This is a genomic window from Paenibacillus wynnii, assembly GCF_030812855.1.
GTDB classification, from domain to species: domain Bacteria; phylum Bacillota; class Bacilli; order Paenibacillales; family Paenibacillaceae; genus Paenibacillus_AQ; species Paenibacillus_AQ wynnii_A.
Genome location: NZ_JAUSTK010000002.1, coordinates 1 through 438,166, shown reverse-complemented (window position 1 = coordinate 438,166; position 438,166 = coordinate 1). Strand labels below are relative to the sequence as shown.

The window sequence follows — 438,166 nt, the reverse complement described above, 5'->3', positions numbered from 1 at the left end:
CAAAGAGAACGGAAAGAAAAGAAACTTAGGAATCCCAACTGTTGTGGACCGTGTCGTTCAACAGGCAATCGCCCAAGCACTCACACCGATCTATGAGAAACAATTCTCGGAGAACAGCTACGGCTTCCGTCCCAAACGAAGTGCACACGATGCCATCAGGAAAAGCCAATCCAACATCGATCACGGATACAAGTACGTAGTCGACATGGACTTGGAGACATACTTCGACACAGTGAATCAAAGCAAACTAGTCCAAGTATTGTCAAGAACCATCAAAGATGGGCGAGTCATTTCACTCATCCACAAATTCCTGAAAGCTGGCGTTATCGTGAAGCACAAGTTCGAGGAAACGGAAATCGGCGTGCCGCAGGGCGGCAATCTAAGTCCAATACTCAGTAACATCATGCTGAACGAACTGGATAAGGAACTCGAGAAACGAGGTCATAGATTTGTAAGGTACGCGGATGATCTGCTCATCTTCTGCAAAAGCAGAAGGAGTGCCGAACGGACGCTGGAAAACATACTCGCGTTCATCGAAGAGAAATTATTCCTGAAAGTGAATCGGGAGAAAACAGTGGTGGATGAGGCAATGAGAATTAAATTTCTGGGGTTCTCATTTTACCAACGTAACGGAGAAGCGAGGGTCAGAATACACCCGAAATCTATTGCAAAGATGAAAGCTAAAATAAAGGAACTTACATCAAGAAGCAATGGAATGGGTAACGAAACCCGTACTGAGAAGCTAAGACGTTATATCATGGGGTGGATAAACTACTTCAAGATAGCGGATATGAAGAAACTCATCCAAACAACGGACGAATGGATGAGAAGACGAATTCGCATGATCTTCTGGAAACAATGGAAACGGGTGAGGACAAAGCTTGCGATGCTGCAATCACTCGGAATCCCAAAACAAAAGGCATGGGAATACGCCAATACAAGAAAGAGCTATTGGAGAACCTCCAACAGCCCTATCCTCTCTAAATCCCTCGGAAATAACAAACTCAAAGGACTCGGTTTCTTATTCTTTTCAGACTATTATCGACAAGTTAATGCGTAAACTTAGGAACCGCCGTATACCGAACGGTACGTACGGTGGTGTGGGAGGTCGGCTACTCAATTAATGGGTAGCCTCCTACCCGATTTATCCTGATGCAACTCACCACAAATGAAACCAGGTAGGAAAAGGTTTGTGATAGTATATGATCAAGTACTTTGATTTGTTGCTATACCAGAAAGGGTGACAGTATGAGGAAAATTATTGTGTTTAATAGTGTTTCTATTGATGGTTATTATGCGGGCCAGAACGGGGCGATCGATTGGTTTATACATGACCCTGAAGTAGATCAAGCTTCGCATGAGCTGATGAATCCTGACACGATACTCTTTGGCAGACTAACCTACCAGATGTTCGAGAGCTATTGGCCTGAGGTGGCTAAGAATCCGAATGCTCCCGAAGGAGCCCGGAAGATGGCGGATGAATTGAATCAGATGACGAAGATGGTATTCTCAACAAGCCTAACGGATACTTCCTGGGAAAATTCCAAGCTCTTTCACGGAAATCTCTTGGAGGAAGTAAGAGCGCTAAAAGAGGGTAGTGGTTCCGATATCACTATATTTGGCAGCGGCACGATTGTGCAGCAGCTTGCGAACGAAGGGTTGATTGACGAGTACTTGCTTGTTCTTACACCGGTGGTTGTTGGTGGGGGAAAGCCGCTGTTCAAAGATATTAACAGAGGCAACTTTGAACTGTTAGAAACAAGAAGTTTCAAGTCAGGGATTGTGCTGCTACATTATAAAGTTAAATAAGGTTAAAATAAGCTCTTCAACAGCCCGTCTACCGCTTGATCTAAATTAGCAGGGTTCTCTTCACTAAGCCATTCCTCAGGAATAATAAGATAACTGCCGGAGCAGCTTTTTAAATGACTGTATATAATTTGGGCCTCGTCAAGTTTATGACGGCTGATTTCTACAGGAGCCTCTAAGGGTTGGTTCTTGAAATGATCTGAAATGGCTGACTGTATGCAGCTATGCAACTGCTGTATGTCCAGAGGAGTGGTATCCATCCTTGTACGAAAGAGGATACGGCTGCCTTTGATCAAAATAAGCTTGAGGGTACCTTCGTCCATAGGCTCCAATACAACAATGTTTTTGTTCTCCTCAGTGAAGCCGATAACCTTTTCTTTCTGAATCAGGGAGCTGACCGCTCCGGTTAGATCCCGGTATTTGGCCGCAGTCTCAAAATCAAACCTTTCCGCAGCCTCATTCATTCGCCTCTCCAGATCACTCAGGATACTCATATCCGTTCCATTCAATAATGCAATAATTTTATCTATGATTTCATTGTACTTCTCAAGGGCCTCTCCGCCTGCACACATCCCTATGCATAAACCAAGGGAATGATTGAGGCAGTGAGATGTTCTGGCATGGGGGCTGCTGCAGAGGATCCTTTGAGATTCCTTGATCCCTTGCACCGCTCTTTCGACAGTACTTCTGCTGGTATAGGGACCGAAATGCAGGTTTTGCCCATCCTCATTGAAATCATAGGTGACTTCGAGCTTCCGGTAGGCCTCATTCGAACGAATGGCGATGTAGCTATAGGCCATTGGATTTTTCATTTTTCTATTGTACATCGGTTTGATTTCTTTGATTAATTGGCACTCCAGCATAAAGGCTTCAAACTCCGTATCGGTGAGAATGAATTCAAGATCTCTAATGTTTCTCACTAATTGTTTTACCTTAGGAGAATGCCCTTTGGAGTTGTAGAAATAGGATTGAACTCTTTTCTTCAGCTGTTTGGCTTTGCCGACATAGATAATATGGCCCAGACTGTCCTTCATCAGATATACGCCGGGAGATAAAGGGAGAGCGGTTACCTTTTCTGTAAGATTCATAGAACTAAGTATAAACGATGATTCCCTATAGAGAAACAATTACAGATTGTCTTATTATTTGTCAACAGAAGAGGACTATGGCAGAATATAAAGAACAACCAAATATTCAAAGATCAAAAGATTAACCATAATGAATGGAGAATGAAATGATGACTGTTTTACCAAATTGTCCAAAATGCAATTCAGAATACACCTATGAGGATGGAAGTCTGTTCATTTGCCCGGAATGTGCTCATGAGTGGAATTTAGAATTAGATGCCGAGAATGGTGACGATCAGAAAGTGATCAAGGATTCAAATGGAAATGTGTTAAACGATGGGGATACTGTAACGGTTATTAAAGACCTTAAGGTAAAAGGAAGCTCATCCGTAATTAAAATAGGCACAAAAGTAAAAAACATACGTTTGGTCGATGGTGATCATGATATCGATTGTAAAATTGATGGCTTCGGAGCTATGAAATTGAAGTCTGAATTTGTTAGAAAAGTATAGAAGAACAGATCTGTAAAGTGAACATCACTATCCATACTTCACAAAGGATGTCCTAAAGCCATAGACGGCGATGGGACATCTTTTTTTATACTTGGCGTGTATTATCCGGGAGGTAAACAACTCTCTTAAAAAAGAATTAAATTTTTGTGAAATATGTACATTGACTTGTAGGGATAGACCCATTAATCTAAAAACATATATAACAATTATAACAAAAATAACAAAATGAGGAGAACTCAAGATGACTATAGTTAACAACGTGATACCCTGTAACCCTAACGCTTCAGGCGAGGTGCGGGCAGTTTTGAATTACCTCAGTGATCTTTCTGGAAAAGGGATTATTACGGGGCAGCATACACAGACCACTGTACAAAAGGAACTCCGCTATATTGAGGATGTAACCGGCAAGCTCCCGGCACTTTGCGGGTTTGAGCTGCTTGCGTATTCACCGAATATTAACTATGAGGATAGCACGGAGGCGTGCCTGTTAGAGGTCGAGGAGAATAAAAACACACTCGATAATGCATGGGATTGGGTGCTGAACAAAAAAGGATTGGCAACCTTCACCTGGCATTGGTTCTCGCCTTTTGGCAGCCGGGATAAAGGTTTTTATGCGGAGAACACGACCTTTGATGCTTCTCGGGCAATCATTGAGGGTACAGAGGAATATAAAGCCATGCTGTCGGATATGGATGTGATGGGCGGGATTTTGAAGGAGTTCGAGGTTAAAAATGTTCCAATCCTATGGCGTCCTTTCCATGAGTCGGAAGGTACATGGTTCTGGTGGGGGAGTAAGGGTCCTGAAGTGGCCAAGCAGCTGTACCGAATCATGTATGACAGATACACGAATGTGCACAAGTTAAAAAACCTCATTTGGGTTTGGAATTCACCTCTGCCGGAGGGCTATGTAGGGGATGACGTAGCAGATGTAATCTCCAGAGACTTGTACCCACCGAAGTACCAGCATACGGATTTGAACAAAGAATATGATGAGCTTGTACAAATTACACCCACTCCTAAGCCGGTTGCCCTTGGGGAAATTGGAGTCATTCCAAGCATTCAGCAGCTGTCTGAAACCAAAATCCCTTGGTTGTGGTTTATGATTTGGTCAAATGATTTCTGTACTACAGAAGAATGGACAACGAAAGAGGAATTATACAAAGCTTACAACCATGATTATGCGATCACGCTGGATAAGCTGCCGAAATTGTACTAAAGTATTGCTGTAAGGAGCAAGCTTAAGTCAAGGCTGATTAACGAAGCTGCTAACCAAAAACGGTGAAGGAGGACAGATCTTGGAGATAGGTGTGAGTACTTTTGTAGAAACAACACCGGACGTCCAAACCGGCAAGACCATGAGTCATGCACAGCGTTTGCGTGAGGTAGTGGAGGAGATTGTTCTCGCAGATCAGGTGGGGTTGGATGTATTTGGTGTAGGTGAGCATCATCGCAGGGATTATGCTGCATCCTCTCCTGCAGTCCTGTTGGCTGCAGCTGCATCACAGACGAAGCGGATAAGGCTGACAAGTGCAGTAACTGTGCTTTCTTCTGCGGACCCTGTTCGTGTGTTTCAGGATTTTGCTACACTTGACGGGATTTCGAACGGTCGTGCAGAGATTATGGCGGGCCGGGGTTCTTTTATCGAATCCTTTCCGCTGTTCGGTTATGACTTGGACGATTATGATGAATTGTTTGATGAGAAGCTGGAGCTGCTATTGAAGCTGCGGGAGTCTGAGAAAGTAACCTGGGAGGGCGGGCATCGGCCGGCCATTAACAAACTGGGTGTATATCCCCGTCCGGTTCAGAATCCTTTGCCGGTGTGGATTGGCAGCGGTGGGAATAAAGAATCTGTGATTCGGGCAGGCCTGCTCGGACTGCCTCTGGTTCTAGCAATAATTGGCGGTAGCCCCACGCAATTCGCACCGCTCGTCCAGCTCTATAAAAAAGCAGCCGAACAAGCAGGTCATGATGTATCCCTGTTGCCGGTTGCGTCGCATTCGCATGGTTTCATTGCAGAGGATACCCAGCTTGCGGCGGATCGATTTTTCCCCTCCACACAGGCCAGTATGAATGTAATTGGGCGGGAGCGGGGCTGGGGGCATTACAACCGCTCCACTTACGATGCCGCACGCAGCTTGGAGGGAGCGCTGTACGTAGGCGACCCCGAGACCGTTGCGCAGAAAATCATTCATCTTCGCAAGAATGTAGGGATTACTCGCTTCTTCCTGCATGTTCCGCTTGGCACTATGCCCCATGAGGAAGTAATGAGGGCCATTGAGCTGCTCGGGACAGAGGTGGCGCCGCGGGTTCATGAAGAAATAGCCAGGTGGGAGTCGGTTTCGATATAATCGAGTTGCTATAAAGACCTTTCTGGATCTCAGGGGGGTCTTTATGGTTTATAAGTAAAGCTCGGCCTCTAGTATTTGTTATGTTAAAATAACAATAAATACTAACTATATGGATTTTACTTAAGATTTACTCATTGGAATGTAGTCGTAACTATGGAGTATGTTTAGACTTTGAGTTTCCAACCGTGAGAGCCTTATGAAAATGATTAGGCGTTCATGTAGGACACTCGGGGAGAACCACGCACAGATTTAACTTCACCTGATGTTTCACCGGGTTTGGGGCAACTACGCCTTACAGGTAGCCGAATCCGGGTTGCGGACCAGTCCTTCGGCGAATTAGAGGGGAAAATGCCCGCTAATACCGACCGAAACGCCAGGAATATGAGATTAAAGGGAAAATATCCCTATAATCTTACCTATACCGCCCCAAAAAGGTATATTCTCAAAATTAGCGGGCGAAATCCCCTCTAATTGCCCAAACGGGGTGCTGGATGCAGAAATAGAGGGAGAAAACCCCTCTATTGGGGGAAAAGAATTTCTGTCCTTCTCGTCACCTGTAAAGCAAAAGCGAGAAGGAACGAATGGTAATTTGAAAACCATATTTAATAGGAATAGGAGCCGTTAATATGACTGTTATGAAAGCAGTAGTACTCACAAAGCCTGGAGCACCGGATACTTTAACCGTGGTGTCCGATCAACCGATTCCGAAGCCGAAGGCCGGTGAGATCCGGGTTCGTGTTCATGCGGCAGGTCTTAATCCCGTTGATTATAAGCTGGCCATGAACGGTCATCCGCACTGGGAGTATCCATTTATTCCGGGTGTTGATGTTGCCGGGGTTGTCGACGAAGTGGGGGAGGGAGTCTCGCAATGGTATATCGGGGATCGGGTCGTTTATCACGGTGATTTCACTAAACCCGGCGGCTTTGCGGAATATAGCATAACTACGGCTCATACTGTCGCGGCTATTCCAGACGGAATTTCCTTTGAAGACGCTGCGGCATTTCCGTGTGCCGGATTAACCGCCTATCAAGCCATCCTGCGTAAAATGCACATGAGACCGGGGCAGTCCATTCTCATTCATGCCGGCAGCGGCGGAGTTGGCGGGTATGCTATTCAGCTGGCTAAGCTGTGTGGTGCTTCTACAATCATAACGACTGCATCTCCCCAGAATGAGGAGTACGTTCGGGGGTTAGGAGCCGATATCGTAATTGACTACAATACCGAAGATGTATATGCCAGAGTGATGTCCGTAACCGAAGGGCAAGGTGTTGATCTTATCCTTAACTCGATTAATAGGGCTACAGCCCAAAAAGACTTGTCCATTCTCTCCTTTGGAGGTCAGCTCGCTTGTATCGCCGGTGCACCCGAGACTGTGGCAGATTTTCAACCCTCTACCAAAACCTTCACGATTCATAAGCTGATGCTTGGCGGTGCCCATGGTTCCGGCAATCGGAAGGAAGAAGAGGATCTACCCGTGATGATGGAGCACTTCTTATCTCTGATGCTGGAGAAGAAGATAGATCCTCTGGTAAAGCAGGTTATTTCATTAGATGAAATTCCTTATGGGTTGAAGCGGTTGTCAGAGAAACATGTGCAGGGTAAGATTGTGGCGCAAATTTCCTAGGTAGGAACCAATAGAGTATATGAGATAGTTTACTTCAGTGTTGTCAGTACCTATCTCATATCTTGTCCTGCAAAAATTCTTTGATCTTCAAGAGGGTGGTATCCGGATTCAGGTTTTGCAGCAGATATTCCGATTCCTTTTTATAGATCACTTGCTCTGTATAATTCCCCAAATATTCTTCCACAATACCAGACGGAACGGCTTCCCGCTCCAAGCGAAGACGGATATCATCCTTCGTAACATACAGAAAGATTCGAATGGCAGCATCCCCGAATTTTTTGCGGAACGCCTGAACTCCATCATGATTTACGACGACGATGGCAACATTACGTAACTCCAAGGCCTTGAAGAGCTCATACTCCGAGATTCCATAGTGCCCTCTTTCCAAATGCACCGTCTGAAAAAATACCTTCCTTTCCAGCATGGCCTGGAATTCACCGTCAGAGATAAAGTGGTAATGCTCTCCGTTTCGTTCTTGCGGACGGATGGAGCGAGTAGTATATGGATATACGTAGGGAATCCCCAGTAATAGGCTTAGTTGTTTGGCTGTATTTTTGCGTCCTGAGCCGCTCATTCCGGTAATCACGATAACCTTATCCTGTGAAGATTCCATCTTGTTTGTCTCGGCAGGTTGGTTGTTCGGCTCATGTCTGTTCGCTGATGTCTTTGGTGATTTCAGCCAGTCCCACATCGCTGCTCCTCCTTACATAACCGCTGTAATACTTATTATTTCGACAAAAAACTTCATAACCCTGCGGTTAAAAATGGAATGAGTTATTGTCTGTTCTTCTCCATCCATTCAACGGTCCAGTCTATCAGGGGTCTAACCTTCATGAATCTAACATCGGCATTTCCTACTTTATGAATTCGGATATTTTGTTCTTTGTCATATTCGTTACCTAGTCTTATAAAATCTTCATCATCGACCGCTTGAGTATTGTAAGTCACCCATTGTCTGTTTCCATCCACCATTACGGCACTGCTTTCATTCGTAAATTGTTTAGTCGGAAAGTTCGCTCTGGTTTCAGCTAGATGGAGAGAAGTGTTTTTTTCATATCCGACCCCGATTAATAGTACATGTCCATCTAGTTTATACAGTTTATCTATAGGGGAGTTCTCGCCGAAAATATGGCTAAGATCATGTTCTTCGGTTAGGTATTCAGCATATTTGCCTAATGCCGCTATGGATCTGGCCGGGTGATTAGATCTTTTGGCCCCGGGCCATGTTCTAAGCATTTCAGCAACCGCCCCCATACCGATGGAAGGGGTAATTTCTTTATCAAATGCAGGCCAGTGATCTCGGATAATAGGCCACCATTCTACGGGTTCTTCCCAGTGCACGCCGGTGGAAGGATCGAGATTTTTCCATGTCTGAGAAGGCATCATTAATGTCCCTTCCTCACCAATGAGGTCAAGAAGTGATCTAATCATCGTTTCCGCCCCGCCCACAACAAAGCCCAGGTTTTTTAATGAAGTATGTGCAGATATCGTTTGCCCCTTGGCTACCCCGCAATCTTGAAACTGTTTGATTAAATCTGCTTTCGTTAAAATCACTCTGGTTTCTTCTTTTGCAGTCATTATAATCCCTCCAACAGCACAAGTATAATTGAGATTTCTCAATCATTATATGTGAATATGGAAAAATTCACTATACCCTAAACAGTAATAAAATGCTCTCACTGTTCCTCGGCAACCGTCTGCGAATTTTTGTTAACGGAACCTTAATTTGGAACTTATACTTTGTCGATAACAAAGTTTTGATTTATATTTTCTTTTAAAGGAGATAGATTCATGAGCAGGTTTTACCGTCCCATTCTGATTTTGGCATTGCTGTTTTACGGATTTATATACCTAACCCCTGCCTCTGCAGAGGAGAAGAGTATTACGGAAGATTCGGTAAAGGTAAAATACGACTTTAATGAGATAAAAGTTCTTTATGCTGCAGAATTTTTAGCTTATCCCGAAGCGGCTCCCCTGAAAACAGATACTGTTATGAGCTCGGTCTACACTAACTTGGATCCTATTCATGTTATGTATGGTGAGGTGACTCTAGGTACTGGCGGCGATATGAAAGAAGAGTTCATTAGAGTCAGCGAGGGCAACCTGTTCACGCGTGGTTTGTCCAACGGCTCTTCCTGGGATAATTATGGGGCCATGGATACTGAGAATAAGATTATATCTACGGAATTCGTAACCGGAAAAACCCTAAAGGGCAGCAGTGTGGTCAAAGATTACTCACTGGGCTGGAAAACAATCAAACTGACGCGCAGCATGGATAAGCTCGGAGTAATGAAGGATATGACCCTTTATTTTAAATGGGACTTAATGGGCAGTTCTGATCCGTTTTTTGAAAAATTAATAGGTACAGTATATAAAGCGGATTTGAGCAGCTTGAAGTTCGTAGGGCAGCCGGAGGTTGGGCCATGATGAAAAGAGCTATTCCTTCAATACTCGTAGTGGTCATGACGTTCCTAATAATAAACTCAGCCGTCTTTGGAGCAAATGAAATTAAGAATCAGAATATGGCCGATATCCTTAAACAACTGCAGCTGTTTCAGGGCAGTAACCAAGGTTACGAATTAGATAAGGTTTTTACAAGAGCACAAGGGGCGGTGATGCTGCTTCGTTTGCTTGGCTGGGAGGATGAGGCTGTACAATATGGGGGACATTCGAAGTTTACAGACGTCAGAACATCGCATTGGGCGGCTGCAACAATCGCTTATGCCAGCAGCAAGGGGTTGGTTAAAGGTGTTACGAATTTAAAATTTGCACCTAATGAGGTTATGAATGGTTCACAGTTTATTACACTAACCTTGCGGGCATTAGGATATACTAATGCGGAACCGCGAGTTGTGCTTGATTTAGCGATCACAAGTGGTTTATTAGAGGCTGAGACTGCGAAGAATCTGATTGGGAAAAAGGTATTCCTGCGCGATGACATGGTTGCTGTTGCCTACAGTGCCCTACAGACTAAAATGTTTAACAGTGATATGACTTTACTGCAAAAGCTGGTGGATATTGACCATACTGTAGCTAAGGAGGCGGCGCTTGTCTCTGGACTTTACCGGGAATCACCCACGATCCAAAACTCAAGTGACCCTATGGATCAGATCGAGGCTGCAATCCGTAAGGCTTTACATCCATAAATTAAAAAGCAAACAGGCTCTCCGCTAAGCAGCGGGAGCCTGTTCTAATATTCACTCGTATACGGATTGGTGATTGATATCGCATTTGTTAAGGATGAACGAGATTTGATTCTCAAGACGGTTAATATGCTCTTGCGAAGCTTGATCCTTAGGCTCCTGAAGGTTGAGGTCTGCGAGCTCCTGCTTCAGCTGATGGAGGTCTTCGCTTGCGTTTGCACAGTCGTAGTTACTTTCAAGATTCTCAAGCATGGGTAACCTCCATTCTATAATTGGTGCATTTTATTATTATGGAGAAAACCCTTTAACTTATACGGCATAATCATGAAATGAACAAACAAAAAACCGTACGGGTTATCGTACGGTTTTTTCTATCGAACAATAAGTCCATATCTATTTATATTTAATTACGTTGCCCAATCGCCCTACTAGTTTCTAGAGTCGCCCCAGGTCGTAATTCAATATAACTATAAATTTAAGGCTCTTTCTCGAAATCAGTGCTTGATTTTCCGTTTACGTCACTGTGCCGGGAACGATTTCGATTTAACTTCGCCTGATGTTTCACCGGGTTTGGGATAACTACGTCTTACAGGTAGCGAATCCGGGTTGCGGACCCGTCCTTCGGTGAATTAGAGGGGAAAATGCCCGCTAATACCGACCGAAACGCCATGAATATGAGATTAAAGGGAAAATATCCCTATAATCTTACCCATACCGTCCCAAAGAGGTATATCCTCAAAATTAGCGGGCGAAATTCCCTCTAATTGCCCAAACGGGGTAGCGGGTGCAGAAATAGAGGGAGAAAACGCCTCTATTGGGCGTAATGGATTTCTGTCTTTCTCGTCACCTGTCAAGAACTGATATTAGTGTTGAGCCCAATTTAATAGATTAAATAGAATAAGGAGTGGCCTCTATTTTTGTTGCTTTAACTACAGCTTCATCCAAAGTCATTCCAACGAAATTTTGTGCATGCAGGAAACGTCCGCTTTTGTTATCGTCGACAAAGGCACCTACAGCTATTCCGGGAATCACGCTTTCTACAGGACTGGTAGCCTGCGGCCCACCCAAATCGGTTCTGCACCAGCCTGGATCGGTTAGACTAATAATGACATCTGTTCCGTCTAGTCTGGATGCCAGATCCTTCGTGAACTTATCAAGGGCAGCCTTACTGGCAGCATAGCCGGACTGCTCCGGTTCATTCTTAATTCCGCTTGTTGTATTAATAATCCGACCAAATCCGCGCTCCATCATTTTAGGAATTAAGCGGTTACAAATGGTTGCTATAGAGATAAAGTTAATCCGGAAGCTCATCTCAAAGTCTTCAACCGGCGTATTGTAATAATCCGTTCGGTAGGCAATTTGGACGGCAGCATTATTGAAAAGAATATCTACAGGTGTTCCTTTGGCCTCAATTTCGTCCAGCATAGCAACCACTTCTTCGTGATTAGCCAGCTCAGCCTGCACGCAATAAGCATCAATGCCAAAAGATTTAACCTCTTCTTCTACCTTTTGTGTATGTTCTAAATTTCTGCTGTGTAAAATTAGATTACAGCCTTGCTTGGCCATAAAAATGGCTGTTTGATAGCCTACACCTCTGCTTGCACCCGTAATCAGTGCCCATTTTCCTTTTACATTTATCATTATTTACTCACCCTTTCACCTGTATATTATTTCCGATTGCCATTGTACCATATTCTTCGAACCTGACAGAGAGCTGTCTACTTCCCCAAGGTACAATAAGATCAAATCGAGGAGAAGAGGGCGACTATGACTAAGCATATTGTGAAGAAGCAATGGATGACATTATCAGGTATTAGTACACGTACAACAAATGCCAAGGAAATGGGTTCAAACGGACGTTTGCCACAGCTTTGGGAGAACTATTTTCAGAGAAGTATAGGGGCTCAGGCTGAAGTTGTCGATCCTCATCTGATCTATGCTCTATATACAGATTATGAAAGTGATGCCACCGGGGCCTACACGGTTCTTATCGGGCATGAGCTAAATAACAATGGAGTCCAAGCGGATACCGACTTAGATCGCGCTGTGGTTCCAGAGAGCACATATATGGTATTCACCACTAGAAAAGGTCCTGGCTTTGAAGTGGTTGCTGAAGCATGGGGGGGAATTTGGGAATACTTTAGCCATTCACAAGAAGAAGAGCGGAGTTACACTGGGGATTTTGAAATCTATGATTCCCAAAATCTTGATCCATCCAATACCGTGGTGAAAATTTACATTGCCATTAAATAGCTATAATAGCTTGTCGACAAAAAAGCCCATGAGAATTTTCTCTCGGGCTTTTTGATTATCTATACTTGTAGAGGTCATTATCTTAGGATGCTGACGATTTGGTTACGGCCTTCTTTTTTAGCTTGGTACAAGGCCTTATCTACAGATTCAAATAAATCATTTAAATAGGTTTTGGGGCTGTCTGTATGTTCTGTTCTGAAATCATTATTCATGGATAGCAGTCCCATACTAATAGTGACGGATACGGGATGGGCGGCATTCTCGACAATCACTTTGTTCAATTCAATACTATCTTTGATACGTTCAGCCCAAGGGATTGCTTCGGATGGAGTCGTATTTGGCAGATACACGATGAACTCCTCACCGCCGTAGCGAGCGAAAATGTCATTCTCCCGCAGGGTTTGTTTGATGATCTCCACCGTGCTGCAGATCACTTCATCACCTGCTAAATGTCCGTAGTTGTCATTCACCAGTTTGAAAAAATCGATATCCAACAGAAATATCGCAAACGGTGTCCGACTCTTCCTATTCTTCATTACCTCATGCTCTAACTGCTGCGTTAAGTAATGGCGATTATAACATCCTGTTAAGCTGTCTGTAATAGCCATTTGCTTGAGCTTCCGGTTGGTTTGAGAAAGCTCGTTCTGTATCCCGATTAACATCAAATTACGCTCCTGTAGAATATCGTTCTGAAGAGTCGTCTCATCAAAGAGGCTGCGAAGCTCAGTCATATCCTGGAATGTTATGATTCGCCCCACCATTATTCCTCTTACCATGATAGGTGCCGCCTCAAGTTTTATATATCTATGGATTGTTGTATGTAGCCATTCGAACTCAATTTTCTCCAAGGGATGGTCTTGGTAAGTCTTAATGAATTGACGCATTCTACTATCAGATTGTCCTTTAGTAACAATGTTGGCCATATTAAAGCGATCACCGATATGGAGGTTCAAGTAGGGAAGTAGGGATTGATTGATCTCCACAACGGTTTCACCCTCATCAAGCACCAGAATCCCATACGCAATGGTATCAATGATATCCTGATGGGCAATGGTCACAATATCTAGAACCTTATCCCGATGAATGGAAATCACAAAAAAGACTGCGGATACTAAAATACCAAGTGACGTTAAACCCGGGATGACGGGCAGATACGCATCTAAAATAACATTAAAAAATATATCCAATAGTATAAATGTTGTCATTACTATAATCCCTTTGAAAACCTGCTGAACCTGGTTCTTGATACGCTGTGAGTTGCCTGATACTAGAGTTATATAGATGATGTAAAACGAAGTAACAATATAGATTATCATGACGATAATAATGCACCAAAAAATAGGGCCATAGATTCTTTGGATGTACTCGCCCCCCACGGGAAGAACAAACAAATTATACGGGTTGGTTATCACACCAAGAGATAAAAGGACCGAAGGTATGAAAAGTAATAATGATGTTTTCATTCGCAGAAACTTAGATTTTCCCGTCAGGAAAATGGTAAAGAGAAGCCATCCTGTAGTCAACATAGAGGAGTCGATAAATGCGACCTTCACGTAAAATAACTGAAACATGGGATTTTCCGTAGTTTTTATAGCGAATTGACAGAAAGGCCACAGCATCATGGAAAAGTGGAAGACCAGATAGACCTTGTGCAGATTGGTAATAGTAACCGAAGCGAAAACGTAAATAAATAAAGCAAATAAAAGTAAGAACAACATTAGATCAATCCATACCACTAGATCCAATAGACTGCACCCTCTTAATTAAGATGTCCACTCTTATTCTACCACATAAAAAAAGCTACTTACCAAATTAAACTTCAGCCCGACCCATTAATAGTTCTACAATCGACTCTGCTGCTAACGGCTTGCTGAATAAGTAACCTTGGATTTTGTCGCAGCCTTGCTCCTGTAAATACTCCAACTGCCCCGATTTCTCTACACCCTCTGCAACCACGCACATGTTCATCCGCTTGCCGATCATGATGATTTCCTGTACTAGAGTGGATTGATTGGTTCCTGTGAGAATCGTATCAATAAAGGACTTATCTATTTTCAGCGTGGAAATCGGCAGGTGAGTCAGATAGCTTAAGGAAGAATAGCCTGTTCCAAAGTCGTCCAAAGCGATTTTAATATTAAGATCTCTTAGCTGCTTCAATTTATCGCTAACGTAGTCGTAGGATTCTACCAGAACGGATTCAGTGATCTCTAATTCCAGATAATGAGGCTCCAGTCCAGCGGCCTTCAGGGTATCCACTACCAGTTCATTGAAATCCGTCTGCAGCAGTTGAAGCATTGAAATATTGACGGACATGGTTAACTCCGTAAAACCCTGCCCATGCAGGCTTTTCAGGAAATCACAGGCTTTTTGCAGAACCCAGGCTCCCAAAGGAATGATGATGTGGGAATCCTCGGCGACCTTGATGAATTTGAGGGGAGAGACATAACCCAGCACAGGACTATTCCAGCGCAAAAGAGCTTCCAGCCCGGTAATTTTATTCTGTGCCAAGTCAACTTGGGGTTGATAATAGAGCTCGAACTCCTGTTGTTCCATGGCAGCATACAGCTGCTTCTCAATATTCATTCTCTCGCTGAAGTCGTCATTTAGGGGCTGGTCAAATATAACGTATTTGCCCTTTCCCGCATCCTTCGCCTTGTACATAGCAATGTCTGCCCGTTTGACCAGCTCCATAATATCATTGCCATGCTCCGGGTAAACACTGATTCCAATACTAGTACTGATATGTAGTAGACTGTTATCCATATCTACAGCCTTTTTGAATCCGGCGAGAATTCGGCTTGCCATAAGGTTGATACTAGCTGCATCCGTTAGTGGATGCAGAAGAATTATGAATTCATCGCCTCCGAAGCGGTAAACCACACCCTCTTCCCCTACGATGGAAATTAATCTTTGACTTGCTTTTATTATAAGTCGGTCTCCAAAGCCATGACCCATGGTATCGTTGATATATTTAAAGTTATCGATATCTACAAACATTAAGGCTGCATGACCGCTAGAGTCCGTACGGATGTATTGGGATGCATTCTCATATAAGGCCAGCTTGTTGGGCAGGCTCGTCAGTAGATCATGATAGGCAAGATGGTGCATCTTTTCTTCGTTCTCTGTGAGCTTGCGTTGATTATCACTCAGATGATCATATTGCTGTCTGAGTTCCTCCTCAGTAGCTGTTATTTCCTCGTAGGCAGACTCCAGGTTTTCATAGGTGCGCATCAAATCCTTGTAGGCGATCTCGAGCTTTTCTTCTGTTCTTTTAATTTGTTTAAGCGTCCTCAGAATAAGGCTGAAGATAATGAGAGCCGTCATAAAAACAAAGAACCAGCCTTTGATCATATTAATTTGGGCAATGAGCTCTGTGTTTTTAGTAAAGGTGGAAACGGCTTTATCCGTAAAAAGAATCCATAAGCACCCAACAATGAAATAAATTCCGGCAATTCTCGTAGAACCCCAGAGTGGTTTGAAGCTATGCTTATTTATAGGTTCAAGATCAATTCCTTCATAGGACTCCAACCCTACAGTGGCTGATTCTTTGGTTCTATTGCTATTATCTCTTTGCAACATATTGCCCCTCCCGATAGTCAAGCCTGATCATAACTTTGTTCTTAGAATTTTCAACATCTTCCTTCAAAATCCTCTATTTTTCAGCATTATTAGTATTGATTGCATGAACCTCATCCTTATTGTGAAGTATACAACATCTGTCCTTAGCCGTGTAAGATGGATTGAGTACTGCATGAAGAGAAGGGCCTAAGGGCCTCTTTCATTATTTGTCGGGTGAAGTATCGGTTAGGATCCTGCATGTATCTTGCAATTCGACAAAATGCGAAGTGTAAAAATGAAAAATTGCCTATATTTACACAACTTTCGAACTAAAAATCCACCATAAATCCCGAAAATTCACAAATTGTTCCCATAATATTCTAAATACTTAGTTCTTTTTCAGTAGTTTCTGGAGTATACTTCGCATGTAAGTAAGTGTTTACTAACATTTGGGAGCGAATGAATTTATGGGGAAAACACTCATTCATACGAAAGAGGGTCTTGTGTTATCTACGATTGAGGTCATAAACGACGTTGGTATTAGTAACTTATCCATTCGAAAGGTAGCTTCTCAGCAGGGTGTTACAGAAGCCGCTATATTTCGCCATTACAAATCTAAAAACGAGCTTCTGCTAGCGGTATTAGATTACTTCTCCAAATATGACTCCGATGTTTTTGCCACCGTACAACTTAAGCAATTAACTCCAACCGAATCCATCCACTATTGCTTGAATACCTACTCTACATATTATGAGAACTACTCAGCGATCACCGCAATAACACAAATATATGAAGTGTTTCGTAATGAAATGGAACTTCGAGAGAAGATTGATAGGATCATCAAGGATCGGACGAATTTTATGACTGGGCTTATTGATGAAGCCATTCAAAAGAATGAAATCGCCCCTCATGTCGACAGCGAACAGCTTGCCATTATGATTTGGGGGTACTTCCGTGAGGTTTGTATGAAATGGAGGATTAGTGAATACGCATTTCCGCTTAGAAAGCGTGTTCAAGAATCGCTGCATATGATTTTGAGAGCTTTCAGCTAGAGGGAATAGTACGTATTGGAGAGTTTAGGGAAGGTGATAACAATGACCGAGGATTACATCAACGAGCCTATGCTTGAGATGTTTATTTATGAGACCTCGCTTCTGCTAGAGCAACTGGAACAAAAAATGTTGGAGAATGAGAGTGACGCCTCCTACAAAGAAGAAGTTATCAATGAAATTTTCCGCCACATGCATAGTATTAAAAGCTCAGCTGCGATGATGCTGTTCAATGATATCTCTAAGCTAGCCCATTCCATTGAGGATCTTTTCTATGTTATACGTGAAGAAAAGCCGGTGCATATTGAATACTCGGTACTCTCTGACCTTGTCTTTGAGGGGATTGACTTCATTAAGGTAGAAATCCTCAAGATCAAAGCAGGGGATGAGGCGGATGAGGATTCTTCCGAGTTAATCCAGCGCATTGGGTGTTACCTGGAACAGTTAAAGGAGAACAATCCTGATCTGAAGGCCGCAACCGGCACCAAAAATTCGCAAAAACAGCAGCAATTTTACATTTCCAATAACAAAAAAATAGAAAAGTCTAATCATAAACATACCTATCAAGCCCGTGTTTTTTTTGAAGATGGCTGCGAGATGGAGAACATCAGAGCTTTCACTATCGTTCATAATCTGAAGGATTTTGCCACTGAGCTTCATCATGAACCTAGTGACATCATTGAATCCGAGGATAGCGTAGAGACGATACGAGCAACGGGATTTATACTTCATTTCAAATCCAATCGAAGCTATGACGAAATGCATCAATTCTTTTCACAAACGATTTTCCTCAGGGATCTGGAGTTAATCGAACTGGTTCACGAAGAGACAGAACCGGGGACTGATGTTCAACAAACCCCTGTCAAAGTCAAAGGGAATGAAGAGAATAAAACTATGAATGCGGCGGCATCCATCATTAGTGTGCAGGTGGACAAGCTGGACCGTTTGCTCGACTTAGTGGGTGAGATGGTCATCGCCGAAGCCATGGTAACCGAGAATCCGGATCTGGATGGCCTGCAACTCGATAATTTTCAGAAAGCTGCCCGTCAGTTGAAGAAAATAACCAGCGAGATTCAAGATATGGTCATGGCGATTCGTATGGTTTCGTTATCCACAACGTTCCAGAAGATGAATCGGCCAGTTCGTGATATGTCCAAGAAATTAAATAAAGAAGTGAAGCTGAACTTGATTGGTGAGGAAACTGAAGTAGATAAGAATATTATTGAACACCTGTCGGATCCCCTGATGCATTTGATTCGAAATTCCATGGATCACGGGTTAGAATCTCCAGAGGAAAGAGAACAGAAGAATAAACCGCGGGTAGGGACGATCACGCTCGAGGCCAGAAATATCGGTAGCGATGTTCTTATTGTAATTAAGGATGATGGAAGAGGATTAAATCGAAATAAAATATTACAAAAGGCCCAATTGAATGGGCTGCTGAGAAGGCCTGAACACGAATATACGGATAAAGAGATTTACAATATGATCTTTCAGCCGGGATTCTCTACTAAAGAAGAGGTTACAGAGTTCTCCGGTAGAGGTGTAGGCATGGATGTGGTGGCCAACAATGTCGAGACCATTGGCGGGGTTCTAAATGTGGATAGTGCAGAAGATCGGGGGACCGTAATAACCATCCGGATTCCGATCACGCTGGCCATCGTAGATGCCATGAATATCCGAGTGGCTGGGTCCCAATACACTATTCCAACCGCTTATATAAGAGAGTCTTTGAAGCCAAAGGCTTCCGATCTGATTGTGGACCCGAATGGGAATGAAATGGTCATGTTGCGCGGCCTTTGCTACCCTTTAATCCGGTTGCATGAACGATTACATCAATCAACGGAGCGCACCTCTTTAACAGATGGAATAATTATGATTCTTGAGAATGACGAGAAGGGTTTTTGCATTTTGGCGGACGAATTGTTAGGCCAAAAGCAGGTCGTTGTGAAAGCACTTCCAAGCTTATTCCAACAGCAGTCGCACAAAGTAGAGGTCCTGGCGGGATGTACGTTGTTAGGAGATGGAAGCATCAGCTTAATTCTCGATATTCCCAGACTATCAAGTTGAATAGGTTGAGGCTAAAGATAAGTAATATCTATTTTTTAAAAAGGGAGTTGGTCTATCCATGTCCGTAAATATACAGGACGAATTAGAGGAAGATACGCAGAAGGGTAAATTTTTGACATTCATTATGGGTGAGGATTTCTATGGCATTGAAATTAATCACGTAAGGGAGATTATTGGAATACAACCGATCACGGAAGTGCCGGATCAGCCCGAATACCTACGGGGAATTATTAATCTCCGGGGCAAAATCATCCCCGTGATGGATATACGATTGCGATTTGGTAAAGTGTTCATGGATTACAACGACAGAACCTGCATTATTGTAGTGGACATCGAGAATATATCCTTAGGACTTATTGTAGATGCTGTTTCGGAAGTGTTGTCCATACCTGATAGTGAGATTGTTGCTCCTCCTGAAATGAATAAAGGCGGTCATCATTTTATTAAGGGGATTGGTAAGGTTGGAGCCGAAGTTAAGCTGTTATTGGATTGCAAGACACTGTTGGTCAAAGGCTCATGGGATGGAAATGAACAGCTAGATACATTAGGAGGATAAACAAATGAGATGGATATATAACTTAAAAATAGGAACAAGATTGATCTCTGCATTTATTATAGTCGCATTAATGACGGGATTAGTTGGATTTATAGGAATTCTCAATATTAAGCAGGTAAATAATGACTATTCGGATTTATATGTTAATTATGGTGTGGCCTCTGGAGATTTAGGACATGTTGGCATGGACTTCCACAATATCCGCGCAGCGATAAGGGATGTGCTCATTAAGAAAACGGTTAAAGAACGGGAGCCTTATTTCACAAAGATTAAAGCATTAGATACCAGTATGGAAACGTACTTAGGTAAATTCGAAGGCAGTATTCAATCGGAGGAAGTACGCGCAGCCTACAATTCATTAATGGAATCCCTTAAAACCTATAAAGAAGTCAGAGAAAGAGTAAGTACTCTGGCTCAAGAGAACCAAATGGATGCCGCAGTGACCTTGTTCTACGGGGACGCACTTCAGCCAGCTATCGAGGCTAACGACAACCTGGATAAATTGATTGGTCTGAAGGAAAGCGGCGGTCTCAAGAAGTCAGATGAGTACTCCATTACAGTCAATAATACAGTCAATACAATGATTATTATTGTTGTTGCAACTATAATCCTTGCTATCGCTTTAGGCTTGTTCATCTCCCGAATTATAAGTAAGCCCATTAATCGGTTAGTTCTTGTGTCTGAGGAAATGGCCAACGGGAATCTTGATGTAACTATTGATACTAGCTCTGAGGATGAAGTAGGGATTTTATCCAAGTCATTCATGAGAATGTCAAATAATATGAATGAGGTTCTGAATAATATCAGTTCTGCAGCAGATCAGGTCGCTTCCGGAGCAAGGCAAATGTCGGAATCCAGCATAGCTTTGTCTGAGGGAGCGACTGAACAAGCCAGTTCTGTTGAAGAACTATCTGCTTCTTTAGAGGAAATTTCCTCCCAAACGAAGCTGAATGCCCATAACTCCAATAACGCCAATCAATTGGCAGAAACCGCACAGCAGAATGCTATCCATGGTAATGAGCAGATGGGCAGTATGCTTCGGGCAATGGAAGAGATCAATGACTCCTCCATTAATATCTCTAAAATTATTAAAGTTATTGATGAAATTGCTTTTCAAACCAATATTCTAGCCTTAAATGCAGCGGTGGAAGCGGCTCGAGCTGGACAGCATGGTAAAGGCTTTGCTGTTGTTGCCGAAGAAGTTAGAAATTTAGCAGCAAGATCGGCCAATGCAGCCAAAGAAACGACAGCTATGATTGAAGGCTCTATCAAAAAAGTCGATGTGGGTACGAAGATTGCCAACAATACAGCTGTAGCGCTGCAAAACATTGTAGACGACGTTGCCAAAGTAGCTGATCTTATCAGTAATATCACCATTTCCTCGAATGAGCAAGCCTTAGGTGTTGCACAGATTAATCAGGGGATTCTTCAGGTTTCTCATGTGGTGCAGACCAATTCTGCAACCTCTGAGGAAAGTGCGGCTTCGAGTGAAGAACTAACACAGCAGGCTCTGATGCTACAAGAACAAGTCAATCGCTTTCAGCTAAAAAGAGGCAACCCATCTATGCAATACGACAGAGAAAACCTTTCTATTAAATCTTATCCGTCCAAGGATTCGTATGTTCGTAATGAAGCTGCTGCAACTAGAACCAAACGTGTAACAAGTATATCGTTAAGTGATAGTGACTTCGGTAAATATTAAAAATCAATATACAAAGGCAGGGAAACCCATTGATATCCATTAACAACCGTGAGTTCAGTCGTCTAACCTCATATATTCAAGCTCGCCTTGGCATTCACCTGAGTGATGAGAAACGTTCACTGGTTGTGGGAAGACTGCAAAATGAGTTAACACAACTAAACGTGAAATCGTTTAGTGAATATATTGATATCCTTTTGCAAGATAAGACAGGAAATATACTCAATTCCTTAATTAATAAGATTACTACAAATCATACGTATTTCATGCGAGAAGTAGAGCATTTTACATTCTTGAAAGAAACCCTTCTCCCGCAGTACTTACATTCGCTTAAAGAGAAGGATTTGCGTCTGTGGTGTGCTGCCTGTTCTACAGGAGAGGAACCCTACACCCTAGCTATGCTTATCAATGATTTCTTTCAAAATGACAGCTTGGCCTGGGATACTCAAGTCCTTGCTACGGATATTTCAGACCGTGTATTGGAGCTTGCAAGAAAAGCAGAATATAGTCCTGAACAAATCCTCCCGCTTCCTCAGCATTGGAAGAGTCAATATCTTAGGAGGAATGAGAATGGTAATTTTACTTTTCATGAAAAAATTAAGAACGAGGTTATCTTCCGAAAGTTCAACCTGATGGAGCCTAATTACCCTTTTAAGCGAAAGTTTCATATCATTTTTTGCAGAAATGTTATGATTTATTTCGATATGGAGACCAAGACAGAACTGCTCTGTAAGCTTTACGATTCCTTAGAGAGCGGAGGCTACCTCTTCATCGGACATTCGGAGTCCATTAATCGGGAATCCACGCCATTCAAATACATTATGCCTGCAGTCTATCGAAAGGAATAAGTAGATGATGAAAATAAAAGTTCTGATCGTGGACGATTCTCTACTCTTTCGTGAATGGTTGAGAAAAGGACTGACGAACCACCCCAATATTGAAGTGGTTGCTACAGCTGTAGACGCTTTTGACGCACGCGACAAAATACTTATGTTCGAGCCTGATGTTATGACTTGTGATGTAGAGATGCCCAAAATGAATGGTCTGGAGTTTATCCGTAGACTACTCCCCCAATACCCCCTACCCACTATAATGATCAGCACTGTAAGCACTAGGGTTTTTGATGCTTTAAATTCAGGAGCCGTTGATTTTGTATCCAAACCTGTGAATATGACAGCCGGGAGTACCCACGTTTTTTTTGATGATCTCATTCAGAGAATCAGAGTAGCAGCAAATATCAATCTCGAAGAATTAAGACGCGATCAAGGGGTCATGAAACCCGTAGAGCCGCGTTCAGGTATGTCATCGTCCTGCCGGATCATAGCAATGGGAGCATCCACTGGAGGAACGGAGGCGATTACCAGTATTCTGAAAATGCTGCCGGTTACCGTTCCGGGAATCGTAATCGTTCAGCATATCCCCTCTGGGTTTTCCAAAATGTTCGCCGATCGTTTGAATCAGCTTTGTAAGATTTCTGTCAAAGAAGCGAAAACGGGGGATTATGTAGAGGCTGGGACTGCTTTGATCGCACCAGGGGACCAGCATATGCGCCTTCATAAAGCGGGTACTGCCTTCAGAGTCGAGTGCTATCCAGGGGAGAGAGTCACCGGCCATTGCCCTTCGGTTGATGTATTATTTGATTCTGTTGCCAAAGAAGCGGGGGGTAAGGCAATCGGAGTTATCCTGACTGGCATGGGATATGACGGATCAAAGGGGTTACTAATGATGAGACGCAAGGGCGGAAGAACCATCGGTCAAGACGCTAAGTCCTCTGTTGTTTACGGCATGCCCAAAGCGGCCTTCGATGTTGGAGCTGTGGAGCAACAGGTTCCATTAAGCCAGATTCCACAACTTATCAATAAGTGGTTGCAGCAATGACCATCAAAGTAGTAGGGATTGGGGAGGCTGCTTTTTCCGATAATCCAAAGGATACCCTAAAGACTTATGCTTTATCTACATGTGTTGCAGTAACCGCCTATTGTTCGATTCATCGAGTAGCAGGAATGGTTCACATCGCCCTACCCTCCCCATTATATGGGAATGTAGGCACTTTCTCTGTCTTTAGATATGCAAGCACGGGGATTCCACAGGTATTCGATACCATTAGAGCACAATGTGGCTGCCAAGCCAGAGACTTAATGGTTCGGATCTATGGAGGAGCGGTAGCCTCCAAACCAAATGATCACTTTATGATAGGCCCTCGGAATGTTGAAGCAGTGATGCAGGTACTTCATAGTCTGAATGCTAAATGCCACTATGAAGATACAGGAGGAAATATCAGTAGGACACTTGAAATGAATGTCACAGATGGGCGTATCAATGTTACTGCATTACCTCTGGCTTTCTAATCTATGCTGAAATAGGGTGAGAATCATGGATCAAGAGCGTGGAATTTTGTCGGCATCTGCCTTAAATATAGATCAAATCTCGGCTGTATTAGCCTGTATAGGTGATGGCGTTATTACCACCGATATGGATGGCAGCGTTAGTTATATGAACCCTGCAGCTGAGGAATTAACGGGCTGGAGTATGGTGGAAGCCATTGGCACAGCATTTGACCACATCTTTTCACTTATTAATGGAACAACTGAGGAACCCTGCATTTCTCCAATTGCAGTAATTGGGCAGAATGAACCTTTTAGAGGGCTTGATAAACATACCATGCTCATTACCAAGTCGGGTGAAAGACGATACGTGTCCGCCAGCTGTTCCCCTATTAAGACCTCGGATGATCTAGTCACGGGGGCAGTAGTAGTATTCCGGAATATAACAAAAATAAAGAGGATGGAAGACCAATTGCTATTGGAGCGCAATAATTTCCAGGCCTACTTTGAATCGGCACCTATTGGGATGATTTTGGTCGATGGAGAGCTTAATCTGATTCAGGTTAATATGGCTGCAAAGGATTTCATCAGGCAAAAACCCCTTAGCAATACTAATAGAATAAGGATTGGTGACCACTTAAGCTGTATCCACAGCTTTGAAAGTGGCTGTGGAAACGGTGCAGCTTGTGGAAACTGTGGGTTGTATGGAAGTATAAAGCATGTCATTCAAACGGGGATTTCTACCCTAAATCTTGTGATCCCCTATACTCGGTTGGAAAATGGGATCTCACAACATTATTGGTACAAGATTAGCATTGTGCCGATGAACTCACATGGAGAGAAGCAGATCCTGGTGATCTTGGATGATATAACGCTTCAGAGAAAGATAGAGGAGCAATTGGTCCAAGCCAAAGACTACTATTTGAGTATGTTCGAGAAATTTCCTACGCTGGTATGGAGATCGGGACTGGATAAGAAATATGATTTTATCAATAAACGTTGGAGTCAGTTTACCGGTCGAAGACCACGGGAGGAACTAGGCTTTGGTTGGGTAGATCGTATTCATCCGGAGGATCGTGAAGCTAGTCTGGATAACTATAGGAATGCATTTGAGCAGCGCCATTCCTTCGAGAATGAACATCGTCTCCTCCGGTATGATGGGGAGTATCGTTGGGTTCTCGATGCGGGAAGCCCATTCCATGACATGGATGGGAGGTTTATTGGATTTATTGGGGCGGTTTTTGATATCACCGAACGTAAAAATGCCGAAGAAGTGCTGGATAAATACAGAGTATTGTCTGGAGAGGCACATGACGCCATCCTTTTTGTGGATTCTGGAGGCAATATATTAGATGTTAATGAGTCGGCCATTCTTAAATACGGTTATAGTAGAGAACAATTTTTGAAATTATCTGTTTATCAGCTGCGTGATGATGAAATCAGTGTTAAGGAACAATTACAAAGGGCGGCACGAGAAGGCTGTTTCTTCGAGACGGTTCATCATAAAAAAGACGGTTCCCTCTTCCCAGTTGAGATTAGCTCAACAGGCACTACCATCGGTGGTAAAAGAGTAATTATGAGTATTGTTCGGGATATTACGGAGCGTAAGCTCTCTGAGGGGGCACTGCGGAACAGCGAAGAGAAGTATCGGCAGTTGTTCAATAATTCTACAGAAGCTATCTATCTTCATGAGCTTATCGATAGCTCGAAGTTTAGCCGATTTATCGATGTGAATGAGGTGGCGTGCTCATGGCTGGGTTATTCCAGAGAAGAATTGATCGGGATGTCCCCCGTGGATATTAATGGTAAGCCCTATCAGACAAAACTCATCAGCTTAAAAGAGGACTTGCAGGTCGGAGCCCATTTCACTTATGATTCCATCCATGTTACCAAAAAGGGTGTAGAAATTCCCGTAGAAATTAATGTACACTGTTTTAATTTAATGGGTAAAAAGGTTCTGCTCTCCATGGTAAGAGATACTACAGAGAGAAAGAAAGTAGAAAATGAATTGAAATTAGCGCGTGATGAGGCAGAGCAGGCGAATAAAGCAAAGAGTGAATTTTTAGCCAATATGAGTCACGAAATTCGCACACCATTAAATGGAATGCTCGGTATGATTGATCTAACTTTGCTAACATCCCTCAACAATGATCAAGCAGACAATTTACATACCGCCAAATCCTGTGCTAATGCATTGCTTGTATTGATTAATGATGTTCTTGATTATTCGAAGCTGGAAGTCAGCAAGATGAGAATGGAGCAGGTTGATTTCTCGCTTCAAGAATTAATGGAGAAGACGGCAAAGACGCTGTCTCCGAGTGTCCTAGCCAAACATTTGAAGCTCAATTATACCTTTTCCCCACAGGTTCCGACCTTTGTCTGCGGTGACCCTAACCGTTTACAGCAAGTGCTCAATAATCTTCTGCATAATGCGATTAAATTTACAGATGCAGGTTGTGTGATCCTTTCGGTAGAACGTCAAGAGGTGCCTGGAGACTCCTTGATGCTTTTATTTAAGGTAACGGATACAGGTATTGGAATTGCTGAACAAGAACATACGAAGCTGTTCAAAACATTCAGTCAGGTGGATAGTTCCATAACGAGAAGATACGGTGGAACAGGGCTGGGACTAGCCATATCCAAACAGCTTGTTGAAAATATGGGTGGGCGAATTTGGGTAGAGAGTACCGAAGGACAGGGCAGTGTGTTTTACTTCACCATAAAGTTCAACCCTGCGCAATCCACAGCTGTTACGGAGATACCCAAGTCTTTAGACATTAAGGTACCCCGTTCCAAACTATCCATATTAGTGGCCGAGGATGATCCCGTTAATCAGTTGGTTATGACTCGTATGCTAAAGTTCCTTGATTATGAAGTTGAAGTAGTAGCTAATGGATTAGAGGCACTTAAGAGCTTGGAACGAAAGAACTACGATTTAATTTTTATGGATATCCAAATGCCCCTAATGGATGGAATAGAAGCCACACGCAAGATAAGAGAAATAGAGGCAGGAGTCCGGCATACTCCGATTATCGCGATAACAGCCTACGCACTGCAAGGTGATCGTGAAAACTGCTTGGCTGCGGGGGTGGATGATTATCTTCCAAAACCAATACCTATGGAGAAGTTACAGTTGGCTTTGGAAAAGTGGACACAACCTACTATAAAGATCTCTCCGGAGGGCGAGTTAATCACAGCCGATCTGAACCTGTCGCCCAAAACCGTTACTGATGGTGAAGCTCATGCTGCATTACATAACTATATAGAGGAATTGGAGCACATCACTCCAGAGCATGACTTAACTCGAATTGAAGACCTGGCTCACCGCCTCAAAAATCAATGTATTGAAATCGGGAATGAGGAACTCAAATCCACTTTCTTTCGGATAGAATTAGCCGCCAGACGTGGGGATATGGGTGTGGTCATGGGACACCTCATGCGGGCAAAACTGGAGTACACCCGGTATTATCAATAAACAAAAAAGGAGTGAGTGGTATGAAGATATTAGTTGCAGAAGATGATTTAGTCAGCCGTAAGTTTTTGAGTAAATTCCTTACCCCTTATGGAGAAGTGGATACGGTTGTAGATGGTTTGGAAGCTTTGGACGCCTACTTATTATCCTTAAAGGATAATGATCCGTATGATTTATTGTGCTTGGATATCATGATGCCTCGTGTAGACGGGGTGAAGGTACTCAAAGCCATACGCGATTATGAAACCCAGAAGGGGATTTCTCTGGAAAAGCGCCTGAAGGTTATTATGACCACTGCGTTAGCTGAAGCGGACAATGTAAAACAATCCTTTGAATACGGCTGCGAAGCCTATGCAGCTAAGCCCATCAATACAGACAAGTTCCTTCAAGTTCTGCGCGAGTTAGGCCTAATTGAATAAGGCATTCGGATAAGCCTTGTTAACAAATGCATAATAGTACCTCTCCCTAACCATGCTAAAAGGGAATATGAGCATGAATAAGGGGAGGTATAATTTATGACACGTTACAATTCCAATCCAGTTGGGAATAATTTTGTATCTCAGGTCCATAATTCAGTCGATGCGCTGCATGGTGCCGTATCGCAGGCGTTAAGTCATCCGACAGAGCAGACTATTGAACAGGCTGAAAACAGTATGGAGACTGCCGAAAATGCGTTAAATGAAACCGACCCTACCCTTGGAAATCAGGGTGTGGATCTGGCTGAGCAAATGCTGGCTGAGGAAAAGAGCAGGCTTGGCAAACTAGAGAAACAATAACCCCCTCATTCAGAAGGGATAGGTTCCTGTTAACAGCCTGTGGAGCTTTTACGAGTTCACAGGTTTTTTTATTTCCAAGAAAAAACAACTATATAAATTGAGGCTCAACACCAAAATCAGTGCTTGACAGGTGACGAGAAAGACAGAAATCCGTTACGCCCAATAGACGGGTTTTCTCCCTCTATTTCTGCACTCGGCACCCCGTTTGGGCAATTAGAGGGGATTTCGCCAGCTAATTTTGAAGATATACCTCTTTGGGACGGTATGGGAAAGATTATAGGGGTATTTTCCCTTTAATCTCATATTCATGGCGTTTTGGTCGGTATTAGCGGGCATTTTCCCCTCTAATTCACCGAAGGACGGGTCCGCAACCCGGATTCGCTACCTGTAAGACGTAGTTGCCTCAAACCCGGTGAAACATCAGGCGAAGTTAAATCGAAATCGTTCCCGGCACAGTGACGTAAGCGAAAAATCAAGCACTGATTTCGAGAAAGAGCCTAAATTGAACAAAAGAAAATAACAAAAAGCGAAAAGGAACGAAAGGGAAATCTGGATACAACAGCGGCCGGAAGTCCAAATCTTCACGGTAGTGACACCTGAGCCTTAAGTTAATATCTTAAGTTCATCTTATAAAGGTTGACGTTATCGCTTCACCCATTCCACGAATAGCCTATAGTCATTTTCTACCTGATCAGCATAGGCGATAGCCCAATTAGAAATATAGCGGGCGAATGTATCTGGGTCCGCTCCCATGGCCTTGGAAATTTCCTTTTCACTATGGTAGGGTAGAATTCCCATATCCACATCTGCATCGGCTCGGGCATGCAATTTGGCAGTCAGACGAGCCATGATCACAAGGACACAACTCATGTCGTCTATAGTCTCTATATCTTCTGTTTTTAACCTCTTCTTATAAGGTGAACGTTCTCGTACATAAAAGTCTCTTCCATCCATCGTTAGGAAGCCCAAGTATGGGTCTGATTTATGGTGCATCGCCTGCTGTGTGGCTACCACACGTTTGCCTTGGTGGGAGAAGTGCTGCCAGAACGAGTCGGAATAAGGCATGAAATAGGCGGGCACAGGGATACGTACTTCCTTCGTTTCCAGTATGGTATCGTCTACCCCCTCTTTCTCCACACCACCCTCAATGAGTACATAATAGCGATCCAGTCCTATAGAGGCCGTTCCAGATCCATGCTTGACAGCTATGTCCTTAATGCGATAATGCTCCAGATCCCTGCTGCGTTTGATGATTGTGTCGGTATAGAAATTCCAGGCATCCACAAGCCGGGCCTGCTCCGCAAAGGATGGAACAGCCAGTTCTGCGGTTTCAAGGAATATCCGGTCACTCTGCATCAAGGCGGTCACCTTCTCCAGAAAGTGTGCCTTCCTGCGTTTCTCCAGCTTACGGAGTAGTTTCTTAACCCGTCCACTGGCTGCTTCCGCATCCATGATGAACTCCCCCGGGTCTTCCTTGCCAGCGGTGAAACGATTGATTTGCTTGTAGTAGGCATTTACATAGGTTTCGATATTGTTCCGCTGGTCTTTCTTGTCGTATCCAAGCTGCCTTCCCACGAGGGCGATGCTGACTGTCATACGCAGGAGATCGTACAAATAAGAGCCTACATAACCCTCGTCGAAGTCGTTCACATCATAAACGATAAGTCCGTCTTCGCTGCGGAAAGCCCCAAAGTTCTCAAAATGCAGATCTCCTTGAATCCAGGTCGGGCGGTCCGTTGAAGTATGGTAGGGGAAGTACTGCTGTGTAGTATCATAGTAGAACAGATAGGCACTCCCCCTGTAAAAAGAAAAGGCGCTCTCCGACATTTTTTTATATTTCTCCGCCCGTTTGCCCTCACTTAGAGCCATAATGCCGCCGTCAAATTCATCAAATACCGATACTAGTGTGTCCTTGCGAAGCTTCGTCCGCGTGAGAATGACTCCGCTCGTGATCGTTTCATCTATCATAACAGGCGCCCCTTTGGTAAATTTGAACCTATCATAGCTTGAATTTTGGCTTTTCGCAAAGAGTTCATGCTGGAGCCGGTAAGTGTTGCAATATTTAAAATTAAAGTATATACTCGAATTAAGAAGTGATTGATCAATAACCAACGAAGCGAAAAGGAGTAAATTATGACAAAGGCATCAGCATCAGAACCTGTTATTAAATCGTCAGAAACCATCTCTGTTAATCGTCGGGAGCAGATATTGGAGGCGGCAGTTGTAGTTTTTGCAGAGCACGGATACTTTAGAGCGACTACGGCACAGGTAGCGGAAAGGGTAGGTATTTCTCAGCCTTATGTTTTCAAGGTTTTTAAGAACAAAGAGGAATTATTTGTCGCCGCTCTGAAAAAAGCCTTTGAACGAATTGTTCACACCTTCGAAGGGATAGGGGCTTCTCCTGAGAATTTGCTTCAGGAAGCCATTAAGGCTTATGAAGTGCTGATGGAGACACACCCCAATGAGATTATATTACAAGTGCAGGCATTAGGTATTCGGGACGAGGAGATTCGCCGAACCATGCAAGAGGGCATGCACAAGGTAACGAGCCTTATGACAGAGAAGTTTACTGCAGCAGGGGTGGCCCATCCTGAAGTGTTAGTAAGTAGTTTTATGGCCAACGGAATGTTGTGCAATATTTCGATGGCGCTTGGAATGCCGGAATTGAAGCCAAAGCATCTTGAGGAATAGTAGACGTTATTCTCTATACGCAGCGAAATAACCAGGGTTATCAACCCTAGGAGATTTCGCAATCACTAGTTAGTGACTGACCAATAACTAAAACCGAGGAGGAATACACAATGTTAAAAAAAGCTATGGTTCTAGGAGCAACAGGTGGAACAGGGACGGTTATTATCGCTGAATTATTAAGAAGAGGAATTAAAACGGTGGCCTTCGGACGATCCCTTCCAAAGCTCGAGCAGCTGGCAAAAACCTTTGGAAATCCCGTAGGGCTTACTCTGAAGACCGGTGATGTGTTCAACGTAAAAGATATATTCTCAGCTGCTCAGGGAGTGGATGTAATTTTTCATAGCACATCTGTACCTTATAACGAAATGAGAGCAAAGCTGCTGCCCATGGGGGAGGCGGTTATGGAGGCGGCCAATAAGCTTGGAGCTAAGGTTGTAGCGGTGGACGGCATTTATCCTTATGGCAGAAGACAGAATGAGCTACCTATTGATGAGGAATATCCGAAGAATCCGCATACGACAAAAGGTAAAGTAAAGCTTGAGTTCGAGCGTATGTTTTTCAGCCCGCGATGGGATCAGGTGAAGGGACTTATTGTGCGCTTGCCGGATTATTATGGACCAACCGCCAATGAGGCCTCTTATCTAGGCTCCACGCTTACCGCAATCGCTGCCGGCAAACCGGCCATCTTTATTGGAAATATGAACGTTCCCCGTGAATATGTATACCTGCCGGATGCAGCCGTTATGATAGTCGAGCTAGCTAGCAGAGATGAAGCTTATGGACAGAATTGGAACATCCCAGGTGGAAGTGTCATCTCCGGTCGGGAGATCGTCCGAATTGCCCGCGAGGCAAGCGGTATGTCCAAGATGGTGCTTCCTATAGGTAAAGCCGGGTTATCCCTTCTGGGCTTATTCGTCCCCGTCATGAAAGAAATTGTAGAGATGCTGTATCTTACGGAGGAACCTCTGAAGTTAAGCGGCAGCAAATATGAACGTTTAGTAGGTCCGATCCCGGTTACTTCCTATGCAAAGGGTATTAAAGAGACGATTAATTCCATTAAAAGCCGTTGATCCGCTCTGTATATCTGATTGTGAAATATAACATATTAACAATTAGTGGCCTGTTTTTGGAAGATACAAATGGTCTTGTACGGAGATCTGTGATACTATTTACTCCTATATAGAATGAGGAAGTGAGCTACCTGTGATAACCATTACCATTCCAACACCGGATGTTTCAATTACCAAGCAGGCTAATCCTGTGCTAAGCCATATTTATGGATTTACCGATTTTATTCAAATTCCGCGTGATTATGGTGGTATCTTCATGTTTTACAACGATGATAATGAGTTATTGTTCATCGGCAAAGCAAGAAAGCTGAGACCCCGCATTAAGAAGCATTTCGAGGATACCGTATCGGTTATGAAAGACCACCGGGATGAAGTCACCAGAATTGATGTTTGTCTTATTGAGGATCCTGTTCACAGAGAAATCTACGAGACCTATATTGTGAATAAAATGAAGGCTAAATACAATGTGGAAAAAGTATTGTATAAGTAATATTGCAAACAAAGTAAGAGGGATGTCCCAGAAGCCGATTATGGCTGAAAGGCATCCCTTTTTATTACGGCTGGGTATGGCTGCTCTTCTCTAAATTCCGAATCAAGTCTTCGTTCAGGGAGTGACCCGGAAGCTGACTTAGCGCATACAGCACCGACCCGGTGACGGGGGAGAATTTGGACTGGACTACTGTGTAATATTTATGATTGCTCAAGGCTAATAAGGACGTAAGCTTCTTTTTAAAATAAGGGCTGTTAATTACACTTCCAGTAAAGGCTACCGCAATAGTATCTCCGCTAAATGAAGGGGCCAGCAGCTCAATACCTATCTTAATCTGATGGATGGCGTGGTCTGATACTCTTCTGGCAATACGGCTTCCATTAGAAGCTGCCTCTGTAATTATTGGTGTAAATTGTGCGAATGTTCGATCGCGCAATCTTCGGTCTTCCGTAAAGCCTTGGCGTGCCAAGCTGTGAAGTTCTTGAACAGTATGCACTTTCCAATGTTCTAACATGGAATGGATGAGCGCTGAATCACTGTCGTCTCCGTTACCAGCCAGCACCTCGTAGACCGTGTCATAAGCGATGAGTCTTGCTGCGCTTGGCGCGTAATGATGGAAGTCGAAATTCCGTATGTATTGTCCTTCTTCTGTTAAAGCCGTCACGATAGAGCCGGTACCTGATAAGGCCACAATTCCGGGTTTCGTTAGAAGAGCGCCGTAATGTGCGGTGACAGCGTCGTTGAAATGCGACTTCGGACAAGTGAGGCCTTCCACCGCAGTTAATTCTTGTACCCACTCCAAGTCAGCCTCTGTGTCATATCCTGCTATTCCGGCAGCCAGTCCACGAACCTGATGAAATTCTTTACCGGCAGCCGATAGTGCTTCTATAATCGCTTGATTCACATTTTCCTGAGCCTGAAGGTCTCTATATACTGACGCTGAACCTTTTTTTAGATAAGAAAGTACGTTACCCATCAGGTCACTAACCATTATCCGGGTATGGGTTCCTCCCCCATCGATCCCTATCACAACATCCTGTGTCTCCAGCATAGATAGAAGCCCTCCTAGCCCTCAGCTAATGTTTGCTTCCATTATACGATAGCTGAGGGACCAGGCGATAACATTTATGCTCTTTTCACTCCCAACGCTTCGATTCTCCGCAGCCACTTCTCCCGAACGTCTAAAGGTGAAGTCTTCACCATCCCAATCTCGGTAATCCATACGGGTTTTACTCCGCAAAATTGTAGGATTGCCCGCTTCATAATGTGGTGTCCAGCCCGCTTGAGCACTAATCGGTAATACCATGGTGGAGAATCCATCGTCACAATAAGGCGTGCGGTTTTGCCCTTTAATAATTTTTCAATGGAGTAGGAATTAGGTTTGGTATTAAACGAATAGCCGGGAAGGAATACGCGGTCAATGAAGCCCTTTAATACGGCGGGCATGGTACCCCACCAATTCGGGTAGACGAACACAAGGTGATTCGCCCAGCGAATAGTCTCTTGTGCTGCTATTAAATCTTTTTCCAGCTCCGTTCGTTCCTGATACCCATGTTTCAAATTAGGCTCGAAGCTGATCTCGCCGAGGTCGATTACACGAACGTCTGCACCTGTGCCCATAGCACCTTTGGCGTAGGCTGCAGCTAAGGCGTTGCAATAACTTTTACGATTGGGATGACCTATAATAACCGCTATATTGTTCTTCAATTGTATTCCTCCTTCACCGTGATAAGATGGATATACTGCAATCATAAGTCTGGAGCTCCGAGTTACAAATGATGAAAAGCGCAAAAATCTTGTTCTTTTGTACAGATAAAGGAGGGGAGTCCCGGTTGAATAATCATGGCGTGTCTGTGTCTTTTCTATTTCCTGTAATGAAAACGCTGGTGCACAGAGGTTATGACTGGAATGCTTTCTGCGAGTATGCTGCCATGGACGCCAGCTTGCTGCTAAACACAGAGGCCCGTATTCCGGCGGAGGATTTTGAACGTATAGTTAAGGCAGCTGCTTTATATACAGAGGATGAGTGGTTTGGCCTGCATCAGGGACAGGGAATGAGTATTTCTGATTTAGGGGTTCTCGGTTATGTCATGCTGCATTCAAAGACACTGGGTCAGGCATTGGCAGCGTATCAACAATACAATTTTATTATTTGCAGCGGATTTAACGCAGATCTAGAGGTGGAGGGAGAGGATATCCTCATCTCTATTGTTCTCCATAATTCACCTAAAGCCCCCAGCCGTCACTGCATAGAGGATATGACGGTTTCTTTCTATCGAACGATGCTCGGCTTAAGCTGTAGATCAATCCCTGTGAAGGACGTTCATTTCATGCACAGCCCACCTTCCCGTATAGATGAATATATAGACACATTTGGAGTGGTACCACAGTTTAATCAGGAGTCCAACACCCTGCGCCTTAGCAAAGAAATTCTGGATTATCCTGTGTTAAGTGCGGATCCGCGCCTGCTGGGAATCTTTGAAGCTATCGCCGAGGAGGTACGAACTAAGCTTACTCAGGGCTCCCTACTCACAGAGGCATTGAACAGATGGATTATTGAGTGTATGCCGACCCATTTTCCGACCTTGCAGGATGCAGCCAGGTATATGCGAATGAGTGTAAGGACCCTGCAAGCCAAGCTTAAGAAGGAGAATACCTCCTATAACCGTATGGCTAATGAGGTTCGCAAAGAACTTGCGCTCCGTTATCTGGATAAGCAGGAATACACGATCGCTGAAATTGCGTATCTGCTCCATTTTTCTGAGCCAAGTGCCTTACAGTCCGCTTTTAGAAAGTGGATGGGGGTCACGCCGGGAGAATATAGACAACGTGCAGCAATCGCGTCTAGATAGACTGAATCTATATAGATAAAAAAATGAGGTGAGCAAATGTTATTGGTAAGCTCTTGCCTGGCAGGACTTGAGGTTCGTTACAATGGGACGCACAGTTTAAACCATAGAATTCAGGAGTTGGTTCGAGAAGGCAAAGCCATGATGGTCTGTCCTGAGCTGTTGGGTGGGTTATCCACGCCGAGGGAGCCTGCTGAAATTTCGGGTGGTGATGGAGAAGATGTGCTGAATGGAACCGCGCGGGTTAGAGTGGAGTCCGGCAGGGACGTAACGGATTCTTTTATAAAGGGAGCCTACGAGACCCTTAGGATAGCTAAGGAAATGGAAGCCTCAATAGTTGTTCTGAAGCAAAACAGTCCCTCCTGCGGAAGCACCCATATCTATAATGGTGAATTCTCGAGCACAAAAATACCCGGATATGGCGTTACCGCAGCTTTGTTAATCAGAAATGGCATTAAGGTTTTATCTGAGAACGACCTGTCTGAAGTACTGGAAACCCTTTGATGAATGAAATCAGTTGAATTGTCCACAATAAGCAGGATGTTCAATTGATGCTCAAAGGAGAATATATTTCATGAGAAGCCGTTTTTTGAAGTTAACCCTGTTAGGCATGTTTTTCGTTTCGATGATCAGCCCGGCAGAAGCGGGAGCAACAGCCAGAGCAGTAGAGGATAAAGAGGTTCATGCACACAGCCAATGTTTGAGCCCGTCAATGGTACAGCTTAACAGTAACCTTAGGAAGCTTTGGATCGATCATGTGATATGGACCCGCAGTTACATTGTCAGTGCAATTGCGGGTTTGGAGGATCAGGAAGAGGTTCTTGCAAGGCTTCTGCAGAATCAGCAGGATCTTGGGAATGCGATAAAGCCTTATTACGGGGAAGAAGCTGGCAATAAGTTGGCTGGTCTCCTGAAAGAGCATATTCTTATTGCAGGAAAAATAGCAGCAGCTGCGAAAAGTGGTAATCAGGCGGATGTAGCAAAGTATAACAAAGATTGGTATAAAAATGCCGATGATATCGCTAAGTTTCTGAGCAGCGCTAACCCGAATTGGACGAATAAAGAATTGAAAGATCTACTGTATCAGCATTTACAATTGTTAACTGAGAATGTCGTGGCAAGGCTCGGCAAGAATTGGGATGCGGATATCAGCGCGTTTGATAAAGGGGAGAACCATATTATCAAGCTCGCCGACGTTCTCTCGGCAGGAATTATTAAGCAATTCCCTGGTCAATTTAAATAAGTTAAATCTGAGTAAATCAGAGTGGACGTCCGGGGTTGCTTACTTCATTTTAAAAAACGCCAAAAGTGAGCAAAGAAGCGCTATTCCCGTTATTGGTGAAGCGCTTCTTTGCGTTTTTGATCATTGTTGGCTTACATTAGCAGATATAGGCAAGCGAAAGCTAACAGGGTAGCATCAACCACGACAAATACGGAAAATCGTCTACCTACATGGGGGGGTTCAATACATATAGTTGCACAACGTACACTTATATTTATCCCTTAGCACACTTTAGGGTGTTTAATTGCACTTTATACACTTATTTTTTGGTATTCCGGGGTTTAACCGGCATATTCGTGTTTTTAGTTGCACAAAGTACATCTATCCATACATCCGAGCGCCAAAAGCTAGAAATAAGTGTATAAAATACATCTATTTCACTGACTACCTCCGAGTTTTCGGTAGGGTCAAGAAGTTTGTGTAAGAGAGTAGAAAGTAGTTTCTCGTGTGTGGTTTGTAGGTGTGGTACAAGTGGATTAGGCTGTTTCCTCCTGCCCTTCCTGCACCGGGAATCGCACTTCAAACATCTCGTTTAGTTTCTTCTTTACCTTTCCTATCTTTCCACTCCGCCCACTCCGCAGCAAGTACAATGTCTACCACCTCTCTCTCTAGAAAACTCATCCTTTAGACATGGGTAAATCTACCGTTAGAGGTAAAATGGGACTTGGGATACATTTACTAAAGTTAGATATAAAGGCTCACTTACATAGGTCGTAATTAAACTATAATAGATTCGTGAGTGCTCGACATTTTTTGACATTTATAATGAGGTGATAGTATAGATGATCTCTCCTTTTTTCAAAAAGAAAGACTCCATGGAGAAACACTTAAAAACGGGTGTGGGTCAAAAGTTACAATCTGTTGAAGAGCCTGAAGAGGAACTGGGAGAAATGGATACGATCGAGACTTTATCCGGTCTGATCTCTACAGGTAAAGCGCAATTGGATAAGAAGTCATTGGATTTGATCTTCGCGGTTGAGCAAATTATACAGTCCAGACAGCATGCTGAGACCAACATTCATGAACTTCAGGATCGGTTAACGCATTCAACCGGACATGTAGAGCGGTTAAACCGGGATATGAAGAACCTGAACAAGGTTATTGAAGAGAGAGAGAAGAACATCCTGGAGCTTGAGCATAAGTTGATTGAGAAGAATCTGAAGGTGGATCAGGTAATAGAGGACTATCGTGAGCTTCAGACTACCATGGCCGGTGAGATTGACGAATTAAAGAGCAGCATCGAACTGGAACAGCAAAAGTATGTGAGTGTGGTTCACAAGCATAATGAAGCTCATTCCGATAAGCTCAAAAAGATAAATGATCTCGAAGAGAAACTGGGACGTGCGGAAGTTGAGAACTCGCATCTCAAGCAGAAGTATGACACGATACGTCAAGAAAAAGCTTATCTATCCAGCATGATCAGTGACTTTACCAATCGTATGACGTTACCCTTTGGCAATACTTTGACAGATCGTAAAGATGGAAACGGAGATACATAAGAATTCATGCCAGCTAATGAACCCAATACCTTGCTAATGATTGAGTTACTGTCACTTGAGCACAGGCTGACAGGTTATCAGATAGAGGTAGGTCTAACCCGGAATGACGGGTATGCAAAATGCGTTCTTACTATTGATGAATATACATATACTCAGCTGAATTTACTCGGTCCCTTTAACCTTGGCAGGGTGCGGTTATCGTTCTATACCAAGTGGGACCCTTATCGAAACGTACATTTCAGTACACTTATCAAAATGAACAAAACCTTTAGTGAGACCTTGTATTTTGCATGCTCTGAATATTATGTATCGCAACTTCTTCAGTTAAAACAGCCAGAGAATCCCCACAGCGAAGATGTGATGGTTTATCAACCGGAACTTCCCTCTACTACACCTGAACAGACTAAATACAGAAAAGATAGACAACCATTTGGACGCATAGCATTAAGGTGCATAATGTTCAGCTTTCTGCTGTTATTACTAAGTCTGAGATGGGACGAAAGCTTATTTACAGATCGAGTGGAAGCGCTCGAGGAACCGGTGAACGTTAGCCTGAAGGGCGACTCAGTAAACCTTTTACAGCCGCTTATTCGCACTGCATCTATCCAGATCGCGCCCATCGATCCTCCTTCCGATGATATTTCAGATCCTCCAAATAAACCGTCTCGGACACCTAACAATGAGTTTGAACTGGATATAGATACATTTGAATATGGATTGCCGAAAGGGTATGTTGCCTTAACCTTCGATGACGGCCCATCTAGTTACACAAAGCAAATCGTAGATATTCTGGTCGAGCACAACGTATCAGCGAGCTTTTTTTTCGTTGGAAGGAATGTTCTTCATCGTCCGGATGAGGTGAAATACGCCCATGAACATGATATGCCGATTGGCAATCATTCTTGGGATCACAGCGAGATGACCGGGAATACGGATCAGGAGAATGAGACCAATCTTCTGAAGGTAAATCAGGCTCTGGAGAATATCATTCAATCACCTATTACAATGTTCCGGCCGCCTTACGGTTCTATTGATCATAACTTAGCCGATAAGGTTATGGACCAACATATGAAGGTGCTGTTATGGAACCGCGACCCTGAGGATTGGAGAGCCAAGAGTCCAGAGGAAATCCTTAATTATTTCCACAAGGCGGATTCATCCGGCGGAATTTTTCTCCTGCACGAAAGAAAATTTACTGTAGAGGCATTGCCTGAAATCATTGAGTACCTTCAAAGTAAAAACTTGAAATTCGCCATATTTAAATAATTCTTCAAGCGTATCCGTCCATAGGGTACGCTTTTTTTGCAGGTTTTTCACCTTGTTTTAATAGAAAAAATTTGAGACAATGAAGATTGGTTTATTAAAGCTTTGAAATGAGGATTAATAATGAATAAAGAAACCATATATGGATTGACCTTTGAACAGCTGACGGCGTGGTTATTGGAATACGGTCATAAGAAATTCCGGGCTTCACAGGTCTGGGATTGGCTTTATAACAAGCGGGTAGGCAGCTTTTCAGACATGATTGATGTGAATCCCGGGTGTATCGAATTACTGGCCGAGCATTTTGTCATACAAACGTTGGAAGAACACACCATGCAGGAATCAGCGGATGGAACTGTGAAGTTCTTATTTAAGCTGAAGGACGGAAACCTCATTGAGACCGTTTTGATGAGACAGAAATTTGGATTATCCGTATGTGTTACCACTCAGGTCGGCTGCAACATTGGCTGTAGTTTCTGCGCGAGCGGACTGTTGGCCAAGAGCAGAGATTTAACGAGCGGAGAAATCGTGGAACAAATTATGAAGGTCCAGCTTCATTTGGATCAAGCACAGAAGAATGAATTGGTTAGCCATGTTGTGGTTATGGGCATTGGCGAGCCTTTTGATAATTACACCCACCTGGTCAACTTCCTGCAGATTATTAAAGACAACAAGGGGTTAGCTATTGCCGGTAGAAAAATTACGGTCTCCACTAGCGGTCTTTCCCACAAAATCATTGATTTTGCAGATGACAATTTACAGGTCAACCTAGCGGTTTCCTTGCATGCGCCTAACAACGAGCTTCGGACGCGGATTATGAAGATCAACAAGGCCATTCCAATTGAAAAATTAATGGAAGCTATTGATTATTATTTAGAAAAGACGAACCGGAGAATCACGATCGAATACATTCTGATGAAGGATGTCAACGATCAGAGAGAGCATGCATTAGAGCTGGCTGAACTTCTTGCAAGCAGAAAGCCGCTTGTGAACGTAAACTTAATTCCTTATAATCCCGTGGATGAGCACAGCCAATATCAAAGAAGTGAACTGGAATCAGTGCGTGCGTTTTATGATACGCTTAAGAAGCAAGGAATTAGTGTAAGTACACGCCTGGAGCATGGTGCAGATATTGATGCCGCTTGCGGACAGTTAAGAAGCAAACAGATTAAAGCTTCTAAAGATCAAAGTCCAGTCTTAGGTTAGAATATGCCCTCCTTCCACATGGAGAGCGGTCCCGGTTACAAAGCTGTTCTGGATAAGATATAGCACGCTTTGGGCGACATCCTCTGCCCGGCCCACCCGTTTCACAGGTAGCTTGCCAGCGACTGAAGCATAGAACTGATTACGGGTTTCCTCCGGCATTTTACCGCGGGATGGAGTGTCAATAATACCCGGTGAGACGATATTCACACGGATTGGGGCCAGCTCTAGCGCCAAGGTCTGTCCAAGGTTGGATATGGCGGCATTTACTGCCCCGAGCATGGATGAGCCTATCATCGTTTTGTAGGCAACAACCCCTGAGAACAGCGTGATTGAGCCGCCAGAGGAAATATTCGGAGCACCATATTTAGCGGCATAATATTGACCCCAGAATTTATTGTCAAAAAGTTTACGCACTACAGTTGTATCCGTCTCAAGGAATGCTCCTCCAGTAGTTTCAGCGGCACTTACAACAAGATGGTCAAAGGGTCCGATGGATGTGAAGAAGGACTTAACCTGCTCTTCCTGTGTCATATCCAATGCATAAGAACTTGCTGAAGAGCCTAGCAGCTCTTTGGCTTTTTGCAGTTTAACTTCAGAGCGGCTGGCAATGATCACCTCAGCCCCTTGGGCTATTACTTGTTTTGCAGTTTCCAGACCAATCCCGGAAGTGCCGCCGATAATGACAACCTTTTGATTGGTTAGCATATTATTTTCCTCCTGTACTTTAGCTGTATTGGACTCATGAGCAAAGTATATTCATATTAATTCCCTTTGGGAAGTAGTGATATTTTTTTCATATAGTTACATTTAGGTTACTGTTGTTTGGTTCCCGGCTTCTTTATTACAATAAAAAAACAGACCGTGTGCAGCCAACGGCGGCAATACGGTCTGTTTAATTTATAGATGTTCTTTTTTTTCGATTATAGAGTTAGTCCGAAGCGTTTCAACTCAATAAAAACGCCCTCTAAACGTCTGCCTTTTTCGGTCAAAGTGTATTCCACCCGCGGTGGAACCTCTGCATAAATGGTTCTCTTCAGGATGTCCTGACTCTCAAGATCCTTAAGGCGAAGGGAAAGCGTCTTCGGACTAATTCCATCCATCGATCTGAGCAGGTCGCTGAATCGCATAGTTCCTTCTATAAGAAGATCGCGAATGATTAGAAAAGTCCACTTCGTCGCGATAACATCCAGTGTTTTGGCAATGGGACAGGGTTCGCCTTCGGTTCCTCTGTTGAGTATAATAGGTTCATGTTCACTCATAATAACCCTCCGGGCAACTGATTTTCTCAAGATTATCACATCTTAATTCAGAATTGGGTGTTTTAAGGCAAAATGTGATACGATGATGGAGGAATTTTAGAAAAGAGGCGGATAAATAGATGTTGATGATTACGAACTATACCGTAGACGTATTAAAAGATCCTTTTGGCATATTAACCGGCAAGCGGTATGAATTTAAGCTTGATTTGGATATTCCGGAGGATGATGAGCTTCACTCCGAGAACGGAATATATGCACGGATTATTCTAAAAGTAGATGAGGATCAAACAAGCGTAGTAAGTAACGATCTTCTTGAGAGAACAACAGACCGTTTACTTGACTTCGATATGGAAGCTGAAGAAGAAGAGGCAGCTATTCTCTTCTGCAAAGAGCATATTCCGGCGTAATGATACACTAAAAAGGAGTCCCGGAAATCCGGGGCTCCTTTTTAATGGCTGAAGCAACCTTCTATATAAATTGAATTTTAAAATTAGAGAAAAGGGAACGGAGTGACGAAGGGGAATTTTGGAACTGGAGGAGCGATAGCGACCGCCCGAAAGCTTTCCGTAGAAAAGCTCGCTTCGAAAGCATAAGCTGTATCCGGATTTCAACCGCTAAAAGCGGGTTAAATCAAAGAAAGTCTTACTACAACAGCGGCCGGAAGTCCAAACATTCACCGCAGTGCGATTAATCCTTTATTCTAAAAATCTTAAGTTCAATCTATATAGTTAAAAAACTACTCATATAATGATGGATTTGCTTATTCCACCAGTCCCAGTCATGATTTACATCGGTTCCCCAATAATCAATCTGCGCTGGAATATGCTTATGTTGGAGAATCTCCTGCAGAAGGCGGGTTTCATGAAGCATTTCATCCTCATACGCACCTTGTCCGCAGCAAATGATAATTCGGCTTTGCCGATATTGGTTAAGGTAATGGTCATCCTGCAGCTGCGGCAGATAATGAAGCGGAGAATTTAGATAGACTGCACCCTCTCTGTAATCGCCGAAGAAATAGTGGGTAGAATAGACCCCGCTTAATGAGATCAGTGAATCGAAAAAATGCGGATGGCGGAAGAAAAAGTTGGCACTGTAAAAACCGCCCATGGAGCACCCGGAGATTAAGATCTTCTGCGGTTCTCCCGCGTTATTCCACTGACTTTGTTGGAGAATTCCCGGAATCAGCTCCTGCGAAATATACTTATCGTATTGCTCGTGCCGATTGATCTTATCCTCAATGTTCCAGTGCTCTGAGAAAAAGGTTTCCTCATCGATTGAATCGCAGGCCCAGATCTGCAGCTTGCCGCTGTCAATGAATTCGCGGAGAGTCTCTATCATACCGGAATCCTCATATTGATAGAATCTTCCGAGTGAGGTAGGGAACACAAGCATAGGCTTGCCCGCATGGCCGTATATTTTATACTCCATATCTCTATGGAGAAAATGACTATATTCCTTATGATAACTTACCTTCATTCCAGCCCCCTACCCTTCTTCTTGTTGAATATACCTCACGATGTCCCTAACCTCATCTAATTGGGTAGAACGGAATTGATAGGCGCTGTTCCCTGAGGCTCTGCTGAAAATCTCGTCAATTCTATTGAAATGAACGATTTTTTCCCCGTAGGTACGTACAATGTCCTCATGACTGTTCACATAATGTTTATGGTTTTTCCGGCTGGCATAACCTGCATAGTATTGACCCGGGTACGGCCCGCCAACCTGGTTATGAACTACCATACTAGCCCATTCCTTATACACGTTTACATCGTATGCATAATTTATAGCATCTGTCATCCAGGCTCCCGGCGGTCTCATATTGACTTCGAGTGCAATAATTCGTCCGTCCTTATTGGATTTGAACAATTCAATATGGAAGAACCGTTCCTTGATATCAAAGGCTTTGAGTATGCTTCTACCGGCCTGCTCAACCTCGGGACTAATGTCCTTCAAGCAGAAGTAGTAAAGATGATCATCGGAATTCACAACCTCCATCACACTTTGCTCGAAAAGATGGCTTACTGCAAAACGAACCTCACCGTTAATGTCCACCAGTCCGTCATAGGTAAGAATAACCCCGTCAATAAACTCTTCGATGATGAAATCTACATCCGCGGGTTTGGTAGCGAAGAAGTAATCCAGCTCCTCTTCATTCCTAATCTTGTAGGTCATGCTGGCTCCCGAACCCAGATCCGGTTTGACCACTAAAGGGAAGCCGGCGCTTTGTATGAACTCATCGACACTTGCGCGGTCTCTTCCCGTTGAGAATTGCACGGTGCTCACACCGCTTTTATGAAAGAAATCCTTCATTTTGGACTTCTGCTTCAAGTTATAAATAAAGTCTGTTTTGGTCCCATCGATATTAAAATCGGTGCGCGCTTGGGCATCCAGCTCCAGCCAATATTCATTCAGGGATTCAAAACGGTCTATCTTTCCATATTTGTGTGTAAAGTACCCAACCGCCCGCAAGATCTCATCGTAATTCTCCAGATCTTTGATTTTGTAGTATTCGGTAAGTGAGTCTTTAAGACGTTGATCCAAACTATCGTATTCTGCATCCCCAATCCCTAATACATTTGCACCCTGCTTATGTAGCTCATAACAAAATTCAGTGCTGTTTTGGGGGAAATGAGGGGAAAAAAATATAAAATTAATGGGACTCACTCCTTTAGCTAAATTGCAATTCCGAGTTAATTTGTATGAATAATTTAATCTAATCTACCAGTTTGGATAAGATTCGTCAATCATCTCAGAATAATCTGGTATTCTTTCTCTAAGTATTTATGTATTCTCTCGAAGTCGGCCTCATCCAGATCGCATAACAGCTTGTCCTGCTCACGTCCCAATATAATCCCGATCGTCTGCGCAGCCAGGGCGGTTGTAGGCATAATACGGGCGCTGCCGTAGGCTTTAATAGTGGCCCCTACATTTTTACCTACTACCAGCACATTATCGTAGGATTTCAGCTCAAAGGAACGAAGAGGAAGCCCATAGTGGTCAGGCTTGCCGTATCCGATACCGAGAGGAATGGACCGACTCCCCTGTATGTCTACCGGATAGCCGCCAATACTGACGTTATCCCAGAACATTGCATTCCCCATGAGATCCGAATAATCAAGGACATACTCGGTTTCATAACGGTTAAAGTCACGGATATATAAATATTCAGGGAGATCATTCAGTTCTGCATGGGTGAAGCCGGGTACATGTAAGCGGAAAAAGTTCAGAATATGGGGAGCTTCCACTTGGGCTTTTGCAATAGCCGACTGCACAGATCTTGGGTCCGAGGGATTCACATCATATATTAATAGGCCGTTTATGGTAACTTCACCGCCCTTTTGGTTGATGATATTTAGCCCTCGAAGCATAAGCTGCTTATCCTGCGGCGTATAATGACGCATTATCTTACTTAACCCTGTGGCGAAATGTCTGTTTGCATAAGTATTTGAGCCGTATTTTTTATACACGTTGGTTAGGGGGTAGTCATTCAGGATGGCCTTCTGCAGGGAATGCCAATGTACCTTTTGTAGGTTCAGCATGTAGGTAGCCGCCATATAATCAGGTTCTGTCTGTTTCTTTTTATAAAGACTCTCCATTCCTGGAATACGCCTGCTCCCAAGCCTGCCCGATAAAGCACCGAAGTCGGTATTTTCAACCCAGTATTTAGACTGAATTCGATACGATCTGCCATCGGGGAGATGATAATTCATGAATTTGAGCGACTTATCCTGATCCACGGTGAACGTATTCAGGTTGTCTATAACGATTCCGCTCTGAAGGGGGATGTCTTTAATCATATGATTATAAAAACGTTGGAAATCGGAGGCTTTACGAATAGTGCCGGCCTTATATCCCGTGAACAAATTCTTAATCTCACCCTGTACCAGGCTTCTACGATGGTTATCATTTACATCATCCAGAAAAAACATCTGCCCTTGAATCAGCTCACCGCCCGGTTTAGGTCGTGGATCGAGAATCAGTACCTTTAGGCCCGAGGCATGAGCTTCCTTCGCCAGCAGTACGCCCTGTATCTCGCTTCCTATAACAACAACATCATAAAGATCGGTAGTAACCTCTGCACTAGTTGCAGCTTGTGCAGTGATTGGAGGAATCGGCTCTCCCGAGAAGGACAGAGACCGGCCCAGAATCAGCGATCCTGTTAGCCAAAGGGACAACGGAAGCCTTTTACCTATAAATATCATTAAATATGCTCCTTACTTTCTATTAAAATAGGAAAGCGTAGGGGTAGTATAGGCTCTGAATTAACAAGTTATTCTCAGCATTTGGGTTTTTCGATGGGGAGAAGCCTTTGTTTTGGCATCTTTATGGAATTTAGGTTAAAATACAATAAAGCATTGAAAAATAGGAGTTGTAAAAATGTCAAATGATGAAGTGTTCTTGACCAAAGAAGGATTAGCTAAGATCGAGGATGAACTAAGGGAAATTAAGACGGTAAAACGCAAGGAATTGGCAGCACGCCTAAAATTAGCAATCAGCTATGGAGATCTTAAGGAAAACAGTGAGTATCATTCGGCCAAGGATGATCAATCCTTTATGGAAACCCGAGTTTTGATATTAGAAAAGATGTTAAAAAACGCACGGGTCGTTGATGAGAAGAGCATGGATATCTCTGTAGTCAGCTTGGGTTGTGTGGTTACACTGAATGACGTGGAGTATTCGGAGAAGATTGAATATCGAATTGTTGGGGCTGCTGAAGCCGATGTTTTAGATAATAAAATTTCCTATGAAAGCCCGCTGGGCAAAGAACTTATAGGGAAAAAAGTCGGAGATATCATCAATGTTAATGCTCCAATGGGAATTATAAAATATGAGTTGCTTGAAATAAGAGCATTCTAAACGAAAAGACGCCGATCCTTTATAGAAAGGGTGGCGTCTTTTCGTTTAAAAGTCGAAGTTATCCGGGTCTGGTCCGACTCTATGGTTCTGGTGTAAAGAGTCGATTCGCGTCATTTCTTCATCGCTCAACCGGAAATTAAACACATCCGCATTTTCAATAATTCGATGTTCTTTGGTTGATTTCGGGATGGTTACAATCCCGTGCTGCAAATCCCAGCGAATAATTACCTGAGCGACTGATTTTCCATGCTTAGTGGCAATCTCATTCAATATAGGTTGATCGAACAGCTGGCCTTGCATAAGGGGGGACCAGGCTTCCATTTGTATGTCATGATCCTTGCAGAAGCGAATCAGCTCTTGCTGATTGAGGTAGGGATGTAATTCAACCTGATTTACCATCGGCTTAATTTCGGCATCCTGCAGGAGCTCCTCCAGGTGATGAATATGGAAATTACTTACCCCTATTGCTTTTACCCGGCCCTCTTTATACAACGTCTCCAAAGCCCGCCATGCCTCTTTGAACTTACCCTGTACCGGCCAATGAATGAGGTATAAATCCAGATAGTCCAAACCAAGTTTAGACAGGCTTGCTTCATACGCAGCGATGGTAGATTCATATCCAAGATCTGCATTCCATACTTTGGAAGTCACGAACAGTTTCTCCCTAGGAAGTTTGTCCTCAAGCAAAGCCTCGTGGATTCCTTGCCCGACCCCTTTTTCATTCTCATAGATAGCTGCTGTATCTATACTGCGATACCCATGCTTGATGGCTGATTTTACTGCCTGCACCAGTTCCAAGCCTTCCGCAACTTTAAACACGCCGAGTCCTAACCAAGGCATTTTAACCCCGTTGTGTAGTGTAGTGGTATCTTGTAGATGTTCTATCATGATTAAATAACCTCCAGTTTAATATGAGATTTACTTTCCAAAGCCCGGCTCCAAGCTGTTAGAATTACCGCACCCAGCACCATTAACGCGCCTACCCATGTGGTATGGATCAGGCCAATGGAGTCGGTAACCACTCCGCCTAAGTACGCGCCAATAGCAATGCCCGCATTAAAAGCAGCAATATTGACAGCCGAAGCCACATCTCTGGCACCCGGTGCAAACCGATCTGCCAGCATAACTACAAATACCTGTAATCCGGGAACATTCATAAATGCTAATAAGCCCATAAAAAAGATGGTAATTAAAGCTGCTGTCTTAAAGGGGGCTGTCAACAGTAAGACGAACAGCACGACCGATTGCAGGGCAAACATGTAGAACAAGGCAGTCATAGGCTTGCGGTTTGCAGCTTTTCCTCCGATCACATTACCGATCGCGATCGCAATACCATAGATAAGAAGAATGCCGGCGACCGTCTTCTCCTGAAATCCGGTTATATCATGAAGTAAAGGAGATAAATAAGTAAAGACAACAAAGGTTCCACCATAACCTAAAGCCGTAATCGCAAAGGCGAGCAGCAATCGGCCATTCGTTACCAGCCTAATCTGCTCACGTACTGGTGTTTTGGTTCCTTTACGCAAACCGGATGACGGAACTAATATAATATTGGCGATGAATGCAACGACACCAATCGCAGCAATGGCGATGAAGGCAGCGCGCCATCCCAGCTGTTGCCCAAGAAAGGTACCCATGGGAACCCCGGTAACGGTTGCTACTGTAAGTCCTGTGAACATAATGGATATGGCACTGGCCCTGCGGTTATCAGGGACGAGATCTGCTGCGATAGTGGACGCAATCGACATGAATAGACCATGTGACAGTGCGGATATAACGCGGGCAATCAGTAATAATGTGATTCCGTCCGCCGTTGCGGCTAGACTGTTCCCTGCAATAAAAACGAGCATGATAACTAGAAGTAAGGTTTTACGGGAGACTTGGGTCGTTAAGGAAGTTAAGATTGGAGCTCCAAAGGTCACTCCCAGTGCATATAAGGTTACCGTTAACCCTGCTGTCGTAACGGATATATTCAGGTTTTCAGCAATGAGCGGCAGGAGCCCCACACTAATAAACTCAGTGGTTCCTATCGCAAAGGCACTTACTGCTAATGCCAATAAAGCCAAATTGCTGCGTTTTTTATCCAAAGTCATTTCTACCACTCCTACACGATTGTAATCACCGGCCGGTAAGTGCTAGTATGGATTAAATAGTCGTAAATGAATAGTACGTACTTATAAGTGCCGTAGGTACTAAAAAGTACCTATTGATTTTAATAGAAGGGAAGGGTTTGTCATAAAGAAGAAATACAATATTTCTGTAGAAGCTACCTTGGAAGTCATCGGAGGGAAGTGGAAGTGCGTGATTCTCTGTCATTTAACACATGGAAAGAAGCGCACGAGTGATCTAAAACGGTGTATGCCGGGAATTACTCAAAAGATGCTCACGCAACAGCTCAGAGAATTAGAACAGGATGGGATTGTGAATCGCATTAGTTATAACCAGGTTCCCCCGAAGGTTGAATACGAGTTAAGCGAATACGGAAGTAGCTTGACCTCGATATTGGATTCCTTATGCGCATGGGGAGAGAATCATATCATTAAAGAGTACGGAGATAAGTTTGCCGTATTGGAGGATAATGTCCTTAATCATAAAACTGTAATTAATCAGCCTGCGAGCGTTGAATAGAACAAAGGAAACAGCCTATCTATATTCATCTTAGATAGGCTGTTTTTTTGTGCAAAATCGGTGTGGTATCTAGAGCTTGCAACCTTTATCAGTGAATTCCGTCTGAAAGAGGGAATACACCCTGCCAGCACAATAAAAAACCACGAGGTGAACCAAATGAAGAAGAACTTAATAAAAAATCTTGCACTTACGGGTACAGCGCTCTTGACTCTTTCCTTCGCGGGACAAAGCTTTGCAGCGTCAGCAACTTTTACAGACCTAGGAAATATAAAAGCGAAGGATAAAATCGTAAGCTTGCACGATAAGGGTTTGATTAACGGAGTAGGTGGAGACCGTTTCGCACCAAATGCTCCTATTACGGCAGCACAGGGAATTCAGATGGTGGTTAAGGCACTTGATCTCAACCTTGACTTGATCCGCTTTATTAAAGAACCAAAGGCAACAGATTATTATGCTCATGCTAAGAACGATGCCTGGTATTCAGACACTCTAATCATAGCTGCGAATAACGGGATGGATTTGCCTTCTGATTTGAATCCGAACAAAGTGTGGGACCGTGAAGAGTTCACGCACCAACTTATCATAGCTATGGAAAAACACAGCAATCTGCCAATGATTAAAATCATTCCGGTTGAGATTGCCGACGTTGATAAATTCACCAATGGTTATGATGGATCTATTCAACGTGCCCTTGTTTTGAACATTGCCGAATTGGATGCCAAAGGGAATTTTAATCCTAAACAAAAAGTCACCCGTGCCGAAGCCGCAGTAATGATTTACAATGCACTGGAGTATATCAAAGCCCATCCCGCACCAGCCGGAGACGCTTCTTAATCGGTTATTGATAGGATAACGACTCTAGAAGTGCATCACCATGAGTGTTAACTCGAATGGACGCAAACCGGGCTTTGGCCTGCACCTCCAGCCCGGTACCTTCGGGAACAAAATACGTTTCAATACCATAGCGGATGGGTCCCCATCCGCTTAATTTTCCGTTAATGATTACTTCACCCTCAGCAACTGCTTCTTCATTCTTCAATAATCGATCAAAGACATATACCCCTCTGCTATCCGGTGAGAGAACCACCTTAACTTTGCGTTGACCGCGGTAATCCTCCAGTTCTGAAGCCATCGGCTCGGGAGGGCTTGAGATGCTGTAATTCAAGACGACATAATCGCCCTGAAGCAATGATCTGGGATCAAGGGGCTGAATCTCCAACTTCACTGTTGTCCCTGTTGTTAACAGTATCTCACTTCGTACGGCATGAATCCCTAAATAAGCAAACTGCAATACAACAAGAATAGCAATCAGCACAAAATTTCTTCGCAGCAACCCGCTTGGCTCAACGTTAGGCTCGGTGATCACCGAACGGCGGGCAAAGAAGTAGCTTAAGGTGATAATGATGATACCTAACAGAGCAAGGGTTGCAGACTTGTGCAATAGCGACCAGAATATATCGTAGTATTTATACACCAGGAATGCGAACCAGAACACCAGGCTTATTCCGGCATCAAAGGATTGTTCGCGGCGTAGAAACCCGAATACCAGAAGTGTAACTACAGTGAAATAGATGACATTGAACAGCTCATAGGAATAGGGAAAGAGTTCTCCCAGGAAGGTTAACCAGAACATAAATAACAGAGTGAAGAAGAACGCCCCGGTTCTTACATGCTGCCTCATCGGGCTCTGCGGGATTGAGAAATGCAGAGCATACAGAACGGCATTTAGCAACGTTAATACAAGTATGATGAAGGTGAAAATAGGATTTGATCTATTTATCGTATCAAGCATTTGGAACAAAATGATGGCAACGTTGAGATTCAGCAGCGCATAAGTGAGGAAACGTTGCTTGCTCCCTTGAAGCCGAACCCAGCCTGCTATGGAAAGAGCCATGAAGAGGAAGGACAAGACTAGGTAATCAATCCATACAATAGCTGCGATTCCGGTAATGTAGCCGATGGTAAGCAATGTATATCTCACAACCGTATTAACTCGAGGTAGTATGATCATAGGAATGATAAATAATAAAGACAGAGTGAGCAATACATATTCAGGATCACTAAGACCTGAGGCCACCAATACAATACCAATCAAAGAAATACTTCCGATAATCACTCCAATGACCGTAACAATGACCGAGACGATCTTACCCGACAGCATATGGTTATGGTGCTCTGGCTTTTCTTCAGTAATTTCTTCATTGGCTTCGGAACGTGAAGGTTGCCCGAGCTTGTTCAGGTAATGGAAGAACCATACATTGAATGTCAATAATATCGCCACAAACACCAGTCCATAGAAGAAAAACCAGACGGAGGCATGTCTGCTTGCGAGTTCGATGAACTTGAAGACAGCGAAGGCAGAGGCAGCCAAGGCATTCAGGGTTAGGAAGGTTCTACCCAACCGAACTCGAATGAAATAATAGAAGCCAAAGGCAATTGCGGCAACACTTAGGATATTCATCCAAATGCCATAGGTTTCGAAAGCCCAGGAATTCGTTAGTAACAGCAGGGAAACATGGAAGATGATAAAGCTGAGAAATTTCAGCGGCACAGATTGTAATCGGTTCATTTCCGAAAGTGCAAAGAGGATAAGATTAATTACAGCGAACAACACCCCAATCCCAAGAAGCTGTTCTTCACTATGAACTACAAACAGGGAGGAAGGGAAGAAATAGAACCATAAGGTGAGGTGGATCAGCGTATAAGACAGCACGTAGAAAGGGTTATAGCGGGTAATCCAAGTCAGAAGTACCGCGGGTATCGCCCAAATCATAAATATAGTATAGCTGTCCGCATGGGAGTTATAAATCTGATTAAGTAAAGCTACAGCGACCCCAAAGGAAATACAGCCGCCTAACAGAAATATATCGGAAAGAAAGGCATGGACAGAAGGCATAGCTTTCAACCGGGTTAAGGTAAAGGATATTCCATAGAACAGCAACACCAGTCCCGCAGATATAAGAATCTTCTCTATTCGATCCAAGCCGCTCCAATTCGCTGCGAAGAAGTAAATAATCCCTGCAAGTACCAGAGAGACGCCCAGCATCAAGCCTGTTCTAACCCCATTTAATCGAAGCATTCCATTCACCCGCCTTTTTCTGTAGGTACCTTCTTATTATAGACAATAAATCTAGGACCTCCTAGTTTAAGCACGGGATTATCGAATGAAACCTACATGTAAATTATTCCTGAAAACATTCTGTAACAACGTGATATTTTCACTTGTAACAACAATACATAGCGTGTAATATATACAAAGTATTAAGGGACAACATTCATAAATAACTCATATAATCTTGGGAATATGGCCCATAAGTTTCTACCGGATAACCACTGAAATTATCCGACTATGAGTGAAATAGCGCATCTAGGGTTCCGCTTCATTGCTGCTTGGCGAAAGAAGGACAGGACCGAGCGTTGCGGACACAGTTTTGTGTTACACCACTTAGGGACAAAAACCCAGAAGGACAGATTCACTTGAGAGAAACAGCTCAGGTGATCTGTCCTTTTTTTATGGCCAAGAAGGAGAGATAAGGAAAAATGCAGGTACTTAAAGAACGCATTAGACAAGAAGGGCTGATTCTGTCCGATACCGTGATGAAGGTGGATTCGTTTCTGAATCATCAGGTCGATACGGAGCTGGCGCTGGCTATAGGGCGAGAATTCAAAGAGATTTTTGGGGATAGTGATCGTCCGATTACCAAAGTGCTCACCATTGAAGCAAGTGGCATCCAGTTTGCAATGGCAACAGCTATTGCCTTCGGTGTTCCTTTTATCTATGCCAAAAAGAAGAAGGTCATTACCTTGGCTGAGAGCGTTTATACAGCTCCCGTTCATTCATTTACTCGGGGAGAGCATTATCAGATCAGCGTTTCGCAAAAGTATCTTGGGGCAGAGGATCATGTGCTGATTGTAGATGATTTCCTCGCTACAGGTGCGGCGCTTGTCGGTCTGGTTGATATTGTGAAGGAATCTGGAGCGTCACTGGTCGGAGTAGGCAGTGTTATTGAGAAAAGCTTTCAGGAAGGGCGAGGCCTGCTGGAAGATAAGGGTGTAACCGTACACTCTCTGGCCAGAATTGCCGCTATGTCCCCGGGAGAAGTTCATTTTATAGAGGATAATGATCAAACCATCAAAGCTATTAAGGAGAGTGCAGTAGGATGTTAAGTAAACAAAAGGTATTTGCTTTGGGGCTCCAGCACGTGCTGGCTATGTATGCTGGTGCAGTAATCGTACCGCTAATTGTGGGAGGGGCACTTGGGCTAAATGGCACTCAAATGGCCTATCTGATCGCAGCCGACCTGTTCACATGCGGTTTAGCTACTCTTTTACAGGTTATGGGCACCAAATACTTCGGCAGCCGACTCCCGGTCATTCTTGGCTGTACCTTTACAGCGGTAGGACCGATTATTGCCATCGCATCGACCTCTAATCTGGCAACAGCTTATGGTGCCATTATTTTATCCGGTGTTTTCGTTGTACTGGCGGCCCCGCTTTATGGCAAGCTGCTCAAGTTCTTCCCAACGATTGTAACCGGCTCTGTCGTAACCATCATCGGTCTTTCGCTTATTCCTGTCGCTATGAATAACGTAGCCGGCGGCCAGGGCAGTCCAGACTTTGGACAACCCCGCAATTTGCTGCTTGCATTGATTACATTGCTTGTTATTCTTGCAGTTAACCGTTTGGCTACAGGCTTTCTTCGTTCTGTTTCGGTACTTGTAGGATTAGTGGTAGGTACAGCAATTGCTTATAGCATGGGTATGGTCCATTTCTCATCCGTAGGCTCGGCCTCTTGGGTTAGTATTGCCCAACCGTTCTACTTCGGCACACCACAGTTTAACCTTACAGCTGTAATTACTATGATCATTGTGAATATTGTCAGTATGGTGGAGTCAACCGGCGTTTATTTCGCTGTGGGAAGAGCCACTGAGCAGAAGGTAGAGCAGAAGCAAATAGTGAATGGTCTGCGTTCGGAAGGGCTGGCGATTATATTGGGCGGGATTTTTAATGCTTTTCCGTATACCGCCTTCTCCCAAAATGTCGGTCTGATCTCGTTGACCCGTGTAAAGACTCGTAATGTTATTTTTGCAGCGGGTGGCATTATGGTCGTGTTGGGCCTTCTGCCTAAACTGGCTGCTCTGACAACCGTTATACCGAATGCGGTGCTTGGCGGCGCGATGATTGTTATGTTTGGTTCGGTTGCCGCTTCAGGTATGTCAATTCTGTCCGATGTTGATCTGCGTAAGGATGGGAATTTGTTGATAGCAGCTTGTAGTATCGCAGTGGGCTTAGGTTCAGCTACGCTGCCTTCCATGTTCGATCAACTTCCAGAGTTCGCTAGAATGCTGATGCAGAACGGTATCGTTTCCGGTTCAATCACAGCTATCGTTTTGAACATCTTCTTGTCCAAAACGAAAGAAACAGCTGTACCAGCGGTTGCGCAGGAAGCACAATCTGTTCAGTAATATTAGGAAAACCAATAGTATGGAGAAAGAGAGGAGCTAGCCCGGAAGGGAAGGCTCCTCTCTTTTGTGCGCTCAGCCTTCTTTTCATTTACCCTATGGACGATTGGGACGGTACAGCAACATTTGGTCGGAATCCGATGACCTGGCGAATCGAATAATAGACGACTTGAGCGGCATCAGGGTTGCCGACGGTAGGACGAATAGCGAAGGTTCCATGTCCTACCGATTCCAGAACACCGATCTGGTTTGGCATACTACCGCCAGCGCCTCCACCCCCTGAATCGATAACCTCGATGACTTTACCGATAAACCGGAGCAGATTTGACCGAAGCTCCGTCTCGCACGCATTTTCAGGTGTAGTCACATTGACGATCGGAGCCGGAATCACGATGGGTGCAGGCGGATTCACCTCCACATTGGGAGCGGCCACATGGATTTGAGGCGGCGGGCACGCTGGAACATTGACGATCGGAGCTGGGATCACGATAGGAGACGGCTGGGTCAGCTCCACATTAGGTGCAGCCACATGGATTTGAGGCGGCGGGCACGCTGGAACATTGACGATCGGAGCTGGAATTATGATTGGCGCAGGCGGAGTCACCTCTACATTGGGTGCGGCCACATGGATTTGAGGCGGCGGGCATGCTGGAACATTGACGATCGGAGCTGGGATCACGATAGGAGACGGCTGGGTCAGCTCCACATTAGGTGCAGCCACATGGATTTGAGGCGGCGGGCACGCTGGGATATTAATGACCGGTCTGCCGTGGCGTATGCATTTACGGATGACTGTCTTTTTTCTCTTTTTTACGAGATGCTTTTTCTTAATTATGGAACGACTCTTCTTCTTTATCAACATAAAGGCACCTCCTGGAATGATCAGTGTATCTTACTCAGTCATTGAGGAGTTGGCATAGTCTATCATCCATATTTTGAAATAAAGGCTAATGCCGTCACAGGTCAAAGATAATGATTTCGTCTATAACTAAAATACTACGCGCTTACTATAATAGATTGGATGCAAGTCGACATTAATATATATGACTGGAAGGTGAAGCTAACCATGGGGATTGTTATCTATCCGCCCACCATAGATTGGGAATATATGAGACAGAGGCCGCAGCATGTAATGAGCATGTTCGCAAGCCACGGTTTCCCGGTCATATATTTTAACAAGCAGAATAAGGAAGGTCCTGTCTTGCAAAAAGCAGCCCCCAATTTATATGTAGTCAATCATTTCGGATTCTTCATGCAGGTTTTGTATCCCCTTCTGAACGGTGAAAAGAAGCTTTATTGGTCCTCTTGGAGTAAAATGCTGGGGGCTGCCTCTCGCTTTCAACCTGACACGATCGTCTACGACTGTGTCGATGATTTCCCAGATTGGGAGGCGGATGAGATGAATTGGGCTCATTTAGCCGATATGATCGTCTGCACGGCAGACCACCTGCAGCAAAAAATGCAGCAACATGTCCCCGGTAAGCCCATAACTATGATTCGAAACGGTTGCGAATGGAGCCATTTTGCTGCTGCAGTTTCAATGGAAACTAAATCTCTTCCACCACTTCCGACTACTGAAGGCTTTAAGATCGGATATATAGGTGCTTGGGCTCCTTGGGTGGACGAGGAACTGGTAAGGAAGGTAGCTACTGAATTTCCCGAGTCACAAGTCATTATTGTCGGTCCGAAACTGCGGGAGGACGGTGACCAGTTAGGGCCAAACGTATTTAATCTCGGTTATCGGGATTATCATGGGCTGCCTCAAATTCTGTCTTACCTAGATGTATGTATCATACCGTTCCGCATCAATCGTATCACGGAAAGCACCAATCCCATTAAGGTGTACGAGTATTTGGCAGCTGGAAAAAGGGTGGTATCGACGAATCTTCCGGAGGTGCGCAAGCTTCAAGCTTACGTTAGTGTTGCGGACAATCACGATGAGTTCATTGAAGGGGTCCGGTCTGCCCTTCGAAGCTCCAAGGAGGACCGTTTCAGTTTATCCCAATTTGCGAGAGCTTTTAGTTGGGAGCAGCGATTCGCGCAAATTTACGCCATGCTGAAGCAACACAGTCCCGGGATAATTTCCCCATCGCCTGACCCGGCAAAGCTGTCGGGGGTACTCGATGCCATGGCGAAGGGCTACCAGTCACGCTTTATCCCTCTCGTGCACGGTACGGTAAACTCCTATTATGAGACGCGTGCACTCACCGAAGATTATCCCATGGTCGGCAAGCTGCCCCGGGGAGAATACCAATGCTTTATGCAAATGGAATCGGGCGTGACTTTGCCGACTTATGAAAGAGCGTATCTGGAATTTGAGTGCTCCGCACAGCATGCGGCCACAATGGATATCATCGTTCAGGTGGGGATCAGCGGCATAACATGGGACCGCCGGCAGCTAACGTTCCGCAACAAGCCTGACAGCACCCCTTTCTCGGTTTGCAAACACTCGGATTATATCAGCGGTACGATATCGGTCGATGTGACCGCCATTCTGCAGCAGGGTTCCTCTGTGACCTTTCACCTTAGTACCTTGCAGCCGCAGCTGATAGGCATTCAGAAACCTAGATTGACAATTATCTCACCTCAATAAGGAGGGAAAAACCTTTGAATATTTGCGTATGCGGTTATTACGGCTATGGTAATTTCGGTGATGAGCTGTTCCTTCAGACCCTGTCCACACAATTTCCTGAGGATCAAGTATTCCCATATTCGCCGCAGGTTGTTATAAATCAGGTGGACGCGGTCATTATCGGCGGCGGTGACTTAATTACACCTTATCATTTCAATAACTATTACTTCCCGCTAGCTCTCTCCGGTCTGCCGACATGGGTGTACGGCGTGGGTATCGTTGATTTCTATCCGGAGGAGACATGGCCGGCTGAAGAAGTGCAGCAGTACAGACAACGGCTGCAGCAGACACAAGGCCTCTATTTGAGGGATGAATGGTCTGCGGCGATTGCTGAGAAGCATCAATTCCATCCGATGGTTAAAGTTGTACCTGATATAGCCTACAGCTACAAGGAACCGCATTATCCTATCCGCTTCTCCACGGACCGGGAGGTTATCGGAGTATGTGTATTCGCGTATGAAGATTTCCCGCTGGATACGATTCTTAAGCTGCTGACAGATTTGTCCCGCAGGCAATATCACCTTGTTCTCATTCCGGTTGTACATCATCTGGGTAACCCCTACAGTGACATGGTCATTTGTTCCCGAATTCAGAAGAAGATATTAGCTGACAACCCCTCCGCCGCTGTCACTATCGCGAATGTCATGACCGATTTGAACTTGACGTATCAGTATATCCAATCGGTAGATTACCTAATCTCATTTAAACTGCATCCCGCTTTGGTGGCCTTGCGCGGAGGGATACCCGTTCTGTCCTTAAGCAAAATGGGAAAGGTCAGGAGCTTATTCGACTCGCTAAATTTGGGTATTTATACCATGGATTACGAAGCACCGTTTCAGGACATATCAAACCGAATGAACAAGCTGCTGATGGAAGGCAAAAAGGATGTAAGTAGAATCCAACCTCTGATCCGGGAAAAAGAAGAGGCAGGGACGGCACAGATCCAACTATTGAAGGAACAAATTCATAGAATTTAGCTAGAACACAAATTCTTCAATTTCCTGCACACGGTGCGCCCATGTGTGCTGTAAAGCAAATTGGCGCCGTGCCTCACTGTCTCCCGGATCCCTGAGCCGGGCGGCGGTAAGCTTAAGGAACTCTTCCGGGCTTGACGCCACATCTACAAATGGCTGCATAAGCCGGCATTCCGGCAAATCGCTGGAGATCACCGGCTTACCGGCTGCCAGGTACTCATACGCCTTAACGGGATTCGTTGCAAGGGTTAAGGGGTTAAGGCGGAACGGGATGAGACATACATCCATCAGGCGCAGATAACCTGGAAGTAGATGGTGCGGCTTCATGCCGAGAAAATGCAGACCGACTCGGGACGGTAGGAATTTTCGGCCGAATTCCGGCCCGATAACGACGACCCTGGCCCCCCTCTGCTCTCTCGCGAGTCGCGTGACTAGATTCGGGTCGATCCAGGGAGCCCAGGCCCCGATATAGCCTAATGTAGGTCCTGCCGGTAGATCCTCCGGAATTTGCAGGACATCCGGCTCACCGGGAAGATGAAGCCTCATGTCAGGGTCATATGCATTGCGTATCAAGGCAAGTCTCTTGGTCGGGTATTGCCTGGCTAACCGATTAAATAATCGGTCTGAGGTGCATACGATGGCATCCGCGGTGGTGGCCATGTCCCTTTCATACGGGGCCCACCGCGGAAATTCATCCACACAATCGTAAATAATCCTATCCGCCTGATAACAAGATAATGAAGAGGATAACTGGGGAAGCGAGCACCAGATTACAGATGGTGCCGTCTTCTTCTTTTTGATGTCCGGCCAGTCGGTATCTAGCCATTGCTGATGATGCTTTATGAGATACAGACCGGGGGCGATTTCCTCAGGGAGAGCTTCCTCCTGTGTTTTATTGCAGTAATAAACCGTATGCCCGGCCCGGGCGAGATGTTTCATCAGCTGTTGCGGACGCTGCATCATCCAAGACCAGTCAATCGTAGGAGGATATATAAAAATGGCCACCCAAACACATCCTTTCTATCCCTGAATACAGAATGCACCTCCTATCTTATGAAGGAATACTACATTCTGCACCAGCCCAGAAGAATGTTCATACCATGTGGAATAAACTTAAGCAGCTCACTTAGCTGGACCCTGGGGGGAGACCTATGAATGTGCTTATATTTGCGGATGAACGGAAATGGGAAGCTGACCTGACCGTATCCAATGTGTTCTCTGTAATCCCGGAGGCAAATGTATATACCGCAGGCGAAAATAGCAGCGAGGGTATCCAGACTTGGATTGATAATCTCCCGCAGCCCTACTTTCTGTCTTTGCATGCCGGTACAAGTCTACTTCCAGAATTTCGCAGGGAGATGGAACTGGCTCTATACAGCCTGCTGCTACAGCCAAGTATGGGGTCAATTGTCTTCTCCGCACTTGCATCTGCAGCCGGAGCTGCTGCTATCGGGGTGGACTATTTGTTCGCGCCGGTGCTATGGAAACGGGGGTGTATCGGGGAGGGAATGACCCGTGGGTTTGCCGATCGCGCCTTTCTTCCGTTCCCGAAGCTGCGAGTGACGGATAAGCATTTTCAAGGCGCAGCCTGCGGATGGTCCGAGTCAATAGTAGCCTCGGCAGGCTGGATGCCTCCGAAGAGACTTACGGCTCGTCCTGGCAAGCAGGACGCCGAACGGGAACTCATCGTTCCCATCCTGTCCGCGGCTGCGGGTGAACCGGTCCTTACCCGGGAGCCAGATATCAGTATTCTGTTATGCGCCTACAACGAGGAGAACTATATTCCATGGGCCATCCGGAGCGTGCTTGCACAGACGTATTCGGACTGGGAGCTGATCATAGTGGATGACGCCTCAACAGATTCTACAACTGCTTTGCTTGCTGAGTTCACAACCGATTCGCGGATTCGCTGTATTCGCAATGAGACAAATCAAGGAAAAGCGAAGAGCCTAAACCGCGGGCTACAAGCGGCACGGGGTTGCTGGATTGTGGAGCTGGATGCGGATGATTGGCTTGCACCGGAATGCCTGAAGGAAATGATAACAATTGCTTGGGGTGACGCAGGGAAAACTGCTCTTTGGTACAGCGACTATTATGAGTGGGTTGAAATGAAAAACGGAAAACTTCGTTTTAAAGGTCTGCGTTGTGCACCTTCCACCATAGATTGGCATCGACTCTTGGAACGCGCCGTGCCTCTAGCTCCCCGATTTTACCGAAAAGAGACTTTGCTAAAGTTGGGCGGATGGTCCACGGAGGACCCTTCACTGGGCAGGCTGTATGAGGATTTTGAGATTATTGTAAGATTGCTGCATACCTCTCCGATTTCTTATGTACCACAGGCTTTATATCATAGGAGGCTGCGTCCCTCCAGTATTACCCGGCGCCACACGCACTCCTATGGGGATTGGAAGAAATGGCTTGAAAAATCGCGGGTACAAGAATAGATGAGGGGAACCTGCGCTCCCCTTATCAGAATCTTTACATAAGAACACGGACATATATCGCCTGAGTATTCAGAATGTTCAACTCCACCGGCGCATAATAGCCTTGTGTTTCCGACAGCGTGAAGAAGCCATTGCCTACAAAGATCAATTGACCGGTAAAAAATTCATCTTCCAAAAAAACCTCGACGGTGCGGCCGAGATAGGTAGCCAGCAGCTGCTCGAAATTCATATCGTAAGCTCCTTTCTAACTTTTAAATAACGCCATTAATTTGAATGAACATAACCAGAACAGTGTCCCCTGATTCTTCCAGAAGCTGGGCGACGTCCGTGCCGAGCGGAAGCAGGGTTCCGGTGACGGCACCGGCATCCGTCAAGAGAGTAACCACCGTGCCGACACGGCTCTGAAGCAGGGTGACGATCGGGCTTTGGGGAACCGGATCCGGACGAATGAACATCACCGTATACCCACTGGAGTCTGCAGACTGAAACTGCAGGGTAAGCCCCTCTTCCAGTAAATAAGAAATGCAAGAAGCAATATCCTTTCCGTATAAATCTTCTCCATTTGTATCCCCATAATTAGAGATGGTTGTAACGGGTATGCCTCCGACTAGGTTGTTATACGAGCCTCTTAGAACGATAATATCAGCCATAGGGCCGCCTCCTCATTTCATTTCCTGACCTAGAGCCTTTAAGTTTATACCGTGCAAGTCATCAGACTCTTTGCCCTTGACTGCGAGATCTTGTTATCATACTCAGTTGCGGAGGATTTGGTATGGACAGATGACCAGTAGCAGAGTGCTCTGATTTCACCATGGCTTATCGAACAGCCGCGCCCACGCGGCATCCGCTCCCCGCCAATCCTCGCCTTTTGGAATTCTAGCCGCCTTGATATGCTCCAGCCCCCAATCGTCACTGACCACATCTGTTCTTGCTGAGTCTTCATGATTGTTGACGGCAAGCAGACAATAGTCGGATGTCCCAATCCAAGGTTTGATGGCCTGATGCAGTTGAAGAGCCGCTTCTTTGGTCATCTGAGTCCGGACCAGTACAATGGAGGGGCTTTGAGCGAGTGTGTTCAAGAATCGCTCTGCCCTGCGTTCTATTTTTTGTTTAAACGCAGCATATTCCTGATTCCAAAGATTTTCATGCTGGGTAAACGGGAAATCATGATAGGAGTCGATGATATAACGGGTATCTCTCACAATGAAATGCTGTTGCGCCTTGCCGATCAATTGAAGCTGGTCGAATTCCATGTAATACTGAAACTGGTTATGGAATAACTTCACAATTCCGGGAACGGATGCAGAGATGAACCAGTCGAACGGTCCGCTCTCCTTGCGGAGCTTCATGCGCCTGAGCTGATAGGAGGTTTGGCAGGAAGAGCCTAGACTGATGATGTCGTGGTATTGATTTAACGATTTCATGACCCTAATAGCCTCCTTCTATCGAGGTTAATTCTTTTACAGATTATGTGAAGTATAAGAAGAGGTGAGGGCGTTCAGACCAGGATTTGATATCATGGAGGCTGCTTCTTTGTTCTAGGTCCGTGCTGGTGTGGTATACCCGTTCGCGTTCGAAGGATAATGTTCCGTTAGAGAGACATTATAAGTAAATCTATCATTGCGTTTCAGTAGTGCAGGTTTTATTCTATTATGGGAAGGTTTGACAATGTCATTGACACTGCGTGTTGAAACGTTACTGTACTAAGAACGTATCAAAACACATGTAATGATTAAGGAAGGGTGAAATCAGGATGGAGAAGGGCATGGGTGTCATCTTATTCGAGAAAAAGCCGGACGGCGAGCTTCAAATGATCGAAGAACGTATCTGGAGTATGAATATGGTTGCTGCCCTAGAGCATGTGAATTATCTGGTGGTTGGCGGTCGTGAGTTTGAGACGGTAGAAGGAAGATTGAATGTGGACGAAGGGAAATTAGAACTTCTACTCGTTCCTATGCGGCACGAAGAATAGAAGGTAAGGGAGGAGGACTTTCTCTTGGCTCAAGATGAAAAGACTAAAGAACAGGCAGTTTCCAAGTTATTTACCCCGGAGGGCAAACCAATCCGTGTGTTATCGACCTCACTCGGAATTGCTTTGCTAGCAAATGCGTTGTTGATTCCGGGTTCTCCGGCTGTGGCCTCAAGCGGCGGCACTTCAGGAGATGAACCGCAATTGGTGTCATGGTCCACCGATGAGGTTAAGGCTTATTTTGACAAGAATGTAGACTGGAACATTCCCTACCCGGAAGAAGGGACAGAGGAAGTTGTACAGGAAGAGCAGGGTGCCGTTACCACTAACGGAACAACCGTAATTAATAATTACGGCGGTTATCATTCTGGCTTCGGTTGGGATGATCTATTGCTATATCACATGCTGTTTAACAGCGGCTCTTTCTATTCCTCCAGAGGTTGGTATAACAACCATCCGAGCTATTACGCGGGCACCCGAAATTCATATAAGCCCCGTACCTATGATAACACTAAGTTCCAGAACAAGCCGGTTGCCGGCTCTGTAGTTAAACCAAGAACCTCTACATCATCAACAGGCTCCATCACAAGACGCGGGAATTCCAAAACCGGCGGAGTTGGTGGTACATCAAGTAAATTAGGCTCTTCAAAATCATCGTCAGGCTCGAAATCAGGCACCAGTAAAGGCAGCTTTGGCGGATGAGTAACCTAGACAGCATTTTTGAGGTTGTGGATCACTCGGATCTGCAGCGGGCAGAACGGGCAGCACAGCTGTATGAGCTTGGGTTCACATGGGCGGATCTGGAGAATGAAGAGTACTGGCTGGATGGCATAGTGACCATGCCCTCGGAAATATATAAGGAGCTGGAGGAAGCGTCGTCCAAGCTCTGGGCTGTCCTTGACAAAGCTGTACGCTATATTCACCGTAAACAGGATCTGTACGATTTGATAGGGATCCCTCCAGTGCTGTGGGAAATGCTTGATGAAGGCGAACTTCCTCCAGAGGGGCTGATCAGCCGCTATGCCCGGTTTGATTTTGCCGTGGCGAATGACGGTACGATTAAGCTTCTTGAGCTGAATGCAGATACTCCTACCGGCTATGTAGAAGCATCTATTGCCACTCCGTGGATATGCAGGGAGGCGGGTATTTCTAGTTCGAATGATCAGATGAAGGAGCATTTAGCCGCTGCGTGGGCAGTAGAACAGCCAGATACAGCAGCCTGTGTCGCCTATGGTTCTCATCAGGAGGATTCCGGTACGATTGATGCTTTAGTAAGGCACAGCGGTCTGAACATACGATGCGTGGATTGCCTGGATTTGTGGGTAGATGAGGGTGTTGTAAAAGACAGCGAAGACCGTGTAATTGAGCGGATGTTTGCTTTATATCCAAAGGAATGGATGGCAGTCGACGAAGGCGGGGATGCCCTTGCCTATGCGGTGGAGACAGGCAGGCTTCAGCTGTTTAACACACCGTACAGCATTCTTCTGCAATCCAAAGGACTGCTTGCTGTGGTGTGGGGAATGTATGAGCTGGGTTTGCTTTTTGACGAAAAAGAACGCGAGGCGATTGCAAGCTATGTATTGCCTACGTATAACAAGCCGATATTCTCCGGCAGCTTTGTATCCAAGTCTATGTTCGGGCGGGAAGGCGGATCAGTCCGCCTGTTTGACAGCAATGGAGCTTTGGAAATTCAGGATGAAGACGGCTACGACAGCAGCGAGTTATTTCCATCGGTGTACCAAAAGAGAGCCGAGATGGGTCGGATTCAGACGTCAAACGGAGAATTCCATCTGCTGATCGGCATGTTTGTAATTAACGGGAAGCCCTGCGGGCTGCTCGGGCGTGCCGGTGGACTCATTACAGGCAATGCCAGTCAATTTATCGCGTTGGGAGTGAGATAATTGCCAGTAAATACGGAAAGCAAAGAAATACCCATGAAGTTTGCTAGAAAAGCCCCAGCCGCGCGTACCCTTGGACTGATGCTGCTCATGCTTATGGTTGTCCTTCTAAGCGCTTGCTCGGGGAATGAGAAAAGTGTATTTCATACGGATAAAGAGGTCACGGACAGCGTCTCCAAGGTCCCGTGGGATTATCGGGTGGTAGAGAGTGCAGTTGGCGATTTAATCGGAAGTGATATGACCGTACTGCCGGATGAGGAACTTCTGCCTAATGACGGAAACTATGCTACCGGGGACAAAATTTGGACGTTGCAATTCATGGATGCCGAGCTGATCACAGACGCCGATCAGCGCAACGAGATCCGCCTGTCTTCATGGAGTACAATCAAATCGTATGGTGACCAGAAGACGGCTGTTGACGATCTCAAGAATCTCAAAGTTGCTGTCACAACAGAAGTAGACCTTGTTGGTGTATACAAGACGAAATATAATGACAAGACCAGAAATTTTGCCGTGCTTGAGCTGCCATCTGGTAACCGGATCAAGCAGCCGATTGACGACAAACGCTACACGGCACTTGAGAAAAAGAAGACCGCTTCCGTCGTTCTGGAGGAAGTGCATGATTTCGCCGACTATGATTCGGCCTATGCAAAATTTCGGGGGTGGGCGAATTGACGATCGTTATTAATTTAGTAGTGAGTGTAGGTGTAATCATTTTGCTGCAATGTTTAGGCATGGTTATTTTCAGCTGGATGACTCCTTTCAAGGATATGGAAGAACTGAAGAATGGTAATGTGGCAGTGGCTTTGGCATGGGGCGGTAAATTTCTGGCAACAGCCATTATCCTCGGAGTAGCGGCTTTTACGAATACATCTATCTGGTTTATGATGATGTGGTTCGCTGTTGGCTATGTATGTCTGGTAGCTGCCTATTGGATCTTCGAGCTGCTTACACCGGGATTTACGATTTCCGAGCATCTGAAAAAAGGCAATGTAGCCGTAGGTATTCTGCTGTGTATGGTGTTTATTGGAACGGCATTTGCGGTCAGTAGCTTGATTATCTAAAGAGGTGCTTATAGACTTAATGCAGGGCTGCCCTCGAACCTCTCGAGTGGCAGCTTTATTCAATCGGCAGGAGGTGAAGAAATGCATTTCTTACTCAGAGTATCTACAAGAATGATGAGATTGAGCAAAAAAACCATCGGTCTAATTATTCTCTGCTTTATTCTTGTAAGCGCAACTATTGCCTTTTTACTGGAGCCGGATACCTTCCAAACTTGGTTTAATGCGTTCTACTGGGTTATGACTACTATGGCTACCGTTGGGTACGGGGATTATTTTGCAAAGACTGTGGTTGGCAAGGTCTTTACCATGTTCTTATATGTTTTTGGAATTGGGCTGTTAAGCTTAGTAATTGGTAAGGTCATTGACTCTATTGCTGAGATTCAAAGACGGAGGGGGGCGGGAACATTGAGTTTTCGTGGCAAGGAGCATGTCATTCTAATGAATTGGAATAAAAAAACGCAAGCGGCGGTGGATGAAATTCTCTGTTACTCACCGAAATGCCACATTGTTGTTATTGATGAATCGAATCGACATCCTTTAGAGCATATGGAGCAGGTGCATTTCATTAGCGGGGATCCTTCTTCGGACGATATTCTAAGCAAAGCAAATATTGAGGGAGCTAAAGCGGCCATTGTGTTCGGAGATGCCCGAATTGATGAGGCTGCGCTTATTGACGGGAAGTCCTTGCTTATTGCCTCAAGTATTGAGCGAATTGCACCCCATGTACATACCACTGTGGAAATCATGCAGGAGAAGAACATTCAGAACTTTCGGCATGTTCATGTGAATGAATTCGTTCTATCGCATGATGCCATATCCAGGCTTGCGGTTCGGGCGGCTCTGCAAGAGGGGAACTCCGAAGTGATTAGCCAGCTTCTCAGCAGGCAGCACGGTGATGATATTTATGAAGTTCCGGTTGATAAGTCTTGGAAAACTTATGGAGAGGCCTTTCATGCTTTGTTGAACCAAGGGGCAACTTTACTGGCTGATCGCAGTGATCTTAGTATTAACCGTAAACTTAATGAGGCTATTCCGAAGGAAGCCAGACTCTACATTGTAGCCGATGAGTCAACCTACAGGAGGATCGCCGGCAAGTAGATTTTTTTTCCGTGGATCACTTCTATGATATCGATGAGGACGGGAAGGAACAAATAAGCGCCAAATAATTAGACCTTGCGGTCAAATTGGTGAAGTCACTATAGCGATTTTTACTAAATCTCTGAATAAACCGTAAAAATTACGCATTTATCTCTGTCTAGGAGTTATACTATAGGTAGGCTCGGAGAGGTTCTGGGTATTTTTGCAATACAAGTTGAATCAATATATTTTGGAAAGAGGGATATTTGTAATGAGAGAAGGCATACATCCGAAGACTAACCAGGTTATCTTTTTAGATGCCAGTGTTGGTTTCAAGTTTTTGAGTAGCTCCACTAAATCAAGTGGTGAGACCATGGTTTGGGAAGACGGCAACACATACCCGGTAATCCGTGTAGATGCAAGTTCTGCATCCCACCCGTTCTATACTGGTAAGCAAAGAGATACGGAAACAGGCGGTAGAGTTGATAAGTTCAAACAACGTCTGGCTCAAAAGAAATAAGACCAAGCTGGAAGATCAAGGACAGCCCGGATTATCCCGGGCTGTCCTTTTTTGCGTTCATGCGTTTAATTGGTAAAATTATTGTCACATGTTAGGTAACATTTCACTGTACTACCTGTATCATTCATTAGTATACTAATGAACAGTAATAGACAAGCTATAGGAAAGATGAACTGGGGGATTAGGAATAACATGAGCACGAAAAAAGGTAGTGAAACAAAGCTGGCGGGTACATCGGATCAATTCTCAAAATCCGGATTTATACTGGCAGCGATCGGCAGTGCAGTTGGACTGGGAAATATGTGGAAATTCCCGTATATTACAGGTCAATACGGTGGTGCCGCATTTTTCCTGTTGTTTATTGTTTGTTTGGTAGCAGTAGGGTTACCTGTATTGTTGGCTGAGCTTTCGATCGGCCGGGGAGGCCGAGGTAACGCATCAAGTTCTTTTATTAAAGTCGGCGGACATAAGGCATGGGGCGGCATGGGATTCTTGTCAGTCTTAGGTGCATTTATGATTATGTCTTTTTATGCTGTCGTGGCAGGTTGGACATTTAATTATGCAGTTCAAGCGTTTAGCGGCAAACTGTTCGCAAACGATGACTTCGGAGGGCAATTCAGCAGCTTCATTTCTGGATACACCCCGATTATATGGCAGGCCGCTGTACTATTAATCACAGGTTGGATTGTAGCTCGAGGAATCTCTGGTGGTATTGAGAAGTTTAATAAGATTCTCATACCGGGTTTGCTGATTCTACTAGTGATTCTAATGGTACGCGCATTAACCTTGCCTGGTGCAGGAGCAGGGGTCGAATTTTTCCTTAAGCCAGACTTCTCCAAGCTGACACCTGAATCGGCTTTGGTTGCTCTGGGCCATGCCTTTTTCTCTCTCTCCCTGGGTATGGGCGCCATGATGACCTATGGCTCTTATGTTGATCGTAAGCAATCGCTCGGCGCTGCTACACTCGCTATCGGCGGTGGAGATTTATTGTATGCCTTTATTGCGGGCCTCATTATTTTTCCGACTACCTTTTCCTTTGGCATTGATCAGGCGCAAGGGCCTACGCTTGTATTTATAGCTCTGCCGGCGGCTTTCTCAGCCATGCCTCTTGGATCACTCTTCGGAGGTTTATTCTTTATACTGCTGGCTATCGCCGCTTTGACATCAACAGTATCTTTAATAGAGGTGCCCGTAGCCTATGCCATTGAGCGCTGGAAGATGTCACGTACTACAGCGGTATGGATCATTATTGCCGGCTGTTTCCTTCTCGGTCTCCCAGCCGCCTTATCCTTTGGTTTGGTTCCGGGGTTAACCTTTGGCGGGAAATCATTTTTTGATTGGATGGACTTCATAGCTTCCAATATTATTCTGCCATTAGGCGGGCTAGCGGTAACCCTGTTTGCAGGTTACTTCTGGAAAGGTATTGGCCAAGAAGCGGGTCTTACAGGTGCCTGGTTCCGTGTTTGGCTGTTTATGCTTCGGTTTGTCGCTCCAATTCTTGTACTGTTCGTGTTCCTGCACTCTGCAGGTATAATCAAATTCTAGAAAAGACAGAAAAAAGCCTCCCTTGATGGAGGCTTTTTTCTATTTACATGATTCATTTGTGGGAAATTGTAGGATATAATAAGGGAAACTGGTCTAAAAATAGGAGACTTATGACATGCCTTTGATTCAGGGATATCCGTATTATTTGTTAATGGGCAGTGTGCTTAGTCTCTACATGGGTATAAGCTCTCATAAATACCGTAAGACTCCAGGAAGGCGATATCTTTGGATTTTGATGATTATCGTCAGCTTAATATTTGCGGCAACGGCCGCAGAGATTCTCTCTACTACGTTCTTAGTTAAGCTGTGGTGGAAAAATGTGCAACAAATCCCGCTCTTCTTGAGTACTCTATTTGTATATGCCGTTGTTAAGGATTATGTCGCCCGTCCTCCGGGTGGATTATCCAAAAGACTTATCCTGTTTTCGATTCCGGTAATCTTCGATGTTCTATTTATCTTTACAGACTCCTATCATCATCTGATGCGTAATCATGTGGGAATGGATACGGTAGCCGGCATCAGTGGAATTTCAGTTGAGCCTACGTGGTTGAGCATGCTGTTTATTGCGTACGATCAGATATTCAGCCTGTATGCAGCTCTACTGTTGGCCGTTGCCTTGATAAAGTCCCCTAGGCCTTATTTCAGACGGAATATTACGATGCTGGCAGGTCTCCTTATTCCAGTGGTTTCTATTTTTTTGCTTCCGCTTCTAAAAATTAAGATCACGGGTTTCACAGCAATGGTTATGCTGCCGGCGACCCTAACCGCTTACTTTACTATATTCCGTGACCCTAACACCTCCATTTACCCCTTGGCTAAGCATAAAATATTTGAAAATATGAAGGACGGGATCCTTCTTACCGATCCCAACGACCAAATCATTGATATTAATGCTGCGGGAGAAATGTATTTATCAACTATTACGGGTCTTTCACCCGATACCTGGCTGGGCAAAAGCATCCATACCTTGCTTGAGAAACACTGGAATATTCGGATTCATTACAAACAAAGGCAAGAGGGGGACTTCGAAATCGAGCTCCCTGGGCAAGAGGGTACCTGCTGCTATGGGGCAACACTGGTCTCAACGGAACGGGGAGATTCAGATACTTCGGGAATGTTGATTATCATTAGTGACCATAGCGATAAAAAGCGGTACGAACGTGAACTTGTCCATCAGGCAACGGTTGATGACCTGACCGGACTCTTCAATCGAAGGCATTTCATGAGGCTGGTTGGAAACCATACCACACACGGCGGGGCCGGGATGGCTCTGCTGCTGATTGATATCGATGATTTCAAATTAATTAATGATACATACGGACATTTGGCTGGGGATCGGGCTCTTGTTGCCTTTTCTGAGAAAATTCAGCATACATATCGAAACAAAGGTATTGTCGGAAGAGTAGGTGGAGAGGAGTTTGCTGTATGTTTCTTTGCAAGTGATGAATGGGTAGCATTGGAAGAGGCGGAGGCGTTTCGAGCGACGATGGGAGACCATGTCGTACAATTAAATGAATGTCAAACCATTCAATTTACTGTAAGTGTAGGAATAGCCTATACAGAGCAAATGGGGACAACCTTCGAGGATTTATACCGGGAAGCAGACGAAGCGTTATATTTGTCTAAGGCCACTGGAAAAAACAAAGTTACCCTGGGCAACCAACCTATTTTCAAAAAGGCGTAATTTAAAGGAGACTGAACCATGTATCAAACTTATATTTTTGATCTGTACGGCACACTGATTGATATAGAGACAGATGAAGAAAACCCAGAGGTCTGGGAGAGGTTAGCCCTTCATTTCGGCTATCATAGAATGGCTGTAACAGGGGCGGAGCTTCAAGAAAGGTTTCTGTTAGAGAGGGATACACAGCTTGCGGAGGCCGCGAAAAACTGTCAGTTTCCTGACTTCGTGATGGAGGAAGTTTTTCGGTCTATCGCACGTCAATGGGGAGAGAATCCTAGTGAGGCTTGGTTGCAGGAAACGGTAAGATGGCTGCGGACGTTGTCTATGATTCATATTTCGCTGTATGACGGAGTTCCGGAAATTCTACAGTCGTTAAGGGAACAGGGTAAAAAAGTATTTCTGCTCTCGAACGGCCAGAAGACGTTCATCGAGGCTGAGTTGACGATGCTGGGCATTATACAGCAATTTGACGGGATTGCGATTTCCTCGGTTGCCGGAGTAAGCAAGCCGGATCCGTTGTTTTATCGTTATTTAGCAGCTACATATCATGCCGATTTAAGCTCGGCTATTATGATTGGCAATGATCCGCGAACAGATATTGAAGGGGCATTAAGTGTAGGCATCGACTCCTGTTACATTCATACCGCTTCTTCTCCGTCCAATATGGAAGTCAGAAGTAATATACTGATTTGGGATGGCGATTTACGACAAATTCCAGGTTGGAAACAATAATTGTAAAAAAGAGTCCCGTATCCGAATAAACAAGGATACGGGACTCTTTATGAATTTATATAACGCCTTCAGCAATCATAGCTTCCGCCACGATTCTAAACCCGGCGATGTTGGCACCTACGAGTAGATTGCCGGGGTGTCCGTACTCTTGAGCCGCATCCATGGATTGGCGGTAGATATTCCCCATAATCTCATGCAGCTTGGCATCTACCTCTGCGAAGCTCCATGATAACCGCATGCTGTTCTGTGCCATTTCAAGCGCGGATACGGCTACGCCTCCCGCATTGGCAGCTTTGGCGGGTGCGAATAGAACCCCAGCCTGCTGAAATAGATGGACGGCCTCCAGGGTAGAAGGCATGTTGGCGCCTTCCCCAACGGCTTTTACGCCGTTAGCTATAAGTGTTCGAGCCATTACCTCATCAATTTCGTTCTGCGTAGCGCAAGGAAGGGCTATATCACAAGGGATCGTCCAGATCTGCGTGGAATTCTGGAAATAGACGGCCTGAGGATGTTCCTTCACATACTCACTAATTCTTTTTCTCTCCACTTCCTTCAGACGCCGTACCGTATCTATTTGTATGCCATTCTCATCATAAATGTAGCCTGCGGAATCACTGCAAGCGACCACCTTGGCTCCCAACTGCTCTGCCTTCTGCATCGCATAAATGGCTACATTGCCGGAGCCAGATACAATTACCCGGCTTCCTTGCAGACTTAAGTGGTTTGCCTTTAGCATTTCGTTCACAAAATAAACCGCTCCGTAACCAGTAGCTTCTGTACGCGCCTGGCTTCCACCGTATAATATGCCCTTGCCGGTTAGGACTCCAGCGGGGTATCCACCGCGAATTCGCTTATATTGTCCGAACAGGTACCCGATCTCGCGTGCTCCAACACCGATATCCCCTGCGGGTACATCTTCATCCGGACCGATGTAATTCTGCAATTCAGTCATGAAGCTCTGAGCAAAACGCATAATTTCTCCGTCTGATTTGCCCTTCGGGTCAAAGTCAGAGCCACCTTTGCCTCCTCCGATATGTTGGCCGGTAAGTGCGTTCTTGAAAATTTGCTCGAAGCCGAGAAACTTAATGATGCTGGCATTGACGGAAGGGTGAAAACGCAGCCCCCCCTTATAGGGACCGATGGAGCTGTTAAATTGCACCCGAAACCCCCGGTTAACTCTGACTTTGCCTTGGTCATCTGTCCAAGGTACACGGAAGGTAATGAGTCGTTCCGGCTCAACTAGCCTCTCCAGAATGGCTTGATCCTGGTATTTTGGTTCCGCAGCAAGAATGGGAAGTAAGGAAGTAAGAATCTCCTTCACAGCCTGATGGAATTCCGGCTCCTGCGGATTTCGGGCAACAAGCTCTGCGTATACCTTATCGATATAACGTATGGCTTTATTGTTCTTATTATCTGTATCAAGAGTAGGGACAACGCTCATGGGTTCAGCCGCCTTTACCTGTAGTGGATTTGGATTTATCTTGTCATAATTTACCGCTGCTCACAACTGCTTTTGTCCAGCTAGCTATATAAATTGAAGTAGGGGAGCCGCTTGCTCTATAATGAATCGAGAGTTATCCACCCTAAAGCATGAAAGAAGGATTCTGGCATGACCTTAATTATTATTGTTGCGATTATTGTAGTTATTCTTGCAGCTGCCTATTTGATAATGAGCTACTACCCATCCTTTGGTGGGAGAGCCCCAAGGAATAGCCGTCATCGCCTTATCCGTTCACCTCAATATGAGAACGGTAAGTTTCTGAATCAGATTCCTACAGTGATGGACACCGGCTTACGTAGTTCGCTCTCTATATTAGGGGAGTTTATCAAAGGGAACCCGAGATCGAAGCCCGCCAATGACCTTTTGCCGGAGTCACTAGATCTTACGAAGGGTATTCAGGAAACAAAGGTGACCTGGTTCGGTCACTCTGCCGTATTGTTGGAGGTAAATGGGGTTACTCTATTTATTGATCCTATGCTTGGGACTTCGCCCTCGCCCTTTCCGGTGATAGGCGGTCGGCGCTACAGTAAGAAATTACCTATAGAGCTTCGTGATCTTCCTGCAGTGGACGCTGTATTGCTCTCGCATGACCATTATGACCATCTTGATTATGGTTCTATCCAACTGTTGAAAGATAAAGCTAAAAGGTTCATCGTACCCTTAGGTGTGGGTGCTCATCTGGTAAAATGGGGTGTTGAACGCCATCGAATTGAAGAGCATGATTGGTGGGATGAATTCCATTTCCAAGACCTGAAGCTGGCTTGTACGCCGGCCAGGCATTTCTCCGGCAGAAGTTTATTGGATCGTAATTCTACACTCTGGTGTTCCTGGGTTATAAAAGCTGACACCAGTAGCATCTTTTTTAGCGGGGATAGCGGCTATGGGCCTCATTTCTTGGAGATTGGAAATAAGTACGGACCGTTTGATCTGACCTTGATGGAATGCGGCCAGTATGATACGCGTTGGGCTGCCATTCATATGATGCCTGAACAGACCATACAAGCTCATCTGGATGTTAAGGGAAAGCTGATGATTCCTATTCACTGGGCGGCTTTTACGCTCGCCCTGCATGATTGGACAGACCCGGTGGAAAGGGCTTGGAAGGCAGCAAAGGAACGCGGCACACTACTTGCCACACCCAGGATAGGGGAAACTGTATTTGTGCAATCACCCAATTACCCTTCCTCGCCGTGGTGGAGGCAAGGTTAGTATGCTACAATGTTTTTGCACTATAAGTAAGGAGATGACAACATATGAGTGATAAGGTTAATGAACAGGAATTGGTAGCTGTAATATCCGACAAGACAAAGGTAGACCCTAAGCTAATTTTGCTGGTGCTCAAGCATGAGCAGACCTTTATTAATAACGCCAAGGCGGATGCTAAGGGTGAGGTCGACATCGATAATGATGATCTGGTTGATTATGTTACCAGCCAACGTGACGTGAAGTTGGACGAGCTGATAGTAGAAACTATCCTGGATGCAGAAATGGATTACTTAATGGACAAAGGTCTTGCAGGGTATGTAGATTAAGGAAGTTAGACTTCGGCTCTATGTCTTAAATGATTAGGCAAATGGGCCGAAAATATTTATATTGCCTAGTCCTTTGCATTTGTTAAATATGTGTGCTACAATGAAGTTAATCAAATTTAAACCTTAATTCACATATTGTTAAAGGTTGCATTTGTGTCTATGAAGCCTTTTACAATGTGTGAATTTTTATTTGTTCGTACAATACGTAGGAATAAAAGGACATGTGTTAAATAAAATATTGGAGGTAATATCATGCAAACAGGTACAGTTAAATGGTTTAACGCAGACAAAGGATTCGGTTTTATCGAGGTTGAAGGTGGAAGCGACGTATTCGTACACTTCTCCGCAATCACTGGCGACGGTTTCAAATCTTTGGACGAAGGCCAACGCGTTGAGTTCAACGTAACTCAAGGCGCTCGTGGACCACAAGCAGAAAACGTTGTAAAACTGTAATTTGAAATTCCGAACGGCCCTTAACATGAGTTAAGGGTCGTTTTTATTTGAACATTCTCTTCATTTCTCGTATCAGCATGCCATGCCTACTCCCTGCGGGGAAGGTGAAATCGTCTCGATTCGAACCAAGGAGGGGAATTTAATGTATTTTCGTAAAAAATCGTTAGAAGACATCCCAACAGAAGACACAGCTATATGGTCCTGTACGCAGGAGTGCTGCACAGGTTGGATGCGTGATAATTTCGCATTTGAATATGTGCCAACATGCTGGCAGTGTAACTCACCTATGACTAGAAGCATGAAGATTCTGCCGTTGCTTGTGAACAAAAACTTCGATATGAAGGCCATTAAGAAGGGCATTACCATTAACTAATTCTTCTTACTGAGAAGCGGCAATAACATAATATACTGAGGTCACTCCGTTCATCGGGGTGGCCTTTTTTTCGGGAAAATCCAGTAACATTTCCTTGACAAAGTCCGGGACTTGGGGAGAATAGAGTTGAAAACGCCTACGGAAGAAGGAATATCTGTGTACGGAAGACTTGATCGAATGAATACATTACGGAACCAAATATTTATAGGGTTTTTATTAGTTATGCTCATTATTATTGGTGTCGCCGGTGTGATTGTTTATGAAAAGGTTTCTTATTTGCTGAAAAATAATGCGGAGCGGCATATCCATCAAACTGCTATACAGGCAAGCGGCCGGCTGGATGCACTCATTGGACAGATAGACAGTTTAACGGCACAGGTAGCCAATCACGCCACGGTTCAACAGCTTCTGCTAAAACAGATTGACGGAAAAAGCGTCACTTTTAATCAACGCCAGTCCCTTCTACAAGTGGTCTCCAGCTATCAGGCGTATATGCCAAGCGTGGGTTCATTAGAGTTGTATACATCTGATTATCAACTGTTATTTCCCATTCGGGAAGGCAGCTTAAGCACCCGGATTGACAGCCGGTATATTGAGGAAGCCAATAAACAAAAGGGAAGATTGGTCTGGATCGGAATCGATCCGAATGATGATCAGAGTCTGCTTGCGATCCGGCAGGTAAGTCTCATGAACCGTTGGTTCTCACGGGGAGGTTACCTTATAGCCCGCATACAGCGCAGTTATTTTCAATTGGATGATCCGCTCGCAGGAGCCACAATTGGGGAGTCTATTCTTCTGGCGAACAATGAGGGACAGCTGTTGGGGAGTGGCCCCAGCCCTAATGTGGATTTGACTCCGCTACTGGACAGTGTGGATCAGACGGTGAATTTTATGGGTAAGGAGTATGTTACAGTTAAGCAGTTGTCGGAAAAAACGAACTGGACATTGCTCGTCCTGACTCCGGTGAGCTATGTTACGGAAGGATTATCTGTGCTGCGAACAGTTTTGCTTGCATCCGGTGGAATCGGGGCGGTGTTGTTTCTGATCATGTCTTTTGTCCTCTCCACTATGATTACACGGCCCATTATCAATCTAATCCGGGCGATGCGCAAATCACGGCTTGGCGTACTTACACCTAATCCCGCCACAGCCTCGACTATGGAGCTTAGAGAGCTGAATAATACGTATAACGGAATGGTTAGCAATATGAATGATCTAATTCGGGTAGTCTATGAAAAGGAAGTCCTCCAAAGCCGGACGGAGCTCAAAGCACTGCAGGCGCAAATTAATCCACACTTTTTGTTCAATACGCTTGAGGCTTTTAACTGGTCTCTGGAGGAGAAGGGTGAGGAAGAACTGGCTGGGCTGATGGTCGCTATGTCCCGAATGTTCCGCTATATTATTGTCAATCCGAACAAGGAAGAATGGGTAACGATTGGTGAAGAGATGGATCAGGTTAAGCGCTATTTGCAAATCATGGAGATGAGGCTTGGATCGCGGTTGTCCTGGAACATTGAGATGACTCCGCAGGAGGCTTTGGTGCCTGTTCCCAAGCTGCTCATTCAGCCTATAGTTGAGAATGCGATTTTGCATGGAGTGGAGAGCAGCATCGGGGAGGGTTACATTACCATCCGAGTATCCCCCTCTGCAAGGAAGGGATGGACAAGGGTATCCGTACAGGATAATGGCCCCGGTATGGATGCGAATAAACTTAGCGCGCTCTACGATACTCTTGAAGGAGGCCCTTCAATTTCGACTAAAGGTACGGGAGTGGGCCTCATCAATGTTCAGAAACGGTTGAAGCTTTACTATGAGGGAGACGGTTTAAAGCTGGAAGGGCTGCATATTGACAGTACTCCGTTTGAAGGAACGGTTTTCACTTTTGAAATACCTAATACTGGGGGATATTCGTATGAAATTGAACATGAAAACCATTCTAATCGTGGATGATGAGCCTAGAACACGCCAAGGAATCAAACAAACTCTAGAGGTGTGGGCGGCCGGAAACTACCGGATTGAGACAGCGGATAATGGCGTAGAAGCCTTGGAGCGTCTGCAGCATGAGACGATTCATTTACTCATCACTGATGTTCGGATGCCGGTGGTTAGCGGACTGGATTTGATTCGTTCGCTCAATAGGCATGCCCGCAGGCCGCAAATTGTGGTCATCTCGGGGTACGCAGAGTTCCAGTATGTACAGCAAGCTCTTCAGCTCGGCGCTGTTAATTATTTGCTGAAGCCTCTCGATAAAAAGGAACTTCTTGAAGTTGTTGAGGAGGCCCTCAAGCGCGAAGAGGAGCAGCAACGCCATGAGAAATTGGAGAAGCTGGTAGACCAGAAGCTAGCAGAGCTTGATCCCGGCAATAATATGAGCATAGGGGAGCCTGTCAAAGAGGCCCTCTTATATTTGGAGCAGCATTTGCATGAGACATTGACTATGGCGGATATGGCACAACGGTTGCACCTGAACGCCAGTTATTTCAGCGTGTTGTTCAAAGATCAGGTTGGACTGCCTTTTAGCGAATATTTGTCACGTCTTCGAGTTCAACGGGCTAAGGAATTGCTTGTTCATACCCGGCTGTCTGTAGGTGAAATCGCAGAGAAAGTAGGTTACCAGACGGATAAGTATTTCATAAAAGTATTCAAAACACAGGAAGATCTCAGTCCAAGCCGTTACCGCCAGCAAATGACAGGTACTTCTGACGAAATCCAATAATAGTGGAGTTATTGCCAATAGCCGTTATCTTATGGACATAAGACTCCGGTGATAGAATTGATTTGAGAGCGGTTACACAAATCGCACTAAAACAAACCATGGAGGTTATAATTCATGTCCAAGAACAAGGTGACCCAGGGATTGCTCCTGACTTTAGTATTAATGCTCGTTCTAGCGGGCTGCGGCGGTGGTAAAAATAACAATGCTACAAACGCTGCGAACGGGGGCAATACACCAGCAACTGATGCAACTGCTAATGAGCAGAAAGTTACGATCAACATGATGCACTTATGGCCGGCTGGAGTTTCAGCCCAACAGAATAAGCTAGTAAATCAGATTATTGATCAATATCAGACGGATCACCCGAATGTAACCATCAAGGAAGAGGTTCTGGACAACGAACAATACAAAAACAAGCTCAAAGTATTGTCAGCTTCCAATGAACTTCCTGATGTCGGTATCACTTGGGCTGCCGGGTTCATGGAGCCTTACGTGAAAGGCGGTTTGTTCGCTCCAATTGATGATATTAAGGACGGAACATTGCTTAAAGACAAATTCGTTGCGGGTACGACAGAAGCTTATGCTATTGACGGTAAAACTTATGCCCTGCCGATTGAGTTGAACATTTCTCCGATCTATTACAATAAAGCCATTTTTGAAAAGTACAACCTGCAAGCACCTACAACTTACACTGAATTCAAGGAAGTTGTGAAAACGCTGTCTGAAAACGGTATCGCTCCGATAGCTCTTGGAAATAAAGATCGTTGGACAGGTTCACTTTGGTACATGTACCTGGCTGACCGGATTGCCGGCAACGATACATTGAAGAATGCTATTGCAGGTTCAGGATCCTTTGATGACCCAGGCCTGGTACAAGCTGCAACCGAAATTGAAACGCTTGTAGATATGAACGGTTTCAATAAAGGATTCAACGGGTTGTCCAACGATGAAGGCAAGGCTGAGTTTATGAACGAAAAAGCAGGCATGTATCTGATGGGTACTTGGGAACTGCCTAACTTTACAACCAATCCTGATATCCCGCAAGAGTTCAAGGATAAAGTCGGATTCTTCAAATTCCCAACTGTGGAAAATGGTAAAGGTAACATCGACAGCTGGGTTGGCGGTCCTGGTGTAGGATTGTTCGTAGCTGAAAGCTCCAAGGTCAAAGAAGAGGCTAAAGCCTTTGTTGAATACTTTGTATCTAAATGGGGTGAAGATTCCGTAACTACAGCGGGTGTTATCCCGGCTACTAAAGTAGATACGACAAAAACTGAATTGCCACAGCTTTATGTAGATCTTCTTAACGAATTGAGCAAAGCCAGCAGCATTACACTCTTTGCGGATGTTCAAATGAAGCCGAGCGCGGCACAAGTTCACTTGGATATGATTCAGGCGCTGTTTGGTAAGGCAGTAACTCCGGAGCAATTTGCAACGAAGCATAAAGAAGCCATCGAAAAAGGCAACTAGAATATACAGCATTCCGAAGCGGAGCGGGACGTATCTAGGCATACGGGTACAACCGCTCCACTTCTTTTAAAAAGAGATAGATAGGAGGATTTGACGATGGAGAAAGTCATGTCTAATAAGCTGGTAATTGCTCTATATGTACTGCCGTCCCTGCTGTTGATTATGGGAATTATATATATGCCTATTGTACTTACGGGATACTATGGACTTAATGAATGGAACGGTATCGGAGAAATGACCTTTATCGGTTTGGAGAATTACAAACATCTTATACAGGATTCAACCTTTTGGAGCAGTGCATTTCACTCCTTTGAGCTTGCATTGTTCTCAGGGATCAGCCTTATCGGGTACCTGCTTATCGCATTAGTGCTTTCAGGCAAAATCAAAGGTGCTAACCTGCTTCGTAAAATCTATCTGGTTCCAATGCTACTGTCTTCCGTAGCCATTGCTCAGTTGTGGATGAAAATTTACCACCCTACAAACGGGGTACTAAATTCCCTGCTTATGTCCCTTGGTGTCGATAACCCTCCCGCTTGGTTGGCTGAGCCATCCATTGTGCTGCTTGCCTTGTTTGTGCCAATTATTTGGCAATATGCCGGGTTTTATATTCTCATATACTATGCTGCATTGAAAAATATTCCGGAATCGCTAATGGAAGCCGCTCGTATTGATGGAGCTAATCCATGGCAGATTGCCACACGGATCAAGCTGCCCTTGATGAGCGAGGTCATTAAGGTAACTATCGTACTGTCCGTAGTCGGATCTCTGAAATATTTTGATCTGATCTATGTAATGACGGATGGAGGACCTAACGGAGCCAGTGAAGTTATGGCATCCTACATGTACCATAAAGCATTCCGCAGCTTTGACTTCGGATATGGCAGTGCAATCGGATTTTTCCTACTGCTGGTTTGTCTCGTAGCAACCTATCTGATTCGCAAGGCTACAGCATCGAAAGAGACCATTCAATATTCATAAGCACATAGGAAGGAGGAACATATATGAAAGTTGCTACTGCACCGGGCTATAACTCTGGAAGAGTAAATGAACGCAAAATTCTACAGGGAACAGGGTACACCTTAATGTATTTGGGGCTTATTCTTGTAGCCCTTGTACAAATATTCCCACTCGTTTGGCTGTTGATTTTTTCATTAAAAAATAATCAGGAAATATTCAATATGGCGCCCTTTTCTATACCTGCACATCCCCACTGGGAAAATTATGTGAATGTATGGACGAACGGAAATATCGCACAGTATTTTGTTAACAGTGTCTTGATAACGGCAATTGCCTTAGCGCTAACGGTTCTTCTGGCAAGCTTCGTTACGTATGCGGTAACGCGTATGAGATGGAAGGGCAGATCTTTTGTACTCGGGTTGTTTATGGTGGGTCTGATGATTCCTGTCCATTCTACACTGATCCCCTTGTTCAGCTTGTTCCTGAAGCTTCATTTAACAGACAGTCCCATCTCAATCATCCTGTCTTATGTGGCATTCAATTTACCTACGACCATCATGATTCTACTGGGATTTTATTATGCGCTCCCTAAGGAAGTTGAGGAAGCGGCGATCATTGACGGCTGCTCCGTCAACACGATGTTCTTCCGGATCATCCTGCCGATGACCTCTTCGGTGTTGGCTACTACTGCAATCATTAATATGATCTACAACTGGAACGAATTTATCTTCGTGAACACCTTTATCAGCTCGGATAAGTACAAAACCCTAACGGTAGGTGTCCAGAATTTTATAGGGCAGTACACTACTGACTGGGGAGCGATCGGTGCTACTCTGATGATCAGTATCCTGCCAATCCTTATTGTCTTCTTATTGTTAAGTGATCGGATTGTGGAAGGGATTGCAGCCGGCTCTGTTAAGGGGTAAGCAAAATTGAAAAAGGCTGTGCCTTAGGTCCGGATGGACTTTAAGGTACAGCCTTTTGTGTGTGGATCCATTTAACCGGTGACAGGAGCCGGACTATTCTTGTCCTCGGCAGGATCATATTTGACAAGGGCATGTTTCTCCCATGCCCTGCTTCGCCAACGGAAGTACATGATAATGGCGCGGACCCATTCATCCGCCGCTGTAGCAAGCCAGACACCGGCTAACCCAAGATCGAGCGTGAAGACTAGGAAATAACCGAGAGGCAGGCTCATACAGACCATGGACAGCAGCCCCATATATACCGGGAACCTAGCATCACCTGAGGCTCGCAGTGAATTAATAATCACCAAGTTGCAGGTTCGCCCGGTCTCTAGGAGAAAGCTGAGCAAAATGACATGGGCGCCCATAACAATGATACTCTGATTATCGGTGAAAAGACCAAGCAATGGTACCCGGAAAGCTATAACGAGGGCATCGATAATAACGGTAGCGAGCAGCGCCCATTTTACACTTTTGAACACACGTTCATAGGCCTCTTGAGGCCGGTTTGCTCCCACCAGACGACCCACCATAATGGAAGTGCCCATGGATACCGCCACGCTGAACAGAAAAATATAGCTGGAGATGTTAAGCGCATATTGACGTGTAGCCATAGCTTCAGCACCAAGATATGTAATATACATCGTAAATACCAGTTGGCAGGATTGGTAGGTTATAGATTCAAACGCGGATGGAATGCCGATCTTCAGGATCTGAAGGACATACTTTTTGGTGAGCTTAATGTAATAATGCCACATAACGCGCACTTCCATAATTCTGTAAAGCAGCAGGAAAAAGAGAATCAGACAAATAAATCGGCTAATTATGGTTGAAACTGCAGCCCCTTGCACTCCAAGTGCGGGAAAGCCAAAGTGACCAAAGATCAAAATATAGTTACCGATCACATGAATAATGTTCATCAGCATGGAGACGATCATAGTCTGCTTTGTAAATCCGTGTGTACGAATCGTAGCCGCTAATGCATTAATGAGAGCCTGGAAAAAAATAAAGCTGCCCACGATGTGAATATAAGACTTTGCATAGACAAGAATGTCCCCTGTAACATTTAGGGCTTGGAGTAAGTAACCTCCAAAGAAGAGCAAAAAAGTACTAAGGATAAGGCCTACCGCTAAGTTAAGCGTGAGGGCATTACCAATAACTTGCGCTGCTTCTTGAGGCTTCTTAGAGCCGAGGTATTGAGATACGACCATGGCAGCGCCGTTTCCGATTACGCTAAGCACAAGAATGGCCATGGCAATAATCTGATTTGCCGCCCCGACCCCCGCGACAGCATTATCAGACACGGAACTGATCATAAAGGTATCCACACTGCCCATCAGCATGAACAGAAAAAGCTCCAGGAAGATTGGCCAGGTCAACCTTACGAGATTCAATTCTTTAGATTTCAAGAGTACACCCTCTTCATTATAATACTGGATTTACCAGATCACTAAACATAGGGTATATTAGCACAGCTTTCATCAAAAAGCATTAGTTAAATGGGAACCATATTTCATACCTCAAAAGTGCAAAAGCTTTTAGAGAAGAGTAATATGGTAATGATAGTAAAAATGAAGCAGGAGGGATTTGCTGCAATGTCAGAAAACTTATATAAACCTTTATTACAATCGTTTGAGTTTAACAACGGGTTTACCTTAAAAAACAGTGTAGTGATGGCTCCTATGACTAACTTTGCTTCTCATGAAGACGGAACTGTATCTGCTGAAGAAGAAGCTTATTATATTCGCCGGTCACAAGGTGTAGGTATGGTTATTACTGCTTGTGTGTATGTTTCTAAAAGCGGTAAAGGTTTTCCGGGTGAATTTGGTGCGGACACCGATCAACTCATTCCCAGCTTGCGTAAATTAGCCGATGCCATTAAAGGGCAGGGAGCAAAAGCAGTTCTGCAGATTTTTCATGGCGGACGCCAATGTCCACCCGAGCTGCTGCCAGATGGTCAGCCTGTAAGTGCCAGTGCTGTTGCAGCAGAGCTGCCTGGCGGTGGAAACGGACCCGTACCACGTGCTCTAACGGATGAAGAGATTGTAGGTATCATCTCCGATTTCGGTGAGGCTACACGCAGGGCGATCGAAGCGGGTTTTGATGGTGTAGAGATTCATGGAGCGAACACCTATTTACTCCAGCAGTTCTTTTCCCCGCATTCCAATACTCGGGAGGATCGTTGGGGCGGCAGTTTGGAGAAACGGCTCACCTTTCCATTAGCCGTTGTAGAGGCTGTAAAGAGAGCTGTTGCTGAGCATGCGAAATCGCCCTTTCTCGTGGGATATCGCTTCTCCCCTGAAGAGCCTGAGACACCGGGCATTACTATGGCAGAGACCTTTACGTTAATCGATGCTCTAAAAGATACTGGATTGGATTACCTGCATGTGTCACTGCAGGAGTTTTGGTCACTGCCACGGCGCGGGACAGAAGATCCGCGGCCGCGCATAGAGCAGATTCTTGACCGTGTTGCTGGTAAGGTTCCTGTCATAGGAGTTGGCTCTCTGTATAGTGCCGATGATGCGTTGAAGGCACTCCAAAGTGGTGTATCACTGGTGGCATTGGGTCGACCGCTTCTTGTCGAGCCGGACTGGGTGCAGAAGGTCGCAGAAGGACAGCAGGGAGACATTGCAACAGAGATTAATCCCGCCGAGCAGGCTGATCTAGTTATTCCCGATTATCTCTGGACAGCAATACTTAACACGCCGGGCTGGGTACCTGTTAAGGGATAAGCTAAATGAAATAAGGCACCTCATCTGGAGCGAATCCAGCGGAGGTGCCTTTTGATTTTAAATCAGATTCGGTTGTAGTCCCTTAAGCCTTTTGCTCAAACAGCTTGGCAATTTCGATAATGACCTCAGTAGCCTTAACCATATTGTCTGCAGAGGCATACTCGAACTTACCGTGAAAGTTCTCTCCACCCGTAAAGATATTGGGGGTTGGCAATCCCATATAGGACAGCTGAGAACCATCGGTCCCACCGCGAATCGGACGAATAACGGGTGTAATCCCGAGGTTTTCCATAGCTTCATGGGCAATATCAACAATATGGCGTACAGGCTCGATTTTTTCGCGCATATTGTAGTATTGATCGTTGATCTCAAGTATGACGTTTTCCGAACCGTGAGTGCTCTTAAACTCATCAACTACACTGGTTATAAAAGCCTTCCGCTCCTCGAAATGCTCCCGATCAAAATCGCGGATAATGTAATGAAGCTTGCTCTGTTCAGCATTCCCCTGCATCGAGATCAGATGATAGAACCCTTCAAACCCTTCAGTAAACTCAGGAGCTTCATTAGCTGGAAGTCTATTGTGGAGAGCCATGGCGATTTTGGAGGAATGAATCATTTTCCCCTTAGCTGTCCCTGGATGAACATTTACCCCATGGATTGTAATTCTAGCAGCTGCGGCATTGAAGCTCTCATATTCCAGTTCCCCGAGCGGCCCGCCGTCAACCGTATAAGCATAAGCTGCACCAAAAGCAGAAACATCAAATCGATGTGCCCCACGTCCGATTTCCTCGTCAGGAGTAAATGCTACCCTCAAAGCACCGTGTTTTATTTCCGGGTGATTAATAAGATAAGTCATAGCGGTCATAATCTCGGCAATACCGGCTTTATTGTCTGCGCCAAGCAGAGTAGTACCATCTGTGGTAATCAGCGTATGACCTTTGTATTCGTTAAGCTCAGGAAAGCTTGCCGTAGAAAGCACGATATTCAGGGCCTTATTCAAAATCAGGTCGCCGCCCTGATAGTTCTCAACGATTTGCGGATTCACATCCTTGCCGGTAAAATCGGTAGCCGTATCTAAATGCGCCAAAAATCCGATGACCGGGACTTCTTTGTCGCTGTTGCCGGGAAGAGTAGCCATGACATATCCATTCTCATCTATAGTCACGTCTTGCATGCCGATCTCTTTAAGCTCGTCTACCAGCTTACGGGCAAGCATCCACTGCCCCTCGGTCGAAGGACAAGTGTCGCTCTCTTCGTTCGATTGTGTATCCATCTTCGCATAGGAAATAAATCGGTTCATAACCTCTTGCTTCAACTTACTCATCTCCTCTATATAGTCGTATGTATATAGTAACATTTTCTACGTTTAGTCTCACTTTAATGCTTTACTCGAAGAGAAGGGGTCAGGGGTTTTTACCGAAAAGAGGTGTCTGCTGATTTATGGAAAATCTTGTGGGGCTTCCTCCCTCTTTTTTCGTGTTTTTTTTGCAAATTACTGTAACTTTTGACTCGGATTTTAGTCATCGAACTGAACCACACGCGAACTGTACCAAACCCGCACCCGAACTGCACCGTACAAGCACCAGAATTCGATCCGCATTAAACTAAACTCGCACCCGAACCAGACCTAAATTCGAATCCGAATCCGCATCGAACTAACTCACACCCGAACCCGAATCCGCACCGGACTAACTCGCACCCGCACCCGCACCCGCACCCGCACCCGCACCCGCACCCGCACCCGACTGACTCGTACCCGAGCCCGAATCCGTACCGGACTAACTCGCACCCGCACCCGAATCCGCACCCGACTGACTCGTACCCGAGCCCGAATCCGTACCGGACCCGGAAATGCACTGAACTCAAACACGAGCCCGTTCCGCACACGCTCCTAACCTCGCCCCACTAGCGGACCGTGTAGTAACTAATGATGTATTAATCCGTTGGTTGATCATTGAAGGGACACAGCTGGAACTGAAATGTTGTATAAAGTGCAGGAATCGGAGGGTATCGGATGCGTTGGAGGCTGAAATGTTGTATAAAGTGCAGGAATCGGTGGGTATCGGATACGTTGGAGGCTGAAATGTTGTATAAAGTGCAGGAATCGGAGGGTATCAGATGCGTTGGAGGCTGAAATGTTGTATAAAGTGCAGGAATTAGTGGGTATCGGGTGTTTGGAGGCTGAAATGTTGTATAAAGTGCAGGAATCGGTGGGTATCGGGTGTTTGGAGGCTGAAATGTTGTATAAAGTGCAGGAATCGGTGGGTATCGGGTGCGTTGGAGGCTGAAATGTTGTACAAAGTGCAGGAATTAGTGGGAATCAGGAGTGTTGGGAGCTGAAATGTTGTATAAAGTGCAGGAATCGGTGGGTATCGGGTGCGTTTTGAGTCCGCTGCTCAGTAGTCTTCCTTTACAGCGCTACTTGTACATGTCCATCATACGATAGATCATATAATATCTAATAAGTATCCAATAAATATCGAGTAATTTGTCGAATAGTGGTGCTTTGAGGAACTACTTTTTTCAGGTGTTATGAAAAAGGCTGATCCTCCGGTTTTGCCGTGGATCAGCCTTAATCATTAATATTAGATCTTAGGAGACTAATTCGCCCTTAATAGCTTCAACTGCAAGCTTATAGGAACGTAATCGGGCTTCATGATCATAGATCTGTGAGGCGATGATAAATTCATCGGCGTCTGTGTCCGTAAGAATTTGTTGTAATCTTGCATGGACAGTCGCTTTGTCTCCTGAGATGGAATACTGAAGTTTATCCTGAAGGATTGCTTTTTCCTGAGGAGACCATAATCCCTCCAGACTATCAACGGGAGGCTGTAGTTTACCGGTACGGCCACGGATAATGTTCAGAAATTGCTGCTGCTGAGAAGTAGCCAGTTTACGTGCTTCTTCTACGGTTTCGGCAGCAGTGATGCCTAGACCAACCATAACATGCGGTTTATCTAGATGCTCAGAAGGCTGGAAGCTGCTGCGATATAGATGCAGAGCGGGAAGCAGATAATCCGGTGCGAAATGGCTGGCAAAAGCAAAAGGCAGACCCAGTTGCCCAGCCAATTTTGCACTGAAACCGCTGGAGCCCAGAAGCCAAATCGGAACGTTAAGTCCTTCTCCGGGGATCGCCCGTACTCCCGGTGGACGGGAGCTGCCGGCACCAGGGTCGAAGTAGGCCCGCAGTTCACTTAGCTGTTCAGGGAATTCACTGCCGTCGCTGCCAAGACCGCGTCTCAATGCCCGGGAAGCAGGTTGATCGGAGCCGGGTGCCCGGCCAAGCCCGAGGTCGATGCGACCGGGATATAAGGATTCCAATGTTCCAAATTGTTCTGCAATTACTAGAGGAGCATGGTTGGATAACATAATCCCTCCTGAGCCCACGCGGATTGTACGGGTACCTGATGCTACGTGACCGATAACCAGCGAAGTAGCTGAGCTGGCAATACCGGGCATATTATGATGTTCTGCCAGCCAATAGCGATGATATCCCCATTGTTCGGCATGACGGGCCAAATCGAGCGCATTATGAAGTGAATCCGCCGCTGTCCCTCCTTCAACAATGGGGGCAAGGTCCAACACGGAAATCGGAATGTCCTGCAATAGCTTCAATATGATCCCTCCTAAAAGTTTTGCGAAGCAAAACTGCTTCGTAAGCATAAACCTAAAAGTTTTGCGAAGCAAAACTGCTTCGTAAGCGTAAACTTAAAAGTTTTGCGAAGCAAAACTGGCTTCGTAAGCATAAGCTTAGTTTTCACGCTACATATAATCTGATTATCTTTTAAGCAGTATTTGCTGCTTTTTGCTAATCTACACGATAGTATAACATGAAGTTAAGTCATTTACCTACTTTTAGTAAGTTTGCAGCCAGCCTTGTAGTCATCCATTCCCCCGAACCGGAAGATAATCTATTTGATGAATCCAATTCATCTGAAAAGCTTTTCATATTTTACGCATTAATATCGCCCCAAAAAAAGTAGTTTTAATATAGAAATTTAAGCTTGGAGGAGTACTTTTTCAAACGGCTTTCTAATATATATGGTTTTTTGACTTTATTTAATGACTGGATTCCAACGGAGTTTCTTTATATAACCTAAAGAAATAAATTTGTAAGCGGTTTAAAAAAGGTGTTGTGCTTTTCGGATCACCTTGCTATAATCACCTTGAAAAGGTTTTCTAAAAAGGAAGTACACACAATGAAGCCAACAATACGAGATGTCGCCAAGATGGCCGAAGTATCTATCAGTACCGTATCCCGTGTAATGAATGCACCGGAAACGGTGGTGGAAAGTAAGCGCAACAGAGTTATCGAAGCTATCCAGACGCTGCAGTATCAGCCTAATGCATTTGCAAGAGGTCTTATCTACAAGAAGTCATTTACACTTGGTTTACTCATCCCGGATATAGAGAACCTGTATTTTGCAGGGGTTATCCGTGGAATGCAGGATGCGTGTATAAAACTCGGTTATAGCCTAATGATATGCAATACCGACCGAGACAAAGAGCGCTTACTGTCATACATTGATGCCTTTCATGAGAAGCAGGTGGACGGGATTGTTTTCGCCAGTGATGTTCTGTACCCAGAGTACTATGAGAAATTAGTGGGATGCCGGATACCATTTGTGCTTGTCTCCTCTCATTCTGATGAGTATGACATTCCTTGTGTGGAGATCGATGATGAGGTTGCCGCGTATGATGCAGTGAAATTTCTTATTGAGCTGGGTCACAAGCAAATCGGGATGATTGGTTTTAACCATGATAATTCCATCTCAGGTCCACCGCGTTACGATGGATTTGTAAGAGCTCTGAATGAATTTGGCTTGGAGCACAATATGGAGAAAATCAAATTTGCTAATCACCGCTTTGAACATGCCTATCAAGCTGCTCATGAGTTATTCACCGAATACCCGGACATCACTGCTGTATTCTGTGTCGCTGATGAATTCGCAATGGGTACGATTTCGTACCTGAAGGATCGGAACATTCATGTACCCGGTCAAGTGTCGGTCGTAGGATTTGACAACCTGCGGATGTCTACTATGTTTATTCCTAAGCTAACTACCATCGCACAGCCTATTTATGAATTAGGATACCGAGCAGCTGAGAAAATACATGAGCTTCTATCAACTGGAAGCGTAAAGGTAAAGCGGGAGAAGATGGAACATAAATTGATAGTGAGAGAATCATCACGTGAAAAATGAGACACTCTCTTTTTTTTCACAAGACTCTGAAAAGCTTTTCATAATCTTGTATTTCAAAACTCTTAAATATCTTGCACTAGATTAAGGGAACCATGTAATTCATTAAAAGTATAATTCAGGACTATTGGAAACCATTGGGTAGTATGATATGATGGAAATGTAAGCGTTATTATATAGTGCATTTTCGTAGAATTACTAATTAGCTAAGTATAGTAAATTCATTTTTGAAAAGCTTTGCAAGGAGGTGATTCAGCCAATAGACGGCTCTGGCATCCACATATTATTCATGAAGATGCAATTCTCTAAAACAACTAAAGGGGATGTATGAAAAGATGAAAAAAGCTCCAGGACGAAAAATGCCATTGGCAATCGTGCTTTGCTTGTCATTTACAATGATGCTTAGCGCATGCGGCAATAATGGAAATAACAATGCTGCACCAACAAATGCACCGGCAGCAACGGAAAAAGCAGCTGATAACGCACCGGCATCGACAGAGAACACCAGTACCGACACAGCCGGATCACCGCTGGAACTGGCGATGAAGGGTGACTATAAAGGAACAAAAGTAACAATGTTCGGCCCATTCGTAGATGCTGACCAAGTGAAGTTTGAGAACAGCATCAAGGATTTCGAAGCGAAAACAGGCATCGATATTCAATATGAAGGCTCCAAAGAATTTGAAGCTACTATTAATATCCGCGTAGATGGCGGAAATGCTCCGGATATCGCGGATTTCCCGCAACCGGGTTTACTTTCATCCATTGCTAAGACTGGTAAAGTAGTCGATCTGACAACTGTTCTGGATCAGGACAAATTGAAAGCTAACTACAACCAAAGCTGGCTGGATATGTCCACCATGGACGGTAAAGACGGCAAAATCATGGCAGGTATTTGGAACCGCAGTAACGTGAAGAGCCTTGTATGGTACCCTAAGAAACAATTTGAAGAAGCTGGTTATAAGATTCCAGAAACTTGGGATGAAATGATGGCTTTGACGGAGCAAATTGCAAAAGACGGCGATCCTGCGTGGGCCATTGGCATCGAAAGCGGCGCAGCAACAGGCTGGGCAGCAACCGACTGGGTAGAAGATATTATGCTCCGTACTACTACTCCTGAGAATTATGACAAATGGGTTAAAGGTGAGCTTCCATTCACTTCCCCTGAAGTAAAACATGCAGTAGAAGTGATGTCCAAAATTTGGTTGAACAAAGATTATGTCTATGGCGGTACTAAATCCATCGTTACCACTGCATTCGGCGATGCTCCAAAACCTATGTTTGACAACCCGCCAAAAGCTTGGTTCCACCGTCAAGGTAATTTTATTACAAGCTTCTTCCCTGAAACAGCAAAAATTGATGAGGATTATGGCTGGTTCTATCTGCCTTCCATTGACCCTCAATACGGCAAACCAGTACTGGTAGCCGGTGATATTTACTCAATGTTCAATGATCGTCCTGAGGTTCGTGCGGTATTGGAATTCTTCACAACAGGTGAATCCATTAAGACTTGGGTTCAATCCGGTGGCGTAATCGCACCAATGAATGACGCTTCCCTGGACTGGTACAGCTCTGAATCAGACCGTGCTATGGCTAAGTTGGTTCAAGATGCATCGACCCTTCGCTTTGACGGTTCTGACCTTATGCCTGGTAGTGTAGGCGCAGGAACGTTCTGGAAAGGTATGACCGACTATGTGAGTGGCACAGCTACTCTGGATCAAGCTCTTGAGCAAATCCAGTCCGGCTGGAAAAACTAATCACATTAACACAATGATGAACTGTTGATTGGCTAAGATTACACATGAAGAGGGGCAGCGAGAACGGAAGAAACATCTGCCCCTCTTTTTGTTTTATAAAAATGGTTGTAACAATGCTTACGAAGAGAGTTTTGCCCCCACGCAAAACTTAAAGATGATGCTTACGAAGAGAGTTTTGCCTACGGCAAAACTTATAGATGATGCTTACGAAGAGAGTTTTGCCTACGGCAAAACTTATAGGAGGAGCTAAAATGGGTGCACAAGCAAAGCAAAAAATCAGTATAAAGGCGGTGCTCTTATCCCTAGCTGTATTATTAGCTAATATCGTGGTAAACGGGCTAATTTTCAGATTTTTCCGGGATTCAACACTTAATCCGCTGGTTACTGCGGTTCTTGCCGTCCTTTGGGGCGTTCTAGGCGTTTATCTAATTTACTATACTTTGACCTGGGCGGTTGAGCGGTATCCTGTGCATGTGCGAACCAGGGTACTACCTTATGTATTTATCGGCCCCGCAGTTATTCTACTAGGCTGGTTATTGATTCTGCCTGCACTGCGGACGTTATACCTAAGCTTTTTTAATGCTTCTTCCGAGGAATTTGTGGGATTAAGCAACTATGCAGCTATATTCAGCGATCATTTGATGGCCACTGCACTGCGCAATAACTTGTTGTGGGTATTCTTGGGGACTTTGGCTTGTGTTACCTTCGGCTTGTTAATCGCTATCCTGGCAGACCGTAGCAGCTATGAGAAAATCGCTAAATCAATCATTTTCATGCCGATGGCTATTTCCTTTGTAGCAGCAGGTGTCATTTGGAAATTTATCTACTACTATCAGCCGGGTGATGAGCAGATTGGTTTGCTGAATGCAATCGTTACTTATTTTGGGGGCGAGCCGCAGGCTTGGACCAGCATGCTGCAGCCTTGGAACAACCTTTTCCTCATTGTTATTCTGATTTGGATGCAAACAGGTTTTGCGATGGTTATTTTCTCGGCAGCAATTAAAGGCGTACCCGAAGATATTATGGAGGCTGCTCGTGTGGACGGCGCCGGTGAGATCAAAATCTTTTTTGGTATTATGATCCCGTATATTTCAACCACGATCCTGACGGTCACAACAACTATTATTGTCTTTACATTGAAAATATTTGACGTCGTCATGGTGATGACGGGTGGTCAATACGATACAGAGGTAGTAGCAACACAGTTCTATCGACAGTTCTTTATGTACCGAAACTTCGGTTACGGTTCGACGCTGGCTATCGTTCTGCTAATTGCAGTTTTACCTGTAATTCTTATTAATCTGCGTCAGTTCCGCAAGCAGGGGGGATTCTAAATGGTCGGTAAGAAAAAAAGAAAAGGTGGCAAGACGGTAGTTAATATCGTCCTCGGGTTTATCTGCTTCATATGGCTGCTTCCAACACTGGGTCTCTTTATCTCATCCTTTCGGCCAGCTGCAGATATTCTGCACACCGGCTGGTGGAAGATATTCCCCCATCAAGAATGGAAGTCTGGCAAGACCATTCAGCTCTCCAAGGATGTAGATCTTCGCCAGCCTATTGAAGTGAATGGAAAGACCTACAGTGATGATCAGTTAAAAGCAGGTGTTGCAGCAGACGACGGCCGATTACTATGGGAGAATCGCAGAGCACGTACTGTGAATGTCCAGGATAAGGGATGGCAAGTAAAAACGGATGTTACACTCGATAACTACAAAAATGTCCTATCGGGTAAGGAATACAAGATTAAGGAAGCAGACGGCACCGTAATCACACAGAAGGGCTCCGGTCTCTCCCAAGCCTTCTGGAATACACTTACGATCGCTGTTCCTGCGACTGTAATTCCGGTCTTGATCGCTTGTTTTGCCGCTTATGCCTTCGCTTGGCTGCGGTTTCCGGGACGCAAAACCTTGTTCGTCATTATTATTGCGATGCTCGTAATACCGATTCAGGTAGCACTTATTCCAGTGCTGAAGGATTTCACATCACTTGGCCTGAACGGAAGTTATCTGGGGATTTGGTTAGCCCATACTGCATTTGGATTACCGCTGGTTACGTACTTTATGTACAACTTTATCAGCCAATTACCGAAGGATCTGTTTGAATCAGCCTTTATTGATGGTGCGAGTCACTTCACGATCTTTAGCAAACTGATTCTACCGTTGTCCGTACCTGCATTGGCTTCTATTAGTATCTTTCAATTCTTATGGGTCTGGAATGATTACCTCGTCTCGCTTATTTTCATTGGAAATCAGCCGTCAGTACAGGTTATGTCTATGAAAATTGCCGACCTTGTGGGATCTCGGGGGAATGACTGGCATTTGCTCACCTCGGCTGCTTTTATCTCCATGCTTACGCCGCTGGCTATTTTCTTCCTGCTGCAAAAGTATTTTGTCAGAGGTCTCATGGGCGGATCGGTCAAGGGTTAAACATGATCTGAAGTTAACATAAACAGAGCAGACTGCTTTTAGGAGGAGCCTTATAGAGATGAAGATGAAACCATACGAACATCCAGAAGCATTATATCCTTACCGTGAGTGGAGCTTGGGTGAGGATGCTTATAATGATGAGAACAACCAACGCAGTGAGAGTATATTTGCACTTGGCAACGGCTATATCGGGATGCGGGGTAATTTTGAAGAAGGTTATCATGGTCGTGAAGGAACGTCTGTAACCGGCAATTATCTTAATGGATTTTTTGACTCGGAACCTATTGTCTATCCGGAGGGTGCCTATGGGTATCCTTCCCGTAACCAGGCTATGCTTAACGTTACCGATGCCAAAATTATTGAACTCCGAATTGATGGACATCCCTTTCATTTAAATACGGGTCATGTGCATCGGTATGAACGGAAACTCGACATGAAGAATGGTATTTTGCACCGGCTGGTTGAATGGGAATCGCCAGCTGGTCACCGCGTACTCCTGCAAATCCGGCGGATGGTAACCTTGCAGCATAAACATTTGGCAGCCGTAGATTATGAGGTTACGGCCCTGAATTTTGACGGTATGGTTACGTTTCATTCGATTATGGACGGCAAAATTGCCAGACAGGAAGTTACTGATGATCCGCGCCTCGGGGCGGGCAGTGCCGAGCCAAGTTTGCTGCTGGAAGGGTCCGGGCATGGTGAATCCCTTATCTGGATGAAGCAGCGGACACGGCATACACGGTTTGCACTGTTCACAGCTATGAGTCACACCGTGCATTCGTCATCCGGCTATGAAATGACGGAGAAGCTGGACGGAGAACGAATCTCTGCAGAGTTTGCCGTTCCGGTACTTAGCGGGGAAACCGTATCGCTCACCAAATACATCTCCTATCATACTTCCAAGGATTATCCGGAAGAAGAACTGATGGGTCGGAGTGTTAATGTGCTGCAGATGGCGGAGGATACAGGCTTTGAGGGTCTGGCTCTAGAACAACAAGCCTATTTGGATACCTTCTGGAGTCGAACAGATGTAGAGATCAACGGTGATCCTGCATTGCAGCAAGGCATTCGTTTCAATGCGTTCCAGCTGCTGCAATCCGTGGGTCGGGACGGCGTTACGAACATCGGTGCCAAAGGCCTGACAGGTGAAGGTTATGAAGGCCATTATTTCTGGGACACGGAAATGTACATGCTGCCCTTCTTCACATTCACCCAGCCAGAGATTAGCAAGGCGCTGCTGGAATTCCGCTATGCCACACTTGGCAAGGCGCGGGAACGGGCAGCTGTTATGTCCCAGAAGGGGGCGTTATACCCTTGGCGTACCATTGACGGGGAAGAGAACTCCTCCTATTTCCCGGCGGGTACGGCACAGGCGCATATCAATGCCGATATTGCCTATGGTCTTAAGCAGTACGTACAAGCAACGGGTGATTATGAGTTTTTGGCTGCCAAGGGTGCAGAGATTTTGTTCGAGACTTCACGTTTCTGGGCAGACATGGGACATTTCAATCCGGCACGCGGCGGGGCCTTCTGCATTGATGCGGTGACAGGACCGGATGAGTATACGGCAATCGTCAACAACAATGCATATACCAATTTGATGGTGCAGGATCAATTGAACTTTGCTTTTCAAACAGCGGGGCTGCTGGGTGAGAAGTACCCTCAGGATTATGAGCGCCTTCAGAATTCGCTCGGTCTGACAGAGGAAGAAGTTCAGGGTTGGCTGAAAGCTGCACAAAAAATGTTCATTCCTTTTGATGATGGACTGGGAATTTATGCGCAGGATGATACATTTCTAAGTAAGCGGAAGTGGGATTTCGAAAATACACCTGCAGATAAGTATCCGCTGCTCCTGAATTATCATCCCCTAGTGATCTATCGTCATCAGGTGCTTAAGCAGGCTGACTTGGTAATGGCAATGTTCCTACTGGGAGAAAAGTTCAGCTTAGCCGACAAAATCAGGAATTATAACTATTATGAGCCGCTGACCACACATGACTCGTCGTTATCTCCTTGTATCCATAGTATTATCTCTGCGGAAATAGGAGATTTGGAAGAAGCTTACGCTTATTTCGACCGTACCGTACGAATGGATCTCGATGATATTAATCGAAATGCTAAAGATGGACTGCATACCGCTGCAATGTCGGGTTCATGGATGTCCATTGTTAATGGGTTCGGTGGAATGCGACTTTATCAAGGAGAATTAGACTTTAATCCGGTATTACCTTCGCAGTGGGATAGCTACCGCTTCAAGATTGTAAGTCGTGGACAGTTGGTGGATATCTTTGTGAGCCGTGAGGAAGTAGTATACACGCTGCTAGAAGGTGAAGGTCTAGAAATCAAGCATAAGGGCCATCCATTAATGCTTCATCCGCAAGAACCGGTAAGTGTATCACTGGTTAAGAAGCTTGAGGCTGTAATCTTTGACCTCGATGGGGTGATTACAGACTCCGCGGAGTATCATTATCTAGCTTGGAAGGCCTTAGCCGAGGAGCTTGGACTGACCTTTGATCGGGCAAAAAATGAACGGCTCAAAGGTGTCAGCCGTATGGAATCTCTGGATATTGTGCTGGAAGATAGCGAGCTTCACCTCTCCGAGCAAGAGAAACTGGAGCTGGCTACGAAGAAAAATGAGAATTATAAGCAGATGATCGAACGGATTACTCCAGCAGATCTCTTGCCGGGGATTGGATCGCTGTTGGACGACCTACAGGCTCATGGAGTATCCATTGGACTGGCCTCAGCCAGCCACAATGCTCCGTTAATTCTGGAAAGATTAGAGGCGGGCCATTGGTTTCAGGCTGTCGCTGATCCGGGTAGTATCCGCAAGGGTAAGCCCGATCCGGAGATCTTCCTGCTGGCTGCCGAAATGCTGGGCGTAGATCCCGGGAACTGTATCGGTGTTGAGGATGCAGCGGCTGGAGTCAGCGCAATCCAAGCCGCAGGCATGAAGGCGGTGGGAATCGGGTCCTTCGAGCAGCTTGGAGCTGCTGATCTGCTTCTATCTTCTACCTCGGAGCTCCATTCGGACTTGCTTTTCGGATTATTGAATCGCCTATAAAAGCAAACAAAATCCCCCGTTTCTCTCCTAATAGGAAGAAAGAACGGGGGATTTTCCGCATGTCTATTAAAGAAAATCGAGATCCGAAGAAATCTGTCCCAGATGATATCTCATATGCTCAAGTTGTACCGCCTAGTTCTAGCTCCACTGGAAAAACATGCTCCATAACGACCGAATTGCCTTCCACCTGTTCAAGGATCAAGTCAACAGCCAGCTTACCCATAGCTTCAATGGGCTGGAGAATGGTTGTGATAGACGGTGTCAGGAGGCCGCGAAGAGAAATGCCGTCATAGCCGATAATCTTAATGTCCTCAGGAACCCTACGCCCGCTTTCATGGCAGGCTTTAAGGGCATAGGCGGCAATAACATCACTGCTGGCAAAGATTCCATCCACATCGGGATGTTCCTGAAACAGCACCTCCAGCAATCTCTCATATTCATGAAAGTTAAAGCCGTTGATATCGGTATGCAGAGAGGTGTGCCAAATCCCTCTCTGCTCCACGATATCTTGAAATGCCCTATATCTCTCCAGAGACAATACATTTAAATGCGGATGGCCGCCAATATGAGCCAGCTTGCGGCAGCCTTTGTCTACAAGCAGTGTGGTCGCCAATAATCCGCCCTTATAATTATCCGAACAAATATAAGGGATATCATCAGAGAGCTTCCGGTCAAAGGCGACAACCGGTAAATGGATCTGATTATAAGCTTCAACTTCCAAGGTATGACTGCCCATGATGATACCGTCTACCCTGCTTGCGCGAAGCATGTCAATATGGTCTAATTCCTTGCTTTTATCCAATTGCGAGTTGCACAGCAGCAGCTTATAACCGTTGCGGTAAGCGTGATCCTCAATATGTCCAGCTAATTCACCGAAGAAGGGGTGGGATACATGAGGAATGATCAATCCGATGATATTAGACTTGGAACGGCTAAGGGAGCGGGCCAGTTCGTTAGGACGATAGTTCAGCTCTTTCATCGCCCCGTATACTTTAGCTTTCAGCTCTTCGCTTAAATAACCCCGGTTGTTCAGCACTCTGGAGACCGTTGTAGCGGAAACGCCAGCCTGTAGTGCAACATCTTTTATTGTAGGCATGTCAATGCTCTCCTAAGTTATACGTCCTTAAGGTAGGATTCCTCCCCGGTAACTTCGTCAGCATAATGAATGGAGAACTGACGTGTAACCAGATCAGCCTGCAGGGTTGCCCGCAGATTCTCGTGATTCCAGGTTAATTCTAACTTGGAAGATACACCGGTGTCCACTACCGTAAGCTCTCCGTCAAAGACAGGATAAGAATTGCGGAATCTCATCAAGTTGAATAATCTCTTCAGTACAGGCCGTTCCAAATTCAGCTCTACTTCTTCCCGGGAGTAGTAATGGCGGTTAATATTGCGGCCCACCTTCGTTTCCTCCAACAGCTCGATATCATTCTTACCTGCCAGCAGACCCACATAATACACTTGTGGAATTCCTGGTGTGAAGAACTGAATAGCACGGGCAAGAACATAGGCGTCATCATCGTCACCGAGCGCGGAATAATAGGTGCAATTCAACTGGTAGATATCCAGATTATTATAGGCCAAGGTGTTGTATACCTTTTTAACGTTAGCACCCTGCGAGAACAGGTTGTTTTTCGTTTCTTCGATCTCCTCTGGAGTCAAAAGGTCGGCTACATCCACAATCCCGATTCCATCATGTGTATCCAGTGTGGTGAACTGCTTTCTTGGACAGATGGTCAGCCAATGGGCTAGACGCTCAGACTTACCGCTATACAGTGCATGCAGAACAAGCATCGGCAGTGCAAAATCATAGACCCAATAACCTTTCTCCGCGAGCTTCATTTGAATGCTGTAATGCTCATGGATTTCAGGTAGCAGTTCAACTCCGTACGGTTCAAGAATAGCTTTTACCTCATCAAGCATTTCCCAAGTATCTGGTTCTATAAAGAAGCAGCTCGTTCCCACCTTTTTGGTGGCGTAAGCAAATGCATCCAGACGAATGATCGAAGCTCCACGCTCGGAAAGACCCTGTAGATGATGTTTCACGAACTGTTTAGTGGTTTCAGTGTACATGTTCAAATCTACTTGTTCTTCATCGAAGGTACACCAAATTTTCTCGCTGCTTCCATCGGCAAAGGTTACGTCAATGTAAGGGGCACGGGGTTTGCGTTTATAAATGGCATCCACATCTTCTTGGGTAGGCTCTCCGCCTGGCCAAAAATCCTTATAGCGGATGAACAGGTCGGCATAGGGTGATTGGTCTTTATTATTCTTAAAATCATTGAAATACTCCGAGCTGCGGGAGATATGATTGATCATGAAATCGTACATCAAATAGAAATCCTTGCTCATCAAGGCGATATCATTCCAGGAACCGAAGTCAGGGTCCACTTCCTCATAGGTTAGCGGTGCAAAACCGCGGTCTGCAGAGGACGGGTAGAACGGCAATATATGCACCCCTCCGATGGTATCGGTAAAATGCTCTTCCAAAAGCTCCGCAGTGTCCTTTAAGTTACTCCCCAAGCTGTCGGCATAAGTAATAAGCATCACATTGTTTTTAATTGTCAAAAGTGTACTCCCCTGTCATAAGAAATTGGATTTCATGGTAACCCTTACAATCCTATTATAGGGAAGGTGCAAGATGTATGTCAACCGGTTGACATACATGCTGTATAAATTATTTTATTCAAAAATTTATGGCTTTTAAGTAGGAAAAGAGGAATGAGCAAAAGGACCACGAATTAGTTAATATTGTCGAAATTTCCCGATTTATTGTTTGATGTATGACCTTGAGCGAAGAGGAATGGGAGTGTAGATATGGGGGTTGAACGAATCTATTTCAAGACGTCCATTTATAGCCTCGTTGTGATTCTGATCCTGACTATGACGGCATCATTTCGGCTGCCGACAGTTAGTGCAGAGCAAGATTCAGCCCCGAATGTTTTGATCCTTAATTCGTACAATAAAGGATTGGACTGGACGGATGACCAGAATGAAGGTGTAGAAGAACGTTTGGAAAAAGCGGATACTATACCTACTATTCACAGTGAGTATTTAGATTGGAAACGGTATCCGACAAACGAAAACCTGAATAATTTTTATACCATGATTAAAGCGAAATATCAGGCAATTCCTATAGATGTTGTTATTGCTACGGATAATGCAGCCTTGGATTTCGCCATGAAATATCGCAAGGATCTTTTGAGTGATGCCCCTATTATTTTTAGCGGGGTAAATCAGGTAGGCGTGAATAGTATCAAAGATCGTAATAACATTACAGGTGTATTGGAAGAAATCGATCCTACAGAAACTCTAACCATGGCTTTAGAGATTAATCCTTCTATTAATAAAGTTTATGTCCTCTTTGATAATTCTGAGAGTGGCGTATCCACAGGTAAAATGATTATTGATAAGATATTATCTCTAAATCTTGGGCTGCAAGCCTTTCCTATGAACCGACTGACTAGTGAAGAAATCATGCTTAAGGTTTCTACCCTTCCTTCTAACAGCATCATTCTTATGTCGACATACTTTAGTGACGCCACAGGAAGAATTATCGAATTTGGCCGTTTTTCGAGTGAGCTCAGTGAGAACAGCCGAGTACCGGTCTACCATACTTATGATTTTGGATTAAACCATGGTGCTTTTGGCGGAAGTATGATCAGTGGAAGGATCCAGGGTCAGAGGGCTGCAGAGATGGCGCTTCGTATTCTACACGGTGACAAACCTAATAACATTCCTATATCTTCAGGGGATACCGTTCGTAAGGTATTTGATTATAATGAACTGCAGCGGTTTAACATTTCTTTGCGGGAACTGCCAAAAGGAAGCGAGGTTATTAATAAGCCCTTCTCCTTTTATGAAACGTATAAAAGCCTTGTGCTCAGTATTATAGGAGCCTTTGTCGTATTGCTTGCATTCATTGCCATCCTTTTGTTCTATGTAGGTTTAGTCAAACGGATAAGAAAAAACCTGGAGAAGAGCAACGAACGATTTGGACTTGCGGCTTACGGATCTGATGCAGTCATATGGGACCTGGATATGTCCACGATGGTTTACTACTTCTCAGACAGCTGGTATGAGCTACTTGGGTATGAGAGGGATGAGGTTGACGAAACACAGGGCGGATGGACAAAGCTTCTTCATCCGGAGGATATCGAAGAGGAGAATATGCGGCGAACCCAGCATCTGGAGGGTCAGTCGACCTATTATTACAGTGAATATCGGATGATTTCCAAAATGGGAGAGTATAGGTGGTTTCAGGCCCGGGGCAAAGTGTTGCGGAGCCCAAGCGGGCAATATATACGCTTTGCGGGCTCGATGATTGATATCACAGACCGCAAAGGCTACGAGACCAAGCTGCAAATGAGCTACCAGGAGCTGGAATCCACCTATGAAGAGCTTACGGCACTGCAGGATGAGCTGCTGGGGCAGTACAACAAGGTAGTAGAGAATCAGGAACTGCTGCAGAACAGTGAAGAGAAATACCGGCTGTTGGCTTATAATGATGTGCTCAGTGGGTTGCCTAACCGCTTGTCTTTGGGTGAAGAGCTGAGATCGTTTATTGAAGAAAATACCGACGGTCATGCGGCTGTATTCTTTTTGGATATTGATAACTTTAAGTATATCAACGATACGATGGGGCATACCTTTGGCGATCAATTGCTAATTAAAGTGGGAGAACGTCTGCTCGACCTGTCTGATGATCAAAGCAGGCATTATCGTTTTGGCGGTGATGAATTTGTAATTTTACTGAAGAATATTGAAGGTGCGAGGGAGGCAACTGCCTATGCAGAAGCTTTGGTTCTGGGTTTTAAGGAGCCTTTCCAGCTAGGGGAGAGTGTTGTTCATATTTCTACTAGTATAGGCATTGCCACGTATCCTGAGAATGGTATGAATGCGGAAGAGCTTCTTAAAAATGCCGATATTGCCATGTACAAAGCGAAAGAGGCCGGTAAAGGAACCTTCGTTATTTATGGACAAGCGATGCAGCAGCATTTTGATGAACGAATGATTATTGAAAAGCATCTAAGAAATGTAATTTCGAATAATGAGCTCTCCTTGCATTACCAACCGATAGTAAATATCACAGGAGAGATTTGGGGCTTTGAAGCTTTATTACGCTGGAATAGTCCGGTGTTAGGGTTCGTCTCTCCCCTCTCCTTTATCAGGATTGCTGAGGATTGCCGATTAATCGTACCGATCGGGGAATGGGTGCTGCGCACAGCCTGCCTCTTTATCAAGGACCTGCATGGAAAGGGTTATGAAGGGTATCGGGTATCCGTTAATATCTCCGTCATTCAATTAATGTTGGAGGATTTTTCGGATATGGTACTTTCAATCCTGCAAGAAACTGGACTCTCCCCGGAATTTCTTGAGCTTGAGATCACAGAATCAATCTTCATGGAGTCCTTTGAGAGCATTGGGACTAAGCTGGAGCTTCTAAGGAATAAGGGCATTAGTATTGCGTTGGATGACTTTGGTACCGGATATTCTTCACTCAGTTATTTGAAGCAATTGCCGATAAATACATTAAAGATAGATAAGTCTTTTATCGACAGCATTGATACCCACAACAATATGTCTTTGGCAAGCTCTATCGTGACCATTGGCCATGATATGGGGCTGAATGTTACAGCGGAGGGGGTGGAAACGTTAGAGCAGCTTGCTTTTCTCGAGCAAACAAATTGCGACAAAATCCAAGGCTATTATATCAATAGACCGATTGTTGAAAGAGAGGTGGAGGACTGGATAAAGAGCCAGTTAGCAGATCGTTTGAAATCTTGATTATACCGATCCTATTTCTATGTGAATTGTTACAAATAGCAGTATTGTAACTGGTAAACATGCCCAACGCATAATATAATAATATAAAAATAAATTTAAATTGAGAAGGGATGGCTTAAATGTTTAGAAAAGTACTAGCAAGCAGCTCGATCTTGTTTTTGGCCTTATTTCTGGTAAGCACTTCTGTCTTTGCAGCAACAACGGATGCTACTACTCTCACTGAAAATCAACAAGAGGCTTTAAGAATTATTGAGACAGCTAACGCTGAAATTGCAGCAAAGATCGACACAGCGATTGCGGAAGCAGATGTACTGCAAGCTACCTATGTAGCTGAGATCAGAGAGATTCAGAAGAATGAAAAGGGATTAACTCTAACGAAATTGATGGCAGAGCGCAAGGCAGAATATACTAAAGTCTTAAATGAAATTAGTACTACCCTCTATAATGAAACGTTGGCAATCTCTCAAGAAGCCATCAGACAGGCTGCTGAACTCGGAGTTACTGCAGAATGCAGTTGGGTTTTGGTGAAGTTGGCTGATACAACGGTGTGGATTGATCCTATAGCTGTATCTATGTAAGGAAGGAGCGAATCACATGAGGGGCTTAAGCCTTGGAAAAGACGGAGATGGCATAGAAAAAGAACAACAAGGTTCTTCCAACTTTTCCCTTTTGGCAAAAGGTGACGGCTCGGAAGTGATCTTGCAAACTATCGAAAAAGGAAAAGTGTTTTATGTGTACCCTAGTGAAGATGCAGAGACGCTGGAGTTCTTTTACATACTTGAAGGTGAATGCACAAGTAACGTCGATGAAAAAAATGTTGTACTAAAACCAGGCGACTATTTTTACTCGCAGCAACTGCAGGATTCGGTATTCTTTAATGTATTAACTGACATAAAGATGTTGTGGTATACTACTAAACCTGCGTTCCACTTAATTAGTTCCATGATCGGAAAGCTCGCAACTGTAGTTAAGAAAGTGGAAGAAAAGGATAATTATACTTATCAGCACAGCGGAAGAGTACAGAAATACTGTTTGCAATTAGCCATCATGTTAAAGCTATCGAAGGACCGTTTGGAAGACTTATATTTCGCAGCCGCATTCCATGATGTAGGAAAGATTAATATTCCAGAAGATATTCTGAATAAGCCAGGGCGTTTGACAGATGAGGAGTTTGATATCGTTAAACGTCATTCTTACGATGGATATGTTTTAGTGAAGGATCTTTACTATAATAATATTAGCCACATTATTCTCCAACATCATGAACGACTGGACGGTTCGGGTTATCCTTACGGCCTGAAGGAAGATGAGATTATGCTGGAAGCCAAGATAATCGGAATTGTGGACACTTTCGACGCAATGACCTCAGATCGTCCTTACCGTAAAGGACTTGATGCAACGATTGCTATGGCAGAGTTAAAACGATTGTCGGGAATTCATTATGATGCTCATCTTGTTGATTTGTTTGAAAGAGCATTAATCGTAGATGGAACATTGCAACCCGCTGAATAAAAAAAGAGCTATTCCTATAGGAATGGCTCTTTTTCTTGGTGCGCCCAGCATGGGCGCTATCTCAAGGGTGTGCGCCTAGCCAAGCTAGGCACAACTAGCCGGTGCAAGTCCGGTCGAGGTAAGAACCAAGTCACCTCGTAGCTGACAGGCAACTGGTGGAGAGATCCTAAGGTTGAAGCCCTGTGACAAAGTAACTCCCTGTGGAGTGCGAGCAAAACAGCAGACCGTAACATAAAGTGAATCCTGCCACATCGTCAAGATAAACCCGAAAGGGACAAGAGAGAGTCGAGCCTCAATCCTATGGGCGAAGACCATGGAACGTGTGAAGAACTTGGAGTTGCAGCACGGAAGAACTCTCCGGTGTAAGGGGATCGGTATGTTGTGAAAGTTGTGTCTAGAACTAGGGAGACCCTCCCCCTCACGAGATCGTAGATCGTAAATCGTAAAGAGTGAGCTTATAAGCCCGAAAGGCGAAGTGGCGAGCTGTGGGAAGGGAGTCGGAGGGGGTCATACTACCGATGAAGTGAGGACAACAAAACCTCATGGAGGGAAGGACCCCTGCTTTGTTCAAGCAAGTGGAGGAGGTAAGAGCAAGTGAATGCAGTAAAACCTGCTAACTACGCCAAAGTAAAAGCTCAAGAACTTCAAAACAAGCTATATCTTGCCGCCAAGGGGAATCCTCACCGCAGGTTTCATGCGTTATACGACAAAATTTACCGGGAAGATGTACTTTGGGAAGCATGGAGACGAGTGAAAGGCAATCGAGGTAGCGGTGGAATTGATGGAGTAACCATCGATTTAATCATAAAAGAAAATGGAGAACAGCGACTGGTGGAAGAAATCCGTGAGCAGCTCATTAAAGGAACTTATCATCCTTTGCCAGCACGGCGTAAAGAAATACCGAAGCCGGATGGGAAATTGCGTCCGTTAGGCATACCTATTGTGCGTGATCGAATTGTACAAATGGCAACGAAAATGGTACTAGAACCCATATTTGAGACGGATTTCAAAGACTGTTCCTATGGATTTCGTCCTAAAAGAGATGCAAAGGGAGCAATCCGACATATTCGTCGCGCCGTGAAGAAAGGCGTATATTGGGTAGTCGATGTCGACATAACCGGATACTTTGACAATATCCCACATGAGAAATTAATGAAACTTATGGAGCAAAGAATTTGCGACAAAAGGATATTAAAGCTCATACGGAAGTGGTTGAAGGCAGGCTTCGTAAAGGACAATCAGTTCCACGAGACCGAAACTGGAAGTCCTCAGGGTGGGGTCATTTCTCCATTGTTAGCTAACATTTATCTCAATTATCTCGATACAATTTGGGAAAAGAAATTTACCGAATTAGGCACACTGGTGCGTTATGCAGATGATCTGGTCATCCTTTGCAAAACCAAAGAACAAGCCTCGGAGGGCATCAACGTACTCAAAGCAGTATTTGGAAAACTAGAACTGCAAATGAATACGTCCAAATCCAAACTCATCAACCTATGGGGGGATAAAGAAGGATTCGACTTCTTAGGAATGCATCACCGAAAAATTTCAAAACAGATTAAGGGGAGGAATATTCACCTTCTCCGAAGCTATCCATCGAAAAAAGCCATGAAGAAAATGAGACAAAAGGTAAAGGAGATAACGGAACCGCGTAGTCGACTAAGCTGGTCTATGAATCAGATAGTTAAGGTACTTAATCCACGGATACAAGGATGGAAGAATTATTATGCATTCGACTCGTTTGCCGACAAATTTCTAGATAAAATCGATTGGTATATTCGGAAGAGGCTTACGTTGTTTTGGAATAAGAAACACCAACGTCGTAACAAGCATAGCCAGTCCAGTTTGGTGGGCACTTTAGCCCAGCTTTCTGGTCTGAAGAAACTAGCTGCTTGAGAAAGAACCGTAAGTGGAAGAAAGAAGAGCATCGGAAAGCCGGATGAGGGAAAACCTCATGTCCGGTTTGATGAGGAGGGGCTGAAATCCAGTCCTTTACTCTACGAAAGTCCTGAGCGGGGGCTGGCAAGCGCCTACCGTTAGCCAAGAGCAAGGGTGTCCGCCGTGAGGCGGAATCTGAAGGAAGCTGGAGGCAAAGGCACGGCCTGAGGTACACGAATCCAATATGAGGCGGTTGCAGCCGGATAAGTCACCAAGCCATGACGAAATCCTAAGCTGCCAAAGGCTGCAGCCGTAAACTTGGGCAGGCGCGGGCGGAAAGATGACGTTCTTATCTGGGGAGACCTGTTAGGTAAGCAAGAAAAAAACTTGTAACCGTAGCTGAGAGGCTGCGCTGAACTGGCAGGAGTCAGCAGAGGCCATAGTACGTAAGCTGCTGCAATAGCTTACGGAAGGGCTGAACTGAAAGGAGAGAGGAAACCGATGCGTTCGCATGAAGAGCAACGACAGCCGAATATCTCGCAAGAGAGCTGCCGGCAAAGAGAAGCGGTAAAGCCGTCAGTGTATGCTGGAGCTCCGAGTTCTTCGTCGGCACAAGTCGTCCCTTCCTCTCGCGAAGACCAGAACGACTTGCTGGAGCAAATGCTCGAAGGGGATAACCTTCGGCTCGCTTACAAAAGAGTGGTGCAAAACGGAGGAGCTCCCGGTGTGGACAATGTAACGGTAGTGAATCTACAAGCTTACTTGAAAACACATTGGGAACCGGTGAAAGCCGAGCTTCTGGCGGGTACCTAAAGACCTGCGCCAGTCAGACGGGTGGAAATCCCCAAACCCGGAGGCGGTGTACGGCTGCTAGGGATCCCGACCGTAATGGACCGTTTTCTCCAGGAAGCCCTTTTACAAGTCATGAACCCGATCTTTGACGCGCAATTCTCCTGGTATAGCTACGGCTTTCGCCCGGGGAAGAGTGCGCATTACGCAGTCAAACAAGCCCTAAGATATATCCAAAGCGGCCTCAGATGGGTCGTGGATTGGACATGGAGAAATTCTTTGACCAGGTGAATCACGATATGCTGATGGCTAAAGTGGCGCGGAGAGTGACAGACAAAAGAGTGATGACACTGATTCATGCCTATCTGAACGCCGGAGTGATGGTGGACGGAAAGCTGGAGCGCAGCTGGGAAGGAACGCCACAAGGAGGTCCGCTCAGTCCGCTTTTGGCGAATATTCTACTGGATGATTTGGATAAGGAATTGACTAGACGAGGGTTGCGATTCGTACGTTATGCGGACGACTGCAACATCTTTGTGGCGAGTAAGCGAGCAGGTGAACGCGTCATGGAATCGGTAAGCCGGTTTGTAGAAGGAAAGCTGAAACTGAAAGTGAACCGGGAGAAAAGCGCGGTAGCCAGACCTTGGAACCGTAAGTTCTTAGGGTTTAGTTTCCTGAGCCAGAAACAGGCAACGATTCGCTTAGCACCGAAGACAATCTCACGATTCAAAGAGAAGATTCGTGAATTGACGAATCGAACGTGGTCGATTTCCATGGAGGAGAGAATTAGCCGCTTAAACCGCTTTGGCTAGGTTACTTTCGACTAGCGTCGGCAAAGACGCACCTCCAGAACCTGGACCAATGGATTCGGAGAAGACTCCGAATGTGCCTATGGAAGCAATGGAAACGAGTCCGAACACGAATTCGGGAACTACGAGCGCTCGGCGTTCCCGAATGGGCCTGTTTCATGATGGGAAACTCACGCAGAGGCGTATGGAAAATGTCCCGGAACATAAATAATGCCCTTCCTACTTCCTATTGGGAAGCGAAAGGGCTGAAAAGTTTGCTTTCACGTTATCTGGAGCTTGGTTAACCTTTTGGAACCGCCGTATGCGGACCCGCATGTACGGTGGTGTGAGAGGACGGGGGCTTACCGCCCCCTCCTACTCGATTGCCATAATTAATTAAAGAAACTAGAATGTATGACAATCAGTTACTCTATTAATTCAATATGTGATTTCAAGTCTAGTTGCAACGAATTTACAGAATACCAATTCCTGAATCCAATTCCAATCGCACTAAAATCGGAAAGCATATTTGTTCTGTAAACTTCTACAATGGATGTATCTTGATCAGCAACAGAAAATACATAATCTCCATTATTCTCAAGTCTCACTTGTAATATCTCAACATTCCGAGCTATATTATAACTAAATATCGGATCAATAGATTTGGATAAAACAACTTTTTCATTGTTAAAAATACCCCAAATATATGTCTCACCACGTTTTGTTCTAAAGATAATACCCGCTTGATATGCAGACACTTTAGGTTCTTGTGCAATAGAAATCTGTACATTATATATAAAATTTTGATTAGGCTTTATATGATACATAAATTTAGGAGAATTATTGTAATCATATTCTTTATCAGTTTGAAAGCAAAACTTAATAATATTTTCGTCAGACTTAATAATACCTTCTTCATTATTTTCTACTTTCCATTTCATTTCAGGCATCTCTTTCTGTTGTATTTCCCGTAATGAATAAAGCATAATTAAAACTTCTTTTAAATAAGTTTTTAAGGAATTTTCTAATATTATTGCTTTTTCTGATTTCACTTGTACACTAAATGATCGGTTTTCTCTAATTAAACTTTTTAAATAAACTGCAATAACTGTTTTCCATTCTTTAATAAGTTGTGCGGATGTCTCCTCTATTTTTTCTATTAAGGTAATATTTACTGAAAAACGCTTAAATTGTATCACTAATTCTGCGTTAAGTACTTCCTTTGATTTAACCATTCCTAATAACTTGGAGCCAATGTATTCAGTAGTTTTTCCGTTGTTGTTCTCTTGGTGCTGTTCCATTGCTATAATCTCATTATTTATCGGTGCATTTAGGATCTCGTTTATACAGGTAATAAGTAATTCTGATTCTAGTGGTTCTATATGTAAGCTTTCAATTGAAAGAAAGTATTCTGTAGTATATGTTTCATGAGAGGATGTCGCCAAACTTTCTAACATTTCCCTAGTGATAACAAATTCATCATATTTATAACCTTCATTTTTCTTTTGTGCACTGTCCATAATATAATAAACCCCTGTTGTGGCATTGTACCCTTTAATTAAAAATAAATGCATCCAATCAGATACATTATAATGATGACTGTAATAAAGCGTTTTCAAGTTGCCGAAGACTAGAACTGGTCTTTGGAGATCTATTTGTTTCCTAATAATCGCATGTGTATCCTTGCACAGGGGGAAATAGTGTACTTTTAGACCTAAAAGACTCATAACTTCTTCAGTGTTCTTACAAAACTGGTTAAAATCATTTTTTAAATTCGAACTATGATATAACTCAAAACACTTCTGAAGAATAAGATAATAGTTTGATAAGTAACTCCTTTTCCCCTCTGCAACAATTAATAACGTTTTTTCTAGACAATTCACCTGATCAAGTAAATAATTATCTTTGTTTGGATGGATAAAAGGTAAAATTAAAGTCATACTCATAATCTCCAATCTGATTAGAATAATGAGCCACTTCTGTAAATTAAGTAGTCGAAGTTAAAAGTTCAACTTAATATCTACACTTTCTAGATGATTAAGTTTGAATTTATTGTTCGGAACGAACCTATCCTGATATTCTTTCTACATCTATCAAAGTAATAACACAGTTACACAAATCTTCAACGGTTTCAAAGATTATAATATCTAAATCTTCATCATTAAATTCAATAGCAAACTCAATTTCAATTAATACCATTATTTTAATAAAAGAGAGCGAATCGATACCGATCTCTGACAGCTTATCGGTAACTTGAATATCAGAAAGTGTAACTCTTGACTCCTTCAATGTTTCTCTTACAATAGAAAAGACTTTGTCATAAATATTCTGCATAGTTTAGCTCCTTTATTTTTTTCAAGGGACCTTGAATCTTTGTTTCTACGTGTTCTATTGGAGTTATGTATAGACAAACACATACATACTGTTTTATAAATGCGAAAGTGATTGTTCGCGTTACTTTCCAAATCTAGCACTATCTTGTATCCACGAAAAGTCACCCCTCTCAAAAAGATTCGACAGATCCAGATCCTATAAACCTCCAGATCTTATACACACTTCAACCAAAAAATTGATATATTGAAATGAGAAATAAGCAAACACATCATTCAACCACTTTGGTGAAAAATCAGCAGATAATTCGCTGCTTTAAAAAAATGAAGCATCGCTGTGAAATTGATTTGCACAAGAGTGCCGTATAGAGACTTCTTTCTGATCAAACGAAGAACGGGAATGATGTCAATGGTACATCAAAGTTAATAAAGTGTATCTATGGGATTTTGTGTCATGTAAAAAATTATATCTCCAAAGTTTTTTTATATCAACCTCATAATTTAAAACTTATATTGTTCCTACTTTACACCTAAGTTAGAAGTTGTTATTATTTTTCAACCCATGCTCCAACCCGAATCTTCCTGTAACCCTTAAAATAGAAAGGACGATGTAAATTTTTGACTAGTATTATATTCCCATAAAGTCATATAAATGGTATGCTATTAAAAAGTTGTGCAAACGATTTCTAAAATTGAGTAGGAGGAACTGTATGATCATTGAGACAAATAATAAAACAACTGTCTTGAATAGATATATAAATCAATGAGGGAATAAATGAGGACGCCTGCCTTGCATTAACATTCCCAATAAATGAAGCGGAGAGCGTTCTGAAAAGGCTTTTTGAAAAAGGGAATAGGCAGGAATTATTTGTAGAACTCGATATCAAAAAAGGAGAACTTCATGGAAGGTCTAATTGATATTCAGGCTAATGCCGTTGTGGGATTAGAGGAAGGAGCGTAATGGAAGAAGAGATTAAATTAGTTAATATGGGTGGCCACGAGTGCTTTCTATCCGTTATTGCTACACTGCTGCGAATGAAGGGATTAAGTGAAGATTTGCTTTTATCGTATGCCTGGAGATTTTATTTACAGCGTGATTTTGGAGAACTGCAGGTTAAGGTGCTTTCATGGCTTGATAATATGGAATTAAGTAAAAGCGCTATTTTAATGATCAGAGAACGCTTATGCCGGTATGGATATGAACTGATGCCTGCACCAGATAGTAGCTGGGTCGCACGTACGGAAAATATGCTTAGTAATGGCCAACCTATACTTTTGTATTTACCCACTAAAGAATATGCCATTATTACGGATATTAATAGAACTTTTAATCAGTTCATAATTATTACTGCGAATGACTCGGAAAAAAGGGTGATACCATTCTCCCAGCTTAATAATGTTAAAGCTTACCTCTTTATTGAGGTGAACTCGCTCTCAGCAGCCAGGGAACTTCAAAGTAATCTGATAGTTGGTCTGGATAGATTAACACTCCTTGTAAAACTGAGATCATTATATGGGCTGGTTCTAAAATTTCAGGAAGGCTCTCAAAATCTTCGTGAAAAAGTCAAGGATAGAACCGGTGTAATCGTATTAGGAGATACGTATCATCTTCCTTTTACTGATTTATATGAAAAAAAACATATGCCTAGATACTTTATAGTTGAGAAGTATGCAGAAGATCATTTTTATATTCTCGATCCATTAAGTGAGACCAAGGGTTGGTATACTCAGGATGAAATTGAGAAGGCTTACATAAACGAGGGAAATACCTGCTGGACTACTGAGTGGAGAGATTATATTTCTATTACACCGGATCAAAACCGCCGAAAGGCAATCGCTGAAACTGTTGAACATATGGAGCAGCAACAGTTTTCCGGACATGGATTTAGAGGCATAGAGCAGTTAATTGAAGATATGAATCACCTTCGGACCTGTGAAACTTCAGTAATTAACCAGCGCTTAGAGCTTATATACTCTCAGTTAAGCAATATTAATAATATACGGGATCATTTTGTGAATATATTCTTGGATGCACTGAAAGCGGAGGAAAAAGAGTTTTTTAATAAAGGATATACAGATATACGGAAGCACTGGATGATAATGAAGCCTTTGATGGTACGTGCACTAGTCAGAAGTGACTGGAAGCCGGTAGAGAATGTGCAGACACATCTTCTTGAAATTATTGAGATGGAGAAGGCTTGGCTCCACGCCATTCATGACAGAATTTTAGAAAAAGAGGAAGAGTAATATGCAACATGAGATTCGTATTTTAGTTGCCGAACTTGATGGTGCTGGAAGTTTTGGGTTTGCCTTGATGAAAACTGCAGAACTAGATGAACGTTTGCTGCATCAGTTAAGAGCGTTGAACATATCTCTTGGAGAAGATACCCTGCTGGATAAGGGTGGGTTATTCGGGGGACTGCCAATAAAATTAATGATCACCGAGAATTAGGAAGAAGCTTATAAGCTTATGCCCACTGCTGACTTTCTGAGAACAAAAGGATTACCCCTGCGTAGTGAGCATTTAACTTCCGCACACTCTCTAAAGTTTATCCAGTTCTATGGACAAGATCATCGTGAGGTTGATTTTACTGCAATCAAGGAAAGGGCAATACCTTACGATATTTATGCAAGGTTGGCACATTCAGCAGTAGCGGAGCAGGCACTTTTGCTGATGCTTGCCGGCATGCGTGATTTGCGTTCAGGAGAAAGGGTAGTTCGAGAAGCAGAAAACCCGTTTGGGTACTCCGCAACTTCCTAATGGAGAGGCCGATCTTTCCTTTGTTAAATATGCAGCTCAAGAAATCGGCCGGGCCATGAACAGCTATAAAGTTATTTGTGTTAAGAGTACCGTTCCCGTTGGTACTAACGACAAAATAGCTGAGTGGATTAAAGCTTGTTATACAGGAAGATTTGACCTCGCTTCACTGCCTGAGTTTTTAAGAGAGGGTTCAGCTATTCATGATACTCTTCATCCAGACCGGGTTGTAATCGGTGCAAATAGTGAATCTGCTATCGAACTGCTAACTAGAACCGATTCTTTTATCCAGTCCCATTCCCCGGGCTACCTCTGTTACATCGGCCTGAACCTTTTCACAAATGTTCGCGATCTCATTAATAAAGGAAATTTTTGTGGCCAAAAATGCATTAGATCTTTCTTAAGAGCTGGCATCGGCTACGGAGGCTCCTGTTTCCCTAAGGATACAAAAGCACTGATTCAAATTGCCGGAAATATTGAATATGATTTCAAACTTCTTAAGTCAGTCGTAGAGGTTAATAATAGCCAATATAGTAAAATTGTTGAGAAATTACAACAGGCACTAGGTAATCTTGCAGGACGAACAGTGGGTGTATGGGGTCTGGCTTTTAAACCGGATACGGATGATGTTAGAGAATCACCTGCTCTGCAAATTATTAAGGCATTAATTAAACTAGGGGTAAAACTAAACTTGTATGATCCGGTAGCGATGAATAATTTCCGCCGAATTTACGACCACCCTTCTATGACATGGTGCGATTCAGCATTGCAAGCTGCAGAAAACTGCGATGCCGTCTGTCTGCTAACAGAATGGAGAGAATTTGTGGAAGTGGATCTGGCGTCAATCAAATCAGCAATGTCTGGGGTTGTATTAATCGATGGTAGAAATACGATCCTTGCAGAAAAGGCAAGGACGCTTGGGTTCTCCTATTATCCTATTGGTAGGCCGGCACTCCAATCTCAAAGCAATATTCCTGAATGTGTGTAAGGCATGGTTCCTGACTTAAACCGCTATATGATGGGTTGGCTAGGTTACTTTCGACTAGCGTCGGCAAAGACGCACCTCCAGAACCTGGACCAATGGATTCGGAGAAGACTCCGAATGTGCCTATGGAAGCAATGGAAACGAGTCCGAACACGAATTCGGGAACTACGAGCGCTCGGCGTTCCCGAATGGGCCTGTTTCATGATGGGAAACTCACGCAGAGGCGTATGGAAAATGTCCCGGAACATAAATAATGCCCTTCCTACTTCCTATTGGGAAGCGAAAGGGCTGAAAAGTTTGCTTTCACGTTATCTGGAGCTTGGTTAACCTTTTGGAACCGCCGTATGCGGACCCGCATGTACGGTGGTGTGAGAGGACGGGGGCTTACCGCCCCCTCCTACTCGATTTTCTATTTCTATTGCAACCAGTCTATTTCAAAAGCTTCCGTGCAAGCTTCACCTTATTTCCGTAAGGTGGATAGACGACGCCGAAATCTATCTTCGTGCTCCGTTTTACAATGCTTTTGCGATGGGAAAAGAGGTCGAAGCTATGTTTGCCGTGATAAGCACCCATACCTGAGTTACCGACTCCGCCGAAGGGGAGGTTGGGACTGGCTACATGGGAGATCGTATCATTAATACATCCTCCACCGAAAGAGACTCTGCTTAGAACCTCGTGTTCCACATTTCGATCCTCTGTGAACAGATATAATGCCAGCGGTTTGGGATGATCCTTTATAGTCTGTATAGCCTCCTCTAAATGACGGTACTCCATAATGGGGAGAATGGGGCCGAAGATTTCATCCTCCATCGAAGCTTGATCCCAGGTTACAGGGTAGAGCAGAGTAGGCTCTACGTATAAATCCTCCGGTGCCACCTTACCGCCCATAATTACCTTCTCTTTATCACGCTCTATTAACCGGGCTAGTCTCTGAACCTGACGTGCATTAACAATCCGGCCGTAATCGGGGTTGTTCTGCGCATCGGAGCCATAGAATTCCGTGATGTAATGCTTGAGTAGTGAAATCAGCTTAGCTGCGATATCACTATGAGCAAGTAAATAATCGGGGGCGATGCAGGTTTGACCGGCATTAATCAGCTTGCCCCAGACAATGCGTTTGGCCGCAAGCTCCAGATTAGCGCTTTTGTCGACAATGACAGGGCTTTTACCCCCAAGCTCTAACGTTACAGGGGTGAGGTTCTTGGCAGCAGCCTCCATCACAATCCTGCCGACCGGCACACTCCCGGTGAAGAAGATATAATCGAATTTAGCGTGAATAAGCAGGGATGTGGTTTCTCTTTCACCCTCCACTACACGGATATAAGACTTATCAAAGGTTTCACTGATCATTTCCCGAATAAGGGCCGACACTATCGGGGTACTCTCTGAGGGCTTGAGGACGGCGCCGTTACCCGCAGCCATCGCTCCAATCAAAGGTTCCATCAGCAATTGAAACGGGTAGTTAAAAGGGCCAATAATCAGTACCGTTCCATAAGGCTCGCTTAGCGTATAGCTTTTGGACGGAAATAAATGCAGGGGTGATTTGACCTTCACAGGCTTCATCCACCGGTGCAGCTTCTTAGTCACGGATCTTATACTGTCCAGTACAAAGCCTATTTCGTTGGAGTAAGCCTCGAATTCGCTTTTATGAAGATCGGTGTTCAAGGCGGTAATGATTCGGCTTTCGTTGCGAAGGATGACCTCCCTCAACTTCTGCAGCTGCTGGATTCGAAACGAAGCCTCTCTAGTACTGCCGCTGTCAAAAAAATGCCGATGCTCTGCAAGCATGTCCTCTATATGATGAGAAGTTAGTTGTTCCACTGAAAAACGCTCCTTTGGGCTGCTAGGGTTGGGTGCGGGCGTATTCTTTATTCCGGTAAACGGTAAAAGGCGAACGGCTCTCCATGTCGAAAAGAGCTGCTGGCTTGATCGAGATTGTCCAGAGTGTGCTGATCCAGTGAAATAGAGATACTTTTCAAGTTTTCCTTAAGCTGTTCGACCTTGGTGGCACCAACGATAACGGTAGAAACGGCGGGTCTGCCCATAAGCCAAGCTAAAGAAAGTGCAGTAGGGGAATGTCCGAGATTTGCGGCAATATGCCCAATGGTTTCCCCCAGCTGAATGCGGCTGTCGCTGAGAAATCTGCTGAAATTAGGGTCCGTATCTGCCCGGGAGCCTGCTGGCGCGTCGGTACCTGCATTGTATTTCCCGGTCAAAATACCCCCGGCAAGCGGAAAGTAAGGGATCATTCCGATTCCTTGATCCAGACAGAGCGGCACAAGCTCCTGCTCGGGTGTGCGGTCGGCGAGGGAGTAGCTGCACTGAATGGATATATATCGAGAGAAGTTCTTCGCTTCGCTGATACCGAGAGCTTTCATGAGTTCCCAAGCGAAATAGTTGGATGCGCCGATATAGCGGACCTTCCCTGAGGAAATCATATCATCTAACGTCCGTAAGGTCTCCTCAAGCGGAGTTCGCGGATCAAAGGTATGGATCTGGTACAGATCAACGTAGTCTGTTCTTAAGCGGCGCAGACTATCTTCCAACTCCTGCATGAGATGGTGGCGGGAAGCGCCGGATCCGTTGGGGCCTTTTCTTGCAACCAGTCCAGCCTTGGTTGTCAAAACGGCCTGCTGCCGTCTGCCCGCAAGCGCAACCCCGATAATACGTTCGGATTCCGTTCCTGCATAAATATTGGCCGTATCTATAAAGTTAATACCCTGATCCAAAGCTGCATGTATAATCTCAATCGACCCCGTTTGATCGGCCCGTTTGCCGAAGGCATTCGTACCGAGTCCGAGAGCAGATACTTGTAGTCCACTAGGTCCAAGCTGACGATAATCCAGGGGAATCACTCCTTAGTTGTAGGCATTACTAATTGGTTATGATATATATAAGTATAATTCATTTGGTTACCAATGGAAAAAAGGGGGATGTAAATGTTTATCCGTGCAGAAACTCAGACGGTTCATGAGAATTACAAGCTATTGATCGGCAGTATTGTACCTAGACCCATTGCCTTTGTAACTTCCATAGATGAAGAGGGAATTGTGAATGCAGCACCGTTTAGTTTCTTCAACATTGTCAATAATGATCCGCCTATGATTATGTTCTCTTGTAATCGGTTGCCGAATGGGGAGATGAAAGGCACCTCCCGTAACATACTGGGCAATAAGGAATTTGTAGTTCATATTGCAGACGAGGATAATATCGAGGCGATTAACTATACCTCCATTAATGCACCTCATGGGATTAGTGAAATCAGTCTCGCGGGGCTTACGACGGTTCCGGCACAAGAGATAAGGGTTCCGCGTGTACAGGAATGTAAGATCGCCATGGAATGCAGATTAGTGCAGCACGTGGATCTGGGTAAATCCGATATGATTATCGGTGAGGTCTTAGTATTCTATATTGAAGATGAGCTTTATGAGAATGGCCGGATTAATATCGATAAGCTGAAACCTGTAAGTCGTTTGGCGGGGGCCACCTACGGGACGATAGGCCGAACCTTTGATATGGCTAGACCCCAGTATGATAACAAATAAAAAAGGGGACGCTCCCAAGCTACAGCTTGTGGGAGAGTCCCTTTTTCACAAATCGAACGGCCCGCGCCACCTCAAGCCCCGATGGATCACTAGCCGCAGCGTAGGTATCAAACTCTGCACGTTCTACCTCGTCAAGCAATCGGTTCAGGTGAGAGAAGACAGCTCCCAGATCACGAATAGCTGCCAAGGAACACCGACCTTGAAGTTCCGAAAAACTGGCAAGCTGCAGTTCGCGAGCCCGGCGGAGGTTATCCGCAAGCGATGCCTGGTAATCGGCATCCTCAGAAAGAGCTTTGGTGCCATAGATGGCAATACAATCGGCGGTTGCTTCTACTACCTCTATCATCCAGTCGGCGGCTACATAATGCGAAGGGATGAGATGGACTTCTTCCGCAATCCCTTTAATATACGAATGAATAACCTTCAAGTGGGCGGTTGAAGTCATCAGCTTCTTCAGTTCGCTCCGGTATTTGTAGTGGGATAAGGTAAAATGCAGCTCTTTCTGCTCCTGTCCCCCGCGCTTAAGCCATCGGCCTGCCTGATCTAGCGCATCCGCAGCCTGCTTATATCCGCGCCCACCGGTAGCAAGCCCGCTGAGTGCATCTGCCAATAACAGACTGCTCTCATAGGTCATGCGTTTAGCCTTGACGAAGGCATTAGGGGGAACAATAATAATGTTGATTATTACAGCTATGGCTACACCAATAAAGGTCTCTGCGATCCGCCACAGAACATAGCTGTCCTGATAGAAGCTAAGCGCAAGGATCGAAGTGACGCCGATTTGCGTAACGGCCTGGATATTAATGCGGCAGGCGGTGGCGACCCCGACCCCGAGTAGCAGCATGAGCAGAATGGAGAAGCCGCTAACATCGAAGAAACGCCCAACGACAAGGCTGGCGACACCTCCCAGAAAGATGCCGAGCAGACGGTAAATCCCTTTTTCGAGCGAAGCCTTCACCGTTCCCTGAGTAATTAGAATAGCCGCAAGTGGTGCAAAGTATAGAAATTGGTCCCCGTATAAAGCATTTACGGCCATCCAGGAAAGGGAAGCGGCCAGTGTTACCCGGATCATATAAAGTGATAACCCATATCTCTCAAGGCGGTTTTGTAACCCCTCGTTCATGTCCTTCATCTCTTTTCGTAAAATTAGGAAACAGAGCATTGTCTTTCAGTCGTTTACATTATAGCACCGGGCAGTGGGCAGAATGGGGTTCAGTTTTTACGAACTTGTTAAGTTTCAAAATGGGGGGTTTTAATAGGATAGACTATCGCAAATGTATGATTTTTCCTATATGCTATATCTATTCATGTGTCGAAAAAAAGAGAATAAGCACTCCATAAAGATGGACTACTATAAGTAGGGAGGTTGTTTGCTATAGCTGTCGAGGAAGGGACCATTATTTCTTTTGCCGAGGTTACTAAACGGTATGACGACGAAGATCCAGTATTAAAGGGAGTAAGTTTTGAGATTGAAAAGGGGAAGTTCTATACGCTGCTCGGTCCGTCCGGCTGTGGAAAAACAACCATATTGCGTCTAATCGCGGGATTTGCGGAGCCAACAGAAGGCTCTATTTACTTGAATGGTAAAATCATTAACCACATTCCCGCCAACGAACGGCAGGTTAATACGGTGTTTCAGGATTATGCATTATTTCCGCACTTGAACGTATTTGAGAATGTGGCCTTTGGTCTGCGCATTAAGAAGCTGAAAAAAGACGTCATTACGCAAAAAGTTCAAGAAGCACTGCGTTTCGTCAATCTTGTCGGCTATGATCAGCGTGCCATTAATGAAATGTCGGGCGGCCAGCGTCAACGTGTGGCCATTGCCCGGGCGATAGTGAACGAGCCGCAGGTGCTGCTGCTGGATGAACCGCTGTCTGCCCTCGATTTGAAGCTGCGTACGGAGATGCAGTATATTTTGCGTGAAATGCAGCAGCGGCTGGGGATCACCTTTATTTTTGTTACGCATGATCAAGAGGAAGCACTGGCGATGTCAGACTGGATTTTTGTTATGAATAAAGGGAAGATCGAGCAAAGCGGCACGCCAAACGACATCTATGATGAGCCGATTAACCGGTTCGTAGCGGATTTCATTGGGGAATCGAATATTGTTCCCGGCGTGATGATTGAGGATTATCTAGTGGAGTTCAATGGACACCGCTTTGAGTGTGTAGATGCTGGGGTTAAACCTAATGAGTCTGTAGAGATTGTGATCCGTCCGGAGGACTTGGAGATCTCCACACTGGAACAGGGTAAGCTGCGTGTGCGTGTCGATTCCCAATTGTTCCGGGGCGTTCATTATGAGATCAGTTGTTATGATGATTCCGGGCATGAATGGCTCGTCCATTCAACACGTAAGGCGGTTGTTGGCAGCGAAATCGGCCTGTACTTCGATCCAGAAGCGATCCATGTTATGAGGTTCGGTGAAACGGAGGAAGAATTCGACAGACGTCTCGAAGCTTACAGCGAGGTGGAGAGCCATGAACAATAAGGGCAAGTCGTATTACCTAATCCCTTATTATTTATGGATCGCTTTATTCGTAGTAGCTCCGGTCTTACTAATCATCTATTACTCTTTATTTGATCTGGATGGACATCTGACGCTGAATAATTACCTTAACTTCTTTACACCTGTATATCTGAAAATGACGCTGAACTCCTTTTGGTATGCGTTTTTAATTACAGTCTTTTCACTGCTGATCGCCTATCCGGCGGCTTATCTGCTAACACGAACCAAGCATAAGCAATTATGGCTGCTGCTGATTATTTTGCCGACATGGATTAATCTGCTGCTCAAAACCTACGCCTTCATTGGCATATTCGGGACCTTCGGGCCTGTTAATACTTTTCTGGATCTGTTGGGAATCGGGGAACAGCAAATTCTGTTTACAGGCTTCAGCTTCGTGTTCGTATCGGTCTATATATTTATTCCGTTTATGATTCTGCCGATTTACAGTGCGCTTGAGGAGCTTAATCTATCACTGTTGGATGCGGCCCGGGATTTGGGTGCTTCCAGTTGGACAACGTTCAGACGGGTTATTTTTCCGCTGACGATTTCGGGTGTTCGTTCCGGCTGTATGGCTGTGTTCATCCCGGCCTTATCCCTATTTATGATTACTCGCTTGATTGCCGGCAGCCGGGTCATTACGCTCGGTACCGCGATTGAGCAGCATTTTCTCGTCACACAGGATTGGGGTATGGGTTCGACGGTTGCGGTTTTCCTGATTGCCATTATGGCGCTCTTTATGATTCTGTGGGGCGGTTCTCGAAAAGGGGTGCGGCATGAGAAGTAACAACCGGTTCTACAATTTGTATCTGGTTCTGGTCTTTGCCGTTCTTTATGCACCGATTTTTTATCTGATGTATTACTCCTTCAATAGCGGCGGTACTATGCATGGGTTTGAAGGCTTTACGCTGGACTACTATCGTGAGGTAATTCATGATACCCGGCTGATGATAATTGTCATTAACACGTTGGTTATCGCGCTTTTGTCCTCGGCTATAGCGACTCTTATTGCGATTGTGGGGGCACTGGCGATTCAGCGTATCCGTGACCGGCGGGCGAAAAATGCCCTGCTGTCGTTGAACAATGTGCTTATTGTCAGTCCGGACGTCATTATTGGGGCGTCTTTTCTGATCCTGTTCACCATCGTGGGCATTAAGCTGGGGTTTACGTCTGTGCTGCTGTCACATGTAGCCTTCAGCGTACCGATTGCTGTATTGATGATACTTCCTCATTTGCAGGATATGAGTCCCACTTTGACGGATGCTGCTAGAGATTTGGGGGCGAGCCGCCGGGATGTGTTAACGAAGGTTATTTTGCCGATTATAAAGCCGGGGATATTTAGTGGGTTTTTTATGGCGCTAACGTATTCGTTGGATGATTTTGCGGTTACTTTTTTTGTCACAGGCAATGGGTACTCCACGTTATCGGTTGAGATTTATTCCAGAGCCCGGCAGGGGGTATCCCTCTCGATTAATGCGCTGTCGACGATGATCTTTCTATTTACCATCTTGCTAGTGGTGGGGTATTACTTCTTGAACCGCCGAAAAGCACGTCCGAATGTCGCTGAGCCTGTTGTTGACTTGGGGGTGCCTAGATGAAACAGCTTGTAAATGCGTTGTTGGCTATTATGCTTACGGCGTTTGCCCTCATGTATCTGGGGTCATGGATGAACTCGAATGAAGGGTATTCCGGAGAAAATACACTGACGATCTACAACTGGGGAGATTATATCGAGCCTGAGCTGCTGGAGGAATTCGAGGCGGAGACGGGAATCACGGTCATCTATCAAACCTTTGATTCCAATGAAGCGATGCTGACCAAGGTGGAGCAGGGGGGAACAACCTTTGATGTAGTCATCCCTTCTGATTATGCTATCGCTAAGATGAAGGAAGAGAAGCTGCTGGTGCCTTTGGACTCTGCTAAAATCCCGAACTTGTCTAATATTGATCCGCGGTTTATGGATCTTTCGTTCGATCCGGGCAACCTTTACTCCGTGCCTTATTTCTGGGGAACGGTTGGGATCATTTACAATCCGGACATGACGCAGGGCATAGACTTTACCAGTTGGGACTCCCTATGGGATAAGAGGCTGAACAACAGCATATTCCTGGTGGACGGTGCCCGTGAGGTGATGGGCATGGCGCTCAACAGTCTGCATTATTCCGTGAATGATCAGAATGAGGAGCATTTACAGGAAGCGCTCACGAAGTTGAATAAGCTCTCGCCTAATGTGAAGGCTATTGTCGGCGACGAGATCAAAATGCTGTTAGCCAATGAGGAAGCTGCCGTAGGTATCGTATGGTCAGGTGACGCATCCGAGATTATGAGTGAGAATGACAAGCTTGAATACGTTGTACCCGAGGAAGGCTCCAATAAGTGGTTCGATAATATGGTCATCCCACGCACGGCGGCTAACGTTGAAGGGGCACATCAATTTATTAACTTCATGCTGCGGCCTGAGATTGCCGCTAAAAACGCGGAATACGTGGGCTACTCCACACCTAACATTGAAGCGCTGAAGCTGCTCCCGTCTGAGGTGTCAGAGGATACGCGCTTTTATCCGCCTGCCGAGATTACCGACCGGCTGGAAGTGTACGACAATCTCGGCAAACGAATGCTCGCTCATTACAATGAGCTGTTCTTGAAGTTTAAGATGAATAAGAAATAAAGCGGTTGGATTGGTAAAGACCGGGGAAGCTAATGGGAGCGACTCTGTGCGGAAATTCTGCACAGGGTCGGTTTTTGGTTCTGAATAAACAGACCCCGGGCAACTCAGGCAACCGCGGCAATGATATGCAACTAACTCGACAAATCTAAGTAGACAAACCAACTGCTAACAAACTAACCAACGTGACAAACCCCAGTAGTCCGTGTACCTCACTGCTCCTACTTAGCAGACAAGCCCGGACTACCTAGTAACTCACTAACCCATTATCTAACCCCACCAAGCCCACCGAGTCCACCAAGCTCCCGAAGCCCACTAAGCCTACTGAGTCCCCAACCAAGCTACCGAAGCTCACCAAGCCCCCGAAGCCCACTAAGCCTACCGAGTCCCCAACCAACCTCCCGAAGCTCGCCAACCTCCCGAAGCTCGCCAAGCTCCCGAAGCTCGCCAAGCTCCCGAAGCCCACTAAGCCAACAAACTCTACCAATTATCTATGCCGAATAAAATTAGATGGAAAAAACCCCTCTAATGTAGATAATTCAAGGTAGTAATAGAATTTAGAGGGGATAAATCCCTCTAAATGAGGGGGGAAGGCATAATTTAGCCAGTTTCGGAGCAAATCAGCAGATTTAGAGGGAAAAAATCCCACTAGATAGTTCTATATCGCGGTTATGGGGTAATTAAAGGGATTTTTTCCTATTAAATATTATTGCTCCGAGATAATTGTATTGGAGGAACCATTGCTGGTTGTTGTGAGAGGAGGAGTGAACCAGTCTATCTAACAACTCAACGAACTCGAGCAACTAAACGATCTGCATAAAGTTGAACTACCGATTACTTAACTAATTCACTAACCAGACGACCTCCGACAATATGACCAGCCAGTTACTTAGAGCCCGTTAACCAGACTAACTAGTTACTCAACGAACTCAACCTACCCGGCGACCTCCGACAATATGACCAACCAGTTACTTAGAGCCCGTCAACCAGACTAACTAATTACTCAACAACTCCATTTACCAGGCGACCTGCGACAAAATGACCAACTAGTTACTTAGACCCCATCAGCCAGACTAACTAGTTACTCAACGAACTCAATCTAGCTAGCGACCTCCGACAATATGACCAACCAATTACTTAGAGCCCGTTAACCAGACTAACTAGTTACTCAACGAACTCAACCAACCAGACGATCAGCTTTCTCGACCAACTATCATGTTGTTACTTTATTCCACGTAAATTTAGAGGGAAAAAATCCCTCTAATTTAGTTTATTAAAGGGATGGAGGGGATTTAGAGGGAGTAAATCCCTCTAAATCAGAGAATAGGGGGTAAATAAGCCGGATTTTGCGAAACTCAGCAGAAATAGAGGGAAAATATCCCTCTATATAGCCCTATAATGTGGTTTCGGGAGAATTAAAGGGATTTTTTACCTCTAATTATTATTAAAGTATTCTAGAGCGCTTCGTGATAACTCGTATCGGACGATTCTTTGCTGGCTGCCGCGATAGGAGGGGATCAGCCAACCTTTTGTACACATATTCTGCAGCAGCCGGATTGCTGTTTTGGGATCCATATCAAAGTGTTGAGTTACATCTTTTGGACGAAGCGGTTGAGCTGATGCTAGGGCGAGACGGAGGATCTCTTTTTCCGCAAGATGAGTGTGTGTGACATTTGTCTGGGCAGGCTGATACCGGTTTAGCACCATACGCAGCAATGTGATACAGAGTTCGGGGCGCTGTTCAACGTCATCGTACGCAAAAGAAACTACGTGGTATCCCATAGCGTAAAGGAAGGTCTCGCGATTTAGCTCATTGCAGTATTTTTGGCGGTCCATGTCTCGGACATGTGATGAATACCCTTTAATTTCAATAAGCAGTTTTGTATAACCCGGTAACCAGGCAAAATCCGCAAAATATGACCTCCCTCTCCAATCAGAAACCTCGTATTCAGGATGTAGGTTTTCTAAATTCCCCTTAAGCGGCCACCAAATATTACGGAGAAATAGTATTTCGGCATGACCGTGCCCTCTTTCCAACCGCCCCAAACGTTCCCCTGTTCTCCTGGTCGCATGCTGCTGAATAAACGTTGTATGTATCTCTTCAAATTTCAACGACACCACTCCCTTCAGAAAAATAGAAAACGCCCCGGATCCACTCGGATGGAGTAGACTCGGGACGTTCTTCGTCTCATATATTCGTAAGTATAGGTTAATTATAAGAATATGACTAGTACCTCGATTTGAGTAGCGGGTGGGTTGTAACATTATTTTATCCCTAGTCGCATCCTGTAGTTGATCAGAACCTCCATGGTTCTCCCGTTGAAATACTTTTCTACAGCTGCCTGAAATTCGGTAATATCCTGTTCCAGATCAGGTATGCCCAGTTTCATCACGGTCTGTATACCACCTTGACTAAGAGTAAGGCCGATATATCGCTCCGCATTACAAGGCTCCGTATTGTGAAAAACAATTTCTCTGGAAAAAGAGAAGTCTTTACTGGCTTGGATTCGGGATAGATGCTCTTCTTTACTCCATTTATGTGCTCTATCTTCCGGTGGTAGCAGACGGGTTAGGATGTCATCAGCTTTGGCGACCAAATGTTTATAACGCGTCTCGATACTCGGTAGAAGCATCAGAGGCCAATCACAATCGTAAGCTGCAAAAACACCGCCCTTCCTCAACACACGGGCAATTTCGTTCAATGTGCTTATTGGCTCCATCCAATGAAAGGACTGGGAGCAAGTAACGATGTCTACGCTATCAGAGGTTAGGTTAAGGTTGTTTGCATAGCCTTGAGCAAAGGATATGTTGCTGGCGACACCATCTTTGTTTCGTAGGCCTAGATTCTCTAATGCTTTACCGAGCATATCGGAGTTAGGTTCTATGCCAATTACCGCTTTCGCGGATTCTTCCCACAAAAACGTCGATAAGCCGGTGCCACAGCCTATATCTACAACGAGTGAAGGGAATGCTCCTAAGTAATTTTTAAGCAGGGTGGTTACCAGAACGGGTGCCTCCGGTCGATAACGGTCGTAGTCCTCCTGAAATCCCAAGAAACGGTCAATATTAGCTTTGCTGTTGCCTTCCGGAATCATCATATCCCTCCATGCGTGAATACTATCATGTGTAACAGAAAAGTGGCTAAGTATGAAAATAAATACTACCGGAGCAGTGCAGGATCAACAGCAGGCACAAGTCCCTCGGCGGCGGCACGCTCCAGCAGGACAGAGATAGCAGCGTATCCGCTGTCGCCCAGATTCATAGAGAATTCATTAACATATAGATCAATATGTGATTTGGCTACTTCAGGAGCCAACTCCTGAGCATGACTTAGAACATAGTCGCGGGAAGCGGTGGGATGATCCCAAGCGTATTGGAGTGAGCTGCGAATCCACCCCGTGATAGCTTCTGCATCGAGATCACGTCGGGCAATAATCGCACCAAGCGGAATGGGTAGGCCGGTATCCTTTTCCCACCAACTGCCCAGATCGGTCAGCATGTGAAGACCGTAAGAGGAGTAGGTGAAGCGGGCTTCATGAATGACCAATCCGGCATCGATATGGCCATCGCGTACGGCAGGCATAATCTCATCGAAAGGCATAACAATAATTTCACCGATACCGTCTGGGACATGCTGTGCTGCCCATAAACGGAATAACAGATAAGCTGTAGAACGCTCACTTGGTACAGCGATTGTGCGACCAGTAAGTTCTGCTGGGCGCTTCACAGATAAAGGCCCCCCAGCCGTCAGAAGCAGCGGGCCGCAGCCCCGGCCCAGTGCACCGCCGCAAGGGAGGAGCTTGTACTGCTCCAAAGCCCATGGTAGCGCAGCATAGGAGATCTTGAGGACTTCAGGTCCCTTGCCTTCCGCTGCTAAACCATTAGTTATATTGATATCCGCATAGGTTACATTCAGTTTAGGTGCACCGGGTACTAGCCCGTGCGCCAATGCATGGAATACAAAGGTATCATTAGGACAGGGAGAGAATGCAATGTTAAGCTCTTGAGTGGTTGCTGTCATATTTATAGCACCTCCAGTAATATAGTTGCGGCTGCCGTGAGTGCATCCAGGGCATCGCCGATCTTCCAAGCAGCCCGGTCACGTGGACCGACCGGGTTCGAGATGGCGCGGATCTCCAGCGCCATCAGTCCCAGCGCCTGGGCGGCCACGGCAACCCCGTGGCCTTCCATCGCTTCTGCGGCCGCGCCCGGTACGCGCGCTGCCAGAGCGGCGGCCGTCTCCGCCGTGCCGGTCGCCGTCGAGACCGTAAGCACGGGTCCCGTGCTTACGGGAAGCCCGGCCGCTGCCAGCGCGGCCGCAACCGCCTGCACCGTGCCGGGGTCAGCCGGCACGGACACGCTGCCGAAGCCGAGCTCGGCAGCGTTGCGGAAGCCCTCCGGCGTCTCCGCCCCGAGGTCGGCGGCTATCATCTCGCTGGCAACGACCAGCGAGCCTAGGGGGGCCCGACCCGGGAACCCGCCGCCGATCCCGGCGCTGATGACGCAGCCGTAGGACTCGGCTGCCAGGGCCGCGGCAGTTCCTGCCGCCGCCGCTGCGGTGCCTGCACCCGCAGCCACAACGTGGAACCTATCGCTGCCCTTAAGGCCGCGAAGGACCGCGTCCCGCTCCGCTTCGACTGCCGTTACGATCAGTACGCGCCTAGGCTCAGCCGCCAATCCGGTATCGCTCAGCACTCGCCTAGGCTCAGCCGCCAATCCGGTATCGCTCAGCATTCGCCTAGGCTCAGCCGCCAATCCGGTATCGATCAGTACGCGCCTTGGCTCAGCCGCCAATCCGGTATCGCTCAGCACGCGCCTAGGCTCAGCCGCCAATCCCGTTTCGGTTATCACTCGCCGCTGCTCAGTAGCTTCGCCTGTGGATGGATTATAGCGTGTAGTCAATCTGCGGCCTCCTTTGAAAATGTATACTTTTTACGATATCCTCTGTTATTCGAGAAGGGCAGCCGTCAGTGATAGGCACGTAGATGTCTCTTCTTTTATGTAGCGAAGGAATAATTTCTTCTAAAAAAGACTCTATCCCAAAATTAGTGGTTGACCAAGAGACTTGACGAACCTAAAAGAGAGAACCTGTGCGTAAACGGACAGAGATGACCTTATTTTAGATAAACAAGATGATTAAGGATTTTTACGGACACAAGGGACGCTGTTGAGCCCTTTTCTGCCCCAAAAAGGTTGTTTTTGATTGAATAGCGTCTCCTGAGTCCGCTTGGAATTCGCATGACCCTTTTAGACTGAAATAGAGGCTATACAGTCCGCATAGAGGCGTGCAGTGACAATAGTTAGCAATCTTCATCCTCTGCCCCATGGTGTAGGGTATTTCGTCAACCACTAGTTTTGGTTTTGAACCCTAAAAAAGGGGTATCCTGAACGTGTTCGCAAGAAAAAGGATACGCCGATTTAGAGGCTAGGTCAAACTTAGGCAATTCTTGTTACGTAAAGCTGTTGACAAAACCTTTTATACAGGATATATTTATCTTAAGTTAAAGATATTAATCTTAAAGATAAATGAACAACAGGTATTTATACTTGAACTTATAAGATAAGGGGGTGGAATAATGAGCGAACTCGAAGGGTTGGAGCAAGAGAGCAAGAACAACTTCGTGTGTGATAAGGATCAGGCATCCTCACTGAAATTGTTCGTAGTCTTGTCGAAAGCTTACAGGAGCTTAATGGATCAGGCCGTAAAGGATATGAAGAGCTACGGGCTGTCATCCGCTGAATTTATGGTGCTGGAAGTGCTGTATCACCGCAACCGAATTCCTCTGCAGCAGATTGGAGAGAAGATTCTAGTCACAAGCGGAAGCATTACGTACAATATTGATAAACTGGAGAACAAGGGATTCATGAAGCGCGTTCCCAGCAGTGAAGATCGCCGAGTTACGTATGCGGAGATCACTGAGGCAGGGCGGGAGCTTTTTGATACTATATTTCCTCTTCACGTCTCTTCCATCCATGCTCTTATGGGCGGGTTGAATACCGGAGAGAAGGATCAGGCCATAGATTTTTTGAAGAAGCTGGGTAAAGGCGTCTAGAGTAGCTACCAAGACTCACGCCTCCAGCTGAGGCTTTTAAGAATACAAATTTTTTTATCAAATATCTTAAGGTTAAGATAATAAAAACAAAGAGAATGGAGAGTGTTAAAAATGGTAAGTGTAGGATTGTTATTGATAAGATTGGTTATCGGGGTTGCTTTCATAGGACATGGTGCACAAAAGTTGTTTGGATGGTTCGGAGGTTATGGTCCAAAAGGTACCGGCGGCTGGATGGAGTCTATCGGCATTAAACCGGGTGTTACTATGGCGGTGCTGGCAGGGTTGATGGAGCTTATTGGAGGATTGCTGTTTGCGGCCGGTCTGCTGACTCCTGTTGCAGCGATATTGATTATTGCTACAATGCTCGGTGCCATTGTTAAGGTTCATGCTCCCAACGGTTTTTGGTCCACTTCAAACGGCATTGAGTTCCCATTGACACTGCTCGTGGTAGCTGCCGGTGTTGCGCTTATAGGTCCAGGCTCGATTTCACTAGACTCATTGTTCTTTAACTGAAAAGGGGGATTATACTAATGACACTTCAAAATGCAGGCATACATCATATTACAGCTTTCGTGGGTGACGCACAGCGCAATGCTGATTTCTACGCAGGGATTCTCGGGCTTCGGTTGGTAAAGAAAACCATTAACTTCGATGCACCTGAGGTCTACCATCTGTATTTCGGGAACGAAAGCGGCGCCCCGGGGACGATCATTACGTTTTTCCCATGGTCAACGGGTCGTAAGGGAAGAATCGGCGGCGGGCAGGTCGGTGTAACGACTTATGCGATCCCGGCGGGATCACTCGAATTCTGGGAGCAGCGTCTTGCCGCTTATAAGATTTCGGTTACCAAAGTAAGCCGTATCTCTGAAAACTACCTTTCCTTCGCCGATTATGACGGATTGCGGATCGAGCTTGTGGAACGGGAGGCAGGCCCGCTTAGTACATGGTCTTTTGCAGGAATTCCTGCAGAGCTTGCCATCAAAGGCTTCGGAGGCGCTGTTCTCTACAGCACGAACCCTGAGAAAACGGCAGATACCCTAGGTCGTACTTTGGGAATGGAACGTATTGCTGAAGGGGATGGGTATATCCGTTTCAGAACCACCGCAGATTTGGGGAACATCATTGATCTGAAGGCTGAGCCTGTTCCGATGGGAGCAGGAGGCACGGGTACAGTTCACCATATAGCTTGGCGGGCAAAAGATGATTCCGAGCATCTGGAGTGGGGCCGTCTTGTCCAAAGCCACGGTTACCAGCCAACACCGGTACAGGATCGCCAGTACTTTAACGCCATCTACTTCCGCGAGGAAGGCGGAATTCTATTCGAGATTGCTACCGATCCTCCGGGTTTTGCCCGTGACGAGGAAACGAATGCTCTGGGGCAAAAGTTGATGCTTCCAGCTTGGTTCGAGCCACACCGTGCAACGATTGAAGAGAACCTGAGTCCATTTGAAATTCGTGAAATCGAGGTGAAGTAAGGATGAATCATGTATTCCGCAAGGGTACAGATGACAGCAAACCTACGCTTGTATTGTTCCACGGCACCGGAGGCAATGAGAATGATCTGCTGCCCTTGGCTGATCTACTCTCACCGGGTTCATCTGTGCTGGGTGTTCGCGGCAATGTGCTGGAGAACGGCATGCCGCGTTTCTTCCGACGGCTCTCTGAAGGAGTATTCGATGAAGCTGATCTCATATTCCGAACTCATGAAACTAAACAGTTTCTGGAGAAAGCAGCAGCCCAATATGGGTTCGATGCTAACCATCTGGTAGCAGTTGGCTACTCTAATGGTGCAAATATTGCCGGCAGCCTGCTATTTCATTATAAAGACGTCTTCCAATCCGCAGTGCTGCTGCACCCGATGGTACCGCTGCGGGGGCTTACGCTTCCTTCATTAGACGAAGTTTCCGTCTTCATCGGAGCAGGAACCAATGATCCGATTTGTCCCCCCGCGGAGACTCGGGAACTGGAAGAACTGCTGCAAGAGGCTGGCGCAACAGTCACCATGCACTGGGGTAATCAGGGCCATCGGCTTAGTATGGAGGAAGCCGAAGCAGCAAGGGACTGGCTGTCAAAGCGGTGAGAATAAGTCTATATAGATGAACATGAATAACGGACAAATCTGGGTAAAGCCCTCTTTCCTGCATAGGAACAGAGGGCTTTACTGTATGTTGGAGTTAATTTCATAATGCGAAAATTCGCATAATTCCACATACAAAACTGTAATTAACAACGGATAACGTTCCGAAATCAGCAGGTTTTTACACTAACCACCCACATGTACAGCTGTTTATGAAATTGACTCCAAAGTTCACAATGCTCCTCCGGAGGCAACCTTTGCGCCTGAAGCATCTCTTACACCTAAATTCCTGCACAAGGTACAACAATTCCGCTTCTGAAGCACCGTCTGCGCCTGAAATCCTGCATAAAGTACAACAATCCCGCTCCTGAAGCACCGTCTGCGCCTAAAATCCTGCACAAAGTACAACAATCCCGCTCCTGAAGCACCGTCTGCGCCTAAAATCCTACACAAGGTACAACATGGTTTTTACCTGGTAAAAAATGTTTATGGAGTTGACTTTGTTGTGCATGATTTCAGGCAAAGCTCAATTGAATAGGGAAACAATCCGAGCGGTTATTGAATTCCAAAGATGAGGATATTCTTGACGGATTAAGCGTTCCACCTGTTCTGCCTTGATGCTGCTGAAATCATTGTCTTGAATCGCCAAGGTATAAGCACCATGCACGGAATCACCAATCGCAATATGTCCGCTTGCATATCCCCCAATGGCTATATGTGAAGCAATAGCACAACCGCCTATAGAGAACATTCCAACAGACAAACCGCCGACCGCAAAGATTCCCACAGCCAAACCACCGACGGCTATAGCGCCCACCGCCAGCCCTCCCATAGATAGAAGTAATCCTATCGCCAGTCCTGCAAAACTAAAGAGACCCAAAGAAAGTGCACCTAGGCATAGGCCTCCCAAGGTAATGATACCTATGGACAGACCGCCTATAGCTATATTACCAACTGCAATAATTCCCTTGGCAACGTATACTCCACGTCCAATGTTTACATGGACCAGTGGAACTCCGAACCAAGTTTTCTTGCTTTTGTATTCATAGTGATACATAAATCTCCGATCAATTGCCGGTTTACTGATATGGGTAATCTCCATAGGAGGGGGATTATTCGGGGCATCCTTTACCAGACTATCCACGCTAACGTTAAACAGCTCGCTTAAGGATAGCATTTTATCCATTTCAGGATACGATTGCCCCGATTCCCATTTGGAAACGGCTTGCCTAGAAACCCCGATGATCTCTGCCAGCTTCTCTTGCGACATGCCCCTCTGTTTTCTTAATTGTTGCATTTTTTCCGAAAATTCCATTGTTATCACCTCATGTTTATCATATCGTGAAGAGGTATTCATGACTATCAAGTCGAGTTAACAAATTGTCAACCTACGGTTGCATCTGCGTGGCATCAGCTTATCTTCTATGTTCACAACCATCAATTGAGGAGGAAAACCATGCTGCATATCGTTAATGGAGATTCGGTAGCGAATAAGCTACGGCAAGGTATTGTTCAGGATGATATTTTGGTATGGAGGGAAGTTTACCCCCACGGCCCTGTGTTTTCAGATCCGGAAGGTTTGGATAACCGTTCTGTTCGGGCAGCTTATTTGGAGCATACGATGGGAATTCCCAGGTTGGATTATATACAGATCAGCGAGGCTCAGGAAAAGGCTCTGGCGGACTGTCATCCGCATGAGGATATAGTATTATGGTTCGAGCATGATTTATTTGACCAGACGATGTTATGCAATTTGCTGCACCGGCTCAGCAGACTTCATTTACCGAAAACGAAGCTAAGCCTGTTGTGCATTGGTGAGTATCCGGGAATTGAAAGATTTATGGGATTAGGGCAATTAACCGTGGAGCAGCTGGGCCAATTATATGGAACTTGGAAACCGATTGGTGAACATGAATTGAAGCTGGGCACGGCCTTATGGGAGGCCTATACTTCTCCGAATCCGCAGCTGCTACAGAATTGGTTGGATGAAGATACCTCGGCCCTGCCATTTGCACATGAGGCGTTCAAGGTGCATTTATCACGGTTTCCTTCTACATTTAATGGACTAGGTATCGTAGAACACACTACGCTTGCAAGGATTCATGCTGGAATGAATACAGCATACGAGTTGTTCTCAGATGTGGGTAGTACTCTTCATACTTTAGGGATGGGCGATTTGGAATATGCTTATTATTTGAGAAAAATATTGCAGGCTCCACATCCATTGCTGCAAATCGGTGAAAAGAGGGGATTTCCTACGCTTAAACCGGGATCGATCCCATTTCCTGACGGTAATATTGTATTAACAGAGCTGGGAAAGAGGGTACTGACAGGCGAAGAGGATTGGATCTCCACAAAAGGGATCGATGAATGGTATGGCGGAGTACATCTTCAAGGATATTCACCAAAGTGGCGCTGGAATCCCGAACGGCAATGCATCCAGAATACCGTGATTTAGGGCTTTGAGCTCCTGACTTTGGATATAAAAGGATTGAATTTTTCCGCCCCTTTCAGGTAGTATGAGGAATACAAAAAAAGGCCGTAAGGTTGCTTTGGAAAGGTTGACCTGACTTATATGATTAATAGTTTAAAGGAAAATAATGCTGCAGCATCAATCGTTTCTTCACGGAAGCAGAGACTGCAGCTGGCAGTGATTCTGGGCGGCATCGCAACGATAGGTCCCTTGTCTATTGATATGTACTTGCCGGCACTCCCTGCTCTGAGCACCTATTTCGGTACAACAGCGGCCTTGGTACAGCTTAGCTTGACCTTCTTTTTACTTGGATTGGCTCTCGGCCAGCTGGTGGCAGGCCCTCTCAGTGATGTATATGGACGTCGGCGGCCGCTGCTCATAGGGATGATGATCTACGCCGTTTCTTCGCTGCTTTGCGCTTTTGCCCCCTCTATCGGGCTGCTGATAACTTTGCGACTCATTCAGGGCTTGGCAGGTTCAGTAGGGGTGGTTATTTCACGGGCGGCGGTTCGGGATTTGTATTCCGGTTCTGAACTGACAAGATTCTTCTCACTCCTGATGATTGTGAACGGGCTAGGTCCTATAGTCGCCCCGGTCCTGGGTGGACAACTGCTGAGGGTGACAACATGGCAGGGTGTGTTCATAGTACTGTTTGCGGCTGGACTGCTCTTTTTTGCAACAATCCTTCTAAGATTACCGGAGACTTTGCCGAAGGAGCGACGTTCTAGAAGCGGGTTAAAGGGTACTTTGCTTACCTTCCGTTCTTTGCTGGGAAATGCTAAATTCATGGGTTACGCTTTATCGCAGGGCTTTGTCATGGCGGCTATGTTCGCTTATATCTCAGGGTCTTCATTCGTTCTGCAAAATATTTTTGGAGTCTCTCCGCAAATGTACAGCTTAATTTTCGCTATAAACGGGCTAGGCATTATTATAACCGGGCAGATAGCTGGCAGGTTGTCAGGAAGGGTGGGGGAACGCAGACTGCTGTTTGCCGGGATTCTCCTCGCTACGCTTGGTGGCTTGCTACTGTTGGCTACAGTATTGGCTGGAGGTGGACTCGTCCCTACACTAATCTGTCTGTTCGCTGTGGTCGCCAGTGTGGGGATAGTATCTGCAACCACATTCTCACTGGCGATGCAGGATCAAGGGGAAACCGCAGGCAGTGCATCGGCGCTCCTTGGATTAATACCGCTGCTGCTGGGAGGCGGCGTGGCTCCGTTAGTGGGTCTGGGCGGCGGAGAAACGGCACTTCCGATGGCTGTCGTCATTGCCTCTGCAAGTCTTTGTGCATTCATGGCTCATACTGTGCTTGTTAGGGGAGGTAAAGCCTGATATGAGTCGTAAGGATTTGGTTACTCTATTATCGCTGGCCCTCTTATGGGGTGCATCCTTCTTATTCATGCGGATAGCCTCCCCTGCCTTCGGTCCCGTCTTCACAACGGAGCTGCGTGTCAGTCTGGCTGCGCTTACCCTTATAGTCTATGCTCTTCTGCGCAAGCGTCCCATCGGGGTTCTCCGGCACTGGAAGGCCTTTCTTATTCTTGGGGGGATTAATGCCGCACTCCCCTTCACATTGATCTGTATGGCAGAGCTGCACCTGAGTGCTTCAATGGCAGCCATTCTCAATGCAACCACACCGATGTTCACGGCACTGGCTGCCTGGGGTATGGGGCAGGGAAAACCGGGATGGTCCAAGAGTATAGGTCTTGCTATTGGGCTGGGCGGTGTGGCTGTTCTGGTAGGATGGAGCCCGGTCCCGATGGAGGGTAAAGTTCTGTACTCCGTATTTCTATCTTTAGGAGCCGCATTATCTTACGGTTTCGGCGGTTTATATGCTTCCCATGCCGGAAAAGGAATAGAGCCGCTGACGCTTGCCATCGGGCAGCAGCTTGGAGCAAGTCTGGTCCTGCTTCCGCTGGCCATTATTTATGCACCGCGCCACCTGCCGCCGGCTTCTGCCGTTTATTCGGTAATCGGCTTGTCTTTTCTTTGTACTTCTGTGGCCTATTTAATGTATTTCCGACTGATTCGTAACATAGGTGCTGTGAAGACAGTGACGGTTACGTTTCTTGTACCGATCTTTGGCATCCTGTGGGGAGTGCTCTTCCTGAAGGAATCCCTTTATTTGAACACCGTCATCGGGCTGGTTATTATTCTGCTTAGTGTAACTTTAGTCAATCGTAAGTCTCGCGAGTCTAGCCAGTCCCGTGAGTCCCGTGAGTCCCGTGAGTCCCGTGAGTCCCGTGAGTCCAAAACCTTATCCAGCTAGTTCCTAATGTGCATCCATAACCTATCTTCAGCAAACTTTCAGTGGGGCTTAACGTTTCCAGTGTATGAAAGGATTATCTAACACGTCATCGTCTTCTAACGATACACGTTAATTAGAGAAGCAAAAGGCGAAGCTTGAGGCAGATTTGGAGAAGCTTGCGTCTAGTAAAGAGGACGATAAGACAAAGGAAACTAAGCAGAAGCAAATCGAACAGCAAATCAAGACTATAGAAGCACAAATTGCCCGGGAGAGTAACCGTTCAGCCTCTACGGCAAACAGCGATGCAGCAGCATCTCCGGCAAAACCGCCGACTAACGATAATATTCTTAGGGTTGCCAACGCTAATGACATCGCTACCGCGACAACGAACAGCGAGGGAAGATTTGATATTCGAATTTGACGCTGGTTACAGGGCTCATCGGAAACGGGAATATGAACATGAGGGCACCCTAGTGGTGTCCTCAGGCTGTCGAGAAAGTCTTGACAGCTATCTTTATCTTTATGTCTAGGTCATTTAATGCGACACCGCATTAATGTTATATAATACAGGTAACTATTTTATAGAACGGATGTGATGGTGCTCTGTGTGCTACGGACTGCATAGCCGCTATTTAAGTCTAAAAGGCTATGCGAAACTAGACGATTAGGAACTTTTACGGACTCCAGTGACACTATTGAGCTGTTTCCCTTTGAAAAGAGGCTGTTATTGAATGAATAACGTCTCCTGAGTCCGCATGATCTTTCGCATATCCTCTGAGACTTAAATAGCAGTAATTTGGTGGAATCCCCCATGTGAGGGCGATTCAATTGCACTTTTACCTTTCATTTGGTGAAATGCCCCATGCGAGGGCGATTCAATTGCACTTTTACCTTTCATTTGGTGGAATCCCCTATGCGAGGGCAATTCAATTGCACTTTTACCTTTCATTTGGTGGAATCCCCTATGCGAGGGCGATTCAATTGCACTTTTACCTTTCATTTGGTGAAATGCCCCATGCGAGGGCGATTCAATTGCACTTTTACCTTTCATTTGGTGAAATGCCCTATGCGAGGGCGATTCAATTGCACTTTTACCTTTCATTTGGTGAAATGCCCCATGCGAGGGCGATTCAATTGCACTTTTACCTTTCATTTGGTGAAATGCCCTATGCGAGGGCGATTCAATTGCACTTTGTTTCCTGACGCCTGAGCCTTAAGTTAATATCATAAGATCATCTTATATAGTTTCTAGAATTCCTTGGGCTTACTTGCGTGGAAGCGCTTTTTTGGTTACTCTGTAGAGAGTTTGTGAGACAGAATAATCAGGAGGCGGAAGCATGAATTACCGGCAGTTGGGTAACACGGAACTTTCAATCAGTGAGGTCAGCTTCGGGACATGGGGCATTGGCGGCGATTGGGGAGGCTCAAGCGACAGTGATGCTTTAAAAGGGTTAGAAAAGGCGATAGATAGCGGCGTCAACTTTTTCGATACGGCCGATGTATACGGTTCTGGACATGCGGAGCAGCTGCTAGCTAAAGCTACGAAAGGCAAAGAGGACACCGTGCACATTGCCACCAAGTTTTGCCGTGCCGGTGATATTCATGATCTACGGACTTATTCTGAGGATGCGGTTAGACAATATTGCGAGCAGAGTCTGAAGCGTCTGGAGCGGGAGGCCATAGACCTCTATCAAATCCACTGCGCGCCGATGGAGATTCTGAAGGACGGACGGGTATTTGAGACGTTGGATAAGCTGAAGTCCGAGGGAAAAATACGCCATTACGGTGTAAGTGTAGAGACGGTGGAGGAAGGCTTGCTCTGCCTGAATGTTCCGGGAGTCCAAGCGCTGCAGGTCATTTTCAACCTGTTCCGCCAAAAGCCTGCTGAGGAGCTTCTGCCCCAAGCCAAGGCAGCGGGTGTCGGGATATTAGTAAGACTGCCGTTAGCCAGCGGTCTTCTAACCGGGAAGTTCTCGAAGGCTACGGCTTTTGCCGCCAATGACCACCGTAACTTCAATGCAAACGGAGAACACTTCAATGTAGGGGAGACGTTTGCAGGTTTGCCTTTTGAGAAGGGTGTCGAGCTTGCGGAGGAATTGAAGTGGATTGCTGAAGGGCGGGGAGATATGGCTAGAGCCTCCATGCGTTGGCTTCTTGATTTTCCGGAGGTGTCCTGTATCATTCCAGGGTTCAAAAATGTAGCTCAGGTAGAGAACAATCTAGGCGCTATAGAAGTTCCTGTCTTTAGTGACGCTGAAAAGGCTTCTCTTCGGGAGTTTTATAACCAACGGGTTGCCGCACACATCAGAGGCCCTTACTAATTTCATTTTCATATTTAAAATCACAGAATAGCCGTCAAGGTTGCAGCGTACTGCGCCGTGGCGGCTGTTTGAATCACGTATGTTAAAGGGAGTGTATTGAAATGGGAAGCTCGGTCATTGAAATTATTGAGAAACGCAAGTCCGTAAGGGCGTATGAATCAACACCTATTGGCCCTGAAGTCTACAATGCGGTTATGGATTATTTGGGACAAGAGGAGAATCTGACGGGACCCTTCGGAGGGAAAGTAAATATCGAATGGATCTGGGCTAAAGGAGATAACGGAGGGAAAGGAATCAAGCTTGGGGCGTACGGCTTAATTCAGAATCCGCAGGCTTATTTGGTTGGACGGATCAAAAATGAGAAAAAGGCGCTGGTAGAGTTCGGTTATGTGTTTCATAAGCTCATCTTGTTTGTAACCGGATTAAACTTGGGTACCTGCTGGGTAGGTGGAACGTTTAACCGTAACTCATTTGCGCGTGAGGTTCACATGGAACAGGATGAAATAATCCCTTGTATCACCCCTGTCGGCTATGCTCGGGAGAAGCAGCGGTTTCTCGATACTACTTTGCGTTATGTAGTTAAAGCCGATAACAAGAAGCCGTGGGAAGAGCTGTATTACGATTCTAACTTTGAGACCAAATTGGCTCGAGAAGAGGCGGATGCCTTGCTAACCCCGCTGGAAATGGTTAGATTAGGGCCTTCTGCCTCTAACAAGCAGCCTTGGAGATTGGTGCTATCCGAGGATCGGAAATCCGTGCATTTTTACCTGATACATACTCCTAATTATAGTGGTAATAAGTTAGGGTTCGAGATGCAGCGAATCGATATCGGTATTGCTGTCTGTAATTTTCATTTAGTCTGCAAAGAGTTGGGGACCCAAGGCTCTTGGGTGATGATAGACCCGCAATTGAAGGTCAAAGACCAACACACCGAGTATATTGCCAGTTGGATGATGGTCTAGGAAGTTAACCGGGAGAGCGGGGCTACGAGAGGAGCCATAGCCCTGCTGCTGTCAGCAGAATAAACATTAATGCCAACGTATCGCTGCGGCGCCAGACTAGGACAAACCAGGGTGTTCGTTCCTTGGTCGGATCGTAGCCGCGCGATTCGATGGCCGTTGCAAGCTCGTCACCCATACTGATGACTAGAATGAGCAGCGGTACGATCAGCAGTGACATTTGTCTGGGTGTCCAATATTTCAATTGGTTTTTCCGTCGTCCGCGTGATCTCAGTGCCAGCTGCAGCTGGACTATTTTGCGGAGAATCCAGGGCACGAACTGCAGGGTAATCGAGACGGCCAAAGACCAGTTACGAGTGCGGATTCCCAGCCTTTTCAGAGGAGCAATCGCCCACTCCAACGCTTCACGCAGCGGTGCCTCGGTAGTGGTCTCAGTAAACAGAAAGCCTAGCGCTATCATCAGTATAACCCGCAGAATACTTAATCCTCCCTGAATGATTCCTGAATAGGCTATACCAAGAGGTCCAAGCTGCCAATCCGCATGATGCAAGGATATAGAAGACAGCACCCATAAGAACAGGAACATGATTAGAAAAGGCCGAAAGAATACGACCGTTCTCCTCCAAGAGATATCGGCAGACCAAACTAGCACAGCTATTAATCCTGTAGTAAACAGCAGAGGGCCAGGGGAATTCATTCCCAGTATAATAAGAGTCCATAATACCATCCCCAGCCATTTCACTCGGGGGTCAAGAGCTTGCCAACGAGCCCTTCGTTTGGAAATAGGGCTGCTGTCCGGACTTGCAGACGGAAGAATATTGTATGCTTTATGAGCGGTCAACGCCTCTTCAGAATCCAGATTTATAGCAGGCCGAACGTGGGTGCCATCCGCAGGAACAGGATAGGGCTGAGCACTAAGCTCCTTAAGGAGGCTTTCATGGCTGCTGGGTATATTTGGCAAACGCCCTTGCAGTTTAAGCTTTCTGCCTATCCGGGCATATGCAGGTGCTTCCAGACCGGCTGCATTTAGCTCGTCGGGTTCGTCGATCAGCGGAGCGACAGCGCCTTGGTAATGTACGGAACCCTGACACATCACAACTACCTTATCTGCGATCGGGAAGAAGCTGTCCAAGTCATGCGTACCAATGACAATTGTCAGTCCGCTTCTCAGCAATTCCTGTATAGTTTGCAGGAAACCACGGACTGCTGGAGGATCGAGACCGGCTGTAGGCTCATCGAGAACAAGTAGATCAGGAGTGATGGCGATTGCTCCGGCAATACAGAGCCTCCGCTTCTCTCCCCCGCTTAATAAAAAGGGGGAACGCTGACTGTACAGTTCATAGGGGAGTCCAACCTTATCCATTGCATATTGGATGAGCTGCGGTCTAAGGGGCTTCGACACTTCGCGTTGTTCTAAGCCGTACTCGATATCCTTATGAGCGCTGCTGGCAAACAGCTGCGTTTCCGGCTGCTGGAACACCATGGACACTGCTGACTTGTCGTCCTTAATGGAGGAGCTTATGCTGCCGGAATTAGGCTCATCCAATCTGGATATTAAGCGCAGCAGGGTGGACTTGCCGCTGCCGGTAACTCCGCAGATTAAGGTCAGCCGCCCCTCAGGTATTTGAATGTTAATATCATGCAGCACCTGTTTTTTATCATAAGAATAAGTAATATCTTCTAATTTGATTGTCATAGGATACCCTCAAGATCACTTTCTGTTAGCGGCAAATTCTCCTTAGCCCACCCCTGGGATTGCAGCAAACGGCCAATGCCCAGAACAGGGGGAAGGTCCCAGCCCAGCTTATCGGGAAGAGGTGAAGCATAGAATAAGGACCGCGGGTCTCCATCATAAATAATCTTTCCTTCCTCCATAACCGCAATTCGCGGGCTTTCGGACAGTTCCTCCATTCGCTGCGTAACCCATACTACCGTTGTACCCTGCTTCCATAGATCACGTGCAAGGGAGAATATCTCTTGGCGTCCGATCGGGTCAAGCATCGACGTAACCTCGTCGAATATTATCATCTCCGCATCCAGTGCCAGACAGCTCGCAACGGCAAGGCGCTGCCGTTCTCCGCCGGATAGAGTTGAAACGTCGTCTCCTGCTTTTTGAGCTAAACCTACTTTGCCTAGAAGAACCTCGATTCGGTCTTGCATCTCTGTCTGAGGTATTCCCCGATTCTCCAGCCCAAAAGCAATGTCTTCAGCAGGTGTGGACCCGATGGTTTGCGATTCCGGGTTCTGGAAGACTAGCTGAATGCGCTCCTTCACGGTCTTCCGATTTATAGGAGAACGCAAATCAAGACCTGCAGCGGTTAGACTTCCCGCGGAGGGCATTAGCAAGCCGTTGAAGGTACGTATTAATGATGATTTACCGCAACCGTTAGCACCAGTAAGCGCAAGCCATTCACCTCGTTCAATATGTAAATGGATTCCTTGCAGAACAGGCAGACTGAGCTGTCCATCCTGGAATATTAAAGATAGATTATGTGCTTGGATCATCCTCTTGCCTGCTTCCTCTGGAACTGTAATTCTCATTTGTTTTTGATTATAACAAAGATTTTAAGATTGATGTATTGAAATAGGGATGATATAGTGATCCTCGAAAGAAACGGCTTCGCTCTTTTTCTATTTTAGAAAACTGGAGGTATTTCTCAATCATGAAGGAATGGTCTATTCGAGGTTTGGTTTTTAGCGCTTTATTTGCCGGAGTTATGATATCTTTGAGCTTTATGAAAATTTCACTGCCTTTTTCGACTGTGCCTATAACGCTTCAAACTTTGGCGGTTATGCTGGCTGGATCTGTTTTGGGAGCCCGTTATGGAACGCTTGCAGTACTTATTGTTATCGGATTATGTGCAGCCGGGTTTCCGGTAATGGGTGGTAAAGGCGGCGTGTCCGTGCTGACTGGCTTTACAGCTGGATATATTTGGTCTTGGCCGTTCGCTGCCTTTCTGATTGGCTGGTTTGCGGAGCGTATGAGTCAGACTAAATATACAGTCCTTAAGCTGATTGTAGTCAATTTTGTGTTCGGTTCATTACTCGTATATCCTGGTGGGGTGAGCTGGCTGGCCTATACTGCCCACATAGATTCATTATCGGGTGCGTTGGTTGCGGGCATGTGGCCTTTCTTGCCAGGAGACTTGACCAAGGCAGTCATCGTTTCAGGAGTTGTAGCTGCAGTCTGGAAGGTATACCCGATCGAACGGATTCTGAATGTAAAATCGAGCACCTGGCAGGCGAATGAGAAGTCGATTCCGGGCCGTTTGTAGAATTATATAGTTTACAAAAGCCCTAATGAATTCAAAAGCCTCCCGGATGCTATAAGCAGAAAGGAGGCTTTTTTATGCTAAATCACTTCTTCGATGGGGAAGGGTGCTCATCCTCAGTATCTTCGGGTGGATCAAGGATGGCCCATACGGAAACACTGCCGCCATTCACCTTAAAGGTTGCCCAACCGTCCTCTCCAATGGTTATGGACTCCCCTCGGTTCTTTGTGAAATCAACCCAGGCTTCACCCGCCCGATGTTCCCCTACGAACATCCGCTTCTCACCATCATCACCGTTGGAGATCACGACCGCACAGCCGGTGCCCTCGAACTCCTCGACTCCACGGCGAACCCAGCCAATAGTGTTAGGATGGTCGAAATAATCCTCCTGCTCACCGTATGCTTTTTGATAGCGGACATAGAGCAGGGGATCAATAGCTGTCTTCTTGCTGTCCACCGGTGAGGGGCCGCCGATCCCGTAATAGTCTCCATAGAATACGACAGGGTAGCCGTCCCGGCGAAGCAGGATCAGGGCATAGGCGCTTTGCTTGAACCAGTCCCCGACCCACGATTCCAGCGCCTCGTGAGGCTGCGAGTCATGATTGTCTACGAAAGTTACGGCATTGGTGGGATGCGTCTGGACAAGGGTATCCTCGAATATTTTGGTCAGATCAAAGTCTCTACCTCCTAGCGAAGCGGAATGGAACTTGTAATGGAGGGAGACATCGAATAGATCGATCTGATAATCTACGGTATTCAGAAATTCCCGGCAGGCATTTAAATCTGAATTCCAGAACTCCCCAACAATATAGAAATCCTCGCCGCGCTTTTTGGTCATCTCTGCTGCGAATTCTTTGATGAACTCATGATTGATATGCTTAATGGCATCCAATCGATAGCCGCTGCATTGGAGTGTATCCACCAGCCATTTTCCCCATTCCAGCATTTCTCTATGAACGTCTGGATGGCTGTAGTCAATATTGGCGAACATCAGATAATCATAGTTACCGAACTCATTATCCACATTTTGATTCCAGCTTTTGTTCTCCCCTACAATTCGGAAGACGCCGCTGCGGTTCTCTTTCGCATCAAAGTCGGTGCCGTTGAAATGATTAAAGTCCCATTTAAAGGTGGAATATTCATCTCCCCGGCCCGGGAAGGTGAACTTGGTCCAGCCCTCAATCTCGAAAGGCTTCGAGATTTCCTCCATCCGATTATGGGGATCAACCTCAATGACCTGGAAGGTTTCCGTTTCATCCGCCCCTGCCTTATGATTCATAACAAGATCGACATAGACGGCAATGCTGTTCTTTTGGCACTCAGCTATGGCTTCAACCAGATCCTGCTTGGTCCCGTATTTTGTACGGGTGGTTCCCTTTTGATCAAATTCCCCAAGATCGTACAGATCATAAACGCCATATCCGGTATCTTCTGCGGAGACCGCTTTTGTAACGGGCGGTATCCATACCGCATCAATGCCCACTGCCTTGAGGTCCGGTGCCAGCTCACTGAGATGTTTCCAATGATTTCCGTCAGCGATAACATGCCACTCAAAAAACTGTATCATCGTATGGTTACGTTTCATCTCTTACATCCCCTTCAATGCACTTTATATGTAGAATTCCTATCTCTAGAATAAGTCCAACTGGCGCGGGGCTAATCCCTGTTCCTCAGAGCCCAGCATAGCTTGAAGCTCTTTCGCATTATCAGTAGCATCGCCGCCTGAATTATTGTTAAACACTGTATATACAACTTTCGAAGATTTCTCTAGCTGAAGCAGGTGATTCCGCCACTCTTCGAGCTCTTCGGTGCTGTAACGGTACAAATAACGGAGATTGCGCCAATCCGGATGCTGGCTCTGATTCCAACCTCCCACATTCCGCCCGTGCATACGGACTAAGGTCATTTCTGGTGAGGTGGCCACAGGAACTATGGGAACCGATCCAGAACCAGCTTGAGGCTCATCTACAACTGTATGAATCCAGCCTTCCCGTTCCATAAGAAGAAGCGTCTTATCTCGATATTCGGGACTATACCAGCTGCTATTGCGGAATTCCAGCGCGCAAGGGACGTCCAGCATCAATTCTTTGGTCTCATGTAAAATATCAATGTTCTGCCGGGTACAATCGAACCAAGGAGGGAATTGGAACAAAGTCATCGCCAGCTTCCCGCCGCCGATAACTGGATGAATGGAATGATGGAAGGCTTGGAACATCTCCTCTTTGGTGTCGTAATAGTTTTTTTTGCCGCGCAGATGCCCTGTCATTCCTTGATAAGCCTTAACAATAAAGTGGAAGCCGTCCGGAGTTTGTTCCACCCATTTAGTATAGTTTTTAACAGGCTGTACTGCATAAAATGAGCTGTCGATTTCTACAATCGAGAAATGGCCGCTGTATGTGGGCAGCCGGAGGGCTGGTTTGATTTTGCCGTACAGCTCCTCATGATCCCCGAATCCAGCTAGGCCGATCTTAATCATGCTCCTGCCTCCTTCTCCAGTATGCGAATATAATCTAACTTTAGTGTTGGCTATTCCTTATTAAACGAAAAAGGTAGTATCAAAAACAGAGAGTGTTGATTAAAATCTCGAATTCATGCAACATTAAGATAATACAACTTCATTTAGAAGCTTTTAGTTCAAACCGTTCAGAAGCCGATTTCATTAAGCCCAGTTTGACAACGAAGGAGGGCTACCCATGGATCATAAGTTTCAGCAACTAAGTAAGAATGTAATCATTATGCACGCGGAGCATGACACGGACCGTCCTATTTTGGCAGCGGTGCTAGGTGGCAGACGCACCCTTCTGATGGATGCGGGCAATTCACCAGCTCACGCAGAACTTTTCCGGGAAGAGTTGTCCAAAAGAGGTTATAGGCAGCCTGATATTCTAGCTCTAACCCATTGGCACTGGGATCATACCTTCGGCATGTCCGCCTGGAATCTGCCGGCAGTAGCCCATGCAGAGACCGCCAACGCTCTAGCTTCTTTGGCAGGGTTGGACTGGTCAGAGGCTTGTCTCGAGCAGCTGGTAACGGAGGGAACGATAAGTAAGGAAAGTGCTGCTGATATACGTAAGGAATACGGGGAAGAGCGGACCATCACGCTGCTGGGGCCGGACATTATTTTTAAGGACCGAATTACCCTTGATCTTGGCGGGATCACTTGTGAACTGGTCCATGTAGGCGGGGATCATTCGGAGGACTCCTGCTTCCTATATGTGAAAGAAGATCGTATCTTATTTCTCGGAGATGCCCTCGGCCCCTCGGTTTATGGAGGACCGCGAAAATACAGCAGCACCGGCTTCTTAAGACTGCTCCGCCTGGCGTATAGCTATGGGGCAGAATGGTATGTGGAATCCCACGGTATACCCATGAATGGGGAGGAGTTTCGCAAGGATTTATCCTCTTGGGAACGAATGGCCCGTATAGTGGATGTTTTCGGACATGACCGTGAACGGGTAGTTCTGGAAATGAAGACTTTTCTGAAGATTGACGAGCTGCCGGAGGATTTGCTTCAGGGACTTGAATATTTCATGGCCGGGACAAAATAGTTAAAATAGAGGGTTCACATTGTAGTCATGTACTATATGTAGAATCCTTTATTTCATAGGAAAATTCAGAAAAAAGAGGCGAGGTCTATATTAATGCATGAACCTAATAAGATTTACAATACAGCAGTAGAAGCAACCTTGGAGGTAATTGGGGGGAAGTGGAAACCTGTTATTCTCTTTCATTTAACATTTGGCAAGAAACGTAACCATGAGTTTAGAAGCTTAATACCGGCAATTACTCAAAAAATGTTAACGCAGCATCTTCGGGAGCTTGAAGAGGAAGGAGTCATTGTGCGTATTTCTTATAATCAGGTACCCCCAAAAGTCGAGTATGAATTGACAGACTACGGTTGGAGTTTAAAGGATATCTTACATTTAATGTGTAGGTGGGGGGATTCGCATATAGAAAGAAAGTACGAGGGAAAAGCAATTGTTCTGGCTAATAAAAGTTAAGAAGCCGACCTTATACTCAGGGTCGGCTTTTCTTTATCCTTCATTAATTCACGGGATGACTTTGCGTCGTCGGAAGTCATCGAAGATGTTCATAAACATCGCTTCAGTATCAATGTATTCATGAAAGCCTAAGCGCCGGGCCTTAGTCCCATCGGCAAAGAAGTCGTAATTCCAAGAAAATACGAAATCGCCGAATGGCCAAGAGGAAACGTCTTTATAGGAATGCCGAGAAAGCCCATGCTTCTCAATCATTTGGTTCCAAAGTTGCTCCTTGTCCGACATAACAATGTCCAGTGACATTTGCAGCGGTGGAGCCGTCTCCAAACCAAAGTAGTGGGCGATCTTCGGCCATAATTCGTTCCAGCGGAACAGATCGCCGTTCGTGATATTGAATGCCTGATTGGCACACCGCTTTTCAGTCGCCGCCCATACTGTTGCTTTCGCAAGTAGCCCAGCATCTGTCATCTCCAAGAGACTGTCATAAGCGCCCGGTTTACCTGGAAACCTCAGCGGAAGTCCAAGTTCCTTCGAAATTGAGGCATAGATAGCAATAACCATTGCCAGGTTCATAGGATTTCCAAGCGAAAAGCCGCAAACTACAGAAGGACGAAGTGCCGACCAAGTCCAGGACTTACCTTTTTGCCGTCGTTCTAAGAAATCTTGCTGGTCAACATTGAACTCCGGCGGCATATGGTTGGCATCTGTCTCACGAGCCGGAGTTTTGAAAGGTCCGAGATGAGCGCCGTATACCTTGTATCCTTGCATCAAACTAATATGCTTCAAACCCGAAGCGATGGGTTCAATCGCTTCTACGATATTCACTAGCATAGCTAGATTTGGTGGAACAAGTTCAGCCCAAGTTGGACGGTCTTGATAGGCGGCATAGAAAATGTGTGTTACCTCAGTTAAACCGCTTAACTTCTTGCGGGTGTCATCTATATCGAGTAGATCCGCAGTCACATACCTAATACGGCCGTTAGATTCTCCGCCGCGACGCGATACGCCGATGATGTCCCAATCGGGGAGCGTAAGGAGATGATCAATTAGGTTGCGGCCGATAACACCATTTGCGCCTGCGACTAAGGCCACTTTGGGTGATATTTGGGATTCAATATTCATAGTGTCTCAGCTCCTTTTGTACTCTTGTGCTTTGTCCACTGTTATTGTGCATCAAGGAACCACACATGAGAAGTACGCACTTTGAAGTGCAGTAGGCACTTTTTTGTAACCCATTTGATGGTCCCTGTTCAATAAGGTAACGGTAGTCTAGGATTTAATTATCTTCGAAAAACACCCCGTTTCAGAGCGGCTTAGCCGAGAAACGGGGTGTTTTCTATTGTATTAAGTGAAATAAATGTACTTTGTGCAACTAAAACTCCCTAATTCGCCGGATGCAACTCTTTAGATGCACTTTGTACACTTATTTCTCCACTATTCGGCTGAAAAGTGGATTCGGCTGGGATTTAGATGTATGGAGTACAACTAAATTGCGGGTTATGCCCTTCATGTATTAAATAAATGCATAAAATACAACTAAAATTACACCAAGGTAAATTCATTAGTTCCCACGCGCTGCCACTTTTCTTCGATTGATCAACCTCTCCAGCCCCACGAAATGTAAGACCATAATCAGGCTTGAAGGGGCGATGAACGGCATCCCCAAATATTCTACGTTTAACCAAAGATTGATTTCCTGCAGAGAATTGCCGGATAGCTCAAGTGCAAAATCGAAGGTGTATATGGCTGAAGTGCAAGCGTTAGCAATGAAGGGTTTTACGCCCGCAAAATCGGTTTCCTTATAATAAGCGAGGATGGCGAGCAGGGCGTTCAGCACTCCGGAAATAGCAACGATCACAACTCTACCTCGCACATTTCAAAAGAGGGATTAGTGGTTATTACGGCGGAATCCTGAATAAAGTTAACCTCTTCTTTATCAGCAGAAACACATTATTTTAATAATCAAAAATGTCGCTATGGACAAAATGACGAAAAATAGCCGGAGGTATTTTACTCTTTGTCTAGTGTGAGTGTGAGGTTCAATGTGTAATATGTTAGTTAAAGCTACACAACAATGTAACTGTACTTAAATTTACAGGAAATATGTTATTAAATATGACATTAAAATATATAATCAGGAATGGGAGGGATAGGAATGTCAACAATACTGACAGAAATTCCTGAGATTAAGTTAGAGAACATTGAAATGAGGTATCAAACAGAATCGGCGGATGTTTTGGCGCTTCATAAGGTTAGTCTTGATATTGCTAAGGGGGAGTTCGTTTCTCTACTGGGGCCTTCCGGCTGCGGAAAAACAACACTGCTGAGACTAATGGCTGATCTCATTGAGCCTACTGGCGGTAATATAACTGTCGCTGGCAAAAGTGCCAGAGAAGCAAGGCTCGCCCAGAAATATGGCATCGTTTTTCAAAGCCCTGTGCTCTATGACTGGAGGAAGGTTAAAGACAATATTACGCTGCCTCTTGAATTGATGGGGACGAAGAAATCGGTACGTGAGGATAAGGCGCTGGAACTGCTGGAATTGGTAGGTTTACAGGGCTTTGCAGATAAATACCCATGGCAGCTCAGCGGGGGGATGCAGCAGCGTGTGGCAATCGCCAGAGCTTTGTCGATGGAACCGGAAATTCTGCTAATGGATGAACCGTTCTCGGCCCTGGATGAATTTACACGCGAACGCTTGAATGAAGAGTTGTTATCAGTCTGGAGTAAGGTTCAAAACACTATTGTATTTGTTACACACAGTATTCCTGAATCCATTTTTCTGTCCGATCGGGTGTTCGTGTTATCTCCACATCCGGGACGGCTATCCTCTGTTGTAGATATTCCTCTGCCTCGTCCGCGCACCGCCGAAATGAGAAACAGCCCGCAGTTTTTTGAGCTGATCGCCCGTATTCGCGATAGTTTCGAAGGGGTGTAGTTATGAAAGGAAACGGCCTGTTAATGCGGAGCCGCCTGCTCCCTCTTTTTGTATGGATATTCGGATTTCTGCTCTTGTGGGAAGTTGGTTCCTGGCTGTTACTGAATGTAGCGGAGACGCCGCTTGCGCAGTCCAAGTTGCCTTACGTGCATGAAGTTATGGGAACTTTATGGCAGTATAAAGGCACTCTTTTCAAAGAAGGTGGAGCGACTTTCGGCAGTGCGGGTGTCGGGTTTCTCCTGGGTGCTTCTGCCGGGATTGTGTTGGCGATATTGATGAGTATTTCGAAAATCGTTGAGAAGCTGACCTTTCCATATGCTATTGCTTCACAAATGATTCCTATTCTGGGCCTCGCTCCAATTATCTACGGAATTGTACGGGATGATCAAATCTCACGCATTATTATCTCGGGTTACATTACCTTCTTCCCCGTTTCACTTAATATGCTGCGCGGCTTGCGCAGTGTGGATCTATCGGCACTTGAGTTAATGCATTCCTATGCGGCTAAACCGTGGGCGGTGTACTGGAAGCTCCGTTTGCCGGCAGCTCTCCCCGGATTGTTCAGCGGACTTAAAATTGCTGCTCCGCTTGCGGTAACGGGTGCGATTCTGGTTGAACTTATGGGAGCCCAGCACGGGATCGGTGTTATCATGCTGCGCAATCTTTACTACGGCCCATCTCATACTTATATGTTCTGGTCTACGGTTATCGTTGGTGCTTTGCTCGGGATCGTGAGTTATTGGTTAATGAGTCTGGTCGAGCGTGCAGTAGCGCCTTGGCAGCCGGAGTTCCGCCCGAAAGGAGGTAGCCGCTAATGGATAGAAGCTCAGTACAGGAGGCGGCGTATATCCCCTCTCCCGGAAATGACGGAGTTCGTCGTTCGGCAGCAGCAGAGAAGAAAAGCTCTGGCTTACAACCTGAAGTTGAGGTGAAGTCCAAAAAGAGCGGGAAACCCGGAGGGTGGAAAAGATGGCTGAATGCCGGGGTGATTTTACCCTTGTTGGCAGGAGTTGTTTTCCTTACGCTGTGGGAGCAGCAGTTCTTTCACTCTATATTTGATCTGAAAAAATATCAGTTGCCCTTGCCGTCAGCCATTGCGCAGTCCATGAGAGAAAATTTCAGTCTGTTGTTATCTTATACCGGATATACACTGGCTGAGGCGGTTCTCGGGATGTTAGCGGGCTCCGCTATCGGATTCTTGATTGCCTTAACAGCAACGGCTTGGCCTCGATGGGGAGGTGGCAGTCTGACGATGGTAGCTGCCCTAAATGCCGTACCAATCGTGGCGCTTGCCCCCATTATGAACCTTTGGTTCGGAGATGGTATCGGTTCGCGGGTTGCGATTGTAACGGCAACTACAATGGCGGCAATGGCCATTAATGCCTACAAGGGCATGGCGGCAATCGATCCGCTGGCGCTCGATCTTATGCATTCCTATGCGGCGGGCAAGCCAGCTGTATTCCGCTATCTAAGGATTCAAAACAGCCTGCCGTATGTATTCACTGCGCTTAAGATCAATGCTACAGCCAGTATGATCGGAGCCATTGTCGGGGAGTTTTTCTTTTCCTCCAGAGGACTTGGGTATCTGCTCTCCAACTCTATCAAGGTAGCTAAAATGCCGCTTGGCTGGTCCTGTATCGTATTGGCTGCGGTGGCCGGCGTGTTATTTTACCTGGTTGTTGAAAGATTGGAGAAGATGTTTATCAAATGGCATCCGTCAGCCAGATCCTGATCCTGGAATTTACTTCAATACATCCGGCCTCAAGTGTTAGGGACGAAGAAGTCCTGCTTAAGCCGTTTGCATATAGAGCACCGCGATAGTAACCATACTGTGCATTCTGATTTGTGAGAGACTAAAAATTACGGTAGGGGGAGTTCAATTGATGAATGTGAAGAATCGGAAGTTTCGTGGTGTGTTGTTGTTGGCGGTTTTGATGCTCGTGATGACTGTGGTGGCAGGCTGTGGAGGGAATAGCAATGCCGCTCCATCTGCGGAACCGAATGCTGCGGCTAATGCTACAACTGAACCGGCTGCTGAGGCGACGACTGAGCCCGCTGCTGAGCCTGTTACCGTTAAGTTGCAGCTGAAGTGGGTACCGCAGGCACAATTTGCCGGATACTTTGTGGCTCAAGATAAAGGCTACTACGCTGAAGAAGGTCTTAAAGTAGAAATCCTGCCGGGAGGCCCTGATATCGTACCTGAACAACAAGTAGCAGGCGGTTCCGCAGATATTGGCGTGGATTGGGTGGCGAGCTTGCTGACCAGTCAGGAGCAGGAAATGCCGCTGGTGCAAATTGCTCAGATTTTCCAAAAGAGCGGACTTGTGTTGGTCTCCAAAAAGGATGCAGGCATCAGTGCTCCTGCGGATCTGAAAGGAAAAAAAGTAGGCAATTGGATGGGTGGCAATGAATTCGAAATCTTGGCCCTTTTTGATAAATATAAGCTCGATCCCAATAAGGATCTGAATTTCACGAAGCAAGGCTTTACCATGGATCAGTTCCTGGGTGGGGAAATTGATGCCGCCTCGGCAATGACTTATAACGAATATCAGGTTGCGTTGGAATCAGGAATCCCTGCTGCAGATTTGAGTGTCATTGATATGAATGATGAGGGTGTAGCGATGCTTGAGGATAACCTGTTCGCGAACAAAGAATGGCTGGCAGAGAATAAAGAAACAGCGGCTAAATTCGTCCGTGCATCCTTAAAAGGCTGGAAAGATGCTATCGCCGATCCTGCTGCTGCAGTAGATAGTGTGATGAAGCTGGCGGAAGCCGGCAGTACAACGAAGGAACATCAGTTAACCATGATGAATGAAGTCGCCAAGCTGATCCTTCCGGAAGGTTTTGATCCTGCCAAGATGGGTTATACCGATGCTGCGGCTTTCCAGCAAACTGCAGATATTGCCCTTAAATTCGGTGTGATCAAAACAGCTTCCAAAGTAGACGAAGCTTATACCAATGAGATTGTTGAGATGGCTAGCAAGTAAGCGATAAGCACAGCATATTTATCAATGGATGGCCGTCATTTTGGCGGTCATCTCCTTATAATCGGTGACTAGTTAACAGCAGATAGAGAAGAGAGGTGCAAGGAATGTCTCTACTGATTACAAATGCAGTTCGGGTTAAGAACTATGTGAATGGAGATTGGGTGGAGTCATCCTCCGGTCGGGATGAGGAAGTCATCAATCCGGCGACTGGGGAGGTCATAGCCTACGTGCCTATCTCAGGTCGGGAGGAGTTGGATGCGGCGGTCGAGGCTGCGTCAGCGGCTTTTCAATCCTGGAAAAAGGTTGCTGTGCCTCGGCGGGCGCGCTATTTCTTCCAATACCAGCAGCTGTTGGTGGAACACTGGAATGAGCTGGCGGAGCTAATTACGCTGGAGAATGGCAAAAGTCTCGAGGAGGCCTACGGGGAGGTACAGCGTGGGATTGAGTGTGTAGAGTTTGCTGCAGGTATTCCGACCTTGATGATGGGCAGTCAGCTGCCGGATATCGCAACAGGTGTAGAGTCGGGCATGTACCGCTACCCTCTGGGTGTAATCGGCGGGATTGCTCCGTTTAATTTCCCCATGATGGTGCCCTGCTGGATGTTTCCGCTGGCGATCGCCTGTGGCAACACCTTTGTGCTAAAGCCTTCTGAACGTACACCGCTGCTGGTAAACCGTCTCGGGGAGCTATTCACCCAAGCAGGATTTCCTCCGGGTGTGCTGAACATTGTGCATGGTGCGCATGAGGTCGTGAATGGCTTGCTGGAGCATGAGGAAGTTAAAGCGATCTCTTTCGTGGGCTCGCAGCCTGTGGCGGAGTATGTGTATAAGACTGGAACCTCCCATGGCAAACGTGTTCAAGCTCTGGCCGGAGCCAAAAATCATTCTATCGTGCTTCCGGATGCAGACCTCGAGAATGCCGTAAAAAATATTACTTCGGCAGCCTTCGGCTCCGCAGGTGAACGCTGTATGGCTTGTTCCGTTGTGGTGGTCCATGAAGATATCGCTGATGAATTGGTGGGCCGTCTGAAAAGGGCTGCGGATGAGCTCAAAATCGGAAATGGTATGGAGAAAGGTGTGTTCCTCGGCCCGGTGATCCGTCAGGCTAATAAGGATAAAACTGTGGCGTACATTGAGGCGGGTGAACGTGAGAATGCCAAGCTGGTGCGGGACGGCAGGGCAGATGCTGCTGTGAGCGGTGCTGGGTATTTTATTGGACCCACTATTTTTGATCATGTGAAGCCGGGTATGGTGATTTGGAAGGATGAGATATTTGCGCCGGTGTTAGCGGTCATTCGCGCCAAAGATCTAGGTGAAGCGATAGCTGTAACGAATCAATCACCGTTTGCGAACGGGGCTTGCATTTATACGGACAGCGCCAAGGCGATCCGTGAGTTCCGTGAAGAGATAGATGCGGGGATGCTGGGTGTGAATCTGGGTGTTCCTGCTCCCATGGCGTTCTTTCCTTTCTCGGGCTACAAGAAATCGTTCTATGGAGATTTGCATGCTAACGGCCGGGATGGCGTTGAATTTTATACTCGTAAAAAAATGATCACTGCACGTTATTAATCAATTCATATTAACCAATGTGGAGTTTGAGAGGAGAGAACGCTATGCAAAGCTTGGGGACGGAAAGTGAGCTGGCAATTAAGAAGGATCAGAAGTATTTATGGCATAATATCACCCCTTACAGTGAAGCCAACCCGCCAATGATCGCAACTTCGGCTAGCGGTTCATGGGTCACGGATATTCACGGGAATAAATATTTGGACGGTATGTCCGGTTTATGGTGCGTGAATGTGGGTTATGGCCGTAAAGAGCTGGCGGAGGCTGCTTATAACCAACTGCTAAGCCTGCCTTATTTTCCGCTGACGCAAAGCCATTTGCCAGCTATAGCTCTGGCAGAGAAGCTAAACGACTGGCTCGGAGATGATTATGTAATCTTTTTCTCGAACAGTGGATCGGAAGCGAATGAAGCAGCCTTCAAAATGGCCCGTCAATACCAGCAGCAGATCGGCCAGCATTACCGCCATAAGTTTATCGCCCGTTACCGCGGTTATCACGGTAATTCGATGGGGGCCTTGGCGGCAACCGGGCAGGCGCAGCGGAAGTACAAGTACGAACCACTCGGCGGAGGATTTCTGCATGTGGCACCGCCGGACAGCTACCGCCGTCCTGCCGGACAAACGGTAGAAGAGTTCAATCTGCAGTGTGCGCAAGCCATTGAGGATACGATTGTTTGGGAAGGTGTGGAGACTGTCGCGGCTGTGATTATGGAGCCAGTGATTACAGGGGGCGGAGTGATTGTGCCGCATCAAGTCTATATGGACCGGGTGCAGGAGATCTGCCGCAAGCATGGCGTGCTGCTTATTATTGATGAAGTGATTTGCGGTTTTGGGCGCTCCGGACGTAAATTCGGCCATCACAACTTCAATATTAAGCCTGACATCGTGACGATGGCAAAAGGGCTGACCAGTGCCTATCTCCCTCTGTCGGCAACAGCTGTACGTAAGGATATCTATGAAGTCTTCAAGGATAACAGTGATGACTATGGTTACTTCCGCCACGTTAACACCTTTGGGGGCAACCCGGCGGCTTGTGCATTGGCTTTGCGGAATCTAGAGATCCTTGAACAGGAGAGTCTTATCGAACGAGCGGACATATTGGGTGCTAGATTAAATCAAGAGTTCTCAGAACTGCTGGATCATAAGCTGGTGGGCGACATCCGCAGCTTTGGATTAGTTACAGGTATTGAGCTTGTTGAAGATAAAGTTACTAAGAAACCGTTGCATCTGGATACGGTAAAAGGAATTATAGCCAAGTGCAAAGCCAAAGGGCTTATTATCGGTAAAAACGGCGATACCGTAGCAGGATTTAATAATGTGCTAACCTTTGCTCCGCCGCTATCCTCAACTGACGAGGATATACAGTTTATTGTGGATACCTTTAAATCTGTAATGAGCGAGAGCTAGGCAGGGCGAACTTTTCCGGATAAAGAAGTTGGTAAGCTCGCAACGCCACCTGAATCGATATTCGATTCTCCGGTAACATAAAGTCTTCGCCGAGCAGTTCGGTGATTTTATCTAAACGGTAATAGAGTGATTGTCTGACAATGAACAAATTCCGTGCTGCAATCTGCTTGGAGCCGTCGTGGTCCAGATAGACACGGAGGGTCAGCATCAGCTCACTGCCCTTGGTCTGATCGTGGTCGATCAGGGGCCCGAGATAGCTGCGTATGAAGGCTTGAAGTGTTTTGCCGTCATTCAAGCTGAGCAGAAGCTGGAACACGCCGAGCTCTTCATAGAACAGTAATGACTTTTGGTAACAAGGGTATAGAGACAATGCTTGAACGGCTTCCTGATAACCGGCGTACGCATGTTTAAGCCCGGTATGGGGTTTGCCGACACCTATTATGAGCTGCAGGTCCTTTAGCTTCTCATCGGATCGGATGTGCTGTAAGGAATCGAGTGCCTGCTGCAGTCTGGGCTTGCCTGGAAGCTTGGATTGGATATCAAGAGCGATGACGGTCAGGCGGTTATTTTTGAGCGTGATAAGTGGACGCAGGGAATATTTCTCGAAGATGGATCTTAGGATGAGCGACAGGTGGAAGGTGATGGATTCCCAATCATTTTCGGAGCTGTTCCATTTCACATCCCGGGGATTCTCAATCTCGATCAGGCATACGCGGTACGGGAACTCGTTCATCACATTGAAGTCTGGTCCGACCAGGCCTTTAAGTCGCTTATCGTCTTCTATGCGGCCGTTGATCAGCTCATCAACCCATAGATTCTCCGAAAAAAGCTTACGCTCCTCCATATAACGCGTGCGAAGCAGCTCCTGAGCGATAGACAGCGATGCGGAGTCCAAAAGCAGGCAGTCGAACTCCTGTGGTTTGTGGGTACAGACCATCATGAGATATGCCCACGTCTGATCGAGAGCTCCAACAGGCTTAATCATCATGGTTTTGTTGCCATATTCACGTATATAAGGGGCCGCATCAGGCTGGCTGCCTTCCACCTCTTCGCCGAAGGCTGCGAAGAAACGAAGTAAAGGGGCTTGATCCTCGGGGGAAAGTGCCGGGAAGAACAGGGGTTTGCCTTGCAGCTGCATATAGACAATTTGTGTGCGGGTGCTTTTGGATAAGAGTTGAAGGACTTTGATTGCCCCTTGCGAGGTTAAGGTTAACCGGTGAAATTCACGCGAGATACTCTCCAACTCCTGAAGCATCCGGTGATGGCGGTTGATAATGAGGGAATGCAGATCCATTGTAATATCTACAAAGCGAACGGTGCGGGTGAAGATGATCAGCGGGAAGTCATGCTTATCGGCCAACTCGACTAACTCCCGCGGAACAGAGCTGAAGTAACTACCGATTTCAATGCAAAGACAGGCGGCATTTTTGTGAATTAGATTCTCCATAAACGCCAGTGAAGAAGGCACATCGACACCTATGCCAATACCCGTAGTCAAAATCATTTCCTCGCCATGAATCAGACTCTCGAAGCTGGCGCTTTCGAGTACATGCACCCAACGAATGGACCGATTAAGGCCGCTTTTTCCTCCGATCACCTCCGCTTCTGCGAACAGTGGTCTTTTTAGTGCATCACGAATCGTAAATACAAGCTCCCAATCCATAGCTGTTCCCCCTCACCTAATCGATAATCGTAAAAAATACACTTTTGAAATTAGACAATGTGTCTAATGTAACGAAAATAGGAATTGATTATAGTTTGTATATAATATGTTAGGATATATAACTTAACTCGGCAGAAGTTAGGGGAGTTCTGGTGATTTGTTTCTATTTTACTATAAAAAACACTTGTGGTAAGCAGAAAATTAAGGCAACTATCGTAATAATGTTATATTATATAACACATATATGCTGCGGGGAAGAGAATATGAGCTGTAACCTCGTAAGCACGCTGGGGAATTTTCCTCGAATCGACTGAAAGGCCTATGCTTCGGCATAGAAATAACCTAATACCAGATGGAGGGATAGCTGATGGGACATGATGCTCCGTTAACCACATTTACACCGGATATGTTTATGCGTAATTTCGCTGAGGCTGAGCCGGGACTGACCCGTAAAGGCGCCATTGATGAATCTAACCGCTGTCTCTATTGTTATGATGCTCCCTGCATTAAAGCCTGTCCGACCAGCATTAATATTCCTTCATTTATTAAAAGAATAGCCACGGATAACCTCAAAGGCTCAGCTCACACCATTATGGACTCTAATCCGGTAGGAGCCAGTTGCGCCCGCGTCTGCCCTACAGAGGAACTGTGTGAAGGGGCTTGTGTGCTGAATGATACCTCCGAAACGATAAAAATCGGCTTGCTCCAGCGTTATGCAACAGATTGGGCGATCCAAGCGCGAGTTCAATTATTTACAGCCGGTGAATCTAACGGCAAAAAAGTTGCTATAGTGGGCGGTGGCCCGGCCGGATTATCCGCAGCCCGCGAGCTGGCCCGTAAGGGATTTTCCGTTGTGATCTATGAGGCAAAGCCGTTGGCTGGAGGTCTGGATACACACGGAATCGTATCCTTCCGGTTGCCGCAGTCCGTATCCCTCTGGGAAGTAGATCAGGTAGAGAAGCTGGGCGTGGAAATACGTACAGGCGTAAAGGTCGGCGTAGATGTTTCGGTAGAAGAGCTTAAATCCGGCTACGATGCCATCGTACTGGCTGCCGGAATGGGCTATGTGCCCCCAATAGGAATCGAAGGCGAGCGATTATCAGGTGTATATGACGCTATCCAATTGGTGGAGAGCACCAAGTCGGGCGTTCCAACGCTGGAACTGATGGGCCAACGTGTGGCTGTCATCGGCGCAGGCAATACAGCCATTGATGGAGCAACGTGCTCCGTACGGCTTGGAGCGTCGAATGTGAAGATGGTCTACCGCCGAACTCGCGAGGAAATGACCGCCTATGATTTCGAATATGAATTCGCCAAGCAAGAAGGCGTAGAATTCAGCTGGTTAACCCTTCCGAAGCGAATCGTTGGCGATGAGCTTGGGAATGTCACTGGTCTTGAATGTGTGCAGATGAAGCTGACAGGTGAATTAGGCAAGGACGGACGGCTTGTCCCAATGCCAATCGAAGGCTCTGAATTTATAATGCCGGTAGATGCCGTAGTAGTTGCAATCGGTCAAAAGCGTCGAACTGACCTGATCGATGCCTTCGGCCTGCGGCATGAGTGGGGTGTTGTCGAAATTGATGAGACAACATACCGCACCTCTGACCCGCAAATCTATGCTGCCGGGGATATTGTCTTCGGTTCCGGTAAAGGCGAAGCCATGGTCGTATCCGCCGCCCAACAAGGCAAGGATGCCGCCTACGCCATCATCCAACAGTTCCTCCCCCAACAGACGAGCGTGATTGGCTCGGTAGTGTAGAAGGACTTAAAGATTTCTAATGATGAAGAGGTTGGAGTAACGAAGGGGAATTTTGGAACTGGAGGAGCGTATGCGTCCGCCTTTGTCTCCGGATTTCATCCGCAATCAGCGGTATAATCCAAGAAATCTGGAGACAACAGCGGCCGGAAGTCCAACATTCACCGTAGTTACGGAGGCACCGGACATAAATGTAATAATCTTTAATCTATTCACACTTTGGCGATTAATCAAAGGGAGGAACCATCATGGCAGATCTGAGTATTAATCTCGCAGGAATCAAGTCACCCAATCCATTCTGGCTGGCATCAGCGCCGCCTACCAATACAGGGTATCAGGTGCAGCGGGCGTTCGAGGCTGGTTGGGGAGGCGCGGTCTGGAAGACGCTTGGCGATCCGATTATTAACACCTCCTCCCGTTTCGCCGCCGTACATTTCAATGGGCAGCGGGTAGCCGGATTCAACAACATTGAATTAATCACCGATCGGCCGCTGGAAGTAAATCTGAAGGAAATCTATGAAACGAAAAAAAGATTCCCGAATCATGCAGTTATCGCTTCCCTGATGGTTGAGCCCACACAGAAGGCATGGCATGAGATTGTCAAAAGAGTCGAAGCTATCGGTGTCGACGGCCTGGAGCTTAACTTCGGTTGTCCGCACGGAATGGCAGAGCGGGGAATGGGCGCGGCCTCCGGGCAGCAGCCCGATCTCGTGCTGGCACAGACCTCATGGGTGAAGGAAGTCGCAACCACACCTGTTATTGTGAAGCTGACGCCTAATATTACGGACATTACCGTTGTTGCCCGCCATGCCGTTAAGGGAGGCGCGGACGCGATCAGTATGATTAATACGATCAACAGTCTCGCAGGGGTGGATATTCACAGCTGGAACACGATCCCGCATGTCGGCGGACAAGGTGCGCATGGAGGATACTGCGGCCCGGCGGTGAAGCCGATTGCCCTGAGCATGGTAGCCGAATGTGCCCGTGACCTGAACGTTGGCGTACCGATTTCTGGTATTGGCGGAATCTCCACTTGGCAGGATGTTGTTGAATTTATGCTCATGGGCGCTACCGGCATTCAAGTATGTACCGCTGTGATGCATCACGGCTTCCGGATCGTGGAGGAAATGATTGACGGCCTGAATAACTATTTAGATGAAAAAGGTTTGGCCTCCGTCACTGAGCTGATTGGTAAATCGGTATCCAGATATTCTAACTGGGGAGATTTGGATCTCAACTATAAGGTTGTCGCTCGGATTAACGAGGAGAATTGCATCAACTGTAATAAATGCCACATTGCGTGCGAGGATGCTTCGCATCAATGTATCGATATGTTGACCAACGCGGAGGGCAAGGCGATTTTGCAGGTGCGGGAAGAAGATTGTGTCGGTTGTAATCTCTGTTCTATCGTGTGTCCGGCAGATGGGGCTATTGATATGGTTCCGCTGGAAAGCGGATTGGCACCTATGACCTGGAATGAGCGGCAAAAAGTGATCAGTACATTGAACGGCTCCTATTCGGAAGCGGAGGTTGTGTAATCATGAAAAAGATCATTAAAAACGGAACCATTGTTACCGCGGCAGATACCTATATGGGAGATGTTGTTCTGGAGGATGGAATTATTACGGCGATTGGCTTGAATCTGGAAGCAGAGGGTGCAGAAATCATTGATGCGGCGGGCTGTTACGTATTTCCTGGCGGGATTGATCCGCATACTCACTTGGATATGCCTTTTGGCGGGACCATTACGGCTGATGATTTTGAGACGGGTACAATAGCTGCTGCTTTCGGTGGAACGACAACTGTAATTGATTTCTGCTTAACCGCCAAAGGAAAACCGCTGCAGGAGGCCGTGGATACGTGGCACCGTAAATCCGAGGATAAGGCCGTCATCGATTACAGCTTCCACCTGATGGTGTCCGAATTGAACGACACGGTACTGGGCGAGCTGCCGCAAATTATTGAGAGCGAAGGCATTACCTCCCTGAAGGTGTTCATGGCCTATAAGAATGTTCTTCAAGTAGATGACGGCACATTGTTCAAGACCCTGCAGACTGCCAAAAAAGAAGGTGCGCTTGTGATGGTGCATGCCGAAAATGGGGATGTAATTGATCATCTAGTGGAGCAGGCTTTGGCCGCAGGGAATACAGACCCGATCTACCATGCTTTGACTCGTCCGCCGGAGTTGGAAGGCGAGGCTACCGGCCGAGCGGCCTATTTAACGGAACTGGCTGATTCCCAGCTGTACGTAGTGCATGTTACCTGTGCCGAAGCGGTATGGAAAATTGCTGAAGCCCGTAAAAAAGGGCTGCGTATTTACGGTGAGACCTGTCCGCAATATTTGGTGCTTGATCAGACAGCGCTTGAGAAACCTAATTTCGAAGGTGCAAAATATGTATGGTCACCTCCGCTGCGTGAACAGTGGAATCAGGAGGTTCTATGGGATGCGCTGTGGAGTGGCAGCTTGCAAACCATAGGCTCCGACCAATGCTCATTCAATTTTAAAGGGCAGAAGGATTTGGGTCTGGGTGATTTCTCCAAAATCCCGAACGGCGGCCCTACCATTGAAGACCGATTTAGTATTTTGTATTCGGAGGGTGTCCTGAAGGGCCGGATTTCCCTGAACAAATTCGTAGATATCATCTCTACCTCCAGCGCAAAGCTGTTCGGATTATTTCCGCAAAAAGGTACGATTGCCGTAGGCAGTGATGCCGATCTAGTGATCTTTGATCCCAATGTGGAAAGAACCATTTCGGCGGATACGCATCATATGAATGTGGACTACAACGCTTTTGAAGGTTTTGAGATTAAAGGGGAACCGGTATCCGTCCTTAGCCGGGGCGAGTTTGTTATCCGCGACAAGACATTTGTCGGGAAAGTCGGAGCCGGGAAATACCTGCACCGGAAACGGTTTGAAGCCTCGGCCCCCCGCCCGCTAAAGACTAAAGTCAGAGAAGGGGTGGTCTGATGGCAGCCTATGAGGAGTTTGCGAAGGAGCAGCAGGCGATTGACGAGCTTCTTTTCAAAGGCTACTCTATTGCCGGCATCCAAGAAGACTTGGACGGTGCTAAAGTGAAGTTTGTTAGGGGAGAGCCGGCTAAGAGCAATGTAGAGCTTGTCTTGTTGACGGCGGATGCCCGGAAGTATGTAACGACCCTTGTTTTTGCAAATCAAAAGACAGTGGTGCTGTAAGAAAGAGACGTAACCATAAGGCTGCGGGGGAGAATCCCCGAGCCTTATTTGAGTTCGCCAGCTCTAAATAAACCATGTTGTTTATACAGGTTTGTCTTGTTATGTCTTTCTGCTTAAATATTCTGTACGGAGGATAGACATAATCAGCAGCGATTCGAAGCCTTTCTCGACCTTTACACAATCCCTCAACATGCCCTCAAAAATAAAACCCGCTCCCTCATATACATGACGCGCTCTTTCGTTATGATCCTTAACATCCAGCCAAAGCCGATGAGTTGCCGTGTTCTGGAAGATCCAATCCGAGAGGAGACGCAACGTCAATTTTCCGTAGCCGAGCCCTTTGGACTCAATGACAATACGTTTAATACATACTGCAAAATTGGGGTCCAGAAGGCCGGTAACGATGACGTAACCTGTTAGCTCTCCTAGTGCGTCAATAATAATGAGATGCAGCATATCCAAGTCGTGAAGTGCGGCTCGGTGTTCTTCTTTGGACCATTGACCGATAAAGGCACAATTATGTTGTGCTTGCTCTGCGGCTAATACGAACTCCAGGTCCTCCTCCGTTGTTTTCCTCAGTTGGAGTGATTCTGAATGAATCATTGATTCCTTTCCCTCTCTCTCATATGATTTCCATAAATTATATTACAAGAATATCATCAGGGTCATCCATCTACTGTAGAATCGGGAGAACACTACTTTATGTGAGATACTGGTATGATATAATAAAGAATCTTACACCCTATCCAAGAATGAGGACAAGCCATGGACACTACCAATCAACCCCCGAAACCGCCGCATAAAGCAACAATCGCAGATGTGGCCAAGGCAGCGGGTGTTTCCAAAACAACGATATCGCGCTACTTAAGCGGAGATTATAAATCTATTTCCAGCGCCACACTGATTAGAATCAAAGAAACCGTGTCAGAACTTCGCTACCGGCCAAACCGGATGGCAAGAGGACTTAGGCAGGACCGGAGCTATTCCATTGGGATGATTTTTGCGGACATTTCAAATCCATATTCCACTTCCGTACTTAGAGGTGCCGAGGATGTATGTACTAATCAGGGCTACAGCATGATTGTATGCAATACCGATAACGACCCGATCAAAGAAAAGAATTATATCGCCATGATGCAGGCTCACCGTATTGATGGCTTAATCATCCATCCGACCGGCCATAACAAGGAAATTCTGGAGGAAATGGCTGAAGACCAAATCCCTATCGTATTCATAGACCGAACTATCCAAGGGCTGAGTTATGACACCGTTGGAACAGATAATTACAATGCGATGTCCGAGGCGGCACGATTTTTTCTGGGACAGGGTTATGAAAGAATCGGTTTTTTCTCCCAGCCCTTTCAGAATGTCAGCTCGCGTTATGAACGGTACCAGGCTTTTATTGAGGTTCTTGGAGAAGCCGGCCATCCTAGCATAAATGACATCTATGAATTCGAAATCCGGAACCAGGATCAGTTCGAGGCGAAGTTGGATCAGTTTCTCGCCGAATCGGCTGACAAATCCCGTATGCTGTTCGCCGCCAATGCAGTCACACAGCTGAAATTGATTAATGCCCTGCAGAAGAGAGGGCTGCGCATACCTGATGATATTGGGATTTCGGGCTTTGACGATTCGGAATGGGCCCCCGTAATTGGTGCAGGTCTCACAACCATCGAACAACCTACCTATGAAATCGGACAAAAAGCGATGGAGAGGGTCTTGGAGCGTATCGGAGGCGACAAAAGTCCGGAGAGTCATCTTGCGTTGTCTGCGAACTTAATCATAAGAGGATCAACTCCTTCTAGAAATTAATAAATCTTGTGAACACTCTTGACGGAGAGCGTGTCTATATTGTATCTTTATGCCAATGAAACCGATTCCGTAAAACGGTTCCATTAACCATCAATTTTGCGCAAATTGATTTGTAATTCATCTGAAGTCGCCCTTGTAACTGGAAGGCGGCTTCCCTTTAACTCTTTTATGGTACCGATTCCGTTAATCGGTACCAGTTAGCGCTTTCATCAAATAGTCACCGTTATTTTGGTCATTAAAAGGAGAAATACTAATGGTTCAGGTTTTTACCACTACGGCGTCCCTCGGACCGCTGGCTGTTCAGCAGGGACAGGAATTTTGTATTCCGGTAGCCAAGGCTGCTGGATGCGCTGGAATTGAAATTCGAAGAGAGCTGTTTCAAGAAAACCCTTGTTTATCCGCTCTAGACCAACAAATTAAATCAGAGCGGCTCGTGAGTGTCTATTCAGCTCCGGTAGAGTTATGGAATGTTGATGGAACGCTGAATGTGGAAAGTCTGGATATCATCATTCCCGAAGCCCTTGCTATTGGGGCAATTTGGATCAAAACCTCGCTCGGGCACTATCTGCCTGGAACGTCTGATCTGACTGGCTTGGAGCATTACTGGGCAAATCGTGTTCCTGTAGAAAGCGCTTTAAAGTTGACTGTTGAAAATGATCAAACGCCTCATGGAGGCAATGTACGTAAGCTCCAGCGATTTTTTGAGGATTGCCATCAAGCGGGATTACGGATCTGTATGACCTTTGATGTCGGCAATTGGCACTGGACCGGAGAGGAAGGGCTGCAAGCTGCCGCTGCACTGGCAGGTAATGTCGGATATATTCACCTGAAGCATGTGGAGACGGTTAACGGAAAGCTCGTTACCTTAGGTCTTCCGGAAGAAGCTAACAGCTTATGGCGGAATATTCTTGCCCTTCTTCCTCAGGACGTACCTCGGACCATTGAGTTCCCGGTCGAAGGAGAGGACCTGACCCAAGCCCTGCAGCAGTACGTAGCGATGATAGCGGAAGCATAAGGAGGATTGTGTATGAAGGCATGCGATGTTGTAACATTCGGCGAGGCAATGGCTATGTTCATTGCCGATCGCCCCGGTGAGCTGCATCACATTGAGCAGTTTACTAAGGCGTTGGCCGGAGCGGAAACGAATGTTTCCACCGGTTTGGCCAGATTGGGCTTTAATATGCGGTGGATCAGCAAAGTAGGGGATGACTCGTTCGGGAAGTTTATCATTGAGGCCCTGCGCAAAGAAAACGTTGATGTAGAGGCTGTTCTCACAGACAAACGATACCCAACGGGCTTTCAATTGAAATCAAAGGTCGTAAATGGCGATCCTCAGGTCCAGTATTTCCGGAAAGGATCTGCTGCGAGCACGATTTGCCCCGCCGATGTTGATCCGACAGCTTTTACAAGCGCCAAGCATCTTCATCTGACCGGAATTCCGGCGGCGGTCTCAGCAAGCGCGAGGGAGCTGGCTTATGAGGCTCTTAGACTTATGAGAGTAGCAAACCGGACCATTTCGTTTGATGTCAATCTGCGGCCAAAGCTGTGGAGCAGTCAAGCGGAGATGGTGGAAGTCGTCAACTCCATGGCCTGCCAAGCAGACTGGGTTCTGCCAGGAGAAGGGGAAGGCAAAATATTAACAGGCTACTCCGAGCCAAGGGACATTGCGGCTTATTATCTAGAGCAGGGTGCCAAGCTTGTAACGGTAAAATTAGGGCCGGAAGGCGCATATTATCGTACTCCGACCGAAGAAGGTGTTGTCGAAGGCTTCTGCGTTCAGGTTGTGGATACAGTCGGAGCCGGGGATGGTTTTGCGGTCGGATTGATCAGCGGTTTATTGGACGGTCTGCCGGTTAAAGAGGCGGTTCGCCGCGGGAATGCCATCGGAGCCTTAGCTGTGACGGCAGCGGGTGACGCGGAAGGTCTGCCGACCCGCGCCCAATTGGAAGCGTTTATGATAGCATCCTGTATCCATTAATAAGGGGAGAAAATAACATGGAAATTAAAAAACTGGCACCCAGCCGGTGGCTAAAAATCATTCCTTTGGTCTTTATCACTTACAGCTTGGCCTATCTGGACCGGGCAAATTACAGCTTTGGCGCAGCATCGGGCTTGGCCAAAGACTTAAATATTACTGCAGCATCTTCTTCCTTACTGGGAGCGCTGTTTTTTCTGGGCTACTTTTTCTTCCAAATCCCCGGAGCAACCTACGCCGCCAATAAAAGCGCGAAAAAGCTGGTGTTCTGGTGTTTGATTCTGTGGGGAATGTGTGCAGCCGCAACCGGGATGGTAACCGATATCAAATTCCTATATATAATACGCTTTACACTTGGCGTAGTGGAAAGCGCGGTTATGCCGGCAATGCTGATATTTTTAAGCAACTGGTTTACAAAAGGAGAACGTTCCCGGGCCAATACATTTTTAATCCTGGGTAACCCGGTGACCGTATTATGGATGTCCATCGTATCCGGATACTTGGTAAACGGTGTAGGCTGGCGCATGATGTTTATTATTGAAGGTCTGCCTTCGATTATCTGGGCATTTTTCTGGTGGAAGCTAGTTAAGGATAAGCCGAAAGATGCTAAGTGGCTGTCTGAAAATGATAAGAAAGAAGTAGAGAAAGCGCTCCTAGACGAACAACAAGGCATAAAGGAAGTTAAAAATTACCGCGAAGCGTTCAAAAACCCGAAGGTAATCATGCTTTCCATTCAATACTTCTTCTGGAGCATCGGTGTTTATGGATTTGTTATGTGGCTCCCGTCAATTATCAAGAACGCTGGAAACACGGGGATCGTAGCAGCAGGTTGGCTTTCTGCCGTACCGTATCTGCTCGCCGTAATTATGATGCTGTCCGTTTCCTATTATGCTGACCGTACTATGAACCGCAAAGGCGTAGTCTGGATTTGTCTTCTTATCGGTGCTATCTGCTTCTACGGCTCCTACCTGATTGGACCGTCGAATTTCTGGTTGTCCTACGCTCTTCTGGTCGTTGCAGGCGGAGCTATGTATGCCCCGTATGGCCCTTTCTTTGCCATTATTCCAGAGCTTCTGCCGCGCAACGTTGCCGGCGGTGCAATGGCACTTATTAACAGCTTCGGTGCACTCGGTTCTTTTGTCGGGTCCTACATCGTCGGTTATCTGAACGGTTCCACAGGTTCTCCTGATGCATCGTATATGTTCATGTCGTTAGCTTTGGTCGCATCCGTTATTATGACCCTTGTGGTCAAGACTCCGTCCAGCAAGGTGCCGGACAATAAAATAGCGGCTTAATTTTACAAAAACAAAAACAGGCTCCGGGGAGCGCAAGCTAAACCGGAGCCCTAGATAAATAGAGCAGTACAGGAGGGAGTTACCTATGAGTAACCGTATTTCTACGATATCACCTTTTACAAGAGCCATATTGAAGGCGCATCTCTGTTCCTGCGGGGTGGATTATTCCAAAATGGATAAGCCCGTTATCGCTGTTGCAAATTCCTGGAACGAAATCGTTCCGGGACATGTTCATTTACGCCAGCTGGCTGACCGGGTTAAAGCCGGGATTGAAGCCGCCGGAGGATTAGCCCTGGAGTTTAACACGATTGCGGTTTGCGACGGTATCGCCCAAGGGCATTCGGGAATGAAATATTCGCTGCCGAGCCGTGAAACTGTGGCCGACAGCGTAGAAATAATGGTGAAGGCCCATGGTATTTTTGATGGAATGGTAGTTTTAAGCTCCTGTGACAAAATTGTCCCAGGCATGTTGATGGCAGCTGCCCGTCTCAATCTACCCGGTTTGGTCGTTTTGGGCGGAGTAATGCCGAATCATATTAAGCCAAAAGAATCTAAGGCGGCAAGAAGGCAATTCCTGGATGGAGAATTGGACGAGAAAGGTTTAGTCGAAATCACCAATCAGTACTATCCCGGACCTGGAGCCTGCCCGTTCCTCGGCACGGCTAACACGATGCAGGGGCTATCCGAAGCCTTGGGCATGGCTATGCCGAGCACATCCTGGATGCAGGCCTTGTCCGATGAACAATTGGATGCTGCAGAGGAAGCGGGACGGCAGGCGGTAGCTTTGGTGAAGCAGGGATTGACACCGAAGGAAATTATGACGCCTGAAGCTTTTGAGAACGCCATTTCCGTGCTGCTCGCCATGGGGGGATCTCTGAATGCGTGTCTGCATCTTCCTGCAATCGCTCATGAATTGGGGATTGATCTTCCGATGTCCCTGTTTGACGAAATCAGCCGCCGAGTTCCCTTCCTAGCGGGAGTCACTCCTAATAATAATGAATACACCACCAATGATCTGCAGCGTGCCGGAGGAATGCCTGCTTTGATGAAGGAGTTGGGTGCTCATCTGCATACGGGTGTTATGACTGTTACCGGCAACTCCGTCGGGGTTAATATCGCGGATGCCATTGTATTGGACCGTGAGATTATCCGCACACTGGATCAGCCGATTGACAAGGAAGGCGGAGTGGCTGTCCTGAAGGGAAATCTGGCACTTGACGGTGCCCTGATCAAACAATCGGCTGTTGCTCCAGAGCTGAGAAGCTTTACGGGACCGGCCAAAGTATTCAATTCTGAAGAGGCATTCTCGGATGCCTACGAAGCTGGACTTATTGAAGAAGGAGATGCAGTTATCATCCGCTATGAGGGACCGAAAGGCGGACCGGGCATGCGTGAGCTTCACCGGTGCACGGAAATCCTCGGCAAGTTCAAACGCGCCGCTCTAATAACGGACGGCCGCTTCTCAGGAGCTACTTCCGGCTTGTCTATTGGCTACGCCAGCCCTGAAGCGGCCGAAGGCGGAACCATTGCACTGGTTATGGATGGGGACCGGATAGAAATCGATGTACCTTCCCGCAAGCTTCATCTTCACGTATCGGAAGAAGAATTGGTCAAGCGTACGAAGAAGCTGGAACATATCAAACGCGAAGCGAGCAAGTATCTGCGCCTGTATGCGGAGCATGCTTCTTCAGCTGCGCGTGGCGGAATCCGTATCTTTAAGGAGGATTTTTAATTATGCCAAAAGTAGTTGCTCTGCCACGTTCGTTCTCCCGTTCGGAAGAAGCCAAGGACCTGCTTACTCAGGCAGGGTTTGAAATTATCTGGAATTCTGAGGGCCGACCTTTAAATGAGTCGGAGCTCCTGATAGCTATTAAAGGCGCCGATGCGCTGATTACCGGCATCGACGAAGTGACCGGGAAGGTGCTGGAGGCCGGAGCTCCGACCTTGAAAATAGTCGCAAAATACGGCGTCGGCTACGATAACATTGATGTGGCGGAGGCTGATCGGCTGGGCATTCCGGTGACTATTACACCGGGAGCTCCGACCCGTTCGGTTGCGGAGCTGGCTTTAAGTCTGATGCTAAGTGTTGCACGCCATATCCCGCAGATGAATGCCGGAGTAAAAAGCGGCGGTTGGGATCGCATTACCGGCACAGAGCTTGGAGGGAAGGTATTGGGAGTGGTTGGGCTGGGTGCTATCGGTGCTGAGGTTGTGAAACGGGCGGCAGCGTTTGATATGCAGATCATTGCATATGACGCTTATGCCCGTCAGGATCTTATCGACCAATACGGCGTCAACTATGTAACTCTCCCTGAGCTGTATGCTCAGTCGGATATTATTACCCTGCACGCTCCCTCTCTTCCCGAGACGATAGGGATGATCAATAAGGATTCTCTGGCACAAATGAAGAAGACGGCTTACCTGATTAATACTGCCCGGGGCGATCTGGTCGTCGAAGAAGATTTATACGAAGCCTTGTCCAAAGGTCAAATAGCGGGAGCAGGTCTGGATACCTTTATTCAAGAGCCTCCGATAACTCTCAATATCGTCGGTTTGCCTAATGTCGTAACCTCTCCTCACGTTGGTTCCAACACCGTAGAGGCCGGTTACCGTATGGCCCGGATGGCTGCGGAGGAAGTGATTAGAGTACTATCCGGAGAACAGCCGAAGTTTCCGGTCAAGAAATAGCCTATTTTAAAGTGCAAAGGGGAACAGGAAATGAATAAGCTTAGAGTTATTCGCCAAATCCATGAGGAGGGCGTCGTAGCTGTTCTTCGCGGAGACTCTCCCGAAGAAGTGGTGGAGATGGCGGAGCAAGCTATAGCGGGCGGGATTAGAATTATTGAAGTAACTATGACAGTTCCATTTGCCCTCAGAGCGATAGAAAAGCTGGCTTCTGTTTATTCCAGCACTTCACAGGATCCACAAAAGTATGCTGTTATTGGAGCGGGAACGGTGCTTGATCCCGAAACAGCCCGTGCCGCCATTTTGAGCGGGTCAGAATTTGTTGTTGGTCCCTCCCTTAATCCCGAAACGGTTAAGCTGTGCAACCGGTACCGTATTCCGGTGATGCCCGGCGTTATGACGGCCAAGGAAATTCAGGAAGCCCTGGAGCTCGGCGTTGATGTGGTGAAACTGTTCCCGGGGAATTTGTATTCACCGTCCATGATCCGTGCTATTAAAGGGCCTTTGCCCCAAGCCAACATTATGCCGACAGGCGGAGTGAACCTGGACAATCTTAAGGATTGGGTAAAGGCGGGTGCCTTTGCTGTCGGAATCGGCTCGGATTTAACGTCCGAGGCTGTCCGCTTACAAGATTACACATTGATCGCCAAAAAATCGGCCGAATATGTAGAGGCCTTCAGATTATCCATCAGTTAAGGTAGAGATCAGTAAACTACATGATATCCCCTCACGGCAGACAGTGAAAAGAGTTCATTGACGATGAATTCAGGAGCTATCGATCGGAGGGGATTTTTATTGTGCTATAAAAGACAGAACGCTAATCATGTATAATAGGGATGTTAAGATTAATAGATAGGTGAGGAGTACGCCGATTTTATGGGAACACTGGATATTATGTCATGGCTGACAGAGGATAAATTGCTATATATGCTGGAACAATATCGATCGCTCGGGTCGATTCCCGGTATAGGGTTGGCCTTTATGAAATCATTCGTGCCGCCGCTCCCAACAATCGGCATTGTAGGATTGAACGCAGCAGTATATGGATTATGGCTCGGTTTTTTATACTCTTGGATTGGACTGGTTACCGGTTGTGTAACTACTTTCCTGGTCATACGTAAAATCGCTTCCCACCGGTACTTAAAGAAATGGGCGAAACGGCCCAAGGTGGCAAAAAGTATGATTTGGGTCCGGCAGAGCGGTTTCAGCTATGTCTTTTTGCTTAGTCTTTTTCCGGTAGGACCTTTCGTAGTTATTAATATGGCTGCGGGGCTGGCGGGTATGAGGCTGCGCTCTTATCTCATTGCGTTATGTGCGGGCAAGGCCATAATGGTATTCGCTGTGTCGTATATAGGGAATGATGTAGAACGGTTTATCCGTCATCCGTGGGAAGTGATATATGTGCTGCTGTTTATCGGATTGTCACTGTGGGGCGTCAAGGCGATAGAGGCGCAATTTGCCAAAGCGGCACGGCGGAACGGGAAGGGTAATGTATAGTGTTGTTAATGGCTATAATTTATACCACAACAATCTGAGGAGGTCTCGCATGAAGTTTCGCAAGCTGGGCAGTACAGGGATAGATGTATCAGTGATTGGTTTAGGAACATGGCAGTTTGGCGGAGAGTGGGGCAAGGATTTCACTCAAGCTGAAGTGGATGCCATGCTTGATAAGGCGGGTGAACTCGGAATTAATCTGTTAGATACAGCAGAATGCTACGGTGATCACTTGTCTGAGAAGTTTATCGGGAGCTATCTGGCCCGCCGCAAGCGGGAGGATTGGATTGTGGCGACGAAGTTCGGTCATCACTTTACAGGTCATCTGGAGCGGGAGCAGCTATGGAACGCGGATGATGTATTGAAGCAGCTGGATGATTCCCTGCGTGCGCTCCAGAGTGAATATGTGGATCTGTATCAATTCCACTCCGGAACGGATAACGATTTCAATAATGACAAGCTATGGAGCATGCTGGACAGACAAGTTCAAGCAGGCAAAATCCGCCATCTGGGCATTTCCATCAGCGCCTCCAACCAAGGAGTGTATCAGACGTCTTCTGCACCGGGAGTGCAGGCAGAGGTTATACAGGTTGTATACAACAGGCTTGATCGTAAGCCGGAGGAACACATTTTCCCGCTATGCCTGGAACATCATTTGGGTGTGTTGGCACGCGTTCCGCTGGCCAGCGGGTATTTAAGCGGCAAATATAAGCCGGATGCGATCTTCCAGCCGGGTGATGTTCGGGCTAACCATAATGAGGAGACAAGAAACAAACAGTTGAAGGAAGTAGGAGAGATCGCTGCCAATGAAGTACCGCGTGATATTCCTATGGCACAGTGGGCGCTGGCATGGTGCCTGCAGAACCCGGCTGTGACCAGTGTAATTCCGGGCTGTAAAAATGTAGAGCAGGTGGTCTCCAATGCAGAGGCCGCTAAACTGGATATGGTGAAAGCAGACTCTCGCTAAGCAGATGGATTAGTTTACAAGGCTCCACACTTCGTGGGGCTATTTTTTTGAGCATTATCTCCGCCCCAGCGGCTCGTTTCCACGAATTCTAATGTACTTTAACACTATAATCGGCCCAAGTAGCTCGTTTCCACGAGTTCTAATGTACTTTTACACTATAATCTGCCCAAGTGGCTCGTTTCCACGAGTTCTAATGTACTTTTACACTATAATCTGCCCAAGTGGCTCGTTTCCACGAATTCTAATGTACTTTTACACTATAATCGGCCCAAGTGGCTCGTTTCCGCCCATTCTAATGTACTTTTACACTATAATCGGCCCAAGTAGCTCGTTTCCGCCCATTCTAATGTACTTTTACACTATAATCTGCCCAAGTGGCTCGTTTCCGCCCATTCTAATGTACTTTTACACTATATTCCGCCCAAGTGGCTCGTTTCCACGAATTCTAATGTACTTTTACACTATAATCGGCCCAAGTTGCTCGTTTCCACGAATTCTAATGTACTTTTACACTATATTCCGCCCAAGTGGCTCGTTTCCTATATCGTAAAAAGATTGCGAATTTTGACCTCAGACTGCTTCACGGCACTGTTGTGCTCCCAGCTATTAGTTATGGGATTATATAGGTAGTCCCTTTGCCATTCCTTGATGTGGTGTGCAATTGATCTTACGGCAGCTACAATCGTATAAACTTCCAGATCCGTCATGATCGGGTGAAGGGAAATGCGGACCCAGCCTGGTCTTTCCGACTGATCGCCAGTATTCAGAGTCTCTGAAATCTGAGAGGACAGCTTCTTGCTGATTCCGAGCAGATAGTGACCATAAGGACCGGCGCAAGCGCAGCCTCCGCGGGCTTGAATCCCGAAACGGTCATTGAGCAGCTGGACAATGAGGTTGTAATGAATGTTCTTTATCGTAAAAGAAACGATGCCCAGGCGCCGGGTATGGTCGCCTGCCAAGACTACCAAGCCGGGTATAGTATCCAGACCTTGAAGCAGCTTCTCGCATAGCTCCCGTTCCCGAACCCTCATATATTCCACTTTCATAGTTTCCTTCAGATTAAGACACAGAGCTGTTCGAAAGGCTGGCAAGAATCCAGGTGTTCCCCCGTCCTCACGGGCTTCAATATCCCTTGTATAACATCTTCCGCCCCAAGGATTTACCCATACGACTGTTCCTCCTCCCGGCTCATCAGGGAAACGGCGGTTGTACAGCTCAGCATCGAATATTAGGATTCCGCCTGTGCCGGGGCCTCCCAGGAATTTGTGGGGAGAGAAAAAGATGGCATCCAGCTTCTCCGATGGGGATGGAGGATGCATGTCTATATCTGTATAAGGAGCACTGGCGGCACAATCTACAAAACAATACCCCCCATGCTTGTGCATAACGGCAGCGAGCTTATGATAGGGTGTTTCTATACCGGTTACATTGGAGCAAGCGGTAAAGCTTCCAATCTTCCAACGCCGATTGCGATAGAGATGAAGGATATCGTCAAGCTGTCTCGGGTCGATACTGCCATCTTCTCCCGGAGGCACAACAATCAACTCCCCGATACTCTCCTGCCACGGCAGAATATTGGAATGATGCTCCATATGGCTGATAAAAATAACCGGTCGATCCTCCGGCGCTATCATCATTTGTTCCTGAAGCCAGTCTGGTTTATTCAGACCGAGTATCCGCTGAAGCTTATTGATGGCTCCTGTTGTGCCGTAACCGCAGAACAGCAGCGCATCATCCGCTGTGGCATGGACATGCCTTTTAATTATGCTGCGGGCTTCGTTGTAGGCTAGAGTCATGGTAAGTCCGGTAGTATTAGATTCAGTATGCGGGTTAGCAACATAGGGGCCAAAGGTCTCCAAGAGACGGCGTTCGATAGGCTCATACAGACGACCGCTTGCGGTCCAGTCGGCGTACAGCAAGGGCTGTCTACCATACGGGGTGGTGATCTGGTGTCTTATGCCAATAGTATGTTCACGAAAAGTCCTGAAATGCTCTTGCAGCGAAGTCGGCGTCTCTGTAGAAGAAGCGGGAATAATACTTAGCATGGGACAATCCCTCCAGCCAGCAGTTTCTCCGAGAAACGGTGCCATCCCTAAAAGGACGGCGCAGCCGTTTCTTCTTGGCCTCAGTATATGCCTGCTTGAGGGAATAGGTTAATGCCCATATTGGCTAAATAAACAGCTGCATATCGCTTTCCAGAGCGTCCTTCAAGTAGGCGGAGGCCTCGATGATCTCTACCTCAGGTAGCAGTTCCTCCGGCTTGAAGCCCATGATTTCTACAGAGAGCTTGCAGGCATAGAATTTGATCTTTTTTTTGCGTGCACCTTTTAGAAAATGAATCAGCTTTGGCGCTCCTTGATCCTCGATCATCTCCTCCAGCATCACCCGTCCAAGACCGCTGAAATTCATGCGTGAGAGTGGCAAATGCTCCGGTCCCTTTGGGGTAACCACGTCCATAATCTTTTCGTAGATGGTTTTGTCCGCAAGCGTCATCGTCTCAGGATCACGAATCAGGAACAGTCCCCAGAAGGCAAAGAACATCGAAACCTCCACATCGATATCTCTAGCTGCATTCGCCAGAATTAACCCTGCCATGGCCTTGTCATATTCACCGCTAAACATTAGTAGATTGAGCTTTTTACCCATTGGTCGCCTCCGTTAAATCTGGAATGACCTTAGTATGGATCCGCTCTGTAGAAGGTATTCATTGAACTGTAATAGGAGGGTATTTGCCCGAGTCTTTATCACAAACAAAAAAGCCCCCTATCCGGAGGCTTATTCGTGTGAGCAATTAACACTATGCTGTACTATTCTAGTTTGTCGTCTTTGGTCTGTTCTGGATCCAACGGACGAAGGAGGTCGTAGTGACGGGCCGCAAGCCATACGCTGCTAGTGAACAGCACGATAAGTCCCAATATAATCGCAAACCGCCAATCGCCAGCTTTAAAATTCAGCTGCAGGACTGTTAGCACCAAGGCTACCTGCGTCCAAACGAGAGTTCTCTTGCGCAACGCTCCAATATCACCAGCCATCGTAGGCATGCCACGGATGATACGGTAAGCAAGAATTGCAAGAATCAGAGCAAAAATGGCCGTCCCCAACAGCTCGGAAGTCGTAAATATATTCATCTTTTTCAAAGTCCTTTCTTGGGTTCCCTAGGATTATATAATTGTAGTATAGCCCATTATCGGAATAGCTTGCGAATTTCATCGGCAGGCAGCGGCTTGTAGAAGAAGAATCCCTGAATATGATGACATTCATGCTCTATGAGGAAATCAGCCTGCTCCTGGGTTTCCACACCTTCAGCAATCAGCTCATATCCCAACTGGGAAGCCACCAGAGCGATCGATTTGATAATCGTTTCATCAATAGTGCTGACACCAATTCCAGTAATAAAAGTTCGATCGATCTTGATTTTATTGACCGGGAAATGCTTTAAATAATTCAGTGAAGAATATTTTGTACCGAAGTCATCGATTGACACGACAATGCCGCGGTCACGCATCAGCTGCAAGAGCGGATAATGTTCTTCCAGAAGAGCTGTGCTCTCCGTAATTTCAAACTCCAGGATATCGGTCCCCAAGTGGTATTGATCCAGAAGGGAGAATAAATTCTCAATCAAATTACGATGGTAGAACCAGCTGTTCGAGATATTGATGGAGGTTCGCAGCAGCTTCATATTGTCTTCCCGCCATTGGCACAGCTGTCTGCATACTTCTCGAATGACCCAGTCAGTAAGCTGAATCATCAGTCCGGCCTCTTCAACGGCACCAATAAAATGACCGGGTCCAAGCAAACCCTTCTCAGGGTGATTCCAACGGATAAGCGCTTCTAGACCCGTGATTTCCCCGGTAACAGCATTAACCTGAGGTTGATAATGGAGAACGAACTCATTATTCGCTAGAGCAGATCGCAGGTTTTTGGCAATCATTGTCTTTTTACTAAGCTTCTCTCTTAAGTCTTGATTGAACAGGAAATAGTCAGGTCCATCCATCATTTTTGCTTGGTACATTGACATATCCGCAAATTTCAATAAGTCTTCTATGTTCATAGAATGCTCTGGATATAGTGAGACACCAATACTTGTCGATAAGTTCAGCTGGGTTCCGGCCATGTAAAGTGTTGCGGAGATGAGTGACCTAATTTGATCGACGACCACAGAGATTTGATCACGCGGTAAATCTCCGAACAGCATTACAAATTCATCCCCGCCTGTACGGGCAAACATTCGAAACGGTAGATTTCCGCCCACGATCCGTTTGGCCAAAGTCTTAATGACCTGATCACCTGCTGAATGTCCCAGTGTATCGTTAATTTCCTTAAATTTATTCAAATCCAGGAATAAAAGAGTATAGGTCTGAGTAGGTTTTGCGCTTTGAAGCAGCCGATCAAATTCGTCCATGAAGTACCGTCGATTTGGAATCTCAGTCAGACTGTCGTAATAGGCAAGCTTCTCATACAGACGTTCGGATACACGCAGATCGCGGGTGCGAATACTGACTATGCGCTCAAGCTCCCTATTGAACCGCCTTTGATGCCATGTTATGTACAATATGAAAGCGATGATTATAAGGAAGGCGAAGTCGATGAAAAGGATGTCCCGCAGTGCTGACCATTTCTTTTGCGGATCCAGCGTGAGACCCATTAACCATTCCTGGTTATAGAGTTTGATAGGAACCGTTATTATTCTGCCTGACTTGCTGTGCTCATTACCGAATAGATAGGTGCCATCTTCCTTAGTAACAAAAACGTCAGTGTCCTTCAAGAGGAATTGATTCACAATGTCATCAATACGCAGAGTTACAGAGACTATACCGCTAAAGGTATCACCATCGTACAAGGCTTGCCGGATAATCATGCCATTATTGCCTTGAGCAAGGGTTCGCGGACCATCAACGGTTATTGTGCGTGATCGAATGGTTTCTTGAATCATTCCCGGTGTGGATAAAGAGGACTCCAGAAGCAAACTCTTATTTTGAATCGCAGTGTTGCCTAAAAGGGGATAAAGGTAATTAATAATGCCATTCGGTGCTACTATAATGTTCATTACGTGTTTGGAATTGTTGTAGGCCATAGCTAAATAGCGGTTGATAACCATGGGGTCAGCTTCAAAGCCAACCGTTTGGATGAAAGAACTGACACCTTTTACAATCGATACTCTCTCTTCAATATTCGATGTTAGCATGATTGCCTGTGAGGACAAATCGGATTTCAGGGCTTGGTATTCCCGTTCCACCGATAAGGTATAGTAGTAGAATAAAGAGATCTGTAGAACGACTAAGAAGCCGAGGATGATCGTTAAAGGCTTTTTATTAATGAAAGCCATAAATTGCCTCCGATATGCGAAATTCAACATTATTTACTGAAACTAAGGGAACGTTTCCCACGCCGCGAGAAAAATGTCGAGAATTGTCGTAGGTGTCTCTATAGCATGTCATTTTTATAGCCATTGCGCAAGAAAAATCATGATAATAATTCTTTGGAAAATAAAAAAAGGATAGACGGGTATCGCCCCGTTCGGGCGATTACTCGTAAATCCGTTTATCTGAAATATAAGAGTATTAATATTTCGGAAAAGCGGATATACCGCCTTAGGGTAACCCAAGCATTACTTGGGCTAAGGCAGTAAACCTGCTGATACTTCTCAGCCTATTTCTTGAATATACGAAGCGGAGCCCCGACAGGTAAGAAAGTGCGTCCGAAATGAGCGTTTAGTACAGATGCACCGCAGCCATAAAGTGAAACAATACCAATGGCAAGCTCGGAGATGGCAGCAAGCTTATGGAAGGCTTCAGCAGCGATTCCAAAGGAGTCGAACATGAGTCCAAGAAACAGGAAGTCGATCAATATGAAAATGATGAGCAGTACCTTGTTGGTTTCTACGGCACCGATCGTCATAAACAACGTGAAGACCAAATAGCCAAGGAAAGCGAAGCCAAGTTGCTTAGGGTCTACAGCTTCAGCCAATACGGTACCGAATACACCTAGCTTGATTAGCCAACTGCCGGCCATGCTGAACCAGAAGAATGCATAGGCACCGAAGGCCGTCATACCAAATGTATTATTGTGCTTTGCATCCTGGATGGACGCAAACAGTTGGGCAAATGCTCCAAGAAAAACTGCCCAAGGGAGAACAAAACTAAGGCCTGATGTAATTTCAAGTTTCTGAGATGAGGCAACGAGGGTAACAATAGCCAGTCCGAGTAGACCGATTGCACTTGGGTCGGCGGTGACTATTTTGACTGATTGAGTGGATTGAGATTGTGCTGACATGTAAGAAAAGCCTCCAATATTTATAGAAATGTTCGCTCAAAATAACAGCACCCAAGGGGGCGCTGTTATTAAGCCTGCCTATCATATCATATCGTTAATAAATTGCCTATAACCTACTATCATTATTTGTCGTAAAATGGAGTATCTTGTGACAAAAAGGAAATAATTTCTGATGCATTTAGCGGTTTGCTAATATAATACCCTTGCAGCTCGTCACTACCCAAACTAAGCAGCATATCAAATTGTAACTTCAGCTCGATACCCTCAGATACGACCAGCAGACCGAGATTATGACTAAGCTCTATGATTGCTTTAACCAAGGTATCATCAGACTGTGAATGGGTGATCTCAGATATGAAGGAGCGGTCGATCTTGATTACATCTACAGGGAAGCGTCGCAGGTAACTTAATGACGAGAACCCTGTACCGAAATCATCCAGTGAAATCCGGAAGCCGTGTTCTCGAAGCTTCTGCAGGGAGGTGAAGAAGCTGTCACCTGACATGAGTACGCTTTCAGTGATTTCGAGCTCCAGGCTGAAAGGAGTAAGGCCATTATTCTTCACTGCCTCTAATAATTCATTCAGGAGGTACGGCTGCATTAACTGCATAGCGGAAATGTTAACAGCGGCTCTTAATGAAAGGCCCTGATCATTAAAGCTGCGCAGATCCCGGCAAACCTGCTGGAATACCCATCTTCCTATGTTAACGATCGAACCGTTCGTTTCAGCCAGTGGGATGAATTCGGAGGGAGGGATAGCGCCATAGGTCGGACTGCTCCAACGCAGCAATGCCTCAACCTTCCTAATTCCCAACTCTCCTGCTGAAAGTATAGGCTGGTAATGAACCTCTAACTCCTGGTTATCTATTGCCGATAATAGCTGCTGTCTTAGGACTTTTTTCCGGCGAACGCTTTCTTCGAGTATATCTGAATATTGGAAGAAGTTGTTCCGGCCGGTTTCCTTTACGTGAAACATGGCTAGATCGGCTTGCTTGACCAGAAATTCGGCATCCTTTCCATTCTCAGGATACACGCTTACACCAATGCTGGCTGTACTGTATAGAAGTTGTCCATGAATTTTATGGGGGGCTGATAAAGCCTCCTGAATTTTTTGTAGATGAAATGTAATATCATCCTTCTTGCGGATGTCGGCTAACAGTATGGTAAACTCATCGCCGCCTAATCGAGAGGTCAAGTTGGAGTCGCCCACAGCACATGTTATGCGTCTAGAAATTTCCTTCAGAATAGCATCACCATAATCATGACCCCAAGTATCGTTAACTGTCTTGAAATTGTCAATATCAATGAACAGCAGCGCAATTTGCGAATTATTCTGCTTGGCTTTCTCTATCTCCTCACTTAGCCTTGTGAAAAATAAGGTTCGATTAGGTAGCTGGGTAAGAGGATCAAGCTTAGCTTGCAGTTGAAGACTCTCTTGAGCAGACTGTAAAGAAGAGATCATAGCATTGAACTCATGCTCTATATCACTGAATTCATCTTTTGCGGTGCTGACAATTCGAATGGACAAATCCTGACTGCTGCTAATCGAGCGTATTTTTCTATTTAATGACGCCATGCGTTGTAGAATGGATCGGTTTACATAGATAACAATGGCGATGCTCGTTATTAAGGTGATCGAGAAGAAAACCAGTCGGAAGCTTCGAATAGATTGCAGACCGCTCTGATAAATTTCCCTGGGTTGGTCTATGGTCAGAACAATGCCTGGGTTCCCGAATACGTCGGCAATGTGAGTATGTATAGTTAGAAGATGCTCAGTCCGAGAGGAAGTCCATGTCGTTTGCCCCTTACTTTCCTCTAGAAGACCCGGGGTGACAGGGGTTAACTTGATGCCGAGAGGGCTCAGTCGGCCGATTCGCTTAATTTCATCATCGTCAATCATTCTTCCGGCAATGGCAATTCCCTGCATGGTCCCCGTATTATTGCTTTTGACAATAGGTAAGTAGGTAATCAACATCGGACCTTCATCTAGGAGAACAATTCCCGAAATACTGTCCCAAGTAGGGTTCGTTGCAGGGGGATCACTTCTGATTTGGGAAAAAAGTCTGTAATACTCAGCCGGCAGCGGAGAAACATTGTCATCCTGACTACTATTGTAGGTGCCGCCATATACAGTATCGCCATACTTGTTTAATAACGCGATCATATGGAAGTTGTTAGTTTCATATGTGGTTTTGTCATAATTACTTAAAATATAGGGTTGCTGTGCGTGATCAACCTTGGGTGAAGCTGTAGTTACAAATTGGTAGGTATCATCCCACATCGAATAATTAACGAGACTCGTCTTCATCATTTGTAATTCATCATTGTAGGAAGCGACAATATCATGCAAGGTGTTGTGCAGATTGGCCTCATCCAGCTTGTCAAATCGATTGAGTAGAATAAGTTGTACGAATAAATAAGTCACTCCAAGTCCGACCAAGGAGACACAAGTGATAAATAGGGCTATTTTTTTACGTAATTTCATAGGGACCCCTTATAGTAACTTGAGATATTTGGAAGTTTTTCACTATTAGTGTAGCATGATTATGGCTATTTTGGCAGCGTAATTCCTCCCGAAAAAGCGGAATTTGTTGTATAATGTTAATGATAATTATTATCATATAATAATAAAAGGAGATAAGCGAGGAAATGATGGGACAGATGTGGAGGCACACCGTACCCCTGAGGTAATAACGACAAATTCCGGGTTTTTATCAGGCGGTGCCTCTATTTAACATCCGAAGGGTGAGATGCTGGTGAATGTTAGAACATTTTTAAAGTTTGTTGAGATTCAGACAAAGGTTGCCAGTATGATTCCCTTTCTATTGGGGACCCTTTATGCCCTGTATCGGTTTGATGACTTTTATGTGCTGCGTGCTCTATTTATGTTCGTGTCACTGCTGAGCTTTGACATGGCGACAACGGCAATTAATAACTATTATGATTTCAAAAAAGCTTCAAAAAAGCACGGTTATGGGTATGAAACGCATAATGCTATTGTTCATCACAAGCTGAAGGAGAGCGTGGTAGTTGCAACTATTGTGATGTTACTGCTGCTGGCAGCGGGCGGAGGGATAGCGCTGGTTACGCAGACGGGACTCCTTGTTTTCCTCCTAGGGGGATTATCATTTCTGATCGGGATCTTATACTCTTTCGGGCCGATACCTATTTCAAGAATGCCGCTCGGAGAGCTGTTCTCAGGCCTCTTCATGGGCTTTGTAATCATCTTCATCTCTGCTTATATCCATACCGATGAGAGTGTGGTAGCGCTTCTAATTCAGGAGGGCTGGGTCAACCTGCATGTTAATATCTTGGAGGTTCTCTATCTTTTCTGGTTCTCTGTCCCGGCGATCCTGGGCATTGCCGGAATCATGCTTGCTAATAATATCTGCGATATTGAAGATGATATCGAGAATCGCAGATATACTCTTCCAGTCTACATCGGTAAAAAAAACGCGATTATGCTGTTCAAACTGCTCTATTATGTGTCTTATCTGGATCTCATCGTTCTCCTGCTCCTTGGTGTGAATGTAGCGCTGGTACTTTTAATACTGCTGACCCTGATTCCGCTCCGGCGTAATATTTCTGTGTTTGCTGAGAACCCGGACAAAGCTACAACCTTTATCCTATCCGTTAAAAACTTCGTTCTAATGAATGCTGTGCGTATCGCAGTTCTAGGTGCCGCTGTGTTACTTAAAACTGTATGAATCCATAATTAGGGAAGAGGTGTGGGTGATGAAGCAAAAACTTCGTTGGGGAATCATGGGTTGTGCCCAAATTGCGACAGGATCAGTTATGCCAGCGATTGCAGAATCTGAGAGTGGAGTGATTCAAGGAATAGCCAGCCGCGGGCCTGAGAAAAGCGGCGCTGTAGCCGCAGAGTTCGGAGTGAAGAGTGCCTATGGCAGCTATGAAGAACTGCTTAATGATAAGGAGATCGATGCTGTTTATATTCCGCTGCCCAATCACCTGCACCGGGAGTGGGTTATCCGTGCTGCGGAAGCCGGCAAGCATGTACTGTGCGAGAAACCTATAGCGCTTAGCAGCAGTGAAGCTGCTGAAATGGTAGATGCCTGCAATAAAGCGGGCGTCCATCTGGCAGAAGCCTACATGTATCGGCATCATCCGCGGATTTCCGAGGTGCAGGCGCTGATTGCAAACGGTGAAATTGGGGACCTTCGGTCCATCCGGGGGACTTTCACCTACAATGATGCCGCAGATACTACTAATATTCGCTTCCGATCGGATTGGGGCGGCGGATCATTATATGATATCGGCTGTTATCCGTTAAGCGCAGCACGGTTGCTATATGGTGTGGAGCCGGAAGCGGTGACGGTGCATGCTATTTTCTCTCCCGAGCATGACAATGTGGATATGATGGCCTCGGGTCTGGTGGAGTTTCCAGGTGGCCTGAGTCTGATTTTTGACTGCGGAATGTGGGCGTATAACCGGCAGTTTCTGGAGATCACAGGCACGGAAGGAAGAATAGAGATCCCCATGCCGTTTAATGCCAGATATGAGGATGCTGACTTTTCTGTACATACTGCAGACGGTACGCGTCTCGTGAAAGCAACGGGGTCCAATCCTTATGTTAATCAGGTGGATAATTTCGCAGCCGCTGTCTTTGGAGGTAGACCTCTATATAAGCCGGAGGATGCGATTTCCAATATGATTCTGCTAGAAACCTGCCTTCGCTCAGCCAAAGAACGGGTAAGACTTCCTCTTTGATAAATGCCGTCAAATATGGACATTTGTTGCGGATCTAAAAAAAAGGGCTCAAAACCCAGTATTTTCTTAGACAGCCCGCGAAATACAGGGTAAAATATTGCGTAACCGTATCTTCTTGGGATACCTATAATCATTACGCACTCTTCCATTTATCCAATATTCGTGTACTGATCCTTCTAAGAAATGCACTGCAGCGATTGTGATAATTATTTTAATGGGTGAAGAGGTTGACAGATGGATCAAATGGGAATCCACTATAATAATTGGATTGTTCTCTTATCATTCGTATTAGCGGTAACAGCGGCTTATTCGGCTATTAATCTGATTTCGCAAGTATCCCATTCGATGGGCAGAATTCGGAGTCTATGGCTTTTATCAGGATCATGTGTGTTGGGCAGCGGTATTTGGGCCATGCATTTTGTCGGTATTTTGGCGAGCCGTATGCCCTTTCAAGTCGGTTATCATCCGGGTATGGCCTTTTTGTCTATGCTGGTTGGAATGCTTGCCTGTTACTTGGCGCTCCGGCTTTCTTTTTCACCTTATCCTAAACAATGGCAGCTTATTATGAGTTCTATTTTACTCGGAGCCGGCATTTCCGGAATGCACTACATAGGTATGTCCTCTATGGAGATTGAGGCAACCATTCATTATAGCTTACTTACACAGACACTTTCGTTCATGATCGCAGTATTATCTTCCTACATGGGGATTTATTTATTTACAAGGTTCAAGGACGATCGAGCCTTCAGCAGATGGAAGCTCTTTTCTGCACTTTGCATAGGTATTGCAATAACGGGTATGCATTACACCAGCATAAGTGCCAGTCACTTTGAGTATGATGTATGGCTGAGCACCAAGCCATTCCTGATGCAGACGGATGTGGTTTTACTGACGGGGGTTTCTCTCGTAACACTGTTTATGTTCACGATTTCCGGTGGAGCCGTATTTTTGGATCGACATGTGCTTGAACGCATGGCCTATCATGATCCGTTGACAGAACTGCCGAACCGTCACGGCTTGGAGAGGTATTTTGAGAGTGATTTTTTCAGAGGGACTTCCGGTGCGGTGTTTTTTATTGACCTGGACCGCTTTAAGTCAATCAATGATACTTTGGGTCATGATATCGGTGATATGCTGCTGCAGGAGGTTGCTGGCAGGCTTGAGAGGTATATCGGTGAGAATGGGAAGGTATTCAGGCTGGGTGGCGATGAATTTTTGATCGCTCTTCCTCACTGTACTTTAGAAGAGGCAGGAGAAAGTGCCCAAGGTGTTTTACAGGAGGTCAAGAAACCATACACTATTGAGGGTAATGAGCTGTATGTTACCGCTAGTGTGGGGATTAGCTTAACTCCTGTTCACGGAACAGATCGTTCTGCACTAATGAAGGCTGCGGATACCGCATTATATACCTCTAAGGATTCCGGAAAGAACAAATTCAGTGTGTTTGACCTAGAGATGAATCGCTACCAGGTGCGTCGGATGTCCCTGGAGAAGGATTTGCGTAAAGCACTGGCCCGATCAGAGTTCATGGTGGTGTATCAACCCAAATGGGATTCGCTCACAAATGTCACGGTCGGCCTTGAATCACTGCTGCGCTGGAGACATCCGGAGCACGGTATTATCTCTCCGGTAGAATTTATCCCGATTGCAGAAGAGACGGGTCTTATTGTACCCATTACGTATTGGATGCTGCATGAAGTCTGCAGTCAGAATATGCTTTGGCACAAGGAAGAGGTTGCGACTGTTGCAGTATCAATCAATATGTCGGCACGTATGTTCGAAGGTGAAAGCCTATATGACATTGTTGAAGAGGCCTTGACTCGTTCGGGTCTTGCCCCTCATTTTCTGGAGCTGGAGATTACAGAATCGATTGCCATGAACAATATGGAAGAGACCGTAGTGCTGCTGTCCAAACTGAGGAAGCTCGGAGTAAGGGTGTCACTAGACGATTTCGGTACCGGGTTCTCATCCTTAGGCAGCTTAGATGAAATACCGATCAATACGCTCAAGATCGATCAGGTATTTATCCGCAAAAGCAAGATGCACTCCAAGAAGGCCATTATCAGTAATATTATTGCGATTGCGGCTAACCTTAACATGGAGGTTATCGCTGAAGGTGTAGAGACGACAGAGCAGATTGAACTGCTGCAGTCACTGGGCTGCACGGTCATGCAGGGATACTACTATGGTAAGCCCATGCCGGTGAATGAATTAGGACAGTGGTTTTTGGATAAAAAAGCCGTCTAAAGCATGAACAACACATGATTATAAGCTGTGGATTTCTTGAGTATACATAGATCGCTTGTTGTAAAAGTGGGAGGGAGCTCCCATATTTACTACAGAGCGGTCTTTTTAGTCTGGAAAAATCACCTGAATAATGCCGCATCGTTAGGAGTCACCATATTTCTTTCCCCATTTTTCGCTCCATTCTGAATAACTCAATCCAGTGACTTCCTCCAATGTTTTACCGTCCACTGAATAATAACTTCCAGCCATGCCTTCCACATCGGGAAAAGAGTATCCGCCAATAACTTTACCCTCGGAGAGCATTACATATACATTGGTCTTTGCGTGATATATCTCATCCAAAGGATGATCAGAAACAGTGAAGCCATATATGATTACTTTTTTTCCAAAATATAAATCAGGCTCTGCCTGTTGAACGCCCCATGCCTGTTGAAAGGGCAGCGATTCCGTAGATCCGAAAAGCTTGCTCTTATCCAAAGTGTAGCTGTAAACTTCACCTAGTTGGAAATCCACATCATAACCTTGCTCCTCCACGTATTGTCTGGCAATTTTCTCATCACCAGCGACCTGGCGGCCGCATCCCACAAAAATTAAGGCAAATAAACTAATCAGAATCCCATAATATAAACGCCTCATTATTAGACCCCCCATTTGATAAAAACTCCTAACCAGTATACTGATTGAAATATTTGAAGTTTCATAATTCTACCAACAGCGCCAAGAAAGGCAACCTATAAATACGGGCTGCCTTTCTTGGCGATTAATGAGTGGTCCTATTGCATTGGGATCAGGTACCGCAAAAAGTACGGTAAGGACGGGCTGACGATTCAGGCAGTGTGCAGTACTCTGCTTGTTCAGGTAAGTGCTCGTAGGGGCTCGAAAGTGCATCCAGAAGCCGCTCCATCACGTTGTAGTCTCCTTGGTTCACCGCGGAAGCTAGGGCTTCTTCAACCCGGTGGTTTCGAGGAATCAGCGCGGGATTACTGCTGCGCATCAATTGGTGCGAAGAGGCTTGCGGCTCCTGCTGCCTGCCCAGTCTCGCCTGCCACAGCTCCAGCCACTGCGAAAATTCAGGGGTACCAGACAAAACCGTATCCTCAAGCTTATCAAAAGTAAATGCGCGGAAGGTGTTGGTGTAATCCGCACGATGCTTCTGCATCATTTGGAGCAGGCTCTCAATGAGGGATTCATCTTGCGGCTCTTCATCAAACAATCCCAGCTTAGCTCTCATTCCCGTAAGCCAATTACGGTTAAACTGCTCACCAAAATCCGAGAGCGCGTCCTCAGCCAGCTGAACGGCCTGATCCTCGTCGTCATGCAGCAGCGGCAATAGGGTTTCAGCGAATCTGGCAAGATTCCAAGCGGCAATCTGGGGCTGATTACCATAGGCGTAGCGTCCGTGAATGTCAATGGAGCTGAATACCGTTGCCGGGTCATAGGCATCCATGAATGCGCAAGGACCGTAGTCAATGGTTTCTCCGCTAAGAGCCATGTTATCGGTGTTCATCACCCCGTGAATGAAACCAACAAGCTGCCATTTGGCAATTAGCACGGCCTGACGCTTGATAACTTCCTGAAGAAGGCGAAGATAGCGATTCTCCTCAGCATCAATTTCTGGAAAATGCCTTTGCAATGTGTAATCGGCCAGGGCTTGAAGATCCTCGGCAGTGCCCCATTTCGAAGCGTATTGAAAGGTGCCGACCCGAAGGTGACTGGTAGCTACCCGGGTCAGAATTGCACCGGGTTGTTCGGTGTCGCGGATGACGGGTTCACCGGTTGCTACCACCGCTAAACTGCGGGTGGTAGCAATACCAAGGGCATGCATGGCTTCGCTGATAATATATTCTCGCAGCATCGGCCCAAGTGCAGCCCGGCCGTCTCCTCCCCGGGAGTAGGGCGTTCTTCCTGAACCCTTAAGCTGAATATCAAACCGCTCTTCTGCGGGAGTGATCTGTTCCCCAAGCAGCACAGCCCGGCCATCCCCTAACATGGTGAAATGCCCGAATTGATGCCCAGCATAAGCTTGAGCAAGAGGGGAAGTACCTTCGGGTACCTCATTGCCAGCGAAAACCGCTACGCCATTACTGCTTTTCAGCGATTGGACGTTCAACCCCAGGGAGGTTGCCAACGGATCATTAAGAATGATTAACTTAGGCGATCGTACAGAAGTAGGGTCCTGCTTTGTAAACATCGATTGCGGCAGACGAGCATAGCTGTTATCGAGATTCCATCCTGTTGCTAGGGTCTCCGTTTTCTCTGTAATTGGTCTCTCCTCCTTTATCAAACAAAGAGCGCTTTTAGTGTTTGCACCTACCTATTTATTATACCCTCTAAACGAATCAGCCGTTTACCGTAGCTTGCTGGCTTTTCTGAATCGCATGCATGCCCATGATTACGGCAACAAGCTCGTAAGTATCCAAAAATCCGCTTTTATTGTTCAGATGAAAGGCGCCTGAAGAAAACCAGTTGTTTATTCGTTCAAATTGGGCAACAAGTACTCCGGATTCATCGGCTATCTCATATTCCTTCGAAAACGCAGGAGAAGTAATCTCGTATTCACCTCGCCCATGGGTCTCATAAGTAAATTTCTTGGTAAAAAACGAAAGTCTGCTTCTTAACACACCTATCTGATCTCCGTCGACATTGGCAACCTCCCATTTACCCGAAAAAAATGGAAAACTTCCTTTGTACAGCAGATGGCCGTTCTGCCCATACACATCGATCGAAGAACTGAAGGCACTCTTCAAATCGACATGACCGACGTCTTCTTCCTTTTCGTTGAGAATCTCCGTAATACCGGTACTAAAAAACTTATCCCGAAAGTATAGATTCATACACTCGCCTCCCTTTGAAATCAATACGATGCAAAAAGTGTAAAGTTACACTTATGCGGACTCAGAATCCGTTATTCACCAAATCGGCGCTATAACGAAGGCTTGCGGACTCAGGTGCTCTTAATTACTAAAAACACCTCAGTTCTAACGCCATTCCAATGCAATAACGTCTCCACAGTCGCATAGTATCCCGAGAGTTCGATTGTAGAGGAATCGCATCCTGTTGAGATTAGTGTGTTAGGGAGCGAGCGGTATCGAATACTCAGTAGAGAGCAGCAGGTGTGCAAGACCATACAGCGAACAAAACCAGCTAAATAGTATGTCAAGTTAGAGCCATTGGGCAAGCAAAGTTGGTCCATGGTATATGGAATATAAAAAAACCTCTCCTTTGAAATGGTTATGTGGTAACTCCATTTTAAAGGGCGGTTTCTTTTTGTGGTTGTAGAAAGATCTGTAGAAACTTTTCCCACTTAATCAGCGGAGAGGACGGACTGATTGTGGAAAAGCGGCAGCGTTCGCCCGAAAGTTTTCCGAAGGAAAACTAGCTTCGAAAGCATAAGCTGTCTCCGGATTTTTACCGCTAAGGAAAATAAATAAAATCTGGAGACAACAGCGATTGGAGCAACGTTCCGTTCGCGGAGCGTCCTCACCAACGCCCACGCTGATCCTACTCAAAAAAGAAAGACCGTCCCAGCCATCTTCATGACTAAGGGACAGTCTTTCTTTCGTTACTATCATCAGATTCCTTACACTTTGAACTGGTCTACCAGGAGCTGGAGCTTGTCCGCCATGGAGGATAGGAATGCGGATGAAGCCTCTACTTCTTCCATCGCTGCAAGCTGCTCTTGTGAGGATGCCGACAGGCTCTCTGCTCCAGCCGCGGTTTGATTGGAAATGTTCACGATGTTCTGAATAGATTGGACAAGCCCATCAGAAATCGTGGCCAGCTCGCGGACCGTTGTGGATATCTGCTGGCTTTGAGCAGCCATTTCAGATACGGAATTTTCAATTTCGGAGAAGGAATGTCCTGCGGACACAATCATCTCTTTGCCTTGGCCCATCTCATGGGTGGAACGCTTCATGTTTTCTCCGGCTTTATCCATCTGGCTCACAATCAAGCCTACCAATTCACCGATTTGACCGGCTGACTTGGCAGAGCGTTCTGCCAGCTTTCGTACAGAGTTTGCAACAACAGCGAAACCGCGACCTTCTTCGCCGGCGCGTGCAGCTTCAATGGCAGCGTTCAGGGAGAGGAGGTTAGTCTCTTCGGCAATACTGGCAATCGTACCTACAATACTCTCAATCTCCTTGGAATGGCTGGATAGGGACTCTATAATGCCCGACAGATGCATGATGCTCTCATTCACAACCAACATTTGGCCTGTGCTGGAATCGATAGCCTCCCGGCCTGTTCGTGCTTTTTCTGCGTTGCTGACGGCGTTATTCATTGCTTTGTCAGCATTTCCGGCGATTTCCACAATAAAGCGCGACATGTCTTGTAATGCCTGGTAGCTGCCCTCTAAATCTTGCAATTGGGTTTGTGATCCCTCGGCCAATTCAATGGTAATATTGACGCTATGCTCGCCTGCCCGGTTCGTTTCCTGGGCACTAGCAGATAGCTCCTGTGACGATGAGGCTACTTGTAAGGAGGTATCATTCACTTCCGAAATGAGTCTTCGCAGACTTAATGTCATATCATTAAAGTCACGTGCAAGCGTACCGATCTCGTCCTTGCTGCTAAATAGAATCGGATCATGAGTAAGATCGCCTTTGGCAACGAGATTAACGGATGTAGACAGCTTCGATAGTGGACTAACCATACGGCGGATCAACAGATATGCGATCAGAATAGCGATAATTAGAATAGTAGACCCTATAATAAAGGGCTGAATAATAATATCCATGGTCCGTTCCTGAATCAGGGGTCCGTCGAAATTAATAGCCATTAAAGCAACAATAGGTTTAGTGGGATCGTGGTCCTGATATATGGGTCCGTAGCCTGTTTTGAGAGAAATACCTTCATATGTATATATCTCGGAGTATGTGGAGTGCTTCATGGTTGTGATCATTTTCTTGTCTTCTTCGCTGAAATAGAAGGAATCTCCAGCCTTATAGCCTCTCTTCTGGAAGCTACTGTCGGCGGCTAGAACCTTTCCATCCAGGGACAGGATGAAAGCTTCCTTGAAGATTGGTTTGTGCTTTATAATCCAGCTGATCCGATCTTCAATGGCTTTGAGCTTGCTGTTATCACCCGCTGCCAGAGCGGCGATATCCATTGGATCAATAAGGCCTGTAGTGATATTGGCGCATCCTACCAATTCAATTCCGGCAGCCTCATCAACCTGATTATGAGCGGTCCGGTATCCGAAGAACCCTATGGATGAACCCACAAGCAGTAAAACAATAAGCATCATCCATGTTAATTTAGTTGCCAACTTCATTCTTTATCCACCAGCCTCGATATTTTGTTTTCAGTGAATCTTATATCACTGCTACGATTATAGCGTATCAGTGTAAAGAGAGCATTAGCATCATTGTTGTGTTTTTGTGTCGGATTATGCTCTTTTCTGTAAGAGTGACTGATATTTTCAAAGTATAAGGCAAATGCTCGTGGAATGTATATATAAATTGTGGAGGGCTAGTATAACTCAAAGATTGAAACCTTATGTTGTAAGATGGTACGCTTAGAATATAACTTGCAACCGGGAGCTGAACAGGATGTCGCAACAAATGGATCCGCTGGTCGAGAGTATAGGATTATCCATGTGGAGAGTTCAACGGAAGATTATATGCGAGATGAATACTCAGAAAGAGCTGGGCCTCACCTTTCCTCAATATTCTCTTCTTAATATGATTGCCAAGGAAAAGAAATCACGGGTTATACAGCTGGCAGATAAGATGGATGTCAAATCGAGTGCAGTTACGGTTATGCTGGATCGGATGGAAATACTGGGCCTGATCAGCCGTGAAACGGACGAGAATGATCGAAGGGCCGTTGTAGTTAAGATTACTGACAAAGGTCAACGCATTCAAACGGAGGGGAAACGTCGCTCCGAGATGCTGCTTGGTCAATATTTATCTATTCTAGAGCCGGATGAACTGAGAAGGTTTGCCGAGTACTTCGAAAAGATAGTCAATCAAGAACCTTAGAAAGCTGCAAGAGGTTATAATAAAAAAAGAAGGCCATGCCCCAACTGGGTGCATGGCCTTCTTCAGGTATTTATCGTTTGTCAGGCAGTTGGGTGACATAGCTATCAGATAGCTGCAGCAGTCTTAATGCCCGGTTATACTCATCCTCCGTTGCCGCAGGCTTCTTACCTCCAGCGGCAAGAGGATATTGAGTGTTATCCTCGAAGCTGTTGCCGGGGATCATTAAGCCCGAGGTGCCGATAAAGGAACCAGAGGGCAGATAATATCTTTCCGGTAGAATATTATAAGTCTCGGTTAATAGATTTTGACCGAAATGCAAGTAGTTCTCCAGGGAAACGCCCAACAGTCCGGCGGCAGTAGGCAAAATATCGATTTCTCCGCCAACTTGTTCCAGAATCTGCGGTCCCGTATTCCCTCCGCCATGAATAAGGAGCGGAATATTGGTCATGTGGGCGTAGCTGTATTCATAGCCGTAAATTTCACTCATCAACTCTTTGTCATCATGATCGAGCGAGTAGATGGGCAAGCCCATGTGATCTCCATAAATCATGATCACGCTGTTATCCCAAATACCGTTCGCTTTCAATTCCTCAACAAATTGGCCGAATGCTTCATCTGCATAATTTTGTGAGCGAATATAATCGCCAACAAAGGTTCCCTCGTAACGCTCCGGCAGCTTCATCCGGTATTTTTCTTCCGGAATCGTGAATGGATGGTGGGCTGACATGGAAATGACCTGAGCATAGAAGGGCTGTCCTTGCGTGCTCATCTCCTTGAGCTTATCAGATGTTTTGTGATAGAGAACATCATCAGAGGCTCCGAAGAAAAAGACATCTTCATCCCCGAAAAACTTATGATCATAATAATGATCCCAACCTAATGAACTGTACAGCTCACCCCGGTTCCAGAACTCGACATCATTCGTATGGAATGTTGCGGTCTGATAACCGTTCTCCTTCAGCAGTCGCGGCAAGCTTGGCAGTTCTTTGTCCACATAGGCCATAGTCGCAGCTCCGCGGGGAGGAATATAGAAGGAAGTATTCACTACGAACTCGGCATCGGAGGTATTCCCCTGACCAACCATTTGATAGAAGTTAGGGAAATATAGACTATCCTCCATAAGATGGTTAAGATTCGGTGTTACTTCCTGTCCGTCTAATTTTAGCCCAAGCAAGAAACTTTGGAAGGACTCTAATTGAATAATAATGAGGTTTTTACCTTTAGCTGCACTTTGCAGCTCCGGCTTCACTGTAGGGCTTATGCCCTTTAGTTTATTGATTGCTTCCTGGGTAATATCACTTGATTTTACGATGTCTGTTTTTTCATTCGCGAAAATAGTATAAGCTTCATAACTCAAAATACCCATTTCCTGCGCTTTTTTAATTTCATTCATACTGGCCTGATTAGGAAGTATATTGAAGAGACACAGCCCCAGTGAGATAATGAATACCACAGAAACAATACCTTTCCGGCCTTGCTGGTTAATCTTTCTCTTCAAATCCCGGCCCTTCTTATTACGTAAAAAATAATAGCCCAACACAATAATATCCAAGAAGATGAGTAAATAATAAGGATCCATAAGCGAGAATACGCTGTTTCGAACTGCGGTTACCTGATTTACCTGCTCTAGAGCATGGTAGGTGACGATGACCCCATAATATTTGAAATACATAATGGCGGCGAAGAATATCGCAGTTACCAGCAAATTAACCGTCATGTAATACCCGAGCTTCCGTTTGGAGGAGAATCGTTCAATGATGCAGAACAGCGCCCATACGAAAGGAATCTCTGTAAGTAATGATTTCCACGGGAGCATATCCCCGAAAATGACACCCCAGGCCAAAAAGCTTTTTAGAACAAAAATTAGAGTGAAAAATATAAAGGGTTTCACGATCCAACGTTTACCGTTAATGAATGACACGGCCTCGCCTTCTTTCTACATGATGAAACGCTGGTTTTAGACTTCATTAGCAGCGCAAAGCATGGAAATTCCATGGTAATAAAATTTATTATGAAGCGCCATCCCTCGAATGTCAAAATCAGTGAAGTTAAAAGGGCTAATACGAATCATAGCGTATTTAAAATTATACAATGTTCGGCGGAGGGAGAATAGGGCATGAATTACCCAGTTATGATCTCGGTCAGAGCGCTTGTGGAATATTCGTTCCGCAGCGGCAGTATTGAATCCGGCTTCCACACTGCCGCCTCCATGGCAGAGGGTACCCGGATTCATCAAAAGATACAGAAGCAGTATAAGGAAGGCGACCGAAAGGAAGTTTACTTGAAGGCGGAAATTCCTTATGGTGAGCTGTTATTCATAGTGGATGGACGTTGTGACGGCCTGTTAATTTCGGATACAGGACAGCTTATAGTTGAGGAAATTAAGTCAACCTCAGAGCCGCTCGACAGGTTGGGTGAGGGTCGCACCGTACATTGGGCCCAAGCGCTTATGTATGCTTATATGGTATCGACAGAACAAGGCCTCTCCTCGATAGAGGTGAGATTGACTTATGTGCAAAGCGGAAGTGAAGTGCAGATAAGTCTGAATAGGACTTTGACTCTGGAGGAACTGAATATTTTTGCAATAGATACGGTATCCCGATATGCGCGGTATGCGGAGCTGCTGCTTCAACATAATCAACATAAGGAGAACAGTGTCCGCATGCTGAACTTCCCCTTTCCGGCCTATCGGGAGGGGCAGCGGCTTTTTGCAGGGGCCGTGTATAAATCTGTCTCAGAAGGTGTGAATTTGTTCGCTCAGGCTCCAACCGGAATTGGGAAGACGATGTCTACTTTATTTCCGGTCATCAAGGCGATGGGGGAAGGGCGGGCACGGGTTCTTTTCTATTTAACAGCAAAGACAGTTACCCGAATAGCAGCAGAAGAAGCTATTGCCCTTTTGGTTTCACAAGGAATGCATCTTCATGCCATTTCGATTACCGCTAAAGATAAGGCGTGTTTCCGCGAGGAAGGACTCTGCACGAAGGAATACTGTCCATTTGCAGATGGTTATTATGATCGGATTAACGAAACGTTGATCGATCTGTTGGAGCATGAGACCCTGATGACGCGGGATATTGTAGCCCGGTATGCACGAAAGCATACGGTCTGTCCCTTTGAGCTGTCGCTGGATGCGGCTTATGCCTGTGATGCCATAATCTGTGATTATAACTATATTTACGATCCAAGGATCAGCCTGAAGCGGCTGGTGGAAGAGAGCAAGAACGAGACGGTGCTGCTTGTTGATGAGGCTCATAATCTGGTGGACCGGGGGCGGGAGATGTTCTCGGCGTCACTCCGCAAAGCTCCGTTTCTAGGATTGCAGCGATCTTTCAAGGGTGTAAACCATGGACTCAGTATGGCCGCAAAAAATGTTAACAGCTTTTTTATAGCGCTCCGTAAAAGCTGTAATGAGGAAGGCCAAGGCCAATGGATCACCTATCCCGAAGAGCTGCCTTTCCTATTGGAGGCTTTTGCAGAGGAGGCAGAGCGGGAGCTTATAGTACCTTCTATTGTGATAACCTCTCAGACAGCAGATGAGGGTGAAGAGAGCTTGCTGGATACTTATTTTGCGGTACAAGCCATGCTGCGGACCTTCAAAACCTACGATGAGCGATACCTTACCTATGCCGAGGTCCAGCGCAGCGAGGTATATCTGAAGCTTTTCAATCTAGATCCTTCCTATCTTCTGCAGCAGACGGCTAAGGGGTTCCGCAGCCAAATCCTGTTCTCAGCCACACTTTCACCATTGTCCTATTACAGAGATATGATCGGAGCCAAAGAGGATGATTACAGTCTGATCGTGCCTTCACCCTTTCAAAGGGAGCAATGGACGGTCTCGGTGCTTCCCCTTTCTACGCGGTATCATGACCGGGATAAGTCCTTAGTTCCTCTCGCAGAAGCACTGAATGACATGGTATCTGTGAAAGGGAACTACCTCGTATTTTTCCCCTCATATTTGTACTTGCGGGATGTGTATGAAGTCTTCAGGGAGAGTTATCCTAGAATAACAACTCTTGTTCAGGGTACGGGGATGAGTGAACAAGAAAGAGAGGCCTTCCTTGCGGCTTTCCAGGCGGGCAATGAGGAAACTCTGCTTGGCTTTGCTGTGCTTGGGGGAATCTTTTCAGAGGGAGTGGATTTGCCGGGTGATCGATTGAACGGAGTGATGGTGGTAGGTGTCGGATTACCCCAGCTCGGACTGGAACGTAATCTGCTTCGGCAGTATTTCAATAATCAGGGGAAAAATGGTTTTGATTATGCCTATGTCTACCCGGGTATGTGTAAAGTATTGCAGGCCGGAGGCCGGCTGATTCGCACCGAACAGGATACGGGAGTCATTATGCTGGCAGATGACCGTTTTTTGCAGAGTCCTTACCTGATGCTGCTGCCGGAGGAATGGAGAAACTACCGGGTCATCAAATAACAACGTATATTAAATGAAAAGTCAATTCATTAGAGATTCACGGGAGGTTAAACCTATGACACTTAAGGTTGGAATTATCGGTACAGGTTGGTTCTCTAAAGTACACGCGGATTTACTGGCAGCTATGGATGATGTGCAAGTGCAGGCTGTATGCGGCAGCAGTAAAGAAAAAGGGGAGGAAATGGCCAACCCATATGGTGCAGCAGGGTATGGGGATACGACCGAAATGCTGGATGCAGAGAATCTGGATGCTGTGTATATTTGTGTTCCTCCACATTCCCATGGAGCCATTGAACGATCCATTATTCGTAGGGGTATTCCCTTTTTTATAGAAAAACCGCTGGGCGCAAGTACGGTAATTCCGGCGAGTCTGCTTGAGGATATCAAAGAGCGTCAATTATTAACCTCGGTGGGTTACCATTTCCGTTATCAGGATAATATTACCCGGCTGAAGGAGCTTTTGCGCGAAGATAAAGTAGGTATGATCGTAGGACAATGGATGGGCAGCATGCCAGGTGTAGCCTGGTGGCGTAATCAAGAGCAATCCGGCGGGCAATTTACAGAGCAGACTACACATATTGTGGACTTGCTGCGGTATCTGGGCGGCGAAGTAACCGAGGTGTACGGAATGTTTGGCAACCGGGTTGTACATGAGCAGCATGACAATGTAAGTGTATCGGATGTAGGTACGGTTTCGCTAAAGCTTGAAAGCGGCATCGTAGCTAATATTTCCAATACATGTGTGCTGCCGGGAGAAGTAAGCCGCGTAGGTCTTAGTTTTTATAATGACCGCGGCCTGCTGGATTGGAATCCGGAGCGGCTGCTGGAGGTGCGGAGTGGAGACAGTACCGAGCATGCAAATTCCGGTGATCCTTACCTTAAAGAAAGTGAAGCTTTCCTGCACGCAGTTCGCACCGGAGACCGCTCGCGAATCCTTTGCGATTACGAGGACGGTTATAAGACCTTGAAGGTGACTTGTGCAGCTTATGATTCTGCGGAATCGGGGCTTCCAGTAAAATTATAAAAAAAGACACGCCTCCTCAGTAAAACTGAAGGACGTGTCTGCGGCCCAAGCTGGGGCGGCCGATTAGTGGAGGAAAACCGCAAGCAAGCCCGGCGTCACGCCTAACGTGAACAATGCCGTCAAGATCATCGCGATACTGGAGATGGTTCCGGTCAATGAACTCAGCTCAAAGGCTTTAGAGGTGCCCGTCCCATGCGCAGCGGTTCCAAGCGAAACACCGCGGGCAATTTCATTGTCAATGCGGAAGAGGCGCAGAACAGTCGGCCCCATCAGTGTGCCCAGGATTCCGGTCAGAATTACGAAGACGGCCGTAATATTCGGCACGCCGCCGATACTTTGCGAAATACTCATAGCTATCGGTGTAGTTACAGAGCGAGGTACCAGACTAGTTGTCAAATCACTGCTGAGATGCAGCCATTTGGCTAGGAACACCGAGGACACCACCGCAATTACCGAACCCGAGAGCACGCCTGCCGCAATTTCGGCGGCGTGCTTTTTGAGCACCTTGAAGTTTTTATGCAAAGGGATTGCAAAGGCCACAGTTGCCGGTTGCAGCAGCTGGGTTAGCCATTGGCCTCCCGCATTGTAAGAGTCGTATGAGATCCCCGTGATCAACAGGAAGCTAATAATAAGCAACGGAGTGATGATCAGTGGAGAGACATACATTTTGGAGCTTAGAACATATACCCGTTTCGAGATCAGGTAGATTCCGACAGTAAGAATGAGCAGTAATAGGCCGATTATCATGAGGACCTACGCTCCCTTGCTTTATAAATTGCACCTGTAAGCAGCCCGGAGCTGGACATCACAGCAAAGGTGCCTACAAGAACTAAGGCGAGCAGGCGCAGGCCGTCAGCTTCGAGCAGTGAAGTATATTTCATGACGCCGATTGCCGAAGGAATGAAGAAAAGCAATAGCTCGGCCAGCAACCAGGAGGCTCCGATATCAACCCAGTTAAGCTGTACTACTCCAAGCTCCAGTAGAATAAATAGCACTACCATGCCGAAAATACTTCCAGGTATAGGCAAATGCAACACTGACGTTATCGCATTTATCAGGAGAGAGAATGCGGTCAACCCCGTTACTTGCAATAATCCTTTGGCTATTTTCTTCATAAGGCTCCGCCCCTTTCATGATAATGAAAGTTTACATCAATTGTTTTCATAGGTAAAATGAATAGAAAGAATAAATGACATTCCTTTTGTCTATGGATGGAGAAGTGAGGTAGAGTCGGTGGATATTCGCCAATTAGAGTATTTTGTACAAGTAGCTAGGCTCAAGAGTTTTTCCAAAGCAGCAGAGTCCTTATTTATAACCCAGCCAACCATTAGTAAGATGATCCACAATCTGGAGGTGGAGCTCGGGGCGGATCTATTCTACCGCGAGGGGAAAAGCATCCGACTGACGGATGCCGGAGAAATTCTGTTAACGAAGGCGCAAAATACTGTAGAGTCTTTCCACAGTCTGTCCTCCGAGCTGGATAGTCTAAGGGATCTGAAGAAGGGTCATATCAGGATAGGGCTGCCGCCCATGGTAGGGGCAAGCTTTTTCCCGGCTGTAATCGGGCAGTTCCATAAAAAGTATCCGGAGGTTACGATCCGGCTGCACGAAGATGGAGCCAAAAAAGTAGAGAATGATGTCGAGACAGGATTGCTTGATGTAGGTGTAGTTGTACTTCCGGTGAATAGTGCCCGGTTTCATTACTTTTCCTTTAACGAAGAAAAGCTGCAGCTACTTGTACCTGTAAACCATAGGTTGGCTGGAACGGAATCGGTTTCAATAAGTGATCTGGCTGCGGAGGAGTTCGTTCTATTCCGGGAGGATTTCACATTACATGACCGGATTATTACTGAATGTGTAAAAGCGGGCTTCCAGCCGAAGGTAGTCTATGAAAGCTCACAGTGGGATCTAATCAGCCGTATGGTGGCTGCGGGTCTAGGAATTGCGCTTCTTCCGGAGACCATCTGCCGTGATATGGATCGTTCGCGGATTGCTATCATCCCCTTGACTGTCCCGGCTATTCCTTGGCAGGTGGGAATGATCTGGCGGAGGGACCGTTATCTTTCCTTTGCGGCCCGCGAATGGATCGATTTTGCCCGGGGACTTCTGGAGGAGTAATTTTTTTAACTATTTATTTTGAAACTTCGACATTTTTTTCTTTTTTTGCAAATTATGTTTTTTGGTATCATCCATTATGATAATAGCATAGAAGGTGATAGAGAGAAGGTGAACATAGTGCTCATCCAAAATTCTTACCCTGATGAATATCCCAATGATTTCAGAGAAGATGAGCTATTTATGACGATAGAAACTCTTAGATGCGAATTACTTGAGGTGGCGCAGCAGCGTAGTCTCAGCGACAGCACAGTATTGGCACTAAGTGAACGTCTGGATCGATATATATTAATGGCACAGAACAAGATGATGGAAGGTCTTCGCTCCCGGAAATCCGGTACCTCTCTTACGGTGTAGCTGTGAATATATCATTATAAAATAGATAAGATTAGAGAGGGGCTGAAGTGGCTTCCTCTTTTTGTTGTGCTTTCCTTCAAGTTGACCTATAATTATGTAAATATATTCAAGTCATCTATGACAGCGGAGGGGGTACGGGTGAAAGCTAATATGACAACTATACGATCAGAGATTGAGAAGCACCTGTCCCATTCTGGTCATAATCTCGCTTCGTTTGCAAAGCTTTCCGGACTTAACCGGGGCAGTCTTAGCGCTATTTTACACGGCAATCCCCCTAAGCCTATATCCTTGGGTCAGCTAGATTCACTCACCAAAGCCTTCGGTTTTCCAAAGGGTTGGTTTTATACTTTATACATAGAAGAGTGTTTTAGTGAGAACAAGGTGTCGCGTCGACGGGTGGAGCCTTTCCTTATACGTTGTGCTGAGATGGGCAAAACACAATGTATTGACGAAATTTTAAATAGAATCCTTGAATATCCCAAGCCACTTGAACTTATATTCAATGTGGCCGAGAAATTATTGAAACAAGGCCGGGTTAAGGAATCTGTGACCTTCTACACCATTGTAACGGAGAATGAGTCAGACAACTATTCCGATCGTTTGGCTATTAGCCAATATCGTATTTTTACGTCTCTTGGGAGTGTCGTTGACATAGAGGAACAACTGCGGGCAGTGATTACCTTTGAACCGTTTCGGGGCCGTCTTGTGGAGAATATGGCTCTGGATGGCCTGCTCAAATTGGCAAATGTTAGCTTCACCCTGCACAAATGGAAAGACGTAGAGAAGTATGCAGATGAACTAAGAGCGCTGGCCCATGGAATTTATCGTGAAGAATTGAGCAAACGTAGAAATGGCAAACGCACTGAACAGCTTGACCTATTAAAGCCGCTGGTCTTTTATTATGGACACGGCTATCTGCTCAAGGCGGTAGCCCTAACAAAACAGGGAAACTATGAAGATGCCAAGAAATATACAGCTGGTTATGCGGATCTAAGCTGGTTCGAGCTGCTTGATGATGAGCCGGACCGGGATGAAGTGGATAACTTCAGACGGTTCGCAGAGGCCAATACGTACACGTTAGAACTGTTGTCAGGCAATGTTGGCATATTACCCCGCTATATTGATTTTCTTAATGCGCATCCCAATGAAATTTTACCTGGACTGATCACGATTATGGACTCGGCTAACCGGTATGGCAATTCAGTGGAGGGTATATTGTCACGCTTCTCGCGGGAAATGCTAAGATTTGAACGTTTCGAGGATCCGATTAATGTGGATCGAAGGTTCAGACTGAACTACCAGTTGGCGATGTATTTTATAAATAAGGAGAAATATGAGAAGGGAATCGATTATGTTATACAATGTATAAAGATCAGTATGGCTATGAATAACGGAAAAGGGCTATTGCAATGTATAACACTACTAGAAATGAATAGAGATCAAGCTTCCGCTAAGCAGTTAAATGAATTTCATAACCTCATGAAGGAGGTGAGAATGAATGAAAAAAATGCTGTTGACGATGACCGCCGTTTTGGCATTGTTTAGCTTTATTGTATTGGGGTCGATCTCCACAGATATTGGCGGAGTGGTTACACCTATGGAGCATGGAGTAGGGCACGGGTGAGCTGTGAACATCATCAGTAAGATTTGGACAAGCTATCATACAAATCTACATAGTCTTACTGTGTTCTCCTGCCGATAGGCGGGAGTTTTTTTATTTATTGACAAAGCCCTGCAGCGAAAATATAATTAGGTAGCCTAATTAATATAGTATTTAATAATTTGTTAACCTAACTAATATAGAGGTGAGAGAGATTGGGATAAATGATGAAAATACAGTCGCTCATAAGCTGATGATGGCCCTCCGCACATTGCATAAAGCGCAATGGCAGCAATCCATGGAGGGAAACAAGCCGAGTGAGATGACTTTGATGTTAAGTATTGCAAGACATATGCATTTCAAGAAAGAGGGACCAAAGGTGTCAGAAGTCAGCCGTTATCTAGGTCTTACACCTCCTACAGTGACTCAACTGATAAATAGTCTAGAGGCCAAGAATATGGTGGTAAGGCAAGCTGATCCTGCGGACCGCAGGGTTGTTCGTGTTCTTTTGTCAGAGCAGGGAAAGGCTGTTACCCTCAGAGCGAAGGCCTATAGGGACACCTCATTAAAAAAACTGGTTGAATATCTGGGTGAAGAAGAGAGCAACCAGCTGGCGGATTTGCTGCTGAAGATGCATCAATTTGCTCAAGAGAATCCGCCGCCAGATTTAGATCGGTTACAAATGAACGGAGATGAGAAGCTTGATTAAATTATTCAAACAATTGAAGCCCTTTAAGCTCGCTATTACGGCGGTATTGATTCTTGTATTCTTACAGTCAATGGGCGACTTATACCTTCCCACATTAATGTCCGACATTGTCGACGAAGGGATTGTACAAGGAGACCGCAGCTTAATTTGGAGAATTGGTGGATTTATGCTGCTGGTGGCCGGCGGGGGAGCATTGTGCTCTGTGATTGCCAGCTATTTATCCGCTAAAGTCGCAGCGGGGTTTGGTAAAAACACCCGGTCGCGAATGTTCAATCATGTAGAGAATTTTACCCTGCATGAATTCGACAAGCTGGGCACAGCGTCCTTGATCACACGGACGACAAATGATATCACGCAGGTGCAAACGGTGCTTACCATGATGCTTCGTATGATGATAGGGGCTCCAATGATGATGATTGGCGGTATTATTATGGCGGTATCCGAGGATGCCAAGCTATCCCTGATCTTTGTGGTCGTAATACCTGTCCTGGTCGGTGCGATCTTCTTCATCGGTATGAAGGGCTTGCCGTTGTTCAAAGCCATTCAGATCAAGCTGGACAAATTAAATTTGGTGCTGCGCGAGCATTTGACCGGTATCCGTGTTATTCGTTCCTTCAATCGGATTGGACATGAGAATAAACGGTTTAGTGAAGCTAACCGTGACTTGACGGATACAGCTATTAAAGTAAATAAAATTATGGCTGGCCTTATGCCTCTTATGATGCTTGTAATGAATTTCTCTATGATTGCCATTCTTTATTTCGGTGGAATACGGATTGACGAGGGAAATCTTCGGGTGGGTTCCTTGATGGCTTTCATTCAATATGCTATGCAGATTATGTTCTCCCTAATTATGGTTTCTATGATGTTTGTACTTATTCCGCGTGCCTCTGCTTCTGCTATCCGTATCAATGAAGTGTTGGATATGCAGCCTGAAATTATAGATCCTACCCAAAGCGAGCTGCAAAATACCGCTACCGCTACCCATAAGGACGGTCGGGATGGTATGCACGGCTTTGTGGAATTTGACAACGTGTCCTTTTCCTATCCTGGTGCAGAGGAGCCTGCTCTTTCAGGAATCAGCTTCAGTGCTCGTCCGGGTGAAGTTACTGCGATTATTGGCGGTACGGGGTCCGGTAAATCCACTCTGCTTAGCTTAATTCCAAGGTTTTATGATGTGAATGAGGGTTCTGTACGTGTAGACGGAGTGGATGTACGCGATATGACGCAAGAAGAGTTGCGGAACAAGATAGGATATATCCCGCAGAAGGCTGTGTTGTTCACCGGCATGATTAGTGAGAATATCCGCTACGGGAAAGAGGATGCAACGGAAGAAGAAATTCTGCATGCCGCGAAAGTGGCTCAAGCTTTCGATTTCGTGTCTGCGATGAAGGAAGGCTTTGACTCGGAGATTGCTCAAGGCGGGAATAACGTCTCCGGCGGCCAGAAGCAACGCTTGTCTATAGCCCGCGCGCTCGTTAGAAAACCGGAAGTATATTTGTTCGATGACAGCTTCTCGGCGCTTGATTTCAAGACCGATGCCAAGTTGCGGGCCGCCCTTAAGGGTGAAACCACAGAAAGCACTGTGCTGATCGTGGCCCAACGGGTTAGTACAGTTATGGATGCAGACCGAATCATTGTTATTGATGACGGTGAAATCGTCGGAATGGGGAATCACCGAGAGCTCCTGAAGAATAATGAAGTGTACCGCGAGATCGTATCCTCGCAGTTGTCAGAGGAGGAAATAGCATGAGTGAAGTTAATAAAGAGTACAAACGTCCTGATGCCGAACCGCCCCGGCATAGAGGTCCAGGTGCCGGCCCTCCTGGAATGATGATGCCTGTTCAGAAAGCCAAGGATTTCAAAGGCACACTCCGCCGGTTGGTCCGCTATTTACGCCCGCGTCAGGTTCAGCTAGTGCTAGTTTTTATTATGGCTATTGCCAGTACAGTATTTAGTATCTTCAGCCCTAAAGTCATGGGTAAGGCGACTACCAAGCTATTTGAAGGTGCCTACGGTATGATGATGGGTGTTGAAGGAGCTTCCATTGACTTTGGATATATTAATAACATCTTGCTTATCTTAGTCGGCCTCTATTTGTTCAGTGCTCTTTTCAGCTACGTGCAGCAGTATATTATGGCCGGTGTAGCGCAGAAAGTTGTATTTGATATGCGTGAGGAAATCAATGGTAAGCTTGAACGGTTGCCGCTGAAATATTTTGATTCCCGTACACATGGTGAAATTCTCAGCCGTGCGACCAATGATGTTGATAATATCAGCACGACGCTGCAGCAGAGTTTAACCCAGCTGATCACAGCAATTGTCACCATTATCGGTGTCATTATCATGATGTTGACCATCAGTCCTTGGTTAACCTTGATTACTGTAATTACTTTACCGCTGAGTTTTGTCGTTATCATAGGTATCAGCAAGCGGTCGCAGTCCTACTTTATTGGTCAGCAGAAGTCCCTCGGACAGTTGAACGGCCACGTAGAGGAGATGTATACCGGACACCGCATTATCAAGGCATTCGGACGTGAGAAGCAATCGCTTAATGATTTCAATGATATAAATGAAAAGCTTTATGACTCCGGCTGGCGGGCTCAATTCATGTCCGGTATGATTATGCCGCTGATGATGTTTATCGGCAACTTGGGTTATGTGCTTGTCTGTGTGGTTGGGGGTATCTTTGTGACTAAGAAAGTGATTGAAGTCGGAGATATCCAGGCCTTCATTCAGTATTCGCGTCAGTTCACGATGCCTATTACACAAACGGCTAACATCGCTAACATTATTCAGTCCACCATCGCATCGGCAGAACGTGTATTCGAGTTGCTAGATGAAGAAGAGGAAGTTGCGGAAGTGTCTACTCTGCTGGCGAAGCCAAAAGAGGGTGCTGGAGAAGGCGCTGTTGAGTTCCGTCATGTGAAGTTTGGCTACAAAGAAGATGCGATTCTTATAGAAGATATGAATATTGATGTTCAGCCGGGGCAGACCATAGCCATTGTAGGCCCAACCGGTGCCGGCAAAACAACCCTGATTAACCTCCTGATGCGCTTTTATGAGATCAATGGCGGGGAAATTGTAATTGACGGAGTCAACATCACCGAAATGAAACGCAGTGAGCTGCGCAGTAAATTTGGGATGGTGCTGCAGGATACATGGCTCTTCAACGGCACAATCCGTGATAATATTGCTTACGGACGTGAAGGGTCAACGGAAGCTGACGTGGTTCGTGCCGCTAAGGCAGCCCATGCGGATCACTTCATCCGGACATTGCCGCTAGGTTATGACACCGTGCTAAATGAAGAGGCCTCCAATATTTCACAAGGTCAAAAGCAATTAATTACGATTGCCCGGGCAATTCTGGCTGACCCGTCTATACTAATTCTTGATGAAGCAACCAGCAGTGTGGACACACGGACCGAGGTGCAGATTCAAAAGGCGATGAATAGCCTGATGAAGGGCAGAACCAGCTTCGTTATCGCTCACCGTCTCTCCACTATACGTGATGCAGACATGATCTTGGTCATGAATCAAGGCAGCGTAATAGAGAAAGGTACCCACGAAGATTTGCTTGAACAAGGTGGATTCTATGCCGATCTTTACAACAGTCAGTTCTCGGAGGAAGACTTTTCTGAGGTAGGATAATCTTTAATGTAATCTCCTATTGCTTTAATATCACTTAAATCCCCCCTCTTTTCAACGGTGCTAAGCCTAGTTGAAGAGAGGGGGTTTTTCTGGATCAGGCAGGTTTTTAGGAGAAAATAAAAAAGATTTGATAAAAAATTAACGGGTATATATGATAAGAGTATAAAAATGACCCGTGGCTCATTTCAAGGGCCTAAGGTGCAGAGAGCGGTGATAGGGATGTCAGGATACGGAAAATGGGTAGCAGGTAACAAAACGAAATGGATCACGCTTCTTATATGGATTGCAGTAGTAGGTACCCTTACCATGTTATGGCCGGCTGTGAATTCGCAGGAAGAGAATAATGTGCAGAACCTTCCGAAGGACTCACAATCCGTACAGGCAGCGATTGTCGCAGAGAGGGAATTTCCGAGCGGCAGCGGCGTACCTGCACTACTCGTATGGCATCGTGAAGGTGGAATATCCCAGGAAGATCTATTACATATTCAAGCCTTATACAGCAACCTGGAAAAGTCTCCGCTGCCTCATCAGAATTTCGTGCCACCTCTTGGACAGCTCCCGCCGCAGGCTCTGCAGGCTTCTTTATCTGAAGATCGCAGTACATTGGTGACACCGGTGCTGTTCGATAAAACTGCAGATAGCGATCAGCTTGGCGAAGCGGTGACCCAATTAAAGGCTCTGATTGTAAAGGAGACAGGCAGTGACCCTTCGGCTGCAAAGCTTGATGGAAGTGATCTCAGCCTTCGTGTTACCGGACCGGTTGGTATATCTATTGATGCTACGGGACTCTTCAAGAATGCGGACGTATCCCTGTTAATAGCTACAGTAGTCCTTGTGTTAGTGTTTCTATTGCTTATCTACCGTTCCCCGGTTTTGGCTCTGATTCCGCTTATTGCGGTTGGTTTTGCTTATGGTGCAACGAGTCCGGTGCTTGGCAAAATGGCTGAGGCCGGTTGGATCACAGTCGATTCTCAGGCCATATCGATTATGACCGTTCTGCTGTTCGGTGCCGGTACAGATTATTGTTTGTTCCTGATCTCCCGGTTCCGTCAGTTGCTGAAGGTGGAGGAAAGTAAGAGCCAAGCTCTGCTTCGTGCCATCACAGATTCCTCCGGGGCTATTGCAATGAGTGGTTTCACAGTAGTGTTGGCTCTGCTTGCGCTATTGCTGGCCCAATTTGGAGCGTATCATCGTTTTGCGATTCCGTTCAGCGTCTCCATCTTTATTATGGGTATCGCCAGCCTAACACTGGTTCCGGCGCTACTTGCAATCTTTGGTCGGACCTCTTTCTTCCCGTTCATCCCACGGACACCGCAAATGGAGATGGATCGGGCCATGGCTAAAGGCAAGCCTATTCCACAACGGAAGGTTTCCCGTAAAAAGGGAATTGGTGGATTCGTAGTCTCCCGTCCTTGGGCTATCGTTGGTGTAACTGTGGTGATGCTGGGAACATTGGCCTCCTTCTCCAGCGGGATTAAATTCACGTATGATATTCTCTCCTCTTTTCCAAAGGACATGGAGTCCCGTGAAGGCTTCGATATCATTGGCAAACAGTTCTCCCCGGGGGAGCTAGCCCCGGCCAAGCTGATGGTTGATACGCAGGGCATAGCGGACGGTGAGGATCTTAAGGTCATTCTGGGCGGGATTTCTTACGTAGATACCGTCTCAGATCCGCAGCAGGGTGCAGTGAATAAGAATATATTAGGCTATGATATTGAATTTAAAAGCAACCCGTATTCGCTGGAGGCCATGAGCCACGTTCCGGCACTGCAGGCGACGGTTGAGCAGGCGTTAATCGATGCAGGGATTGAAGAGCCGAAAGGCAATGTATGGGTTGGTGGGCAGACCGCTACTCAGCATGATACGAAAGAGGTTGGAGAGCGGGATACGGATCTCATCATCCCTGTAGTTATTGGATTAATAACCTTGCTGCTGCTCCTGTATTTACGCTCTGTTGTGGCTACCATTTATTTGGTGGCAACGGTAATTCTATCCTTCTTCTCGGCACTCGGCTTAGGTTGGCTTATTATCCATTACGGGCTGGGTGCGGAGGCGATCCAAGGCTCTATTCCCCTATATTCCTTCGTATTTCTGGTCGCGCTCGGCGAGGACTACAATATTTTTATGATCTCGAATATATGGAAGAAACGCAAGGAGATGCCGCTGAAGCAAGCGATCTCTGAAGGTGTAAATGAAACGGGATCGGTGATTACCTCCGCAGGCCTTATCCTAGCCGGTACCTTCGCAGTACTAGCGTCACTGCCTATTCAAGTGCTTGTACAATTCGGTATTATTACAGCGCTGGGTATCCTGCTTGATACGTTTGTGGTTCGTCCGTTCCTCGTACCGGCCATCACAGTGCTCTTCGGCCGACTGGCCTTTTGGCCTGGCAAGCATCAAGAGGTGGATAAGCCGCTGCCTTCTAGTGTGGAGTAGGAACGCGAGCCTACAGGGCTGGATTTGAAGAGATCAAGAAAGAAACGAAAACAGGGATATCCCGGAAGCCTATAAGGCTGTGGGACATCCCTGTTTTTTTGGATTTATTGACAATAAGGGATCTGTAGTCCGCATAGAGTTCTTAACCCGATCTACCTTAATATAGATTTACTTTATCTGCTGCTGTTTGGTTCAAGCTTAATTGTTAGTTTCCTGTATATAAGCTGTATCCTGCTAATTTCCTGGAGTCCGGCTGATCAGCAGTTCGTACTTGTCAAGAGATGCTCCCAGGATGGCATCATTCCCGCCGGCTCCCCGATGGGATTGGCGGAAGGAGTCGCTGGAGGTCCAGCCTTTGAAGGCTTCCTCGCTCTCCCAGAAGGTGCAGATTTTCAATTCCTCTACGCCTTCCTTGGCGCTCCCGTGCCAGACCTCCATCCGGACAAAGCCGGGCATAATCTGTACGCCATTCGCTACACCAAAGCGCTGGGCAATGGCTTCCGCATGGCCTTCCTTAACCTTTATGGTGTTCGTGACTACCAGCATGCCAAGACCTCCCCATCATTAATAAATATCTTTAATACCGTTCTATTCTTTTTAACCTACTGCGGGTTAGTAGTCCAAATTCCTGCGGTTTTCAGGAATACGCGATCGGGTAGTTTCAATGCCGCCAACGCCAGTTCAGCTACATCCTCGGGCTGCATCATCCGGTCTTCATCACCGATCTTAAGGCCTGCACTCTCAGCCAGTCCGGTATTGACAGTGCTGGGTGTCAAGGCTACAACACGAATATTATGCTTCCGCACTTCCTGTGCCAGTGCCTCAGTCATCCCCATCAGAGCAAACTTGGAAGCACAGTAGGCGGAGCCTGTTGCGAAACCGCGTTCTCCGGCTGTGGAGGAGATGTTGATAATATTGCCGCCATTCTTTTCAATCATAGCAGGCAATGCAGCACGGGTGACATAATAGGTACCGAACAGATTGATATCGATATGCTGCTCCCAATCTGCAGGATCCATCTCTAAAAAAGTACCAAACTTGGCGATCCCGGCATTGTTAATCAGTGCGTCAAATGTTCCGAGTTCACTTTGAAGTGCTACTACCGCCCGTTCGGCATCTCCGCGAACAGACACATCAGCAACAGCAACGCTAACCTTTACATCGTATACTTCGGTCAATGCTGACTTCAATGCTTCCAGATCTGCTGAAGTTCTGGATATCAGGCCGAGATTTGCCCCTTCCTTAGCCAACGCTAGAGCCAGAGCTTTCCCGATTCCCTTACCTGCACCCGTAATTACAATGCTCTTCCCTCTTAAATCCATAACTTGTCGTCACTCTCCCTTGGATTATTCTGAAGCAAGAATTTCACAGATTCTATTATACCTGAGTGGCTGAAGACAATCACGTTCACCCAAGTTGATCGCAAGGATCAGCCACTTATTAGATATGATTATGAACGCTAAGCTTATTCCTCCGGGTTAAGCGTCGTCAGCGGTGTTATAGCCGGGCCTTCGAATACTTTGCCGTCATAAGAGAAACGTGAGCCGTGGCAGGGACAATCCCAAGAACGCTCCCCGTCATTCCATTCTACCTCGCAGCCCATATGGGTACAGGTGGTGTCGACCAAATGCAGCTTGCCTTCGGAATCTCGATAAGCCCCTGCTCGTTTGCCATCATGACGCACGATTGCACCTTCATCCGGCTTAAGCTCATCGGGCTTTCTATGCACAAATTCCACTTTGCCCCCGACTAAATCTTTGGCGACAACAGCATTTATCGTAATAAAGTTTTTTATGCTTGGATTCGCCTTAAATCGTGTAGGATCGTACAGGTCTGTATAAGGGTTGTCCTTACGCTGGATTTGGTCTGATATCATTAGCGCAGCAACTGTACTGGTGGTCATTCCCCATTTTTTATAACCTGTGGCAATATAAATTTCCTCATCCTCCGAGGTCCTGCCAATGTAGGGCACCCTGTCCAGCGTAATTAAATCCTGAGCGGACCAGCGATAAGGAATAGACTTGATACCGAGTAAATGTCCTGCAAAAGCCTCCAGATTCTCATAGTGGCCGAAGGTACAGATTCCTTTCCCTGTCTTGTGGCTTTCGCCTCCGATGAGCACCAGGTTTTTCCCTTCCCATTCAACGGCCCGCAGAGATCGGATGGGTTGACTCGCACTTAAATACATTCCCCCCACAAATTCCGATTCCGGTTCAATCGCGAGAATATAGGATCTTTCGGGATACAGACGGGAAAAGTACAGGGCTCCTCCGTCATAAAAGGGGAAATGGGAAGCGGAGACAGCATGCCGGCAGGTGATTTGATGCTGATCCTTTTCGGTATAAAGAGTAAGGTTACCGTTCTTATCTACATTTTCAGCAATTACCGTATGCTCATAAATCACTCCGCCATTGTCCAGAAAAGCCTGAATTAACCCCCGGAAATAATGCAGAGGGTGAAAACGGGCTTGCCCGGGCAGCTTAATGGCACCTCCCACGATTAGGGGCAAAGGGATATGGTCCAGCCATTCCCCGGGAATGCCAAGCTTCTCATAGGCTTTAAATTCTTTCTCCAACTGTTTCAGTGTCTTATCATCATTGGCATCAGAGTAAAGATAGGCTGCTTCGCGCTGCATTCCGCAGGATATGCCGAGCTCTTCAGCTGTTAAGATAATCCACTCCATGGCTTGCGTATTAGATTCATAGTACAGCCGCGCGTTGTCTTCCCCGAAATGCTTGATTAGATCATTATAGAACATGCCGTGTTGTGCGGTGATTTTGGCAGTCGTAAAACCGGTAGTGCCGTTCAGCAATACCCCCGCTTCCAGCAAAGTGACTTTATAACCGGCTTTGGAGAGCAGATAGGCGGTTGTGATTCCGGTCATCCCGCCGCCGACAACTGCGACATCCGTATCATGATTGCCTTCAAGCTTTGGAAAAGAAGGTAAATCCGTAGTATCACGCCACATTGATTCCGGATACCTCGGCAGGTTTTGCGAAAGATTGTTTTCTGGATTCATCCCGTTGTCCCTCCATTTGTATATCACTCCTTTCATTTATTACCACTGATCCTCTAAAAGAAACTCATACCAGCTGCTTAGAGTGTCAGGATATAAGATTAAGGTTGCAAAGGAGTTACTTAATACAAGTTCAGTTAACGGGTTTTGGATTATTTGGGGGAATATTTAGGAGATAGATTTGGAAAGGATAGACCCTGCGTGGTGATCAGGTAGCTGGTTTCATGGAATATGCTGCGGCAGAGTAATTCGAATTAATGGATACTTTGTTCCGTCCGGTATTTTTGGCATCGTAGAGTGCTTGATCTGCCCAGTGGGTTAAAAGTTTTCCGTCAGCTTCAGCTACAGTCTCAGGATAACAAGCCACACCAATGGAGACGGTAATCGGGATCTTTTGGCCTGAAGGAAGAAGGAAGGGTTCCATCTCTACAGCTCTTCTTAGTTTTTCTCCGGATGTTTCCGCTTGAGAGAGCGAGCAATGCGGCATCAGCACCGTAAACTCTTCGCCGCCATTACGGGATACCATATCATGGGAATGGGAATGACTCTTGAGCCGCCAGGCCAGCTGCTTCAGTACCTCATCTCCGGCAGGATGTCCATAGGTATCGTTGATGATTTTAAAATGATCGATATCAATCGCAAGCAGGGACAAACATTCCTGATGCCGTTCAGACCAAATGATTTCATTGTCCATATGACGGTGGAATTGTTGAAGATTATGAAGTCCGGTTAGATAGTCGGTAGTAGCTCGAACCTCCAGCAGGGCGAAGAGTTCGTTGGAATGCTGGATAGACTCCGCAATATAATAGATGACTAACCCTGCTCCTAGTGAAATCAACAGCTGAGTGGGGTAGAAATCCATAAGAGCCCGCAGGCTGCCCAAATTAAGGAGTAGAATTATAAAGGTGAGAGTCATGCAAGCGATATTACCGACCGTCATCTTCTTCAGGCGTGACCATGGGAACGTCGAAATAAAGCTGCAGCAAAGTCCGCCAAGCAGCAAAGTTACAGCTGTTGAAACTGTGTTAATTGAAACACCATTAAAAAGAATTCTGCTCACAGCAAGTACTGCAGCGCAGACTAAGGACGGAAACCAGCCGACATATGCGGACACGATTACTAATGTCAGGTGGCGTAAGTTAACATAAATATCAGGGACTACTTGGAACGAGTAGTTCATTAGAATAATGCCGAATACTCCAAACAGCAGGCCTGCATTGATACCGGTAAGTAAAGATGGTGGTCGATCTGTTAGGGAAAGCTTTTTGGAGATCATCCCTGATAGGAAAACAAAAGTTGCGAGGATACAAAAGTTGGCGAAAAGGTTGGTTACCATTGTTATTATCATTTAAAATCAAAAACCCCTTGAAAAAAATTGACTTAGCCTTATAAAAAAAAGGGCTGTATTCATTCTATCCGGGATTTTAATAAAAGTATTGAGAAAAAAATCACATGCGATTTCATTGACCTCTCTACAACAAAGACTTATACTTGATCTAAAAATAACCCACAAGGATGATAGCTATGAAAACCCTGAATTTGACCTCTCAGCGTAGAGCCGTTTATGATATCGTCTGCCAATCCCATGACCATCCCACAGCCGCAGAGGTAATGAACCGTCTGGTAGAGCAAGGCCATAGTTTAGCTTACGGTACAGTTTACAACTCACTGCGGTATCTTTCGGATAAACAGATGATTCGGGAGCTTAAACTGGGTGAAGCCGCCAGTCGATATGATGCCCGTATGGATGATCACCAGCATATCATGTGCGAAAGCTGCGGGAAGGTTGATGAGGTGTTAACTCATGTCCCGGAGGACTGGATGAGTACTGTTGCCAAGGAAACCGGCTATTCAATCTCACATGCCCATGTAGTATTTGGGGGTATCTGCCAAACTTGCAAGAAATAAGAATGAAAAAATCGAATTTGTATATATAAGAAAAGATCGTTTACATAAAACGGTCTTTTTTGTGTGAAATCACAAGAATTTTAGCAAACTATGAGAATAATGAAGAAATATAGTAGAAATATGTATTTCCAAAACCGATATATAATTATATATTTAGGTATATTGCTTTCCTTGTACTTAAATTAATGATTGAAAAGAAAGAGAGAGTGATCCCCACTCATGAACAAAAAAGTGCGTATGTCCATCCGTACGAAATTAATTCTTACATATCTGCTTGTATTGCTTGTACCCAGCTTCATCATTGGCACCCAGACGTATCAATCGGCCAGCAATGAGATGGAAGAGCAGTTGCTGAACAGTGCTACAGAAAGTGTGGTAGCCGTTAACGAAATCATAGACTCCAACGTTTCTTCCAAAATAAATGATATTAACTATTTTGCTGCGCAGCTGTCTTCCGATGCTGTTAACAGTGAGGTTAATGGGGAGACTTCGGCGGATGTATTGACGAGATTGAGGGAATATGCGGCGCTGCATCCCGATGTGCTGGATATCTATGTGGGGACCGGAAGAGGGAAGTCCATTCATGCTTCGGATCAAAAGCTGCCGGACGGGTATGACCCTCGAAAGGATAATTCCTATGTAAATGCACTTAAGCATGGGGAAGGGATTGTTATATCACCAGCTTTTACAACCATCAATAATGAGACAGCTATTGCCATATCAGCAGTGTTGAGAGGCGGAAACGGAGTCATCGCTCTGAATCTCAACTTGAAAGAGCTGGCAAGTTTGACCAACCTTAAGGTAGGTAAGGATGGTTACATATTTATCGTTGACAGCAGTAAAAAATTCTTGGTTCATCCTACCGAAGCTATCGGCAAGGAAACGACTTTGGATTTCGTGAAGAAAATGTTCGAGAACGAATTGGGATCCTTTGATTATTCCTTCAATGATACTAATAAGAAAATGACGTATGTGACGAATGAGCTTACCGGTTGGAGAATTGCTGGTACGATCAGCAAGGATGAAATCACAGCTGCAACAAAGGATATTCGTATAAGAGCAATCGTTGTTATCGCCATCTCTGTTTTACTGGCTTTGGTGCTTATTTATTTCAACGTCCGTTCCATTCTTGCACCGCTACTCCGTCTACGGAAAGCGACAGAAGTGATAAGCCAAGGAGATCTATCCGTAGACATTGGTTCCTTCCGGCGTGATGAGATTGGGATGCTGGCGGAGAACTTCGGAATTATGGTGATGAATCTGCGCGAGATGATTACAAGTGTGCAGGAAATGACAGACAATGTATCCTCCTCGGCAGAGGAGCTGATGGCTGGCGCTGAGCAAACCACCAAGGCGATCGAGCATGTTACCATTGCAATACAAGAAGTGGCTGTAGGCAGTGAGCAGCAGGTTAAAAGTGTTCAAAAAGGTATGGAGAGTACCGCGGCAACAACCAATGAAGTTGCCAATATATCTGAATATATGATGCAGGTATCGGACATGATGGGCAAAACTTCTCACTCTGCAGCGGAAGGTAATGATTCAGTTATCAGTGTTGTAGATAAAATTAATAGTATTCAAATGACGGTGGAGGAGCTTGGCGGTGTAATCGATAAGCTTAATGACCGAACCGGGCAAATTATCGGGATTGTCGGCGTAATCACCGGTATCGCACGGCAGACGAATCTACTGGCGCTTAACGCTTCTATTGAAGCAGCCAGAGCTGGTGAGCAGGGACGCGGCTTCGCTGTTGTGGCTTCGGAAGTTCGCAAGCTGGCGGAGGAATCCGAGAAATCTGCACGCCTGATCTCCGATCAGATCAGTTCGATTTACGGTGAGATGAAATTAGCTGCAGAAACGATGGAGCAAGCCAAAGAACGGGTAACTGAAGGCATCATGGCTGTAGATACTACCGGGCGTTCTTTCTCCCGGATCCGCAGAGCAGTTAAGGGAGCCGCGGAGAAGATTGAGGCAATGAACGAAGCGGTAAGTAAGCTTTCTATAGAAGCGGGCAGTATGGAGCAGGCGATTGGAGATATCAAGGGTATTTCTGAGGAATCTGCAGGCAATACAGAAACAATCTCAGCTGCTGCTCAGGAGCAGTTGGCCTCCGTAGAGGAAATTGCTTCATCGTCCGCAGATCTCAGCCATCTGGCAGAGGAACTACAAAAGCTTGTCGGGCGCTTCAAATTACAATAGTAATATATACTTTCCCTTTGCCTTCCTTTGCAAGTATACTGATAAGCAACAATAACGGTATACAAAGGAGAGAGTCACCATGGCAGAGCAATTAAAAGGCATCACCGTCGCCCTGGCCGGTCCGCGCAAGTCGGAGGAGATGGCCAAGCTGGTGCACAATATGGGCGGTACTGCATTACACCGGCCTGCACAGGGTACCGTATTTCTCGATGATGAAGAGCTTCGTAAAGGGTTGGATTCTTGGATACAGCATCCCCCGGATTGGTCGATTCTAACAACAGGAATGGGTCTGGATGCCCTGTTTGAGAAGGCGGAGGGAGCAGGGAACGCTGAGCGTTTTCTGGAGGTATTATCTCGTTCCCAAATTGCGGCACGCGGATATAAGACTGTAAATGCTCTTAAGAAACGAGGTCTAGTCCCTGTAGTTCGTGACGATGACGGCAGTACAACGGGACTTATTCGCGGTCTGCAGTCTTTCGATATGAAGGGTAAAGAGGTTGTTCTGCAGCTGCATGGAGATCCTTCTCCCCGATTGGTCTCTTGGCTGGATGAAGTAGGGGCTACCACACGCCAGATTCTTCCCTACCGACATACACCTCCGCAGCCCGGTGAGCTGGAAAGATTGCTTACAGAAATTCTGGAGGGCGGGATAGATGTTGTAGCTTTTACCAGCGCACCGCAGTTCCGTTTCTTGGCTGAGTATGCCCGGAGTCAAGGCAATTTAGCAGGGATGCTGGAGGCTTTTGAAGAAAAAGTTATCGCGCTTTCTGTAGGCCGTATTACCTCTGAAGCTCTGAAGGAAGAAGGAATTCAGCGGATTGTCGCGCCGGAGCATGAGCGGATGGGCAGTATGTTCGTGGAGCTGGGCCGCTATTTAGCTGCCAAAGAGTAAAGAAAGAGCTGCAAGAATGATATTCAGGGGACTAACAGAAGCATTCCCGCAGCGTAATCGGCGGGAATGCTTTTTTCGTAAATATATCCCTAAGGACGATAAACCCGTTTCTTCTTAGATGAATGGACAATAGGGGTTGTTTTCCTTAAAATATAGGCAACATGTAACTTAAATTAACAAAGTCATACGAAGGAGGATCTTATGGACAAGAGAAAATGCTTATTACTGGGTGATTATACTCATCCCCGGTTTCATCCTTTACAGGGTGTAGACAAACAAATCAGTGTGATCTTGAACGATCTTATGACGGTACAGTGCTCAGAGAACAAAAAACTGCTTCTAGGGGAGCATTTGAGCGGATATGATTTATGTATTGCATATAATGAACTATGGAACGAAACTGTTTCTCCGCAGCAGACAGCAGGTCTGCTCTCTTATGTAAGCGGAGGTGGTGGCCTCATTGTACTTCATACGGGAGTTTCGCTTGCCAAACGGTATGAACTGGCCCAATTGATCGGCGGTAGATTTATAGGTCATCCTCCATACGGCCCGTTGAATTTTCGAATTCTTGAGCATGATATAACAGAGGGAATACAAAACTTTCAGCTGGATGAGGAGCCATACCGGTTCGAATTCGATCCGTTTACTGAAAAAAAGCTGCTGCTTGAATATGAAGCGGATGGAGAATGGCTTCCGGCGGCATGGTGCCACAGTTACGGCCTTGGAAGAGTTGTCTATCTAATGCCGGGGCATCACGAACCTTCCTTTCATAACCAGGCCGTACGCCAGCTGATTTATAAGTCAGCTAAATGGGCTGCCCGGATTCCGAGATAAGAAGCTGAATCGTTAAAAGACTGACAGGATTTTGGAAATCGCCAGCTAGTGGGGTATACTTTAACCATTAACTCCGGTTGTCACCTAACGGAATCTTTGGGAGGAAAAATGCCATGAGTGATTTGTTTAAAAAAGCGATCTCTTTAGGAGTGGGCCTCACCATTGTCAGCAAAGAAAAAGTGGAAAAAGCCGTGGAAGAATTGGTTAAGCGTGGAGAACTTGCTCCGTCAGAGTCGAAAGCACTGATTGACCGCTTGGTTGAGCGCGGCGATGAAGAACGAGGGATGTTCAAATCAGCCGTTCAAGAGCAAGTTCAGCGTGTGCTTAAGGAATTAAAAGTTCCGGTTCAAAGTGATATGGCTGCACTTGAATTACGTATTGCCATATTGGAGAGCCGTTTGGCTGAGCTGGAGGGAGTTTCCCAATCCGAGGGAACACTGCCGGAAACGCGTACCGATTAAATGGCGGTCCGTATTAGATATGCCGGACGTTACCGGACCATTGCCATGGCGCTTATGCGTCATGGCTTCGGCTATATGGTGGAGGAGCTTGGTTTAAATCACCTTTTATCGCTTCCGCGCCGTCTGGTGACGCAGGAGGCATACGAAGGAGTTACGCTTGGGGAGCGGATTCGCCGAGTATTGGAGGATCTGGGGCCGACGTTTATCAAGTTAGGTCAGCTCGCAAGCACCCGCTCGGACATGCTGCCCGATTCAATCATTCATGAACTAGTAAAACTTCAGGATAATGTGCCTCCATTTCCAGCGGGCACCGCACGCGATATTGTGGAACAGGAGCTTGACCAGCCCCTGGATGAAATATTTCATTCCTTTGAGGATGTACCGCTTGCAGCCGCTTCGATCGGTCAGGTACACCGTGCTGTACTGCTAAGCGGACAAACCGTGGCTGTGAAAGTCCAACGACCGGGTGTTTTACGGATGATGAGTCGTGATCTGGAGATTCTTAAGGATCTGACCGCACTTGCTGAGAGAAGATTAGACTGGGCGAAGCAATACGGGCTATCCCGGATGACGGAAGAGTTCTCCAGATCGCTAATAGCGGAGCTCGATTACAGCCACGAGGGACGTAATGCAGAGAAGATTGCGCTGCAGCTGGCAGACCATCAAAACGTATATATACCGGAAATACATTGGGATTATACCTCCGCTCGTGTTCTGACGATGGAATATGTAGAGGGGATTACGCTTAACCGTCGTCAGGAAATGATGGATAAGGGAGTGAATCTGCAGAAGATTGCTGAGCAGCTTGTGGAGATTATGCTGAAGCAAATCTTTATAGACGGTTTCTTTCATGCGGATCCTCACCCAGGCAATGTGATGTTAATGGAAGACGGCAAGTTGGCGTTGATTGACTTTGGTATGGTCGGAAGACTTAGCGAAGAGATGAAGGATCATCTGGCCGGGCTGATAATCGCGCTCATGCGAAAGAATACAGATGCTATGGTAAGATCTATTATGCGCCTGGGGATATTGGACGAGGAAGCAGACCGGGTGGCCCTTCATGATGATATGGATATGCTAAGGGAGGAGTATTATGATGTTCCCTTCAGCAGGGTAAGCATCGGTAAAGTTCTGAATGATCTGTTCAGAATTGCGCGCAGGCACCATCTTGTCATTCCCCCGGATTTGGCAATGCTGGGTAAAACCATGCTGACACTGGAAGGTGTGGTCAGCAATCTCGACCCTTCCTTCAGCATTATTCAGATGGCGGAGCCGTTTGGAAGGCAGCTCTTGAAGCAGCGCTTCAGCAGCCATCGCTTGCAGCGTAAGCTGTGGGGTGGGGTGGCAGAGCTGGCTGAGAGTCTGGTGGAATTACCCGGACAGGCCAGACAGCTTACTTCGCTGATCAGTAAAGGCAAGCTGAAAGTGGAGGTTGGTATGCCGGAGCTGCAAAGTTTGCAGCGCAAGTTTGACCGAATCGGCAACCGCTTGTCCTTCAGTATAGTATTGCTTGCTTTCAGCATTATCATGGTCGGTCTGATTATCGGCTCATCACTGCGGGGTGAACCCTCCCTGCTGTGGGATTTCCCTACTGTGGAAATCGGCTCGGTCGTGGCACTGCTGATGTTTGTTTGGCTGCTGTTCTCCATTTTTAAATCAGGTAGATTTTAGAAGTCGGCGGCAGTGTGATAAATATTCTTTCAGGCGATGCACACAAAAGGCGTTCTATAAAGTACAATGGAAGTGATGCTTTCAGAGGAACGGCCTTTACTTCTTATTGATCAATTGCACTTGTATGTGCGAATTCTCCGTACAGGGATAAAATGGGACGGAAGGACTCGGTGGTGAGTTCTTCCGCTTTTGTTTGAATATAAGGAATGCCATTGTTCTTGGAACGAGCCTTTTCTAAAGGGCTGAAAGTGTAGGAATAGATGCAAAAACCAATTTTCAGGAAAAAAGTGAGGTGGAGAAATTGCCGAGTTTTAAAGAATTAGGAGTTTCGGAAGTATTAAATACACTGCTGCAGGGTCAAGGGATTGTGAAGCCTACACCTGTACAGGAAGAAGCGATTCCGCCACTGGTTCAGGGTCTCGATGTTATTGCCCGGGCGAAGACTGGAACAGGGAAGACGCTGGCTTTTTTGCTGCCGATTATGGACAAGATCCAAGTTGAACGTGCATTTCCACAAGCGCTAATCATGGCCCCGACACGCGAGTTGGCACTTCAAATTACTGAAGAAGCACGCAAGCTAGCCCGTCATACGGGCGTTAAGATCTTGGCTGTTTACGGTGGACAAGATGTCGAGAAGCAGCTGCGCAAGCTGGAAGGCGGCAGACATCTTATTATAGGAACGCCAGGACGTCTGCTCGATCATATGCGCCGCGGCACGCTCGATTTGAACGGAGTCAAAATGCTCGTTCTGGATGAGGCCGATCAAATGCTGCATATGGGTTTCCTTGAGGATGTAGAGACGATTATTACGGCGGTTCCATATCGCCGGCAGACGATGCTGTTCTCTGCTACGATGCCTGATCCGGTCAAACGTCTGGCTGCCAATTATATGAAAGAACCACTGGATATCGTTATTAAGAGCGGTTCCCCGATTCCGCTTGATAATATCCGTCAGCAGGTCGTGGAATGCTCGGATCGTAATAAAGAAGAAGCATTGAAGCAGTTAATCGAACGGGATCGTCCGTATTTGGCTATTATTTTTTGCCGGACGAAGCGCCGGGTATCCAAGCTGAACGAAGCTCTGCAAGCTGCGGGCTATGACTGTGATGAGCTGCACGGTGATTTGTCGCAAGGTAAGCGCGAAGCCGTTATGAAGCGATTCCGGGATGCGAAGCTCCAATTGCTCGTAGCAACGGATGTAGCTGCGCGTGGTCTTGACGTAGAAGGAATAACACATATATTTAATTACGATATGCCGCTTGACGGAGATAGCTACATTCACCGTATTGGCCGGACAGGCCGTGCGGGTGGCAAAGGACTTGCAATTACCTTTGCTTCACCGCGTGAAAGTCAAGGTCTGGAAATGATTGAGCATGCCATTTCGCAGCGTCTGGATCGTCGACGTTACGAGAAGGATGAATTCGGCATAGGTGAATTCACGGCTATCCAGACTGGCGGACGCCAGCTCGGTAAACGTCAAGGCGGAACTCCTGAAGCGGCACGGACAGGTCACGGGCCTAAGACGGGTGGACGCGGTCAAGGGCGCGGCGCAGCTCCGCGGGCGGAAGGTTCATCCCGCCGTGAAAGCGGCGGCCGGGGTCGCGGCAGAGAAGCAGACGCAGGTAGAGGCAGCGCGCGTAGCGGATATAGCGCAGGCCCTTCCAGAGGCAGAAGCGAAGAAAGTGCACCAGCCAAGACGAGAGTTGGCGGCGGTTATGGAACTTTTGCAAGAGGAGAAAGCCAACCTCCGGCAAGCAGTTCAGCAGGAGCAAGAGGAGGCAGTCCTCGTGGTGATTTCCGAGGCGCTTCCAAGGGTAGTCCGAGCAGCGGCTATAGCACTAATGTAGCCAGAGGCGGAGAAAGCGGTTATAGTGTTGGCGCATCAAAGGGCAGCGGTTCGGGGAGCGGTTATAATCCCGGAGGATCTAAAGGCAGCCCTAAATATAGAGCAAACTTGCCTCGCGGTGAAGCTGACGGCTACAGCGCCGGTGCTTCAAAGGGCGGAAGTCCAAGAAGCGGCGGCTATAGCACGGGTAGATCTAACTCAGGAGGATCCGCTTCAGGAGGTTCCAGAGGGGGTCAAGGCGGCTTCGGTTCAGGAAGTCGCAGTGGCGGATTTGGCTCTGGGAGCCGCAGCGGCGGTAGCGGCGGCGGTGCTCCATCACGCGGTGGACGCGGCAATGGTCCTGGTCGTCAAGGCGGCCGGGGTAAGTAAGGTCTAACCAATTTATAGAGGTATCTTATTACCATAGGCATCGTTAGCATTTTGCTAACAGCCTATGGTAATAATTGTTTTATAGGAAAGTGAAACCTTTAGGAGCAAAAGCCTGTCTAGTAGATAAATAGAGCTTGAACTGTAAGAGGAGTGTGGCTTGTTCATGTCCAAAAAATTGTGGATTGTTATCTTATTTATAGTAGTCATAGTTGCAGGTTGGGGTATTGGGAAGTATACAACCCCGTCTGCTTCGCAGGTAGACGGAACTGATATATCGCAGCAGCCTGACCTTCAGGGGCAGCCGGTAGAATCTGAGCCTTCGGCAGTTGTAGGTAGTGCCGACAATAGCCAAGATCCCTCCGATGATTCAGCCTCTGGAAATACCGATGCGGACGGAGAAAATGCAGTATCACCCTCTCCGTCACCTGTTGCTGAGAATGACGACGATGATGTAAAGCCGGAGCCGACGGATGCTCCTGTTACTTCCCGGCCACCGGCCAAACCGACAGACTCCGCAGAGGAAGGATCGTCCGGCAGTGACGATTCTATTGAAACAGCTGCAGAGCCGGAGAGTCTTACTGTGCTTGTGAATAAACAGTACAAGCTGCCTGATAATTACAAGCCGGATGATCTCGTCTATCCGGATGTTCCTTTTCTGTTCAGTGATAAGATTGAGAAACGGATGATGCGCAAGACTGCAGCTGCAGCGCTTGAGGAGTTATTTGCAGCTGCCCGGAAGGATGGTGTGCATTTGGCCGGTGTTTCTGCATACCGCTCCCAATCCACACAGACCAGATTGTTCAACAATTACGTGGCTCGTGACGGTGAAGCCAAAGCACGCACTTACAGCGCTGTTCCGGGGCATAGCGAGCATCAGACCGGACTGGCTATTGATGTCTCGGGAAGTGACGGGAAGTGTGCTGCAGAGAGCTGCTTTGCCGGAACCAAGGAAGCAAATTGGCTGGAGAAACATGTCGCAGAATTCGGTTATATCATCCGCTTCCCCGAAGGTAAACAATCGATTACCGGCTATAAGTATGAGCCTTGGCACATACGGTATGTAGGTACAGAAATCGCCAGTTCGGTTGTGGATAGGGATATTACACTTGAGGAATATTATGATGCCGTTCCGGTGTCCCGATAACATATATTCAAGCAGTCCTGATCCTCGGGACTGCTTTTTTTTGCACCTGTCGTATGTTGATTCACTGTTAGCTATCCCGGTTAAGTAGAAGACATCACTAGGGATTCTACAAGGAGGCGACAAACGTGTCCGAACATAATCATGTGGTCAGTAAAGACGGTAGCGTAGTTATGCAGAGGGTGGATGAAGCTTTGGACCGGATTGGCCCGGGGCAAAAAGAAGCGATTCTGGAGAATTTTCAATCCTTTCAGACCTATTTAGGTAAACGCATACAACTTGCCCTAAAAATTGGGCTGAACGAAGAACAATTAGCGATGGCCGCGGAGAAGGTTGCTGACTATCTTGCAAAACATGAGGAACCTCGAAATAGTGAGGAAAAGCTGCTCCTGGAATTATGGCGGGTTGGCAGCAAGGAAGAGCGGCATCAACTAGCACATATGCTGGTAAAGCTGGCTCAAGAGCTGAAATAATAAGTTGGTAAGGTGAAAGATGCCCTTCTCTGGTTAGCGGAGAGGGCATTTTGTTGTATACTTAAGGGATTAAATGGTAAATATTAATTCTAATTGGAGAGCTGAGTATGATAAAAAAACTTAGTGTGCTGGATCAATCCCCAGTTTCAGAGGGAAGTACTCCAGCCGAGGCATTGGCGCAGACTGCTTTATTGGCGCAGGAAGCAGAACGCCTTGGCTATCACCGCTTTTGGGTATCAGAGCATCATTCTGCCCCTGGTCTGGCCGGTTCTAGTCCTGAAGTTCTTATAGCCCATCTTGCTGCAGTTACATCATCCATACGTATCGGCTCCGGCGGGGTGCTGCTGCCTCATTATAGTGCATATAAAGTAGCTGAGAATTTCCGGGTTTTGGAGGGGCTGAATCCCGGAAGAATCGATCTTGGGATCGGTCGTGCACCAGGCGGAGCCGCACTGGCCACCCGTGCATTGCAGGAGAATCAGCTTCGTAATATAGACCGTTATGAGGAGCAAATCCAGGATCTGATTTACTATCTGTATAACCAGCCCGAACCCGGCCACCGCTTTGCGGGACTTCAGGTTACACCTGCTGTACCTACCGCTCCGGAAATTTGGTTGTTAGGATCCAGCAGAGGCAGCTCCTTACTTTCAGCTAAGCTTGGAACAGGCTTTGCTTTTGCCCAATTCATTAACGGTGACGGCGGCAGTGCGGCTGTTAGTGAATACAAGAAAAATTTTCAATCCTCTGAGCTTATAGGAAGCCCACGCTGTATTGTTGCTGTATTTGTGGTTTGCGCCGAGACCTCGGAGGAAGCGGACAGGCTGGCATCCAGCATGGATCTTTCCCTCATTTTATTGGAGAAGGGGCATGTATCTACGGGCACTCCTACTGTTGAACAAGCGTTAGCTTATAATTACACCCCTTATGATATGTTCCGTATACACGATAATCGTAAAAGGATGGTGGTTGGCTCACCGGAGAGCGTGAGGGAACAGCTTGAAGCGCTCGCAGAGCTTTATCAATGTGAGGAGATCATGATAGCCAATCTGATACATAGCTTTCCAAACAAATTGAAATCACTCCAGCTAGTTGCGAAGGCTTGTGGATTATAATAGGCTATTCAGTAAACCTGAAGAAAGAGTGGATACGAGCACGTTAACTTGCTTTCCGATAGGCATAGGGTAAGATGTAAAGGTCTTGGACGAGAATATACTCGAGGTGAAAGGAAGGGGAATTATACATGTCGATTTACAGTTTTGCCGGAGTTACTCCTGCAGGCAAAGAAGTGCCATTTACCGAGTATGAGGGTAAGGTTCTGCTGATTGCCAATACAGCCAGTAAATGTGGACTTACACCACAGTACGGAGATCTTCAGAAGCTGTACGAGCAGTATGGAGATCAGGGACTTGTAGTGCTGGGTTTCCCTTGCAATCAGTTTGCCGGGCAGGAACCAGGCACAAGTGAGGAGGCAGAGGAATTCTGCCAAATCAATTACGGAGTTACGTTTCCTGTGTTCGCCAAGGTGGATGTGAATGGACCGGATGCCAGTCTGTTGTTCCGATATTTAAAGGGCCAGCAGCCGGGATCTGCGGACAGCAGCGGTATTCAATGGAATTTCACCAAGTTCCTAGTGGACCGCGGCGGTAATGTAGTGGCCCGTTTTGAGCCGAAGGAAGCCCCAGAAACGATGAAAGAACGTATAGAGTCATTGCTATAGTTACCGCTTGGTTTGCTGTAATATAAGTTTGAACATCCTTTCTTGCATGCAATAAACCGCTGCTTGAAAGGGTGTTTTTGGTTTATAAAATAGGCTCTTTCTCGAAATCAGTGCTTGAAATTCCGTTTACGTCACTGTGCCGGGAACGATTCGATCTAACTTCGCCTGATGTTTCAACGGGTTTAGGCATCTACGCTTACAGGTAGCCGAATCCAGGTTGCGGACCAATCCTTCGATGAATTAGAGGGGGAAATGCCCGCTAATACCGAACGAAACGCCATTAAATTGAGATTAGAGGGAAAATATCCCCATAATCTTACCCATACCGCCCCAACGAGGTATATCCTCAAAATTAGCGGGCGAAATCCCCTCTAATTGCCCAAATGGGGTGCCGGGTGCAGAAATAGAGGGAGAAAATCCCTCTATTGGGCGTAACGGATCTCATCCTTCTCGTCACCTATCAAGCACTGATTTTGGTGTTGAGCCATAAAATATAAGAAAAGTTTCCACCATACTTTGCTTATATTTCTACGAGAAACGGGTGCCGTCCCATAAAGGACGGCGTAGCCGTTTCTTCTTACTTGAAAATAATGCTTGACGCTTTTCAAAGACCTTGTATCCTTTGAATAGGAAACATTGTACATAGTATTACTGCATAATGTACGGATGAGTAAGGATAATAACGGCAGGAGGTTTTTATACAAGCATGAAGTTAATTACAGAGGTAGCATCAGAAGCGGGCATTGACGAGAAACATCTAGAGCTTTACGGCAAATATAAAAGTAAGCTCTCTCCATCACTCTGGGACGATATTAAGGCTAAGCCGGACGGCAAGCTGGTACTGGTTACTGCTATTAATCCTACCCCGGCAGGTGAAGGGAAGACCTTAACGACGATCGGCCTTGCGCAGGCGCTGAATGCCGCCGGAGTTCGAACGGTAGCAGCGTTGCGGGAACCCTCATTAGGCCCCTGTCTGGGGATGAAGGGCGGCGCTACGGGCGGAGGGAAGTCTCAGATCGTTCCTGCAGATGATATTAATCTGCACTTTACAGGGGATATTCATGCGGTTACGTCCGCACATAATTTATTGTCCGCGATGATCGACAATCATATATTTCAAGGGAATGAATTAGGCCTGAATCCGCAGCGAATCGTCTGGAAACGGGTTATGGATATGAACGACCGCAGCCTGCGCAGCATTGTGACAGGGCTGGGTGACGGCAACGGCCCCGTCCGCGAGAGCGGCTTCCAGATTACAACGGCTTCGGAGATTATGGCTGTGCTCTGTTTATGCAGTAATCTTTCCGATTTGAAGAAACGCCTCGGTCGTATGCTTATAGGCTATGACCAACAAGGTCAGCCTGTAACTGCGAAAGCACTGGGAGCGGTAGAAGCGATGACGGCGTTGCTGAAGGAAGCGGTCAAGCCAAATCTTGTCCAGACTTTGGAAGGAACGCCGGTCATTGTTCACGGCGGCCCATTTGCTAATATTGCTCACGGGTGCAGCAGTATCATTGGTACCCGTTATGCACTGAAGCTAGGTGAAGTTGTAGTCACAGAGGCTGGTTTTGGAGCTGATCTCGGTGCAGAGAAATTCATGGATATCAAATGCCGCCAGGCGGGACTTGCTCCTTCAGCAGCTGTGCTTGTGGTCACTGTGAAGTCATTGAAATATAATGGCGGAGTCCCCAAGGACGAGCTCTATAACGGAAATAGGGCGGCGCTACTTTCGGGAATGTCAAATATGGAGCGGCATATTGAAAACCTCGGTAAATTTGGTGTACCTGTGCTTGTAGCCATTAATCACTTTGAAGGTGACAGTTCTTCTGAGATCAATGAGGTGGTGGAAGCTTGCCGCCGCTTGAATGTGCCTGCTGCGGTTTCCAAGGTGTGGGCAGAGGGCGGAGCCGGAGGTCTTGAATTGGCCGAGGAGTTGAAAAAACTGCTGAACCGCGAAGACCAACCGAAATTTGCGCCTTTATATGAGGTAAGCTTGGATATTCCAGCCAAAATCAGTAAAATTGTCCGCGAAATCTATCATGGAGCGGATGTAGCCTTTTCACCGGCGGCCAAACGGAGCCTAGCGGTAATCGATCGTCTGGGTCTGCATCATCTCCAGGTATGCATGGCCAAAACACCGTATTCCTTCTCAGACCAGCCACGTTTACTTGGGGCTCCAGAAGGCTTTACGATGGGGGTAAGAGACATTACCTTATCACTGGGGGCAGGATTTGCTGTGGTGATTACCGGCAATATCGTGACCATGCCTGGACTTCCTGCAAAACCGGCCGCAGAGCAGCTTCGTATTGACAATGAGGGCCACCTTCAGGGACTCGTGTAATTATGTAATAACCTACTCAGGGCTTTGCCGTGTTGTTTGACGGTAAAGCCCTTTTTTTGTTATGGCTGGATTCTCCAAATGGCTACCTTCTCGATTCAGACATAATGTGCTGGCCGCATGGAAAAGATAATAGAGGACTCTTTTTCGGAACACCAAGAAGAAACGACTTTGCTGTCCTGAACGGGAGCCTATGCTTCCGGGTTCAACTAGTTGTTGACGAAATCCTCTACTCCATGGAGCAGAGGATAAAGACCGCTAACTATTTTCAATTACACTTCTGTGCTGTGGACTGTAGAGCCGCTATTTAAGTCTCAAAGGGTTATGCGAAACATGAAGCGGACTCAGGAGACGCTATTCAATCAAAAACAGCCTCTTTTGGGAGAAAATTGCTCATTAGTGTCCCTGGTGTCCGTTAAGATTCCAAATCTTCCAATTTTGCTTAAATAAGGTCATCTCTGTCCGTTACCTGATGGGTAACTTTGAGATGGAGCGCATCTTCTGCTTTTTTATATACTTAAAATTGTGAACAATTTGGGAATATAGTGTAAAAGGCTTGCAATGTGATAAAAATCACAATATAATCTAGTTACAAAGTGAAATTAATCACATACAAATCAAAAAACGTAAATAAAGAGCTTTTCAACTTGGAGGAGGAAGAAATCATGAAAGTAGCAGTCATTGGATGTACCCATGCCGGAACCGCCGCAATTGTTAACACCGCCCAGCTTTACCCGGATGCAGAAATAACCGTATATGAGCGAAATGATAATATTTCCTTTCTGTCGTGTGGTATTGCCTTGTATGTAGGCGGAGTTATCAAAGATCCCCAAGGCCTCTTCTATTCTTCACCCGATAAACTTAGAGAACTTGGTGCAAATGTGAAAATGCGTCATGAGGTCACTGCAGTGGACACGAAGCGCAAAACCTTGCGGGCCCGTAATCTAGACAATGGTCAGGAATTCGATGATTCGTATGATAAGCTAATCATGACTACCGGTTCTTGGCCGATTGTACCAAAGCTTACAGGAATGGATTTAGAGGGTATCCTCCTCTCCAAGAACTATAGTCACTCCAATACCATTATTGAAAAAGCTCAGCAGGTGGACAGAATTACCGTCGTAGGTGCAGGATATATTGGCGTCGAGCTGGTAGAAGCTTTTCAAATGAACGGGAAACAAGTGACCCTAATCGATGCCGAAGATCGAATTTTGAGCAAATATTTGGACGAAGAATTTACTACACCTATTCAAAAAACGCTTGAAGATCACGGAATCAAATTGGCACTTGGAGAAAAGGTAAGCTCTTTTGCAGGTGAAGGTGGTAAAGTGACAAAGGTTATTACCAGCAAAGGAGAGCATGAGACAGATATGGTCATTCTCTGCATCGGCTTCCGCCCGAACACAGAGCTCCTAAAGGGTCAGGTGGATATGCTTCCTAACGGTGCAATAATCGTGAATGACTATATGCAGACCAGTATCCCGGATGTATTTGCGGCTGGTGACAGCTGTGCGATCCACTATAATCCAACTGGTAAAAACGCCTATATTCCGTTGGCAACAAACGCTGTACGGATGGGAACATTAGTGGCCCGTAACCTCGTATCCAATCTGATTCCATATATGGGTACGCAGGGAACATCAGGCATCAAAATATACGAGGACAACATTGCAGGGACCGGACTTACCGAAGATGCTGCAAAGGCTGAAGGAATGGATATCGAGAGCGTGATTATTACAGATAACTATCGCCCAGAGTTCATGCCTACTTTTGAACAGGTTCAGGTAAAAGTGGTGTTTGACCGTGAAACCCGCCGGCTTCTGGGGGCTCAGATCATGTCCAAAATGGATCTTACCCAATCGATCAACACGGTGTCGGTATGCATTCAGAACAAAATGACCATTGATCAGCTTGCCTTTATCGACTTCTTCTTCCAACCTCATTATAATAAGCCTTGGAATTTCCTGAATACCGCAGGACTTCAGGCTCTTCCCAAAACAATCGAACGTAAAGAGCCAGTGACTATGTAATATAAAAAAACTCTGGTAAACAAACAAACGGCAAGTCTCCTGAGGATTGGGGGCTTGCCGTTTGGCGTTTACACGGGTTGAATCAGCAGCTAAGAGCCCCTGTTCTCTAGAATAGCTGCATCTGAGAAGACTCATGCATTTGACGCATGGGTCTTCTTAAGCTGACAAACAAATTTGACATGTCAGTGAAAATTTTCACTTACCTTTCTTGTAGGTGATATTTATCACGTTAATGTGTTTTGACTCGCGTTACAATGGCATAAAGGAACAAATTTAAAGTAAATAGAACCAAAAGGAGATAGGAATCATGGCTTATAATAAACCGCAGCAAATTGCTGAAGTCACGGTGGAAAATGGAATTAAAAAAGCGCATAATCCACTGAGCACTGTGCTTATCCTAGGTTTTCTTGGAGGGGCGTTCATCTCGCTCGGATTTCTGCTTGATATTCGTGTAATTGCCAGCGCACCGGCGGCATGGGGATCTTTTGCCGGATTTATCGGCGCCTCGATCTTCCCCTTGGGACTGATCCTAGTATTGCTCGCAGGCGGCGAACTGTTGACAGGAAATATGATGGCTGTGCCTTTAGCATTCATCGCTAGAAAAATTACATTTTGGGAAACTCTAAAAAATCTTATCCTAATAACCATTAGCAACTTGGCTGGTGCACTCTTTGTCGCTTATTTCTTCGGTCATGTCGTTGGATTAACCGCTGACGGTGTTTATCTGGACAAATTGGTTGCCATAGCAGAACACAAGCTGGATGACACCTTCCTTCAGGCCTTCATTTCAGGTATCGGCTGTAACTGGCTCGTAGCCCTTGCCGTATGGCTTTCTTACGGAGCAGATAATTTCAGCGGTAAAGTTCTGGGTATTTGGTTCCCGACCATGGCTTTCGTAGCTATCGGCTTCCAGCACGTTGTAGCTAATATGTTCCTTATTCCTGCAGCTATCTTTGAAGGCCACTTTACTTGGTCTCAGTACATGATGAACTTCATTCCGGTTTGGCTTGGCAATCTCGTGGGCGGTGCAGTATTTGTAGGTGCAGCTTATTGGGCAGCTTACCTGCGCAAAGAGCCGTCAGCTGCTCAAACGATGGAGAACAGAGTGGCTGCCGGAGTTAAAAAACACGCATAACATATTCTTCAGGAATGAGACAGTCCGATTTTATAAAACATGTTAATAATACAGAAGAACAGCGGTTCACCAGTAGTAACGGGTGAATCGCTGCTCTTCGTTTTTGGTCATTAAATCCAGGGAATTTTCATGACTTTCCATTTACGTCACTGTGCCGGGAACGACTTCGATCTAACTTCGCTTGATGTTTCACCGGGTTTGCGGGCAACTTGCCTTACAGGTAGCCGAATACGGGTTGCGGACCAGTCTTTCGGTAAATTAGTGGAAAAATGCCCTCTAATACCGACCAAAATGCCATAAATTCGAGATTAATGGGAAAATACCCCTATAATCTTAACCCATACCGCCTCAAGAAGGTATATCCTCAAAATTAGTGGGCGAAATCGCCTCTAATTGCCCAAACGGGGTGCTGGGTGCAGAAATAGAGGGAGAAAACCCCTCTATTGGGCGTAACGGGTTTCTGTCCTTCTCGTGAAAATATCTAGCAATTCATCTAAATGGCTGTACATTTATTATCATTACAAGTGGTCTACTGGCTATAACAGGTATCGCAGGTTTTATCATTGCCTTTTTCATTGAAGTGCAACTTTGGTTTGAACGCCTTCACCAGCGTCCATGCTGACCCTGCTCCACAAAAAGGAGTGTCCCATAAAGCCATGCAATGGCTACTTGGGACACTCCTTTTACGTATGAACACAATAAAATTCGCCGTGCAATACCGATTCGGGGGAACGAAATCGGGTTCACGGCGAACATAGTAGGGAGTGTTTCATATGATTTATTACCCGGGCATTGAGGGAACAAATCAGTCTTTTTCAGGTACTTCTTTACGGAGCTACTCAGCAATTATAAAATATAAACAGGTATAAATTATTGGGGGGAATGCGGTCATGAATGATAGTGTGGAGGGTATATTCCCGGCGGTATGTCCGCTGGATTGCCCGGATACATGCGGACTTTTAGTCCACAAGAAGAACGGTAAAATAGTAAAAGTAGAAGGAAACCCGGAACATCCCGTTACCCGTGGAGCGATTTGCAATAAAGTAAGGCATATGGCAGAGCGGATGCACCATCCGGAGCGGCTGATGCATCCGCTTAGACGGGTGGGCCGTAAAGGGGAAGGGAAGTTTGAAACGATAAGCTGGGAGGAAGCAATCGGCGAAATCACCAGTAAGTATAAAGAATTGACTGCGGAATACGGCTCGGAGAGTATCCTGCCCTACAGCTTTTATGGAAATATGGGCGTACTAAGCGTGGAGGGGATGGACAGACGGTTTTTTAATGCCCTAGGTGCAAGTCTCCTGGATCAGACGATTTGCAACTCTGCAGGCACTGCCGGCTGGAAAGCTACTATGGGCTTCAATGGGGGGACAAGTCCTGAGGACACAGTGAATGCCGATGTAGTCATCGTTTGGGGCGGTAACATCGTTAGTACAAATATGCATCAGGTCGTACTGGCAGAGCAAGCCCGCAAGCGTGGAGCTCAGGTAATCGTCATTGATGTTCACCGGAATCGAACCGCGCAATGGGCGGATTGGTTTCTTCCGCTGTATCCCGGGACGGATGCGGCGCTGGCGCTGGGTATGATGCATATACTTTTCCGGGATGGGCTTACCGATACGGATTTCTTGGAGAAATATACAGTTGGTTACAATGAATTATGCCAGCAAGCATCCTCCTATACGCCTGAGCTGGTATCGTCCATTACGGGCATTCCTGCAGGGGATATAGAGAAGCTTGCCAAGCTTTATGGCGAGGCCCATACCTCCTACATTCATATTGGCAACGGACTTCAACATCACGATAACGGCGGTATGAATGTGCGGAGCATTACTTGCCTGCCTGCTCTGACTGGACAGTGGCTGAAGACCGGAGGCGGTGCGTCTAAATCCAACGGCGGCTATGCCGCTATGAATTCACGGGCTTTGGAGCGCCCGGATTTGCGGCCCAATCCGCGGGCACGCCGAATTAATATGAATCGAATCGGAGAAGCGCTGGAAATGACCGAACAGCCGATAAAAAGTCTGTTCGTCTATTGCAGCAATCCGCTTGTCGTAGCCCCTGATGCAGAGCGGGTTCGTGCAGGCTTCGAACGAGAGGACTTGTACACGGTTGTACACGACCTATTTATGACCGATACGGCCCGTTATGCCGATATTATATTGCCTGCCACCTCAACCTTTGAGAATACGGATCTTTACAGCTCCTACTGGCATCATTACATTCAACTGCAGGAGCCTGTGCTGTCTGCACCGGGACAATGCAAGAGTAATGTAGAGGTGTTCTCCCTGCTTGGACAAGCGATGGGCTTTGATGCGGAGGCCTTCAGTCAGACGGAGAAGGATATGATTCGGGAAGCTCTGAACTACCCCCGTAATCCTTATCTGAACGGGGTTTCTCTAGATCGCCTTCTGCAGGAACGGTATGTGAAGTTGGATATGACGCCGAAACAGACGTTTCTCGACAATCTACCAACATCGTCAGGTAAAATCGAGCTGTATTCCAAATCCTTGGAATTAGCCGGGTTACCGCCACTGCCAACCTATACTCCATTGGTAGAGGGGTATGACGGGATTCGGCGGCCGGAACCTGCTGATGCGTATCCGCTAATGTTCATATCTCCGCCGAATCACAACTTCCTTAACTCCACATTCTCAAATGTTGAGAAACATCAAGGGTTGGAGAAGGAGCCTGTACTGCAGATTCACCCCGATGATGCTGCTGCCCGCGGAATTGCGGACGGAGACGAAGTAACGGTATTCAACGGACGCGGGAGAGTAGAGATCAGAGCTAAGGTAGTGGATAAAATGCTGCCCGGCACCGTGATCAGTCAGGGGTTATGGTGGGAAGGCAAAGATAGGCCTCAGCGAAGCAATGTTTTGACACCGGACCGTCTAAGCGATATGGGCAGTGGCGCCACCTTTTTCTCGTCTACAGTAGAGGTTAAGCGGCGATAGGTGTAATGTAGGTATCTTTTTTTACGGAAAAAAGGAATCAATAATATATTGTGGTGCTGCGATAAAGCGTTAGCGTGAATGCTTGCTCTACACCCTGTTTTAGGATAATACTGGATGGAATAATGACACATATATTACAGGGGATGTACATTACTTATGAGATTTTTAGACGCTTATCCTAAGGAAGTAAAGGTATTTCTAATTGCCAGTCTCATAAATGCAACGGGCAGTGCCTTGATGTGGCCGCTGGTTACGATGTATGTCTTTGATGAGCTGGGACGTAGTATGCAGGACGCAGGGTTAGTAATTCTCATTCAGTCGCTCGGCGGTATTGTGGGACAATTACTGGGGGGATCGCTGTATCATAAGGTGGGTGTGAACCGGCTGATTGTCGGGGCACTGGCGATGAATGCTCTGGCACTGTTTGCCTTACCGGCAGCAAGTCATAGCTGGATGTTGTTTATGGTTACGATGGGTCTGGTCGGTTTATTCAACTCGCTATCGCTGCCGGCTATACAGGCATTTATCGGTTTCCGATTCGCGAAGCAGCGCGGGGAGCTGTTTAATGTTATCTATGTCGCCAATAATATTGGGGTAGCACTTGGTACAGCCTTGAGCGGTTTCCTGGCTGATTTATCCTATATGCTGAGTTTTGTACTAAACGGTGTGACTTCGGCCGTATTTGCTGTTTTTTTCTTTCTCTATCTTAAAAAGGTGGGCGAGAGCCCGCAGGATGAAGCAAACACTTATAAAAAGATGCCGCCGCGTCACGCCTCGAACTGGAAGCTGATGGGCAATACGCGCATTTATCTATATATGGCTATCGGCTCTATGTTTCTACTTATCGGTAATTCTATATGGAATACTGGTGTGTCGCCCTTTATTATCTCGGAGGGGTGGGCGAAGAAATCCTACGGCTTTCTCTGGACATTGAACGGAATTCTTATATTTGTAGCTCAGCCCTTAGTAAGTTTGATTAAACGTTGGTTCGCAAGGACGTCAACCGCCCAAATGACTGCCAGTGCCGTCTTTTATCTGAGCGGTTACGCCGTAATCCTGCTGCTTCCAAGCTACCCGGGCCTGCTGCTTGCGATGGTGTTGGCTACACTCGGGGAGATGCTGATTTCACCGGCAATGCCATCTTTTATATCCGATCATGCGGAACGCAGCGCTCCTTTTTATCTCGGACTCAGCGGAGGTATCGGAGCGGTCGGCAGGGTGATTGGTCCCTATTTTATGGGGAGCTTATTTGATAGCGGAGGGCTTGCGCCAACGGCTTGGCTTGCTTCCGGTATGGCGCTGCTGTCGATTGGATTTTTTTGGATTCATGCCTATATTAATCGTCAGGGTCTCCTTAAAGAAAGATCTGCGGCTATGATTCGTGTCGATGGAAAAGTGGTATGATAGAGGCTCGGGTAGTGAAGGTGAGGGAGGCTTAAGGTTATGCGGCATATTAAAGGAGATCAGCTTGTTATCCGTTTATCGGAGATTCGGGATGCTCGCGAGTTAATTATTCTGGACAATATGATCTGGACTGAAGATACCACTCCGGGCCGTCTAACCTGGTGCTCGCGTGAGGATTATCTACTGCATGCACCCCCCGGCTCACAACTGGTAGCTGTGGAAGAAGGCGTCTTATGCGGATATGTGGGCTTTGGCCACCCAACGGGTATGGAGAGCAATCGTCATGTCCTCGAGATTAATATTGCTGTGCATCCGCGCTCCCAGCGCTCAGGCATAGGGCTTAGACTTATGGAGACCATGAAGAAGATGGCAGCGGACAAGGGAATCCGTAAGCTTCGGTTACGGGTGTTGTCTTGCAACCAAGCCGCTCTTTCTTTCTATACCAAGTGTGGATTTCAGGAGGAGGGACGGCTGAGAGATGAATTTTATCTCGGCGGTCGTTATGTAGATGAGGTGTTCATGAGCTATCTGCTGACCCGAAATAAATACCCTAATGACGAGCGGAGGGTAAATCGATGAAAGTTGAATCGCTTAATATAGGCAGGCCTATTACGGTTGATTATCACGGCAAGGCACTGGAGACGGGGATCTATAAACTTCCTGCCAGAGGGCCGGTGCATCTGTCGGTTAATGGTCTGGAAGGAGATGGACAAGCCGATCTAGTAAATCACGGAGGTCCGGACAAGGCCCTGTGTGTATACCCGCTAGAGCATTATGCTTATTGGGAAGAACAGCTTGATAAGAAGCTTGAATATGCTGCATTTGGGGAGAATATAACGACTACCGGTTTGTTGGAGACAGAGGTATGCATCGGTGATATCTATGAAATCGGAACCGCACTTCTTCAGGTTAGCCAGCCGCGCTACCCCTGCTTCAAACTCTCGCAAAAGCATGGGGCTTCTGATATGCCCGTAAAGGTATTGACTAGTGGATATAGCGGTTTTTATCTTCGTGTTCTGCGTGAGGGTGAAATTGCAGCGGACGACACCATTGTTAAAAAGCAAACCGGACTGGGTGCTGTGCCTGTGTCCAAAGTTCTGCATTTGATGGAGGTCGGACGTAAAGACAAGACAGGTCTGGCGGATGTAATCGAGCTGGACAGCCTTGCAGAAGGGATCCGCAGCAGATTCCGGGATTGGCTCGAATCTCCTGGAAGTTGAGCTAGTTATATCTAAAATGATGGAGTAACTTCCCATAGAAACTGGCTCCTTTTTAAACAGGGGTTAGCTTCTATTTTTTTAATGTTATGGATTGTCTTAATCAATACTTTCAACTAGACGGTCTACTAATTGAGGGGACTTTTCCCGCATAAATGACTTCAACCCGTCTTTATTGGGATTTTCGGGAATAGGCAGTACTGGAACGAGAAAATCACGAAGTTGCTTTAAGTTGGAGTTGTTATAGTTATTGATGTCAGGGGTGAGCTGCAGAATCACTGCTGGCTGTCGATCGATTGTAATTTCTTCAACGACACTGCAGGGTGCCGTATTCTTAATCGTATCCAGCCCCCCTAATTTCGAAATATGGGTTGAGGTTAATAAATTCAGCCAAAAGTAACCGCGTAGAAAATCAGTAAGTTTGAAATGTCTATCTGGAGATATCCTGTATACCATTTCAAAAATGGTATTCCCTCTAGGGGCTCCTACAGAGGAACCGAAAGAAATGAATCCATTAGTGGCATTAATGCCGATTGCAATTTTTTTAAATAATGTAATAAACTGTTCCTGAACTTTTTCAGGAATTACACCGTTAAACAATCGTTCGGTCAATGAAAAGGAGAAAACGCTGTAGGGATGTAATCCCAATTGTTGGTCTGCCTCGAAGCGAGGATCTACATCTCGGCAATTTAATCCCAGAGCGAAGTTAGGAAGTACATATTTCGGGCGCTCGTGATCCTCAGGGTCATCTACCTTAAAAAACTGTTTATGTTTAGATGGATCCTCATAATAGTCGCGAATATGCAATTCAATTATCTCGCCTTTTAATAGCAAATCATATATTTTTTGTAGATTTTTAGCGTTGAAATCTAATCTTCTGCTTCGCGGTTTCCGAATGTCGTAATCAATCACCAAATGTAAAGAGTAAGGTTCTACGATTCGTTCAAATACCTCTTGAAGTAATTTTACTAATATCTCGCCTTTTTTTCCTAAATTTTCATCGGCCGACAGTTGCAAATGTATGCTTTTGTCAAAAATATAGGTCATATATTATTGTTCCCCCTAGATCATCTTGGGATTTAAAATATTTAAAATATTTGAAATATAAGAAACTATATCGTCCATAAAGACGACGAAATCGGTTCTTCTTATGACTGGCGCTTAACTGAGCAATCGCCATTCACTGCGCAATAAACCGTATACGGCATGGTTAACGTAACCGGAGGGCAGTTTTTCGACTTGCCGAATCACCCCTTCGAGCACAAAGCCAAGCCGCTCTGGAATCCCTCTGCTAGGTGTGTTCCCTGTAGCACAGCGGATTTCAACCCGTTCGAGCTCCATCTCAAGCAGTGCATAATCAACGAAGACCCGGCAGGCGCTGGTCATGTAGCCTTTACCTTCATAGCCTTGACCGAGCCAATAGCCAATGCCCACGGAACGGTTGCGCCAGTCAATCTCGTGGTATCCGATAATACCGGCAAGCTCTCCGCGAACCCATAACCCGGCGGTAAAACCGCCATTATCCGTGGCTTGCTTGATGGCATTTTTGACAAAACTGACGATGTGATCCTGTTCGGTAACGGCATCCACCCAAGGCAGCCATCGCCGCAATCGTTCACGGGAACGTTCCACTAACTGGAACATAGGGCGCGAGTGCTCCGGTGCCAGCGGTTTCAGCATCAGCTCGTCATCGATAACATAATTGAACATGCTGTCCCTCTCCTTCCCGTACAAAGCTGTATTAATCCAATGCTACTCTATCGTCCGGAGGGAAGTCAAAAGGTAATAAGCATTTCCTAGGTGTTTTGCGGTATGCCCGCTTTTATTGAACAATCCACGGTTAACGGGTATATTAGTAGGAAACATATTGTGCCAATAAAGTGGTACTAATACAGAATGAAAGGTTGATATCTGTGGAGAACCGTAGCACCCCCTCCAATTTCATTAAGAATATTATTACCGAAGATATCCGTTCGGGCAAAGTAAAGGAAGTCATTACCCGCTTTCCACCAGAACCCAACGGTTATTTACATATCGGGCATGCTAAAGCGATCTGGATTAACTTTACCTTGGCGGACGAGTTTGGCGGCAAAACCAACCTTCGCTTCGATGACACCAATCCGGTCAAAGAGGATACGGAATATGTACAATCGATTCAAGAAGATGTGAAATGGCTGGGGTATGAATGGGACAACCTTCGATTTGCCTCGGATTATTTTGACGAAATGTACGCACGGGCGGAACTGTTAATTACCAAAGGTAAAGCTTATGTAGATGATCTCAGTGCCGATCAAATCCGTGAGCTTCGGGGCACACTTACACAGCCGGGGCAAAACAGTCCATACCGCGAGCGGAGTATTGATGAAAGCTTGGATCTGTTCCGTCGGATGCGTGCAGGAGAATTCAAGGACGGCGAAAAGGTGCTGCGCGCCAAAATCGACATGACTTCACCTAACATTAACCTCCGTGATCCGGTTATTTATCGTATTTCTCATTCTCACCACCATAACACAGGCGATAAATGGTGCATTTACCCGATGTATACCTTTGCTCATCCACTGGAAGATGCGATTGAGGGCATTACACATTCACTTTGTTCCTTGGAATTCGAGGACCAACGCCCCTTCTATGATTGGTTGATTGCGGAAGCCGAAATGCCGGCTGTCCCTCATCAATATGAATTTGGACGCCTGAATCTGGCTCAGACGATGACCAGCAAACGTAAGCTGAAGCTGCTCGTGGATGAAGGACATGTGGATGGCTGGGATGATCCGCGTATGCCTACTATTTCCGGACTACGTCGCCGCGGGTATACACCTGAAGCGATTCGCAGCTTTGTATACGAAGCGGGAATATCGAAGAGCCAAGGTCTGGTGGATCTGCAAATGCTGGAGCATTTCATCCGTGAGGATCTGAAGCTGAAGGTGCCGCGTACGATGGCTGTTCTGCGCCCGCTCAAGGTTGTAATCACTAACTACCCTGAAGACCAAACTGAATGGTTAGAAGCCGAAAATAATACCGAGAATGAGGAAATGGGCAACCGTCAAATTCCATTTTCCCGTGAGATTTATATTGAACGTGATGACTTTATGGAGAACCCGCCGAATAAATATTTCCGTCTCTTCCCAGGGAATGAGGTGCGTCTTAAGAACGCTTATTTCATTAAGTGTAATGACTTCATTAAGGACGAGAACGGCGAGGTTGTTGAATTACATTGTACCTATGATGTTGAAACCAAGAGTGGCAGCGGCTTTACCGGCCGTAAGGTTAAAGGAACCATTCACTGGATTGAAGCCAGCCAAGCGGTTCCGGCAGAATTCCGTCTGCTCGAGCCCCTGATCTCTGCAGAAGAGCCTGAATCTGATCCGGAGGTAGAGGGACTGGAAGCCTCCACGGAGAAGTCAGAACCAAGCTTCCTAGATCAGCTTAACCCGAAATCCATTGAAATCCTGCAAGGATTTGTGGAACCCGGCCTTAAGGACGTTGTAGCACAGGATAAATTCCAATTCTTCCGTCATGGATACTTCAATGTAGACAGCAGATACTCTACACCGGGTCATCCGGTATTCAATCTCATCGTTTCATTGAAGAGTTCCTTTCAGCCGCCGAAACAAGGGTAATTGAATTGGTGGAAACGAGCTAATTGGGCTGAATGAAGAGTAAAAGTACAATTGATTTGGTGGAAACGAGCTACTGAGGCCGAATGTAGTGTAAAAGTACACTTGTTTTGGTGGAAACGAGCTACTGAGGCCGAATATAGTGTAAAAGTACACTTGAATTGGTGGAAATGAGCTAATTGGGCTGAATGAAGTGTAAAAGTACAATTGATTTGGTGAAAACGAGCTACCGAGGCCGAATATAGTGTAAAAGTACACTTGAATTGGTGGAAACGAGTTACTGAAGCCGAATGTAGTGTAAAAGTACACTTGAATTGGTGAAAACGAGCTATTGGGGCCGAATATAGTGTAAAAATACATTTGATTTGGTGGAAACCAGCTACTGAAGCCGAATATAGTGTAAAAGTACATTAGATTTCAAAGAATAAAAATAAAGCAGGCTTGGCCCTCCTCACGGAAGCCAAGCCTGCTTTTTTCACAATAATCAAAGCATTTCTATATCTAAAATTTCCTCTTCAATGTCTGCAACAGGCCGATAACCGCCCCTAAAAACAAAGAAACACATAAAGGCGAAGCCTAGAGAACCGATCAAAGCCAAAAACACACCGAACTGGTACATGCTCTGGGCACCGAGATACTGGAACAGAAAACCGCCCAATATCCCCCCGATAATACCCGATAAACCGCTCCAGGTTAAGGTATAGAGAGCTTGTCCGGCAGATCGGTAGGGACGGGGAACAAGAAGCATGGTCAGTTGGGTACCGACATAGAAATAACCGCCAAAGGTTACACTGTGCAGAATCTGGATAAAAGCCACCTCAAGCGGAGAAGTAGCACCGGCCATCAACCACCAACGCAATGCAAACAATGCGCTAACTAGTGCCAGCCATCCCAGAAGGATAGAGATTTTACGCTTCAAAAATCGGTCGCAAAGGACGAATACCACGATTTCCAGAATAGAGGACAGAAATACGGCGAGGCCCACCATCCCCTTGGAGCCGCCCATGTCTGTAATAAACAAAGACATAAACGTATTATTCATCGTATTAGGTATCGACACCAGAATACCGAAGAAAATAAAACATAGGAAAAACGGATTGTGAAACAATCTGCCAAACCCTTTAAACGGCAGCGGGGCAATCCCGATGGAATGTCTGGTCTTCGGCAAAGCAACTAACGCGAGCATAGATGCCCCTATTAAGGCTGCGAACAGATAGGACAAAACCGAGATGCCCATCCACTGGATAATCGGTCCGGCTAAAATAGCTGTCAGTGCCCACCCGAGTGAGCCCCAAAGTCTGAAAGAGCCGAAACGGCGATTTGTACCGTCAATATAACTTAAAATCATAGTATTACTCTGTGCGAACAGCGGAGTCTGAAAGAAATAGAACAAGATCATGGAAATATAAACCATCTCATATGTATTTGCCTGAAAAGCTAGCTGGGACAGGACCAGTGTTCCCGTCAGCATGAGAAGTACGATCCGCCGTATATTTTGATAACGGTCAGTCCATATTCCCCAGAACGGATTGGCAAAGATCGAGACGAACGGACCCAGCGACATAAGGGCTCCGATCTCCAGCTTGTTCATTCCGACATCCTGCAGGTATAGTTGAAAGAAGCTGGTGAACAGCACCATAGTTCCGTATACAAAAAAGTTGAACCACTTCAAAGACGTGAAAGAAGGTTGCTTGTCAAAGTTCTCCCGCAAATTGGGCACTCCTTTCCCGCAAAATGCCTTGCATTTCATGAGCGGCAATCAAGGCCGCTTCTACCACTGTAACATGTGTTGAAAGGGGATACAAGAAAAGAGCGCTTTCAAAATCAAGCATAGGAAATGGAGTGGATAATGTGGAAATTAGTGGAATTCTCTTGGCTGGCGGCAGTTCTCGGCGCATGGGGGTCAATAAAGCATTACTGGAGATTGGTGGGGTTCCCCTAATTTCGAACATCTCCTCCCAGCTGTCGGCTGTGGCGGATACGGTTATGATCTCTTGCAGCGAAAAAGACAAGGATAGTGATACCTACATCTTCCTTGGTTTGCCTCTTATAACCGACATTTACGCAGGTCTGGGCCCACTGGGAGGTGTGCATGCTGGCTTAAGCCACTCTAGAACGGAATGGAATGCCGTTATAGCATGTGATCTCCCCTTTGTGTCAAAAGAGCTATTGCAGCACATGCGCAATATAGTTGGAAATGCCGACAATAGTGTCCAGGCCGTTGTTCCGGTTGCCGCCAACGGTAAAGTTCAACCGCTGCTTGCAATGTATCACATCAATGTTCTACCCAGTCTGAAAGAAGCACTTGATAACCGGCAATCAAGGGTGATGGAGTGGCTCCAAGGGCTGAATGTGCTTTACATTCCAGAGGATGAATTTCCGGACAGCTCCATGAATCAACGTGATTTACTGCTTAATATGAATACACCGGACGACTATCGAACGGTTGTGCAGCAAGTATCGACCCGGCAGGACGGGAACTCTGAGCCCTAATCTCGAGCTTCGTTTAACTTCAGTTTACACAAGAGAGATATTGTAGTCTTATTGAAGAAAGGGGGGAGCATTCATGAATATGAATCTTTCCAAACGTCAGCGAAATACGGCAATCAAGCCGTTCCTGACTCTGCTTAAAGAAACCAAACCTTCTTACGGATTATTGGCTCTGGCGATTTCCCTTAGTATGATATCGACGTTGGTAGGATTGGTTATTCCCATGTTCACCAAAAGTCTGGTGGACGGCTTCTCGCTCGCCTCTATCAGCGGCATACAAATTGCTGAGATTGCCGGTGCTTTTATCGCTCAGACCATTGCCGGGGGGATCTCCATCTATTTACTGAACTATGTGGGCCAAAAAATGGTTGCGGGTCTGCGTGATCGGCTCTGGCGCAAATTTTTGGTTCTGCCGGTGTCGTACTACAATGATAACCGCACAGGTGAAAGTGTCAGCCGCATGACGAACGATACCGGTGTCTTAAAGTCATTGGTGTCGGAGCATATTGCCAGCCTTTTTACCGGAGTGATCTCTATAATTGGCTCTATCTCGGTACTGCTGTATCTGAATTGGAAAATGACACTGGTGCTCTTTACGGTGCTTCCGCTTTCTGCACTGATTCTTGTGCCGCTGGGGCGCCAGATGTACAAAATATCTAAGGGAATGCAGGATGAAACGGCCTCCTTCACAGCAACACTGAGCGGAGTGCTGTCGGAAATAAGACTCGTGAAGTCTTCCGGGGCAGAACAAAGTGAATATAAGGCCGGAAAATCCGGGATTATGAATTTATTGTCCTTCGGAATCCGCGAGGGCAAAATTAATGCGATGATCAGCCCGCTCGTTTCTTTTGTATTTATGATGCTGTTGGTTGTTATTATCGGCTATGGCGGCATGCAGGTGTCGGCAGGTGTGTTAACGGCTGGGGAATTGGTTGCTTTCATTCTCTACCTGATTAATATTGTGATGCCGCTAACCCAGCTAACGACTTTCTTTACTCAGATGCAAAAGGCAAAGGGGGCTTCGGAGCGTATCATTGAAACCCTGGAAGCTGAAGAGGAAAAGTATGAAGGCATAGAGGAAATAGATGGCATAGAGAGTGCTATAAGGGTAGAAGGTGTCTCCTTCGGATATAAGACCGGTGAGAATGTTCTGAACGATGTGAGTTTTTCAATGCAGCCCGGTGAAGTTACTGCGATCGTAGGCCCCAGCGGGGGCGGTAAAACTACGTTATTCTCCCTGCTCGAACGGTTCTATGAGCCGATATCCGGTGAGATTAAACTGGGGGAGCACCCTATCTCAACCCTCTCCCTGAAATCCTGGCGCAAGCAAATCGGTTATGTATCGCAAGAAAGTCCGCTGCTTGCAGGTACCATTGCAGAGAACTTGGGTTACGGGCTTGAACGGGAAGTCAGCCTGGATGAAATGAGCAGCGCTGCAAAGATGGCCTACGCGGATGGTTTTATTGAGGAGCTCCCGGAGGGCTACAATACCGATGTGGGCGAGCGCGGCGTGAAGCTGTCAGGTGGGCAGCGGCAGCGTATAGCGATTGCCAGAGCATTACTGCGTAATCCCGCCGTACTAATGCTGGACGAGGCTACCTCCAGTCTGGACAGCCAGTCCGAGGCCGTTGTGCAAAAGGCGCTTTCCAATCTGATGGAGGGACGGACGACAGTGGTTATCGCCCATCGGCTGTCAACTGTGGTCAATGCCGACCAAATTATCTTTATGGAAAAGGGCCGGATTACAGGGACGGGCAGGCATGAAGAGCTGCTAGAAAGTCATGAGCTGTATCGTAAGTTTGCAACCCAGCAGTTGCAGATGTCAGCACCGGAGGCGCATAGCAGTTCCGTAGAGGAGGGGGATAGAAAGGCTTATGACAACAATACTGGTGGTGGACGACGATCCGCATATCCGCGAATTGGTGGAAGTGTTCCTGAAAGCTGAAGGTATTGATGATATTTATGGGGCTTCTGATGGACAGGAGGCCCTTCTTTTCCTTGAGAATCAAGCTGTAGATATGGTCATTCTTGATGTGATGATGCCGAATATGGATGGCTGGGAGCTGTGCCTTGAACTCAGGAAGCTGTATGACATTCCGCTCCTGATGCTGACGGCCAAGGGAGAAACCTCACAAATTGTAAAGGGCTTTGAGCTGGGTACGGATGATTATATTGTAAAACCGTTTGAGCCGCTTGTACTGGCCGCACGGGTTAAAGCACTGTTGAAGCGGTATCAGATTTCCGCTGCTCAGAGTGTGACCATTGGCCGCCTCCGCATGAACCGCAAAACCTATGAGGTCATTTCGGGAGACGAAGAATTTAATCTTCCGTTGAAGGAATATGAGCTTTTATTCAAGTTGGGCAGTTATCCAGGGCAGACGTTGACAAGAGACCGATTGATTGAGGAAATATGGGGCTATGATTTTGAAGGGAATGAACGAACGCTTGATGTCCATATCAACCGACTGCGGGAACGTTTTGCGGGGGAGAAGTACGGGTTCTTGATTCGTACGATCCGGGGGCTTGGTTACCGACTGGAGGTACAGGTATGATGACGCGGGTCAAAGAGATTGGTTTCTTTTTAATGAACATAGTTTTGTTTTGCTTAGCCCTTTTTGCGGCATTGACGGGTGGATTCTTCTTATCCGGACTGATTTACAAGCACTTTGGGACACCGTCTTCAGTCTATGTTGCAGAGATTTTAAGAATGGTGCTTATTTTAATTATTCTATTTTTCCTAATGGCAATCATAGGTCTCGCTACTCGTGGACAAGAGAGAAACTTCTATAATCCGATTATTAACGCCATCCGACAAATTACTAGAGGTGACTTCAAGGTGGTATTGGAGAACAACAAACATTTTGGACAGTTTGGAGTCATTGTCGAGGGGATTAATGAAATGGCCGTTGAACTCAACCGGATGGAGAGTATGCGGCAGGACTTCATCTCTAATGTATCCCATGAAATTCAATCGCCTTTAACCTCTATTCGCGGTTTTGCTAAAGCCCTGCGTGATGAGAACATCAGCGCTGCCAGCCGCAAGCATTATCTAGATATCATTGAAGCGGAGAGCAGCAGGCTGTCTGGCCTAAGTGACAATCTGCTGAAGCTGTCGGCACTTGAAGAAGGAAGCTTTCCCTTTGAGCGCAAATCCTATCGACTAGATAAACAGCTCCGGGACATGATAGTGGCCTGTGAACCGCAGTGGCTAGAGAAAGAGCTGGAAGTAGAGGCTGATCTGGACGAGGTCACAGTAACCGCCTCTCAGGATTTAATGAACCAAGTGTGGAGTAATCTGCTTCACAACAGCATCAAATTTACTCCTGCGGGTGGAAGCATAAAAGTTGAGCTAACCACTCGTGGGCAAGAGATCGAGGTTGTGATCAAGGATAGTGGGATAGGGATCGCTGAACAAGACCTGCAACGCGTCTTTGAGCGGTTTTTCAAGGCAGACCAAGCCAGAAGCAGTAATGTTGGCGGGAGTGGATTGGGGCTATCCTTAGTTAAGAAAATCGTCGATATTCACGGCGGTGCTATAACCGTAACAAGCCGTCCCGGTGAAGGAACGGCCTTTGTCATCCGCTTAAACAGCCAGACCTTGCTCGATTAATAACCAGAGAAAATTGAAGTCCTCTTGGGTGCTGGCATTACGCCATCCATAGGCATGAGCAGGATGATGAAACCCGGTGGTGGCTTGGAAGATCGAGCGGGCCATCGCGTCCGGCTCACTAATTCTTTGAATGCTCTTATGTTCTATGCCTCTAGAAATAATTAGGCTAAGGTGCTTCACAATACACCCAATGTGAGCATCGACGAGATCAGCAGCTTCAGCAGTGACTGAGGCATACATCTTAAACATCTCAGGATCCTCTTCGGCATAACTATGCTTCAGCTCAATCAATTTTAGTATATATTGGCGGACCTGCCGCAGAGGCGCTTCCGATTCTGATTCGGTGTTGGCGATTTCTATGAGGGGAGCAATGATCTTCTCCTCCAGCCATCTTTCAGTGACGGCTTCTCTTAAGGCTGCCTTACTAGGAAAATGTCGGTAAAGGGTGCCATGGCTCACGCCTAGAAGTTTGGCTACGTCGGTTACAGAAGTCTTATCAGGCCCAAAACGCCGTAAGGTTTGTTCCGCAGCATCCAGAATTTCGGTCTTGCTTAAGAATGAGTTTTGTTTATTCATGAGCAACAACTGTGACGTTGTTTTTTCACCTCCTGTAAAAAATTATATCAGAGGAAATACCAAGTGACAAATAATATAATTTGTCACTTGGTATTTTTAGAATGTGGATACAAGCTCAGCCAGCCGTATAATTCCTATTTCCAGCTCTGTAAGGGACGCATAAGCATAGGACAAACGGAGATGACTGGAATCATTGCGGTTATACAAATCTCCGGTATTCAGCAGCAGCCCTGCTTCAAGTGCAGCTCTGAACAGCTTCGTCAACGGCAACGGCTTATTAAGGGATAACCAAATATAGAAACCTCCTGCGGGTCTGTTCCAAGAGGCTAAATGTCCAAAGTGCGTACGGAGCATCTCCAGCACGGCGTCGCGCCTTTGTCTTAGCTCCATCCGAAGAACCTCGCAATGTCGGGCATGATGACCCTCCTCCAGCCATTTGGCAGCCAGGAGTTGGGATAGGGAGCTTGAGCCGTAGTCACTCTGCATCTTAATGTCGGCTAACCTCCTAATCACCGGTTCAGGCCCCACGGCCCAGCCGATCCGCAGACCCGGACTAACCGTCTTTGATAAAGTGCCGAGATGAAGCACCCTCCCCTCCCGATCCAGCGCTTTCAGGGGTGGAGGCGGGGGGATGTCCAGCCAAAGATCCTGATAAGCGCCATCTTCCAGAACAGGCAATCCGAGTGCCCGCGTAGTATTCATTAATGAATGGCGTCTTTCCTCAGTCATTAGAATGCCTGTCGGGTTATGGTAGGTAGGGATCGTATAGAGCAGAGATGCTTTCGTGCGGTGAACCTCAGCTTCTATCCCCTGAGTCATCACACCCTCGGAATCCATAGGCAAGCCGTACAATTTCACACCCGCAGACTGAAAAGAATGAATGGAATACAGATAGGAGGGCTTCTCTAGCAGAAGGGTTGAACCACGCGGGAGAAGGCTTTGAGCGATAAGCTGAAGGCCCTGAAGTGCTCCGGACAGGATCAGAATAGAGGATGGAGCTGCTTGTATGCCTATGTTGGACAATTCCTTACTAATGGCGGTTCGAAGTTGGAGACTGCCAAGCGGTTCCTCATAAGATAAGGGTAGCGACTGCCGCGAGAGGTCGGCAAGGATAGACTTCATGGTCTCATTGGGCAGCAGTTCCGGGGAGAGCTCACCCGTTCCAAGACGAATCAGCCCGTCTGTAAATTCCAATCTGTTGATGGCTTGTATTGTAGGCAGATTGGGATAATGAATACCCTCCTCTACGTAATCGTTCCAGTTTCCTGCACGGTTGGATTGGGTGTCCCCAGACATAGAAACCCTCGTTCCCCCGCCCCTGCGTCCTTCAATTAATCCAAGTGCTGTTAATTGTCCCAATGCAGAAACAAGCGTGCTGCGATTCACACCAAGCTGCCGGGCTAAATCCCGTTGCGCAGCCAGACGCATGCCTGCAGGCCAGGCACCGCTTCTTATCTTATCCTGAATATAACCGGAGATTTGTATATGTAAGGGCAATGCCAATGAAGAGTCGGGTCTCCATCCATCTGTAAAGAGTTCCTGAATGGAAGCCACATGATTTACTGGGTCAGACTTCATGCAACAAGCTCCTTTTTGCCTAAAGTATATCATGAATTGAAGCTGTTTTTGATTTGGTTGGTGCTGCGGAAGAGATTTGGATGGTTACGAATCCTATGCAGGACGTTAGTATCGAGAGGAGGCTCAGACAGAAGATAAGCTTAAGCAGGGAGGAAGAAAGATGCGGGAAGCCATCATCCATGGAATTATCATAGCGTTTGGGCTTATTTTACCGCTGGGGGTCCAGAATATATTCGTATTTAATCAGGGGGCGCTCCATCCCAAGCTTCGCCATGCGCTACCGGTTATTATTACGGCCTCTATATGTGATACGCTGCTGATTGCCGCTGCGGTTGGCGGTGTCTCGATGATTGTAACGTCGGTGGTATGGATGACACCTGTGTTGTATGGGGCCGGTGCGGTGTTTTTAGCTTTTATGGGCTGGAAAATATGGACGGGGATTCCGGAGGCGGGAGAAGTCAAGGTGCTATCAATGAAAGGGCAGATCGGGTATGCACTATCGGTATCCCTTCTGAATCCTCATGCAATCATGGATACTATAGGGGTTATCGGCACGAATTCCCTGCAATACGGCAGCGGGGAACGCTGGGCGTTCGCCGCTGCCACAGCAGGTGTCTCCTGGTTGTGGTTCACTGGACTTGCCGGTGTCGGCAGATGGCTGGGTAATGTAGATTCCTCAGGAAAAATCATACGGCTGATGAACATCATCTCTGCACTGCTTATATGGGGGATGGCCATATATATGGCCGTCCAGCTATCCGCCAATCTGTGACATGCGCCGAACTGTAGGCGTATGGCTTTGGGCTTTCTGCTCCAAAGCAAGCGCCATTTCATGGTTAGCCGGCTTATTGCCAAGGGCCTTGCGGAATAAGGCCTGCATGGCTTCAGGATCCCCTGTCAGCGGACGCACATGATATTCATCCGACCAATAAAGACAGGCCTTAATGTGGCCATCTGCAGTAAGGCGGAGACGATTGCAATTATCGCAGAAGTGATCACTAACCGGATGAATCAGCCCAAAGGTTCCTTGAGCCCCGATCACACGGCGGTTCTGGGAGGGACCGTTGCCTGCAAGCACATGTGCTTCCTCCGTCTCCCATCCGGCTTCATTGCAGGCTTCCAACACCGTTTCTAGCGGCAGGTAGGATTTACGCCAGCTGTCACTAGCACTGCCGATCGGCATATATTCAATAAAGCGCACATTAAGCGGGCTGTTCAGGGTAAGGGAGATGAAATCCTTGATCTCGTCGTCGTTAATGCCCTTCATCAGAACTACATTCAGCTTGATCGGATGTAGTCCGGCAGCGTCAGCCGCTTCAATTCCTTGAAGTACTTTATGGACGTCGCCACCGCGTGTAATCATGGAGAAACGTTCCTGGCGTAAAGAATCGAGACTGATGTTCACCCGAGATAATCCGGCCTCTTTCAGGAGCTGGGCTTTAGCGGGCAGCATCAGTCCGTTTGTCGTTAACGCGATATCGTCAATGCCGGGGATAGCGGCCAGCATGGCAACCAGCTTCTCTAAATCCTTCCGCACGAGAGGTTCTCCTCCCGTTAAGCGGATCTTACGCAGTCCAAGCGGCGCGAGGGATTTGACCACCGCGGTAATTTCCTCATAACTCATAATCTCATCTTGAGGCTGGAATTGCATTCCTTCTGCAGGCATACAATAAATACAGCGCAGGTTGCAGCGATCTGTAACCGAGATGCGGAGGTAATCATGAATTCGTCCAAAAGGATCCGTTAACGGTTGCATGGCGTTGCTCCCTTCATCAGTAGGTACTTTATTTCAAATTTTAAAGAATATGCTGTTCTGCGTCAATGTGTGAAGTGATAAAGATTCATTATACATCATTACTCATACAGAGGATGATAGCAGTTTTCAATCCCAATGATAGACACACTTTATTGTGAGTGTGACTAAACAAATATCATAAATTTGACAGTAATACGACAATTGCGGGGAATCGACATAAAATGCTCACGAAAAGCGTTTTCAATGTCCGATATAATCTAGGTACAGAGTTATTCACTTTTGCGAAAACAACCATGTACATCGGATCCGAGTGACGGTGAATGCAAACGTCAGAGGAGACCGGGTAAACCCATTAGAGGAGGATTTGCAAAATGACTTTACAAACTGTTCCATCCCTTAACGTGCCGGAAGCTTTTAGCCGCTGGTTAGAGAGCCGTGGACTAATATATCAGTTGTTAACAGACTTTTTTGGAAGAAAACCTACACTTTCGCTTGTAGCACAATGGAGCCGCAATACACAGATCGGTGTTGCAGCTGAGATGACAGAGGGCGGTCGTGAACTGAAGCGCTACCTCTGCAGTCAGGAACCGAAGGAGCTTCCGTCGATTTGCGAGCAGGAGAACAAAGAGTACAAGCGCCTGATGACTGAAGGGGCAATGAATGCTTTTGTACCGCGTGAAGCCGCGAATATTGGCCGTACGAAAGATTTCTGCAACGTAATTTCGGATGTTTATGCCTCCGCAGGTATTGTATTTAATAAGTGCAATGGAGAAGCCGACGACCATATTGCTATTGAACTGGAGTTTATGGCGGTGCTGCATGAAAGAATGCTTTACAACAGCTTTTCTGTTCGAAGTGCGATGGAGCTCCTGGAAATTCAGGTGGCTTTTCTGGAGGAACATTTGCTGCTTTGGACACCGCAATTCTGCCACAAACTAAATGCTGCGACAGACAGTCCGCTCTATCTTGGACTTAGCCACATGCTCGAAGAGTTTCTGCCAAAGGATCTAGAAATGCTTCGCGGCTGGAAAGCAACGCTGGAAAATGGCGCAACCGCGGTAATATAATTTTATTCGCAGCAAAAAGGAGGCCTCCCATTTCCCCGGGAAGGCCTCCTTTTTAGAATCTCAATAGGGTTATTCGTACACCCGTTTGCTGCGGAATTTCATCAGGAATTCATATACGACGGGTACTACCACTAGAGTCAGCAGCGTAGAACTAATTAAGCCGCCGATAACGGTTACGCCTAACCCCTTCGAGATGATTCCCGCGCTGTTTTCCAGTCCGGACACAAGTGGGAGTAAGGCGCCAATCGTAGCTAATGCCGTCATAAGGATCGGTCGCAGACGGGTACCCCCAGCTTCAAGCAAAGCTTGGCGGGTAGTCAGTCCTTCCTTTTCTTTATGAATAACACGGTCAATTAACACAATCGCATTGGTTACTACGATTCCGATCAACATGAGTGCGCCCATAAGCGCGGATACGTTCAGCGTCTCACCGGAAATCAGAAGGGCAACAAGGGCCCCGATAACGGTAAAGGGAAGCGAGAACAGGATGGCGAAGGGTGCAAGACCACCGCCAAAGGTGACCACAAGCACGAAGTATACGATGGCTACAGCAGCTGCCATAGCAATCCCAAGCTGGCCAAACGTTTCATTGATTTGCTCCGTGACTCCACCGAAGGTAATAGTTACACCATCCGGAAGATCCAAAGCGTCAATCTTTTCCTTAACGGCGTTCGAAGCACTGTTAACGTCATTCGAGATGATCTCGGCGGTAACATCAACCTTCATTTTGCCGTCCATACGGGTAATAGAGTCGGGGGAGGAGCCCTTTTTAATGCTGGCAACATCGCTAACGGGTACAGTAATACCTAGCGGTGAAGTAAGGGTAGCATCCAGCATTTCTCTTATACTGCCGTACATATCTTTATCTGTCTCTATATAAACATTATAATTCTTGCCATCCAGCTCGACTTCAGTGAGAACAGGCCGTGCACTTACCGGGCTAAGCTTCATTGCTATTTGTCCGGCTGTGAGGCCGAGTGCGCTAAGCTTCTCTTGGTCCGCAACGATCGTGTACTGTTCATAGGACTCCGATAGACTGGTTTCTCCATCCTTGAAGTTAGCCGTGTCGGCTTGAACCATCCCTGCAATTTGGTCTGCAACCGGTTTGAGCTGCTTCAGAGTATCCCCGAATATATTCACGGTCAAAGTACTGCCGCCCAATCCACCGCCGGACATCCCGGACAGATCACCCCAAACACCATTTGGAATTTCTTTTGTGAGTCCTTCAATCAACTGCTCTTTAACCTTATCAAAGTCAGGAGTGTTGCTGTCATAAGCGACGTAGAACAATCCGGACTTTCCGCCTGCACCCATGCCGAACGGGCTACTGCCGCCGATGGAATACTGCATTTTATCTACATGCTCTTGAGCTAAAATATACTTTTCTGCCTTCAGGGCTTGCGCCTTCACATCTTCTAAGCGTTGGCCGGCGCCCGGTGAGAAGGTTAGGGTAATATTCTTTTCCTCCTGAGATGGAAGGAAGCTGACACCTATAGGTTTGATTAAGAATAGGCTTCCTGCAAGTAGGGCTACCGCTACTCCGAAGGTAATCAGTTTATGGGATAGGCACCAGTTCAGAATTTTCTGATAACCAGCGGCCATTCTATCCGGCTTGTCTTCATGATTATGTTTCTTCTTCAGACCATTACGGAACAAGGTATGCGCCAATGCGGGAACCAGAGTAATAGCCACCAGCAGGGAAGCGAGCAGTGCGAACACCATGGTAAGGGCGAACGGCAGGAAGAGCTCACCCACCATCCCGCTGACAAAAGCGAGCGGAAGGAATACCGCAATCGTTACAATTGTAGATGACATGATAGGTACAAACATTTCACGGGTGGCTGCACTAATCAATTCACGGCCCCGCAGCTTTTCACCGGACAGCGATAGCCGTCTGAATATATTCTCGATAACGACAATCGAGTCATCCACTACCCGTCCTATGGCTACCGTCATTGCTCCTAACGTCATCATATTGAGTGTGATGTCCATCTGGCGCAGACAAAGAACAGCGATCAGCAATGACAGTGGAATGGAGATAATGGAGATAATAGTCGAGCGTATATTCCGCAGGAAAATCAGGATGATAATAACGGCGAACAAGGCACCAAATGCAGCCTTGGAGAGCATCGTGCTGACGGAATCCTCTATAGGCTTTCCTTGATCCAGCAGAACCGTCAGTTCAAGTCCTTCATACTGCTTCTGCAGGTCCTCGATCTTATCCTTAACGCTGTTTACCACATCAACGGTATTGGCATCATTGGCTTTGACGATTTGGATCCCAATGGATTCTTTACCATTGGTGCGTGAGATGGAATCAGACTTGCCGATAACCTCAATGGCCGCAAGCTCTCCCAATTGGACGGTCGGAAGTCCGAAGCTGCCTGTAATTCCACCGGGTTCTGCCAGATTCGTTCCGGGATCAGCAGTAAGGCCGGTTACGGCCCCGGGGGCATTAGGAGCACCGGCACCGGCACCGCCCGTACCCGCAGTACCCCCGGGAATGATCGGAATGCGAACCTTTTTAAGATCATCTATAGTAGTGATATTCCCGTCTACAACGACTGCCTTTTCAGAATTCTCCATTTCGAATAATCCGAGCGGGGCATAAACAGAGGAACCCAGAACAACAGCCTTTACAGTATCTTCTGTTAACCCGTACTGTTGAAGCTTGTCTTGATTGAATTTCAGGGATACCTCTTTCACGTATTGTCCGGCAATCTGTACGGACGCAACACCCTCCAAGTCCTCTAATTCAGGACGGATATCATTCTCCGCAATCGTCGTCAGACCCTCTAAATCCTGAGTATCGTCACCGGTTAAGCTAAGTGAGATAACCGGGAGCGAGCTCAAGCTAAAGCGGGCAATATTCGGTTTCTGCACCTCATCCGGCAGGGTTACTTCATTAAGGGCTTCCCGAACTGCGGCTGTCGCATTATCGAGGTTGGTACCATATTCGAACTCAATAGTAATACTGGAGGCATTCTCCAGAGATGTGGAGGTAAGAGTTTTGACACCATCCACATTGCGAAGTCGTTGCTCCAGCGGTTTGCTGACCTCATTCACGACACCTTCGGGTGCAGCGCCGGGATAAATAGTAGTAATACTTAGATAGGGAATACTGATATTAGGCAATGTTTCCTGCTTCATGGTCAGGCCGCTGTAAAGACCGGCAAGCACAACGATGATAGTCAGGAGCCAGACGGCAAATTTGTTACGGAGTGAGAAATTAATTAGGCTTTTCATTGGTTACGGTTCGGCTCCTCTCAGTTATATACATGATCCATATTCGGGGGATACAAGTTTCTTTAGATTTTTCAGGTTCTCTGTTAGTTCAGTACATGACTCTAAATTAGCGATCATTCCTTGCACGATGGCTCTTCGGGGGTGGGTTACAAGGATTTCCTTCTCTAAAATAATAAGGGACTCCAGAGTATCCTCCAGCTGCCGTGGCTCCATAGTTGTGGTAATACTGAGCTGCTGCTTCATTTCCTTGATGAGCTGCAGCGGATTTTTACGCAGACAACCTTCGCCATCTTCCATCCAACTGGTAATTATAAGATCGGGGATAAGAGGTTGGGGCTTTCCGGCAAGCAGACCGGCTGCGACGATATCCACCAAATTAACGAGATGATTAGCCATATGGGATGTAGTTACAGGATTCCCCGGTTGAAAAATAACGCGCACATACGAGCTGATCATCCCGTGAACCAGCAGTATTAAATCTCCGGCGTATGGAAGGACTTCTTTGCCATACAACGTTTCCAGCTTTGCCTGAAACCATTGCATAACAGGGATACTGCTTTTGCGCATCCATTCCGGCATATCTGTTTGACCACTTCCCGCAAAGTCCTGGATTTGCCGCTGCAAAAACTCCCGAAGCTCGTATACATGGTCTAGTAGAATTTCAATTTGTTTCTGCAGCTTCTCCTGAGGGCTTGTGTGACTTTCCTCTTCTGTCTGCAGCAGGGGATCGCGGATCATCTGGAAGCAATATATGTAAATGCTGCGCACCAGCTCTTCCTTTGATTTGAACACTAGATACAAGCTGCCTTTGGAAATGCCGCATAGTTCAGCAATCTCTTGCATGGAGGTAGCTGTGGAACCTTTGATAGCAAACAGCTGCATAGCCGTTTTAATAATCTTCTCTTTTTTATCAACGCTGATGTTGGCCAATACGTTCTGGACTCCTTTCTGACTTACTGGTTCTTATTTTGACTGCCTAGTCAAAAGTGATTATATTATAAAGGCTTGTGGATTTCAAATTTCTGCAAAAGAGGATACAGTTTCAATATTATTCCTTTTTGGGTAGGATTCGAGTAGGAAGAATGAACAACTTCATGTAATATATAATTGTGTCAATTCCGTGATGCTTGTTATAGAAAAGAAGGTAGGTTGTCTATGAGAAGAGGATTGCAGACTATAGTCATTATTTTGGCTTTATTAGCTTTTTATTATTTTGGCTTCGGTATATTCGGTAGTACAGGCGGCACCATTATCAGTATTTTTTCCACATTGACCGTTATTTCCATTAGTTTGGCTATATTTATGGAGAATCGTAATCCATCTACCACGATGGCTTGGATCTTATTGCTTGCGCTTATTCCGGTTGTAGGGTTGGTCTTTTATTTCTTATTCGGACAAAACGTATTTAAGCGTCGTAAATATGATAAAAAAGCCCAGCTTGACCAAATGGCCTATGAGCGAATTGAGAACGACGTTTTCCGCATGAACCAGGATTGGTCCATCTTTGACCCTTCCCGCCAGAAACTGCTTGGACTAGCCCAGCGTCTGGCTCGAACACCCATATCCTTCGCCTCAGAGACGCGTATTCTGACCAATGGGGAAGAAACGTTCGGGACGCTGCTGTTGGAACTGCGGCAGGCAGAGCACCATATTCATATGGAGTATTATATTTTTCGCTCCGATCATATCGGTACGCGCATTCAGCAAATATTGATTAAGAAAGCCCGTGAGGGCGTTACGGTCAGATTTATGTATGATGCGGTAGGCAGCCTTGGGTTGTCCAAGTCCTTTGTGAAGGAGATGACGGATGCCGGCGTGCTGGTGGCTGCATACGGGAAGTCTACGTCATTCTTTTCCAGCCGCGTGAATTATCGGAATCACCGCAAAATCGTCGTTATTGACGGGGATGTCGGCTTTATGGGCGGGCTGAACGTAGGGGATGAATATTTGAGCCGCAGCAAGACTTACGGCTTTTGGCGGGATACGCACATGCTTGTTAGAGGTGAGGCAGTTCGGACGATGCAGATCATCTTCCTTCAGGATTGGATGCACACCACAGGCGAGAAAATCCTGGAACAGGATTATCTTTCGCCAAAGCTGCGTTATGTAGCGGGGGATGGAGCTGTGCAGATTATTGCCAGCGGACCGGATAACGAGCGACGTTCACTCAAGAACATTTTCTTCTCCATGATCACTTCTGCCAAGGAGTCTGTATGGATTGCCAGCCCCTATTTTATACCCGATGAGGATATTCTGACAGCAATCCGGGTAGCCGCGATGTCCGGGTTGGATGTGCGCTTGTTATTTCCGGCCAAACCGGACAAATGGCTTCCGTTCTTGGCTTCACACTCTTATTTTCCGGCGTTGCTGGATTCGGGAGTGAAAATTTTTGAGTATGAAAAGGGATTTATCCATTCCAAGCTCCTGATTGTAGATGGAGAGATTGCTACGATCGGGACTGCTAATATGGATATGAGAAGTTTTCATTTGAATTTCGAAGTGAATGCGCTGCTGCTTCAGACTGAAAGCGTCAAACGAATCGTGGCCGATTTTGAACGGGATCTATTGTCTACCCGGCAGATTGTGGAGGAGACCTTTATGGACAAACGGTTACATGAGCGGCTCTTGGAATCAGCCGCCCGGTTAATGTCCCCGCTGCTGTAATTTAGAATGTGGTGAATCCTAATATCTTCTGAGCCCGGAATATAATATATTTCAGGCGAGTAATGTCGCCTTGATAATCTTCGAGCGGCAGGCTGAATTCAGCCCCCTCATTATTCCATAGCCGGTTGAAATAGCCTCCTAATTCTCCGTAGAGCGGCTGTTTGGAATTCATGGATACCCATAGGTTGTTCTCCAGGTTGTAATTATCCAGATTGCGTGCTGTAAAGTTACTGGCACCGCTAAGTACGATGGAGTCACCCTCTTTTTTGGAGATAAAGAGAAGCTTGGGGTGGTATTGTTCCTTGGTGGTATTGTACCAGCGAATAGCAACCTTTCCGTCGGAGCGCCGATTCAAATCCATGGCTACCGGCCTGTTCGGGATGCCGATCTTATCACGGCCAAACGCATTTTGATTCGGGTCAAGCAACAGCCGCACCTCGGCACCACGTTCTGATGCTTCCACTAGCGCCTTGATAATCGAATCGTCAGCCAAATAAAACATGCCTAACCATACGGTATCTCCCTGCGCTGCAGCCCTAATACTCTGCAGCGCATATTTGTATACTTTTCCTTCGGTCAAATAGCGTACCTGCAGCCCACCTACTGATTCTGAAGGTATATGCTCACTCTCTTCTTCAAAACGCGGCTCTTTACTCAACAGCGGACCGGCGTTCGAAAGATCAGCTGCCGCTTGTTCTGTTCGCAGGATATCAGCAAGAATTGGGCCCTGAACCTCTAAGGCGATATTCGAGTTATAGACGCTGGCATCATGTATATTCCCGGAAGTGATTAGTGCTGCCTTCTCGCTAAGGACCACTTTACGATGATTAGCTTTTACATTCAGCAGCTTCAGATAAGAGCGAGCCGTAATGTCAGGTCCGTTATTCGCCATCAGATTGGGTATCCAGCCCTTGCCAGACTGACCGAACCATTGAATAAAGGTACGCCATACAGCTGAATAGGCAGGAGTAGAATCCCGCAGACTATTTACATCGGTTAGAATAACGCGGACACCCGCAGCCTTCAATTGTTCTAGTAAAGGGTTGGGAGCGGAATTGTAATTGGTGTTAACCTCATCGGTAATAAAGACAATATCCATATCAGGGTAAGCTGACTTTTGAGCAATAATCTTATAGGTAAACGCCTGACTGACAGGTGGGAATTGTTTATCACGATGGGTATAGTTATTAAAAAGGAATAGGTCAATCACAAGAAACTGTCGGGATTCTTCGATAATCTCCATCATTCGGGGCAAGATTTGAGCCTCCTGCTTCCCTAACGCACTTCCATCCGGATAAGTTAAATCCTGCAGGAAGGTGACGTTGTTAACGTTGTACACCGGACTTTCGTAAGAAATTCCCGGCGGCAAGGGCTTGTGAGTCTGGTACACCATTACGCCGATCAGCCAGAATACTAGGACAATGGTTGCTCTTAACGCCCAGACACGCAGGCGGGAAGGAGCCCGATGATTTTGGCGTACAATGGATTTGGATGAGGGTTGATGGTCTGAGTTCATGGAGTTCCTCCTGATCGAGTTATGGAGTACTGTTACCAGTATCCTACCCACTTATTACCGCCCGGAAGCAAATAGCGAAGTATCCATATTGTGCTGTAACACCTTAATAGCCATGTTATGCTGGGGCGATATGTAAACTGAGTGTTTCCTCGTCTTATGATGCTCCTTCTATCGCTTGACAATATCCTCATATTGTAAATTCGTGCACGGGGATGTGTTATAATGAATAGTATTGTGAAAAGGAACAGTATGCTGAAGGGACAAGGCCTATCAGACATATGTGAAATAGAGGGACGTGAACGGGAGGAAGACATCATGAATCATACGCCGCAGGATGCCGTTCCGCAGAAGGACAAGGGAAGATCTGTTGCGGATAGTGGCGGAGAACCGCAGACAGTAGAAGGTTCTAACCCTATGTCTCTGCTTCCGTCATCCAGAACGGGAGAACGGAAAATCGAGCATGTTCGACTGTGCCTGAACGAGGAAGTGGGGGGGAGCGGCATCACTACCGGGTTTGAACACTATCGATTTCGACACAATGCGCTCCCGGAGCTTAATTTCGAGGACATTACACTGCGTACTAACTTTCTGGAACGCCAGTTGCGTACCCCTTTCCTGATCAGTTCCATGACGGGAGGAAGTGCAGCTACCGGTGCGATAAATGCCAGACTGGCGGAGGCTGCGGAGCGCCGCGGTTGGGCACTGGGAGTAGGCTCGGTCCGAGCCGCTGTGGAGCGTTCGGAGCTGGCTTTCTCCTTCCATGTTCGTGACAAGGCACCCGGGATTCCGATCATTGCCAATATTGGGGCTGTGCAGTTGTCTTACGGATTTGGTATAGAAGAATGCCGCCGTGCTGTGGAGATTGCCGGGGCGGATTTTCTGGTCCTTCATCTGAACGGTCTTCAGGAGGTGTTTCAGCCAGAAGGTAACACCGGGTTTGCTGCTCTGCTGCCGCAGATCGAGAAGGTATGCCGAATGCTTGAAGTACCTGTCGGCATTAAAGAAGTCGGCTGGGGGATTGACGGGGATACAGCGGCCCGTTTGTATAATGCAGGAGTCGCGTTTATCGATGTGGCGGGTGCAGGCGGGACCTCCTGGAGCCAAGTTGAGAAGTTCCGCAACTCGGACCCTATACGCCGTGCTGCTGCTGAAGCCTTCGCGGATTGGGGGAACCCTACCGCTGATTGCATCACTGAGGTTAGGGCGGCTTCACCGCAGGTTGCTCTCATTGGCAGCGGCGGGTTAAAGCACGGGGTTGATGCTGCGAAGGCGTTGGCCCTAGGCGCAGATCTGGCCGGCTTCGGGCGAAGCCTGCTCGGTCCGGCTGTTGAGTCGGAAGAGGCGCTCGACCGTGCGTTGGCACAAGTGGAGCTGGAGCTACGGACAACAATGTTCGGTATCGGAGCCTCTGATCTCAAGGCTTTGCGCGGGACTCCGCGACTGATCCGACGTTAGATGGCAAGACACAGAATACAGAAGTAGGGAAGTGCTAATTATTATGATCAAACTGGTTCATATGGACGAATCAACCTATCAATTCTTTTTAAGTCAATCCATCCGTGATTATGCAGAAGATAAGGTAAAGGCCGGAGCATGGGATGAAAAGAACGCCCTTAAGCAATCCGAGGAAGAGATGACGCGCTTTCTGCCAAAAGGCCTGCATACGGAAGGTGCCTATTTATATTCCATAGTCGAAGCAGTGAGTGGGACCCAAGCCGGCTATATCTGGTTCAATGTAACCGAGGGCAGAAGCGGATTGGAAGCATTCATCTATGATTTTTATGTCTTCGAACCCTTCCAAGGCAAAGGTTATGGCAAGCAGGCCCTACTGGCGCTTGATGAAGAAGCTCGGGCAATGAACGTTACCAAGATCGGACTGCATGTCTTCGGACAGAACAACCGTGCCTACGAGCTGTACAAAAAAATGGGGTATATTACAACTGACATTACAATGTCTAAGGAGCTGTAGTTACTCCTAACGTCTGCTCCATACGAACATTCAAGAGCGGCCTTTCTGGACGCTCTTTTTTTTTATTGCGCGTGCGCATTAGTTACAACTCAGCAAAGGGGACTATTGCGAACCCTATCGGACCTGCTGCTAAGTGCGAACTCGTTATGCCGCATTATTGAACTGTAGTTGTACAATGTGCAACTAAAACAAACGAAGTTTCTCTAAATGGCGTTCTAGTTGTACTCAATACAACTAAAACACGGATATATTGCGGTATCAGCGGTTTTGGGCGTAAATAAGTGTAAGAATTACAACTAAAGTCATAGTAAGGGCGTTTACGCTTCGAATAGTTGTATAACATACAATTAAACTCTCTTCAAGGGAAAGCTGCAGCCCGAACATTGTCACAACCGCTTGACATCCGGTGTTGCTGCACCCTAGCTTCTAATATATAATGGGTTAGATCGCGTGGTTTTTCGGATGATCAATTAACTGAAAATAGGAGTTGTCATATAAATGGCTTTGAAAGCTGGTATTGTCGGACTTCCCAACGTAGGGAAATCTACATTGTTTAACGCAATTACGCAAGCGGGAGCAGAAGCTGCGAACTATCCTTTTTGTACCATTGACCCTAACGTAGGTGTTGTAGAAGTTCCGGACGAACGTCTGGACAAATTGACAGAACTGGTACAACCGAACAAAACCGTACCAACTGCTTTTGAATTTGTGGATATCGCCGGGCTTGTGCGCGGTGCTAGTAAAGGCGAAGGTCTGGGCAATAAGTTCCTGGCTCACATTCGTGAAGTTGATGCGATTGTACATGTTGTGCGCTGCTTTGAAGACGAAAACGTTACGCACGTTGATGGTAAGGTAAACCCGGTCAGCGATATTCAGACGATTAATCTGGAGCTCATTCTTGCTGATTTAGAAAGTGTAGAGAAACGGATCGATCGATCCCGCAAAAACATCAAGGGCGGCGACAAGAAATACGCTCAAGAGGTTGAATTGCTGGAACGCATCAAGGAATCCCTTTACAACGATATGCCTGTGCGCAGTGTGGAGTTGTCTGAGGATGAGCGCCTTATCGTACGTGATCTTCACTTGCTGACTTTGAAGCCGGTGTTGTATGCAGCCAACGTGGGCGAGGAAGAAGTGGCTACTGCGGAAGATAATCCTTATGTACAACAGGTGCGTAAATTTGCCGCTGAAGAGAATTCTGAAGTGGTGCCGATCAGTGCGAAGGTAGAAGCTGAAATTGCTGAGCTGGAAGGCGAAGATAAAGCGATGTTCCTGGAAGAGCTTGGACTGCAGGAATCCGGTCTGAACCGTCTGATCAAGGCTGCCTATAAGCTGCTTGGATTGTATACGTATTTTACCGCAGGTGTACAAGAGGTTCGCGCTTGGACCATCCGCCGCGGAACCAAAGCACCTGGAGCTGCCGGTGTCATTCATACGGACTTCGAACGCGGATTCATTCGTGCGGAAGTTGTAGCTTATGCGGATTTGCTTGCCGCAGGCTCCATGAACGGTGCTAAAGAACGGGGTCAGCTTCGTTTGGAAGGTAAAGAGTATTTGGTGCAGGACGGAGACGTAATGCATTTCCGTTTCAACGTTTAATCCTAGCTTGCTTAATTTATTTAAGGTGTTTTTAGAATCATAAGTAATCTGGGACCCTCCTCGAAGTAGACTTTTCTACTCAAGGAAGGTCCCGTTTTTGCTTTTCTAAGATGGATCGCTAAGCAGACTTACTGTTAATTTTTGAATATTGCGAGTTCTGGTTTCCTGCTTTTTGGAGCCGAGAATCACGTCTACCCTCTTTTTTTGCTTACTATAAGACAAGCTGGAGAATGATTCCAGAATATTGAGCTCACTTAGCGCTTGGAGAAGATCGTCCGGGATATCAATGGTTCGGGGTTCAAGGTCCATAACCAGCACCACTTGAATAGCGTCCCCGAATTTTACGCCTAAAGTTTGGCGGATTTGCTTGGTTATACCTAAGCAGTGGCTTCCCCGTCCCATTTTAGCCAATGATCCTCTATATTCAACAATTCCATCGAAGGTAGCCTTCACTTTAACTTGTCCTTGAGTCCCGAATTCGACTTGGACGTCGTAGGGGAAAACAATGTAAGCCGCGTCCATGTCGCCATGCTGCAGAATTTCAGCTTCAAAGATGTAGTTTTTCATATGTACGCCTTCTCTCCTAAGTTCATTTAGGGTCTATTGTTTACTAAGAAGGATAATTTGACAAGATGCGGCGGAAAGTGTAGCCATTTCACTAAGTTGGTGCTATAATATAAAGTCGTGTATCCATGTTGATTGTAATGTGGTTTTGACCCTTTTTTAAAATATAAGAAAGTATAAGTTTTCAGTATACTCTGCTTATATTTCTACGAGTTGAGGACGGCAAAGCCGTTTCTTCTTATAAAGTTAAATTGAATCAGGAGAGGTGAATTCCCTTGTTGTTGGACCGATTGCAAGCCCTGGCGGACCGCTATGAGAAACTCAGTGAACTGCTTTGTGACCCGGACGTTGCAAACGACAGTAAAAAACTGAGGGACTATTCCAAAGAACAATCTGATCTGCAGCCCGCCTACGAGGCGTATGCCGAATATAAAAATGTAATGGAAGAACTCGAAGCTGCGAAAATGATGCAGGGCGAGAAGCTTGACGATGAAATGAAGGAAATGGTCAAGATGGAAATTGACGACCTGTCTGGTCGCCAAGTAGAGCTGGAAGAGAGAATTCGTCTGCTTCTGCTACCTAAAGACCCTAATGATGATAAGAACGTAATTGTAGAAATTCGCGGAGCCGCTGGCGGAGATGAAGCGGCATTGTTCGCATCGGATCTGTACCGTATGTACACACGTTATGCCGATACACAAGGCTGGCGCGTGGAGCTTATGGACGTGAATGCGAATGACCTGGGCGGATTTAAAGAGGTAATCTTCCTCATTAACGGCCGTGGCGCATACAGCAAGATGAAATTCGAAAGCGGTGCACATCGTGTGCAACGTATTCCTACGACCGAATCGGGCGGACGGATTCATACGTCTACTTCAACAGTATCCGTGATGCCGGAAGCGGAAGAATTTGAAATTGAAATTCACGATAGAGATATTCGTGTAGATACATTCTGCTCGAGTGGTGCAGGCGGTCAGTCCGTTAATACGACCAAATCCGCTGTACGCGTAACGCATGTACCTACGGGAATCATGGCTACCTGTCAGGATGGCAAATCGCAGAACTCCAATAAGGAAAAGGCGCTGCAGGTTCTGCGCGCTCGTATATCGGATCTGAAACGCCAAGAGGAAGAAGCGAAATATGCCGGGGAACGCAAGAGCAAAGTGGGTACGGGTGACCGTAGTGAGCGTATTCGTACGTACAATTTCCCGCAAAGCCGCGTGACTGATCATCGTATTGGTTTGACGCTTCACCGCCTGGAACAGATCATGAACGGGGATATTACTGAAATCATTTCAGCTTTGTCGATTGCAGAACAAACGGAATTGATGGAAAAAGGAGAATAATGCTTTGAAATATGACGCTTTTGTCATGTCGGAAATGCAAAGCATCCGGGAAGCCTTTGCGGAGGCTTCTTCTTTTTTGAGTCGGTGCGGCTGCAACGAACCGCAGCGCAGTGCCCAATTGCTGCTCGAGCATGCTCTTGGCTTGTCCGGCGCGGCTTATTACATGGCCTTTGCCGATCCGTTTCCGGCTGAGCTGCGTTCCGCTTGGGAGGAATCGGTTACCCGCCGCGGCACGGGAGAACCCGTGCAGTATATTATAGGGGAACAGGAATTTTACGGGCGGAGCTTTGAAGTGACGCCCGATGTGCTTATTCCCCGGCCCGAGACGGAGCTGCTCGTCGAGGCGGTCTTGAAGTACGGCGCGGAGCTGTGGCCGGATGGACGGACCTGCGGTCAGGCCGCGGAGGGTACACCAGCCGCGCGCTCACTGACCGCTGTGGACATCGGCGCCGGCAGCGGCGCGATCTCGGTCACGCTGGCTGCGGAAGCGCCAGCGTGGCGGGTCTCTGCCGGCGATATCTCGCCGGCGGCACTGGCCGTAGCCGCGCGCAATGCCTTGCGCCACGGCACGGCTGTGGATTTCCGGCTCGGCGACCTGCTCGAGCCGTTTGCGGGCATGGAGACGGATATCCTCGTCTCCAACCCGCCGTACATTCCCGGCGGTGACATCGCCGGGCTGCAGCGCGAGGTGCGCGAGCATGAACCGCGCACGGCACTGGACGGCGGCGAGGACGGGTTGGACCCGTACCGCCGCATGATGGAGCAGCTCACGCTGCTCCCGGCTCCGCCGCGGCTGGTCGGCTTCGAGCTCGGCCTCGGCCAGGCGGAGCAGGTAGCCGGCCTGCTTACGGCGGCCGGTCACTGGAGCGAGATCGTTACGATTAACGATCTCGCCGGTATTCCGCGGCATGTGCTCGGAATATCGCGCTAATTCTAACAGTATCGGTGGATTTGTATTCTCGCAGCCCCTTCCCTTACAATGAAAACAACGGCTTTAGGTGCAAATAAGTACCGAAAAGGCCAATACAGAGAGCAAGGAGGCAGAGCATGCTTCAAAAGATTAAAAAAGTGGACGGCGTGATTGTCGTTATACTCGTATTGTTAATGGCCGTCAGCATCTTTGCCATCTACAGTGTTACTCATGGCAGGGACAAGCTGGATGGCTTCCAGATTCGGATGATCAAATTTTATGTGCTCGGATTCATTGCCTTCTTGGGGTTGACCTTTGTCGACTACCGGATTTTGGTCAAATACGGCTTATATGCCTATATATCAGGTGTTGCCTTGCTGATCCTTGTCAGCTTTATCGGGACAGAACAAAACGGGGCTCAAGGTTGGATAAAATTCGGTTCCATTGGTCTTCAGCCCGCAGAATTGTTTAAACTGGTTTTGATTCTTTTCTTGGCGGCGGTCCTTTATCGTAAAAATAAACATAAGTTGTCCTTTTGGGGTGACATCGTACCGCTGGGGTTGATCACGCTGCTGCCCTTTTTGGTGGTCATTTCTCAAAATGACTTGGGTAACGCGTTATCCTACATTGTGATTCTAATTGGGCTTCTATGGATTGGGAACATTAAATTCTCGCATGCGCTTATCGGCTTGCTGGTCATGGCGAGTACTGCTACTGCTGGAATTATGAGCTATATTCATTTTCATGACGACATTAAGACGTTTCTCACAGACATCAACCGATCTCACTGGATAGAACGTTTCGATCCATGGCTTGTACCGGATAAGGCTACGGCCAAAGCCAGCTATCATACCAAAAATGCTAAACTGGCTATTGCTTCAGGGGGGATGAGCGGGGAAGGTTATATGGAAGGCACTTCCGTGCAAACGGACCGAGTGCCGTACACTTACTCTGACTCTATCTTTGTGCAGATTGCCGAAGAGTTCGGCTTTGTCGGGTCGGCAGCGGTGCTGTTGCTGTATTTTATACTGATTCACCGAATGATACTAATTGCCCTTGAATGCAGGGATCGCAGCGGACCGTTTTTGATTGTCGGCGTTGTCGCCATGATGCTCTATCAAATCTTTGAGAATATCGGCGCGTTTATCGGCCTGATGCCGTTAACGGGCATTACACTGCCCTTCATTAGTTACGGAGGTACCTCGTTGCTAATTAATATGGCCAGTATTGGCCTGGTGATGAGCGTCAAACTTCATGGTCAGGAAGTGGAAGAGGACCTTCCGAAAAAATCTGTTTACTCGGCTCCGGCTAAGCAGCAGATGTAACTTGTTACCCTTACTTGAATCTAAAACCGTCAGACAATCTATAGGATTGCACTGGCGGTTTTTTTGCTTATTTCTCTACATGCCGATTCTTCTTGGCAGGTATTTATTGTAATCCCGTCTTCCAATCATTTACAATGAAACTACAGCTCTCCCGTGCGATTATTTGCATGCAAGCTAGTCGAAGCCAAGGAGACACATAACATGCTTGAGAAGATCAAAAAGATTGATGGAGTCATCGTGGTGATCCTTGTTTTACTTATGGCCGTAAGTATTACCTCCATTTATAGTGTGACTAATGGAACAGAGACTTTTGACGGTTCTCATATTCAGATGTTGAAATATTATGGACTGGGCTTCATTGCTTTTATTGGATTGTCGTTCTTGGATTATAGACTGCTTTTAAAAAACGCACTTTATATCTATCTGTTTGGAATTGGATTATTAGTGCTGGTCAGCTTTACCGAAAGTAAAAACGGTGCCAAGGGCTGGTTGGAATTGCCCGTGGTTGGTCTGAGTCTTCAACCTGCGGAGCTGTTTAAGCTCATTTTAATTCTTTTTTTAGCCTCAATGCTGATTTGGAAAAACAAAGATAGACTTACCTTTTGGCTGGATATTGTGCCCCTTACCTTAATTGCACTTGTTCCCTTCGGGATCGTAATTTTACAAAATGATCTGGGTAACGCCTTAAGTTACGCTATTATTTTGATGGGGCTGCTGTGGATCGGGAATATTAAATTTACGCATGCCTTAATCGGATTGGTGCTTATCGGCGGTTCTGCTTTTGCCGGAATTACCAGCTATATTCAATATCATGATCAGGCGGTTAGCTTCATAGAGGATAAGCTCGGCCGTGATCATTTGGTGAAACGCTTTGATCCGTGGCTGGTTCCTGAATTGGCCTCAAAGGATGCCAGCTATCATACTAAAAATGCCCAATTGGCTATCGCTTCCGGCGGAATGGTCGGAGAGGGGTATATGGAAGGGACATCCGTGCAGGCTGGCAAAGTTCCTTATACGTATTCGGATGCTATATTTGTGCAGATAGCTGAGGAATTTGGATTTTTGGGTTCTGCGGGAGTGCTGCTGCTATTTTTTATCCTAATTCATAGGATGGTTCTAATTGCGCTAGAGTGCAAGCAGCGAGGAGGGCCTCTTATCATTGTGGGGGTTGTGGCTATGCTGTTGTACCAGATCCTCGAAAATATCGGTGCCTTTATTGGTCTAATGCCTCTGACAGGTATTACTTTGCCTTTTATAAGCTTCGGCGGTACGTCTATATTAATCAATATGTCCAGTATGGGTATCGTCATGAGCGTCCATTTGTACGGAGAGGAAGAAGAGGACGATTTGCCGGTGTACCCTCGCTACTCACCCCCTCCCAAACTTCTCTAATTTCAATATTTAATAGATTGCTAGGTTTGCAGTCTCTCCCTCCCGGGCATACTGACTCACATGAGGGTATTGAGGGAGAGGGGTTATTCAGATGAACTTTGAGGAGCGTAGTGCGGGAGATTCCTTGCGTGTAACTGTAAAGTATACTGCCATTTTAATTTGTTTTTTTATGATTCTTATGATGGCCTGGGAAGGGCAAAAGACGGATGCTGCCGTTGCGGAGATTTCGATTCCGCAGGAATCAATCCGATTGCGTATTTTGGCCAATTCGGACGGTACACAGGACCAATTAGTTAAACGTCAAATTCGTGATGCTGTTGTGGCACAGATGAACCAATGGGTATCTGAATTGGAAGATCCGCAAAGCCTGGAGCAGGCACGTACACTGATTAGAGGGCATTTACCTGAATTGAACGCACTCGTGGGTACGGAGTTGGAATCGCGTGGTATGGATTATGCCTACAACGTTGAGCTTGGAGTCGTTCCTTTTCCGACCAAAATGTACGGTGGCACCGTCTACCCAGCGGGTGATTATGAAGCTGTACGAGTTACATTAGGGGCCGGCAAGGGGCAGAATTGGTGGTGTGTATTGTTTCCGCCGCTATGCTTCATTGATGCCGGTTCAGGAGATGCAGCTGCAAAGGATAGCAAGAAGGTTTCCGCTTCGGCTTCGGAAGGATCTAGTGGGAAATCGGTCGCAGGAAAGGTAATCAAAACGGGTGGGACGGTTAGTGATACAGACACCCAAACGTCTGAGGAGCCTAAGGTGCGCTTCTTCGTCTGGGAGCTGCTGCAAAAAATCGGGAGATGGTTCAGCAGTTTATGGGGATAATTGAATGCTTTATCCTCTGAAAAGGCATGTTGTTTTGACCCTTTCTATGATACTATTTCAGAAGCGGATCAACGCGGCTCCACGTGGTGGGGCCGTTTCTTCTTGTCAAAAACAACGACCTTGCAGAAAGTTAGTGATATTTATGGATAACAATCATGAAGAATCTCTGTTCGCTGTTCAGCGCCGGAGTGGAGATATAAGAACAACAGTTTATTGGGAGCTAAGCTCCGCGAAGGGTAATGCGGAAACATCTGATGATATTCATCGGATGGATCAAAGGGACATTGCCGAGGCTGCAGCTATGCTGCGTAATGGCGGTACGGTAGCTTTTCCTACGGAAACCGTCTATGGTCTTGGAGCTGATGCCCGGAATACACAGGCTGTAGAAGCGGTTTTTGCTGCCAAAGGACGTCCGTCCGATAATCCTCTTATCGTGCATATTGCTGATCTCGACGCACTGGATGAATTGGTGACAGAGGTGCATCCGGTTGCTGTCGCATTGATGGAAGCATACTGGCCCGGACCGCTGACGCTGGTGCTTCCGCTCCGGCCCGATGTATTGTCCCCCCTTGTGAGTGCGGGCTTGGATACGGTTGGTGTGCGGATACCCGATCATCCGGTTGCTCGGGCGCTGATCCGTGCAGCCGGCTGTCCGGTAGCTGCGCCGAGTGCCAATCGCTCCGGCCGGCCAAGCCCGACCTTAGCATCCCATGTAATGGACGACCTTACCGGATATATCGGAGGTGTTCTGGATGGCGGTGCCGCTGGTGTTGGTCTGGAATCCACGGTGGTGCAGGTTCAGCCTGACGGCTCCGTTTCTGTTCTTCGCCCCGGCGGGATAACCGCTGAGCAATTGTCTGCGGTAAGTGGTGCCGGCACGGTCGACAGTACATCTGCGGAAGCCTTGGACTTCACGCGGAAAGAGGCTGCCTCGATGCCATCGGACGCAGCAGGATTAAATGCCGCGGACGGAGAGCTCCCGGCCTCCGCTGCTGACAAGAACCCGGCGCCGCGCGCGCCGGGCATGAAGTACACGCACTACGCCCCGCGCGGCTGGCTTGGCGTAGTGCGCGGCTCTTCGCCGCTTCGCGTGGCGGAAAGAGCCGCGAGCCTGCTGCAGGCTGCGCAGCTGAACGGCGAGATCACGGGCTTGCTCCTCTTCGATGAGCATATCGCCCTGTATCCCGCCGTTCCCGCCGCCTGCGTCACTTCTCTCGGCTCGTTAGACTCGCCGGAGGAAGCTGCCCGCTCCCTATATGCCGCGCTGCGGCGCTTCGATGAAGCGGGAGCGACTTACATTCTGGCCGAGGCCTGTCCGGTAACCGGCCTCGGTGCAGCCATTATGAACCGGCTGATGAAAGCCGCCGGTGGTACCCTTATCGACGCAGGTTGACATCTGCGTCCCATTCCTATCGAACGAGCTTATGCCAATCTGGCATGATTGCACCCTTGTCCGCATATCGTGGTTGTACAGGATATATGGGACATGGGGGTATGGGCATGGGTGTGGTGGAAGTATATGCCGGGGCGGGGCAGATCATAACAATTGCCATCATGGCGGTTGCTCTGGGGCTGGACGCTTTTTCGCTGGGCGTTGGTATCGGAATGAAGGGCATCCGTCTGCTGCATGTGCTGCAACTGAGCCTGTTCGTTGCCTTTTTTCACGTGTTAATGCCTCTATTTGGGTTGGTTACGGGCGATTATGTAGGACAATTATTGGGACAGGTAACACAATATGCAGCCGGAGGGCTCTTGCTTTTACTTGGGGGGCATATGATAATTAATTCCTTTCGTTTCGGTGACGCCGGAGGCCTGCAGGCTGTTGATCATCGTTCCCTTTGGGGGATGCTTCTAATCTCACTGAGTGTTAGCGTGGATTCCTTTTCCGTAGGAGTTTCATTAGGGATGTTCGTGAATCATATCCTTTTGACAGTACTGACGTTCGGGGCCTGCGGGGGATTGATGTCTATGGTGGGATTGCTGCTGGGGCGTCGTGTTAGTCGGGGTCTTGGAGATTATGGAGAGGCGATTGGCGGAGCGATCCTGCTGGGGTTTGGTTTGCTGTTCATCTTTTGATACAATAACTACATATTATAAAATCATGGAGGTGGATAAGCATGCTGCATATTTTATTCGTCTGTACCGGGAATACGTGCCGTAGTCCTATGGCTGAAGGCCTGTTGCGCAAGCTCGCGCGGGAGCGGGGGGTCGACCTGGAAGTGCGGTCTGCGGGTGTATCCGCCATTACAGGAACCTCCGTTTCCAGACATGCCGCTGCTATATTGCGTGATGAAGGAATTAATGACGTTTCAACGTCTTCGCAGCTCAGCGAAGCTTTGATCTCTTGGGCTGATCTGGTGCTTACGCTTACCGGTGGACATAAACGGCATGTGCTGCAGCATTTTCCCGGTACGGTATCCAAGACACATACACTGAAGGAATATGTTGAAGATGAGGATGTAGTAGGCAGAGACCTACAGGAGCTGGATAGCTTATATGCTCAAGCTGAACTGGAGATCTCATTGGGTGGTGATCCGGACCCGGTCGACTTACAGCGAATTATTGAAATACGTCAGCGGATACCGAGTTTTGATATCTCGGACCCTTTTGGCGGCTCGCGTGATGATTATGAGATCGCTGCTGCTGAGATCCGTACAGCATTGCACAAGCTGCTCGATAAGCTGGAAGTCCCGCGTTATTAATTGCCATCCGGTAGGTGGTTGCTTTTCACTTAGCTTTGTTTTAAGATAAGATTACAAATATCGGTTCCGATGTAACTGGCGACAACTGTGGATCAAACCACGATGGAGCATCGGAATAAACGGCCGGTCGCCTGGGCACAAGAGCAAATCCGCAGCTACCTGCGGACTGCTCTTTTTTGTTTAAAATCTATAGTGAACTAAGCTTTAACTCGTAAGGAGGAAAGGCGATGAATGAAGTTGTAGGGAAAGAATTGTCACTGTTTGAGGAAACCCTCTCTGTACTTAGAGAGTTCGCAGCTGTTGGCAAATTAGGCCCAGGTAAGGTTGTTGTCGTCGGTGTGAGTACAAGTGAGGTCGCAGGCGTCCGTATTGGGACAGGCGGTGCACTTGAGGTAGCGGAACAGCTGCTAAAGGGCGTGCGTCAAGCCTCAGAGGAATTTGGTTTTCATCCGGTATACCAGTGCTGTGAGCACTTGAATCGCGCGCTGGTGATGGAGCGTTCCTTGCTTATGTCACTTGGATTAAATGAAGTAACAGCCGTTCCCATTCCTGGAGCAGGAGGTTCAATGGCTGCAGCGGCTTACCGTTCAATGGCTGATCCGGTGCTTGCAGAAACGGTACAAGCCCATGCCGGTGTGGATATCGGCGAGACGCTGATCGGTATGCATTTACGCCGAGTAGCAGTGCCCTTTAGACCCTCCTTGCGTTATATAGGAGAGGCGCGTGTGAATGCTGCTTGGAGCAGACCCCCGCTGATTGGTGGCGAAAGGGCTGTTTATCTCCGCATCCCCAATGAAAGTGATTCGCAGCTTTGCGATTGACTGATAGGATTACATCAAACATACACCCAGGGAGGAAATAAGAATCATGGAACAATTACGTAAGAGTGACCCGGCAGTATTGGAAGCGATGGGATTGGAACTGAAGCGTCAGCGTGCGAACATTGAGCTTATTGCCTCGGAGAATATTGTTAGTGAAGCGGTAATCGAAGCGATGGGTTCTGTCCTCACGAACAAATATGCGGAAGGATATCCGGGTAAACGTTACTATGGCGGTTGTGAAGATGTAGATATCGTTGAGAATCTTGCCCGTGACCGTGCCAAAGAATTGTTTGGTGCAGAGCATGCCAATGTGCAACCGCACTCCGGTGCGCAGGCGAATATGGCGGTATACCTTGCGGCCCTTAACCCTGGAGATACTGTGCTTGGTATGAACCTGGCTCATGGCGGTCATTTAACACACGGCAGCCCTGTAAATGCTTCCGGCTTGCTTTATAACTTCGTAGCCTACGGAGTACAGGAAGATACATTCCTTATTGATTATAATGAAGTCCGCAAATTAGCGTTCAAGCATCGTCCCCGTATGATTGTAGCCGGTGCAAGTGCATATCCGCGCACTATTGACTTTGAAGCTATGGCTTCCATCGCCAATGATGTAGGCGCATTGTTTTTTGTAGATATGGCTCATATTGCGGGTCTGGTAGCCGCGGGTCTTCACCCAAGTCCGATTCCACATGCTCATTTTGTTACCACAACTACTCACAAAACTCTTCGCGGTCCACGCGGCGGTCTGATTTTATGTAAACAAGCATGGGCGGCGGCTATTGATAAAGCTGTATTCCCGGGCTCCCAAGGCGGTCCATTAATGCATGTTATAGCTTCCAAAGCAGTAGCCTTAGGTGAAGCTCTGCAGCCGTCTTTCAAAACCTATGCGCAAAATGTAGTTAATAATGCCAAGGTTTTGGCAGACACACTTATTAGTGAAGGTGTAAATATCGTCTCTGGAGGAACGGACAACCATTTAATGCTGCTGGATACCCGCAATCTCAACATTACTGGTAAAGATGCAGAGAAAGTATTGGATTCCATCGGAATTACTGTGAACAAAAATGCGATTCCTTTTGATCCTACAAGCCCGTTTGTAACCAGCGGTATTCGTATCGGTACACCGGCTGTTACTTCCCGGGGTATGGATGAGCAGGCTATGGTTGAAATCGGACAGATCATCGCCAAAGTTCTGAAGCAACCTAAGGATGAGTCAACACTGGCTGAAGCGGCTCGTGACGTTGCTAAGATTACTGAAAGATTCCCAATCTATCCTGATCTGCAGTACTAGTTCTGACCCTTAATTTATTAATGTTATAGGCTTCTGTGAGATCCGATGTTTCGGACTTTGCAGAAGTCTTTTTTAAAATATAACAATATAGACTCGCTTGCTAATGCTGGCTCCTATGGTTTTCATATTACCGTTCGTTCCTTCTCGATTTTTGTAATTTTTTTCTTCAGCTTGTTTAGAAGGGATTTATCCTGCTAAATTAAGGATTCAGTCACTATGGAGTTATATAGAGGGGATTCTGGAGCATAAATTTCGGATTTTGGCTACCCAATATAGGAGGGTAGTCCGTGGAATAGATGTACTTTGTACACTTATTTCTAGCTTTTGGCGCTCGGATGTATGGATAGATGTACTTTGTGCAATTAAAAACACGGATATGCCGGTTAAACCCCGGAATACCAAAAAATAAGTGTATAAAGTGCAATTAAACATCCTAAAGTGTGCTAAGAGAGAAATATAAGTGTACGTAGTGCAACTATACATGTTGAAACCCGTGTAGGTAGACGATTTTCCGTAGTTGTCGAGGATACCCGATGAGATACGTCCACTCTCTTACTCCAACTTATTGACGCTACCTCAATATTGAAAATTTTCTTAAATATATAGGGGGCTTTTCCCTCTAACTTTATTAACACAGCAATGTCCTAGTAGCAAAATGAATTTAAACAAACTTGTCATAATCGGTTACTACTACATGACCAAGGAGTAAATCTTAAGTACTGTCTATATAGTATCCTTCTATATTTACGAGAAACGTCTGTCGTCCATAAAGACGACGAAGTCGTTTCTTCTTGTATTAAAATGAAAGTTCATGAAACTTTCAATAAAATGAGTGAAATAAATGTGAAAAGTATGAAAGTGCCTGTATTCACACAAACTAATACGAATTTATCCGCTTTAGAGAAGATACATATCTGCCGATGAGTAAGCAAATCTTCCACAGATTAAATCTTCACTCAGAAATCGGTTCCTCAGTAGGTGAAAAGCAGAGCCGAGGGTGATATAATAGACAAGATTTATCTGCAGGAGTAGTTGAACTTGCTGATGTACAACAAGACTTATAAGTACCGGAGGGACAAGTTAATGGGAAAATTGGTGATTTGCGATCATCCTTTGATTCAGCACAAACTTACATTTATTCGCGATGTGCGGACCAACACGAAGGAGTTTAGGGAGCATGTTGATGAAGTTGCGACACTAATGGCTTATGAGATTACGCGTAATATTCCACTTGAGACGATTACGGTTCAAACACCTGTCGCTGAAACGGAAAGCAAGGTTATTTCAGGCAGAATGCTGGGTCTTATCCCTATTCTGCGCGCTGGATTAGGTATGCTGGAAGGTGTTCTCAAGCTGCTTCCGGCAGCCAAAGTAGGACATGTAGGATTGTTCCGTGATCCGGATACGCTTCAACCGGTGGAATACTACATAAAACTACCTACTGATGTACAAGAGCGCGAATTGATTGTTATCGATCCGATGCTGGCTACTGGAGGATCTGCTATTGCAGCTATCACATCCTTGAAGAACCGCGGCTGTACCCAAATTAAGATGATGAACCTGATTGCTGCTCCTGAAGGTGTTGCGGCTGTACAAGCTGCTCATCCTGATGTGGACATTTATGTAGCAGCCCTGGATGACCACCTGAATGAACACGGTTATATTGTTCCGGGACTAGGAGATGCAGGAGACCGTTTATACGGTACTAAGTAATACCAAAGAAGAGAAGGCTATAATGAGAGGGTAGGGGTTATGACCAAAATTAAAGTGATGACAATTTTCGGCGTGCGCCCCGAGGCGATCAAAATGGCGCCGCTGGTTCTAGAGCTGAACAAGCATTCGGAGCATATAGAGTCAATCGTATGTGTAACAGCACAGCACAGGGAACTTCTTGATCAAGTATTAGAAGTATTCAAGATTACGCCGGATTACGATCTGGACGTTATGAAGAATCAACAAACCTTGAATGAGATCACTATTCGTGTTCTGGAAGGGCTTGAGCCCGTGCTTCGGGAAGTAAAGCCTGACCTAGTGTTAGTGCACGGCGATACCCTAACCACGTTCCTGGCCAGCTACGCTTCATTTCTCCAGCAAATTCAGGTTGGGCATGTGGAAGCAGGTCTTCGGACCTGGAACAAGCTTTCCCCGTATCCTGAGGAAATGAACCGTCAATTGACAGGGGTTTTGGCGGATGTACACTTTGCTCCGACCGATTGGTCAGCGGGCAATTTGAGACAAGAGAATAAAAAAGAGTCAAGTATTTATATCACAGGCAATACCGTAACTGATGTGTTTCAATATACCGTAAAGTCGGACTACCGACATCCTGTATTGGATTTTGCTTCAGGAAAAAGACTTATTTTGATGACGGCGCACCGCAGAGAATCACAAGGCGAACCGCACCGTCATATTTTCCGTGCTGTCAAAAGAATCGCTGATGAATTTGAAGATGTCGCTATCGTATATCCTGTGCATCCGAGTCCCGCAGTGAAGGGACCGGCACATGAGATATTAGGCGGACATCCGAGAATTAAGCTGATTGATCCATTGGATGTCGTTGACCTGCACAATTTTTATCCGCATACCCACTTAATTCTTACCGATTCCGGCGGTTTGCAAGAAGAAGCGCCATCCTTTGGAGTACCGGTGCTTGTATTGCGTGATACGACGGAGCGCCCGGAAGGAATTGAGGCTGGAACACTCGAGCTGGTGGGGACGGACGAGGAGAAGGTGTATCAACGGACACATGCTCTTTTGACTGATCAGGATCTATATCAGTCCATGAGCCGGGCCGCCAACCCGTATGGAGATGGGAAAGCTTCGGAAAGAATTGTCAATGCGATTTTGCACCATTTCGGTGTAAAAGAAGAGCGCCCGGAAGAGTTTCACAGAATGTTCACACAAAATAGCTAAAAAGTTTAAAACTAATATTCTGTAAAGATTGAATTTAACATACAGTGAAACTGTACGGTTTATATGGTTTTGGAACAGTTTGCTGTGATTATTTTCATGTTTTCAGGGCTTTTTGGGTAATGTTCAATGAATTGACAAAGAGTCTAGAAATTCAGTAAAATTAGTTGGGATTGTAGCCGATGAATGAACCGAAACACAAAGACAGCCTTGCACGGACTGGACTTGTTATTGGCAGTGCAGGAACTTTGTTCGCCGCTCACATTATTATCGGTTTTTTCGCGGCGAGATGGCTGCAGAATCAGTTTGATGGACCCAGCTATTGGCTGGCTATCGGCACCATAACGGGAATGGTTCTGGGTATCGTTAATGTCGTCCTGTTAATCAAAAAATTTTTGGGGGAGCAGAATGGATAATATGACTCCCATGATCAATGCCGTCACCAGAATAACTTTCGTTCTTATGGCAGGTTTGCTAATGGGTTGGGCGCTTCATCATGAATCCCGATCGATTACGCTTGGTCTGACCATAGGACTGGTGGCAGGGTTGGCCAGTTTCCGTTATCTGGCCGTTAAGGTTCGGCGAGTAACGGAAGCCGCTGTGAGTAATAAAGGAAAGAATTTCAGCCTCGGTTTTGTCACACGGATTTGCTTGGCTCTTTTGGTCGTTATGTTCTCGGTCAAGGTCGGGCAATTCTCTTTGGAAGCGACTATTGCCGGACTGTTCATTCCCCAGCTTCTCGCTATTCCTACGGGGATATTTCTGAGTAAGAAAAACAAGCTCTAATCAGATTAAAGAGAAAGGGGGGAAATGATACTATGCATGCAATGCCGTTAATTTATCTTGGAGGAATACCGATAGACCTCTCTGCTGTTCTGATGCTTTTTATCAGTTCGTTAGTTGTATTCGTTCTGGTAATGATGTCGGTCCGCAGGCTTTCAGTCGAGAATCCTTCCAAGCTGCAGAATTTTATGGAGTGGGTTGTAGAATTTGTACAAGGTGTCATAGGCAGTGCCATGGATTTGAAGAAAGGGAAACCTTACATATCTTTGGGTCTGACTCTGATTTTGTTCATTTTTGTCTCGAACCTGCTGGGTTTACCGTTTTCGGTAATAACAGAGGCACATGAACCGGTTACCGTGTTCGGGCATGTTATTGAAGCCACAAGAAACTTGGCCCACGGAGAGCATGTTGAGATCTTGTGGTATAAGTCACCGACTGCTGATATTAACGTTACCGCGGGGTTGGCCATTATCGTCTTCGTGTTAATGAACTATTTGGGAATCAAGCTTAATGGTAAACATTACTTTAAGCACTATATTCAGCCGTTCCCGATCTTTCTGCCGCTGAACATTATTGAGAATTTGGCAAAGCCGGTGGCGTTGGCAATTCGTCTATTCGCTAACATTTTTGCAGGTGAGGTATTGATTACGGTCATTCTGAAGCTGGGTGTAGCGAGTATTCCGTTCTTGGCGATATGGCAAGGATTCAGTATATTCGTCGGAGCGCTGCAAGCCTTCATCTTTACGATTCTGACGATGGTTTACATCGCGCAGATGACGACTCACGAAGAAGAAGCACATTAATGAACTTCTGTGAAGAAGTGGGCTAATCGGCCCAATTCCATTCGCAGGAGATATCTTATATCATTAAACACAATATGAACCGAAATTAAAGGAGGATATTTACAAATGGATTTATTAGCAGCAGCAATAGCAGTAGGATTAGGCGCACTGGGTGCAGGTCTTGGTAACGGTATGATCGTTAGTAGAACAGTAGAATCAATCGCTCGTCAACCGGAAGCTCGTAACCAACTGCAAACAACAATGTTTATCGGTGTAGGTATCGTCGAAGTTATTCCTTTGGCGGCAACCGTAATTGCATTCCTGATCATGTTTTCTTAATAATCCGTATTTACGGTTTGGCGGGGACGGCCGATGCCATCCGCGCCTTACTTTTGTATAGGTCCGCATGTCGCGGTAACGGAAGGGAGTGACTTCAATGGAAATAGTGTACACAAATATTATCTTCTCAATAGCAGCATTTGCGATTCTATATTTCTTGCTAAGCAAGTATGCGTTCAGCAAATTGTTTGCAGTAATGGAGACACGTCGCGAATTAGTCATGCAGCAAATGGATGAAGCGGCGAAGACCAGAGAACAGGCAGTCGCTTATGTTGAGGAGCAGAAACAGGCGCTGAACAGTGCCCGTAAAGAAGCTCAAACCATTATTCAGCAATCCCAGATTACCAGCAGTCAGCAGGTAGACCGGATTCTGGAGCAAGCTAAAGCTGATGCAGCGCGCGTAAAAGACGAAGCGGTTCGGGATATCGAGAACGAGAAGAACAAAGCCGTTGAAGAACTGCGCAGTGAAATCGGAACAGCATCTGTACGCATCGCTTCCAAGCTTCTTCAAAAAGAAGTTAGTGTGAGCGGTGAACAAGAGCAGCTCGTTGATCAATACCTCAAAGAGGTAGGAGGCCGATCATGAGCCGCGATACGGTAGTTGCCAAGCGTTATGCCAAGGCGTTATACAGTGCAGCGTTGGAAAAGGGAATCACACTTGAAGTAGAAGAACAGCTCAAGGCAGTAGTCGAAGTGCTTCACTTTGACCAAGAGGTGAAACGGTTCCTTGTTGCGCCGCGCATCTCCCAAACTGACAAGCTTAATGTGCTCCGCACAGCGCTTCAGGGTAAAATCTCTCCAACGGTGATGAACACGGTAGAGCTGCTGGTAGAGCGGGGCAGAACCGATATTTTAGCAGAGCTGCTAGAAACGTATATCAAAATTGAAGGAGATGCCCTGGGCATCGGCGATGCTACGGTTTACTCCACTTATGCACTTGATGAAGAGGAGCAGGCAAAGGTAGCTGCTGAATTCGGCCAGTTGGTTAAGCGGACTATTCGCATTACCAATGTGGTAGATAAGAGCCTGCTTGGCGGACTTAAAGTCGTTATCGGTGATACGCTGTATGATGGCAGTCTGTCCGGTAAATTGGAGCGTCTCGAGAAATCTTTTAATGATAAGCAAAGAAGATAGGGGTGAGGGTATTGGGCATCAGACCTGAAGAAATCAGCACTTTGATTAAAAGTCAAATTGAGCAATATAAAGCCGATATCGAAGTTGCCGAAATCGGCACCGTCATTCAAGTCGGCGACGGTATCGCCCGTGTCTACGGATTGGAGAATGCAATGTCCGGCGAGCTGCTGGAGTTCTCTAATGGTGTAGTGGGTATGGCACTTAACCTTGAAGAAAGCAACGTAGGTGTTGTTATTCTTGGTGAGTACACTGAAATTCGTGAAGGCGATCAAGTAAAGCGTACGGGTAAGATTATGCAGGTTCCTGTAGGCGAAGCCCTTCTGGGTCGTGTTGTGAACGCACTGGGTCAACCACTTGACGGCAAAGGCCCTATCGAAACGACTGAATTCCGTCCTGTAGAGAGCAGTGCTCCTGGTGTTATCGACCGTAAATCCGTACATGAGCCGATGCAAACTGGTCTTAAAGCGATTGATGCCATGGTGCCAATCGGACGCGGACAGCGCGAATTGATTATCGGTGACCGTCAGACGGGTAAAACGGCGATTGCTATTGATGCGATCATCAACCAAAAAGGCAACGGTATGAAATGTATCTACGTTGCGATTGGTCAAAAACAATCCACAGTAGCACAGGTTGTAGAAACCCTTCGTCGTCATGGCGCTTTGGAATATACAATCGTTGTAACTGCATCAGCTTCTGAGCCGTCTCCATTGTTGTTCCTTGCACCATATGCGGGTTGCGCTATGGGTGAATACTTCATGTATAAAGGCGAGCACGTCCTGATCATTTATGATGACCTTTCGAAGCAAGCTTCTGCTTACCGCGAATTGTCCCTGCTGCTTCGCCGTCCACCGGGTCGTGAAGCTTTCCCTGGTGACGTGTTCTACTTGCACTCCCGTCTTTTGGAGCGTGCAGCTAAACTTAGCGATGCCCTTGGTGGTGGTTCATTAACCGCTCTACCATTCATCGAAACACAAGCCTCTGACGTATCGGCTTACATTCCAACGAACGTAATTTCGATTACAGATGGTCAAATATTCCTAGAATCCGACCTTTTCTACTCCGGTCAACGTCCTGCGATTAACGTAGGTATCTCCGTATCGCGTGTAGGTGGCTCGGCGCAGATTAAAGCTATGAAGAAGGTTGCCGGCTCCCTCCGTTTGGATCTTGCCCAATACCGTGAGCTTCAGGCGTTCTCCCAGTTTGGTTCCGATCTCGATAAATCTACGCAGGCCCGTCTTAACCGCGGTGCTCGTATGATGGAGATTCTGAAGCAAGGCGTTAACCAGCCGTTGTCTGTTGAGCATCAAGTAGTCAGCTTGTACACTGCGGTTAAAGGCCATTTGGATGATATCCCTGTGAAAGATGTAAGACGCTTTGAAAAGGAATTTCTGGCGTTTGTTGAAAGCAGCGCATCTGAAATTTTCCAATCGATCACAGATACGAAGGATTTGACAGCTGATAACGAAGCTGCTCTGAAAGCTGCGATTGAGAAGTTCAAAAGAGGCTTTGCTACTAGCTAATACAGGTAACTTACGAAGTGAGTTTTGATATACATCAAAGCTAAGAGAATGCTTACGAAGTCAGCTTTGACTTCGTCAAAGCCTAAGAGAATGCTTACGAAGTCAGCTTTGACTTCGTCAAAGCCCAGAGAACGCTTACGAAGTCAGCTTTGACTTCGTCAAAGCCCAGAGAACGCTTACGAAGTCAGCTTTGACTTCGTCAAAGCTTTAAGGTGGTGAAATCATGGCAAGAAGCATGCGTGATATTAAACGTCAAATTAAGAGCGTTCAAAACACCAAGCAGATCACAAAAGCAATGGAGATGGTAGCTGCCTCCAAGCTGAGAAAAGCACAGGAGAAAGCGGAAGCCGCCCGTCCTTACTCGCAGAAGCTGAAAGAGGTAGTAACTAGCATTGCTACCGGTACGCAAGGTATCCAGCATCCCATGCTGGTCAGCCGTCCTGTGAAAAGAACAGGCTATCTTATCGTTACCTCTGACCGAGGCCTCGCTGGAGGATATAACGCCAACATTCTGCGTAAAGTGACGATGCTTATCGCGGAGCGGCACAAATCCAAAGACGAGTACGATTTGTTCGTTATCGGTCGTAAAGGCCGTGACTTTTTGCGACGCCGTGAATATCCGATTGTGGAAGAAGTAACCGAGCTTTCGGATGCGCCGAAGTTTGCCGACATCAAGTCGATTGCATACTCGGCGGTACAACAGTTTGAATCGGGCGGATTTGACGAGTTGTACATTTGCTACAACCGTTTCGTCAACGCGATTACCCAGGTGCCAACCGTAGACCGTCTGCTTCCGATGGATCAAGTAGCAGCTCCGGAGCATCAGGAAGTAAAAGCGAGCTACGAATACGAGCCTTCACCGGAAGGTGTATTGGAAGTTCTGCTTCCCAAGTACGCTGAAACTCTAATTTATAGCGCAATTTTGGATGGCAAAGCCAGTGAGCTGGGTGCAAAGATGACAGCGATGGGCAGTGCAACGAAGAACGCATCGAAAATGATCGGAGAACTTACACTTACGTATAACCGTGCACGTCAAGCGGCGATTACGCAGGAAATTACCGAGATCGTGGCCGGAGCGAACGCGCAGTCTTAATAGATAAGAAAAGTTAAGCGGAGTGCTTATCTTTGCCTTATTTTTTACAAGAAACGGGTGCCGACCAGGCGGGTGCGCAGCATCGCTTACGTCAGGATCATAAGGTCCTAACGGGACGGTCGGCACAGTCGTTTCTTCTTATGTACCAGCTTTCGAGGAGGGAAACAAAGATGAACAAAGGACGCGTTGTAAGCATAATGGGTGCGATTGTTGATATTGAATTTGAACGCGGTCAGCTGCCCGAGATATTCAACGCTATCAAAATTGAAACCAGCTTGGAAAATGGCCGCAAGATTGATTTAACACTTGAGGTTTCCAATCATCTGGGGGATAACTTGGTACGTTGTATTGCCATGTCTACCACAGATGGACTAGTTCGCGGACTAGAAGCGAATGACCTTGGAGGACCTATTTCGGTTCCTGTAGGCGAAGCAACTCTCGGCCGGGTATTTAACGTACTTGGTAATCCGATTGATAATGCGGGTGAAGTTCTTGCCACAGAGAGAAACCCTATTCACCGTCTAGCTCCAACGTTTGATGAACTGTCAACACAAGCGGAGATTCTGGAAACGGGAATTAAAGTTATCGATCTGCTTGCACCTTACGCTAAAGGCGGTAAAGTTGGCCTCTTCGGCGGTGCCGGCGTAGGTAAAACAGTAACCATTCAAGAGTTGATCAATAACATCGCTCAAGAGCACGGGGGTATCTCCGTATTCGCCGGTGTTGGTGAACGTACTCGTGAAGGTAATGACTTGTACCATGAAATGACCGACTCCGGCGTTATCAAGAAAACGGCGATGGTGTTCGGACAAATGAATGAGCCGCCGGGCGCGCGCTTGCGTGTAGCTCTAACGGGTCTGACCATGGCGGAGTATTTCCGTGATGTCGAAGGCCGCGATACGCTGCTCTTCATCGATAATATATTCCGCTTTACCCAAGCGGGTTCTGAAGTATCTGCATTGCTCGGACGTATGCCTTCCGCGGTAGGTTACCAACCAACGCTGGCTACTGAAATGGGTCAATTGCAGGAGCGTATTACTTCTACCAAAAAGGGTTCTGTTACTTCCATTCAAGCGATCTACGTACCAGCGGATGACTACACTGACCCCGCTCCGGCAACGGCGTTTGCCCACTTGGACGCAACAACTAACCTTGAACGTAAAATCTCCGAAAAAGGTATCTTCCCAGCCGTAGATCCGCTTGCATCAAGCTCACGTTTGCTTGCTCCGGAAATTGTAGGGGAAGAGCATTACAACGTGGCACAAGGCGTTAAGCAGTTGCTACAGCGTTATACCGAGCTTCAGGACATTATTGCCATTCTTGGTATGGATGAGTTGAGTGAGGATGATAAGATTATCGTAGCTCGTGCACGTAAGGTTGAACGCTTCTTGTCGCAGCCTTTCCACGTGGCAGAGCAGTTCACTGGCTTCAAAGGCAAATACGTGCCGATCAAAGAAACTGTACGCAGCTTCAAGGAAATTCTGGATGGCAAACATGATGATCTTCCAGAAGTAGCATTCCTTTTTGTGGGTACGATTGAAGAAGCAGTTGAAAAAGCAAAATCGATGTAACCCTGAGCTCAGGTGATGCTTTCGAAGCGAGCTTTAATTTGTAAAGCTTTGGAATGATGTTTTCGAAGCGAGCTCTACTCGTAAGGCTTTGTGATAATGCTTTCGATGCGAGCTTTACTTTGTAAAGCTAGGCTGATGCTTTCGATGCGAGCTTTACTTCGTAAAGCTTATAGGAGGAATGGAAGTGAATACCTTTTTATTGGAAATTGTCACTCCGGAGCGTCTCGTCTACTCCAAGCAGGTTAATAGCTTGACAGTACGGGGAGTCGAAGGTGAGTTGGGCATTTTACCGGGACACATTCCGCTTGTAACTCCACTTCAGGTTGCTCCGTTGTCCGTTAAATCGGACGGTGTTACGATCACGATCGCTGTTCATGGCGGATTCGTCGAAGTGCATAAAGATAAGGTGACAGTGCTGGCTGAAAGTGCCGAGCTCCCTGTTGATATCGATATTGAGCGTGCCGAAGCTGCTAAAGAACGGGCTCAACGCCGTCTTCAGGCTCGGAGTAAACAGGATGATATCGATCACCGCCGTGCCGAGCTTGCGCTGCAACGTGCTGTTACACGGATCAAAGTGTCCACAGGAAAAGGACAACAATAGTGGTGAAAAGCGGTCAAGCCTCTGGCTTGACCGCTTTTTTTAAAACAACCTGATTCTTAAGAACTACCTTATTCAGAACGTATGTACGGCATGAAAATTAGAACCTATGAATTTTACAAAAGTACTGGATTCTTTTGCCCTTGACAAGTATGATATAAGAGTCGATTTCCGAGTAAGCTACATACGGAGGTTTAAGATGGATGATATGTTGTCCGATGCGTTAACTAATGCAGCTGGAACCAGCGGATTAGTGTCAATGATTGTATCTTTACTCTGTGTTGTGTTATCTTGGTGGGCATTGCAGAACCTTAAGCTCGATTTGTTCATAAGATATCCCAAGAGCCCACAAGGGCGGCTGCTGCATTTGTTGTTAGCCATAGTCCTAGGTCATTTCGTCGCAGGATTCATTCTGGATTATCTGAACTGGAGTGGCCAAATCCGCTACATGTTTTAACGGCGGACGGTTCGGTTATAAATGTCATAGGTCTTTTGCGAAAAACCACAGAATAATAACAATTTATTATGTCAACACTGAAATTTAAGGATTCTTCTCGAAAAATGAGATGGAATGAAACGAAATGACAACCTGTAGCATTTGACTTTTTAATTTATTTTAATCAAGAAATAATGGGCGCGGAGGGAACCAAAATGAGTAAATTTATCGTCCGCGGTGGCAACAGATTGACCGGGAGCGTGAAAGTAAGCGGCGCAAAAAATTCCGTACTACCAATCATAGCCGCCTCTCTATTGGCTGAAGAAGGAGTAAGCGTGATTGTGGATGCACCTCCACTTGATGATGTTATGACAATTAGTAAGGTCTTGGAATTTCTGGGTGCAGAGGTTACATACAAGAACGATATCATTCAGGTGGATGCCAGAAACTTATCTTCTTGTGAAGCACCTTACGAATGGGTGCGCAAAATGCGGGCTTCATTTTTGGTAATGGGTCCTCTGTTATCTAGATATGGCCGCACAAGAATATCCCTACCGGGTGGTTGTGCGATTGGAACACGTCCCATTGATCAGCATCTAAAGGGTTTTGAGGCACTTGGTGCAGAAATTAGTCTCGGCCAAGGGTACATTGAAGCGAAAAGCAACGGTCGATTACGCGGCGCCAAGATATACTTGGATGTAGCAAGTGTAGGTGCGACCGAAAATATAATGATGGCGGCTACTCTGGCAGAAGGTGTGACCGTTATCGAAAATGCAGCAAAAGAGCCGGAAATTGTCGATTTGGCGAACTACCTGAACGGCATGGGCGGTATCGTGCGCGGTGCGGGAACAGGCGTTATCCGTATTGAAGGCGTTGAGCGTCTCCATGGTGTTAAACATCATGTAATTCCAGACCGTATCGAAGCAGGCACATACATGGCAGCAGCAGCTATTACAGGTGGAGACGTGTATGTTGAGGGTGCAATTGCGGATCATTTAGGACCGGTTATTTCCAAGATGGAAGAAATGGGAGTTACCATTATTCCTGATGAGAACGGGATACGGGTAATCAGCGATAAGCCGTTAAAGGCTGTCGATTTGAAAACTCTGCCGTACCCAGGCTTCCCGACAGATATGCAATCGCAAATGATGGCTTTGCTTCTGCACTCCGAAGGTACGAGTGTCGTAACGGAAACGGTATTTGAGAATCGCTTTATGCATGTTGACGAGTTCCACAATATGAATGCTGAGATCAAGATCGAAGGACGTTCTGCGATTGTTACGGGGAATGCACGTTTGGTTGGTGCAAAAGTATGCGCTACTGACCTTCGTGCAGGTGCAGCACTGATCCTTGCAGGTCTTGTTGCTGAGGGCACTACAGAAGTAAGCGGCACACATCATATCGACCGCGGTTACGTTCATTTAGCGGAGAAGCTGTCCGGTCTAGGCGCGGATATCTGGCGGATTACGAAGGATGAGCCAGCCGTACAGACAGCGAGAGAAGAAGCTGTGAAGGTAGAATCCGTTAGGATCGAATCGCATAAAAGCGAAGAGGTCAAGCAACGCTTCCAAGTTCAACCTACCTGGGTGTAATACTAGCTCATCTAAAGACCCCTCTGCAGTTTTTATTGCAGAGGGGTCTTTTTGTATATTAATCGATGCATTAGCCCATTTTAGATAAAGAAGAGTTCACAGTTCGATAGTGCAGAATCCCGCACATTATACGACAATTTGTCGTATAGAGCACTCTGAAGCGAGTTGAATCCTGCACTTTGTACAACAATTAGGCGTATGTGGTACCTGTAGCGAGTGAATTCCTGCACTTTGTACAACAATTAGGCGTATTTGGCACCTGAAGCGGATGAATTCCTGTACTTTGTACAGCAATTAGGCGTATGTGGTACCTGTAACGGATGAATTCCTGCACTTTGTACAACAATTATGCGTATGTGGTACCTGGAGCGGGTGAATTCCTGCACTTTGTACAACAATTAGGCGTATATGGTACCTGAAGCGAGTGAATTCCTGCACTTTGTACAACAATTAGGCGTATGTGGTACCTGAAGCGGATGAATTCCTGCACTTTGTACAACAATTCGCTGTCTGACCCACATTATATTTATAACTGGTTGTGAGTTTTACTTTACCTTTTTAGATTAGCTACATTTATCTACCGTTTAACTACCGTTTCTTTCAATCTGTCTATTCTCCCCTTGTTTATGCCCGACGATTCAGCTCTATCCCTATCTGTTCAATTCAGTTCGTTATTGAGAGTTAGGTCACACTGGAAATCAGTGATAAAATCAACTCCATAGCAACTCTCTTTCTCTCATATGTCGTTCTAGCAGTGTTCTGATTTTCATATCTATAAGAAATCAGGAGTGACATTGGAAGGAGCCATAGAGATGAAAGATTTACGTAATTGGCGGCGACGCAAAATGACACCGCGGTGGTTCCGTACACGTCGCGGCACCTTACGGCGGGGCAACACGCGGCTCCGCCGCCTGGCACCCGCCGCTTGGCTTGCAGCCCCGCTGCTGGCGGCGTTGCTGCTGCCGCTGGCAGTGATCCCTCTACATCGGGATCACAACGTTCCGGCCGTGCCGGAGGCCACGGCCCAGCCGGCTGCGCCGGAACTCCCGGCGGCGGATGCCCCGCAGCCGGAGGTCTCCGTCTATTTGTCGCGCAGCGGACAAATCGAAAGCCTGCCGCTGGAGGACTACGTCACCGGCGTCATTGCGGCCGAAATGCCGGCGGACTTTGAGCTCGAAGCGCTCAAAGCCCAGGCCGTCGCGGCCCGCACCTTTATCTTGCGTCGCCTTGTGGCCGGCGACGTCAGTGGCGTGCCCGTTCCGGGCGCGAATGTAACCGATACGATCAGCCATCAGGCTTACGTATCGAAGGACACGCTGGAGCAGCAGTGGGAGCGCGGCGGCAAGAGCGCCGCACTGGCCAAGCTTCGCCGCGCGGTCAAAGAGACGCGCGGGGTGATCATGACCTACAAAGGCAAGCCGATTACGGCGTCCTTTTTCGCCTCCAGTGGAGGATATACAGAGAACTCGGAGGACTACTGGAGTGCGGCTGTTCCTTATCTGCGCAGTGTGGCAAGTCCCTGGGAGAAAGAAATCACACCCAATTTTAAAGTTACCTATACGTTCAGCACTGCGGAACTGCTGTCCAAACTGGGAGTCAGTACAGCATCTACCAAAGACTCTATTCCAGTATCCGTAGAGTCTTCTGAGCGGGTAAAGACGCAATCTCTGTCTGCTTCGTCCGGGAGCTCTCCACTTTTAAAAATATTATCCATGACTACCGGGCATCATATTAAAGAGATTTCAATCGGAGGCGTAATATTTACGGGTCGGGAAGTGCGGGAGAAACTCCAATTAAGATCTACCCAGTTTACCTGGAGTATTCACGGCACCCAAATCGAGATTACCACTTACGGGAATGGACATAGTGTCGGCATGAGTCAATGGGGAGCGAACGGAATGGCGAGAGAAGGTAAGACGGCTACTCAAATTCTCAAACACTACTATAGTGGAGTTTCTTTCAACCAAGTCTCAACTCTTCTGAAAAAATAACTTACAAGATACGTATAAAACTCAATAGCGCGGTAACAATGGTTATTGAGGTGATAGATTATGAATGAACAAAACAAAAACAAACCAAACCATGAAGAGTCTCTCAAAAAATCACAGGGAGAATCGGGCGCAAAGCCTTCTTCATGGAACAGACTGTTATCTAAACGGTGGGTATTCCCGGCAGTCTACACAGCGGCAGCGGCAATTATACTAACCTTGGTGTGGGTCTATCAGGATGCAGGCCAAAAGCCGCTGACTGGGGACACCGCCGCCGTTGTACAACAACAGGAGACAGGCGCCTCTGCTGGCACAAATAATGCTGTGAGCGGAGATCCCGAAGCGGTTGAGGTTGTTGCCAATACCGAAGATATGGTCTGGCCGGTGAGTAATCCGGCTGAAGTGAAAGTCGTCAAGCCGTTTTATGATGTGAACGGAACCGAACAGAATCACGAAGAGGCTATGGTGCAGTTCAATAACACCTTTGTGCCGAATGCCGGAATTGATATTGCCCGTGAGGATAAACAGGTCTTTGATGTCAAAGCTGCGCTTAGCGGTGAAGTTACAAGAGTAGAGGATGTCCCTGTGATGGGTACAATTATTGAAATTACCCACCCGGGTAACGTCAAGACTGTATATCAGAGTGTGGGAGAACCCAAAGTTAAGCAAGGCGATGATGTGAAGCAGGGGGATCTGCTGGCAACAGCAGGCCGTAATGAGATTGAGAAAAGTCTCGGCAATCATGTACACTTTGAGGTGTACGAGGATGGCGCGGTTATGAATCCTTCGGAAATACTTCCGCAACAATAAATACGTGACTAAAGGCAGGGGACAGGGGACTATAGTCCCCTGTCTTTTTTAATTATTTAAAATGAAAAATGCTTGTGGTTAGCCCTTTTAAGAGTTGTCCACCAAATAAAATGAGCCTCCCTAAGCTTGTCATGTCCTGAAAGCGCGAATATATAGGCCCGCCCCTCATATAATGTACCAAACTATCCACAGTTGGGAGGCGGGAGCGTGCACGATTACATCAAGGAACGTACGATCAAAATCGGACGCTGCATCGTGGAAACCAGGCACACGGTCCGAACCATAGCCAAGGAATTTGGCGTTTCAAAGAGTACAGTGCATAAAGACTTGACCGAGCGTCTACCGGAGATTAACCCTGATCTGGCTGATCAAGTGAAGCACATTCTCGAATATCACAAATCGATTCGTCATCTGCGGGGGGGAGAAGCAACAAAAATAAAATATAAAAAAACAACAGGAAAAAAGCGTGAAGTTGCTGTAGCGTCTAAGTCATAACATTTTCGCATTTTTAAGGAATAATTCAGTTATAATACATTGTGCCTATCCCCTAAAGTATGGTATTTTTAAATTTAGTACTATCTACCTTTATTTCTGTCGAAAATAACACTTTGGGGGCTCTTTCACTATGTTTAGCAAGGATATCGGAATCGATCTCGGCACGGCCAATGTGCTTATTCATGTCAAAGGGAGGGGAGTCGTTCTGAATGAACCTTCCGTGGTCACGCTTGAAAGTGATACGAAGAGAGTTCTTGCGGTGGGAGAGCAGGCACGTCGTATGGTTGGACGTACACCTGGGAATATCGTAACGATCCGTCCGCTTAGGGATGGCGTTATCGCTGATTTTGAAATTACTGAAATGATGTTGAAGTATTTCATCGATCGAGTAGGTGGCCGTACCTGGTATTCACGTCCCCGCATTCTGATCTGCGCTCCTACGAATATTACATCCGTAGAACAGAAATCTATCCGTGAAGCCGCGGAGCGCAGCGGGGCGAAGGAAGTATTCATGGAAGAAGAGCCCAAAGCCGCTGCTATCGGAGCGGGTATGGATATTTATCAACCAAGCGGGAATATGGTCGTCGATATTGGCGGCGGAACGACGGATGTAGCCGTGCTTTCTATGGGCGACGTCGTTACCGCCTCTTCGATTAAAGTTGCAGGGGACAAGTTCGACGAAGCCATTTTAAAATATATTAAGCAAAAATATAAATTATTGATCGGGGAACGTACAGCAGAGGATATCAAGCTGACCATTGGAACGGTGCACCCTAGCGGAATGAAAGGTGAGATGGATATTCGCGGTCGTGATATGGTAAGCGGACTGCCTCGGACTCTCTCTATTTCCTCTAGCGAAGTTAAGGAAGCGTTGTGGGATCCGGTCTCATCCATAGTAGCTGCGGCTAAATCCGTACTGGAAAGAACCCCGCCTGAACTTTCAGCCGATATTATTGACCGTGGTGTTATTTTAACCGGCGGTGGTGCGCTGCTGAATGGATTGGACGAGCTGCTAGCCCACGAGCTGCGTGTTCCGGTGTGGGTGGCAGAAGACCCGATGCATTGTGTGGTTAAAGGTACAGGTATTATGCTGGATCATTTGGATAAAGTCATTAAGAAAAAATTCTAAGCGGCCGATATATAAGTTAGAAGCTTAGGAAGGGGACTGCCTTCATGTTAAGAGGACTTTATACAGCAGCTGCCGGTATGGTTACGCAGCAGCGCAGACATGATACAGCTACACAAAATATCGCCAATTTGAATACAACAGGCTACAAGCAGGTAGATAGTGTCAGTCATGCTTTTCCGGATGTTCTAATCGCAGCCATGCATAACGGTACTACCAAGAATATCGGGCGTTTGAATACTGGTGTGTTTGCCGAGCAATCCGTATCCCAGTTTTTACAGGGAGATCTTATTGAAAGCGGTAAAACTGTTGATTTTGCATTATCTACTGATTTGCAGATCATGGATCCTGCTACCAATAAGCCTATGATTTTTGACGGCTCGGGTAAGCATATCAGTGCTGAAGGGGAAGTTACCTATAAACCCCAGGCTTTTTTTACAGTGCAGGATAATGAGGGTAATAATTTATATACACGTAATGGTAAATTTTCAGTAAGTCCGACTGGTGAAGTACTTAGTGTTGGGGGGTTCAAAGTACTTGACGGAAACAGCCAGCCATTGGTGCTTAACGGCCCTGAGGATCGACTCAAGGTGGACGGGCAGGGCTATTTAATAGATAATAATACTGGGCTAAGATCAAATAGCAGAATCGGCATTAGTGTCATTACCAAGCCAATGGATTTAGTGCGTGACGGAAACGGTGTATTCCATGCAGAGGACCCAGAGGCTGCGCAGATTCGTTTCGCTGATGCCAATGATAATATGCAAGTGCGTCAGGGCTATCTGGAGAATTCCAACGTAGATGCTACTCAGGTAACCGTAGATATGAATGCTGCATTCCGAGCGTATGAAGCTAACCAGAAGGTTATTCAATATTATGACTCAAGTCTGCAGAAGGCTGTAAATGATGTTGGCAGAGTATAGAAGGAGGTTAACCCATGAACAACTCGACAATCGGCGCATCTGTCTCTTTGTCCAGTCTGCAACAGCGACTTGATATTATTGCCGATAACATCGCCAATCTTAATACCAACGGCTATAAGAGTAAGGAAGGTTCCTTCGAAGATGTACTAACTCGCGTGCAGCAGCAATCCGATGACTATAAATTGCCTGGACGCAGTATGCCATTGGGCTTTAATATTGGGTTTGGGGTTCGTGTGCCTTCGATTACGAATAACTGGGAAGAGGGTACGCTCAAACAAACAGGCATCCCTACGGATTTATCGCTGCAGGGCAACGGTCTGTTTGGTGTTCAGGTCAATGGGGGTATAGCTTATACACGTCAAGGGGATTTTCATTTTACTCCGGACCCCGCTAACGCTGAAAATATGCTTTTGGTTGATAATACCGGAAACACTGTTCTGAATACGGACAAAAAACCGGTCACAGTCCCAGTTGGCATGAACGTGGCTATCGATGAGACAGGTCAAATATTGATAAAGAAAAACGAGAATGATCCTGCTGTATCAGCGGGGAGAATAATGATTGTTGAACCGTCAAGCAGGGATTCCCTGCAAGCGGTAGACGGAAACTTCTATGTGTTGGCGGATGGTGTTACGGAGCAACAAGCGTTTGTCCAAAGAGCCGCAGGTGAAGCAACCGATGTTGGGGTACGGTCTGGGTGGCTGGAGCAATCAAACGTTGACTTAAGCAAGGAAATGACGGAAATGATGCAGATTCAGCGCACCTATCAGCTGGCAGCTAAGGCGTTATCCTCCAGCGACCAGATGCAAGGTCTGGCTAATAACATGCGCGGGTAGGTGAAGCAATTGAATAAGGAAGAGGTCGGCCAAGAAGAACCTAGACAGCCGGTAAAGCGCAGGATTCCGGTATGGGGAATTATTCAGGTGTTTCTGATTCCTATACTGCTTGTAGCTGCACTTGGAGTCGGATTGGCTGTGGGATACGTAATATTGGGTAAGAAGGAACTAGCAGATGTGTTCGAGTGGAGCACATGGAAGCATGTATATGATCTGGTTTTTGCTCCATAAGTATAGTTTTTGGACTCCCTTGTTATACAGGGGAGTTTTCTTTTTTATACGGAAAAATGTATAATGAGGGGGGTCTAAAGAATGTAAAAAAGGGCCCTCTCCGCCATGCTGCACTTAAGCGGTGGAGAAAGCCCCTTATCTGAACCTCCACTTCTGCAGGGGGTGAAGGATAGATATAGTTTTTGCCGAAGGTGCCTAAATTTATGCATCCCGCCAAAGAATAATCAAGATACTAGCTGATTCCAAGGAGGAGTCTTACCACTATGCTGAATGTTAATCAAATTCAAGAAATTATTCCCCACCGGCCTCCATTTCTGTTGGTGGACAAAATTACTGAGATCGAAATGGGAAAACGCGCAGTAGGTATTAAGAATGTTACAGTTAACGAGCCATTCTTTGCAGGTCATTTCCCCGGTTATCCGGTGATGCCAGGTGTTCTGATCACAGAGGCGTTGGCGCAGGTTGGTGCTGTTGCAATTCTGGGACTTGAAGCTAACCGTGGCAAGATCGGTTTTCTGGCAGGACTAGACGGCTTTCGTTTTCGGGGCCAGGTCGTTCCGGGAGATACCTTACATCTGGAAGTTGAGATTACCCGCCTTAAGGGCAGCATCGGGAAAGGCCAGGCTACCGCGAAAGTGGATAGTAAGGTTGTGGCTTCCGGCGAGATTATGTTTGCGCTCAGTTGATTCATAAATACAACATATATGGAGAAGGAGAGATTCATATGACTCAGTTAAGCCCAAAAGCCTTAGAAACCTTGGAACGTTGGCTCCAGGACCCTTTAGTCGATGAAGCTACGAAAGGAGAGCTCCGCGCCTTAGAGAACGACCCGAAGGAACTTGAAGAACGCTTTTACAGAGATCTGGAGTTTGGTACAGGGGGTCTGCGCGGTGTTATTGGTGCGGGCAGCAACCGGATTAACCGTTATACGGTTGGAAGAGCAACTCAAGGCTTCGCGAAATATATTCTAGAACAACATAATGGTGAGGGTAGCCCATCTGTCGTTATAGCCCATGACTCGCGCCGCTTCTCCCCAGAGTTTACACTGGAGGCCGCTCTTGTGCTTGCGGGTAACGGGATTAAGACGCATTTGTTCCCATCCCTGCGCTCCACACCACAGCTCTCATTCAGTGTTCGCGATCTGAAGGCGACAGGCGGAATTGTCATTACGGCTAGCCATAACCCACCGGAGTATAATGGCTACAAGGTGTATAATGCCGATGGTGGACAATTAATTCCGGATGAAGCAGAGAAAGTCATTTCCTACATACAACAGGTCGATTCCTTTGATGCAGTGAAACGCATCTCACAGGAAGAGGCGGAGAGCCAAGGCTTGCTGCATTGGCTTGGTGAGCAGGAGGACGAGGCTTTTACGGATACAGTAGCCAGTGTTAGTGTAGCCCGGGAAGAGATTACATCCTCTCTAGGTCGTAATTTTAAAATCGTATTTACTCCTTTACATGGAACCGGCAATATTCCGGTTCGTTCGGTTCTTTCCAAGATTGGTTTTACTGAGGTATTCGTTGTACCGCAGCAGGAAGAGCCGGATTCTGAGTTCTCTACAGTGAAGTCGCCTAACCCTGAAGAGCGGGAAGCCTTCACTTTAGCTATGGAGCTTGGTGAGGAACTGAATGCTGATCTATTGATTGGTACAGACCCTGATGCTGACCGTATGGGTGCAGTGGTGCGGGATAAGGATGGCAAGTTTGTGGTTTTATCCGGTAATCAATCTGGTGCCTTGATGATCCATTACTATTTGAGCCGTTTGCAGGAGCAGGGGAAACTTCCGACAAATGGAGCCGTTGTGAAGACGATAGTGACGAGTGAGATGGGGGCCGCTGTAGCGAGCCATTACGGAGCAACAGTGTTCAACACCCTGACCGGCTTCAAATATATCGGTGAAAAAATGACGCAATTCGAAGCATCCGGCGATTATACGTATCTTTTCGGCTATGAGGAAAGCTATGGTTATCTGGCGGGGAATTATGCCCGTGATAAAGATGCTGTATTGGCCGCTATGCTAATTGCTGAAGCGGGTGCTTATTACAAAGCCCAAGGCAAAACATTGTATGATGTCCTTCAAGAGCTGTATGAACAATTTGGATATTTTCTGGAGAGTCTAGAATCACGGACACTGAAGGGAAAAGACGGTGTCGCACAGATTCAGGGAATTATGAACGACTGGCGCAGCAATCCTCCGCAGGAAATTGCGGGTACGGCTGTTAGCGAAATTCTGGATTACTCCTTGGGGATTAACGGGCTGCCGAAGGAAAATGTCCTGAAGTATTTGCTCGTTGACGGTTCATGGTTCTGCTTGCGTCCTTCTGGAACAGAACCGAAGATCAAGGTTTATTTTGCGGTGCGGGGTGAATCACTGCAGAATGCCAAGGACAAAGTAGCCGCACTCACTGTGCAGGTTATGGGACGTGTTGACGGTAACTAATTAAGAATAGAGATTGTGTTATTTTTACGAGAAACGGGTACCGTCCCTTTTGGGACGGCAAAGCCGTTTCTTCTTATGTGAGAAGGGTTGTTAAGTTGAAAGAGGAGGGTACTTGGGGTGCAGCAAAAATGGCAGCGTTGGAATATATCTTTTCGGAAGTGGCTTTGGATTATGGTTATAGTTGGACTGGTAGCAGCACTGGCCGTAGCCTATGATCGCCTGCAGACGGAAAGATCCTCCAAGACAGTTGAGATTGTATTTGATTATCGAGACTTGGTGGATGTAGCCAGTTATAGGGCTAAACCGCAGGATTATATAGCAGAACAGCTTGATCGCTTAAAAGGTGCTGGCGTGCAAAGCATGGCCGTCTCTGAGAGCACCCTTGATGATCTGCGCAAGGCACGGCGGATAATGATCTGGGGCTCCACAGAAGCGGCAGCGCTGACTGAGGGCGTTGTTCAGGAGAATGAGAACTATACGTATGTACTTTTTACCAGTGGTGATAATTATAAGGCGCTGGAGCCTAGCATCCGTCAGACTTTCAGTGACACAGGGATTGCTACTAGGAACTGGAGTTTCCGTGGACAGCAGGGTCTCATCATTGAGACGCCGCTAGAGGAAGCAACGCTTAAGCCGATGCAGCCGGATCCACTTACGATCGATATGCTGCATGCCAAGGGATTCAATATTGTTCCGCGGCTACTGGACTCGTTGACCTATAATCAAGAATCTGTAGCAAAGCTGCTGCAGTATTATGAGAGTGTTAACGTAACACGCATTATCTTCGAAGGGGATTCTGTTAAAGGATTCAGTGATAATGAGCGCCTGAACAGCTTGAACGCTTTCTCAGACCTCCTGAAGGAGCATGGGATGGGGATTGCGGTTATTGAGAACTTGAAGAGTCAGCAAAAGGGTTTCAATAAGCTTGCTTATAACCTGGATTACAATGTTGCCCGGTTGTACTCCCTCAGTGAGACAGATTCGGGTCTTGATCCTGTTGTGATTGCTGACCGTTTCGCATTGGCCACCAAAGACCGCAACATTCGGATGTTGTATCTGAATACCGCTCCATCGCGTGATTTGACCAAAGCTAAGATTACCGATACGCTGGACAACTTGATCACAAGTCTTAGCGATTCGAATGGTGCTGTTCAGAAAATTCAAGACAACGGATTTACACTGGGACAGGCTACCGCTGCAGAGGTTGTAGACTCACCCTACCAGCGCTATTTCAAGCTTATAGCGGTGATTGGGGCTGTAGCGCTCGTAGCGCTCATGATATCCTACTTCATTCCATGGTTGACACTCCCTGCCTTGGTTTTGGGTCTGGTAGGTAGTGCAGGACTTTTGGTACTAAAGCCCGTTCTCTTCGAGCAAGCTCTGGCTCTTGCGGCAGCAATTAGTGCCCCTACTCTGGGTATGGTGCTAGCTATCCGTAAGATTAACGTTCTGGGCCCACCTTTAAGAAACGGCAATATAGGAACTGCGAATGCTAAGAAGAGTAACGCCCGTATCGGGTATACTGTTATGAGTCCGCAGCGCCGGTTTGCTCACAGTCTTGTGCTATATGTGAAGACTGCCTTGATTTCTCTTAGTGCAGTCCCTTTTGTGGTGGCACTGCTCAACAATGTGACTTACAGTCTCGTATTGGAACAGTTCCGTGGAGTTAGTCTCCTGCACATCGCTCCTATTGGTCTGGTTGCGTTGTATGTGCTGTTATATCGCGGAGAGTTTACTTTTAATAAAACCGGGAACCTACTGCGTATGCCAGTTACAGTGGCTATGGTTATTTTAGCAGGTGTATTGGGCGTCCTTGGTCTGTATTACATTAGCCGTACTGGTAATAGCGGTAGTGTAAGTTCGCTCGAAATGTCTTTCCGTACGTTCCTGGAAAATACGGTCCATGTCCGTCCGCGTAACAAAGAATTTTTATTGGCTCATCCACTCTTCATTCTAGGAGCATTTCTGGCCTTGAAATATCGGAACGCGGCCTTTCTTATGATTGTGGCTGTCATCGGTCAATTGTCGATGGTGGATACGTTCGCGCACATTCATTCACCGCTTCTGATTTCTCTCGTTCGTGGATTGCTGGGACTGGGGCTGGGAGCTATTATCGGTATCGTTGCAGTATTGGCATGGCAAATTGCGGAAAGGTGTTGGAAACGATGGTCGCCGCTCCTCAAAAGATAGTTATTTCCGGTTATTACGGCTTTCGCAACAGCGGAGATGAAGCGGTACTGCAGTCCATCCTTATTGCACTGAAGCGGCAAGCAGATTCCGCCGGAATAGCGATTGAACCCGTAGTGTTATCTATAGATCCGGAATGGACAACCGCAACTTATGGTGTGAAATCCGTACACCGAATGAAGCTTGGTGAAGTCCGAAGAGCTCTTTCAGAGAGCTCTGGTCTAATCAGCGGTGGAGGCAGTCTTCTGCAAGATGTAACCAGCAGTAAAAGCATTCCGTACTACTTAGGCATTATCAAGCTTGCTCAATGGATGGGAAAGCCTACCTTTATTTATGCTCAGGGAATCGGACCTCTTAACCGCAAGTTGTTCCATCCTTTTATTAAATCGGTATTCCGCAAATGTAAGTATGTATCGGTAAGGGATGAGCAATCTCGCAAACTGCTTCAGAAGATTGGACTTGCGGCCGAGAAAATTGAGGTTGTACCTGATCCTGTTATGGGCTTGTCCTTGCCTGAGGGTGAAGCTGAAGCAATCACAGAATCTCCCTCTCTTCCGGTCATTGGCATATCCGTTCGTTTTTGGGAAGCGGACCGACGCGAGCTAAACGCTATCGCTGAAGGTTTAAGACAAGCTAGTGTTGCTCAGCCGCTGCATCTGCGGTTCCTGCCCTTTCATTTACCCTCTGATAATGAAGCCTCACGATATACCATGGAGCTATTGGGTAAGGATCTTGAGGGGAATGGCGGAAGGGTCAGCATTTGTGAAAATGCAGTACATCCTCAGCACATGCTTCGCGAAGTGGAACAGTGCGATGTGTTGATTGGTATGAGGCTCCATAGCCTGATTTATGCCGCAGGACAGAGAGTACCGCTGATCGGGATATCCTACGATCCGAAAATTGATCATTTTCTGGATCGAATACAATGTGATCCGGTAGGATCGACAGACGCTTTGGAGAGTGAGAAGCTCGCATCCAAGATTATTCAATTGTTGCGTGAAGGAGCCGAATGGCAGCAGGAACGGGAATCCCTTATCTCCATGCTGGTTCAAGAGGCGGAAGCGCCTGCAAGGAAAATAGCCCAATATTTAAGCCATAAAGGATGATATAGAGTGAAAGATACGAATATCCTACCTACGGTGCCCATTTACGGGATTCCGGTAAGCAAGCTAGATATGAAAGAGACTGTTTCATATTTGGTTCAGGCGGTCTCTGCACGTGTGCCACATCAGATTATTACAGCCAATCCGATCATGGTGATGAGTGCTTTGGAGAACCCTGAATACATGAACATTATGACCTCTGCCGAGCTGGTCGTTCCGGACGGAACGGGTGTTGTTTGGGCGGCTGAACGCAGTGGTAATCCCGTTAAAGAACGTGTGGCGGGCTTCGATTTGCTACATGAATTATTGAAGACTGGTGAAAGCTATCACTGGAGAGTTTACCTCCTTGGTTCTACACAGGAAGTGATTCGGGAGACTGCCAGAAGGTTACAATTGCAATATCCTGCACTTATCATTGCAGGCTTCCGGGACGGATACTTTGGACCGGCTGAGGATCAGGAGGTTGTAGCTGAGATTGTAAGTACAAAGCCTGACCTGTTGTTTGTCGCTCGGGGTGCAGACAGCCAGGAGCCTTGGATTGCTAAATACAAGTCACAACTTGCAATTCCGATCATGATGGGTGTCGGAGGAAGCTTTGATGTGATCTCGGGTAAGAGCCGCCGGGCACCCAAAGCATTCCAAAAACTTCGATTAGAGTGGTTATACCGACTCCTTAAAGAGCCAACACGTTATCGTAGAATGCTTGCGCTGCCGAAATTCGCATTAAAAGTGCTGCGCGACAAAGAAAAAGTGACAAAAGCTTGAGTATATGACGATATTCCCCGTAAATATGAAATAAATAGCCCAATTTCAGAATTGGAATTTGTTTTCGTAACAGCGTATAATTCAATGCGGTAGAGAAATGGGGGTCGACTGATCAAATGTTAATTATATACATCGCCGGATTTATCGTGTGTATGGGCCTCGCGCTGTGCTTGACACCGTTGGTGAAGAAGTTCGCCATTAAGATTGGTGCCACGGATGTGCCTAATGCCCGTAAAGTGCATACGAAGATTATGCCCCGCCTTGGCGGACTAGGTATTTTTCTGGCGTTTGTGTTAGGCCTGCTTGCCGTATTGCCGATTATTCCTTATGATTTTACTCCGCGTGAGGCCAACTTCATCAAAGCGCTACTATGTGGCGGCGGACTGATTGTTCTAATTGGTGGTCTTGATGATCGTTTTGAACTGTCAGCCAAGGTGAAGCTGCTGGGCCAAATTGCCGCAGCATGTATCGTCGTGTTCGGTTTTGGTATTACTGTTGACTTTGTAAATATTCCTTTTAACAATACGTATTCATCACTGGAAAGCTGGATATCCATTCCACTCACAATCTTCTGGATTGTCGGAGTAACCAATGCCGTGAATTTGATTGACGGTTTGGATGGACTAGCTGCAGGGGTATCGGGGATTGCCATCGCTACAATCGCTGTCATGGCTTTGTTGATGGGCAACGTAATGGTTGCGTTGCTGTGTCTGCTGCTGCTCGGTAGTATCGTAGGATTCCTGTTCTTTAACTTTCATCCTGCGAAGATCTTTATGGGTGATACCGGTTCGTTGTTCCTTGGATTTTGCTTAGCTCTGCTGGCACTGCTAGGGTTCAAACAAATTGCCGTGGTATCCTTTATTACACCTTTATTGATTATTGGGGTTCCGCTGTCGGATACCTTCTTTGCGATTGTTCGCCGCAAGCTGCAGAAGAAGCCGATTTTTGCACCTGACAAAGGTCATCTGCATCATTGCTTACGCGAGCTTGGCTTTAGTCATCGTCAGACCGTACTCATTATATACGGTATAGCCTCTTTCTTTGGCATACTAGCTATTATCCAATCTTCAGCTGCATTGAAAGAAGCGAACTGGGTTACTTTCGTAGTCATCTGTGTGATGCTCTTCTTCCTACAGATCGGAGCAGAGATCACTGGGCTCATTGGCAAGACCAAACGTCCTGTCATTGACTTTATTTTAAGATTACGTGTGAAGCTTGATCCGGAAAGGAGCTCCAAATCATAATCCCAAGGTATCATTCTTGTAATATATTCCTTAAATAACAAAACTCATCCCATATTGGGATGAGTTTTTTGTTTTTATTCCTAAATATAAGGGTTCCGGTAACCGATAGAAAACTATGAGGGTAACAAGAATATGAATCTAAAGGAGAGATATACACATGCAACGCATCAAGAGACCTTTCTTGTGGCTGCTGTTGGCAGCTATGGTCGTCTCGCTTATTCCAGCGGGTTGGGCCAAGCCCGTTTCGGCCGCAGTTACATCTACACAATATTTCAGCCCGGACGACAATGAACTTCGGAATACCATCGCACTTGATCAGAACTCTATTTCCCGAAGTAACGTATATAAAACCAACAACAGTATTTTGACCATCACAGGAACGTTCTCACAAGTAACTTCATCTACGATGAAAGTGACCGTGGAACAGCTGAGCCAAAGCGGCACCAAATGGGTAACTGACCCTACTCACGTTATTATGGGGGCAGTGAATGTGGATTCCAACAGTCTGGGAAATCGCTTTACAACAAGTGGACTAAGCTTGTTCTCAGGGTACAACAAGATCACTTTCTCAGGGATGCAGGGTTTATTGGAACGTTCGGAGTCCTTTTATGTCCTGTATGACCAGATTCCCTTTATTCAATCTTTACAGGTTATTGGCGGAGGACCTGCACCTATTAATCTAAATGAAGGAACGCAAATTGTTGTTCCCAACGCATCCATAACCATCAAAGGTACAGTTGCGAACGCTACGAGAGTTACCGTCTCCTTAAATGGTGGTACGGCGCTCCAGACCACACTTCTCGAAGATGGGACGTTCTTTACACCGGGGCTTACGTTGACCTCCGGGATTAATAATCTGGAGATCGTTGTGAAGAACGCCTCCGATTCCATTACCATTAAGCGCTCCTTATATTACTTCAATACGAAGCAACCGTTTATAGATATAAACCTTGTTCAAGGGACCGAGGGCTATAATATGATGGGAAATGCCCCAACCCTTACTCAAGACAACACTACACCAGCTTATATGATGGGGCAGATCCTGGTGCCCTATGATAGCAATTCTTTTGAGTCCAATGCATCGATAACCGTAAATGAACTTCCCGTGAGCTTTAAAATTCTAAAATCTTTTAGTATAGATCCGAATACGAATGCAGTGACTAGTCCCCTGGGAGACTATAAGGATGAAGTAATTATTCCGGGTTCGGATGGAGTAACGCCGACCTACCGATTGGTATCCTTTATCACTACAAGTCCTTTAACCATCTCTACTGTCAATAAAGTATCGCTAGGAGTAAGCTACATCGACTTCCAGACTTCAAAAACGACCTTTTACAAATATATGAAGAATGAAACAGTAATATCAAATCTTTATTATCTAAAAGGTTATACTGGAACAGGCAGTGTGTCTGGAGTTTCAAGGCTGCCACTCGACAAGGCGCAAATCGATAGTGCTGATTTCTACATTTTGGTTAAGGGTAATCGCGATCTAAGTGCTGCTGATCTTACGGCTTCTTACCTGCCTATGAGTCCAAAGGCAATAACCATGTCCAAAGTGATTACGACGCCAGCTGATCCCAGCTTAGCTGCCAATGAACAAGTGTATAAGATCACTGGATTTTCTAGTGGGCAACAGTTAGTGCGGTTTCAATTTATCGGTTCTGTTTCCACTAAGGATGTTAATATCGCTTATATCTCTAAGAATTATATCTATGTAGACAGTCTGTACGATGGACAGACCTACTCATTCAGCTCCGAGACCACTCAGACGCTGAAGATTTCTGGTCAATATATTGGGTTTGAGAATTTGGCTAGTCAACAATTGTTTGTTAATGGTATTTCGGATCCTTCCACGATGATGCTAACTCTAGATGCAGATAGAAAATTCACTGTACCGTTAAGTATTACGCGTTCCGGTCCACTTGTATACGGAGAGAATATCATCGTACTGACAGGTGTTTCTATGGACGGTCTGGGTAACAAGCGAGAGGTTCGTAAGGAAATACGGATTTATATCATTGATACCAACGGATCCACGCTGAAGACCTTCCATCCCGTTCTCAAGGGTGGTACTTCGTTCCCGGATAAGGATATAACAACCTACTCGGCGGATACGCTCGGCAAAATTCTTAATCTGACTAGCGATTACGTTTACAAGAATGAGAAATATGTAACGAACCAACAGGATTACGACCTCGTGTTAAGAGGTGGTGGTGCATCCACATTGAACTTATATGAGGGATCCCAGCTTCTATTTTCGACTTCAGGGGCAGATCGTGAAGGATTAATGAGTACAACTGACAATATTCTGGTGAAGAATAAAGAATTCGTGTACAACGGTAAAACCTATACCTTTGACTATGCGGGTCAAAGCAAGGACTTCATCCTGCGGATTAGTGGATTCAAGTTCGATGCACCAGGCAGTCATGTATATAATTTGGAGTTAATTAATAGTACTGGAGCGCGTACTACTCAGCGTATTGAAGTGCAGCGCGAAGTGACTCCATACCGTATTCTGTCCCCAGCCGCTACGGTTGGTGATCAGATTGTAGTTAACAAAAACTTTGTGCGCTTTGATATTGAAGCTGAAGGTGCCAAGAAAGTAATCATAGATAAGTTCGAGGCCACGGAGCGTTTGGATATACCCAACAGATTTGTTTATGATTATGTAGGGTTGAAGCCTGACAAGAGTACAACGATCAAAATTCAAATTATTCGTGCCGATACTACGCTAAATACCACTGTAAATGTGTATTATGCAAGTGCTGTTCAAGTGGATACACAGTATATGGCCGAGAAGGTAGCTTCCAAGTACAGTGTATTTAACAAGGGGCTGGAACTCAGCTTTCCAAAAGGAACATTAATGCAAGGTTATACTAATTCCGGTGCTTCCAAATACTATCCGGATACGAAACTTCTCTTCGGTATAGCGGATCCGATTGATGGTGTAGTGGAACGGAAGAATGATTATGGGAATACAATCAATGTGGATAAGGATGCGAGAACACCAATGGGTGCGACCGGTATCGAAATTCCAGATGAGCTTTCCCAGTACTTCACTTCCAATGCTACAACGATTAATTTCTCTCGAGTATCGGATATCTACTGGATTAGCGGTGGCTTAGGCGAGAAGGGAACCAAGGGATCGACCGGCTACATTGCCGGAACCAACGGAATTGCTCCCTATTCAACAGAAGGTTACTACACTCGATATGATTATGAACGTAAAATTGTACCTTCCCAGCGTGGCAATTTAACCCTTTCGTTCAGTTCTAATATCGTAGATGAAGTAGGTTCAACCATTACAGTATTCCGTTATTCGGACACAGGGAAATGGATAAACGTTGGCGGTGAGGTAGATACGAAGACGCACACGGTTACCGTTCCATTTGATGAGTTCGGGTATTACACGGTCATGAAACTCCGCCGTGGATATAACGATATCACCAATCATCCTTGGGCAAGAAATTTGTTAAATGGTTTGTATTCCAAAGGAATTATGGAGAACCTTCGTGCGGATCAGTTCGGTGCGGATGATACAACTACCCGTGGAGAGTTCGCTACATTGTTAGTCAAAGGTCTTAATATCCCGCTTGACTACAATGAAAGCCAGCAGACCTTCTTCGATATCGTTCCGGAATCCAGTGCAGCAACCTGGGATTTCGAGCATATCGAGACTGCTGCAAGAGCCGGTATTGTAACTGGACTTAGTGACGGGTTCTTCGGTGCAACAATACCGCTGACCCGTGAACAAGCTGCAGTTATGATTGCCCGGGCCTTGAAGTTGAAGATGTCTTTAAATAATGACAAGCTATTAACAAGCCTAAGTAAATCCTTCGTGGATACGGGAAGTATGGAATTCTACTCACTTCCTTCAATCGAAGCTGTATCCAGAGCTAAGATAATGGAAGGTAGCCCGATAACGGTTACTGGACAGAAAAAGCCTGTATATAACTTCAATCCAAAGGGCAAACTGACTAGAGCAGAAGCTGGTAAAATTGCTGTAGCACTCCTACAAAAGAGTACAGCGATCTTCCCTAAGAACTTTAACTAACGGGATCACATAAACAGCCGGTCTGCGAGAACCCTTCGTAGACCGGCATTTTTGTAATATAATGTCTTAGTATAGACATTAAACTTTGTAATCTGTTCCGGGATACGGTACAATAACGTAGACAATAATATGTTCTGAAAGGTGAAAGCCATCGATGAAACCGATTTTAGCCAAAGCACAACTAGACTACATGCGAGCAAAGAATAAGTTTGAGAATAGAGCTAAAGAGCTTGAGAAAGATATTACCACCAAGCGTGCACTCCAGGAAATTACGCAGGAGGTCATGGAAGGCCTTGTACAAGCTACCGGCTTTCATGATGCATATAATGAGCTTATTGTTGCCGAGAATGCATTAATAGATTGGTCTCACTCCACTATTAAGCATGAGAAGAGCTACCGTGACAACCGTGAGGCTATAGATGCTCTATACAACAATGTGAATTCAAGCCCAGAGAAGCGTCAGGAGCTAATCCTGCTGTCTATGAAGATTCGTTAGTATATATGTTATAGAGGAAGGCGCCGATCCCGGCGCTTTTTTTAATTATATGTTTTCGGGGTCCCCGCAAAGTACCTGAGTAAGCTTCAAGCCCAGGCCCCACTTTGTGGGGTTATTTTATTGTGTAGAAGAGTATTAAATAAGAAAATCATGGTTATTAACTTAGCAAATATTGTATGGTGACGCTCTGAATAAGTCATGCTATACTGATTTCCGTAGCCACCCATTAATAGAAAAAGTTTGAATTACATACACAATTGTCTTTCTCTGGGGTGGTACGGAGTCTCGAAAGAAACAGTTCGAAAAATTTATTTTGCAATAAGCGCAACTTTTAGAAACCATCTGCGTTTAAGATGTAGAGTCAACGAGCAGCTGATTTAACCAATTGGGAAGATTTAGCTTTACGTGACTGAAGGCACATTGTATAATGCTAAGGTAGAATTAGGAATCTAGCATTGTCATGCCTTGAATTCGTTTACCAGTTTCTGTGATACCCGTCACAGACATTATTTATACTTAATATGCTCAACTCGGGAAAGGGGGTGCATCGGCTAATGAGTGACATGAGCTACCCAACTAAAGAAAATACTAAGTTCATGATTGTCCAAGGAGGAGAAAAAAAGGTTATGAAGAAAATTTTATCCGTAGCATTATCTACAGCAATGGCATTCTCGATGTTTGCCTCTGTGGCGTTTGGTGAAACTGCAACAACTCCAGAAGCACAATTCTCAGCTCTGGCAGCTAAAGGTATTCTTAGTGGATTCCCAGACGGTCAAGCACATCTTGAAAAAGACTTGACTCGCGCTGAATTCTCCAAAATCATCGCTAAATTGTTTGACCTTAGCGAAATCACAACTACACTGTCTTACAAAGACAAAAACTACAATGCAAACCACTGGGCACGCGGCTACATTGAAGCTGTAACTAAAGCTGGTTTGATGAATGGTAGAACTGCAACAACTTTCGATCCATCCGGTAAAGTAACTGTTCAAGAGGTTGCTACTGTATTGGCTCGTGCGTTGAAGCTTGAAACACCTACTACAATCGACAACACAGCATCGGCATGGGCTAAAACTTATGTTCAAGCTGTAATCAACAAAGGTCTGATCCCAAGTGCAACTAACTTCCAAGGTAACGCTAACCGTGCTTTGGTAGTAAGTGCAGCTTACGCTGTTGATGTTCTGAAATCCGCTCCAGTTGTTACTTCCGCTGAGGCTACAAGCCCAACAAGCGTAGTAGTAACTTTTGCTGACAAAACTACAGCAACTGTAACTCCAGCTACTGCTTTGGTAGAAGGCGTTGAAACAACTGTAGCATTCAAAAACAATGGCTTCGACTATAGTGTTAAAGTAACATTGGCATCTGCTAAGGTTCTTTCTTTCACTCCAGTTAACGCTACTCAAGTAGAAGTTAAATTTAACAGAGCACTTGACGAAACAGCTGCTAAGACTCTTACTAACTACGCAATTGGAACTAAGAATCCTACTTCCGTTTCATTGAGTGGAAACACTGCTACATTGACATTTGCAGCTGCTTCAGAAGTTGAAGTAACTAATGGTGTTGCTGTTGTTGAGCCAATCACATTGGCTGACAATGCTGACAAGAAAACAGCTAAATTCACAACTGTTCTGACTTATGAAGATACTGTAAAACCTGTAATTTCTTCTGTATCAGCTAAAACAAATTCAGCTGTTGCAACAAAACTTACAGTAACTGTATCTGAGCCAGTAGCAAGTGGTTTGGCTAAAGTTGATGGTGCTTACTACAGCATCGTATGGGATGGAACAACTGGTACAATTACTGGTTTGAACCTTACTGCAACTGGTAACCATACACTTGATTTGATCAACCTGACTGACAAAGGCGGAAATGTTACTGTAACTACTTCCCAAGCATTTGCAGTTACTGTTGACACAGTAGCACCTACAGCAACTTTGAGCACTTACAGTGACAAAGCAATTAAAGTTACGTTCAGCAAAGATATGGATGCTGCTACTGTAGCTGCTGCTTTTGCACCAGCGCAAAATGTTGTTAAAGATGAGTTGCTTGGAAACGTTGCTTACACTTATGCCAAAATTGACAGCAAGAACTACTTGTTGACTCTTACACCTGAATTGTATGCAACTAAAGCTTCCCGTACACTGTCTGTTGTAATTGCTGGATCCGTTAAGGATGAATTGGGTAATGCTTATGCTGCAGGTTCTGTAGCTGTAACCTTGTCCAAGGATGTTGTAAAACCGGCTGCTACTGGATTCAAAGTAGTTAAAAACTCCGACGGTAAAGTAACAGACGTTGTAGTAAACTTCAGTGAAGGTCTGGCTGCAGGAACTCCTGCACTTCCAACTATCGTTGATATGACTGGTGTTCTTAAAGACCCTGCGACGTTCCTTGGTGGATTCTCTGCAAATGCTGTCGTTGCAGGTGATAAGAAAGTGACTTATCACGCGGCTGTTCCAACATCATTAACAGGAACCTTTGCTTTCACCTTCGGCGCTAGCCTGGTATCTGACCAAGCTGAAACAGCTAATAAATCAGATGCATTCAACTACAACATTGACTTTGGTGCGGGTTCAACTGCATTCAGTCTTCCATCTACTGCAAAACCATCTGCTATTGCTAATAATGTAATTAAAGTAACATTTGGTGTAGCTGTTAAGGGAGGCGCTGTTGCTAACTCTGCAACTGATCTTGCAAACTACACATTGGCAGGAAAACCACTTCCAACCGGAACAACTATTTACCTGGCTGCAGATCAACTGTCTGCTACAATTACTCTTCCTTCTGAGTCCGTTGCAGCTTCTGATGACAATGCAGTGTTTACCGTTGCTAATGTAATGTCCTTAAACGGTGCAACAGTTAACACTTACACAGGTACATTGGCTGTTGTAGATAATACTAAGCCGGTGCTGACAACTGCTGCATTGACTACTGATAACAAACTTGTTATTGGTTTCGGTGAAACTGTTACTGGTGCAACTTACAAAGACTTTGTAATCAAAGTGAATGGAACTGCTTTGACTTATACTGCTGATCTTGCTGTTAATCCAGGTAATGGTTCAGATGCTGGTAAATTGGTAATCGACCTTTCCTCATTCATCGTAGTAGGTACTAATGCATCTGGTACTGTTGCGGCAACACCAACTTATGTTGACCTGAACGATAATGGTGCATTTGATGCTGCATCTGATATCAAAATTGGAGACGGAGCAGTAACTGATTTCAAATTCACTTCTTCCGCTCTGATCTCTAGCGTAACTGTTACAACTGCTTCTACTACAGTAGGTGTAGATGCTAAGGGCAACCCAATTAAGACTGGTGTGTCTGTAACAGCTAAATAATTTTACTCAACGAAGTAGAATTATCTTTTTGGGAAAGACTCTGCGAAGCTTAAGCTTCGCAGAGTCTTTCTATATTTAGAGCACTTAGAATACAAGGAGGTAAAAGATGAAACCGATATATAAAATCACCGCAGCAACGCTTCTCATGTCCATCGGTATTTGGGCAGGATCAATTCTAAATATCACGGCCGACGGCGCAAGCGTAAGTACTCAGCCAGGGACAGCTGATGATCCAGTGGTTACGAAAAGCTATGTAGACCAACAGATTCAAAAGGCTTTACAAGGCGGCGCCGTATCTACGCCAACACCTACTGTAACTCCAGCCCCAACTCAAACACCGGGATCAGGACCAAGTTCATCAGATGCAGTCGTCATAGTAGATGTGAAGCCTGGGCAGACGTTGATAGCTTCCGCAGGTGCTGAATTTATCGTTCGTGCAGGCAAGGCCATTATTTACTCTAATGATGCAAATGGTGTGGCTGATTTAACAGATGGCAAAGATCTGACGAATGGACAAGTTGCTCCATCGAACCATTTACTCTCCTATCCAAGGGATGGCCGTGGAATCTCCGTTCAAAACGGACAAACTTTGGGGCTTACCGTGATGGTTCGCGGCGGCTATACACTGCAATAAAAAATTTTCTATTGTAAGCTGAACAAAAGGAAATAACAAAAAGCGAAAAGGAACGAAAGGGAAATTTGGAACTGTAGGAGCGATAGCGACCGCCTTTGTAGCCGGATTTCAACCGCTAAAAGCGGGTTAAATCAAAGAAAGTCTTACTACAACAGCGGCCGGAAGTCCAAATCTTCACGGTAGTGACGCCTGAGACTTAAGTTAATATCTTAAGTTCATCTTAATATATAAATAATGCCCTTATCGGGGTCAAATCATACTTGAGTAGTACTTTTTCCATAGCTACCAAACATTGATGAGATTGAACAAAGTCCATAGCGCACACAATACTCTTGTATTCTTAATTGATCAGGAGGTGCAGCACATGGCACGTAATAATCGCAAAATCGTACCTGAAAGCCGAAATATGCTGAAACAAATGCAATATGAAATTGCTTCTGAATTCGGGTTGTATGGAGCAGGTTATGGTGGAGGAGCAGACACAGAGTTTGCTTCGGAATTAGGGACAACAGGCGGGTATTCGCAGATGAGTACTCCGTATTTAGGACAACTTACCTCCCGCGAAAATGGTTCAGTAGGCGGCGAAATTACGAAGAGGCTCGTGAAGCAGGCGGAGCAATCGCTTTTCCGATAAGAAACAGGAATCTACGAGCTGTGACAGATCGCACAGACTTCAATTGACACCCCTTCTCAAATAAGTTAATATGACTTTTGAGGAAAGCCAACAACCTTTTCCATATGGAGAAGGTTCGTTTTTTTTTAACTACTTAAATGGGGGGTTGAATTCATGTCGATTAAAGGACGCCATCTGTTTACTTCCGAGTCTGTTACGGAAGGACATCCAGATAAAATTTGTGACCAGATTTCTGATGCAGTGCTGGATGCATTTTTGGCTAATGATCCAAATGCTCGTGTTGCTTGCGAGGTAGCTGTGGCTACCGGCTTGGTTTTAGTTATAGGGGAGATTAGCACCAAATCCGAGTATGTGGATATACCTGCTATTGTTCGCAATACCATTAAGGACATTGGATATACCCGGGCCAAATATGGCTTTGATTATAATACGTGTGCGGTACTGACATCGCTTAATGAGCAGTCCGCGGATATTGCACAAGGTGTAAATGCTGCACTTGAGGGACGTGACCCTGCACAGGTTGCAGAAGAAACAGCGAATATTGGAGCAGGGGATCAAGGTCTTATGTTCGGTTTTGCTACCAATGAGACACCTGAACTCATGCCTCTTCCGATTGCATTATCCCATCGTATAGCTCGTCGTTTGGCTGAAGTGCGCAAGAATGGTACTTTGGAGTATTTACGTCCAGACGGCAAGACACAAGTAACGATTGAGTATCAGGATGACAAGCCTGTGCGTGTGGACACTATAGTTGTATCTACTCAGCATGCCGAAGAGATCTCTTTGGAGCAGATTCAGGCTGACATTAAAGAGCATGTGATTCTGCCTGTTGTGCCTGCTGAACTGCTGGATGGGGAGACCAAATATTTTATCAACCCAACTGGACGTTTTGTTATTGGCGGACCTCAGGGAGATGCAGGATTAACTGGACGGAAAATTATCGTAGATACATACGGTGGATATGCTCGTCACGGCGGGGGAGCCTTCTCCGGTAAGGATCCTACTAAAGTAGACCGTTCCGCAGCCTATGCGGCGCGTTATGTAGCCAAGAACCTTGTAGCTGCAGGACTTGCTGATAAATGTGAGATTCAATTAGCTTACGCTATTGGTGTGGCTAATCCGGTATCGATTAACGTGGATACTTACGGAACGGGCAAAGTCAGTGAAGAGAAGTTGGTCGAACTGATCAGCAATAACTTTGATCTTCGCCCGGCGGGCATTATTTCCATGCTTGATTTACGTAAACCTATCTATAAATACACCGCTGCTTATGGACATTTCGGTCGTACAGATATTGATCTTCCTTGGGAACGTGTGGACAAGGCTGATTTATTGAAGTCGCAAGCTGAATTGTAATCAGAGCGCTATTATATAAGTGACTCGTGGCTGGACTCTTCAATTGAAGGGTTTTGCTTACGGGTCTTTTTTTATGTGGAAAAAAGCGTTCGCAGACTCTACTAAAAGACTTTAAAAGCTGCTAAACTTTGGAAGACCTTTTACCGAAATATAAATATACATATTGATGAGCTTGAGAGGAGTATTTGACCGCATGAAAAGAAAAATTTCAACATGGACGGCGTTCTTTCTGGCCGGAAGCCTGCTAGTGGGAAATGGAATACCTTATATTGGGATGGGTGCAACGGCTGTATACGCCGCGGCTGATTTTGCTATGTCCACAACTCCTGCAGCTGGAGCTAGTTATGTAAGTGCAACGGCTTCTCTTAGACTTAATTTTGATCGGACGGTTACACCGCAAACTGGAAATATCACCATTACTAAGCAGAGTACGGGTGGAGTTTTTGCAACTGTTCCTTTGGATACAGGCCTTATTGGAAGTTCAACCTTCTATGATATTAAATGGGCACCAAGTCTCCAGTTCGAGCCTAATACAATGTATACGGTAAGTATTCCTGCCGGATCATTCAAGGATAACACAGGAGCGAGTTCCCTCGTGACCACATGGTCTTTCACTACTGCACCGGCAGTTAACTCGGCTATTACCGCAGGAAGTTTCATGCCAGTTAACAATGCCAGAATAGATGTCGGAACTGTGAGTGAACTGAGCTTTAAGCTTAATAAGGGTAACCTGATCAAAGGTACGGGTTCTATTAATCTGATATCTTCGGCAAATAATTCGGTTGTTTATAGCTATAATGTTGCTACCGATTCCAAAGTACAGGTAGATGTAGCGAGCGATCCGACCAGCACTCTTGTCAAACTGAACTTAACTGGAATAACGCTATCAGCTGGCAGCAGCTATTATATTCTAATCGATTCGTACGCGTTCAGAGATACAGACAATACAACTTATAGCGGTATATCAAGCGGCAACGACTGGACCTTTACTACAAAAGGGGCTGCGGCAATACCAGTAACGGTCTCTCCTGTGAATGGAGCAGTAAATATATCTCCAACAGGAGCATTGCAGCTGGCTTTTGATCGTCCTATGTATCCTGCAGGTGGTGAGATTACTGTATCACCAGGAACTATAAATGATCCTAGAGCTAGAAAAATTAATGTAACTTCCACAGCCGTAACGGGCGGGGGGAGTAAAACCATAACCGTTGCTCCGGCAACAAGCACTACTCCACTGCTTAACAGTACAACCTATACCGTTACGATCCCGCAGGGATCTTTTTATGATCAGGATGGTCATTTGTTCCCTGCTTCAGGCTCCCATACTTGGACTTACTCAACGGCGTCTTCCTTACAGCCACTTGCACCGGCAACACTATCACCGGCAGATCGCAGTGAGTCTGTAGCCATTAGCAGAACCTTCGGTATTACCTTTAACAGAGATGTGATCTATAATGCCTCCATTGCGGATGGAATTGCTCTATATAAAAATAACGGGGGCAAAGTGCCGATTTTGGTGACACCCGGGTCGACAGCTAGAGAATTTGTAATCACGCTGGCACCTTCAACCGTACTCGATAACGCTTCTACCTACTACTTCGATATTGCGGCTGGTGTCTTTACGGATGCTGCTGACTCACTATCCGTGTATAACGGTCTAAGCGGGAAAAACTCTTGGAGTTTCACTACCTCAGTTTTGGACAGGACTGCCCCAGTTCTATCGGCTGCGGTGCTTGATAACAATCGAACGATAAGACTTAAGTATAATGAGGCTCTAGACCCGTCTACAGCGCTGCTGTCTTCGAGTTTCCCGGTAACTGTGAATGATGAGTACCGCCGAATAGATAGTGTTACCATACTAAATGACAGTGTGTACATTACCCTCAGTACAGGGGTTGCGGTAGGACAAGTTGTAAAAGTCGCTTATTCGGGTGGGCTTCGTACCATTCATGATTTGAGTGGGAATATCGCGAGTACCTTTTCACTGCGGCAGGTGGATAACAATATTGAATCCTCACTTCCTGTTCCCAAAGAAGGCACACTTACGGGAAATTTAGTGAGTTTGAATTTTAATGATTCGCTCAAAGCGGTGTCTCCCTATGCTTATAGTCAGTTCTCAGTCACATCAGACGGTTCTGCACTTGGAGTAAGCTCAATTACTTCTAGCGGAAGCAACGTATATTTGGTTTTGAATAATGCTCCATCCAATAGCGGGGTCATTCGTGTATCATACTATGGCGGTTCTTATCCTTTGCAGGATCTGCTTGGGCAGAATATAGCTGCATTTTCTAACTTTTATATTCGGAATAGCAATGATACAACGGTACCTCAGTTCCAAAGCGCTGCAGGGAGCGGGAATAAAATAATACTCACTTACAATGAAGGACTATCTACGAATAATCTTCCTACAAATAGTCAATTTTCCGTATTGGCAGGGGGGATAGCGGTGTATGTTACAGATGTTGCTGTAAGCGGCAATCAGGTCACCTTAACGCTGCAAACCGCCCTGACGGCAAACCAGAGGGTCACAATCTCCTATGTACCTGGCTCAACAGGTTTAAGCGACTCTAATGGTAACCGTGCGGGATATATCAACTTACAGACTGTGACTGTGTCGGCAGCAAGTGCTGTACCTGAAATTGGTTCGGCGGTCGTTACAGGTGATGTGCTTAGTGTTACTTTTAACAAAAGCATGGTCTCTACCTCAACTCTCAATGCAAGTCAATTCGGGGTTAGAGCAGATGGAAGCAATCTAGGCGTACAATCGGTATATGTATCCGGCAACCTTCTAAACATCACCTTGAGCTCTATTGTAAAAGGGGGACAGGTAGTTGATCTGTCTTATATGGCTGGGAATGGATCCATTAAGGATCTGAACGGCACTACCTTGGCTTCATTCACTGGGCTCAATGTTCAGAATTTATCGGGCGCATCCTCAGGGAACAACCCTTCCTATTTGACTACGCTCGCTAGTAATGAATTCGGAGTAGCATTTCCGCTGCTTAGAAGTGACTCCGCCAAAATTTCGGATGATTATTCCAAGTACAACCAATCTATCAAAAAATATGCGCTTAACGCAGAACGTTTGACGGGAAGTTACGAGTATCTGGCTAAGGTCGGGACGGCTTCACTTGCATTTGAAGTGCCGCAAACCGAACGTGCCGCTTATGTAAGTGTTCCTCTGGCTCCGCTGGTTGCGGCAGTTAACCGGAATAAAAAAGCGGAGTTTGCAATCCGTTATGGCGAGCATCTATACAATATACCTTTGGATAAGATTGACATGTCGAGCCTTGTTCGCAATTTAAATACAGACAGCAGCAGTATCTCACTTGTCCTCCGTTTGGAAAAGGTTCCAACAGGAACTTATAGCTCCTTGGAGCAGAAGCTTCAGAATAACGGACTGCAGATTGTGACTAGTCTTGTAGATGCTCGTATTTTAGCAGTGGCTAATGAGAACTCCTCAAGGCAAGTAGAATTAAGTGTGCCTGGAGAATACAACGTACGAACTACAGCAACGCTTAACGAACCTCAGGTCTCCATTGCCAGACTTGAGACCACGTATGGGGATGCAGCTTACCTCCCTACCAGCTTTAATAAGGTAGGGAACTATACGGTACTGAAAGCAAAGACAGAAGGGAATCAGGCTATGGGTACCTATCTGTCGCTGCGTACTTTTAACGATATGGGTACACACTGGAGTCGTAGTGCCGTCACCGAGCTTATGACCAAAAATATTATCGACACCAGCTATGGTACGAGCTTCAAGCCTGAGCAAAAGATAACCCGTGCGGAATTCGCAGTTATGCTCAGTCGGGGCTTAGGTCTGCAGGGTAATCGTGAAGCAGCCCAGCGCTTCCGCGATGTACAGCCTTCTACACAAACTGGTGATTATATCGGGGCGGCAGCCAAAGCCGGTATTATTAACGGCAACACTGACGCGACCTTCCGTCCAAATGCTTATATTACCCGTGAACAAATGGCTATTATGATGATTCGCGCTATGGAATATACTAATCACCCGATAACTCTAAAGGGTACTTCATCATCCATTTTGGCGACCTTTAAGGATAAGAGTAAAATTCAAAGTGATGAATTCGTAGCAAAGGCAATCCAGTCTGGAATCGTTCTGGGCGTATCAGCCGGTGTATTCCAGCCGCAAGGCAATGCCACTCGTGCCCAAGCTGCTGTAATGCTGCAGCGGATGCTGAATAAGGCGGATTATTTATAAGTTGGGTTACATGAACACACTTAGTTGCACTTTATACAATTAAAAGATGGTTTTTGTAGCTGAAAGTCACTTTAAGTGTATTCTGTGCAACTATATGAAGGGGAATGAGTCTAAATTGGCAATTTCTCGGATTTTAAGTGTATTTTATACACTTATCCGTAGTATTCTGGCAATGTATGTTGAAATAGATGTATGAAATGCAATTACATTGTGCTACCCATAAATAAGCCCGGACTCCAATGTTAAGGAGTTCGGGCTTTCTTTTTGCCCTGTCCCCTCTAGTGAATAGCTGAGCGTTCACTATAGCCTTGTTGCTGGTTTTAGGAGGACGGAGAGGAATTTTGGAACTGTAGAAGCGTAGCGCTCGCCCGAAAGCTTTCCGTAGGAAAGCTAGCTTCGAAAGCATAGGCTTATCGGGGATTCCTACCGCGGGGAGCGGTTCAAATCAGGGAATCCACGAATAACAGCGATCGGAAGTCCAATATTCATCGGAGCTCCGACCATTAACCAGCTACCAGGTTAAAAAGGTCGAGCTATTCATTCTACTAATCTCTTATTCTTCGCAACTTTTCCTCTAAAATTCAGTCTATTAAAAGTGTACTGGGAAAATAGATTCTAAATTCCAGGCTCTGAAGAAACCTCCAGAGGAAAGTAATGTGATGGGAGAGTTACGTTTAAATGGATAAAATCTCTACTAATAAGATGTCCAGCACCAAGAAGTGGATAGCTGCTTCGCTAGCGGGAGTGCTATGGATCATGCCTGTTGTCGGTAGTGAAGGAATGTTGCTATTTGGACAGGGCTCCGCATCGATTGCAGAGGCGGCAGATTCTGCTTTTTCAGTGACTAAGCTGGGTGAGGAAGTGATTACTTCCGGTGCCATCATGATGAAATATAAGTTTACGGCTGCACGTGCAGGGAAGAATGTTTCCGGTTTGGCAGACGTAATTCGTGTCGATTTGAATAATCCGTTTGTTTCTTTGGATGTCATGACAGGCAAAGGCGGTACACTGACTACGCGTCAGAGTACGGGCGGGATGGCTAAAGAGACCGGAGCCGTAGCTGCAGTAAATGGTGATTACTTCAATACAAGTGCAGAAGGAGCGCCGATTGGCGGCCAAGTATCCTCTGGAATAGTGATGTCAACACCCTCGCAGCTGAACGGCATGTATGCTTTTGCTCTGACGAAGGACAGAAAGCCTGTCATTGATGAGTTCTCCTTTGAAGGGATGGCAACGGCTATGGACGGTGCCCAATATCCTTTAGCTGGCATCAACAAAAGCGCATACAACCCGGAGGGCGGCACTTCTACATACAGTCATGCCCATGCCTTATATATCTATACGGATGCGTGGACGGCACTTCAACGGCCTAAAAACAGCTCAACCACTCCCACAGAGGTTCTAGTAGAAAACGGCATCATCACACAGATCTCGGCAAACGCAGCACTGCCTATGGCTGTGCCTAAGGGTGCATATATTTTGCGGGCACACGGATTGGCTGCACAGTATGTCACTGCTCATATGGTAGTTGGACAGGCTCTAGAAACTTCATACTCATTAGTCTCCAAAACTACACAGCAGTCGATAGACCCTGCCAGTCTGCAAATGATGATCGGGGGCCATACTATTCTTGTAAATAACGGTCAAGCCGCTACGTTCTCCCGTTCAGTCACCAGTATTGGAGGATACCGTGCGCGCACGGCTTTAGGTTATTCTCAGGACGGCCGTTACGTCTATGTTATTGCTGCAGAGAAGAACAGTAACAGCTCGGGGTTATCAATGACTGAACTGCAGTCTTTCATGACAAATATCGGTGTCTGGAAAGGGTTGAATCTAGATGGCGGCGGCTCTACAACTATGGTTGATCGGCCGCTCGCAGAAATGTCCACACAGCTTACTTTTAATACGGAGTATGGAACTGAGCAGCGGAGCGTCGTAAATGGCCTGGGGATCTATACGACTGCACCGCAAGGTGAAGTGAAAGGAATCAAAATCAGCGGCAGTCCAGTACTTCTGATCGGACAACAGGCTGCTTATTCTTTAAAAGGCTATGATACCTACTATAATCCGATAGATGTAGCTGCGGGCAATCCTGCTTGGTCTTCGAGTGGGGGAAGCGTGACTGTAAAGGCTGGACAAGCGACAGCGGTGAAGCCTGGTATAGTCACTCTGAAGGCTGTCAGCGGAGCCGCGAGTGCTTCTACGAATGTAACTGTTCTTGGAGGAGATGATATCACCAGCCTGACACTAGGCACAGCTACAGGTCCCTTGACAGCCGGGAGTTCCATTTCTGTTCCTGTTACAGCCGTTACAAAAAGCGGAATCAACATACCCGTACCAAATTCATCCTTGAAGTGGGAGTTTGTTGGATTCAAAGGCAGCATACAGGACGGCAAGCTTACAGTTGACTCAGTCAATTCCGGTGTGACGACTGGCTATGCTATTGCCCGTTATGACGGATTTAGCACCGGCGTTGTTCTCTCTACAGGTGCAGCTACCCCTTGGGAGAATTTTGAGAATGTAACCTATCCGCTTGCATTTACAACGAATGCGGCCGGAGTAACAGGTACAGCGACTGTGACCGCAGGCAGCGCTGATCGCGCAGGTTCCAAGGTATTGAGTCTGAATTATGACATGACAGCAGGCAGCGGGAAAATGTACGCCTACGCTCAGCTTAATGGAACGACAGGCAAAGCGATTCCGGCAGCAGCCACCTCCATGTCGGTAGATGTAATGGGTGACATGAGTTTGAACTGGTTGCGGGCTGAATTGGTAGATAATACCGGAGCAACAGTTTACGTAGACCTGGCGAAGATCATTGACTGGAACGGTTGGAAGAACCTTAATATTGATTTATCAGGTTATAACATTAAATTCCCGGCTTCGCTGAAACGTCTGTACGTAGTGAACGTGGAAGAGGGACAGGATGAACGTGCCAAGACGGGTATGGTATCCTTTGATAATCTCTCTTTTATAATGCCATCACTTTCTAGTGATGCAGGGCTGCCTACAGCATCCGTTTCTATGACGATCGGACAAAAATCTATGATGGTGAGCGGCACGAAGAAAGCGATTGAAGTGGCTCCTATCATGAAGGATGGAACCACATACGTACCTATAAAATATGTGCTTGATGCCTTTGGTGGAAGTGCTTCCTGGGATGCACTTACCAAGAAAATAATGATTCTTCGTGGTTCCAAGGTTCTTGATCTAACATTGGGCAAGAAAGATTTCCTGCTTAACGGCATGCGGAAAAGTGCTGAAGTAGCACCTTTATTACAACAAGGTAGGACTTTAGTGCCACTTCGATTAGTCTCAGAACAGTTGGGATTGACCGTAAAATGGGAACAGAAAACGAAGACCGTAACTATCGAATCATGATATGTTAATATAAAGGCAAGCCTTTAATTAGATTGGATAGAAATGAGGCATTCATCCGTGGAATTTCAAGCTGATGCGATTGACCGCGTCATAAAAAACACCATAGAGGTAATGGAGAGCAGCAAATATCAGATCTTTGAAATTTTGCAGGTCGCTCGTGACGAGCTTGCTGCGCTTACCAGGGAACTGAAGCGGGTGATGGAAGAAACGGAAGAAACATTGCAAAAGGTAGACAAACTGGAGCTTAATTATCATCGCTCCCGGATTCGGCTAACGGAAGTTAGCCGTGATTTTGTCCGCTATTCCGAAAAGGATATACGTATTGCTTATGAGAAAGCTACTGAGCTTCAACTGGAGTTGATGATGACCCGGGAAAGGGAAGCATACCTCCGAAGTCGGCGGGATGAACTGCAAATGCGTGTTCGCAGTGTGGAGAACTCCGTGGAGCGTGCGGAATCCATAGGGTCACAAATGAGTGTAGTCGTGGAATATTTGTCTGGAGAATTGGGACAAGTGACCCGTATTGTCGAATCCGCAAAGAACAGACAGATGATTGGACTAAAAATTATTCTGGCTCAGGAAGAGGAACGTAAGCGAATCGCCCGGGAAATTCACGATGGTCCCGCCCAAATGCTCGCAAATCTAGTCCTTAGGACGGAAATTGTGGAAAGAATGCTGTTAAAGCAGGAATTTGGACTAGTGCAGCACGAAATAGTAGATTTGAAAGGGCAGGTTCGTTTCAGCCTCGAAGAAATGCGCAAAGTTATTTTTAATTTGCGTCCAATGGCTCTCGACGACTTGGGACTAATTCCGACATTGCGAAAGTATGTGCATGACTATGAAGACAAGACAAAGATTCGAACCGCTTTTGAGACAAGAGGTAAGGAGCATCGGCTCTCATCAGCGATGGAGGCTGCCGTATTCCGCCTGGTTCAAGAAGCACTGTCTAACGCAGCGAAACATGCATACCCAAGTTACGTGTTAGTAGAGATTACATTTCAAGCACAGTTAATCAAAATCGTCGTTAAAGATAATGGTTTGGGCTTTAATGTACAGAAAATCAAAAATGAACAAAGCAGCCGTGAAAGCTTCGGACTGGTAGGGATGCGCGAGCGCGTAGAACTACTGGAAGGAAGAATGGAAATTGAATCAGCAGAGAATCAAGGCACATCAGTCGTAATCCATATTCCAACGAATGTGGATAAGGGAAAGGAGTAATGTAATGGAGAATCAAAGCTCTGAAAAGACGTCTATTAAAGTACTTTTAGCGGATGATCACCAGCTTTTTCGTGAAGGACTTAAACGCATTTTGAATATGGAGGACGATATTGAGGTCATCGGTGAATGCGGGGATGGCATTCAGGTTCTTGAGTTCTGTAATGTCACTAAGCCGGACATTGTACTAATGGATATCAATATGCCGATCGAGAACGGCGTGGAAGCTACGCAAAAGCTGCGGGAAATGTTCCCGGATATCAAGGTTATTATATTATCGATTCACGACGATGAGAGTTATGTATTTGAGACACTGCGTAAAGGTGCCAATGGATATTTGCTGAAGGATATGGAAGCTGAGTCGCTCATTAATGCGATCCGTTCGGTTTGCCAAGGTCATGCCTTTATTCATCCCAAGGTAACAGGGAAGCTGATTAACCAGCTTCGTAGAATGACCTATTTGAACGAGACAGGCGCTATGGCCGAGACCGTAGTGAAAGAAGCCGGTGTGAAATTTATCGCTGGTGACAATAACCCTCTTACCCGGCGGGAAGCAGAAGTCCTTCGGTTGATGGCAGAGGGTAAAAGTAACAAGATGATTGGTGAATATCTGTTCATCAGTGAAAAAACAGTCAAAAACCATGTGAGTAGCATTCTGCAAAAAATGGAAGTGGATGACCGTACTCAAGCCGTAATTAACTCGATCAAGTTTGGCTGGGTAACGTTGTAAAACACAACTGGCAACTGTACATATACTGAGGGTTCTTTCAAGCGAAAGGACTGGGCAGTCACCGACCTTTTGTCACCGGCATATATTGTCGGTATACAGAGGAGGTGCATCTCCATGGCAGCCCAATTAATATGGATTGTAGTCGTGTATGCTTCAGCGGTCGTTTTTGTTCACCTGCTGCACATCCGGGAGAAAATGCGGAAATCCCCAAGATCCGGGGAGTGGATTCATTATATTCTCATTACCCGGAACCATGAAACTGTTATTGAGTGGTACGTTCGTGCGCTCACGCTGCATTCCTTCCTTACAGGAAAGCGGTTGCGTATAACCTGTATGGATGAAAATTCCGATGACGATACACTACTTCTTGTCATGAAAATGAAGCAGAGCGGATGCTCCCTTGAAGTAGCGGCGCTCGGACACTTGGAAGAGCGGAGTATAGAACAGAGGCATGGCAACCCTTGGCTAGAGCAAGAAATTACCATTGATTTGCGATTGTTCGAGGGGCTATTCCCACTGCCATTTATTCAGGACCTGGGAAGTAGGGGATACGGATCAAAGCCTGGTGGAATATAAGATCATATGTAAGCAACGGGTGAAGCACACTCTCCAGTGAAGGAGAAGTGTGCTTTTTTGCGTTTTCGCAAGGTCAGTGGGAAATAGCTCAATAATTTAAAAGCAGACAACGGTTGCCGACTTTACTATACTCGCCCGGGATTAGAATGTTTTGCTAAAGCTCAACCCGCTGATAAATAGTGTATTTAATACAACTTTGTAGCAGGAAAGAGTGAAATTTAGTGGCATTGTTGCACTAAATGCAGGATTTTATCCAGATATTACAGTAACACAGACTAAAAGCTGCATTCTGTACAGTAAAGATTGATTTTAGCGTGGAAACGGTGAATAAAGCTGTATTTTATACAATATTGGCCGAAGCTTCAGCGTTCAAATGATCTGAGTAAGTTTGTATTCAAGAAGGAGGACAAGTATGAAAGCAGCTGTGTATGCGGTAAACCATAAAGGAATTTGGAGTGTGCGGATCTCAGTGGATTTACAGATAGATATCGCCTGGTGGAGTGGAAAGTACAAACGAGTTAAAGTAGATGATGTTGCAATGACTGGAAAAATGGTTATTCTCTCAACCTCCATGCCGCTTGGGTGGGCAGTGAAGCTGCGCGATAGCTTTGTGCATCCTATCGAAATGCAGCATTGGGGGGCTGATTTTTGGGACCGCTATGTAAAAGAAGTACTTAAAGAAGAGCGGGGCGCGGAAGGGGAGGTTAGGCATGGAAAAGCGATAGTAGCTCCAATAGGAATAAAAGATAATCTTAACGAAAGAGAGGGAGATTCGATCAGAGTGTATAACGAAGCTTACTCTGAAAGAGGTTTGGCCGAAGCTGGAACTGGAGCTTATGAATTATCCGGCTGGGCTAGAGAAGAACAGCTGGAATACGAGGCTGATATGCTGTCAGAGCTGGTAAACGGACGTTCCTTACTGGAAACGGAGCTGATGGCGCTGTTGAGTGAGCATTATCCGACGCTTACAGAGCATTGGCGCAGCGCGGCTCAGCTCGCTCATTTGAAGGGGCGGCTGAAGCTTGAAGCCGCCGTTATGGCGGGGCCGCCGCACCCTCGCGCAGCGGCGGCTCGCCGGGGAGACCGCCAGCTAAGTTTCGCTGCTGGCGGTCTGGTGTGGGCAAGCGCCGTGGCACGGCGCTTGGGCTGGCGCGGCGCTGCACGCCGCCGCGCACTCCCGCGCTGCCAGCGCTGCGGCAGCGCCGTAACCGCCCGCACGGCCTGCGCCGCGTGCGGGCTTTCGGCTTGCGCCTATTGCGAGGCCTGCCTCGCACTCGGGCGCGGCCGTGCTTGTGCGCTGCTGCTGCGCAGCGCAGCGCTTCCATCGGCCCTGCTGCGCAGCAGGGCCGTACCCGACCCCACCGCGGCGGCACGCCGGTGGGGTCTTAGCGCGGCGCAGGCGGAGGCCGCCGGCGCTGCGCTGGGCTTCATGGCGGAGCCGCGCAAGCGCTCCGCCGACCCTTGCCCAGAGCGGTTCCTGCTCTGGGCGGTGACGGGAGCCGGGAAGACAGAGATGATCTTCCCGCTCCTGGAGGCAGTGCTCGCCGCCGGAGGCCGCGCACTCGTAGCGACACCGCGACGCGATGTCGTGCTGGAGCTGGCGCCGAGGCTCACAAAGGCTTTCCCGGCGGAGACCCTCGCCGTGTTGTACGGCGGCAGCCCCGACCGATGGATCGGGGGGCGGCTGGCCTTGGCAACCACCCATCAGCTGGTTCGCTTCTATCAGAGCTTCGATCTCGTAATTATTGATGAGCTGGATGCTTACCCGTACCATAATGATCCCATGCTGGCACATGCCGCTGAGCAAGCTTGCAAAAGGGACGGCACCTTCATCTACCTCTCGGCGACACCACCGAAGGAACTGCAGCAACAAGTAAGAAAAAGCCAACTAGCCCACGCCAGAGTTCCTGTCCGCTTCCATGGGCATCCTCTACCCGTGCCGAAACATCTTACTATTCCTCCTCTATTTGTCTGCTTGAAGCGTCGCGTATTACCAAAACGGTTACTGCAAGCGATAAGCAGATCACTGGCGAGGAATGCACAGATTTTTATGTTTGTATCCCGAATTGCTCACATCGAGCCGCTGCTGCCTATTCTTCGCCGCAATCTCCCCGGCGTTGTAGTTGCAGGGACATCCTCGCAAGACCCTGCAAGGGCTGATAAAGTGAAAGCCTTCCGCAACCGGGAGATCTCATTATTAGTTACTACAACTATTCTGGAGCGAGGGGTTACCATTCCCCGAAGTGACGTTATTATTTTGGATGCGGACAACAGCCTTTTTGATGAGGCTTCCTTGGTTCAGATGGCAGGCCGGGCGGGGCGTTCGAAGGATGACCCTGCGGGCATTGTCGTATTTGCTTCTCCCCACTGGAGTCGTCCCCAGCGCAGTGCGATTTCCCAGATAAGGACCATGAATAGAATGGCTAAGCGAAAAGGGCACCTGAGAAAGGAGCCTCTCCTATGACTTCTAAGCCTGAATGGCTTAATTCCTTTCTTTCGCTGCTATCTTCCTCTTCTTCAGAGTGCCTAGCCTGCGGGAAGCAAGGGAGGGCATCATCACTTTCACCAGTCCTTTGTGTGAATTGTGCAGCGATTATTCCATGGATTAGGACTCCTCGCTGTCCAAAATGCGGAAGACATGTGGGTTGTCCAGATTGTTCTCGCGGAGGAGAACCATCACACATCCTATATAACAGGAGCGCAGTGGCTTACAACAGTGTGATGCGTGATTGGTTAGGTCGGTATAAATATCGTGGTAATGAGCGATATGCTCCTTTATTAGGATTAATGCTTGAAAAAGCGTATCAAATGCTAAAAGTACAACATGAAGACGCTGTTTATCAAAATGCATTCATTCGTCCGCGTTCAGCATTTCCTTTTCGCCGATCTACATCCACTGTTTCATGGAAAGCAGACCTGCTAGTCCCTGTTCCGGTAAGTGAGCCGCGTTTGGTTGAAAGGGGGTTCAATCAGGCCGAACGGCTTGCAGCCGAGCTGTCTTGGCGGACGGGGATTCCGGTACTTCCTCTGCTGGTACGTACACACCATACTGATAAGCAAAGCTTCAAGGGCCGTGCGGAGCGCCTAACTAATATGAAGCATGCCTTTGGGCCAAATACTTCTATAATTGAGAATTATTCTAATTGGTTAATGGAAATTACAGATGCTTTATCTCTACCTGCAGTTTCTATTGATTCGGCCGTACACGACACCAAGCACACACGTCCTGTACGTATTATTATTGTGGATGATATCTATACCACCGGGAGTACGATTAGAGCATGTGCTGATTCCGTTCGACAAATGACTGAGGCTTGCAGTTTTAGTTCCGATATATATAGCCTGACTTGGGCGCGCTCCTAACCGGAAATTATAGCCCCATAGACGAATACTTAACAATCATGTAATCTAGGAGCATAAGATGTCTTTTCGCTGTACAATATGTTATGGAAGGAGCGGCTGCTTGAATGAATCTAGACAATTGTCCAAGGTGCGGCCGGTTATATCTCAAAAATGTTATGGAGATGTGCCAGGTCTGTGTTAAAGAACTGGAGTATCAGTATGAAATTTGCGTAAAATATCTTCGTGAAAATAAAGGAACTAATATTCAGGAACTATCGGATGCTACGGAAATATCCATAAAGGAAATCACCCGTTTTATTAGAGAAGGGCGGATTTCTATTGCAAACGCACCCAATATGATGTATCCATGTGAAGTGTGCGGAACCCTCATTAGAGAAGGGCATATGTGTGATAACTGCCGAACCCGTTTGAGGAAAGACTTGACGAATGCAGCCCAGGAAAGTGCTGCAGCTAAAGCCGCCAAAAAGGATCAAACAGGCGCGTATAGAGCCATAGATAAGCAACGAGACTGATAAATTCTGCAAAAAAAGCACTTGCAGCTATAAAGAATGTTTCAACACACGCCGATAAACTTAGTAATGATTATCGGCTTTTTTATATTAAAGGAAGGTGGAAGTTATGAAAATTAACGAGACCGGACGTATTAACGCGATTAATCCATATCAACGCAACGCGGAATCGCAAAGGCAGGAACAAATGAAGAAAAGTACACGCAAGGATGAGGTTTCGATCTCTACAGAAGCCATGAAGCTTCTCGAGGCACAGAACAGCGGTAAGGTTGATACTGAACGTGCACTCAAGATTGATAACTTGAAACAGCAGGTTTCTGCTGGTACTTACCATGTTGACGCATCCAGGCTCGCAGAGAAACTCGCCCCATATTTTAAGCAATCCTCCGAGAATTAGGTGAATCCCTCTATGGCACTGACTAAATTGATTGAACTATTGGAGCGGCTGGACGAGGCTCATCTACAGATGCTGGAGCTGGCCGCTATCAAGAAAGAAGCTATTATGGATAATAAAGTTGAGGGGATCATAGAAATCCTTAACCGTGAATCCAAGCTTATGAAGCTGACTGGACAACTCGAGGAGCAGCGTGCAGAGGCGGCTTATGCCTTTCTGCAAGGAGTTGGTATTCGTTCCAACCTCAACCTGAACCTGACCGAGTTGTCCAGGCTTGTATTTGACCCTGATGACAAGTCGCGACTGCTGCATGTTCAGCTTAAGCTTTCAGACACTTTGAAAAGTCTGAAGCGAGCTAACGAGCTTAACCAGAAGCTGATTGAGCAGTCGCTTACCTTTATAGATTATACCTTGGACTTATTAGTTGGCAGACCGAATCAGGACATTACTTATCATCATCCATCCGACAAGGGTGCCGCCATTAACCGCTCGGGACTTTTTGACGCTCGGGGATAGAACAGCTTTTAAGGGGGAGCAAGAAGCATGACATCTACATTTCACTCGATCGAGACGGCGAGACGCAGTTTGTTCACACAGACGGCAGCTTTAAATACAACCGGACATAATATCGCCAATGCCAATACAGAGGGTTACAGCCGTCAGACCGTTAAGATGACTGCTTCCCGTCCCATTGAAGCTTATGGCCTAACGAAATCTACGGTGCCAGGTCAGCTAGGAACAGGTGTGGAGTTCGGATCTATTGAACGTATCCGTGAATCTTTTTTGGATAATCAGTTCCGCGATGAGAACTCCGCTATGGGTAACTGGACTATTCAATCGGATACCTTGGACAAGCTGGAAGCTATCTTTCAAGAGCCTTCCGATACAGGGATCAGTACCGTGATGAATAACTTTTGGAAGTCGTGGTCGGACCTCAGTAAGAATCCTGCAGACAGTACAGCTCGTAAGATTGTAGTCCAAACTACACAATCTATGACGGACGCTATGAACTATTTAAGTAGACAGCTTGATAACCTGGACTCGGATTTAGCATCCAATATTGCTGTTAAAGGCACAGAAATACAGACGTACCTTTCTTCAGTGGCCGAACTTAACAAATCTATCTTCAGAATTGAGAGCTTAGGCGACAAAGCTAATGACCTGCGTGATCAACGTGATCTATTCGTAGACAAGCTATCAAAGATTATTAATATCAACGTAGTTGAAACGGAAAGTGGGTTTAACGTTTCATTAGGAAGCCAACCTCTGGTTCAAGGCTTTGCGGTTTCTGCTACTACCGATAGTGCTTTTTTAACCTCTGCTTATGGCGATGGTTTATCGGGTGATATGAAATCCGGCGAGGTCTATGGAATGATTGCTTCCAGTAAGGACTATGTGGCAGATTATAAGAAACAGCTCGATAATATAGCTAATACCATTGCTACTGGTGATATTGAAGTAACTCTTCCTAAAGGCTCTGTACTTCCAGAAGGTACGGTTCTGACCAATGATGTCACTGTAACCAAGGCGGATGGATCTATAGCTACTATAACCGCGGGAGCGGTGTTTCCTAAGGGAGCTATCTTGAATTCTGATGTTAAGACAACCGTTCAAGGACTCAATGGGCTTCATCAGCTGGGCTATACAATGGATGGAACTCTCAATCCAGGTAAACCCCTATTCACCATTACAGGTGATGGAACTGCCATTACGGCCGGTAATATTACCCTTAACGCTGAAATTGCTGAGGATAGCAACCTCTTGGCAACTTCCCTTCGAACTACCGGTACGGGAACCGCCGAAACCGTTGTAAAAGGTAATAATACATTAGCACTCTTGTTGTCAACTCAGCAGACGGGTTCTTTTAAATCTCCATCATCGGGGATTACAGCTACACCAGACTCCTTTTACAAATCTTTGGTAGGACAACTTGGTATTCAATCACAGGAAGCCACACGCCAAACTGAAAACTCCAATTATTTGGTGGAGCAAGTAAATGCGCGTCGTCAATCCGTCAGTGGAGTCTCTTTAGATGAAGAGATGTCCAATATGCTCGTGTTTCAACACGCTTACAGTGCGGCGGCACGGTTCATGACAACTTATGATCAATTACTAGATAAATTAATTAATTCTACCGGCGTCGTAGGCAGATAAGATAGGGGGATGATACGACATGTTAAGAGTTACCTCAAATATGATGAATTCACAGCTATTGCTTAACTTGAATCGAAATGCTCGTACTATGAACGATACACAACTGCAATTGGCCACAGGCCGAAAGCTTAACAAGCCCTCCGATGATCCAGTAGGAATCACCTACTCTCTTCGTTATCGTGCTGAACTGTCATCGAATGAGCAGTATCAGGAGAATGTTGATAGCGCAATCTCTTGGCTTGATTTTAATGACACAGTGATGACTCAGGCGGGGGATGTCGTTCAGCGTTTGCGAGAGCTGACTGTTCAAGGGGCGAATGGAACCAACCCTCAGACAGCTTTGGACAGCATCAACGCTGAGATTAAACAGCTTAAAGGGCAGCTGGTAGATATTTCAAATAGCCAATTCAATGGTAAATATATATTTAATGGTCAACAATATGATGTGAAGCCCTATGACTTCCCTACCGGAATTGATGGGCTGCCAGATACCTCGGGAGCCGCTTTAGTCACAACAGATACCGGAATTATTAATTATGCCGTTGGAGAGAGTGTTCAGCTTCCGATCAATATTACCGGAAATGAAGTCTTTGGAGGCAATGAAGTGGATAATATCTTTTCTATTATAGATAGGATTTCCACTGCTTTAGCGTCCGGAATCACCTCTGGAGTTTCCGCTGAGTTGGCTAATATCGATACACGTAATGATAAAATTTTGACTACACAAGCTAACATTGGTGCAAAGACCAATCGTATTGAATTAATGCAGAGTCGTTTGAATGATTTAGAAGTTAACCTTACAGACCTTCAATCTAAAACAGAAGACGGAGACTACGCAGAGTTGTTAATGCAATCCAAAATTCAGGAGAACATCTATAACGCCTCTCTTTCTGTCGGTTCCAAAATTATCCAATCATCCCTTGTTGATTTTATCAGATAAAGGGGGATATCCCTGATGCAGCCGATTGTACAAATACGTCAGACATCTGCCTTAATTGGCCTTGATACAACAGCAGGTAGTTTTTCAATTACACAACCCAAAGCGGAACAGCAAATCACGACCACTCAAGGGGAATGGAGCATTCATCAAACCGCTCCGGAATTAACAATCGACCAGTCTCAGGCACGTGCAGCCTATACAGGTGGAACCTACCGAGAGATGTCCCAGCGGATATATTCAGGGATTGAACAGCTTTGGTTAGAAGGTATTGCTAAACGAATGGAACAAGGAGAACGTATGGCCAATTTTCATAAGCCGGGAAACAGTATCGCTGAGGTTTACGGAGAAGATTGGAGACCGGTATCATATCCTGAAATCAGGGGAGAGGCTTCCTATGATAATGTAGATATTCATATCGAGACGTTCCCTGTAAGCATGGAATATCAACCTGCTGAAGTGAGTGTGCAAATTGAAGCACGTAGACCCGAGATTAACTATACACCTGCTACCCTAGACATCTATCTGAGGCAGAAGTCTTCGTTGTCAATAATACCGCCCGAGATTGATATACAAATATAAATTCAAAAAGCTATAGATTAGGTTATTAATAGACCTTCTATAGTTTTTTTATTAAACAACTGATAAAGGAGTTGCTGCAAGATGCTTATAGAAACAACAGCTTGGGGAAAACTAGAGATTGATGAAGATCAGATCTATCATTTTTCTAAAGGAATCCCTGGATTTGAGGATGTAACAGAATTTGCGTTAATAGAACTGGAGAAAAGCTCATTCGCCCAACTACAATCTACTCAACATGAGAGTATATCTTTCTTACTGACAGACCCTTTTAACTTTTATCATGAATATGAATTTGATCTACCAGATACCGATGCTGAAGAATTGGATATTAAGGATGCGGTCTCAGTTCGTTCAATTGTAACCATAAAAGAGCAACTGGAACTATCGACAATAAACCTCCTGGCTCCAATCATATTGAATCCGCTAAACCGGAAAGGTAAACAAGTAGTCTTGCATAAATCCTCATATCTAACCAAGCATCCATTATGGGCAGGTAATTCGATACTAGACAAAGGTGGTGAGTGAGATGCTGGTTTTGACGCGCAAAAAAGGCGAATCTATTATTATCCAGGATCAAATTGAGGTTACCATTCTTAGTGTGGAAGGGGATACAATAAAAGTTGGAATCTCGGCTCCAAAACATGTAGACATATTCCGAAAGGAAGTCTACCTATCCATAAAAGAATCCAATAAGGAGTCAGCTGCTCCGGCCACTGACGATTTAAATGCATTGCTAGAGCGCTTGCGCTCAGAAAAATAATTTTCAAAAATTGCAAAAAAGCTATAAACAAAATAAATTGAAAGACGATATATATAATAGACGCTGATTCGGAGGGGCGGCCGACCTTAACGGCAGCGTTTGCCACAAGGATGTGGACAAACTAAATTCATGGAGGAATACTATAATGAGAATTAATCACAATATTGGTGCATTGAACACACATCGTCAACTGTCTGCTAACACTGCAGCACAAAGCAAATCCATCGAAAAGCTGTCTTCTGGTCTTCGCATCAACCGTGCTGGTGATGATGCTGCTGGTTTGGCAATTTCCGAAAAAATGCGCGGTCAAATCCGTGGTTTGGATCAAGCTTCCCGTAACTCACAAGACGGTATTTCCATGATTCAAACTGCTGAAGGTGCATTGAATGAAACTCACAGCATTCTGCAACGTATGCGTGAATTGGCTGTTCAATCTTCAAATGATACAAATACCGCTCAAGACCGTGCTAATATACAAGATGAAACTAACCAACTTGGTGAAGAAATTCAGCGAATTGCAGAACAAACTGAATTTAACAACAAGAAACTTCTTAATGGTGAAATGGGCTCTGCAGTAAGTACTGCTACAACTCAAGTCCTTACAGGTGACTTAGAAAATACAATGGCAGATGCTACCACGTTAGATGGTTTGTTAGATTCCGCTGGAAATAATCTCCAAATTGCAGATGGTGATGTTATTACAATGAGCTGGTCGATTAATGGTACTCAGCATACATCATCATTTACAGTAGCTGATATCACTTCTGATGCTTTAAGTGACATAACTGATACTATGGTTACTGAAGGTTCAGTAGCTTCAGTTGCTACTGCTGCTGGTAATATGGTAGTTACTGCTGATGCTGCTGGTACTGCTGCTCAAATTAACGGTTTATCCTTCGAAGTTAAGAGTTCTGCTGGAGTACGTAAAGAAGCAGCTTCAAATGTATTATCCAACTTTACAACAACAACAGAAGCTGAAGATGTACGTGCTGAGGGAAGCGCTGATTTCCAAATTGGTTCGAATCAAGGACAAAGCCTTAATCTAGCTATTAACGATATGAGAGCAGATACTTTAGGCGTTAGAAATCTTCAAGTAGGTACGAAGAGCCAAGCTGGTACTGCAATTAGTGTATTGGATGAAGCTATTCAAACCGTTTCTGCTGAACGTTCTAAATTAGGTGCAACTCAAAACAGATTAGAGCATACAATTAATAACTTGAACACATCTTCTGAGAACTTAACAGCAGCTGAATCTCGTGTTCGTGACGTAGATATGGCTAAGGAAATGATGGAGCAAACTAAGAATTCCATCTTGGCACAAGCAGCTCAGGCGATGTTGGCTCAAGCCAATCAACAGCCTCAAGGTGTTCTCCAACTCCTTCGTTAAACGATTGGAAATTAGCTTTAGTTCGAAAAAAGGGGATACCTCAGGGTATTCTCTTTTTTTAATACAGAGTTATTTCCGGTCAGTAATGTGAGGAAGGGGGGTAACCGTGAGGATTCAGCATAACATTACATCTCTAAATACGTATCAATCCTTGTCGAATAATACAACTCAAGTCTCAAAATCAATTGAAAAGCTATCTTCTGGATTACGAATTAATCGGGCAGGAGATGATGCAGCCGGGCTTTCAATCTCTGAGAAGATGAGAGGGCAGATACGTGGGCTTACCCAGGCATCACGCAATATTCAGGATGGGATATCCTTGATACAAACAGCTGAGGGTGGCCTAAATGAAGTTCATAGCCTGTTACAGCGAGGCAGGGAACTCTCTGTTCAAGCTAATAACGATACGAATACTGTTAATGATCTTGGATCCATCCAGGATGAAATCAAGCAAATCAATCAGGAGATTGACAGGATTGCAAATAACACGGAGTTTAATACGACAAAACTATTAAATCAGTCATCCGTATCACCCGCAGCAAAGCAAGCAATACTTGAAAATTTGCAAAAAGGTTGGCTTGCGGCTTCTGAAGACTTAGTTTCATCGGTATTCGGTATTGGTGGTAATAATATGAATCTGACGATAGTTCTAGATGATACCCTAGATGGTGCGGGTAATACATTGGCCGCAGTTTCATATAGCTTCGTTGGAGGGGTCCCTGGTACTGCAACAAGCTTAGCGCTCCATATCGACATGCAGGATTTTCTTAATACCACCTATCCAGATGGTGGGGGCTGGATATCGAACGATAGAATAATAGCTCATGAAATGGTACATGCGGCTACGGCTGCAAGCATTAATATTGCTACCGGAATGCAGAACTGGTTTATGGAAGGTGTGGCAGAAGCAGCTCATGGCGCTGATGAAAGATTATCCATAAGCCTTAGTTCTTTATCAGAACAGCAACTTGCAGACCGTATGGGTACTGGAACCTCAGCTTGGGGAGGGACTAGCGATGATTATTCTATGGCTTTTGCTGCCATTCGCTACATGGACCATATCATGGAAGCAAATGGAGGTACGGGTGTAAAAGATTTACTCCAGGAGATGTCAGCAGACACTACTCTTACATTAAATGATGCTATCAATGCCAATGCCTCTTTAGGAGTAGCGGGTATTAATAGTATTACTGATTTTGCAGCTCGGTTTCAATCTTCAGCTGTCGGGGGTGGTGTTGATTATATTATTAACACTTTGGTTCCCAAACTTAGTAATGCGGATACCGGATCATTAGCAGGATTAGACCGAGCCACTGATCTTGGGATAGCGGGATCATCACTGGATAATGATTCAGTTGTTGATGAAGGATCATATGGTACAATTACTGCAGACCCTATGTCTACTTATGTAGAGGTTTGGCCTGTAATCTCAAGTCTATCTACCAAGGTGCAAATTCACTTGGGAGCTAACACGGGCCAGACGATGGAATTTTCTTTATGTGATGTAAAGTCTTCCAGTTTAGGTATTCAGTCCGTAGATGTTACCAGTAACGCTAATACGGCAATCTCTAAATTCGACAGCGCACTTCAGATGGTGTCAAGCTATCGTTCCAGTTTTGGAGCAGTTCAGAACCGGTTGGAGCATGCTTTAACCATTACTAACACCTCAGGAGAAAATTTGGCTGCTGCTGAATCCCGTATTCGTGATGTAGATATGGCTAAGGAAATGATGGGACAAACAAAGAATTCTATCTTGGCTCAGGCTGCCCAGGCGATGCTTGCCCAGGCTAACCAACAGCCGCAAGGCGTTCTACAGCTTCTTCGATAATATTTAACAGTTCACAAGAACTTTGAATTTTTATTCAGAGTTTTTTTTTGTCCAAATGAATTACTTTATTTTATGATTTGTATTAACTCCTTCCAAGAATATCCGATAAATATAGTATAAATATTGTTGCGGGGGTTACTAAAATGGATGTTCGCTTTTCAAATAACGGGGGGTTAAATAATCCTAAACCGGATTTTGGGGTAATATCAAATACTAAACCAGTGGAAGCTAACAACGTAAAGATAAGTAACCTGCACAGTAGTGTCGAACTGAAGAAATTGGAAAATCAAGGAGTGTCCGTTACTGTTGGAGAAGAACAGATTGTAAAGGCACTAGAAAAGGCGTTAAAAGCCTTGGAAGGACCCAACACAGCTTTGGAAGTAAGCATACACAAGGAAACCCAGACCATTATGGTTAAAATACTTAACAAGGAAACTGGTGAATTAATTAGGGAAGTTCCGCCTGAAAAGACCTTGGACTTGGTCGCAAACATGATGGAAATTGCCGGAATTATTGTAGATGAAAGAATTTGAGTAAAAAGGGGGATCTTGTATGGTACTTAGAGTAAGTGGCTTGGCTTCGGGCATAGATGTTGATAGTATTGTAAAGGAAACGATGACGGCAAAGCGTGTACCGCTTGATAAACTAAATCAACAAAAACAAATTCTCCAATGGCAAAGAGACAATTATAGGGAAATGAACAGCAAACTTATTGATTTTAAGAATAACAAGTTAGTAAAATTTGATGCTTCAAGTGCATTGAATACTCAAAAGGCTGTGGTTAGCGGCGAGACAACGGCATTAAAGGCAGAGGCGACAGCTGAAGCCAATGGCATTCCTATGGAAATAGAAGTTACTCAGCTTGCCAAATTGGCGGCTGCTAAAACTTCTGGTGCTAATATGATTAAGCTAGACGGGACAAGAATCACTTCCAGTTCTAAACTAACTGATTTACAAGCAATAAATACGAATGTCTCTGCTACCGGTGGTAAATTCTCGATGATAGTTAACGGAAAAACTATAGAGCTTGATGAAACTCTATCTATCTCTGAAGCGATTTCTAAAATTAATAGAACCGAGGGAGCTAACGTAACGGCGAAATTTGATGAATCCTCAGGGCAGTTGACAATTGCCTCGAAAACGTACGCCCCTACAGGTACAGTGACGCTGGATGCTTCAAATACCTTTGAACAGCTATTTGGAACCGGAGTCATAACCACAAACGCTTATCAACCGGCAAAAATTACAGTAAATGGAAGCGCGGCTCCTCTTGAGTATGCGAGCAACACCTTTAAGCTCAATGGAGTTCAAATTACTTTACTTGCAGAAACAACAACCTCTGCTACAATCACTACAGAAACTGATTCTACAAAGGCTCTCGAAACCATCACTAACTTTGTACAAACGTACAATGATTTGCTAAGTTCGTTGAATACTAAGACTAATGAAGAGCGGTATACTGAATTTACTCCTTTATCAGATGAACAGAAAAAAGAAATGACAGATAATGATATCGAGGCCTGGGAAAAAAAAGCTAAGAGCGGTATGTTGAAAAATGATGAAATTTTGAAATCAACGATTTCATCTATGAGATCGGCAATAACTGGAAAGTTAGGAGATTTAAGTTCAATTGGAGTTACAACAGGGCAATACTATGAGAATGGAAAACTCTACATCGACGAAGAAAAGTTAAAACTGGCTCTTCAAAATGATCCGCAGATAGTGACCTCCATATTTCAAGGGACTACGGGTGTCACAAATAGTGGATTGTTTGATAAATTATCCACTAGTATGAATACTGCGATAGATAAATTAGCCGTAAAAGCCGGAACCTCCAAATATACATCAGATATTACTGCAGCGTTTAAGGCAGATAGTACTATGGGAAAACGTCTTACTGACTATAATACCAGAATTTCTCAAATGTCGAATCGTTTATCTGATATGGAAAATAACCTTTATAAAAAGTTTACGGCTATGGAAACAGCAATCAATAAATATAATAGCCAATCAGCAAGTCTCTCAAGTTATGCAGGATAATTTTTAGAAAAAGGGTGAAGCAGATGATAACATCTCCATACGATAAATACCGGCAATCTTCTGTGCAGACTTCCAGCCCTTCTCAGCTTCTACTGATGTTGTTTGACGGGGCAATACGTTTTGCCAAGGCGGCACTAGAAGGACTAGAATGCACTGATTATGAGAAAGTTAACACCAATTTAGTTAAATCTCAAAATATTGTTAACGAACTTATCACAACATTAGACCACACATACGAAGTTTCCAACTCCTTGGCTTCTCTATACGAATATATAAATCACTTATTCATTGAATCCAACATTAAGAAATCAAAGGAGCAAGCTGAAGAAGCCCTTGGATACCTCATGGAGCTTCGTCAAACGTTTGCCCAAGCTGCCAAAATTCCAGCAGGTCAAGACCTCCAGCATGGATGATCTTATCCAGCAGCTCAACCAGCTAACTTCTAGCATCATAGACCGCCTGGGTGAAGTCTCCTATGAAGAGTTTTCCGCTTTCGTAGAAGAACGTCAAAAACTTGTCGACTCCATCGGAGTTGAAGTCGAACTCTGTCAACCGACCCCTGCACAAAAGCAGGCAATCAGTCGAATCATGGAACATGATTCTGCTATTCTTGCCCGAATGAACGCCCTGCGTCTTGAAGCTCAAGACTGGCTGCAGAAGCGCAATCAAGCCAAGGCCCAGCGCAGCGCATACGAATCTGGCTATACACCAGATAGTATTTTAATGGATCGAAAAAAATAATATATTAAGATGTTTCATAGATAGGGGCATGCGGGTATTAATACTCGTCTGCCTCTTTTCTGCTTTTATAACACAAGAAAACCTTCTGAAAATTTAGTCGATTTATGTCTGGTAAATTATAGAATGTAAACATTTACTTTTCCAATTGACAATAAAGAAGTAGCGGTGTTATAGTCAGAATTGTGAGCAAGACTCACATTCATTTGATGACGAAGGGAATGTTTGAACAATGGAAGGTAAAGTAAAATGGTTTAACGCAGAAAAGGGTTATGGCTTTATCGAGACTTCTGAAGGTGGCGATGTATTCGTACATTTCTCCGCAATCCAAACCGACGGTTTCAAAACTTTGGATGAAGGCCAATCTGTTGAGTTCGACATCGTTGAAGGTGCACGCGGACCACAAGCAGCTAACGTAATCAAGTTATAATCATCCGGCGAAGCCGACCTACATATATGGTAGATGGTTAGCAAATTGAGACGAATAGCACAAGACTCTGGAGTGATTCCAGGGTCTTTTTTTAATTTCTGTGATAATACGAAATGCTTTTTACTTAGCGCTAACAATTTGGTATAATGAAGGAGCAAAGGAGGAGTGCTTATGCAATTCAGCATTCGAGGTCAACAATTTGAAGTGACTGAGGCATTGAAAGAGTATGTTGATAAGAAGCTCAACAGACTTGAGAAGTATTTCGATGCACCCCCTACCTCTGAAGGAAATGTAACGCTTAGCGTTGTTCATGGCCTTCATACGGTGGAAGTGACCATTCCGCTAGCAGGTGTAACTCTTCGTGCGGAAGATCGCAGCGACGACATGTATGCGTCCACTGACGCTGTATTGGACAAGCTGGAACGTCAAATTCGTAAACACAAAACCAAACTCAATCGTAAGTTCCGTCAGGAAGGAAGCCTGAAGACGCTCTTTGTGGAAGGAGTGGGCGGCGCAGTTGCTGTTGAAGATCAGGATACCGATGAATTGGAGGTTGTACGGAATAAGCGTTTCACTCTGAAGCCAATGGATGTGGAAGAAGCAATCCTGCAAATGAACATGGTCGGCCACAATTTCTTTGTATTCTCCAATATTGACACCTCAGACGTGAGTGTCGTTTACAAACGTAATGACGGCAAGTATGGACTAATCGAACAGGATTAATCAAGTTGTGTTGTGAGTTTGTACCAGAGTACTACAAAGGCTTTATAGCTTCTCTAAAATGAAAATAATTAATCGAGCCCCTATTCGTGTGAAGCGAATAGGGCTCTTGTGCGTATATAATAGATATTGTTGCTAGAAACTGGGGTTATGGCCGCTTGTATTGCGGCATCTCTTACAAACTGTTACAATTTATGAAGCAGCGGAATCGACTTTTTTAAAGTGGCCCTTTCAATCTCGTAAGGATGGGCTCGATTCCACCATCTGTGTTGCATGAAAGGGGTTAACCATGCTAGGACTTGTTAAAAAAATATTTGGTGACACTAATGAACGTGACGTCAAACGTCTCATGAAGACGGTAGAAGTAATTAATGGATTGGAGCCAACCTTTAAGGCACTATCCGATGAAGAATTGAGCGCCAAGACAAGCGAATTCCGTGCACGGATTGAAAAGGGTGAGACACTGGAGGAAATTCTTCCTGAGGCCTTTGCTACCGTACGTGAGGCATCTGTCCGGACTCTAGGCATGCGCCACTTTGATGTGCAGTTGGTCGGAGGTATGGCTCTGCATGAAGGTAGAATCTCAGAGATGAAGACCGGTGAAGGTAAGACGCTGGTGGGTACATTACCCGTTTACTTGAATGCCCTGCTTGGTAAAGGTGTACACGTAGTTACGGTCAATGATTATTTGGCTCAACGTGACAGTGCTCAAATGGGACAAATCTATAACTTCCTGGGCATGACGGTCGGGGTTAACCTGACAGGCATGGACCATGCTGATAAACAGGATGCCTACGCATGCGACGTTACGTATGGCACGAACAATGAATTTGGTTTCGATTATCTGCGTGACAACATGGTGCTCTATAAGGAGCAAATGGTACAACGCCCATTATATTTCTGTATTATTGATGAAGTGGACTCTATTCTTATTGATGAAGCGCGGACACCGCTTATTATTTCAGGACAAGCAGAGAAGTCAAACGAACTGTATTATGCGGCTGATCGTTTTGTGAAGAAATTAACCATTGAGGAAGACTTCACGGTAGATATCAAAGTGAAATCTGTTGCCTTGACTGAAAAGGGTGTAGCTACAGCAGAGCGTGCTTTTGGTGTAGAGAATTTATATGACCAAGCCCATGTAACCCTGAACCATCATATTGTTCAAGCGCTCAAAGCAAATGTTATTATGCGCCGTGACGTGGATTATGTGGTTACAGAAGAAGAGGTTGTTATTGTTGATGAATTTACAGGCCGTCTAATGGCTGGTCGCCGTTACAGCGATGGTCTGCATCAGGCGATTGAAGCGAAGGAAGAGATTGAAGTACAGAATGAGAGCATGACGCTCGCAACAATCACCTTCCAGAACTATTTCCGGATGTACCGCAAGCTGGGTGGCATGACGGGTACAGCAAAGACAGAAGAAGAAGAATTTAAGAAAATTTATGGCCTAGAAGTACTTCAAGTGCCTACGAATAAAGTCAATCAACGTGCAGATGCACCTGATGTTGTCTATAAAAGCGAGAATGGCAAGTTCAATGCAGTTGTAGAGGAAATTGTGGAACGCCACAAGAAAAATCAACCTGTATTGGTAGGTACAGTATCTATTGAGAATTCAGAACGTCTGTCGGAAATGCTTAAGCGCAAGGGTGTAAGACACCAAGTGCTGAACGCCAAGCATCACCAAGCTGAAGCGGAGATCATTTCACACGCGGGCCAACCGGGCACTGTTACGATTGCGACAAATATGGCTGGACGCGGAACAGACATTATTCTGGGTGAAGGTGTAGCGGATCTCGGAGGACTGCATATTATTGGTACGGAACGTCATGAATCACGTCGTATTGATAATCAGCTGCGTGGTCGTGCGGGTCGTCAGGGTGACCCTGGCTCAACCCAATTCTATTTATCGCTTGGCGATGAACTGATGAAACGTTTTGGTGCAGATAATGTACTGAACATGATGGACCGTCTTGGCTTTGAAGAAGATCAACCTATTGAGAGCCGCATGATTACCCGTGCTGTTGAATCTGCCCAGAAGCGGGTAGAGGGAAACAACTTTGATATTCGTAAGGTTGTCCTGCAGTATGATGACGTTATGAATCAACAGCGTGAGATTATCTATAAACAACGCCGTGAAATTCTGGAGTCTGACAACATCAAAGATACCGTAGTTGAGATGATCAAGCCTGTAATTGAACGTGTTGTAGAAGCACATTGCAGCGATGATATCCCTGAGAACTGGGAACTTCAAGAAGTAGCGGACTATGTCAACAGCAAGCTGTTGGATGAAGGTGTTCTAACTCGTGATGATCTGTGGGGTAAGGAATCCGATGAAATCATCGAGTACATTTTTGCCCGTGTCCTTGAGAAATACGCTGCTCGTGAAGAACGTCTTGGTTCTGAACTGGTACGTGAATTTGAGAAGGTTATCGTATTGCGTTCTGTAGATAGCAAATGGATGGATCATATCGATGCGATGGATCAGCTTCGTCAAGGGATTCACCTTCGTGCCTACGGCGGCACCGATCCGCTTCGTGAGTATCAGTTCGAGGGCTTCCAAATGTTCAATGAGATGAGCGCTAATATTCAAGAAGAAGTTGCGACTTATATTATGAAGGCGCATATCGAGGCGAATCAGGAGCGTCAATCTGTTATAGAAGAGGACAAAATCTCTACCAATGCCGAACCCGTTGAAAAACGTCCGGTACACGTAGAATCGGCCATTGGCCGTAACGATCCTTGTCCTTGCGGCAGCGGCAAGAAGTATAAGAATTGCCATGGACAGAACGCATAAAAAAGTTCTAAGTATTCTGGCTCTTTCTCGAAATCAGTGCTTGACTTTCCGTTTGCATCACTGTAGCGGTAACGATTTCGACACAACTTCGCCTGATGTTTCACCGAGTTTGGGGCAACTACACCTTACAGGTAGCCGACTCGGGGTTGCGGACCAGTTCTTCGGTGAATTAGAGGGAAAAATGCCCTCTATTACCGACCAAAACATCTTGATTTTAAAATTAAAGGGAAAATATCCCTCTAATCTTACCCATACCGCCCCAAAAAGGGTATATCCTCAAAATCAGCGGGCAAAATTCCCTCTAATTGCCCAAACGGGGTGGCTAGTACAGAAATAGAGGGAGAAAATCCCTCTATTGGGGCGTAACGGCGGCTTTCTGCCCTTCCCGTCACCTGTCAAGCACTGATTTTGGTGTTGAGCCAATGTTCTTAAGCTTTGATGACAATAAAAGCGGCTGGGCCCGGGGATTCCCCCGTTTGCGGCCCGGCCGCTTTTTTGGACTTACAACTTGAGTGAATTGCTAATGAAGAGAAGGTTTGGAACTGGAGAAGCGTAGCGCTCGCCCGAAAGCTTTCCGTAGGAAAGCTCTCTTCGAAAGCATATGCTATCCCGGGATTCCAACCGCAAGTGCGGTTATAATTCAAGGAATCTGGGGATAACAGCGATCGGAAGTCCAAACATACTCGAAATGGGGATGGATTCACTCTTTTTAATGTCCAACAGCGCAAAACGCAAACTTACTTTGAAAGGTGAAGTGAACCATATGATAGATCCTACTGTGAGACAGGACCTGCGTGAAATAAGCAAGAAACTAACCAACCTTAGGGGGTCTCTTTGACTTAGACCTCAAGCAGGAGATGATTGCGAACTTCGAGGAGAAGATGGCTGCTCCCGGTTTTTGGGATGATCCTGACAAGGCGCAAGGTGTCATCGCTGAAATGAATGCCGTGAAGTCATCCGTAGATCAATACGAGAAGCTTCAAGTGGAATATGATGATACAAGCATGATGACAGAGCTTGCGGATGAAGAAGGCGATGATGAATTGGCGGCAGAAACCGCAGCATCCATTCGTTCTCTTTTGGCAAAGGTAGATGAGTTTGAATTGCAGCTGCTGCTTAATCAGCCTTATGATAAGCTAAATGCTATTCTGGAGCTGCATCCTGGAGCCGGGGGTACGGAATCCCAAGACTGGGGCCAAATGCTGCTACGCATGTATACCCGCTGGGCAGAGAAGCATGGATTCAAGGTAGAGGTTCTTGATTATCTGCCGGGCGATGAGGCCGGGATCAAGAGTGTAACTCTTCTTATCAAAGGCTTTAATGCCTACGGATACCTGAAAGCCGAAAAAGGCGTACACCGTCTAGTGCGTATTTCTCCGTTTGACTCCTCGGGACGACGCCACACTTCATTCGTGTCCTGTGATGTTGTACCTGAAATTAAAGAGGATATCGAAGTAGAAATTCGTACAGAAGATTTGAAAATCGATACGTACCGGGCTACTGGAGCCGGCGGACAGCACATTAACACGACTGACTCTGCTGTGCGGATCACTCACATGCCCTCTGGGGTTGTAGTAACCTGCCAGAACGAGCGCTCCCAGATCAAGAACCGGGAACAGGCCATGACGATGCTGCGTTCCAAGCTCTATGAGCGCAAGCTGCAAGAGCAGCAGCAGCAATTGGATGAGATCCGCGGCGATCAATCGGATATTGCCTGGGGTAGTCAGATTCGTTCCTATGTATTCCATCCCTATAGTATGGTAAAAGATCACCGTACCTCCGTGGAAACCGGTAATACAGGAGCGGTTATGGACGGCGATTTGGATGCTTTTATTGATGGTTATTTACGCAGCCAAATTAAGACTGATGCTGAATAAAGATGCTGTTATTCCTGCGTACCCTTGGGTACGTGGTTTTTTATGGAGAGGTTCATCACATAAACCAAAGGTATGAATGTGAACCTAGATGGACGAGGCGGTGTATGCGGACACAGCAGACGCTATTTCCTCCAAATGCCTCCAAATTCATGGTATGCGGACGGAGAAGCCGTTATTGAGCCCAAATTGGCCTAAATAAGGCTGTGTAACCCTTAATAACTGCACCTCAGTCCGCATGAATTGCCATTAGGTCATCAGTATGATAATAAGGGCTGTAGAGTCCGCACGCATATCGGATAACCCCCTTTTTTCTAGACACACAATGTATCGTTGGGGAACTTCACTGTACGTTGAACCGTTCACGCTTCACTTTCATCTTTCACACCTAAGGAGATTCTCCATGCAAAAAATAAACTCGCGCAGCAAGCCTCCGCTTATTCCGCTCAACGGGCCGCTGCGACATACAGTTGATATTATTTTGATTGTGATAGGTTCACTTATTACAGCAATCGCATTTAACATCTTTATGCTGCCCAATCGGATTGCTTCAGGCGGAGTATCGGGTTTGTCCGTACTAGCTCAGTCATGGCTTGGAGCCGAGCCTGCTTTTACTCAATGGGCGCTTAACATCCCGTTATTTGTACTTGGAGTGCTATTTCTGGGTAAGCAGTATGGAGTGCGGTCTTTGTTGGGCAGCTTTGTGCTGCCGTTATTTATCTATATCACCAGGGATTTTCCTGTTCCCACGCATAATCCTTTGTTAGCATCTATATACAGTGGAATCGGTGTAGGTCTGGGTCTGGGGCTTGTGTTCCGGGGACGGGGTTCAACGGGGGGCCTGACCATTCTGGCTCAGATTATTCAAAAAATATCCGGCCTGAGCTTTTCAATGTCTGTAGTCCTGTTGGACGGCACGGTAATTACATTGGCTGCTTTTGTACTCGGAATGGAGCAGGCTCTTTATGCTCTAATCGGGCTTTTCGTAACGGGCAGGGTAATCAATACGCTTGAAGTAGGCTTCAGCAATACAAAAGTTGCCTATATTATATCGGATCAAACGGAGGAGATCTCTCAGGCTATTTTACATGACTTGGACCGTGGGCTGACGAAGCTGAACGCTCAAGGCGGTTATACCGGAGATCATCGAACCGTGCTGATGGTAGTGGTTGGACAGAATGAAATTACGAGGCTTAAGGCTATCGTGCGCTCTGTAGACCCAGGAGCATTTGTAATAATTACCGAAGCTCATGAGGTACTGGGCGAAGGATTCAAAAGAGAAGCGTAAATCCCTGATTTCGGAGAGGTGACGCTTCTCTTTTTTTATTCGAATGAATGACAAAACGTTGTATTTATATTAATCCGGTTGTATAATAATACATATTTGCATAACGGCTGATTTATAGAAACAGAAAGTGGGGATGACAATGAATGGCAAGCTAAGGGCGGCGATAGTAGGATCAACGGGATACGGAGGCGTGGAGTTGATTCGACTGCTGCAAAGCCATCCCAACGTGGAGATCACTTCGGTCATTTCCTCATCAAGTGCAGGGGCACCGATTGAAGAGGGCTTTCCGCATTTGACGGGGGTCATTGAACGGAGTCTGGATGGTGTAGAGGCGGCTGAAATCGCGGGCCGGGCGGATGTTGTTTTTACGGCTACGCCGTCGGGAGTAAGCGCCAAGCTTGTCCCGCAGCTGCTGGAGGCTGGGCTGAAGGTCGTAGATCTATCCGGTGATTTCCGGCTCCGGGACGGTGCAGAGTATGAACATTGGTATAAGCACCCGGCTCCAGACGATGTCTATTTGAAGCAGGCAGTGTACGGACTGTCTGAAGTGTATGGAGAGCGTGCCGCAGGTGTGGATTTTATATCGAACCCGGGCTGCTATTCGACAGCGAGCCTGCTCGGACTTATTCCGGCTATTGAAGCAGGTTGGATCAAGCATGAGAGTATCATTATCGATGCCAAGTCGGGAGTGTCCGGTGCAGGCCGAGGGACCAGCTTGACGGTTCATTATTCAGAAATTAATGAGAATTTTAAGGCATACAAAATAAATGAACATCAGCATATTCCAGAAATTGAGCAGGTACTCACCGATATCGCGGGGGAAAAAGTAACCATAACCTTCACCACGCATCTCGTGCCGATGACTCGGGGCATTATGACGACGATCTATGCGGGAATGAATGATAAATACACCGAGCAGGATTTTGTGGACTTATATCGTAAGTATTATACAGGGAGACCCTATGTTCGTATAAGAAATGCAGGGATTATTCCGGCTACAAAAGAAGTAAGCGGTTCGAACTATTGTGATATTGGGTTTGCGACGGATGCTCGAACAGGGCGGGTTACCATTGTTTCTGTCATTGATAATATTGTAAAAGGTGCAGCAGGGCAGGCGATTCAAAACCTCAATTTAATGATGGGATGGGAGGAAACCCTTGGACTTGGCTACACACCAGTGTATCCATAGAATTCAGCGGTAACTATACAATGAGCGAGCAATTATTCACCGTCGTTGAAGGCGGGAGCATTACTACACCTAAAGGTTTTAAATCGGGGGGACTGCACTGCGGTCTGAAAAAAACCGAGCGTAACGATCTCGCAGTCATTGTGTGTGATGTTCCGGCTACGGCTGCAGCAGTGTATACGATGAATGTATTCCAGGCCGCGCCTCTTAAAGTGACTCGTGAGAGTCTGGCGAATGGCATACTGCAAGCAGTGGTGGTTAACAGCGGCAACGCTAATGCTTGTACCGGCGAACAAGGAGAAGCGGATGCGTATGAAATGCGGGCTGCTACAGCACGCCGTCTGGGTATTGACGAGAATAATGTTGGAGTAGCCTCCACTGGCGTTATTGGTGAGCTTTTGAAAATGAATTGCGTTCGGACGGGGATCGCTGAGTTACCGGAGAAGCTGGATGACGGAGCAGTCGGTGCGGAGGAGTTCTGCCAGGCGATTTTGACGACGGATCTGGTGAAAAAAGAATGTTGCGTTAAGGTTCTAGTAGGCAGAGTTGAAGTTACAATCGCAGGAGCCGCTAAAGGCTCGGGGATGATTCATCCCAATATGGCGACTATGCTGGGCTTTATGACTACAGATGCTGTCATTAATCAGGAAGATCTGCACAGTCTGCTGCGTGAGGCGACCGATGTCACTTTTAATATGATTACAGTGGATGGCGATACGAGCACTAACGATATGCTGATTACGATGGCAAGCGGGTTTGCCGATAATCGTACGCTCAATAGACTTCACCCGGATTGGGATGCTTTTGCTGCTGCATTCACTTATGTGTGCCAGACTCTGGCCAAATCAATTGCCCGCGATGGAGAAGGTGCGGCTCATTTAATCGAAGTGATTGTCCAGGGAGCGGTGAATGAGCATGCAGCGCGTGCGATCGCGAAGACGGTGGTAGGCTCCAGTCTGGTGAAATCTGCGGTATTCGGTGCGGATGCGAACTGGGGACGAATTATTGCGGCGGTAGGCCGTGCAGGTGTTCCGGTATCGCCGGAACGGGTAGATATTTCGCTTGGGAGTATCAAGGTGCTGACACAGTCGATGCCGGTTGCTTTTGATGAAGAAGAGGCTTTGGCTTATTTGCAAGGAGATACGGTGCTCATTACGGTAATTCTGCAGGATGGAGACGGATCCGCAACAGCATGGGGCTGCGACCTTACGTACGACTATGTACGCATCAATGCGGCATACCGTACCTAAGATCTGTGACTGACAAAGCCAAGTGGGAAGGACCGATAACTAACATGACTCAGAGCGGAACTCTTGATTCTAATGATAAAGAAAGCTTTAAAGGTTTGTTCGTCATGAAGTGTGGGGGCAGTACATTGGCGGCGCTCCCGGATTCATTTTTTGAGGATCTGCGGGAGCTGCAAATGTCGGGTATTCAGCCTGTCATCGTCCACGGAGGCGGTCCTGCCATATCAGATAATCTAGCTAAGCTAGGCATTGAGAGCCGCTTCGTAAATGGTCTGCGGGTGACGACCGAGGAAGTGCTGGATGTAGTAGAGATGACGCTTGCCGGAAGTATTAACAAAGCCATTGTGCGGCGTATCCAAGGTAGCGGGGGGTTGGCTCTTGGCTTGTCAGGAGAAGATGGAAACTTGATCCTAGCTCGTCCTGTGGCCAATAGCGCCGAAGTAGGGCTTGTCGGAGAGGTAACGGGGGTAAAGGCTGAGATCGTGACGGGTATCCTGTCTATGGGGTATATTCCTGTGATTGCGCCCATTGGTGTCGATGCTCAGGGCCAACGTTATAACATCAATGCAGATACAGCGGCAGGAGCCGTGGCATCGCATGTGAATTCACCCAAAATGATTGTAGTCACGGATGTTCCGGGAATTATGAGTACAGTAGAGGGTAAGAAAATTGTTCTTCCCTCTGTGACTGTTCAGGATATAGAGAACCTGATTGAGAGTGGAGAGATTTACGGGGGAATGATTCCTAAAGTGCGTGCCGCTATGGATTGTATTCAAGGCAGTGTGTCGGAAGTAGTCATCGTAGATGGTAAAGAACCTCGAGTGCTTAGCCGGGTGCTGCAGGGTGAAGAACTGGGTACACGTATAATACGGTCAAACTAAATTTGCTGCCGGGTAACCGGTGAAGCAGGGTGGGAGAGTGACTTAGAATGAATAAGCTTACGCAAGCAGAATCCGCTGGAACAGGTACTCAGGATGCATCGACACCTACAAAAAAACAAAGTGCTATTTTTCCTTCTTACGGCAGATATGACATTAGCTTGGTTAAAGGTAAGGGTAGCTGGGTTTGGGATGATAAGGGTAATAAATATCTGGATTTCACTTGTGGATTGGCGGTTACCAGTCTGGGTCACGCTCCGGAAAAAGTGGGTGCGAAGCTGAAGGAGCAAATTGATACCCTTTGGCATGTTTCGAATTTGTTCCACATTCCTGCACAAGAAAAAGTTGCCACATTGCTTACGGATAATAGCTGTGCGGATCAAGTATTTTTCTGCAACAGTGGAGCCGAAGCGAATGAAGCAGCAATCAAGCTGGCCCGCCGTTACCATCAGAAGGTGAAAGGTACAGGACGCTATGAAGTGATTACCTTTGAGCAGTCCTTCCACGGACGTACACTGGCTACCTTGACGGCTACCGGACAGCAGAAGGTTAAAGAAGGCTTCCTGCCGCTTCCTGCAGGCTTCAAAACAGTACCTCTGCATGATCTCCCTGCACTTGAAGCGGCTATTAGTGAGAATACCGCTGCGATCATGCTGGAAATGGTATTGGCTGAAGGCGGCGTATTGGAGGTTGAGCCTGAGTTCCTGAACGCTGTGTCTGAATTATGTAAAAAGCACGGACTGCTTCTGATCATAGACGAAGTTCAGACCGGTATGGGACGTACGGGTAAACTATTTGCTTATCAGCATTACGGCATTGAGCCGGATATTTTCACACTGGCAAAAGGGATTGCGAGTGGATTCCCTGCTGGAGCGATGCTGGGCAAGGGTTATCTCCGTGAAGCCTTCACGCCGGGCAGCCACGCTACAACCTTCGGGGGAACACCACTAGCAACAGCGGTGATGGCTGCGACGATTGAGACGATGCTTGAAGATGAACTTCCGCAGCGTGCGGCGGTAATGGGTGAATATTTAAAAGGGCTTCTGAAAGAGAAGCTGGCGGATTCTTCTTTTGTCCTGGATATCCGCGGTAAAGGACTGCTCGTCGGAATCGAATGTCAGTCTCCGGTCGGTGATATTGTGTTGGCTGGACAAAAACAGGGGTTGCTGTTCGTAACCGCCGGTCCTAATGTTATTCGTCTGCTGCCGAACCTCTATGTTAGCAAAGAAGAGGTTGACCAGGCTGTGGACATCCTATCAGAACTCATTCATACTTATGCTAAAAAAGAAAGCGGGGAAGCCAGTTCATGAGCCAGGGCGTGCAGAACGATACACAGGATATTGCACAGAAGTTGAAGGGTCGAGATCTTCTGGAGTTGAACGATTACAGCGCAGAAGAAATCACATATCTTATCGAGTCAGCGATAGAACTGAAGCGTAAGCAGAAGAACGGTGAGGTTTATCAGCCGCTCAAGGGAAAGACCATAGGTCTTATTTTTGAGAAATCCTCCACGCGTACACGCGTTTCGTTCGAAGTCGGCATGTTTCAACTTGGCGGGCACGCGCTTTTCCTCAGCAAAAATGATATCCAGCTGGGACGCGGTGAAACCGTAGGAGATACGGCACAGGTGATGTCCCGTTATCTCGACGGTATAATGATCCGCACCTTTGGACATGACAAAGTTGAAGATCTGGCGCGTAATGCTTCTATTCCTGTAATCAACGGACTAAGCGATCAGGCGCATCCGTGTCAGGTACTGGCAGACTATCAGACGGTGTATGAGCACAAGGGGAAACTCAAGGGCTTGAAGCTTGCTTACATCGGAGACGGTAACAACATGGCCCATTCGCTCATGATTGGCGGTGCCAAGCTTGGTGTCCATGTGTCTGTGGCAGGGCCGGAAGGCTACGAGCCCGATGAAGCTGTTGTAGCAGAAGCACGCAAGATTGCTGAAGAGACCGGAGCAGAGATTGTAGTCACCCGCAGTCCACAGGACGCAGTGAAGGATGCAGATGTAATCTACACTGACGTGTGGGCGAGCATGGGCTTCGAAGCAGAGCAGTTGGCGCGTGAGGCAGCTTTCAAGGACTACCAGGTCAACGAGGAGCTTGTAAAGGGAGCGAAGAGTGACTACCTATTCCTTCACTGCCTGCCGGCCCACCGCGAGGAAGAGGTCAGCACAGGCGTAATCGACGGACCAAACTCGGTTATTTTTGATCAGGCGGAGAACCGGCTGCATGCGCAAAAAGCGCTGATGGCTGCGCTGATGGGCTAAGCTGGCTGATGGGATAACCCAAAGGGATAAAGTAATATATGGGTCAGTCGACTGCCAAACACCAAGTAACTAGCTAACGGACTGCCAAACGGACTACCTAACGGACTACCTAACGGACTACCTAACGGACTACCAAACACCAGGTACCCAAGTAACTGACTACAAAATCACCAAATCACACATATCAGCCGAGGAACTACCTAGTAACCACCAACTAACCAGTAACCATCAACTAAACAGCTGCTAATTTCAGTTAATTGTACTTTGTGCAACTAAGTTGAGTGGTAGGGACTTTCCCGGGCTTTAAGTGTACTTTGTACAATTAAAAACAGTCAAAAAGGTCATTTGCAGTTAAACTACATGAAATAGTTGTAAAAAGTGCAATTAAAATGCCTTTTTGAGCTAAAATGATCATTTTAGTTGCATATTGTGCAACTATATGGTCATTAGAGTTAGCCCAGACGCTAGAGTCCACGCTTATCAACTCAAATCCTGCATGAAGCGCTAACCCAATAATAGAACTGTTCAACGAAAGGAAGTTGCTTTTTCATGGCTAAAGAAAAAATTGTACTCGCCTATTCCGGCGGATTGGATACATCAGTTATTCTGAAATGGCTGAAAGAAACTTATGATGCGGAGATTATTGCTTTCACTGCCGATATCGGACAGAAGGAAGAGCTGGATGGCTTGGAGGAAAAAGCACTCGCTACCGGCGCATCGAAAGTGTATATCGATGACCTGCGTGATGAGTTCGCTAACGACTTCATCTACCCGATGTTCCAATCGGGCGCTTTGTATGAAGGCCAATACCTGCTCGGCACGAGTATCGCACGTCCGCTGATTGCGAAGCGGATGGTCGATATCGCTATTGCCGAAGGCGCAACAGCCATCGCGCATGGCGCGACAGGCAAAGGCAATGACCAAGTGCGGTTTGAGCTTGGCGCAGCAGCGTTGGCACCTGGCATCAAGGTTATTGCACCTTGGCGGCTGGAGGAGTTCCGTAATCAATTTCCGGGTCGTGCGGAAATGATCGCCTATGCGGAAGCCAATGGCATTCCGGTTCAGGCCTCAGCGGCTAAGCCGTATTCCATGGACCGGAACTTGCTGCACATCAGCTATGAGAGCGGTGTGCTGGAAGACCCTTGGTTCGATCCTAGCTCCGATGAGAACAAAGCAATGTTCCTGCTCAGCAACTCCCCTGAGGATGCTCCTGATCAATCCGAATATGTGGAGCTGGAATTCCTGAAGGGTGACTGCGTGGGCTTGAACGGTGAATCTCTAACCCCGCTTCAGGTGATGGAGAAGTTGAATGAACTGGGCGGCAAACACGGTATTGGACGCGTGGATATGGTTGAGAACCGTTTTGTCGGCATGAAGAGCCGCGGTGTATATGAAACTCCGGGCGGTACGATTCTGTTCACCGCTCACCGCAAAATGGAGTCCATCACAATGGACCGCGAAGTGATGAATCTGCGCGACAGCCTGATTACTCGTTACAGCACATTGGTGTATAATGGCTTCTGGTTTGCTCCAGAGCGTCTGGCGCTGCAAGCTCTTGTAGCAGAGAGCCAACAAAATGTAACAGGAACCGTACGCCTAAAACTTTACAAAGGCAACATCATTGGTGCTGGAGTAAAAAGTCCGGTCAGCTTGTACAACCCGGATATTGCAACGATGGAAGCTGATCCTACTCAAGCATATGACCAAGGTGATGCAACAGGCTTTATCCGCCTGAATGCACTCCGCCTTAAGGTTTCTGCCGGAGTCGCTGAATCTGCGAAATAAACACTAGTAGCTGGATTCAGTTACCTTTATACAAATAATAAACAAACGGATATCCGAGAAGGCCGTTCCTCCCGTCAGGACAGGAGCGGCCCTCTGGCGTCCAAGAGGAGGAAGCAACAGGTGAGTAAGCTATGGGGCGGGCGTTTTACCAAAGGGACTAATAAGTTGGTGGAGGAGTATACGGCTTCCATCGGATTCGATAAGGCTTTGGCAGAAGAGGATGTGCAGGGAAGCCTTGCGCATGTTACCATGCTGGGCAAATGCGGGATTTTGCCACAGGATGATGTTGAGACCATCAAGGCTGGTTTGAACAAGGTACTGGAGAAGGTTCGTGCGGGAGAGGTTGTATTTTCTGTAGCTGATGAAGATATTCATATGAATATTGAAAAGCAGCTCATTGAAGAAATCGGTCCGGTCGGGGGCAAGTTGCATACAGGCCGCAGCCGGAATGACCAGGTGGCAACAGATATGCACCTTTATCTACGGGGCCGTGTGGTGGAACTGGTGAGTTTGCTGCATGAGCTGCAGGAAGCTTTGATTGTGCAAGCTAAAGACAATTTAGATACCATAATCCCCGGCTATACGCATTTGCAGCGGGCGCAGCCGATTTTGTTTGCACATCATCTGCTCGCCTATGTGTCCATGTTCCGCCGTGACGCGGAGCGGTTATCGGATAGCTACAAGCGTATTAATGTGCTCCCTCTGGGTGCTGGAGCGCTTGCGGGCACTACTTTTCCGATTGATCGACATTTCGTAGCTGAGCAGCTTGGTTTTGATAGTGTATACGAGAACAGCTTGGACGCCGTAAGTGACCGCGATTTCATTGTGGAGTTTCTGGCAAATGCGGCTCTTATTATGACTCATCTATCCCGGTTAAGCGAGGAGCTTGTCTTGTGGAGCAGTACAGAATTCAGCTTCGTAGAGCTTGATGATGCGTTCTGCACAGGCAGTAGTATCATGCCGCAGAAGAAAAACCCGGATGTACCCGAGCTGGTTCGGGGCAAAACAGGTCGCGTGTACGGGAATCTAATCGGCCTGCTAACTGTATTGAAGTCCCTGCCGCTGGCATACAACAAAGACATGCAGGAAGATAAAGAAGGAATGTTCGATACCGTAGCTACATTGACGGGTGCGCTTCAGTTGTATGCACCGATGATCTCGACAATGAAAGTAAACAAGGGACGTATGCGTGAGGCCGTGAACACAGACTTCTCCAATGCAACTGATATTGCGGACTTCCTGGTAGGAAAAGGTCTGCCGTTCCGCCAGGCACATGAGGTTATCGGTAAAACAGTACTCTACTGTATTAACGAGGGCAAATTCCTACTCGATCTCACGCTGGAAGAGTTCAAGCAGTTCTCACCTCTGTTCGATGAGAATATCTACGCTGTGCTGCAGCCGGAAGCGGTAGTTAACGCACGTAACGTCTATGGTGGTACTGCCACCGTTCAGGTAGAGGCTGCTATTGAACGGGCTGAAGTTGCTTTACTTGAAGCTAACAAATGGGTAACGAGTCATGTTGGGGCTGTACTTTAGTCCCCTTTTTTAAAATACAAAGACTGTCGTTCCACATCGTGATGATGGGAGGAAACGACAGTCTTTTTTTCTAATGAAGTCAATTTTATACTGTGTAAATTCGCATAATTTCACATTGGAATTGTAATCAACAACGGATAATGTTCGAAAAACTAATCACTGACTCCGTAGTACAACAATACTGCTCCTGAAGCACCGTCTGCGCTCGAAATCCTGCACAAAGTACAACAATACTGCTCCTGGAGCACCGTCAGCGCCTGAAATCCAGCACAAAGTACAACAATACTGCTCCTGGAGCACCGTCTGCGCCTGAAATCCTGCACAAAGTACAACAATACTGCTCTGGAGAACCGTCTGCGCCTGAAATCCTGCACACAGTACAACAATACTGCTCCTGGAGCACCGTCTGCGTCTGAAATCCTGCACAAAGTACAACAATACTGCTCCTGAAGCACCGTCAGCGTCTGAAATCCTGCACAAAGTACAACAATACTGCTCCTGGAGCACCGTCTGCGCTCGAAATCCTGCACAAAGTACAACAATACTGCTCCTGAAGCACCGTCAGCGCTCGAAATCCTGCACACAGTACAACAATACTGCTCCTGGAGCACCGTCTGCGTCTGAAATCCTGCACAAAGTACAACAATACTGCTCCTGGAGCACCGTCAGCGCCTGAAATCCTGCACGCAGTACAACAATACTGCTCCTGAAGCACCGTCTGCGCCTGGAATCCTGCACAAAGTACAACAATACTGTTCAGAAATCAGCAGGTTTTTACACTAACCACTCACATGCACAGATGTTTATACGGTTTTTATCTGGTGAAAACTGTTTATGAAACTGACTCAATCAAAAAGTATTAAAGTTCAAGCTCCTCAGCTGGGTTTGATGCAGCAGCAACCTGTACTTCATCTTGAGGTAGTGGCAGCCAAGCCAGCACATCACGGATTTTGGTGTCCCAATAACCCCATTCATGTTCCCCCGGTCCTTCTTCATAGGTTAAGGATAACGAGGTTTTACGGCAGGCATCCCGGAAGGCGATGTTATCCGCATACAGGAAATCCTCGGTGCCGCAGCATTGATACAGCGATGTTTTGGGGCCTTTTGAGGCATTGTGTTGTTCCAGCAGCCATAATAAGTCATCCTCTGTGCCGGCAATGTCCTCTGTACCAAAGATCATCTCATACTCCTTGGTTTTTTCCTTCGGATCTTCCCAGTTCATGAAATGATGGGCCATATCAAGGGCTCCCGACAGACTGGCAGCCGCACAAAAAGCCTCCGGTTTACGCAAACCTAACTTCATCGCCCCGTAACCGCCCATCGACAACCCTGCAACAAAGTTATCCTCACGTTTTGGTGATAGCGGAAAAAAAGATTGAGCCAGCTTCGGCAGTTCCTCGCTGATAAAGGTCCAGTAATTGCCCCCAACACTCATATCCGTATAAAAACTACGGTGAACCTGAGGCATCACTACGGCTATTCCCATCTCGGCAACATACCGCTCTATGGAAGTACGGCGCAGCCATATCGAATCATCATCAGATAAACCATGAAGTAAGTACAGTGTAGGATGGAGCCCACCTCTGTTTACATTGCTCATTCCAATTTGCGTAGTGGTAGTTTGCGGCAGAATAACGGTCATTGAAGTGCTAAGTCCAAGTACTTCCGAGTAAAAACGACATTCTATCAAAGCCATTAAATTATCCCCCTCTCAGCCCAAATGATAGCACAGGCTAAAACCGATATAAATTGTATAAAACTCTAGAATTATCATAACTAATAGATTGCTGGGGCAAGAGATGAAAGAATATAATGGAAGTAGGTAGAAAGATCCAGAAGAAAGCACAAAGTAGGACCGAAGAATGAGAGCCATATGGATAACATACTGCAATCTGTAATCTGTAATCTGCCGAGGCAAGAACTGTAGGCAGGCAAATAAGTATAAGGAGCGAACACGATGCCTTTGAAAGATAAACGGAATGCAACATGGGATAAAGAACAGGGGTTTACCTTGATCGAAGTCCTGGCGGCCATCGTCATTCTCTCGATTGTTTCCCTGGTCCTAACCTCTTATTTTACCCAGGCGCTGTCTTACTCGAAATCCAACCAGAACAAGACAATCATGGTTAATCTGGCGCGGAACGCGCTATTTTATATGGAGAAGCAGGATTTTGAGATGATGAGCTTATATTTTCAGGGTCAAGCGGCTGAAGGGACACAACCTGAAATCGCAGGACATTCTATTATCCAAGCATCCGGCTGTGTTCCGCTTACGGAGACAACGGTAAGCTGTGAGATATATAAAGATATGGTAACGGATGAATATACGCTCGCTAATGTACTGAATCCGGTAATCAATAATGTCAAATATCAGGTGAAAATTACCTACCAGGCAGAATTGCATCGGGAAATGGTGAAAGGTAAAATCAGCGGCAACACGGATGATACGATAGATGAACGCAAGAAAGAGATGGCACCTTTTTTAATTCCGGTTGAGGTAAAAGTTACTGGACCTGGCGGGCCCAATGGTCATGTTTCCAGTACAGTGGTGGAGGGTTATATTACAGATGAAAAAATACGCTGAACGATTGAAGTCTGAGCAGGGATTTACCTTGATCGAGATGATTGCGGCCTTAACACTTTTCTCTATGATCGTCGGTATTATTTCCATGGTTACTATGTTTGGCTTCCGCAGTTATCATAAGATAACTATAGAAAACTCCCTAAGGGATGAAGCAGATATCATTATGTCAACTATCATCAATGAATTATATACCTTTGCTCCTGAAAGAGTGGAAAATACCACACTCACAAACGGGATTACGCTGAAGAAAGGGTCAACTACCGATGAGGTGATTACTTTTTCGCAAGGTAGCCTTGTAATTGGTGCAATAACTGATGAACCTGATCCGGATGACCCGAGAACCGCTATACACTCCACCCTCACTGGATCTGTTATTTCATCAACATCTGCTGATGGGAGGACGTGCCAGGCCACCTTTCCATGTGAGAGCGGACTCATAAAAATCAAGCTGAAGCTGGCGCAGGAATATGACGGCAGAACATACACTATGGAACTTGAAAGTAAATTCGGATTTTAGGGGGTTGCTCACCGATGTCTGTATCATCACAACGTCATATAATCCGTAACAGACTGGGAGCAGTATCCAGGCGTTTTACAGAAGAGCGGGGTTCCGCTCTTGTATTGGTGATGTTTATCGTTTTGCTGCTTACCATCCTTGGGCTCAGTGTGCTAAGCGCAGCTGTTGGTGGAGCACAGCGCACGGAGACGCGCAAGAACGACGTTCAAAGCCTTCATCTTGCGGAGAAGACGCTGGATGAAGCAGTGGCTTATATTACCGCTAGCCTAAATAAGAAAATCGATGAGAAAGTGGATTTCAGCCAAACAGATCTCGATGATGAAATTGCGAATTTCCTGCAAAGTCTGCAAGATGAATCGAATGGACTGCTTGTCAGCACCGATCTGCTTCAAACCGATGGAGCAGCAGCTGTAGGCAAAATTATTAACGTTGATTCTGTAAGAACCGGCTCCTCTCAGGCAGGCCAATCGGTCAGCTATAGAGTGACGCTAACTGCCGAGGCTGAAGTGAACGGGGTGACACGGACGCTGTCGCAGACCGTGGTGATTGATACTTTTCCGGATTTTTTGAAGTATACCTTGGGTTCGGAGAGTAATTTAACGATTAACGGAGCGCCTTATATCCAGGGCAATATTTACGCCGGCGATACGCTGACTATTAGTGACACTGCCCGATACACTTACAAGACAATAGATCACACCTTTTTATCCAAACCTTTTGAGTTGTTAGGTGAGGCTCATGTTCAGTCATTGAACAAGCTTGTATATCAGGAACAGGGCAAACAACCGCTTACAGCGGATAAACTTACTTCAACTACATTGATGGCCGGTAAGATACTGCCGGAAAACGTGAAGATCAAAAGCCACCGCAGCTTTGTTGAAGTGAATGTCGAATCCTCCTTTATTGATAAGGTTGCTGAAGCGGTAGGAGGCGGAGCTAATAGAAAGCAAATTTCTGATAGTTTGAAGAGTGGCAGTCTCGCCAGTTATCTGATTGGTAATTATCCGTCTATCTTTGATCATTCTACCCTTCCTTCCAAGCCTGACCCCGGAGACACGTCGGAACATGGACAGGAGCTTCAAAATGAATACAATGCTGCAGTACTGCTTCTGACCCAGCCGAGCAAGTCCGTTATCTATGAAGGCGATTTGACATTGGACGGCACGGAGCTAAGGGGAATTACTTATACGCAGAGCGCCAAAAACTCAACCTCGCCCCGCAATTGGTATATCATAGACGGAGATTTAATTATCAATAATTACGGCAACGCCACTCCCATTCAAGTGCGTGCCAATATTCTTGTAACAGGAAAAGTAGAAATCCGGGGGAAAGTGGAATTTGACTCTACCATCTTCGCTCTGCGAAGTTCCTCTGCACACTCGACGGAGGATTATACGACCATCGTCGAAGATGCCTCCATTCAAGGAATGAACGGTAAAGAGCTTGTACTGATCTCGCAAGGTCGAATTCTGATCAACCGGCTAGCCGCCTTCAACAATTTCACCAATGATGATGTCTCTGCCCCGCTCCCGCTGGATGCATTTTTCTATACGGATTCCGATGCGAAGCTGTATGGTGTCGGTTCGATCTTTTCTCTGAGCGGCGGTTTCTTCGCCAAAGGAGATTTGACTATAAATGCTGTTCGCGGCAGTTCGGTTGAAGGTGCTGGGGATATCACGATTACACCCGATAACAACATAATCCGCTTCAGGGCCTCCTACAATGATCAAATATTTAACGACCAGAAGGCTGGCTTGCCCCGAGTCAGAACAGTCAATATCCGTGTTGAGAATTTGAAACTGAATTGAGCCATGCCGTGATGTTAAGTGGATGTTAACGATAATCATCAGAAAAAAGAACCCCCCCAAGTGATACCAGTTAAGAATACTGGTATTGCTCGGGGGGTTCTTTTAATGCAGTCCTAAGTCCTAATAGCGGTCCTCATTAATTACAGTTACCTGAATCGTGTCTCTAATTGTAGGGTTATCTTTATAGGATGCAGTGACCGTAGCCGATCCTTTGACAAGACCGGTAATGAGACCGTTTGGAGACACGGTAACTACAGCAGGGTTACTGCTGCTCCATTCGAGCTTACCTTGGATATCTGCCAGAGTCATGCTATCCGGGAATAAGCTGAGATCACTGACGTTGAATAAGCTGTGTGAATTCTCACTTCCTACACCAATAACGATAGTCTCGCGAAGGCTAAGCCCGTTTAATCTTGCACCTACTGTTATGGTTGCTGTAGCAGATATCCGCTGTCCCGGTATTCGTCCCTCCGTAGTAACTTTAACAGTTATAGGGTGGTCCGTGGAGGTAATTTTTAATCCCTTTAATTCAATGCTGTTGGTGTTGGTGCCGGGAATAATCTCGGCGTAGGTACTACCGTCGCCTTCCAGGCTCCAAGTGTATACTGCAGGATCAGCATTGGCCGGTTGAATCACTCTTACCTGTAATGGGATCTTCTGTCCTACCTTTACCAAGGGTTCTCCATCAATTGCGATTTGGCTTACCGGATTCGTGAAAGTCACCTTGTGCTCCTTGGTGGCAGCTCCATCAGGCGAGTCTTCGGTATTTACCCTTGCAACGAGTGTAACTTCCCCGGACTTCGTGGCCTTCAGTGTGGCATGGTCGTTAAGCGGATTACCTGACGTTATACTGAGTTCTGCTTCCGCCGTGTTACTTCCCGGCTTGATCGACCACTCATAACCATCAATGACTTCATCTGCTGTAACGTATAGAGCCTTAAACTCTGCCAGATCGCCCACATAGGCCTTATTTGGACCGATAATGTTAAGATCAGGAGATATGACCTCAACAGGAGCGGTTGCTGTTATGTTGCTTCCGTCTGTTGATGTAATCTGAATAAATGCTGTTCCCGCCTGAAGCCCTCTCACGACTCCCTCATCGGTAACTGTAGCCACTTCCGGATTCAGAGATAACCAGGAAACATTCTTGTTGTTCGCATCTTCAGGAAGGACACCGACCATAGATTTCATCCCAAGCTCGGTGTTTATATTAATTCGTGCTTCCTCCAAGGTAAGTGCGGTTACTTTAACCACCGCTTCAAATTTCGCCTCATTAAAGTAGAGGGTATTCTCTGCATAAACCGGCTTTGTATGGTTTATCACCTCTGGAAGAGTTCCGGTAAACGGGTTGAGTTCTAGTCTACCATCATTATCGGTACGCAACGTTTTTGCGATAAGCATGCCACGCAAATGGCCTTTATCGAACTGCACATTGGCTAAAGGGGCAAGGATTGTAGCATTTATTGCATCGTTGAGAACAAGTGACTTGGCCTCAGGGAAATTCAAAATAATATGTTCGCTTTGTATATGGGTTAAATTAAAGCCGCCATTGATCGTAATGTTTTCCCCATGGACATTGATGATGACTGTCGAGCTTCGCGGAGCATTTATTTTTACATGATCCAGAACATTATTTAAATCATTGCTTAGAACACTGGATGTAATATTAAAGACGTTCCGATTGTCATCCGTTCCTACGAAATCAAGATCCTTTTCGACATTGCCATTCGCTTCCAGGGAAGCAAGCGTATTGGACTCGAGCAGCAAGAACTCTTGGGTATCTATAAAGTTAATAGGAGTTCCTTTGGTCACAGTGCCATCGATTTTTGTATGAGTTGGAGTAATTGTTGAGGTCCCCCCATACGTAACTTTCGCACGTATAGATGCTCCGTTATTTCCATTAAAAATAAAGTTTCCTCCAGCTACCAGGGCATTATCATGGGGACCTCCATTTCCGTTAAGGTTGTAGTTGGTGAACTCTGCATTGCCGGCCGCAGCGATCCGCCCTTTTGTACTGGTACTATTCAGATTCACATCGCCAAATATAAATGCATTAAATTGACTGCTGAGACTATTGATGGAGCTGAAAATCTCTGAAGAATCATACACATTTACATATTTCAATTTTGAACTGAATTCATCGAGTTTGTAGGATTGCTTCTTACTCGGGACGACTGACAGGCTGAACGTAATAGGCTGAGCCGAATCCGGTTCGAAAGTTTTTCCATCCTCGGACAAATGATACCCGATGTTGGCGAAACTTCTTGTCAGCGTATAGCCGGTTTCAAGGCTACCGCTCTTTGACATTCCTGCCGGCAGAGGGTCCAGAAATTCCAATTGTCCCGGGAATTTTTCCGAGTACTCAATATTTGATATATTCAGCTGGCTGATTGTCTGCTCTCCGCTCTGAATGGTGTAAGCAGGGATAGGATTAGGTGTGATCGTGTAAGTAAGGATAAGAGGGTGCTCTGTGTCTCCTCTTTCTACCGTGTCTGAGGACACGGACCGGCTGATGGAAAGATTCGATTTTACCTTCTCTACAGTTACATTCACTTTTTGGGTAGCCAGAGCCCCCTGGCTGTCCCGTGCCATAATCTCAATCTGCAGAGCCCCTCCTTCAGGCAGAGGATTATTAAAGGTCTGCGTCACCGTGTCTCCGGACTGCACCGTCTTTTCGGCCATTGTATAATCCGACAAGTATTCATCGTCTACTTTGAACTTAATACCGGTGATCAAATTCCGGTCCTTGATATCCCAGTCATTGACTGTATAGCTGACAACAAGCTTGCCCTGGTAGGAGGGCTTGGTGCTGTTGTCCACCGGTGTAGCAACCGTAATTTCAGGAGCGTGATTGGCTCCGGTAAAAGCTCGGTACATTGTATTTACGAACAGCATCTGTTCCCACTGGGGGAAGTTCTTATTGGTATGGCCCGTCCCCGAAAAGGTAATGTTACCGACAGAATACGTGTAGAAGTGATTGTAACTGTCATCGGTATCCCGACTTGATCCGGAGATGTTGTACCATGGGATGACATCGGCCCGTTCCAGATTCAGAGGGAAGAATTGATCATGGGTAGTGGCAACCTTGTAACGTCCCGTGCTTGAGGTTAAGGCTACATTATCAAGATCGAAGGGATACTGTGTTAAAAGCCCGTCGTTAATCGGTACTACTGTGGTAGAAGGGTTCACCGCACTTCCGCCGAGGTAGGTACGGGGTAGTGCTTGGCCTACCATGTCATGGAAATAGGAGCTCCAATAGTTCAAGTTCTGGATTCCGTTGGTTGTACTCTCTACATATGGATCCAGTTCAGGTGTGCTCGGGTTAGCATCGACCTCACGGAAAATAGTGTCATGGGTCAGCATCAGACTTTGCTTCGTTTCTTCGGCAAAAGCCTTTACTGCATCAGCTGCTGCTTTGGATAACATTGGTGTGCTGACTCGATCGTACATATCCTGGAAGCCGAAGACGATCATATCGTAGACCCCGTTTAATCCGGAAGTCGTGTCGGTAGCGCTGGTATGGCTGGAAATGTAGGAGTTGAACTCACTCATGTCCATAGGTGTAATTTGCAACTCGTAGTCAGCCTTTGATAAATAAGATGTATCCATGTTTCTGTAGTCTTCGCTGAGCAGATTGCTGTCCGTCCTGTCGGTGGGCATTACCTGAAGCACTTTAATCACTGGTTTGATGCCTCTATACCGGATCACGCCGGAGTCGAAATCTTTTAAATTACTCAAAGTGTCGCTAATTTCCATTCTCCAGTAGAGAGGGCCTGAGTAGGTCTTTGGCAGCTTGTAACGAATCGTGCCCGAGGAGGACTTCATCATTTCGGTGGCGACGACATTATTCTCGGACATAGGCAATGAAGAGTCTACATTCATAAATAAGCGGACGCGGACAGGACGCAGTGTTAAATCGGTAATGTTGTCCAGCTTAACGTCGAAGCTCAGCGTATCCCCGGAGACGTAGACATGATCTGGTTTGTCGCGGTAACTGATAATATCCGCTTTGTTGGTTAGGGTGAGTCTGGGACGTTGGGTCAGACCGGTTAAATAGGGAGAAGTGTCTTTTTTTATTGTATCTGTGAAGGTGTCCAGAGCTTCCTTATCTCGAAGAAATACAATATTAGATTTAGTGTTGGGGCGGTAGGGATTGAAGGTAGAGTACAGGATACCTTGTTTAGCCGTGGAAGTTGCTTGTGCCGTGAAAGTTTCATCCCGTAAAAATACATATAAGCCTTTATTAATAAAATAGTCGGTTATTTCCCTCGCTTTAAGCAGGGTAATATCATTCTCCACGCTGATGGTTTTATGAGCAGCTTCTCTACCAGCGGTACTGGTGCTTCCTGTGCTGTTAATCAGTGTTTTACTGAAATCACCTTTGCCGATGTAGATAGCATCGTATTTGCCGTCCCAATTGTTCCTAAGAGATACAAATCGCTTCATCGTCATAGTGTCGATCTTTATGTTGGCCAAATTTTGCAGACCATCTAACTCACTTAGAGGGAAATTGTTATTAAGGTTGAGACTGGCGCTGTTCGGATCGGTAATCTCCAGAATGCGAATCGTATAATTATTGTTGGTGGCGTTAACGGATAGAACGAAACTTTGAATGGATGCCGCAATTAAAAGAATCGACAGTGCGATTCCCGAAATAAGGATCCATTGTTTACGCCGGATTAATTTCATCTAGCAATTCCCCCCGATAATAGATTGAATAATTGGTAGAATCCTTGAAGTTTATATTGAAATCAGTCGAAAATTGGAAAATCGAATTGTAAAAAAAACGGTTATATGCTATATATCATTCTAGGACAAATTACATCTATAGGCAATAATTATCTATGAAAAAATACCCTAAAATTTAAGTATTTGGAACTAGTATTCGGAATACTATTGTTTCTTCCTTTCTATAGTACGCAATATATTACATAATTTACATCGGCTTTAACTTATTAAAAATTTAGCAATTCAACACGGTTATCTCTAATTCACAGAACTTGGTTGACCGATAATAAAATATAAACTTGTAGGGCATGGAGATGAGTGAACGTTGGCAATTATAAAAAAGAGACTTGGAGACTTGTTGGTAGATAATGGAATTATCTCCCAAGAACAGCTGCTCGAGGCTCTGGGCGAACAACGCAAGACCAAACGCAAGCTTGGCGATCTCTTAATCTCGCAGGGTTATATTACTGAACAGCAGTTGATCGAAGTGCTGGAATTCCAGCTTGGCATCCCGCATGTCAGCTTATTCAAATATCAGATTGATCCGGCGATTACACAGATTATTCCAGAAAGTATGGCCAAGCGCTATCAGGTGCTTCCTTTTATGAAAGAGGGCGGCAAGCTGATGGTTGCCATGGCCGATCCACTGGACTATTTTGCCATCGAGGATCTGCGGATGAGTACAGGGTTCAAGATTGAACCAGCCATCTCTACCCGGGACGAACTCCAACGGGCAATAGCCCGGCATTATGGCATGCGTGATTCGATGAGCCAAATGATGATAGAACTGCCGACCCAGGAAGAAATTGAAGAAACAGAGATTACGGATGAGGATTCGCCGATTGTTCGGCTCGTCAATCAGATGATTCAGCAGGCCGTTACGCTCAGGGCTTCCGATATTCATGTCGATCCAGGTGAAAATAACCTGACCATCCGTTACCGGATCGACGGTTCCCTGAGAACGGAACGTGTGATTCCTAAACAGATGCAGGGCTTTATTATAGCTAGGCTGAAAATTATGGCGAAGTTAAACATCGCCGAGCGGCGGCTTCCGCAGGATGGTCGGATCAAGATGCAGTTCGACTACAAAATGGTCGATATCCGCGTGTCCTCGTTGCCGACGATGCATGGCGAAAAAATCGTACTCCGGCTACTCGACTTAAGTACGGGCATCAAAACGGTGGACAGTCTCGGATTCAGTGAGCCGAATGTTACGGCTTTCAGGGAAATGATTGAAAGACCTTATGGCATTCTGCTTATTACGGGACCCACAGGCAGCGGGAAAACAACGACTCTGTATTCCGCCCTGAACCAGCTTAATGTGGAGAGCACTAATATTATCACGGTTGAAGACCCGGTAGAGTATCAGTTGGAGGGAGTCAATCAGGTTCATGTGAATCCAGCTGTAGGGCTGACCTTTGCGGCAGGACTCCGCTCCATACTCCGGCAGGATCCGAATATCGTAATGGTAGGAGAGATTCGTGACACGGAGACCGCAGAGATCGCGGTTAGAGCCTCGCTTACGGGTCACCTGGTGCTGTCGACTTTGCATACCAATGATGCAGTCAGCACCATTTCAAGGCTTCGGGATATGGGAATCGAACCTTATCTGATAGCATCCTCATTGATTGGAGTAGTCGCTCAGCGGCTTGTCCGCAAGATCTGCAGCGATTGCAAGGAAACGTACAAGCCATCGGAGCAGGAAGCGATCATGCTTCGCAAGCATGGTCTACCGGTGGATAAACTACATCGCGGACGGGGCTGTGGGAGCTGCAGTACTACGGGTTACCGCGGACGTATTGCCATTCATGAAGTACTGACCATTGACGACCATATACGGGAACTGATTACTAATATGGCTACTGTCGAAGAATTAAAGAGTGCGGCCCGAGAACGAGGGCTTGTACAACTCATGGAGGACGGCTTCCTCAAGGTTACGCAAGGCATGACCACATTGCAGGAAGTTCTGCGCGAAACGGTGTCCCACTAACGAGATGAACCAATAAGATGAAATCAATTTAAGGAGGAAGAAGCCGATGCCGACATTCACGAGAGATATAACTCAGCTGCTTCACATGGCGTATTCCTCCAAAGCTTCTGACCTGCATATCTCTGTAGGCTCTCCACCGGTGATGCGAATTGACGGAAAGCTTCATACAGTCCCGGGAGAATCAGTAACTGCCGGAGAATCGGCAGCTATGGCTGAAATACTGATGGGGGAGCGCCATACGGCCACCTTTAAAGATGTAGGGGAGGTCGACTTTTCCTTTCCACTGGAGAACGGGGGGAGATACCGGGTGAACGTCTACCGGCAGCGCAACGGCATCAGTATCGCTGCGCGGTCGATACCTGCAGATATTCCTTCACTGGAACAGTTGAACATGCCTCCACTTCTGACGTCTCTTGCTAAGAAACCCCAAGGATTGATCCTGGTTACCGGACCAACGGGAAGCGGGAAGTCATCCACACTTGCAGCCATGATCCATTCCATTAATCGTTCGGAGAGCAAGCATGTTGTCACCCTTGAAGATCCGATTGAGTTTCTGCACGGGCACGGCACATGTCTGGTGGATCAGCGGGAAGTGGGCAGTGATACGGGCAGCTTCGCGAGTGGGCTGCGCGCCGCGCTTCGTCAGGACCCCGATGTAATCCTTGTTGGCGAGATGCGTGATCTGGAGACGATTTCCGCGGCGATTACAGCAGCGGAAACCGGACATCTGGTACTGGCTACGCTGCACACAACGGATGCACCGCAGACGATTGACCGAATTATTGACGCTTTTCCGGGCCATCAGCAGGGGCAGATCCGCTCGCAGCTCGCATCCGTCATGTTGGCGGTTATAAGTCAGAGGCTGTTTCCGAGAGCTGGAGGACGGGGACGTCTGTGCGCCACGGAAATTCTGGTCAATACACCGGCCGTCGCCAATCTGATCCGTACCGATAAAACGCACCAGATCAAAAATGTCATGCAAACGGGCCGTGCGCTGGGTATGCATACGCTGGAGATGAGCATTCGCGAATATCTGGCCCAGGGTCTAGTTCATCCGGAGGCGGCCAAAGCGTACATGAATGAGGTGATCGGCTGATGGCATTGTTTGAATATCAGGTTAAGACAGCCGCAGGAAGGCCGATCAAAGGCAAACTGACCGCTTCCGACAAACCCGCAGCGATGGAAGAACTGCGTAAACGTGGTCTAACCGTATTTTCGCTGGTGGAACGAAAAACCTCTTTTCTGCAAATGGAGCTTTATCTGGGCAATCCGGTCAAGACGATTCATTTTATTATTTACTGCCGCCAATTCGCTACCCTGATGCGTGCCGGGGTGTCCATCGTGGATGCTACCCGGATATTGGCGGAACAGACGGAGAGCAAGCCGCTTCGCAAAGCGCTGCAGGATGTCGGTTCCAGTCTGATGAGGGGGACATCGTTCTCCCAGGCGGTGCAGGATCATAAGAAGATTTTCCCTCCGTTGTTTGTCAGTATGATCCGCGCCGGTGAAGAGTCCGGGAATATGGAAGGGACACTGGAGCGGTTGGCGATGTTTTTTGAGAAGCAGCATACCACGACCGAAAAAATCAAATCCGCACTGACCTATCCGATCACCGTCGGAGTAATGGCTGTCGGAGCGGTAATCTACCTGTTGTGGGCGATCGTGCCCCAATTCGTCTCGATGTTCGAGTCCATGGATGCGGAGCTGCCAGCCATCACGAAAATGGTGTTGGCGCTCAGCAAAAGTATTCAAGGTCAGTGGTACTTATGGCTGTTGGGTGTGCTGCTACTGGTGGTTGCCTACCAGATCACCAAACGGACGGAGAAGGGTGCATATGCGCTTGATTATGCCAAGCTGAAGCTGCCGGTGTTCGGCAAGCTGAACCAGAAAGGCTCTATCGCCCAGTTCACGCGCACATTCTCATCGCTCTATGCCAGCTCCGTCCCGATTCTACAATCGCTCGCGATTGTGGAGGAAGTGGCAGGTAACAAGGTAATCGGAAAGTATATCCGCAGCGCAGGGGATTCTCTGCGGCAGGGTAAGCCGCTTTCCGAACCGCTGAAGAAGGCCTGGGTCTTCCCGCCGCTGGTTACTCAGATGATCGCCATTGGAGAAGAGACCGGAGCGCTGGACACCATGCTGTCCAAGGTTGCAGATTTCTACGAGATGGATGTGGAGAACACGGTTGATCGTCTGAAATCACTGCTTGAGCCGCTGCTGATCGCTTTTTTGGCGGGTGTGGTTGGGATTATAGTGGCAGCCATTATGCTGCCGATGTTCAGTCTGTACGGCAATATGTGAACCTTGCGGTTCCTTGTATATATTGAGAGGGGTGACGCCGGGAAGGCGGAGCGAGTCTAAGTGTTTTCGCAGGTGCTGGACGATGGGACGAGATCAGGGGAAGACAGCAGGAATGACAAATGAAGATAAGAATTCTGTCAGAAACACACCACTACTAATTTCAAGGGGGAAATGAAATGTTAGCACAAGCAATCAAAAAGAGATTGGGTAAGGAAGAGAATCAAAAGGGTTTTACGCTGATAGAGCTTTTGGCGGTTATCGTTATTCTGGGTATTATTGCGGTTATTGCGATTCCTATGATTGGTGGAATTATAAACAATACAAAAGAAGACTCGGATTTAGCAACAGCACGACAAGTGTACGAAGCTGCAAGGATGTACACAATAGCTGAAAAGGAAGGAGTCTTTACAAGTTCGGCGGATTATTCAATAACTGTTGGTGATTTGAAGACTAAGAAATATTTAGAAGCCGGTATTGTTCTTCCAAGTAATAAAGAAGCATTGCTTGATACTAGTGCAGTTTATTTTACTGGTGCTAATGGTACTTTAGCAGACACTATTGCAGTTGATCTTAGAACATCTACTTTAGATACAGATACCGAGGCAAAGAGATTCTCAGAAGTGCAGATACAAAAGACAAAAAGAAATTAACTATAGTTATATTTCTAAGGAATCGGATCCATTCCGGTTCCTTTTTTAAAATCCCTGAAAGGGACCCTACTATCATGACAATATTCATCGCCATCTATATCACTTTGCTCGGGCTGGTTCTTGGCTCGTTCTTCAATGTGGTGGCACTGCGGGTACCGGCGGGAGAGTCGCTGCTGCATCCACCGTCACAATGCCCGAAATGCAGTACACGGCTAGGTGTACGCGATCTGTTTCCGGTCTTCAGTTATCTGTTGTCGGGAGGGAAATGCCGCTACTGCGGAGTAAAGGTCTCCCTCTTGTATCCGCTTGGAGAAGCGGCTACCGGACTTTTGTTTCTCTGGATATACCTGAAGTTGGGGCTTTCGATGAAAGGGTTTGAAGGGCTGCTTTTGGTAAGCCTTTCAGTTATTATTACGGTCTCGGATTTGAAATACATGTTGATACCTAATAAGGTGCTGCTGTTTTTCCTGCCCCTCTTTCTGGTACTGGTTCCGTTTATGGCAGAAGACCCGCTGTGGGTTCATGCACTTGGGGCATTGTGCGGTGGCGGTATTCTCTTGTTGCTGGCTCTGTTTGGCGGCATGGGGATGGGGGATGTCAAGCTGTTCGCCTTGCTAGGCTGGGTGATCGGCTGGCCAAATGTGATTCTAGCCTTTCTTGTTGCCTGTGCGCTAGGAGCTGCGGTGGGCGTAGGGTTGCAGCTTTCCGGCATTATTCATAAAAAACAGCCTGTGCCATTTGGCCCTTTTTTGGTTTTTGGCACACTTCTTGCATTCTTGTATGGCCCGGACATCATTGGTTTCTATCTCACGTTTATCGGTTAGGAGGGTTATCATCGCATGCTTGTACTAGGTCAACAGGCGATTGGGATTTCCATTGAGGAATCCGCGGTCCGCTACATCAGCTTAAAGAAAAACAAGACCTGGGAGGTCCGCAAAAAAGGGACACTTGCCCTGCCTCCCGGAATCATCGTGGAGAACCGGGTCGCAGACAGCGAGGCACTGCTTGGTGCCCTCAAGCCTTGGGTGAAACAGCAGGGGTTGAGGGGGGCAAAGGTATTATTAGCCATCCCCCCGGCACAAATCATTATCCGCAAAATGAGCATTCCGAGCACGAATGAAAAGCAGTTAGAGCAGCTCGTGAAGCTGGAGGTCGAAACCGGCCTTCATCTGCCTTTTGACAATCCCGTCTATGACTATGTCACAACCGGAGTCGACGAGGATCAGAGCCATCTACTCGTATTTGCTGCTCCGCGCCTCCCGATCCAGGACTATATTGATGTATTGGAATCTGCTGGTCTGCGGGTCCGAAGCGTTGAAATATCTGCAACCGCATTGGCCCGTAGTATTACTTTGGGTCATGAAGAGGCTTTTGCAGAAACGATGTTGATCCACCTGGAGCAGTCCATGCTGGACATTTATATGTTCAAGGACGGGAACCCCGTATTTAGCCGGACGATAAATGTGACTGATTTGCACCAGAACAAAGCAGAAGCACCGAGTGGGTTTGACCTGACAGAGTATGACAAAGAAGCCGCGGTCACTTTAGAAATAACCGAGGATGTTCTGTCGCCTGAGCAAATGGTCGAAATTATAGCCGAAATCTCACGCATGCTGAATTTCTATCAATACAGCCTGCATGACGGGAGCACCCGGATCAGTAATGTACTGATTACAGGCACTCCCGGCATACGCAGACAGCTTTATGAGGAGCTGAGCCAATCTTTAACCGAGCAGCAAATTGTTCCGGTCAATCTGGATCAGCTGGAAGCCGGTGCGGGGCAAGACTCGGAACTGAACAGCTATCGAGTAGCGACAGGAGCCGCTATCGGTAATCAAATCCGGCATATTGATCTTTTGCCGCGGGAAGACAGGGAGACCTTACTGTTCCCTTATGTGGCTATAGCGCTGATTGGAATTTGGCTGCTGGGTACGCTTGGAACAGGCATTTATTTTGCTGCGGGCAAGGGTCAACTTAGCGATCAGACACAGAAGCTGCAGGGGCTGCAGGACCGGAGCGCCATGCTACAGCAGGAGTTGACCAAACTCAATAACGGAGGGTCAACCAAGCTGGATCGCAAAGCAGCCATAGATGAAATTTTGAAATACAAGCTGAATATCGTTTCGGTGTTAAATGAATTGGCTGAAGGTCTGCCGCAGGGAAGTGCGCTCCGGAATATCAATTATACGTACCTCACCTCGATCGATTTGACGGTGAATGTGCCGGGAATGGAGCAGGCTTCCGAATATCTGGTCAAGTTACGGAAGATGTCCTTCACAGTGAATGCTTCTATTGAGAAATTGACCGAAGGTGACACGGATTCTCAATCTGACGCTTCACTGACAAGATCCTACACAGCCATCTATAAGGTGAATTTAAAAGAAGACAAACAGGAAACTGCTATACAGAATAATGAGGGGGAGGCAGCGGATAATGGAACAGATCAATAAGTATCGTTCGCCTATAGTGCTCGGGGTTCTTGTTCTGTTTCTGTTGCTGTTCGCCTTCTTCATGCTTGGGGTACAACCAACTAACGACAAGATTGCTGAACAAGACTTGCAGGTGGGGCAGTTGGAAAAGCAAAACGGGCTGATGCAAAAAAAGATTGATGAGCTGAAGAGTTCAACTGAGGCGAATCAGGAACAGGAGGCGCTGCTGGCACAGCTTCCGCGCGGTGATGGCAGTGAACAGCTCATTCTTGATCTGCGGGCTGTCGGCACTTATACAAATGCCAGACTTAAGGATATCGGATTTGCAATAGGCGAAACCAATCCCATACAGGAAATGACGGGCTCGTCCGATATCGCTTTTCCTACGGTCAAGCAGTTGAAATTGACGGCGATCGTTGAAGGGGAGTATACAAGTGTCCGGAACTGGTTGACTGCGCTGCAGCTTCTGCCGCGTATAATCAATGTGGATTCTTTTAGCTTCCAACAGTCGGAGGAATCGGATGCAAGTGAAAAATCCGGAAGCATTATAACGGCTAACATTTCCTTTACAGCTTATTTTGAGGATGCGCCGGTTTCTTCTGAGACAGAGGCGCAAGTAGCCATTAAATAGCTGAGAGTCACCATTCAATGGCTTCGCCTTCTAACTATATAGAGGGCGGAGTTTTTTTGTGCTGTCTGATTATAAATCCGTTTCATTTATATTCGGATGAGGTCTGCGATGTAGACAACACCGGTAAATTTTCCTTTGCTTGTCACTACAACACAGTCACCCCTATTCATTTCGAGGCGGTTCATGGCATCGGTTCGGAGGGATTCCAGGGGTGCTGCAATATCGGTGATCAGGGGATTTCGGTTCATGTAATTTACTACCGGCTCTCTGTAAAAGAGGCCTATACCGAGACGTCCGGCAGCGATTAAGAAGAAACGTTCGCTCATTAGCAGGCCAAGCGGTTCGTTCTCTGCATTGCAGACGACGATGCATTTTGATTCCGGATGCTGGAACATGACTCGCAGAGCTTCGCGGCAAGTACAGGAGGCGGGGATAACAGGGGCGCTGCGGACGTTGCTAATCAGTTCTTTTTCAAGGGCTGTTGTCATTAAGAGTCATCCTTTCTAAGAGGTCTTAGTTTTACTCTACCCTTCAATCGTTAACTTTATTAGGATGTAGAGTCAATCGCAGGTAAAATAGACCTTTTCCTTAAACCCAGCCTATTCACTGCTTACCCCATCCTCTAGAAGCGGTCTTTTCGAAACTTCCGGTAAGACGGTACTGCTAGTTCCTGCTTTATTCATAAGAATTATTCGTTTCTGAGCCCGATAGACGTCACGCGACAGTGTCTTCTTTTCTACCGGCTGGCCATCTACCAAACGGGTAATATAGGTCTCTACAACATACCCGGCTTTGCCGCTCTCTAGAACCCGTGAAGTGCCGGGAGGCAAGGAGAGATCATTTACGATCCTATCGGCAGGAATTAAAATATCGATAATTTTTGATTCTACTTTGTAGCTGACATTCTTAGGGAAGGTTCCGAACAGCTTGACGGTCAGTCTTCGGTTTTGAACAGTGGATTTTATGATAAGGTATTTGCCGGTGTTATTCCGGAACCGAAAGTTGATATACCCTTCTGCGAACGTTGCATCCTGACCTTTAGGCAAATAGCTGACCGGAAGGGAATGATTGTGCCGCTCGACAATTTCAAGTCCTGAACGCAGTGCCGCATTGTACAAGGTACTTGATACCTGGCAGATCCCTCCGCCAGTCCCTGGCTGAAGCTTGCCGTTCACGATGACGGGGGCTTCTCTGAAGCCGTATTCTTTCTTTGCTTTTTGAATGGCTTTGCCATAATCGAAAATGCCTCCAGGCGGCAATATGGTTTCGTTCACAGCCTTGGCCGCAGCCTCCACGTTATAACTGCGTCCCGGACCACTGGCGCCTAGGGAGGTGCTGAATTCAGTGATTTTACGCTCAATGCCTTCTTTTTCTAAGGACTTTAAGGTCACAGGCGGCTGCAAAATAACTAAAGGTACTTTGAGTGTGATTACCTTGCTTCCCAGTTGCTCCAGCTGACTTAAATCTTTAGGTATCACCGCATGAAGAGATTGTTCCATGGCCGGCCAATCCACCTGACGGGATGATATTTCGGGTGTATATACTACGCGGTCATCCGCTGTGATTCGACGGGTAGCATTTACAGGTGTGCCGAAAGTTTTCTTTTCCCAATCCGGGTTTAAAAGATTCTGCAGCATATGGATATCCAGTCGTGTATTAAGGTCCCAGCTAGGGGAGAAATCTCTGCGTGCTTTAACCCGTTCTATTAGTGAGCCTTGGCTCAGGCTCTGTAATCCTTGCAGGAAGGGTTCCGTTTCATAGGTGATCCCGGCGTCCTTCATCGTCAGCTTGAACCCCGCATTGTTCTCTGTCATCAGTACGAGGGTAATAGAATGTAAGTTTAAAAGATGTTCTTCCAGCTGTGAACGAACTTCATCCCGGTCTAACCCGCCAATTTCCCAGCCAGCCAGTTGAGTTCCTTTGGGCAGTGTAGATTGCCTGCTATATAAATTCAGGGCCCCGTATACGAGTGAGAGGATCAGGATCAGTGTTGCGGCAGCTATAAGAGAAGCGTGTATTTTTTTCACAAAAGGTCACCTCCGGGGTTCTGATTTCCAGATAGATTCCGATAAATAGGTATAGGCATAAATGAAGGGAAGTTGTCTTTCTTATGTATATGTAAGATCTAGGCAAAACTTTCGGGTACTCAAGCAGTTACAGATTTGTTACAATAGATACATTGCGATAATATTGCAGTTTATGGAAGCTTGCGCTAGACGTTGTCGAATGCCCAAGTGGATTATGTCATAACTTAGGAAGCGATAAAATGATAGAAATGCAGGATGTGTGGAAGACCTACCCTAACGGAACTCATGCCTTGCAAGGCGTCTCGGTAAAAATTGACCGAAATGAATTTGTGTATATCGTGGGTCCGTCCGGTGCAGGTAAATCAACATTTATGAAATTGATCTATAGAGAAGAAGTGCCGACCAAAGGGCAAATTTCTGTGGGGGGCTTTAATATAGGGAAGCTGAAGCCGCGCAAAATCCCTTACGTCCGCCGCAATATTGGGGTCGTATTCCAGGATTTTCGTCTTTTGCCGAGAATGACAGCCTTCGAGAACGTCGCTTTTGCGATGGAGGTTATTGAAGCACCCAAGAAAGTGATCAAGAAACGGGTGAACGAGGTTCTCGATCTCGTGGGACTGCGGAACAAAGCCAATCGTGAACCATCACAGCTCTCCGGCGGTGAACAGCAGCGGATTGCCATTGCCCGTGCTATTGTAAACAGCCCTTCCGTTATTATTGCGGACGAGCCTACAGGTAATTTGGACCCGGAGACCTCATGGGGAATTATGCAGCTGTTGGATGAGATTAATTTTCGCGGTACAACGATTGTCATGGCCACACATAACCGGGATATAGTTAACAAAATGCGTAAGCGTGTACTTGCTATTGAGAACGGGAATATCGTAAGAGACCAGGCGAGAGGGGAATACGGGTATGAATTTTAAAACCTTCTTGCGGCATATGCGGGAAGGCTTCAGAAATGTATTCCGCAACGGCTGGATGTCGGTGGCTTCCATCACGTCCATTGTCGTCTCTCTCTTCGTGCTAGGTGTATTTATTCTACTTGTTCTGAATGTGAATGCTATAGCCGATAAAGCGGATAGTCAGGTACAGATTAATGTGCATCTGACTCTTAATACGGAACAGAAGCTGCGTGAAGCACTGCAGAATGAAATCGGCAGTATGCCGGAGGTCAGCAAGATTGAATTTATTTCCAAGGACCAAGGTCTTCAGGAGTTCCGGGACAGCTTGGGCGAAGAAGCCGCAGATCTATTAGATGGATTCGATAAAGACAACAATCCTCTACCGGATACCCTTAGAGTGGAGGTCGTTCAGCCTACTACGGTTCCTTTTGTAGCCGAGAAGATTCTAGCGCTCAACGGGACGCATGCTGAGAAACCCATCTATAAAGTGAAATACGGTAAGGGTTCGATAGAGACTTTGTTCAAAATCACCAAGGCGGTCCGCAACATCGGTTTTATATTTGTGGCAGGACTTGCGTTGATGTCGATGTTCCTCATCTCCAATACGATCCGGGTAACCATTCTTGCTAGGCGCAAGGAGATCGGGATTATGAAGCTGGTGGGAGCGACGAATTATTTTATTCGCTGGCCGTTCTTTATAGAAGGGGCACTTATTGGCTTCATCGGTTCCATGGTCACTGTCATTGCGTTGTATATCGGATATGGCAGTTTGGTAGCTTCAGTGCAGGGGGATCCTATGCTGGGACTTCAACTGATCGCTTTTGAAGATATTTGGCTTTTCCTATGCGGATTACTCGTTGGTCTTGGGGTAACGATTGGCGTATGGGGAAGTACCGTTTCTATTCGCAAGTTCTTGAAAGTATAACGAGTCATTCGGAAGTTATAGAAATCATTCATTTATTAGGATAAAGGATGGGGAGTGCGAGTTGAAAAAAATTGCTGCCGGTTTAGCTGTAATGTTGCTGGCTGTCACCCTATACCAGCCCTCTGACGGATATGCCAAGAAGACTAGTGTGGCTGAAATCGACAAGCAGCTGAAACAGCTGCAAAAAGAAGTACAGGAAGCTAAGGCGCAGCAGGAAAAGGCGGATTCCCGCAACCAGGAAGCCAAACACTATAAGAATAAAACCACTCTTAATCTGCAATACGTGCTGGATCAAATTAACTCTGTTAAAGGTGATATGACGGAAACTTCGAACAAGATCGCCGCGACAGAGGACTCACTGAAGGCAACCACACTTGAGCTTGAGGCTGCGGAAGAGCGTGTAGCTTCCCGCGAGAAGCTGCTTGAATCCCGTGTTCGGTTGATGTATACCGATGGGGGAGTATCTTACCTAGACGTACTATTGTCTTCTACGAGCTTTACTGACTTTCTGGATCGGGCCGATTCGCTGAAAAGCATTGTGGATCAGGACCAGGATTTGCTGGTTCAGCATAAAACGGACAAGCTTACGGTCATTGGCAAAAAGCAGGAGCTTGAGGGCCAGTATGCACAGGCTAAGCAGCTGTATACAGATTTGGAGTCACAGCGGAGCTTGCTGAAAGAGAAGGAAGATGAGAAACAGGAGCTTATCGCCTTTTACGATGAGGAAATCCATCAAACCGATGATATCAGCGAAGAGCAAAATGCGAAGCTTGTAGAGCTGGCCAGTGTTCGTTCTACGCTGGAACAGCAGAAGGACAAGCTTAAGGCTGAAGAAGCAGCGCGCAGAGCAGCCGCGGCAAAAGCAGAGGCCGCCCGTAAAGCTGCTGCAAGGAAGGCATCTTCTTCCTCGAAAACTGCCGTCGCTTATTCCGGAGGGGATGGGCCGATGCTGCTGCCGGTAGGGTCAGCCAGAATATCTTCACCTTTTGGGCCTCGAACGCATCCCGTTACGGGTGAGGTAGGCAAGGTACACACCGGTGTTGACTTTGCAGTCGCACAAGGGACTGACATTCATGCTGCAGATTCCGGTACCGTTCTAGTCGCCGAATGGTGGAGCGGATACGGCTATTGTGTCATTATCGATCACGGCGGCGGCATGTGGACGTTGTATGGGCATATTCGTGAGGGCGGTCTTAAAGTTAAGGCTGGAGACAGCGTAGCCCGCGGTGAAGTTATTGCTGAATCCGGATCTACAGGCCGTTCGACAGGACCTCACCTCCATTTTGAAGTGCGTATAGACGGTAAAGCAGTAGATCCAATGCCTTATCTGTAATTTTAGGACTCATAAATATTAATTAAGCATACGGCATATACTGGAAGAGATACCGTTCCTGACTGGACGGACTTAGATTAATTTACTAGATGGACAAGAAGGGACGGTGGGAGACCTCATGTTAAAAAAAAGCACAGCGGCGTTTATGGTTATCGCCGCCCTGCTATGCGGTAGCTTGCTAACGCTGGGAGTAACCAATGGTTACAGCCTTTTTTCCGGACAGGCAGCAGGAGAAGGCCTGATATCGTCGGTTAAGAGTAACGGCCTTCAGCAGAAAGAATCCCAGAAGCTAGGAACCGCCCTGAGTTTGATTGAGGGTAATTACTATGAGACAGTAGACCGGGACAAGCTGATCGACGGTGCTGTCAACGGCATGATGGAAGCACTGGGTGATCCTTATTCTAACTATATGGGTGAGGAGACCGCAAAACAGTTCGAAGAAAGCATCGAAGGCTCTTTCTCAGGCATTGGAGCAGAGGTTTCCTCTGATAACGGTAAGGTAGTGGTTGTATCGCCAATTAAAGGCTCGCCGGCAGAGAAGGCTGGAGTGCAACCGAAGGATATTATTGTATCCGTAAACGGTGAATCATTGGATGGCTTGGAGCTGAATGCAGCTGTAGCCAAAATCCGGGGACCCAAGGGCAGTAAGGCTACACTGAAAATTATACGTTCCGGCTCGACAGATCCGCTTGAACTAATCATCACCCGAGATGATGTGAAGCTGGAGACCGTTTATGCCAAAATGGAGAAAGACGGGGTCGGCGTTATTGAAGTGACCCAGTTCTCATTGAATACGGGAGACCGCTTCAAGGAAGAGCTTAGCAAGCTGGAGAAGCAGGGCCTCAAAGGACTTGTTATTGATGTTCGTAACGATCCAGGCGGTGTGCTGCCGATTGTAATCGAGATGGCTGAACAATTCGTGCCTTCCGGCAAAGCTATTGTTATGGTTGAAGATAAAGATAAACAACGTGAAATCAGTACCTCCAAAGGATCAGGAAAAGCTTACCCGGTGGTTGTGCTCATGAATAAAGGAAGTGCCAGTGCTTCGGAAATTTTGGCAGGTGCGTTACAGCAATCTGCAGGAGCTAAGCTGATCGGAGATAATTCTTTCGGTAAAGGAACGGTTCAGACCAGCTTTGACAAGCAGCTAGGTGATGGAAGCTTGTTGAAGATTACCATAGCCAAATGGTTAACACCGAACGGAACATGGATTCACGGTAAAGGGATTAAGCCGGATATCGCCGTGGCTCAGCCGGAGTATTTCTCGGTAGCGCCGATTAACAAAAGCGTGACGCTGCAATATAACATGAACAGCGCGGATGTGAAGAGTGCTCAGGTGATGCTGGACGGATTAGGTTATAAACCTGGCCGTAAGGATGGATATTTCGATGCCGGCACGAAAAATGCGGTGAAGAAATTCCAAGCCGCAGCCAAGCTGGATATTACAGGTATTATTAACGCCAAAACCGCAGAGGCAATGGAGCTGGCGTTAATCAAGGTTATTCAAGACCCTGTCAACGACAATCAGCGGAACAAGGGAATTGAAGAGATTCGGAAGGAAATTAAGGCTGCAACGTCGAAAAAATAAGATAGCTTAAAAGAAGGCTGAAGTCAGCCTTCTTTTTTTCTAGTAAAATAACTGCAAACGTCCACTGAACAAATGTCATCAGGAGGACATTGATATTACGAGGAAATCTGCTGGTTCACGGGATGGTAGAACCTCAGCCGCAACTGTAGCCTCAACCGTAGCCACAACCGCAGCCGCAAATGTAGCTACAACCGTAGCTACAACCGTAGCCACAACCGCAGCTGCAACTGTAGCCACAACTGCAGCCACAACTTAATTGCACTTTATACACTTATTTGGCTCGGAAATGGCCGGAATGTAGCTTTAGTTGCACTTTATACACTTAAATAACCTCTGAATAGGGTTTTCGGCCCTATATGGGAGAAATAGCTGCACAAAGTACAATTAAACTACCGTGTACGTGGAAATGGTTGCTTTTAGTTGTATGAGATACAATTAAATCAATATAATTATGTGTTAAGACCGCGGTTTAGAGATTAGCGGGAAGTTTGACTAGCAATTGGAATTTAGGATTAAGTTTTAAAGGTAAGATTGAGGTTTAAAGTTTAAGCCTAATTAATCAACAGGAGCGAGCACTTAATATAAGGAGCGTGACGAAAGTTTTGAACGTGAATGCTATTCCAGAACTGCTCGGAAGCTTGGGCAATGCCGTCTTACAACTGCTTACACAGCCTTATTATTATATTGCGCTTATATTTATTGCCCTTTATTATCGCCGACAGGTAGTGCTCGAACGCAAGCTTGTGCATGTTAAGCTGCACAGCTGGGGAACGGAAACTTGGCGTACGGTTTGGACGGGACTTGTAATGGGGCTTGTGGTATCGATTGCTGCGGTACTGCTGGGAGTATCTCTGTCGAGTACGGCCGTAGTTATAATTTGGGTAGTGACGCTCTTATTGCTGCTGATACGTGTCCGCTATTTATGCTTTGCTTACTCCATTGGTTTGATTGGCATTATTCAATTTGTAGTCTCATTTGTTCCTGAAGGTCAATCCATCGGATGGCTGGCTGATGTTGTGACAGCCGTGAGGGAGATGGATGTGCCGGCTCTGCTGGTGCTGGCTGCTCTACTACACCTTGCGGAGGCGCTTCTGGTGCGGTGGCAGGGGGCCAAGCTGGCATCGCCGCTCTTCCTGGAAGGGAAGCGCGGGAAGGTTGTCGGCGGCTATCAGCTGCAGGCGTTCTGGCCGCTGCCGCTGTTCCTTCTGATTCCCGCCGGAGCGGGAATCGGAGAGCTGCCATGGCACCCGCTCCTGGGCGGCGGCCTTGGCCTGGTGTCCTTGCCCGTCATCATCGGCTTCGGCGAGATGACGCAGGGCATGCTCCCGCGGCGCAAGGCGGCCCGCACCTCCGGACGATTGCTGCTCTACAGCATCGTCCTGCTGGGCTTAAGCCTGCTTGCCGCATGGTGGAGCCCGCTGACGCTGCTCGCAGCGCTTGCAGCGGTAACCCTGCACGAAGGGCTGATCTGGTTGAGCGCTCTGGAGGAGCGCACTACCAGCCCCATCTTCGTGCATCCACAGCGCGGCCTCAAGATCTTGGCCGTGCTGCCTGAGAGTCCCGCGCAGGAGCTTGGCATCCTGCCCGGCGAGGTCCTGCTCAAGGTCAACGGGACCCTGTTGACCCGCAAAGCGCAGCTGCATGAGGCGCTGCGCATGAACCCGGCATTTTGCAAACTTGAGGTGCAAAATGCCGAGGGGGAGAGCAAGTATATGCAGCGGCCCATTTACGATGGCGACCACCATCAACTTGGAATCATATTGGCGCCGGAGACGGACGAAGATATAACCATACACGCCTATCCATCCAGTATTTATGGGATCATAGGCATGAATGCGGGTACAAGTAGCAAGCGTGAGCAATCACTGGCTGCATCAGCATCAGCAGTCCCCTTACGCAGTCAGAATACTGAATCGGCAAAAGGGTAACCACCATCCATTTGGCCCATTCTCAGAAGAAAGAGCATCTTAACTAACGAGATGCTCTTTTTTTGCGAATTTTGTTTTGAAAAATGCTCTAACTTTATGATAAAAATTATTCGATTACTGAGGAAAAAAAAGTATAATAAAATGAAAACGTTTGACTAAAAATTAGGCAGGGGAGAACTTAATGCGCAGCCTTCGTCTCAAAATGATGCTATTTTTCTCAGTTTTACTTTTAATTACGAGTTCTTTATTAGGATTCATTTTTTTGAAAAGCTCAGAAAGGTTGGTTCAACAGTCTGTAGGTCTTCAAGCTCAGCTAATTTCTCAAAATGCCCTGAAAGAAATAAATCTCACTAGTTATACAACGATTACTCCTGAATCTGGTGAAAATGCTTATTATAAGGAACTAAGGACAAAGCTAAATCAGATCCGTGAAGCGAACGGGTTAAAATACTTATATACCATGGCCAAGAAGGAAGTTAACGGGGAAGCCGAATATGTCTACATCGTAGATGGAATGCCACTCGATTCTAAAGCTGATGATTTTTCGGGTTTAGGACAAGTAGATCCAAATCCCTCAGAACTGCTGATTAATGCTTTTGCCAAGAATCAAATTCAAATTGGGGATCTTTATCAGGATGAAACATACGGAGCGCTTCTTTCCGCTTATGTTCCTATTAAGAGTCCATCCGGTGAAATCCTGGGAATTCTGGGCGCGGATTTTGATGCTTCTAGCATTTACGAATTGATGCAGCAAAATCGTAGCAGAGCTGTCTGGATTATTTTGCTCTTCATCGTATGTACCTCCGCTTTAACCTATTTATTCTCCCTATATATTTCTCGGCCGATCAAACGGTTAACATCGACCATAAAGAAGGTCAGCTCAGGGGATCTCACCTTACAAATAGAGGTTAAGCAAAAAGATGAGATTGGGCAATTATCCGCCTCGTTTGGTCAAATGATTACTGACTTGCATGGAATGATTCGAGTAATCCGATATACCTCCGAAGATATTCAAAAGGTATCCAAGCAGATTGGTATTTCTACGGATTCGGTGAGTAATGCAAGTGTAAGGATTTCTGAGCATATGAAGGAAACGGCCGCTCAAGCCGAATTACAGGTATTAGGCGGAATTGAAATGGACAGGTCCTTGAAGGAGGTTGGAAGCGGAATTCAAAGAATTGCGCAATCAACAGGTATTGTGGCAGAATCCTATCATATAACTACACTCGCTGCCCAAGAAGGAGCAGAATATATAGAACAAATCATCAGACAAATGGATGCGATTATCGAGTACTCAACGAATACATCTAACAAAGTAAAAACGTTAACCACCCGTACGGATGAGGTTCGGAAAATGGTGGATATTATTCGTCAGATTGCAGAACAGACGAATTTGCTGGCATTAAATGCAGCCATCGAAGCCGCCCGGGCCGGTGAGCAGGGAAGAGGATTCACGGTAGTAGCTGATCAGATTCGCAAGTTATCGGTGGCCTCTCAGGAATCGGTAAATACAATTTCAGAGGTAGCCAATGAAATAGAAAAAGATACAGAGATCGTGATCCTAGCTATGGAGCAGGAGCGTATGGAAGTGGGTCAGGGAGTGTCAATTGTTCGGAACACAAGAGAATCTTTCCACAGGATTTTAAATGAAGTTACGAAGGTGGGCGAACAAGCGCAGGAGGTTTCGGCCGTATCAGAGGAGGTGGCGGCAGGATCGGAGCAGGTAGAGGCTTCTGCTGGTGAATTTGCTCTTATTGCCGCTCAGACTACGGAACGTGTACAGGAAGTATCGAAGTCGGCGGAGGAACAGGCTCTGGACATGAAGGGTGTTTCCGAATATGTAGAATCCCTGGAGAAAATGTCAGGTGAGTTGAATCATTTGATAGAACGTTTCAAAGTTTAAAATACCGCTACACGTATCGCAATTCTTGCTCTTCAAGAGGCCCATGCTACATAGCATGGCCTTTTTTTCATTACCTGCCCCTGTGGCATATGGGTTGATTCAGCCCCAAAGTACCTATCAGCGTTGATTCTTCAAGTAGAATATTGCAATTTGTGTACGATCACGCAGGCCAAGTTTACTTAAAATATCCGTTATATAGTTTTTGACAGTCCCTTCACTCAGGAAGAGCTTTCCGGCAATTTCCTTATTGGAATGCCCCTCGGCGATGGAGGCTACTACCGCCTGTTCGGTTTTGGTTAATCCGTAAGAATCCAGCGTTAGAGGCGGTACAGCTTCTATGGATGGAGCAGGTTGCAGGAAGGTAGCCAGTTTGCGGGCGATATCCGGGTGAATGAGCATATTGCCCTCATATACGGTTTTGATGCCTTGTATGATACGGTCTGGCGGTATATTCTTGAGTAGGTATCCGCTGGCTCCGTTCCGCAGGGCCTCAATAATATATTCGTCATCATCAAAGGTTGTCAGCATAAGCACCGATATCTGTGGAAAAGCCTCCTTAATGAATCGGGTTCCTTCGACCCCACCGCATACGGGCATCCTGATGTCCATGAGGACAACATCGGCTTCAATACCGCTTTTTATCATCTCTAATGCTTGACTACCATTGCAAGCAGCACCGGAAATCGAAATGCTAGGATCCAGTCCAATCAACACCCTCAAGCTTTCCCGAATAAAAGAATCGTCATCTACAATTAATACCTGAATCATATTAAACTAGTCACCCCTCTCCATCTCATCTATTATCTAACCCCTTGTGATCATCTAATCTCACCTTGCTTAACCACTGGAAGTCTTGTTATTACTGTAAAATGCGGCTCTAACCGCAGCTCCAGAGCTCCGCTAATAAGCCGGGTTCTTTCGGACATACCTTTTAGACCCATGCCGCCGGAGCGCTGAAGCTTGCTTAATTCTTCACCTTGGGGCAGGACACCGTTGTTGCAGACCTCCATCGTAATTTCCGTCTCGCTATAGCGCACCTTTATTCGGATCTCTGTTGCTCCTCCATGCCGTAGACCGTTCGTGATAGCTTCCCGTGCATTCTTGTACAAGACCACCTGCACGCTTGGGTAGAGTTGGAAAGGTAACCCTTCCACAGAGTAGGAAGTGACAATCCCGGTATCCCGCCCCGTTTCCTCCAGCAGCCGATCCAGTGCATATGCGCCCTCCAGTTGAGGCGCGATGTTGATACGCTTAACTGCTGCACGCATGTCGTCCATGCTGGCAGAGACCTGATCACGGATCTGACCCATCATAACCATGCCTGTGTCGGGTGAGCTAGGCAGAGTATGTATAGCGGCCTCCATCATCATTTTAACCCGGATTAGCCGATGCCCGATATCATCATGCAGCTGGCGGGATATGCGTACTCTTTCCTCCGATTGTGCAGCATTCTCTACCTGAGCGGCATATTGCAGCAGTCGGTTACGAGTCTCATCCAGTTCAAAATGCCTTTTACGAAGCTCATCATATAGGAATAGGGTCTCTTCACGGCCGCGCGCCGCCAGGTTTAATTGTGCTGTAAGTACGGCTGCAAGCAAAAAGGTGATGTTGATGTAAGCCAGCAAGAGCGGGGCAGCATTCATAAAAGCAACATTTATTAAGATCAGATGAATGCAGGTCAACAAAGCAGGTATGTACCGGGGCCTCAGCTGTGAATAACAAAGCAGCGCTGAAACCGCCGGGAAGAGCATTAAGCTGCCGTACTCATAACATAGCCAAGCTGTAAATAACAACTCAATAGAGCCGGTAAGCCCTGAGTATATCCCGGGAAGCTTAAAGCCCAGCGACACTAACAGCAAAAGGAGCAAAAAGTGCAGTGTAAACATTCCATAATCCACGTATTCAAGGACGTAAGAAGTAATAAAAGAAGGCACAATAATAAGTACATATCGTAAAATCCTCAGCTCTCGGGTCACACTGCGTCATCCTTTTTTAATTATTTAAAACGGTTTTCAATTCCATCTTAGCATATTTCCTCTTGGCAGCAGGAGATGACTTTTGTCACCTGCAGAAGATGACCTTATGTACCTTCATTGGCAGGGAAGAGGCGTTACAATGAGTGTATAGAAGTCCAAGAGACAGGAGAGATGGCAATGGCACTTGTAGTCGTGAGTGATGCAGTGAAACGGTATGACGGTAAATTAACGGTAGATCATGTCAATGTCAGCATTCGGCAAGGTGAGATTTTTGGATTACTCGGCCCGAATGGCGCGGGGAAAAGTACTACGATCAGCATGATTTGCGGACTTCTCAAAATCGACGGCGGTGATATTGTCATCGATGGGATTTCCGTCATTGCCAATCCCTTAGAGGTTAAGAGAAGAATAGGCTTGGTTCCTCAGGAGCTGGCGCTTTATGATACGCTGACTGCGACAGAGAACGTTACTTTTTTCGGGAGACTATACGGATTGCGCGGGAAGTTATTGAAGGAGCGGGTAGCGGAAGCACTGGCGTTTACGGGCCTCAGTGACCGGGCCAAGGAGAAACCTTCTACCTTCTCAGGCGGGATGAAAAGAAGACTCAATATCGCGTGTGCCATTATGCACCGGCCGAAGCTGATTATTATGGATGAACCCACCGTCGGTATTGATCCCCAGTCGCGGAATCATATCCTTGAATCGGTCAAGGCGCTTAATAAAATGGGTTCTACGGTTATCTACACCAGTCACTATATGGAAGAGGTTGCCGCAATTTGTGACCGTGTAGCCATTATGGATAAAGGACATATTATCGCCTGCGGTACGGAAAAAGAGCTCCGGGAAAGAGTTGCCCAGGAGGAAAAGATCGTTATTAAGGCAACTAATATCAGTTCGGCATTGAAGGATGAATTAAGGCTTCATCCACGGATCAGTCGTGTTGAAGTGAACGGTGACTTGGTCGAGCTCTATCTACCCTCCTCCCAATCCGAACTTCAGGATATTTTATTTATTTTTGCCAAGCATGAAGGGGTTATTGGATCTCTTCACATTGAGGAGCCCGATCTGGAGACCCTCTTTCTAAGCCTGACCGGACGGACATTGCGGGACTAAAGGAGGAAGATGAATAGATATGAATATATGGACGATCATGATTTATGAGCTGCGGCGATTATTTCGTTCCCGCTCTATGGTGCTGAACCAGTTTTTACTGCCGTTAGTTTTAATCTTTCTCCTTGGTTCTGCACTTTCCGGTGTAGTTGGTATCGAAGAGACCCTGAAGATTGAACCCGTAAGGGTTGGAGTAGTGAGTCTCTCTGAAGGAGATGCAGAACCCTCGAATATGATTAAAAGCTTCCTCGACACACCGGAGATAAAAGAAATCATTATTCCCTTTGAGGTAAACGGGCGAGAAAACGTTGTAAGCGGACTGCGCTCAGGTAAGTATGGATATGCAGTAATCGTTCCACCTGACTTTGATCAAAATGTGCTAAGTGGAAAAACAGCGGAGCTCGAATTTATTATGGGCAAGGAGAGTTCAGAGAATGTGATTGCGGGTACTGTTTTTGATAATTTTTTGAACAGGATTAATTATAATCAAGCTGCAGCGGTTACCCTTGGACCAGCCGTGTTATTAGCCGCCGCTCCTTCTGCAGACTTGAAGCCTTCCGTAATGTTAGGGAAGTTGAGTGAGGAAGGGAGTACCTATACAGCTTCTCAATTTTACGCAGCCTCTATGCTCCTTATGTTTCTGCTGTATTCAGGAATGACGGTATGCACTTCACTTTTTAATGAAAGAGAAAGCCGTACTTTGTTCCGCATCAACTCCATGCCAGTCAAAGGGTCACAGCTATTCATAGGCAAGATCCTGGGAATCGGGTTAGTGACCATTCTTCAAGGTGCTGTAATCATTCTTATCACTCATTGGTTGTTCGGGGTAGACTGGGGGAACCGTCCAGGGCTGTTGGCCCTCACCTGTATCCTGATGATTATTGCAGCCATGACATTATCTATTATAGTAGCTATGTTTCTCAAAACAGCAGCAAGCGCAAGAAGCCTGATTGCTACATTGACGGTAATAATGACCTTTAGTAGTGGGGGAATGTTCCCATTGCCGGATTCATGGGTGAATTCTGTCGGTGCCTTTACGATTAATCATTGGGCGATGCAAGCTATTCTGAGGATGATCCTGCATTCCGAGCTGTCGCAAATTATCCCTAAATTGCTAATGCTGGCTCTGATCAGCTTTGTGTTGTTCCTTGCTGCGTTTATTTCGTACCGGAAGGTGGGTTACCATGAATAATATCCTCACGATTACCTGGAATATGGTGAAGAGGACCATAGGCTCACGGAAAGGTTTCATTAGTTACATTTTACTCCCGGGCCTTGTACTTGCGGGGCTCATATCCTTAACCGGCGGTTCAACTGAATACCAGTCTGTAATCATGTATACCAATATGGATCAGGGCAGAGCAGGAGAGCATATTCTCTCGGAGCTTACCCGAATAAGAGAATACAAGTTAGTGGAACAAGCGGATGAAGCTGCGTTAAAAAACGCTGTGATTGAGCAAAAGGGGATATCGGCCCTTATGATTCCCGCTAATTACAGCGAAGGATTAATGGCTGGAGAGGGACCTCAAATCAGTGTGTACGAACTTAAAGCTACAGAGGGAAGTATCTTGTTCAAGATGAAAGTGTCCGAAATTGCCGATCGGCTGGAAGAGACAGCTGCAATGGTGGGATCTTCCAGTGTAACAACGGAGGATAGAGAATCACAATTTGGTGCGGTGCTGCAAAAAGTAGAAGAGCACAAGGTAGGGAACGTAAGGACAGATTATAATCTGTATTCCAAGATGGGGCTTACGACTATTACAGGGTTTACGCTGATGTTCCTCATGGGACTTGTAACCACTTCCGTTACTCTGATTATGGATGACCGGAGACAGCGCACCATGCTGCGGATGTTCAGTGCTCCGGTACGATCTTTTGAGATTGCTATCGGTAACTTCCTAGGCAGCTTTACGGTGGGCATCCTACAGATTACTGCGATGCTTATGTTTGGTAAATGGATTTTACGTTACGACTATGGACTGCCAATCCTCACGTATTTCCTGATTCTCTCTGCATTTATGCTTGTGTCTATGGGAATTGCGAGTACTATAGCAGGCATGGTACGCAATCCGAATAATGCAGGCATGCTTAATATGCTTATTCTAACCCCAACCTGTATGTTGGGCGGCTGCTTCTGGCCGATATCGATTATGCCCGATTATATGAAGAAGGCCGCTAACTTCGTGCCTCAGAAGTGGGCGATACAAGCCGTCGACATCGCCTCCACCGGTGGAAGCTGGAATGAGCTATGGTTGCCCTTCGCCATTCTTGGGCTTATGGCTGCTGTTCTTCTCACCATCGGATCCACGATTCTTCGACCAAGCGAGGCGGGAGTGAAGGCTTAATCTACGGTACCGGAATAGATACCTAGGAGTCGCCTCAGTTTACAAGAATTTTAAATATGTGTATAATTAATAAATAACAATTAAATGAATAGTTATTCGTTTTTTGGAGGAGCCTGTCAACAAGGGCTCCTCTTTGTCTTTTTTTTGGTATGGGGAGATTCCTTGTTGATGGACCTACCATACAGAGAAAAGGAGTGGGAACGATGGAATTTATTTTTTATCTTATACTGATTCTTCTGTTCACCAAGCTGGCAGGGGATGTATCTTTACGACTGGGACAGCCGGCGGTGTTGGGGAAGTTAATTGTAGGTATTATTTTGGGGCCTGCGGTACTCGGCTGGGTTCATGATAGTGAGTTTATTCATTATATCTCGGAGATTGGTGTATTGATGCTGATGTTCATAGCCGGTCTGGAAACCGATCTTGACCAGCTTCGTAAAAATTGGAAGTCGGCATTTGCAGTAGCCGTGGGGGGAATTATTTTACCCTTTGTGGGCGGCTATTTTATAGGGGATTGGTTCGGTTTCTCCTATTACAATTCCTTATTCATGGGTGTTATTCTCAGCGCTACATCCGTTAGTATTTCGGTGCAGGTGCTGAAGGATATGAACAAGCTGAATTCACGAGAAGGCTCTACTATTTTGGGGGCTGCTGTGGTGGATGATATATTGGTAGTCGTTCTGTTGGCGGTACTTATGAGTTTTTCCGGAACAGAAGCGGATATGTCACTGGGGCTTCTCATTGGTAAAAAGGTGCTGTTTTTTGTAGTTGCCATACTTGCTGGCGGGTTCCTGGTGCCTTGGGTTATGAAATGGCTCGCTCCGTTAAGAGTTACAGAAGCGACCATTACAGCTGCACTGGTGGTTTGCTTCGGCTACGCCTATTTCGCTGAGTTGATGGGTATGGCGGGGATTATAGGTGCTTTTGCAGCCGGGATCGCTATTTCCCAGACACCGTTTAAGCATACTGTAGAAGAGAAGCTGGAACCGATTGCTTATTCGATCTTTGTACCGGTCTTTTTTGTAAGTATTGGGTTAAGTGTTTCCTTTACTGGTGTGGGCGGGCAATTGGGATTTGTTATCGTAGTGACTCTGGTGGCAATATTGACCAAAATGTTGGGTGGAGGATTAGGCGCCCGGTTTACCGGGTTTAACAACCGTTCTTCGCTAATTATTGGTTCAGGAATGATCTCGCGGGGGGAAGTTGCTTTAATTATAGCTGCTACAGGTCTGGAAAGCGGCCTACTGCTGCAACAATACTTCACCTCCGTGATTATTGTGGTAATTATCACCACGCTTGTAACCCCACCTTTGCTAAAATATATGTTTCGTGAGCCCAATTAGCATCTACCGAAAAGCCGTCCCTCTGGGGCGGCTTTTTAATTCTAAATCCTCAGAAGGGGTAGAAACCCCGCCTTAGGTCTGAGTACTAAACCCGTCGCCGGACGGTTTTGAGATCATCCGAAACCGCCTAAACTAGATCAAGGAGCATGTGAAAATATACATAAACTTTCAGTCATACCAAATGAATCGAAATTTAACGGAGTGGAAGGGGAAAAAAGAGATGACATGGTTAACGAAATGGTCGTTCAATAACAAGGGCGCGTTGGGGCTCTTGGTTATTATGGCGCTTGTAGTGGGAATTTTGAGTTACACTACATTGCCAATGGAGTTTATGCCGGAGGCGGATAATCCTCAGGTTACCGTCACTGTCCTTGGACCTGGGCAGGATGCACATTCAATGGAAACAAACGTAACAAAACCGATTGAAGCAGTGGCATCTGCTGTTAAAGGCAAAAAAGAGCTGCTGTCTACATCCGGAGATGGCTATGCGAAGGTAGATATTTATTTTGATCCTAAAACAAATATGAAGGATGCCGCACAGGAGGTTCAACAGGCTGTAGATTCACTGCAATTTCCTCAAGGTGTTATGGACCCGTTTGTTCTTCAGTTGAACACCTCCATGATTCCGGTGTCAGAGCTTACACTTTCTTTCGATGAAGGGTTGACGAAAGATAATCTTAAGCTGGCGGAAGAAACGATTATCCCAGAGTTCCAAAAGATTGAAGGAGTATCCAATGTCGCGTTATACGGCAAAGTTTCTCCTCAGGTAAAGGTTAAGCTGGATCCGCAGTTAATGGCTGCGAAGGGTGTGGCTACCCAGCAGGTCCTTGGTCTGCTTCAGGGTCGTAACGTATCGGCTTCCATCGGGGAACAGACCATCGGCGGCCAGACAGGTAATATCAATCTGGTCTCCAGCATCGATAGTCTGGATACCTTAAAAAAACTGCCTGTTTCACAAGGAGTAACCCTGCAAGATATTGCATCTGTTCAAATGAATGAAGACCAAGAAAGTATCAGCCGTTCGAACGGCAAGGACGTGTTGTTCGCCATTATCACGAAAGAAGCCAATGCTAACGCAGTGGATGTCGGCAATGGGGTAAAGGAAACCGTAAAAACCATTAATACAACGGTCAAGAATGCAGAGACAGCCGTAATATTCAGCACCTCAGATATGGTGGTAACCTCGGTTAACAGTATGATGCGCGAGGTTCTGTTGGGTGCTCTATTCGCAACAATTGTTATCCTGATATTCCTGCGGAATGTAAGAGCTACGCTTGTAACGGCGGTATCCATCCCGTTGTCATTAGCCGTGACGTTATATTTACTTAGCATATCCGGTATAACCCTGAACATTATCACCCTTGGAGGCGTTGCTGTTGCAGTGGGTCGTCTGGTTGATGACAGCATCGTGGTTATAGAGAATATTTACCGTAGAATGCAGAAAGAGACCTTCTCGCGCGATATGATTATTAGTGCGACCAAAGAAGTAGCAAGAGCGATTACTACCTCAACGATTGCAACAGTTGCTGTATTCTTGCCTATGGGACTTCTTCGCGGAGGATTACAAGCCTTCCTGCTGCCATTCGCTTTGACAGTAACCTATTCATTACTGACTTCACTAGTGGTAGCTTTAACCGTAGTGCCTTTGTTAAGTTCATGGATGCTTCGTAGTACTACTATGAAAGAGCATGCACCCTCAAAACGTTTTACAAAATTCTTGGAATGGAATCTGCATCACAAATGGGTAACCTTGTCACTGGGACTAATCCTTCTGGTGGGCTCCATTGCTGCCTACATCTCGATGCCAAAAGCCGCACTGGATGCTTCAGATGCCAGCAATGTATCTATTCAATTGAAATATCCAAATGATGTCCCAGTTACAGAAGTAATGGAAAAGGGCAAGCAGTTGGAGCAGGATTTGATGAAGCAGCCGCAAGCAGAAACGGTCATCATGCAATCCGGTAACAGTGCTGATTCAGCAAAATGGGGCAATGTATCAGCGCTTACTCAGGTAGATTATATAGTTATGATGAAAGAAGGCGAGGATGCACAGGCATTCATTGACTATGTCCGCGAGGCTGGGGCTTCTTATTCAGGAGCAACGCTGACGGCAAATGCAGGAAGTTTGATGGGTTCAACCTCTACAAGTGAGTATATTGATATCGTGGGGAATGATCTCACTGCGATTACAAAGGTTGCGGGAGAAGTGGCCGCTAAAGTAAAAACCGTAGACGGGATTCAAAAAATAAGCAGCAACATGGAAGATACGAAGCCGGTATTCTCCTTCAAGGTCGATCCGGCGCAGGTCAACGCACAAGAGATTTCCATGCAGCTGGGTGCGATGCTGAATCCGATTCCGCTTGGACAGATGGATCTGGACGGTTCTCCAGCTGGAGTAGTTCTGGAACCTGTTGTCCAACCGAAAACTCAGCAGGACCTAAAGAATATTATCATTATGACCGCAGGGGGTCCGCAACCGTTGTCTCAATTGGCAACACTGGAAGTTCGGAATGAACCTGCAATGCTGTATCACAAAGACGGGAAACCCTATGTACGCATCACTGCTGAAGTAGATCCGAAGAAAGTATCCAAGATCGGTGCAGACATTAAGAAAGAAGCTGATAGTGTTACGCTTCCGGAGGGAGTTACTCTATTTGCGGGTGGAGCTTCTGTGGATCAATCCGGTGATTTCAGCGACCTAGGGATGACAGCTCTAATCTCCATTGGATTAGTTTACTTGATTATGGTACTGACCTTTAAAACGCTTCGCGCTCCACTTGCCATTATGTTCTCCTTGCCGCTTGCTGCTATCGGAGCGATCATTGGGCTTATCGTGTCTGGTGTGACCCCGGATTTCACGGCGATGTTCGGAGCACTCATGTTAATTGGGATTGTTGTCACGAATGCCATTGTGCTCATTGATCGGATTAAGCAGAACGAGGAGCATATGAGTATCCGGGAATCTATACTCGAAGCAGCCGGAACGCGGATGCGCCCAATTCTGATGACGGCCATTGCAACCATTTGTGCCATGCTCCCGTTACTGTTCGGAGATCCAGAGCAGGGCAGTATTGTCTCGCAAAGTCTGGCGATCGTAGTTATCGGTGGCTTAACTGCCGCAACGGCGCTGACGTTAATAGTAGTCCCTGCCATCTACGAACTGTTTTACTTCCGTAAATCGGCTAAAGAGCGCAGAGAGATCAAGAAGACCTCAGCCCAAGCTCCAGCTCAAGTTCTATAAGATATCAACGTAAAATAAAGAATCTGTAAATGCACCTAAATAAAAAAGGCGAATTCCTTTCCATTCGGAATGAGAATTCGCCTTTTTTTATGTATTTTTTAGGCTCAACACCATAATCAGTTACGCCCCAATCGAGGGATTTTCTCCCTCTATTTCTGCACCCGGCAGTAGCGTCAAGAAGTTTGTGTATGAGAGTAGAAGTATCTCCCCGGTATCCGCGACAAATACAGCAAATCGTCTACCTACATGGGTTTCAATATATATAGTTGCACAACGTACACTTATATTTCTCCCATAGCACACTTTAGGGTGTTTAATTGCACTTTATACACTTATTTTTTGGTATTCCGGGGTTTAACCGGCATAATCGTGTTTATAGTTGCACAAAGTACATCTATCCATACATCCGAGCGCCAAAAGCTAGAAATAAGTGTATAAAATACATCTATTACACTGACTACCTCCGAGTTTTCGGTAGGGTCACCACCTGAAATAGCACAACTAATAAAACAGAACACCCATCCTCGAAAAGATCGAGGATGGGTGTCTTTAATTGTTATTATTCACTCCACAATTTCACACGATCTTGCACATATTTAGTATATCCTTTTTCCATTTTTTCTACGCCTGCTTTTTCCAGATCAGCCATGTAAGCATCCCAGATCTTATCGAAATCAGCCGGTTTAGCCAGAATAGCCTCAGGAATACGTTTCCAAGTAATATCCTTCATTTTGTTACCCAGAATGGAGACTTCATCTTCACCAGGAATGGAGATATTCCATGCAGCGCCATAAGCTTTTTCTTTAAATTCTTCTTCTTTCGGGAAGAGATCCTTCCAGATTGTAGCGTTGTAAGCGGCCAGAGTTTCTTTTTCAGCATCACTGTAACCCACGACAAGCTGCTCAGGGAAGTTCTTAGTATAGTAATTGCCTGTCGCATCTTTAGCGCCATCACCATAATGCACCATCATATTCCAGTAGAAGCCGACACCTGATTCTTTTGTGAATGCTGTGTTATCGGTGTTAATACGTTCTTGGACATCAGCAGGGACAACACGTTTGCCATCAACAACGTTGTAATGTTTACCTTCAACGCCCCAGTTACTCAGAATTTGACCTTCATCCGAAGCAAGGAAATCAAGGAATTTGATCGTACGAACCGGATCTGGATTGGTACTGGAGATCGCGATTCCGTAGCCGCCCATGAAGCCGGTTGGCCAGAAGCTTGCTTCCTTAATATCTTTGGACATGGTAACAGGGTAGTGACCATAAGTTTGATCAAATTTACCTGCAGTTTTCAGAACCTGCTGACCGTCATTGTAATCCCAATCCTGATCAATAAGTCCGAGAACTCGGCCTGTAGCTACTTTTGCTTTGTATTGATCGTATTTTTGCACAAAGCTTTCTTTATCGAGCAAACCGATATCGTTCATATGGTTCAACCAACGGAAGTATTCTTTCTCCTCAGGACGACGGAAGTGGTACGTAGCTTCATGTGTTTCTTGATTAACGAAATATTCTCCGTCATCAGATCCGCCTGTTGTTGCAACGGCCGGGTTCGTTACAGAGATATACATGTGCCAGTCATCTGCGTTCAAGGAAACACCGATATTTTTATTTCCGTTTTCATCGGTAGGATGTTTTTCCAGATAGGCTTTGATTACGTTCTCATAGTCTTGTACTGTGCGGATTTCTGGATAACCAGCTTCTTTTACCACACGGTGCTGCAATTCGAAGCCTCCGCCGGCAACGAATTTTTGCTCATTTACGGCTGCCCAAGTAGGGATAGCGTAAATGGACGGGTCTTCATTGGTATATTTGGCTCGTGCCAGATTATCCCCAAGCACTTTTTTAATGTTGGGAGCATGTTTATCAATTAAGTCTGTAAGATCAATTACTGCACCGGCATCCACCAGTTTACCAATATCGCCCTTTGCAGAGATGATATCGGGATACTCGCCGCTCGCTGCGATCAAGGCCACCTTTTGTGCCGGATCACCGACAGCAAATTCAGCATTGAGTGTTACGCCGGTTTTCTCAGTTATGACTTTACTAACTTCATCCTTCATATTATTCCAGTTCGGATTAGGGTCTTCAGCGAAGAAGGAAAGCGTAAGCGGAGACAAATCTTCTGCCTCAGTGGTTGCTTCCGGCGCGTTTGTGGCCGCATTCTTACTGTCGTTAGTCTTCCCTTCATTATTTGCCGCATTGTTGGAACCGCCGCCACAGCCTGCCAGCAAGCTTAGGACCAGAGTCAACAGAAGAAGAAGAACGTACGATTTGGATTTCTTTCTCGTCATTATTATAAACCCTCCCTTTATTTAACAAGCTTATATTGTATAAACAGGAAACCCTGCTGATACCGGATACTAGATTAGCTCTTTACTGCTCCAAGTGTCATGCCTTTGATGAAGTAACGCTGCAGGAACGGATACACTACCAGGATAGGAACGGTTACGACGATCGTAATGGCCATTTTTACGGACTCTGGAGAAATTTGCGCCATCACTTGGGTCATATTCCTGCCGCGGAAGCTCTCGGCGTTGGTGGTTGTGCTTTGGATTACTTTCATCAGCTCGAATTGTAAGGTAGTTAAATAATCCTTGGAACCATTGAATAGATAGGTATCAAACCAGGCATTCCATTGCCCTACAGCCAAGAATAAAGCGATAGTGGCTAGTGCTGGCTTGGTCAGCGGTAGAATAATCCGCCAGTATATCGTAAAGTCGTTCGCACCATCCAGTTTGGCTGATTCCTGCAGAGCGTAAGGAAGGCCGTCAATGAAGGAACGGATAATAAATACGTTGAAGGCACTAACCAGACTGGGGAGAACATATACCCCGAAGGTTCCGATCATATCCAGGTTTTTAATCAAGATATAGAAGGGAATCAGGCCTCCCGACACGTACATCGTAAGTGCAAGAAAGGTGGATACAAATTTTCTAGCCTGAAATTCAACCCGGCTTAAGGTAAAGGCAAGCATGGAAGCACTTATCAGTCCGAGAAGCGTACCGATGATCGTACGTAGAACAGAAATTTTAAGCCCTGTCATCAAGCCAGAATAGGCGAAGATGGTTTCGTAGTTCTTAAAAGTAAAGACACGAGGGAAGATGGTAATACCGCCCTTTACACTGTCCGTGGAATCATTAAATGAGATCGCAAGCACATTCAGAAAGGGATACAGAGTGGCAATAGTCACTACGGTAATGGCAAAATAGACAACAAGATCGAAAATATGGTCCGACCAAGGTGTGCCGGATATTTTTTTGATTTTCATACTGACACCCCTTAAATGATACTTTCCTTAGTTATTTTCTTGAAAATACCGTTCGCGACAAACAGTAGAATCACACTGACCACGGAGTTGAAAATATTGATTGCGGTACCATAGGAGAACCGTCCCATGCCTAATCCATAATTAAGTGCATATAGATCCAAGGTTTGAGAATAATCCCGCACCAGATTGTTGCCTAACAAGAACTGTTTCTCAAAGCCGATGCTGATCAAATGCCCAATAGATATTATTAATAGAATTACTATCGTGGTTCGTATGCCCGGCAGTGTAACGTTACGCACCTGCTGCAAGCGGCTTGCACCGTCTACCTTAGCAGCTTCATACAGTTCGGGACCAATCCCAGATATAGCAGCTAAGTAAATGATGGTATTCCATCCGGTTTCCTTCCAGACATCTGAGGCCGTAACAATACCCCAGAATAAATGCCCCTTTGCCATGAATTGTATAGGCTCACTAATGAGATGAAGTCCCATTAACAAATCATTGACGGCACCATTATCCGTAGACAACATCTTGGTGATAATACCGGCTGCAACCACCCATGATACAAAGTGAGGCAGGTAAGAGACAGTTTGTACAAAACGTTTCAGGAACTGCAGTCTGACCTCATTCAGAAGAATAGCGAATACAATGGGGACAACAAATCCGGCAAGCAGACCCATTAAGCTCATGCCTAACGTATTGCGGAGGGCATTGTAGAATTGATCATCCTGGAAAAGTTCTTTGAAGTATTTCAAGCCTACCCATTTTTGGTCAAAAAACGATTTACCCGGTTGGTATTTCTGAAAAGCCATGGTCCAGCCCCACAAAGGCAAATAACTAAAAACAAAGGCCCAAGCTACGAATGGAAGCGCCATCATATAGAGGTACTTCTGCTGCGTGAAGATCGTCCAAAATTGGGCTTTCTTTACTTTAGGTTCTAGCGGAACCTTGTTAGTAATCGCTTTCATTACTTCTCGCCTCCTATATAAAACAATCATAAAATAAATTGATTTGTGATAACACCCGAGGATTTTCTCTAAAAAACAGGGTAAAATACGCCATTTGCGTAAGCGCTTTCAGAAAATAACTAAAAAAATGCACCGCCTTAAGGTGCACTTTTTCAAAATATAAGTAAGTATAAGTTTTCAGTATACTTTTCTTATATTTCTAAGAGAAACGGGTACCTGAAAGCGATACGGAGTATCGCTGCTTCGGAAGCATAGGCTCCCATTAAGGACGGCAAAGCCGTTTCTTCTTGGAAGCTTATTTATTTTTTCGATACACCGAAGGAGATATTCCCTCATATTTTTTAAACTTTTCGCGGAAATAATCTACATCACAAAAACCTACTTCCATAGCAGCTTGGTGGATCTTAACCCCCATATCAAGCTTTTCTTTGGCTTTGTTCATCCGTACTTTATCCAAATAGGTATTGAAGGAATCCCCTGTAATGCTTTTGAACAGCTTTCCTAAATAAGCGCTGTTGTAATTGAACACGTCCGCCAAAACCTCAAGCTTTAGATTCTCAAAATAATTTCTGTGAATCAAGTCTGTCATTTTCTGAATCAGCTGTTCCATGTCGTCATGGATAATGCCTTTTCCATAATAATGAAGGATTTGAGTTACATATCTCTGTAATACAGGAAGGGAAGTGTGCTCATAGAATCGCTGCATCTGCTCCCCCAGAATGGACTGGTTCATCTCTAACTTCGGATATTGATTAGACAACTTAGTTAATACATAAGCAACAATCCTTGAAAAGCGTGTTCGAATTGCCATTTCAGAAAATTCAGCGGAAACCATGATTTGCCCTGTTTCCTGAATAAGTGAATCCAGTAAATCCGTATTTCCGATATCCAAGGCCAGATAAATTCGATCCGAAATTGAATCCAGAGCGGTCTCCATATCATTGAATATTTTTGGATATAGACTCTTTAGGTTCTTGGATTCCGGGCCGATGATTTGGGATTCGTCATAGAAGAAATGATCTTTAATCCTCATCAGGGCGGTATTATAGGAAGTAGATAGCTTATCGAAGCTGTCTACCCGATCACCTGCAGCTATAATAAATTGAAGTCCATGCACATGAACAGCTTCCTCCACATTTTGATACAGTGTTTTTCGGGCTAACTCCATCTGATACGTTGGTTTGGTCAATACTCCCATATATGAATCTATTGAAAAGATAAACCCGCTGTTAGTTTCTTCTAATTGTTTGCTGAGTCGTTCTTTAATGGCTGTAGTGTGCCCATTATCAATGAGCTCAGGAGGGGTTAATCGAATCAATACAACTTCATAGGACTTCCAATGCAGACCGGCTTCTATGACCTCCTGCTCCAAGTCAGACTGATCCTGCTGATTCATGTCCATTAGTGCGGAATGGATTAACCGTTCCTTGCTCCATTCCAGAACTTCGGCATTTTTTTGACGGGAGCTCATCCTTTCCTCCAGATCTTCAGCCAGCTTAACCAGATATACCTGCAGTTCATCCTCGTCAACAGGCTTTAATAAATAGCCGTCAGTACCCAAGGTCAGCGCTCGTTTGGCATAACTGAAATCTGCATATCCGCTTAAAATAATAATGTGAATGTCCGAACCCTCAGCACGCAGTTCTTCAATCAATTCCAGACCGTTTTTACCGGGCATCCGGATATCAACGATCATTAAGTCGGGAGAGTATTGTTCATATTTCTGCTTGGCTTCAATAGCATTCGCTGCTGTATCAACAACCTGGAAGCCATATAAGTTCCAATCAATCAAGGTTGCAAGTCCCTGACGGATAGCCAACTCATCATCTACAATCAGTACACTATACAAATGACTCACTCCTTAAGGGAATCACAAAACTTATTTGCGTTCCGAATCCAATTTTACTTACTATGGTAAGTCCAAAGTCAGGGCCATAAGTTAACTGAAGCCGAGAATGGATATTTTTAAGTCCGATATGCTGATTCCCTTCATCATTCCTATTCTCAAGCATTCTGTAGAGCTCAGCAATACTGTCTTCTGACATACCCTCTCCGTTATCAGTAACCTGTATCTTCACATGATCTTCCTCGACTTGAACATCTACCCGAATAATCCCTCCGGGAATCCGATTCTCCAGACCATGAATGACAGAGTTTTCGACAAGAGGCTGAATAATCAAGGGAGGGATCATGACAGTATTAGCCTTCGGATCTATATTAAGCTCATAGGTTAGTCGGTCATCATAACGAAACTTTTGAATGAACAAATAGCAGCGAACCGTCTCCAATTCACTTTGCAGCTCGATTTTCCCGTTGCCGATCTCCAGGTTTTTGCGCATCAACTTTCCTAGTAAACGTACAACCTGGGCAATCTCGGCCTGCCCTCTCAAGTGGGCCCTCATTCGTATAGACTCCAGGGCATTGAACAGAAAATGGGGATTGATCTGGCTGGCCATCATCTTGAATTTAATTTCATTCTGTCTTAGCTCAAGCTCACTTTTCTGGCGATTGGATTCCTGGACTTCTGTCATTAAATCACTAATATTCCGTACCATATGGTTAAACTGCCTGGCGAGCTGGCCGATCTCATCTCTACCGTCAATTCGAAGGGTCGCATCCAGGTTCCCCGAGGCCACCTTCGTGATATGTTTGCTTAACCGAAGCATTCGTCCAGTTAGCAGCCGCGAGAAATGATAGATAAGCAGGACAGCCATGATCAGAGCCGAAATAATGACGGAAACGGCAACCCTGATGATTCTATTGGCATCCTTAACGATACTGTCCACGGAAAAAACGGAGATGATCCTCAGGTTGTTTAAGCTCGATCCGGGATTCCAGTCATCAATCAGCATTTTAGATTTCTTGCCATCTACCGTCACATCATAGGTACCTTGTTCATTTGAAAATGAAGCCTGTTCGAAATGGATATCACGAAGTGTTTTACCCAGTCGGTCGTTACGATTAGAGGCGATGATATAGTTATTCTCATCCACTATCATAGTCTCGAACAGCTCTTGCTTCAGAATCGAATTCAGCATCTCTGTATTAACATTGATCACAAGAACACCGCTTGTTCTTTCATTAAGGAAATCAATTTTACGAATCAGACTCAAATAATACTGTTGATTCCGGCTATCCTTGATATAGTTCCAGGAGATTAATCCGTTATGGGCGAGCGCTGTTTTGAACCAACTTTCTTCCTTTAATGCCTCATCCGGCTGAAGAAACTCCCAGTTATCTAGCATGGTTGGATTGTCTATATACAAGCGGACACTTGACACTTCTTTGTATAATCGAACATACTCCCGAAAGTCCGGGTACCTCCAGTAGGCCTGAACCACATCATACACAGACTCATAGGGGTGGTTCGCGGCTTCTTCCAGTCTCTTGTCATTGGATATACGATAGGAGATATCATAGGGCACATTGAGCATTTCTCCCGTTCTTTTCTTTACCCGGTCTACGTTTACCGAGATTTGCTCCAAAGCATTATTAAGCACGACCTGCCGCAGCTCACTCGTCAAAAATACGCCGACGATTAATACCGGGATAAACACCACGCAACCAAAAGATAAAAAAAGCTTGGTGCTGAGCTTAAGATCATTAATCAATTCAATTATCTTGGTATACACGGCACGACCACCCTTAACGAAATGGGATAGAGGAATTAACATTGAGAGCGCTTTCAGATATTATATCCTAAATAAGAGCCCCATTAAATGCTGCCAATTATGTACTTATTGTCTTTATTTATGTTTTTTCTATTAAATCATAAAAAAAGAGCTGACGCCCAGGTCTGCTAACAGACTCTGGTGTCAACTCTCAATGAGGATATGCTCACCTATGGGGAGCCCTGAAACCATTAGTTTTGTATCGAATATAACAATTCTCCGATATCTTTCCCCGCCATATAAATCAGAAGTGCAAAGGAGGCAGCAGCTGCAATCATAATTACTAGTCCTACTAATGGCTTATCCTTCACTAATGAATTTAGATTGTCGAAGTATTTTTTAATATAATTATAATTCATAAGCCGCTCCTAAAAATAAAATAGTTACTTTTAAAGCAATTCGACCTTAATGATATAGCTCTCTCCTTGGACCCATTTACCTTCTTTTGTTTTTTTCATCATCGTAACTCCCACGGTGCGGTTATCCTGAAAATCAGGACCTTTTATTTTTTTTGCGGTTTGAACCGAATAGACTGCCGCTTCATTCTCGTTATAGTTTATGATTTTGGTAGATTCAATAGCAGATAACAAATCATACGTACTGAAAATTTCGCTATAGGCTTTTTTGGCTTGCTCAAATAGAGGCGAAGTACTATCAAGGGTTGCTAACAAATCATTTAAATTTTCCTCATTGACACTTTTAATTTGGGCTTGGAAAACAGCCAATATAGCATCTTCCTCAGCTTTCGGAACGGTGACCGTAGCTTTTAACATTTCATCAGGAACAATATATCTTCTCCCTTTGATTTGAATACTGCTGATTGTCCACTCTTTATCATTACCCGTTCTAGTAAGTCCATATACATACTCTGACTGGTCATCCAGCTTGAAGGGACCCTTGATCATATGTGTGGTTTCAATCGTATGAACAGCCGCTTCATTCGATTTCAAATCAATGATATCTAACTGGTCTACCGACAATGTAGAATCATAAGTATCCATCTGGCTTTTTAACTCAGGGCCCACCTGAGCAAGCGGAGATTTAGGATCAATAAGGCCCATTAATTCGTCAAAGCTCTCTTTATTATAGTATTCTACATATTTCTCGAAGAAAGCTGCAATTTCCTTAGGATCACCCGCTTGTTGCTTGGATTCGATCACAACAGTACTGTTTTTGGCATCCCACTTAACGCTGCTGCCCGTTGCTTCGCCCACAAACCGCAAGGGTACATAAGTTACATTGTTAATCACCTTTGGAGCGGAAGTCAGCAACTTAAGATTACCGTTTACTGTGGCTTGCTTGCTGCCAACCTTAAGTTTGATAACGAGGCCTTCTTTTGTGCCTGTAATCGAGCCTGTTTTTACATCCCACTCGATGGTTAACCCAAGGCTTTCAAAAATGGTCCGCAAGGGCAGAAGGATTGTTCCATGATCATTAACAGGTGCTGAACTGCTGTTCAACTTCTTCTGATCTAACTGAACCGAAATCGGTTTTTCGGAAGCAAATGCAGGCAAACCGATCATGCTCGATAATAAGAGGGAGGCTAAAAGACTGGGTATTAATTTCATTGTTGGCTAATCTCCTTTGGGTATTATAGATAGGGGTATGCACCTTTTTAATCATATTTCAAAAAGAAAAGGGTTTACAGATACAGTGGTAGGTATTTACAATTAAGAAATATTGTGCTTGATTCTTGTTTAATCCTGGCTTTATTGAAAAGATCAGTACAGGAATGTTATATTATGAAGAGAGAAAGTGAAATGTTTCACATAAATGGACAATTGATTATCAGGGGGCTCACTTATTTTGTTCATTACCTTAAAAAAGACAAGAACGTGGTGTTCACCGGACGATCTGAAAGAAGAGCAGAGGTGCTCCTTTCAACCTTATGAAGCTAACAACAAAGGGATTTACGATTCTAGTCCTTTACATACGCCAACTTTACCGGAGGATGATATAAAGTCCATCTATCAAAAGGCCATGATTTTGTCTATCCGCCAAGAGATGGTTAAAATTTGTGAATATATTTCACTTTCATTTGTTGTTTTTTTAACGGATGAGAATGGGAACATTCTTGATTTGGTATGCTCTTCGTTGGATATGCAAGAGGACATGAATAAGGCTGGACTGGGTGCAGGAGTAAGTTTGTCTAAGCTGTATTCCGGTCTAAATGCGGTGTCGCTGGCTATGGAAATGAACTGTATTGGAGTCGTAAGAGGTGAGGAACATTCGGATTCTACCTTTAAAGACTGGAATTGTGTGTGTGCCCCATTGCAGCTGGACGGAATTGTAAGGGGTTACGTAGATATTTCTTTCAACAGAGGCCAACAAATTGAGTTCGCCATTCCTTTTATCAAGCAGATCGCGGAGAATGTAACTCAGAAATGGATGAATAGAAATTCGGAGATACAGCAATCTCGATTGGAAGTCAGTTTTCACGAATATAAGCTTACTGCTAGAGAGAAGGATGTAGCTCATTTGTGGATACAGGAAAAAAGCGCATTGCACATCTCCAGTATGCTAGGCATTAGTGAAGGAACGGTTCGAAATGTGGTGAAGAGTATTTATACCAAGATGAATGTGAATGAGAGGCGCCAGTTTGCTAAAAAACTTGTTCAATAGCACATAAAATGACCCCAAAGCTGTAGCTTTGGGGTCATTTTTAATTATTGTTAAGCTTAACGGACACAGCAGACGCTATTTGCTGCAATTACCTGAATTTCTTATCTATGCGGACTCAGGAGGTTTAATTACAAGAATTCGGCTATAAATAGCCACGTATTCATAAATAACGGCATCTGTGTCCGCATAACTTACTTATCGAGCAATTTATAGACAATAAGGGATCTGGAGTCCGCATAGGTGTAAAAGCGAATCGACAAAGGTACCGGTCAGAGACGGGGCGAGCAACCAACCAGGCCGTAACATCAAGTGATTCCTGCCGCGACATTAATGCGCCTCGCAAGAGGAAAGAAAAGGAAGCCAAATCCCGTGCTTTTGGACGAAGGCCAAGAAAGTTGCAGAGAACTTGGTGCGGCAATGAATCCTCTGGTGTAAGGGGAATGGTATGGTTGGAACGAGGGGGCAGTGAACTCGGGAGACCCTCCCCTGCACCGAAAGGAAAAGGTAAAGGGGCACTCTATAAGCCCAGAAGGTGAAGCTTATTCAAATTTTCACGGTAGTGACTCCTGAGTCTTAACTTAATATCTTAAGTTCATCTTATACAAGTGTTCTTTTGATATTGTTTAACAAATCCTTTGATTAGAAAACCTAGTAATGAGGGCAGCATTACAAATCTATAACGTCTGCTTTTTTTAATATGATGTAAATTATGTTGTATAACAGAAATGAGATGGTGATAGTAAGCAAAGGAATGATATCCACATTTGTTTTTATAAATTTGTACCCCACAGAAAGCAAGACGGAGTAAGTCAATATAATGAAGAATGCGAAGTTAGCACCAAATAGTATTAAAGAAATCAAAGCCATAAGAATGCCTAGAAATAAAGTCAAATTTCGGAGCCGAATCATCATATTGATACTCCTTTCGGTTCTGATATACTAGCTGAGAATTTTTTCTATTATAGATCCTACGCTATAACCCAGTTGATAAGAATGTTCTACGAGATTAGTAGCGCCGATAATAAGATAGGTAATGCCTTTAAGCATTAGGAACAGAATAGGTAAAATAAGCATCGGACCTAATTTAGCTGCCAGCTTATCCAAATCGTCTTTTTTTATCATAGTTTCATCTCTCCCCGAAAAGGTGTACACTCAATTCCCCGTACTCTCATAACGTAATAGTCCAAGACGAAAAATACCATAGGCTGCTGCCGCACTTCCAATAGCCGCAACGGGAGCCAACATCCACCAGCCGGACCACTCGCTTTTTCCGAATATATAGGTCGCCGGATAATAGCTGATAAAGGCATAAGGCAGGGCCGTAGAGATGAAAATACGTATGGCCTGAGGAAATAAAGTGATTGGATATTTGGCCAGGTCAGCGAGATTATGCACCATTAGCGGGAAGGCATTGCGGGCATTACGAATCCAGAATGCAGCGGAGTTGCCGGCCAAATTAATGGATACACGGATAATTACTGCTGTGATGAGAAGCAACAGGATAATAGCGATTTTAGTCAATGACCATTCCAAATTACTATGTACAAGAGACTGCCAGACAATAACCCCGCCGATAAGTACATTACCCAGGCCGTTAATTCCAATTCCCGTGCAAAAGATCTGAAGAACAACAGGAACAGGACGAAGCAGATACCGATCCAGCTCTCCCTGGTTTACCAATCTGCTCATTCTCCAAGTCCCTTCAAAGAAAAGGGAAGCAATCCCCTCCGTAAGAAAGATCATCGCGTACATAAAGGTTACCTCCCAGAATTTCCAGCCGTTAATGTCGGGTATCCGGTCATAAATAACCCAGAGAAAGATAAATCCTAGAACCTGTGTCAATGCGGCGGAAAACATGAGAATGTAGAAATCCTTATTATATTCCAGGATGGCTTTTAGCTGTTGTGAATACATTTTTTTGTACAAGTAGAACATACGTGACAAAGACATCGTAAAATTCTCCCTTCTAACCCCCATGAATGGTGACCTGGCGAACGGCCCAGTTCCACATGAATTTTCCCGCAATCCATAAAGCGACTCCCCAGAAGCATTGAATACCAATCAGCTTCAAGGCTTCCCATGATTCAGCTTGTTGCAGAAAAATCATAGTAGGGGTGTGAATGATACTCTGGAAGGGCAGCCATAAAGCCAGCTTTTCCAGCCAACCCGGGAAAAAAGCTAAAGGTACCAAAGCACCGGATAATAAATTCGTGAGCGCGATGCGTGTCCAGACAATTCCGAGGGAACCTGTTGACCAGAAGCATAACAAAGCTGCCAGATAAACAACGCCAAATTTCACGAGCATAGCTGCCAGTAGACTCACGGCGAATAACCCGTATACAAGAGGAGAATGGGGGACGCTGACTCCTGAAGTAAACAATAGGAACACACCAATCAGAACGGCGCTTAGTGTTCCTTCTAACAGACTTGAGCCTAAGGTCTCAGCGAAGCGGGCGGTCTGAAAATCAATAGGCTTCAGCAGGTCGGCGGCGACACTCCCGTCCAGTATTTTTCCGGAAATCGAAGTTTCAGAATACCAGGATAATACTGCATTGGCTAAGAAGGTAACAAGCAAATAGGTTTTCATCTGATCCCAAGTATATCCGCCCAAGGACTCGCGTCCGCTGTAAATACCGTGCCATAAAAAGTAGATCGCCAACAGATTCAAGAAGTTAGCCAGAAAACCAATCACGTAAGAAATCCGGTAGGCCAAAATGTTTTGCAATGAACGGTTGGCAATGCTGCTGTATTTCTTAATCCTGATTACAGACATGACACTAGTTCTCCTTCACTGTTCCTGCTTGAATTCAGGTTCAGCTTGCCGTCATATACGGATTTGATGACTTGCTCGATACTCGCATCTTCCATACGGAAATCCACCACTTCACCATGCTCCATCACCCGGCTTACCACCTCGCTTGCAGTATACTTATACCGGTCAAAGGATATGGAAAACTCCAGCTCGCTTTGGATATCCAGCTTCATCCCGTCACTTTGCTTCAGCTTCCGAAATAGATCTGGCATGGGAGAGCTCACTTGGAAGAAGATCACTCGTTCGGTAGCAAACCGGGATTTGACTTCCTGTAAACTTCCGTCATAAATAATGGAGCCGTGATCTATAATGATCAGCCGTTTACATAAATCCTCAATGTCGCCAAGATCATGAGTAGTGAGCATAACCGTGGTCTGCTGTTCCAGATTAATCTTCTTGATGAATTCACGGATTTTTTGTTTGACGGATACATCAAGACCAATAGTGGGTTCATCCAGATATAGAATCGGCGGATTATGTAATAATGAAGCGGCCAGGTCCGCACGCATGCGTTGACCCAGGGACAGCTTTCTTGCAGACAAGTGAATAAATTCATTCATACCCAGAAGTTCGATAAACTGATCGAGGTTAGTCTTATACACCGACTCCGGTATTTGATAAATATCCTTCAATAAAGAAAAAGACTCCGTAATAGGGATATCCCACCACAGCTGTGTGCGTTGTCCGAAGACGGCTCCGATCTGCGCGGCATTCTGCATCCTATTTTTATGGGGACTGATGCCGTTTACGGTCACGGTGCCCGAAGAAGGGACCAATATTCCCGTTAACATTTTGAGCGTGGTTGATTTACCTGCTCCGTTCGGCCCCACATAAGCGACCGTCTCACCGGTTTCAACTGTAAGGTCCAACGGCTGTACGGCTACCTTCTCTATATGTTTAGGGATAAATAAATGTTTGACTGAACCTTTCAGTCCGGGTTCCTTCACAGCTTGCATGAACGACTTAGACAGCTGCCTTGCTTCAATAATACTCAAAGGAAAACCTCCTCAGGAATAAGCGCTTCCAAAATAATCATTCAAAAAATATAGCATAGTCATCTTGTCGAAAACTATCAGATTATAGCGAAGGGATTAAGTCTTTTTGGTGATATTCCGGGGCGACCTTATCCTTACGGACTGTAAAGACCTTATTTTGAGTTATCCCACGAAAATTACAATTATGCGGACACAGGGGCCTTTATTTGTGCTCAAACCACGGAATGGAGTGGGTATCTTTATAGATAAGCGCGTCCCAGTCCGCATAGTAGCAAAATGAGAGGATATGGAGCAAATAGCGGCTTCTGAGTCCGTTTGGTAAGATTGGTTTCAAATAGAGCAGACATAGATAAAAGCAGCTAATCCGCAGGTCATAATAATCACCGGGATGGGCCGCTTCACAAACCATATCATGCTCATGTTCAATATTTCTTTTGAGACTTTGAATATGAAAAATTGAGTGTATTATAGACGATTACATAGAAGAGTAAAAAGATCGTTATATCGAAAAATAATCTAAAAAAATCAAATTTTTCATCAAATAAGTGATATTCGAAGTTAACCATTTTCAGAAATAATTTCGAAAATATGCAAGCTAGAACGATAGATGTCATTAGTAGTTTACTTTTTTTCATAATCATAAAAGGGGTTCCTCCATACTATTCATTAAAGCTGTGTGATTTAATATATTCTATACAAATGAACGATCATAGAAATATCCTCTGCTGTATATTTTCATTTTCCGAATAGTATGGTATGGCGATTCATTGAATGTACTAATATATTTTTAAAAAAGCGGCTAATCCCTAAAGTCTAATGAAGACTTTCGGATTAGCCGCTTAAATTTCATCTATTTATCTACTTAGTTCATCCGCAAGAGCAATTCAACACCGGCTTACGGGCTGCCTGCGTCTCATCCAAACGGCTGATCTCCGTTGTATGAGGGGCGTTGATGACTACTTCCGGCGTTTCTTGTGCTTCCTTCACAATCTGGATCATCGTCTCGATGAAACCGTCGAGTGTTTCCTTACTTTCGGTCTCAGTAGGCTCAATCATCATGCATTCTTCCACGGTTAGCGGAAAATACACGGTTGGCGGATGGTAACCGAAATCAAGCAGGCGTTTGGCTACATCCAGCGTGCGGACGCCATATTGCTTAAGGTTTTTGCCGGACATTACAAATTCATGCTTACATACTCCCGGATACGGAATTTCAAAGTAAGGCGCCAAGCGGTGCATCATATAGTTGGCGTTCAGCACAGCGTTCTCTGACACCTCGCGAAGACCATCCGGTCCATAGGTGCGAATATAGGCGTAAGCACGGACCAGAATACCAAAGTTACCGTAAAAAGCCTTAACGCGACCGATTGATTCAGGGCCGCCGAAGTCGAGTGAGAAGCTGCCGTCTTGCGTTTTAGCTACCGTAGGTTGTGGAAGGAAGGGAATCAACCTTGCTTTTACGCCAACAGGACCGGCTCCCGGGCCACCACCGCCATGCGGTGTACTCATCGTCTTGTGTAGATTCAAATGGACTACGTCAAAGCCCATATCTCCGGGACGGGTGATGCCCATAATCGCGTTGGAGTTCGCACCATCGTAATAGAGCAGGCCGCCAGCTTCGTGCACAATAGCCGCAATCTCTACGATTTGCGTCTCGAACAATCCTAATGTACTTGGGTTCGTCAGCATCAATGCTGCGGTATCACTACCAACTGCTGCTTTCAATGCTTCAAGATCAACCATCCCTTTATCATTAGAAGGAATCGTTACGGTATCCAGCCCAGCTGCAGCTGCGCTGGCAGGATTGGTACCGTGTGAGGAATCGGGCACGATGACCTTGGTACGGGTCTCACCGCGGCTTTCATGGTAAGCGCGAATCATCATCAGTCCGGTCCATTCCCCATGAGCCCCAGCGGCTGGCTGAAGGGAGACGGCATCCATACCTGTCAGCGCTGCCAGATCATTTTGCAGGGTGTACATTAACTCAAGCGCCCCTTGGATACTTTCTTCCGGTTGATACGGATGAATCTTGGCCAGACCGGGGAATCGGGCAACATCCTCATTGATCTTCGGATTATATTTCATCGTACAAGAACCGAGCGGATAAAAGCCGTTGTCTACACCGAAGTTGCGGCGTGAAAGAGCGGTGTAGTGGCGAATTACATCGACTTCAGACACTTCAGGCAAAACCACCGGTTGGCTGCGCAGCAGACCCGTCGGAATCAAGGATTCGATGCTTAGGTCTTGCGGTACATCGCACTGTGGCAGGGAATAGGCCGAACGGCCGGGACGACTTAATTCAAAAATCAGAGTTTGTTCCGGTTTCATATACAGCCCTCCAATGCATTTGCGAATTGGTCAATTTCTGCTTTGCTTCTCTTTTCCGTTACGGCAATCAGCATATGTCCGGCCAGTTCTGGATAATCCCGACCAAGATCGTAGCCGCCGAGATAGCCTTCCTTAAGCAACTTGGAATTAATGGACTTCACATTGCTTCCTTCAGGAAGCTTCAATACAAATTCATTGAAAAACGGAGTAGAGAAGGTGCGTTCAGCACCACTTAACTCGCTAAGCTTGCTGGCGGCATAATGACTCTTACGTATATTTAGCTCACCAACCTCGCGCATGCCTTCCTTGCCCATAACGGATAAGTAGACAGATGCGCAAAGTGCCAGCAGTGCCTGATTGGAGCAAATGTTGGAGGTCGCTTTCTCGCGGCGGATATGCTGTTCACGAGCTTGTAGAGTAAGAACGAAGCCGCGCTTGCCATTACGGTCAACGGTCTGACCTACGATACGGCCCGGCATACGGCGCATCAGCGGTTCGGCTACGGCGAAGAAGCCGCAGGTTGGTCCGCCAAGAGATGCCGGGATGCCGAGCGGTTGCGCATCGCCAACAACAATGTCGGCACCCAGCTTGCCCGGGGTTTCCAGAACGCCGAGGGCGATCGGATTCGCGCTGACGACAAGCAAACCTTTCACCGCATGAATTAACGGCTCGATCGCGCTCAGATCCTCTATGCTGCCGAAGAAATTCGGTGATTGCACCAGCACTGCCGCTGTATCGCCATCTATAGCTTCAGCCAATTTTGCCAGATCGGTAACTCCGTCTTTATAGTCAATCTCTACGACATCCAATCCCCAGGCATTGGCTGAAGTGCGCAGTACCTGCCGTGCTTCGGGATGGACTGTGCGCGAGACAATTAGTTTTTTTCGTTTTGTCGCACCAGCTGCGAGGACCGCTGCTTCCGCGAAAGCTGTAGCCCCATCGTACATACTGGCGTTAGCTACTTTCATACCGGTCAGCTCGCAGATATAGGATTGGAATTCAAAGATTGCCTGAAGCTCCCCTTGGCTAATCTCCGGCTGGTAGGGAGTATAGGCCGTATAGAATTCGGAGCGGGAAATCACATGATTAATCACAACAGGGATATGGTGATCATAGAGTCCGGCACCCAAAAAGCTTGCGTGAGTGTCAAAGTTCGCATTTGCATCAGCCAGTTCTTTCATATGGCGCAGCAGCGCGTATTCATCAAGGGCTTCCGACATCGGCATGGTTCCTTGATAGCGGACGGCTTGAGGGATATCCGTGAAGAGCTCCTCAATGGATTGAATCCCGACGGTTTCCATCATCTCTTTGCGGTCTTGTTCAGTCATCGGCAGATAACGGTGCTTCATTGCGGATTCACTCCTTGGCTTTTTTTATAAAAAGGGGCCTTAATCACAACAGCCTTCAACTGCTTTCCCCTGATTTCCACATAAACCTCAGTGCCTAGTTCACTGTACGCTGTATCCAGCAAAGCCAGCCCTAAATTGCGTTTGAGCGTGGGGGACTGGGTTCCTGTAGTGACTTCTCCTATTTTCATCCCATCGGCGTATACCGGATAATGCGAGCGCGGAATGCCGCGGTCAATCATTTCCAGACCCACGAGGCGGCGGGGAAGACCGGTTTCTTTTTGCTGCAAAAGAGCATCACGCCCGATGAAATCGGCATTGTCTAGCTTCACGAAGAACTGAACTCCAGCTTCGAGGGGCGTAATATCGGCGGAAAGTTCCTGGCCGTACAAGGGAAGTTTTGCTTCAAAACGCAGCGTGTCACGCGCGCCCAGACCGGCAGGAGTAAGACCAAAAGGTGCACCAGCTGCCAGCAGACCGTTCCACAACGTTTCGGCAGTATCCAGCGGCGCGTAGATTTCAAAACCGTCCTCGCCGGTATATCCGGTACGGGATAGAAGAACCTCTACTCCGCAGACGCTTGCTTTTTCGATGAAATGGAACGGCTTGAGCTCAGCCAAGGAAACATCGGTTACTGTAGCGAGAATTTTTTCAGCCAAGGGACCTTGCAACGCCAACAGCAGCGTCTCGTCAGAGACATTGGTGAGCGTTACATCCCCGAAATCCGCGGTAAGGTGATCCTGCAACCATTGAAAATCCTTGTCGATGTTGGATGCATTCACAACAAGCATGTAACGGCCTTCTCCCAAACGGTACACGAGCAGATCGTCAACTACACCACCATCCGGATAACAAAGAAGCGTATACTGTGCGCCTCCATCGAGGAGACGGGTAACATCGTTGGTTGTCATTTTTTGAATAAAAGATTCCGCTCCTGCCCCTGACACCATGAACTCGCCCATATGCGATACATCGAACAGGCCGGCCTTTTGCCGAACCGCCTCATGTTCCTTCACGATACCTGTAAACTGAACCGGCAGCTCCCAGCCTCCGAAATCAATACATCTGGACTCCGGAAAAGCGGAGTAGAGGTCATAAAAAGGCGTTCTTTTCAAAGTATCCATGTCGTCACTCCCCTTGGTCTGATTACATACAAAAAAGGACAGGCAGAAGAGAGATATGCAATAAACCGCATATAATCATCTTCCGCTCTGTCCTTTGTACCTGAGAGTTACCCTGTTCCACATGAGTGGGCAGGTTTCCCCGTTGGTGATCGGGCGTCTAAGTGCACGCCTAATGCTCTCCAGAGATGCGTCCGGCAAAGGTCCTTTTGCCTGAGAGATTCACCCATCCCGGGCTTACTCCTTCGGCGCCGTCTTCAAGAGACAGTCTCTCCCTATGCCATCATTCGCAACAACGTTAATATTCTACTGACTCCATTAAAACGGGTAGACTCCTCTGCTGTCAACAAAAAAACGTCAAAAAGATGACAAATTTAAAATTCCTGTCAGCTATATTGACATTGAGAGGCGCGATAACTTAGGCTATAACTAATTTTACAACTCCAATTTTGGAAAAGAGGCGGCTTGGGAATGAGTGAAGTCTTAGACAATCTGCTTTACAGTGATGAGCATGAATGGGCACAGCAAGCAGAAGGACGCGTAGTACGAATTGGGATTACGGATCATGCTCAGCATTTGCTAGGTGACATTGTGTTTGTGGAGTTTCCTGAAGTGGGGGCTAGTATAACTGCAGGCGACAGTGTAGGCAGCATCGAGTCCGTGAAGACGGTATCTGAATTATATTCCCCGATAACGGGAACGGTGACCAAGATTAACGAAACCTTGGAGACCAGTCCGGAGCTTATTAACGACCAGCCTTACGGCGGGGGATGGATTTTTGAAGTGGAGATTGATGGCGAATTTGCTGACGTGGCGGGTCATTTGCTTGATGCTGCTGCTTATCGGGCTTTGGTGGGAGAGTAACAGTTGTAAATAATGGGGAATTGACAGGACTCAGGATTCTATAGGACTCACCAGGACTCACCAGGACTCACCAGGACTCACCAGGACTCACCAGGACTCACCAGGACTCACCAGGACTCTAGGGGAATTTCTCTTAAAGTCCTGTTTTTTTGCTTTTGGAGCACGCAAAAAATCCTGCAAAAAGTACAACAATTCAGAGTGTGAGGGCCAGATTAGGCTGGAATCCTGCACAAAGTACAACAATCCAGCGTGTGAGAGCCAGATTAGGCTGGAATCCTGCACAAAGTACAACAATCCAGCGTGTGAGAGCCAGATTAGGCGGAAATCCTGCACAAAGTACAACAATCCAGAGTGTGAGGGCCAGATTAGGCTGAAATCCTGCACAAAGTACAACAATTCAGAGTGTGAGGGCCAGATTAGGCGGAAATCCTGCACAAAGTACAACAATTCAGCGTGTGAGGGCCAGATTAGGCGGAAATCCTGCACAAAGTACAACAATTCAGCGTCTGGGGGCCAGATTAGGCGGAAATCCTGCACAAAGTACAACAATTCAGCGTCTGGGGGCCAGATTAGGCGGAAATCCTGCACAAAGTACAACAATCCAGAGTCTGAGGTCAGATTAGGCTGGAATCCTGCACAAAGTACAACAATCCAGCGTGTGAGAGCCAGATTAGGCGGAAATCCTGCACAAAGTACAACAATCCAGAGTGTGAGGGCCAGATTAGGCTGAAATCCTGCACAAAGTACAACAATTCAGAGTGTGAGGGCCAGATTAGGCTGAAATCCTGCACAAAGTACAACATTCTCCTACAGCATGCCGCTCCAGTATTCAGGTCTTTAATTTACTACCTCTTGCAACTGCCGAAGAACGATAATCTCAACACGGCGGTTTTTTTGGCGTCCGGCTTCAGTTGTATTACTGACGGCCGGGCGTGTGTCTGCATATCCTGCATACTGGAACTCATCTGGATTAAGATGCTGCTTTTCCAGGAAAAAGCGTAATACGGACAGCGCACGGGCACCGGACAGCTCCCAGTTGTCCTCATATTCAGACGTGGATAATACTAGCGTATTATCCGTATGACCTTCAATGCTCACCACCGCACCAATACCATTGAATAAGCCGGACAGTTTCTGAAGCACAGGGAGGGAAGGAGACTTCAGAGCGGCATCACCGACATCGAACAGGAAGCGGTCACTCATCTTTATGGCGATACCTTGCGGTTTATCTTCTACAAAGATTTGGTCCCCCAAATTATTGTCCTGTACATACTTCGTGATGACCCCGACCAGTTCGGCAAGTCGAGCTTCCTGTTCTTTAAAAGCAAGCTCACGAGCCGTAGGCACAGCAGTCTCAGAGGGAACTTCAGCACCGCTCCCCGCAGGCCCCTGCCCACTGCTCGCAGAACCATCAGTCCCACTCCCTGAATCGTTCCCAGTACTCCCACCAGATGCATTACCCGATGACTGTCCTGCCGCTCCTCCCGAGTTGCTTGCAGGGGTCTGCCCCTGTGTAGAATCAAGAATCCCTGTTCCCCCGTCCAGTGCAGGATTGCCGGATCCGAAGGTTTCGGATAACGAATCCGTTACAATTCCGTATTTATTGCCGTCCAAGCTGCTCATCGCGTATAAAATGACGAAAAAAATCAATAGCAATGTAATCAGATCCGCGTAGGTAATCATCCAACGATCTCTGACTTCCTGTACAGGACCCCGTGTATTTCTGCGCCCCCGTTGTCTCATAGGAACCCTCTTTTTACGTCGTCAAGTTCCTCGGACCGGGAGTCAGATAGAAACGAACCTAGCTTTTTTCGGATGAGCATTGGATGTTCTCCATTTTGCAGGGAAAGGATGCCGACGAGCAGCATTTCCAGTACATGTATATGGCTCTGGCCGCGCGATTTAATTTTGGAGGCGATGGGTAAAAAAATAAGATTAGCACTAGCTACTCCGTATAGGGTTGCGGTAAAAGCAACAGCGATAGAAGGGCCGAGATGGGAGGGATCGGTTAGATTGCCCAAGACACGAATAAGGCCCATAACGGTACCGATAATGCCCATAGTTGGTGCGTATCCGCCAGCGGCTTCGAAAATTTTGCTGTAGCTTTCATATTTCAACTCCATAGCGTCCATTTCTAGTTCAAGAATCTGCCGTACCTGATCCGGATCGGTCCCGTCCACAACCAACTGCAGTCCTTCCCGTGTGAAAAAGTGGGGATGCTCTTCAGCCCTCTGCTCCAGAGCCAGAACACCGCCACGGCGGGTAATCGCAGCCAAAGCGATGATTTCTTCCACCTTTTCCGATCTGTCTTCTTTATGACGCCCAAAGGCCAAACGAAGAGCGGCAGGGATCGAACGCAGCTTGGAGGCGGGGAAACTGATTAATATCGCAGCCAGGGTACCGCCAAATACAATTAATGCGGCGTTGGGCTGAAACAATCCAGAGAGACTTCCTCCTTCCCAAAAAAAGCCGCCAATGAGAGCCGCCAGTCCGGCCAAAATGCCGATTACTGAGGTAATATCCATTTATATTGCTCCTATTCTGATCTATATTATGGTTTGCAACGTTCTAAGCAACAATGTATAATGAACGGGAACAAGTATTCTTATATTGTATATTTTTCACTATCGTATGGAGATCATTAATTAAGACAACAATTGAATAAGATACCTTAGGATTCTAAGGGGATCTTTCTTACGGAATAGGATTGGAAACTATTGTCTAGCAGGAGATATTCCTGTTATATTTATATATTACTATATTTTAGATGTTTAAGGGGAGACGGACAAATGAGCGATATTGTCATCAGTAAGCAGACTTTTGAACTGGAGTCCGAATACACACCCCAGGGCGATCAGCCACATGCCATAGAGGAATTGCTAGAGGGCATCCGTTCGGGCAAGAAGCATCAGACGCTGCTGGGAGCGACGGGTACAGGTAAGACTTTTACTATCGCGCAAATGATTTCCAAGCTTAATCGTCCTACGCTTGTAATTGCGCACAACAAAACCTTGGCTGCGCAGCTTGCAAGTGAGTTCAAGGATTTCTTTCCTAAAAATTCAGTAGATTACTTTGTGAGTTATTACGATTACTATCAGCCGGAAGCCTATATCCCTTCCTCTGATACCTATATTGAGAAAGACTCCAGTATTAATGAGGAGATTGATAAGCTGCGTCACTCGGCGACCAGTTCACTGTTTGAACGGCGAGATATTATTATTGTAGCGAGTGTATCTTGCATTTACGGCCTCGGTTCGCCGCAGGAGTACGGCAGTCTCTTATTGTCGCTTCGAGTTGGCATGGATAAGCCTCGCAGTCAGATTCTTAGCCGACTTGTGGATATTCAATATCAGCGCAATGACATCAATTTTGTGCGCGGAACCTTTCGTGTGCGCGGGGATGTGGTAGAGATCTTCCCGGCATCCCAAGGGGAGCATGCGATTCGTGTAGAACTGTTCGGAGATGAGATTGAGCGAATTACGGAGATTGATGTACTTACAGGTGAATTGATAGGGGAACGCGATCATGTTGCTATTTTTCCGGCGTCTCACTTTGTAACGAAGGAAGAGACGATGCGGGTCGCGCTAGTTAATATTGAAAGAGAATTGGAAGAACGTTTGGCCGTGCTGCGGGATTCAGGTAAGCTGCTGGAGGCCCAGCGGTTGGAGCAGCGGACACGTTATGATATTGAGATGATGAAGGAAGTTGGCTTTTGTTCGGGGATTGAGAATTACTCCGGTCCGCTGACCTTTCGTGAGCCTGGTGCAACGCCGTATACTTTGATGGACTATTTTCCGGAAGATATGCTTATCGTCGTCGATGAATCCCATGTAACGCTCCCGCAGATTCGAGGGATGTATAACGGTGACAGAGCGCGTAAGACGGTTCTGGTAGAGCATGGCTTCCGCTTGCCGTCTGCACTGGATAACCGACCGCTGCAGTTTGAGGAATTCGAAGATAAGGTAGGGCAGATTGTCTATGTATCGGCTACGCCTGGACCTTATGAGATGGAGCATTGCGACACAATGGTTCAGCAAATCATCCGCCCAACCGGTCTGCTAGACCCTATTATTGAAGTTCGTCCGACCGAAGGACAGATCGATGATCTCATTGCAGAAATTCGCCTGCGGATTGAGCGGGATGAGCGTGTACTGATTACTACGCTGACTAAGAAGATGTCTGAGGACCTTACGGATTATTTGAAGGAAATCGGCATTAAGGTTCGCTATTTACACTCGGACATCAAGACGTTGGAGCGTATGGCTATTCTCCGGGATTTACGTCTGGGAACCTTCCATGTGCTGATCGGGATTAACTTGCTCCGGGAAGGACTGGATTTGCCTGAAGTATCCCTTGTAGCCATTCTCGATGCTGATAAGGAAGGGTTCCTCCGTTCGGAGCGGTCATTGATTCAGACGATTGGCCGTGCGGCCCGTAACTCTGAGGGCAGAGTCTTGCTTTACGGTGACAAGATTACAGATTCAATGGAAAAAGCTATTAGTGAAACGGCCCGTCGGCGTGAGCTGCAGATTGCGTACAATGAGAAGCACGGGATTACACCTACGACAATTAATAAAAAAGTCCGTGAGATCATTGAAGCAACGAAGGTTGCGGAATCCAAAGCGGATTACCTTACAGGGGTGGGCGGCAAGCTGAATAAGAAAGAGCGTCAGAGCCTGATGCAGCGTTTGGAAGCCGAGATGAAGGATGCCGCCAAGAACCTGCAATTCGAACGTGCTGCCGAGCTTCGTGATGCTCTCCTGGAGCTTCGGGCTGAGTAGAAGGGCCGTTCTTTTTCAATAAATCAGAGTGCCCGCGTTGAACGCGGGATCGAAATGTAGAGGAGATGTTACACCGTTGGCGATCGAAAATATAATAATTAAAGGCGCAAGAGCGCACAATCTAAAGAACATTGACGTAACGATACCCCGTGACCGCTTCGTTGTGCTGACGGGGCTTAGTGGTTCGGGCAAGTCCTCGCTTGCATTCGATACTATTTACGCGGAAGGGCAGCGGCGGTATGTAGAGTCACTATCAGCTTATGCGCGCCAATTCTTGGGGCAAATGGAGAAGCCGGATGTCGATTCTATTGAAGGCTTATCCCCGGCGATTTCCATCGATCAAAAAACAACCAGCCGCAATCCGCGGTCTACCGTTGGAACGGTGACAGAAATTTATGACTACCTGCGTCTGCTCTTTGCACGTGTCGGTCATCCCCACTGTCCAGAGCATGGCATTGAAATTACTTCCCAGACTGTAGAGCAAATGGTAGACCGTATTATGCAGTATCCTCAGAAGACCCGGTTGCAAATTCTTGCTCCGATTATCTCAGGACGTAAAGGCGAGCATAAGGGACTCTTTTCTGATATTTCCAAGCAAGGTTTTGTACGCGTACGTGTAGACGGTGAACAGCGGGATCTGTCTGAAGATATTGAACTTGAAAAAAACAAGAAACATACGATTGAAGTAGTGGTTGACCGGATTGTCATCAAGGATGATGTAGAAACCCGATTGACCGACTCTTTAGAGACAGCCCTCAAGCTCTCCGGGGGACAAATCATCGTAGATATTATAGATCAAGAAGAGCTGTTATTCAGCGCTAGCTTTGCTTGTCCAGTGTGCGGATTCAGTATTGAAGAGCTGGCCCCGCGGATGTTCTCATTTAACAGCCCATTTGGTGCCTGTACAGAGTGCGACGGTCTTGGAGTAAAGATGGTGGTCGATCCTGATCTTCTTATACCGGATCCCGGCAAATCCATTGAAGATGGTGCCTTTCTGGCTTGGACAGGCAGTACATCGAATTACTATCCGCAGTTTCTCAAATCGGTTTGTGAGCACTTTAAGATTCCTCAGGATATCCCTGTAAGTTCATTGACACCTGATCATATGAGCAAGCTGTTGAACGGCACTGGCAGTGAGAAGATCCGTTTCCGTTATGAGAATGATTTTGGTCAGAAGAAGGATGCAATGGTGGCCTTTGAAGGGATCATTCCGAATCTGGAACGCCGGTATCGTGAGACGGCCTCTGATGGAATTCGAGAGTTTATAGAAGGTTTCATGAGCGCCAAACCTTGTCATGTATGTAAAGGTAAACGTCTTAAGAAAGAAATATTGGCGGTGACAATTAACACGCAGAATATTGCCAATGTTACAGATCTTTCGATAGGCGACTGCCAGGAGTTCTTTTCGAATATTGTACTCAGTGAGAAGGAAACAGCGATTGCTAATCTGATCCTCAAGGAAATTTCCAGCCGTCTAGGGTTTCTAGTGAACGTAGGTCTGGACTATTTGACGCTTAGCCGTGCAGCGGGCTCCTTGTCCGGCGGTGAAGCACAGCGGATTCGATTAGCGACACAGATTGGTTCCAGTCTGATGGGCGTATTGTACATTCTGGACGAGCCTAGTATAGGCCTGCATCAGCGCGATAATGACCGTTTAATTTCTACATTGGCTCATATGCGTGATCTGGGTAATACCCTCATTGTAGTTGAGCATGACGAGGATACGATGATGGCTGCGGATTATATCATTGATATCGGCCCTGGGGCAGGGATACACGGGGGTCAGGTTATCGCTCAGGGAACCCCGGAGCAAATTATGAATGATCCCAATTCCCTAACCGGTGAGTATTTGAGCGGACGTAAATTTATTCCCGTTACCTCTAAACGCCGTTCTACCGATGACCGGTGGCTGGAGATTCGTGGTGCCAAGGAGAACAATCTCAAGAACGTCAATGTTAAAATTCCAATGGGTGTCTTCACCGCAGTAACGGGGGTATCCGGTTCAGGTAAGTCATCTCTCATCAATGAGATCTTGTACAAGAGTCTTGCCCGTCAATTGAACAAAGCCGTTAAGATGCGTCCCGGTCTCCATAAGGAGATTCGCGGTCTGGAGCATTTGGATAAGGTTATTGATATCGACCAGTCACCGATTGGCCGCACACCGCGTTCCAACCCGGCAACCTACACCGGCGTGTTTGACGATGTACGCGATTTATTCTCCAAGACCAATGAAGCGAAGGTACGCGGGTTCCAAAAAGGTCGCTTCAGCTTCAATGTGAAGGGTGGACGCTGCGAGGCATGCCGCGGAGACGGCATCATCAAGATCGAAATGCACTTTTTGCCGGATGTTTATGTACCTTGCGAGGTATGCAAAGGCAAACGATATAATCGTGAGACGCTTGAAGTTAGATATAAAGGAAAAAACATATCCGATGTATTGGGAATGACCGTGGAGGATGCGACTGAATTCTTCAAGAATATCCCAAAAATTCACCGTAAAATGCAGACGTTGATGGATGTGGGTCTGGGTTATATTAACCTGGGTCAGCCCGGTACGACTTTATCCGGTGGCGAAGCCCAGCGTGTGAAGCTCGCCTCAGAGCTGTATCGCCGAAGCACAGGCAAGACGCTTTATATTTTGGATGAGCCAACTACCGGCCTGCATGTGGATGATATCGGTCGCTTGCTGGAGGTGCTGCACCGCTTGGTTGATTCGGGCGAATCCGTACTCGTTATTGAACATAATCTGGATGTCATTAAGACAGCGGATTACATTATCGATATGGGACCGGAAGGCGGAAGTGGCGGGGGTACAGTGCTTGCTACAGGAACACCAGAGCAGCTAATCAAAGTAGAAGCGTCATATACAGGGAGATATCTGAAGCCGGTTCTGATCCGCGATACCGAGCGCACGCAGGCGCTTGAACTGCAGACCGTTTCAGTTCATGATGCTTAAATTAAATAATAGAAAAGGGTCCCGGCAGCCATTTTCATGGCTTTTGGGACCCTTTCTTATGGAGTATCCATTCGTTAACTTAAAGTGGGAAAGGGAGAGTGCGATGCTCGTTGTTGCTGAGTTGTGCACATTCGATGACAGCGATAACATTCAAAGCTTCTTCTGCACTGACAGGGGAGGGGGCACCGGATACTATAGAACTATAAATGCCCTTATAGTAATCTTGGTAACGGCCGGGCAGGGTTCGAACACTTTCTCTAACCGTCAGCCCGCTTTTGTTCTCCCAGACAAGCATTCCGAAGTTTTCCTCTGAGTCTTCTCCATAGAAGGGGCTGCCGGGCCGACCTCCACCTTTTAAGGTTTCCTCTTGGGAGTCTAGGCCGTATTTACTGAAGCTTCCTTTATCTCCATGAACAAGAAAATGAGGTCCGGGCTCCTTCACTAGCATGCTGGAGTGCAGGATAACGCGCAGCCTATCATACTTCAAGGTAATGTGGAAATAATCATCCGCTTGAGCGCCTTCCCGCTGTGAGAGGATATCCCCTATGACATACTGGGGGTTGCCGAATAGAACTAGAGCTTGATCAATCAAATGTGCTCCTAAGTCATACAGCAGCCCTGAACCAGGAATCCCGCGTTCTCTCCAGCGGTCACGAACTTCACGCCGATACCGGTCAAAGTGTGCCTCATATGTAAAGACCCTGCCTAGTCTGCCGGAGTCAATGATCTCCCGCAGGGTAAGAAAGTCATTATCCCAACGGCGGTTATGATATACGCTGAGTAGAACTCCTTTGCTGCGGGCGAGGTCAATTAATTCTTTACCCTGCGCATAGGTTAAGACGAAAGGCTTCTCAACGACAACGTGTTTACCCGCTTCAAGGGCTTCCTTGGCAAGAGGAAAGTGAGCTTCGTTGGGGGCTGTGATAATGATAAGATCCACATCCTTGCGGTGGATGAGAATGGAATGTTCGGATTCCACAACAGCCTCAGGCAAGTCCTTTTTTACCAGTTCGGGTTTGGAGGAGGAGACCGCCGTGATCCGGAAGCCGCTAATAGTACCGAGTAGGGGGGCGTGGAATGTGGATGCGGAGAAGCCGTATCCAATCAGACCGACACGAACGTTGTGCATACCTTTCAGCTCCTTAGAAGTTGGGAATTAGTGGTGAAATGGGCATAAGTCAAGCATGTCCGTCGTAAGATTCAAAGAGAGACCCTTACGTTGATATATTAAGTAAAGAATATTACGTTGATACCCGCTGACTTGCACCTTGATAATTTAATATACTCATATGGTCAATGATTTATATCATCGTGGTTTGGGTTTTTGGGGTGTTTTTAAATTTTTTTTGCGACAAATACATAATTTTTAAGATTTTTCTATTGCGCGACCCAAATGGTAACGATAACATAGAAGATAATAAAGGGAACAAGAGGACTAGTGAATTTCACAAGCGAGCTTGCCTGACAAAACTTTTTTGAGGAGGTAACGCCATGCTGCTTGCAGAAGCCGTTGCAACAGGAGCATCCAAGTTCCATACGTTTGATGTATTCATGATTTTGTTCACCATTCTTATTCTGGTAGGATTGGTTCGATTACTTAAGGCTCCGCAAAAAAACAAATTCGCTATCGGTTTTGGAGCCGTCAGTCTGCTCGTATTTCTCATTTCCGATTATGCAATGGTTGTGAACTGGTTAAGTTAAACGAAATTATCTTTTAAAAAGATTTACACCCAAAAGACACCTTTAACGCTTCGGGCGATTGAAGGCGTCTTTTTTTACAATGAAGGATAAAGAGAGGGTTCGGTGAGGGGTATGGAGTTGGGCACAAAAAAGTTGGGGAAGAAGAGCGCTGTTCTGCTGCTGAGCGGATGGCTGTTCTGTACGGTTTGGACGGGAAGTGCTGCTGCAGAACCGACGGCAGTCAATAGGGAGGCTATGGTGCATGAGAGCCCGGCTCATCTGGTGATCCATGAAGTGGGCAGTGTGGCTGTTAACAAGAAGAAACCCACTGCTGCAGAGGATCTGATCCCGCAGATCATCAAGGACGTAACTCCGTCAGTAGTCGGCATTATCGGCAAGTCCTCAGGGGAGCGCTATGTCGGTGTGGACGAACGGTACAATCTGATGCATGGCTCCGGTATTATCGTAAAAAGCAACGGCTGGATCATAACCAATGCCCATGTGGTGAAGGATCTGCAGAACACAGTGGTGGTCACTTCTGACGGGAAGACATACAAGATCATAGATACCTATTTGGATGAGGTCAGTGATTTGGCGTTGATCAAAATTAATGCAGCCGCCCTGAAGCCTGCTAAGCTGGCCAAGTCTGCATCGAATGCCCGGGTAGGGGAGAAGGTTATTGCTATTGGAACGCCAATCTCTTTTGCCCTGCGCAGTTCGGCTACCATGGGTGTTATTAGCGGACTTAATCGTACGGTAGATGCCTCTTATCGTCTGATCCAGAGTGATACAGCAATTAACCCCGGCAATAGCGGAGGGCCTCTGATCAATATGAAAGGCGAAGTGCTGGGCATTAACAGCTTGAAATATTCCGCCATAGGCGTAGAAAATATGGGTTTTGCGATTCCTTCGGAAACCGTTCAATACATTATGAACCAGCTGTTCAAATATGGTGAAGTCAAACGTCCAAGCCTGGGGCTGGAGCTGGAAGCAAGCTGGTCCAGTCTGGTGGGTCTGCCTACAGAAGATCCGTTAACCGTGACGAAAGTAAACTCTTCAGGAGCACGAAAAGCAGGTATCCTCGAAGGAGATGTTCTGTACAGCATAGACGGTCACCGGGTGACCTCGAATGTGGATATCAATGAATTGTTTAAGGGATATGCACCGGGTAGTGTGGTACGGCTGATGATGCAGAGCGAGGGAGACATCGTTATCCGCAAGCTGGTGCTGGGTCAAGGAGACCCTGTAGTCACTGGAGAAGAGACTGAGACGGAAGAGGATTGATTACGAAAAGAACAGTGATCTAACAGGGGGAAATGAAGGATGAGGAAATTAAGCTTAACCCGGGGACTGCATACAATATTGGCGATGCTGCTTCTGCTGGCACTTGTACCAATAACCACAGTTCAAGCAGCAGCGAAGGATAAACTGGAGCTGCTTCTTAAGGTGGGTAGTACTACCGCAACCGTGAACGGAAAGACTATCAAGATCGTGAAGCCTTTTACCGAAAAGGGTACGGTGATGGTGCCGCTGGGTGTTTTTAAAAAGACTTTCGGAAGCACCGTCACTCTTGAACTAAATGATGTCGTTAAGGTTATGTTCGGTCCGCATACCGGTGCGATGACGATTGGCAGCCAAACCGCATGGAAGGATGGCGTAAAGGTGAAGCTAGATGCACCTCCGCGGATGGTTTCCGGTGTGCTGATGGTGCCTCTGCGTTTTGTGGCTGGAGTTATTGGGGCGGGTATTTCCTCGGGTAGCAAAGGTACGATTATGGTGAGTATGGCAGCGCCTTTAGAAGAGAACGGGAGTCCTAAAGACGATGGAATAGACAGTGGTGTAGGTAAAACCAAAGTTGGCAACAGCTACTATCAGTGGAGCATGAATTACCCGTCCGGTCTTATTGTAGGGGATAGCGGTGGGGATGAGAATGTAGCTACGTTCATGAGTTCTGAGAACCTCTACTATCTGGAGATACATGCTACCTTGCTGGAGGTTAAGGCGGATGTAGATGAAATGCTGGATCAGTTGGTTCGCAGCTCAGAGGAAAGCGGTGAGACTATCCTTGACCGCGGAACCTTTCCGCAGGCAACGATTCCATATGCTCGAGTAGTGAGTAAGGATTCCAGCGGAGCCTTGTGGGAAGGGCGTCAATATTATGCGAACGGCAGATTGTATGAGCTGTATTTGACCGATGATAATGCGGTGAATTATAAGGATTTTGTCAAATATGCCGGACTGTTGAATTCATTTCAGCCGTCCTTTAATCCTAAAGACCGATCGATCAGGGATCTCTCTACAGTAAAAGAGGGCTCACGCACAGCTCATAATAGAGATTATGGTATTTCTCTACAGATTCCCGCCGATTGGAGCAAGGATGACCAGCATCTCTATTATGAAAGTAAGGATGGAAGTTATTTTCAGCTAAAAGTGAGCTCGGCTCCCTCAGGTTCTTCACTGGCCAGCTGGGGGGAAGAGTTGAAAAGTCAGGCTGCAGACAGCTTTGTACCGGAAGCCTATATAAACAAAGGCAGCTTCTTTATTAACATATCCGGTGTTCAGGCGCAAATTAATGAAGTACAGTACAACTATGGAAATGGCTGGACTACAGAATATCAGATGCTTCTTCTAAAAAATGGTTACCGCTATTATGGGAAGTTTGTGGCACCTGCCGGACAGGGAGACGAGAAAGCTAAGTTTAATGCCATGGTTTCTTCTATGCAGATAGATTTTGAGACCATTAAGGAGAACTTTGGGCGGTTAGCGGAGGACTCTTATCTATCGCTTAAGAATAAGGCTGTGACCAAAGTATCCAAAACCTTCAGCTATGTAATCGACATCCCGCTGCTGTGGGTGCCTTATCAGGATATTTTTGAGACGCAAAATGTTGAGTATCGATTCACTGGAGGCCGTTTTCAGCTTACTTTAAGTCCTGAGGGATCCATGGAGTTTACTGTTAACCAGCTTAAGGATTATTACCAGAACAAAAATAAAGATCCCAAAGGCCCAATCATCGAGAGTATTGAGGAAGCAACATTCGCGGGCGAACCGGCAACAGTAATCACCGTGCATCAGACAAAGGGCGGTATTCCTAACCGAATTAAAGCCACAGTTTTCAGTAAAAATGATGTGATCTATACACTTACTGTTACGCTAAATGATGCTAATGCTACACCTGTGCAGCAGCAGGTTCTGGAGCAAACGCTGCAGTCGTTCCGGTTTACGGATACAAAGTAAGACTGTTTAAGACTATCTGAGACTATTGCTCTAATTCATGCAATGTTATAATTGTTTTTGACGAAGAACGTCCTTATTGCCAGCCGGCAGGGGACGTTCTTTTTTTTATGTGTAAATTGCCTATGGCGCCTTGTTGATTGGCTGGTATTAGCCGGTATTGGCCCCAGGGCTCCATACACCTCGGATTACCGGTACCTCGGACAGCTCGTTCTGGCACTCTAGCGATGCATATCGGCCTCATGCGGTGGATTGTTGTACAAAGTGCAGGAATTGGGGTGTGTACGGGGCTTCTAGAGCTGAATTGTTGTACAAAGTGCAGGAATTGGGGGTATGCGGGGCCTAGAGAGCTGAATTGTTGTATAAAGTGCAGGAATTGGGGTGTGTACGGGGCTTCTAGAGCTGAGTTGTTGTATAAAGTGCAGGAAATGGGGTGTATGCGGGGCCTAGAGAGCTGAATTGTTGTATAAAGTGCAGGAATTGGGGTGTATGCGGGGCCTAGAGAGCAGAATTGTTGTATTAAGTGCAGGAATTAGGGTGTGTGCGGGGCTCGAGTGATGAATTGTTGTATAAAGTGCAGGAATTGGGGTGTGAGCGGGGTCTCGAGTGCTGGATTGTTGTACAAATTGCAGGAATTGGTGTGTGTGAGGGGTGTAGTGAGCTGGATTGTTGTACAAAGTGCAGGAATTGGGGAGTATGCGGGTCTCGAGAGCAGAATTGTTGTACAAAGTGCAGGAATTGGGGTGTGTGCGGGGCTTTGAGAGTTGAATTGTTGTATGAAATGCAGGAATTGGGGTGTATGGGGGCCTAGAGCGCTGAATTGTTGTACAAAGTGCAGGAATTGGGGAGTATGCGGGTCTCGAGAGCAGAATTGTTGTACAAAATGCAGGAATTGGGGTGTATGCGGGGCTTTGAGCGCTGAATTGTTGTAGAAAGTGCAGGAATTGGGGTGTGTGCGGGGCTTTGAGAGTTGAATTGTTGTATAAAATGCAGGAATTGGGGTGTATGCGGGGCTTTGAGCGCTGAATTGTTGTATTAAGTGCAGGAATTGGGTGTATGCGGGGCTTTGGGCGCTGAATTGTTGTATTAAGTGCAGGAATTGGGGGGTATGCGGGGCTTTGAGAGCAGAATTGTTGTACAAAGTGCAGGAATTGGGGTGTGTACGGGGCTTCTAGAGCTGAATTGTTGTATAAAGTGCAGGAATTGGGGTGTGAGCGGGGTCTCGAGTGCTGGATTGTTGTACAAATTGCAGGAATTGGTGTGTGTGAGGGGTGTAGTGAGCTGGATTGTTGTACAAAGTGCAGGAATTGAGGTGCATGAGGGGCCTAGAGAGCTGAATTGTTGTATAAAGTGCAGGAATTGGCGTGAATGGTGCGGCCTAGAGAGTAACTTTAGTATTTTTTTCAGAAAAAAACCAAAACAAGAAAAGGATGATACCCATGGACTTCGAACAACAGCATCAATTATGGATGGAGCACCACTTAAACGTTAGATCGGGGGAGAGGAAGGGGCGATTGATGAGAGGACATCAGCATGCGGAAAACCTGCTGCTTAAGAATGTATGGTGGCCGCTGTTCGGGAACTTGGAGCATTTGCATCCGGAATACGAGGTGTATGATTGGAACCGCAAGTCGCAATTTCTTGATTTTGCTTTTATCACACCTTATGGACGTTTTGGATTGGAGTGTGACGGTTTTCAAAGCCACATTAAGGATATGGACCGGGAAAGATTTAGTTACTCATTGAATCGGGATACTTTTTTGACTGGAATGGGATGGAAGATTATTCACTTTTCATTTGATGATGTGCAGAAGCGTCCTGAGATTTGCCGCATGCTTTTGCAGATGGTTATTGGACCCTCGCATCTAAGGAACATCTCAGCAGATCCGGTCTCTCCTTTAGAGAAGGAGGTCATACGTTTAGCGTGGAACTTGGGGAAGCCGATCCGAACCAAAGATATTGTGAATCATTATGAGGTCAATTTTCGAACTGCCCGCAAGTGGTTGCAGGGCTTGGTACATAAGGGAATGCTGCAGCCAATAATCAAAAATAAATACACATGTTACTACGAGCCTGTTGAGGGGCTATCGGAGAGATTGTTTTAAGAAAAGCGAAATAGTACAGCAGGGGTTCTAATCGGGAATATCTGAGGACTCCTGTTCTGTAAATATAATCCCGTTGTCTCAAGTAAGTAATCTGCCTATGATCTGTTAATCCGGCTAAATCTTAATTTGTGTCGAAGCGTATCGACTTTTTCTATATAAATGTTGGTAAACACATGGCGTGCGGATGTGATATTTGATACAATAGATAAGTTAAAGACGAAGAAAAGATCCGCTATTACAGCGGTTTGGGAGGATATAGATGACAGAGCAAGACATACGCAGAGAAGACGTGGAGCTGTTAGCTCCGGCAGGCGATTGGGACTGTATGCGTGCGGCGGTAGCGAATGGAGCAGACGCTGTCTTTTTTGGCGTGGAGAAGTTTAATGCACGGGCCAGAGCAAATAATTTTCGCATGGACGAGCTGCCGGAAATCATGGCGTTTTTGCACAGCTATGGAGTAAAAGGTTTTTTAACCTTTAATATATTGGTGTTCGAGAACGAGTTGACAGAGGCGAAGGAGCTCATCGATGCTTGCGTGGATGCCGGAGTAGATGCGGTTATTGTGCAGGATTTGGGTCTGGTGAAGCTGATCCGCGAGATTTCCCCGGATTTTCCGATTCATGGTTCAACACAAATGACGATTACTTCGCCGGAGGCGGTAGAATTTACGAAGCCTTTCGGATTGGAGCGTGTAGTTCTCGGACGTGAAAATAATCTAAAACAAATCAAGACGATTGGCGAACAAGCCCGCCTGCCGATGGAAGTATTCGTGCATGGGGCCTTGTGTGTTTCCTATTCGGGTCAATGTCTGACCTCGGAAATGTGGGGCGGACGCTCTGCTAACCGCGGTGAATGCGCTCAAGCCTGCCGCTTGCCCTATGACTTAATGGTTGACGGAGTGGTTAAGCCGATGGGGGATGTAACTTATTTGCTGTCTCCTAAGGATTTGGCCGCCATTGATTTGATGCCCGAGTTGATTGAGGCAGGTGTCACTTCTTTTAAAATCGAGGGGCGTCTTAAGAGCCCGGAATATGTAGCTAATGTAGTGGGGAAATACCGGAAGGCGATTGACCGCTATTTTGACGGTGTTTGGTCGGAGCCGTCCAAGGAGGAAGTACGTGAGTTGCAGCAGAGCTTTTCCCGCGGCTTTACACATGGATTCCTGGATGGAACGAATCATAAAAAGCTTGTGGACGGTACATTCCCGAAAAGCCGGGGCGTCTATCTGGGTACGGTGGAGCAAATCCTTCGAGACGGCGTAGTCTGCCGCATTCATGCGCCGCTTAAGCGTGGGGATGGTATTGTTTTTGATGCCGGGGATCCTACGAAAAAAGAAGAAGGCGGACGCGTCTACGATTTGCGCCGTAAAGGTGTGAAGCTGGAGGGTGAAGCCGGTGAAGGCTGGATTATTGATATCGTAGCAGGCCGTAACGATGTGGATCTGCGCCGTCTTCATGTCGGAGACCGTATCTGGAAGACGAATGATCCGGCGCTCGACAAAGCGCTTCGTCAAACCTACGAGACCGAGAAGCCGTACCGGGTATTCCCGGTTAACGTTAAGGTCGAGGGCCGCGTCGGCGAGCCGCTGGCCACCTGGTGGACGGACACACAAAAGGACGTCACCGTCCGTGTGGACTCGGAGCTTCCGTTGGAAACAGCGCAGAAGCGCCCGATGGATGCTGCGCTGCTGGAAGAACAATTCGGCCGCCTCGGCGGGACTGTCTTCCAGCTTGGCGCTATGGAGTCGCACCTGGAAGGCGACGTGATCGTGCCCATGCGCGAGCTCAACAGCATCCGCCGCCGCGCGGTGGAGCTGCTTGCGGGCGAGCGCCCGAAACCGCCCGTCTACGTGAAACGGGCGGTCGAGGTCTACAGCGACGCCGCCCCTGCGAAGCGGGACGGCTCAGGTGTGCGCGGTGAAGCGGAGCTTACCGCGCTGTGCCGCAGCCTGCCGCAGGTGCAGGCTGCGCTCGACGCCGGCGTGACGAACATCTACGCCGACTTCGAGTTCATCAAGCAGTTCCCGGCAGCGGTGGACGCTGTACGGGCGGCTGGCGCCAGCATTACGCTGGCAACGCCGCGTATCCATATGCCGGGCGAGAATGGCTACCATGCTAATATTCTGCGCCTGCAGCCGGATGCCGTGCTGGTGCGTAATACCGGAGCATTGTATTACTACCTTCGCCGCCGGATGGAACAGCCGGATGCCGTCCATCCGCGAATCATTGGCGATTTCTCATTGAATATCGCCAATCACAAAGCCGTGGATCTGTTCCTGGAGGCAGGGTGCGATTTCGTAACGCCTTCTTACGATCTGAACATTCAGCAGATGGTGGATCTGTTAGACCATAGTGACACGTCACGTATGGAAATTGTAATCCACCAGCATTTGCCGATGTTCCATACGGAGCATTGTGTGTACTGCACATTCTTGAGTGAAGGAACTGACTTTACCAACTGCGGCCGTCCTTGTGAAGACCAACGGGTTTCGCTTCAGGATCGCATCGGGATGTCCCATCCCGTCCGTGTGGATGAAGGCTGCCGTAACACGGTTTACAATGCCGTTGAACAGTCAGGCGCTGAATATCTTAACAACTTCCGTGAACTGGGAGTGACTTCCTTCCGTGTCGAGTTTCTGGAAGAGACTCCGGAGCAGGTAGCAGAAGTTCTCAGTCTTTACAGCCGTGCGCTTCGCGGTGAGATCTCCGGCACTCAAGTATGGAAAAGCTTGAAGGCTACCAACCAACTCGGTGTAACACGCGGTCAATTGGTAAACGCCAAGTAGGCGTCAGATTTTTTATCTTCATTATTCGATTTAACGGGCAGGAAAAGGGGTAATCCCTTTTCTTGCCCGTTTTTAATTTTTGGGAATAACAATCTTAACTATTTCCCTAATACCGGGAGAAACTGCTATAATTAAGGCTATATCCCCTTTTTCGTAGATAAGGTGTGAGACCGGAACAAATACATAAAAAAGGAGCATATGCCATGAAAATTCGTAAAGCTATTATTCCTGCTGCAGGCTTGGGTACCCGCTTTCTACCTGCAACCAAAGCAATGCCCAAAGAAATGCTGCCGATCGTAGATAAGCCGACGATTCAGTATATTGTAGAGGAAGCTGTTGCTTCAGGCATTGAAGATATCATTATCGTAACGGGAAAAGGAAAGCGGGCTATCGAAGACCACTTTGATACTTCCTTTGAGCTGGAGTTCGGTCTGGCGGAGAAGCAAAAGTGGGAGTTGCTAGACTCTGTACGTAAGTCCTCTGAAATGGCGGACATTCACTACATCCGGCAAAAAGAACCGAAAGGATTGGGACATGCCATTTGGTGCGCACGTAAATTTATCGGTAATGAACCCTTTGCTGTTTTGCTTGGGGATGACATTGTTGAAGCGGATACGCCCTGCCTGAAACAAATGATAGATGTGTATGACGAATATAAATCCTCAATCGTTGGTGTTCAACCCGTTCCGTGGGAAGAAGTATCCCGTTATGGTGTGGTAGACGGTACAGAATTGGCGGAACGTGTTTATAAAGCCAATCGTCTCGTAGAAAAGCCGAAAAGAGAGGAAGCACCATCCAATCTGGCTATACTCGGACGATACATCTTAACACCTCGTATTTTTGATATGCTTGGTGAACAGCAGGTAGGAGTAGGCGGAGAAATTCAGCTTACCGATGCCATTGCCCGTCTTAGTGAAGTAGAACGGATTATTGCCTATAACTTTGAGGGTAAGCGTCATGATGTAGGTGAGAAAATGGGCTTCATTCGGACAACCATTCACTATGCGCTCCAACGTGGAGAGCTTAAAGGGGATTTACTGCGCTATCTGCAAGAGATTGTGGAGAGTGAAATGGAAAAAAGTAGCTTACTAGAACAGTAACGAACTTATTCTAAAAAAAAAGAGCGACCCCCAATTACTTGCTGGGAGTCGCTCTTTAAGTTGTTTTATTAGCATCAGCTAATTCTTAGAACTGCATTGCCAAGATCTCATCTATTTTGGTTGTTGCTGTTGGATCAGCCGCAATAAGTCGGTTATAAACGGCTTCATCTTGTACCGTATTGCTCTTTATCAGTGAAGCTAAGTACCAGCGTGCAATTTCTTGATTAGTAGCATCTGAGTAATCTTCGCTTAAGCCACTATGCAAGGTAGTTGTTGCTGCCTGCAGTTGTTTGGACAAAAACTGTACTTTACCTGCATTCAGTGCAATAGCCGGTGTAATCGTAAGTGATCGTCCCTTTAACTCTTCAGTGGATAGAGTTTTCATATATTCTATATCCATCAGAACATGGTTGTACGCTTCGATCCCGGTAGTAAGGCTTGGTCTCATATAATCAGGTCGCAGGGTTACATCCAGAGTTTGTGTGTAAACGGCTTGAGCCTGATCATAGAAGCGACTGATAATAGTGCCATACCAATCCATCTCCCATAGATTATTGCTGTTGATGATATCTGCATAATTATCATTGAACCCAAGTCTCAAGGTAGCTTTGGCTGCCTCGGGGTCTCCAGATATCATCTGAATTTTACCGATATTTAATGCAATGGTAGGCGTAATCGAGAAAGGACGTCCCTGCATTTGTTCTGGCGGGAGTGTCTTTAAATGTTCCACACCAGCAACGACATGGTTATAGGCGTCAAGTCCTGCTTTAAAATATTCCTTCTGCTTCACTTCGTCCTTTTGAACAAAGGCTTCATGACCCAAGGCATAGGAACGGCTGATCAAATCCTCATACCATTCAATGTCCCAGTTGAACTTATCCGCATTATCTCGGAATATCGCAAAAGCTTGGTCACTTTGACCTTTCAAATCATAATTACTGATTAGTTGTTTTAATAGATTTTTGTTATACGGTTCATCCTCTAATGCTCTTGTCAGCACACTTTCAGCTTCAATAAGGAACTGTTCATCCTTGTTTTGACTGAATACCTGCTGGTCCAGAGATGAGAGATAAATGGCGGATTCAGGATGGTTAGGACGGGTCTTCAATACTTCCATTAAGGGTGCCTTGATCTCTTCATAAGACTGACTTACTGTAAGCAGACTTTTGGCCTTAACGGCGGCATTGCTCGATCCGATATAAGTAATCGACAGGAACAGCATGAATACAGTACAGACTGCAAGTACGCCCAAATACCCCAGACGAACTCCGGATTTGTTCCAACTTTTGCGTAAAGGCTTGCTTTCCATGACAGCTGCCATCCCGGCCAGACCCAGGAAAACCAAGATACCCATAAACGCGTAGCTCATATTGAAATCCAGCAAACTGTGAACAAGAATAGATAAGGCGATGATGAGATAAAAGAAGCCATTTTGATATTCATCCTTGTCCCGCTTGATGTAAGCACGAATATATTTATAGAAAATATATAGGATGAAACCCATAAATACGATAAATCCCAGAATCCCAACTTCAACTAAATACTGCAGGAAGAAGTTATGAACTTGGCGGCTTGTATAGGGATTGTTCTGATAATGCTCATAGAGTGAGGACCAACCGCCGCCCCCTGCTCCCAAAACGGGATAATCCTTAACTACCTTCAAGGCATCTTTGTAGAAAGTAAATCGTTCTAATACGCTGTGCTGTTTGAAATTGATATTTTCTAAGCGTGTTTCCATGTTGGCTGGTAAGATCGTCCGGGCACTAGTGCCCACGAGCAGAAAAGCTACCAATCCAATCAGGACAACGGAACCAAGTGGAATCCATAGCCCCGTCAATTTACGGGATTCCCAGCTGCCAAGCTTCTTTTCTAGCCAAGGAGCAGCATACCGCTGAACAACCCAGCCCAGACCGGCCACAATCAGTGAGGCTCCTAATAAGAACCCCCAGCCCTTAAACGCAGCAGAAGAGGTGAATTCGGTATTCAGCTCTGTTCCTAGCGTAGTTATCGGATTAGTAATTAGAAGAGATGCAATACCTGCGATTGCGAGATGCGCAATCCATAGGATTTGCTGTGCCGGCTTCAGGAACAGTAACAGCAGTATAAACACCACTGGGAGTAACACGAGTCCACCACGGGATAACGTTAATAAAATCGATACTATAATAGGTACGAGCATAAAACCATGTGTAAGTGTTCCATACCATTTACGAGAGCGAATCAGTGCGAAAACAGCAACAAACAGAAAAGCCATTAGAAAAGCGGCATATGTATTCGCATATTGAAAGATGGAAGTGAGCCTCAAACCATTAGAGTCTGTCATCACAGCGTCCAAATACTTGCCGTTCCGAACAGTATTAGAGAACCAACCGACCAAACCGCCAGCCAGCCTCCAGGCTCCAAGCCAATTCAGGAGTCCGAAACCTACTATGAAATAAGCTATAGCAAGCAGAGCATTTTGAATGACAACATTTAGTTGCTTTTGCTTAAAGAGATATAACGCTATAATGAAAACTGCTGCATACATACTCTGAATGAACAGCATATCCATCGCCATGTAACGCGATACAGCGACAAAAAGTGATAAGGCATAAGTGACCGGAAGCAAAAGTGCGGCTACTGCCAGTACATCACGCTGCTCTTCAAGCTTGAACTTTTTATAATACAAGCCGATCCATACTAGCAACATTAGAGCACCAAACATTGCTGACACATATAAAGGTTTCTCAAAATCTATCAACAGTCCATTAAACAATCCTACCTGAAACGGGGTCCACAATAAAAATAGAATAAAAGCGGCAACCAGAGCCCATATAGCACTAGGTATCTTTTCAACATTTCTCGACTGTAAAGCATTTTTACCGTATACTGGTTTCGACACGTTATGATCTCCTTTTTCTGTAGGTACGACAATATTTTAGCATAATTAGTCGTAATGGAAAACGAAAGATAGTTTAAATAAATCCTAATAACTTATTATTAGAGTATTATTTTCAGAAAGTGAGTGGAAATTGTGATTAATTATTTTAAGAATATTATTTACTATAAGGATTTATTAGGTAACTTAACTTCGAATGAATTGAAGTTGAAATACAAAAATTCAATTTTAGGAATACTATGGTCTTACATATATCCATTGATGATGATTGTTATATACAATTTTGCTTTTAAAATAATTTTGAGAATGACAATAGATAATTTCGCTTTATTTGTTTTTATTGGTTTAATACCATGGAACTTTGTACAAGCAAGTATTTCACAAAGTACAAGCAGTATTGTCAATAATCAAAACCTTGTGAAAAAGATTTATTTTCCTAGAGCGATAATTCCACTGTCTATTATAAACGCTAATTTTCTAACTATGATTATTAGCCATGTAATATTATTTGGTGCAATGTTTTTTTATAATGTTGAATTTACTTTATCTTTAATTGTTTTACCGATCTTGTGGATTATATTATATTTAGTGGTTGCAGGAATTAGTCTGATATTATCTTCAATCACAGTTAAATATCGAGATGTTTCACACATAGTTGACGTTATTTTTATGGCCTGGTTTTATTTAACACCTGTTATTTATTCATTATCAATGGTACCAGAGCCATTTAATAAAATAATTCAGTTAAATCCAATTACTAATTTAATAGAGTTATTTAGACAGGTACTATTAAAAGGTGATTTTCCTGATTTTTCAGTTCTATCAACTGCATTTGGCTATTCTTTAATTCTATTTTTTGTAGGTTTGTATGTGTTTCATAAAAGAGAAAAAAACTTTGGAGAAGAACTATGACAAGAGAAACTGTTATTAATTTTGAGAATGTCACTAAGATATATAAAATCCACAAAAACAGACCGACTACTTTGAAAGAAAGGGTTATTAACCTTTTGTTGAGAAGGAATAAAATGGAAACCATTGAAGTTAACGTTCTGAAAAATGTTAGCTACTCTATTTATGAAGGAGAAACTGTTGGTATCATCGGAAGAAACGGCGCAGGGAAAAGCACATCGCTTAAACTTATTGCCAAAATAATTAATCCTGATAGTGGTAAAATTACAATAACAGGGAAAGTTTCTTCGTTATTAGAAATAGGGGCAGGATTTCAACCGGATTTGACAGGAAGAGAAAATGTTTATCTGTACGGATCAATATTAGGTCTTCCTAAAAAGTATATAAGGGATCATTATGAGGAGATTGTTGAATTCTCAGAGCTGAATGATTTTATGAATACACCTGTAAAGAATTATTCATCAGGTATGTACATGCGTCTAGCCTTTTCCGTCGCTATTCATGTTGATCCTGATATTCTTCTTTTGGATGAAGTCCTCGCAGTAGGGGATGCTAATTTTCAAAAGAAATGTATGAACAAATTAAAAGAAATTCAATCTAAAGGAAAAACGATTGTCTTCGTTTCACATGATATGTCTAGCGTTAAAAATCTATGTGACCGAATTATTTATATTGGCGATGATGGGGAGATAGAATTCGGCGAGCCCGATTTTCTTATTAACAGGTATTACGCACAACTTTATGGAAATCATGCGAGTAGTGTAATAGAGGATGGAAACGAGATACATCAAAATTCCGAGTCATTATATATTGCTCATACAAGTTCATATTATAATATTAAAGAATCCATTTGGGGAAATAGGGAAGTGAGTCTCAATAAGTTTTATTTCTCGAACTCTGAAGGGTACGTTTCAAATGTATTCCAATATAAACAAGATATAGTTCTAAACATTGAGTTAAAGACAAACCATATACTTCAAAGATTAGTAGTTGGTATTGCCTTATATGATGAGAATAATAATTTGCTGAGTGGTCCGAATTCAAAAAATGATGGAGTTATTCTAGATGAAGTTGACCATTCTAGATTTATAAAAGTAATTATGAAAGAACCACCACTTTTAAATGGAAAGTTTTATATTACATTGGCTATTTATGATTACGATTGTATAGAACCTTTTATTCATATGGAGAAATGTTTTGAATTAATGGTTGTTAATGAGAGAAACGAATTAGGAGTAATTGGTCTGACATGCGATTGGCTTATATAAGTTAGGGAGGTTATACCTTGATAGATAAATTAACGATGCCTTTTGATCAATATCAAAGATATGAAATATGTAGAAGACTAATTGAAGATTTTCATGAAAAAAAACAGCGGAAGTTAAAAATTTTGGATGTTGGAGGACATTTCAAGACTAAAGAAGGAGTAGATTGGTTACCCGCAGTTGAATTTTTCGGAGAAAATGAAGTCCTGGTTGTAGATACTACGCAAGCCTCATTAGATAATTATCAAGTGAGTGACGGTAGGGATTTACCTTTTAAGGATAATTCGTTTGATGTTGTAGTATCTAATGATGTCCTAGAGCATGTACCACCTCAAGGGCGATATGATTTTATTAAAGAACTAACTAGAGTTTCAAAAGAATTGGTAATAATCAACTTTCCGTATTATACTGCCAAAAAAGCGTTGGCAGAAAAAATACTATATGAATATATCGTTAACTCGTCGGGTGGCGAGAACCGAATGTTAGAAGAACATCTAATTAATGGGTTGCCAAAAGTGCAAGACGTGGCTAGTCAATTAAATGAGTTGTCTATGCCTCATTCTTATTATTATTCTGGTGATACTGATAATTGGCTTAAATTGATGGTTGTTAATTATGAACTATCAAGAATTGCAGAACCTAGTTTACAGGAGTTAATAGATGAATATGTGAATAAATATCATTTTCTAGGGGAGATGAACTTACCAGAGGGTTATAGAGTCACATTTGTTATCGACAAAATGAACGAAATGGTGAAAAATAATTTTTTCGAAAGTGTTAAGAAGGATACTAAGACCAATTTATTATTGCCTACTGAAGCCCTAATAACATATTTGAATATGAAAAAAGAAAATGAGAGTAAAAGTATTTTAGATACTTATTACTATGATGCAGATGAAGTATTGGAGCGAATGGCATTTCAAAGTACTATTCGACAGACCTTTCTTTGCCAATCACCAAATTTGTTCTGTTTGTCTTTTTTAGTAGCAACTTATAAGGAGAAATTGCAAGGTCACCTCAAGGTTTCTCTATTTGATAATATTAATAATACGTGCGTTTCAGAGACAGTTTTTGCTTATAATACTTTAAAAGACAATGATTGGTTCAATATAGAATTCACTCCACTTATGGATTCTCAAGGGAAAGAATACACTATAGAAATTACACAAGTTTCTAACAATATAGGACCTAGTTTTTACTACTCAGAAAAAAATAGCTACGGCAAGACATTATTAAATACAAAAGATATTATCGGAAATCTGACTTTGAAAACTTATTGCCGAAAAATGAATGCTGCGGAGCAGTATTTTTTGATTAAACAAAAGAATAATGATTTTTTGAATGAGAATAAGAGGTTAGTTGAAACAAATATTATTAATATTGAGAAGTTAAACAAATTAGAGAATGATATTTTTACATTGAAAGAAACATTAGAAACGAAAAAGCAAGAAATTCAAAAATTAAATTTTCAGATTAATGAGAGCCAGAAAGATTTGGAACTGGCAACTGATAGATATGGCGAATCAATTAGGAAATACAATGATTTAATCAAAATTCTTAAAGAAATCTGAGGTGTATATTTTGAAGAAGGTTTTATTTATAAGTGGATGTTTCGGAGATACACAAAGATATAGAGTTTTTAATCAAATGGAACAACTTGAGTATTTGGAAATCAATGTTATAGAAAGATATTTTGCGGATTATGATATTATTTCTGCTTTAGATCAAAAAATTGATATCGTTATTATGCATAGAGTTCCACATACTCTAGGTATTGAGTATTTTATCAGTACTGCAAACAAAATGAATGTTCCAGTAATATTTGACGTAGATGATTTAGTTTATGAAAAAGAGTATGCCAAGTACTCTGATGGAATTAATTATTTAGAAGAAGAAGAGAAGGCACTATATTTTGAAGGTATAGAACGCTATAAAAAAACTATTGAGTTATGTGATGGCGCAATTGTTACAACTGAATTTCTAGCCGAAACTATAGCTAAATATAATGACAATGTTTATATAAATAGAAATGCTATAAGTTTAGAGTTAGAGGATATCTGTGAAACATTTAACTGCGAAACCAATGTACACAGTGAACGTATTCGAATCGGTTATTTTAGTGGTAGTAAAACTCATAATAAGGATTTTCTACAGATTAGTGATGCTCTTCTAAAAATTCTAAAAATGAATACCCAGACTGACCTTGTGATTGGTGGTCTATTAGACTTAAGTAAGGAATTTGATGCGTTTAAGAATAGAATTATTCGATTGCCTTTAGTGGGATGGCGTGATCTACCGAGTTCAATTCAATCGATACATATTAATTTAGCACCTCTAGAAATAGACAATCCATTTTGCAGAGCTAAAAGTGAATTGAAGTATTTCGAAGCAGGAATACTAGGAATTCCAACAGTAGCATCTAAAATTGATGCTTTTCAACATGCTATTAAGGATGGAGAGAATGGTTATTTAGCAGAAACTTCACTGGAATGGTTTGAAAAGTTAGAGCTCTTAATTAATCAAGAGGAATTAAGGCTAAAGATAGGTAAGAATGCATACAACCACGTAAAAAACAACTACACCGTGAAAAGCAGAGCAAAAAGCTACCTTCACATTTTGTCACAAATAACAAAGCAAAGTAATAATAAAAAAATAGAAAGTAAAGTGAAGCTAACAGTTAACTTCTTAATTCCACAACCATTCATTGGTTCAGGAGGACATACAACAATATTAAGAATGGCTAGATATTTATGCAATGATGGTAATAAAGTAAACATATATGTTCAAGATGGAGAAAATTTTGATTCACGTAACGATAAGTTAATAACTGATTTTATTGATAAACATTTCTTTGTAACTGGAGCCAATTATTTCAGGGAAGATGCGAAATTCAAAGAGTCGGATGTTTTCATTGCAACTTCTTGGCCAACGGCGTATAGGATCAACTCAGTTACGAATAGTAAAAGTAAATTCTATTTTATACAAGACTATGAACCATACTTTTATCCGATGTCTAGTGAATATAAGCTAGCGGAAAATTCATACAAATTAAATTTAAGAGGAATTACAATTGGTAAATGGTTAACTAAAAAGGTGAAAAATAATTTTGGAATGGATTGTGACTACATTGATTTCTCGACAGATAACAACATTTATCTGCTAACTGAACCTAAAATACCTAATAATAAGACTAAAATAATATTTTATGCACGTAATTCTACGCCAAGAAGAGGTGTGGAATTAGGTCTTCAGGCTTTAGAATTAGTCGATAGAAGATTTAAAGGTTCTATTGAAATCATATTGTTTGGCGGTGATAAGGATCTAAAAACTAATTTCCCACATACGAATTTAGGCGTTCTTACAACAGATGAACTGGCGGATTTATATAAAAGTGCTGACCTGGCTCTAGTTGTTTCCTTAACAAATGCCAGTTTGTTACCTCTGGAGTTAATGGCATCACGCTGTGCTGTAATTGATATAGACGATGACACTATAGAGGGAGTTGTAAGAAATAACATTAATGGGTTGCTCGCTAAAGCAGATCCTATTGATTTAGCCGACAAGATAAGTGCATTAGTGGAAAATGTTGAATTGAGGTCTCAACTTCAACAAAATAGTTACGAGTTCACCAAAGATTTAAACTGGGAAATAAGCGGTCAGCAATTTGAAAGAATAATCATTTCGAAAACATTGTTTGAGGAAAGTTCCCAAAGAATAAGAGAGTTAAAGAATGTTGGTAATGAAGAAATTGTTAAGCCGATGGCACCTTTGACTTACGGAGTTTCTTATGGGGGTACTATTCGCTTGAACGATAACAACTTTTCAAGAGTGGATATCTATTTTGGTAACTATAATAGAGTTAATGAAGGAAGTCTGACATTCCATCTGAAAAAATTTCCGAATTCCATAAATGATATTTTCTCCTTAAAAGTTGATTTGAAAAATATTAGGGATAATACCTGGTTCAGTTTTAACTTTGACCCGATTGTTAATTCGGAAAATCAAGAATACTACTTCTTCATTGAAAGTGACGCTAATGAAACAAATGCAGTTACTGTATATGGCAACGATAAAGGAAACAATATATATGTGAACCACTATAAAAATCAAGGTAGTATCTGTTATAGAACCTATTGCACTAATTATGGTCATTTCGTTTACAATACCATCACAGATCGCGAAGTTACCGATGCTAAATCAGCTATCCATGAAGAGGGAGATATTAACGAAATCGCACTTATATTAAAGCAAAAAATCGCAAATGCTGGTGCTAATAATTATGCGGTTAGAGAATTGCAAAATAAAGTGAACGATTTGGAAATAAAACTTATAAAAATAACTAACTCAACTCCTATTGTGTTTTATAAAAAGATGAAAAAAGTGTTAGCTAGAAAATGGATTAAAAAAATTATAGGTCGTTAAATTGAGGTGAGTTAACTGAATAAAAAGACCCTTATTATATCTTCAGATATAATCGATGCCAAAATGGCAGGACCTGGTATTAGATATTGGAACTTTGCTGTAGAACTGTCCAAGCACACAGAAGTTACCTTGCTGTGTCCGAATGATTGTGAACTTGAAGCCAAATTCAACATCAAGAGAATAAACCCTGCCGTTTTGAAAGAAGAATTAAGTAACGCTGATAGTGTGATTCTTCAAGGCGTAACGTTGTGGCAATATCCATTTATAAAAAAGACTAAGGTACCAATTATAGTGGATTTATATGACCCCTTTATGTTTGAAAATTTTGAAATAGATAAAGATAGCCCTAATGTTAACCAACTACACTTATCCTCTTTAACAATTATCCTTGATCAATTGGCAGCAGGTGATTTTTTTATATGTGCTTCCGAGAAACAAAAGGATCTGTGGATAGGAATGTTGACAGCAATTAATAGAATAAATGCTAAGGAATACCGGGTTAATCCAGGGTTTGATCATCTAATAAGTGTTGTCCCATTCGGAATACCAGAAGAAGAACCTATCCATAATAAACAAGTTCTGAAGGGGGTTTTTCCTGGTATTAATGAAAATGATAAAGTAGTGATATGGGGTGGTGGGATTTGGGATTGGCTGGACCCACTAACAGCTGTAAAGGCTATGCACATTATTAGTTTAGAGAGGAATGATATAAAGCTATTTTTTATGGGTATAAAACATCCGAATTCTCAGGTCCCCTTGTCCAATAAAACTATAGAAGCTATGTCATTAGCAGATTCTTTGGATTTAACTAATAAATGTGTATTCTTTAATGACTGGGTTGAATACGCTTCTCGCCAAAACTATCTTCTTGAGGCTGATATCGGTCTTAGCTTACATGCTAATCATATAGAGACTCGGTATTCATTTAGAACTCGTATATTAGATTATATGTGGTGTGAGCTGCCTATTATAACCAATGGCGGAGATATCATGAGTGAACTAGTGGAAAAATATAAGTTCGGTGAGGTAGTTCCTTTCAATGATGAGAACCACTTAGCTTCAACATTGATAGCTTTGCTTGATTCAAATGGTTTGAACAAGTACAAAAGTGGCTTTAATAAAATTAAAGAGGTTTATAAATGGAAAAATTGTATCATCCCTCTTAAAGAATTTTGTTTGAAGCCTATTAAGGCCACAGGTAGTTCAGAAACACTTAAGGTTAAAGGCGTATACAATGTTTTTAATATAAGACTGCAAAAACTCTATAAGTATATATTAAAAGGTGAATTCAAGATTATCTTAAAAAAAATATTTGGAAATAGAACAAATTAGGAAAATAAGAATTAGTAATTACGCTTCCTCGCTGTAGTGAATGCCCGATGTCTGTTTACTAGAGGAGTTGTCGATACTGCCTAGTAAATAACTTTAATAGGTGGTAATGACGATGTGGACCTCATTAAGCAGTAAAGATAATATGATTGCTGAGATGTTTAAGGTTGCTTTGGAGCTTGAAGAGCCCTGGAAATTGACACACATAGAATATGACGATAAAGACGAAGCCTGGCATTTATTCATCGACTTCGAGCGGGGAGCGATGTTTACTTGCCCGTCCTGTGGTGCTGCATGCAAAGCCTATGACGCGGAGAAGAAGGAATGGCGTCATCTGGATTTCTGGAATTGGAAAACCTATATGCATGCACGTGTTCCTCGAACAAATTGCATGAACTGCAACAAGGTGACTCTCGTTCCTGTAAAGTGGTCACGTCCCATGTCACACTTCACTCTGCAGTTTGACGCTTGGGCGATGCGACTTATGGCTGAGATGCCGGTGAATGCAGCCGCCAGAGAACTTCGAGAGCATGATACACGGATGTGGCGGATTTTCCATCACTATGTCTATGTAGCTATGAATGAACTGGATCTGACGGGTGTGAAACGAATTGCTGTAGACGAAACCTCATCCCGTCGGGGCCACCGCTACATTACCTTATTTGTAGATGTAGATACCAAAACGGTATTGTTTGCAACCGAAGGAAAGAGCAAGGATACACTAGAAAAATTCAAACAACATCTGACGAGCAAAGGGGCTACAGCCACACAAATTCAAGAAATCTGCTGTGATATGTCCCCCGCATTCATTCGAGGTATTCAGGAACAATTCCCTGAGGCTGAGATTACCTTTGATAAGTTTCACGTCATGAAGATGGTGAATGAAGCCGTTGATGATGTTCGCAGAGAAGAACAAAAACAAGTTCCTGAACTGAAAAACAGTCGATATCTGTGGCTGAAAAATGCCTCTACCTTAAAGAACGAACAGA

366 protein-coding genes, 5 pseudogenes and 3 riboswitches are annotated in these 438,166 nt (G+C 45.9%); of the genes and pseudogenes, 270 read left to right on the top strand and 101 right to left on the bottom strand.

Translation table 11 applies throughout. The annotated features are described in order from the left end of the window. Together ltrA (J2T20_RS03930) and J2T20_RS03925 are read left to right on the top strand one after the other, a co-directional pair. The coding region (gene ltrA, locus J2T20_RS03930) for a group II intron reverse transcriptase/maturase (protein ID WP_307585756.1) at window positions 1-1,060 on the top strand (1,060 nt) is incomplete at its 5' end. A gap of 188 nt (window positions 1,061-1,248) precedes the next feature. Further along, window positions 1,249-1,809, top strand: coding sequence for a dihydrofolate reductase family protein (locus tag J2T20_RS03925; protein ID WP_307585754.1), 561 nt, complete (start codon window positions 1,249-1,251; stop codon window positions 1,807-1,809). Between the two features lie 2 nt (window positions 1,810-1,811). Here the strand turns inward: J2T20_RS03925 and J2T20_RS03920 are convergent, their stop codons facing one another. Beyond that, window positions 1,812-2,894 (bottom strand): UvrB/UvrC motif-containing protein, encoded by a 1,083-nt coding sequence (locus tag J2T20_RS03920; RefSeq protein ID WP_373457746.1) that lies wholly within the window; start codon window positions 2,892-2,894, stop codon window positions 1,812-1,814. 149 nt (window positions 2,895-3,043) lie between these two features. On the opposite strand from J2T20_RS03920, the gene J2T20_RS03915 reads away from it, so the two are divergent. The 4 genes from J2T20_RS03915 (at window position 3,044) to J2T20_RS03900 (ending at window position 7,358) form a co-directional block, all read left to right on the top strand. Beyond that, window positions 3,044-3,385: a zinc ribbon domain-containing protein YjdM gene (locus J2T20_RS03915; protein WP_307585800.1), complete on the top strand. Its 342-nt coding sequence runs from the start codon at window positions 3,044-3,046 to the stop codon at window positions 3,383-3,385. 241 nt (window positions 3,386-3,626) lie between these two features. Continuing rightward, window positions 3,627-4,601, top strand: coding sequence for a glycosyl hydrolase (locus J2T20_RS03910; RefSeq protein ID WP_307585751.1), 975 nt, complete (start codon window positions 3,627-3,629; stop codon window positions 4,599-4,601). A gap of 79 nt (window positions 4,602-4,680) precedes the next feature. After that, a complete protein-coding gene (locus J2T20_RS03905) occupies window positions 4,681-5,733 on the top strand; it encodes an LLM class flavin-dependent oxidoreductase (RefSeq protein ID WP_307585749.1) in 1,053 nt (350 codons plus the stop codon). A 626-nt stretch (window positions 5,734-6,359) separates the two neighbouring features. Further along, window positions 6,360-7,358, top strand: coding sequence for a zinc-binding dehydrogenase (locus J2T20_RS03900; RefSeq protein ID WP_307585747.1), 999 nt, complete (start codon window positions 6,360-6,362; stop codon window positions 7,356-7,358). A 55-nt stretch (window positions 7,359-7,413) separates the two neighbouring features. Here J2T20_RS03900 and J2T20_RS03895 read toward each other — a convergent pair whose 3' ends face one another. Further along, window positions 7,414-8,049 (bottom strand): guanylate kinase, encoded by a 636-nt coding sequence (locus J2T20_RS03895; protein ID WP_307585745.1) that lies wholly within the window; start codon window positions 8,047-8,049, stop codon window positions 7,414-7,416. Window positions 8,050-8,132: 83 nt separating this feature from the next. Then, window positions 8,133-8,936 carry an aminoglycoside N(3)-acetyltransferase gene (locus J2T20_RS03890; protein WP_307585743.1) on the bottom strand — a complete coding sequence of 268 codons (804 nt, stop codon included), beginning with the start codon at window positions 8,934-8,936 and terminating at the stop codon, window positions 8,133-8,135. Between the two features lie 213 nt (window positions 8,937-9,149). Between J2T20_RS03890 and J2T20_RS03885 the strand changes: the two genes are divergently transcribed. Further along, window positions 9,150-9,785 carry a hypothetical protein gene (locus J2T20_RS03885; protein ID WP_307585741.1) on the top strand — a complete coding sequence of 212 codons (636 nt, stop codon included), beginning with the start codon at window positions 9,150-9,152 and terminating at the stop codon, window positions 9,783-9,785. Then, window positions 9,782-10,504, top strand: coding sequence for an S-layer homology domain-containing protein (locus J2T20_RS03880; protein ID WP_307585739.1), 723 nt, complete (start codon window positions 9,782-9,784; stop codon window positions 10,502-10,504). The genes J2T20_RS03885 and J2T20_RS03880 overlap by 4 nt, the downstream gene beginning before the upstream one ends. Window positions 10,505-10,555: 51 nt before the next feature. Here J2T20_RS03880 and J2T20_RS03875 read toward each other — a convergent pair whose 3' ends face one another. Together J2T20_RS03875 and J2T20_RS03870 are read right to left on the bottom strand one after the other, a co-directional pair. Further along, on the bottom strand, window positions 10,556-10,753 hold the full coding sequence (locus tag J2T20_RS03875) for a DUF2524 domain-containing protein (protein WP_307585737.1): 198 nt from the start codon (window positions 10,751-10,753) through the stop codon (window positions 10,556-10,558). Window positions 10,754-11,389: 636 nt separating this feature from the next. After that, a complete protein-coding gene (locus J2T20_RS03870) occupies window positions 11,390-12,142 on the bottom strand; it encodes an SDR family NAD(P)-dependent oxidoreductase (protein ID WP_307585735.1) in 753 nt (250 codons plus the stop codon). 126 nt (window positions 12,143-12,268) lie between these two features. On the opposite strand from J2T20_RS03870, the gene J2T20_RS03865 reads away from it, so the two are divergent. Next, on the top strand, window positions 12,269-12,754 hold the full coding sequence (locus J2T20_RS03865) for a GyrI-like domain-containing protein (RefSeq protein ID WP_307585733.1): 486 nt from the start codon (window positions 12,269-12,271) through the stop codon (window positions 12,752-12,754). 77 nt (window positions 12,755-12,831) lie between these two features. Here the strand turns inward: J2T20_RS03865 and J2T20_RS03860 are convergent, their stop codons facing one another. Both J2T20_RS03860 and J2T20_RS03855 read right to left on the bottom strand, forming a co-directional pair. Further along, the gene (locus J2T20_RS03860) at window positions 12,832-14,472 is read right to left on the bottom strand and encodes a histidine kinase N-terminal 7TM domain-containing diguanylate cyclase (protein WP_307585798.1); all 1,641 of its coding nucleotides are present in this window, start codon (window positions 14,470-14,472) and stop codon (window positions 12,832-12,834) included. Window positions 14,473-14,566: 94 nt separating this feature from the next. After that, a complete protein-coding gene (locus J2T20_RS03855; protein ID WP_307585731.1) occupies window positions 14,567-16,333 on the bottom strand; it encodes a putative bifunctional diguanylate cyclase/phosphodiesterase in 1,767 nt (588 codons plus the stop codon). Window positions 16,334-16,779: 446 nt separating this feature from the next. On the opposite strand from J2T20_RS03855, the gene J2T20_RS03850 reads away from it, so the two are divergent. The 10 genes from J2T20_RS03850 (at window position 16,780) to J2T20_RS03805 (ending at window position 28,258) form a co-directional block, all read left to right on the top strand. Next, window positions 16,780-17,364, top strand: a complete 585-nt coding sequence (locus J2T20_RS03850) for a TetR/AcrR family transcriptional regulator (RefSeq protein ID WP_307585729.1) — start codon at window positions 16,780-16,782, stop codon at window positions 17,362-17,364. A 42-nt stretch (window positions 17,365-17,406) separates the two neighbouring features. Beyond that, a complete protein-coding gene (locus tag J2T20_RS03845) occupies window positions 17,407-19,431 on the top strand; it encodes a chemotaxis protein CheA (RefSeq protein WP_307585727.1) in 2,025 nt (674 codons plus the stop codon). Window positions 19,432-19,489: 58 nt separating this feature from the next. Beyond that, complete coding sequence (locus tag J2T20_RS03840) at window positions 19,490-19,987, top strand: chemotaxis protein CheW (RefSeq protein WP_307585724.1); 498 nt, start codon at window positions 19,490-19,492, stop codon at window positions 19,985-19,987. Between the two features lie 4 nt (window positions 19,988-19,991). Next, window positions 19,992-21,689, top strand: coding sequence for a methyl-accepting chemotaxis protein (locus J2T20_RS03835; RefSeq protein WP_307585722.1), 1,698 nt, complete (start codon window positions 19,992-19,994; stop codon window positions 21,687-21,689). Window positions 21,690-21,718: 29 nt separating this feature from the next. Continuing rightward, window positions 21,719-22,534, top strand: coding sequence for a CheR family methyltransferase (locus J2T20_RS03830; RefSeq protein WP_307585720.1), 816 nt, complete (start codon window positions 21,719-21,721; stop codon window positions 22,532-22,534). Window positions 22,535-22,538: 4 nt separating this feature from the next. Then, window positions 22,539-23,564: a protein-glutamate methylesterase/protein-glutamine glutaminase gene (locus J2T20_RS03825; RefSeq protein WP_307585718.1), complete on the top strand. Its 1,026-nt coding sequence runs from the start codon at window positions 22,539-22,541 to the stop codon at window positions 23,562-23,564. Further along, the gene (locus J2T20_RS03820) at window positions 23,561-24,034 is read left to right on the top strand and encodes a chemotaxis protein CheD (protein WP_307585716.1); all 474 of its coding nucleotides are present in this window, start codon (window positions 23,561-23,563) and stop codon (window positions 24,032-24,034) included. The genes J2T20_RS03825 and J2T20_RS03820 overlap by 4 nt, the downstream gene beginning before the upstream one ends. A 25-nt stretch (window positions 24,035-24,059) precedes the next feature. After that, window positions 24,060-27,485: a PAS domain S-box protein gene (locus tag J2T20_RS03815; protein ID WP_307585714.1), complete on the top strand. Its 3,426-nt coding sequence runs from the start codon at window positions 24,060-24,062 to the stop codon at window positions 27,483-27,485. A gap of 20 nt (window positions 27,486-27,505) precedes the next feature. Next, entirely contained in the window at window positions 27,506-27,901 is a 396-nt protein-coding gene (locus J2T20_RS03810) for a response regulator (protein ID WP_307585712.1), read from the top strand. Between the two features lie 96 nt (window positions 27,902-27,997). Further along, window positions 27,998-28,258 carry a hypothetical protein gene (locus tag J2T20_RS03805; RefSeq protein WP_307585710.1) on the top strand — a complete coding sequence of 87 codons (261 nt, stop codon included), beginning with the start codon at window positions 27,998-28,000 and terminating at the stop codon, window positions 28,256-28,258. Window positions 28,259-28,900: 642 nt separating this feature from the next. Here the strand turns inward: J2T20_RS03805 and J2T20_RS03800 are convergent. Further along, window positions 28,901-30,226, bottom strand: a complete 1,326-nt coding sequence (locus J2T20_RS03800) for a DUF2252 domain-containing protein (RefSeq protein WP_307585708.1) — start codon at window positions 30,224-30,226, stop codon at window positions 28,901-28,903. Between the two features lie 165 nt (window positions 30,227-30,391). Here J2T20_RS03800 and J2T20_RS03795 point away from each other — a divergent pair, with 165 nt between their 5' ends. The 3 genes from J2T20_RS03795 (at window position 30,392) to J2T20_RS03785 (ending at window position 32,509) form a co-directional block, all read left to right on the top strand. After that, entirely contained in the window at window positions 30,392-30,949 is a 558-nt protein-coding gene (locus tag J2T20_RS03795; protein WP_307585706.1) for a TetR/AcrR family transcriptional regulator, read from the top strand. A gap of 110 nt (window positions 30,950-31,059) precedes the next feature. Further along, window positions 31,060-32,019: an NAD-dependent epimerase/dehydratase family protein gene (locus J2T20_RS03790; protein ID WP_307585704.1), complete on the top strand. Its 960-nt coding sequence runs from the start codon at window positions 31,060-31,062 to the stop codon at window positions 32,017-32,019. A 133-nt stretch (window positions 32,020-32,152) separates the two neighbouring features. Further along, entirely contained in the window at window positions 32,153-32,509 is a 357-nt protein-coding gene (locus J2T20_RS03785; RefSeq protein ID WP_307585703.1) for a GIY-YIG nuclease family protein, read from the top strand. 64 nt (window positions 32,510-32,573) lie between these two features. Here J2T20_RS03785 and J2T20_RS03780 read toward each other — a convergent pair whose 3' ends face one another. Next, a complete protein-coding gene (locus J2T20_RS03780; protein WP_307585701.1) occupies window positions 32,574-33,560 on the bottom strand; it encodes a BadF/BadG/BcrA/BcrD ATPase family protein in 987 nt (328 codons plus the stop codon). Between the two features lie 74 nt (window positions 33,561-33,634). Then, a complete protein-coding gene (locus tag J2T20_RS03775; RefSeq protein WP_307585699.1) occupies window positions 33,635-34,216 on the bottom strand; it encodes an NAD(P)H-dependent oxidoreductase in 582 nt (193 codons plus the stop codon). 125 nt (window positions 34,217-34,341) lie between these two features. Here J2T20_RS03775 and J2T20_RS03770 point away from each other — a divergent pair, with 125 nt between their 5' ends. The 6 genes from J2T20_RS03770 (at window position 34,342) to rlmN (ending at window position 40,608) form a co-directional block, all read left to right on the top strand. Further along, complete coding sequence (locus J2T20_RS03770) at window positions 34,342-35,361, top strand: AraC family transcriptional regulator (RefSeq protein WP_307585697.1); 1,020 nt, start codon at window positions 34,342-34,344, stop codon at window positions 35,359-35,361. Window positions 35,362-35,397: 36 nt separating this feature from the next. Next, window positions 35,398-35,862 carry a DUF523 domain-containing protein gene (locus J2T20_RS03765; RefSeq protein ID WP_307585695.1) on the top strand — a complete coding sequence of 155 codons (465 nt, stop codon included), beginning with the start codon at window positions 35,398-35,400 and terminating at the stop codon, window positions 35,860-35,862. A gap of 70 nt (window positions 35,863-35,932) precedes the next feature. Further along, the gene (locus tag J2T20_RS03760; RefSeq protein ID WP_307585693.1) at window positions 35,933-36,601 is read left to right on the top strand and encodes a glycosyltransferase; all 669 of its coding nucleotides are present in this window, start codon (window positions 35,933-35,935) and stop codon (window positions 36,599-36,601) included. Window positions 36,602-37,422: 821 nt separating this feature from the next. Further along, window positions 37,423-38,139, top strand: coding sequence for a hypothetical protein (locus J2T20_RS03755; protein ID WP_307585691.1), 717 nt, complete (start codon window positions 37,423-37,425; stop codon window positions 38,137-38,139). A gap of 6 nt (window positions 38,140-38,145) precedes the next feature. After that, window positions 38,146-39,405, top strand: a complete 1,260-nt coding sequence (locus J2T20_RS03750) for a polysaccharide deacetylase family protein (protein ID WP_307585689.1) — start codon at window positions 38,146-38,148, stop codon at window positions 39,403-39,405. Window positions 39,406-39,525: 120 nt separating this feature from the next. Next, window positions 39,526-40,608, top strand: coding sequence for a 23S rRNA (adenine(2503)-C(2))-methyltransferase RlmN (rlmN, locus tag J2T20_RS03745; protein ID WP_307585687.1), 1,083 nt, complete (start codon window positions 39,526-39,528; stop codon window positions 40,606-40,608). Here rlmN and J2T20_RS03740 read toward each other — a convergent pair. Both J2T20_RS03740 and J2T20_RS03735 read right to left on the bottom strand, forming a co-directional pair. Then, window positions 40,600-41,313 (bottom strand): SDR family oxidoreductase, encoded by a 714-nt coding sequence (locus J2T20_RS03740; RefSeq protein WP_307585685.1) that lies wholly within the window; start codon window positions 41,311-41,313, stop codon window positions 40,600-40,602. The two genes, rlmN and J2T20_RS03740, sit on opposite strands and share 9 nt — an antisense overlap. Window positions 41,314-41,528: 215 nt before the next feature. Continuing rightward, entirely contained in the window at window positions 41,529-41,867 is a 339-nt protein-coding gene (locus J2T20_RS03735) for a winged helix-turn-helix transcriptional regulator (RefSeq protein ID WP_307585683.1), read from the bottom strand. A 119-nt stretch (window positions 41,868-41,986) separates the two neighbouring features. Between J2T20_RS03735 and J2T20_RS03730 the strand changes: the two genes are divergently transcribed. Continuing rightward, complete coding sequence (locus J2T20_RS03730; RefSeq protein ID WP_307585681.1) at window positions 41,987-42,274, top strand: DUF6509 family protein; 288 nt, start codon at window positions 41,987-41,989, stop codon at window positions 42,272-42,274. A 313-nt stretch (window positions 42,275-42,587) separates the two neighbouring features. On the opposite strand, the gene J2T20_RS03725 is transcribed toward J2T20_RS03730, so the two are convergent. The 3 genes from J2T20_RS03725 to J2T20_RS03715 all read right to left on the bottom strand — a co-directional run bounded on the left by J2T20_RS03725 (window position 42,588) and on the right by J2T20_RS03715 (window position 46,069). Beyond that, on the bottom strand, window positions 42,588-43,343 hold the full coding sequence (locus J2T20_RS03725; RefSeq protein WP_307585679.1) for an esterase family protein: 756 nt from the start codon (window positions 43,341-43,343) through the stop codon (window positions 42,588-42,590). A 9-nt stretch (window positions 43,344-43,352) separates the two neighbouring features. Further along, window positions 43,353-44,408 (bottom strand): ATP-grasp domain-containing protein, encoded by a 1,056-nt coding sequence (locus tag J2T20_RS03720; RefSeq protein ID WP_307585677.1) that lies wholly within the window; start codon window positions 44,406-44,408, stop codon window positions 43,353-43,355. 203 nt (window positions 44,409-44,611) lie between these two features. Next, window positions 44,612-46,069 carry an FAD-dependent oxidoreductase gene (locus tag J2T20_RS03715; RefSeq protein ID WP_307585675.1) on the bottom strand — a complete coding sequence of 486 codons (1,458 nt, stop codon included), beginning with the start codon at window positions 46,067-46,069 and terminating at the stop codon, window positions 44,612-44,614. Window positions 46,070-46,244: 175 nt separating this feature from the next. On the opposite strand from J2T20_RS03715, the gene greA reads away from it, so the two are divergent. After that, window positions 46,245-46,724 carry a transcription elongation factor GreA gene (greA, locus tag J2T20_RS03710; protein ID WP_307585673.1) on the top strand — a complete coding sequence of 160 codons (480 nt, stop codon included), beginning with the start codon at window positions 46,245-46,247 and terminating at the stop codon, window positions 46,722-46,724. Window positions 46,725-46,769: 45 nt separating this feature from the next. On the opposite strand, the gene J2T20_RS03705 is transcribed toward greA, so the two are convergent. Both J2T20_RS03705 and J2T20_RS03700 read right to left on the bottom strand, forming a co-directional pair. Beyond that, the gene (locus J2T20_RS03705; RefSeq protein WP_307585671.1) at window positions 46,770-47,612 is read right to left on the bottom strand and encodes an aldo/keto reductase; all 843 of its coding nucleotides are present in this window, start codon (window positions 47,610-47,612) and stop codon (window positions 46,770-46,772) included. Window positions 47,613-47,614: 2 nt separating this feature from the next. Beyond that, on the bottom strand, window positions 47,615-48,817 hold the full coding sequence (locus J2T20_RS03700) for an MFS transporter (protein WP_307585669.1): 1,203 nt from the start codon (window positions 48,815-48,817) through the stop codon (window positions 47,615-47,617). 142 nt (window positions 48,818-48,959) lie between these two features. On the opposite strand from J2T20_RS03700, the gene J2T20_RS03695 reads away from it, so the two are divergent. Together J2T20_RS03695 and J2T20_RS03690 are read left to right on the top strand one after the other, a co-directional pair. Further along, window positions 48,960-49,352 carry a winged helix-turn-helix transcriptional regulator gene (locus J2T20_RS03695; RefSeq protein WP_373457750.1) on the top strand — a complete coding sequence of 131 codons (393 nt, stop codon included), beginning with the start codon at window positions 48,960-48,962 and terminating at the stop codon, window positions 49,350-49,352. Window positions 49,353-49,508: 156 nt separating this feature from the next. Further along, complete coding sequence (locus tag J2T20_RS03690; protein ID WP_307585667.1) at window positions 49,509-50,186, top strand: S-layer homology domain-containing protein; 678 nt, start codon at window positions 49,509-49,511, stop codon at window positions 50,184-50,186. A 4-nt stretch (window positions 50,187-50,190) separates the two neighbouring features. Here J2T20_RS03690 and J2T20_RS03685 read toward each other — a convergent pair whose 3' ends face one another. Then, a complete protein-coding gene (locus J2T20_RS03685; protein WP_307585665.1) occupies window positions 50,191-52,431 on the bottom strand; it encodes a GDYXXLXY domain-containing protein in 2,241 nt (746 codons plus the stop codon). Between the two features lie 187 nt (window positions 52,432-52,618). Then, window positions 52,619-52,722, top strand: a riboswitch (purine riboswitch). A 170-nt stretch (window positions 52,723-52,892) separates the two neighbouring features. On the opposite strand from J2T20_RS03685, the gene J2T20_RS03680 reads away from it, so the two are divergent. Further along, window positions 52,893-53,519, top strand: a complete 627-nt coding sequence (locus J2T20_RS03680; RefSeq protein ID WP_307585663.1) for a xanthine phosphoribosyltransferase — start codon at window positions 52,893-52,895, stop codon at window positions 53,517-53,519. Then, window positions 53,513-54,817, top strand: a complete 1,305-nt coding sequence (locus J2T20_RS03675) for a nucleobase:cation symporter-2 family protein (protein WP_307585661.1) — start codon at window positions 53,513-53,515, stop codon at window positions 54,815-54,817. The genes J2T20_RS03680 and J2T20_RS03675 overlap by 7 nt, the downstream gene beginning before the upstream one ends. A gap of 88 nt (window positions 54,818-54,905) precedes the next feature. On the opposite strand, the gene J2T20_RS03670 is transcribed toward J2T20_RS03675, so the two are convergent. After that, window positions 54,906-55,676 carry a hypothetical protein gene (locus J2T20_RS03670; RefSeq protein WP_307585659.1) on the bottom strand — a complete coding sequence of 257 codons (771 nt, stop codon included), beginning with the start codon at window positions 55,674-55,676 and terminating at the stop codon, window positions 54,906-54,908. A gap of 204 nt (window positions 55,677-55,880) precedes the next feature. Here J2T20_RS03670 and J2T20_RS03665 point away from each other — a divergent pair, with 204 nt between their 5' ends. Further along, on the top strand, window positions 55,881-57,407 hold the full coding sequence (locus tag J2T20_RS03665; RefSeq protein WP_307585657.1) for a glycosyltransferase: 1,527 nt from the start codon (window positions 55,881-55,883) through the stop codon (window positions 57,405-57,407). Window positions 57,408-57,421: 14 nt separating this feature from the next. Then, window positions 57,422-58,423: a polysaccharide pyruvyl transferase family protein gene (locus J2T20_RS03660; RefSeq protein WP_307585655.1), complete on the top strand. Its 1,002-nt coding sequence runs from the start codon at window positions 57,422-57,424 to the stop codon at window positions 58,421-58,423. Here J2T20_RS03660 and J2T20_RS03655 read toward each other — a convergent pair whose 3' ends face one another. After that, window positions 58,424-59,080: a glycosyltransferase gene (locus J2T20_RS03655; RefSeq protein ID WP_307585653.1), complete on the bottom strand. Its 657-nt coding sequence runs from the start codon at window positions 59,078-59,080 to the stop codon at window positions 58,424-58,426. A 491-nt stretch (window positions 59,081-59,571) separates the two neighbouring features. Between J2T20_RS03655 and J2T20_RS03650 the strand changes: the two genes are divergently transcribed. Continuing rightward, window positions 59,572-60,864, top strand: coding sequence for a glycosyltransferase family 2 protein (locus J2T20_RS03650; RefSeq protein WP_307585651.1), 1,293 nt, complete (start codon window positions 59,572-59,574; stop codon window positions 60,862-60,864). Window positions 60,865-60,898: 34 nt separating this feature from the next. On the opposite strand, the gene J2T20_RS03645 is transcribed toward J2T20_RS03650, so the two are convergent. The 3 genes from J2T20_RS03645 to J2T20_RS03635 all read right to left on the bottom strand — a co-directional run bounded on the left by J2T20_RS03645 (window position 60,899) and on the right by J2T20_RS03635 (window position 62,288). Beyond that, complete coding sequence (locus tag J2T20_RS03645) at window positions 60,899-61,093, bottom strand: hypothetical protein (protein WP_307585649.1); 195 nt, start codon at window positions 61,091-61,093, stop codon at window positions 60,899-60,901. Window positions 61,094-61,115: 22 nt separating this feature from the next. Beyond that, window positions 61,116-61,514, bottom strand: a complete 399-nt coding sequence (locus J2T20_RS03640; protein ID WP_307585647.1) for a hypothetical protein — start codon at window positions 61,512-61,514, stop codon at window positions 61,116-61,118. Between the two features lie 156 nt (window positions 61,515-61,670). Next, window positions 61,671-62,288: a DUF1796 family putative cysteine peptidase gene (locus J2T20_RS03635; RefSeq protein WP_307585645.1), complete on the bottom strand. Its 618-nt coding sequence runs from the start codon at window positions 62,286-62,288 to the stop codon at window positions 61,671-61,673. A gap of 329 nt (window positions 62,289-62,617) precedes the next feature. On the opposite strand from J2T20_RS03635, the gene J2T20_RS03630 reads away from it, so the two are divergent. From J2T20_RS03630 to J2T20_RS03585, 10 genes are all read left to right on the top strand, one after another. Further along, on the top strand, window positions 62,618-62,836 hold the full coding sequence (locus J2T20_RS03630; protein WP_307585643.1) for a hypothetical protein: 219 nt from the start codon (window positions 62,618-62,620) through the stop codon (window positions 62,834-62,836). Window positions 62,837-62,860: 24 nt separating this feature from the next. Then, window positions 62,861-63,535 carry a hypothetical protein gene (locus J2T20_RS03625; protein ID WP_307585641.1) on the top strand — a complete coding sequence of 225 codons (675 nt, stop codon included), beginning with the start codon at window positions 62,861-62,863 and terminating at the stop codon, window positions 63,533-63,535. After that, window positions 63,532-64,734, top strand: coding sequence for a glutathionylspermidine synthase family protein (locus J2T20_RS03620; RefSeq protein WP_307585639.1), 1,203 nt, complete (start codon window positions 63,532-63,534; stop codon window positions 64,732-64,734). The genes J2T20_RS03625 and J2T20_RS03620 overlap by 4 nt, the downstream gene beginning before the upstream one ends. A 33-nt stretch (window positions 64,735-64,767) precedes the next feature. Next, window positions 64,768-65,406, top strand: coding sequence for a signal peptide protein (locus J2T20_RS03615; RefSeq protein ID WP_307585794.1), 639 nt, complete (start codon window positions 64,768-64,770; stop codon window positions 65,404-65,406). Then, window positions 65,403-65,795 (top strand): DUF350 domain-containing protein, encoded by a 393-nt coding sequence (locus J2T20_RS03610; RefSeq protein ID WP_036652241.1) that lies wholly within the window; start codon window positions 65,403-65,405, stop codon window positions 65,793-65,795. Before J2T20_RS03615 ends, J2T20_RS03610 begins: the two co-directional genes overlap by 4 nt. 81 nt (window positions 65,796-65,876) lie before the next feature. Continuing rightward, on the top strand, window positions 65,877-66,893 hold the full coding sequence (locus tag J2T20_RS03605; protein WP_307585637.1) for a potassium channel protein: 1,017 nt from the start codon (window positions 65,877-65,879) through the stop codon (window positions 66,891-66,893). 250 nt (window positions 66,894-67,143) lie between these two features. Beyond that, window positions 67,144-67,392 carry a type B 50S ribosomal protein L31 gene (locus J2T20_RS03600; RefSeq protein ID WP_036652249.1) on the top strand — a complete coding sequence of 83 codons (249 nt, stop codon included), beginning with the start codon at window positions 67,144-67,146 and terminating at the stop codon, window positions 67,390-67,392. A gap of 192 nt (window positions 67,393-67,584) precedes the next feature. Further along, complete coding sequence (locus tag J2T20_RS03595) at window positions 67,585-68,937, top strand: sodium-dependent transporter (RefSeq protein ID WP_307585635.1); 1,353 nt, start codon at window positions 67,585-67,587, stop codon at window positions 68,935-68,937. Between the two features lie 115 nt (window positions 68,938-69,052). Continuing rightward, complete coding sequence (locus tag J2T20_RS03590; protein ID WP_307585634.1) at window positions 69,053-70,621, top strand: histidine kinase N-terminal 7TM domain-containing diguanylate cyclase; 1,569 nt, start codon at window positions 69,053-69,055, stop codon at window positions 70,619-70,621. Between the two features lie 18 nt (window positions 70,622-70,639). Continuing rightward, complete coding sequence (locus tag J2T20_RS03585) at window positions 70,640-71,353, top strand: HAD family hydrolase (RefSeq protein WP_307585632.1); 714 nt, start codon at window positions 70,640-70,642, stop codon at window positions 71,351-71,353. Window positions 71,354-71,408: 55 nt separating this feature from the next. Here J2T20_RS03585 and gdhA read toward each other — a convergent pair whose 3' ends face one another. Further along, complete coding sequence (gdhA, locus tag J2T20_RS03580) at window positions 71,409-72,794, bottom strand: NADP-specific glutamate dehydrogenase (RefSeq protein WP_307585630.1); 1,386 nt, start codon at window positions 72,792-72,794, stop codon at window positions 71,409-71,411. A 168-nt stretch (window positions 72,795-72,962) separates the two neighbouring features. Between gdhA and J2T20_RS03575 the strand changes: the two genes are divergently transcribed. The 9 genes from J2T20_RS03575 (at window position 72,963) to J2T20_RS03535 (ending at window position 81,278) form a co-directional block, all read left to right on the top strand. Next, window positions 72,963-74,063, top strand: coding sequence for an MBL fold metallo-hydrolase (locus J2T20_RS03575; protein ID WP_307585628.1), 1,101 nt, complete (start codon window positions 72,963-72,965; stop codon window positions 74,061-74,063). Window positions 74,064-74,107: 44 nt separating this feature from the next. Then, a complete protein-coding gene (locus J2T20_RS03570; protein ID WP_307585626.1) occupies window positions 74,108-74,386 on the top strand; it encodes a hypothetical protein in 279 nt (92 codons plus the stop codon). Window positions 74,387-74,638: 252 nt separating this feature from the next. Continuing rightward, window positions 74,639-74,839, top strand: coding sequence for a cold-shock protein (locus tag J2T20_RS03565; protein WP_019914790.1), 201 nt, complete (start codon window positions 74,639-74,641; stop codon window positions 74,837-74,839). Window positions 74,840-74,981: 142 nt separating this feature from the next. Further along, window positions 74,982-75,212, top strand: a complete 231-nt coding sequence (locus tag J2T20_RS03560) for a cold-shock protein (RefSeq protein WP_307585606.1) — start codon at window positions 74,982-74,984, stop codon at window positions 75,210-75,212. A 177-nt stretch (window positions 75,213-75,389) separates the two neighbouring features. Next, window positions 75,390-77,162, top strand: coding sequence for a sensor histidine kinase (locus J2T20_RS03555; RefSeq protein WP_307585792.1), 1,773 nt, complete (start codon window positions 75,390-75,392; stop codon window positions 77,160-77,162). Then, complete coding sequence (locus tag J2T20_RS03550; RefSeq protein WP_307585605.1) at window positions 77,125-77,928, top strand: response regulator; 804 nt, start codon at window positions 77,125-77,127, stop codon at window positions 77,926-77,928. The genes J2T20_RS03555 and J2T20_RS03550 overlap by 38 nt, the downstream gene beginning before the upstream one ends. A gap of 114 nt (window positions 77,929-78,042) precedes the next feature. Continuing rightward, entirely contained in the window at window positions 78,043-79,395 is a 1,353-nt protein-coding gene (locus J2T20_RS03545) for an extracellular solute-binding protein (RefSeq protein WP_307585603.1), read from the top strand. A gap of 96 nt (window positions 79,396-79,491) precedes the next feature. After that, window positions 79,492-80,373, top strand: a complete 882-nt coding sequence (locus tag J2T20_RS03540) for a carbohydrate ABC transporter permease (RefSeq protein ID WP_307585602.1) — start codon at window positions 79,492-79,494, stop codon at window positions 80,371-80,373. Between the two features lie 23 nt (window positions 80,374-80,396). Continuing rightward, the gene (locus tag J2T20_RS03535) at window positions 80,397-81,278 is read left to right on the top strand and encodes a carbohydrate ABC transporter permease (protein ID WP_307585600.1); all 882 of its coding nucleotides are present in this window, start codon (window positions 80,397-80,399) and stop codon (window positions 81,276-81,278) included. 71 nt (window positions 81,279-81,349) lie between these two features. On the opposite strand, the gene J2T20_RS03530 is transcribed toward J2T20_RS03535, so the two are convergent. After that, window positions 81,350-82,726 carry an MATE family efflux transporter gene (locus tag J2T20_RS03530; RefSeq protein ID WP_307585598.1) on the bottom strand — a complete coding sequence of 459 codons (1,377 nt, stop codon included), beginning with the start codon at window positions 82,724-82,726 and terminating at the stop codon, window positions 81,350-81,352. Window positions 82,727-82,912: 186 nt separating this feature from the next. On the opposite strand from J2T20_RS03530, the gene J2T20_RS03525 reads away from it, so the two are divergent. Then, window positions 82,913-84,049 (top strand): NADH-dependent flavin oxidoreductase, encoded by a 1,137-nt coding sequence (locus tag J2T20_RS03525; RefSeq protein ID WP_307585596.1) that lies wholly within the window; start codon window positions 82,913-82,915, stop codon window positions 84,047-84,049. An 82-nt stretch (window positions 84,050-84,131) separates the two neighbouring features. On the opposite strand, the gene pepT is transcribed toward J2T20_RS03525, so the two are convergent. After that, entirely contained in the window at window positions 84,132-85,364 is a 1,233-nt protein-coding gene (gene pepT, locus J2T20_RS03520) for a peptidase T (protein ID WP_307585594.1), read from the bottom strand. Window positions 85,365-86,184: 820 nt separating this feature from the next. Between pepT and J2T20_RS03515 the strand changes: the two genes are divergently transcribed. Continuing rightward, the gene (locus J2T20_RS03515; protein WP_307585592.1) at window positions 86,185-86,337 is read left to right on the top strand and encodes a hypothetical protein; all 153 of its coding nucleotides are present in this window, start codon (window positions 86,185-86,187) and stop codon (window positions 86,335-86,337) included. A 304-nt stretch (window positions 86,338-86,641) separates the two neighbouring features. Here J2T20_RS03515 and J2T20_RS03510 read toward each other — a convergent pair whose 3' ends face one another. After that, window positions 86,642-87,664: an LLM class flavin-dependent oxidoreductase gene (locus J2T20_RS03510; RefSeq protein ID WP_307585591.1), complete on the bottom strand. Its 1,023-nt coding sequence runs from the start codon at window positions 87,662-87,664 to the stop codon at window positions 86,642-86,644. A gap of 584 nt (window positions 87,665-88,248) precedes the next feature. On the opposite strand from J2T20_RS03510, the gene J2T20_RS03505 reads away from it, so the two are divergent. The 6 genes from J2T20_RS03505 (at window position 88,249) to pgmB (ending at window position 96,497) form a co-directional block, all read left to right on the top strand. Beyond that, window positions 88,249-89,253, top strand: a complete 1,005-nt coding sequence (locus tag J2T20_RS03505; protein ID WP_307585589.1) for a LacI family DNA-binding transcriptional regulator — start codon at window positions 88,249-88,251, stop codon at window positions 89,251-89,253. Window positions 89,254-89,585: 332 nt separating this feature from the next. Beyond that, the gene (locus J2T20_RS03500; protein WP_307585587.1) at window positions 89,586-91,007 is read left to right on the top strand and encodes an ABC transporter substrate-binding protein; all 1,422 of its coding nucleotides are present in this window, start codon (window positions 89,586-89,588) and stop codon (window positions 91,005-91,007) included. A gap of 28 nt (window positions 91,008-91,035) precedes the next feature. Then, window positions 91,036-91,257 carry a hypothetical protein gene (locus J2T20_RS03495; RefSeq protein ID WP_307585585.1) on the top strand — a complete coding sequence of 74 codons (222 nt, stop codon included), beginning with the start codon at window positions 91,036-91,038 and terminating at the stop codon, window positions 91,255-91,257. Window position 91,258: 1 nt separating this feature from the next. After that, a complete protein-coding gene (locus J2T20_RS03490) occupies window positions 91,259-92,341 on the top strand; it encodes a carbohydrate ABC transporter permease (protein ID WP_307585583.1) in 1,083 nt (360 codons plus the stop codon). Next, window positions 92,342-93,433: a carbohydrate ABC transporter permease gene (locus J2T20_RS03485; RefSeq protein WP_307585581.1), complete on the top strand. Its 1,092-nt coding sequence runs from the start codon at window positions 92,342-92,344 to the stop codon at window positions 93,431-93,433. A gap of 58 nt (window positions 93,434-93,491) precedes the next feature. Then, window positions 93,492-96,497, top strand: coding sequence for a beta-phosphoglucomutase (gene pgmB, locus J2T20_RS03480; protein WP_307585579.1), 3,006 nt, complete (start codon window positions 93,492-93,494; stop codon window positions 96,495-96,497). A 118-nt stretch (window positions 96,498-96,615) separates the two neighbouring features. On the opposite strand, the gene J2T20_RS03475 is transcribed toward pgmB, so the two are convergent. Further along, window positions 96,616-97,593: a LacI family DNA-binding transcriptional regulator gene (locus tag J2T20_RS03475; protein ID WP_307585578.1), complete on the bottom strand. Its 978-nt coding sequence runs from the start codon at window positions 97,591-97,593 to the stop codon at window positions 96,616-96,618. 17 nt (window positions 97,594-97,610) lie between these two features. Further along, window positions 97,611-99,065 (bottom strand): sucrose phosphorylase, encoded by a 1,455-nt coding sequence (gene gtfA / locus J2T20_RS03470; protein WP_307585576.1) that lies wholly within the window; start codon window positions 99,063-99,065, stop codon window positions 97,611-97,613. A 249-nt stretch (window positions 99,066-99,314) separates the two neighbouring features. Between gtfA and J2T20_RS03465 the strand changes: the two genes are divergently transcribed. From J2T20_RS03465 to ltrA (J2T20_RS03445), 5 genes and pseudogenes are all read left to right on the top strand, one after another. Next, entirely contained in the window at window positions 99,315-102,284 is a 2,970-nt protein-coding gene (locus J2T20_RS03465) for an ABC transporter substrate binding protein (RefSeq protein WP_307585574.1), read from the top strand. Window positions 102,285-102,403: 119 nt separating this feature from the next. Beyond that, window positions 102,404-102,862: a hypothetical protein gene (locus J2T20_RS03460; RefSeq protein ID WP_307585572.1), complete on the top strand. Its 459-nt coding sequence runs from the start codon at window positions 102,404-102,406 to the stop codon at window positions 102,860-102,862. 16 nt (window positions 102,863-102,878) lie between these two features. Continuing rightward, complete coding sequence (locus J2T20_RS03455) at window positions 102,879-103,796, top strand: HD-GYP domain-containing protein (protein WP_307585570.1); 918 nt, start codon at window positions 102,879-102,881, stop codon at window positions 103,794-103,796. Window positions 103,797-104,390: 594 nt separating this feature from the next. After that, entirely contained in the window at window positions 104,391-105,692 is a 1,302-nt protein-coding gene (gene ltrA, locus J2T20_RS03450; protein ID WP_307585569.1) for a group II intron reverse transcriptase/maturase, read from the top strand. A gap of 483 nt (window positions 105,693-106,175) precedes the next feature. Continuing rightward, window positions 106,176-107,556 (top strand): annotated as a pseudogene (gene ltrA / locus J2T20_RS03445) (group II intron reverse transcriptase/maturase). A gap of 120 nt (window positions 107,557-107,676) precedes the next feature. On the opposite strand, the gene J2T20_RS03440 reads toward ltrA (J2T20_RS03445), so the two are convergent. Beyond that, entirely contained in the window at window positions 107,677-109,191 is a 1,515-nt protein-coding gene (locus J2T20_RS03440) for a hypothetical protein (RefSeq protein WP_307585567.1), read from the bottom strand. Between the two features lie 127 nt (window positions 109,192-109,318). Further along, a complete protein-coding gene (locus tag J2T20_RS03435; protein WP_307585566.1) occupies window positions 109,319-109,585 on the bottom strand; it encodes an acyl carrier protein in 267 nt (88 codons plus the stop codon). A gap of 956 nt (window positions 109,586-110,541) precedes the next feature. Between J2T20_RS03435 and J2T20_RS03430 the strand changes: the two genes are divergently transcribed. The 4 genes and pseudogenes from J2T20_RS03430 to J2T20_RS03415 all read left to right on the top strand — a co-directional run. Continuing rightward, complete coding sequence (locus J2T20_RS03430) at window positions 110,542-111,828, top strand: hypothetical protein (RefSeq protein ID WP_307585565.1); 1,287 nt, start codon at window positions 110,542-110,544, stop codon at window positions 111,826-111,828. A 1-nt stretch (window position 111,829) separates the two neighbouring features. Further along, window positions 111,830-112,033: a hypothetical protein gene (locus tag J2T20_RS03425; RefSeq protein ID WP_307585563.1), complete on the top strand. Its 204-nt coding sequence runs from the start codon at window positions 111,830-111,832 to the stop codon at window positions 112,031-112,033. An 18-nt stretch (window positions 112,034-112,051) separates the two neighbouring features. Continuing rightward, window positions 112,052-112,342, top strand: coding sequence for a hypothetical protein (locus J2T20_RS03420; RefSeq protein WP_307585562.1), 291 nt, complete (start codon window positions 112,052-112,054; stop codon window positions 112,340-112,342). Further along, a pseudogene (locus J2T20_RS03415) lies at window positions 112,320-112,544 on the top strand (UDP-glucose 6-dehydrogenase); the annotation flags it as partial. The gene J2T20_RS03420 and the pseudogene J2T20_RS03415, both read left to right, overlap by 23 nt. Window positions 112,545-112,607: 63 nt before the next feature. Here J2T20_RS03415 and J2T20_RS03410 read toward each other — a convergent pair. Continuing rightward, window positions 112,608-112,733, bottom strand: a pseudogene (locus J2T20_RS03410) (UDP-glucose 6-dehydrogenase); the annotation flags it as partial. On the opposite strand from J2T20_RS03410, the gene J2T20_RS03405 reads away from it, so the two are divergent. Together J2T20_RS03405 and J2T20_RS03400 are read left to right on the top strand one after the other, a co-directional pair. Then, window positions 112,695-113,327 carry a UDP binding domain-containing protein gene (locus J2T20_RS03405; protein WP_307585790.1) on the top strand — a complete coding sequence of 211 codons (633 nt, stop codon included), beginning with the start codon at window positions 112,695-112,697 and terminating at the stop codon, window positions 113,325-113,327. The pseudogene J2T20_RS03410 and the gene J2T20_RS03405 overlap by 39 nt on opposite strands. 15 nt (window positions 113,328-113,342) lie before the next feature. After that, window positions 113,343-113,651: pseudogene (locus tag J2T20_RS03400) on the top strand (group II intron maturase-specific domain-containing protein); the annotation flags it as partial. Between the two features lie 102 nt (window positions 113,652-113,753). Here the strand turns inward: J2T20_RS03400 and J2T20_RS03395 are convergent. After that, complete coding sequence (locus J2T20_RS03395; RefSeq protein ID WP_307585788.1) at window positions 113,754-115,196, bottom strand: aldehyde dehydrogenase; 1,443 nt, start codon at window positions 115,194-115,196, stop codon at window positions 113,754-113,756. Next, a complete protein-coding gene (locus J2T20_RS03390) occupies window positions 115,193-116,170 on the bottom strand; it encodes an aldo/keto reductase (RefSeq protein ID WP_307585787.1) in 978 nt (325 codons plus the stop codon). Before J2T20_RS03390 ends, J2T20_RS03395 begins: the two co-directional genes overlap by 4 nt. 93 nt (window positions 116,171-116,263) lie before the next feature. Between J2T20_RS03390 and J2T20_RS03385 the strand changes: the two genes are divergently transcribed. Next, on the top strand, window positions 116,264-116,869 hold the full coding sequence (locus J2T20_RS03385; RefSeq protein ID WP_307585561.1) for a flavin reductase family protein: 606 nt from the start codon (window positions 116,264-116,266) through the stop codon (window positions 116,867-116,869). 19 nt (window positions 116,870-116,888) lie between these two features. On the opposite strand, the gene J2T20_RS03380 is transcribed toward J2T20_RS03385, so the two are convergent. Continuing rightward, a complete protein-coding gene (locus J2T20_RS03380; RefSeq protein WP_307585559.1) occupies window positions 116,889-117,992 on the bottom strand; it encodes an FUSC family protein in 1,104 nt (367 codons plus the stop codon). 243 nt (window positions 117,993-118,235) lie between these two features. On the opposite strand from J2T20_RS03380, the gene J2T20_RS03375 reads away from it, so the two are divergent. From J2T20_RS03375 to J2T20_RS03360, 4 genes are read left to right on the top strand one after another with little or no spacing between them, the layout of a single operon-like run. Further along, a complete protein-coding gene (locus J2T20_RS03375; protein WP_307585557.1) occupies window positions 118,236-119,360 on the top strand; it encodes an ABC transporter ATP-binding protein in 1,125 nt (374 codons plus the stop codon). Further along, on the top strand, window positions 119,350-120,162 hold the full coding sequence (locus J2T20_RS03370) for an ABC transporter permease (protein WP_307585554.1): 813 nt from the start codon (window positions 119,350-119,352) through the stop codon (window positions 120,160-120,162). The genes J2T20_RS03375 and J2T20_RS03370 overlap by 11 nt, the downstream gene beginning before the upstream one ends. Then, window positions 120,152-120,973: an ABC transporter permease gene (locus J2T20_RS03365; protein WP_307585552.1), complete on the top strand. Its 822-nt coding sequence runs from the start codon at window positions 120,152-120,154 to the stop codon at window positions 120,971-120,973. Before J2T20_RS03370 ends, J2T20_RS03365 begins: the two co-directional genes overlap by 11 nt. Continuing rightward, the gene (locus tag J2T20_RS03360; protein WP_307585550.1) at window positions 120,970-122,043 is read left to right on the top strand and encodes an ABC transporter substrate-binding protein; all 1,074 of its coding nucleotides are present in this window, start codon (window positions 120,970-120,972) and stop codon (window positions 122,041-122,043) included. Before J2T20_RS03365 ends, J2T20_RS03360 begins: the two co-directional genes overlap by 4 nt. Window positions 122,044-123,474: 1,431 nt before the next feature. Here J2T20_RS03360 and J2T20_RS03355 read toward each other — a convergent pair. From J2T20_RS03355 to J2T20_RS03340, 4 genes are all read right to left on the bottom strand, one after another. Then, window positions 123,475-124,158, bottom strand: coding sequence for a hypothetical protein (locus J2T20_RS03355; RefSeq protein WP_307585548.1), 684 nt, complete (start codon window positions 124,156-124,158; stop codon window positions 123,475-123,477). A gap of 146 nt (window positions 124,159-124,304) precedes the next feature. Beyond that, complete coding sequence (locus J2T20_RS03350; RefSeq protein ID WP_307585785.1) at window positions 124,305-125,135, bottom strand: class I SAM-dependent methyltransferase; 831 nt, start codon at window positions 125,133-125,135, stop codon at window positions 124,305-124,307. A gap of 65 nt (window positions 125,136-125,200) precedes the next feature. Then, on the bottom strand, window positions 125,201-126,061 hold the full coding sequence (locus J2T20_RS03345) for a 1,4-dihydroxy-6-naphthoate synthase (RefSeq protein WP_307585547.1): 861 nt from the start codon (window positions 126,059-126,061) through the stop codon (window positions 125,201-125,203). Between the two features lie 2 nt (window positions 126,062-126,063). Beyond that, complete coding sequence (locus J2T20_RS03340) at window positions 126,064-126,735, bottom strand: futalosine hydrolase (RefSeq protein ID WP_307585783.1); 672 nt, start codon at window positions 126,733-126,735, stop codon at window positions 126,064-126,066. Here J2T20_RS03340 and J2T20_RS03335 point away from each other — a divergent pair. The 5 genes from J2T20_RS03335 to J2T20_RS03315 all read left to right on the top strand — a co-directional run bounded on the left by J2T20_RS03335 (window position 126,622) and on the right by J2T20_RS03315 (window position 130,173). Continuing rightward, window positions 126,622-127,014 (top strand): hypothetical protein, encoded by a 393-nt coding sequence (locus J2T20_RS03335; protein ID WP_307585802.1) that lies wholly within the window; start codon window positions 126,622-126,624, stop codon window positions 127,012-127,014. The two genes, J2T20_RS03340 and J2T20_RS03335, sit on opposite strands and share 114 nt — an antisense overlap. A gap of 602 nt (window positions 127,015-127,616) precedes the next feature. Then, on the top strand, window positions 127,617-128,093 hold the full coding sequence (locus J2T20_RS03330) for a MarR family winged helix-turn-helix transcriptional regulator (protein ID WP_307585545.1): 477 nt from the start codon (window positions 127,617-127,619) through the stop codon (window positions 128,091-128,093). Between the two features lie 111 nt (window positions 128,094-128,204). Continuing rightward, window positions 128,205-128,606 carry a DoxX family protein gene (locus tag J2T20_RS03325; RefSeq protein ID WP_307585781.1) on the top strand — a complete coding sequence of 134 codons (402 nt, stop codon included), beginning with the start codon at window positions 128,205-128,207 and terminating at the stop codon, window positions 128,604-128,606. Between the two features lie 17 nt (window positions 128,607-128,623). Further along, the gene (locus tag J2T20_RS03320; RefSeq protein ID WP_307585543.1) at window positions 128,624-129,568 is read left to right on the top strand and encodes a ring-cleaving dioxygenase; all 945 of its coding nucleotides are present in this window, start codon (window positions 128,624-128,626) and stop codon (window positions 129,566-129,568) included. Between the two features lie 2 nt (window positions 129,569-129,570). After that, complete coding sequence (locus J2T20_RS03315) at window positions 129,571-130,173, top strand: alpha/beta hydrolase (protein WP_307585541.1); 603 nt, start codon at window positions 129,571-129,573, stop codon at window positions 130,171-130,173. Between the two features lie 523 nt (window positions 130,174-130,696). On the opposite strand, the gene J2T20_RS03310 is transcribed toward J2T20_RS03315, so the two are convergent. Next, window positions 130,697-131,485 (bottom strand): helix-turn-helix domain-containing protein, encoded by a 789-nt coding sequence (locus J2T20_RS03310; RefSeq protein WP_307585539.1) that lies wholly within the window; start codon window positions 131,483-131,485, stop codon window positions 130,697-130,699. A gap of 141 nt (window positions 131,486-131,626) precedes the next feature. Here J2T20_RS03310 and J2T20_RS03305 point away from each other — a divergent pair, with 141 nt between their 5' ends. The 7 genes and pseudogenes from J2T20_RS03305 to J2T20_RS03275 all read left to right on the top strand — a co-directional run bounded on the left by J2T20_RS03305 (window position 131,627) and on the right by J2T20_RS03275 (window position 138,174). Further along, window positions 131,627-132,628: a DUF1835 domain-containing protein gene (locus J2T20_RS03305; protein ID WP_307585537.1), complete on the top strand. Its 1,002-nt coding sequence runs from the start codon at window positions 131,627-131,629 to the stop codon at window positions 132,626-132,628. 117 nt (window positions 132,629-132,745) lie between these two features. Beyond that, window positions 132,746-133,975, top strand: a complete 1,230-nt coding sequence (locus J2T20_RS03300) for a multidrug effflux MFS transporter (RefSeq protein WP_307585535.1) — start codon at window positions 132,746-132,748, stop codon at window positions 133,973-133,975. A 1-nt stretch (window position 133,976) separates the two neighbouring features. After that, the gene (locus tag J2T20_RS03295; RefSeq protein WP_307585533.1) at window positions 133,977-134,912 is read left to right on the top strand and encodes a DMT family transporter; all 936 of its coding nucleotides are present in this window, start codon (window positions 133,977-133,979) and stop codon (window positions 134,910-134,912) included. A gap of 124 nt (window positions 134,913-135,036) precedes the next feature. Further along, window positions 135,037-135,312, top strand: a pseudogene (locus J2T20_RS03290) (FlxA-like family protein); the annotation flags it as partial. 392 nt (window positions 135,313-135,704) lie between these two features. After that, on the top strand, window positions 135,705-136,094 hold the full coding sequence (locus J2T20_RS03285; RefSeq protein WP_307585531.1) for a hypothetical protein: 390 nt from the start codon (window positions 135,705-135,707) through the stop codon (window positions 136,092-136,094). A gap of 134 nt (window positions 136,095-136,228) precedes the next feature. Continuing rightward, on the top strand, window positions 136,229-137,212 hold the full coding sequence (locus tag J2T20_RS03280; protein ID WP_307585529.1) for an aldo/keto reductase: 984 nt from the start codon (window positions 136,229-136,231) through the stop codon (window positions 137,210-137,212). A gap of 101 nt (window positions 137,213-137,313) precedes the next feature. Beyond that, window positions 137,314-138,174 carry a nitroreductase family protein gene (locus J2T20_RS03275; protein ID WP_307585527.1) on the top strand — a complete coding sequence of 287 codons (861 nt, stop codon included), beginning with the start codon at window positions 137,314-137,316 and terminating at the stop codon, window positions 138,172-138,174. A gap of 22 nt (window positions 138,175-138,196) precedes the next feature. Here the strand turns inward: J2T20_RS03275 and J2T20_RS03270 are convergent, their stop codons facing one another. Both J2T20_RS03270 and J2T20_RS03265 read right to left on the bottom strand, forming a co-directional pair. Further along, entirely contained in the window at window positions 138,197-139,867 is a 1,671-nt protein-coding gene (locus tag J2T20_RS03270; protein ID WP_307585525.1) for an ATP-binding cassette domain-containing protein, read from the bottom strand. Then, window positions 139,864-140,676, bottom strand: coding sequence for an ATP-binding cassette domain-containing protein (locus tag J2T20_RS03265; RefSeq protein ID WP_307585523.1), 813 nt, complete (start codon window positions 140,674-140,676; stop codon window positions 139,864-139,866). Before J2T20_RS03265 ends, J2T20_RS03270 begins: the two co-directional genes overlap by 4 nt. A gap of 158 nt (window positions 140,677-140,834) precedes the next feature. On the opposite strand from J2T20_RS03265, the gene J2T20_RS03260 reads away from it, so the two are divergent. Next, the gene (locus tag J2T20_RS03260; RefSeq protein WP_307585521.1) at window positions 140,835-141,446 is read left to right on the top strand and encodes a biotin transporter BioY; all 612 of its coding nucleotides are present in this window, start codon (window positions 140,835-140,837) and stop codon (window positions 141,444-141,446) included. Window positions 141,447-141,528: 82 nt separating this feature from the next. Here the strand turns inward: J2T20_RS03260 and J2T20_RS03255 are convergent, their stop codons facing one another. Both J2T20_RS03255 and J2T20_RS03250 read right to left on the bottom strand, forming a co-directional pair. Next, entirely contained in the window at window positions 141,529-143,028 is a 1,500-nt protein-coding gene (locus tag J2T20_RS03255) for an alpha-amylase (RefSeq protein ID WP_307585519.1), read from the bottom strand. Window positions 143,029-143,073: 45 nt separating this feature from the next. Continuing rightward, the gene (locus J2T20_RS03250) at window positions 143,074-143,919 is read right to left on the bottom strand and encodes a DUF72 domain-containing protein (protein ID WP_307585517.1); all 846 of its coding nucleotides are present in this window, start codon (window positions 143,917-143,919) and stop codon (window positions 143,074-143,076) included. Between the two features lie 217 nt (window positions 143,920-144,136). Here J2T20_RS03250 and J2T20_RS03245 point away from each other — a divergent pair, with 217 nt between their 5' ends. Then, window positions 144,137-144,991 carry an MBL fold metallo-hydrolase gene (locus J2T20_RS03245; protein ID WP_307585515.1) on the top strand — a complete coding sequence of 285 codons (855 nt, stop codon included), beginning with the start codon at window positions 144,137-144,139 and terminating at the stop codon, window positions 144,989-144,991. A gap of 93 nt (window positions 144,992-145,084) precedes the next feature. Then, the gene (locus J2T20_RS03240; protein ID WP_307585513.1) at window positions 145,085-145,444 is read left to right on the top strand and encodes a winged helix-turn-helix transcriptional regulator; all 360 of its coding nucleotides are present in this window, start codon (window positions 145,085-145,087) and stop codon (window positions 145,442-145,444) included. 48 nt (window positions 145,445-145,492) lie between these two features. Here the strand turns inward: J2T20_RS03240 and J2T20_RS03235 are convergent, their stop codons facing one another. Together J2T20_RS03235 and J2T20_RS03230 are read right to left on the bottom strand one after the other, a co-directional pair. Further along, on the bottom strand, window positions 145,493-146,563 hold the full coding sequence (locus J2T20_RS03235) for an SDR family oxidoreductase (RefSeq protein ID WP_307585511.1): 1,071 nt from the start codon (window positions 146,561-146,563) through the stop codon (window positions 145,493-145,495). Window positions 146,564-147,002: 439 nt separating this feature from the next. Then, a complete protein-coding gene (locus J2T20_RS03230; protein WP_307585510.1) occupies window positions 147,003-147,299 on the bottom strand; it encodes a histidine kinase N-terminal 7TM domain-containing protein in 297 nt (98 codons plus the stop codon). 297 nt (window positions 147,300-147,596) lie between these two features. Between J2T20_RS03230 and J2T20_RS03225 the strand changes: the two genes are divergently transcribed. From J2T20_RS03225 to J2T20_RS03200, 6 genes are all read left to right on the top strand, one after another. Beyond that, complete coding sequence (locus J2T20_RS03225; protein WP_307585508.1) at window positions 147,597-148,379, top strand: ABC transporter ATP-binding protein; 783 nt, start codon at window positions 147,597-147,599, stop codon at window positions 148,377-148,379. 2 nt (window positions 148,380-148,381) lie between these two features. After that, on the top strand, window positions 148,382-149,194 hold the full coding sequence (locus J2T20_RS03220) for an ABC transporter permease (protein WP_307585507.1): 813 nt from the start codon (window positions 148,382-148,384) through the stop codon (window positions 149,192-149,194). Then, the gene (locus J2T20_RS03215; RefSeq protein WP_307585505.1) at window positions 149,194-150,111 is read left to right on the top strand and encodes an ABC transporter permease; all 918 of its coding nucleotides are present in this window, start codon (window positions 149,194-149,196) and stop codon (window positions 150,109-150,111) included. The genes J2T20_RS03220 and J2T20_RS03215 overlap by 1 nt, the downstream gene beginning before the upstream one ends. Window positions 150,112-150,262: 151 nt before the next feature. Continuing rightward, the gene (locus J2T20_RS03210) at window positions 150,263-151,366 is read left to right on the top strand and encodes an ABC transporter substrate-binding protein (RefSeq protein WP_307585503.1); all 1,104 of its coding nucleotides are present in this window, start codon (window positions 150,263-150,265) and stop codon (window positions 151,364-151,366) included. A gap of 104 nt (window positions 151,367-151,470) precedes the next feature. Further along, a complete protein-coding gene (locus tag J2T20_RS03205; protein WP_307585501.1) occupies window positions 151,471-152,934 on the top strand; it encodes a CoA-acylating methylmalonate-semialdehyde dehydrogenase in 1,464 nt (487 codons plus the stop codon). Window positions 152,935-152,978: 44 nt separating this feature from the next. Next, complete coding sequence (locus J2T20_RS03200) at window positions 152,979-154,337, top strand: aspartate aminotransferase family protein (RefSeq protein ID WP_307585499.1); 1,359 nt, start codon at window positions 152,979-152,981, stop codon at window positions 154,335-154,337. Here J2T20_RS03200 and J2T20_RS03195 read toward each other — a convergent pair. Continuing rightward, entirely contained in the window at window positions 154,312-156,000 is a 1,689-nt protein-coding gene (locus tag J2T20_RS03195) for a PucR family transcriptional regulator (RefSeq protein ID WP_307585497.1), read from the bottom strand. The two genes, J2T20_RS03200 and J2T20_RS03195, sit on opposite strands and share 26 nt — an antisense overlap. Before the next feature lie 367 nt (window positions 156,001-156,367). Between J2T20_RS03195 and J2T20_RS03190 the strand changes: the two genes are divergently transcribed. The 4 genes from J2T20_RS03190 (at window position 156,368) to J2T20_RS03175 (ending at window position 160,948) form a co-directional block, all read left to right on the top strand. Beyond that, the gene (locus J2T20_RS03190) at window positions 156,368-157,759 is read left to right on the top strand and encodes an NAD(P)-dependent oxidoreductase (protein WP_307585495.1); all 1,392 of its coding nucleotides are present in this window, start codon (window positions 156,368-156,370) and stop codon (window positions 157,757-157,759) included. Window positions 157,760-158,004: 245 nt separating this feature from the next. Further along, complete coding sequence (gene preA, locus J2T20_RS03185; RefSeq protein ID WP_307585493.1) at window positions 158,005-159,294, top strand: NAD-dependent dihydropyrimidine dehydrogenase subunit PreA; 1,290 nt, start codon at window positions 158,005-158,007, stop codon at window positions 159,292-159,294. A 2-nt stretch (window positions 159,295-159,296) separates the two neighbouring features. Continuing rightward, a complete protein-coding gene (gene hydA / locus J2T20_RS03180; RefSeq protein WP_307585491.1) occupies window positions 159,297-160,724 on the top strand; it encodes a dihydropyrimidinase in 1,428 nt (475 codons plus the stop codon). Further along, on the top strand, window positions 160,724-160,948 hold the full coding sequence (locus J2T20_RS03175) for a hypothetical protein (protein WP_307585489.1): 225 nt from the start codon (window positions 160,724-160,726) through the stop codon (window positions 160,946-160,948). Before hydA ends, J2T20_RS03175 begins: the two co-directional genes overlap by 1 nt. A 99-nt stretch (window positions 160,949-161,047) precedes the next feature. On the opposite strand, the gene J2T20_RS03170 is transcribed toward J2T20_RS03175, so the two are convergent. After that, window positions 161,048-161,551 carry a GNAT family N-acetyltransferase gene (locus tag J2T20_RS03170; RefSeq protein WP_307585487.1) on the bottom strand — a complete coding sequence of 168 codons (504 nt, stop codon included), beginning with the start codon at window positions 161,549-161,551 and terminating at the stop codon, window positions 161,048-161,050. Between the two features lie 162 nt (window positions 161,552-161,713). Here J2T20_RS03170 and J2T20_RS03165 point away from each other — a divergent pair, with 162 nt between their 5' ends. From J2T20_RS03165 to J2T20_RS03125, 9 genes are all read left to right on the top strand, one after another. After that, window positions 161,714-162,760, top strand: coding sequence for a LacI family DNA-binding transcriptional regulator (locus J2T20_RS03165; protein WP_307585485.1), 1,047 nt, complete (start codon window positions 161,714-161,716; stop codon window positions 162,758-162,760). Between the two features lie 253 nt (window positions 162,761-163,013). After that, window positions 163,014-163,775, top strand: coding sequence for a sugar phosphate isomerase/epimerase (locus tag J2T20_RS03160; protein WP_307585484.1), 762 nt, complete (start codon window positions 163,014-163,016; stop codon window positions 163,773-163,775). Between the two features lie 12 nt (window positions 163,776-163,787). Further along, complete coding sequence (locus J2T20_RS03155) at window positions 163,788-164,738, top strand: sugar kinase (RefSeq protein WP_307585482.1); 951 nt, start codon at window positions 163,788-163,790, stop codon at window positions 164,736-164,738. A gap of 17 nt (window positions 164,739-164,755) precedes the next feature. Next, the gene (locus tag J2T20_RS03150; RefSeq protein ID WP_307585480.1) at window positions 164,756-166,030 is read left to right on the top strand and encodes an MFS transporter; all 1,275 of its coding nucleotides are present in this window, start codon (window positions 164,756-164,758) and stop codon (window positions 166,028-166,030) included. An 85-nt stretch (window positions 166,031-166,115) separates the two neighbouring features. Further along, window positions 166,116-167,762 carry a dihydroxy-acid dehydratase gene (ilvD, locus tag J2T20_RS03145; protein ID WP_307585478.1) on the top strand — a complete coding sequence of 549 codons (1,647 nt, stop codon included), beginning with the start codon at window positions 166,116-166,118 and terminating at the stop codon, window positions 167,760-167,762. Window positions 167,763-167,764: 2 nt separating this feature from the next. Next, window positions 167,765-168,718, top strand: a complete 954-nt coding sequence (locus J2T20_RS03140; RefSeq protein ID WP_307585476.1) for a phosphoglycerate dehydrogenase — start codon at window positions 167,765-167,767, stop codon at window positions 168,716-168,718. A gap of 30 nt (window positions 168,719-168,748) precedes the next feature. Beyond that, a complete protein-coding gene (locus tag J2T20_RS03135; protein WP_307585474.1) occupies window positions 168,749-169,411 on the top strand; it encodes a bifunctional 2-keto-4-hydroxyglutarate aldolase/2-keto-3-deoxy-6-phosphogluconate aldolase in 663 nt (220 codons plus the stop codon). Window positions 169,412-169,591: 180 nt separating this feature from the next. Continuing rightward, window positions 169,592-170,212, top strand: a complete 621-nt coding sequence (locus J2T20_RS03130; protein ID WP_307585472.1) for a TVP38/TMEM64 family protein — start codon at window positions 169,592-169,594, stop codon at window positions 170,210-170,212. 49 nt (window positions 170,213-170,261) lie between these two features. Next, complete coding sequence (locus J2T20_RS03125; RefSeq protein WP_307585471.1) at window positions 170,262-171,176, top strand: aldo/keto reductase; 915 nt, start codon at window positions 170,262-170,264, stop codon at window positions 171,174-171,176. 539 nt (window positions 171,177-171,715) lie between these two features. Here the strand turns inward: J2T20_RS03125 and J2T20_RS03120 are convergent. The 6 genes from J2T20_RS03120 to J2T20_RS03095 all read right to left on the bottom strand — a co-directional run bounded on the left by J2T20_RS03120 (window position 171,716) and on the right by J2T20_RS03095 (window position 179,932). Then, window positions 171,716-173,221, bottom strand: coding sequence for an aminotransferase class V-fold PLP-dependent enzyme (locus J2T20_RS03120; RefSeq protein WP_307585469.1), 1,506 nt, complete (start codon window positions 173,219-173,221; stop codon window positions 171,716-171,718). 124 nt (window positions 173,222-173,345) lie between these two features. Further along, entirely contained in the window at window positions 173,346-173,822 is a 477-nt protein-coding gene (locus J2T20_RS03115) for a DsrE/DsrF/DrsH-like family protein (RefSeq protein ID WP_307585467.1), read from the bottom strand. 161 nt (window positions 173,823-173,983) lie between these two features. Next, entirely contained in the window at window positions 173,984-174,304 is a 321-nt protein-coding gene (locus tag J2T20_RS03110) for a hypothetical protein (RefSeq protein ID WP_307585466.1), read from the bottom strand. Window positions 174,305-174,360: 56 nt separating this feature from the next. After that, entirely contained in the window at window positions 174,361-176,502 is a 2,142-nt protein-coding gene (locus tag J2T20_RS03105) for a bifunctional diguanylate cyclase/phosphodiesterase (RefSeq protein ID WP_307585464.1), read from the bottom strand. Window positions 176,503-176,825: 323 nt separating this feature from the next. Further along, window positions 176,826-177,449: an acetate uptake transporter gene (locus tag J2T20_RS03100; protein WP_307585462.1), complete on the bottom strand. Its 624-nt coding sequence runs from the start codon at window positions 177,447-177,449 to the stop codon at window positions 176,826-176,828. Window positions 177,450-177,571: 122 nt separating this feature from the next. Further along, entirely contained in the window at window positions 177,572-179,932 is a 2,361-nt protein-coding gene (locus J2T20_RS03095; protein WP_307585460.1) for a putative bifunctional diguanylate cyclase/phosphodiesterase, read from the bottom strand. A gap of 271 nt (window positions 179,933-180,203) precedes the next feature. Between J2T20_RS03095 and menA the strand changes: the two genes are divergently transcribed. The 3 genes from menA (at window position 180,204) to J2T20_RS03080 (ending at window position 184,422) form a co-directional block, all read left to right on the top strand. Beyond that, window positions 180,204-181,154 carry a 1,4-dihydroxy-2-naphthoate polyprenyltransferase gene (gene menA, locus J2T20_RS03090; protein ID WP_307585459.1) on the top strand — a complete coding sequence of 317 codons (951 nt, stop codon included), beginning with the start codon at window positions 180,204-180,206 and terminating at the stop codon, window positions 181,152-181,154. Between the two features lie 28 nt (window positions 181,155-181,182). Beyond that, window positions 181,183-182,175 (top strand): Gfo/Idh/MocA family protein, encoded by a 993-nt coding sequence (locus J2T20_RS03085; RefSeq protein ID WP_307585457.1) that lies wholly within the window; start codon window positions 181,183-181,185, stop codon window positions 182,173-182,175. Between the two features lie 234 nt (window positions 182,176-182,409). Then, on the top strand, window positions 182,410-184,422 hold the full coding sequence (locus tag J2T20_RS03080; protein WP_307585455.1) for a putative bifunctional diguanylate cyclase/phosphodiesterase: 2,013 nt from the start codon (window positions 182,410-182,412) through the stop codon (window positions 184,420-184,422). A 141-nt stretch (window positions 184,423-184,563) separates the two neighbouring features. On the opposite strand, the gene J2T20_RS03075 is transcribed toward J2T20_RS03080, so the two are convergent. The 4 genes from J2T20_RS03075 to J2T20_RS03060 all read right to left on the bottom strand — a co-directional run bounded on the left by J2T20_RS03075 (window position 184,564) and on the right by J2T20_RS03060 (window position 189,697). After that, window positions 184,564-185,058 carry a hypothetical protein gene (locus J2T20_RS03075; RefSeq protein WP_307585453.1) on the bottom strand — a complete coding sequence of 165 codons (495 nt, stop codon included), beginning with the start codon at window positions 185,056-185,058 and terminating at the stop codon, window positions 184,564-184,566. A gap of 151 nt (window positions 185,059-185,209) precedes the next feature. Next, the gene (locus J2T20_RS03070) at window positions 185,210-186,685 is read right to left on the bottom strand and encodes a protein adenylyltransferase SelO (protein ID WP_307585779.1); all 1,476 of its coding nucleotides are present in this window, start codon (window positions 186,683-186,685) and stop codon (window positions 185,210-185,212) included. Between the two features lie 76 nt (window positions 186,686-186,761). Next, a complete protein-coding gene (locus tag J2T20_RS03065) occupies window positions 186,762-187,256 on the bottom strand; it encodes a hypothetical protein (RefSeq protein WP_307585451.1) in 495 nt (164 codons plus the stop codon). 746 nt (window positions 187,257-188,002) lie between these two features. Continuing rightward, entirely contained in the window at window positions 188,003-189,697 is a 1,695-nt protein-coding gene (locus tag J2T20_RS03060; protein ID WP_307585449.1) for a methyl-accepting chemotaxis protein, read from the bottom strand. 277 nt (window positions 189,698-189,974) lie between these two features. Between J2T20_RS03060 and J2T20_RS03055 the strand changes: the two genes are divergently transcribed. After that, on the top strand, window positions 189,975-190,406 hold the full coding sequence (locus J2T20_RS03055) for a MarR family winged helix-turn-helix transcriptional regulator (RefSeq protein ID WP_307585447.1): 432 nt from the start codon (window positions 189,975-189,977) through the stop codon (window positions 190,404-190,406). A 70-nt stretch (window positions 190,407-190,476) separates the two neighbouring features. Here the strand turns inward: J2T20_RS03055 and J2T20_RS03050 are convergent, their stop codons facing one another. After that, entirely contained in the window at window positions 190,477-192,327 is a 1,851-nt protein-coding gene (locus J2T20_RS03050) for an LTA synthase family protein (RefSeq protein WP_307585445.1), read from the bottom strand. 195 nt (window positions 192,328-192,522) lie between these two features. Here J2T20_RS03050 and J2T20_RS03045 point away from each other — a divergent pair, with 195 nt between their 5' ends. After that, window positions 192,523-194,832, top strand: a complete 2,310-nt coding sequence (locus J2T20_RS03045) for a helicase C-terminal domain-containing protein (protein ID WP_307585443.1) — start codon at window positions 192,523-192,525, stop codon at window positions 194,830-194,832. A 55-nt stretch (window positions 194,833-194,887) separates the two neighbouring features. After that, the gene (locus J2T20_RS03040; protein WP_307585441.1) at window positions 194,888-195,856 is read left to right on the top strand and encodes a Gfo/Idh/MocA family protein; all 969 of its coding nucleotides are present in this window, start codon (window positions 194,888-194,890) and stop codon (window positions 195,854-195,856) included. A 63-nt stretch (window positions 195,857-195,919) separates the two neighbouring features. Here J2T20_RS03040 and J2T20_RS03035 read toward each other — a convergent pair whose 3' ends face one another. Next, on the bottom strand, window positions 195,920-196,603 hold the full coding sequence (locus tag J2T20_RS03035) for a CidB/LrgB family autolysis modulator (protein ID WP_307585439.1): 684 nt from the start codon (window positions 196,601-196,603) through the stop codon (window positions 195,920-195,922). Continuing rightward, window positions 196,600-196,971, bottom strand: a complete 372-nt coding sequence (locus J2T20_RS03030; RefSeq protein ID WP_307585437.1) for a CidA/LrgA family holin-like protein — start codon at window positions 196,969-196,971, stop codon at window positions 196,600-196,602. Before J2T20_RS03030 ends, J2T20_RS03035 begins: the two co-directional genes overlap by 4 nt. A 118-nt stretch (window positions 196,972-197,089) precedes the next feature. On the opposite strand from J2T20_RS03030, the gene cidR reads away from it, so the two are divergent. From cidR to J2T20_RS02990, 8 genes are all read left to right on the top strand, one after another. After that, entirely contained in the window at window positions 197,090-197,974 is an 885-nt protein-coding gene (gene cidR, locus J2T20_RS03025; RefSeq protein ID WP_307585435.1) for a cidABC operon transcriptional activator CidR, read from the top strand. 117 nt (window positions 197,975-198,091) lie between these two features. Next, window positions 198,092-198,328 carry an aspartyl-phosphate phosphatase Spo0E family protein gene (locus J2T20_RS03020; protein ID WP_307585433.1) on the top strand — a complete coding sequence of 79 codons (237 nt, stop codon included), beginning with the start codon at window positions 198,092-198,094 and terminating at the stop codon, window positions 198,326-198,328. Between the two features lie 138 nt (window positions 198,329-198,466). Further along, on the top strand, window positions 198,467-199,873 hold the full coding sequence (locus J2T20_RS03015; RefSeq protein ID WP_307585431.1) for a DNA-binding protein: 1,407 nt from the start codon (window positions 198,467-198,469) through the stop codon (window positions 199,871-199,873). Further along, entirely contained in the window at window positions 199,827-199,952 is a 126-nt protein-coding gene (locus tag J2T20_RS03010) for a hypothetical protein (protein WP_307585429.1), read from the top strand. The genes J2T20_RS03015 and J2T20_RS03010 overlap by 47 nt, the downstream gene beginning before the upstream one ends. A gap of 355 nt (window positions 199,953-200,307) precedes the next feature. Continuing rightward, entirely contained in the window at window positions 200,308-200,637 is a 330-nt protein-coding gene (locus J2T20_RS03005; RefSeq protein WP_373457745.1) for a MarR family winged helix-turn-helix transcriptional regulator, read from the top strand. Beyond that, the gene (locus J2T20_RS03000; RefSeq protein ID WP_307585427.1) at window positions 200,630-202,390 is read left to right on the top strand and encodes an ABC transporter ATP-binding protein; all 1,761 of its coding nucleotides are present in this window, start codon (window positions 200,630-200,632) and stop codon (window positions 202,388-202,390) included. Before J2T20_RS03005 ends, J2T20_RS03000 begins: the two co-directional genes overlap by 8 nt. Beyond that, window positions 202,387-204,288: an ABC transporter ATP-binding protein gene (locus J2T20_RS02995; protein ID WP_307585424.1), complete on the top strand. Its 1,902-nt coding sequence runs from the start codon at window positions 202,387-202,389 to the stop codon at window positions 204,286-204,288. The genes J2T20_RS03000 and J2T20_RS02995 overlap by 4 nt, the downstream gene beginning before the upstream one ends. A gap of 168 nt (window positions 204,289-204,456) precedes the next feature. Further along, window positions 204,457-206,724 carry an MMPL family transporter gene (locus tag J2T20_RS02990; RefSeq protein WP_307585423.1) on the top strand — a complete coding sequence of 756 codons (2,268 nt, stop codon included), beginning with the start codon at window positions 204,457-204,459 and terminating at the stop codon, window positions 206,722-206,724. A gap of 234 nt (window positions 206,725-206,958) precedes the next feature. Here J2T20_RS02990 and J2T20_RS02985 read toward each other — a convergent pair whose 3' ends face one another. The 4 genes from J2T20_RS02985 to J2T20_RS02970 all read right to left on the bottom strand — a co-directional run bounded on the left by J2T20_RS02985 (window position 206,959) and on the right by J2T20_RS02970 (window position 211,088). Then, entirely contained in the window at window positions 206,959-207,270 is a 312-nt protein-coding gene (locus J2T20_RS02985) for an antibiotic biosynthesis monooxygenase (protein ID WP_307585421.1), read from the bottom strand. Window positions 207,271-207,326: 56 nt separating this feature from the next. Continuing rightward, window positions 207,327-208,046, bottom strand: a complete 720-nt coding sequence (locus J2T20_RS02980) for a 3-ketoacyl-ACP reductase (protein WP_307585419.1) — start codon at window positions 208,044-208,046, stop codon at window positions 207,327-207,329. Window positions 208,047-208,189: 143 nt separating this feature from the next. Continuing rightward, the gene (locus J2T20_RS02975) at window positions 208,190-209,743 is read right to left on the bottom strand and encodes an FAD-dependent oxidoreductase (protein ID WP_307585417.1); all 1,554 of its coding nucleotides are present in this window, start codon (window positions 209,741-209,743) and stop codon (window positions 208,190-208,192) included. A gap of 205 nt (window positions 209,744-209,948) precedes the next feature. Further along, a complete protein-coding gene (locus tag J2T20_RS02970; protein ID WP_307585415.1) occupies window positions 209,949-211,088 on the bottom strand; it encodes a diguanylate cyclase in 1,140 nt (379 codons plus the stop codon). 176 nt (window positions 211,089-211,264) lie between these two features. Between J2T20_RS02970 and J2T20_RS02965 the strand changes: the two genes are divergently transcribed. The 18 genes from J2T20_RS02965 to J2T20_RS02880 all read left to right on the top strand — a co-directional run bounded on the left by J2T20_RS02965 (window position 211,265) and on the right by J2T20_RS02880 (window position 234,335). After that, window positions 211,265-211,648 carry a Fur family transcriptional regulator gene (locus tag J2T20_RS02965; RefSeq protein ID WP_307585413.1) on the top strand — a complete coding sequence of 128 codons (384 nt, stop codon included), beginning with the start codon at window positions 211,265-211,267 and terminating at the stop codon, window positions 211,646-211,648. A 219-nt stretch (window positions 211,649-211,867) separates the two neighbouring features. Then, window positions 211,868-213,847, top strand: a complete 1,980-nt coding sequence (locus J2T20_RS02960) for a methyl-accepting chemotaxis protein (RefSeq protein WP_307585411.1) — start codon at window positions 211,868-211,870, stop codon at window positions 213,845-213,847. Between the two features lie 79 nt (window positions 213,848-213,926). Next, a complete protein-coding gene (locus J2T20_RS02955; protein ID WP_307585409.1) occupies window positions 213,927-214,739 on the top strand; it encodes a uroporphyrinogen-III synthase in 813 nt (270 codons plus the stop codon). A gap of 201 nt (window positions 214,740-214,940) precedes the next feature. Continuing rightward, on the top strand, window positions 214,941-215,573 hold the full coding sequence (locus tag J2T20_RS02950; protein WP_307585407.1) for a ThuA domain-containing protein: 633 nt from the start codon (window positions 214,941-214,943) through the stop codon (window positions 215,571-215,573). A gap of 113 nt (window positions 215,574-215,686) precedes the next feature. Then, window positions 215,687-216,034 carry a phasin family protein gene (locus J2T20_RS02945; protein ID WP_307585406.1) on the top strand — a complete coding sequence of 116 codons (348 nt, stop codon included), beginning with the start codon at window positions 215,687-215,689 and terminating at the stop codon, window positions 216,032-216,034. Next, window positions 216,035-217,705 (top strand): ABC1 kinase family protein, encoded by a 1,671-nt coding sequence (locus J2T20_RS02940; RefSeq protein ID WP_307585404.1) that lies wholly within the window; start codon window positions 216,035-216,037, stop codon window positions 217,703-217,705. Between the two features lie 301 nt (window positions 217,706-218,006). Continuing rightward, complete coding sequence (locus J2T20_RS02935) at window positions 218,007-219,920, top strand: DEAD/DEAH box helicase (RefSeq protein WP_307585402.1); 1,914 nt, start codon at window positions 218,007-218,009, stop codon at window positions 219,918-219,920. A 163-nt stretch (window positions 219,921-220,083) separates the two neighbouring features. Further along, window positions 220,084-221,064 (top strand): D-alanyl-D-alanine carboxypeptidase family protein, encoded by a 981-nt coding sequence (locus J2T20_RS02930; protein WP_307585400.1) that lies wholly within the window; start codon window positions 220,084-220,086, stop codon window positions 221,062-221,064. Between the two features lie 125 nt (window positions 221,065-221,189). Then, a complete protein-coding gene (locus J2T20_RS02925) occupies window positions 221,190-221,534 on the top strand; it encodes a DUF3243 domain-containing protein (RefSeq protein ID WP_307585399.1) in 345 nt (114 codons plus the stop codon). 110 nt (window positions 221,535-221,644) lie between these two features. Next, window positions 221,645-222,646 (top strand): LLM class flavin-dependent oxidoreductase, encoded by a 1,002-nt coding sequence (locus J2T20_RS02920; RefSeq protein ID WP_307585775.1) that lies wholly within the window; start codon window positions 221,645-221,647, stop codon window positions 222,644-222,646. Between the two features lie 128 nt (window positions 222,647-222,774). Further along, window positions 222,775-223,251, top strand: a complete 477-nt coding sequence (locus J2T20_RS02915) for a glutathione peroxidase (protein ID WP_307585397.1) — start codon at window positions 222,775-222,777, stop codon at window positions 223,249-223,251. 706 nt (window positions 223,252-223,957) lie between these two features. After that, window positions 223,958-225,592: a formate--tetrahydrofolate ligase gene (locus tag J2T20_RS02910; protein WP_307585396.1), complete on the top strand. Its 1,635-nt coding sequence runs from the start codon at window positions 223,958-223,960 to the stop codon at window positions 225,590-225,592. 662 nt (window positions 225,593-226,254) lie between these two features. Further along, a complete protein-coding gene (locus tag J2T20_RS02905; protein WP_307585395.1) occupies window positions 226,255-227,619 on the top strand; it encodes an FAD-dependent oxidoreductase in 1,365 nt (454 codons plus the stop codon). Between the two features lie 307 nt (window positions 227,620-227,926). Continuing rightward, complete coding sequence (locus J2T20_RS02900; RefSeq protein ID WP_307585394.1) at window positions 227,927-228,754, top strand: formate/nitrite transporter family protein; 828 nt, start codon at window positions 227,927-227,929, stop codon at window positions 228,752-228,754. A gap of 890 nt (window positions 228,755-229,644) precedes the next feature. After that, entirely contained in the window at window positions 229,645-231,711 is a 2,067-nt protein-coding gene (locus tag J2T20_RS02895; RefSeq protein WP_307585392.1) for a molybdopterin-containing oxidoreductase family protein, read from the top strand. 156 nt (window positions 231,712-231,867) lie between these two features. Further along, window positions 231,868-233,115 (top strand): MFS transporter, encoded by a 1,248-nt coding sequence (locus J2T20_RS02890; protein WP_307585390.1) that lies wholly within the window; start codon window positions 231,868-231,870, stop codon window positions 233,113-233,115. A gap of 39 nt (window positions 233,116-233,154) precedes the next feature. Continuing rightward, window positions 233,155-233,694, top strand: a complete 540-nt coding sequence (locus J2T20_RS02885) for a GNAT family N-acetyltransferase (protein ID WP_307585388.1) — start codon at window positions 233,155-233,157, stop codon at window positions 233,692-233,694. After that, window positions 233,691-234,335 (top strand): MOSC domain-containing protein, encoded by a 645-nt coding sequence (locus J2T20_RS02880; RefSeq protein WP_307585386.1) that lies wholly within the window; start codon window positions 233,691-233,693, stop codon window positions 234,333-234,335. The genes J2T20_RS02885 and J2T20_RS02880 overlap by 4 nt, the downstream gene beginning before the upstream one ends. A 96-nt stretch (window positions 234,336-234,431) precedes the next feature. On the opposite strand, the gene J2T20_RS02875 is transcribed toward J2T20_RS02880, so the two are convergent. After that, window positions 234,432-235,379: a hypothetical protein gene (locus J2T20_RS02875; protein ID WP_307585383.1), complete on the bottom strand. Its 948-nt coding sequence runs from the start codon at window positions 235,377-235,379 to the stop codon at window positions 234,432-234,434. A gap of 114 nt (window positions 235,380-235,493) precedes the next feature. After that, window positions 235,494-236,042, bottom strand: coding sequence for a GNAT family N-acetyltransferase (locus J2T20_RS02870; protein WP_307585381.1), 549 nt, complete (start codon window positions 236,040-236,042; stop codon window positions 235,494-235,496). A 203-nt stretch (window positions 236,043-236,245) separates the two neighbouring features. Between J2T20_RS02870 and J2T20_RS02865 the strand changes: the two genes are divergently transcribed. After that, window positions 236,246-237,952, top strand: a complete 1,707-nt coding sequence (locus J2T20_RS02865) for a glutamine--tRNA ligase/YqeY domain fusion protein (RefSeq protein ID WP_307585379.1) — start codon at window positions 236,246-236,248, stop codon at window positions 237,950-237,952. A gap of 481 nt (window positions 237,953-238,433) precedes the next feature. Here the strand turns inward: J2T20_RS02865 and J2T20_RS02860 are convergent, their stop codons facing one another. After that, window positions 238,434-239,660 (bottom strand): MFS transporter, encoded by a 1,227-nt coding sequence (locus J2T20_RS02860; protein ID WP_307585377.1) that lies wholly within the window; start codon window positions 239,658-239,660, stop codon window positions 238,434-238,436. Between the two features lie 140 nt (window positions 239,661-239,800). On the opposite strand from J2T20_RS02860, the gene mobA reads away from it, so the two are divergent. From mobA to J2T20_RS02840, 4 genes are all read left to right on the top strand, one after another. Next, the gene (mobA, locus tag J2T20_RS02855) at window positions 239,801-240,442 is read left to right on the top strand and encodes a molybdenum cofactor guanylyltransferase (protein WP_307585375.1); all 642 of its coding nucleotides are present in this window, start codon (window positions 239,801-239,803) and stop codon (window positions 240,440-240,442) included. A gap of 79 nt (window positions 240,443-240,521) precedes the next feature. Further along, on the top strand, window positions 240,522-242,384 hold the full coding sequence (locus J2T20_RS02850; protein WP_307585773.1) for an ABC transporter ATP-binding protein: 1,863 nt from the start codon (window positions 240,522-240,524) through the stop codon (window positions 242,382-242,384). Beyond that, on the top strand, window positions 242,314-242,991 hold the full coding sequence (locus tag J2T20_RS02845) for a response regulator transcription factor (protein WP_307585373.1): 678 nt from the start codon (window positions 242,314-242,316) through the stop codon (window positions 242,989-242,991). The genes J2T20_RS02850 and J2T20_RS02845 overlap by 71 nt, the downstream gene beginning before the upstream one ends. Then, window positions 242,988-244,049: a sensor histidine kinase gene (locus tag J2T20_RS02840; RefSeq protein ID WP_307585371.1), complete on the top strand. Its 1,062-nt coding sequence runs from the start codon at window positions 242,988-242,990 to the stop codon at window positions 244,047-244,049. The genes J2T20_RS02845 and J2T20_RS02840 overlap by 4 nt, the downstream gene beginning before the upstream one ends. Here J2T20_RS02840 and J2T20_RS02835 read toward each other — a convergent pair. Both J2T20_RS02835 and J2T20_RS02830 read right to left on the bottom strand, forming a co-directional pair. Next, window positions 244,023-244,625, bottom strand: coding sequence for a TetR family transcriptional regulator (locus J2T20_RS02835; RefSeq protein WP_307585370.1), 603 nt, complete (start codon window positions 244,623-244,625; stop codon window positions 244,023-244,025). The genes J2T20_RS02840 and J2T20_RS02835 overlap by 27 nt on opposite strands. A gap of 96 nt (window positions 244,626-244,721) precedes the next feature. Then, window positions 244,722-246,203: an aminotransferase-like domain-containing protein gene (locus J2T20_RS02830; protein ID WP_307585368.1), complete on the bottom strand. Its 1,482-nt coding sequence runs from the start codon at window positions 246,201-246,203 to the stop codon at window positions 244,722-244,724. A gap of 160 nt (window positions 246,204-246,363) precedes the next feature. Here J2T20_RS02830 and J2T20_RS02825 point away from each other — a divergent pair, with 160 nt between their 5' ends. After that, window positions 246,364-246,975 carry a LysE/ArgO family amino acid transporter gene (locus tag J2T20_RS02825; protein ID WP_307585366.1) on the top strand — a complete coding sequence of 204 codons (612 nt, stop codon included), beginning with the start codon at window positions 246,364-246,366 and terminating at the stop codon, window positions 246,973-246,975. On the opposite strand, the gene moaA is transcribed toward J2T20_RS02825, so the two are convergent. After that, window positions 246,958-247,959 carry a GTP 3',8-cyclase MoaA gene (gene moaA / locus J2T20_RS02820; protein WP_307585364.1) on the bottom strand — a complete coding sequence of 334 codons (1,002 nt, stop codon included), beginning with the start codon at window positions 247,957-247,959 and terminating at the stop codon, window positions 246,958-246,960. The genes J2T20_RS02825 and moaA overlap by 18 nt on opposite strands. Window positions 247,960-248,330: 371 nt before the next feature. On the opposite strand from moaA, the gene J2T20_RS02815 reads away from it, so the two are divergent. After that, window positions 248,331-249,026 (top strand): TorD/DmsD family molecular chaperone, encoded by a 696-nt coding sequence (locus tag J2T20_RS02815; RefSeq protein WP_307585362.1) that lies wholly within the window; start codon window positions 248,331-248,333, stop codon window positions 249,024-249,026. A 69-nt stretch (window positions 249,027-249,095) separates the two neighbouring features. On the opposite strand, the gene J2T20_RS02810 is transcribed toward J2T20_RS02815, so the two are convergent. Both J2T20_RS02810 and J2T20_RS02805 read right to left on the bottom strand, forming a co-directional pair. After that, window positions 249,096-252,272 (bottom strand): efflux RND transporter permease subunit, encoded by a 3,177-nt coding sequence (locus J2T20_RS02810; protein WP_307585360.1) that lies wholly within the window; start codon window positions 252,270-252,272, stop codon window positions 249,096-249,098. A gap of 24 nt (window positions 252,273-252,296) precedes the next feature. Beyond that, window positions 252,297-253,202 carry a TetR/AcrR family transcriptional regulator gene (locus J2T20_RS02805; protein WP_307585358.1) on the bottom strand — a complete coding sequence of 302 codons (906 nt, stop codon included), beginning with the start codon at window positions 253,200-253,202 and terminating at the stop codon, window positions 252,297-252,299. A 225-nt stretch (window positions 253,203-253,427) separates the two neighbouring features. On the opposite strand from J2T20_RS02805, the gene cls reads away from it, so the two are divergent. Beyond that, window positions 253,428-254,936 carry a cardiolipin synthase gene (gene cls / locus J2T20_RS02800; RefSeq protein ID WP_307585356.1) on the top strand — a complete coding sequence of 503 codons (1,509 nt, stop codon included), beginning with the start codon at window positions 253,428-253,430 and terminating at the stop codon, window positions 254,934-254,936. Window position 254,937: 1 nt separating this feature from the next. On the opposite strand, the gene J2T20_RS02795 is transcribed toward cls, so the two are convergent. Beyond that, window positions 254,938-256,452, bottom strand: coding sequence for a phospholipase D family protein (locus J2T20_RS02795; RefSeq protein ID WP_307585354.1), 1,515 nt, complete (start codon window positions 256,450-256,452; stop codon window positions 254,938-254,940). 414 nt (window positions 256,453-256,866) lie between these two features. On the opposite strand from J2T20_RS02795, the gene fni reads away from it, so the two are divergent. The 3 genes from fni (at window position 256,867) to ychF (ending at window position 260,020) form a co-directional block, all read left to right on the top strand. Next, the gene (gene fni / locus J2T20_RS02790) at window positions 256,867-257,907 is read left to right on the top strand and encodes a type 2 isopentenyl-diphosphate Delta-isomerase (protein ID WP_307585771.1); all 1,041 of its coding nucleotides are present in this window, start codon (window positions 256,867-256,869) and stop codon (window positions 257,905-257,907) included. Between the two features lie 43 nt (window positions 257,908-257,950). Continuing rightward, window positions 257,951-258,421: a GNAT family N-acetyltransferase gene (locus J2T20_RS02785; RefSeq protein WP_373457744.1), complete on the top strand. Its 471-nt coding sequence runs from the start codon at window positions 257,951-257,953 to the stop codon at window positions 258,419-258,421. Between the two features lie 498 nt (window positions 258,422-258,919). After that, window positions 258,920-260,020, top strand: coding sequence for a redox-regulated ATPase YchF (gene ychF / locus J2T20_RS02780; protein ID WP_307585352.1), 1,101 nt, complete (start codon window positions 258,920-258,922; stop codon window positions 260,018-260,020). A gap of 105 nt (window positions 260,021-260,125) precedes the next feature. Here ychF and J2T20_RS02775 read toward each other — a convergent pair whose 3' ends face one another. Continuing rightward, window positions 260,126-260,587: a YdeI/OmpD-associated family protein gene (locus tag J2T20_RS02775; RefSeq protein ID WP_307585350.1), complete on the bottom strand. Its 462-nt coding sequence runs from the start codon at window positions 260,585-260,587 to the stop codon at window positions 260,126-260,128. A gap of 275 nt (window positions 260,588-260,862) precedes the next feature. Here J2T20_RS02775 and prfA point away from each other — a divergent pair, with 275 nt between their 5' ends. From prfA to argH, 76 genes are all read left to right on the top strand, one after another. Beyond that, entirely contained in the window at window positions 260,863-261,930 is a 1,068-nt protein-coding gene (prfA, locus tag J2T20_RS02770) for a peptide chain release factor 1 (protein ID WP_307585767.1), read from the top strand. Between the two features lie 4 nt (window positions 261,931-261,934). After that, window positions 261,935-262,861, top strand: a complete 927-nt coding sequence (gene prmC, locus J2T20_RS02765; protein WP_307585349.1) for a peptide chain release factor N(5)-glutamine methyltransferase — start codon at window positions 261,935-261,937, stop codon at window positions 262,859-262,861. 116 nt (window positions 262,862-262,977) lie between these two features. After that, window positions 262,978-264,165: an FtsW/RodA/SpoVE family cell cycle protein gene (locus tag J2T20_RS02760; protein ID WP_307585348.1), complete on the top strand. Its 1,188-nt coding sequence runs from the start codon at window positions 262,978-262,980 to the stop codon at window positions 264,163-264,165. A 201-nt stretch (window positions 264,166-264,366) separates the two neighbouring features. Then, window positions 264,367-265,557, top strand: coding sequence for an FtsW/RodA/SpoVE family cell cycle protein (locus J2T20_RS02755; protein ID WP_307585346.1), 1,191 nt, complete (start codon window positions 264,367-264,369; stop codon window positions 265,555-265,557). Window positions 265,558-265,648: 91 nt separating this feature from the next. Next, window positions 265,649-266,389, top strand: a complete 741-nt coding sequence (gene spoIIR, locus J2T20_RS02750) for a stage II sporulation protein R (RefSeq protein WP_373457743.1) — start codon at window positions 265,649-265,651, stop codon at window positions 266,387-266,389. 142 nt (window positions 266,390-266,531) lie between these two features. After that, window positions 266,532-267,782 (top strand): L-threonylcarbamoyladenylate synthase, encoded by a 1,251-nt coding sequence (locus tag J2T20_RS02745; protein WP_373457742.1) that lies wholly within the window; start codon window positions 266,532-266,534, stop codon window positions 267,780-267,782. A gap of 107 nt (window positions 267,783-267,889) precedes the next feature. After that, window positions 267,890-268,465: a manganese efflux pump MntP gene (locus J2T20_RS02740; RefSeq protein WP_307585344.1), complete on the top strand. Its 576-nt coding sequence runs from the start codon at window positions 267,890-267,892 to the stop codon at window positions 268,463-268,465. Window positions 268,466-268,506: 41 nt separating this feature from the next. Further along, entirely contained in the window at window positions 268,507-269,091 is a 585-nt protein-coding gene (locus J2T20_RS02735; RefSeq protein ID WP_307585342.1) for a low molecular weight protein arginine phosphatase, read from the top strand. A gap of 61 nt (window positions 269,092-269,152) precedes the next feature. After that, a riboswitch (ZMP/ZTP riboswitch) is annotated at window positions 269,153-269,235 on the top strand. Between the two features lie 83 nt (window positions 269,236-269,318). Further along, a complete protein-coding gene (locus J2T20_RS02730) occupies window positions 269,319-269,912 on the top strand; it encodes a TIGR01440 family protein (RefSeq protein WP_307585340.1) in 594 nt (197 codons plus the stop codon). A 43-nt stretch (window positions 269,913-269,955) separates the two neighbouring features. Continuing rightward, on the top strand, window positions 269,956-271,206 hold the full coding sequence (gene glyA / locus J2T20_RS02725) for a serine hydroxymethyltransferase (protein ID WP_307585760.1): 1,251 nt from the start codon (window positions 269,956-269,958) through the stop codon (window positions 271,204-271,206). Between the two features lie 1,083 nt (window positions 271,207-272,289). Continuing rightward, window positions 272,290-272,919: a uracil phosphoribosyltransferase gene (gene upp / locus J2T20_RS02720; RefSeq protein ID WP_036652544.1), complete on the top strand. Its 630-nt coding sequence runs from the start codon at window positions 272,290-272,292 to the stop codon at window positions 272,917-272,919. 39 nt (window positions 272,920-272,958) lie between these two features. Continuing rightward, on the top strand, window positions 272,959-274,119 hold the full coding sequence (wecB, locus tag J2T20_RS02715) for a non-hydrolyzing UDP-N-acetylglucosamine 2-epimerase (RefSeq protein ID WP_307585338.1): 1,161 nt from the start codon (window positions 272,959-272,961) through the stop codon (window positions 274,117-274,119). Between the two features lie 179 nt (window positions 274,120-274,298). Further along, window positions 274,299-274,532, top strand: coding sequence for an AtpZ/AtpI family protein (locus tag J2T20_RS02710; RefSeq protein ID WP_307585336.1), 234 nt, complete (start codon window positions 274,299-274,301; stop codon window positions 274,530-274,532). Continuing rightward, window positions 274,525-274,902 carry an ATP synthase subunit I gene (locus J2T20_RS02705; RefSeq protein WP_307585335.1) on the top strand — a complete coding sequence of 126 codons (378 nt, stop codon included), beginning with the start codon at window positions 274,525-274,527 and terminating at the stop codon, window positions 274,900-274,902. Before J2T20_RS02710 ends, J2T20_RS02705 begins: the two co-directional genes overlap by 8 nt. Before the next feature lie 32 nt (window positions 274,903-274,934). After that, window positions 274,935-275,702, top strand: coding sequence for a F0F1 ATP synthase subunit A (gene atpB / locus J2T20_RS02700; RefSeq protein ID WP_307585333.1), 768 nt, complete (start codon window positions 274,935-274,937; stop codon window positions 275,700-275,702). Between the two features lie 105 nt (window positions 275,703-275,807). Beyond that, complete coding sequence (atpE, locus tag J2T20_RS02695) at window positions 275,808-276,020, top strand: F0F1 ATP synthase subunit C (RefSeq protein ID WP_307585331.1); 213 nt, start codon at window positions 275,808-275,810, stop codon at window positions 276,018-276,020. Between the two features lie 97 nt (window positions 276,021-276,117). Continuing rightward, a complete protein-coding gene (atpF, locus tag J2T20_RS02690; protein ID WP_307585330.1) occupies window positions 276,118-276,606 on the top strand; it encodes a F0F1 ATP synthase subunit B in 489 nt (162 codons plus the stop codon). Next, window positions 276,603-277,154: a F0F1 ATP synthase subunit delta gene (locus J2T20_RS02685; protein ID WP_307585329.1), complete on the top strand. Its 552-nt coding sequence runs from the start codon at window positions 276,603-276,605 to the stop codon at window positions 277,152-277,154. The genes atpF and J2T20_RS02685 overlap by 4 nt, the downstream gene beginning before the upstream one ends. A gap of 11 nt (window positions 277,155-277,165) precedes the next feature. Beyond that, entirely contained in the window at window positions 277,166-278,677 is a 1,512-nt protein-coding gene (gene atpA, locus J2T20_RS02680) for a F0F1 ATP synthase subunit alpha (protein WP_307585328.1), read from the top strand. Between the two features lie 223 nt (window positions 278,678-278,900). Beyond that, complete coding sequence (atpG, locus tag J2T20_RS02675; protein ID WP_307585326.1) at window positions 278,901-279,770, top strand: ATP synthase F1 subunit gamma; 870 nt, start codon at window positions 278,901-278,903, stop codon at window positions 279,768-279,770. Between the two features lie 170 nt (window positions 279,771-279,940). Next, window positions 279,941-281,341 carry a F0F1 ATP synthase subunit beta gene (gene atpD, locus J2T20_RS02670; protein WP_307585324.1) on the top strand — a complete coding sequence of 467 codons (1,401 nt, stop codon included), beginning with the start codon at window positions 279,941-279,943 and terminating at the stop codon, window positions 281,339-281,341. Window positions 281,342-281,525: 184 nt separating this feature from the next. After that, complete coding sequence (locus tag J2T20_RS02665) at window positions 281,526-281,942, top strand: F0F1 ATP synthase subunit epsilon (RefSeq protein WP_307585322.1); 417 nt, start codon at window positions 281,526-281,528, stop codon at window positions 281,940-281,942. A 196-nt stretch (window positions 281,943-282,138) separates the two neighbouring features. Beyond that, the gene (locus J2T20_RS02660) at window positions 282,139-282,396 is read left to right on the top strand and encodes a DUF1146 family protein (protein WP_307585320.1); all 258 of its coding nucleotides are present in this window, start codon (window positions 282,139-282,141) and stop codon (window positions 282,394-282,396) included. Between the two features lie 194 nt (window positions 282,397-282,590). Beyond that, a complete protein-coding gene (gene murA, locus J2T20_RS02655; RefSeq protein WP_307585318.1) occupies window positions 282,591-283,967 on the top strand; it encodes a UDP-N-acetylglucosamine 1-carboxyvinyltransferase in 1,377 nt (458 codons plus the stop codon). Between the two features lie 1,007 nt (window positions 283,968-284,974). Next, window positions 284,975-285,958, top strand: a complete 984-nt coding sequence (gene spoIID / locus J2T20_RS02650; protein WP_307585316.1) for a stage II sporulation protein D — start codon at window positions 284,975-284,977, stop codon at window positions 285,956-285,958. A 60-nt stretch (window positions 285,959-286,018) separates the two neighbouring features. Then, complete coding sequence (locus J2T20_RS02645) at window positions 286,019-286,765, top strand: M23 family metallopeptidase (protein WP_307585314.1); 747 nt, start codon at window positions 286,019-286,021, stop codon at window positions 286,763-286,765. 207 nt (window positions 286,766-286,972) lie between these two features. Then, the gene (gene spoIIID, locus J2T20_RS02640; RefSeq protein ID WP_307585313.1) at window positions 286,973-287,260 is read left to right on the top strand and encodes a sporulation transcriptional regulator SpoIIID; all 288 of its coding nucleotides are present in this window, start codon (window positions 286,973-286,975) and stop codon (window positions 287,258-287,260) included. Between the two features lie 130 nt (window positions 287,261-287,390). Beyond that, entirely contained in the window at window positions 287,391-288,389 is a 999-nt protein-coding gene (locus J2T20_RS02635; RefSeq protein WP_307585312.1) for a rod shape-determining protein, read from the top strand. 44 nt (window positions 288,390-288,433) lie between these two features. Beyond that, entirely contained in the window at window positions 288,434-289,309 is an 876-nt protein-coding gene (locus J2T20_RS02630) for a flagellar hook-basal body protein (RefSeq protein WP_307585310.1), read from the top strand. A 14-nt stretch (window positions 289,310-289,323) separates the two neighbouring features. After that, the gene (locus J2T20_RS02625) at window positions 289,324-290,145 is read left to right on the top strand and encodes a flagellar hook-basal body protein (RefSeq protein WP_307585308.1); all 822 of its coding nucleotides are present in this window, start codon (window positions 289,324-289,326) and stop codon (window positions 290,143-290,145) included. 9 nt (window positions 290,146-290,154) lie between these two features. Next, window positions 290,155-290,376, top strand: coding sequence for a DNA-directed RNA polymerase subunit beta (locus J2T20_RS02620; protein WP_307585306.1), 222 nt, complete (start codon window positions 290,155-290,157; stop codon window positions 290,374-290,376). A 263-nt stretch (window positions 290,377-290,639) separates the two neighbouring features. Beyond that, on the top strand, window positions 290,640-291,062 hold the full coding sequence (gene fabZ, locus J2T20_RS02615; protein WP_307585304.1) for a 3-hydroxyacyl-ACP dehydratase FabZ: 423 nt from the start codon (window positions 290,640-290,642) through the stop codon (window positions 291,060-291,062). Between the two features lie 38 nt (window positions 291,063-291,100). Further along, window positions 291,101-292,819: a phospho-sugar mutase gene (locus J2T20_RS02610; RefSeq protein WP_307585302.1), complete on the top strand. Its 1,719-nt coding sequence runs from the start codon at window positions 291,101-291,103 to the stop codon at window positions 292,817-292,819. A gap of 117 nt (window positions 292,820-292,936) precedes the next feature. Further along, complete coding sequence (locus J2T20_RS02605) at window positions 292,937-295,009, top strand: DUF5693 family protein (protein ID WP_307585300.1); 2,073 nt, start codon at window positions 292,937-292,939, stop codon at window positions 295,007-295,009. Then, window positions 294,985-296,112, top strand: a complete 1,128-nt coding sequence (csaB, locus tag J2T20_RS02600; protein WP_307585298.1) for a polysaccharide pyruvyl transferase CsaB — start codon at window positions 294,985-294,987, stop codon at window positions 296,110-296,112. Before J2T20_RS02605 ends, csaB begins: the two co-directional genes overlap by 25 nt. A 6-nt stretch (window positions 296,113-296,118) precedes the next feature. After that, window positions 296,119-296,874: a WecB/TagA/CpsF family glycosyltransferase gene (locus J2T20_RS02595; RefSeq protein ID WP_307585296.1), complete on the top strand. Its 756-nt coding sequence runs from the start codon at window positions 296,119-296,121 to the stop codon at window positions 296,872-296,874. A 116-nt stretch (window positions 296,875-296,990) separates the two neighbouring features. Continuing rightward, window positions 296,991-298,118 carry a glycosyltransferase family 4 protein gene (locus J2T20_RS02590; RefSeq protein ID WP_307585295.1) on the top strand — a complete coding sequence of 376 codons (1,128 nt, stop codon included), beginning with the start codon at window positions 296,991-296,993 and terminating at the stop codon, window positions 298,116-298,118. Window positions 298,119-298,275: 157 nt separating this feature from the next. Continuing rightward, window positions 298,276-302,172: an S-layer homology domain-containing protein gene (locus tag J2T20_RS02585; RefSeq protein ID WP_307585293.1), complete on the top strand. Its 3,897-nt coding sequence runs from the start codon at window positions 298,276-298,278 to the stop codon at window positions 302,170-302,172. 154 nt (window positions 302,173-302,326) lie between these two features. Continuing rightward, the gene (locus tag J2T20_RS02580) at window positions 302,327-302,668 is read left to right on the top strand and encodes a hypothetical protein (RefSeq protein WP_307585291.1); all 342 of its coding nucleotides are present in this window, start codon (window positions 302,327-302,329) and stop codon (window positions 302,666-302,668) included. Between the two features lie 554 nt (window positions 302,669-303,222). Then, window positions 303,223-306,006: an S-layer homology domain-containing protein gene (locus J2T20_RS02575; RefSeq protein ID WP_307585289.1), complete on the top strand. Its 2,784-nt coding sequence runs from the start codon at window positions 303,223-303,225 to the stop codon at window positions 306,004-306,006. Window positions 306,007-306,112: 106 nt separating this feature from the next. Next, window positions 306,113-306,640, top strand: a complete 528-nt coding sequence (locus J2T20_RS02570) for a hypothetical protein (RefSeq protein ID WP_307585288.1) — start codon at window positions 306,113-306,115, stop codon at window positions 306,638-306,640. Between the two features lie 364 nt (window positions 306,641-307,004). Beyond that, a complete protein-coding gene (locus J2T20_RS02565; RefSeq protein ID WP_307585286.1) occupies window positions 307,005-307,274 on the top strand; it encodes an alpha/beta-type small acid-soluble spore protein in 270 nt (89 codons plus the stop codon). Window positions 307,275-307,427: 153 nt separating this feature from the next. Continuing rightward, window positions 307,428-308,630: a methionine adenosyltransferase gene (gene metK, locus J2T20_RS02560; RefSeq protein ID WP_307585283.1), complete on the top strand. Its 1,203-nt coding sequence runs from the start codon at window positions 307,428-307,430 to the stop codon at window positions 308,628-308,630. A 193-nt stretch (window positions 308,631-308,823) separates the two neighbouring features. Continuing rightward, window positions 308,824-312,858 carry an Ig-like domain-containing protein gene (locus J2T20_RS02555; RefSeq protein ID WP_307585281.1) on the top strand — a complete coding sequence of 1,345 codons (4,035 nt, stop codon included), beginning with the start codon at window positions 308,824-308,826 and terminating at the stop codon, window positions 312,856-312,858. Between the two features lie 678 nt (window positions 312,859-313,536). Beyond that, window positions 313,537-316,239, top strand: a complete 2,703-nt coding sequence (locus J2T20_RS02550; protein WP_307585279.1) for a stalk domain-containing protein — start codon at window positions 313,537-313,539, stop codon at window positions 316,237-316,239. Between the two features lie 57 nt (window positions 316,240-316,296). Then, window positions 316,297-317,457, top strand: coding sequence for a sensor histidine kinase (locus J2T20_RS02545; RefSeq protein ID WP_307585277.1), 1,161 nt, complete (start codon window positions 316,297-316,299; stop codon window positions 317,455-317,457). Window positions 317,458-317,461: 4 nt separating this feature from the next. Continuing rightward, entirely contained in the window at window positions 317,462-318,184 is a 723-nt protein-coding gene (locus tag J2T20_RS02540; protein ID WP_307585275.1) for a response regulator, read from the top strand. A gap of 114 nt (window positions 318,185-318,298) precedes the next feature. After that, window positions 318,299-318,760: a hypothetical protein gene (locus tag J2T20_RS02535; protein ID WP_307585273.1), complete on the top strand. Its 462-nt coding sequence runs from the start codon at window positions 318,299-318,301 to the stop codon at window positions 318,758-318,760. Between the two features lie 412 nt (window positions 318,761-319,172). Next, window positions 319,173-321,224, top strand: coding sequence for a DEAD/DEAH box helicase (locus tag J2T20_RS02530; RefSeq protein WP_307585271.1), 2,052 nt, complete (start codon window positions 319,173-319,175; stop codon window positions 321,222-321,224). Window positions 321,225-321,463: 239 nt separating this feature from the next. Then, on the top strand, window positions 321,464-322,123 hold the full coding sequence (locus J2T20_RS02525; RefSeq protein WP_307585269.1) for a ComF family protein: 660 nt from the start codon (window positions 321,464-321,466) through the stop codon (window positions 322,121-322,123). A gap of 104 nt (window positions 322,124-322,227) precedes the next feature. After that, a complete protein-coding gene (locus J2T20_RS02520) occupies window positions 322,228-322,635 on the top strand; it encodes a TIGR03826 family flagellar region protein (RefSeq protein ID WP_307585268.1) in 408 nt (135 codons plus the stop codon). 106 nt (window positions 322,636-322,741) lie between these two features. Further along, window positions 322,742-323,029, top strand: a complete 288-nt coding sequence (gene flgM / locus J2T20_RS02515; RefSeq protein ID WP_307585266.1) for a flagellar biosynthesis anti-sigma factor FlgM — start codon at window positions 322,742-322,744, stop codon at window positions 323,027-323,029. Between the two features lie 12 nt (window positions 323,030-323,041). After that, the gene (locus J2T20_RS02510) at window positions 323,042-323,542 is read left to right on the top strand and encodes a flagellar protein FlgN (RefSeq protein ID WP_307585264.1); all 501 of its coding nucleotides are present in this window, start codon (window positions 323,042-323,044) and stop codon (window positions 323,540-323,542) included. Window positions 323,543-323,569: 27 nt separating this feature from the next. Further along, on the top strand, window positions 323,570-325,180 hold the full coding sequence (gene flgK, locus J2T20_RS02505) for a flagellar hook-associated protein FlgK (RefSeq protein ID WP_307585262.1): 1,611 nt from the start codon (window positions 323,570-323,572) through the stop codon (window positions 325,178-325,180). A gap of 19 nt (window positions 325,181-325,199) precedes the next feature. Beyond that, a complete protein-coding gene (gene flgL, locus J2T20_RS02500) occupies window positions 325,200-326,120 on the top strand; it encodes a flagellar hook-associated protein FlgL (RefSeq protein ID WP_307585260.1) in 921 nt (306 codons plus the stop codon). A gap of 15 nt (window positions 326,121-326,135) precedes the next feature. Continuing rightward, the gene (locus J2T20_RS02495) at window positions 326,136-326,699 is read left to right on the top strand and encodes a DUF6470 family protein (RefSeq protein WP_307585258.1); all 564 of its coding nucleotides are present in this window, start codon (window positions 326,136-326,138) and stop codon (window positions 326,697-326,699) included. Window positions 326,700-326,780: 81 nt separating this feature from the next. Beyond that, window positions 326,781-327,224, top strand: coding sequence for a flagellar assembly protein FliW (gene fliW / locus J2T20_RS02490; RefSeq protein WP_307585256.1), 444 nt, complete (start codon window positions 326,781-326,783; stop codon window positions 327,222-327,224). Between the two features lies 1 nt (window position 327,225). After that, window positions 327,226-327,459, top strand: coding sequence for a carbon storage regulator CsrA (gene csrA, locus J2T20_RS02485; RefSeq protein ID WP_307585254.1), 234 nt, complete (start codon window positions 327,226-327,228; stop codon window positions 327,457-327,459). 145 nt (window positions 327,460-327,604) lie between these two features. After that, window positions 327,605-328,846, top strand: a complete 1,242-nt coding sequence (locus J2T20_RS02480; protein WP_307585252.1) for a flagellin N-terminal helical domain-containing protein — start codon at window positions 327,605-327,607, stop codon at window positions 328,844-328,846. A 106-nt stretch (window positions 328,847-328,952) separates the two neighbouring features. After that, window positions 328,953-330,674 carry a flagellinolysin gene (locus tag J2T20_RS02475; protein ID WP_307585250.1) on the top strand — a complete coding sequence of 574 codons (1,722 nt, stop codon included), beginning with the start codon at window positions 328,953-328,955 and terminating at the stop codon, window positions 330,672-330,674. Between the two features lie 143 nt (window positions 330,675-330,817). After that, window positions 330,818-331,207, top strand: a complete 390-nt coding sequence (locus tag J2T20_RS02470) for a flagellar protein FlaG (RefSeq protein ID WP_307585248.1) — start codon at window positions 330,818-330,820, stop codon at window positions 331,205-331,207. A 19-nt stretch (window positions 331,208-331,226) separates the two neighbouring features. Further along, a complete protein-coding gene (gene fliD, locus J2T20_RS02465; protein WP_307585246.1) occupies window positions 331,227-332,714 on the top strand; it encodes a flagellar filament capping protein FliD in 1,488 nt (495 codons plus the stop codon). 23 nt (window positions 332,715-332,737) lie between these two features. Continuing rightward, window positions 332,738-333,127 carry a flagellar export chaperone FliS gene (gene fliS, locus J2T20_RS02460; protein ID WP_307585244.1) on the top strand — a complete coding sequence of 130 codons (390 nt, stop codon included), beginning with the start codon at window positions 332,738-332,740 and terminating at the stop codon, window positions 333,125-333,127. Continuing rightward, window positions 333,120-333,455, top strand: coding sequence for a flagellar protein FliT (locus tag J2T20_RS02455; RefSeq protein ID WP_307585243.1), 336 nt, complete (start codon window positions 333,120-333,122; stop codon window positions 333,453-333,455). Before fliS ends, J2T20_RS02455 begins: the two co-directional genes overlap by 8 nt. Window positions 333,456-333,684: 229 nt before the next feature. Continuing rightward, a complete protein-coding gene (locus J2T20_RS02450) occupies window positions 333,685-333,882 on the top strand; it encodes a cold shock domain-containing protein (protein ID WP_036652637.1) in 198 nt (65 codons plus the stop codon). A gap of 171 nt (window positions 333,883-334,053) precedes the next feature. Next, the gene (hpf, locus tag J2T20_RS02445; RefSeq protein ID WP_307585241.1) at window positions 334,054-334,605 is read left to right on the top strand and encodes a ribosome hibernation-promoting factor, HPF/YfiA family; all 552 of its coding nucleotides are present in this window, start codon (window positions 334,054-334,056) and stop codon (window positions 334,603-334,605) included. A 286-nt stretch (window positions 334,606-334,891) separates the two neighbouring features. Then, window positions 334,892-337,399 (top strand): preprotein translocase subunit SecA, encoded by a 2,508-nt coding sequence (secA, locus tag J2T20_RS02440; protein WP_307585239.1) that lies wholly within the window; start codon window positions 334,892-334,894, stop codon window positions 337,397-337,399. Window positions 337,400-338,162: 763 nt separating this feature from the next. Continuing rightward, window positions 338,163-339,276 (top strand): peptide chain release factor 2 gene (prfB, locus tag J2T20_RS02435; protein WP_307585758.1). Its coding sequence is split into 2 segments (ribosomal slippage): window positions 338,163-338,234 and window positions 338,236-339,276, totalling 1,113 coding nucleotides; the frame shifts between segments, so codons are not numbered across the junction. Window positions 339,277-339,676: 400 nt separating this feature from the next. Beyond that, the gene (locus J2T20_RS02430; protein WP_307585237.1) at window positions 339,677-340,561 is read left to right on the top strand and encodes a YitT family protein; all 885 of its coding nucleotides are present in this window, start codon (window positions 339,677-339,679) and stop codon (window positions 340,559-340,561) included. A gap of 139 nt (window positions 340,562-340,700) precedes the next feature. Beyond that, the gene (argC, locus tag J2T20_RS02425) at window positions 340,701-341,750 is read left to right on the top strand and encodes an N-acetyl-gamma-glutamyl-phosphate reductase (protein WP_307585235.1); all 1,050 of its coding nucleotides are present in this window, start codon (window positions 340,701-340,703) and stop codon (window positions 341,748-341,750) included. A 20-nt stretch (window positions 341,751-341,770) separates the two neighbouring features. Beyond that, window positions 341,771-342,997, top strand: a complete 1,227-nt coding sequence (argJ, locus tag J2T20_RS02420; protein ID WP_307585233.1) for a bifunctional ornithine acetyltransferase/N-acetylglutamate synthase — start codon at window positions 341,771-341,773, stop codon at window positions 342,995-342,997. A 44-nt stretch (window positions 342,998-343,041) separates the two neighbouring features. Beyond that, complete coding sequence (gene argB / locus J2T20_RS02415; protein WP_307585232.1) at window positions 343,042-343,875, top strand: acetylglutamate kinase; 834 nt, start codon at window positions 343,042-343,044, stop codon at window positions 343,873-343,875. 47 nt (window positions 343,876-343,922) lie between these two features. Continuing rightward, window positions 343,923-345,182 (top strand): acetylornithine transaminase, encoded by a 1,260-nt coding sequence (locus J2T20_RS02410; RefSeq protein ID WP_307585231.1) that lies wholly within the window; start codon window positions 343,923-343,925, stop codon window positions 345,180-345,182. After that, window positions 345,179-346,147, top strand: coding sequence for an ornithine carbamoyltransferase (argF, locus tag J2T20_RS02405; protein WP_036652645.1), 969 nt, complete (start codon window positions 345,179-345,181; stop codon window positions 346,145-346,147). The genes J2T20_RS02410 and argF overlap by 4 nt, the downstream gene beginning before the upstream one ends. Window positions 346,148-346,696: 549 nt before the next feature. Then, window positions 346,697-347,932: an argininosuccinate synthase gene (locus tag J2T20_RS02400; RefSeq protein ID WP_307585228.1), complete on the top strand. Its 1,236-nt coding sequence runs from the start codon at window positions 346,697-346,699 to the stop codon at window positions 347,930-347,932. 120 nt (window positions 347,933-348,052) lie between these two features. Then, entirely contained in the window at window positions 348,053-349,468 is a 1,416-nt protein-coding gene (gene argH / locus J2T20_RS02395) for an argininosuccinate lyase (RefSeq protein ID WP_307585227.1), read from the top strand. Between the two features lie 152 nt (window positions 349,469-349,620). On the opposite strand, the gene J2T20_RS02390 is transcribed toward argH, so the two are convergent. Together J2T20_RS02390 and J2T20_RS02385 are read right to left on the bottom strand one after the other, a co-directional pair. Further along, window positions 349,621-350,007 (bottom strand): hypothetical protein, encoded by a 387-nt coding sequence (locus tag J2T20_RS02390; RefSeq protein WP_307585225.1) that lies wholly within the window; start codon window positions 350,005-350,007, stop codon window positions 349,621-349,623. A gap of 320 nt (window positions 350,008-350,327) precedes the next feature. Next, window positions 350,328-351,164 carry an alpha/beta hydrolase gene (locus tag J2T20_RS02385; RefSeq protein ID WP_307585223.1) on the bottom strand — a complete coding sequence of 279 codons (837 nt, stop codon included), beginning with the start codon at window positions 351,162-351,164 and terminating at the stop codon, window positions 350,328-350,330. A gap of 261 nt (window positions 351,165-351,425) precedes the next feature. On the opposite strand from J2T20_RS02385, the gene J2T20_RS02380 reads away from it, so the two are divergent. From J2T20_RS02380 to J2T20_RS02370, 3 genes are read left to right on the top strand one after another with little or no spacing between them, the layout of a single operon-like run. Then, a complete protein-coding gene (locus J2T20_RS02380; protein WP_307585222.1) occupies window positions 351,426-352,052 on the top strand; it encodes a type IV pilus modification PilV family protein in 627 nt (208 codons plus the stop codon). Then, entirely contained in the window at window positions 352,036-352,569 is a 534-nt protein-coding gene (locus J2T20_RS02375; RefSeq protein WP_307585220.1) for a PulJ/GspJ family protein, read from the top strand. The genes J2T20_RS02380 and J2T20_RS02375 overlap by 17 nt, the downstream gene beginning before the upstream one ends. Window positions 352,570-352,583: 14 nt before the next feature. Next, window positions 352,584-354,377, top strand: a complete 1,794-nt coding sequence (locus J2T20_RS02370; protein WP_307585218.1) for a hypothetical protein — start codon at window positions 352,584-352,586, stop codon at window positions 354,375-354,377. Window positions 354,378-354,497: 120 nt separating this feature from the next. Here the strand turns inward: J2T20_RS02370 and J2T20_RS02365 are convergent, their stop codons facing one another. Continuing rightward, window positions 354,498-359,066 (bottom strand): DUF5057 domain-containing protein, encoded by a 4,569-nt coding sequence (locus tag J2T20_RS02365; protein ID WP_307585216.1) that lies wholly within the window; start codon window positions 359,064-359,066, stop codon window positions 354,498-354,500. A 364-nt stretch (window positions 359,067-359,430) separates the two neighbouring features. Between J2T20_RS02365 and J2T20_RS02360 the strand changes: the two genes are divergently transcribed. The 7 genes from J2T20_RS02360 to pilO all read left to right on the top strand — a co-directional run bounded on the left by J2T20_RS02360 (window position 359,431) and on the right by pilO (window position 367,106). Beyond that, entirely contained in the window at window positions 359,431-361,095 is a 1,665-nt protein-coding gene (locus J2T20_RS02360; RefSeq protein WP_307585214.1) for a GspE/PulE family protein, read from the top strand. A 46-nt stretch (window positions 361,096-361,141) separates the two neighbouring features. Continuing rightward, entirely contained in the window at window positions 361,142-362,191 is a 1,050-nt protein-coding gene (locus tag J2T20_RS02355) for a type IV pilus twitching motility protein PilT (RefSeq protein ID WP_307585212.1), read from the top strand. After that, window positions 362,191-363,396, top strand: a complete 1,206-nt coding sequence (locus J2T20_RS02350; RefSeq protein ID WP_307585210.1) for a type II secretion system F family protein — start codon at window positions 362,191-362,193, stop codon at window positions 363,394-363,396. Before J2T20_RS02355 ends, J2T20_RS02350 begins: the two co-directional genes overlap by 1 nt. Before the next feature lie 176 nt (window positions 363,397-363,572). Next, the gene (locus J2T20_RS02345) at window positions 363,573-364,046 is read left to right on the top strand and encodes a type II secretion system protein (RefSeq protein ID WP_307585208.1); all 474 of its coding nucleotides are present in this window, start codon (window positions 363,573-363,575) and stop codon (window positions 364,044-364,046) included. A 74-nt stretch (window positions 364,047-364,120) separates the two neighbouring features. Continuing rightward, complete coding sequence (locus tag J2T20_RS02340; protein ID WP_307585206.1) at window positions 364,121-364,870, top strand: prepilin peptidase; 750 nt, start codon at window positions 364,121-364,123, stop codon at window positions 364,868-364,870. Window positions 364,871-364,885: 15 nt separating this feature from the next. Beyond that, window positions 364,886-366,496, top strand: a complete 1,611-nt coding sequence (gene pilM, locus J2T20_RS02335; RefSeq protein ID WP_307585204.1) for a pilus assembly protein PilM — start codon at window positions 364,886-364,888, stop codon at window positions 366,494-366,496. Continuing rightward, a complete protein-coding gene (pilO, locus tag J2T20_RS02330; RefSeq protein ID WP_307585202.1) occupies window positions 366,480-367,106 on the top strand; it encodes a type 4a pilus biogenesis protein PilO in 627 nt (208 codons plus the stop codon). The genes pilM and pilO overlap by 17 nt, the downstream gene beginning before the upstream one ends. An 86-nt stretch (window positions 367,107-367,192) precedes the next feature. Here pilO and J2T20_RS02325 read toward each other — a convergent pair whose 3' ends face one another. Continuing rightward, window positions 367,193-367,594 (bottom strand): CBS domain-containing protein, encoded by a 402-nt coding sequence (locus tag J2T20_RS02325; RefSeq protein WP_307585200.1) that lies wholly within the window; start codon window positions 367,592-367,594, stop codon window positions 367,193-367,195. 111 nt (window positions 367,595-367,705) lie between these two features. Beyond that, window positions 367,706-369,133 carry a VanW family protein gene (locus J2T20_RS02320; RefSeq protein WP_307585199.1) on the bottom strand — a complete coding sequence of 476 codons (1,428 nt, stop codon included), beginning with the start codon at window positions 369,131-369,133 and terminating at the stop codon, window positions 367,706-367,708. 239 nt (window positions 369,134-369,372) lie between these two features. On the opposite strand from J2T20_RS02320, the gene ftsE reads away from it, so the two are divergent. From ftsE to J2T20_RS02300, 4 genes are all read left to right on the top strand, one after another. Then, window positions 369,373-370,059 (top strand): cell division ATP-binding protein FtsE, encoded by a 687-nt coding sequence (ftsE, locus tag J2T20_RS02315; RefSeq protein WP_036652671.1) that lies wholly within the window; start codon window positions 369,373-369,375, stop codon window positions 370,057-370,059. After that, a complete protein-coding gene (gene ftsX, locus J2T20_RS02310) occupies window positions 370,049-370,963 on the top strand; it encodes a permease-like cell division protein FtsX (protein WP_307585197.1) in 915 nt (304 codons plus the stop codon). Before ftsE ends, ftsX begins: the two co-directional genes overlap by 11 nt. A gap of 61 nt (window positions 370,964-371,024) precedes the next feature. Further along, on the top strand, window positions 371,025-372,296 hold the full coding sequence (locus J2T20_RS02305) for a murein hydrolase activator EnvC family protein (RefSeq protein WP_307585196.1): 1,272 nt from the start codon (window positions 371,025-371,027) through the stop codon (window positions 372,294-372,296). 118 nt (window positions 372,297-372,414) lie between these two features. Beyond that, on the top strand, window positions 372,415-373,884 hold the full coding sequence (locus J2T20_RS02300) for a S41 family peptidase (RefSeq protein ID WP_307585195.1): 1,470 nt from the start codon (window positions 372,415-372,417) through the stop codon (window positions 373,882-373,884). 78 nt (window positions 373,885-373,962) lie between these two features. Here J2T20_RS02300 and J2T20_RS02295 read toward each other — a convergent pair whose 3' ends face one another. Next, on the bottom strand, window positions 373,963-374,133 hold the full coding sequence (locus J2T20_RS02295) for a hypothetical protein (RefSeq protein ID WP_307585193.1): 171 nt from the start codon (window positions 374,131-374,133) through the stop codon (window positions 373,963-373,965). Between the two features lie 359 nt (window positions 374,134-374,492). Between J2T20_RS02295 and J2T20_RS02290 the strand changes: the two genes are divergently transcribed. Together J2T20_RS02290 and J2T20_RS02285 are read left to right on the top strand one after the other, a co-directional pair. Then, entirely contained in the window at window positions 374,493-375,812 is a 1,320-nt protein-coding gene (locus tag J2T20_RS02290; protein WP_373457748.1) for a PDZ domain-containing protein, read from the top strand. A 262-nt stretch (window positions 375,813-376,074) separates the two neighbouring features. Then, on the top strand, window positions 376,075-377,715 hold the full coding sequence (locus J2T20_RS02285) for a methyl-accepting chemotaxis protein (protein ID WP_307585189.1): 1,641 nt from the start codon (window positions 376,075-376,077) through the stop codon (window positions 377,713-377,715). Between the two features lie 117 nt (window positions 377,716-377,832). Here the strand turns inward: J2T20_RS02285 and J2T20_RS02280 are convergent, their stop codons facing one another. Then, the gene (locus J2T20_RS02280) at window positions 377,833-378,483 is read right to left on the bottom strand and encodes a response regulator (protein ID WP_307585187.1); all 651 of its coding nucleotides are present in this window, start codon (window positions 378,481-378,483) and stop codon (window positions 377,833-377,835) included. Between the two features lie 50 nt (window positions 378,484-378,533). Further along, the gene (locus J2T20_RS02275) at window positions 378,534-379,691 is read right to left on the bottom strand and encodes a sensor histidine kinase (protein WP_307585185.1); all 1,158 of its coding nucleotides are present in this window, start codon (window positions 379,689-379,691) and stop codon (window positions 378,534-378,536) included. A gap of 177 nt (window positions 379,692-379,868) precedes the next feature. On the opposite strand from J2T20_RS02275, the gene J2T20_RS02270 reads away from it, so the two are divergent. The 5 genes from J2T20_RS02270 to J2T20_RS02250 all read left to right on the top strand — a co-directional run bounded on the left by J2T20_RS02270 (window position 379,869) and on the right by J2T20_RS02250 (window position 387,730). Then, the gene (locus J2T20_RS02270) at window positions 379,869-380,804 is read left to right on the top strand and encodes an ABC transporter ATP-binding protein (RefSeq protein WP_307585183.1); all 936 of its coding nucleotides are present in this window, start codon (window positions 379,869-379,871) and stop codon (window positions 380,802-380,804) included. Window positions 380,805-380,823: 19 nt separating this feature from the next. Beyond that, on the top strand, window positions 380,824-381,993 hold the full coding sequence (locus J2T20_RS02265) for an ABC transporter permease (protein ID WP_307585181.1): 1,170 nt from the start codon (window positions 380,824-380,826) through the stop codon (window positions 381,991-381,993). Further along, window positions 381,986-383,146 carry an ABC transporter permease gene (locus tag J2T20_RS02260; protein ID WP_307585179.1) on the top strand — a complete coding sequence of 387 codons (1,161 nt, stop codon included), beginning with the start codon at window positions 381,986-381,988 and terminating at the stop codon, window positions 383,144-383,146. The genes J2T20_RS02265 and J2T20_RS02260 overlap by 8 nt, the downstream gene beginning before the upstream one ends. Window positions 383,147-383,349: 203 nt before the next feature. Further along, on the top strand, window positions 383,350-384,489 hold the full coding sequence (locus J2T20_RS02255; RefSeq protein ID WP_307585177.1) for a cation:proton antiporter: 1,140 nt from the start codon (window positions 383,350-383,352) through the stop codon (window positions 384,487-384,489). Between the two features lie 220 nt (window positions 384,490-384,709). Beyond that, window positions 384,710-387,730, top strand: a complete 3,021-nt coding sequence (locus J2T20_RS02250) for an efflux RND transporter permease subunit (protein WP_307585176.1) — start codon at window positions 384,710-384,712, stop codon at window positions 387,728-387,730. A 559-nt stretch (window positions 387,731-388,289) separates the two neighbouring features. On the opposite strand, the gene J2T20_RS02245 is transcribed toward J2T20_RS02250, so the two are convergent. From J2T20_RS02245 to J2T20_RS02215, 7 genes are all read right to left on the bottom strand, one after another. Next, window positions 388,290-390,029, bottom strand: a complete 1,740-nt coding sequence (locus J2T20_RS02245; protein ID WP_307585174.1) for an ABC transporter substrate-binding protein — start codon at window positions 390,027-390,029, stop codon at window positions 388,290-388,292. Window positions 390,030-390,103: 74 nt separating this feature from the next. Beyond that, window positions 390,104-391,006: a carbohydrate ABC transporter permease gene (locus tag J2T20_RS02240; protein ID WP_307585172.1), complete on the bottom strand. Its 903-nt coding sequence runs from the start codon at window positions 391,004-391,006 to the stop codon at window positions 390,104-390,106. A gap of 11 nt (window positions 391,007-391,017) precedes the next feature. Then, window positions 391,018-391,974 carry an ABC transporter permease gene (locus tag J2T20_RS02235; RefSeq protein ID WP_307585170.1) on the bottom strand — a complete coding sequence of 319 codons (957 nt, stop codon included), beginning with the start codon at window positions 391,972-391,974 and terminating at the stop codon, window positions 391,018-391,020. Window positions 391,975-392,269: 295 nt separating this feature from the next. Beyond that, window positions 392,270-393,823, bottom strand: coding sequence for a response regulator transcription factor (locus tag J2T20_RS02230; RefSeq protein WP_307585168.1), 1,554 nt, complete (start codon window positions 393,821-393,823; stop codon window positions 392,270-392,272). Further along, window positions 393,816-395,606 carry a sensor histidine kinase gene (locus J2T20_RS02225; protein WP_307585166.1) on the bottom strand — a complete coding sequence of 597 codons (1,791 nt, stop codon included), beginning with the start codon at window positions 395,604-395,606 and terminating at the stop codon, window positions 393,816-393,818. Before J2T20_RS02225 ends, J2T20_RS02230 begins: the two co-directional genes overlap by 8 nt. 230 nt (window positions 395,607-395,836) lie before the next feature. Then, window positions 395,837-396,004, bottom strand: a complete 168-nt coding sequence (locus tag J2T20_RS02220; protein WP_307585165.1) for a hypothetical protein — start codon at window positions 396,002-396,004, stop codon at window positions 395,837-395,839. A 30-nt stretch (window positions 396,005-396,034) separates the two neighbouring features. After that, window positions 396,035-397,213: a copper amine oxidase N-terminal domain-containing protein gene (locus tag J2T20_RS02215; protein ID WP_307585163.1), complete on the bottom strand. Its 1,179-nt coding sequence runs from the start codon at window positions 397,211-397,213 to the stop codon at window positions 396,035-396,037. A gap of 238 nt (window positions 397,214-397,451) precedes the next feature. On the opposite strand from J2T20_RS02215, the gene J2T20_RS02210 reads away from it, so the two are divergent. After that, the gene (locus J2T20_RS02210; RefSeq protein ID WP_307585161.1) at window positions 397,452-398,267 is read left to right on the top strand and encodes a LuxR C-terminal-related transcriptional regulator; all 816 of its coding nucleotides are present in this window, start codon (window positions 397,452-397,454) and stop codon (window positions 398,265-398,267) included. 939 nt (window positions 398,268-399,206) lie between these two features. Here the strand turns inward: J2T20_RS02210 and J2T20_RS02205 are convergent. The 7 genes from J2T20_RS02205 to gcvT all read right to left on the bottom strand — a co-directional run bounded on the left by J2T20_RS02205 (window position 399,207) and on the right by gcvT (window position 406,872). Further along, window positions 399,207-399,389 (bottom strand): hypothetical protein, encoded by a 183-nt coding sequence (locus J2T20_RS02205; RefSeq protein ID WP_307585159.1) that lies wholly within the window; start codon window positions 399,387-399,389, stop codon window positions 399,207-399,209. A 30-nt stretch (window positions 399,390-399,419) separates the two neighbouring features. Then, window positions 399,420-400,217: an ABC transporter permease gene (locus J2T20_RS02200; RefSeq protein WP_307585158.1), complete on the bottom strand. Its 798-nt coding sequence runs from the start codon at window positions 400,215-400,217 to the stop codon at window positions 399,420-399,422. A 16-nt stretch (window positions 400,218-400,233) separates the two neighbouring features. Further along, entirely contained in the window at window positions 400,234-401,040 is an 807-nt protein-coding gene (locus tag J2T20_RS02195) for an ABC transporter permease (protein ID WP_307585156.1), read from the bottom strand. Then, window positions 401,031-402,074 carry an ABC transporter ATP-binding protein gene (locus tag J2T20_RS02190; protein ID WP_307585155.1) on the bottom strand — a complete coding sequence of 348 codons (1,044 nt, stop codon included), beginning with the start codon at window positions 402,072-402,074 and terminating at the stop codon, window positions 401,031-401,033. The genes J2T20_RS02195 and J2T20_RS02190 overlap by 10 nt, the downstream gene beginning before the upstream one ends. 867 nt (window positions 402,075-402,941) lie before the next feature. After that, the gene (gene gcvPB / locus J2T20_RS02185; protein WP_307585153.1) at window positions 402,942-404,402 is read right to left on the bottom strand and encodes an aminomethyl-transferring glycine dehydrogenase subunit GcvPB; all 1,461 of its coding nucleotides are present in this window, start codon (window positions 404,400-404,402) and stop codon (window positions 402,942-402,944) included. Beyond that, entirely contained in the window at window positions 404,399-405,751 is a 1,353-nt protein-coding gene (gene gcvPA, locus J2T20_RS02180; protein ID WP_307585151.1) for an aminomethyl-transferring glycine dehydrogenase subunit GcvPA, read from the bottom strand. Before gcvPA ends, gcvPB begins: the two co-directional genes overlap by 4 nt. Then, the gene (gcvT, locus tag J2T20_RS02175) at window positions 405,748-406,872 is read right to left on the bottom strand and encodes a glycine cleavage system aminomethyltransferase GcvT (protein ID WP_307585150.1); all 1,125 of its coding nucleotides are present in this window, start codon (window positions 406,870-406,872) and stop codon (window positions 405,748-405,750) included. Before gcvT ends, gcvPA begins: the two co-directional genes overlap by 4 nt. Before the next feature lie 188 nt (window positions 406,873-407,060). Next, window positions 407,061-407,156: riboswitch (glycine riboswitch) on the bottom strand. Window positions 407,157-407,340: 184 nt separating this feature from the next. Between gcvT and gcvH the strand changes: the two genes are divergently transcribed. Further along, window positions 407,341-407,733, top strand: coding sequence for a glycine cleavage system protein GcvH (gene gcvH / locus J2T20_RS02170; protein WP_307585148.1), 393 nt, complete (start codon window positions 407,341-407,343; stop codon window positions 407,731-407,733). A gap of 837 nt (window positions 407,734-408,570) precedes the next feature. Here gcvH and J2T20_RS02165 read toward each other — a convergent pair. Further along, the gene (locus J2T20_RS02165) at window positions 408,571-409,476 is read right to left on the bottom strand and encodes a flagellar motor protein MotB (RefSeq protein ID WP_307585147.1); all 906 of its coding nucleotides are present in this window, start codon (window positions 409,474-409,476) and stop codon (window positions 408,571-408,573) included. After that, window positions 409,473-410,258, bottom strand: coding sequence for a flagellar motor protein (locus J2T20_RS02160; RefSeq protein ID WP_307585145.1), 786 nt, complete (start codon window positions 410,256-410,258; stop codon window positions 409,473-409,475). Before J2T20_RS02160 ends, J2T20_RS02165 begins: the two co-directional genes overlap by 4 nt. Window positions 410,259-410,522: 264 nt before the next feature. On the opposite strand from J2T20_RS02160, the gene uvrB reads away from it, so the two are divergent. After that, the gene (uvrB, locus tag J2T20_RS02155; RefSeq protein WP_307585144.1) at window positions 410,523-412,514 is read left to right on the top strand and encodes an excinuclease ABC subunit UvrB; all 1,992 of its coding nucleotides are present in this window, start codon (window positions 410,523-410,525) and stop codon (window positions 412,512-412,514) included. 76 nt (window positions 412,515-412,590) lie between these two features. Continuing rightward, complete coding sequence (gene uvrA / locus J2T20_RS02150) at window positions 412,591-415,470, top strand: excinuclease ABC subunit UvrA (RefSeq protein WP_307585142.1); 2,880 nt, start codon at window positions 412,591-412,593, stop codon at window positions 415,468-415,470. A 79-nt stretch (window positions 415,471-415,549) separates the two neighbouring features. On the opposite strand, the gene J2T20_RS02145 is transcribed toward uvrA, so the two are convergent. Beyond that, window positions 415,550-416,599, bottom strand: coding sequence for an oxidoreductase (locus J2T20_RS02145; RefSeq protein ID WP_307585141.1), 1,050 nt, complete (start codon window positions 416,597-416,599; stop codon window positions 415,550-415,552). A 362-nt stretch (window positions 416,600-416,961) separates the two neighbouring features. Between J2T20_RS02145 and J2T20_RS02140 the strand changes: the two genes are divergently transcribed. From J2T20_RS02140 to galU, 6 genes are all read left to right on the top strand, one after another. After that, complete coding sequence (locus tag J2T20_RS02140) at window positions 416,962-417,171, top strand: DUF2759 family protein (RefSeq protein WP_307585139.1); 210 nt, start codon at window positions 416,962-416,964, stop codon at window positions 417,169-417,171. Between the two features lie 117 nt (window positions 417,172-417,288). Beyond that, entirely contained in the window at window positions 417,289-418,434 is a 1,146-nt protein-coding gene (locus tag J2T20_RS02135; RefSeq protein WP_307585137.1) for a S1C family serine protease, read from the top strand. A 39-nt stretch (window positions 418,435-418,473) separates the two neighbouring features. Then, window positions 418,474-420,387 carry a copper amine oxidase N-terminal domain-containing protein gene (locus J2T20_RS02130; protein ID WP_307585135.1) on the top strand — a complete coding sequence of 638 codons (1,914 nt, stop codon included), beginning with the start codon at window positions 418,474-418,476 and terminating at the stop codon, window positions 420,385-420,387. A gap of 1,436 nt (window positions 420,388-421,823) precedes the next feature. Further along, window positions 421,824-422,489 (top strand): hypothetical protein, encoded by a 666-nt coding sequence (locus J2T20_RS02125; protein ID WP_307585133.1) that lies wholly within the window; start codon window positions 421,824-421,826, stop codon window positions 422,487-422,489. A 259-nt stretch (window positions 422,490-422,748) separates the two neighbouring features. Beyond that, the gene (locus tag J2T20_RS02120) at window positions 422,749-425,274 is read left to right on the top strand and encodes a U32 family peptidase (protein WP_307585131.1); all 2,526 of its coding nucleotides are present in this window, start codon (window positions 422,749-422,751) and stop codon (window positions 425,272-425,274) included. Between the two features lie 203 nt (window positions 425,275-425,477). Next, window positions 425,478-426,374 (top strand): UTP--glucose-1-phosphate uridylyltransferase GalU, encoded by an 897-nt coding sequence (gene galU, locus J2T20_RS02115; protein ID WP_307585129.1) that lies wholly within the window; start codon window positions 425,478-425,480, stop codon window positions 426,372-426,374. An 85-nt stretch (window positions 426,375-426,459) separates the two neighbouring features. Here galU and J2T20_RS02110 read toward each other — a convergent pair whose 3' ends face one another. Continuing rightward, window positions 426,460-429,255, bottom strand: a complete 2,796-nt coding sequence (locus J2T20_RS02110; protein ID WP_307585128.1) for an O-antigen ligase family protein — start codon at window positions 429,253-429,255, stop codon at window positions 426,460-426,462. Window positions 429,256-429,387: 132 nt separating this feature from the next. Between J2T20_RS02110 and J2T20_RS02105 the strand changes: the two genes are divergently transcribed. From J2T20_RS02105 to J2T20_RS02080, 6 genes are all read left to right on the top strand, one after another. Next, window positions 429,388-430,164, top strand: coding sequence for an ABC transporter permease (locus J2T20_RS02105; protein WP_307585125.1), 777 nt, complete (start codon window positions 429,388-429,390; stop codon window positions 430,162-430,164). Then, window positions 430,161-431,429, top strand: a complete 1,269-nt coding sequence (locus J2T20_RS02100) for an ABC transporter ATP-binding protein (RefSeq protein WP_307585124.1) — start codon at window positions 430,161-430,163, stop codon at window positions 431,427-431,429. The genes J2T20_RS02105 and J2T20_RS02100 overlap by 4 nt, the downstream gene beginning before the upstream one ends. Window positions 431,430-431,446: 17 nt before the next feature. Next, window positions 431,447-432,997, top strand: coding sequence for a methyltransferase domain-containing protein (locus J2T20_RS02095; RefSeq protein ID WP_307585123.1), 1,551 nt, complete (start codon window positions 431,447-431,449; stop codon window positions 432,995-432,997). A 10-nt stretch (window positions 432,998-433,007) separates the two neighbouring features. Further along, complete coding sequence (locus tag J2T20_RS02090; RefSeq protein ID WP_307585122.1) at window positions 433,008-435,848, top strand: glycosyltransferase family 4 protein; 2,841 nt, start codon at window positions 433,008-433,010, stop codon at window positions 435,846-435,848. Window positions 435,849-435,911: 63 nt separating this feature from the next. Then, entirely contained in the window at window positions 435,912-437,180 is a 1,269-nt protein-coding gene (locus J2T20_RS02085) for a glycosyltransferase (protein WP_307585120.1), read from the top strand. A 112-nt stretch (window positions 437,181-437,292) separates the two neighbouring features. Beyond that, window positions 437,293-438,166: ISL3 family transposase (locus J2T20_RS02080; protein ID WP_307585118.1), on the top strand; the 874-nt coding region annotated here is incomplete at its 3' end.

Bases quoted from the DNA above. Each gene is read 5' to 3' on its own strand.
- J2T20_RS02930 (WP_307585400.1), top strand. From the start codon at position 220,084: ATGTCCAAAAAATTGTGGATTGTTATCTTATTTATAGTAGTCATAGTT.
- flgK (WP_307585262.1), top strand. From the start codon at position 323,570: ATGACATCTACATTTCACTCGATCGAGACGGCGAGACGCAGTTTGTTC.
- J2T20_RS02980 (WP_307585419.1), bottom strand. From the start codon at position 208,046: ATGGATTTAAGAGGGAAGAGCATTGTAATTACGGGTGCAGGTAAGGGA.
- gdhA (WP_307585630.1), bottom strand. From the start codon at position 72,794: ATGAGCGTTGTCCCTACTCTTGATACAGATAATAAGAACAATAAAGCC.
- J2T20_RS02845 (WP_307585373.1), top strand. From the start codon at position 242,314: ATGACAACAATACTGGTGGTGGACGACGATCCGCATATCCGCGAATTG.
- J2T20_RS02575 (WP_307585289.1), top strand. From the start codon at position 303,223: ATGAGTGACATGAGCTACCCAACTAAAGAAAATACTAAGTTCATGATT.
- J2T20_RS03570 (WP_307585626.1), top strand. From the start codon at position 74,108: ATGAGTGATAAGGTTAATGAACAGGAATTGGTAGCTGTAATATCCGAC.
- J2T20_RS03755 (WP_307585691.1), top strand. From the start codon at position 37,423: ATGATCTCTCCTTTTTTCAAAAAGAAAGACTCCATGGAGAAACACTTA.
- J2T20_RS03715 (WP_307585675.1), bottom strand. From the start codon at position 46,069: ATGATATTTATAGGTAAAAGGCTTCCGTTGTCCCTTTGGCTAACAGGA.
- J2T20_RS03655 (WP_307585653.1), bottom strand. From the start codon at position 59,080: ATGGCCACCACCGCGGATGCCATCGTATGCACCTCAGACCGATTATTT.
- J2T20_RS02100 (WP_307585124.1), top strand. From the start codon at position 430,161: ATGACAAGAGAAACTGTTATTAATTTTGAGAATGTCACTAAGATATAT.
- J2T20_RS03665 (WP_307585657.1), top strand. From the start codon at position 55,881: ATGGGGATTGTTATCTATCCGCCCACCATAGATTGGGAATATATGAGA.
- gcvT (WP_307585150.1), bottom strand. From the start codon at position 406,872: ATGGATACTTTGAAAAGAACGCCTTTTTATGACCTCTACTCCGCTTTT.
- J2T20_RS03265 (WP_307585523.1), bottom strand. From the start codon at position 140,676: ATGATCCAAGCACATAATCTATCTTTAATATTCCAGGATGGACAGCTC.
- J2T20_RS02685 (WP_307585329.1), top strand. From the start codon at position 276,603: ATGAGCCGCGATACGGTAGTTGCCAAGCGTTATGCCAAGGCGTTATAC.
- argB (WP_307585232.1), top strand. From the start codon at position 343,042: ATGACTCAGAGCGGAACTCTTGATTCTAATGATAAAGAAAGCTTTAAA.
- J2T20_RS03865 (WP_307585733.1), top strand. From the start codon at position 12,269: ATGACTAAGCATATTGTGAAGAAGCAATGGATGACATTATCAGGTATT.
- J2T20_RS03735 (WP_307585683.1), bottom strand. From the start codon at position 41,867: ATGAGTGAACATGAACCTATTATACTCAACAGAGGAACCGAAGGCGAA.
- gcvPA (WP_307585151.1), bottom strand. From the start codon at position 405,751: ATGAAGCACCGTTATCTGCCGATGACTGAACAAGACCGCAAAGAGATG.
- J2T20_RS03045 (WP_307585443.1), top strand. From the start codon at position 192,523: ATGAATTACCCAGTTATGATCTCGGTCAGAGCGCTTGTGGAATATTCG.
- atpD (WP_307585324.1), top strand. From the start codon at position 279,941: ATGAACAAAGGACGCGTTGTAAGCATAATGGGTGCGATTGTTGATATT.
- J2T20_RS03130 (WP_307585472.1), top strand. From the start codon at position 169,592: ATGGGAACACTGGATATTATGTCATGGCTGACAGAGGATAAATTGCTA.
- flgM (WP_307585266.1), top strand. From the start codon at position 322,742: ATGAAAATTAACGAGACCGGACGTATTAACGCGATTAATCCATATCAA.
- J2T20_RS02235 (WP_307585170.1), bottom strand. From the start codon at position 391,974: ATGAAAGCGATTACTAACAAGGTTCCGCTAGAACCTAAAGTAAAGAAA.
- metK (WP_307585283.1), top strand. From the start codon at position 307,428: ATGTCGATTAAAGGACGCCATCTGTTTACTTCCGAGTCTGTTACGGAA.
- csrA (WP_307585254.1), top strand. From the start codon at position 327,226: ATGCTGGTTTTGACGCGCAAAAAAGGCGAATCTATTATTATCCAGGAT.
- J2T20_RS03760 (WP_307585693.1), top strand. From the start codon at position 35,933: ATGAGAAGCCGTTTTTTGAAGTTAACCCTGTTAGGCATGTTTTTCGTT.
- pilO (WP_307585202.1), top strand. From the start codon at position 366,480: ATGGAACAGATCAATAAGTATCGTTCGCCTATAGTGCTCGGGGTTCTT.
- J2T20_RS02370 (WP_307585218.1), top strand. From the start codon at position 352,584: ATGTCTGTATCATCACAACGTCATATAATCCGTAACAGACTGGGAGCA.
- J2T20_RS02905 (WP_307585395.1), top strand. From the start codon at position 226,255: ATGAAAGTAGCAGTCATTGGATGTACCCATGCCGGAACCGCCGCAATT.
- J2T20_RS03630 (WP_307585643.1), top strand. From the start codon at position 62,618: ATGGAGAAGGGCATGGGTGTCATCTTATTCGAGAAAAAGCCGGACGGC.
- J2T20_RS03575 (WP_307585628.1), top strand. From the start codon at position 72,963: ATGACCTTAATTATTATTGTTGCGATTATTGTAGTTATTCTTGCAGCT.
- J2T20_RS02430 (WP_307585237.1), top strand. From the start codon at position 339,677: ATGCAAAAAATAAACTCGCGCAGCAAGCCTCCGCTTATTCCGCTCAAC.
- cls (WP_307585356.1), top strand. From the start codon at position 253,428: ATGAGAAGAGGATTGCAGACTATAGTCATTATTTTGGCTTTATTAGCT.
- J2T20_RS03855 (WP_307585731.1), bottom strand. From the start codon at position 16,333: ATGTTGCAAAGAGATAATAGCAATAGAACCAAAGAATCAGCCACTGTA.
- J2T20_RS02775 (WP_307585350.1), bottom strand. From the start codon at position 260,587: ATGAAAAACTACATCTTTGAAGCTGAAATTCTGCAGCATGGCGACATG.
- J2T20_RS03310 (WP_307585539.1), bottom strand. From the start codon at position 131,485: ATGGAATTTTCGGAAAAAATGCAACAATTAAGAAAACAGAGGGGCATG.
- J2T20_RS03345 (WP_307585547.1), bottom strand. From the start codon at position 126,061: ATGACAGCAACCACTCAAGAGCTTAACATTGCATTCTCTCCCTGTCCT.
- J2T20_RS03895 (WP_307585745.1), bottom strand. From the start codon at position 8,049: ATGTGGGACTGGCTGAAATCACCAAAGACATCAGCGAACAGACATGAG.
- spoIIR (WP_373457743.1), top strand. From the start codon at position 265,649: ATGAACTTTGAGGAGCGTAGTGCGGGAGATTCCTTGCGTGTAACTGTA.
- J2T20_RS03085 (WP_307585457.1), top strand. From the start codon at position 181,183: ATGAAGCAAAAACTTCGTTGGGGAATCATGGGTTGTGCCCAAATTGCG.
- J2T20_RS03900 (WP_307585747.1), top strand. From the start codon at position 6,360: ATGACTGTTATGAAAGCAGTAGTACTCACAAAGCCTGGAGCACCGGAT.
- argF (WP_036652645.1), top strand. From the start codon at position 345,179: ATGAGCCAGGGCGTGCAGAACGATACACAGGATATTGCACAGAAGTTG.
- J2T20_RS02565 (WP_307585286.1), top strand. From the start codon at position 307,005: ATGGCACGTAATAATCGCAAAATCGTACCTGAAAGCCGAAATATGCTG.
- J2T20_RS03205 (WP_307585501.1), top strand. From the start codon at position 151,471: ATGTCTCTACTGATTACAAATGCAGTTCGGGTTAAGAACTATGTGAAT.
- J2T20_RS03065 (WP_307585451.1), bottom strand. From the start codon at position 187,256: ATGAATCTATACTTTCGGGATAAGTTTTTTAGTACCGGTATTACGGAG.
- J2T20_RS02365 (WP_307585216.1), bottom strand. From the start codon at position 359,066: ATGAAATTAATCCGGCGTAAACAATGGATCCTTATTTCGGGAATCGCA.
- J2T20_RS03810 (WP_307585712.1), top strand. From the start codon at position 27,506: ATGAAGATATTAGTTGCAGAAGATGATTTAGTCAGCCGTAAGTTTTTG.
- J2T20_RS02815 (WP_307585362.1), top strand. From the start codon at position 248,331: ATGACTTTACAAACTGTTCCATCCCTTAACGTGCCGGAAGCTTTTAGC.
- J2T20_RS02265 (WP_307585181.1), top strand. From the start codon at position 380,824: ATGAATATATGGACGATCATGATTTATGAGCTGCGGCGATTATTTCGT.
- J2T20_RS03600 (WP_036652249.1), top strand. From the start codon at position 67,144: ATGAGAGAAGGCATACATCCGAAGACTAACCAGGTTATCTTTTTAGAT.
- J2T20_RS03270 (WP_307585525.1), bottom strand. From the start codon at position 139,867: ATGACAATCAAATTAGAAGATATTACTTATTCTTATGATAAAAAACAG.
- J2T20_RS03035 (WP_307585439.1), bottom strand. From the start codon at position 196,603: ATGATAATCGGCCTATTACTGCTCATTCTTACTGTCGGAATCTACCTG.
- J2T20_RS03225 (WP_307585508.1), top strand. From the start codon at position 147,597: ATGTCAACAATACTGACAGAAATTCCTGAGATTAAGTTAGAGAACATT.
- J2T20_RS02520 (WP_307585268.1), top strand. From the start codon at position 322,228: ATGAATCTAGACAATTGTCCAAGGTGCGGCCGGTTATATCTCAAAAAT.
- fabZ (WP_307585304.1), top strand. From the start codon at position 290,640: ATGCTGAATGTTAATCAAATTCAAGAAATTATTCCCCACCGGCCTCCA.
- J2T20_RS02610 (WP_307585302.1), top strand. From the start codon at position 291,101: ATGACTCAGTTAAGCCCAAAAGCCTTAGAAACCTTGGAACGTTGGCTC.
- J2T20_RS02835 (WP_307585370.1), bottom strand. From the start codon at position 244,625: ATGAATAAACAAAACTCATTCTTAAGCAAGACCGAAATTCTGGATGCT.
- J2T20_RS02890 (WP_307585390.1), top strand. From the start codon at position 231,868: ATGAGATTTTTAGACGCTTATCCTAAGGAAGTAAAGGTATTTCTAATT.
- J2T20_RS03315 (WP_307585541.1), top strand. From the start codon at position 129,571: ATGAATCATGTATTCCGCAAGGGTACAGATGACAGCAAACCTACGCTT.
- J2T20_RS02455 (WP_307585243.1), top strand. From the start codon at position 333,120: ATGGATGATCTTATCCAGCAGCTCAACCAGCTAACTTCTAGCATCATA.
- J2T20_RS03540 (WP_307585602.1), top strand. From the start codon at position 79,492: ATGGAGAAAGTCATGTCTAATAAGCTGGTAATTGCTCTATATGTACTG.
- greA (WP_307585673.1), top strand. From the start codon at position 46,245: ATGTCAAATGATGAAGTGTTCTTGACCAAAGAAGGATTAGCTAAGATC.
- J2T20_RS03910 (WP_307585751.1), top strand. From the start codon at position 3,627: ATGACTATAGTTAACAACGTGATACCCTGTAACCCTAACGCTTCAGGC.
- J2T20_RS03705 (WP_307585671.1), bottom strand. From the start codon at position 47,612: ATGATAGAACATCTACAAGATACCACTACACTACACAACGGGGTTAAA.
- J2T20_RS03055 (WP_307585447.1), top strand. From the start codon at position 189,975: ATGTCGCAACAAATGGATCCGCTGGTCGAGAGTATAGGATTATCCATG.
- J2T20_RS02550 (WP_307585279.1), top strand. From the start codon at position 313,537: ATGGATAAAATCTCTACTAATAAGATGTCCAGCACCAAGAAGTGGATA.
- J2T20_RS02380 (WP_307585222.1), top strand. From the start codon at position 351,426: ATGCCTTTGAAAGATAAACGGAATGCAACATGGGATAAAGAACAGGGG.
- upp (WP_036652544.1), top strand. From the start codon at position 272,290: ATGGGAAAATTGGTGATTTGCGATCATCCTTTGATTCAGCACAAACTT.
- J2T20_RS03535 (WP_307585600.1), top strand. From the start codon at position 80,397: ATGAAAGTTGCTACTGCACCGGGCTATAACTCTGGAAGAGTAAATGAA.
- J2T20_RS03010 (WP_307585429.1), top strand. From the start codon at position 199,827: ATGAAAAAAATGCTGTTGACGATGACCGCCGTTTTGGCATTGTTTAGC.
- J2T20_RS03235 (WP_307585511.1), bottom strand. From the start codon at position 146,563: ATGAATATTGAATCCCAAATATCACCCAAAGTGGCCTTAGTCGCAGGC.
- argC (WP_307585235.1), top strand. From the start codon at position 340,701: ATGAATGGCAAGCTAAGGGCGGCGATAGTAGGATCAACGGGATACGGA.
- J2T20_RS02965 (WP_307585413.1), top strand. From the start codon at position 211,265: ATGAAAACCCTGAATTTGACCTCTCAGCGTAGAGCCGTTTATGATATC.
- J2T20_RS02730 (WP_307585340.1), top strand. From the start codon at position 269,319: ATGAATGAAGTTGTAGGGAAAGAATTGTCACTGTTTGAGGAAACCCTC.
- hpf (WP_307585241.1), top strand. From the start codon at position 334,054: ATGCAATTCAGCATTCGAGGTCAACAATTTGAAGTGACTGAGGCATTG.
- J2T20_RS02660 (WP_307585320.1), top strand. From the start codon at position 282,139: ATGGATGATATGTTGTCCGATGCGTTAACTAATGCAGCTGGAACCAGC.
- uvrB (WP_307585144.1), top strand. From the start codon at position 410,523: ATGAGCGATATTGTCATCAGTAAGCAGACTTTTGAACTGGAGTCCGAA.
- J2T20_RS03490 (WP_307585583.1), top strand. From the start codon at position 91,259: ATGGGTGCACAAGCAAAGCAAAAAATCAGTATAAAGGCGGTGCTCTTA.
- J2T20_RS02795 (WP_307585354.1), bottom strand. From the start codon at position 256,452: ATGAACTCAGACCATCAACCCTCATCCAAATCCATTGTACGCCAAAAT.
- atpB (WP_307585333.1), top strand. From the start codon at position 274,935: ATGCATGCAATGCCGTTAATTTATCTTGGAGGAATACCGATAGACCTC.
- J2T20_RS03105 (WP_307585464.1), bottom strand. From the start codon at position 176,502: ATGGCTTTCATTAATAAAAAGCCTTTAACGATCATCCTCGGCTTCTTA.
- J2T20_RS02130 (WP_307585135.1), top strand. From the start codon at position 418,474: ATGAGGAAATTAAGCTTAACCCGGGGACTGCATACAATATTGGCGATG.
- J2T20_RS02535 (WP_307585273.1), top strand. From the start codon at position 318,299: ATGGCAGCCCAATTAATATGGATTGTAGTCGTGTATGCTTCAGCGGTC.
- J2T20_RS02585 (WP_307585293.1), top strand. From the start codon at position 298,276: ATGCAACGCATCAAGAGACCTTTCTTGTGGCTGCTGTTGGCAGCTATG.
- J2T20_RS02480 (WP_307585252.1), top strand. From the start codon at position 327,605: ATGAGAATTAATCACAATATTGGTGCATTGAACACACATCGTCAACTG.
- J2T20_RS03100 (WP_307585462.1), bottom strand. From the start codon at position 177,449: ATGTCAGCACAATCTCAATCCACTCAATCAGTCAAAATAGTCACCGCC.
- J2T20_RS03595 (WP_307585635.1), top strand. From the start codon at position 67,585: ATGAGCACGAAAAAAGGTAGTGAAACAAAGCTGGCGGGTACATCGGAT.
- J2T20_RS03095 (WP_307585460.1), bottom strand. From the start codon at position 179,932: ATGAAATTACGTAAAAAAATAGCCCTATTTATCACTTGTGTCTCCTTG.
- J2T20_RS02885 (WP_307585388.1), top strand. From the start codon at position 233,155: ATGCGGCATATTAAAGGAGATCAGCTTGTTATCCGTTTATCGGAGATT.
- J2T20_RS03815 (WP_307585714.1), top strand. From the start codon at position 24,060: ATGGATCAAGAGCGTGGAATTTTGTCGGCATCTGCCTTAAATATAGAT.
- J2T20_RS02085 (WP_307585120.1), top strand. From the start codon at position 435,912: ATGGCAGGACCTGGTATTAGATATTGGAACTTTGCTGTAGAACTGTCC.
- J2T20_RS03890 (WP_307585743.1), bottom strand. From the start codon at position 8,936: ATGACTGCAAAAGAAGAAACCAGAGTGATTTTAACGAAAGCAGATTTA.
- wecB (WP_307585338.1), top strand. From the start codon at position 272,959: ATGACCAAAATTAAAGTGATGACAATTTTCGGCGTGCGCCCCGAGGCG.
- hydA (WP_307585491.1), top strand. From the start codon at position 159,297: ATGAAAAAGATCATTAAAAACGGAACCATTGTTACCGCGGCAGATACC.
- J2T20_RS03825 (WP_307585718.1), top strand. From the start codon at position 22,539: ATGATGAAAATAAAAGTTCTGATCGTGGACGATTCTCTACTCTTTCGT.
- J2T20_RS03730 (WP_307585681.1), top strand. From the start codon at position 41,987: ATGTTGATGATTACGAACTATACCGTAGACGTATTAAAAGATCCTTTT.
- J2T20_RS03320 (WP_307585543.1), top strand. From the start codon at position 128,624: ATGACACTTCAAAATGCAGGCATACATCATATTACAGCTTTCGTGGGT.
- J2T20_RS03370 (WP_307585554.1), top strand. From the start codon at position 119,350: ATGAACAATAAGGGCAAGTCGTATTACCTAATCCCTTATTATTTATGG.
- J2T20_RS02875 (WP_307585383.1), bottom strand. From the start codon at position 235,379: ATGACCTATATTTTTGACAAAAGCATACATTTGCAACTGTCGGCCGAT.
- J2T20_RS03475 (WP_307585578.1), bottom strand. From the start codon at position 97,593: ATGCCTACAATAAAAGATGTTGCACTACAGGCTGGCGTTTCCGCTACA.
- J2T20_RS02145 (WP_307585141.1), bottom strand. From the start codon at position 416,599: ATGCACAACGTTCGTGTCGGTCTGATTGGATACGGCTTCTCCGCATCC.
- flgL (WP_307585260.1), top strand. From the start codon at position 325,200: ATGTTAAGAGTTACCTCAAATATGATGAATTCACAGCTATTGCTTAAC.
- gcvH (WP_307585148.1), top strand. From the start codon at position 407,341: ATGAGTGAAGTCTTAGACAATCTGCTTTACAGTGATGAGCATGAATGG.
- ftsX (WP_307585197.1), top strand. From the start codon at position 370,049: ATGAATTTTAAAACCTTCTTGCGGCATATGCGGGAAGGCTTCAGAAAT.
- J2T20_RS03805 (WP_307585710.1), top strand. From the start codon at position 27,998: ATGACACGTTACAATTCCAATCCAGTTGGGAATAATTTTGTATCTCAG.
- J2T20_RS02125 (WP_307585133.1), top strand. From the start codon at position 421,824: ATGGACTTCGAACAACAGCATCAATTATGGATGGAGCACCACTTAAAC.
- J2T20_RS03160 (WP_307585484.1), top strand. From the start codon at position 163,014: ATGGTTCAGGTTTTTACCACTACGGCGTCCCTCGGACCGCTGGCTGTT.
- J2T20_RS03430 (WP_307585565.1), top strand. From the start codon at position 110,542: ATGGAAGAAGAGATTAAATTAGTTAATATGGGTGGCCACGAGTGCTTT.
- J2T20_RS02825 (WP_307585366.1), top strand. From the start codon at position 246,364: ATGCGGGAAGCCATCATCCATGGAATTATCATAGCGTTTGGGCTTATT.
- J2T20_RS03175 (WP_307585489.1), top strand. From the start codon at position 160,724: ATGGCAGCCTATGAGGAGTTTGCGAAGGAGCAGCAGGCGATTGACGAG.
- fliD (WP_307585246.1), top strand. From the start codon at position 331,227: ATGGTACTTAGAGTAAGTGGCTTGGCTTCGGGCATAGATGTTGATAGT.
- J2T20_RS02975 (WP_307585417.1), bottom strand. From the start codon at position 209,743: ATGAATCCAGAAAACAATCTTTCGCAAAACCTGCCGAGGTATCCGGAA.
- J2T20_RS03200 (WP_307585499.1), top strand. From the start codon at position 152,979: ATGCAAAGCTTGGGGACGGAAAGTGAGCTGGCAATTAAGAAGGATCAG.
- J2T20_RS02630 (WP_307585310.1), top strand. From the start codon at position 288,434: ATGTTAAGAGGACTTTATACAGCAGCTGCCGGTATGGTTACGCAGCAG.
- J2T20_RS02260 (WP_307585179.1), top strand. From the start codon at position 381,986: ATGAATAATATCCTCACGATTACCTGGAATATGGTGAAGAGGACCATA.
- J2T20_RS03465 (WP_307585574.1), top strand. From the start codon at position 99,315: ATGGGGGTTGAACGAATCTATTTCAAGACGTCCATTTATAGCCTCGTT.
- J2T20_RS03560 (WP_307585606.1), top strand. From the start codon at position 74,982: ATGTATTTTCGTAAAAAATCGTTAGAAGACATCCCAACAGAAGACACA.
- J2T20_RS03280 (WP_307585529.1), top strand. From the start codon at position 136,229: ATGAATTACCGGCAGTTGGGTAACACGGAACTTTCAATCAGTGAGGTC.
- J2T20_RS03080 (WP_307585455.1), top strand. From the start codon at position 182,410: ATGGATCAAATGGGAATCCACTATAATAATTGGATTGTTCTCTTATCA.
- J2T20_RS03220 (WP_307585507.1), top strand. From the start codon at position 148,382: ATGAAAGGAAACGGCCTGTTAATGCGGAGCCGCCTGCTCCCTCTTTTT.
- J2T20_RS03380 (WP_307585559.1), bottom strand. From the start codon at position 117,992: ATGAACGAGGGGTTACAAAACCGCCTTGAGAGATATGGGTTATCACTT.
- J2T20_RS03300 (WP_307585535.1), top strand. From the start codon at position 132,746: ATGATTAATAGTTTAAAGGAAAATAATGCTGCAGCATCAATCGTTTCT.
- J2T20_RS03795 (WP_307585706.1), top strand. From the start codon at position 30,392: ATGACAAAGGCATCAGCATCAGAACCTGTTATTAAATCGTCAGAAACC.
- J2T20_RS03120 (WP_307585469.1), bottom strand. From the start codon at position 173,221: ATGCTAAGTATTATTCCCGCTTCTTCTACAGAGACGCCGACTTCGCTG.
- J2T20_RS02870 (WP_307585381.1), bottom strand. From the start codon at position 236,042: ATGTTCAATTATGTTATCGATGACGAGCTGATGCTGAAACCGCTGGCA.
- rlmN (WP_307585687.1), top strand. From the start codon at position 39,526: ATGAATAAAGAAACCATATATGGATTGACCTTTGAACAGCTGACGGCG.
- J2T20_RS03525 (WP_307585596.1), top strand. From the start codon at position 82,913: ATGTCAGAAAACTTATATAAACCTTTATTACAATCGTTTGAGTTTAAC.
- J2T20_RS03740 (WP_307585685.1), bottom strand. From the start codon at position 41,313: ATGCTAACCAATCAAAAGGTTGTCATTATCGGCGGCACTTCCGGGATT.
- J2T20_RS03850 (WP_307585729.1), top strand. From the start codon at position 16,780: ATGGGGAAAACACTCATTCATACGAAAGAGGGTCTTGTGTTATCTACG.
- J2T20_RS03645 (WP_307585649.1), bottom strand. From the start codon at position 61,093: ATGAATTTCGAGCAGCTGCTGGCTACCTATCTCGGCCGCACCGTCGAG.
- J2T20_RS02985 (WP_307585421.1), bottom strand. From the start codon at position 207,270: ATGCTGGTAGTCACGAACACCATAAAGGTTAAGGAAGGCCATGCGGAA.
- J2T20_RS03920 (WP_373457746.1), bottom strand. From the start codon at position 2,894: ATGAATCTTACAGAAAAGGTAACCGCTCTCCCTTTATCTCCCGGCGTA.
- J2T20_RS03780 (WP_307585701.1), bottom strand. From the start codon at position 33,560: ATGCTGGAGACACAGGATGTTGTGATAGGGATCGATGGGGGAGGAACC.
- J2T20_RS03460 (WP_307585572.1), top strand. From the start codon at position 102,404: ATGTTTAGAAAAGTACTAGCAAGCAGCTCGATCTTGTTTTTGGCCTTA.
- J2T20_RS03260 (WP_307585521.1), top strand. From the start codon at position 140,835: ATGAAGGAATGGTCTATTCGAGGTTTGGTTTTTAGCGCTTTATTTGCC.
- J2T20_RS02250 (WP_307585176.1), top strand. From the start codon at position 384,710: ATGACATGGTTAACGAAATGGTCGTTCAATAACAAGGGCGCGTTGGGG.
- J2T20_RS02400 (WP_307585228.1), top strand. From the start codon at position 346,697: ATGGCTAAAGAAAAAATTGTACTCGCCTATTCCGGCGGATTGGATACA.
- J2T20_RS02915 (WP_307585397.1), top strand. From the start codon at position 222,775: ATGTCGATTTACAGTTTTGCCGGAGTTACTCCTGCAGGCAAAGAAGTG.
- J2T20_RS03800 (WP_307585708.1), bottom strand. From the start codon at position 30,226: ATGATAGATGAAACGATCACGAGCGGAGTCATTCTCACGCGGACGAAG.
- J2T20_RS03150 (WP_307585480.1), top strand. From the start codon at position 164,756: ATGGAAATTAAAAAACTGGCACCCAGCCGGTGGCTAAAAATCATTCCT.
- J2T20_RS02195 (WP_307585156.1), bottom strand. From the start codon at position 401,040: ATGTCTGTAATCAGGATTAAGAAATACAGCAGCATTGCCAACCGTTCA.
- J2T20_RS03215 (WP_307585505.1), top strand. From the start codon at position 149,194: ATGGATAGAAGCTCAGTACAGGAGGCGGCGTATATCCCCTCTCCCGGA.
- J2T20_RS03140 (WP_307585476.1), top strand. From the start codon at position 167,765: ATGCCAAAAGTAGTTGCTCTGCCACGTTCGTTCTCCCGTTCGGAAGAA.
- J2T20_RS03650 (WP_307585651.1), top strand. From the start codon at position 59,572: ATGAATGTGCTTATATTTGCGGATGAACGGAAATGGGAAGCTGACCTG.
- J2T20_RS03925 (WP_307585754.1), top strand. From the start codon at position 1,249: ATGAGGAAAATTATTGTGTTTAATAGTGTTTCTATTGATGGTTATTAT.
- J2T20_RS03325 (WP_307585781.1), top strand. From the start codon at position 128,205: ATGGTAAGTGTAGGATTGTTATTGATAAGATTGGTTATCGGGGTTGCT.
- J2T20_RS02280 (WP_307585187.1), bottom strand. From the start codon at position 378,483: ATGATTCAGGTATTAATTGTAGATGACGATTCTTTTATTCGGGAAAGC.
- J2T20_RS02570 (WP_307585288.1), top strand. From the start codon at position 306,113: ATGAAACCGATATATAAAATCACCGCAGCAACGCTTCTCATGTCCATC.
- J2T20_RS02735 (WP_307585342.1), top strand. From the start codon at position 268,507: ATGCTGCATATTTTATTCGTCTGTACCGGGAATACGTGCCGTAGTCCT.
- gcvPB (WP_307585153.1), bottom strand. From the start codon at position 404,402: ATGAAACCGGAACAAACTCTGATTTTTGAATTAAGTCGTCCCGGCCGT.
- J2T20_RS03870 (WP_307585735.1), bottom strand. From the start codon at position 12,142: ATGATAAATGTAAAAGGAAAATGGGCACTGATTACGGGTGCAAGCAGA.
- J2T20_RS02705 (WP_307585335.1), top strand. From the start codon at position 274,525: ATGGATAATATGACTCCCATGATCAATGCCGTCACCAGAATAACTTTC.
- J2T20_RS03360 (WP_307585550.1), top strand. From the start codon at position 120,970: ATGAAACAGCTTGTAAATGCGTTGTTGGCTATTATGCTTACGGCGTTT.
- argJ (WP_307585233.1), top strand. From the start codon at position 341,771: ATGAGCGAGCAATTATTCACCGTCGTTGAAGGCGGGAGCATTACTACA.
- J2T20_RS02540 (WP_307585275.1), top strand. From the start codon at position 317,462: ATGGAGAATCAAAGCTCTGAAAAGACGTCTATTAAAGTACTTTTAGCG.
- J2T20_RS03685 (WP_307585665.1), bottom strand. From the start codon at position 52,431: ATGCTTCGATTAAATGGGGTTAGAACAGGCTTGATGCTGGGCGTCTCT.
- secA (WP_307585239.1), top strand. From the start codon at position 334,892: ATGCTAGGACTTGTTAAAAAAATATTTGGTGACACTAATGAACGTGAC.
- preA (WP_307585493.1), top strand. From the start codon at position 158,005: ATGGCAGATCTGAGTATTAATCTCGCAGGAATCAAGTCACCCAATCCA.
- ftsE (WP_036652671.1), top strand. From the start codon at position 369,373: ATGATAGAAATGCAGGATGTGTGGAAGACCTACCCTAACGGAACTCAT.
- J2T20_RS03670 (WP_307585659.1), bottom strand. From the start codon at position 55,676: ATGTTGATAAAGAAGAAGAGTCGTTCCATAATTAAGAAAAAGCATCTC.
- J2T20_RS03030 (WP_307585437.1), bottom strand. From the start codon at position 196,971: ATGAAGAAAATAGCCAAAGGATTATTGCAAGTAACGGGGTTGACCGCA.
- J2T20_RS02995 (WP_307585424.1), top strand. From the start codon at position 202,387: ATGAGTGAAGTTAATAAAGAGTACAAACGTCCTGATGCCGAACCGCCC.
- atpF (WP_307585330.1), top strand. From the start codon at position 276,118: ATGGAAATAGTGTACACAAATATTATCTTCTCAATAGCAGCATTTGCG.
- J2T20_RS03860 (WP_307585798.1), bottom strand. From the start codon at position 14,472: ATGTTGTTCTTACTTTTATTTGCTTTATTTATTTACGTTTTCGCTTCG.
- J2T20_RS03835 (WP_307585722.1), top strand. From the start codon at position 19,992: ATGAGATGGATATATAACTTAAAAATAGGAACAAGATTGATCTCTGCA.
- J2T20_RS03060 (WP_307585449.1), bottom strand. From the start codon at position 189,697: ATGAAGTTGGCAACTAAATTAACATGGATGATGCTTATTGTTTTACTG.
- J2T20_RS02555 (WP_307585281.1), top strand. From the start codon at position 308,824: ATGAAAAGAAAAATTTCAACATGGACGGCGTTCTTTCTGGCCGGAAGC.
- J2T20_RS02495 (WP_307585258.1), top strand. From the start codon at position 326,136: ATGCAGCCGATTGTACAAATACGTCAGACATCTGCCTTAATTGGCCTT.
- J2T20_RS03210 (WP_307585503.1), top strand. From the start codon at position 150,263: ATGAATGTGAAGAATCGGAAGTTTCGTGGTGTGTTGTTGTTGGCGGTT.
- J2T20_RS03275 (WP_307585527.1), top strand. From the start codon at position 137,314: ATGGGAAGCTCGGTCATTGAAATTATTGAGAAACGCAAGTCCGTAAGG.
- J2T20_RS03110 (WP_307585466.1), bottom strand. From the start codon at position 174,304: ATGAATATATTTACGACTTCCGAGCTGTTGGGGACGGCCATTTTTGCT.
- J2T20_RS02410 (WP_307585231.1), top strand. From the start codon at position 343,923: ATGAATAAGCTTACGCAAGCAGAATCCGCTGGAACAGGTACTCAGGAT.
- J2T20_RS03915 (WP_307585800.1), top strand. From the start codon at position 3,044: ATGACTGTTTTACCAAATTGTCCAAAATGCAATTCAGAATACACCTAT.
- J2T20_RS02785 (WP_373457744.1), top strand. From the start codon at position 257,951: ATGATCAAACTGGTTCATATGGACGAATCAACCTATCAATTCTTTTTA.
- J2T20_RS02990 (WP_307585423.1), top strand. From the start codon at position 204,457: ATGACCCGTGGCTCATTTCAAGGGCCTAAGGTGCAGAGAGCGGTGATA.
- J2T20_RS03155 (WP_307585482.1), top strand. From the start codon at position 163,788: ATGAAGGCATGCGATGTTGTAACATTCGGCGAGGCAATGGCTATGTTC.
- J2T20_RS03500 (WP_307585587.1), top strand. From the start codon at position 89,586: ATGAAAAAAGCTCCAGGACGAAAAATGCCATTGGCAATCGTGCTTTGC.
- J2T20_RS02165 (WP_307585147.1), bottom strand. From the start codon at position 409,476: ATGAGACAACGGGGGCGCAGAAATACACGGGGTCCTGTACAGGAAGTC.
- J2T20_RS03840 (WP_307585724.1), top strand. From the start codon at position 19,490: ATGTCCGTAAATATACAGGACGAATTAGAGGAAGATACGCAGAAGGGT.
- ilvD (WP_307585478.1), top strand. From the start codon at position 166,116: ATGAGTAACCGTATTTCTACGATATCACCTTTTACAAGAGCCATATTG.
- J2T20_RS02740 (WP_307585344.1), top strand. From the start codon at position 267,890: ATGGGTGTGGTGGAAGTATATGCCGGGGCGGGGCAGATCATAACAATT.
- fliS (WP_307585244.1), top strand. From the start codon at position 332,738: ATGATAACATCTCCATACGATAAATACCGGCAATCTTCTGTGCAGACT.
- J2T20_RS03455 (WP_307585570.1), top strand. From the start codon at position 102,879: ATGAGGGGCTTAAGCCTTGGAAAAGACGGAGATGGCATAGAAAAAGAA.
- J2T20_RS02810 (WP_307585360.1), bottom strand. From the start codon at position 252,272: ATGAAAAGCCTAATTAATTTCTCACTCCGTAACAAATTTGCCGTCTGG.
- J2T20_RS02635 (WP_307585312.1), top strand. From the start codon at position 287,391: ATGTTTAGCAAGGATATCGGAATCGATCTCGGCACGGCCAATGTGCTT.
- J2T20_RS02350 (WP_307585210.1), top strand. From the start codon at position 362,191: ATGGCATTGTTTGAATATCAGGTTAAGACAGCCGCAGGAAGGCCGATC.
- J2T20_RS02385 (WP_307585223.1), bottom strand. From the start codon at position 351,164: ATGGCTTTGATAGAATGTCGTTTTTACTCGGAAGTACTTGGACTTAGC.
- J2T20_RS03305 (WP_307585537.1), top strand. From the start codon at position 131,627: ATGCTGCATATCGTTAATGGAGATTCGGTAGCGAATAAGCTACGGCAA.
- J2T20_RS03880 (WP_307585739.1), top strand. From the start codon at position 9,782: ATGATGAAAAGAGCTATTCCTTCAATACTCGTAGTGGTCATGACGTTC.
- J2T20_RS02240 (WP_307585172.1), bottom strand. From the start codon at position 391,006: ATGAAAATCAAAAAAATATCCGGCACACCTTGGTCGGACCATATTTTC.
- ychF (WP_307585352.1), top strand. From the start codon at position 258,920: ATGGCTTTGAAAGCTGGTATTGTCGGACTTCCCAACGTAGGGAAATCT.
- J2T20_RS03765 (WP_307585695.1), top strand. From the start codon at position 35,398: ATGTTATTGGTAAGCTCTTGCCTGGCAGGACTTGAGGTTCGTTACAAT.
- J2T20_RS02580 (WP_307585291.1), top strand. From the start codon at position 302,327: ATGAAACCGATTTTAGCCAAAGCACAACTAGACTACATGCGAGCAAAG.
- J2T20_RS03515 (WP_307585592.1), top strand. From the start codon at position 86,185: ATGTTGTATAAAGTGCAGGAATTAGTGGGTATCGGGTGTTTGGAGGCT.
- J2T20_RS03725 (WP_307585679.1), bottom strand. From the start codon at position 43,343: ATGAAGGTAAGTTATCATAAGGAATATAGTCATTTTCTCCATAGAGAT.
- csaB (WP_307585298.1), top strand. From the start codon at position 294,985: ATGGTCGCCGCTCCTCAAAAGATAGTTATTTCCGGTTATTACGGCTTT.
- J2T20_RS02760 (WP_307585348.1), top strand. From the start codon at position 262,978: ATGCTTCAAAAGATTAAAAAAGTGGACGGCGTGATTGTCGTTATACTC.
- pgmB (WP_307585579.1), top strand. From the start codon at position 93,492: ATGAAGATGAAACCATACGAACATCCAGAAGCATTATATCCTTACCGT.
- J2T20_RS03605 (WP_307585637.1), top strand. From the start codon at position 65,877: ATGCATTTCTTACTCAGAGTATCTACAAGAATGATGAGATTGAGCAAA.
- J2T20_RS03425 (WP_307585563.1), top strand. From the start codon at position 111,830: ATGCAACATGAGATTCGTATTTTAGTTGCCGAACTTGATGGTGCTGGA.
- J2T20_RS03585 (WP_307585632.1), top strand. From the start codon at position 70,640: ATGTATCAAACTTATATTTTTGATCTGTACGGCACACTGATTGATATA.
- J2T20_RS02255 (WP_307585177.1), top strand. From the start codon at position 383,350: ATGGAATTTATTTTTTATCTTATACTGATTCTTCTGTTCACCAAGCTG.
- J2T20_RS02745 (WP_373457742.1), top strand. From the start codon at position 266,532: ATGGATAACAATCATGAAGAATCTCTGTTCGCTGTTCAGCGCCGGAGT.
- J2T20_RS02945 (WP_307585406.1), top strand. From the start codon at position 215,687: ATGAGTGATTTGTTTAAAAAAGCGATCTCTTTAGGAGTGGGCCTCACC.
- J2T20_RS03135 (WP_307585474.1), top strand. From the start codon at position 168,749: ATGAATAAGCTTAGAGTTATTCGCCAAATCCATGAGGAGGGCGTCGTA.
- J2T20_RS02840 (WP_307585371.1), top strand. From the start codon at position 242,988: ATGATGACGCGGGTCAAAGAGATTGGTTTCTTTTTAATGAACATAGTT.
- J2T20_RS02140 (WP_307585139.1), top strand. From the start codon at position 416,962: ATGCTGCTTGCAGAAGCCGTTGCAACAGGAGCATCCAAGTTCCATACG.
- J2T20_RS02895 (WP_307585392.1), top strand. From the start codon at position 229,645: ATGAATGATAGTGTGGAGGGTATATTCCCGGCGGTATGTCCGCTGGAT.
- J2T20_RS03675 (WP_307585661.1), top strand. From the start codon at position 53,513: ATGTTAAGTAAACAAAAGGTATTTGCTTTGGGGCTCCAGCACGTGCTG.
- J2T20_RS03885 (WP_307585741.1), top strand. From the start codon at position 9,150: ATGAGCAGGTTTTACCGTCCCATTCTGATTTTGGCATTGCTGTTTTAC.
- J2T20_RS02755 (WP_307585346.1), top strand. From the start codon at position 264,367: ATGCTTGAGAAGATCAAAAAGATTGATGGAGTCATCGTGGTGATCCTT.
- J2T20_RS03385 (WP_307585561.1), top strand. From the start codon at position 116,264: ATGTTTATCCGTGCAGAAACTCAGACGGTTCATGAGAATTACAAGCTA.
- J2T20_RS03565 (WP_019914790.1), top strand. From the start codon at position 74,639: ATGCAAACAGGTACAGTTAAATGGTTTAACGCAGACAAAGGATTCGGT.
- J2T20_RS02625 (WP_307585308.1), top strand. From the start codon at position 289,324: ATGAACAACTCGACAATCGGCGCATCTGTCTCTTTGTCCAGTCTGCAA.
- J2T20_RS03875 (WP_307585737.1), bottom strand. From the start codon at position 10,753: ATGCTTGAGAATCTTGAAAGTAACTACGACTGTGCAAACGCAAGCGAA.
- J2T20_RS03350 (WP_307585785.1), bottom strand. From the start codon at position 125,135: ATGATTCCGGAAGGCAACAGCAAAGCTAATATTGACCGTTTCTTGGGA.
- J2T20_RS03255 (WP_307585519.1), bottom strand. From the start codon at position 143,028: ATGAAACGTAACCATACGATGATACAGTTTTTTGAGTGGCATGTTATC.
- J2T20_RS03635 (WP_307585645.1), bottom strand. From the start codon at position 62,288: ATGAAATCGTTAAATCAATACCACGACATCATCAGTCTAGGCTCTTCC.
- moaA (WP_307585364.1), bottom strand. From the start codon at position 247,959: ATGCAACCGTTAACGGATCCTTTTGGACGAATTCATGATTACCTCCGC.
- J2T20_RS03555 (WP_307585792.1), top strand. From the start codon at position 75,390: ATGAATACATTACGGAACCAAATATTTATAGGGTTTTTATTAGTTATG.
- J2T20_RS03125 (WP_307585471.1), top strand. From the start codon at position 170,262: ATGAAGTTTCGCAAGCTGGGCAGTACAGGGATAGATGTATCAGTGATT.
- J2T20_RS03365 (WP_307585552.1), top strand. From the start codon at position 120,152: ATGAGAAGTAACAACCGGTTCTACAATTTGTATCTGGTTCTGGTCTTT.
- J2T20_RS03190 (WP_307585495.1), top strand. From the start codon at position 156,368: ATGGGACATGATGCTCCGTTAACCACATTTACACCGGATATGTTTATG.
- J2T20_RS03115 (WP_307585467.1), bottom strand. From the start codon at position 173,822: ATGGGTAAAAAGCTCAATCTACTAATGTTTAGCGGTGAATATGACAAG.
- J2T20_RS03435 (WP_307585566.1), bottom strand. From the start codon at position 109,585: ATGCAGAATATTTATGACAAAGTCTTTTCTATTGTAAGAGAAACATTG.
- J2T20_RS02270 (WP_307585183.1), top strand. From the start codon at position 379,869: ATGGCACTTGTAGTCGTGAGTGATGCAGTGAAACGGTATGACGGTAAA.
- pilM (WP_307585204.1), top strand. From the start codon at position 364,886: ATGCTTGTACTAGGTCAACAGGCGATTGGGATTTCCATTGAGGAATCC.
- J2T20_RS02345 (WP_307585208.1), top strand. From the start codon at position 363,573: ATGTTAGCACAAGCAATCAAAAAGAGATTGGGTAAGGAAGAGAATCAA.
- atpE (WP_307585331.1), top strand. From the start codon at position 275,808: ATGGATTTATTAGCAGCAGCAATAGCAGTAGGATTAGGCGCACTGGGT.
- J2T20_RS03505 (WP_307585589.1), top strand. From the start codon at position 88,249: ATGAAGCCAACAATACGAGATGTCGCCAAGATGGCCGAAGTATCTATC.
- J2T20_RS02645 (WP_307585314.1), top strand. From the start codon at position 286,019: ATGAATGAACAAAACAAAAACAAACCAAACCATGAAGAGTCTCTCAAA.
- J2T20_RS02955 (WP_307585409.1), top strand. From the start codon at position 213,927: ATGGCAGAGCAATTAAAAGGCATCACCGTCGCCCTGGCCGGTCCGCGC.
- J2T20_RS03170 (WP_307585487.1), bottom strand. From the start codon at position 161,551: ATGATTCATTCAGAATCACTCCAACTGAGGAAAACAACGGAGGAGGAC.
- J2T20_RS02970 (WP_307585415.1), bottom strand. From the start codon at position 211,088: ATGATAATAACAATGGTAACCAACCTTTTCGCCAACTTTTGTATCCTC.
- J2T20_RS02950 (WP_307585407.1), top strand. From the start codon at position 214,941: ATGGACAAGAGAAAATGCTTATTACTGGGTGATTATACTCATCCCCGG.
- J2T20_RS03640 (WP_307585647.1), bottom strand. From the start codon at position 61,514: ATGGCTGATATTATCGTTCTAAGAGGCTCGTATAACAACCTAGTCGGA.
- J2T20_RS02880 (WP_307585386.1), top strand. From the start codon at position 233,691: ATGAAAGTTGAATCGCTTAATATAGGCAGGCCTATTACGGTTGATTAT.
- J2T20_RS02900 (WP_307585394.1), top strand. From the start codon at position 227,927: ATGGCTTATAATAAACCGCAGCAAATTGCTGAAGTCACGGTGGAAAAT.
- J2T20_RS02960 (WP_307585411.1), top strand. From the start codon at position 211,868: ATGAACAAAAAAGTGCGTATGTCCATCCGTACGAAATTAATTCTTACA.
- J2T20_RS02910 (WP_307585396.1), top strand. From the start codon at position 223,958: ATGAAGTTAATTACAGAGGTAGCATCAGAAGCGGGCATTGACGAGAAA.
- J2T20_RS03250 (WP_307585517.1), bottom strand. From the start codon at position 143,919: ATGATTAAGATCGGCCTAGCTGGATTCGGGGATCATGAGGAGCTGTAC.
- J2T20_RS02300 (WP_307585195.1), top strand. From the start codon at position 372,415: ATGTTAAAAAAAAGCACAGCGGCGTTTATGGTTATCGCCGCCCTGCTA.
- J2T20_RS02590 (WP_307585295.1), top strand. From the start codon at position 296,991: ATGTTAATTATATACATCGCCGGATTTATCGTGTGTATGGGCCTCGCG.
- J2T20_RS02205 (WP_307585159.1), bottom strand. From the start codon at position 399,389: ATGATAAAAAAAGACGATTTGGATAAGCTGGCAGCTAAATTAGGTCCG.
- J2T20_RS03420 (WP_307585562.1), top strand. From the start codon at position 112,052: ATGCCCACTGCTGACTTTCTGAGAACAAAAGGATTACCCCTGCGTAGT.
- J2T20_RS02220 (WP_307585165.1), bottom strand. From the start codon at position 396,004: ATGAATTATAATTATATTAAAAAATACTTCGACAATCTAAATTCATTA.
- fliW (WP_307585256.1), top strand. From the start codon at position 326,781: ATGCTTATAGAAACAACAGCTTGGGGAAAACTAGAGATTGATGAAGAT.
- atpG (WP_307585326.1), top strand. From the start codon at position 278,901: ATGGCAAGAAGCATGCGTGATATTAAACGTCAAATTAAGAGCGTTCAA.
- J2T20_RS03330 (WP_307585545.1), top strand. From the start codon at position 127,617: ATGAGCGAACTCGAAGGGTTGGAGCAAGAGAGCAAGAACAACTTCGTG.
- fni (WP_307585771.1), top strand. From the start codon at position 256,867: ATGTCTCTGCTTCCGTCATCCAGAACGGGAGAACGGAAAATCGAGCAT.
- J2T20_RS02215 (WP_307585163.1), bottom strand. From the start codon at position 397,213: ATGAAATTAATACCCAGTCTTTTAGCCTCCCTCTTATTATCGAGCATG.
- J2T20_RS03485 (WP_307585581.1), top strand. From the start codon at position 92,342: ATGGTCGGTAAGAAAAAAAGAAAAGGTGGCAAGACGGTAGTTAATATC.
- galU (WP_307585129.1), top strand. From the start codon at position 425,478: ATGAAAATTCGTAAAGCTATTATTCCTGCTGCAGGCTTGGGTACCCGC.
- J2T20_RS03750 (WP_307585689.1), top strand. From the start codon at position 38,146: ATGCCAGCTAATGAACCCAATACCTTGCTAATGATTGAGTTACTGTCA.
- J2T20_RS03700 (WP_307585669.1), bottom strand. From the start codon at position 48,817: ATGACTTTGGATAAAAAACGCAGCAATTTGGCTTTATTGGCATTAGCA.
- J2T20_RS03040 (WP_307585441.1), top strand. From the start codon at position 194,888: ATGACACTTAAGGTTGGAATTATCGGTACAGGTTGGTTCTCTAAAGTA.
- J2T20_RS03820 (WP_307585716.1), top strand. From the start codon at position 23,561: ATGACCATCAAAGTAGTAGGGATTGGGGAGGCTGCTTTTTCCGATAAT.
- J2T20_RS03690 (WP_307585667.1), top strand. From the start codon at position 49,509: ATGAAGAAGAACTTAATAAAAAATCTTGCACTTACGGGTACAGCGCTC.
- J2T20_RS02160 (WP_307585145.1), bottom strand. From the start codon at position 410,258: ATGGATATTACCTCAGTAATCGGCATTTTGGCCGGACTGGCGGCTCTC.
- J2T20_RS02200 (WP_307585158.1), bottom strand. From the start codon at position 400,217: ATGTCTTTGTCACGTATGTTCTACTTGTACAAAAAAATGTATTCACAA.
- J2T20_RS02340 (WP_307585206.1), top strand. From the start codon at position 364,121: ATGACAATATTCATCGCCATCTATATCACTTTGCTCGGGCTGGTTCTT.
- J2T20_RS03680 (WP_307585663.1), top strand. From the start codon at position 52,893: ATGCAGGTACTTAAAGAACGCATTAGACAAGAAGGGCTGATTCTGTCC.
- J2T20_RS03790 (WP_307585704.1), top strand. From the start codon at position 31,060: ATGTTAAAAAAAGCTATGGTTCTAGGAGCAACAGGTGGAACAGGGACG.
- J2T20_RS03165 (WP_307585485.1), top strand. From the start codon at position 161,714: ATGGACACTACCAATCAACCCCCGAAACCGCCGCATAAAGCAACAATC.
- J2T20_RS02470 (WP_307585248.1), top strand. From the start codon at position 330,818: ATGGATGTTCGCTTTTCAAATAACGGGGGGTTAAATAATCCTAAACCG.
- J2T20_RS03240 (WP_307585513.1), top strand. From the start codon at position 145,085: ATGCATGAACCTAATAAGATTTACAATACAGCAGTAGAAGCAACCTTG.
- J2T20_RS03195 (WP_307585497.1), bottom strand. From the start codon at position 156,000: ATGGATTGGGAGCTTGTATTTACGATTCGTGATGCACTAAAAAGACCA.
- J2T20_RS02120 (WP_307585131.1), top strand. From the start codon at position 422,749: ATGACAGAGCAAGACATACGCAGAGAAGACGTGGAGCTGTTAGCTCCG.
- J2T20_RS03295 (WP_307585533.1), top strand. From the start codon at position 133,977: ATGAGTCGTAAGGATTTGGTTACTCTATTATCGCTGGCCCTCTTATGG.
- J2T20_RS02830 (WP_307585368.1), bottom strand. From the start codon at position 246,203: ATGAAGTCTGACCCAGTAAATCATGTGGCTTCCATTCAGGAACTCTTT.
- J2T20_RS03075 (WP_307585453.1), bottom strand. From the start codon at position 185,058: ATGAGGCGTTTATATTATGGGATTCTGATTAGTTTATTTGCCTTAATT.
- J2T20_RS03550 (WP_307585605.1), top strand. From the start codon at position 77,125: ATGAAATTGAACATGAAAACCATTCTAATCGTGGATGATGAGCCTAGA.
- murA (WP_307585318.1), top strand. From the start codon at position 282,591: ATGAGTAAATTTATCGTCCGCGGTGGCAACAGATTGACCGGGAGCGTG.
- J2T20_RS02325 (WP_307585200.1), bottom strand. From the start codon at position 367,594: ATGACAACAGCCCTTGAAAAAGAACTGATTAGCAACGTCCGCAGCGCC.
- J2T20_RS02530 (WP_307585271.1), top strand. From the start codon at position 319,173: ATGAAAGCAGCTGTGTATGCGGTAAACCATAAAGGAATTTGGAGTGTG.
- J2T20_RS02850 (WP_307585773.1), top strand. From the start codon at position 240,522: ATGAATCTTTCCAAACGTCAGCGAAATACGGCAATCAAGCCGTTCCTG.
- J2T20_RS02375 (WP_307585220.1), top strand. From the start codon at position 352,036: ATGAAAAAATACGCTGAACGATTGAAGTCTGAGCAGGGATTTACCTTG.
- J2T20_RS02710 (WP_307585336.1), top strand. From the start codon at position 274,299: ATGAATGAACCGAAACACAAAGACAGCCTTGCACGGACTGGACTTGTT.
- J2T20_RS03590 (WP_307585634.1), top strand. From the start codon at position 69,053: ATGCCTTTGATTCAGGGATATCCGTATTATTTGTTAATGGGCAGTGTG.
- J2T20_RS03245 (WP_307585515.1), top strand. From the start codon at position 144,137: ATGGATCATAAGTTTCAGCAACTAAGTAAGAATGTAATCATTATGCAC.
- J2T20_RS03620 (WP_307585639.1), top strand. From the start codon at position 63,532: ATGAGTAACCTAGACAGCATTTTTGAGGTTGTGGATCACTCGGATCTG.
- J2T20_RS02450 (WP_036652637.1), top strand. From the start codon at position 333,685: ATGGAAGGTAAAGTAAAATGGTTTAACGCAGAAAAGGGTTATGGCTTT.
- J2T20_RS02355 (WP_307585212.1), top strand. From the start codon at position 361,142: ATGCCGACATTCACGAGAGATATAACTCAGCTGCTTCACATGGCGTAT.
- J2T20_RS02510 (WP_307585264.1), top strand. From the start codon at position 323,042: ATGGCACTGACTAAATTGATTGAACTATTGGAGCGGCTGGACGAGGCT.
- J2T20_RS02940 (WP_307585404.1), top strand. From the start codon at position 216,035: ATGGCGGTCCGTATTAGATATGCCGGACGTTACCGGACCATTGCCATG.
- J2T20_RS02245 (WP_307585174.1), bottom strand. From the start codon at position 390,029: ATGACGAGAAAGAAATCCAAATCGTACGTTCTTCTTCTTCTGTTGACT.
- J2T20_RS03615 (WP_307585794.1), top strand. From the start codon at position 64,768: ATGAAGTTTGCTAGAAAAGCCCCAGCCGCGCGTACCCTTGGACTGATG.
- J2T20_RS03440 (WP_307585567.1), bottom strand. From the start codon at position 109,191: ATGACTTTAATTTTACCTTTTATCCATCCAAACAAAGATAATTATTTA.
- J2T20_RS03845 (WP_307585727.1), top strand. From the start codon at position 17,407: ATGACCGAGGATTACATCAACGAGCCTATGCTTGAGATGTTTATTTAT.
- J2T20_RS03545 (WP_307585603.1), top strand. From the start codon at position 78,043: ATGTCCAAGAACAAGGTGACCCAGGGATTGCTCCTGACTTTAGTATTA.